Below are 461,373 nucleotides of genomic sequence, written 5' to 3'. Positions count from 1 at the left end.
CATCCTGTAAGTGTGCGAATTAGTGCGTGAATTTGAATAAAGTTCATTGCTTCGTGACATTTTTTCTAGTAAACTTACTACTAGCTTGTAAAAGATGTGCGCTTCTTTATAGAAAGGGGTGGAGACGGTAAGATGGGATTTATTCCAGTGTTTATCCTAGCCGTTTTATTCTTTGTGATGATGTTTGGTATCGGCTTTATTCTTAACATGTTAATGAAGACAACCTGGTTCCCCGCTTATCTATTCGTACTTATTATTCTACCCGTCGTAATCTATTCTATTTGGGATAGAAACGCGATGTCGCTCTGGGAGCATCTCTCCAGTTTCCACTTTGTTGATTATCTTACAGGTGTCGCTGGTCTTGCAGGTGCTATACTTAGTGGATGGACCATTCAAAAGCTGCGCTTTGGCGGTTACAAGATGTTTTAAAGATTCGAAAGAGCCTATGTTATGAATCAGTCTTATATTTCTGCGAGAAACGGGATACCTTCCTCTTTAGAGGACGGCGAAGCCGTTTCTTCTTGTTTAATAGAGGTAGATATTCGTAAGAAGAAGTTGATTATATTGCGAAAAGAGTCGAAATTGGGATTTTATTTACATTTTCGCTATGTTAATTTGTGATAGAATAGAATCCTGTATGAATTCGTGTAAACAAGGGGGTATCCGTAGATGCGGATGAGTAACTTACATCATTTCACCGAACATCATCGGTACTGCGTTTCCCGCGAATTTGGTCTTAGTGTTATAGATGGACGTATGCTTAGCTCTGTATATCAACCTATGGTGGGAGCCTTTGCAATCAGTTTCTATCGCTTGCTGGTTGAACATGTGCCAGCAGATAGCATTGGCTATTCTGGAGTGGAGCAACAGCGCAGGCTATTTATGACTTTGGGTGTTGAACCCAATGAGAAAGGCCGCAAATATTTAATTGATCAGGCTTCCCGGTTAGAAGCAGTGGGTCTGTTGCAGACCTGTCGAATCTATGTGCCGGAAACAGATGATTATTTATATGAATATGAGCTAATGCCGCCGCTATCGCCAGCCGACTTTTTTGCCACTCAGCATTTAACCTTGCTGTTACGTGATAAGATTGGCAAATTTGCTGTGCTGTCCTTACGGGAACAGTTCTGGAATCGCGAGCCGGAAGAGTGGAGTCGCAGATCTATAGGCAAAGAGAATATTTCCGTGCCTTTTTATGATATTTTTCAACTTAATACACATGTCATTGATTATGAGTTGGAGCAAGCTTTGGCGGAGGTAGCCTCTGTTCGACAGCCCGGCACGCTTGAATCCGGAGAGCAGGCAATCGGATATAGTGACATTATTTTGCGTTTTCCACGGGAGTCTGTGAATCGGGCTCATGTAGAAAAACTGCGCTTTGACCATACTCAAATGGGTGTAATTAACTATGTTGCTCATAAATACGAACTGAGTCCGCAGGATTTATGTCGTTTGCTGGATGAGGATGGAGTGTTCTCACCGGAGGGCGAGGTAATGCTGGATGCGTTGCAATATAAAGCGAGCCAACATTTCAGGCAAGATATGAAACGACAGGAAAAACGTGAAATTGCGGCTGCAAAAGTTGTTTCCATCCGGTCCAGTGCGACCGAAGAGAATGATGATTCTATAGCACCACCAGAGCAATCAGTTGAGATGGAGTATTATGTAGAAGTACCGCCACAATTTTTGTCCAAATGCGACATTCACCAATATAATATGATGCTGCGTAACGAACCTTATACAAGACTGCTACAAACCTTTTTCCCGGGTGCAGTGCCCAGCCATCTGATGGATATGTTCGAGAAAATAGATCTGAACTATAAGCTGAGCGGTGAAGTAATTAATGTACTCATTCATTATTTAATGACTATGGTAGCTTCGGGTGGAGAACAGCGGATGAACCGCAATTTTGTAGAGGCTATCGCCTCCAATATGCTGGTTAAACAAGTGAACACCTATGAGAAGGCTGTAAGATATATTAGAGATCAGTCCAAAGTGAAGGGCAAGGGGACAACGCCTAATACTGCTGGAGGAACACGATCACGTTCTTATGCCAAAAATACAGGCCGATCCAATAAACCGGAAATTCCGATTGTGCTGGATGATGGAAGTGCCGGAACAGTATCGGAAGAGGAATTCGCGGCGATGATGAAGAAAGCGGCAGAAATTAAGGCTAGTAAGAAAAAAGGCGTATCGCAAACGCCTTAATGAAAGAGAGGTGGAACAATGGAGTCTATGGGCGATGTACTTCGTTCGATCAACAATCCAACTCTACGGCAGCGTCAACGCGATCTTGAACAGGGGTTATTCAATCATCCACTTGTGAAGGCATTACAGTCCGAACATCCTGAGCTGGACGAATCACGACTGCGGCTTCATATGAGTCGCCTGTATCAATATGTAGAGGAAAGCCGAAACTGTGCGAACTGCCCAGGACTAGAGAAGTGTCCAAATGATTTTCCTGGCCATTATAGTAAACTAACGGTAGAAACTGTGAATGGTTCAGTGGATCTATATGAACGCAAGACGGCATGCCGACTTAAAGTGGCACAAGATAATCAGGATAATATCCGCAAACGTATTCGTAGCTTTTATGTGGACGAGCGTGTACTTAACGGCGGTTATGATGAGATAGATATTATGGGCAAAGACCCGCGCCGGGTCTCGGCTGTGAATAAAATATTTGATTATATCACCAGTGTTAAAGAGGAAGGCCTGACTTCACGCGGCATTTATTTACATGGCTCTTTCGGAACAGGCAAAACTTTTTTGATGTGTTATTTGCTGCATGAGCTTGCTGTTGCTGGATATACCGGAGTGATCGTATACATGCCAGACTTTATAGAGGACTTGAAATCGATCATGATGGATGGCCAGAAAATGAAGGAAACTGTCGATACGATGAAAAACTGTGATTTGCTTATTTTTGATGACATTGGTGCGGAAAATTTGAATCCTTGGGCTCGTGATCATGTACTTGGGGCGATCTTGAATTATCGGATGAACCGCAAACCAACCTTCTATACCTCGAATTATCCATTGGATGGCTTGGAGAAACATCTTAGCTTTACGAGCAAAGATGGTGAAGAGGTCTATAAAGGCCAACGACTAATGGATCGCATTGCTCCTTTTGTGGATGTGCTTCCACTGCATGGGGAGAATCAGCGAGGGGCCAATAGATAAGCTGGAATATTCATAATGTAAAATTCAAAAGAGCAGTGGTTCTCCTTTTATTGGAGGATGGCTGCTCTTCGTTTTTTTAGTTATTCGAACTCAAACGCCGCTTTTTCCATGCTGCGAAGCAGGATCGCCGGAAGTCTTGAGTGTACTTTAATTGTCCAAACACACTTTCCGGCTGCAACATCTGGCGGGCATACTCACTCTGATCGATAATTAGGGAATACCTCCCTAAAATTCAGAGGTTTCTGCTCATTAGACTACTAATTAGGGAATATCTCCCTAAAAATGAACTGATTCGTCAGCGAAAATAGATATTCTCCCGATTATTAGGGAGGAATTCCCTGATTCTGTTCATTTATAGCAATTATCGGCTATAATCAGGGAGGTTTTCCCTCATTATTCTCAAAAAAAGAAGCCGTCCCATAAGTAGCATTCACTACTTTTGAGACAGCTTCTTTTTATTGTGCGATGATTCCTTTACTCCGAGAGAATGAATTTAAGGATGACCATTCCGAAAAAGACAACCGTCATAAACGTGGTCATTCCGAAAAATCCGGTCATTAAATCCCCAAGATCATTGCGGGGTTCTTCGTTGATATGTTCTCGTGGGTCCCGTACTTGCGCGTTAACATCCATAGTTTCTGCCTCCTTACAGGGACAAGCCCTGTATTGTTAGATGCAAATTGACATTAGTTTTATGAAATAAGTCATTGACAATTAATGCGCTTTATTTAAGTATACCGAAATGCTGGGGAGGTTGTAAAGAAAAGAGTACGTAAAAAAAATACATTGAAGGCAATATAATTGCGAGTGATATTTCACATATCCCATAAAGATATGTTATACTTGTAATGTGTCGGTAAGTGGTAATTTGGTTATCATATTACATGAAACAATTTATTAACTCATATTTCGGAGCAGCTTCCATGAACTAAGCTTTGGCTTAAGATGTGCGTAATGCTTCGCAAAACTTAAAGGAGGAACAATATCATGGCTATCGTGAACGTGTCTGACCAATCCTTCAGTAACGAAGTGGAAGGTCAAGGTACTGTAGTAGTAGACTTCTGGGCTCCTTGGTGTGGTCCTTGTAAAATGCTCGCTCCAATCTTGGATGAATTGTCCACAGAGCTGGGAGACGACGTGAAAATTGCAAAATTGAATGTGGATGAGAATCCGGAAACGGCTTCCCGTTTTGGTGTTATGAGTATCCCAACTCTGATCTTCTTCAAAGACGGTCAACCGGTAGATAAAGTTGTGGGACTGAACTCCAAAGAATCCCTGAAAAATATCGTAGCAAAACATCAATAATTGATAGATGCTACTGTTCGGGCCTCGGCCCTGCCACTCAGCGCCTTCGGTTCATTCCGGAGGCGTTTTGTGTGCTGAATGCCAACTAATCATGGGTCCAATTTAGCTGGAGGGGATCATTTTGGACAATATCCGCAATAAACTGGCACTACTACCCGATCTGCCTGGCTGCTATCTGATGAAGAATCAGGAAGGCACTATTATTTATGTGGGCAAAGCGAAGGTACTCAAGAATCGGGTGCGGTCTTATTTTACAGGCAGTCATAATGGTAAAACGCAGCGGCTTGTCGCTAATATTGCTGATTTCGAATACATCGTTACGTCCAGTAACATGGAAGCGCTCATTCTAGAGTGTAATCTGATTAAGAAACATATGCCGCGTTATAATGTGCTTTTGAAAGACGACAAGACGTTTCCTTATATAAAAATAACGAATGAAACTCACCCGCGCCTTGAGGTTACACGCCGGGTGATTAAAGATAAAGCAAAATATTTTGGCCCTTATCCTAATGCTTATGCTGCTCAGCAGACAAAAAAGCTCCTAGATCGTATGTACCCGCTTCGTAAATGCGGTGTGATGCCAAAGGAGGTCTGTCTTTACTATCACATGGGCCAGTGTCTGGCACCGTGTGAGAAGGAGGTTCAGAAATCCGAGTATGAGCAGATTACGCAGGATATCGCTGCTTTTCTAGGCGGAGGTCATGAGGCGGTTAAAAAGGATTTACAGCAAAAAATGCAGGAAGCTGCTGAGGAGTTATATTTTGAGCGGGCGAAGGAACTGCGGGATCAGATTATCCATATCGATGCATTGATGGAGAAGCAGAAGATCAACACTACAGATACTAAGGACCGGGATGTATTTGGTTATGCTGTAGACAAGGGATGGATGTGTGTACAGATTCTGTACATGAGACAAGGGAAGATGATCCAGCGCCATTCCTCCGTGTTCCCGTTCTATGGTGAAGCCTACAGTGACTTTATGTCTTATGTGACGCAGTATTACAGTGATAATCCCGCTTTGCCGCAGGAGATTCTGCTGCCGGATGTGCTCGATGAGGAGTCTCTGGCTAATAAAGAGGCTAAACCTGAGATCACGATAGCTGCTCCAGCAGAAGCGGATTTACAACAGGGTGAAGATACTCCTGAATCGGCTGAAGAGGCTGAGGCACGTTCGACGGCGGCGGAGGAAGCTGCTGCAGCTGGGATCGTGGATGCCGCCGGCGGCGCCTCCATTCTGCAGGAGTGGCTGGGCATTAAGGTGCTTGTGCCACAACGCGGCCTTAAGAAGCAGATGGTTGGCATGGCCTGTCAAAATGCAAGAGTGGCTATCGACGAGAAATTCCGGCTGATTGAACGGGATGAAGAGCGTACCTCTGGAGCAGCGATCAGCTTAGGTGAGAGCTTGGGTCTTGAACGCTTGAGCCGCATTGAGGCGTTCGATAACTCGAACATTCAGGGGACTAACCCGGTCTCAGCGATGGTTGTCTTCATTGATGGCAAGCCTGCACGAAAAGAGTATCGTAAATATAAGGTTCGTACGGTAGTGGGTGCGGATGATTATGGAACGATGCGCGAGGTCATTCGGCGGCGATATGAACGGGTATTGAAGGAGAATCTTCCGATACCGGATCTTATCGTGGTCGATGGCGGGAAAGGGCAAATCTCCTCTGCTATTGATATTCTGGAGAATGAGCTGGGATTATTCATTCCGGTCTGCGGCCTTGTTAAGGATGATAAGCATAAGACGGCTCAGCTTTTGGTTGGAGATCCGCCAGAACCTGTCGCGCTAGCCCGGGACAGTCAGGAATTTTACCTTTTGCAACGGATTCAGGATGAGGTCCATAGGTTCGCGATCACCTTCCACCGTGAACAGCGCGGGAAGTCCATGGTTACCTCCAAGCTGGACTCTATACCTGGTATAGGTGAGAAGCGCCGTAAAGCGTTGCTTAAGCATTTCGGATCGCTTAAGAAAATTAAAGAAGCCTCCGTGGATGATTTCCGTACACTTTCTATTGGAGAAAAGCTGGCAAGACAAATTCTTGATGCGCTCAAGGACGAAGAGCCAACCTCATAGCAATGATGACAAAAGAAAAAGGGTATCACAGCAGCGACTAAAGCTGCTATGATGCCCTTTTTTTAATTTGGTTATAGGATGTACACTATTTTATTTTCTTAAATCAAAGAAGAAGGCTCCACCGGCTTAGGTTTCTGTGGTGGATTAAATCGATAGACGATGTAAGCGACTATGAACGGCATAATAATCGCGAAGATACCCGCGCCTACATTTACGCTCTCCTTCATAAAGATCAGCGTAGCGCCCATCAGGATGCTGTCAAACACGACGTGGCTGAACATGACAGCAATAAATCCGTAACGAAGGAAAATATAACTGAACAGCAGCCCGATTACGGTCAGCTCAATGGGACGGGAGCTGATGGGATAGATCGGATATAACGTATGGCCAAACGCCCAAACCAGCGTGGTGATCAAGCAAGCGACAAAAGTGTTCCGGAACACCTTTTTCAGCATAGGAATTCCGAAAAAGCGATAAATGGCTTCCTCAGATAAACCAGCGAGCCATGCGACGATAGGCAGAAGCCAAGCATATCTCATGTTATAAGGAGATTGGGTGGCGTCTGTAGTAGACCAATTGTGCAAGGTAAACGATAATATGATGAACATAACCGTCTGCACCCCTAGCAGAATGAAAGCCCAGATGTAACCAGCCCGGATACTGTCCAACACATATTGTCCATAGCCGGGCTCTTTGGCGCGGGGCCAAGGGTTCATGCCTTCCTCTTTTCGCCATAAGCCATTGCCGCCCACTAAAGAGAAGTAGAGCAAGGAGGACATCAGCAGGCTGTACAAAGCATAAATGATAAACATAATGACAGAGGTAATCTGTGCTTCTAGCCCTTCGCCCGTAGATTCAGGCAGCATATTATAGGTGCTGATCATCATGATTACAAAATAGGCTGAGCTTAGGAATACTCCACGTTTAAAGGAAGTATGCTCTCTTCTAAGAATACTGTAGACGAGTGCCAGAATTCCTAAAATCAGTGTGGGTATACCGTAACCGAATAATGTTAGCTTTTCCGCTAAAGAGGTCTGTCCTTGTACGTAGGAGGTATGCCAAGCTGGTGCAGTGAATCCGGCATTAAAGCTGGAGACCTGCTCTCCACTGAAATCAAAATAATAGTGCAATAAGGATTCGCCGACCTGAACAGTACTATCCGTATACACTAGCCCATGGCTTCCTGTATTCGATTCAATTTGTAGCTTGGCAGGATTTACTTCCCATTCCTGAAGCCAAGGACGAGCAAGATTCTCCTTCTGCGCTAGAGTGAGGTCAGCTCCCTTGTCCTCTTTTGCACCAACGGAAGCAATGCCAGACCCCTCTTCGGAGGCAACTTTTGCAGCCTTTGAGAAAGCGACAATCTCGCCGGTATACATATTGAGGTCAACGATGATTTGCGGCTCTTGATCCGCTGACGGAGTAAGCGTTGCACGAAAGACATCAAAAGGATATTTTTGATCCAATTTTTTCTTGGTGTAGTCCTCCACAAGCTTCTCGCGAGACATATAACCATAAAAGGAAGAGTCCGTCTCGTAAAGTACATTCCATTGATCGTTTGGTGCTTCGGTGTAATTGAGCTTTTGTTCTGCGAATAATACGGCTTGGTCACGGGCTTCTGCCTTGCTAATAACGGTGGTATCTTCCCCTGTAGAGCTGCTTAGCAGCGAAGGGGAAATCTGAAACATAATAAATAGAATAAGACCGATAATGCCCGAGATGATGAGCCTCTTGGAGAGGGCACGTTGCTGTAGGGGCTGGCCGACGGGATTCATGTAACGCCTCCTTGTTATGTACTGACAATGTTATGTTCCATTATAGTATTAGTGCCTGGCTGGTTACAAAAAACATTATATGTTCTTTTTATGGGTAATAGAGATAGTATAGAATAGTCATGTGAATTTATACCATGAATTTTATCGTGTTCATTTGTGTACGAATGGTGAGAATCGGTGTAATTGCAGGGAAAACACGGAAAAGTGATGAGAAAAGGTACTCCATTTGATGCAGTCTCTTTAAACCGCATTTTTTCATGTGAATGAGCATTAATTGTGTCTTTGTGAATTCACTAAATAACGTATATAATTTGTATGCAATTGTATAGTAGCCGAATTTCTGGTGAAAACGGGGGAACCATAAGAAGTGATGAAAAGTGGAGTGTACAAGATAAATGGCACTTTCATCAGGGGTGAATTTCGTTCTAGGAACGAATAGGGCAGCCTGCACAGTCCGAATCCGTCAGCTAACCTCGTAGGCTAATTTACTGCAGGAACCAAGTCAGCATTGGTTTTCCAGTGCTTTTTTTGTTGGAATTTTTGATAAGAAGGTGAGCATAGTGGCTTCACAGTTTCGCAGGATTTCTGAATTTAAGTTTCTGAAGCTCTCGCCGCCGCAGATACTGGTGCTTGGTTTTGCATCGATTATTCTGATAGGGGCCTTGCTGCTTATGTTGCCCATTTCAAGCACAAGCGGGAATTCCGTGGAATTTATTGATGCATTATTTACTTCAACTTCGGCAACCTGTGTAACAGGACTTGTTGTGCTGGATACCGGAACTTCGTTCACGATTTTTGGGAAAACCGTAATTATGATCCTGATCCAGATCGGCGGCTTAGGTTTTATGACCATGGCCACTCTATTTTCACTGGTGTTAAAGCGTAAAATTTCTTTGCGGGACAGGCTAATCCTACAGGAAGCCATGAATCAAGGCTCTATGGAAGGAATTGTGCGACTGATCCGGAGAGTCCTTATATATTCTCTTGTCATAGAAGGCTGTGCCGCTTTGCTGCTGTCTATTCGCTGGGCTTTTGATATGCCACTGGGAAAAGCGATTTATTTTGGCATATTTCATGCGGTGTCTATGTTTAATAATGCGGGGTTCGATATTTTTGGGGATTTTCGCAGTTTAACTGATTATGTATATGATCCGCTTGTGAATATTATTGTGATGTTTCTGATTGTCTCCGGCGGGATTGGTTTTATTGTAATGTCAGATCTGGTGGAGTTTCGGGTAACCCGCAGGCTGTCTCTACATAGTAAAGTTGTCCTGTCCACCAGCACAGGGCTGATTCTGATCGGAGCTCTGGTTATTTTTATATTCGAGTTTACTAACACTCGTACCCTAGGTTCACTGAATTTTGGCGGTAAAATATTATCAGCCTTCTTTCAATCCGTGTCTCCCCGTACGGCTGGCGCGAACACAGTTGATATTGCTGGACTTCGGCAGGCTACACAATTTTTTATAGTGATTCTTATGTTTATTGGTGCTTCTCCAGGCTCAACGGGCGGCGGGATCAAGACAACAACCTTTACGATGATGATTGGTGCTGTTATTGCTATGCTGCGTGGACGGGAAGATGTTGTGTTGTTCCGTTATCGGCTGGCTCAAGAGCGCATCTACAAGGCATTAACGATCACACTGCTGGCTTTGTTGTTAATCGCCTCTGTGTCGATGATACTCTCCACAACTGAAGACAGTAATTTCTTGGCAATCTTGTTTGAGACGACCTCCGCCTTTGCTACGGTAGGACTGACTATGGGGCTAACTCCGGAACTGTCAGCGATCGGTAAGATTCTACTCTGTCTGACGATGTTTGCAGGTCGGCTAGGTCCACTAACCTTGGCGTATGCACTCGGTCCCAAACAGGGTAAACCACTGTATAAGTATCCTGAAGGTAAAATAATTATTGGATAGGAGTTAATTAGAAATGAAAGCACAGCAATTTGTAGTAATCGGCTTAGGTCGCTTCGGTTCAAGCCTGGCGCTTGAGCTGATGGAAATGGGCTACGAGGTGCTCGGCATTGACCACCATGAAGAACGCGTGGAGGAAATGAGCGATCAGCTGACGCATACGGTAGTAGCAGATGCTACAGATGAGGGAATTATGCGCTCGCTTGGTGTACGGAACTTTGATTGTGGGATTGTTGCGATTGGTGACAATATGGAGAGAAGCATTCTGGCGGCCATTTTGTTAAAGGAGATTGGAGTCAAGCAAGTGGTGGCTAAGGCAATCTCCATCCTTCATGGCCGCGCACTGTCGCGGCTGGGGGTTGATCGGGTTATTTTTCCGGAGCGGGATATGGGGATTCGTGTGGCACACCAGCTGGTGACGCCCAATTTGCTGGATTATATTGAACTGTCCAAGGATTATAAAATTGTCGAGCTGACCGTGCCATCCTGCATGAACGGCAGAAGCTTGTCCGATTTAAATACAAGAGCTAAATATGGCTGCAGCATTGTTGCCCTAAATAGGGAAAGCGGAATAATCGTCGCTCCAACTGCCCATGATTATTTAAGTGAAGGCGATGTTATGGTACTCATTGGTCCTAATGAAAGTATTGACCGTTTTGAGAGTGAAGTTGTGAACCAAGAATCATAGTAAAAGAAGCTGACTCAAAAGTAGTGAATTCTACTTGGGGGCAGCTTCTTTTTTATGGAGTAAAGAGTAGGAAAAGTAATGGATTTTACTATGCCATATGACTATAGATCACGCGTAGTGATCTGTGCTATTGGGGTGTGTGGTGGGCGAGTTACTAGGTGTGATATTCGTACGGCTGTAGTAGATGATTTGTGGTATCTGTGACAGTGGACTATGGGCGAGATGCGTTCTTTGTTTGTACGATGTACAGAGTGGGTGTGAACTAATTAGAGAAAACTTCCCTGAAAACAGCCGCTATTCGCTCTAAATAAACGAAATTAGGGAATTTCTCCCTAATAATTAGAGGGATTCCTTATTAGCTACTGAATCGGCCAAAAATTAGGGAAGTTTTCCCTAATTATAAGTCTTCTGAACAAAAATCTCTGAATTTTAGGGATAAATCCCCTAATCTTTCGATAAGTGCTTCACTTATTGCCTCATTTGGAGATCAATAGGTGCGCCCCTTGATTCATTTGGTCCGGCTTTACTGCTCACGTTCTGTCAGAAACATCTCTTCGGTTACTTGCACCAGACTGCGAGCCGCCGTGCTCATGCTTCCATCGTCACGGTAAATCAGGCAGGTGGTCCGTTGAGTCTGCTCCAGCTCCTTGATATGTAAGGACACCAGTCCGCCGCCGTTCAGCAGCTCTGGACGCAGATAAGACTTTGGCAGCAACGCAGCCGCTTTGACAGTCGGAAGCAGCCGCACGATGGCTTCGAAGGAGTCAATCTCCATGCGCACATCGGGATCAATCCCGCAGCGCTGGAATAGATCGTCCGTCAGGCGCCGGTACCAGGTCCCCTTTGAGAAGAGAATCATAGGCAGCCGGGATAGATTATCCATGGTTAGCTTGGAAGATAAATTTAAAGGATGCTGCTCTGAGACGACCAGTCGCAATTGATCCTCAAACAGAGAAATGCAGCGTAACCCAGGTTCTTGAATAGAGGAAGCGATCAGACCTACATCTGATTTCCCCTCACTAACTGAGGATACGATCTCATGCGTTCGGCCTGTAATCAGCTTCAGCTCTGCGGTCGGATATTTGTCCATATAAGCGTTAACCAGCGGCGGAAGCGTGGTCTGCAGTGAGGTAAGACTAGCCCCCAAGGTGACAAGCCTTGGCTCCCCCTCTTTGAATTTAGAAAGGGCTTCCAGAAACTTGGAACGCTGCTGCCGTTGTTCAAGCGCATAGGAATAAGTGAGACGCCCAACCTCGGTTAACTCCAGTCGTTTGCCATAACGATTAAACAGTGCGACCCCCAGACGTTCCTCGAGTTTAGAAATTTTGCGAGACAAGGCGGGCTGGGATAGATTGAGCTGGCGTGAGGCCCGGTTTAAGCTGGAATGTTCCACAACTGCTGCAAAAACATCTAAATCGTCAAACATATATTGAGGTTCCTCTCCTAGTGCGATGTATGATCAGTAGTGATGAAATTCATAGCCTTAAGGGTAACTGTTCTTATTACATAAGGAAAATCAGGTTATGTCGGAAAATGTTGTTTCGCTAAATGAGAATTATTATCATATAAAATCTATTCTTATGCGTTTATTGTATAACGTTTAATAATTAGATTGCAATTCCCTTATAAGCGAAAAAAGAGTAACATGAAAAGTGACACAAGATATTCACATTTTGTGAAAAATAAAACTAAGTCCGGTAAACTCTAGGATAACGGTAAATTAAGGAATTATGTCATTGGATTGTCAACGTTATCCTGTGTCAAATGTAGTTCCGGCGGTGAATACCCATTAATGAAAACGCTGTTTTAATCGGAAAGGGGTTACTTTGTATGAAAGGATTTTATTCCAGAAAGATTCATTCCTTGCTAGGCGTTATCCCACTTGGAGCCTTCTTCATTGAGCACATGATGACGAATTTTGCGGCTGTAGAGGGTGGCGCTTCCGGTTTCACTGACAGCGTGTTATGGCTGAACAGCTTACCGCTCGTCTTCTTCCTGGAATTGTTCGGTATATGGCTTCCTCTGCTGTACCATGGGGTATACGGACTTTATATTGCGTATCAATCCAAGCCGAACTTGAACCGTTTCAACATTGAAAGAAACTGGCGTTATACCCTGCAACGGATTACAGGTATTGTTACCTTTATCTTTATCGTCTGGCACTTGTTCCAAACACGGGTTCAGGTGGCAGTGGGTAATGTGGAGCACGAAGAATTAGGCGGTCTCATGCACGATATCGTGACTCAGCCACTTCTGCTGACACTGTATATTATCGGTATCGTTGCTGCATGCTTCCACTTCTCGAACGGTCTCTGGTCTTTCTTAATCAGCTGGGGAATTACCGTCGGTCCTCGTGCACAGCGGGTATCTTCTTACCTCTGTCTTGGCATATTTGTCTTAGTAACGTTCATGTTCCTGATTTCGCTGGTTACTTTCCGTGACAGTGAATTTCAAACTGCAGCAACTATTGCCCAGTCCATAAAGACCTTCATTTAATTTAAGAATCCTTTCTGATATTTTCGATAAAAGGAGTGAACTATCATGGCAACATCCGATATCATTATCGTGGGCGGCGGTCTGGCCGGCTTGATGGCTACCATCAAGGCAGCGGAAGCTGGTGCGCATGTCCATTTATTCTCATTAGTTCCTGTAAAAAGATCACACTCCGTATGCGCGCAAGGCGGCATCAATGGCGCGGTAAATACAAAAGGTGAGGGCGACTCCCCTTGGGAGCATTTTGACGACACTGTCTATGGCGGTGACTTTTTGGCGAATCAGCCGCCGGTTAAGGCGATGTGTGAAGCTGCGCCAGGTATCATTCACCTTATGGACCGGATGGGCGTTATGTTCAACCGCACACCGGAAGGTCTGCTCGATTTCCGTCGTTTCGGCGGAACGAAGCGGCACCGTACAGCTTTTGCCGGCGCGACAACAGGCCAACAGCTGCTGTACGCGTTGGATGAGCAGGTGCGCCGCTGGGAATCTGAAGGTCTCGTAACTAAACGCGAGAACTGGGAGTTCCTTTCGGCTATCATCGACGACGAAGGTGTATGCCGCGGCATCAGTGCCCAGAATCTTAAGACGATGGAGATTGAGACTTTTCCTGCGGATGCTGTTATTTTGGCAAGCGGCGGGCCGGGTATTATTTTTGGCAAAACAACGAACTCCGTTATTAATACAGGGACAGCTGCAAGTGCGGTGTACCAACAGGGTGTACATTATGCCAACGGAGAATTTATCCAGATTCACCCAACCGCTATTCCGGGAGATGACAAGCTCCGCCTGATGTCGGAATCGGCACGTGGCGAGGGCGGCCGTATCTGGACTTATAAAGACGGGAAACCGTGGTATTTCCTCGAAGAAAAATATCCGTCCTACGGTAACTTGGTGCCGCGCGATATTGCTACACGTGAAATTTTTAATGTGTGTGTGGATCAAGGGCTGGGCATTAATGGCGAGAACATGGTGTATTTGGACCTCTCTCACAAGGATCCGAAAGAGCTGGACGTGAAGCTTGGCGGGATTATTGAAATTTACGAAAAATTCATGGGGGATGATCCCCGTAAAATACCAATGAAGATCTTCCCGGCTGTACACTATTCTATGGGCGGCATGTGGGTTGATTACAATCAAATGACGAACGTTCCTGGTCTTTTTGCAGCCGGAGAATGTGAATATCAATATCATGGAGCGAACCGTCTAGGCGCCAACTCACTGGTATCTGCTATTTACGGCGGTATGGTCGCAGGACCAAAGGCTGTTGAATACATTAAAGGCCTGAAGAAATCATCGCAGGATATCTCTTCTTCCGTATTCGATAGCTTCCACAAAAAGCAAACGGACAAATATGAATCTCTGTTAGCGATGTCAGGTACAGAGAATGCTTATGTGATTCACAAGGAACTGGGCGAATGGATGACCGCCAATATGACCGTGGTGCGGCACAATCTGAAGCTGGAAGCGACCATTGGCAAAATCAAAGAGCTTAAGGAGCGTTATCGCAAGATCAATATGAATGATGCATCGCGCTGGAATAACCAAGGTGTGGCCTTCACTCGCCAGCTCTGGAATATGCTGGAGCTGTCCGAAGCGATGACACTTGGAGCGCTTATGCGGAATGAGAGCCGTGGTGCACATTACAAACCGGAATTCCCAAATCGTAATGATGAGGAGTTCTTGAAGACCACAAAAGCAGCCTGGACTGCAGAGGGTCCACAAATCTCCTACGATGAAGTGGATGTCTCGCTGATTCCTCCACGGGTACGCGATTATTCGAAGGATTAATGCTTTCCAGTAACAGAATAGCTTGCGAGGCAAGCTTCATGAAATAAAATCAGGCAATTTGAGGAGGGAACCATTATGGCGGAAACAGCTGCAGCTCCCAAAAACGTAAAGTTTATCATCACCCGCCAGGACGATCCACAAAGTTCATCGTATGTCGAGGAATTTGAACTTCCTTATCGTCCAGGTATGAATGTGATCAGTGCTTTGATGGAAATTCAGCGTAACCCTGTGAATGCCAAAGGTGACAGCACAGTTCCCGTATGCTGGGATTCCAACTGTTTAGAAGAAGTGTGCGGAGCTTGCTCCATGGTGATTAATGGCAAACCCCGCCAAGCTTGCGCTGCACTTATAGACAATCTGGAGCAGCCTGTACGCATTGAGCCTATGAAGACATTTCCGGTGGTGCGTGACTTAGTCATTGACCGTACCCGGATGTTCAATGCGCTAAAAAGGGTGAAAGCATGGATTCCGATTGACGGTACGTACGATCTTGGACCGGGACCGCGGATGCCGGAGAAAAAACGGCAGTGGGCCTATGAATTATCCAAATGTATGACCTGTGGCGTATGTTTGGAGGCTTGTCCGAATGTCAACGAAAAGACGGATTTCATCGGACCGGCAGCCATTTCTCAAGTACGTCTGTTCAATGCTCACCCTACAGGTGAAATGAACGCTGACGAAAGATTGGACGCTCTTATGGAGGATGGCGGGATCGATGGCTGTGGTAACTCACAGAACTGTGTACGCGCTTGTCCAAAGGGGATTCCTCTTACGACATCTATTGCAGAAATAAACAAGCAAACAACGAAGCATATGTTCAAACGTTGGTTAGGTGTGTAATTAATAGTACCGCCAAATGTTTATCTATTGAGCTATCCTCAAAGTGGATTCCATTCGCTGGGGGTAGCTTTTTTTATGTTGTTAAGACTCTCTTATCTGCTTGAGGCGGGAAAGTCTTGCAGGGCTGGAGCAAGTTCAGAATATTGACCAATTTATGCTATAATATCCATTGTTAACGTAATGTTAGCTGTGGAACAAGGAGGAATAATCGTGATTTGTCGGGAGCAAGATGGAGCAATTGTAATGGTTAAGCAGCATGATCACGGGAAACTTGCCGGAGAGCTGGCCATTGGGTTCAAAGAGCAGCATGTGCCAACTGAAGGACGCCGGGAAGAGGTACTGTGGGCAGTAGCCCAGCATGATAGGGGTTGGATTGATCTCGATGAGACCCCTTTCTGGAATGATGCGGAGCAAGCACCCTACACCTTTATTGATTTTCCTGTAGTGCCTAAGTTGACCTTTTATAAGCGTGGATTAGATGAGATCGAGGAACACACACCGTACGGAGCGTTGCTGTGCAGCTTGCATTTTGAGCGGCTTATTAAGATTTCGGGACTCGATTATCCAGAACTAACGTTATATCAAGAACATGAAGAGGAACGCAGAGCACGTATCCATCGGGAGCTTGAAGCTTCTAAGCCTATCGGAGAAGATGAGCTGTATTATGATGCCCGTCTTTTAGAATTCTGCGATGATCTGTCCTTGTATTTGGCCTTAAATGAGCCGGGGTGTCCGAAATCAGAGGAGCATCCATGGTGGCGTGAAGGGTTCTCAGGCACTGAAGATTTCAGTTTTACGTCAGGTCGTGTTATCACAGCGGAGTGGCAGGATAAGTCAACGTTAATGCTTGAACCGTTTCCTTTTGTAAAAAACCTGGAAGTAGCATTTATGCTGAGACGAGTTCAAAAATCAGAAATCGCAAAAAAAGGGATTGCACGCGCTTACAGCGAAACTCCGGAAGAAGAATGCCGGATTGTTCTAACTGCCCGAAATAATATATAAGTTATTATTTGGACCGTCTGTTTTTCGGGGAAAAGGTAAAGAAAGGAGAATCTCCCTATGAAGATACAATCGTCTGGGGCTTCTCCCAATAAGAATGGCGATAAGATCCACAAGGACCCCTCTAAGGGGCGTTCTGGTAGCGAGTCTACAATTACCCGCCGGCAGTTCCTGACTCGGAGTGCGGCTGCTGTAATCGGCGCAGGATTGCTTACAAGCGGATATGCATGGCAGGGGGAGCCGAACTGGATTGAGGTCACTAAGCTGGACTTGCGTTTTAAGGAGCTTCCTTCGGCTTTTTCAGGGATGAAGCTTGTTCATTTCAGTGATACGCATCTCGGATTTAATAAGGATGCCAGGGATCTGGCCCGACTCGCTAAACATATAAGCAAAGCTGAACCGGATCTTATTTGCTTCACGGGTGACATTGTGGACAGCGATCCTGAGGATCTTGTTGAAGCCGTACCGGTGCTGGCAGCGTTAAGTGCGCCATTGGGTAAATTTGCGATATTAGGCAATCATGATTACAAGAATACCCAGCTGGTTACCGAGCTGCTGGAGTCTGCGGGCTTCCGGGTGCTGAGGAATAAATCCTACCTTCTAAAAAGAGGCGGGGCAGTCATGGCGGTTACGGGTCTGGATGATCTGTTACACGGTAAACCCGACCCAGCGAAAGCAATTACTGGTGTTCCTGAAGGAACCTTTAACGTCCTTTTGATGCATGAGCCGGATTATGCGGATACCGCACAGGCCTATTCATTTGATCTACAGCTTTCCGGGCACAGTCATGGCGGACAAATTCGCCTGCCCTTTATAGGTGCGCCATTTACACCTTATGGATCTCTTAAATACATAAATGGATTGTATTATACAGAAGACAAAGCCATGCCTGTGTATGTGAATAGAGGGTTTGGAGAGACATACATGCCTTTTCGGTTATTGTGTAGGCCAGAATTAACGGTTCTGACGCTGCATCGGTCCATGAGCTGATTAGGCTGGAATTTTAGCTGCACGGAAGGGGAGAGAAGATGAGCACCTATGGAGCAGTGTTGTTAGAGACACAACATGGTTTAGCAGTTGATCTGAGGCTGATCATGCCTGAGGATGTTTTAGCTTTGCGGCAGCTGCTCTCCCATCCAGATGTGCAGCGCCATATTCTAGTACGCTCTGGCCCTGGATCAGCATCTGCCCAGGTGGAGAAGCTGGTAAACCGGATGTTATTTGCCTTCGATCCTTGTGCGCTGCATGCCGGGATCTATTTAAAGGGGCAGCAGCGGTTGATCGGTATAGTGGCTTTGCAGAATTGGAACCGCCGTGAGGGCACAGCTACCTTAGGATATATGCTGGACCCGGCATGGTGGGGATGCGGGCTGGCGACGGAGGCCGTGGGTTTGTTTTTGAACTATAGTGTTCATACCCTTGGGATAACAAGGATCGAAGGACGCTGCACAGGAGATAATATTAGATCGGAACGTGTGATGCTCAAGAACGGTATGAAGCTGGAGCGGGTGATGCCCAAAGTCGGCTCCTTGGACGATGTAATGAAAGTATTCACATTGTTACACAAATGAAATAATGCCGTTATCAAACTCTAACAGTGTGCGGTTAAACTAAGTACATGACCCCCTTTTAAAAATATACTGCTTTGGGACCCGATCATTCGGGTCCATTTTTTTTGATTGAAAAGAGTAGCGTAAGTGATTGGCAGTACCGAATCCGATCGTTTATGATTAACATACTATGGAGTGGAATGACCAAGGAGGCGTAACATTTTGAATGAAGTGGTACAAACATTAAAAAATCATCGTTCTTTCCGGCAATATTCAGACCAGCCTGTGGAGCCAGAGAAGCTACAAATTATGATTGAATCGGCTCAAGCCGCACCGTCATGGGTTCATGGACAGCAGGTATCGATAATCGCCATCAAAGATCCTGTGCGTAAGCAGCAGCTTTCAGTTTTGTGCGGAAATCAGAAGCATGTAGCGGCAGCACCGGTTTTTTTGGTATTTTGCATGGATTTTTATAGAGCTAAAGTAGCTAGTGAGCTGGAAGGCAAGTCTTTTGAAGCCGTAAAAGATGTGGATGCACTTTTGGTTGGAGCTACAGATGTGGGAATCTCATTGTCTAACGCGATTGCAGCGGCGGAATCCATGGGACTGGGCATCATTCCTATTGGGGGTGTGCGCCGCAACACAGCGGGTGTGATTGAACTGCTGAAGCTGCCGGAGTACGTATTCCCTGTCGTCGGCCTATGCGTGGGATACCCAGCGGAGGAGGTTTCTCAGAAGCCGCGGCTGCCACTGGAAGCTATATTTCATGAGGAGCAATACAATCCGGACGTACAAGGCCTCCTGGAGGCGTATAATCAAACCCACCGTGAATTCTTGCAGCAGCAGGGGATGACGGAGAGAGATTGGACCAGTACGATTGCTCATTTTTATGATATCAACCCGGAATATGGAGATGCGAAACGTACGCTGAAACAACAAGGTTTTAGCTGTGATAATCTGTAAATAAACAAAAAATGCACCAAGCTGAGATTGGTTTAACGGAGGGTGAACCCTGCCCCTAAACCAATAACGCTTGGTGCATTATTTAATTTCTCGCTTAAACGCTTACCGTCCTTATAGGGACGGCGAAGGCGTTTAAGCTTGTTTACAGAGAAACTTTGACTTTTTGGCGCTGCTTGTAATAAACCCAGTGTGTAAAGCCTATTTCTTTAAGCTGTGCAGCTACCGCGTCCCGATCCTCGGCGACCCGGGACGGCTTATGTGCATCCGAACCAAAACTAACCTCTACGCCAAAATGTAGTGCCCGCTCCAGAATATCTTCAGAGGGATACCAGCCGCCGACCAGCTTAGTCCCGCCTGAGGTATTGATTTCGATGGCCACGTCACATTCACTGATTACACGCAGACAATCGTCAATCGGCTGAGGTGCAGGGATTTCGGAAAAAGCAGGATAATTCCCCTTCATCGCATCAACATGTCCGAGTATTTGGAACATACCACTGCGTGCGGAATCAGCAATTAACCGGTAATATTCAGACTTCACGCGGATCTTCTCATTTTTGCTAAGGTTTTTCCAGCGCCCTTTGTTAAAAATGCTGACTCCACCAACACTATGTACCGATCCAATCACATAATCAAAAGGGTAGGCGGATAATGTCTTACGGTATATCTCAGCATGTTCGGGGAAGTAATCTGATTCGATGCCTAACAGTACGTCGATAACGCCTTCGTACTCTTTTTTGAGGGAGAGAACATCATCTACATAATTAGCAAATTCGGATTTAGCCATTGCGATTTTGGGAAAAGCCTGATCGGATGGATCTCCGAAATAGGGAGTATGATCGGAAATACCTATAACTCCTAATCCAGCGGCAATCCCAGCTTCGATATAATCTCTAATCGTTCCGTCAGCATGGCCACAGCGGAAATGATGGGTGTGTAAATCAAATTTCATCAAGAACATCTCCTTTAAACAAGGTTATGCAATCAGCTCAGAAGTAATCGGTTCCACTTTGTGGGTGGGATTTATTCAGACCCGATAAATTGGGTTTCCGGCATGCCTTTAAGATCGCTTAGGAACTGCCTCATAGCAGAGTTTACGTATTTTCCTGATTTTGTGATCACGCCAACAGGATGGGTGACTTCCAGCTCAATAATTGGCACAATTTTGAGGGTGCCGGCTCGAACCTCAGCGGTTACTGACTGCTTGGAAATAATGGCGGCGCCCAAATCGAGCTCGACCATCCGTTTCACTTCCTCGCTGCTGGTCAGCTCCATAATGACCTGAGGTTGAATGCCATGTTTGTTCAGAACCTCATCCGCAAATTTACGGCCCACTGTATCTGGTGAGAGCAGAATTAGCGGGGTCTTGCTTAAGGCTTCTATCCCAGCGGTCTTCACTTGAGCGAGAGGGTGTCTGGGAGAGACCACCAGTTCGAAGGTATCATAATACAAAATGGAAGTAGACATGCCCGGGCTACGTCCAATTAAATAACCGATGCCGACATCAACAATGCCGTTTTCGACATGCTGATAAATTTGTGATGAGGACATAGAGGAAATTGATGTTTTGATATGGGGGAACTGGTCTTTAAAATAAGATAGAATACGCGGTAAAATTTGAATGGCGATTGAGGTAGTTGTGCCTAGAACTATATGACCTTGGGGATTTTCATCAAGATCTGCAAGCCGTTCCTTAAGTTCCTCGACAATCCTCACTATTTGTTCCGCATGCTCCAGAAAGACAGTCCCTCTATCCGTTAATGTAACTGGCTGGTTTCGGTCAACCAGCTGAGTCTTGAACTCTTCTTCAAGGCTCTTAATCTGTGCTGAAACCGCTGGTTGGGTCAGATTAAGCAGTTCTCCGGCCTTGCGAAAGCTCATCGTTTTGGAAATTGTTATTAGTGTCTCCAGCTGGCTGATGTTCATGGAATACCTCCTTTGGACCATCGAATTGGATCTGTAATTGCGTTAATATCTTACGTTCCACGTTGGCATTTGTTTAAATTATAGGAGATAATACCCGGCAGAGCAATGTTGCTGCGTAAACTATCTTGGGTTTGAATTCGACATATGCATTAATTTTTGCTGAATTGTGCCGATATATAAAGTATAATATATCCATATTGCTTGGGACTTTTGGTATATGACCAAAGCACGATAAAGGGGGAGACTAGACATTCATGAAAGCAGAAGTAATTAATCCGTTTCTAGAGTCTGCACGGACTGTTATAGAACAAGTAATTCAGGTCTCGCCTTCTACGGGGAGTTTAGGCATTAAAGAAATTGAACTGATCGATAATCATATATGGATTCAAGTAGGGATGACAGGCCAACTGAGCGGAAATATTATATTTGGTATCGCGGAGCAGGTAGCCTTGCGAATGGTATCGATTATGATGGGAGGCTTTGTGATCACCGAGATGGATGAGATGGGTCAAAGTGCAATTTCAGAGCTGAGCAATATGATCAGTGGGAATGCCAGTACCATTCTATATAATCAAGGTGTTTCGGTGGATATAAGCCCTCCTCAGATTATGAAGATGGAAAGCATGTCTTTTATGCCTCGTAAAGCGCTTAGTATTCCGTTGTTGATGGATGGGGTTGGAGAGATGGATATTCAGGTGATGATCTCTTAGGCAAGAGTTAGGAGCTGAAATACTTTTCATGGTACTCAAAGATAAGGTTGTTGTGATTACAGGAGCGTCCAGCGGCATTGGTGCATTAACGGCACAGATGCTTAGTAAAAAGGGGGCAATCCCCGTCCTGGTAGCACGTTCTGAAGCGAAGCTGAAAGAAACAGCGGCCGGTATCCCGGGCGTTTTTGGACTGTACACCTGTGACGTAACAGATGCTGTAGGTGTTCAGAAGACCTTCGCACAAATTTTGGCCGCATATGGCAGAATTGATATTTTGCTAAATAACGCAGGGTACGGCAAATTTGCTGCTTTTACGGAGATGGAGCCTCATGAATTTGACGATATGATGGATGTTAACTACATGGGGATTGTCCGGTGCACGAAGGCTGTTGTTCCACATATGCTGGAGCGGGGAAGCGGCCAGATTGTAAATGTGGCTTCCATGGCAGGGAAGATAGGCACAGCCAAATCCGTAGCCTACACAGCTACCAAACATGCTGTTCTCGGATTCACAAATGCGCTCCGTCAGGAGCTGCGGAAGAGCGGAATTATCGTCTCGGCTGTGAACCCGGGGCCTATCGCCACCGATTTTTTCAAAACGGCAGACCCGTCTGGCAATTATGAGAAGAGTGTAGCCCGGATGATGATGACCCCAGAGCATGTATCTTCTAAGATCGTTAAGGTTATGGAGACCGGCAAAGAAGAGCTCGATCTTCCGGGTCTGGCAGGGTTTGGCATACGGCTTTACGGGCTGTTTCCTCGCCTGGCGGACAAGCTTACTTATAATGCGATGAACAGAAAATAGACCCTGTTGTCAGCTTTATTGGCCTTCCATTTGGTGGAGAGGCCTTTTTGGCATATAATGAAGATATTATCTCAAGCGAAAAGGATGAATTACACTTATGAATAAAGCTTCTTTTGCGGCTATCGGCATTCAGGAAGACCTCATTGCCCGGTTGTCGGAATTCGGCATTAACGCTCCATCCCCGGTACAAGAGCAGACAATACCGCTTCTACTAGAGGGAAGAGATGTTATTGCAGCTTCCCAGACTGGAACGGGTAAGACGCTGGCCTATCTATTGCCGCTGCTTCAAACGATTAATCCGGAGCAGAAGGTGGTCCAAAAGCTGGTGCTCGCCCCTACACAGGAGCTGGCGATGCAAATCTTACGCGAGGCGGAGCGTTATGGCGAACAGCGCGGAATCCGAGTTATGGGTCTTATTGGCGGCGCCGCAATCAAACGCCAGATTGACAAGCTGCGTGAGCATCCACAGCTAGTTGTGGGAACACCTGGGCGGATCCGCGAGCTGATTGGACTTCGTAAATTGAAGATGCATGAAGTCAGTACTATTGTTCTGGATGAGGCGGACCAAATGTTCCAGCTTAGCGGAGCCGGCGAAGTCACAAAAATTGTCAGCAGTGCGCTGCGTTCACGCCAGCTTGTTATGCTGTCGGCAACGATCGGACCAGAGACGAAAGCGCTGGCTAATCGTGAAATGAAGAACCCGGCAGAGGTTGGGATTGCTCCAGGTGTAATGACTGCTGAAAGTTTGGAGCATCATTATGTTGTTGCTGAAGAGCGTAACAAAATGGACATGCTGCGCCGGGTGATTCGCCATTACAATCCCGATAAAGCGATTGTGTTCGTGAATGCTACAGACGATATTGCCGAGGTTGAGGCTAAGCTGAATCATCTTGGGCTTACTGCGGCAGCACTTTACGGAGATGCCGATAAGGTAACGCGCAGCAATGTATTAAAAGGTTTCCGGGAAGGCAAATTTCGTGTGCTTGTTGCCAGTGACGTAGCTGCCAGAGGACTGGATATTGAGAATCTTTCTTTGGTAGTTAGCTACGATCCTGCTTTTGATTCTGAACATTATGTACACCGTGCAGGCCGTACCGGACGGATGGGACGCCGCGGCTTATCTGTAACAATTGTTACAGAGCAACAGACCTTTATCATGCGGAAATTCGCCCGCGAATTGGATATTGCGCTTGAGGAGCGGGAGATGGTCGGTGGTAAGGTGCTTGCAGCAGATGAAGCGCGCAGCGCTTTGCACAATGGACGGGGACGGAGTAGTGAAGGCAGTGGGCAACGCCGTGATGGATCCGCTCCACGCAGCGGCAAGCCACCTGTAAGCACATCTGGAGCCTCCAATGTTCAGTCGCCAGCCGTTGGAGCAGGTACACCGCCTGCCAAAAGAATGGCTACGATTAACACAAGTGAAACAACAAGCGGAGAACAACAGCGCGATCCACAGCGCAGCGCGAATCCTTCTGCGGGAGCACGCGGAGATGCGACTCCTGCACGGAGCAAACGCAGCAGCAATGCGGAACGTGAGAAGAACCGTAAAAATAAAGGAGCTCCAAAGTGGTTGAAAGACAAAACTCCGAGAGGTGACGGTCAATGAATAATGCTCCCGTATTGCAAATTACGGGTCTCAGTGGTGGGTACAGCCTGAATAAGCCAGTGCTGCATGATATTGCACTTCAGGTGCAGCCTGGCGAAATGGTTGGATTGATTGGTTTAAACGGAGCAGGAAAAAGTACGACGATGAAGCATATTCTAGGATTGATGTCGCCCCATAAGGGCGATATCACCGTACAGGGCAAGACGCGTGCTGAAGATCCCGTTGGATACAATAATGCGTTGTCTTTTGTACCGGAATCGCCGCTACTGTATGACGAAATGACGGTTCGTGAGCATGTTGAATTTACTGCCAGAGCTTATGGGGTAGATCAAAAGGATTATGAATCCCGCACCTCGCATCTTGCCAAGCTGTTCCATATGGAGGATAAGATGGACACCCTGTCGACCCATCTATCCAAAGGGATGAAACAGAAGGTTATGATCATGTGCGCTTTCGTTGCACGGCCTGCATTATATGTCATCGATGAGCCTTTTTTAGGATTGGATCCACTAGGTATCCGCTCCTTGCTTGATTTCATGATGGATCTTAAGAACTCTGGATCGTCGATTCTGTTGAGCTCTCATATTCTTTCCACAATAGAGAATTATTGCGACCGTTTTATTGTATTGCATAAAGGTAAGGTGATTGCACAGGGTACGTTGGCGGAAATAGCGGCAACTGCCGGGCATCAGGGGCTGACTTTGGAGCAGCTGTTCTACGAGCTGGTTCAGGGAGGGAAATAATATGGATTTGAAAGAGCTGCGGCGCACGCGGCGCGGTCGATTCATGGGAAGTATGCTTCCTTATGTGGGATATATCATTCAAAGCGGCGTAGCCATGGTCTTCCTGTTCGTGTTGATCGTCTTCTCTGCTTGGTATACATCGCTGTTACAAAATGTACCTGAAGGCATTCCCATTCGCTGGATTATGTTAGCATTACTGTTGCCTGCGACAGTGCATAGCGGCTTCCGAACCTATTTGCAGACCCCGGATACGATCTTTCTGCTGCCTCAGGGTCACCGCATGAAGGAATATTTTGCACCCTCCTGGGTCAGTGGAAACGTGTGGAAGATCATTCGTTTGTTATTTGTACTGATTACCCTTTGGCCGTTGTACATACGTACAGATGATTCTCCCAAGCGACTTTTATTTACAGTATTGATCCTGATTGCTGTGAAGCTGATCGCGAGCTATGGATTATGGAAAGAGATAGCTATGCTGTCACGTCCGATGGCGGGTGTGTTTGCTTTCTTGCGCTGGGCAGTTGGAGGTTTGATTATTGCCGCTTGGCTGTGGCAGCCTGCCGGCCCAAGCCTGATATTTATGGTGTTATTGGCAGCAGCCTATCTTGCTGCACTGTCTGTGCCTGGGCGTCACGCTGTGCCATGGGAAAGACTGATCGCCATGGAAAACAATCAAGGTGCACGTGCGCTGATGGTTCTGGGCTGGTTCGTGGATGTACCCGGCCGTGAGCAACGGGTGTATTCCCGCCGTTATCTTTCCAAATGGGGCGCTAAACTGCCTTGGTGTAAGGATACTGCTTATCGGTATCTGCTGACCAAAAGCTTTGCCCGGGGCGATATCTTTGGAATCATTATGCGGATATCGGTGCTGGCTCTGCTGCTGAATTGGTGGAACCGTGATAGTTACTTTGGCACCGGAATTTATTTGTTCTTCCTGTTCATCATTGGTGTTCAATTGTCGGCACTCCGCAAATTGCATAGCGAGTCTTTTTGGCTGACAGTGTATCCTTTTCCTGAAGGCAGTAAGGCGGACAACACGACACAATTTGTATTCCGTGCGCATCTGGTTGTGGCATTGATTCTTGGATTACCTTTCTTAGCTTCCATAGGTGACCGTCTGATGCCAGTGATCTTTACCTTAGCGGCAGGTATTGTGGTAGTCTTCCTGTTTAAAGGATACTTGTCCCGCAAAGCGGCACGATTGGATGACGACGATTTGTAAAGCAATTTCATAGTCACAATAAAAAGGCTGTCTCACAGTAGAGAAATTCTACGAATGAGAGAGCCTTTTTTTGCTGGAAGCATAATTTGAGCCGGGCAAGTCCTTAAATTTGCAAAAACGGAACAGAGTATTTAAAAAATGCTGTATGTCTTTTACCAGATAGCTCCAGCATAATAAGCCTGTATCTTACATCATGTATACGCTTCCATTCATAGGCGTAGTCATCCGTACCAACAAAACAGTATTGGGGGAGGATTCAGGCGTGAAAAGAAGATTATCAATATTCATGGTGGCGCTTTTACTATCATCCTTATTCTTGAATGTGCTTGAGGCGGGTATACCACGGGCCGCAGCGGATGCCGCAGGAGTTCCAGTGTACTATGATCCCACAAAAAGTGTGGAGGAGCGCACTGCGGATCTATTATCCCGAATGACGCTGGAAGAGAAGATTGGGCAGATGGTTCAAGCAGAAAGAGCTGCCGTCACTCCTGAGGAGGTACAGAAATATGCTCTTGGCTCTGTACTCAGCGGGGGAGGCTCATTCCCTAACGGAAAAGAAAGTGACAGTACCCGCGTTAACTGGAGAGACTTGATAGATAGCTATCAGGATGGTGCATTGTCTACCAGATTAGGCATTCCGCTGCTCTATGGGGTGGATGCGGTGCATGGACATAACAATGTCAAAGGCGCAACGCTTTTTCTGCATAATATTGGCCTAGGGGCTGCTAATGATCCCGCATTGACTGAGCTTATTGGTGCAGCTGCTGCTAGGGAAGTAGCCGCAACAGGAGCGAACTGGACATTTGCCCCAACGATAGCCTCCCCTCATAATGCAAGATGGGGTAGAACCTATGAAGGTTTTAGTGATAATCAGGATATTTCAGCAGAACTAGGTGCGGCTTATGTGTTTGGACTGCAAGGACGGACTGCTGCTGCATTGGCAGGGACAGATACAATCACGGCAACAGCAAAACATTATCTAGGTGAAGGTTATACAGATAATGGTGTAAATCAAGGCAACATCACTAAATATACCGAGCAAGAGATCATGGATAAGGATTTGAAAATTTATAAAGCAGCTGTAGACGCAGGGGTGCAGACGGTTATGGCCTCCTATCACAGCATCCAAGGTCTTAAAATGCATGCCCATAAACATTTACTGACCGATGTTTTGAAGGGTGACAAGAAAAATGGCGGGCTTGGCTTTACCGGTTTCGTGATTTCGGATTATAACGCTGTGCAGCAAATCACAGTGGATAGCGAGGGCAAAGCAGTTAGCGGATTGAAGAACCAGCTGTATGTGTCCGTAAACGCCGGAGTCGATATGTTCATGATGCCGACCGTTTGGAAGGATACGATTAAGTACATCACAGAACTTGTAGGCGAAGGTAAAATTACTACTGAGCGCATAGATGATGCGGCAGAACGTATCCTGCATGTCAAAATCGCTTCAGGATTGTTCGAGCATCCCAAAAGCGAACCGGATCTGTTGAGTGCATTTGGCTCAGCAGAAAGCCGCAAATTAGCCCGCCAAGCTGTGGCGGAGTCGCTTGTTCTTTTGAAGAACGATGAGGTAAATGGAAGTCCAATTCTATCGCAATTAAGCGGGATGGATAAAATATTCGTAGCAGGTAAAAACGCTAATAATATCGGTAACCAAGCCGGTGGTTGGTCGATCACTTGGCAAGGGAAGTCGGGCAATATAACTGAAGGCACGACGATCCTCGAAGGGATAAAGGAGGCTGTTCCTGCTTCTACAACGGTCAAATATAACCTGAACGGGCGGGGAGCTGCGGGTTATGATGCGGCGATCGCTGTTATCGGTGAGACACCTTACGCCGAGACCGATGGCGACCGGACCAGCTTGAATCTGGATGAGCAGGATCTGGCGACACTTGCGAATATACGTGCTGCTGATCCTAATATTCCGCTTATCGTCGTATTGGTGTCTGGACGTCCAATGACGATAGCCAGCCAAGTGGAAGATTGGGATGGGCTTGTGGCAGCTTGGCTACCAGGTACAGAGGGTGCTGGAGTAGCTGATGTGTTATTTGGTACTAAGGATTTTGTAGGCAAAAATCCAATTCGTTGGCCATTCACTTTGAATAATTATCCGGCAGACAATAACAGTACCAATGTGTTGTTCAAAACGGGATATGGCTTGACCAAAAATGAGAAAACACCAAAGCTTCCAACCGCTCCTGTCGATCCGGAAGCTCCAGAGATTCCTTCCCTGCCGGTTCCCGGCAAAATTGAAGCAGAGGACTTTTTGAACAAAAGCGCAGGACTGCAAACTGAAAACACGCAGGATATAGGTGGCGGTCTCGATGTCGGCTATACCTCGGCTGGACAGTGGCTCGAATATAACGTGAATGTGGCGCAAGCAGGTACGTATCAAGCCGATTTCCGCTATTCCGTTAATAGTGGCACTACAGGCATCAACATCAAATCAGCAGAGGGAACCAAGCTAGGAACATTAAGCGTGACCTCAACAGGTGGCTGGCAGAATTGGCAGACGAAAGCTGTAGAAAATGTTGTGTTTAAGAAGGCAGGATTGCAAAAGATCCGTCTGGAATTTACCGGTGGGGATATCAACCTGAACTGGGTGAGCTTCACTCGAACAGGTGATGTGCCTGTAGATCCATCAAATCCCGGAGATGGCGGGGAAAGCACTAAACATGTTATTAAGTCAGATGTAGTTAGCTCCTGGGTATCGAGTGAGCGAGATCCTTCCGATCGGAAATGGTATTATGCTGACCGTTATCAAGAGGGTGATTTGAAGCTGGAAGAGCAGGCGAAGCTGGATATTGTGGTTCCTGACGTGAAGGCAGGTACAGAGATCCATATTGATCCTGACCGGAAATATCAATCTATTCTAGGGATCGGTACCTCCATGGAGGAATCGACGGTTAATAATCTGGCGAAGATGTCTGCGGCGAAGCAGGAGGAATTGCTGCGGAAAATGATTAATCCTGTATCAGGGATCGGAATGAGTATGCTCCGGTTGACGATTGGGACGGCTGACTTTACAGATAAACAATTTTATACCTACGATGATATGCCTCCAGGACAAACCGACATTAATTTGGAGCATTTCTCCATCCAAAAGGACATTGACTACCATATCATCAGCACGGTTAAAAAAATTCAAAACATCAACCCGGATATTAAGTTTTTTGCCTCACCTTGGAGCCCGCCGGGTTGGATGAAGACTACAGACAGTATGATCAAAGGCCAAGTGAAGGATGAATATCTGCCTGTACTGGCCAAATATTATCTTAAATTCGTACAGGAGTACGAGAAGCTGGGAATTACCTTTGAAGGTCTGACCTTGCAGAATGAACCTTTGCTGGAAATTGAATATCCAAGCACCAAAATGCCGTGGGAGCAAGAAGCACAGCTGGCTAAACTGCTGCGGAAGGAATTAGATGAACATGGTTTTAAAGACGTGAAGCTGTGGACATTTGATCATAATCCTGGTGACACGATGGCCTATCCAGCACAAATCCTAGGCAATCCTGAATTAGGTGCCTACGATGCGGTGGACGGAACTGCTTTTCATGATTATGGCGGTGACCTTGGTCTGATGACCCAGCTCCATAATCTCTATCCTGACAAAAATGTATATTTGACCGAACGCGCAGTCTGGGGTACCTCAGGCGCAGACCGCATTGCTCAATATTTCCGTAATTGGGCCCGCAGCTATAACTCCTGGGTAGCGATGCTGGACAGTGATATTGCCTCTCATCAGTGGACCGGAACGCCAGACCCAACCCCGATTGTGCAGGATTCGGGAGACCGTAACCATTACTGGCTGCTGCCAGAATATTATCTGATGGGCCAATATACGAAATTCGTTAAACCGGGGTACGTGCGGATTGATAGTGACTACGGCTCAAGCAGCACTGTAACGAACGTAGCTTTTGCTAGTCCGGATGGAAAAGAGATTGTGACGGTAGTGATCAACCAGACGTCGGATCCACAGCCGTTCAAATTGCTAGTGGACGGTGCGCAAATTAGTGCTGTGCTGCCGGCGAAATCAGTGGGCACTTATAGCTGGGAACGTCTGAATGGTATACAGACGGTGCCGGGTGTAGTGAATGCTGTTGATTTTGAAGAAGCGCAAGGGGTTTACACTGTAAATGAGCAGGGTTATATTGGCGGGTTCGCGCCAGACGCCTCGTCCACCTTCGACTATGTGATTGATGTTAAAGAAAGCGGTAAATATTCACTTCAATTTAAGCATGCTGCTCAATTCAGCGATGGCGCCGGAAAATCGGTGGAAATTAGTGAAGATGGTAAGGTTATCGCTACGCTTCCAATTGTGCAGCAGACGGAGAGTATGACAGATTTTGCAGATTATCAATCCTTGATCTTTCTGAACAAGGGCATTCACAAGCTCACCTTGAAGACGAACGGGAACGGTTATAATATCCGTTCATTAACTTTACGCCAAGCGCCTTCCGGATCACATGAGCTTCCTGGTGTGCTTCAAGCGCAAGACTACACTACAGCTTCAGGGGTGTTAGTGACGGGTGGTGCAGTGGGTTATACTGACCCCGGCGATTGGATGAAGTACAAGATTAATGTACCTGCCAGCGGTACCTACCCACTCTTGATCTCCTATGCTACTAATCAGGATGATGCAGAACTGGAACTGCTGACGGGAGAGGATGGAGCAACAGTAACGACAGCGACTTATGCTTTGACGAAGACGGGGGGATGGTCCAATTGGCAAATAGCTAATGGAACGGTAACCTTGCCTGCCGGGGAGCAGACGCTGACCATGAAAGTAAATGGAGCAGGATTTCATCTGCAGTCGCTTACGATCGGACCCGCGCTTCAATCGGAGACTGCTTTGGTAGAAGGAAATGAGGAGGGTGCAGAAGTTATCGTCAAGCTAGTAAATGACAAATATGCACCTGAACTGGATACCGCTTATTGGTCTATTGAAGGTTACGAGGGAACGGTTGTGGATAGCGTATACCGGGTGGATGATTATACAGCGAAGGTCGTATTAGCGGGGACGCGAGCTATTGATTTCGACACTGATCGTACGCTTACGGTTACCGCTGATGTGTATCAGACAGAATCAAATCAGTCTTTTGGCAGCGTCCATGTTCTGAAATTGCCACTTATAGTTACAGCAATCAACGACGAAGAGAGCATCAGTCTTTCTCCGAACACGCTTCCTTATCAAGTGAACGGGAATGAATTGGTAGTTAGCCTTATAGGAGGAACGTTTAATCCTGATGCCATTCAGAGCATTTCTGTCTCTGGCCCAGGTAAGGATCAGGGGCATGTAAGTATTGGGGCAGCTGCCTTACTTGACCCAACCCATGTGAAGCTGACGCTGGCATGGAATGATCATACCCCGTATTATAGTGATTTGCAGCTTACCGTGAATGTGCCTGCAAATGCTTATGCCGATTCAAGTGGTGGCGGCGTGCTGCGTGCGGAGGTTAAGCTCTTAGGAACAACTAGTGCTACAGCACCTATAGAAGTCACAAGCTTGAACGGATTGGATCAATTCTACCAGCTTCAAGGTATCACAGTCAGCGGCCAAGGCAGTGGAGCGAAGCTGACCGGCATTGATGCTGGAGACAGCATTGATTACTGGGTAAATGTGCCGCAGGATGGAAACTATGCTTTTACGCTTACCGTGACTTCCGCGAATGGTGCTCCTAAGGGCATTATTTATAAAACGGAGGATGGGAAGACATTAAGAACCGTTGATGTGCCGAATCTTTACTCGCAAACCGTTGGCATACGCACCGTTCTTCAATTGAAGGCTGGTGAACAGAAGCTGCGCCTGCAAGCTGGATCAGCAGGATACGAGCTTAGTGGTATTAAAATAGAACCTTATACTGAAGTAATCATGGATGGCACTGGTTCTTTGAAAGTGGAAGCCGAGAATTATTACGATGCTACACCCAATGGAATTCAGAGTACCTTGACTGGCGGTGTGCTGGATTTTAGAAATGTCGGGTTTACCGTTGCAGGTGGTTCCATGGATTATATGCTTGATATTATTGAAGCCGGATTTTATAAAATCGTATATCGGTATGCTACAGCACAAGGCGGAGTAAGCACTACGCTATCTGTAAATGGTACAAAACTCTCGACAGTGCCTATGCCTACTACAGGTGGCTGGTCGAATTACACGCTGGCGAGTGGTGTCGTACAACTTGCGCAAGGAAAACAGGTAGTACGGATGAACTTCAATAATGACGGTGCCAATCTAGATTGGTTCACGCTTGAACGGACGGAAGAAGGAGAGCAGCCGATTCATTCAAAGACTTCCTTACCTGTTTCTTCTTTGAAACCGGGAGCTTACAGCGGATTACAAACGATCAGCCTTACTACAGCGACATCAGGAGCAGAGATTCATTACACAACCGATGGGTCGTTGCCTACAGCAGACAGTCCACTTTATACCGGAACTATTGACGCAGCAGGAGTCACAGTTCTTCGTACGATAGCGGTAAAAGAGGGCATGGAGAACAGTTTTGTAGCTCCATTCACGTATGTGATCAGCGGAGCGGTTGATATGAAGACGGTGTCAGCACCGCAGGCTGATCCTGCCGGGGGAACTTATACAGGGCAGGTTGCTGTGAAGTTAACTACAGCTACAGCTGGAGCGTCTATTCACTACACGTTGGATGGCACTGTACCTACAGCAGCCAGCGAACTGTATAGTGGAGTGATTTATGTAGGCAAGAGCAAGACGATTAAGGCGATTGCTGTAAAAGAGGGCTGGAAGCCAAGTGATATTTCCAGTTTTGAATATATCGTTTCTGCGGATAAACCTGAACCAACACCAACACCTACACCAACAGCAACGCCTGAACCAACCCCAAGTCCAACCTCTGAACCGACTACTCAGCCAACGACAGCACCAACTTCCGGAAGCGGGGGTACCTCAGGTGGTGGCAACAGCGGAACAACAGGGGGGGATTCAAGCGGAAATGCAGGCAGTGTAACAGGCAGCACCATCCTTACAGCAGCACCAGTGCTGAACAGTAATACCGGTGCGGCAAGAGCAAGTATAGACCTGGAAAGCTTGAAAAAGGCTGCTACAGCAGGCTTAAGTGGAGCAACTTCAGCGGTTACTGTTGATATACCGGCAGTAGCTAAAGCTAAGGGTTATGAGCTGCAATTGCCAAACGGTATAATCTTTGCAGATGATAAGACTTCATTGGTCGTTCATACTGAATTTGGTGTGCTGGAGCTGCCAGGTAGTCTGCTGAAACAAGCGGCAAAAGAGGCAGGAACCCCATGGGTAATTACGATAACCAAGGTGGATTCAGATTCTCGCCCAGAATTTAAACTGAGCGTAACTATCAATGGCAAGGAAGCCGTATGGAACAGTTCTGACATGCGGGTTAAGGTGTCCCTGCCGTATACTCCACAATCAGAAGAACGTGGTAAAGAAGGACATATAACGATTCATAGTCTGAATTCGTTGGGGATTCTAACGGTTGTTCCAAGTGGCAGATATAACGCTGCTACGGGGATGGTTTCCTTTACAGGAATTCTCTCTGGTACGTACAGTATCACCTTTACGGAGAAGACATTCCGGGATATCGGCAAATTTGAGTGGGCCCGCAATGCGATTGAGGTGCTTGGCTCTAAAGGCATCATCAACGGAATGACAGAGGATCAATTTGTGCCTCAAGCGGAAGTGAAGCGGGGAGATTTTGTGCTCCTGCTTATAAAAGCGTTTGGCTTGGAAGGAGATAGTGCAGAAAGCTTCACAGATGTGCAGCCTGGCGATTACAGATATGAAGCGTTGGCTATGGCGAAGCAGTTGGGGATCACCACTGGTCGTCCAGATGGAAGCTTTGATCCTAACGCTTCTGTTACGCGGCAGGAAATGATGACACTGGCTGCAAAAGCGATTGCAGCAGCCGGCAGACAGCTTCCAGCCGGCAACGGAGCTTCAATGTCCAGTTTCACGGATAGCCAGCAAGTATCAGCATTTGCACGTGACAGTGTGGCAGCACTAATACGTGCTGGCCTGATCAAGGGAGACGGCTTGCGGATTCATCCACAAGGTGTTACCACCCGTGCAGAGGCAGCGGTCTTGATCTACAACCTGTACAATCTGTAATACATCAGTTGTAAAGATACTTTAGCTTTTGGGCTGTCGCATCCGTAGATTTTCTACGTTTGCGACAGCCTTTTTTAGGTGTGGTTATTGGGTGAGTATCTAAGTTTAGAAGTTCGCATTAGCTAGATCTACATTAAGCCTGCAACTCCGCCGCCGATCATAATTATCCCCGGAGGCTTACGGACCCCGCAGACGTTATTTGCAAATATATAACCTTTATCGGGGAAATTCGGACACCAGTGGCGTTATTCCCTATGAAGAGGTTCATATTTGGGGTTTGGCATGCTAATAACGGCTTTGGGGTCCGTAAGTAAGTAAAATATGGGATTATACTGCCTTTAGGGTCAGGGGTGTCCGATAGCTGCTTTGTGCGGGCAAATGTGATCTGGGGTAACGAAGGTTGGTGCGGTTGGTGCTTAGACCAAGGTGGAATAAAAAAAGACGTGGACGTCACAGCAGCCATTATCATGACCTACTGGACACCCACGTCTATTGTAAAAAAAAGGGATTGAAAATAGGAAAGAGCTTAAAGCTCTCTCCCGAGACTGTCATTAATGGTTAGACAAAAAGTGAACGGCTGATGATAACCAGCAAGATAAAGAGAACCAGGATGGCGCCAGTGCTAGTGAATGGGCCACCTCCACAACATCCATATCCGCCTCTAACTTCTTCGCTCATGTTCATTCCCCTTTCGGTGTGTGTGTTGTACTTGAGTACATCGTATTGTATGTGCGGAGAGAGGGGCGTGTATAGGCCAATGTCGGAGTCGTGTACAAAAAAAATCAGCTCCATGAAAACGGAGCTGATTGTAAGCTATATAAAGTTCAGTTAGGCTTTTTCTAAATCGCGAACACCTGCGTATACAAGATCGAAAAGATCTTCGAGCTGTTCCTCTTCGATACATGAGAAGGCAATACGTAGATCAGTTTCACCCAAAGCAATAGTGCCTAGTCCGTAATTATGAATCAGGTGAAGCCGGAGCTCTTCAGCCGCAACTGTGTGCAGCTTCAGACACATAAAGTAACCGGAGTTAAAAGGATAATACGTCCATACATCCTCGCCGTATTTACCGCTATCGAGCAGTGCTTTTACTTTATTCGCACGGCCTTTCATGATCTGGAACTTCTCTTCCTTCTGTGCTTCGAATTCCGGCGACTTCAAGGCGTCTAGTACGAAGGTTTGCGAAGGATGCGCACCGCTGGAAATGGTGGCACGGATGATACCTAGTGTTTTTTGCTCCAATGCTGCCAGCAGGTCTTTGTCCTCCGAGGCATAAGTGATGAAACCCACACGGAAGCCCCAGACAAATTCTTCTTTGGTCGCACCGTCAATCTTGATTGGAAGCACACGAGGATGCAGATGAGCCAGTTTGCCGAACAGCGATTCTTTTAGTGAATCCTCAAAGAATAACCCGAAGTATGCATCATCACTTACAACAACAACGTTGATGCCTTCCTCAGCCGCACGAAGGATAGCTGCGACGATCTTATCGCCTTCCTTAATTCCTGGAGTATATCCGGTAGGATTGTTAGGGAAGTTCAGCAGCACAATCGCTTTGCCGCGTTCTTTTTGAGCGAGCAGCGCGTCTTCCAGACCTGCACTGTTGAAAGTCATTTCTTCTGTGAACAGCGGATAGTTAACGGTCTCCCCATGGCGGCGGATTCCGAAGGTTAATTCGTAGTTCTCCCAGTTCTTGTCCGGGTAGATAATCGCGTCACCTGGCTCTGCGAAGAGGTCAGCGACAATGCTAAGCCCGTGAGTCAGGGCATTGGTTACAACGGGATTGCTGATGGTTTTACCTTCTAGCGATGGATTTTCGCGCAGCATCTTTTCACGCCATACAGTACGCAGCTCTGGTTTACCTGCCGGAGGGGCGTAACTATAAAGATCCTTAGGACTGTAAGCGGAGAGTTTATCCTGAATGACGCCGAGGTGCATAGGTACGCCACCTTCAGTAGCAATACCGATAGTTGCGTTGTATTTCTTGGCGTGAGCTCCTGCTTCAGCGGATTGGCTCAGGATGCCCTCTTTTGGGAAGTAAATCTCTTTGCCAAGCGTAGAGAGCATATCATACACATGTTCATTTCCTGCTTTGATACTTTCGTTTAATTGTCCAGCTAGTGGATTCATCAGTTTCATCCTTCCAGGGTTCTTTGGGGATAACATACTGTTAACATTGCCTAACATTATATCACCGCCAATTGCAACCGTCACTTGGAAAGATACGATTTTTAAAAAATATCATTCGGCGTGGAAAGGGCAGTATTTTTTCATCATTTCTATCGTTTCTTCATCCCGTGGATTATTTCTTTCGGACAGGCCGGAAATGATGCCGGAGCGCTCTTCTTCTTTTAGGTTTTGCCCAAACTTAAACTTCGCAGTGATCTCCTCGGGGGTAATGCGCACAACGGCAACTCCCTTTAGACGGGGACGGTATCTAGGGTCCTCTGCATCGATGGAATCATACCCCCCCTCGGGCTGGAGCTTTTTCATAAATAAGGAGAGTACGCTGGCTTTTTCATTAATGTCTTCGACAGGTTCGGCTGTGCCGTAGGCGGTCACACTTTTAAAATAGGCGGTTGCAGGGCATGCCAGCTCGGGATCGCTAAAATAAGACGGGATAAGAGCATACTCATCCGCTACCGTAAAGCAGACCTTCTGCTGATTGCGGATCGACTTCATTTTGCCACCAGCATGACTGCCATGGAAATAGAAACAACTATCTGTATACACAAAATTCAGCGGTGTCACCCGCGGTTGCCCCTGTTCATCGCTTGTCCCGAGAAAACCAAAACTCATTCCGTTTAGAAAAGAGACCAATTCTTCCTCCTGATCTACTTTAAATTCTTTTCTGCGCATAGGGATCACGTCCTCTTTCTTTTTAGTCTAGAGCGTCTGCTCCAATGTAATTGTTCTTTAAAGAATAGTAGAGTGGTTGACAATTAAAAAGGACCAATTAAGATAGTTTTTAATGGACCACTTGCTGGTCAAGGAGGATAACGATGAATATCACGCTGGCATACGATCAATATCTGGCGATACACCGCTACAAATATTTAGCGTTATATCACGCGCTCCGCGCAGGAATATTGGAAGGAACACTTCCGGGAGGCACTCCGTTGCCGTCTACACGAAGTCTTGCTAAGCACTATGAGCTGTCGCGCGGATCGGTCTCGCAGGTGTATGAAATGTTGCTCGCTGATGGGTATGTAAGGACTGAAACGGGGCGGGGGACATTCGTATCGGAAGATAGCTTTGCTTCAGCTGCCAGTCGCAGTGACGGTGAGAATCAGGCTTTGGGTGAAGCCACAGATGCTGCTGGAGGAGATTGTGAAATCGAGACTACGATTCCTATTTCAGCATGGGGAAAGCGGCTGCTTGCGCGCCCGATACCCTTTTATGAAAAGAGTAATAAGAAAGCAGTGAGCTTCCAGAGTAGGGGTATGCGGATGGAACATTTTCCTTACTCCGAATGGCGCAGTGCGCTCTCTTATGCCGGAGGGAAGGAAGGTGGATTGCTGCAAAGCACTTGTCCACCTCAAGGCGATGAAGGACTTCGGAAAGCTATCGCTGCACATCTGCGGATTACCCGCGGGATTCGCGCGGATGCAGAGCATATCGTATTGTTCAGCGGTTCGATGCAAGGCATCGTTATTTTGACGCAGCTGCTGCTGGATGCAGGGGGCTCAGCGGTCGTAGAGGACCCGGGCTTTCACGGGATCCGGCGAGCCGTAGAGATCACTGGAGGCCGATTGCTGGCAGGGAAGCTGGATGGCAACGGCCTTATTCCGGAGGATTGGGATGCCCGGCTGTTGTTTGTTACGCCGAGCCGTCAATTTCCTACGGGTGTGGTACTGCCTTTGGAACGACGACGGACCTTGTTGGAATGGGCGCAGCGGCATAATGCAGTAATCATTGAAGATGATTATGACAGTGAGTTCCGTTGGGCTGGGCGTCCTATTGAGCCCTTAAAAGCACTGGATCGCGAAGAGCGGGTCGTGTATGTAGGCTCCTTTTCAAACACGATGTTTTCGGGCCTGCGGCTAGGCTTTGCAGTGCTTCCGCCCTCTCTGGTAAAGCCGACTATCGCCGCCAAGGCGCTATATGAGCCCTTGCCGGTAGGGCTGCTGGAGCAGCGTGCCTTGGCGCGGTTCATGAATACAGGCGGCTATGGCCGTCATCTGCGCCGGATGACACGCATCTATGGTGAACGCGGACGCATCCTCAGGACGCTGCTGTCGGAACGGCTTAAGGAGCTCTTCGAGCTGCTGCCTGGTGATGCGGGCTTGCATGTATATGCCCGCTGGCTGCGCAGCAGTGAAGAGTTTGTTGCTTTCCGAGCGGCAGCGCTTAGGCGCGACACGGATTTTAGAGATGCCGCGTTATATCAGCTATCACCGGGAGCACCGGCCGCTTGTTTTTCTTTTGCCCATCTGAATGCCGAGGAGCTGGAGGAAGGGATAACAAGCCTGCATCTGGCGTGGGAAGATGTACAAAATGCAACATGACAAGGTATGATAAAGAAGATGAAATGCAAAACTAAGCGAATACTTACGAATTTTGACGAAGAAACTCGGAGTAGATTAAGCTAAACAAAACTATATGGACGCTGCGAAGTCAGAGCAGATTTTGCTGACAATACTAAGCGAATGTTTACGAGGCAAGTTTTGCTAACAAAACAAAGCGGATGCTTACGAAGCAAGTTTTGCGAAGTGGTTCAAGGTAGTTTATGCTAACAAAACTTTTAGGAGGGAACGTTATGCTGCATGCATCGCCGTCCTCTTTTGTTATTTTACCGGCTCTGGCTAAGATTGTATGCGAGCCGGGCTGGAAATGGCAAAAAAGAGAGAAGTCGCTGCAAAATTATGATTTATTTTATGTATGGAGCGGGGAAGGGACGGTTGTGCGTAACGATGAACCCTTTCAAGTAGGTAAGGGAAGCTGCTTCCTTTTTCGTCCGGGTGACCATACTAGTGCTACACATAATCCGCAAAAGCCACTTGTACTTACATATATTCATTTTGATGTCTCCGAAGAGGTGACGGATATTCCGCTGCCCTATCGTGAGCTTACAGAAACCGTTGAATTTGAACATCTGCTTGCTAGGTACGTTCGACTATTTCTGGTGGATACTTACGCCGCTGAGGAAGAAGGGCAGCTTGTACTGAAGCAGCTGATGATTCATCTGCTGAGGGAGGACCGTGTGAAGCCAGTAGAACGTTATGTTAGCAACCATTTGACAGAAATCATTCACGAAATAGCGAACTATGTGAGCCAGCATCCGGGGATTGCACATCGTGTAGAGGATCTTGCTGCTCGTGCGGGGCTTTCGCCTCGGTACTTTTCAATTAAGTTTAAGGAGCTTACGGGCTCTTCTGTGCAGTCTTATGTCATCCGAGCCCGGATTGAGCGTGCGCAGCATTTACTGCTGTACGCAGGAATGAATGTTACTGAGGTCGCAGATGCGCTCGGATATCGTGACATTTTCTTTTTCAGCCGCCAGTTCAAGCAATATACCGGAAAAAGTCCATCTGAGATCCGCTGATTCACTTTTTTTGTTTCAGTTTGTTCAACCAAGGGTAAATACTTTGCAGTTTAGTTTACAGAGAATTTACATAACTTCTTGGAAGGAGACTCTTGGCATGATCATCAGACGCAGAATCTGCAACACGGATTGTAAGAGTGGAGGCGGAGGTATTTTTAGAAACCGCTTAAAACGGTTAAAGCAGGCGAACGCTTTTGTCGTGGACAGCTGGTTCTAAACGGAACAAGCAAGCATACAATCGCATGATATGACTAAAAATATAAATAGCCGGGGCCATGAGGCATCCGGTTTTTTTGTGTTGTTAGAAATTGATATATATAATGAACTTAAGTCGAAGACTAGAGTAACTGATGGACATTACATCGTGCCTCACGTTGTATTTTGTACAATGGGATTGAGTCTAAAAGCAGTCGGATTTGAATTCTGTTGCACATCTCACATTCAAATTCAGGAGAAGCAGCCTTTCTAGAGATCATCACGATAATCTATTGCGCGAAGTACAATGTAATGTATTTTCAAGTGAGAGTTAAGATTTTCTGTTGCACATTCTGCAATGAAGCGTAAGCTCATGTACCGCACTATCTACACGCCGTTCACGGTCCATGCACGCCTCATTCACGTACCTTTGAGGATGTTTAATTGGTCTAACTATGAGGTAGCGGTAGATATTTATTTCTACGATTGGGTTATTACTAAGGTGAGAGCTTTCCGCGATACGTTTCGCATAATGTTGTTCGTCGGTAAAATATATAAGGTCCATAGTTGGAAGGAGAGAGAGAAAATGTACGAAATCGTACTAATACGTCATGGTGAGAGCCAGTATAATGTACAGAATTTGTTCACAGGCTGGAGTGACCCGGATTTAACTGAGAAGGGTATCCAAGAGGCAAAGACTGCTGGCAAGCTGTTGAAGGACGCTGGGTATACATTTGATCTGGCTTTTGCTTCGGTACTCAAACGCTCGATTAAAACTCTTAACTATGTACTGGAAGAGATGGATTTGCTGTGGATACCCGTGCAAAAGTCTTGGAAATTGAATGAACGCCATTACGGGGCATTGCAGGGATTAAGTAAAAGCGAGACAGCGCTAAAATATGGAGATGAGCAGCTGCATATCTGGCGGCGGAGTTTATCGGTGAGACCCCCGTTGCTGGAGCTTGATGATCCTAGGTATGCCAGAAACGATATTCGCTATAGCGGTGTTCGTCCGGAAGATATCCCGCGTGGAGAGAGCCTGGAGGACACTGTACATCGTGTAGGCGATTTCTGGGGAAACCGGATCGTCCCTCTTTTGCGTAAAAAAGAACGGGTGCTTATCTCAGCCCACGGCAATACGCTGCGTGCATTGATTAAATTTATGGAGGATATTGATGAAGCGGCATTGCTGGAGCTCAATATTCCTACCGGAGTACCGCTCGTGTACAAACTGGATGAGGACATGAATCCTATCAGTCGCTTTTATCTAGGAGATCCGGAACAGGTAGCGGCCAAGGCGCTTGATGTTGCTAAGCAGGGACATGTGTAATTGGCGTGTAATAAGCGTATAGGCGTAGCAGGTGTATTAAGATAACGGTGTGGCAGGTTGAATAAGCAAAACAGGCGGCGTAATAATCACATTAGGGCGTAGCAGGTTAATAAGCGTAACAGGCGTATTAGGTGGTTTACATGAAAAGATAAAAGGACAGCCACGGGGCTGTCCTTTTTGCTATTAGTGTGTTTGTGACCAATCAAATGTGCGAAAATGGCGCGTATAAGGTCAGCTGGGTGCGAAAGCGTTGAATGTTAACCGTCGACCAACTCTCCGTAGATCCTCGACCAACGCTCCACTAGCCCTCAAATCCTCAACTAACTCTTGACCATCCCTCCACTATCTCGACCATCCCTCCACTATCTCGACCATCCTCAACTAACGCTCGACCAACCTCGACCAACGCTCTAGCAAATGCTTACGGACTCAGCAGCCGCTATTTGCCCATTTATCGCCATTTGAGCGGAGTTTCGGACTCCAGCGCCGCTATTGCCTAAGAATCGACTCTAATAAGGCGTTTTTGGTGCCAATAGCTGCGGTGGAGTCCGATAGAATCGCAAATGTGTCAAAAATCCGCGTATAAGGTCAGCTGGGTCCGATAGCGCCGAGCGTTCACCTTCCACTAACGCTCGACCAGCCCTCCACTATCTCGACCATCCTCAACTAACGCTCGACCAACCTCGACCAACGCTCTGCAAATGCTTACGGACTCAGCAGCCGCTATTTGCCCATTTATCACCATTTGAGCGGAGTTTCGGACTCCAGCGCCGCTATTGCCTAAGAATCGACTCTAATAAGGCGTTTTTGGTGCCAATAGCTGCGGTGGAGTCCGATAGAATCGCAAATGTGTGAAAAATCCGCGTATAAGGTCAGCTGGGTCCGATAGCTAACGATAGGTATACGATAGCTAACGATAGGTACACGATGGTTAGACGATAGGTATACGATAGCTAGAGGGTTCGTGTCCGCAACTGTGCTCCACACTAAGTCCCCAAAATTAGAGGGCACCCCAGCAGCCATTTCATGGCTTTTGAGGCACCCTCTAATTTTTGACATTCGCCCAACTCTCCCTACAAAGGTCGATGCAACGTTCCCAGTAGTTCGCCCATCTTTACCTTCGAGTTGACCTCAAGCTTGGGTCTCGGGGTAAAGGTACCGCTTTCCGTGAGCAGCACTACGGTGGAGCCAAACTCAAAATAAGCCAGATCATCGCCTATTTGCCACTCTGCAGCCGTAGCATCCGTATAACGGATGCTGCTGACGTTCATTGCGCCTACCTTTACTACCGCGGTTTCCCCGTAACTCCCGGCAATATACGTAATGAGACGTTCGTTGCGGTTCAGGACACCCTTCATATGTCGCATTCCGAAATCGTTGACAGGATAGGCCCGTCCGCGAATATAATCGCTCTCCACCTTTTGTCCGGTAAGGGGAGAGTGAATCCGGTGATAATCGGTAGGACTCAAATAAAGAACGAAGAAAAAACCCTTCTTGTACAGCTCCAGATGCGGGGAGTGATTAAGGAGATCCTCGATCTTATAATCCTGCCCTTTTACATTCATAATCGTACCGGCGGTAATGTCACCCATAGCAGTAATCGTTGCGTCTACGGGACTAACCAAAGCGTCAGCATCGGTTGCAATAGGCCGCATGCCCGGCTTCAGCCGGCGGCTGAAAAACTCATTAAGAGTGAGATATTCTCCAGGATTTTTCTCCGCTTGAGCGGAGGGGATTTGATAAGTCTTAATAAATGCCGGGATAAGAAAACGGCTGATTCTACTATGAGAAAAAGATCCCATTAACCGTGAAAGCCACCGGTGTGAGGATAGCTCGGTCATCAGCCGTAGCAATTGTTTTACCATGCCCATCTCCCTTCCATAATGCAGCAGTACGGTTGTATACGGGTCGTCTCTGCTCTGCATTATATTGACATAGAATAGGAGACAAATCAATAACTGTTATATACCGTACTGTTCGTTTCTATTAAAAAACGCGCGTATCCCATAGGTCTGCGATAGCTGTCTTTCCAAATTTCCGTAAGGCCGGCTTTATGAAATCCGTAGCGTTGGTCGCGACCGTTACATTCTATGAAGAAGAGTCGTCCGTCCTTAGTAATGCCTATATCCAGTCCGATATCGGCCAGTCCGGGAAGGTCTTGCTCCAGACACCGTGCGATTGCAAGGCTAAGTATTTCGACAGACATACGGATGTGGGCCGCTGTGGATCTTGAAAAGGCTTTTTCGAGCGCTAGGGAGGAGCTTAACGCTTCTCCTCCGCGGGCTATATTGGAGACAAAGCCCCCTGGGGCAGCCAGTTTGGCGAAGAGCCCAGTGACCTGCCAATCTCCTCCCCAGCCGCGCTGAACGGTGACGCGTAGATCAAAGGGACGTCCTCCAATCTCAGCAAGGGGAATACGTTCTTGAACAAGATAAGGCACGGAGGTTAGGCGTGCGCGGAGCGCTTGTGGCAACGCCGCCTGATTTACGGGAATATTTCTCCAGCGCTGCATCGAAGGGGAGAGGTAGCTCAAGGTCCAACGCTGAGATCCCTTGCGGACCAGCCGCATGACCCCATTCCCTATACTTCCACGGCAAGGTTTAAGAATGAGATCGGGATAAAGATTCATCATTTCTTTTAGGCCTGAGACTCTCGTTGTTACGGGTAAATATTCGCGAAGCTCCGTATTTTTTTCAAGCAGCTGATGGATCTCATCTTTGCCGTATCGATTACATGTATTGAAAATCAGGGGATAGTGCTTCAGCAGACGCTGCATCCCAGGGCTGTTTTTGCTGTATATTGCCCGGTTATGGATAACAGCAGGCGTAGGAACAACTACGCTTTTATATCCGTTGGCTCCCTTTATATAGGCGGCACTAAAGCCTGTGTCCGTATCGATGTCCGCGAGCTTCAGGAAGCAAGGGACTAAACCGTATGCCGCCGCGGCCTCTTCATAGTTGGATAGAGACTCCTGTCCTGTTTTTAGCCGGGGAACGCCCCGGTGCATATCGGCATTTAGTAATATTCCAACGAGCTTATGCCCCATGTTTGTTCCTCCTGTTTCATCGGTTACATGATCCCTGCTTTTTCTACTCTTGTCATAGTATGTTTGTACCCGCGTGTCAGGGTGGACGAATGCGCGAAGGCAGATGCCTTTTTTTATACATAATCTTATGAAGGCCTCATCGCAAAAGGGTGTCATAAGCCCATACCGCTGCATATGATGCCTAGGAGAAACATTAGATGGAAGGAGGAGACTGCTTGTGAGGGGTTCCAAAAAAAAGCAGCCGCGCAGTCCACAGAAACGACTCTATTTTGTAGATAATCCCAATAAAGAGGAACTGAGTATGCTGGATACCAAAAGCAGCTCTAGAAGCTCGGGGAATAACAGTGACGGAGTCAGTGAAGCAGAGATCGCGGAAGTTCAGGTAAGTGGGGGAGCAATAGCTGAAGTCGTTCTAGAGGAGCCAACTTCTGCTCCAGTTCTACAATTGGAGCCGGAGCTTATAGAGGAAGCGCAGCTTCAGAAACAGGCGGATAATCTTCCTGAAACCGTATGGTTCGCTCCTCCAGAGAAAGAACGTTTTCAGCCCGTTTATACAGATGATCTTTCGGATGCAGCGGTGACCGGAGCCAAAATCGCTCCACGTACCATTGACGGTTCTAAGCTAAAGTTCGGCATTATTGGTACACCTTGGCTGCAAGATTACGCTGTACAGAGTATCAATATCGCGGACAAGGCAGTCACTTCTGCAAAAATCGCACCAGAATCGATTGTGGGCGAGCATTTAGCAGAAGGAAGCGTTAGTGGCGGTAAGCTGCTGGATCATTCGATTAGTGGAGAGAAGCTGAAAAATGGCAGTATTAGTCCAGAGAAGCTGGCTGATCGGATTATAGGCGGCGGTCAAATTGCAGATAAAGCCATTGAGAGCCGCCATTTAAGCGATTTGATTATTACTGCGGATTTACTGGAAGATGGAGCCGTTACTAGTGACAAAATAGGAAGCAGCAGCATCACAAGTCGCCACCTAGCTAACGGCAGTGTTGACCGTTCCAAGCTGGCCGATGCAGCGGTATCTGGCGATAAAATTGCTGATGGTGAAATCAGCAGTTCAAAGCTAGCGGATGCTGTTATTGAAGGCCGCCATCTTAGCGACGCTTTGATAACCGCCAGACATCTGGCCCCGGGAGCGATTGGTTCTGATCAGCTTGCCAGCAAATTGATCGGTAAGGAACAGCTGCAGTCGGGTATTATCGAAGGCGGGCATTTAGCTGATGGAGCTATAGGCTCTAAGCAACTTGGTGCAGATGTCGTGAGAAGCGTCCATTTAAGCCCAGAAAGTGTGAATGGTAATCATATCGGTGATGGCGAAATATCGAGTCGGCATTTGGCTGACCGCAGCATCTCTTTTTTAAAGCTGGCTGAGGGTGCAGTAGGAACTGCACAGTTAGTGGAGCAAGCGGTAACCTCGTCCAAAATTGCTGACCAAAGCATTCTCCCACATAAGCTGGCAGACGAAGCAGTGACCACAAGACATATTGCTAAATCCGCCATTCGCGGACCGCAAATTGCTATGCAAGCCATAACTTCTATTCATCTGGAACGCGAAGCAGTGAATCATTCGCATATAGCGGCGGAAGCGGTCGGCTCGGAGCAGCTTAAGGAAGAAGCTATTCAGACTCAACATTTATCTTCCGGTGCTGTGACTGGAGAACAGCTGGCTTCAGAATCTGTGGGCGGGGAGCATCTTCGTGCACAGAGCGTTACTTCTGCCAAGTTGGCAGATGGAAGTGTAAATGCAGCTAAGCTGGCAGCAGGTGCAGTGATTGGGAGCACGATTGCGCGTGAAGTAGTCAGTGGTGAACATATCGCTTTTTGTACAGTGGAGGAAAAGCATCTGGCGGATGCCAGTGTGAGCGGCCGTGTATTGCAGGATGCTGTGGTAAATAAGGATCATTTGGCCACGGGAGCCGTGGAACGAAGACATCTTGGTGAAAATAGTGTGACTTCCGCTGCGATTCAATCGGGCTCAGTTTCAGGAGATAAGCTGGCTTCCGCTGCGGTGAGAGAAATTCACCTGGCAGCAGGAGCCGTGCAGCCTCACCATCTGGCCGATCATGCAGTGACCTCGTTGAAGCTTTCACCGGAAAGTGTCTCAACGGATAAAATCAGTGATTTAGCAGTCACTTCGGCTAAGCTTGCAGACGGCAGCATAGAATCCAGTAAACTGGCGGCGTCAGCAGTTCATGCTGAGCATTTGTCGGTAAATGCTGTAAGTTCGAAAACCATAAGCGAAAGTGCCGTTCAAAGTAGACATTTGAATCCCGGCAGTGTCAGTGGGGCGCATATCCGGCCGTTGTCTATAGGGAATGGTCATATCCTTCCGAATTCTATTTCTGCGGTTCAAATCCAAGAGGGCAGTATTAATAGCTCTAAGCTGGTAAAAGGTGCCGTGGATTCTCAGCATCTTTCACCTGGTAGTGTAGACGGCAGCCATCTGTGTATCGATACCATTGAAGGTCGTCATATCCTACCGGGTGAGATCACGCTGGCTCATCTGGCGGAAGAGGTACGTAGCTCTGAGTTGCTGCCAGACGGCTGCATAACTGGGGAGAAGCTGGCAGAAGGATCGGTAGATTCCAACCATCTCCTGCCTGGAAGTGTGAACGGAAGCCATTTGAATTCGGGTTCTGTAGAAGGTCGACATATCCTACCGGGTGAGGTCACGCTTGCTCATCTGGCTGCAGATGCATATACCTCCGACTTGCTGCCTGAAGGCAGTATTACCGGGAAGAAGCTGGCGGGAGCATCCGTGGATTCTATTCATTTAGTGTTTGGAAGTGTGGAAGGCGGACATCTGAGTTCAGGTTCCGTCGAAGGACGTCATATTGGAAATGGTGAGATTACTCTGGCTCATCTCGCCGATGAAACCCGAAGTGCTGATCTGCTGCCAGACGGTAGTATTACTAGAGAGAAGCTGGCGGAGGAATCCGTAAGTTCTATTCACCTAGTGCCTGGCAGTGTGGATGGCAGCCATTTAGGCCCAGACACAGTAGAAGGCCGTCATATCCGATACGGTGAGATCACGCTGGCTCATTTGGCAAAAGAAACACGCAGCTCTAAATTGCTGCCAGACGGTAGTATTTCTGGAGTAAAGCTGGCACATGCTTCCGTAAATTCAAATCATCTAGTACCTGGAAGTGTGGAAGGCGTTCATCTAAGTTCAGGTTCTGTCGAAGGGCGCCATATTGGAAAAGGTGAGATTACGTTAGCTCATCTGGCCGAAGAAACACGTAGCGCTGACTTGCTGCCAGACGGTAGCATCACTCGGGAGAAGTTGGCGGAAGAATCCGTAAATTCTAATCATCTGGTGCCTGGAAGCGTAGATGGCAGTCATTTGAGTCCGGACACAATAGAAGGACGTCATATCCGATACGGTGAGATCACGCTGGCTCATTTGGCCGAAGAAACACGCAGCTCCAATTTGCTGCCAGACGGTAGCATTACTGGGGAGAAACTGGCGGAAGCATCCATAAATTCAAATCACCTTGTACCTGAAAGCGTGGAGGGAACTCATCTGAGTCCGTCTGCAATAGAAGGACGCCATATTGGAAAAGGTGAGATCAAGCTAGCGCATTTGGCGGATGAGGTACGCAGCTCCGAGCTGCTGCCGGACGGAAGCATTACTGGGGAGAAGCTGGCGGAAGCCTCCGTAGAAGCAATTCATCTAGTGCCTGGCAGTGTGGATAGAACTCATCTGAGTCCGTCTGCAGTAGAAGGTCTCCATATTGGAAAAGGTGAGATCAAGCTAGCACATCTAGCGGATGAGGTACGCAGCTCCGAGTTACTGCCGGATGGCAGCATTACCGGTAAAAAGTTGGAGGGTGGATCTATTACTGCCTACCACTTGGCTCCTGGCAGTGTTTATGGGGGACACTTAGGGGGGAATGCGGTAGATAGCCGCCATATCCGTGCTGGAAGCATTACTCTGAATCATTTGGCAGAAGAAGTGCGCAGCGCTGATTTGTTGCCGGAAGGCAGTATTACAGGCGAGAAGATTGAAGTCGCGACGATTCAGTCTTTCCATTTAGCCCAAGGCAGCGTCTCTGGAGGTCATTTGGCCGGGGATGCGGTGGATGGCCGCCATATTCGATCGGACAGCATCACCCTGAAGCATTTGGCAGAAGAGGTACGCAGTGCGGATTTGTTGCCGGATGGCAGTATTACTGAAGAAAAACTCGCCGAAGGCTCCGTGAGTTCTTCACATTTACAACCATGGAGTGTTTACGGAGAGCATCTTGCTGACAAGAGCGTGGCAGATCGGCATTTGCAGCCTGGCATCATCAAATTAGAGCATCTTGCGGATGAAACACGCAGCTCAGCACTGCTCCCGGATGGCAGTATCAACGGAGCTAAGCTGAAGGAAGGCAGTATCGAGTCCGCTCATCTGACAGAAGGTGCAGTAGGGACAACAGAGCTTCAGGATGAAGCGGTAGTAGCATCCAAAATCTCTTCGTTTGCGATTCAAGCCCGCCATCTGGAAGAAGAGAGTGTTCAGGAATATCATATTTCCCCAGGTGCAGTAAACGGGACTCATCTGGCACCGAACTCTGTAAATACAGATCATCTGTCCTTCAGTCCGATTCAAACAGCTGGGAAGCGAGAAGCACTACAGCAGTTTGGAATGACAGCATTTATGTTCAATGGGGATGCAGAGAGTGTAGAGGTGACCGTATCGTTTGATGAGAGCTTTGGGCATACGGGTTATGTGCTTGTTGCCATGACCAATCAGCCTTACTTCTACGCTTCCTTAAAGAGCAGAGCCAATGGAGAAGCAGTGATTCAAGTAGTGCGGTTGCGCGAGACTCCGCATTTCTATGGGGTTATCTCTTGGATTGCTATAGGCGCTCCCTTAGCTAAGCCGGCAGCAGATGATCGCGTATTTGATTGAACCTTAAGCAGTTCCTCTTAAAAATAGCAGAGTAGCGAATCTCCTTATTGGAGATCGCTGCTCTGTTTTTTTGGGGGGGAACGGTACATGTCAGCATCGCCGGGTTCTAATCATTCGCTGTGGCTGCGGCTCTGTCCGATAGCCTGGTAGTCTAAACATCCGCTGCTACTTACGGACCCAGATGGCGTTATTTGCAGGTTTGTCGTTTTTTAAGGCTGGTTTAGGACTCTAGTGAAGCAATTGTATAGAAATAGAGCATTATTGAGTTCTTTTCATGCCAATAGCTGCTACGGAGTCCGTTAATAATCTAAAAGTGTGATAATGCGGCGAATAGGAGCAACTGTGTCCGATAGCGCTAATGTCTAAACATCCGCTGCAGATTCGGTTTTGTCCGATACCGCCCTAACCTAATCAACCTGCTGTGGTACTGCGTTCGTTACCGTCGCAGATTGTGTCCGCGGCAGCTGGCTATGCGCAATGTATCTAAGCTGAAGTTTGGTGGGGAGTACATTTGTCCTGTTTTCAGAACGACAGGAGACAATTGCCGTTACCCTGTACGTTGTAGTACATAAACTGTGATGTAACCCTCAGCCTGAAGAATTGGCTCTGTAAGGAAGGTGGATGAGCATGAAGCCCAAACGAACTTCTGCCCGCCGCACAGGACGGCGGGTCTCTCGGATGAAGCGGCGGACTTCACGCCCAGTGCGGCAAGTCGCTGTAGTCCCTATAGTTAACCATCCTAATCCCTATGTTTCGGTTATTATTCCAGCCATGAATGAAGCTCAGACCATTGCGGGAGTGATATCTGGAGCCAGAGGGGTCCATCCGCGCTGCGAGGTAATTGTGGTCGTGAATGGATCCACTGATCAAACGGCAGGGATTGCACAATCGCTGGGTGCGCGTGTTATTTCCTATGAGTTGCCGCTTGGACACGACGCTGGCCGTAGTGTGGGAGCTGAGGCTGCCAAGGGAGAAATCCTATTGTTTACAGATGGAGATTTGGTGATACCTGCTTCGGGGCTGCGTCCTTACGTCACTGCTGTTAGTGGTGGAGTGGACATAGCGCTTAATGATTATTCCGGTCCGGTCCGGAAGCTATCCCCCCATCCGGTGGTGCTGTCTAAACATGCACTGAATATTCTGCTTGGCCGTCCAGATCTGAAGGGATGTTCGATGACGGCAGTTCCACACGCAATCAGCCGCAGAGCACTTGATATTTTAGGGAGCGATTCATTATCACGTCCTCCACTGGCGCATGCCCAGGCAATTCTTAGTGGACTGCATGTGGTAGCCGCTCACAAAGTGCCTGTAGGGAAATTGAATGCGGTAAGACGCAAGGAAGACGGCAAAGATCCATTGCAGCAGTTGATTACAGCGGATCATATGGAGGCAGTATCCCTGTTGCTGGAACATCGGGGGATCAGAGCGGGCTTTGGCGACGGAGCCCGGCGCAGAGAGATGGTGAGATGATGGTTGCAACTTTACGAGGCACAGCAGCTCGAACGGCAAAGAAACGCCCAATCCGTCACAGGTCAGTCAATCGCTCTGTAAAAGGCAACGCTGCTACTCGCCCGCTTCTGTCTCGGCAATCGAAGGCAGGCAAGGAGACTCTGAAGTTACCGAAGTTACGCGGGACTTTGTCAGTCATTATCTCCGCGCGTAATGAGGAGCAGACCTTGTCACGTCTGCTGCATCAGGTTGCACGGCTTGAACCTGCAGAAATTATCGTCGTACTTAATGGCTGCAGTGATAACTCTTTTCCTATTTCTAGACAACATCGTCAAGCCATTGTAGTACACTGCCCAGAGTCTGTCGGACATGATGTGGGTCGGGCTATCGGTGCGAAGCTGAGTCGCGGGGATATATTGCTTTTTCTGGATGGAGATATGGTCATTCCGGCCTCTCAGCTCGGTTCATTCACGGCGGCTGTAGATCGTGGGATTGATGTAGCTCTTAATGATTTAGACTCATTGATGCCCTCTTTTGGATTATGTGATGATGTCACCCGCAGCAAACTGTTTCTGAATTATGCTCTGGATAGGTACGATCTCGGAGTTAGCTCTATGACAGCTGTTCCTCATGCGCTTTCGCGGCATGCGCTTGAGACCATAGGCTACCGTGAATTAATGGTTCCACCTAAAGCCCAAGCTCGTTCTGTATTAGAAAAGTTACGGGTGGAGAAGGCTGGGACGGTAAATGTTATTAAACATAATCGGCTGCGCAAGGCAAATACAGGGGTTGGAAATGCTGTGGAAAAACTGATCATAGGAGATCATGCTGAGGCTCTACATGAGGTTCTTTCCCGGCGAAAAGCTGGCGGTCTGCTAAGTAGTGAGACTCAGCGCGAGTACCGCAGACAGGTAGCCGCTTGGAGGAATCGCATATGACGCTGACGAGTATTATTATTCCAACCTACAATGCGCTGCCCTTGCTGCGGGCCTGTGTGGAATCTATTCTTGCCTACACTCCGCCGCCTTATGAGATTATCGTAGTGGACAATGCTTCAACGGACGGAACAGACACTTATTGCCGTGCGAATCATATAACGTTTATTTCATTGCCTGACAATCGCGGCTTTCCAGCTGCATGCAATATGGGGCTACAGCTAGCTTCAGGTGATGAATTACTGCTGCTGAATAACGATGTAGTGTTATCTCAAGGATGGTTAACTAATCTGAAGAGAGCTCTATATAGTGCTCCTGATGTTGGTATTGTTGGGCCAGTCACAAACTATGCTAGTGGACGTCAACAGGTGAAGACTGATTATGAAGGTCTGATAGATTTTCATCAGGCTGCTGAGAGGGCGAACCTTCCAAATCCCCAGAAATGGTTGGAGACGAGACGGCTGGTAGGATTATGTTTTTTATTCAAAAGAGAGCTGCTTACTTCCGTAGGTCTACTGGATGAGAGATTCTCACCTGGACATTACGAAGATGATGATTATTGTTACCGTACCAGGATAAAGGGATATCGGTTGCTTATCGCCGGGGATTGCTTGGTGCACCATGAAGGAAGTGCAAGTTTCAAGCAAGTTTACAATACCGGACTGCAAGAACTGGTGGAACGAAATCGCAAGATTTTTATAGATAAATGGAATGTAGACCCTATAAATTTCATATGAAGTGCAGATCCGAAGGCAAAGGACGTAGATAAAGAGGAGGAAAGTAAGTGAAAGGAGTCATACTGGCGGGCGGAACAGGATCTAGACTTCAACCGCTGACCCGGCTTATGAACAAACATTTGCTTCCGGTCGGCAAATATCCTATGGTCTGTTACGGCATAGACCGGCTTCGCCGGGCAGGAATTACCGACATTCTTCTGGTCATAAGCAAGCAGTCTGCTGGCCTGTACACGGATTTTTTAGGTAGCGGTGCTGCATTTGGTGTATCTCTGACCTATAAAATTCAGGAAGCTGCCGGAGGCATTGCCGAGGCGCTTGATTTAGCAGAAGGGTTCATTTTCCCGGGGGAACGATTTGTTGTATTGCTCGGGGATAATCTTTTTATGGATGATCTGAAGCCTTATGTGGAGAGTTATCTCCGTCAGCCAGCGGGCACAGCAAAGGTATTGCTGAAGCCGGTGGAGGACGCGCGCAGATACGGTGTACCTGTGTTTGATAGTCAAGATGCGGCATGGATTGCTTATATCGAAGAAAAGCCGGAGCATCCGAAGACCAATTATTGTGTAACTGGTATTTATATGTACGATGAAGCTGTATTTGATATCATCCGGCGGGTATCACCTTCCAAAAGGGGGGAGCTGGAGATTACTGATGTAAATAATATATACGCCGCTGATCGCAGACTTAGTTATGATGTGCTTAAGGATTGGTGGAGTGATGCGGGGACGTTCCAGTCTTTGCACGAGGCGGGGGAAAAGTTAAAGGATGCACTGCCATAAGGCAGTGCTTTTTTTGATGTAATCTTGCTATAGATAGCCGCAAGGGCTTTGAAATCACGCGTTACTCAGAGGGCTCGGGGGTTGGAAATCCTCCACCAGATTAAATCCTCAGTTTCTTTGTATCTCTCAGAGCCTAGACGCTCCAATACTTTGTGGGAGGCTGTATTATCTTTTTCAGTGTCAGCGATTACATAGACAGCTTGGGGATGGGAGAAAATCCATGCAGTAATTGTGCGTAGTGCCTCTGTTGCATACCCTTTTCTTCTATATTTCTCATCAATCCCATATCCTATAATAACCTCGCCTTTCTCATTCGGGTAACCTTTAAGGATAATGAATCCTATAATACAATGATCTTCCCGATGGACGATGGCCCAGTTCGTTAACCATAGGTAATGGTCGGGGTCCTGCTGCACCTTTTTTAGCCTGATCTGCATAGCATATTGCATTTCATCATCAAGCGCCGCACTGATGGCAGCTAAGCCTAATTGTTGCTGTAGCTCCGAATAGTTATCTATTGCTAGTGAGAGCTCTGGGGCAGTTAAAGGTATTAGATCGATCCGCTGGCTTTCAAGCTTCATATATTCCCCACCAATCATTGGTAAACTCAGGATTGCGCATTTCACATTTTAATCCTTTTAAATGTACTTAGCAATAACGTAATCTTTATGTCATCCAGTCACTTATAGAGCCTTAACTTGTCGAGGATCCCCGGCACCGTAACGGCTCCTGCCGCATATGCTGTAGCAGGGCGTTTGAGCAAAGGAGACATGAAGGTGCAGAGTAAAATAACTAAAGTCCTGCAGCACATGGCCCATACGCATGAACAGATGGCGCGGATTCTAGACGCTGAGCGCCATGTGGCTGTCCGTATGTCGCAAATTGTCCACGATCTGCCAGATGCGGAGCCTGATTTTGATGGGATCAGCGGGATGATCGAAAGCTCAACTCAGGTAAACAAGAATATTATTGCTTACTTGAATGCACTTGCAGATCTGGAAGAAGCGATGGCTGATGGGGTAGGCAGAGTGATTAAGGAATTGAACGGTCAAGAAGAAGAGTAACGCTATAGGAGCGGGAGGCGGAAGATGAGCAGAGAAAAGGCTTATCTGCAAATGCTGGAGTCCACCGCCGCCATCCAGTGGAACGTTGCGTTGATTCTGGAAGCTAAGGCGGTTGAAGCTGAAAAGGTAAAGCAGTGGGCACAGCATCATATCCACGCTAGAGCCTTTGATTCCCACAGTGAGCAACTGAAGGAGTCCCTCTCTATACACGAGGTCATCGTGGAGATGGTCGAAGGGCTGACCAAACTGGAGAACGGACTCTACAGCAATTTAAAAGCAGTGCTGGGCAGTGGTGAAGACGATGGTGGCGGGGAAGGTTTTGGAGACATGTCAGGTGATGGCTTTAGTTTTGGAGAAGACAGCAAATGAGCGGGGACCGTCTCTCTGAACATGCCGTCAAGCTGGAGATGATTCGCTCCATTTCGCGCAGTCAGGCTGCTTTGGCGGCCATCTTGGAGAGCATCGCCGAATTGACGGAGCAATCTGAGTTGACGGCCCGCAAATTGAGCGACAATATCAGGATTTTAAGTGGGTATCAGAGTGCGATGTGCCGGATGATGTCCGGGATTTCACTACATCGTCCTAAACGGGGAATTCCTGCTGCGCCATGGCTGAGTAAGGCATACGCCGTAGGAACCTCCAGAGAACATGGAGCACAGGAGGAGTAGAAGCATGAAGAAGAAAAGCCGTAGAACACTACGTTCAGGCAGAACTCGTAGACGCACATTGCTGCTCTCGCGGAAAGCAAAAGTTCGTAAAGGGCTAGCCCGTAAAACCCGCAGAGTTCTTGCCCGGAAAACTGCTCGTTATGGGAAGTCGAAAAAAGGCCTATTGCTACGCAAGAAAAGAAGACTTCGTCGTAAGCTTGTTCGTAAAGTAAGGGTTTCACAGCCACCGGTGCTTGTGGTACCCGTGAGCGAGGCTCCGCCTGCTCCACAGGTAATTCCGCTCCCCCCGGAGCTGGGCGTTTCGCCGGAAACGCCCCCGGCAGACGCCTTTCAACAGGGCTACACCGAAGCATACAACGTGGGGTTCGACGCCGGTTTCGCCAAGGGCTTCGAGGACGGGCATAAGCTGGAATTCAGCTAGGGGACACAGATGACAAGATCCGCTCCGCCCGTGAGCGGGTCTTGGGGTTTTCGTGCGGACTGGTTTGCTGCGCTGCCGATGTGATAAACTTCATAATGAAAGTGAAAATAATATGAGGTTAAGATGAAGGCAGGGATGATTCATGGATACTGAGATTCGCAGAGCACGCAAAGATGAGATTGATGAAATTATGGAGCTGATTGCCAAATGCGTACAGGTGATGCAAGCAGGTGGCAGCGATCAGTGGGACGAGCATTATCCGAACCGGGAGATCATCTCCCTTGATATTGAACGTGGAAATCTATGGGTATGTGAGGAGAACAATGCGGTGGCCGGCATTCTAGTGTTGGACGAGCACCAATCCGAGCAGTATGGGAAGATTGACTGGACAGAAACGCAAGGGCCTCATTTAATTATGCATAGATTGGCTGTGCATCCTGAAGTTCAAGGAAAGGGAATTGCACGCCGTCTTAGCACTTTTGCAGAAGAATATGCTCGCCAGAATAGTTATTCAAGTATCCGTCTGGACACATATGCTAAGAACACTGGGGCACTCGCCCTATATCCCAAGCTGGGTTATGACCTCAGGGGTGAGGTAACTTTTCCAGGGCGTACCGCTAATTTTCCGGTGTTCGAGAAGGTTCTAGAAAAACACGGGAATTCGGAAGCTTAACATAGCGAGAGAACCAGAGGATATCTCATGAGCCATCTAATGGCTACTGAGATATCCTCTTTTTGTGGAAATAACACCGTTTTCTAAACAAAAACTTTGTTTGATTAGGTAGCAATTTGCGCTTACGGAAACCCTGCTCAAAAGGCGATAAGTGTGCAAATAGCGTCATTGGAGTCCGAAAGCATCAGTGGCTGAGTGTGACTCGACAGTAACGGACCCAGCAGACCTTAAATGCGGAATTTCCCCACATTTGGAATGCTATCGGACTCCAGAGCAGCTATTGGTATAAAACACACTGCATATGGGCCTGTAACGAGGGAATAGCGCCACTGGAGTCCGAAATCTTGCTCAAAAGGCGATAAATGTGCAAATAGCGTCATCTGGGTCCGAAAGCATCAGTGGCTGAGTGTGACTCGACAGTAACGGACCCAGCAGACCTTAAACGTGGCATTTCACCACATTTGGAATGCTATCGGACTCCAGAGCAGCTATTGGTATAAAACACACTGCATATGGGCCTGTAACGAGGGAATTGGACCTCTGTCAAGAAAGTGGACAGTCACGCAACAGACATTCTAGTCAATTGCTCAGCAAAACGAACTGGAGAAAGATACCCCAGCGCGCCATGCATTCGCTTGCGGTTATAATAAAACTCAATATATTGAAAAAGTGTCTGGTAGGCTTGCTCCTTAGTTTTGAATCGTGGATTACAATAAATGAGCTCCTTTTTCAAAATGCTGTGCCACGACTCGATACAGGCGTTATCATAACAGTTACCTCTGCGGCTCATGCTGGACTCCATGCCATACGCTTTCAACTGCTTCGTATATTCATGAGAAGTATATTGAGAACCTCTATCGGAGTGATGTAATAGACCCTTTTCCGGTTGTTTAGCTTCGTAAGCATCTTGTAAGGCGCCCGAAATTAAGCTAGTTTCCATATGGTCCTCCAAGCGCCACCCCACGATTTCACGCGTGCAAAGGTCCATCACACTAGCCAGGTACAAGCGCCCTCCCCGGCAAGGAATGTACGTAATGTCGGTAACCCATACTGAATTGGGTTTGAGTATTTTAAATTGCTGGTTCAGCGTATTCGGGGCAATCGGATGGTCATGATTGGAGTCGGTGGTCTGTACGCGATACGTTTTGGAGACAATGGAGCGAAGCTTCATATGTCGCATGTACACACTCACCGTGCGTTCGGTAACGGTATAACCTTCTTGATGCAACAGGCGGGTGATCTTCGGACTCCCATACCGCTTTTGATGGTCTGCAAAATGATACTGAATTCGCTTCATTATCGCAGCCTTACGAAGCATATGCGTACTGGTTTTTTCTGTCCGCCACTTGTAGTACCCGCTCCGTGACACATGTAGGGTCATGCACATCTTCTCCAAGAGAAACTCGGAGCGATGTTTTTCAATAAACTGGAATCTCAGTTCCTTGGTTTGCTGAAGATGTGCACTGCTTTTTTTACGATCGCTAATTCCTCTTCCACATCAGCAATCTTGTTATCTTTTTCTTGAAGTTGACGGCTCATTTCTTTCAACTGTGCCTCGAGTTCCCGTACTCGATCCACGCTAGCTGCCGGTTCATTCTTTAGTTCTCGATACTGGCTCATCCATTGATGCAGGGTACTTTTTGGGATGTTGAGCTCTTCCGCCAAGTCGCCCACTGTCTTTGTTTGCTCTTGAATGAACTGCACTGTCTGTTTTTTAAATTCTTCGTTGTACCGTTGTCGATGTTCTCCCATGTGAACACACCTCCGTGGACTCATTATCGCCAGTCTGTTAACTACTGTCCACTTTTTATTCTAGCTTCAAATAGCGCCACTGGAGTCCGAAATCTTGCTCAAAAGGCGATAAATGTGCAAATAGCGTCATCTGGGTCCTTAAGCATCAGTGGCTGAGTATGACTCGACAGTAACGGACCCAGATGACCTTAAACGTAGCATTTCCCCACATTTGGGATGCTATCGGACTCCAGAGCAGCTATTGGTATAAAACACACTGCATTTGGACCTGTAACGAGGAAATGGTGTCACTGGAGTCCGAAACCCTGATCAAAAGGTGATAAATGTGCAAATAGCGTCATCTGGGTCCGAAAGTAACAGTGGCAGAGTATGACTCGACAGTAACGGACCCAGATGAACTTAAACGTGGAATTTTCCCACAATTGGGGTGCTATCGGACTCCAGAGCAGCTATTGGTATAAAACACACTGCATTTGGACCTGTAACGAGGAAATAGTGTCACTGGAGTCCGAAACCCTGATCAAAAGGTGATAAATGTGCAAATAGCGTCATCTGGGTCCGAAAGTACTTGGGAGGATTATGACTCGCCTGTGGTGTGGACGTAGCGAGATCAGTAGAAGCAGAAGCAGAAGCAGAAGCAGAAGCAGAAGCTCCAGACGTAGCAGTGGAATAGGCACAAGGGGAACGCAGAAGTGCGGAAGTAGGAGTAGTGTAGTAGCCGTAGCAGTGCAGAAGTAGCAGTTGAGTAGCAGTAGGGAAGGCATAGGTCAGTTAGATGAATAGAGCTAGGCGTGCACTAGCGGGCTCTGACCAGTCTGCCATACCGCGCTATATGCGCACAGCGGTTTACCACAAGGCGTTAGAGTAAGCAGAGATTGTCCGAAATGGCTGATCTAATCATTCGAAATGGTCGACCTAATCGTACGAAACGGCTGTCTCTTAAGCCATGAAATAGCTCTCGGATAGCTTATTTTCTATGTTTTTATGACAGTAAATATGACACGATTCACAAGGTAGCGTAATCACAAATCTTTTCAAACAGAATAATCGTGATCAAAAAGTATTATGTGTTATTTAAAATAACATGTAATACTGATTTCCTTTTATAAATCACTATTTAAAATACATAATCAATATTGTGTGTCATGTATATTGACATGTAACCTGTCTTTAGATTATTATTGGACTATTCAAATTACAAATGAATAGTCTTTTTTTCGTATATCCTTAATAATTGGTTTAAGGGTCTCTACCGGGAACCGTAAATTTCTGGCTACGAAAATATGCTCAGGCATATTTTTGTGGCCTTTTTGTGTTACAGGCGTGAAGTTGTGCTGGAATTAACTCAATGAGGGGGAGAAGGGCTATGGGAAATATTTTGATCAAAAATGCCGAAATCATTACGATGAACAAGCAAGAGGAAATTTTACACGGGGATGTCCGGATTAAGGATGATCTCATCGTTGAAATCGGCACTGGCCTGATCCCGCAGGGTGACGAGAAGATTATTGATGCTACGAACCGTACATTAATTCCGGGTTTTATCCAAACTCATATTCATCTATGCCAGACGTTATTCCGTGGTAAAGGGGACGATCTGGAGCTGATGGATTGGCTGCGCAAACGAATCTGGCCATTAGAGGCCGCGCATGATGAAGAATCCCTTTATTATTCGGCTATGCTTGGCATCGGCGAACTGATCACCAGCGGCACGACGACGATTGTGGATATGGAGACTGTCCATCATACGGATTTTGCGTTTCAGGCTATAGCTAAAAGTGGAATCCGGGCCTTGTCCGGCAAGGTGATGATGGATCAAAAAGGGGGAGATGTGCCTGAGGCGCTGCAGGAGGATACCGCATCTTCTTTGCAGGAAAGTGTCGATTTACTGGAAAAATGGAATGGTTATGGAAACGGCCGGATTCAGTATGCATTTTCTCCACGTTTTGTGATTTCCTGTACAGAGCCTTTATTAACCGAGGTGCGGGATCTGTCCGCAAGATACGATGTGAAGGTGCATACTCATGCGTCTGAGAATTTAGGGGAAATTGAGATTGTGCAGGCCATGACTGGCATGCGTAACATCGTCTATCTGGATCATCTAGGATTAGCCAATGAAAGGCTTATACTGGCGCATTGCGTGTGGCTGGATGCTGAGGAGCGGCGGATTTTGCGGGATCGAGGAGTGCATGTAAGTCATTGCCCGGGTTCCAATCTGAAATTGGCCTCCGGAATTGCGGACACACCAGGGATGCTTCATGAGCATGTTTCTCTTAGTCTGGGAGCGGATGGCGCTCCATGCAATAACAATCTGGATATGTTTAATGAGATGCGATTGGCGGCGATTATTCAAAAGCCTTATCACGGACCCACAACCATGGATGCCCGCAGCGTATTCCGTATGGCTACTATTGGTGGGGCGAAGGCCGTAGGGATGGAGGATAAGATCGGGAGTATCGAGGTAGGCAAAAAAGCAGATCTAGTGCTCCTCAATCTCTACAATTTTCATACTTTTCCCTCTTATGACGTAGATCCCATCTCTAGAATTGTATATTCCGCTACGCGGGCAGATGTGGAGACAACGATAATCGACGGGGAGATCGTGATGGAAAGAGGTTTGCTAAAGACTGTGGATAAAGAAATTGTACTAAATGAAGCTAACCGTTCTATTAAAAGATTACTTACGCATACCTCGATCGTTTGAGGAGAGAGGGCGATTCGGATATCTTTATTTGCAGGGGATCACTGGACCCCCTGTTTTTTTATGAGAAAATATGAACATAAGGGAACTAAAGTGCCTTTTATGAGGTCGTATTAAGTGAGGTGAAGCTAATTGGAACTGGAAGGTCTTCAGCATAGCGAGACGATGAATGAACAGCAATTAAGAGAAATCATGAGCCGTTACGGAGAGGATATATGGAATTATATCTATTATCTTACCAAAAATTCTGAACAGGCCGATGATCTGGCCCAAGAAGTATTCATTAAATGTTATTACCGGATTGGCACGTACCGGGGGAATTCTTCATTTAAAGCATGGTTGCTTACGATTGCCAGGAATACTGTTTTTTCGCACCGGAAATCGCGCTTTTTTCGTTCGGGCTTATGGGGTGGTGTACAGCCATTGTCCACGGTTGATGTGGAGCAGCGGGAAAAAACTATTGAACCTCTTGGTATAGCCCGATCTGCGGAGATGGAGTATTTGGGTAATCAGTCCATTGGTGAGATATGGGATCTAATTATGGCATTGTCTCCCAAGCTGCGCGAAATATTGGTCCTGGATTTGAAATATGAGCTCTCTATAAAAGAAATAGCTGAACTGATGAACTTGAGTCACGGAACGGTAAAATCAAGATTGCACCGAGCGCGGCAAAAAATTCAGAACAAATTAAAGGGGGTAGAATGATGGAGGATCATCAACCGGAATGGTATGCTCAGGCCCGAAAAGGACCTTTTGGAAATGAAAAGTTTACTATGAGGCATGCAGACAACGTCATTCGCCGAATTCAAGAAGATCAACAGGGAACGAAATCTTTTTCAGGAAAAAGACTATCTGTGCAAATGTGGGCTGTGGCTAGTTTTATTGTACTGTTGGGCTTAGGCATATTCTTTCTGAACGGAAGGTTCCTTGGTAATGAATCAAGCAACCCTGCGCAAACTGAGGTTTCGTCGCATTTCACGGAGGCTGAGCTACAGCGGAACGCAGATCAGGTGATGCAGAGTTTACTTGGAAAGACTTATCCGCTAGATCACCGGGAATGGCTTAAGGAGCAACAGCAGATATTTTACTCTTACCAGAAAGATGAGGACTCCGCATATATCTGGATCGATTATGAGACAGGAGAACTGGTGCAAACGAAGATGAGCGCGATGCTGACAACTGCAGAGATCGACGCTGAAATGAAAACCCGTGCGGAAGAGATCAAGGGCAAACTGGGTTATGCGAATGATTCAGCTTATGATGTGCTCAGATATGTTGAATATGATGCTACACAACATTCTAGCGTGAAAATTGAAAATAACTTTAGGGCGGAGAAATGGCGTATCGGATTTGTAAATGGTGAATTCGATTACGCATCAGCCACGCTTGAGGCCTCGGCGGTATCAGAAGAGACGCGTCAAGCTGGGGAAGAGGCATTGAAGGTGTTGAGAGGTAACGGAGGTGATGAAGAGCTTAGTTTAGTATTTCGGGCTATGGACAAGGATCAGGATAGACTTACGCTGCAATACGGATCAAAGGTTTCGGTTACGCTCGATACTGTTACTAGAAGGATTGAGCAGATTAGTGATACAAATCCTCGTGCTAGTGATAAAACAGATCCCAAACAACTAACGGTATTAGACCGTGAGCTGTCTCTAATTGATGGGGATCGTCTACGTGAGAAGGCCGCGCCTCTGCTGACTAAGATATTTAGCGTTGCTGATGTGGGCGAATATAGCTTGCTTAAAAGAGATCAGGAGCCCGGGAATCTCACCTTTCATAAGCTTGGCAGTCCTGAGATCACTGTATATTATGATAGTGATTTAACGATCTGGAAGGTGAAAGAGGATTCGCCAGCAAGCCAGTCTTAGATTGAAGGGCATAACATAATAGGCTTAAATAGGGAGGTTCCACAGCCGAAAAGGCGTGGGGTTTCCCTATTTGTAGTGGGAGCGAACGGTGCACATTTTTGATAAAAAAAGTAAGTATTGTTATACTAGAACAATCTGATATTTTACAGAAAAGATGAATAGATTTCATAATCAGAACAAATGAAAAGGTAAGAGGGGATTAAAACGTGAAAAAGCACGGGCCGAATCGAGCTCAGTTCTATATTGTTGTCCTGCTGCTATGGTTGAAGCTGCTCCTGCTAAGAGTGCTGTTCTTTGATAGAATTGCTTGGGAGTGGATTGCAGCAGATGTTGCTCCAGTCCTCTTCATCATGGGGATTCTGACGGTCATTACTCCTTCGCGGGTGAGAACAGCCGTCTATTGGACATTTAACGGGATATTATCGCTGCTGCTGTTCGCAGCCAGTGTATATTTCAATCACTTTGGTTCTGTTCCGACGTATCTGGCTTTATATGAACTGAATCAGGTATTTCAAGTGAAGGCAAGCGTAGAATCAACGATACAGACTATTGATTATTTATTTTTCGCTGATCTTGTGATCATGGTGATCTATGTCTTGATCCGCAGATGGAAGCATGGAAAAGCCTATCCGCATGAGCGTGAGCGATTCAGCTCCCGGAACACACGATTGGCACATATGATGGTGATTCTGGTGGCTATTCTTGGAGGTTTTGCTTTTTCGGCCAATTCTGTCAATTCTGCGCGGGGAATTACAAATGAACTTGTGCAGGCAGAAAGTGCCGGATTCCTGAATTATGAGGTCGTTGCCGCAATCAAGGTCAAGGAAGATAACAATCTCATTGGAACCGGAGATATTAAGGATACAATCGCGAAGATTGATGAGCTGCAAGCTTCCTATCCTTATAGTAGTAAGGCCGCGGGCACAGCACCTGAGTATTTCGGCTCGCAAAAGGGCAAAAATGTAATTGTCATTCAAATGGAAGCTTTTCAAAACTTCCCGTTGCATCAATCCCTGAAGGGTCAAGAGCTGACTCCAGTGTTGAACAAGTTGGCAGATGAGGGATTTTACTTCCCCCATGTCTACCAACAGATTGGTCCGGGCAATACTTCTGACGCTGAATTTATGAGCAACACGTCGATTTATCCAATCGGGACGTTGGCAATGTCCACTGGATTCGGGGACAGAGAACTGCCGAGCCTACCACGTCTGCTGAGAGATAAAGGATATGAGGCGTACACCTTTCACGTGAATCAAGTAGGCTTTTGGAATCGGAACGAGCTATATCCAGCGCTTGGCTTTAACGGTTATTATGACAAAGATTATTTTACTAATGATCATTTTAATGCGTTTGGTGCTTCCGATGAACAGCTTTATATTACGGGTGTCGAGAAAATGGCAGAATTGCAGAAGAAAGGAACTCCTTTCTACGCACAAATGGTGACGGCATCCAGCCATCATCCCTTCCAAATTCCGGACTCTTTTAAGAAGATCTCAGTGCCTGATGAGTTGAAAAACACGATGCTTGGCGATTATTTGACTGCTATTAACTATACTGATTATGCCATTGGAACTTTAATAGAGGGTTTGAAGAAAAACGGAATGTGGGATAACACTGTGCTGGTGATGTATGGTGATCATTTTGGCTTGCAGCCGCAGGATGTTCCACCGGAGCAAGTGGAAAGTGCACTGGGGATTCCATACGATTCCCGGATCAGCCGCTTTAATATTCCATTGATTGTACATGTACCAGGAATGGAGCAAGGGAAGGTAGTAGAGCGAACAGGTGGACAGTTGGATATTCTTCCTACAATAGCTAACCTATTGGGGGTTTCTTTAAGGGAAGAAGGTTATACAGCATTTGGTCATGACCTCTTGAACATTGATCGTAACGTGTTAGGGATGCGGTATTATTTACCTTCCGGTTCATTTTTTAATGATGATATTCTCTATGTGCCTGGTAGAGATTTTGCTGATGGTGAAGCTGTGTCGCTGGATACGCTTAAGCCAGTATCGGATTTTACAAAATATCAGACTGATTATGATTATATTTTGAAGCTAATGAATTTGTCCGACGAATATGTGAAGCTGTTACCACAGAGATAGGGGGAATCATGAAAAAGTTCTGGAAACCGGAGTATCTCGTAGGCCTTGCCGGCTGCGGTATCATTATTTATTTGCTATTCGTAGGGCCATTTATTGGTGTTGCCGATAATGGAGATTTTCTGCGTATGATGAATACCATCGGTCTGAACTACTACGATACTGCTGCATCGTATGCCGATCAGTTTTTCAGCTTTAGCCATTCTCGTTTTGCGTATGAGGATTTGTTTAGGGGCTTTTATCCTTCCTCACAGATTTTTATAGTGCTTGTGCCGAGGTTGATCGGCGGGCTCATCCATGGCAGCTTTTTTGATGTTCGTTTGCTGGGTGCAGTTTATGGGCTTCTTTTACTGGCGGCAACTTGGCTGCTGGTGAAGTATAATGCTCGTGGCTCTTATGTTACAGGGCTGCTGCTGGGAGCAGCTATCTTATTTGTATTTTACGATATCGGGTATGTGGCCTATTTCAACTCCTTGTTTGGAGAACCGGTGTCGCTGGTGTTTATGCTGCTGACATTTGCATTAGGATTAAGATTAACCAGCCAAGAGAAGCCAACCACTAAAGGATTAACTTTGTTTTTTATCGCGATTCTGTTTCTGGTCACCTCCAAAATCCAGAATGCACCGATTGGGATTGCCTTTGCTCTGATTTTCTTGCGGTTTATGATGCTTGACGGAGAGGGCAAATGGAGGAAGCTGGCTTTACGTTTTTCGATTGCCATCTTTCTTGTATCCATCGTTTTGTATGTGGCAGCGCCAAAAGATCTGAAGCATATTAATCTGTATCAAACGGTGTTTTTTGGGATTTTAAACGAATCGCCGGATGTGAAGGGAGACTTGCAGGATCTCGGATTACCGGAGCGGCTGGAGGTACTGGCGGGTACGAATTATTTTCAGACCGATACAGCGATTAAGCAGGATGATCCTTCGCTGGTTCCGGACTTCTATGACCGTGTATCTCATAAAGATGTGTTGTTCTTCTATCTGAAGCATCCGGACCGGTTGATAGATAATATGAAATACGCTGCGAGTAACAGCATGGCGATTCGCCCGTATTATCTAGGAAACTACGAGAAAAGCGAGAATAAACCAGCAGGTGCATTATCCTATACTTACAGTGGATGGAGCCAATTCAAAAATAAACATATTCCGCATACGCTCGGATTTCTCTCCATATTCTATCTGGTGTATTTTGCGGGAGCCTTGTTCCAGTATTTCCGCAGCAGAGATATTCGCGGCAAAATTGCCGGCGAGCTGCTGATGCTGCTAGGGCTAATAGGGATTTTCTCCTTTTTGGTTCCGATTCTGGGAGACGGAAGGGCTGATATTGGCAAGCATTTATTCCTCTTTAATGTGTGCTTCGATATGATGGTCGTGGTCATGTTTGGGTGGATTGTTCACAAGGTAGTGGGATTTGTAAGACGTTAGCTTATGGAACAAATCAAACAGCAAGTTTCCGATTATGGAGACTTGCTGTTTTTATTAAAATATAAGAATTTATATGTTCCATATTGTAAATTATCCTTATATTTCTCGCTTAAACGCTTACCGTCCTTATAGCCGTCGAAGGCGTTTATGCTTGTTCATCCTCAAATAACTCACGCAGCATCCCTTGACGATCGTTCATAAACGCTTTGGTCACGGTATAATGTTCAGTTTCCTCCAAGGCGACGGAACGTATCCCCTCTCCCTCCAAGAGAAAAATTTCAGCACCGGGATAGGACATCAGAATCGGCGAATGGGTAGCAATAATAAATTGTGAATCCTGCCCGACCAGCTCATGCATACGCACCAGCAGAGACATTTGACGTAAGGGGGAAAGCGCTGCTTCAGGCTCGTCGAGGATATAAAGACCGCGGCCGCCGAAACGGTGAACGAATGTAGCTAAAAAAGACTCTCCGTGGGACTGCTCATGCAGAGATTTGCCTCCGTAGGAGTCTTTGATCGGTGGGCCACCGGGTTGTTCATCCAACTCATCAATATAAGAAGCCACATTATAGTAACTCTCCGCACGTAGAAAAAAGCCGTCCTTCGGCCGTCTAACCCCTCTAGCAATTCTAAAATACTCATAAAGATTCGAATGCGAGGAACGAGTGTTAAAAGAAAAGTTTAGCGTTCCACCCTCAGGGTTAAAGCCCCAAGCAGCAGCAATTCCCTCTAACAAGGTTGATTTGCCCGTGCCGTTCTCTCCAACAAGAAAGGTCACTGGTTTTTGAAAAGTCAGGCGATCCAGCGTTCGAACAGCAGGCAGATGAAAAGGATAGGTTTGAAAGGATGGCACCAGATCACGCAGCAGCTCCGCGTGTCGCAAATACAACGTGGTGTTATTCATAGTTCCCCCCTTGTGAATTTCAAAAAATAATCATCTTCGGACAGATTGGACAGAGATGACAAGTTTAGTGCCTCTAGCTAGACCTTTATAGTATAACAGCATCCAGCGAGTGGATGAAATCTTGACGGGGTTCGGGCAAGCCGGGCAAAAGACAGGGTACATCTGCCAATTTAGTTCTAGTAATGACAGATGTCCATGAGGCGAGTGCTGACTCCGCATATAGTTATACTGTCTTGAGAATACAACGGGGCAGGGTGAAGGCCGTGAAAGCAAAAAGGAGAAAACACAAGCGTCCGCGAGATTATCGCGACGGTTATCACGAAGGATATCGTCTCGGCATGTGTGAGGCTGTGCAGCGTCGGAGTACTGTAGAGGTCGAAGCCTGTCGGCCATTTAAGCTAATGTATGTTCCTCAAGGGTTCCATGCAATCGATACTGGGGTAATTGAGGCGCTTCAGCAGCTTGTAAGTGAGCTTGTGATAAGCACTCCAGAAGCTATGCTGGAGACCGCGGCTCGGGAGATGCCCGGGGCAGTGCTGGTTATGAATGGACTGCATGTTTTTCCGGAAAATCATTTAGAACAGATTACAGAAATCAGAAAGCTGGGCATTCGGACTGCGATCTGGTTTGTGGATGATCCTTATTTTACAGAGGATACTTCAGTGATTTGCCGGCATTATGATCACGTCTTTACGCATGAGCTCGGTTGTGTGGAGTTTTATCAATCCTTTGGGGTTCCATCCGTTCATTATTTACCGCTTTGCGTCAATCCAAAGATGTTCTATCCACGCCGTACGGCACCGCAGTATAAGTACGACATTGTGTTTATTGGCAATGCATTTCATAATCGGACAGCGCTGTTTGATGAACTTGCCCCCTATCTAAAGGATAAGAAGGTGCTGATCGCTGGGGGGTTCTGGGAACGGCTTGCGACTTATGACCAGCTTGCCCCTTTTATTAGGAATGGCTTTATCCCGCCTGAGGAAACTGCGAACTATTACAGTGGCGCAAAGCTAGTCATTAATATTCACCGTCCGTGGGAGGAGGGGCAGGATAACCGGAATAGCTTCCGTTTACCATCACGCTCTATCAATCCGCGTACTTATGAGATCAGTGCCTGCGGTACTATGCAGCTTACGGATGTTCGTGAGGATCTGGGCAATTATTATCGACCAGGTTATGACTTGGATACTTTTGGCTCTGCTAAGGAATTGCAGGAGAAGATTGAGTACTATCTGAAGCATGAAAAAGAGCGCCGAATTTACGCTTTACGGGGACTACAGACAACCATGCGCAACCATACATTCACTGCGCGTTTGCCTCATTTGCTGAATGTGATTGCTTCAAGTGTATGAAATCTATAACGGGACAAAGGAGCGAGGATGATGATGAACAACAATGAATTTATTATGCCTGCACCACCGCTACCTCTGACACCTCCAGAGGAAGAAAAGCTTCGTGGTCGTCTGAGTGGTTTTAAGGGCGGATATGATGAGGGATATTTACGGGGGCGGCTTGCGATTTTGGATGGTCGGCCAGAAGAAGTATTTCCTGTACGGAATATTCATGTAATGTATGTGGCTTCTGGTAAAGGATATCCCTACTCTCCATTAGACGATGCAGTCCTCTACGCGCTGCAAAAATTAACCGCACAAGTCACGATAACAGATGTACGTCAAAACTTAGTGGAGTTAGCCGCCGCTCAAAGACCGGATCTGGTACTTGTGCTGGACGGTATGGATTTACCGCTTGAGCAGATCTCCGTTCTTCGGGCTAGCGGGATTAAGACAGCCATTTGGCTTACAGATGATCCTTATTACACTGATTTTACAGTTAAAATTGTGGCGCATTACGATTTTGTGTTCACACTTGAGCGTAATTGTATTGATTTTTATAAGGGACTTGGCTGCCCTGAAGTTCATTATCTTCCTTTTGCCGCTCACCGCGAGCATTACCGTCCAACTACAACACGTTCACCATTGAATCGCGAAGTTAGTTTTATTGGCTCTGCCTATTGGAACCGGGTTAATTTCTTCCGTGAGATTCTTCCGGATTTGATGAACTATAACACGGTGATTAATGGCATCTGGTGGGATCGTCTGCCTGAAGCAGCGCTTTATGGAGATCGAATTGAGATCGGCAAATGGATGTCACCACAAGAAACCGCGGTAGCTTACAGCGGATCCAAAATCGTCATCAACCTCCACCGCTCGCACATTGATGAAGTAGTGAACAACAATACGCTTTCGATTCCGGCGGTATCTCCTAATCCGCGTACTTTTGAAATCGCGGCAACGGGTACGCTGCAATTAGTGGATGCCAGAGATGATATGGGATCCTTTTACAAACCTGGTGAAGAAATTGAGACTTTTGCAAGCCCTCAAGAAATGATGGATAAAATCCGTTATTACCTGACTCATGAGGAAGAACGTCGTGCGATAGCCCTGCGCGCTTTTGAACGGACGCTTAAGGATCACACCTACACTAAACGTATACACCAGCTGTTAACAGTAATTTACGGCTAGGTCATATGCCCGAAAATGGAATGGAAATGTGCGCTTACCAGGGGACAGGTGTCGTGCCGGCATCTGTTTTTCCTCGATATACTGTAGAACCGAACCTCAGCTTATGCCTGTGGCCTGATGAAAAGAAGCAACGTCTGGAGCGGGCTTGTATAGCGGAGCGGAAGCGACTGGCTAGATTCGAGAGCAGAGTGGAAGCGAAGGGGCGAAGCTCGGGAGCGAAGTGAATTGACTGACGAGATTCTAGAGCTAAGCGGAAGCGATGTTGCGAGTCACAGGAGCGACTATCTTCTAAGAGAGTTTTACTGCGAAGGATAGAATTTAGCGAAAGTTTGTAAATTTTTTAAGGAGGTGAATGGCTGCTCCAGGCCCCTCGTTAGGGAGCGCCGAAACGCCATGGCTGACAAAGCTACAATCGTCCTCTTTTCACATGTATCCAATACACGCAGTATTACGGGAGCGGAGAAGCTATTGTTGTTTTTCGCTCAGGAGCTTTCTCCGTACTTTAATTGTATTCTCGTTGCACCTCAGGACGGCAAGCTGACTTCTCAGGCTCGAAGCTGTGGAATAAGTGTACAGTTGCTTTCGATTCCTCTTTTATATGGAATGTACACTCCTTATGCAGGGTTGGAGGCAGATGCTCAGAAATTCCAGGAAAGCAGGGAGTATCACGAGTTAACAGACTGGCTGAATTCCCTGCGCCCGGCGTTTGTTATTACAAGTACCTGTGTGCATGCTCTGCCAGCAATGGCTGCAAAGTCACTGGGCATTCCGGTGATATGGAAAATATCAGAGACGATAACAGACAATGAATATACACCTATTAGTGTAGGGCTGATTCATCGGAATAGTGATGAGATATTAGCTATTTCACAAACAGCTGCAGCTTGCTTTCCAGAGGACGTGAGAGCGGAAAAAGTGATCCAGCTGCCTCCCTCTTGGAATGATAAAGAGATGATGATTGAGGCTTGGAGCAAGCTTCGGAGCGAACGGCGGCGGGAATTGCGGGTTAAACCGCATGAACAGCTGGTCGGTTATATTTCTTCTTTTATCAACAAGGAAAAAGGGCTAGAACATTTTGTGAAAATGGCTGTGCTTGTGCACGCGGTTCATCCAAGCTCGAAATTTGTTGTCATTGGGTCTGCTGGTGATAAAAGCTACTATGAGCGTTGTGTCCGCAAGGTGAAGCTTGAGGGACTGTACACCCGGTTTAAATTTGTTGGTTATGCTGAATGCCTTCCATCCGCTTATTGCGCCATGGATGTGCTAGTGGTTCCTAGTCTGATCCGCGAAGGCTTCGGCATGACTGCTCTGGAAGGAATGGCTTTTGGAAAACCCGTGGTCGCTTACGACTCTGGGGGCTTACGAGAAATTCTGCACGCAGCGGGCTGCGGCGAAAATCTCGTGCCAGCATCGGACATTTCCGCGCTGGCAGAAAGAGTCAACGTCATGCTGGCGCAGCCAGGAATGGCGTTAACTATAGGCAGTCAAGCGCGGGAGCGCGTCGACGCCGTCTATGGTCCGGCGGCTTATCGGAGCCGCCTGCAGGGTCTTGCGGAGATGTGGAACCTCCGCTATTGCAGCGCACCCGCGGTGCGCGAGGCTGACAGCGTGGTGGTGGTGGAACCACCCGCTGTCCAGCCTGACTTACCCGCAGCGTCGCCGGCTTTGCCGCCGCGAAGCAAGGGCCTGCCAAGCCGCGTCGCCCGCAAGCGGCGCGGCAAAGCCCGGGCGCGCCGGCGAAGCGGGCGCCCGTTGGTTTTGCGCCGCGTTGCTCGCAAGCGGCGTAAAGGTTCTGCCCGGCGGCGCAGCACCGCCGGGGGCAAGCGCCGCCGGGCCCGCCGCGGTGGACGGCGGCGCGCGGCGTAAATGCCTCGATTGCAGCGAAGTGGCAAGCTGAGTACAAAGAGAGATAAAAATGCTCTTCATTGAGCTCAATCCAGCAACCTGAGCCAAATGAACGGTACATTTCCCGCAAAAAGTGCTCAATCCAGCAACTTGAGCGCAATGAACGGTAAAAAATCCCGCAAAAAGAGCTCAATCCAGCAACTTGAGCTAAATGAACGGTACATTTCCCGCAAAATGAGCTCAATCCAGCAACCTGAGCCAAATGAACGGTACATTTCCCGCAAAAAGAGCTCAATCCAGCAACTTGAGCGCAATGAACGGTAAAAAATCCCGTTTAAAGAGCTCAATCCAGCAACCTGAGCCAAATGAACGGTACATTTCCCGCAAAAAGAGCTCAATCCAGCAATCTGAACGCAATGAGCGGTATAAATCCCGCAAAAAGAGCTCAATCCAGCAACCTGAGCCAAATGAACGGTATAAATCCCGCAAAAAGAGCTCAATCCAGCAACCAGAGCCAAATGAACGGTATAAATCCCGCTAAATGAGCTCAATCCAGCAACCTGAGCCAAATGAACGGTAAAAATCCCGCTAAAAGAGCTCAATCCAGCAACTTGAGCGCAATGAACGGTAAAAATCCCGCTTATAGAGCTCAATCCAGCAACCAGAGCACAGTCCGCTGACTGAGCCAAGTCAGACTATAATTAAACAGGCAGGGGAGTGAACTCATGAAGATCATGACGATTTTAGGCACGAGGCCTGAAATCATTCGCCTCAGTGTAATCATTCCGCTTCTCGACGAACATGCTGAGCGGCACATCCTGGTGCATACAGGCCAGAACTTCACCGCCAGTCTCAGCGGTATTTTCTTTGCTGAGCTGGGACTGCGGGCACCGGATTATGTGCTGCAGGATAAACAAGCAGGACTAGGCGGTCAGCTTGCCGCCATGTTCGGAGGGTTAGAAAGCATTTTACTAAAAGAACAGCCAGATCGTGTCTTGCTTCTGGGCGATACGAACAGCGCGTTATGCGCGATTTTGGCTGAACGTATGGGAATTCCGGTGGTGCATATGGAAGCGGGCAACCGTTGCTATGACCTCCAAGTACCAGAAGAGAAAAACCGCCGTGTCATCGACGCCGTTTCGACCATTAATATGCCTTATACGCAGCAGAGCAAAAGACATCTAATCAGCGAAGGTTTCCCCAGCAGGCGTATCGTGTTAACAGGAAATCCGATCCATGAGGTCATGACCCATTTTGAGCACAAAATCCAGACTAGCGACATTCTGGAGCAGCTGAAGCTTACCTCAGGACAGTATTTTCTAGTCACGGCCCACCGTGCTGAGAATGTAGACGATCCAGAGTCCCTTGTACAAATTATGTCGGGTCTTAACGCAGTGGCTGAGCATTTTGGAATTCGTTTAATATGCAGCATTCATCCTCGCACTCGCTCCAAACTTACCGAGCAATTTTCCCTTCCAATGAACCCACTAGTTGAATTTCATGAACCTTTCGGATTTTTTGATTTTGTCTATTTGGAACAGCACGCCTTATGTGCCATCACCGACAGCGGGACTGTACAGGAGGAATGCTGCTTGATGAAAGTGCCAACAGTTACGATTCGCAGAACGACGGAACGTCCAGAAACAGTGGATTGTGGCAGCAATGTAGTCTCAGGTGTAGATCAGAAAAGTATTCTTCGCAGCGTCAAGCTGATGACGGCGCTCAATCGGGATTGGGAGGCACCGGAAGGATACATGACTCCGGATGTTTCGGTCAAGGTAGTTAAATTCTTGCTTGGAGGGAACCTGCATGTTCAATAATAAAAGGATTGTGGTCACAGGCGGAACTGGTTCCTGGGGGCATGAGCTGATTAGGCAACTTCTGCCACAAAATCCTAAGGAAATCATCGTATTCTCCCGCAGTGAATCCGCTCAAGTGGCGATGAGCCGGGAGTTTGAAGATCAACGTCTCAGCTTTATCATTGGCGATATCCGTGACAAGGATGCGCTGATTGCAGCCTGCCGTGGCGTTGATTACATCTTTCATCTGGCGGCGCTCAAACATGTTCCAGTCTGTGAAGATCAGCCTTATGAAGCACTCAAAACCAATGTAGTGGGAACTCAAAATGTGATCGAAGCTGCCATTGTAAATGGCGTTGAAAAAGCAATTTACATCTCTACCGATAAGGCTGCGAACCCATCCAACTTCTATGGAATGACCAAAGCGATCGGGGAAAAATTGTTCGTTTATGCCAATCTGATTGGCTCAAACACCCGGTTCGTTACTGTACGCGGAGGTAATGTGCTCGGAACGAACGGCAGCGTCGTGCATTTGTTCATGAAGCAGATTAAGGATAAGGGTCAGGTACGCATTACGGATATGAAAATGACCCGCTTCTTTTTTACCCTACGCGATGCTATTACATTATTATTTAAAGCTTCTGAGGTTAGCTTGGGTGGAGAAATCTTCGTCATGACTATGCCTACCTGCCGAATTATCGATCTTGCTGAGGTGCTGATTGAAGCTTCCGGAGAGTCCAATGTGAGTATTGTCGAGACCGGGATTCGTCCGGGGGAGAAAATCCACGAGATTCTGATGAGCGATTTCGAAAGCTTAACTACCGTTGTCTACGATGAACAGTATCTAGTAATTCTCCCTACGCTGAACATGCCGGAATTAAAGGCACATTATAGCGCTTATCCTCATGTCTCTTTCAATAGCTTCAGTTCAGAGACGAATCTGATGGATCGGGAAGAGATCAAAAGCATCTTGATCCGGGGAGGGTTCCTGCAATGAAGCTGCTTATCCTAGGTGGAAACGGTATGGCGGGGCATATGCTGGCGGATTATTTTCGCCGCCAGGGCAAGCATCACGTCTTCCATACAACCCGGGATAAGAGCGATCTTGGCGGGCTGTATGTAGATGCGAACGATATAGCCGGAGTTGAGAAGCTGGTCGATATCGTTTCCCCTCATTGCATTATCAATGCAATGGGGGTTCTCAATCAATTCGCGGAGCGTGACAAAATTGGGGCTTACCACGTGAATGGCTTTCTCCCTCATCACTTGTGGCGAAAGGCGGAGGATGTTCAGGCAAGGCTCATCCATATCAGTACCGACTGCGTGTTCGAAGGAACACGCGGAGGGTACACCGAAGAGGATGCTCCTGATGGAACCTCTGTATATGCAATTTCGAAAAGCCTCGGTGAGGTGCAAAAACCCGGGCATCTTACGATTCGCACTTCCATTATTGGCCCCGAAATCCGCTCAGGCGGTATTGGTCTGATGGATTGGTTCCTGGCGCAGAGTGGTAAAGTTTCAGGATACCGGCGGGTGATGTGGAACGGGGTCACAACGCTCCAATTAGCCAAAGCAGTGGATGTAATGCTGGATTCCTCCGTATCGGGGCTGATCCATTTAGCGCATCCAGAGCCAGTAAGTAAATATGAGCTGCTTCAGCATATTCAGGCGGCTTTTCATAAAGAAAATGTGGAGATCATCCCTGAGGATGAACTTATTCAGGATCGTACACTAGTGAATACAAGAGCGGATGTCCTCTTGCCGCTGCCTTCATATCCTTTAATGCTGCAGGAACTGGCTGACTGGATGAAACAGTCAGAGATGTATTTATGACAGGGCAAAGACTTCTGATTACCGGAGCCGGTGGATTCACCGGGCAACATGCGGTTCGATTATTTTCGGCAGGAGGGGCTGAGGTTATCGCTGTATTGCGGCCGCAATCGACAGCTGCCTCCACTCTTTTTCCAGAAGGAGTAAAGATATATGTTTGTGATTTAAGTGACCGGAAAGCAGTAGCTGAGATGATCAAGCAAACTGCGCCGGACGCTGTCCTTCATTTGGCTGGGAAGAACTCCGTACCCGAGTCATGGCTTAATCCCTTGCTTTATATGGAGACAAATGTGATGGCCACCTTATATTTACTAGAGGCAATGCGAAGCTTGCCGAGCAGTCGGATTCTAGTGGCAGGCTCCAGACTTAAGTTCAAACCGGGTGTGGTGGCTGGGCCACCACACCCGTATAGCCTTAGCAAAACAATAGAAGAGCTGGTGTCCCTCGCTTGGGGCACCTTATTTAAACAGCCGGTTCTGCTGGCTGAGCCGTGTAATCTGATTGGTCCCGGTCCTTCCACCGGCTTCTGCTCTTTATTAGCACAGCACATTGTTCGAAGTGAAGTCCAGCCAGATGAGGAAATACCTCCATTTAAGCTCTCTTCTCGTTATGCGCTGCGTGATTTTTTAGATGTTAGAGATGCCGTTAGAGCTTATGACTACATTTTGCGTAAAGGTACAAATGGAACCATCTATCGCATCGATTCGGGGAAGCAGCGGGAACTCGGGGAGATCGCGGAGCAGCTGCTCAGTCATTCTGTAGGACCAGTGCCAATGGACTGGGGACCTGCAGATGCTGAACGGGCTATTTCAGAGATCGCAGCCACAGCGGATAAGAAGGTTCATTCAGAAGCATCAACCCCTGAGGCTGATGTGTCTTCACTGGGCTGGCGTCCGGAGATTGGGCTTAGCCAATCGTTAATGGATATTTTGAATTATTACCGAGTTAACGGGGAGGGGAGGTTGTTATGAGACCGAAGGTTTCGGTAGTGATTCCTTTTTATAATTGTCCTTATATTGAACACGCCCTGCAAAGTGCGCTCTCCCAGTCTTGGGAACCTTACGAGATCATTATTGTCGATGACGGCTCGCACGCTCATAGCAATCTAATTACACCGTATCTCTCCCGAATTCATTATTTGGGCAAAGGCAACGGGGGAACCGCCTCCGCACTGAATCACGGCATTTTGAATGCAACAGGGGACTATGTGGTCTGGCTTAGTTCAGACGATTTATTTTATCGGGATAAGATCAACAATCAGGTTCTGTTCATGGAGCAGAACCACTTGTTAATCTCCTATACCAACTTTAATTATATTAACGCTCAATCGCAGCTGGTTCAGCTGAATGCTGCGCCATTGTTTCCTAGTCACCTGGATTACTTACGTTGTTTTTTACACGGTAATCCCATTAATGGCTGTACGGTGATGTTTAAACGAGAGGTGTTTGGAGCCATAGGGCTTTTTGATGAATCACTTCCTTACACACATGATTATGACTTATGGTTCCGCGCCATTCTGAACGGATATCCACCTGTGATGTTGAATCAATCACTTACAGCTTACCGGACTCATGATGGCATGGGAACGATCAAATATTTTGATGTAATTATGGCAGAGGCAGCTGCGACCAATGCCCGCTACAAGAATTCGCTGCAGCACTTGATTTCTTCTATGGGGGGCTGAAGGTAATGTACCGGGAAATTGAAGTGAATGACTTTCTGCCAGTCTTACTGGAACAGTTGAAATTCTGCGAGAGTATTCTGGATATCGGCAGCGGCACCGGTACCCTGCTTGAACGATATGAAGCCGCAGTAGTGCTTGGATTAGAAATTCACAGGCCGTACCTGCTGCATCGTCAATATAAGGCACCTCATATTATTCCGGTACATGCAGATGCCAGTCATATGGATAAATTGTTCCTCCCCAAAACATTTTCAGCGGTTACCTTTATTGATTCAATAGAGCACTTTAATAAAAATGAAGCGAAGACACTGCTCGGGATGGCCGAAAGAATCGCCAATAACCGAGTAGTTGTATTTACCCCTCGGGGCTTTTTTCCACAGGAGGGTATGGATCATTATCATTTGCAGGGGGAGCATTATCAAAAGCACCGGAGCGGATGGGAGCCGGAGGATTTTATTGCACTGGGGTATGAGGTAACGGTACTGAAAGGCTTCCATCATGCCCAAAACCCATCGTTTCGAGAAGCGTTCGGTGAAGACCATGCACCAGTAGATGCCTTGCTTGCTTGTAAAACAGTATAAAAAGTTGAGCTCCGGGTGAAGGAGGTGAGCGCGTATGAGTGAAGAACCTAAAGTATCGGTGATCATCCCATTTTATAACTGTTCGTATGTGGATCTCGCCATCCAAAGTGTCTTGAATCAAAGCTATCCGAATATAGAACTCATTGTAGTCGACGACGGTTCTACCCTATGGCTGGAGAAGTTGACTCCCTTCCGTGACAGGATCATTTATATACAAAAGGATAATGGCGGGACGGCCTCTGCTTTGAACAAAGGGATAGAAGTGGCTACCGGAACGTATTTTGCCTGGCTCAGTGCAGATGATCAATTTCACCCGGATAAAATCAAAAACCAAATAGAAAAGCTCAAAAGTACGGGCACTTTATTTAACTATACAGCCTATTATTATATAAATGAGCAGGGAGAACGGATCTCAGATACGGTAAGTATGCTTTTTAGCAGCAGGGCCCATTTTATTGAGACTATGATGTTGGGTTGTCCGGTGAATGGGAGTACAGTTCTTCTTCATATGGATATATTTCGTGCTGTAGGAACGTTCGATGAAATGTTGTTATATACTCAAGATTATGATTTATGGCTGCGTATTTTACCGCATTTTAGCTGGTCTTATATTGAGCATCCGCAGCTTGATTATCGAGTGCATCAAGAGATGGGCTCAGTGATTCATAGTGAGGCGCAGAAAAGAGAGATAGAACTGGTACAAGCAAAACATCACGGGGTTCTATCGCATCTGCTGCTAAAGGAGAGAGGGGAATGAAATTAATATTTCCTGTTCTAACTCTATCTAGGGGCGGAGCACAACGGATGCTGGCAGAACTGGCTAATCGTCTGTCAGAGATCGGTCATGAAATTACGATCCTCTTGCCCAGCGATGGTGTCGTTGAATACGAGATAAATTGTGAATTGCGTTATGCGGCAGATGATGATTTGTCGGCCAACGATTTTCCAGTGGGGGACGTGATTGTCTCCAACTTTTATACCACAGTCGAGGTATCGCAGCAGGCAAGTAATGAGGGGAAAGGGATTCATATTCGCTTAGCACTTTGCTACGAGCCCACTTTTTTACCTGACAATAGCCGTTCTTTTGCATCTTATAGTTTAACCAGCAATCTGCTCGTACTTTCCCGCTGGCAGCAAGAAATCGTCCAGATGAATCATGGCATTAAGGGGACAATCGTGCCCATTGGTGTGAATCCTGTTTTTAGAAACCTGAACATTCGTGAACCTGAAAATAAGCTTGTAGTTTCCGCGGTTATGCGAAAGCCGGAGGGAGGATTCTCAGGTCATCGTGAACAAGATTATTTACTTGAACAGTTAAATCGGGTCAGAAGACTTCATCCAGAAGTTGAACTTTATTTGATTATTCCTCCTGGTGAATTTGCTGAGTCGACTACACTGCAAACTTTATTAATGGATGAACGATATCATATAAGGACTCCTGCAAATGATACTGAACTTTGTTACCATTATAGTGAGAGTGATATTTTTGTAAGCTCAAGTACGTATGATACGGGATCGCTACCAGGCATCGAGGCTATGCGTTGTGGAGCAGCACTCGTTACTGTTTACTCCGGTGGGAATATGGAATATGGCAGGCATGGCCACAACTGCTTAATGTCCTACCGGTTTGAGAATCGGCTCGCGGATGATATCATAACCTTAATTAAAGACCCGGATTTACGCCAGCGGCTGGCTCGTAAGGGGGAGCAGGATTCACAGCATTTCACTTGGGAAAAAAGCACACAATTGTTTCAGAATGCACTGTTTGAGATCGTAGCGAGGAACTCTTAGTAATATGTCCTTAAAATATAAAAAACCTTCAGTACCACTTGAGAAGTGGCTTGAAGGTTTTTTTGCTTGATTTCGGTTAGAAGATGGCATATGAATTCATCATTTCACGAAAAGACTGCGCATACTTCTCGGTTCCGAAGCGTGAGACCATATATCCTCTTCCTTGCTGACGGAGACCCTCTCGCAGAGGAATATTGTTCATAAGCTCCAGTCCTTCGTTGACGGCAGTTGGAATATTGCCAAGCGGGTAAAATTTACCCGTGACATTATGAACAATAAAGGATCTGACACCATCGGAATCTGTACTAAGTACTGGACAAGTGCAGCAAATCGCTTCGGCAACAGCATATCCAAATCCTTCTGTAATGGAGGTGGCTAACAGGAATCCACCAGAATTGGCTATCGAGGAATAATAAATCGGCATTACATGATTAGGAATATTGGTAAAAGTACTTAGACGATCATTCAGCCCTAAGGCGTGTAGCTCCTCCTGAAAGGATTGTTTTTGATCCTCTGCGGCTAAATTAGGATCATGGAACATCCACAAATGAAGATCTGGTTTATAAAGGCGAATTTCATGGGCGATTCTCAAGTATTCCCGCCAATTTTTATTGCTCTCTAGCCGGCCTACCCAAGCGATAACCGGATTAGCCGGAGGTTCAGCAGGGATATGCTGAAAGGACTGGACATCAACAATATTCGGAATTACATAACGATGCAGCCAGGGACAGATTTCAATAAACAGCTCCAACAAATGATCGGTTGGCGGGATTAGTACCGCATTACAATAAGAACGTAAATAAGGGACAGCATCTCTGATCAGAGTTTCCGCATGACTGCGTTTTCCAAGGCCTTGAGATTCGTATATCATAATACCGCGGTAACCGAGTTCACGCAGACGTTTCAGTAATAAATAATCTGATGTAACAATAATAGCATCGTAATTATGGGTATCCAGCAAATTTTTAATTTCTTCATCTGAAGATGAGACAAATACCGGAAAATTGGTCGTATTCTGGCCTGAACCCGGCATTAGATATAAAACATGGCATTCGATCCCACTTCGCTGGAGACTTTCACATCGCAGCTTATTTAATGTCTCCACCCCGCCACTCGGTACATAAAACGTAAATAGAACTTTCATGCACAAGCCTCCTGACTTTTGCGGAGCAATACCGACTTGTTGAGATATGGCTTACTGTTTATAAGATACGCCGATCTGCACTCGCGGGTGACGGTCAAAGTGGCATAGTTCCAAATCCTTTCAGGATAGCTTGTTCTTCAGAAGGTCATCCTAACGATCGTACACTGCACACATACAACATTAGAGATGGAGGATGAATTCATGTTGCGATCCAAGATCAGTATGTCAGTCTCAGCTGCATTGCTTCTCGGCTTGGTGAGTATTACAGGGTGTGGAACCAATACGGCAGAAAAATCTAATGTGCAAACCAATAGTGTCCGGGGAGTAAATGATGGGCGTATTGGTGTAAATTCCGTACGCGGTGGCACGCATAACATCACTAAGATGGAAGTTAGTCAGGAGCTTGCAGACCGGATTGCTGCTATGCCTGAAGTCCGTTCAGCGAATGTAATGCTTGCAGGTAAAAGCGCGTATGTAGCAGTAACTTTAAATGATGCAACTGCTGGCCTGCGTGCCAAAGGGACTCCATCGTATCGGGCAAAATCTTCAACCACTCCTCACAATTATGGACCGACTGGCGTAATGTCTGGTACAGGAAGAGTGAAAATTGGCCGTGATGGAATGAATGATACTGGAGCTGTAACAAATGGTATGAACGGAGCCTTAAGAGGTACTGTAAATACAGTTCCTGGTACAACAAGTACTGGACCGGCAACCAGAAATGGAATCAATGGTATGGGTAATTTGGGAGCGGGTATGTTGGGTACAGGTACAGGTACTATGGGAACAGGTACGACAAGAAACCATACTTATAATAATGGTCCTCTGCTGAACAGCGATGGGTCGAAACATGATGTAGATATGGGGATGGGAAAAGGTATGGGAACTGGAATGGGCATGGGCATGCGCAGTACCACTCCTAGTACCCATGACACGAATTACAGAAGTAATTCGACGCATATGTACAACACCAATAGCACGAATAACTCAAATAACACAAATAACACCATAAATACAAGAGAAACAGAAACAGTTACCAAAGCAATTAAAGATAAAATTGCTGCAGAAGTTAAAAAACATGATGCGAGAATTAAGGATGTATACGTATCAGCAAATCCTGACTTCGTGGAACGCGCTAATGTTTATGCTGAAGAGGCTCGTGCTGGTCATCCGATAAAAGGATTTGTGGATGAATTCCGTACCATGGTTGAACGAATTTTCCCAACACGTAATTATTAATGATTTTTGTGATCTAAATAAAAAAGCAACAATCTCACCATCTGGAGAGAATTGTTGCTTTTTTGTTTGGAGCTAATTTTATGAAGTGGTGATTGGACGTCCGCCGATCCATACGCCGCAAATATTAAATTCAGCATCAAGGCGCAGGATATCGCCGCGTTTTCCAGCCTCCAAGGAACCAATGCTACGCTCCATTCCAATGGACGCCGCTGGCGTAAGGCTTGCAGCACGGGAGGCTTCTTCCAAGCTGAGTCCTACCTCTTGGATCAGATAACGGAAGCCGCGAATCATCGTTAGTGTGCTTCCAGCTAGAGCAGCAGGATTATCTTTAAGGGTGGCGATGCCATCTTGAACGAGTACAGGTAAATCACCAATTGTATATTCACCATCACTAAGTCCAGTTGCAGACATGGCATCAGTAATCAGTAATAAATTGTTCTCTTTCTTGAGACGGGTCAATATAGAAATGGCTGCGGGATGAACATGAATCCCGTCGGCTATAATCTCTGCGCGAATGCGTTTATCGAACAAAATAGCGCCAGCCGCTCCAGGTTTACGGTGATGTAGGGGTGTCATCGCATTGAACATATGCACAGCTTGGTTAAGTCCAGCATCTGCTGCGGCAATAACCTCTTCAAAGGAAGCATCCGTATGCCCGAGCGCTGCAGTTATACCGTGCTTGCGCAGCCAGAGAATAGCTTCGAGGGCACCTTCACGTTCCGGAGCAAGCGTGACTTGCCGGATCATTCCTGGATAATCGTTCTCCCATTGTGCTAGCCACTCAATATTGGCAGGAACAATATGCTCTGGATTTTGTGCGCCGGACCATTTCGGGCTGATGAAGGGTCCTTCCAGATGCATGCCTGCAATTTGTGTGTAAGGCATTTCAGCAGCACGATAAGCGCTGACTTCGGAGAATACTTGGTCAATAGCAGACTTGGAAGCGGTCATGGTTGTAGCCAGCATTGTTGTTGTTCCTTGGGAACTATGGAACTTAGTGATGGCATTCAGCGATTCAGTATCACTGTACATAAAGTCGTGGCCAGCTCCACCATGAACATGTACATCTACAAATCCGGGGATCAGAAGATCCGTTGCTTGACCACTGGCAGGCCAATGAGCGTAACGCTCTGGGAGCCAAGCCGCATCGCCAGCATAGTGGATCTGCTCTCCAGATACGGCAATCACACCATGCTCAATTAAACCTTGGGGAGTCAGTACCTTACCGAACAGCAACTGTTCTAGTTCTTTATTTATTTCAGCCATTTGCCTGCTCCTTCATCTACGAGAACGATTACATTTGGATGGCTCTGCAGCAGGGATGCAGGGCATTGGGTTGTAATCGGGCCTTCAACAGCATTGCGGATGGCTTCAGCTTTGCCGGCACCACGAACTAATAAGAGGATTTGGCGTGCTTTTAGGATGCCTCCAATGCCCATTGTGATCGCTTGCCGAGGTACCTCGTCCAAACTGTCGAAGAATCTGGCATTCGCTTCCCGGGTATCATCAAGCAGGTCAACGACATGGGTTTTGCTGCTGAGGTTAGCATCGGGTTCGTTGAATCCAATGTGGCCGTTGCTGCCAATACCGAGAATCTGCAAGTCAACGGGTCCGTTTTCTTCCAGCATTTTATCGTATGCAAGGCATTCTGCTTCCATATCCGCTGCGTTTCCGTTAGGGATATGTGTCTGTCCTGGATCAATATCTATATGGTTAAATAATTGCTCGTTCATGAAACTGCGATAGCTCTGTGGATGGTCGACAGGCAAGCCGATATACTCATCCAGATTAAAGGAAGTTGCTTTAGAGAAACTCACAAGTCCTTTTTGGTGCATTTCAACCAATTTGGCATAAACACCAACTGGGGAGCTTCCGGTCGCAAGACCGAGCACGGCTTTAGGATTGCTTTGCAGTAGGCTGGCGATAAGATTCGCACCCGTTTGTACGAAATCTTCATCACTATGGAACTTTAGAATATTCATTAGGATTGTCCTCCTCGTTTGTTTCGGTATTGTTGGACATTGAGATAAGATTGCTCCAGTCTAGGAATAAAATCCCCAAAACGGGTGCTGACCATTCCAGTGAACAAAATATCAATGATGTGAAGCTGAGCTATGCGTGAGGCCATGTCTCCCCGGCGCATACCTTTCTCCAAAGATGAGGAGAATAGGGGGATATCCGCCAGAGTAGCCAAGGTGCTGCTGCCATAAGAGGTTAGTGCGATAGTGCTTGCTCCGCTAGCCTTCGCACACATCAAGGCATCAATGGTCTCGGGAGTCTCTCCCGAATAGGATACTGCGAACACGACATCACCTTCGGAGAGTGATGAAGCAGAGGTAATCTGCATATGGGAATCAGCAAAAGCAGTGCAATTTACGCCTATGCGGATCAGCTTCTGATAGAAATCCTGAGCAACAATGGAAGAGGTCGCCATCCCGTATAGATCAACGCGGCGTGCTTGGCACAATAAATTAACTGCTGCCTGCAGTCGCTCCAGATCTAACAGGGAAGTAGTGTCCCTGATGGAGGTCAGATGGTTCGTCTGCATCGCTTCCACAATCACGGAGAGTGGGTTGCCTGCTACAATATCTTGATAAGAAGAGCCACCATCCTGCGGCGCGGCATCACTATGAGCAATTTCTGCTGCCAGCTTCACCTTGAAGTCGGGGAAGCCTTTAAAATGAAGCACCTTACAGAAACGTGTGATCGTTGCCGGGCTTATTCCGCATTGTTCTGCTAATTCTGTAATGCCCATATGAACGATTTCGCCTGGTGAGGAGAGAATTCGTTCAGCCAGCTTTCGTTCCATTTGAGAGAGCTTGGCCTTCTCATGCTCGAGTGCATGCAGTATTGGGGACATCCATTCATCCACCTCGTTTCAATGGGGTATTGAAATTATTTTTATAATTATTAACTAAATGTAGAAAATTATTTTCATACTTAGGATAAAACAAATTCCATTCGGAAGCAAGGGATAAAAATGAATACTTGAGGGGAATATGCAAAAATAAAAAACGGCCTACTCGCAGAAGGCTGCAAAGTGGACCGTTAAATGATGTAATTACGGAGATATAAGATAAAAGGGATGCTATACTGTATTGCGTTCTATAATACGGTACTCAAGCTTGCGGTGAACGGGTTGTCCATCATTTCGCTGGATCTGATCATAGATAATCCGAAAAGCGGATATGCCCATTTCAGTTAACTGATTATCTACAGTGGTCAGACCTAACGTTCGGCCGATAGGCTGATCATCAAATCCGATGACGGCCAGATCCTCAGGAATGCGGATACCCTTTTTCCAAGCTTCGATGATTAAACCAGCCGCTATATGATCGCCTGCTGAAATAATCAGGGCATCAGGACGATTCTTCATCTGCAGCAGTTGGTGTAGTACGCGGGCACCGTCCTCTTCGGTCACACAGTTATAGATCATCCATTCATCAATGTAAGGATGATCTGTAGCCGCCAGAAAGTCTCTAAAGGCAATTTGTCGGATAGAGCTGCTGCTGCCGTATGGTCTTCCTTCACAGTAGCCAATATGGCGGTAACCTTTATCATTCAAATATTGAAGGCCGCTGCGAAAAGCAGAATAATGCTCAATATATACAGAAGAAAATTGGCGTTCTCCTCTATCCTGACATACCACAATAGGGCCATAAGCTGTATATTCTTCAATAGCTTCTGAGCTCATTGTTGAAGAGACCATAACCACACCGTCAATTTCTTTATTGCGCAGCATCTCAAGCACCTTAATTTCTTCTTCAGTACGATAATCGGTTTGGCACAGAACGAGCCGGTATTGAGCCAGCAGTGCTTCTTGAGCCAAGCCTGCTATAATGACTGAGAAATAAAATAAGTTGGTATACGGAATAATAACAGCTATAGCTTGAGTCCGCCCAGTGATCAGATGCACAGCGTTCATATTACGCGTGTAGTTTAATTTTTCAATTGTAGTTAGAACTGCGGTTCGTTTGACTTCACTTACATAAGGGTGATTATTGAGCACCCGCGAGACTGTTGTCACGGAAACACCAGCCATACGGGCAATTTCTTTAATATTAGCCATTAGAGTACAACAGCCTCCCTTTGGTGCTTGTGTATAGTCATTTTATTTTATCATATTGTCCGCAAATAACCTCCCAAATAAAAAGCTTGCTATGGAATCCATTTCATAAATTAGACTGTAAATGCAAGAGATTACCGGACTAAACCGGCGTAACCACAAGGGCGTGACGGACCGGTAGATCTATTGTATTAATAAAACTAAGCTGTTCGTGAAGCTTTTGGCGATCTGTTCCGAAGCAGCTCCCACACAATAAACAGCAGGACAAGCAGCTGTGGAAGCAAGGTTTCCCAAGTTGGATACATGCCAAGCCAGTTAATTGAAGGCAAGCCCTCTTGTACATGCGCAGGAAGTTTGCCAGCGACCTGAAGCGAGTGAATGCTCTCCCCAAGAAAGCGGAATACTAGGTAATAAATAAGAATTGTAGCTGTACGGAAGAAGGCGGCAATCGGTAATTTTGCACTCAAGGCAATCATTGCATAACCTACAATACCAAGAATAATCAGAGCACATCCAATCCCAAGCAGTAATTGAGACAGCTTGATGGATGGAGCCATGCCCACATAAAAAATAGTAGTCTCTGCACCTTCACGTAAAATCGCAAGCGCTGCAACGGAGGACAGTGACCAAAGGTTTCCTTTGGCCAGCGCGCCATCAACTTGCCTACCCACGTAGTTGTTCCAGTTCGCAGTGTTTGATTTGCTATGCAACCAGCGTCCGATGGTGAGCATCATAACTACCGCGACAAGACCAGTAATCCCTTCAATCATCTCCCGCGCTCCCCCGGAAGCTGCCCGAGAAATGGTATAAGTGAGCACAACAGCCAATCCGATACTTGCGGTGAGGCCGACAGCTGCACCGGACCAGATCCATTTTTGCGCTTTGGCGTTGCCATCACGTTTCAGGTAAGCAAGAAGAGCTGACAAGACGAGAATAGCCTCAAGTCCTTCGCGCAACAGAATCAAAGCGGCATCCCAAGCATTATAAGTGGTCTCACCAGCCAAAGGCGTTAGTTCACTAAGCATATTGTCCATGATGGTTAAAGCTTGATCCAGTTTAGGTGGATTTGAGAGCAGGTAACCTGTGACAGCCGCACTCTCGTTTTCGATATTGTTGTAGACTGTTGGTGAGGCGATCTGGACTTGCCCTTCGGCAGAAGGCCAGGCTACGATGAATTGCTCCATGATGTTAGCGGCCTCTGTGCTGTTATTGTCTTTGGCAGCGGAGGATGCTTTGTTCAGGTAGTTGATTAATCCCTCTATAGAAGCTGGTTCACTGGAAGTGTCCCCAGCGTCAATGGTTTTGCCTTCACTGTAATCAGCCAGCAGCTGATATAGTGCTTCTGCTTCCGATTTCGCCGACGCCTCACGGAGCGGTTCAGCCTGCAGCGCAATCCGCAGCAGGCTTATTCGCGTCTCCAGCAGGCTGTAGACGGCGGAATCGTCCGCCCGGATGTTGCGCTCCGCCGGCTTCCATCCGCTGACGATGTCGCGGTACGCTGCCGCTGCCGCGCTCCAGTCGGCGCTGCGCGCCGCATCCCGCGTGCGTTCCGCCGCGGGCAAAAGCTTCGCCGCCGTCTCGCGTCCGGCGGCTCCAGTGTCACCGCCGACCGTGCCGGAGGCGGCGGTGACGTACGCGTCCACGCTTCTCGCGAGCGTGGACAGTGCGGTTTTGGCGGGCTCGCCGCCGCCCGCCGCAAGGGCTTTCGCCGCGTCTGCAAGCGCGGCGTCAACGGCAGCAGCCGGACCGGCGAGTGCCGGGTCCGGCGTGCCTGTGTTCGCGGTGCGCCACAGCGCAGCGAACACTTCTACATCGGCGGCGGCCGCGTCCCAGCGGCTCTGGCCGGCTTCGACGAGCGCGCTGCCGACCGGCGGCAGGAGCTCGTCGACCGTGCCATCGCCCTCCGCCCCCGCGGGGCTGGAGAGCAAAAGCATACACAAAAAGCCAAAAAGAATCAGCAAGGCAACCTTTGGCATTTGCCGTTTAGGATGCGTAAGAGATAACATCGGGATAATCCCCCTTCAATAATGGACAGCCATAAATTTAGCTTAGTAGTGTTTCCCCGATAAAGCCGCCACTGCGGATACCCGGGAAGCAGGCAAATACCGCGCTGCCGGTGTGAGTCATATATTCGTTCAGGAGATCAGTCTTAGAGAGGCGCTGCTGAATGGCAACGAATTGTTTCATTAAATCACGTTGAAAGCTTATGAATAACAAACCTGCATCAAGCTGGCCCGTGGTGACATCCAAACCGCTGGAAAAAGAGTAGGAGCGGCGCAGCATTTTGACTGTACCGTCACCATGCGCCAATGCGGAGTGTGAATTCGCCGGAATGACAGGTTTCCCGAAAGCGTCCGCCGCTGAAAGATCCAACTCATCGAATTCATCCTTAGCTCCGAGTGGAGCTCCGGTGTGACGATAACGCCCGAAGGTAGCCTCCTGATCACTTAGCGAAGACCGATCCCAGACTTCAATACGCAGACGCACCCGGCGTACCGCCATATAAGTGCCGCCGCTCATCCAAGAAGGACCGTCACTGCTGCTGTTCCAGACCACTTTGTTCATTTCAGCGTTATCAGTTGTATCGGGATTGCCCGTGCCGTCTTTGAAACCCAAAAGATTGCGTGGCGTAGCCCCCTTGGGATCCGCTGCTCCAGTGCGTTGAAAACCTTCCTGTGTCCAGCGTAGTACAGCAGTCCCCCGGGCAATACGAGCCAGATTGCGGATCGCATGAAATGCAACCTGCAGATCATCGGCACAGGCTTGCACACAAATATCCCCGCCACACCATTTCGGATCAAGATTGTCACCCGCAAATGCCGGAAGATCGGCCAATAGGGCTGGGCGTTTCGAAGCTAAGCCGAATCTTTCATCAAAAAAGGAAGGGCCAACACCAAAGGTCAGCGTACACCGTGCAGGGTTTAGCCCGTCCGCTTCCCCGGTGTCTGAGGGCGGAAGATTGGGATTGTCATTTACGTCACCAATAAGCTCGCCAGTAGTAAGAGCGGCAGCGGCAGTGGTCCATGCTTGCATTAGTTTTTTCACATCGGCCAGTTTGGTTGTGGTGAAATCAAAGGCAGCAAAATAAATAAAGTTTTGTGCAGGTGTCAAAATTCCCGCCTGATGGCTCCCATAAAAAGGAATGGAACTGGAATCACCTTCTGCGGCTTTCGTTGGCTCAGCTACAGCATTACGCGCAGCTATAATTCCACCGACACCTCCGCCCCCTAACAAAAGACCAAGGCCAGTGGCGCCAGTAAGCCGCAGCATATCGCGGCGGCTTAATTTTTTACCAAATATAGGCTCATTCTTCGATTGATCATTAAGAGGGGGACTTTCAGGATTACCTGGTACTCCAGTGAACTTGTTATGTTTATTCATGAGGGTCACACTCCTAGAATAGTTCCCATGTTGGACAATGGCTCAGCCAAGGCGTCCAAATTCTGACTCAGTTTACGTACTTCATCTTCTTTCAGCTCTTCATAGGAAACATATCCATCTCCGGATTTGAAAGGGGCAAGCTCAGCTTGCAAGGCAGCGAATCGTTCACCAATGGTTTTTTCAAGATCGGCATCCTTTTTAGCTAGTTCTGGTTTTAACAGCTCGTATATCTTTTGCGCGCCCTCAACGTTTGCGACGAAATCATACAGGTCTGTGTGCGAGTAACGTTCTTCCTCTCCGGTTACTTTGGAGGAGGAGACTTCATTTAAAAGCTCAACAGCACCAGTTACGAGCAGATTCGCGTCGATCTCAACGGTCTCAACTTTCGCACGTAACAGCTGTGCATCCTTCAACAATTGGTCAGCAACTTCTGTCATATCTTTAGTTGTATTGTCCTGCCAGAGTGCTTTCTCAAGCTTGTGGAAACCGCGCCACTCTGCCGCATCTACATCATTTTCCCGGGCATCGATATTTGGGTCCAAATCGCCAAGTGCTTCTGCAATAGGCTCAATCCGTTCATAATACATGCGGGCAGGAGCGTAGAGCGCCTTAGCCTCATCAATCTTGTCCTCTTTTACAGCGTTGGTGAAACTCTCTGTTTGCTTCACAAATTCATCACATTGCTGGATGACGTATGTACGATATGAATCTATAGCTGACGTAAAGTCAGCGGTGGCAGTCTCCGGTGCAGTGGTAGCCGTAGCAGTCTCCGGTGCAGTGGTGGCTGTAGTGCTGTTAGCAGCAGTATTTGTAGAATTGTTGTTATTGGTACATCCGGTAAATAGTATGGAGGCTGCAAGCAGACCTGCAGGCACCGCATAAGTAAATTTCATTAAAAAAACACCCCTTTTTTATATCTAAATGATAATCGTTATCAATTATGCTGGACTTATCATAAGTCCGTATACAATTACTGTCAATATAAAAATGTGATGTATCTCATTGTAATAATTGCCCGACAAAAAAACTCCCAGGGTTGGGAGTATGGTTTGTGGTAATGTATCCGATTACAATTGAAAAAGCAGAATAGTAACCGACCCAGCGAACGTACACAGTACTATGTAATCGGCCCAACTATTCTCTTCGCATATTCAGCAACAACGAACTCAGCTCTAGCCCCAGCGAACCTTTGCGCGTACGCAGCAGTAAAGGCCCCAGCGAACCTTTATGCGTACGCAGCAGTAACCGCCTCAGAGAACGTTTATGCGTAGTCAGCAGTAACCGACAAGTTGATCTTTGGGCATACGCAGTAACTAAAGGACTCAGATGACACTAAATGCAGCATTATTCGTTATTTGAGTCGCTATCGGACCGCATAGTCACTATTGACTTGAAAAGTACCGAATATGGGCCTGTTTCTAAGGAATAGCGTCACTGGAGTCCGAAACTTCGCTCAAAAGACGACAAATTTGCAAATAACGCCATCTGGGTCCGAAAGCCTCAGTTGGGGCTGATGAATACACTATTGGAGCGGGCAGCCGACGGTCCACAACATAAAGCAGCGATTCCCATTAATGGCGAATCGCTGCTCTATATTGTTTACGATGTTTAAATGAAGCGAACCGTCTCATTTATAGTTAATTAAGCTGTTAATGCGACAGTCCCATTCTTTGAAGGTTTGATCTGCTTAAGAATAAGATCAAAGGTCATCTGCTTTTTATCGTTCATTATGGGATTCATGATCGGCAGAGGGTTGGTTTTCGAACACTTCTGCAGCTTCCTCTGCAGAAAATTCAGGTTCGAATTTACCTACGAGTGGTAATTTGTTTAATTTCGTTGTTTGTACTTCTGCTTTGGTGGGTTGATTGTTTTTTGAATGGCTCATACATACACCTCCTTTAATAAGGAACAACAAACCGTAGTTTGCCCTGAAAAAAGATGTTCTTATTCATGAAAATTTCAGGATTTTGCATTTGAATGAACTAAGCCCATTTTATAATTGTTACAGCACCATTAACATCAACAATACATAATATGTTTTGACTGTATCCCTTTACCTTGTTATACCAAACAAACCCAGGGCAAGGAGGGGTGACACCATTGAAGGGGAACGAACACCACAGCAAATTTCTGTTGACTCATCGTGAGCGCGAAGTTTTTGAGCTTCTCGTGCAGGACAAAACGACTCGTGATATCGCTGGCTTATTATTTATCAGCGAAAAAACAGTTCGAAACCACATTTCCAATGTAATGCAAAAACTAAACGTTAAAGGCCGTTCACAAGCGGTTGTCGAGCTGATCAAGCTTGGGGAGCTGAAAATATAGCTGGCCATGTCTTCGGAAGTGACGCGTTTAAGCCTTCTTTTGCTCTTCGGGGCAAAGGGAGGTTTTTTGTTTACGCACCAAAAGCAACTGAAGAGTGAGTTAGATCACCGTATGATTTTTATGACATGATAAATTAGAGATATTAAGGTAGTTCAGGAGGATCTGTTATGACCAGATATGAACAACAAAGAAATTTTCTGAAATCCAATTTTCATGAATTCAAACATATCAAAACAGATAAGATCAAGGGAATTGCACAACCGCCAATTGTTAAGCCATTTGATTCAGATTCACTAATTATTGATTTGCCCAAGGTCAGCAAAGACGTTGTGAGTAAAGAAAATATTTTTGATTGTATAGATCAAAGAAGAAGTACACGGTTCTATTCTGAGGAAACTATGAGTCTGGAGGAGTTATCCTATTTATTATGGGCTACCCAAGGGATTAGCGGTATGAATAAGAACGGACTTACGCTGCGGACTGTACCCTGCAGTGGGGCGACGCACACCTTTGAAACCTATTTAATGATTATGCGGGTAGAGGGTATTGGGCAAGGGATCTACAGATATCTGCCTGTGGAACATAAGCTCTTATTTATGTTTGAATTAGATCAACTTGAACAAAAGATTGATGCTATTACTTTGGATCAGCCCTTTGTCCCTAACTTTGCCAAAAAGGCTTCTGTATTGTTTGCCTGGAGTACCACACCCTACCGCTCCGAATGGAAGTACGATATTTCTGCTCACAAAAAAATCCTCATCGATGTTGGACATGTCTGCCAGAACCTTTATTTAGCCAGCGAATCCATCGGTGCAGGTGCTTGCGCAATTGGAATCTATGATCAAAAGTTGATAGATGAGATTTTAGAATTAGACGGCGATGAAGAATTTGTTATCTATCTTGGTGCAGTTGGCAAGAAACGAGAATAGCTAGGAATGCTAGATATGTCTTTGAAGTGATGCGTGTAAGCCTTTTTCACCCTTCGGGGTGGGGAAGGTTTTTTGTTTATATTCCAGCTTATTTGCCCAACTGCTCAGTTTGAACGAAGAGGAAATCGTAATGTTTAATTGATAATCATTCTCATTGCATATATAATTAACCCAAAGTAAGAGGAAGCAGGGATGAGCATGGAGCGAAGCAATGGACTGAAAGAAGCAGAAACGATTGATGCCCATAAGACGCTTACATGTGAAGGGGTAGATTATAATTACCGTTTTAATGGGGCTCATTTTGAGATTAAACCCCCAGTCGAAATAGGGGAAGGCAGTTGCCGCAGCCTGCTTAGCCATGGGTATATCCAGATGACAGATTTTAATCTCCGGTTTAATCGGGATATCGAAGCAAAGGGCAATTTTAGCACTCCGCGTACGGAGCTGGCTTTCTGCATAGGGCATGGCATTGAGTGGGGGACTTCGCTGAAATCGGACTATTTTGTTATAGATACGGGAGAAATTGCGCTGTTTCATGGCGGGGTAAGAAGTGAAAACTGCACATACCTGAGTGGGGCGGGGTACCGATTCATCAGCATAGATATGAGCCCGGCACAATTTGAGCGGATGACCAGTGGTCTGACCGAAGATACACGGCTTCGCATTGGAGCTGGTGCGGGTTTGTTTTTTGGAAAAAATAACATCACACCATCCATCCGCTTCATTCTGTCGCAGATTGCGGATTGTTCCTATAGCCATGGCATGCGTGAACTTTATCTGGAGGGCAAAATGCTGGAGCTAATGGCTGTCTATCTCAATGAATCTTTATATGAAGCAGAGCGGATTCCGTGCTCGGTCAAGCTGTCCAGAGAGGATATGGAGAGCCTGCGGCTCGCTAAGGAGATTTTGCAGCGTGATTATTTGCACCCGCCAACGCTTGCAGGCCTTTCTCGCATTATATGCCTCAATGAGTTTAAGCTGAAAAAGGGCTTTAAGGAAATGTTTGGTTATACCGTGCATGCTTACGTTATCGAACAACGGATGCAGAGAGCGCAGCAGCTGCTGGAACAAGGGAGTATGACTGTAAGTGAAGCAGCCTCCAGGGTTGGATACGGTAATGTGAGTCATTTCTCGGCAGCCTTCCGCAAAAAGTTCGGTGTGCGTCCAGGAGAATATCTGATCAGCGGCAGGCAGCGTCTCTTCGGTATTAAGTTGTAAGTCCGTATCCTCCTGCACAGATGCTCCTGTTTTGGTTAATTATAATCCCTTAAACGGTAGCAATCGTGAACAACGTTCCTATACACTAGTGCACAGAGAATCATTCTCAGTGCACTTTTTTTTGTGCGTAATTACCAAGAGTGGGGGAACAGCTGTGAGTAAAACCAAAACCGGCATGCCAAGGCTGCTGGAGATCGCCGGAGAGAAGCGAGGTTTGCTGCTCTTGTCCGGAATATTGTCATCTGTCAGCGCTGTATTAATGCTGATTCCGTTTTTGTCTGTTTATTTCATTTTGGCAGAGCTGCTGCGCCATGCTTCATCGCCTGGACAGGTCGACGGTGCGTATATGATCCGCTGGGGGTGGATTGCACTTGGAGGGTTAATCGGAGGGCTGGTGACTTCGTATTGTGGTATTATGTGCTCGCATATTGCGGCTTTTCGAATTCAATATAATTTGCGTGTGCGAATGACCGAGCATTTGGGCAGATTGCCGCTCGGTTTCCTGAATGGGACATCAACTGGCGTGGTCAAGAAAACGCTAGAGCAGAATGTCGACAAGGTGGAAAATTTCGTAGCGCATCAGCTTCCCGATTTAGTCAGCGTGCTGGCTTCTACGGTGCTGATGATCGTGGCGATGTTTTGGCTTAGTCCGCCGTTGGCGGTAGCTTGCCTGCTGCCGATAATTATAGGATTAGGTGTGCAGTCAGCGCTTATGATGAGCAGCAGAGGCAAGGCCAGTGTGAAGCAGTATCATGATTCGTTGGAGCAGATCAATACTTCGGCGGTGCAGTATGTACGGGGGATGCCGGCGGTTAAGGTGTTCGGGCAGACGGTGCATTCTTTCAGAAAGTTCTACAGTGATATGACCAGCTACTGCGATTATTGTCTGGAGTATACGGACCGTTATCAAACAGGTTATATCTTATTCAAAACATTGCTGGCGTCACCGTTTACCTTTATTTTGCCGGTGGGCATCTTCATGCTAAGCGGTCGACCGGATTCCATGTCTTTTGCGCTTGTGCTGCTGTTCTTTCTAATTATGGCGCCCGGCGTTTCATCTCCGCTCTACAAGCTACTTCTGCTGGCTTCAAGCACTCGGGATATTGGCGAAGGCGTGGAGCGGATGGACCGTCTCTTGGCACAGCAGCCTGTACCAGAAATAGCAGAACCGCTATCCCCGCATACTTTTGACGTTGAATTTGTGGATGTAACCTTCTCCTACAGTGAAGATGCAGGGACTGCAGCGGCGCTCAGCGAAGTCTCATTCCGTGCGGAACAAGGGAAGGTTACAGCGCTGGTAGGGCCGTCAGGTTCGGGAAAATCGACGGTGGCCAGCTTGGTGCCGCGGTTCTGGGACCCGCAAGTGGGTGCGATCCGTATCGGTGGAGTCGATATTCGCCATATGGCAATCCATGAATTAATGAATACAGTTGCTTTTGTATTTCAGGAAACCTTCCTGTTCTATGACACTTTGTATGAGAATATTGCTGTCGGCAAACCGGGAGCGACTCTGGAGGAAGTCCAGGCTGCAGCCAGAGCGGCACAATGCGACGAGTTCATTACTCGGCTGCCGCAGGGATACGATACGTTAATTGGTGAAGGCGGTGTCTATCTCTCGGGTGGTGAGGAGCAGCGCATTGCGGTAGCTCGGGCTATTCTCAAAAATGCACCAGTGCTCGTGCTCGACGAAGCGACTGCTTTTGCCGACCCGGAAAATGAGTTTCATATGCAGTTAGCACTTACGGAGCTTATGCGCGGCAAGACGGTTATTGTCATTGCTCACCGACTCTCCTCTATACGTGAAGCTGCACAAATTCTGGTGCTGAGGGATGGAGAAATCGTGGAACGTGGAGAGCACGCAGGTTTGATTGAGGCGGACGGGCTTTACGCCAAAATGTGGCATGCCTACAGTGACGCCGGAGATTGGCATATGGAAAAAGGAGGGGATCAGCTATGAAGGTATTGCATAATATTACTGCCGGCAAACCGCAGCAGTTGCTGAAGCCTGTACTTTTTTCCTTGCTGGCTAATCTAGTTAGTGTGCTTCCGTTCGCGCTTGTAATTGAGGCGGTGCGGTTGATTTTTGCTCCTTATATTACTGTGGGCGCAGAACTTCAGACAGAACGCCTTTGGTGGATCTGCGCAGGGCTTGTCGCCGTCATGGTGCTGATGTTCCTGAGTGAGATTCCCGCCTATCGCACCGCTTACCGCGGGGCATACAATGTTGCTGCACAGGGACGTGCGGAATTAGCAGAACATCTGCGGAAGCTTCCGCTGGGTTACCTGACTCGCCGGGACCCAGGTGATTTAGCCAATATGATGATGGGCGATTTCACGCTCGTTGAGACGGGCATTTCACATCTGCTGCCACAGCTTGCGGGGGCTTTTGTACTGCCGATATTTGCACTTGCTGGTTTACTGTTTCTGGACTGGCGGATGGCGATTTCCATGTTCGTAGCGCTGCCGGTTGCTCTTCTGATCATGTATATATCGGGCAAGCTGCGGCGGAGACTCGGAGCGGATCATATGAAGGCCAAGCTGAACGCTGCGAACCGATTGCAAGAATACTTGAACGGCATACGGGTGATGAAGGCCTATAATCTGACGGGAGAACGATTTGTCCGTCTGGATAACTCTTTTAAAACTTTGATGAAGGAAAGTGTGAAGCTGGAAGGGATGTTCGGTCCGGTTATTCTAACCGCTATGGCTCTTCTCCGTGCGGGGCTGACCTTAATGATATACGTAGGTGTTCATCTATTATTAGGCGGGGAGCTCGGTATTTTGCAGTTGGCAGTATTCCTTATTGTCGGCACACGAATCTATGATCCATTGACCACGGCGCTAGCCAATTATGCCGAATTCCGCTACAACGAACAAGCGGGTGAACGTATAGTAGACCTGCTGCGCCAGCCGGTAATGACAGGTGCTACGAGTCCTCTTCCTAAAAGCAGCACCATTAGGTTTGACAATGTAACCTTCAGCTATGGAGGAGAGCCTGTTCTCAAAAATTTAAGTCTGGAAATGCCGCAAAGTTCACTGACTGCAATTGTGGGTCCGTCAGGCAGCGGCAAGAGTACAGTGCTGCGCCTGATCTCACGTTTCTATGATCCTGAAAAAGGGAGTGTTCTGCTAGGTGGGCGCAACATCAAGGAGATTGATCCAGAACATCTGCTAGGATCCGTATCGGTGGTGTTTCAGGATGTGTACCTGTTTCAAGATACCATTGGGAACAATATTGCTTTTGGGCGGCCGGGGGCGTCGCAGCGGGATATTCAGCAGGCAGCGGAAATGGCTCACTGCCATGGTTTCATCATGAAATTACCGCTTGGTTATGATACGCCGGTAGGCGAAGGCGGAAGCACGCTCTCCGGAGGGGAGAAGCAGCGGATCTCCATTGCCCGTGCGATTCTCAAGAACGCTCCAATTGTGCTGTTGGATGAAGCTACTGCATCGCTTGACCCGCAGAATGAGGCCGAAATCCAGAAAGGAATTGATGCGTTGATTACGGGCAGGACCGTCATTGTTATCGCTCACCGGCTGAAAACCATACGCGGTGCGGACAACATTATCGTACTGGAAGACGGTCAGCTGGTAGAGCAGGGACGACATGATGCCTTACTGCTGCGCGGCGGATTGTACGACCGGCTCTGGAAGCTGCAACAGCAGTCCGTTGGATTCCGCATCACATCTTAGGCAATGCTCAGCACATTTTAGGAGGGAAACGTATGCCTATAACAAAGGATGAATCCACTTGGCCGATCATAAGCCTTAGTTTGGGGGAGGCGTTTGATCAGGAGACAGTAGAAGAATATATCGCTTATTGGGAAGAGCTGCTCGCGCGCCGATCTGCCTTCGGCCTGCTGATGGTGCATTCCGCAGAGAAAAACACACGTCCAGAGCGTGCGGTCACACAGCTGTATATGAACTGGTGCAAGATGAACAAGCGGGAAATCGCCCAATATTGTTCAGGCATCGCGGTCGTAATGCAGAATGCTAAGTTGCTTGCTGTCTACAAGCCAGTTACAGCGTTGTCCACTAAAAGAACCTACGGCTGCCCCGGAGGTGCTTTCTCCGGAGAGGCTGAGGCGATAAGGTGGCTGGAGGAGCAGTTGGCTAAGGCACCCTCGGGTACGAAAACCTAATATAGCTGCCCATAATTTGGGGATACACATTTAAGCTTTCTTCACCCTTTAGGGTGGGGAAGGCTTTTTTGTCTAGAAAGATAAGAATCCGCCAACCCCTCACAACCAACGTGTCAGAGTAAGCTTTTTAAATATAAACGGGGTGTGTTGGATGAAGATAAATAATAATTATTTGAAAGAACAATTAAAACATGTATATTGGCTAAATGGTGGACCTTGTGCTGGAAAGACTACTATGACCAAGAAGTTTGTAGAGGAATTAGGTTTTCAAACATTAGGGGATGATCTCTTAAAATATAGACCATTCTCTAGCCCTATGGAATATCCTGCCCTTCAATTCCCTAATCCTAGTTTAGATTGGAATAAGTGGTTTAATAAACCTGTAGATGAACATTGCCAATGGTTATTTCAAGTGGTCGAAGAGATACCGTTTATCCCGGAAAAGAGAATGATATGTTTTTATACGTCCGATGCGGAGATAGAGAGATTATATTACTTTAGAGAAGACCATAAGATGATTCTGGACTGCATTAACGCTTATACGTTAAATCCAGAAGAAACAATTAAACACAGTAATAAATCTATGATTAAGTTCTCCAATGAAATAAAGAGCGCTTGCACTAAGCTGGGCATCAAAACCATAGAAAGAACACTAAATATGAGCGTAGAAGAACAATTTAGGTTAGTTCGTGAACATTTTAAAATGTAGGGATGACTGTAAGGTATACCTACTCAAAGAAACCATTCCTAGAAAAGTACACAGGTGTGCCCGTATAATAAATAGGAGTAAGTAATTGGAAGTAGACTGATGATGAGGGGAGAGAAGACATGTTTTTCTTTAAGAAAAATAAAGGCATCACAAAAGAGGAACTGCAGGCCCTGGTTGAAGGCTTGGAGCAGGCTTATATGGATAAGGATGAAGAAGGTTTGAGCAAAAGATTTCATCCAGATAAGAGGGGAATGTCCTTTTTAAATCACTTTCAATTAATGATGACATTTCAAATCTATAATATAAAATCTGAAATTCTCGAATTTGAATTGCTGTCAATGGATGCTACTAAAGCAGTCTTTACATACACTCGGAAGCATATTCATACCTGTATCAACCCCGCCGATGAACGTGAGGAAAAAAGAAATCAAATTATCAGTTATTACGTTGAGGCTGTGAAGGAGAATGGTTCAATTTGGATTACGAGGTACAGCCCTTATAGCACGATTTTTGTAGATAAGAAGGGTGATTTCCTTAGTGGTGTGGATGCGGTCATTCCTCCTGGAGAAGAGATCAATTCAGGTATTGTGCGATTCATCCCGTATTTTCAGCTTAATAGCTATGTACCTGCAACATTCCATGTCTACAGTAACAGTCAATTTATCGGATATTATCCGCTAGGAGAATACCATCGGTACGAACCTTCGCATACGTTCACGATTAATTATTTTGATAAGATAGAGGCATCTTCTGTAGAGAAGCATACAGCGGATTATATCTCCCAAGAGACCTTGTTGACCGCTCAAGTACTGCATCAGACTGATAATAGCTCTGTAGTGGAGACGCAGTTGATGAACAATAATGTATTAGAGCATGAACTTGTTACCAGCCTGCTTACGAAGGATGGGTTCTATATGATTAGATTTCTGTATGACAAAGGGGAGCCGATACCGCCACAGGAGCGAGAAAAGTGGAAGCGTGAGATGGTCACTTTAGTAGAAAAAGAGCACAGCAGTTAACACAGAAACTTGCCGTTACAGACAGCACGCGAACTGTATCCTAAGTAACGATAAGTTTTTTTGGGAATAATGAGAGAAAAGGAGAGATGGAAATGTCCTATATCGTTGATTTTAAAAATGTGTCTACGGTTGGTTTAGAATCTTCACCAGTAGTAGATGCGCTTGCTGGTCTGCGTGCTAATGAGGCCCGTTATTTTATGAATAAATACAAGCATGAATTTACGGCTGTACAAGCCAGCGAAAGTCAGGAGACCCTTGATTATGTGAACCGAATTTTAAAAGAAGAACGTGATATTGAGTTTGCGGCCAAGCCTTTAGAAACGTCGCGTTTTCAAGTGGAAAATATTAAATTTGCTTATGTCTTTTATGAGGATGGCCTTGCGGTCAACGTTATGTATACGGTGGATGACCCTAAGAAGCGAGCCGTTGGTTTTAAGCTTTCTGAGGGGATGGAGATCCCAAAGGAGCTAGAAGAGAAGTTTAAGTTTGCAAGGCAGAAGTCCAAACTAGCTGGAACAATTCGGGGTTCGTTTTTTGTAATTAAAAAAGAATACTAAAGTAAGCAAAATTGCAACATAATCAATGAGAGGGCCATTCTGTAAAAGGATGGCCCTAAACCTTGCCAGTATAGATAATTTGCGTAGGTTATCTATGGGAATGGACTCTCATTTAAGAGGCCGATTTATTATATAGAGCAACGAAAACTGGAGTAGCGTGCGCTTCACCATTTTTTTGTATGAGTAGCTAAGATGCTGGAATGTACGGTATAAATCCCGTAGAAAAGAGCTGAGGTAGCTGAGACGGTGAAATGTATGGGATAAATCCCGCAGATAAGAGCTGAAGTAGCTGAGACGGTGGAATGTACGGTATAAATCCCGTAGAAAAGAGCTGAGGTAGCTGGGACGGTGAAATGTACGGTATAAATCCCGTAGAAAAGAGCTGAGGTGGCTGGAATAGTAGAATGTACGGTATAAATCCCGTACAAATGAGTTGAGGTGGTTGAGATGCTGGAATGTACGGTATAAATCCCGCAGATAAGAGATGAGGTAGCTGAGATGCTGGAATGTACGGTATAAATCCCGTAGAAAAGAGCTGAAGTAGCTGAGATGCTGGAATGTACGGTATAAATCCCGTAGAAAAGAGCTGAAGTGGCTGGAATAGTGAAATGTACGGTATAAATCCCGTACAAATGAGTTGAGGTGGTTGAGATGCTGGAATGTACGGGATAAATCCCGTAGAAAAGAGCTGAAGTGGCTGGGACGGTGAAATGTACGGGATAAATCCCGCAGATAAGAGCTGAGGTGGCTTGGCTATATCGACTTGGTTGGAGACTCTCCGGGGGCATCAGATTTGATCCATTCAAATGTGTTCGACAAGCCACCTATCATTTGACAAAACATGGAAGATGTTGGATGCGGTCAAAAACAATCGAATTATTGAGATTGATATGGAAAAATATTTTGCAGCAGATTCATACTCCTCCTTGTTACAAGCTGAAGATATCGCCGACAAATTATCGAAGCTGGCTTCATCAGAATAACTTATTGGATTGAACCTACCTGAAGTCATCTAAATAAAAGACGAAGCCTATTATGGCTTCGTCTTTTGTAGTTTTGCATTCCCTTTTCATCCTAGAAAATAAGGTCCCTTTTACAAATGAACTATTGGACCGAAAGTACAGTCTCCAACTCAGGGATATATTCCTTGACCATATTGTTGTCTTCCCACAGTCCTCTAGTCCCAGCTGGGGCTTGACCTTCGGAAACGACTAAGTACGGTTTGATGGTTACGGTACTCGGTATAGTCTTGAAGGGTTCAAAATGAACATTATAAGATTCGCTTACGGGGTGAGCACCGACAGGCTTCAGTTGAACGCCACGTTCATCCACAATGTCAAATTGAAGAGCGATGACGCCCCCGTTAGCACCCTTATATTTCGAAGGGATAGAAGCGAGCATTTCTTCTACGCTCTGGCCCGGTTTGGTTTTGTACTCAATGGATACCTGCGTTGTGATTGGGGTGATTTCTACCTTACTGATCTGCAAGTTAATGTTATCGTGATGCTTGGTCTCCTCTGAAGTTAGGGCGGTAACAGGCGTTGATGTGGTAACAGGCAGAACGAATTCGAACGGGACATCGTAACCCTTTAACGTTATATTTACAGTCAAGTCAAACTGATCAGGGAACTGGACAGTCTGTGTTGTTGTGCTCGGCTCATAATAAGTGTTCAAAACCTGAACCATTATGCTGGAAGCAGTCTCACCATCCATGTGTTCGTAACTCCAGAGCAGAGGTTGGCCTTTATAGAGAACCTCAAACTTATCCACCGCCCCTTTATTGGCATCGGAAGGCGGCGAATTGGGCTCCGAAGCCAGACGGTTTCCAGGAGTGGTTAGGTTCATAAGAATTCGGGTTCCGTCAAATAACAATGTTGGGATATTCATCGTCACATCGCCATGGGTCACGCTTTGGTTTACGTTTGTGATGAAATCCTCGGCTTGTTGAACACCGGGATCTAAGTTTTTTTCGCCCCATAATGAATAGATTTGTCCCAGAACCGGAATTTGCTTGAGTGCATCAGCCATTGCGGGCGATACAAAGCCGGAAGCAAGGAGTGTAACTCCCAGGATTGCAGCGGCTGCAGTGGAAACCCACCATTTATTAAAAGTTCTTGATACATCTATCTTTCTCTGAATGGGGGAAATAGAATTATCGGTCTCCCTGATGATTTGGTAAGTCTCATTCAGCTTGGAGCGGGCAATATCCGATAACTGATCGGGAAGTAAGCTTTGGCAGTTCTTTAATTGTTCTTCTAACTTAGTGTTTACCATGTCGCAACTCCATTTCTTGATTGAATTGAGATGAATGCTTTAGCTTTTTGCGGGCGCGATGCAGCCGGGTCTTCACGGCAACCGTAGAAATTTCGAGAATGTCGGAAATTTGACGGATCGGCATGTCCTGTAGGTAATGAAGGTGAATGACAATCTGGAGGTTCTCCTCAAGATGTTGAACGGCATCCCATAATTCGATTTTCTCATAATCCTTGGAAGTGGAAGGGACTTCGGGAAGCTCTCCATAAGGGAGGGCTCTTGCGTTGTTTTTGAGCATTTTATTGCATTCATTAATCAGAATTCGGAAGATCCACGTTTTGAAAAAAGCGGGCTCTCTGAGTGTATGGATGTTCTTAAAGGCTTTTAGCATCGTCTCCTGCAGGGCATCTGCACAATCTTCTTCTTTGTTGACGATGGACCTTGCAGTTCTGTATAAAGGTAACTCTATCTCCTGCATCAACTTCACGAATGCTTCAGGGTCCCCAGCTTTGGCTTTGACGACAATAGGATCTATATGCAAAGATTTACCTGCTTTCTTGACTAGAAGTCTTAGGATGTTCGTAACGTTACTTAAATATTAGATCGGGTAGATAGCTAGAAGGTTACCACAAACATGATTCCATTCTCCGCATCTCGCAAAGGATGAAGATTACTTTTGCTGTCTGTAGCTAGTAGCAGGGTATCCTTCGCATAATGGGAAGGCATTTCACGGTGCTCTTCCGAACGATTAATGTGTAACTGAGCTAGCAAGGTGAGAAATTGGTTTTTTTCACAAAAAAATCGCCGTTCAAATTCCCTGTCAGGAATCGGACGACGATTTTTCATAAGCTAGTCAGTCAGTCAATCAATCAATAATATAAATGACCCATTCCCCTTGATCGTTTGGCCGAATAGCGTATAGCATTTTTACATTTTCAACGGTCTTTGCTGCCATATCCAAGCGTTGTCCGATTACCGTTATATTCACCTGATGTTCGTTGGGTAACATGAAATCGATGCTTTCGATGTCTGTGAATTTGTACTGATAATGTTCGTCATAATAAGGCTCCATAGCATCTGCTAGTTTTTTGTTTACGAACCCGGATTGATAAAGTGTGTGGTCATGCTCAACCAAAGCAGTTAGGTTTTTTTCCAGCACATCAAGTGCGGGAAGATCATTTTCTGTCAATTGATCTGAATATGATTTCAGATTTATCGACAATTCTGCTTTAAAGCTGGCTTCATTTGGCTGCTTAGGTTCTGAGTTTTGCGGCTTCTGCGTACTAATCGCTGAACTTTGGGTTGGCGTATTTGCTCCTATGCTCGGCTCCTCGATTGGTTTAACGTCCCCTCCACATGCTGCCAGAAAGATTAAAGACATCAACATGACCATTCTTGCAATAGTTTTTAACATCTAACCCCCACCTTTTTTTGAGGATATGTTAGTAAGTCGCGAGAAGATATGGAGAAATTTTAAGGGCTGAATGAAGCCCGAAAAAGCGGATTAAACCGCTAGATTAAATCGCTAGTTTTTGTGGATCATCTACAGAGTAACGTCCGCTTACCGCAAGCATGATTGTAGAAATAATGACGAGTATGAAACAGAGCACAAATGAATACCGGTACCCAACAACACTAGCTAATAACCCGCCAACAAGACTGCCAATCAGTCTGCCGATCGTGGATGAATTAGAGTAGAGCGTGGATGCATACCCAGGCATGTTTGGAAGCAGATCCTGAATGTAGCTAATGCCAATCGCTGAAATAACGGCAACAAAAAAGGCAAGCAAAATTTGGGCTGCAAGCATTTGCCACATCGCGCCTGAAGTAATGACAACGAGATAATAAGCTCCTCCGAAAATGGCTCCACACATCATCAGGATTCTGTTACTGTATTTCGCACTGAGCAGTCCCAGCATGATCATAAATGGAATTTCCAGCGCAGCACAAATACTGCTGACTAAACCGACATCGCTTGTTGTTCCCCCTAGATTGTTGGTAATAAAGAGGGCAGTATTGATGCTACTCGTCCAGTGGGCTACATACATGAGTATCATAATCAGAAAAGGAAGCAGGACATTACGGTTCTGACCCAACCGGAAACTTTTTACTTTTACTTCTGCAGTACTGCTTTTCACTTCTGTATTTGATTTCAGGAATAGTGAAATAAGTAAGGCAACAAGCAGGAATACCCCGATGGTGCCCGAGAAAATCCCCTTAAATCCAACAGCAGCGATTAGCAGAGTACCGATTAAAGGACCTGTAATAAAGCCGAGAGAGAAAGCAGAACGCAAGGTAGAATTTGCAAACGCAGTATCCGTAAAATCGCTCTTATTCACTGCTTCTCTAGCTATGGCGAACAATTGAGGCATCCCTGGTGCACCGAGTGCGGTGAACACAATCATGTAAATGAATAAGATCGTAAAATCCCCAATGAGCAAGTATCCGCTATAAGCAAGGGCATTACAGAGCGTGGAGACAAGGTAAATGTTTCTTCGATTTAAGCCAAGGTCAGAGCGTCTCCCGATTAGTGTACTGATCCATATTCCGGCAATTAACGTGGTGGCCAGAAAAACACCAAACAGCCCGACAGATACTCCAAGCTGTTCCGTAAAATAAATGGATAAAAAGGGTGCGCTGAGTGAAATCCCCATCCCTTGCAGTAACATGCATAAAAAGAGTAAGCCATAAGAGGGAATCGAAAATAGTGCAGTTAGTCGTTTGAACATGTTGTGAAAGTACTCCTCTATATTTGTTTAGATATTTCATAAAAAAAAGCCGTTGAAATTGATTCCAACGGCTTTTTGTATGCTTGTTTTTTTCAAGACCTTATTCAACATCATAATTGATCGGAAAGAATAAGTCTATACTTTCGGCTGGATTTTATTTACTATTGTGAAGCCGGCAAAACCTAATAAATGGAGTGTTGTTAATGGACGTTACTTGTCATCTCGATAAGGCTGACTTACAGGATTATATTAGTAGGGTTTTTGGCAGCAGTTATTTCGTTGCTCGTGTTTCGCGCATGCATGGCGGCGCACAAAAGGTGGTCTACAAGATTGAGTGCAGTAATGGATTTTCCTGCGTTTTGTATGTGTGGGATCTTTCGATGAATTATTTTAAAGAAGAAAAAGCAAATGAAGATATAAATGAACAATCCTATGGAAGTCATTTATTCGAATTAAATAACAGGTACTTAACACAACATGGAATTCAGACCCCTGCTCTTTATGATCTGAATAAGGCAAGAGATCGTTACTCTTTCGATTATGCTCTGGTTGAATATATAGATGGAAGAATGGCAGAAACCTATTTTCATCATCCCGATTCACGTGTTCAAGATAAAGTTTTTCAGCGTGTGTGGGAAATGCTTACTGCTATGCATACCAACGAGAGGCATGTTTTTGGGAAAGCAAATGCTAACGAGAGCAGCATGAGCGAATGTCATTTATTACAAATGGAAAATGCGAAAGTGCAGCTAGCCTATGCCTCCCAACATATTGAGAAGATCAGGTCTAATCAAAGCAAACTGCTCGATAAGTTGTACGAGCTTGAATCAAAAATTCAACCCAGACAGCAATATGGGTTTATTCACGGGGAACTGGGACCTGACCATGTTATGGTTAATGATAAACTGGAGCCCTTTCTGATAGATATTGAAGGGGCAATGTACTATGACATTGAGCATGAACATAGTTTTTTACAGATGAGATTTGGGGATTTCTATCGGTACTTAAAGAACGATGCTCTGGATCATGATAGGCTGTTATTTTATCAATTCCACCATCATGTCTCCTTAACTTCAGGTGGATTAAAGCTGCTGCATAGAGGATTTCCTGACCAACGATTCGCCCAAGGCCTAGCTGATTATCAATCGGAACGCGCGCTGAGGTTTATCGAAGGATGAACTAAACAAGGCGTTTGGATTGATAACCTACTGCCATGTCCTCGAAAGTAACCTATTAGCCTTCTTCACCCTTTAGGGTGGGGGAGGTTTTTTCGTTATACAACTACAAGGCATAATAAAAGACCGCATCCACTGGAATTGCTTCCGGATCTGGCGGTCTGATGTCTTCGTTATGAATCAATCTTTATCTGAAAGGGTTAGTTAATGAAATTTAACGGTCTTGATTCGAGCCTCTTCTTCATAGCTAAGTGGTTTCGGAGATTGCGGAGTGTGCAGATGACGCTCCACGGAGTACTCCATTTTCCGGTAGTCCTCATTACCTGTATTCAATGTTGGATTCCAGTTTTCTGTCACCCAATTTTTAAGTTCCTTAAGTCCTGCTAGCATTTCCTCCAGCCTCCTTTGGCGAAGAAACAAAATAGATTTTGTAGTTCTTTGTTTACGCTTTCATTATAATCCTAAACTCCATTTTTTAAAAGGTGTGTCCGTCTGAAAAACACAGATTATTCAGTGAACATTGTGTGTTATTTAGGTTTTGTGCTTCATCTGGAGAGAAGTGTCTCCCTGTAGGAGACATTTTTAGTGAAGCTGAAAGGATACTCATTAGTACCCCTTTTTTATATTATTTTACATCCGTATATCCAACAAATACTGCCCGGAAGAAATAAATTTAGGGTGGAATATTTGCAGGATTATTTTCTAATGAATATGGAAAAATAAATGATTATTAGCTGCGAGTTATACTGAGAACCATTATTTTGTTAATCATAAATGAGATTGGTGGAAATAAATTTTATTTTTCTAAAAATAGAGAAAATAATTTACAAAACCAAAATATAATGATATTTTGTTTATGTAGAAAAGAAACCGCTCACAACTTAAGGGGGATTAACAATGACACTCACAAAGTTCCACGGAATTATACCTGCCTTTTATGCCTGCTATGACGATCAAGGAAACATTTCGGAATCCCGGACGCATGCTTTATGTGATTACTTATTTGAAAAAGGAGTTCAAGGTGTATATGTGGGAGGCAGCTCAGGAGAATGTATTTACCAGAGTCTCGACGAACGCAAAGCGGTACTAAGCTACGTAGCTAGTAACCTGAAAGGTAAAATGACACTGATTGCCCACGTGGGTGCCCCTTCCACTAGAGATAGTATTGAGTTAGCGAAACATGCTGCAACCTTAGGGTATGATGCATTATCCGCAATCCCGCCTATATATTTCAAATTACCTGATAGTGCAGTCTATAAATATTGGAGCGAGATTATGGAGGCAACCCCTCTTAGCTTCATTATCTACAACATTCCTCAGACTACTGGATATACACTGACTCCTTCCCTATTTGAGAAGCTGCTTGCGAACAAAAAGGTGATTGGTGTGAAGAACTCCTCCATGCCGACTATGGATATTGAAAGATTCAAAAGAGTGGGTGGAAAAGATGTAGTGGTATTTAATGGACCAGATGAACAATATGTTGCGGGAAGAATCATGGGAGCGGATGCGGGAATCGGTGGAACCTATGCGGTTATGCCTGAGCTGTTCCTCCAAGCAAATGAATTTGTTAAGGCTGGTAAGTTCGAAGAAGCTGGACAAATCCAAAGCGATATCAACGATATTATCATCGCCCTTTGTTCACTCAAAGGTGCCATGTATGCCGGAATAAAAGAGATTCTAAAATTAAGAGGCGTAAACATTGGCAGCGTAAGAGCACCGCTTGAGGCAGTAGCCGCTGAGGATGCTAGTCCGATCGCAGACATTATGAAATTGATTGATCAAGCTATTGAAAGATATTGCGGTTAGGATAATGAAGAAATCCATCGTATGCTTTGGCGATTCTAATACTTGGGGCTACGACGCAGAGACAGACCGCAGATTTAAGGATGATATTCGTTGGACGGGAATTCTTCATACAGAATTGGGTGACGCCTACCGAATGATCGAAGAAGGGCTTCCCGGCAGAACAAGTGTCAGTGAGGACCCTCTATTTGAAGGACTTTCTGGAATCTCCTATATTTATCCCTGCCTGATGTCACATTCGCCATTAGACTTGGTTGTGATCATGCTTGGGACCAATGATACAAAAGAAAGGTTTGGACTAACTTCTTATAACATCGCACAAGGTATTGTTAGGTTGGCTCTTAAAGCTAAAGGTAGCGGTGCTGGACCCGAGGGGAAGGCTCCAGAGGTTCTAGTAATCGCGCCCCCTCCGATTGGAGCAGAGTATATTCATACCCCTATTGGCAAACCGATGGGTAGCGGATGTAGTGAGAAGTCTATGGAGCTCGCTGAGCATCTTGCAGCGTTACTAACGGAAACTGGCATCCACTTTATAGACTCCAGAGATCATGTATCGATGAATGAAATTGATTATATGCATCTTGATCCGCAAGGACATCGCAGCATGGCCGATTTAGTGCAATACCATGCCAGACGGATTTTAAATTAAGGGTTCTATGCTTTCGAAGCAAGTTTTGTACGAAGTGATTCAAAGAAGATAATGCTTACAAAACTTTAAGCATATGCTTTCGAAGCAAGTTTTGTACGAAGCGATTCAGAGAAGATAATGCTCACAAAACTTTTAGGGAGGTTTATAAATGAAGAAAAAACGTTTACTCTCGACAATGGTTGCGCTAATGGTGATTATTTCTTTAATTTCAGGTTGCTCAGGTAACAATGCTGCTAGCTCTAATACATCCGATAATTCTTCTGCATCTGGGAAGGAAAAAGTGGGGATCAGAGTATGGCTGACTCCACAGTGGAAGGGTGTTGTGGATGCCACGGAGGCAGGCGCGGACTATGATAGCTTCCTAAAGCACGCCGCTGAGAAATTCAAAGCACAATATGATAAATATGATGCGGATATTCAAATAGAGGTCATTGCTGGAGATCAGCGCGATCAATTGCTTAACGTTAACTTAAGCGGAGGAACACCTCCAGATGTGTTCTTTGAGAGTGTATTCCCGATGGGGGATTACGTTCACCGTGGAGCATTGGTTCCTTTGACCGACATCATTGATGAAGACGCGAAGAGCGATATTGCTCAAAACTACTGGGACGCTGTAACGTTCGGAGAAGATATTTATTTCTATCCATTCCAGCACAACCCAGGCACCTTGGTTTACAACGCGGACATGTTTAAAGCAGCAGGCTTAGAAAAGTTTGTGGGTGAAGAATCCGAAATCAAAACTTGGAACTTGGATGAATATCAACAAATTCTTGAGGGTCTGAAAAACAATCTGCCGAAGGATAAGTATTCGAATGCATATCCAATGGCATTATTCGCTGTAAATAATCAGGGCGATACATGGAACCTTGCCTATATGAGAATGTTCGGCAATAAGTTCTTTGATGATCAAGGCAACATTGTCCTGAACGATGAGAACGGAGTTAAAGCTGCAACTTGGCTGAAAAACCTATATGACGGCGGATATACAAATCCAGGAGCAGAATCTGTTTCTTCTAATGATGCCAATGCTATGTTCCAAAATCAGCAATTAGCGATCAGTTTCACTAACCCGATTCTGTTTAATGGTACGAAAGCTAATATGGCGGATGGTACGGCAGCGAAATTTGATATGAGACTTGCTAATATTCCGTCGGAAAGCGGCGATCCTCTATCCTTTACTTATGTAGTAGGCGTTAGTGTATTCAAGTCCAAAGATGCTAAGAAGACTGAAGTAGCTAAAGATTTCGTGAAGTTCTTCTCAAGCGATCCTGAGTTAGTTAAATCCTCTAAGAATGGTATTCCTGTAAGAAGTTCTGTAGCCGAAGCACTTAAAGCGGAGAATCCACTGTTTGCAGCTTACGATGCCAACTCTAAATATTTGTTCAACTTCACAGGCAACGTTCCAGGATACAGCCAATTAAGAGAGGTCTTATATCCAGAGCTACAAGCACTTTACATGGGAGCTAAGAAACCGGAACAGTTTGTGCAAGATTATCAGGCAAGTGGCAACAAGGTGATTGAGACCAATAAAGCTGGCTCTGTAATTTTCCAATAATCTAAGACCAGATAAACAATACACGATTGACAGCCTTTAGGGTCTGAAGAGACTCTGGGGCTGTTAATTAGAAAGGTAAACGATATGAAACTACGTAGTAATTACCTAAAAGAGAATATTACAGGTTATCTGTTTATTTTACCTCAGATGATAGTATTCTTAGCCTTTCTTGTCTATCCGATCTTAGAAGGGATGCGGCTGAGTCTATACCAGATTAATTATGACAGTGAGAAATTTGTGGGTTTTGCCAATTACACCACATTGTTTAATGATCCGGTATTTTTTAAGGCTACCATCAACACCGTTGTGTTCGTAATATTTATCGTTCTACTTACAGTGGGGTTTGCATTGTTCGTAGCCTCTGCGGTATTTGATAAAAATGCTAAGTACGTTTCCTTTATTAGAGGAAGTTATTATATCCCGGTAATGGTGTCCATGGTGGTTATGAGTATGGTCTGGAGCTTTTTGCTGAATCCGGCTAACGGACTTATCTCTTATCTATATAAAGATATGGGGCTAGGGACGATTAATCTGCTGGGAAATCCAAAGACGGTTCTGCCAGTCGTGATATTTGTAACCTTCGCAACTAACGTTGGCCAGGCAATTATTCTGTATATAGCTGCGATGATTGGTGTCTCGAAAGAGCTTTTTGAAGCAGCCGAAATCGACGGTGCTAGCAGATGGCAAGTGATATCAAAGATCCTGATTCCTTCGGTAGGACCTACAACAACTTATATTACGATTATCAATATTATTGCCGTATTAAAAATCTTTGTAGTCATTCAGTTACTGACCGGTGGCGGACCGAACAATTCCTCCGTAACACTGATGTACTACCTTTATAATAATGCCTTTAAATATAACCAACTCGGCGTAGCTTCTGCGGTAGGGGTTATCATGTTCGTGATTACATTGATATTGTCTGTGCCACAGCTACGAAGCATGATTAAGGTGAAGTGAGGGGGAATACAACATGTCGAAGATTAAAAACAAGAAAAAGAGAGAGAAGTTTGATGTGATATCGAATGTGATCATTATCCTCTTCGCACTCCTTAATCTTTTTCCACTATATTGGTTATTCACAAGTTCACTCAAGAACAGCTCGGATGTTGTGAAGATGCCTCCAGACTGGTGGCCCAAATCGATTACATTCTCCAACTATGTGGATGTATTTCAGAACCAGCCGGCTTTAAGATGGACGTTTAATAGTATTTATGTATCAGGTGTTTCTACTATTTTGGTTATTGTTGTAGGCTCTATGGCCGCCTATGCATTCTCAAAGATTAATTTTAAAGGTAAAAATATAATCTTCATTATCTTTATATCAAGCTTGATGATTCCTAAAGAAATTATGATTGTACCCTTATTCCGGATCACCCAACAATTTGGAATGGTAAATAGTTATAACGGTATGATTTGGCCGAACGTGGCGGGTGCATTTGGAGTGTTCCTATTAAAGGGATTCTTTGATTTAACCCCTAATGCCTTAAGAGAAGCCGGGAGAATAGATGGTGCAAATGAATGGAGAATCTTCACACGCATCATGCTGCCTATTGTCAAACCTGGTATTGGAGCCTTATTTATTCTGAATTTCGTGCAAGTCTGGAATGATTACTTGTGGCAGCTGGTTATAGGCCAAGAGAACAAAATGAAAACATTAATGGTTGGTACTGCGACCTTAATGCAGGATTTGAATCCTAATTTCGCTTATAAAATGGCCGGAGCTACCATCGCTGCAATTCCGATGTTGCTAGTGTTCATGTTATTCCAACGGTTCTTCACCAATGGGATTACGGCAGGAGCAGTTAAAGAATAAATAAAAATGTGGAGTGGGTTACTGATGAATACTGAAAATAATGTACTTAAAAAAATAAAACATAAATTAGTCGTCTCCAGTCAAGCCTTACCAGAAGAACCGCTGCATAGCCCGTTTATTATGGGGAGAATGGCTTATGCTGCTTACTTAGGCGGGGCTTCTGGAATTCGGGCAAACAGCGTAGCGGATATTCAAGAAATCAAAAAGCAAGTGGATCTGCCGATCATTGGGATAATCAAAAAGGTGTATGAAGGCTCTGAAGTCTTTATTACACCCACTCAAAAGGAAGTCGATGAGCTGTACCGCGAAGGGGTAGATATCATTGCTATGGATGCTACAGACCGTATTCGCCCGGATGGATCTACCATTTCTGAACTTTTTCCACTTTTAAAAGAGACTTACAAAGATCAACTGTTTATGGCGGATTGTTCTACATTTGCGGAAGCTGCGAAGGCTGTTGAGCTGGGATTTGATCTGATTGGAACTACCTTGAGCGGTTATACAGAGGCTACTAAAGGGCGCAACTTGCCAGATTTTGAATTGGTTCAACAAATCGTCAACAACTTCTCTGTTCCCGTTATAGCTGAAGGTGGGGTTTCCACTCCTGAAGAATTAAAGACCATGTTTGATTTAGGTGTGTATTCAGCAGTGGTTGGCTCTGCGATCACGAGACCGATGGAGATTACGAAACGGTTTGTGAACGCTATTCAGTAGAACGCCAGAGAGGGTAGATGGAAATGAGGATTGTAGCCGTAGATATTGGCGGTACCAATACCAAGATGTGTATATGCGATAAACAGGGGAATGTACATGACTTCAAGGAGTATGCAACAGAAAGCTACTTGGGGGGACCTCATGTAATCTCAAGAATGCTGGAAAAGATCGCAGAATACGATCATTTTGATGCCATTGCCATAAGCACCGCGGGCCAAGTTAATGCAGAAGAAGGATTTATTGTCTATGCTAACGAAAATATACCTAGATATACTGGAATGAAAATTAAGGATATTGTCACCCATCATTTTCATAAACCTGTTATGGTAGAGAACGATGTGAATTCAGCTGCATTAGGCGAAGCTTATTATGGAGCTGCTCAGAGCTTTAACAATTTCTTATGTCTAACCTTTGGCACAGGCATTGGCGGTGCAATCGTCATTAATCGCCAAATCTACAAAGGGGCTAATGGGGTAGCGGCTGAATTTGGCCATATCTTTACTCACCCATTGTCGGCCACATCCGGAGTAGAAGGACTGCCGTATTATGAGAAATACGCTTCAACTACAGCTTTAGTGAAGCGAGCTCAGCTGGCAGATCCCGAATGCACGGATGGAAAAGCCTTATTTGATAAAATACAGAGCGGAAATGAGCAGCTTGAACGTATTTTAGATCTATGGATTACTGAAGTGGCTGTTGGTTTAGCTTCTATCACTCATATCTTCAATCCATCCGCGATTATTATTGGTGGCGGCGTAATGGAACAAGAAGATTTGGTTCGAAGGGTAGAAGAACGAACGAAGTCTTTGCTTATGGAAAGCTTTGCGGGAGTGAGAATTGTTAAAGCCTCATTAGGGAATAAGGCAGGTCTGCTGGGAGCTTCCTCCTTATTCGTACATTAATTTATTGAAAAGGAGGGGCTTTTTTGCGGACAATCAGTATTTTTTCTTCAATTCATTCTAAATACAATAATTTGACGAATACGGAGAAGAAGGTAGCGGACTACGTACTGGAGAACACGAGAAGTGTAGTCTACATGTCGATTACTGATCTTGCAGATGCATGTGATGTTGGGGAGTCAAGTATATTTCGATTTTGCAAATCTTTAAGTTATAAAGGGTATCAAGAGTTCAAGATTGCATTGGCACATAGCATCACTGTGGAGAATGAGATCCCGCAGCTTACCGATCAAATTCTGATGGATGATACGATTGAAGCTGTTGCTTCTAAAGTGCTGACCACGAATGTAAGTGCACTCAACGAGACCTATAATTTAATTGATATACAGAAGATCAGTGAGGCTATTGAGTATTTGATTAATGCAGAACGTGTATTATTTTTCGGTGTGGGCTCTTCTCTAGTCACAGCTATGGAAGCCAAAATTAAATTTATGCGCATTACGAACAAAACGGAATGTTTAATGGATTCACATCTGCAGATGATGTCGGCAGCACTGATGTCTAACCGGGATGTCGCTGTTGTGATTTCTTATTCCGGCTCGACCAAGGATAGCATTGAGGTTGCGAGAAAAGCAAAGGAAAGAGGAGCCAAAGTAATATCCATTACCAGGTTTGAAAAGTCACCGTTAACCTCGTACTCCGATCTGACCCTGCTATGTGGTGCTAATGAAGGACCGCTGCAAGGGGGTTCATTATCTGCAAAGATATCGCAGCTCTATCTGCTTGATATTTTATATGTAGAATATTTCAAGAAGACTAGTGAGCAGTCCATAATCAATAAAGAAACTACAGCTTCAGCAGTCAGTGAGAAACTGGTTTAGTACATTAAGATGTGAGGGGAATGGGAAGTTATGATCTTAGGTTCTTTGTCATCTTGGGAAGAGCATATCAAGTATGAGAATCCTGTCATTGTTGTGGCTATCGAGGAATTGAAAGTAATCTTACAACATGATCCTGATCTTGGACGAATCGAAATTCGCGGGAACGAAATGTATGCTTCGATTATGGCTCTTGAGGCAAAATCGCTGGAGGAACAAGTCGCAGAGAAGCATGAGGCCTATATTGATGTGCATTATCTGATCGAAGGTGAAGAAACGATTGGCTGGGCAACCCTGCAAGAAGGGATCGAACCCATTAAGCCTTACGATGCCGAAGGAGAATATGCGCTTTATCCCCCATCAGCAGATGAGATATTGTTATCTTTGAAGCCTGGCATGTTCGCGGTCTTTTTCCCTCATGATGTTCACAGACCGGGTATGGGTCAACCGGGGCAGCAGATTAAAAAAGCTGTCATTAAAATCCACACAAATCTACTAACTCCATAACATTGAGATTGAGGCTGGTAGCGGAACCATTCCGCTGTCAGCTTTTTTTGCGTCGCTTCTATTTACTTATATCTAAATTTATAAATATACAAAATATAAAGATTGGTGGTAAACTTAACATGCCTAAAGCTTTTTTTGTAGAGCTTAAGGATTTTTTTGCATGCACATTTATGAGTGAGCAAAGAATATTACAGAGAATTACACTATAGAAAGAATAATGGAGGCAGGAGAGTTAAATGAAGAATAAAGGTCTAAAGAGAATGTTGTTGTTATCTATGATGGTTGTTGTCATCGCTGCACTTGCAGTCGGTTGTGGTTCGAAAAATAATACAAATACAGAATCGTCAGAGGGAGCTGCTCCAGAGGCTGCAAAAGAAGTTACCTCCTTGTCGCTAGGTTTATTGCCCTCGATTGATGCTATTCCTTTTATCATCGCACATGAACAAGGTTTCGATAAAAACCACGGTGTGGAGCTGGATATCCAAACATTTAAAAGCGCCAAAGATCGGGATGTAGCTTTTCAAGCAGGCAAGCTGGATGGTCTAAGCGCAGACCTGGTTGCGATCTCCATTTACAATGAGGCTGGACTGGATGTGAAGATCGCCAGTACAACTTTTGGAGAGTTTGATTTGCTGACTGGAAATGAATCCATCCAGGATGTGAAGGATTTGAAGGGTAAAACCGTGATTTTGTCCAAAAATACCTCCACACAATATACAGTGGCAATGATGCTGAAACAAGCGGGCCTGACCGAAGATGATATTACAGTCACAGAGGTTCCACAGATTCCGACCCGTTTAGAATTGCTTAAGAATAATAAGGCGGATGCGGCTATTTTGCCGGAACCTTTTGTAACTATGGGCAAAACCTCAGGGCTGCGTGTACTGAGCTCAACGCTAACTGCGGGAGTAAATCCGTTCGTTTTAGCTTTCCCGCAAACTGCAATTGATGCCAAAGCAGAGGCTATCCGCAGTATGTATACTGCATATGATGAAGCAGTAGCTTATATGAAATCCCATGAGCAATCCGAATATATCGATCTTGTAATCAAAGAAGTAGGATATCCGGAAACATTAAAAGATGAAATCAAGGTACCAGATTATGTACCAGCTTATCAAGTGGATGTGAAGGAAGTAGAGGCCGCATTTGCTTGGGCACGGGAAAAAGGTTTGCTCAGCAAAAATATCTCGGCTGAAGATGTGATTTCTGATGTCCAATTCAAGAAATAAAGGACTCGTTATAAAGGATCTGAAAGTAGAATATAAGAGCGGACAATTGGCCTTGGGTCAGGTAGATTTAACTTTGCCGGAGCACGGGATTTACACCATTATCGGACCCTCCGGCAGCGGAAAATCAACTTTATTACGGGCGATTGCGGGCTTGCTGCCTAGCTATCAGGGACACATTCTTTTTAATGAGAAATCTGTGCATGGGAAAGAAACGTTAATCGGGCTGGTGCCGCAGAACTACGGGCTTCTTCCTTGGAAGACTGTACATGATAATATTCAGATAGCGATGAAGATTACGCATACGGCAAGTTCATCCAAGCAAGAACGGGAGACGCAGATTAAGCAGTGGCTTTCGTCGATGGCGATCTCTGATTTAGCAGAACGTTATCCCTTATCCCTTAGTGGAGGCCAGCAGCAAAGAGTTGCGATTGCCAGAGCTTTTGCCATTTTGCCTACTATTCTGTTGCTGGACGAGCCATTCTCTGCACTCGATGCGATAACAAGGGAAACGCTGCAGGTCCTCTTTTTAGATAACTGGCTGGCTAACCCTACGACTACGTTATTTGTCACTCATGATGTGGAAGAAGCGATTCTGCTGGGGCAAAAGATTATTGTCATGCCTTCCAACAAAGAAACTACACCTGAAATTATTGATAATCAGTTGGTGTTTCATATGAAGCATGAGGATAAGCGGGACAGTGTAGATTTCTTTGAGCAGACTAAGCGGATTAGAAAGGTAATGCAGGAGATATGGTAAACAAACGTCGACTTCATCATCTAGTAAGGCTTCTATTTGTATTTGTCTGTATGAATGTAGTCTGGTATATCGCATTTTTACTTATGAATCATTCGATTTTGCCAAGTCCCTTTGCTGTATATAAAGCGATGTTTCAGTTAGGGGTGCAGGATATTGCTATAAATGTGGGGTATAGCTTGTTCAGAATTTTTGCGGGTGTGGTGCTGGCGTTAATTATTGGACTGCTCATAGGTCTTCTAATGGGACGTTCGTTGACCTGGAACAAACTGCTGGACCCTGTGGTTTACTTGACCTATCCGGTTCCCAAAATTGCCCTGCTTCCAGTAGTGATGCTGTTCTTCGGGCTTGGGGAAACGTCCAAAATCCTAATGATCATGCTGATTCTATTGTTTCAGATCATCATCTCTGTAAGGGATGGGGTTAAGGCTATTCCAGACAATACCTATGATGTCTTAACTAGTATAGGTGCCAGCGCTGTGCAGAAGTTCTGGCATGTGACACTGCCGGGTGCATTGTCAGTGATTTTGAGTACGATTCGTATTTCGCTAGGGACAGCGATATCTGTACTGTTTTTTACGGAGATTTATGGAACAGAGCACGGCATGGGCTTTTTCATCATGGATGCGTGGTTAAGATTAGATTATCCGGAGATGTATGCGGGAATTATGTTGTTCAGCTTGGTCGGTTTTATTCTCTTCTTGCTTGTTGATTTTCTTGATTACAAGTTTATGAAGTGGCGGAATTAAATTTAGTTGAGATATAACTATAGCTTTCCTTTGCCCGAGTTTAGGCAAAGGGGAGCTTTTTTTATATGATTTTTTGGTGAGAATAAAATTAATTTTAATTTCATTATTATTTGAATGGAAAAATAAAACAGTAAAATAAATGGAGGAAAAAATGAAAAATAAACTTACTTATTGCTGTAAACCCCCGTTTATTTTAGAGGAATATAAAGATGGTGAGATGAAAAGAGGGAATTTATTTTAAAAAAACTAATAAATCTCTTAATTTCTTGCAAATCTATTGGAAATTATATTCATAAAAGTATAAAAAGGTTTAGTTTAATTTATTTACAACCAGATTTTAGTATGGTATTTTATCAATGGAAACGGATTCATTTAGGTTTTACGGAATGATTTTAAGTTTTTGCGAATGGAAGGATTTATTCGCTTCATAAGAAAATGAAAATGCTAATAAAAAGTTGGGGGTAAATATCTTTGAATAAATATGGACGAAAACTATGGCTTACGGTGCTGATTTTCGTGATTGTAGTTGGCGGTCTGACGTATTATTGGGCTTCTAAGGGAGAAAACCCCGCGCCACTGTCTCAGTCTAAGGAATCTGCCGTAGAAGCAACGGGTGAAGCTGGAAAGCAAACTGTTCCACCGGCGACAGCAGCTAATACAAGTAGTGGACCCGCGTATACGTTGACCGTGGATACGGAAAATCCGGGAGCTAAGATAAGCCCGATGTTGTACGGAGCCTTTTTCGAAGAGATTAATCATGCGGGAGATGGAGGGCTATATGCAGAGCTGATTTCCAATCGTTCCTTTGAGGATAGTTCGGTCACATTGTTCAATTGGTGGATTGATGAAAAAGGAGGCAGTAAAGGGAAGCTTGCTCTGACCGGCACTAAGCTTTTGAACGAGGCTCAGACCCAGGCAATGGCTTTAACAGTATCATCTGCTGCCGAGGGCGGTTCGGTATCTGCTGTGAATAACGGTTACTGGGGGATCGCTTTGACGAAGGATGCCAGTTACAAGTTGTCTTTCTATGCGCGGCCAGAGCCAGGGAACATTATGCCACTGCGTATAACGTTAGAAAGCCCGGATGGCAAAGAGCTATATGCAGAACAGACCGTTGATAAGTTAAAAGAAGGATGGAACCCATATACATACACACTGACTTCTACAGGTACTGTAGCAAACGCACGAATTGTAATCTCTGCTGCAAATGTAGGTACTGTTTATCTCGATATGGTGTCTTTGTTTCCTGAGACTTGGAACAACAGGGAGAATGGACTTCGCATCGATTTGGCTGAAAAGGTAGCTGCGATGAAACCCGCATTCGTTCGTTTTCCGGGGGGATGTTTTGTGGAAGGGAAAACGCCAACTGATGCTTATCAATGGAAGAACACCATTGGTCCGATTGAAACGCGTCCCGGTCATAAGGGATATTGGGATTACCGCTCCTCAGATGGGCTGGGCTTCCACGAATATCTGCAATGGGCCGAAGATCTGAAAGCGGAACCATTATATGTAGCTTATATCGGGATTTCACATAACGGAGATCCTATAGCCAAGCAGAATACCGTTCCAGTCAGTGAAATTCAGCCGTGGATACAAGATGCGCTGGACGCCATTGAATATGCAAACGGACCGGTTACTAGCAAATGGGGGGCACAAAGAGCCGCCAATGGTCATCCGGAGCCTTTTAATATGAAATATGTAGAGATTGGTAACGAAAACAATTTCCAGATGAGTGAATATATTAAGCGTTATGGCCTGTTTTATAAGGCAATTAAAGAGCAGTATCCAGAGATTCATCTCATTGCCAATGCGGCAGTTGAAGGTGAGCCTATCGAAAGGGTTGATGAGCATTACTATGAAACCTCTGAATGGTTCCTCAGCAACTCGAACAGATACGATACTTATGACCGTAGTGGTCCTGAGATTTATGTTGGTGAGTATGCGGTGACCAAGGGTGCCGGAGAAGGCAATCTGAACGCTGCAATCGGCGAGGCCGCTTTTATGATGGGTATGGAACGGAATTCTGATATCGTGAAAATGTCCTCCTATGCTCCGTTGTTTGTGAATACGAAGGATCGTACTTGGAACCCGGATGCTATTGTGTTTGATTCATCGACTAGCTACGGAACACCTTCTTATCATGTGCAGCAGATGTTCGGAAGCAATAAGGGGGATGTAGTTCTTCCAACCTCACTTGTGGCTCTAGGTCAAGAAGAACCCCCCGGTAAGCAATCCATTCAAGGTGGAATTGGATTGGGGACTTGGGCCACGCAGGTAGAGTACAGTGATGTACGAGTAGCGAAAGGTGATGACGTTCTTTTTGAAGATCATTTCAAGAAGGATTCCGGAGCCTGGACTCTAAACAATGGGGACTGGGAACAATCCAAGGGTACTTTTAAGCAGACTTCTAATGATATTGATATTCGCGCAGTTGCCGGTGAGGCTTCATGGAGTGACTATACACTTTCTCTTAAGGCGAAAAAGACTGGCGGAGCAGAAGGCATGCTCATTATGTTCGGCTCTAAAGATGAAGGCAACTTCTATTGGTGGAATCTTGGCGGCTGGGGAAATACGCAGAGCGCGATTGAAAAATCAGTAGGTGGAACAAGAGCAGTCATCGGAAGAACGGTTCCTGTAAGGATTGAGACTGGTAAATTGTACGATATCCGCATTGAATTATCCGGTTCTAATATCCGGCTCTATCTCGACGGCAAGCTTATACAAGAGGTGAATGATGAAAGTCCGGCAGGGCCGCTGTTCCAAACTGCGAGCCGTGATCTTGCCACAGGTGAGCTGATCGTTAAAGTCGTTAATGCAGGTGACACTGCTCAGCGCACGGATGTTTCTTTTGCCGGACTTGCCACATCAAGCCTGGAAGGAACAGCTACCGTACTTCAGTCGGACGATTTAAATGCTGAGAATAGCTTCGCTGAACCTGACAAGGTGGCACCTGTAACTCAAAAGATAAGTGTAGACAAAGGTAGTCTGGAGTTTGAATTCCCGAAATATTCCGTGACCGTGTTAAGACTAAAGGAAGGGGGCAAATAGCTGGTCACGGAGGGAGTTCACTCCTTCACTATAAACAGGCATTTATTTGTTCAATTTAAGAGGGAGGTTAGGTTATGATTTCGCAAAGAAAAACGAGCAGTTTAGTCGTATGTATGTTAATGGTTTTTGTGCTTATTCTGTCAGCCTGTAGCAGCGCTGGAAGCTCAACGACGAATAAAAATGCAGCTAACAACGTAAAAACGAACACTGAAAAAACCAATAATGCTAGTGAGCCAACCAATGCAACAGCTACTGAGGGCACGGAAGCAACAGATCCTGCCAACGACCTGCCAAGCAAAGATATTCAAGGTGAGGTTACCGTTTGGGCCTTTAATGAAAAAGTGTTCGAGGAAGTCGGCGCTGCTTTTATGGCTGAATATCCTGGAATTAAGCTGAAGACGGTAGTTATGCCCTTTGGCGACCTGCATGACAAGCTGCAAACGACAATCGCCGCAGGTAGCGGGGCACCGGACGTAGCAGAAGTAGAAATGTACCAGTTGAATCGCTATATGGCGGGCAATGTGCTGGAGAATCTTTTGGAAGAGCCTTATAACGCTGGAAAATATAAAGATCTGGTTGTTCCATATAACTGGGAACGTTGGATGACACCGGACAGCTCACAGCTGCTTGGTATGCCTTGGGATATGACCCCGGGGGTTTATTACTACCGTGCAGACATTTTTGAAGAGCTTGGATTGCCAAGTGATCCTGCTGAGCTTGGCGAATACATGCAAGATGAAGAGAATCTCTTGAACTTGGCTCAAATTTTGAAAGCTAACGGTAAATATTTTATGGAGTGGAGCGATGGCCCGATCGTATGGGCAGGAGATGAAGTCGGTTACTTTGATAAGGATATGAACTGGACACGTAATACGGACAAAATGGTGAAGGTTCTCGATATTACAAAACGTGGACAACAGCTGGGCTGGGCACCACATATCGGTTATGGCTCAGACGAAGGTAAACAGCTAGTTCTAAAAGGTGATTTGGTTGGTGTCGTATCGGGTTCATTCGGAGCGCGCGGACTTCAAGAAACATTCCCTGAGCTTGCCGGAAAATGGAAGGTAACCCGTTTGCCAATAGGAATTAACGTGGGAATGGGCGGATCAAGCTTTGTTATCCCTTCGCAAAGCAAAAATAAAGAAGCGGCATGGGCTTACATTCAGTGGAGCATGAGAAGTGAAAATGCTTGGAAAATTTGGACAAAACATTCCATTCAGCCGGGTTACAAGGATATTTCCAGTCTTGATTGGTACGCAAACACTAAAAATGAATATCTGGGTGGGCAAGAGGAATTTAAACTATATGAACAATTAAGCAATGATATTCCTGTCAAACACCTTACACCAGTAGATAACAAGGGCTGGGAAATCTTTATAACGGCGATCGGTGATGCACTGGCTAAGAATACAGATTCCAAGACGGCTATTCAAAAAATTGGTGATGATGTCTTGAAGCAAGCTTCCAAAGAAATTGCTGCCTTTAAAAAGGCAATGGGAATGCAGCCGTAAGGAAATCTAATAACAGGAGGGGCAGCCTGCAATTGCCAGAGCTGCCCTGCTTGTATTCACTTAAGTCCGAGAGGCCCGTAAAGATGGGAGGAGACCGATGCGTGTTACGCATACTGCGAAAATATAAGATTAGTTTGTTGTTACTGGTACTTTTAGGAGTCTCCCTAGTGTGGTGGAATCAATCACGAGGGTTTGATAATTCAGCGATGGATGGCATCCCCGTTTATGCGGATGTTGATGAAAGCTCTATTTTAGAAAGCGATAGTGTTAATTCAAAACTCGAAGCCTCTTACTTAAGCTATTACGAGGAAAAACAGCAGGATGGAGCAAAGGACTCATCGGATTTTACGCTTGCTATTCCTTCGGGGGATTATAAGGCCATTAGTTCTGAAGGTACAGAGGTAATGACGGATCTTGGTGGAAAACCCGGCAAGGTACTAGCGCTTAAAGCAGAGGATAGCTGGGTGGAATATAAATTTACGGTTCCGGCAGATGGGTTGTATCAGATGGGGATGGAGTATTATGCCCTTCCTGGTAAACGATCCTCGATCATTCGAAGCGTAAAGATTGATGGGGAGTATTTATTCTCTCAAGTAAAAAAAATGGAATTCCAGCGGATGTGGAAGGAAAGTGCAGAGCCATGGCTGGACAATCAAGGGAATGAATTTAATCCCAAGCGGGAAGAGGTAACAGGCTGGCAATATCGGGAGTTTCGAGATGCCGAGGCCAGAACTGCGGATCCCTTTCGCTTTTATCTGACCAAAGGGGAGCATACGGTGAAGCTGGAAGCCATCCGGGAACCGGCTGCACTTAGTGAACTGAGAATATTTTCTCCAGAACCGCTCCCGACTTATGCGGAAGTGAAGCAGGAGTATGAGGATAAGGGTTACAAGCCTGTTCAGAATCAAGTGATTAAAATTCAGGCAGAAGAATCCTCCCTTCGTTCAGATCCAACGCTGAAGCGGATCGAGGACCGGGAGCCACTCACCGAACCTTTTAACAAAGATGCTATTGTGCTTAATAGTTTTGGGGGTGTCGGTTGGCGTACGGGTGGACAATGGGCGGAATGGGATTTCGAGATTCCTGAGTCAGGGCTCTACAATATCGCAATTCGTTACGGCCAGTGGTTCCTAAACGGGATACCGGTGGAACGCCGGATTATGATTGATGGCGAGGTACCGTTCCAAGAGCTGAATGCCTTGAAATTCCCTTACAAAGCGGAATGGCAAGTAAACAAGCTAGGGAATGAGGATGGAGAGTACTTCTTTTATCTAGAACAAGGTAAGCATACGTTGCGGATGGAAGTTCAAGTATCGGGCGTTGGCGGAATGATTGAAGCTGTGCTGAACACTACACATAAAATGTCTCTTTTGGGACGTGAAATCACGCAGGTAACGGGAACGAACCCTGATCCAAACGGGGATTGGCAGCTGGAGCAGAACATTCCTAATCTTGTGCCACGTTTACATTTGATGGCGCGGACGTTGGATGATGCTGTGCAGGATATGTATGCTTTTGGCGTTGCTGATGGAAGCTCTGAGCTGAGTACGCTTTATGAAGCACGTGACCGGTTCCTTGAAATGGCGAAGGATACCTCAAGTATTCCAGGTCGTCTTCAGCAATTTACGGACCTGCAGTCATCACTTGGCTTATGGGTCAACGGATTAATGAAGCAGAGTATTGTAATGGACTATATTGAAGTGAAGTCGGAAGATCAGCCATGGCCTAAAGACGCGGCTCCTTGGTATACCCGTGTAGGGACGATGACGTATGACTTCTTTAGTTCTTTTACAAAGGATTACAGCGGCATAGGAAATACGTACAAAAATGAAAAGGTGCTGGATGTCTGGATCTCACGTGGACGTGATTGGGCGGAGATCATTAAGCAAATGGTGGATGAGGACTTTACACCAAACACGGGCATCAAGGTGAACGTCAATATTATTCCTACGCTTGCAGCGGATCAGAAGCAGATTCTGTTATTAGCCAATACTGCCGGACTTGCTCCCGATGTGGCACTGGGGGTTGAGGGTGAAGTGCCGATTGACTTCGCGGTGCGGAATTCACTCGTGAATCTGAATGAATTCTCAGATTATCAAGAGGTTGCTGAACGTTTCAGAGCGGGTGCACTGATTCCTTATAAGTATGATAACGGAGACTTCGCATTGCCGGAGAATCAGAACTTCACGATGCTCTTTTACCGGAAAGATATTATGGCACAGCTGGGCATTAGCGAGAAGGATATTCCGGATACGTGGCAAGAGGTTATGGAACTGATTCCTGTGCTGCAACAAAACGGGATGGACTTCTATTATCCACATGCCCCGAACAATCCAAGTCTAGCAATTAATGAGTTTGCGCCGTTCTTATTCCAGTATGGCGGGGATTTCTATAAGAATAATGGGATGTTGTCTGATCTGAATTCACCAGAAGCACTGACAGCTATGAAAATGTGGACGGGACTCTTTACGAACTACAAGCTGCAGAAACAAGCGGATTTCTATAACCGTTTCCGTTCTGGAGAGATGCCAATCGGCGTTGCTGATTATTCCACATACATTCTGTTATCTACTGCCGCACCTGAATTGACAGGCTGGTGGGGCATGAAACCAATGCCGGGTATTGAACAAGCAGATGGACAGATTAACCGTTCTACAGGCGGGCTTGCACAGACAGGAATTATTTTTAAGGATACGGATATGAAAGAAGAATCTTGGGAGTTCCTGAAATGGTGGACCAGTGCGGATGCACAGGAGAACTTCGGCTCAGAGCTTGAGTCTTTGTTGGGTGTTGAAGCTCGTTGGAATACAGCCAATGTTGAAGCACTCAAACGTCTGCCGTGGCAGCAGGATGATATCGACGCCATTATGGAACAGTGGGAGTGGTTTAAAGAGCGCGAAGTGGTGCTTGGAGGATATTACACGACCCGGCATATCGCCAACATCTGGAATGAAATTGTGCTCAACGGTAAATTCCCGCGGGAGGCGATGGAGCAAGGTGTACGTGAAATCAATAAAGAGCTTAGTAAGAAACGCGAAGAGTTCGGAATTGAAACTTCCCAGACTTCAAGCGCCAAAGAGGAAGGAGGTCAGAAATGAGTAGTGAAATAATTACACCGGTACAGAACGAAGCCGTACAGATGCAGCCGACGAAAACCCCCGGGAAATGGACTCAGCTTTGGTTAGATATCAAGAAAAATAAAGTTTCCTATTATTTCTTGGCCCCTTTCCTGATTCTGTTCACCGTTTTTACTATTGTTCCTATTATCATGTCCGTCGTTCTAAGCTTCAGCTATTACAACATTATTGAGACACCGAGATTCATTGGCTTCTCTAACTATAAGCTGTTGTTTGTAGACGATGATATCTTTCTTAAAGCTGTTGGGATTACGCTGAAATTTGCCATTATTACAGGTCCGATAGGTTATATTATGGCCTTCTTGCTGGCCTGGCTGATTAGCCAGATTCCGCAGAAGTTCCGCTTTTTCTATACCCTATGCTACTATGTGCCATCGATTACAAGTGCAGTAGCAATGTCCGTGGTTTGGTTGTATTTGTTCGCCGGCGACCGCAAGGGGTTGCTCAATCACTGGCTCATTCAGCTGGGGATTATCAATGAACCTTATTTATTTCTACAAAATGTAGATTCGATCGTACCGGTGATCATCATAGTTTCCTTATGGATGAGTATGGGGGTAGGTTTCCTTGCTTTTCTGGCCGGACTTCAAAATGTACCGACAGATTTATATGAAGCTGGCTCAATTGATGGGGTCAAGTACCGCTGGCAGGAGCTTTGGTACATTACGATTCCATGCGTCAAACCGCAGCTGTTATTCGGTGCGGTGATGCAGGTGGTCGGTTCGCTTACCGTATTTGACGTCAGTATGCGGCTTGTTGGATTTCCGAGTCCCCTTTATGCAGGCCATACGATTATGGCGCATCTGTTCGACTACGCATTTATCCGCTTTGAGATGGGATATGCGTCAGCGATTGCTGTATTACTGTTCGCTTTGATGCTTGGGCTCAACCGTCTCATCTTCAAAGTGCTGGGGAGGGATTAGGATGCACAAAATAAATTTACGGCGTATTGACTATGGCGGCATCTTTTTATATCTGTTCTTAACGGTGTTTGGCCTAATTATGCTGCTGCCACTTGTCTACATGGCAGTGACTGCTTTAAAACCTACAAGCGAACTATTCCTGTTCCCACCACGGTTTTTCGTAGTGAATCCGACGTTGGTGAACTTTCGTGATCTGCTGTTAATTACCGGAACTTCGGCGGTGCCGTTCTCACGGTTTATTTTCAATAGCGTGGTTGTTACATCAGGGATTGTGGTCGGGGGTGTCTTAATTTCAGCAATGGCAGCTTATCCGCTTGCCAAGCACAATATGCCATTTAAAAGCGCTATCTTTAGTATGATTGTGGCGGCGCTGATGTTTTCACCCTTAGTATTGCAAATTCCGCAATATCTGCTGATTAGCCGCAGCGGATTAATGAATTCGTATTTTGCAATGATCTTACCTTATCTGGCTGCACCGATGGGAATGTTTCTTATGACCCAGTTCCTGCGGCAGCTTCCAGACGCTTTATTAGAGGCGGCCCGCATAGACGGGGCTTCCGAATGGAAGGTATTCTGGGTGGTTGTGATGCCAATGCTTAAGCCGGCGATTTCGACTTTTGCTTTATTCAGCTTCATTTCTGCTTGGAATGATCCGTATCCTTCAATGGTCTATACGACTGTTCAGGAAATGAAGACATTGCCGCTTGCCATCCAAACCATCAGTGGTGGAGCCGGAGTCGTTGCTAGGGTAGGCACTTTGGCAGCAGCAAGCTTCTTGATGATTCTCCCGACTATTCTTGTCTTTATATTAACGCAGCGGATGGTGCTTCAGACAATGGCCCATTCGGGGCTGAAGGAATAGGGGGAGTCATGATGATAGGACGTAATATGAAAAAAATGCTGCTAACAGGGCTACTGGTGACGCTGACACTGCCAGTGCTGCTGCTTCCAGGGCAGGCGCTAGCTGGTGAAGCCCCATATGAGGGGTATACGTGGAATCAGTCCGGCAATGAGGTCCGCTCGATTAATGGTTATCTCTACGATTCTTCTATCGATCCAACAGGAACAGATACGGGGTCCTTCAAAAATCCGGAATCTCTCTTTATTAGTGATGACGATTCACTCTACGTAGTAGACACGGGCAATAGCCGTATTGTTCATATGGATAAGGACGGTCGTCTGCTAAATCTGATCGGCGATACGGAAGGCAGCGGCAAGCTGCAAGAGCCGAAGGGTGTATTCGTGAAAGAGGATGGAACGGTATATGTAGCAGATACAAAAAACGCGCGTATTGCTATTTTTGATAAAAATGGCAAGTTCGTAAAAGAGTTTCTAAAACCGGACAGCCCATTACTGGGTGCTAATTTCTCTTATTCTCCTTCTAAATTAGTCGTAGATAAGCGTGATTATATGTATGTGGTGAGCGATGGTAACACGCAGGGGTTGCTGCAAATTGACTCAGGCGGTAAGTTCAAGGGGTTCTATGGAGCGAACCATGTAGGCTTCTCCTGGACACGACTCTTAATTAAGCTGGTGGCCACCAAAGAGCAGCAGAACCAGCTGGCGACCGTTAAACCTTCTGAGTTCTCCAACGTGGATCTGGATGAAGAAGGATTTATCTACAGCACAACCCTGGGCGAAGAGTATAACCAGATCAAACGGTTATCTCCGGTAGGCGTAGATACGCTGAACATTGGTAAACGCTGGTACGGCGATTATTACTCTGAGGGTCCATTCAGTATGGCTTCCTTTATGGGGATCAGTATTGATAAGAACGGATTTATAACCGCGCTGGATTTGCAGTCCAGTAAAGTCTTTCAATATGACAAGCTGGGGAATTTGTTATTCAGCTTCGGCGGGATCGGGGATCAGAATGGACTCTTCGTGACTCCTTCCGCCGTAGATCAAACCGCTGATGGCCTGATCTATGTAGTGGATAAAGGACGGGGCAGAATCGATCGCTTCCGGACCACGCCCTTTGCGGATTTGGTTCATCAGGCGTCTTTGCTCTATGTAGATGGCAGCTATGACGAAGCGCAATCCTTATGGCAAGAGGTGCTGCGATTGAACGCCAATTATGATATGGCTTATCAAGCTATCGGCAAAGCGCTATATAAAGCAGAGCAATATAAGGAATCTATGAGCTACTTCAAGCTTTCAAATTCCAAAGCTGACTATTCATCTGCTTTCCGCGAATATCGTAAATTGTTTATCCGAGAGCACTTTACTTATTTCTTCGCCGGCGGAATTGGACTGTTCTTAGTACTGCTCTGGAGTGTGCCGAGATTATACCGGAGATTCCATACCTGGCTGTATAGAGGAAACAAGGCAGTATTGGATCCGGCAAAGGGGGAGATTGGATGAACACTTTGCGAATGATTCATCAGGTTGTAGTTCATCCTTATCAGTTCTATAACGATATTCAAGGAAAGCAGCGTATCCGCTGGATACAGGGGATTGCCATCGTTCTACTGACCTTTGTGGCACGAATGATCTCGATTCTGATTACAGGGTATGCTTTTCAAACAAGAGAGCCGCATGAAATCTCCATGTTTCATGAGTTTATTTGGCTTATCGTTCCTTGGTTGACCTGGTGTGTCTCGAACTGGGGTGTCAGTACGATTATGGATGGTGAGGGGAAATTCAAAGAGATTTTTGTGGGCAGTGCCTTTGCCCTTGTTCCATACATGCTCTTTATCCTTCCAGTCACACTGTTAACGTTGGTCCTTTCGCTGGATGAGGCTTCAACCTTCAATCTGCTGCACAAGTTTGTGATTCTTTGGGTGGCTTGGTTGATTTTAATGAAGGTGAAGATCCTGCATGATTTTGAGATTCGCAAGGTTATTTTTATCACCATAATCAGTGTAATAGGAATCACCATTATCTGGTTCGTAGGTATTTTGCTGTTTGGTATTTCCAATCAATTTGTTTCATTTATTGTCGATCTGCTCAAAGAATTGAGATTGCGCGCGTAAGGAGGGAAAGGTAACACGATGAGAAAAAAAGTTAAAGTGCGGGGCATTCTCTGTATTGTTGTGATGATGCTGTTCGCAGTGATAAATGTTCAACCCCTACACAGTTCCGCCGATCCGTCCACCGCTGCGCAGTCTGTTCAGACTGAAGAAAGCAAAGAGGTTGGGCAAGAGCAAACATCGGTGGTAACTGAACCAGCTGAAGAACAGACCCCAGCCGTGCAAGAAAAGGAGACTGTGGTTCCTGCAGAAGAGCAGACCCCAGCCGCTGTAACAGCACCTGTACAGAAGGTTGAGCTGCAGCCGGTCACGCCTGGAACAAAAGCATTGGAGAACGAACGCTATATTTTATATGTAGATGAGAAATCGGGAAATCTTCGCATCACAGACAAAATCACAAACAAGGAGTGGCTTGGATCTCCACAGCTGGAGCGAACAGCCATGCCAAATATTAAGAAATACACGACCGCGCCGATTTATGCAAGATACACACAGGGGGCTGACATTACACAGGTCTACCCACTTAAAGATGAGGACTCCACGGTTACCGTAACGATTGAGCAAGATGTCGTCCGCGCGGAGTTTGCTTTTATTAGCCTGAAGCTTTCTTTTGCTCTGGAGTACAGACTGACGGCTAATGGATTTGAGGCTTCCATTCCACAGGAGTATTTGAAGGAAGAGGGGAATGCGAAATTCACGAGTCTGGAGGTTCTGCCATTTTTTCATGCGGCTAGAGAAGATGCAGAGGGGGCAATGATGCTTCCAGATGGTTCAGGGGCATTGCTGGAGTTTCGTAAAGAACATCCCGTTTATTTGAAAGGTTATTCTGAGTACATTTACGGCGGGGACGAAACCTTCGTGAAACAAAATCATGAAATTACGGATAACTCTTGGCAAAAGGCGGCACCTCTTAAAAAAGCTATCGCTTTGCCAGTGTTTGGGATCTATCAGGGAGACACCGGATATTTAGCAATTGTTACTAAGGGAGATACCGACGCTAAAATAAACGGTGTTCCATCAGGCATTCGCGCTATTTCGCTTTATAGAGCATCAAGTGAATTTACCCTGCGCAAGGATGATGTTATTTTTGTCGGCAATTCCGGCCAAATTCCTTATTATCAGGGTGAGATGATCAAAACCGATCGTAGCGTACGTTATGTTCTGCTCCAAGGCGAGGAAGCCAACTACGTTGGGATGGCGAAGGAATACCGTAATTACTTAATGGAAGAGAAAAAGGTCAAGGAAGTAGTTCTTGAGAACACGCCATTGTATCTTCAAGTGCTCGGTGGGATTTCTCGTGATGAAGTCATCGGTTCAACTTTTATAGAAGCAGCTACGTTTAAACAAATCAAGGACATGATTGATCAATATCAGGCAGAGGGTGTTACTCAGCTAGAGATTACGATCGAGGGATGGTCCAAAAATGGTTTATACGGAAACCAGCCAGAACAATTTCCGGTTGAAAAGAAGCTGGGAGGTAAAAAGGGACTTAAAGAGCTTCAGGAATATGCCGCAGGCAAGGGCGTAAATCTTTATTTGAAAGCTAACTACGTGAAACCTTACCAAGATAGCAACGGCGTAAAGGCAAGCAGAGATGCTGTGCGCGGCATTAATCGTGAAGTCTTGAAGCAGTACGTTTATTATCTCTCTACCCGGTGGAATACGGATGATTATTTCTATTTAATGAAACCTAGTGTTATCGCAAAACGCAGTAATGCTGAGCTGAGCAAGTTCCAGGATTTGGGTGTGAAGGGTGTACAGTTTGAACACTTTGGAAGCTTGCTATACTCCGATGAGGATAATAAATCCAATACGGACCGCCAGCTTACAGAAGATACTTATGTTAATGCATTGGATAACTTCCGTAAGGGTGAGCTTAACACGGCAGTAGATTATGGTTTTGCCTATACATTAGGACATGTGAACCGGATTGATCAAGTGCCGCTCGACTCCAGTCAATTTGTCTATACAGATCGGGCGATTCCTTTCTATCAACTAGTGTTACACGGCTTAGTGCCTTATACAGCAAGCCCGGTTAATCTGTACGATGATTCCCGTAACCAAACCTTACGGGCGGTGGAATATGGAGCCCTTCCAAGTTATGAATTAACTTATGCTCCGACTAGCGATCTTCAGAGAACCATGGCAGACCGGCTGTTCAGCTCTAGTCTTGAGAACTGGCTGGCACCTTCTGTACAGAATTATCTCGCATTGAAAGAGGTCTATGACAGCATTAGTAACCAGCAAATGACGAATCATGAGCAGCTGCAAAGTAAGGTCTTTCGGACGACTTATGCAAACGGTGTGAGCATTATAGTCAACTATAATGAGCAGTCTGTTGACGTGTCTGGTCAGACCGTCGAGGCATTCAGCTATGCGGTAACAGGAGGATGATGAAGTGAAAAAATCAAAGCTATCGATGCGAGCGCGTTATTTCGTTGAAGGATATTCCTTCATCGGCCTGTGGCTGGTCGGATTTCTGGTGTTTATGGCTGTTCCGCTGGGCCGTTCCTTGTATTATTCCTTTCAGGATCTCCAAGTGAGCAAAGGTGGCTTACTGGCCACTTTTGTTGGGATGGAGCATTATCGCGCCGCTTTTACTACAGATGTTAATTTCTTGCCTCTGCTCAAATCGACGATGGTGTCGACGGTGACTCAGGTTCCGTTAATTCTTATCTTTTCGCTCTTTTGTGCGATTCTGCTAAATCGCGGACTCGTAGGAAAAACCTTTTTCCGTGGCGTGTTCTTTTTGCCGGTCATCATTGCTTCAGGGGCGATCCTGGGCAAATTGATGGATCAGGGTGCCGCAAATTTACCGATTTTTTATAATCAGGATTTATATGATAAGCTCCATAACTTTATCCCCGGCGACATTCTGAAGTCTTTGCTGAAATATGCAGAATCTTTAACGCTGGTGATGTGGGATTCTGGCGTGCAAATTCTGATTTTTCTAGCGGGGTTACAGACGATTTCTGTTTCACTGTATGAAGCGGCCAAATGTGATGGAGCAACCGCGTGGGAAAGCTTTTGGAAAATCACCTTCCCGATGATTATGCCGATGATGCTCGTAAACACATTGTTTAGTATCGTCAGCTCATTCACGAAGGCAGATAATCAAATCATGAGTCATATTTTGAATGTCGTCTTTAAGAATAATGATTTTGGATATGGCTCAGCGATGGGTTGGATTTATTTTGTGTTTATTTTCTTGGTTCTGGGTTTGGTCTTCCTGTTATTCAGCAAGTCGCTCGGTGCCACCGAAGGGAGGAAGTAGAAGATGTTGAAGGAATCCGTAAAGCAGGTTCGGACAACGAACATGGAACATCTGACAACTCGTCTAAAAGCAAGCGGCAAGCTGGACAGGGTCGTGAAACGTTCGCTTCAGGTGCTGAATATCGCTTTTTATTACTTGGTTATTCTCAGCTTAACGTTCGTATTCCTATATCCCTTGTTATACATGGTATCCAAATCCATGATGCAAGTAACAGACGTGGCCGATGCCACAGTGCAATGGCTTCCGAAAAAGATTAGTTTTGGCAACTATTTTCTGGCATGGGATTCGCTAAAATTCTGGGCCGGGTTCGCAAATAGTGCGATTATTTCCTTCGGGAGTGCGGTTCTGCAAATCTTAAGCTGTTCCTTAATCGGTTATGGCTTTGCCAGATACCGTTTTCCAGGCTACGCAGTGTGTTTCGTTCTGCTGCTGTTTACTTTTCTAGTTCCACCGCAGACGATTGTTGTGCCACTGTATTTGTTCTTTAGTGACTTGGGGTGGATTAATACACATTTGCCGTTTGTGGTTCCTTCTATGTTTGGGCACGGGTTGAAGGGGGCATTATTCGTACTGATCTTTATTCAGTTCTACCGCGGAATGCCTAAAGTGTTGGAGGAAGCAGCACGTATCGACGGTGCAGGCGCATTCAGAACGTACTGGAAAATCATGTTTCCTATCGCCAAGCCCGCAATGCTGATCGTATTCTTATTCTCTGTGGTATGGCACTGGAATGACAGCTTTGAACCGAATACGTATTTAACAACACCGGATTTCTATAATCTGTCGCAGCGATTAGCGATGTTTTATGGTTCCAATAATCAGGCAGCGGAGACGATGTCGCAAATGACTTCGGGTTCTATTGGGATGGCCCCAACTGGACTGAATCAGGTTATGGCGGCGTGTATTCTAACTATTCTGCCAATTCTGATTCTGTATTTGTTCGTACAGCGTCATTTCGTAGAAAGTGTGGAACGCTCCGGTATTGCCGGGGAATAAGAACAAAGCTCTAGTCAGAAAAAACCAGCAAGCCTCCCGTATGTGGGGGCTTGCTGGTTTTATTTTAGGCAAAGGGGCTTCAAATTAGTATATCAATTCGGTTAAGATGGATAAGTATTCGATAAACTGAATTAGAAATACACATCCAAACCAAGGGAGTCAGACGATGAATAAACGCACATCGGGATTTGAGCACAGTACAGCATCCATTGCTGAGAAGAAAGTTACTTGGCTGGAGCTATTTTATGATCTGCTTTTTGTAGCAGCAGTTTCAAAAGCGAGCCATGTCCTATTGCATGTAGAGGCGGGTACAATCCCACTTGAATACTTATCCAAATTTATCTTGATATTTGTTCCGATCTGGTGGGCTTGGGTAGGGCAATCTCTTTTTGTGAATCGGTTTGGGCAAGACATCTTTTCACATCGGATATTCTTGATTCTACAATTATTTTTTGTATTAATAATGACGGCGAGTTTATCGGTTAACTTTGATCAATATTATATGCCATTCTTAATAGGTTATGTTGGTTTAAGAGCTATGACAGCCATTCAATATCTTACGGTAAATAAGAATGAAGAGGATGATAGAAAGGGCACTGCCCGGTATCTGGGAAGCAGATTTTGGATTGGATTAGTGATCTCTTCTTTATCACTTTTCTTTGACTCTTGGATGCGTTATGTAGTTTTGTATGCGGGAATTACTGTAGACATTTTGCTTCCATTAGTCGGTCGGAAATACTTGGTGAAAAGTCCGATCAATACTCATCATTTATTAGAACGCTTCTCGTTGTTTACGCTTATTCTGCTTGGGGAATCAGTGGTCAGTATCCTTGCGGTTTTACAGTCTAGCCACTGGACGTGGCAATCTATTGTATTTGCATTATTAACTTTTCTATTAATTATAGCTATGTGGTGGCAATATTTTGATAATGTTGAAAAGAAAGTGGACAAGACTATAGAGACTGCCGGGCAAACCATAATTTATGGGCATTTATTTATTTATGTATCCTTGAGTATGATTGCAGCTTCGATCCAACTGTTATTTTTAGATCAATTAAATTATATATTTATGGTGTGTTTTATTTTTGGATCGGTCCTGCTTTACTTCTTCTCTACCTCACTGGTCTTCCATAAATATAGACGTATACAGCAACGGTTAGGGATATTCCATTTGGCGTTATTATTAGGTTTACTTGGTGTTTTTTTCGCAGTAGATTTGTTGTTCCTTATACCTAATTACCTGATCATTGGTGAAATGATGTTATTTTTTGTGGTATATGCAAAATTAACGACGTAAGTTTGTTGTGCCGAAGCTGAATAAGAAAACAAGAAGGAAGCCGATCCATGTGATCGGCTTCCTTCTTGTTTTAGATCCCATGAAATATAATCTTATCTAGTTACGTTCGAACGGGGAGGCTTATTTCATAATATGTATAAGATTGTATTTTTTGATGTGGACGGTACTCTAGTAAGTGAAATTGATAGAAGCATCCCGCTTAGCACGATAGAAGCAATTGAGAAGTTGATAGAGAGAGGAATTAATGTCGTAGTTGCAACAGGGAGACCGCATAACTTATGTGAAGAGTTCAAGTCTATGGGCATTGATACCTTTATTTCTGCTAACGGTGCGCTTGTCAAATGTAAGGATAACGTTATCTATAAATCAATGCTTTCAACAGAAACCGTGCGGGAACTCTCGGCTTTTGCTGAGTTAAACGGACATGGCATGTCCTATTTCACCGAACTTATAACCATGAACGGAATGGGTTCCGAGGATGAGCGCGTTATGAAGGCATTAAAGGAGACTTTGAGTCTTACACAATATCCCGAAAAAATGAGCGCTCTGCCAGAGGAGGTTTACTGTATATGCTTGTATGCGGACGAAAATGAAGCGCAAAAATTCCAAGATAGATTTCCTGAATTACGGTTCGAACGTTTTCACGGATACGTTATGAATGTGCTTGAAGAAACAAAAGTTTCTAAATCAATTGCGATTAAACAAGTGCTGGATTATCTGAATATTTGCAGGTCAGAAGCTATCGCGTTTGGTGATGGTGGAAATGATATCGACATGTTGGAGTATGTGGGATTGGGCATTGCGATGGGAAACGGTGCGGAACAGTTAAAACAAAAAGCCGATTTTGTTACAAAAAAAGCAAGTGAAGGCGGGATAGCCTACGCATTAAAGAAATTTGGTGTCATTTAAGCTTGCAGCAAACTAATTGATGAAAAATTGAGAACGATCTTTCGTTCAAATCAAACAGCGACAGCCCAAGACTTTATCAGTCTATGGCTGCGGCTGCTTTATGGATTGTGTGGCATCCACACATAGAACTGCATGTGATTCCTGGTTCTTATTGTCCTAGAAGAGCCGGCACAATAAATCGGCCGAAAACATTTGCAGGAGAGCCTTTTTTGTACTTATCCGCGGTGATAACGGCAACCAGCTCGTAAGCAGGAACTACAATAATATGCTGACCTTTGAAGCCGAGTGCAAAATAATAAGGGATCTCGTTCGGCTGCTGCTCTGAACCTGCATTGAACTGGGATACCCACCAATGCCAGCCGTAGAATCCTTTTTGCGGATGATTGGCTTCAACGTAAGGGCGAGTGGATTGCTGAATTGTATCCGAAAAAAGGATCTGCTGATTCTTCCAGCGTCCCTCCTGTAAATAAAGTAAGCCGAATTTCAGCATATCCTCTGGCTTCAGATGAAGTCCGAACCCACCGGTATGTATGCCTTGCGGATCGCTCTCCCAGTGATAGCTTTGAATACCAAGCGGTTGAAACAGCTGGTCTTCGGCAAATTCTGCAACCGCTTGTCCAGAACAATCACGCAGGATTGCGGACAAAAGCTGGGAGGAGCCTGAGTTATAGGTCATCACGGTTCCTGGTGTATGAGCTAATGGCTGTGCAAGCACGTATTTTATCCAGTCCGCGGTTTTAGTCATGGCTGGAAAAGAATTCTGCCCACCGAACTCTGTCCAGTTAAAGCCTCCGGTCATCGTTAATAAGTGTTCGATAGTGATCTCTTTTTTACGTGGGTCACGATCTTCTTTTAATGAAGGAAAAAATAAAGAAATAGGTGTGTCTGGAGGTGGAATGATTAGTTTATCTATGGCTATGCAAACTAAGGCTGAAAGTACGCTTTTGGTGCACGAGTTGATTTTGCCAAGCTCTGCAGCGATTTGTGGATCACGGTAATGCTCCAGTATGGTTTCTCCATGTTGAACGATTAGACAACTGCGAATGTCTAGGCTAGTAATACCGTCAATAAGCGGCTGAAGGTTCCAGTCAGTAATGTCGGTGACCCCCTTTCTAGATGAATTATAGCTGCAACTGTTTACCATTATAGCTCACATCACCAAAATGTCGTAATTTCCTGTCGTTAAATAATTATGGAAAATACAAGAAAATATCTGTATAATAATATGAATCACGTGTTAGAGGAGGATGAATTCTTTTGAAAAGCAATAGTACTCTTTTTGTTCATCAAACGGCTAAAACGGTGTTGATCACTTCAGTTGCACTCGCGTTACTCTTACCCCCTGGCTTAGCCGCAGCCGATTCTATATCTGTTAGCAGCAACACTTCCGTAACGCAGGTTAGTACGCAATCAGCGGCTCCAGCTACGACTACGAACTCTGAGGCTGATCCTACAAAAGTGAAATTCACGCAGGAGCAAGCCATTGCAAAGTTAAAAGAACTATTCCCATCCCTAAAAGATGCAACTGTAAACAATGTTCAACTGGGATCTAACCAAAGCTACCCAGCACCAGCAAATCAAATGATCTGGCATATTCAGTGGCAGGTTCAAGAAGGGAATATGGGATATGGTTTTAGCAGTGAGGTAGACGCCATTAATGGTGATATCATCAATACCTATCTCTCATTCTCGCAGGAAAAGAACGAGTCCTATTATCCACCGAAAGTATCGCAGACTCAGGCATTGGAGATCGCCAAGACTTTTGTGGCTAAGGCAGCCTCATCAGTTAAGAGCAGTGAGCTGCAATTAAATGAGAATGTCGGTTATAGTTATTTTTCGGAATCATTATTCGGTCCTGTTCAATATGGGTATAACTTCAGTATTCTGAAGAATGGTATTCCTTCTGGATCGGACAGCATTAACATAGTTGTGGATGGTAACGGAAATGTAACGCAATTCTCTAAGTCTGCTCAAGGGCTTGAGTACCCGTCTGCACAGCCCAAGATTACCTTGGAGCAAGCACAGAAGCAATTTGCGGAACAGTTTGATGTGGGCCTATTTTACATTCCTATTTATAAGAACGGAAAACCTAACAACTGGATTCTAGGCTGGCGTCCAATAGATCAGTCTCTATATCCTATCGATGCATTAACGGGCAAGCGGATAGATTATGAAGGAAAAGAATCCGTATCCACCTCAGTCGTGTATTCAGAAGTAGCGAAGAGTAAGGATGTTTTTCAGGCAAGAAGTTCTAGTACAGAGCTTTCTGCAAAAGAAGCAGCACAACTTGTAGAGAAGGTTGCTTATATTCCAGCAGATCGTAAATTGATCTCGCAAACCTTGAGAAATGACTATCAGGATTCAGATCGAAAAATCTGGCAGCTATACTGGGGCAGTAATGGAAATGATCGTTACATTGGTGCTGGCTTTCCAGAGCAATCCTCTGCCGAGATCGATGCAAAGACCGGTGAAGTATTGCAGTACCAGGTTCAAGCTTATGGTGCTATTCAGGATAAGAAGAAGGAAGAGCCGGCACCTGCTGGAGGTAAGAAGCTTAGTGAGGCTGAAGCGAAGGTGAAAGCGCTTAGTATAATTAATAGTCTATATCCTCAGGCGAGCCAGAAGCTAAAGCTGGTAGAATACGGGGATAATTCGAGTTTGACTTCAGACGGATCAGGATATGGATACCAGTTTATTAGATATCATCAAGGAATTCCTGTGAGTGACAGCACCATTACGGTAAGCTTGGATCTTTACGGCAGACTGACTTCTTACATGGGGAATCGGATAAGCGGTATCGATGGAATCACATTATCGCCTGATGCAACAATTTCCAAGAAAGAAGCGCTCGAAAGTTATAAACCTAAATATCAGACTAAACTGAAGTATACTCAGGTTGGCGGATACAATACTTATAGTAACTATGTCGCACCGAAGGTGAAGCTGGTATATGATACAACCTTTGATGAATCTAATGGATTGAATCAGGTTTTGGATGCAGCCACTGGAAAATGGGTTGCGGTGTATGATTACCTCGGTCAGCAAGATGCTCAACTATCTGCAACGGATATCAAAGGTCATGCAGCAGAGCGGGAATTATCAGAATTGGTAAACCACCATGTGATTACACCGGATGCCGATGGCAAAGTGAACCCGGATCAAGAAATAACTGTCGGTGATTGGTTATCCTATCTTGCCAAAGCTTCTAGTCCAAATTTCACCAATTATTATAATAATAATGAACGAAAAACTGTGGCAGGCGTGAAGCCAGAGAATTCATATTATGATGCAGTTATTTTTGCAGCAGATCGTAAATGGATCAATAAGGATGAAAGCCTGCAAGTAGAGAGTAAGTTAACCCGGGAACAGCTTGCTGTTCATCTGGCTAATTTCTTGAAATACAATAAACTCACAGCTTATCTTGATAAAGATGTGACTGTAAGTCAGTTTAGTGATAGCTCAGCTATAAACAATAAGGGGGCCGTGGCTCTTGTTGTGAAATTGGGACTCTTAAAGGATGACAACGGCAAGTTTAATCCGCAGCAGAATGTAACAAAAGCGCTGGCGGCTTCGGTGATCATGAAGCTAGTGGAGCTGCAAGGAAAGACCGATCAGATCATAGGTCAATAAGTGTTAAAAAGACAGCCAGGCAGCGATTCTCCGACGATTGGAGGATCGCTGCCTGGCTTTTTAGTTTGTAGCGCGGTGGAGTGACTGAAGCATCTCTATCTGGCAGATGCAGTTTTCGGTCTCCACCCAGCATTTTTTTGTGCGCCGATTCTTGCTGGAATCCGTAAAATAACTGTATTCTATACAGTTATTTCTTGTGCAAAAGGTGAATGTGAATCTTTAATTGCATTCTCTGCAACTAAAAACTAGAGAATTCACCTATCGGCGAGAAAAGCAAGAATATAAGTGTACGAAATACACTTATATCCTTTGGCCGAGTGATTTGATGCATTATAAGTGTACTAAATACAATTAAACGCGTAATGCGCGTAATGCTGCGTAATGCTGCGTAATGCCGCGTAATTCAATGCTTAATTTAATCCTCAGCGCGATCCACAACGCAATCCTCAGTCCAATCCTCTTACACTATGCAACCGCCGGCTCACTATATAGGTAATCTTGATGGCTAAAATTCTTATGGGATAGCATAAAGATCAGCCTCTTTTTTGTGTAATTAATTACCAATACATAGACACTTACAAACTCACAGTATTATGATAATCAGAGTGACCCTAAAGCGGAGCTTTGTTAGGCGAACATGAATAGGTAAAGAAAAGATACCGAATGTAAACGGTTCACACTCGCTGTGTTAACGCTTTCTTCTTACAATTAGGATATAGAAAATAAGGGAGGTTCAATAGATGAAAAGAAAGATTAAAGGCTTGCCTTTAATGGCATCGGCCATTGTTTTATCATTAGTTTTCAGTGGTTGCTCCAGCAATAATAGTGGAAACAGTAGTGGAAACAGTAGTAGTTCCGCAGAGGGAAACACTAGTGTGCAAACGGAAATGGAAGGCGGCCCTTTAACCAAATATGATCCGCCGATCAAACTTCGCTCCACGATGAACGAAACAGGCAAAGAGACGTTGGCGCAGGGCGATACACATTCCAATAACATCTGGACCAGAGGATACGAGGAAGAGCTTGGGATTAAAGTGTCCTATGACTGGATTGTGGCTGATGCTAACTATAACGATAAAATGAATGTTACCTTGGCGAGCGGGGATTTACCTGATTTGTTAAAGGTGTCCACGGTGCAATTCGAGCAGCTTTATGAAGCTGGCATGTTGGAGGATTTGACCGGGGTATTTGATAAATATGCTTCGGATCTTGTCAAAGAATATTACGCTGAAGAGGACGGAGCAGGGCTTAAGCCGGTTACGAAAGATGGAAAACTGATGGCGATGGTAAGCTTCCCGGGTTCGCTGGATTCCTCTGATATGATATGGATTCGAAAAGACTGGATGGACAAGCTGAATTTGGCAGAGCCAACATCCATGCAGGATATTATTAAGATTGCAGAAGACTTTACATTTAAAGATCCAGACGGAAATGGCAAACAGGATACTTACGGCATTTCGTTGAACAAGGACTTGCCAATCAATGCGTTTCTACTCGGGTACCATGCTTACCTGGAAACTTGGATCAAAAACGCCGATGGCGAGGTTGTGAATGGTACGATTCAACCGGAGGTAAAGGCTGGACTTGCGGAGCTGCAAAGATTGTATAAAGAAGGAGTCATTGATCCAGAGTTTGGAGTGAAAGACTTTGCCAAAGCGATGGAGGATGTAAATGCTGGTAAGTCCGGTATGTTATTTTTGCCGCAATGGGCCCCTTTCCAAGTAAAGGACATGATTAAAAAAGATCAAAATGTTAACTGGGTGCCTTATCCGGTACAATCTATTGATGACCAACCTGCCAAAACTCAAAACCATCTTACAATTGGTGGCGTATTCGCGGTCCGTAAGGGCTACGAGCATCCGGAGGCATTGATCAAGCTGCTTAACTTCCAAGCAGAGAAAATGTTTGGGGAGTCCGCTAAAACGGAACGGGCAAAATATTTGAACGGGGACACAGGTCTGGGCTTCCAAAATGCGGTTGTATCCAACCTGCCACCGAACAAAAATGTAAAGGCACAGGATGAAGTGGAAAAAGCCCTTGAATCGGGAGATACCTCAAACATGGGCCTTGAAGCTAAATTATTCTATGATGATATTCAAAGCTACCGCGGTGGAGATCTTGATAAATGGCATATGGAACGGATCTTTGGGCCGCTTAGCTCACAATCGGTTATCAAACACTACCGCGACAATGACTTGGTGTTGATGAATGAGTTCATTTATGCCCCAACTAAAACGATGAACAGCAAAGCGGCTACCTTGGATAAACTGCGTGCAGAGACCTTTGTCAAAATCATTTACGGAAGTCTTCCTATCGATGAATTCGACAAATTCGTAGCCAACTGGAAAAAGCTCGGTGGAGATCAAATAACGAAAGAAGTAAATGATATCGTAAAAGCAAACTAGTAAAAACGACGCAGAAGAGGACTGCCCCTAGTCATGATAATGACAAACGGGCAGTTCTTTTTTTGGCTGAACAGCTATTCGGTTCGATAGCCAGGTCAACAAAAGATACTTAAAGTCAATACGCTACACTATTAAGGCAATTTGGGGCTGCTCTATAATTGAGATACAAGGAGGAGAAAGCATATGCACTTTAATACTAAGCAATTTCTACGTAATATTCCGCTCCATTTAATGATTTTACCTGCCTTAATAGTGATCATTATTTTTAGTTATATTCCAATGGCTGGCCTTGTAATTGCCTTCCAGAATTTTTCCCCGATTTCAGGGTTTAAGAATATGAACTGGACAGGGCTCGAAAACTTTCGTTATTTGTTTGAGCTTCCCGGTTTTGGTCAGGTCGTATGGAATACTGTATTTATCTCCGTCATGAAAATTATTGCTGGGCTGACCGTGCCAGTTATAGCGGCTTTATTGCTTAATGAGGTTCGTGTAAACGGCTTCAAACGTTCGATTCAGACGATTATTTATATGCCGCACTTTTTCTCATGGGTTATCTTGGGCGGGATTATCGTAGATGTACTGTCTCCGAGCAGCGGGATTGTCAACATGCTTTTAAAAGCACTAGGCATGCAGCCTATTCAATTTCTAGCGGACAATAGCTGGTTCCCATACGTACTAGTGATCACAGATCAATGGAAGGAGTTTGGATTCGGGACGATTATTTATTTGGCGGCTTTAACCAGCATTGACTCCTCTCTTTATGAAGCTGCTGTAATCGATGGTGCCGGAAGATGGAAGCAGACCTGGCATATTACGCTTCCGGGCATTCGCCCGATTATGATCCTGATGCTTACACTCAGCCTTGGCAACGTCCTGAACGGGGGATTTGACCAAGTGTTCAACCTGTACAATCCGCTAGTGTATGAATCAGGTGATATTTTGGACACGATGATTTACCGAATTGGTCTACAGGATGCTCAGTACTCTGTATCGACCGCACTAGGATTGATAAAATCGGTAGTTTCCTTCGTATTTATCGGGCTGGGTTATTATCTGGCGTATCGTTTTGCTAAATATCGGATTTTTTAGAGAGAAAGGAGTGGACTAAATGCACCATACTTCAACTGCTTATCGTTGGTTTCTCCGCTGCAATTATGTATTTCTGACTTTGCTCGCGGTGCTTTGTCTTTTTCCAATCGTGAATATTCTGGCGATCTCTTTCAGCTCCAGCGCAGCTGTTAACGCGGGTAGCGTAACCTTCTGGCCTGTGGATTTCACACTTTCTTCCTATAAATATATCCTTCAGAACAACCAGTTCATTCACTCCTTCGGAACTAGTCTGCTCCGGGTAGTGCTTGGCGTATCCGTTAACTTGTTGTTTACGATTCTAGTAGCTTATCCGCTGTCTAAAGAGGCAAAGTCCTTCCGCTCACGGACCGTGTACGCCTGGATTTTTGTGTTCACGATGCTCTTCAGTGGGGGTCTGATTCCTGGCTATTTAATTGTAAAAGAAATGGGGCTGCTGGATAGCATCTGGTCGCTTGTTATACCGGGCGCGGTGCCGATCTTTAATGTTCTACTTATGCTCAATTTCTTCAGAGGTTTGCCAAAAGAATTGGAGGAAGCCGCATGGATGGATGGCGCGGGACACTTACGCACGTTATGGAGTGTGTATCTGCCGGTATCTATGCCAAGTATTGCGACCATTACGTTGTTCGCTTTGGTGGGTCACTGGAATGCATGGTTCGATGGTATGATTTATATGAGAAGCCCGGAACATTATCCGCTGGCCACCTATTTACAATCCATACTTCAGCAGGTATCGATCCAGACTGAAAATATTACTTTTGAACAAGCTGCGTTATTAAATCAAATCTCAGACCGTACAACGCAAGCCTCCCAGATCTTCTTGTCTATCATTCCGATCCTGGCGATTTATCCGTTCCTGCAAAGATATTTTGTGCATGGACTAGTCGTGGGTAGTGTAAAGGGTTAAACTGGACTGGACCTAAATATAAGAAGGAGCCTGAACATGGCTCCTTCTTTATTATTATTCGATAGAAGAGGGAGAACATTCCAATGAAATCATTCTCCATCGGGTGGAACCCCGATTCCATTGTGATCAAGCTGATCGGAGCTTTCCTATTGGTCATGCTTCCACTCTGTGCGCTGAGTATATCTATTACCTACTATAGCTCCAACCAAATGCAAGCTGAAGTGGAGAGGGCGAACGAATCGAAGGTTCATTTTTACTACAGCCATCTTGAATTTGAGCTGCAACGGATAACGGGCTTAGTCACGGAGTACTCTCAGGATGAAACGCTGGCTACCTTCAGTACCCGTATTCCAATTATGAGCCGGTACGAAGTGGATTCTAATCTGAACAATATATACACCAAGCTAAAACAAATCAAAGAAACCAGTCCTTATATTAGTGATGTTGTGTATTATGTCCCGGAAATTAATAAGCGGGTTAGCGCTGCGGTGGGGGTTAGGGATGTCACCAACGAGGAATGGCAAAGTCTGCTGGCCACTATGGGTAATCTGAAGGGTGCTTTATCTAAATACGAAGACGACTTATATTTACTGCGTAGTAATCCTTATAACCTGGATCGCAATCTTTCACCTAATTTTTTGCTGGGAGTGAAGCTTTCCTCACCTGAGCTTGAGTTGCGTTTGAAAGAATTTGCGGTATCAGGGGGGAGCGATATTACGTTAGCCTTCGGCAATAACGATTATGTGATATCAACTTCTGACCAGAAGCCCAGGTTGTTCCCCATAGAGAAACCACTAAATAGTGAAGAGACTGTAAGTGTGCAGCGGTATCGTTTTGATAATTCTTTTTACTATTCGCTCTACGATCACAGCAATAACTTTAGGCTGACCGCAAATATTCCCAATACGGTGCTCATGAAGCCGATTCATGTCTACTCATTGTTGCTATGGTTGTTGTTCGTTGTCTCGATAGTGATCATTATCTTGTTCTCTTTATGGACGTACAGGATGATTCATCGCCCGATGTCTATTCTTATCAGGGGGTTTAAGAAAGCGGAGCAGGGGCAGACGGGGATCTTTATAACTCACTCCCGCAGGGATGAGTTTGGGTATCTATATTCTCGTTTCAATGAGATGCTTAAGCATCTGAATACGTTAATCGATGAGAACTACGTGCAGCGTATCCGGACAGGGGAAGCGGAGCTTAAACATTTACAATCGCAGATCACGCCTCATTTTCTCTATAACAGTCTATTTAGCATAAAACAGATGGCTGAGGTGGAAAATGTAGAGCTGATCAAGGAATTCTCTGATTATTTAGGGCAATATTTTCGGTACATGACCCGGGATTCCGCCCAGGAGGTTACTTTGCAGCAAGAGCAGGAGCATGCTTTGGTCTATCTGGCTATACAGCGGATTCGTTTTGGCGCGAGAATTAGAGCTGAGGTAGATGAGATTGCAGCGGATTGCCGGGACATCAAAGTCCCACGGGTTCTCCTGCAGCCCATTATTGAAAATGTATTCGAGCATGGGCTTAAGCAAAAAAGCAGCAATGGCCTATTAAAAATGAGTTATGAAAAAGTTGAGCATACGCTGACTATTATAATAGAAGATAACGGTGACTCACTTAGTGAGGACAAGTTAAATCTCTTGCAGCGCCAGTTCTCCGAGCAGAATGCCATTCAGGGGGAGATCACGGGTTTATTAAATGTAAATCAGAGATTGAGGATCAAATTTGGTTCCCCTTATGGCTTGATGGCAGAGAGAAGCAGTTTGGGCGGACTTTGTGTAAGAGTCAATTTACCGCTTAAAGGGGACGTGCAGGATGCAACGAATGATGATAGTTGATGATGAGCCTAATATTTTGGATGGGCTGTACGAATTTTTTGTAAAGGCAGATTTTAAAGATTTGGAGATCATAAAGGTTCATTCAGCGGATCATGCCATAGACTGGCTTAATACCGTAAAAATAGATATTGTGCTTAGTGACATCTGTATGCCAGGTATGGATGGGATGGCGTTAATTCAGGAAATTGTCGACCGCTGGCCACGTTGTAAAGTAATTCTGCTGACAGGACATAATGAATTCGATTTTGCCCATCAGGCGATCCGAAATCCATGTGTAGTTGACTATTTATTGAAGACAGAGGGGATGGATAAAATTCGTGCCGCTGTGGAGCTGACTTTGGAGAAAATATCTTCAGAAGAGGATTATTTCTATAAAAGCCAGTGGCTTCGCGACAAGCTCCCGCGCGCGCTGCCCCAGTTACAGCAGCAGTTATTACACGATATTCTAAGACGCACCGAACGGATAGACCGGCAGAGCTTGCAGGTTGAATTCGATGCCATTCAGCTCCCGTTCAACGCGGATGGATCCGTCCTGCCTATTATTCTGCGGATGGAGGCTTGGCGAAATTATGAAACGGCTTCAGACCGGAGTTTAATTCGTTATGCGGTAGCCAATATTGCGGAGGAGCTGCTCAGCGACAAGGTTGAAGTTAAGGCTGTGGATCTGGATCCGGGGACGATAGCTTGTTTTGTTCAGCCTAAAAGTGAAAGTGTATCCTCAATCAAGGAAGAAGAGCTCTGGTTAAAAACGCTGCGCTTCGTCCACGGAACAATGGAATCCGTTCAGCAAGCCTGTGGCAAATGTCTGCAACTATCTGTGTCTATCATCGCCAGTGATCAGGAAGTGCATTGGCATGAGCTGAACTATGCCTTGAACCGTTTACGATTAGCCATTTTTGATAGCCCCGGACTTGGGATGGAAAAGCTGCTGAGGATAAATACCAAGGAAGTGAGCCCAAGTCCAGGTTCTATGCATAATCGAAATGCAACAGCAGAACTACTGCTCGACTATTTAAAACAACGGCTGCTTGAAGGTGATCTCGATTGGGGCACATCTTTTCGCAAATGGGTGGAGCTCTCGGGGGAAGGTGGGCCGGAGGATCCTTTTTTGAGATTAAGATTAATGTCTGGGATCAGTAACACCCTGCTGCAGACTTTACAAGAGTTAGGTTTAACGGAAAAAGCCCATAGCGGTATGAATTTATCACGTATGTTATATTTTAATATCAATACACACTGGTCGGACGTCATCTCTTTTTATCACACGTTTTTTGAATGGATTATCTCGAACAGAAGCGCTACCTATAAACATGATGAATCGAATATCCTGTCCATGATCCACCAATATATTAAATCCCATCTGGCCGATGATTTGTCCTTAACCCGGATTGCGCAGGAAGTCTCACTTAATCCGTCCTATCTGTCACGCTGGTATAAAAGAACGACAGGGAAGGGGATTTCTGATTATATTCTGGAGAAAAAAGTGGAGCTGAGTAAGGAGCTGTTGCTTGGAACTGCTCTAAAAATGCACGAGATCTCCGGCCAGCTCGGGTTTAGTGATCAGCACTATTTTTTTCGATTCTTCAAAAAAACCGTTGGCTGTACGCCGCAGGAATATCGAGAGCAAAAACGAGGATAAATAACAATACCCCGAAAGACGTACACCTGTTCAGAAGGTGCATCTTACGGGGTATTGTTTGTGGCTGTATTTTAACGATTATTTACCGAGTTGTTTGTCTACTTCTCTAACCGGATTCTCGCCAACATTCTCTTCAACCTTGTGGCTACTCATAAACCAGCCGATTACAGCGATGAGTACGAGCACAACGTAGAAGGTGGCTTTCCACCAGGTACTATGAGCGAAATCTTCGGACAGAACACCAAGTGAAGGGTGCGCCAATGTAATGACTGACAGCTTAACACCCACCCAACCTACGATAAAGAAGGCTGCAATTTCAAGTCCTGGACGGGAATGCAGCAGCTTAACGAAGAAGGAAGCTGCGAAACGCATAATGACCAGACCGATAAATCCACCGGCAAAGATGACGAGGAATTGTCCGCCATCGAGGCCTCCGATTTTTGGAAGACCACTTGCAGGAAGAGCAACCGCGAGTGCAACTGCGGCTAGGATGGAATCGACCGCGAAGGCGATGTCAGCGACTTCTACCTTCAGAACAGTAAACCAAAAGCTGGATTTCTTTTTATTGACCGCACCGTCAGTGCCGCTTTCAGCAGCTTCATCTGTGACGGGCTTCTTAAACAACAGTTTTCGGAAAATATGATTACCCGCGATAAATAATAAATAAATCGCGCCGATGGCTTGTACTTGCCAGATATCGACCAGATAGGAGATGACAAATAGCGAACCGAATCGGAACACGAAGGCCCCCGCTAATCCGTAAAACAGCGCTTTTTTTCTTTCCTCATCAGGAAGGTGCTTAACCATAATTGCCAATACCAATGCGTTATCTGCGGCGAGTAGTCCCTCTAGTGCTACCAGAACAAGCAATACCCAACCGTACTCTAATAATAATCCCCAATCCATTACTGTTGTCCTCCCTTTTTGAATGCAAATATCTACCAAAAGATATCTACCCTACCATTTTAACTAAATTTATATAAAAAAGACCTTTACCAAACAGATTAGCCTTTGGAATAAAGGTCTAACCTGATTGGTAAAGGTCTCGCTAACAATGTGAATTGCCAATAAAGCCGGAGAATATCCTCATATTCTCGTATTGACGACTTTATTTAACAGCTACTCCCCTTTACGGGATATATTAAATTTTTAAGATTATTCAATGTGTTCTTGCCTAAAGAGATCATATACGAGATGAAAGTCATTGTCAATAAAAGTTGCAGAAATAAATGGATTCTATCTTTTAAGAATCATTAAAATGGCCAGAAACATGACATGATGACGGAAATCAACAGAGATTGAATAAAAATGGAAACGGAAACATGATACATTTAGGTTATATAAACTAACATTTAATATGACGAAACTGCAAACATAAGGAAAAACAGGACTTAAAAAGGAAAAACTCGATTGACGATGTAGGTTGATGAAAATATGATGAAACTAATCAAAGCAATCGAACATGGTTTGTGTTAACTAAAATTACATCAGTTGTTCTGTTGAAGTGAGTTTTACTGCGAAGAAGTACTAGAAGTTCATGTTGCATAAAACTTTTAGGAGGTGGGGAAATGCCGCAGACGTCATCGAGGTTATCCATTGAAGCAGAGGAGGAGCTCAGCCGCCATCCCTGCTACAGCGAGGAAGCTCATCGTTTTTTTGCTAGGATGCACATCCCGGTTGCTCCCGCCTGTAACATCCAATGTAATTACTGCAACCGAAAATTCGATTGTGTGAATGAAAGCAGGCCTGGTGTAGTTAGTGAAGTGCTAACTCCAGAGCAAGCTGAAAGAAAAGTGAAAGGTGTAGCCGCACAGCTGATGCAACTGTCGGTAGTTGGGATTGCAGGTCCGGGTGATCCGCTGGCGAATCCAGAACGAACCTTTGACACGTTCGAACGAGTCAAGCGGCAGATCCCTGATGTTACCCTTTGCCTGAGTACTAATGGATTGACCCTTTACAGGCATGTAGACGCCATACTAGCGCTAGGTATCCGTCATGTCACGATCACCATCAATGCCATTGATCCCAATGTGGGCCGTGAAATTTATCCATGGGTTGTTGACGAAGGGGTCCGGTACGAAGGACAAGAAGCAGCGGAGCTGCTGATCAGCCGCCAGCTTCAAGGTTTGGAGCTGCTGGCACAGCAAGGTATTCTTGTTAAAGTTAATTCCGTTATGATTCCAGGGGTCAATGATCATCATCTCCCTGAAGTATCGCGAACAGTTAAAGCGCTCGGGGCAACTCTGCATAATGTGACGCCTTTAATTATCGCACCGGGAAGTCAGTATGAACGGGATGGGCGCAAGGCGCCGCGCCCTAAAGAACTGCACAACCTGCAGGAAGTGCTTGGGCGCGAAGGGATGAAGGTCATGCGCCATTGTCGGCAATGCCGTGCTGATGCCATTGGGCTGCTAGGTCAGGATCGTAATCAGGATTTTATATTAGAAAAGATGGATGCAAATCCAGTTATAAATGAGCAAGCTAGAGCGCTCTTTCAACGTGAACTCGATGCCAAAATCCGTCAGCGTGTCAAAGCCAAAGAGCTAAGGCAGAACTCTTTCCAGCAAGGGCAGCACACCACCAAAGTCGCTGTTGCTACACGTGGTGGGGATAAGGTCAATCAACATTTTGGCCACGCGACAGAGTTCATGGTTTATGAAACAGATGGAGTAAGCGTGAAGCTGCTAGGTGTCCGAAAGATTCAGGCCTATTGCCACGGTAAAGCGGATTGTAATGGGGATAAGAATACCACGCTACAAGAAATTATTTCTATATTACAGGACTGTCAAATATTGCTCTGCTCTGGTATTGGCGATGTCCCTCGCGCCAGCTTAAATAAAGCCGGGGTATTGCCTCTGGTGCGTAAAGGTGAAATACAGGATGTGATTCTCGAAAGTGTGAAGATCAGCTCTTATTTTGAAAATATATCGATTTCGAAGGGATGATGAATGATGAGACAAATTGCTTTTTACGGTAAGGGCGGTATCGGTAAATCCACAACTTCGCAGAACACTTTGGCGCAGCTCGCCACTAAATTTGGTCAAAAAACAATGATCGTAGGCTGTGATCCTAAAGCGGACTCCACACGGTTGATTCTGAACACCAAAGCTCAGAATTCAGTGCTCCAATTGGCAGCTGAAAGAGGAACGGTTGAGGATTTGGAGCTTGAGGATGTAGTTCAGTTGGGATATGGCGACATTCTTAATGTGGAGTGCGGTGGACCTGAACCGGGTGTGGGTTGTGCCGGCCGCGGGATTATTACAGCGATTAATTTTTTGGAGCAGCAAGGGGCTTATGAAGGATTGGATTTTGTATCCTATGACGTACTTGGTGACGTGGTATGTGGTGGATTTGCAATGCCGATCCGTGAGAATAAAGCACAGGAAATTTATATCGTATGCTCCGGGGAAATGATGGCTATGTATGCGGCCAATAACATTGCGCGCGGAATTCTAAAGTATGCCAACAGCGGTGGCGTAAGATTGGGCGGTCTGATCTGCAACAGTCGTAATACGGACCGTGAGGATGAGCTCATTATGGAGCTGGCACGCCGTTTGAATACACAAATGATCCATTTTGTCCCGCGGAATAATGTGGTTCAGCATGCAGAGCTGAGAAGAATGACCGTAGCCCAATATAATCCTCATCATCAGCAAGCTAGAGAATATGAGATTTTGGCAGAAAAGATTCTGAATAACAATATGATGACAATCCCGACCCCGATTTCTATGGAAGAGCTGGAGGATTTACTCATGGAATTTGGTGTGATTGAGGATGAAGAGACCGCGCTGAAAAAGCTGAAGGCATCTGGCCAATAATTAGGTTCGTCCGGTGAACAGGAGTGGAGAGACGGCTGTTCACCGGATCACTCTAAGGGATGAGGAGGATTCAGAATGGGGCTAAATATCGAAGATAACCAAAAGATGCTCGAAGAGATTCTTGAGGTTTACCCGGAAAAGGCACGGAAGGATCGTCAGAAGCATTTTGAAATCAATAATGAAGAGTTAATAAACTGTGGCAAATGCGCCATCAAATCGAATATGAAGTCCCGTCCGGGGGTTATGACCCAAAGAGGATGTGCTTATGCTGGTTCGAAGGGCGTGGTCTGGGGCCCGATCAAGGATATGGTGCATATCAGCCATGGTCCTGTAGGTTGTGGACAATATAGCTGGGGAACAAGACGGAATTATGCCAATGGAACACTGGGCATTGATAATTTTACGGCTATGCAGGTGACGAGTGATTTTCAGGAGACAGATATTGTATTTGGCGGTGACAAGAAGCTTGAAGTCATTTGCCGTGAAATTAAAGAAATGTTCCCACTGGCTAAAGGAATTTCGATCCAATCAGAGTGTCCTGTGGGGCTAATCGGAGACGATATTGAAGCGGTGTCCAAAAAAATGTCTATCGAGCTAGGTCTCCCGATCATTCCCGTTCGTTGTGAAGGATTCCGTGGGGTTAGCCAATCCTTGGGTCATCATATTGCTAACGATGCGATCCGTGATTTTCTGATGGGGAAGAAGGAGCTTGCGGAATGTGGTCCTTACGATATTAATATTATCGGAGATTATAACATCGGTGGGGACGCTTGGGCTTCACGCATTTTACTGGAGGAAATGGGTCTGCGTGTTATTGCGCAGTGGTCTGGGGATGGAACCATCAATGAATTGGCGATCGCGCATAAGGCGAAGCTCAATCTGATTCACTGTCATCGCTCCATGAACTATATGGTAACGACGATGGAGAAAGCATATGGGATTCCTTGGCTGGAATACAACTTTTTCGGGCCGACCAAAACAGCTGAAAGCCTTCGAGCCATCGCCGCAAGGTTTGATGAGTATATTCAGGAAAATTGCGAGAAAGTCATCGCTAAATACACGCCACAAATGGAGGCGATTATCTCTAAATTTAAACCCCGGCTGGAAGGTAAAAAGGTCATGCTGCTGGTAGGCGGATTACGTGCCCGCCATACACTGGGGGCTTATGAGGATCTGGGTATGGAGGTAGTGGGCACAGGTTATGAGTTCGCTCACAAGGATGATTACGAGAAAACATTCCCTGAACTGCCGGAAGGCACTATTATCTACGATGATCCAACCGCTTACGAGCTGGAAGAGCTTGCGCAAAGACTTGATATTGATCTGATGGGCTCGGGTGTGAAGGAGAAATATGTGTATCACAAGATGGGTATTCCTTTCCGGCAAATGCACTCTTGGGATTATAGTGGTCCTTACCATGGCTATGACGGGTTTAAGATTTTTGCTAAGGACATGGACATGACCATTAACAGCCCAGTGTGGAGCTTGATCAATTCAGGGAAAACAGGATCACTCCCTAAAAAGGAGGCGGGCGTATGAAGGACAAACTGGAGATCCCGGATTACAATACATTATTTCAAACTGAACCCTATGTGAAGCAACGTGAAGGGAAAAAAGCATTCGAGGCACCCTGCAGTGAGCAAGAGACAGCGGAAGCATTAGCCTACTCGAAGTCGTCTGAATATAAGGATAAGAATTTTGCCCGCACCTCACTGGTAGTTAATCCTCATAAAGCATGCCAGCCCCTAGGAGCCTTGATGGCTGCGCTGGGATTCGAAAAAACTCTGCCGTTTATACATGGCTCCCAAGGCTGCACTGCGTATTTTCGTAGTCATTTGAGCCGTCATTTCAAGGAGCCAACCCCCGCGGTTTCTTCCTCTATGACAGAAGATGGTGCGGTGTTCGGAGGGATGAACAATCTTATTGATGGTCTTGAAAATAGTGTGGCGCTCTATAAGCCAGAGATGATAGCTGTATCCACTACATGTATGGCTGAGGTTATAGGGGATGATCTGCAGGCTTTTATATCCAATGCCCGCCAGAAGGGTGCAATTTCGAACGAAATTCCAGTGCCCTACGCCAACACGCCAAGTTTTTCCGGATCACATATTACAGGTTACGATTCCATGTTAAAGTCCATCCTCAGTACCTTGTTCATCCGCTCTGGGATTGAAGCTACCCCTGGCAGTGGAGAGGGAACTGGAGAGAAGCTGAATGTCATTATAGGGTTTGAGCCTTATACGGGGAATTTTGCAGAAATTCGAAAAATCCTTGCCGCGTTTGATACAGGCTACACCTTCCTTGGTGACCACAGCGGCAATTTTGATTCCCCGGCTACAGGAGAATATTCCTATTATTATGGGGGAACGAAGCTGGCAGATGTGCCGAAGGCAGCTAATGCGTTGGGAACTCTTTCTCTTCAGAAATATTCTGTCAAAAAAACGTTGGAATACATCAGCGGCACATGGAAACAACAGACCGTTGCGATGTCGACTCCGCTGGGCATTCATGCCACAGATCGGCTAATAGAGTCTATCAGTGAATTAACGGGATTGCCCATTCCGCCTGAGCTTGTGGAAGAACGTGGCCGGGTAGTGGATGCTTTGCTCGATAGCCACCCTTATCTGCATGGCAAACGAGTGGCTTTAGTTGGCGATCCGGATTTGCTGATCGGCCTGATTGAATTCTGTCTGGAAGTCGGTATAGAGCCTATTCATATTGTGTGCTCCAATGGGGAAAACGGATTTAAAGAAGAAGCGAAAGCTCTGCTTGCTGCCAGTCCCTACGGAGCAGAAACAACGGTTCATATCGGAAATGATTTGTGGCATATGCGCTCTCTGCTGATTGATGATCCTGTGGATCTGGCCATTGGAAGCTCTCATCTTAAATTTGCTGCCAAAGATGCCGACGTTCCTTTGATCCGTGTAGGCTTCCCTGTTTTTGACCGCCATCATCTGCATCGTTATCCGATTATCGGTTATCAAGGTGCCTTGAACTTGTTAACTACTATAGTAAATACAATCCTGCAGGGGTTGGATGAGGATTCATCTGGCTTCAACCACGATCTTGTTCGTTAGTCCAATATTTATCGTAGTGACACTGAATAATTGAGCATTTTAAGAGTAAGGAGTATTCAGTTACGGGAGGTGGTACGATGGAGTCCATCAGAAACGATGTATTCGACGCGCAAGCTTGCGGGAGCTTAACTCCGAAATCGAAGCCATGTCCACGCCCCAAGCCGGGCGAAGCGGCTGGGGGCTGCTCCTTCGACGGAGCCCAAATCACGCTGCTGCCGATCATGGATGCTGCGCATCTCGTCCATGGGCCGGCTGCTTGTGCCGGGAATAGCTGGGAAAGTAGAGGGGCTTTATCAAGCGGGCCATCACTTTCACAATACGGATTTACTACAGATCTCAACGATAACGACATTATTTTTGGCGGAGAAAAGAAACTTAAAGATAGCATTGACTATATTGCCGGGCGCTTTATGCCTCCGGCAATATTTGTATATGCGACCTGTGTGACAGCATTGATTGGCGAGGATTTGGATGCGGTATGCAAGGAAGCGGCAGGCAGATTGGGGCTTCCTGTGATCCCCGTGAACAGCCCTGGATTCGTAGGCAGTAAGAATCTTGGAAATCGGCTGGCTGGTGAAGCGCTGCTACAATATGTCATTGGCACAGGTGAACCAGAGATTGAGATTCCTTTAGGTGTGAATTTGATTGGAGAGTACAATATCGCGGGTGAAATGTGGGATATCGAGAAATTAATGAAGAGTGTTGGAATTACGCTAATGTCCAGAATTACAGGGGATGCAAGATATAAGGAAATTACATGGGCACATCATGCAAAAGTGAATATGGTTGTGTGCAGCCGTGCATTGTTAGGTCTGGCAAAAGAAATGGAGGCAAGATACCACATTCCCTATTTCGAAGGCTCCTTCTATGGGGCCAAAGAGACAACTTATTCCTTACGTCAAATGGCTTATTTGCTGAATGACCGTGAGATGGAGCGGCGTGTGGATCGGTTGACGGAACGAGAGGAAAACAGACTGATTCAGGAGCTGCGGCCCTACCGCAAGCTGCTTAAAGGAAAGAAAGCAGTTCTCTATACGGGTGGAGTAAAAAGCTGGTCGATTATTTCCGCACTGAAGGAGTTAGGCGTTCAGGTGGTAGGTGTAGGCACGAACAAAAGCACGGAAGATGATGTACGGCGTATAGCGGATCGTGTTGGTGATGACACCGAATATATCCCGGAGGGCGGGGCAAGCCGAATTATCAAAACCGTCCGGGATCGTAAGGCAGATATTATGATTGCTGGCGGACGGAATATGTATGTGGCAATGAAAGAGCAGATTCCGTTTATCGATATTAATCAAGAAAGACACAAGGCCTATGCTGGTTACGAAGGTTTACTAAGGCTGGCAAAGGAGCTGACGTATTCTCTTGCTAATCCAATCTGGAAGCTGGCTGCCAGTGCCGCTCCCTGGGATAAGGAGGAACCTTCCTATGACCGTTAACAAAAGGAGTAAACCGACTTCGGTTAATCCAATGAAAATAGGCCAATCCCTTGGTTCCGTACTGGCATTTCAGGGTTGCTACAAGGCATTGCCTATTGTGCATGGTGCGCAAGGTTGTTCCGCATTTCCGAAGGCACTGCTTACCCGGCATTTTCGTGAGCCTATAGCCGTACAGACCTCTGCTTTGCAGGAGATGGATGTAATCTTTGATGCGAATCGTAATTTAGAGGAAGCTCTAAATACCATACTCAGTAAACACCGACCAGACATTATAGGCATTATTGGGACTGAGCTGACGGATGTGGCAGGAGTGGATTATCAATCCATGCTCAAGACCTATAAAAGGGAGCGGAACATGCGGGGTGGGCTTGCTTTTTCCGTCACCTTACCAGACTTTCGTGGTTCATTGGAATCGGGGTTCAGCTCTACCGTGGAGGCGATGCTTGATGAGATGATTCAGCAGGTAGGCCATCGGGGTTCAAGGAGTGTAAATACACGTCAGATTACCCTCTTGCCGGGATCGTTTCTGACGCCGGGTGATGTGATGGAGCTGAAAGAAATGATATCCTCCTTCGGTTTTGAGGTAATCGCTCTACCTGATATTTCGACCTCTTTGTCTGGGCATCTGCTGACAGGATTTTCACCGCTGACAAGAGGTGGGGTGCCTCTAGATTCGATGCTGCAAAGCTTGCATTCGGGTCTAACCATTGCCATCGGCGGAAGTATGGAGCGTCCAGCTAGAAGACTGCATAATGCGCTGGGAACTCCCTACAAAGTATTCGAGAGTGCGATGGGGCTTAAAGCAACGGATGATATTTTGCAATTCCTGCATCAAATTAGCGGGGAGCCGGTACAGCTTCGTTATTGCTGGCAACGGGAGAATTTATTGGATAGCATGCTGGATGCTCATTTTCAATTTGCGGGGATGTCTGCACTTGTCGCGCTGGAGCCAGATCATTTGTATACCGTATCTTCTTGGCTCGAAGAGCTGGGGGTGGAGCAAAAGGCCCTGGTCACCTCCTATGAAACTCCTTTGGTGGTTGAGATGGAACGAGAGGTATGGGTCGGTGATCTGGATGATGTTGAGCTTTTGGGCAAAGGTGCAGATTTATGGATCGGTAACTCACATGGGATAAATGGAGCGGCGCGGTTAGATGCTGCTTTTATGGCGGCTGGATTTCCCGTTTGGAATGAGCTTGGTGCTTATATGGCCACCTCTGTAGGGTATCGGGGAGCGATGGAGTGGACGAATAAAGCGGCGAATCTGTTAATGCGAAGGGAGGAGGAACATCGTGAAAGTAGCATTCGCTACAGAGGATGGAATTAGAGTGAATGCCCATTTTGGGCAGAGTCCGATGTTCGCAATTTATAAAGTTACCAAAGGTGGCGGGGAGCTTATAGGTCTTCGTAAACTGCCAACGATTCTCAATCAGGATGAAGCAGGCAAAATAGAGAGTCGTCTGGAGGTGGTAGAGGATTGCACGCTAATATTCATCATGCAGATTGGAGCCTCAGCAGCGGCAAGAGTCACACGTCGTAAAATTATGCCGGTAAAGGTTCCACCAGGCAGTCCTATTGATGAGCAAGTGAAGCGGATTGTTGAAATGCTACAGGGCAAACCACCGATGTGGCTAGCCAAGGTATTACATGCTGAAAATGAAGCGGAAGGGGCGAGTGTAGATGGATCCCATAGCTAATGAGAGTGCTGCATTAATGGGCCGGGTTGCTCCGGAAGCGGCAGTATTAAAACGCCGTTGTCGAACCACGGAGAAAAAGCTGGATAAAGATATAGCAGAGATGCTCATACGCCGGTTATGTCAATTGCTTGATACAGAAGACTTTTTTGGAAGGCATGCTTCTCTTTCACCACAGAAGAAGATCGAACGATTGTTTCTCGCTTCCCCTGAAGACAAGAACAAATCTGATTTTAACTGCGCGGTTTCTCCAAAGGTCCGTTTGCAGGTTCCTCTCTTGTTTCAGGCGGTGGCGGGCGTGATCGAGGAGAAAAGTGGGGTTCTGGTTCAGAGCTCTTCTGAAATAAATGGGGAAGGATTTGGGCGTGCTCTTTTATATAGTGATCGGATTATTCTTGTGTTAAAAAGCTTGAGAGCAGGTTTTCCGTTTCCTTTTACCTCGGAGGATAAAGTAATTCGCTACGGCGTTGCTTGTGTAGAAGAAGGGCTGGCCTTTATGGATAAATTTAATGAAATGACAGCTCTCTATGGAACGGATGGTCTGGAGGGTTAGATTCCAATGATGCAGCTCAGCCACAGGGAGGGAGCAAAATGGAGCAGCTTGTAGGCGGCACCGAACTGGAACGATACGCACGCCAATTGAAGCTGCTTGGAGAAGGCGGGCAGAAAGCGCTAAAAGAAGCTACAGTGATGATTGCTGGAATTGGTGGGCTTGGAGGCACTGCCGCACTTTATTTAGCTGCTGCCGGAATCGGCAAGCTGATCTTGGCGCATGAAGGAAACATTGTGCCTCCAGATTTAAATCGACAGATTTTGATGGACAGTGATCATTTGGGTATGGAAAGGATGAGCACAGCAATTCAGCAGCTAAAACGTCTGAATCCAAATGTTGAAATTGAAGGATATAATTCGAAGATTGAATACAATATGGCAAAACCTTGGGTAGAGCAAGCTAATATAGTGATTGATGCACGGTATGATTTTCCGGAAAGATATGCGTTGAACCGCCTATGTGTAGAAACCGGCACGCCAATGGTAGAGGCGGCGATGTATGGATTTGAGATTTCACTAACAACGGTTATACCTGGTGAAACCCCTTGCTTAGAGTGTCTTTATCCGGATGTGAATCCAGAATGGGAACCGTTTGGCTTTCCAGTATTGGGAGCAACCTCCGGAATTGCGGGTTGTCTGGCTGCGTTGGAAGCCGTAAAATGGGTTACAAGGGTAGGGACGACTTATGCGGGCGTAATGCATCGCTTCAATTCACTCGACTTCGCCTGTTACAGCGTCCATATTACCCGTAATCCGAATTGCACTTGCTGCGGAGAGGAAGGTAAACCGTGAAAAGTCTCAGGCTATGTGACACGACACTTAGGGATGGTGAACAGGCGGCTGGAGTTTCATTCACGAGGGAAGAAAAGCTGGAAATCGCAAGGTTGCTGTCGGAATGCGGAGTGGAGCAAGCAGAGGTAGGAATTCCTGCCATGGGCAAGCAAGAGCAAGAAGATATTGCGGCTATCGCTGATTTAGGTCTACCTATGAAGATGATGACTTGGAATCGGGCTTTGGAAAGTGATATCGATAAAGCTTGGGCGACGGGTGTGAACTGGAGTCATGTATCGATCCCTGTCTCGGAAATTCAATTACAAGGTAAGCTAGGTTTAACACCTGCCAAAGGTCTGACAAGATTACTGCATGCGACGGAATATGGTCAACGGCTAGGAATGACTGTGTCGGTGGGGATGGAGGACTCTTCAAGGGCAAGTATGGAGTACTTGGTTGAACTGGTAAATACATTATATAAAGAAGGCATTCGTTGGTTCCGTTATGCAGATACGGTATCTGCTCATCATCCGGGTCAAATGGCAGAGCGGGTAAGCACATTACTTAGTGCTGTTCCTGCAGATGTAGAGCTTGAGGTACACTGCCACAATGATTTTGGTCTTGCGGCTGCAAACACACTTAGCGGTATTGCCGCGGGTGCGGTCTGGGCAAGCACTACGGTGGCAGGGATTGGTGAACGCACCGGGAATGCAGCATTGGAAGAAGTAGTGATGGCTTGGCGTTATCTTTATGGCGGGGAGAGCAGCGTGCGTCCAGAGTGTCTGAAGGGGGTGGCGGATAGGGTGATCGCAGCCTCGGGCCGAAGTGTCGGCGATGCCAAACCAATCGTCGGATCACTCGCCTTCACACATGAATCTGGGATACATGTTGACGGTTTGTTGAAAGAAACAGCCACCTACCAGACCTTTGATCCCACTGAGGTGGGGAGAGCACATCATTTTGTGTTAGGTAAACATTCCGGAAGTGGTGGAATCATGCATGTTCTGAACGCACATGGTTTAGAGGTTAGTGCGGGAACCGCGGGACGTTTGCTTGAACGGGTGAGAGACTATGCCGAAGTTAATAAAGTGAATGTGCCAGAGCTCCTCTTGGTTGAATGGCTGAGGGAGGATTGGCAACGACCGTAAGAGATATCAGTAAGAATGAATAAAGGCTGACAAGACGGGTACGAAACCTGTCTTGTCAGCCTTTTTATGTTGTTATGATTAAGTTTATTGTGTTAGCCCTTAACCGCCCCGGCGGTAATTCCCTTGGTCATCTGTTCTGTGAAGAGCAGGTAGATCAGGATGGTTGGGATGGCGATGATCGTCATAACCGCGAACTGTGCACCATAGTTGGATGAATACTCACCAGTGAATTTCATAATGGAGAAGGGAATCGTCTTAAGATCTTCCGAGGTGAGGAAGGTGTTCGCCATAATGAATTCATTCCAAGTGCTGATGAAATTGAGTACACAGATGGTTGCCAGCGCCGGTTTGGTGATGGGCAGGATGATACGGAAGATTAACCCGTAAATGCCACTGCCATCAATAACGGCGGACTCTTCAATAGCCCGTGGGATGGTCTCCAGGAACCCGGTCATAATCAGGACACTCATGGGGATGACAATGGCTGAGTAAGGCAAAATCAATGTGTACATATTGTTCAGCATCCCAAGCTTGTTAAACAGAATGAAGTTTGGCAGCAATGTGGCGTGAATGGGAATGATCATGCCTAACATGATTAGAGAGAGGACGATGCCACTTAGCTTCCATTTCATCCGGGTAAACGCATATCCCATCATCAGGGACACCAGCGCAGAGAGCATAACAGTAATCACTGTAATGATAAGACTGTTGGCAAAATAACGTGGCACACGCCCGTAGGTAAAAGCGTTTCGATAGTTCTCCCACTGGGGTGGAGAGGGCCATTTCAGAAATGAGCTTCCAAAGAACTCACCGCTCTTGAGCAGGGAATAATCGATCAACCAAATAAGCGGAAATAACTGAATCAACGCCATGATACACAGGAACACCATCATTAGGATTTTGCCCGTTGTAGGCTTTCTGCGTTCTTGTTTGTGAAGGTTTAGCTTAGGGGGTGAAGCGGCAGGCGATAAGGAATTATTCATAGGATTTCCTCCGGTTACAGGGTTTCTTTAAAATTCTCCGATATCTTTCTTTAAAATCTTGTTGAGGATAACGGTTAGGATCAGGCAGAACACAATAAACAGAATCGAAATGGCATTACCATAGCCGTATAACGATGATGAGAAGGCGGTTTTGTACAGATAGTTCCCTAGGAATTGTGTGCTATTTGCAGGGCCACCGTTGGTCATTAAGAATACGGTTTCCATTTGCTTAAGGCAGGTGGTGACGGCAATGATGATGGCAACCCGCATCATCGGCGAAAGCAGCGGAATGATGATACGCGTGTAGAGGGTGAAGTTGTTGGCGCCGTCGATTCTTGCGGCTTCGCTTAAATCTTCCGGAATGCCTTGCAGACCTGAATAATACAGCAGCAGTGCATACCCAAAGCCTTGCCACATAACAACAATGATGATGCACCAGATGGCCGTCTTTGGATCACCGAGCCAATCATGCGTAAGTGCATCCAATCCAACTCCGCTTAGCAGCTTGTTGAGCAGTCCGTAGTTTGGATGGAAAATTCCGGTCCACAGCTTGGCTGTAACGACGACGGAAATTACAGCGGGGATAAAAAAGATCGTCCGGAATATTTTTTCGTATTTGCCGGAATTGGTTAGGAATATCCCCATGAGAATGGCAAAGGGATGTTGTAAAAATACAGTGGCGGCGGTCAGGAGCAGGGCATTGACTAGCGATCTCCAGAACACTTTGTCATGAAATAGAATTTCACGGTAGTTATCAAAGCCGATGAAATTGTATTTGCCGATTCCGCCCCAATCCGTAGAACCGTAATAAGCGCTCATGAAGATAGGGATGCAGATCATAAAAGCAAATAGGAACAGTCCAGGTGCGATGAGTAAGAATATCGCTTTTTTGTCGCTTAACACTCTGTGCATGGAAATCTCCGTCCTTTTAAAGAGTAATCTATCTATTACCATCGTAACGGGAAGCCAGGCACCGGAACATGCCGTAAATTTCAGATCGGTGTATACATTTTTTCGAAAACAAAACCCCGGCCTCTGGGGGAAGCCGGGGTTTGCGCACTGCCATCTATAAGGTTACTTCAGGAGCGCTAAGGTTCATGTTTTTTGTAGTCTCTGGTTTATTTACCAGCGAATTTATCGGATGCAGCATCCAGTGCTTTGGCGAATTCTTCAGGGGTAATTGCATCAGAAAGCAGGCTTTGATGCGCCTCCATTACCTTTTGCTTGAACTCATCGTCACCCACATCCTGCAGTGGAGTACCGCTGGAGGATGTCATCGAGCTGAACACTTCAATCAATTCTTTTTGCAGCTGGGTTTCGTTACCCGTTAGGAATTGATCGAATTGCTGCGCAGGTGTACCCGCGCCAGCTTGCCATAGCATTTTAGACCAATGCTCTGGAGCGAAGAAATATTTCAAGAAATCAACAGCGGCTTCAGCATGTTTGGAGTTTTTGCTGACTGCATATCCACCACCATACCAAGCAGCATCATCGGTTGCTTTACCTTTATCTGAAGCTGGGAAAGCGAAAGCACCTACGTTATTGCGGAATTCTTCAGAGAAGTTCTCGTCTGTTGCCAGACCCGACTCCCAAGCGCCCATAAAGAACATGGCAGCTTGCCCTTGTCCGAACAAGTTGCGTGCAGCACCGTAATCGGCAGTCAGCCAGCCATCGGCAAAACCTTTAGCATCGGCAAATTGCTGCATTTCAGTTGCGGCTGCAACGAGACTAGGATCTGTAAAGGATATTTTACGCGCAACAGCTTCATCCATTGTATTGAAATCGCCAGTCTGACGTTGGGCTACAAATTCATACCAGATAGGCAGTGTCCAAGCGTCCATACCATTCATAGCGATCGGGTTAATTTTCTTGGCACGAAGTGTTTTGACGGCGGCAAGCAAATCATCTGTGGTTTTTGGAACCTCGATGCCGTTGTCAGCGAATATTTTTTTGTTATAGTACATGACCATGTAGTCGGCACCACGCGGCAAGCCGTAAAGTTTACCATCTTTACTGAAGCCGTCCATGGATCCGGACACAAACTGATTACCTTCGAAGTCAGCGCTGTTCAGTTCAAGCAGCAGATCGTTATCCAGCAGCGGACTCAGGAAGGAGGGCTGACCCCAGGCTTGAATGATATCAGGCAGCTGATTGCTGGAGGCATACACTTTGATTTTTGATTTGTAAGGCTCATCTTGAAGCGCTTCCACTTCAATCTTGACGTTAGGGTTCTCTTTCATGTAAGCATCGATAATGTCTTGCTCTACCTTACCTGAACCATTTGCCCGATCCGCGAGCGCGGTGAAGAACTTCAGTGTGATTTTTTCGGCGGGTGTGTTTTCCCCTGCACTTGCTGTTGCTTCGGCAGTAGCTTCGGCCTTGTCATTTGTAGGTGCATTGGTAGCTTTCGCATTGTTATTTCCGCCACCGCAGCCTGCGAGCAGAGCTGGTAGCATTAGACTCATAAGTGCTAGCTTTATTCCTTTACCTTTCATCAAAAACCCACCTTTTTTATGAGATATATTTCCACTAGAACGGCTGTCATCAAACGAGGACGACAATGTCGTTTCTTCTTGCATCCCCATCTTAAGAGTTTATGACCGATAGAAACATGGTCCATATTTAAGAACTATGTAGGCATTTTTCAGTGATTGTAAAAAGCTGGTTCAGGGTTTAATGATTTCAGTTATACTTGGTTTACACATTTATTGATTATACATGAAGGTGGTTCTCATGAATCGAAACATCCGCTTATTAAGCCGTTATCGCCATCTTCCGCTCCAGTTTAAGCTGTTATTATGGTTTGTGCCGCTGCTTCTCGTGACTATATTCGCTATGGGGTGGAACTCCTATCAGATCTCTTCGCAGCAGGTGGTGGAGAAAATGAAACAGTCACAGGATCACCTGACCCGAAAAACAGCAGAGCAGATTGATGAGATGGTGAGGGGAATGATTTCTTTTTCCAATACACTCTTTCTGGATGAAAGTGTGCAGCGGCTCTTAGTGTCGTCAGAAGCACAAAAAGAACGAAATTCCGTATTTAAAACGGTCACCAACCTGATGGTCGCTGGCAACTCGATTCAATCACTGATTCTATACTCTTTGGAAGACCAGAATAACGGGGCGGAGCCTTTTGCTGCGAACCAAGCCGGATTGACAACTGGCATGAAGTTCTCTAACTTTATCCAAACCTCGTACTACAAGGAAGCCGTTGAAGCCGCAGGTAGTCCAACCTTTGGATTGTCCAGACCCACGGATGGCATATTTGTTGGTGATCATTATCATAAGATTGTACTTTCCAGAATTATCAAGAATGTATATACTTTAAAACCGGCAGGGCTTGCGGTGATCGGGGTCGATGCTGGTAAGATTGGAAGCCAATATCTAGACAACTCTGAAGATGATGTAGATATGTTTGTGGTAGATCGAGACGGGCTCATCATTACGGCTTCTAACAAGAGCTGGATCGGCAAAAGAGATCTTGATCTTCCGTATTTTGCGGACAGCGATCCTAAGTTGAGCCTAAAGGAGAGACTGGAGTCTACAGCGGATCACAAACAGTGGATTGTCTCGCATCTGCAGTCAGAAACGACGGGTTGGTATGTAGTGGTGGTGCATTCCAAACGGCAGCTTGTCAAAGAGCTGGGACAGATTTCACAGGTCACGGTGACGATCGCTTTTCTGTGCTTAGCAGTTAGCTTAATGGTTACCTGGCTCGCCGCCGCCTCAATAACGAAACCGCTGAAAAAGCTTTCCCGCTCCATGCGCAGATTCCAGACAGGGGATTTCACGCAGCGCGTATTTTTTGAAGGAAATGATGAGATTGGTCTTTTGGGCCATGGTTATAATCTAATGGTGCAGCGGATCAAATCGCTCATCAATGATGTATATGCCTCCAAACTGAAGCAGCAGGAAGCAGAATTGAAAACGCTTCAGGCACAGATCAGGCCGCACTTTTTATATAACACGCTGAATACGATTTGTTGGGAAGCTGAGAAAAAGGGCGACAAAGAAATAGCCGATATGGTCTATTCGCTTTCTCAAGTATTCCGGCTGAGCTTAAATGATGGGCGGGATACGTTTACATTGGAACAGGAAGTAGAGCTTGTGACGAATTATTTGTTCCTGCAAAAAAATCGGTTTCGAGAACGTTTTGAGTTCGAAATTGCCTTGGATGAGAGTATCAAGGATTTCACAGTTCCGAAACTGCTGCTCCAGCCACTGGCGGAAAATGCAGTGATTCATGGGATCGAGCCACTGGCTGGAAGTGGACTCATCTCGATTCGCGCCTTCCGCAAAGATAGAACTATTGTGCTCGAAGTTCAAGATAACGGGGTGGGAATCACGCCGGAAAGACTTCAGGAGCTACATCAGCGTTTAGCGAGAGGAAGCTCTATTTCGGAGGAAGAGGAGAATGCTGGACGTTCGGGGTTTGCACTCTCGAATGTACAGGAACGTTTAGCTTTGTTTTTTGCCGGAGCCTCATTGCAAGTAGAGAGTGTAGAAGGAGCAGGCACACGTATTATCATTCATATCACTGTGGAGGGTCCCTAAATGATGAAGCTGAAGCTGCTGATTGCTGAAGACGAAGACACCATCCGTGAGGGTATCGTCAATATGATTGACTGGAATTCGCATCAGATTGAGGTAATGGGCGAGGCGGGGAACGGAAGTGAAGCGCTGGCTCTGATGGAGTCTGAACAGCCGGATTTATTGTTAACGGATATCCGCATGCCGCAGATGAATGGTCTGGAGCTAATCGAAGCTGGACGGCGTCGCGGTTACGACTTTCGCTCGATTATTTTATCTGGATACAATGAGTTCTCTTATGCGAAACAAGCGATTGCGCTGGGGGTTGTCGATTATGTGCTGAAGCCGTGCCGGCCGGAAGAAATTCTGAAGACGGTACTAAAGGCTAAGGAGCTAATTGAAAGGCAGCGTTGTCAGGAGAATGAGCAGCTAAAAAGAGATCGTTCCTGGCATAAAAATGCACCGCTTGTCAAAAGCCAAGTGCTGTCCCAATGGATTCATCATCCTCCGGTTCCGCTGGAGCGGCGGCAGGAGCTGATCGGTGAGTTAGCTATGGCTATTAGCCACGAAGGTCCGCAGATTGGGCTGGTCAGCTTTGATTTTGATCCTCCCTCTGCCGGTGGGTCTGGACAGGATTTTGTACTTTTACGTTACGCGGCCCTAAATATTATTAGTGAGACCTTGTCTCCTATCTATAAAGGAAAAATCGAGACCTTTCATGATGGCAATCTCCTGCTCTGGATCGGCAGTGGTTTAGCTGGAACGGATTCCCGCAAGTCTTACCGAACCCCCATCTATTTAAAAGAGCAAATCGGGATGCTGCAAAGCAATCTGGAGAAATACCTCAAGCTGTCAATCAGTATTGCTGTAGGCTCCTGTCGTGCGGATATTTCGGAAGCTCACCTGTCTTATAAAGAAGCGCTTCAGGCCATGGAATCCCGCTTTCTGAACGGGAAAGGCGGCGTTTATTTTTATACAGAAGGCTCGGGAGTTATTGGGGGTGGCGCACAGGAGATCGGGATTTTAGATGATCCTGAATTAAATGTGCTGGAGGATGAGATGCTTGTGGCAGTCGGTGCAGGAAGTAATGAGCTTGCCCTCGATCTGCTGGAGCAATGGCTGGAACGTTTTCGCGGAAACCCCGGATGCCTCAAGCAGGAGGTGAATATTCGGGCAACAGCTTTTGTCGTTCGCCTTAAGAGGCTTGCGCAGGAAAAACAAGTAGCTGGATTCGAATGGAAGCAGCATTTGGTCAATTGGATGGAGCAGGCACCACAGATCGAGACGCTGGAAGAATTGTCTACGATCCTGAATAAGATCATGCAGAATGTGGTGGAGGCTTTTTCTAAACATCGCCCTCTGCATCGAACAGTAGTTACAGCGCTCGAGATCATCCGTAACAAATATAATACCAATCTGTCTCTGGAATATGTTGCGAAGGAAGCTTATGTATCTAATACTTATTTAAGTTCACTGTTCCGCCAGGAGCTGGGTGTGAATTTTCTCGATTATTTGCATCAATACCGGGTAGAAGAGGCAAAAAAGCTGCTCCGCCAAAACTTAAAAATGTACGCTGTTGCAAAGTTAGTAGGCTACGGGGAAGAACGCCACTTCAGTGCTACTTTTAAGAAATGGACCGGACTTACGCCCTCACAATATCAAAAGGGACTAGGGAAGTAGGAGCAAATTGTTATCTACTAGGCTTTGTGTGGTTAAACTCTACATATAGCTAAATAGGAGGTAACCGAGAAATGAACCCGAAATGGTGGAAAGAAAGTGTCGTGTACCAAATTTATCCGATTAGCTTCATGGATAGTAACGGAGATGGGATTGGAGACTTGCAAGGAATCATATCCAGACTGGATTATTTGCAGGATTTAGGTGTAGACGTGATTTGGGTCTGCCCTATTTATAAATCGCCAAACCATGATAACGGTTATGATATCAGTGATTACTGTGACATTATGAAGGAATTTGGCACGATGGATGATTTTGACCATTTGCTGAGGGAGATGCACTCACGTGGGATGAAGCTGATGATGGATTTGGTTCTGAACCATACGTCACATGAGCACCCATGGTTTGTTGAATCCAGATCGTCGAAGGAGAATCCGAAACGGGACTACTATATTTGGCGAAAAGGAAAAAATGGAGGTCCCCCGAATAACTGGGAGTCTTATTTCAGTGGCTCGGTGTGGGAGCTTGATCCGCGGACCGATGAATATTACCTTCACCTCTATTCCAAATATCAGCCTGATCTGAACTGGGAGAATCCCGTGGTCATTGATAAGCTGCATGAGATGGTGGAATGGTGGCTGAAGAAGGGTGTGGACGGATTTCGCTTTGATGCCATTGCACATATCGTGAAGACGAAAGGTTACCCGGATGCGGATAATCCAGGTGGAACACCTACCGTGCGGGCTTATGGAATGTTCTCCAATCTGGCAGATGTGCATACCCTGCTACAGAATTTATATGATAAAGTGCTTTATTTCTACGATATTATGACGGTAGGAGAGACCTCAGGACTTGGACCGGAGCAGGCGCTAGATTACGTAGGTGATGGTCGCCGGGAGCTGAATATGACTTTTCAGTTTGAGCATATGTTTCTGGATGCCGCTTCGGCAGGTAGTGGAAAATGGGATGTCGTCCCATGGAGTCTACTGGAGCTGAAAAAGATTATGAGTAATTGGCAGACGGTTCTGCATGACAAAGGCTGGAATGCGAATTATCTCTGCAACCATGACCAGCCGCGCGCAGTGTCCCGGTTTGGGAACGACCTTTTTTACCGGATTCCTTCGGCTAAAATGCTGGCGACCTTCATTCACATGCTGGAAGGCACACCTTATATTTATCAAGGCGAAGAAATTGGAATGACGAATGTCTGTTTCGAATCCATTGATGATTACCGGGATGTAGAGACGCTTAATTATTATGAGGAAAAGCGAAAAAACGGCGTTCCAGAAGAGCAGATTATGTCTGCCATTCATCATAAAAGCCGGGATAATGCCCGCACCCCGATGCAGTGGGACGATGGTCACGCAGGTGGTTTTACGACGGGGACTCCTTGGATCGAAGTGAATTCCAACTATATGGAGATCAACGCTGGCAACGCGATTAAAGATCCCGATTCCATCTACAACTACTATAAACAGCTGATTGCCCTGAGAAAAAAACATAAAGTCATCGTTTATGGAGCCTACGAGCTGTTGCTTGCAGAGCATACAGAGATATATGCGTATACCCGGACATTGGAAGATAAGCGGCTGCTGGTTATTCTGAATTTTTATGATGGAGAGCCTGTATTCGAATGGCCAGCAGAGTTCCAACCAGAAAATATAGAGCTGTTAATTTCTAATTATTCCGTGGAAAAAGATGAGCAGATCCAACCGCTTAAACTTCGACCTTATGAAGCACGAGTATATTTGCAGCAGCTTGTGTAAAGGAAGCTGTAGGAATGAGTTGTCATGAAGGGGCTGAACGCTCACTGTGACAACTCTTCTTTGAGTTTGTGAGTAAAAGACTGTACAATGGCGATACATTAACATACATAGAGTGGAGTTACAGGAAGACGCCTGTGGGAGGAGAGACAACATGACTGAATGGTATGAAAAGAGCTTCGGAGAGGATTATCTGGTCGTATACAAACATCGAGACTTTGGTGGAGCTCGTAAAGAAGTTGAACGAATGATCTCGTGGCTGGGACTACCGCCAGGCTCCAAAGTGCTGGATTTATGTTGTGGGATGGGACGTCATTCACTGGCGCTTGCGGAAGCAGGGTACGAGGTAACTGGAGTGGACTTATCAGAGGTATTGCTGCGTGAGGCAAGATCTCAAACAGGAGCGGAGCAGGTAACTTGGCTGCGTTCTGACATGCGTGACCTACCATTAACTGGAGGTTTCGATGCTGTGGTTAATCTATTCACTTCCTTTGGTTATTTTGAAGAGGATGAGGAGCAGGTAAAGGTTTTGCGTGAAATCTATCGGATGTTGAAGCCGGGTGGCAAGTTTGTTATTGATTATCTGAATCCTGCGTATGTAATTCGTCATCTGGTGCCGCATTCTACCCGCGAGGATGGAAAAAATCTGATTGATGAGTCGCGGCGGATCGAGGATGGGTACGTGAAGAAGGACATCATTTTAACCTCTAAAAATGATTCTACACCTCGCCAATATCATGAACGTGTGAAGCTGTATACCTTGGAGAAATTCAGCGGGATGATCGAGGAAGCGGGTTTACAGCTCGAAGCTGTGCATGGCAGCTATGAAGATGAGGTTTATAATGCAGAAAGCTCCACGCGGATGATTTTTAGTGGAATTCGATCGTAATGGTATCAGGAAAAAGATTCAAAGGCGGTGATCGCACCATGTCTAAGGCGGATATCACTTCATGGGACGAGAACATTCTTCAGGTCTCGGTGCCCATGGACTCGCCGCTTCGTCAAGTGAACAGCTATATTCTGCCCGATGAGGATGGCAGAATTACTATTATTGATCCCGGTCCGCGTAGCCCGGAGACAGAAAAATGCTGGCAGGCGATCCTGCAGGAGCTGGGATTGTCGTGGAAGGACGTGCGGGATATCGTCGTAACACATCATCATCCCGATCATTATGGATTGGCGGGATGGTTGCAGTTACAGACCGGATGTAAGGTATGGATGACTGAACGTGCTCATGCCGAAGCGATGTTGATGTGGGGCAGTGACACGGATATCAATGAAGTTTTGCCGTTATATTTCATTGGACACGGAATGTCGGAAGAATGGTCGAGTGGAATAAAAGCGCATTTGGAGAGCTTTGACGCTCAAGTGGAGCCGCAGCCGGTTGTAACTTATCTGAATGAGGTAGAGCCTTTCGGGATGGGGGGCCGTGAATGGCAATTGATTGTAACTGGCGGACATGCACCGGGACATGTGAGCTTGTATCATGCGGACAGCGGGCAAATGATCTGCGGCGATGCTGTGCTGCCGCAGATTTCGCCCAATGTCAGCCTGCTTCCAGGCAGCGATCCACAGCCGCTGCAGACGTTTCTTCAGGGGCTGCGGGAGCTGGGCAGCTATCCGGTCAGCATGGCGTTCCCGGGCCATCGGGAACCGTTCACGGGCTTCACGCACCGGGTCAGCAGCCTGCTCGCTCATCATGAGGAGCGGCTGGATACCGCTGCAGCCTTGCTCGCAAACGGCCCGCTGAGCGGCTTCGCAGTCTGCGAAATTCTGTTTCGCAGCCGGGTAACCACCGTTCACCAGATGCGCTTTGCGATGAGTGAGACACTGGCGCATTTAGCGGAGCTGATGCGCCGGGAGCGGGCAGTGATGATAGAGGCGGATGGTGCTATCTTGTTTGCAGCATCTGAAAGTGCTGGAGGCCATGTTAGTTAGAGTTTCTAGCGGGATCGAAGAGTGATGAATGATGATTGATGGAATGAATTGAGATGTGAAGGTTATGATCGAGTAGAGGTACAGAGCAGTCCTGTGTTATTGGGACTGCTCTTTTTTTGGTTTTGGTTTTAGTGACTAAGGAGAGAGTATAATTCGGTGCTATTTATATGAATATTGAGCTCCTCAGTCCGATCGCATACCAAACTAACCTTTGATTACATACTCATGCGTTAGGCTGATCATTTGGACTAACATTTGATTACTTTACTTATGCGTCACACAGATCATTCGGACTCAGATGCCGATATTCGTGGGTTTTGGGACTTTTGAGGTTAGTATCGGACCGGAGAGGCGTTATTGATAGTGCAGAGGGGAGTTATTGGTCATTTTTGAGTGAATAGCGACTCTGGAGTCCGAAAGTGACTAAATCAAGGGAGTTTTATGGAAATAGGGTCACCTGAGTCCGATCGCATTACCAAACTAACATTTGATTACTTAACTCATGCGTCAGGCTGAACATTCGGACTAACATTTGATTACTTTACTTATGCGTCACACAGATCATTCGGACATAGATGCAGCTATTCGTGGATTTTGGGACTTTTGAGGTTAGTATCGGACCGGAGAGGCGTTATTGATAGTGCATAGGGTTATTATTGGTCATTTTTGAGTGAATAGCGACTCTGGAGTCCGAAAGTGACTAAATCAAGGGTGTTTTATGGAAATAGGGTCACCTGAGTCCGATCGCATACCCCACTAACATTTGATTACTTTGCTTACGCGTTACACAGGTCATTCGGACTCAGATGCCACTATTCGTGGGTAGAAACACATCTTGCCGAGTAACTAAGTGTTGGTATTGAATAATTGGGGAATTCCTCCCTGTTTTTTGAGGATTGTTGAGGTGTAGAGCGGATATTAGGGAATTTCTCCCTAATATTCTACGATGTAGCTATAAATTAAGGTTTTCGTAGAGTTATTAGGGAAGAATTCCCTAATAACTTAGGTTTTGAACGATTTTCGGTATTTTTTAGGGAGTTTTTCCCTAAAACGGTCCCAAGCCAAGCCAAGCCAAGCCAACCCAACCCAACCCAACAACCCAACCCAACCCAACCCAACCCAACCCAACCTCAAAAAAAGCGATTGTCTCATAACCCGCAAGGGCTACGAAACAATCGCTTTTTAATTCTCAGAGTGTACCCAAAACACCGGTTACTCCGGTTGTTTTTCATGTTCTGCAAGTTTCCTTGCAGCTTCTTCGCGATCCTCAGGTGAATGCGGAAGTTCGAGGTCTATCTCACGCTCCGCTTGCTTACGGTGTGCGATTCGGCTACTAGCTGCAGCGGCTACAGCTCCGACGATATCGTCGAGGAAGGTGTGGATCTGCCCGGTGTTTTTGTCGTTCAACCGTTCAAGAACGCCTGGCTTAAGCTTGTCCACATAACCATAGTTGGTGAAGCCAATGCTGCCGTATACATTTACGATGGAGAAAGCCAGAATCTCATCCACTCCGTATAATCCCTCATCATTTTCGATCATATCCTGAAGCGGCGGAAACAACTTCCCCTCCTCCGCGAGCATGTCCAATTGAATGCCCGTAAGTACTGCATTTTGCACTTCCCGTTTGCTGAGTACCATCTCAACGTTATGGACACACTCTTCCATTGTTAAGTTTGGATAATATTTTTTTTGCAGAAACATAACGAGCTCTGCGATTTCCTGCAGATTCACTCCACGCTTATTCAACCACACTTTGGTCGCATCTGCGACTGCCTTGCTGTTCAGACTGTAAGGTATTTTTGCGATTGGTTCATCAGCCATGATTAGTCACCTCGTAAGTTAAGTCTTTGCATTACAACGTTCGTTAGCATGATGTTAAGCGCTGGTGTTATCTCAGATTGTACGTTTAGAAGAAGTATTTGTCCAGAAAGCGGAGTCTATGTGAATTAAAATCTAGATCCAACCCAACCTGAAAATAAAGTACACAGGCTTTTCCAACAATTTAGGATAAGCAGTTGTTATTTTTTGGACAAAGGTCTCGTATACATAGCAGTACAAATGCTATCTAACCTTGAAAGGGGTAATAAATGATGAAAACAATGCAACAAATCCGCGGGATTTCCGCGGTCTGCCTACTCGCAGTTCCACTGGCACTGTCCGGTTGTGGCTTGTTCGGTTCGGAATCAGCATCGATTGATGCTCCGCCACCTGAGGTTGAAGCGCAGATGCTACAGACAGAGGGAAATAACACTTTGGATTCAGGTGTATTTGGTCCAGTGGCTCAGGATGATGCACAAACAGCTGTTAAGGACAGCACCAAAACCGCTAAAGCAACGGATAAAACAACGGCTTCCGGTGACCGGACGACCGTATATTTGGAAGATGGAAACGGCTTACTCGCTCCAGTGTCGCTAAATCTGCCAAAAAGCAAAGATTCCAGCACGCTCAAGAACTCTTTAATGGCATTAGTGAATAAGGGAGAATATGCGTCCTCATTGCCAGAAGGCTTCCAAGGCATTCTACCAGCTGGAACTGAGGTGCAAAGCATTACGGTAGACAAGTCGAATCTGGCAGTTGTTGAGTTCAATTCGGAATTTAACAACTACGATGCTGCGGATGAACGCAAAATCCTTGAAGCGATCACTTGGACGCTGACCGGTCAAGATGACATTAAAGGTGTACAGTTCTGGGTAGATGGTAAAAAGCTTACGGAAATGCCGCTTCAAGGTACTCCGCTGGATCGCCCGCTGTCCCGCACAATGGGCATTAACCTGCCTAAACAAGGTCCATCTTTGATGAACTCTAGTGCGGTTACTGTTTATTTTTCCACAACATCTCCTGACGGTATCCAATATTATGTTCCGGTTACGCGCTTTGTACCCGCAGGGCAAGAACAGCTGACTGCTGCTATCAATGAACTGATTGCGGGACCTGAATCCGGAGACGGTCTGGAAATGGTTATGACACAGGGCACATCACTTGATTCGGTTGAAGCCGGACAAAACGGTGTTGTTACTGTATCCTTGACTGACGATATGTTCGCAGATGGGAAGGAAGTTCCTGCCGAATTGCTGGAATCGGTTGTTCTGACTGTTGCGCAAAATACGGAAGATGCTCTGGTTCAAATTCGTTTGAACGGCAAACAATCGATTACTGACACTGACAATGTGGATTATAGCAAACCTGTTTCTGCACCTGAATTTTTGAACGAGCTCCCGTTATAGAATGACCTTCTAAGGTTTAAAAGATGCTTTTGTGCCTCCTCTTTGGTAGAATAAAAGTTGCTCAAAAAGACGCAACGTCCCGAACGGTGAACTGCCGCAATGAACAACAGGGAAACGGGACTCACACTAAACTATTAGCTATACGATGTAGGAGGCAGAAAAGATGAGATCAAACGGGCGAACTGACGACCAATTACGGCCGCTGACAATAACGACCCAAACGAATAAATATGCTGAGGGCTCCGTGATCATTGAGATGGGAGACACCAAAGTTATTTGTACGGCTACTGTAGAGGAAAAAGTGCCTCCGTTTCTTAAAGGACAAGGAAAAGGCTGGGTAACTGCTGAATATTCGATGCTTCCTCGGGCCACTCAGTCCCGTAATCAACGTGAAGCTGCACGCGGTAAACTTACCGGACGTACAATGGAAATCCAACGGCTGATCGGCCGTGCGCTTCGCTCCGTGGTGAATTTACAAGCGTTAGGTGAACGCAGCATTACGCTGGATTGTGATGTGATTCAGGCGGATGGGGGAACTCGGACGGCTTCGATAACAGGCGCTTTTGTTGCCATGGCGTTTGCTATTAATAAAATTGCACTACAGCACAAGCTGGCTGTTTTTCCTATAACAGACTTTTTGGGAGCAATTAGTGTAGGTGTTGTAGGGGATAAAACACTGCTCGATCTGAATTATGAAGAGGATTCCAAAGCCAAAGTGGATATGAATGTAGTCATGACCGGCGGCGGTGCTTTTGTTGAGGTACAAGGAACTGGCGAAGAAAGACCATTCTCGCGTCAAGAGCTGGATCTTTTGTTGGGTCTAGGTGAGAAAGGGATTTATGAACTGATTGCCGCACAAAAAGAAGCGCTCGGAGCGATTGCTCTGAAAATCCCTTCCGGCCAGCCGGGCCAAGAGGTGTAACATGAATTCCACGGGCAATATTCTCATTGTCGCTACGAAGAATAAGGGGAAGGTGCGCGAATTCGAGCACGCTTTTTCCCCGCTGGGCCTGACAGTTAAGAGTATGTATGACTATCCGCATCTGCCCGATGTGGTAGAAGACGGAGCTACTTTTGCAGAAAACGCATTTAAAAAATCCAAAGCCGTAGGTGACGCACTTGGAATTCCGGTACTCGCTGATGATTCGGGTCTTTGTGTAGATGCTTTGGATGGCAGACCTGGTGTGTACTCTGCACGTTTTGCAGGTGAAGATGCTACGGATGGGGAAAATAACCTAAAGCTGCTTAGCGAGCTAGAGAGATTGAAACAGGGGGAAGACACAGATCAGCCTTTGCTGAGCACGGCTAGGTTCGTCTGTACTTTATCGCTGTACGATCCAGTTTCCAAGCAGGAGCTAACCGCAGAAGGTGCGGTCGAAGGTTGGATTACTTCAGAACCATCAGGTGCCGGTGGTTTCGGTTACGACCCGCTATTCTACCTGTCGGAACATGAAAAAACTATGGCCGAGCTTACGCTGGAAGAGAAGCAGCAGATCAGCCATCGAGGAACTGCACTGCGACTGCTGACGGCGAAGCTGGAGAAGAAACTGGCGGCTGAAGGCGGCCTATCGCCGGAATAGAGTTTTTTATAAAAGTGGGGGTGTCCAAAAGCCGCGAAATGGCTGCTGGGCACCCCCGTTTTTTATACCTTCCCTTTGAACTAAGCCTCAAACTTCGTTCGATTCTAACACATTTACCCGTATGAAGCTGCCACCCGGACACAGCTGACCTTAAACGTAGCTATTTCCGATAATTGAGATTCTACTGGACCCCAAAGTCGCTATGGGCACGAAAAACACCCCAAAAGAAGCATTTCATAAGGAATAGCAGCACTGGAGTCCGAAACATAGCTCCAAAGGCTTGAAATTTGTAAATAACGTCAACTGGGTCCTTAACGTAAGCCCCAGAGAATGAGTATGACTCTGCACTAATAATGGGATGTTCTCCTTGTAATGGGACAATCTTCTTGTTGGAATCAAAGAGAGCACCCGATTATATCAGCTTCCAAAGAGCAGGTGTAGAAGCTGGCTCCCACCCCTGAAGTGAAGTGTGAGGCTGCAAGCAGGTATACGTTTTTCCACTGTAGGCAACGACATCACCTACTTTATAAGCAACTCCTGTTACCCAGCTAGACCCTCCCGAAGTAGGTGTAGCAGTCGGTAATGGAGTTTGCGTGGGTGTTACGGTTGCAGTAGGCGTCGGTGCCACCGTAGGTGTCAAAGTCGGTATTACCGTTGGAGCTACAGTTGCCGTTGGTGTAGACGTTGCTGTTTCACATACGCTGATGTATTTCCAGACACCGTCCGGTCCGCTAAGATCGGGACGATCGCCTTGTGTCCACCACTTGGCTTCATAGATTGAGCCGTTGTAGGAAACACGTTGTCCGCCAGTATATGCGGTTGCCGCATTCCAGGTCGCTGCCGAGCATTGTCCCGGCGTAGGAGTAGGTGTTGGCGCTACAGTTGGCGTTGGCGTCACGGTTGCCGTCGGAGTCGGTGTTGTTGTAGGTGTTGCCGTTGGTGTTGCTGTTGGTGTAGTCGTCGGAGTAGGTGTTGCTGTCGGTGATGCAGACGGTGTTGGTGTTGGCGTAATGCCTCCGTACAGTTTATCGTATTCCTGTTGGGACGAGTTTCCGTTCAGGGTGATTCGCTGTGGACCGCCTGAAAAATTCAGCTTCATCATACCCGGAATTTCAAGTGAAGCTCCGTTTGCAATGGTTTGAGTAGCTGTACCTGTAATACGGTAGCGGTTGAAATCCCAGGCCGTGGAGATTTGCTCAACGCTACCTGCTCCCCATGCCGAGGTTAGGGTTGTAGTTGTTGGCAGGTCGAATTCTAGCTTCCAGCCACCGGAAATATCTGTGCCGGTATTGTTCGTTATTTTTAATGAATAGGTATAGTTCGGATGATCATAAGCGCCGCTGAAGCTGAGGTTGAAGTTTTTAGGTTCAGGCAACTGCGGTTTTGGAGCTCCGCCCGGCGGCGAGGCTGTCTTCAGCTGATCATAGGCAAAATCGGTCAGAGAATTGCCGTACGTATAAGTGCCATCGCTCTGCTCAGAGTAATCGCCCGTTAATTCCCAGAACATCATGCCTCCCAAGCCTTTTTGTTTAATGTAATCCAGCTTGTAGCCTAGAGATTCCTTATCTTCATACGTAAGAAAAACCTTCTTGTCTGCGTTGAACAAGTACGGTGTTTTGGTAACAGGGTCGAAGTAACGTTTATTCGCTGGATCTTTGAGCAGATTTAGCACATGCCAGATCGGATTTGCACCAGCAGGCTGCTCTGGTGCGGGATCATTCCAGATGCCGTATTGGCCATCTGCTCCCCCACCGGTTGTCGGAGCTGTGCCGTAAAAGCCGGTATTGTTGATGCCTCCATTCACATTTTTCCAGCCTCGTGAATAATAAGGAACTCCGATCACGATTTTTTCCGGAGGAAGCGTACCGAGATAGTATCGGACCGCCCAGTCGGTATTCAGAACCGGAGTACCCAGCGCAGCAGTTTCAGTATCGCGGGAATCCGGGTACAGTGCAGAATGCGGCCCTACATAACCATTCCACGCACCATGGAAATCATAGGTCATAAGGTTCGCCCAGTCTAAATACTGATTGGCTTCCCCAAGCTTCATGCCCCCAAGAATCCAGGAAGAGGCGGTGGCCGCAATGGTCAGATCATATTTCTGATTGTCTTGTGCGCCTGCCAGATCGAGCTTTTCGCGAAGTTTTTTCATAAGAAGAACGTAGTTGTTGTAATTAACTGTACGCAGTGGTTCTGCCACGGCAAAATCGTTAGGATTACCGGACTGCCCAGTGCCAGAAGGGTACTCCCAATCGATGTCCACTCCGTTGAACTGATAGGTACGCAGAAAATCCACAACACTATTGGCAAAAGCTTCTCGCCCGGCTTCCGAATTCGCCATGTTGAAGAATCCTCCGGAACCCGACCAGCCGCCAACAGAAATCAGGGTGCGTACATCAGGATAGAGCTGTTTGTACTTGATCAGTTGGTTAAAATGCCCCTTAAAAGGCAGGGTAGTCAGCTGACCGGGATAGTCTTTTTCGATTGCAGCTGTACGGTCCATGAGATCAATCTTGTTCGTTTGAGGATTTACCTTGGCGAAGGCGTAGTTAATATGGGTAATTTTATCCCACGGAATTTTGTCTACGGTGTAAAATCCTTTGTTCTCCTGATCGCCCCACTCTGGGAAGTAAGCAACGATTTTGCGAGGATGGTCAGCTGCTGGAGCGGGAGCGGAAGGTGTTGTTTCCGTTGCATGGGCCACTGGTAAGGATGCACCTGTCCCGGTGTAAAGTGGAACCAGAACGATTAGGCTCATTAGCGCAGCAAGGTAACTTATGGATATTTTGCGCTTAGCACGTGCTTTTGCAATCATATTTAATATACCTCCAAGGGGGGATAATGTTATTTAGGGAACGCTGCTTCCTGCATGACTTTAATTGAGCTTCCAAAGAGCAGGTGTGGTGGCTGGCTCCCAGCCCTGAAGTGAAGTGTGGGGCTGCAAGCAGGTATATGTTTTTCCGTTGTAGGCGACGACATCACCTGTTTTGTACGCAACGCCTGTTCCCCAGCTAGACCCTTCCGAAGTAGGTGTAGCGGTAGGCAAAAGAGTTGGCGTAGGTGCAACGGTTGCAGTTGGCGTTGGCGCGACAGTAGGCGTAGGTGCAACGGTTGCGGTAGGCGTTGGTGCTACCGTAGGTGTTAAAGTTGGGACCACAGTTGCAGTTGGTGTTGGTGTCGCTGTTCCGCATACGCTGATGAATTTCCAGACCCCATCAGGTCCGCTAAAATCAGGACGATCCCCTTGCGTCCACCACTTGGCTTCATAGACTGAGCCATTGTAGGAAACACGCTGTCCGCCAGTGTATACGGTTGTTGCACCCCAGGCCGCTGCCGAACATTGTCCCGGTGTAGGCGTTGGGGTTGGCGTCACGGTTGCAGTTGGCGTTGGCGTTGCTGTTGCCGTAGGAGTTGGAGTTGCCGTAGGTGTAGGTGATGTGGATGGTGTCGGTGTCGGCTGCACCACTCCGCCACCAAGATCAGCGTTTAGTTTATTGGTTAGTGTTTTGTTTCGGTCACCACTTGTTTCCCAGAACATAGCACCTGCAAGACCCTTTGACTTCAGGTAGCTGATCTTGTGGCCAAAGGATTCTACGTCGTCATAGCTGATAAAGGTTTGATTTGTTGGATTATAGAGGTAAGGCACTTTGGATGTATCATTCCAATAGCGGATATAACCGTTTTTGTTGATATAATTGGCTTCGAGATCATAGAAATCATAGCTGCCTTTTTCCCATGTACCCGTTGGTGAGATGCCAGCGGACACCTGATATTGGCCGTTTCCTGAAGCAGGAGCTCCGCCCCAACCACGACCGTAAAAAGCCATGCCAAGTACAAGCTTGTTCGCAGGTACACCATTCGCAAGATAGGAGGTTACCGCTTTATCGATGTTAAAATTTTGCGGTTCGGTTAAGCCCGAAGCGGAAGCTGCGGGATCATAGTACAACGGAGCATTATGTCCGGTGGTGGTGTTCCAGCTCCCATTAAAGTCATAGGTCATAATATTGATCCAGTCCACAACGGAAGCAATGCCGGCCAGATTATTATTGTTGATATACGTTGGACCTGCCCCGGAAGCAATGGTCAGCAGATAGGTTTTTCCATCCGCCGCGCCGGCTGTATTCAGCTTTTCGCGAACTTTTTGCAGCAGCAGTACATAGTTTTCTTTATCTTCAGGACGGTAGCTATTGCCTGCGAGTCCACCACTTACTGGATATTCCCAGTCGAGATCCACGCCGTCCATCTTGTATTTTCGAATAAAATCAACCGCGGAATTGGCAAAAACCTCACGGGTTGCAGCTGTCGCAGCTACATCCGAGAAACGGTTCGACCAGGTCCAGCCCCCAACGGAGATTAGGGTCTTCAGGTTCGGGTTCTTTTCCTTCAGCTTCCATAGCTGCTTCAGGTTACCTTTGATGGGATCATCCCATTTGTCATCCCCGAAGCTTTTTCCAGTGTCAATCCAAGGGTCACCAAGAACAATCGTACCGTTCGGAACGCTGATGGCTTGGCCTTGCTCATTCTGGCAAGACCAGGTCACCGGATTAGGGCCGGTGGGGTCGGGATTGCCATGGATGCCATTCCAACAAATATCCGCAAAAGCGTAGTTAATGACATTCATTTTGTTAGGATCGATATCAGTTACATTGTAAGCACGCCCGTAAGCGGCCCATGAAGCGTAATAACCAACCAGTTTGTAATCCTGTGCGGCGTTGGCTGTTTTGGGACTGCCGCCCAGGGTGGAAAAGAGTGTCAGAACAAGCGCGGCGATCATCGCAATTGCAAAGGTTTTGCGTGAAGCTTTTTTCGTGAAGATCATTGAATTTCTACCTCCTAGATTCAAAGTGTAGTTCGAAATTCTTTTCGGCAAGATGTCCTGACCTTCACCTCCCGTCGGTTGTAGTGCACCATCACCCTTGGCGTCCCTATCACTCTATTGAAGTTCAATTCGTAGATTCAGCAGCAAAAAAGCAGCGGTCCAAATCAAGCCTTACCCAATCAGTAAGCGCTTTCTTTTATGCTTTTTGTGTGCTGCTGTTTCATGGATTTTTAAAGATGTAACATGCTGTGTATGGTTTGAGTGAATAGAGGAGGATGTTTGGAAGTTGGATAATTAGGATGAATTAGATATAAATGGGTGATGGTAACTCTTATTCTCAAGCATAGCTTGCAATTGCGCTAGGGATAAAATCAGGTGATATAGGGGGACAATTTTCTAATTTATAGTGACTCTTCAAAAAGTGAACCCTTTTGGATTTGTATACTCGCCTTTTATCAAGAAACTCATGAAGAAACACATAACCACCGATGTAATGAATATAAATCATATACATGCCTGAAATATTTATTTGTGGAACTATGCAACGCATCGATGTTTCTTTTCGTTATAGTAGTATCATACGGAAGGTGGTGGGCTCACCGATGGTTGTGTGGGTGTTTTGGCTGATCGCAGCCGGTGTCCTGTTTGTTGTAGAGATGATGACGCTTACTTTTTATTTATTGTGGCTTAGTATTGGTGCTTTGGCCGCAGGTTTGGTGTCGCTGATTGTTCCCGAAGCCATTTTGTTTCAGGTGGTCCTTGGATCACTGGTCGCACTTGGTCTGACTATATTCTCGAAACCACTGGTTTCTAGATTTCGCCATTCACGTGGGTTCAAGGATACAGGTACAGAAATCATCGGTAGGCAAGGAGTAGTTGTTGAGCCGATAGAGCAGGGACGTTACGGGCAAGTGAAGGTAGGCGGAGATACGTGGAGCGCGACCTCTGAACAGTCTCTAGGCAAGGATGAGGTTGTAAGAGTAGTGAAAAGAGGCACGACGATTATCGAAGTAGAACGATGGGGGGAAATGAACTAATGCAATGGGCAATTATCGCAATTATTATTGTAGTGGTCGTAGTTTTTGTGGCATTAACAGTCAAAATCGTACCACAGCAGCGGGTAGGCGTAGTGGAAAGGCTCGGTAAATTTAATCGTCTGCTGACACCGGGGCTGAACATTCTGATTCCTGTAATTGATCAGGTGCGCACCTACCATGATTTACGGATCCAACAAGCAAATGTACCTCCGCAAACGGTAATTACAAAGGATAACGTGCAGGTGCAGATTGATACGATTATTTTCTACCAGGTGGTTGGACCAGAGGAAGCTACTTATGGTATTTCTGATTATGTCTATGGGGTAAGAAACATTTCGACGGCAACGATGCGGCAAATCATCGGTAAGCTGGAATTGGATGAGACCTTGTCTGGACGGGAAAAGATTTCGACGGATATCCGTCTTGCTCTCGATGAAGCTACTGAGAAGTGGGGCGTACGGATCGAGCGTGTGGAAGTTATCGATATCAAACCGCCGTTGGATATTCAGGAAGCGATGGATAAGCAGATGAAAGCAGAGCGGAGCAAACGTGCCATTGTTTTGGAAGCGGAAGCTGCCAAGCAGGATATGATCCTGCGCGCTGAAGGGGATAAACAGAGTAAGATTCTAAAAGCAGAAGGCGATAAAGAAGCGCGTATCCGTCAAGCAGAGGGTTCACGGCAGGCGCAGGAACTGGAAGCACACGGTGAGGCTAAAGCGATTCAAGCCGTGGCAGAAGCAGAAAAATCACGCATTGAGCTGATTCGTTCAGCAGGTCTGGATGAGCAGGTGCTGGCTTATCGTTCCTTCGAGGCTCTGGCTGAGATTGCCAAAGGCCCTGCTAATAAAGTGTTCTTGCCAACTAGCGCTGTTGAAACGCTGGGAAGTCTTGGAGCGATTGCGGAAGTCTTCAAAGCGAGCAAGGACAGTAAATAGATTTTACAATTCGAGCTTATTCCGTTAAAGTAAAAAGCAAAAACAACCTTATGCATATGAAGCTATTGTTGTTCATGCTAACTTTGAAGGAGAGAAGCTACTGTGACGCAAAAAGAAATTTCACCGCTAGTTGAACTGCTTGGATTACAGCCTCACGTTGAGGGTGGTTGGTACAAAAGACTTTGGAATTCGGAATTTGAAATTTCGCAGGAAGTGTTAGGCGATAGCTATTCTGGATCACGTCATTCGGCATCTTCAATTTATTTTCTGCTTCACGAAGGCGAACAATCTGATTGGCATACTGTATTGTCCGATGAAGTTTGGTTGTGGCATTCCGGTAGTCCAATCGTGCTTAGTCTCGGAGGTAATGGAGATAAGCCTGAGGATGTGCAGGAAGTTATTCTGGGTCTCGATATTGCTGCAGGCCAGCAGCCACAAGTGGTTGTTCCAGCGGGAGTATGGCAGGCCGCGCGTTCGTTAGGCAAAGAGCCGACGCTGGTATCCTGTATTGTTTCTCCTGAATTCCATTTTGATGATTTCAAACTAATTGAGAAATAAAGAAGAGCGGGGGCGCTTACGCCTCCGTTTTTTTATAAGGATTTGGGGAATGATGAAGCCATCTGCTATACTTTTTATGGTAGCGTTTGCTTCTTAAGTGGGTAAAAAGGTTAAGTATGTTTAACGAAATAACAATAAGCTTGGAGGGTTAAGTGATGAGTGAATTGAATGCACCGTTCTCGGGTGGTCCTACTTTAAATGATGGGGTGACCATGCCGTGGCTGGGTCTTGGCGTGTATAAGACTAAAGATGGCGAAGAGGTTATTCATGCGGTCAAAACCGCAGTGGAATTAGGATATCGAAGTATTGATACGGCAGCCGGATACAATAACGAAGAAGGCGTAGGACAAGCTATTCGTGATTGTGGAGTGGCCCGGGATGAGCTGTTTATTACGACTAAAGTACGAAATCCTGATCAAGGTTATGAGTCTACGCTAAAAGCGTTCGAGGATAGCCGGCGCAAGCTAGGTCTGGACTATCTAGATCTGTATCTCATACACTGGCCGGTGGCAGGAAAATATCGTGAGACATGGAAGGCCTTAATTCATCTGCAAAAAGAGGGCCTCATCAAATCTATCGGCGTGAGCAATTTTCAGGTTCATCATCTGAAAGATATCATCGAGGATACCGGAGTGGTACCAGTGGTGAATCAGGTGGAATTCCATCCGCTGTTGACTCAGCGTGAGCTGCTGAAATATGCCAATGAACAGGGCATTCAGCTTGAAGCATGGAGTCCACTAATGCAAGGGAATCTTGACCTACCGCTCTTAAAAGAGTTGGCTGAGAAGTATGGTAAGACCCCTGCTCAAATTGTACTTCGCTGGGATTTGCAGCAAGGTGTCATTACGATACCTAAATCCGTACATGCGGATCGAATCAAGGAGAATGCAGGATTCTTTGACTTTACGCTTAGTGATGAGGATGTCAAAGCTATCGAGGGCTTGAACAAAGACCATCGATTTGGCCCGGACCCGGACAACTTTAACTTTTAAAGATCGTTCAGATAAGATCGTAGAGTAATCCTTGCAAATACAAGCCAAACAGCAAGCCACCGGATACGGGGACTTGCTGTTTGGCTTGTCGATTATCTCAGTTGTCTACGCGCTTATTGGATGGAGACGTTATATTTACGCAGCCAGAGATCCACTTGGGCGAGGTAAGCAAACAGCTGAGGACCGGACATGAGTTGGCCGAACCAAGGCAGATTGGTTGAGGATTCCGGGGAAGCGGCGATCTCACGGATTTTGGCAGCATCAATTAACGGAAGTAGGGGGGAAGTGGAGTCATCCAGAATGTTTAATACCTGAGTTCGTACCGCATTTAAATAGGCAGGATTATGAGTTTTGGGGTAAGGGCTTTTTTTGCGGTAGAGCACATCGTCTGGAAGAATGCCTTCAAGAGATTTACGTAAAATCCCTTTTTCACGGCCCCCCAGATTCTTGATTTCCCAAGGAATATTAAATACATATTGAACGAGTCGGTGATCACAATATGGAACACGTACCTCTAGCCCTGCGCCCATGCTCATTCGGTCTTTACGGTCTAGCAGAGTAGGCATGAAGCGGGTGATATTCAGATAGGACATGACGCGCATTTGTGCTTGTTTTCCCGTTTCTCCATCCAACTTTGGAACTTCAGCCACCGCATCGCTATATCTGTCACCCAAATATTCCAGTGGACGGATCCACTCGTTAATTTCTGGGGAAAGTAGACTTGCACGCATTTTCGGCGCAACTGACCAAGGAAAAGTGCCTGAGGAGAGCATTTCCTCACGGTGGAACCAAGGGTATCCGCCAAAAATCTCATCCGCCGCTTCACCGGAAATAGCTACTGTCGCGTTCTTTTTAATCTCCCGGCAAAATAAGTACAAAGAAGAGTCTACATCGGTCATCCCTGGTAAATCCCTAGTGTACAAAGCATTATCCAGCGCTTCTACAAGCTCCGGGGTATCGAACGAGATGTAGTGGTGGTTTGTATTCAATTCATCGACCATTCGTTTAATCCACGGCCCATCTGCTCCCGGCTGGAAAGTATGACTTTTGAAATGTTTGTCGTTATCTACATAGTCTACGGAATAAGTATCCACTTGTCCCTGACCATTCCGGTTGTAGTAATCCACTGCAAGTGCCGTCAGCGCACTGGAATCCAGCCCTCCCGACAAAAGAGAGCAAACAGGGACGTCTGAGACCAGTTGGCGTTCGAGTGTATCTTGGAGCAGTTCACGCACCTTAGCGGCTGTCTCTGCTTCATTGTCAGTATGCTTTGCGCTCTCCAGCTTCCAATAGGCATAACTGCGCAGACCTTCACGGTTATAGATCATAGCATGACCTGGACGAAGCTCTTGCATATCCTTATAAACACCATGACCCGGTGTACGCGCTGGACCGATGATGAAGATTTCTGCGAGACCTTCAGGACCCACGATTGGTTGTACCTTGGGATGCTGCAGCAACGCCTTAGGCTCTGAGCCAAAAACTAGGACGTCATCAACCTTGCTATAGAACAGGGGTTTCACACCTAAACGGTCACGTGCAAAAAAGACTTGGTCCCGAAGACCGTCCCATACTGCAAAAGCAAAGATTCCATTTAGCTTCTCTGCGCAATCCGGCCCCCATTCGATATAGGAATGCAGCAGCACCTCTGTATCGCACTGGGTGCGGAATTGATGCCCTCGCTGCTTAAGTTCCTGTTTGAGTTCGAGGGCGTTATATAATTCGCCGTTGTAAACAATCGCGTATACCTGTTCCTCATGGCGGGTGATCATGGGCTGGGCACCGTTCTCCGGATCGATAACGCTAAGTCTGCGGTGACCGAAAGCACAGGGGCCTGAGATCCAGGTTCCGGCTGCATCGGGGCCGCGGTTTGCTAAAGTTTCAGTCATTTTGACCAGCAGCTGCGAGTGCTGAGTGAGATCTCCGCGCCACTGGATAAATCCGGTTATTCCGCACATGATGGTTCATCCTCTCTTTTGTGCGATTGTTGTCCTTACTTTTTTGCCAAGTAATACAGATATATGCCGAAGGAAGGCATAAAATGTATGTCCTTATCCGAACACTAGGGGAGAGGGGAATTTGCCAGGAGGGAAGGATGACAGGTGTATTATATTAAAGACGCCAAAATTCGCAGAATGATGGAGTACGATGGTGCGCCTTGTGCAGAAGTGGGTGTTTTGCCGGGTGCTGTTAGTGATCCTGCGCTTTTGGTGTATATCGTTGAGGATCGGCGTGAAGAGGGATATGAGATTGTCCGTATTCTGACTAATGATGCTGATACCTCTACCGATTGGTTTGATAACAATATGCATGACGCTTTTCAAGATGTGACCTCGAGTGCATTTACAGGCAGCAACTTCATGTCGCCAGAAGATGAGCATTCCAAGTTTCAAAGAGAATTACTCACTTTTGGGGATTTGAAAAAGCAGCTGGAGAAGCGTTTTCGAAAGCTGGAGTAAATAACGAAGGCTTGTAAAGTGTACACTGGAATCGCTGAAAAGGACGGCAGAAATGCCGTTCTTTTCATTTCCTGTGGTTATACTGACGTGTAAAAAAACCGCACCGAAAACTCTTTTATTATTTTTCTAAGTTGTTTTGACTTGAAAAATCCGCTGAATAAGGTATAATAAATATCGTTGCGTCAATACATAGTATTTATTTCTTATATGTCCCGGTAGCTCAGCTGGATAGAGCATGCGCCTTCTAAGCGCACGGTCAGGGGTTCGAATCCCTTCCGGGACGTCAATTAACAGCCTTCCTTCGGGAAGGCTGTTTTTGCGTGCGCGAGTTTTAGTTCGAGGTCACACACGGGATACCTTTGTCTTCCTTCTTGAACTAAACGTCGAAATTCGAGTCATCGTTGAACATTAAACTTCAAACGACTAGATCACATTTGTACATACGCAGCAGCTATCGGACTCAGATGACCTTAAATGCTGAAAAGTGCGGAATTTGCGATGTTATCGGACTCCATCGTCGCTATTGGTGCCAAACGTGCCCCGAATGAGCCACTTTCTCAAGAATAGCTGCAGTGGAGTCCGAAACGTATCTCAAAAGGCGATAAATGAGCAAATAACGTCATCTGAGTCCGCGAGCCTCCTCGGTCTGAGTAATGCTGGTTACTTGGTGTTGTGCATCTATTGTTGTTGACTGCATGGCGAGTTTGATGGTGGGGACTTACGGTTTGAGCATCGATTGGTGTGAACGCTTGGGCGTGTTTAGCTACTAATCATCGTTGAACATCAAACTTCGAACATCTAGACCATATTTGCACATACGCAGTAGCTATCGGACCCAGATGACCTTAAATGCTGAAAAGTGCCACATTTGCGATGTTATCGGACTCCATCGTCGCTATTGGTGCTAAACGTGCCCCGAATGAGCCACTTTCTCAAGAATAGCTGCAGTGGAGTCCGAAACGTATCTCAAAAGGTGTTAAATGAGTAAATAACGTCATCTGAGTCCGCAAGCCTCCTCAGTCTCAGCAAGTGCTGGTTACTGGTGTGTTGAGTTACTTATTTTGCACATACCCAGCTGCTATCGGACCCAGATGACCTTAAATGCTGAAAAGTGCGGGATTTTCGATGTTATCGGACTCCATAGTCGCTATTGATGCCAAACGTGCCCCAAAAGAGCCGCTTTCTCAGGAATAGCTGCACTGGAGTCCGAAACGTTGCTCAAAAGGCGATAAATGAGCAAATAAGGTCATCTGAGTCCGCGAGCCTCCTCGGTCTGAGTAATGCTGGTTACTTGGTGTTGTGCATCTATTGTTGTTGACTGCATGGCGAGTTTGATGGTGGGGACTTACGGTTTGAGCATCGATTGGTGTGAACGCTTGGGCGTATTTAGCTACTAATCATCGTTGAACATCAAACTTCGAACATCTAGACCATATTTGCACATACCCAGCTGCTATCGGACCCAGATGACCTTAAATGCTGAAAAGTGTGGGATTTGCGATGTTATCGGACTCCATCGTCGCTATTGGTGCCAAACGTGTCCCAAAAGAGCCGCTTTCTCAGGAATAGCTGCACTGGAGTCCGAAACGTATCTCAAAAGGCGATAAATGAGCAAATAAGGTCATCTGAGTCCGCGAGCCTCCTCAGCAACAGCAAGTGCTGGTTACTTGGCGGTGTTATGTACTAATCGCCGAAGAATGTAAATTACCCATTATGCGCACGCTAACCTTAAGCCATAAAAAAGACCGCTCCTAAAGAAGCGGCCAGATTTCCTCCCAGACGGTGTCCAGGATTCCCTGCATGTTATCTTCCATGCTGTTAATTGCAATGACTGCTTGAGCGTCCGGCACCACAAGACAGAATTGTCCATGAGCGCCATCGGCACGGTAAGCGTCGTGGGAGCAGAGCCAGAATTGGCAGCCGTATCCTTCTCCCCAGTCGCCGTTTCCATCATTGTCGATCTGTTTTTGTGTAACAAAATCGATCCATGCTGCGGGGATCAGTTGCTGGCCCTGCCACTTTCCTTGCTGTAAAAGCAGCTGTCCAAACCGGCTTAACTCTTCCGTGTTAATCTGAAGTCCGGCACAGCCAAGGGTGATCCCTTGAGGTGTTATTTCCCAATCCACATTGTTTATACCCAGAGGTGCAAACAAACGAGGTACCAGATAATCCTTTACGGTTTGCCCGACGCGGGCTTGCACCATTGCAGAGATCATAATGGTATCTCCGCTGCTGTATGTAAATTTCTCTCCGGGAGCTCTGTCTAAAGTCAGAGATAAATAATGCTGCACCCAATTTTTATCCTTCAAGGCTAATCTCTCTTCAGCCCAAAATGGAGGGGAGTCGTGCCCTGTACTCATTCGCAGTAAATCGAACAAAGTTATATCTCCGGGCTGCATGGAAGGAGGTGTTTGTTTAAGAGGAGAGACATACTCCGGAAAAACATCTTTAAGCGTTGTTTCCAGTGTCAGCTTCCCTTCATCAATGGCAAGACCTACTGCCATAGAAGTAAAAGACTTGCTGACGGAATGCTGCAAGCGCCGAATATCCTCCGTGAGATCCAGTTTTCCCACAAGGTTTCCGTTTTGAAGCACACGAACATTGAAGATATTCAGGTTTCGTTCACGAGCCTTAGCTGCGAATTGAGCCATGTTCAACATAAAAAGAGTCCTTCTTTCTCTTGATATTCCTAGCTAGGATAGCGAAGTGACAAAAAGAAAAACTAGAAAAATGAGTGGAAACGTTTTCTGTTAAAACGATAAAAATCGCTAAATTGATGGTATTCCATTCTTATTTCAAAGTCAATAAAGCAAGAAAAACTATTGTTTGATATATAAATACCTTTTATTTCTAATTTATAGATTGAGTAACTATAGGCTTATTGTAATTTTAACCAAATAAAAAGTGATGAATCACAATTTTTTTGTGTTTTTAGTTGACTTATAAAAATTACCTGTTCATAATGGACGAAGTAAGCGGAAAAAACACGCTAAGGACTCAAAATGATGTCGTGGGAAACGTTTCCCATCATTTCATGCGTTTCCACAACCTGATTTTCATCGGGTGAAGGGGGGACTCATCATAGGAGTGGAGCAAGGTAAATATGAATATCAAAGATATTGCAAGGCTATCAGGCGTGGGTATCGCCACAGTCTCCAGAGTAATCAATAATAGCGGTGTTGTAAGCGATACAACTAGAGCTAAAGTAATGGCGGTTGTTAGAGAACATAACTATATTCCAAACGGTAATGCCAGCAACTTGAAAAAAACGCGATCCAATACCATAGCGCTAATGGTAAAAGGGATCTCAAACCCGTTTTTTGCCGACATGATCAAAGAAGTTGAACGCCAGGTGAACCTGCGGGGATGTCCGCTAATGATCCAGCATGTAGAAGATGGAGTAGACGAGATCGATATCGCTCTACAGCTTGTAAAAGAAAAAAATCTATATGGCGTAATTTTTATGGGCGGAACGTATGATCACTCCGAAGATAAATTCAAACAATTAAAAATTCCATTTGTTCTGACTACCATTACGACTACAAAAGAAGTCGATCCTGCTGTTTTTTCAAGCGTGATCATTGATGATCTTCAGGAATCTTATAAGGCTGTCAGCTATTTAATCTCATTAGGACATCGCAATATCTGTTTTTTGGCCAGATTTCCTCTGGTGCAAAATACAACAGGTAATCGGCGGCTTATGGGATATATCAAGGCGCTTGAGGAGCATGGAATTGAGTACGACCCTTCAATGGTAGAGGACTGTGAATATAGTCCAAGCTCTGGCTTTACAGCTACCAAACGTCTGCTCAATAAGAAAAAAGATATCACTGCTGTTTTTGCTGCATCAGATACGATTGCCATTGGGGCGGCTAAGGCGTTATTGTCCTTGGGCTTATCAATTCCAAATGATGTTTCGATTATCGGATTCGACGGGATTGAAATGGCAGAATATTATCATCCATCTCTGGATACGATCAGCCAACCCGGAGTGGATATGGCGAAGGCCAGTGTTGAAATTTTGTTTGACCTGATCACAGGTGATTCGCAAAACAAACATATGGTATTCGAATCCGTACTGGTTAAGCGGGGATCTTGCAAGAAAATAAACAAATGAATAAGAACGAAAAGGAGATAACTCATGGCATTATTAACAGTTGAGACAGGCTCTCCTACCTTGAGAATGACAACGACCATCAGTATTATCTCCCCCGTCGATTCAGGCAACATGTCTGGAGGAACGCTCTACCTGCTGCATGGTGCTGGTGATAACGCCAGTACTTGGCACAGGATGACTACTATTGAGCAGTATGCAAGTCAATATGGTTGTACAGTCATAATGCCCCAAGTAAACAGGAGCTATTATACAGACATGGAGTACGGACTGGATTACTTCCACTATGTGACCCATGAGCTTCCCGAGCTTTGTGGCCGAATGATGAGGTTGGATGATAATCCGCAGAAGACGTATATCGCTGGTTTATCGATGGGCGGGTATGGCGCTCTGAAATGTGGACTTACCTATCCCGAGCGTTACAGCAAAGTGGTTTCGTTATCAGGAGTTACCGATCTTCAGAAACGATTAAACGATCCGCAAATGTCCAAGGACATGGCGAGGGAGATGGCGGGTACTTTTGGAAAACGCTTACAAATTAAGCCGGATCAGGATCTGTACGCTTTAGCCGCTAAATTGGTCGACGATAAACGTAACCTGCCTTCGATTCTGACTTGCTGTGGTTCGGAAGATCCGTTTGTGGAGATGAATCGGGAATTCGCAGCTTACCTAGAGACGACCCCTTATGAATTTCAGTATGTTGAGACCCATGGAACTCATGAATGGCGATTCTGGGAGGAGCATCTGAAGACAACCTTTGATTTCTTGTACAACTAAAAGACATAAGCAGAGTGAGGAGATGCAAATTGAAATCCGAAGTTGCAATACCGGCTAAAAAAATGAACGACAGCAGATTCCAACTGTTCCTAAGAGAAGTCTGGAAGAACAGAATGGTCTATACTCTGGTGCTTCCTGGACTAGTGTGGCTTTTCCTATTCGCTTATCTGCCGATGGGTGGTCTATCTTTGGCTTTTAAAGATTTTAAAGCGAATTTAGGAATTTGGGGCAGCCCATGGAGCGGATTCGAGAATTTCACCTATGTGTTCCGTGACCCAGCTTTTATTGACGCCGTATGGAGAACGTTAACCATTAACATCGGTAAGCTGATTATTCAGTTCCCTTTTCCAATCATATTGGCATTGCTGCTGAATGAACTACGCATGAATCGTTACAAAAAAGCTTTACAGACGGTGTTTACATTTCCGAACTTCCTGTCATGGATCGTAGTATCCGGGGTTGTTATCAATGTGCTTTCCTATGATGGTCTGGTTAACAGCCTCATTCAAATGTTTGGCGGGACAGGCATTAACTTCCTGGGTTCTGAAAAAATGTTCGTTCCGATGTTGTATCTTACGGATATCTGGAAATCAGCAGGTTGGGGAGCCATTATCTTTATGGCCGCTATCTCTGGTATTGATACAGACCAATATGAATCCGCACAGATTGATGGTGCTACACGCTTGCAGCAAATGTTCCGCATTACTCTGCCTAACATTCTTCCGACGATTACGATTATGTTTATCCTTTCTGTCGGTGGCCTGATGTCATCTGGATTTGACCAAATCTTTAACTTGAGCAACGCTGCAACGAAAAACGTCTCGGAAGTACTAGATGTGTATATCTACCGAATCACGTTCCAGTCTTCAACAGACTTTTCATTCTCCACTGCAGTCAGTTTGTTCCGTTCACTTGTTAATATGATTCTGCTGATTCTGGCAGATAGAGCTGCCAAACTTATGGGCGGAGACGGTTTATTCCGGTAAGAAAGGAGTGCAAATGTATGAGTAAAAAAAAGCTGACAATTATGCAAGACCATAAAAAAATGACCGCTATGGATTATGTGATTTTCGTAATTCTGAGTGTGGGCGCTTTGGCCATTCTTATTCCATTCTGGAATGTCATTATGATTTCTTTTTCTACGCAAAAAGAATACGCTGATAACCCTATGATGTTATTTCCGAAGAACCCAACACTGGAATCCTATCGGGCACTCTTTGCTGATGGGCGGATCGGGACAGGGTATTGGAATACCTTTAAGATCTTAATCTTAGGACTCCCGCTTAGCTTGTTCTTAACGACAAGTATGGCTTACGGCCTTAGCCGCAATAAATTCCCGGGTAAAAAGCTGATTTTTATGCTTGTCCTGTTCACAATGATTTTTAATGGCGGGATTGTACCTTTGTATCTGGTGATGAAGGATCTGCATCTGACAGGTAACCTTTGGTCAGTTATTCTGGCTGGAAGCTTCAGTGCGTTTAACCTGATTCTGATGTCGAACTATTTTAGCAGTCTGCCTGAGTCCCTGATGGAATCTGCGCGACTTGATGGTGCTGGGGAATGGAGAATCCTGTTCTCTGTAGTCTTGCCATTATCTGCTCCAATCGTAGCTACCATCACATTGTTCTACGGAGTAGCCTTCTGGAATGGATGGTATGACGCCATGATCTTCCTGCGGAAAGCGGATCAGATGCCACTGCAGAACGTGTTGCGATCTATCATTATGGAAGCCCAAGTGAATGCATCGAATGCCACGAGTGTTGACGCAGTGGGTAAGCAATCATTCTCTATGGGTATGAAAATGGCGGCAGTATTCGTTACCATGGTTCCTATTATGTGTTTCTTCCCAATGCTCCAAAAGCACTTTGCCAAAGGGGTACTTACAGGGGCTATCAAGACCTAGTGGTTTATGATTTATCCATATAAAAGAGGGTCAGTCACACAATTTAAGGAGGACAAAATGAATATTTTAAAAAGAAAATCTGTAAAGTCAATCCTTGCCGGTGTTTTATGTCTTACTCCAATCATGTTGGCAGCATGCTCAAGCTCAGACAATAATGCTAATAGCGGAAATTCAGGCAATCCAACAGATGGATATAAAGATGAGTTGAAGATTTCGTTAGCCAGCACCATTAAGACAACAGAATCTGATTTTGATAACGTGTATCATAAATATTTTACGGATAAGTTCAATATTAAATGGGATTACAACTATATTGAATGGGATTCATGGGCTGAGAAGCTGCGCCTGTGGATTAACTCCGGTGATCTTCCTGACGTAGCAAGCTGGAACTATGTTCACGGTGATGCTCTTAATTACATTGATCAAGGGCTGCTGTACAAGCTGCCAGATGACTGGAAAGAACGTTGGCCGAATGTGGCAGCCGCTTATAAGCTGACAGGACTTGGCGATGAATTGGAGAAAGCGGTAGGTGGCACTTATGTTCTGCCAAGACCGGTATACTTTGAGAACAAGCCGGCAGATCCGCTCATTAACCAAATCGGAGTAATTGCTCTGCGTTCTGACTGGGCTAAAGCCGTTGGTTTTGAATTGAAAGATGCCTACACTACTACAGAACTGATGGAATTTGCTAGATTGCTTAAAGAGAAAGACCCTGGCAAGGTAGGAGATAAACTCATTCCTATTTCTTATGACATCAACGATGCTTTGACTAATATTGTAATGGCTAATAGCGTGCACTCCAGAGTAGAGTCAGCATTCTATAAAGATGCAGATGGCAAATACCAATGGGGTCCAGCCAACGATGAGACGTTAGCGGCACTGAAAGAACTTCAAACTACTTATAAAGAAGGACTGCTGCACCCTGAGTTTTATACTTGGAAAAATGGCGAATCTGGCCAAAAGTTCACAGTTAACGGTGTTTCCGGTATTACGAGTCTAGGTGGTTTGGCTTCTTACAGAAAAGACATGGACGTTAAAATGAAAGATAACCTAGGTGTAAATAGTGATGACCTAGTGCACACAGCTATTGTACTTGGCGATGACGGTAAATATCGTAACCTCGATCAAGTTAACTTCTGGTCTGCTGTAATCTTCTCGCCAGATATTAGCAAAGAGAAATTTGAACGGATTATGGACTTCATGGAATATACAACAAGTAAAGAAGGTCAATTGACCGTTAACTTGGGCTTTGAAGGAACAGATTGGAAAAAAGGCGAAAATGGCGAATTAATCAGCTTACTCCCTGAAGGAACAACATTGGATAAGAAATATCCGAACCGTTTTGAAGGACTGTATGTCTTGGCGGATGACTTTAGTATCGTGAACCCTGCGATCAAAAAAGAATATCGCGATCGTTCTGTAGAACTGTTCAAAGAAAAAGCTGAGCTTGCTTTAAAAGACAAAGCAACGGCTGAATATGACTGGGATTACCAGTTGTATGATTCCAAGGCTAAAAATCAGGCTTCCTTTGACTATGCTACAGAATACACTAACCTGATTTTGAAACCAGGCGATCTAGAGACGAACTGGAAAGAATGGGTTAAGAGCAAACAATCCCTCGTTCAGCCGGTTCTAGATGAACTAAACAATCTAAAAAAATAGCTTTCGCCCTATGCATGTAGGAATGAACCTACAGGACCCGCGTGCAATTCTTGCACACGGGTTTTTCCATTCATAGGCATCGGCAGAATTGAACAATGGAGGATTTGAAATGAATGAGCAGCAACTGACTACCTTGTTGAACCAGATGACGCTTGAAGAAAAGATTGCACAATTGCAGCAGCTAGCCGCTAATTTCTATGAAGGGGCAGAGGATGGAGGACAAATCACTGGCCCTATGGCATCCATGGGAATTACGGACCACATGATCGAGAGCAGCGGCTCTGTACTTGGTCTATCAGGTGCAGCGCAAGTCATTGCGGTTCAGGAAGCCCATTTACGCAAAAATAGATTGGGCATTCCCTTGCTGATGATGGCGGATATTGTGCATGGCTTCAAGACGATTTTTCCGGTCCCGCTGGCAATTGGCTGCTCTTGGGATATGGATCGCGCAGAGCTGAGCGCCGAGATTGCGGCAAAAGAAGCGGCAGTCTCCGGTGTGCACGTTACTTATGCGCCAATGGCGGATCTTGTACGGGACCCGCGTTGGGGAAGAGTAATGGAGTCTACAGGAGAAGATCCATATTTGAATGGTAGGTTTGCCCGTGCGTTTGTGCGCGGATTTCAAGGAAGTGACTTGACTGGTGATGTAGATCGTCTGGCGGCTTGTATTAAGCACTTTGCTGCCTATGGTCTATCCGAAGGCGGCCGCGATTATAATACGGTGGATTTATCGGAACGGCAGCTGCGTGAATATTATCTGCCGGCCTATCGTGCAGCACTGGATGAAGGTGCAGAAATGGTCATGACTTCATTTAATACGATTGATGGGATTCCGATAAGCGGCAATGTCAAACTCCTTCGCCAGCTGCTTCGTGAAGAATGGGGATTTGATGGCGTATTGATTTCGGATTGGGGTGCAGTGAAGGAACTGATCCCACATGGTGTCGCCGAGGATGAGGCTGAGGCAGCACTTAAAGCCATCAAAGCTGGTGTAGACATCGAGATGATGACGGCTTGTTACATTCATCAGCTTCCGGCGCTTGTTGCAGATGGGCAAGTAGATGAGAAGATTATTGATGAAGCTGTGCTTCGTATTTTGAAATTGAAGCAAAGATTGGGCTTGTTCGAGCATCCGTTCCGCGGAGCTGACGTCGAGAAAGAGCGTGAGGTAATCTTCTGTGAAGATCATCGAAATGCGGCGCGTGAGTTGGCGGTTAAATCCTGCGTACTGCTCAAGAATGATCAGGTTCTGCCGCTCGCTGCAGAGCAACGGATTGCGCTAATTGGACCGTTTGCTACTAGCGGAGATATTCTTGGACCGTGGTCCTGGTTGGGTTCAACGGAAGAGGCAAGCCGTCTTGCACCGGCACTTCAAGCTCGCGCAGGTGCGGGTAAGATTACTGTTGCAGAAGGTTCTGGAGTCGATAGCTTTACAGAGGAACAGTGGCTGGAGGCGGAAGCGGCTGCTAAGCAAGCTGATGTGATTGTACTGGCGCTTGGTGAACATTCAGAGATGAGTGGAGAAGCGGGCAGCCGTTCAGATATCCGTTTGCCGGAAGCGCAGCTTGAGCTTTTACAACGTCTGAAACAGCTGAATAAGCCTATCGTGGTGGTGTTGTTTAATGGACGTCCACTAGACTTGGCCGGTGTGTACGAGCATGCAGATGCTATTCTGGAAGCCTGGTTCCCAGGCAGTGAAGGCGGAGCGGCAATTGCCAGCCTACTTTATGGAGATGAGAATCCTTCAGGAAGATTAACGATGTCTTTCCCGGTATCCGTTGGGCAGATTCCAGTCTATTACAATCATTTCAACACTGGACGCCCACTTCATGCTCCGGGTGCCGACAAACGTTATGTCTCGCAATATCTGGATATTCCTAATGAGCCGCTTTTGCCATTTGGTTTTGGACTAAGCTATACGACATTTAGCTATAGTGAACCAATTCTGTCCGGTGAAATCATGACTGAAAATCAGCCTATTGAAATAACCGTTACGGTGACCAATACTGGAGAAGTAGATGGGGAAGAGGTAGTGCAGCTGTATATCCGAGACATTTCCGGAGAGGTCGTCAGACCAATGAAGGAACTGAAGGATTTTGCCAAAATCAACCTCTCACCAGGGGAAAGTCGTGAAGTGACCTTTACCCTTACCGAACAGCAGCTTCGTTATTATCATAGCGATCTAAGCTTTAGCAGTGATCCGGGACGATTTAAATTATTCGTCGGTTCGAACAGCAATGAGGTTAAAGAACGGGATTTTTGCTTAACATTAGCATAAGTAGAATATATACGGCAGTAACGCCGTAATGGAGGAAGTGTAAAATATGACTACTAATTTGAATACTAACATCCGTTTAAACGCCGGGGATCTATCCTTCACTTTTACAAACAGCGGGGACTTGTTCCAAGTCCTTTACGAACGGACAATGATCAATCAATTGCTGCCAAGCATTGTGGACGGCTCATTATCCAATCTATATTTGCGAGTGCACAATGATGGAAACATTCAAGCCATTCCTTTGCTTGGCATTCATTCTTCAAGCACTGTACGTAAGGCTGGAAACCGTTTGGTTTGGGAAGGTACTGCGGAAAATATAGAATATCAAGTTATTTTCACCCCTACTGCAGGAGGAGCTTGGTTCTGGGATGTGAAGCTTACTGGACAAAATGCAGAGGTAGATCTCGTGTACGGACAGGATGTAGGGATTGCTGATATCGCCGCTGTCCGCAGTAATGAAGCTTACTTGTCACAGTATATCGATCATGCGGTATTTGAGGATCAATCCAAAGGGTACGTTGTTTGCTCTAGACAGAATCAGCCACAGGGCGGGAAATTCCCATATCTGCAACAGGGTTCACTTACCAAGGCAACGAGCTTCTCAACAGATGGTTTTCAATTCTTTGGACTGTCCTATAAAGAAACCAACCAACCAGAGAGCTTGGGTCGTGAGCAATTAAGTAATGAAATCTATCAATATGAATTCGCATATACTGCGCTGCAATCGGAACGGGTGAAGCTGAGCGGGGAAACACGGTTTGTGTTCTACGGATTGTTTAAGCAAGATCATCCAGAAGCGATCACTGCGCTAGAATTTGCTAATGATATTGCTGCGGCTTGGGACGCTGTTAAAGATTTACCTTTAGAAGCTGAAGCAGCACTTGAACGTTCTTTCTTCTCGAAGGAGCTGGGAGCACCGCTGGCTGCAGATTCGCTGACAGAGAAAGAGATCGAGGTCTTGTTTCCGGTTCGTTATCAGGAGGAGAGAGAAGGAGACACACTACTTTCCTTTTTCACGGAGAATTATGAGCACGTAGTATTAAAAGAGAAAGAAATGCGCGTAGAACGGCCACACGGTCATATCCTGATGAGTGGGGATAACGCTCGACTTAATGATAAGGTCATCACAACAACTTCTTATATGTACGGGATCTTTAACTCCCAGGTGGTAATTGGAAATACCAATTTTAACAAGCTAATGTCCAATCCAAGAAATGCGCTTAACATTCCAAAAGCTTCAGGACAACGCATTTATGTAGAGTGGAACGGTGAATATCGTTTGCTGACCATGCCTTCTCTATTTGAGGTTGGCTTCAACTATGCTCGTTGGTATTACAGAACAGATGGTGAATGCTTCATTATTACGAACTACACCACCGAAGATTCGCCAGAGATATTCCTGAATGTGCGTTCGGAAAGCGGACGAGCTTATCGTTATTTAGTCACTAATCAAATCACCATGAACGTTAACGAATACGAGCTTCCATATCAAGCTAAGCAAGAAGGTGGAGCAGTAATCTTCTCGGCTGACAGAAGCGCACTAAGTGCTGGTGAATATCCTGACTTACAGTATAAATTACAGGTACAGGGTGCGGAGTTAACTCTGCAGGATGAAGGTAGACTTGTCTCTCCTGTTCAACCAACTGAAGCACCGTTAGCAGTACTGGAGCTGTCTGCCAGCAGTGAATGGACCTTGAATATTCAAGGCCTTCTGGATGGTAAGTCACTTGCTCCAAGAAATCGTTCAGCTGAGGAAGAGATTTCTGCTTATCGCGCGTTTTATGCTGGTGTGATGAATGGATTCCGCCTGACGCTTGGGGACGGAACAGAAGGTGAACTGTTTAAGGTTAACGCTCTGACTTGGTGGTACACACATAACATGCTGGTTCACTATTCGGTTCCACATGGTTTAGAGCAATATGGTGGCGCTGCTTGGGGAACACGGGATGTATGTCAGGGACCTGTGGAATATTTCATGGCTACGCAAAAATACGAACAGGTTCGTGAAATTTTGCTGACGCTGTATAGTCATCAATATGAAGATGATGGCAACTGGCCACAATGGTTCATGTTTGATAAATACACGAAGATACAACAAGAAGAGAGCCATGGAGATATTATTGTGTGGCCGCTTAAGGTGCTTGGAGACTACTTGGCAGTAACTCAGGATTACAGCATCTTGGGAGCAACAGTGCCGTATACCCGTAAGCACAGCTTTGACTTTACAGAAGAAAAAGCGACGTTGCTGGATCATGCGCGGAAGGAAATTGCTTATATTAAGGATCATTTCCTGCATGACACACATCTGTCTTCTTACGGTGATGGAGACTGGGATGATACACTCCAGCCTGCAAATCCACAGCTGAAGCAGTATATGGTTAGCAGCTGGACAGTGGCGCTTACCTATCAGACACTTAATCAGTTCTCAGAGGTACTTCGTTCAGTTGATCAAGCTGAGGCAGAGGAACTGAAGGCGATGGTGGAAGGAATCCGTAAGGATTTCCATACTCATATGCTTCAATCCGAAGTGATTCCTGGCTTCCTGTATATGGAGGACCCTGAGCAGATTAAGCTTATGGTGCACCCAAGTGACACAGAAACAGGTATCCAGTACCGTCTGCTGCCAATGACGCGCAGTATGATCAGTGAGCTGCTTACTCCGGAACAGGCCGAAGCACACTATGATGTCATTCAGGATAAACTATTCTGCCCTGACGGTGTACGTCTGATGAATCGTCCAGCTCAATATGTTGGCGGGGTCAGCACTCATTTCAAACGTGCGGAGCAAGCGGCTAACTTTGGCCGGGAAATTGGACTTCAGTATGTGCATGCACATATCCGTTATGTAGAGGCTATGGCCAAGCTCGGTAAAACCGATCAGGTCTGGAAGGGTCTGGCAGCGATTAATCCGATCGGAATCCGCGATGTGGTGCCAAACGCTGAACTACGTCAAGCTAACTCCTATTTCAGTAGCTCGGATGGTAAATTTAACACCCGTTATGAGGCACAGGAGAATTTCGATAAACTGCGCAATGGTGACGTAGCTGTTAAAGGTGGCTGGAGAATCTATTCCAGCGGTCCTGGGATCTATATGAACCAGTTAATCTCGAATGCACTGGGGATCCGTACGGAAGGTGGAGACTTAATTGTTGACCCGATTCTGCCGGAATCGCTGGATGGAATGCACTTTAGCTTTGAATATGCAGGCACTAAGGTAGATTTTATCTATCATCTTACAGGTCGTGAGATCAGTCGAATTACTATCAACGGTACGGAAGTGCAAACAGAAGGTACACCTAACCGCTATCGTAGCGGTGGTGTTCGCATCAAGCGTGCGGACTTTGACCGTCTCAGCACGGAAGCTGGAAATGTGATAGAGATTTATAAGTAACATTATATATAGAAGGGCAATCTCCGCGTTAAGCGCGGAGATTGCCCTTTTTTTGTGTTTTTTACATTCGGCTCGGTGTCGGTAACCCAAGCACTTCGAGCACATCTCCCAAGATGTCCTTGAATCTTGAAGTGAGCCAGAGGCGGAATTCGATCGTGGCTGAATCGCCTTTTAGAATTGGACATACAGAATAGAAGTTGTTGAACAGGGTAGCTAGGGTATGGGCGTAAGTGCAGAGCGTATTTGGCGTTAACTCTATACTTGCTGAATGTAATATCTCCGGCCAGAGGCTTAGCTGTCTTAGCAGCGCAAGCTCTGCTTTTTCCAACTTGGAAGGGAACTGAAGCTGTGCGGCAGCTGTAAGGATTGGGATCGTAGCTTTACTCAAAACGCTTGTCGCACGCGCAAAAGTATACATCAGATAAACTCCGGTATTGCCGGATATTTCGGTAGCCTGTTTGAAATCAAACACGATTTCCGTTCCTAAATTAAACCGTAGCAGATAGTAGCGAATCGCAGCAGTGGCAATCATTCGGCTGGAGAGGCCGTCTTTATCGGAACGTGAGTGTTCGATGTTCTGTTCCATGAGTTCCACCAGATCGCTTACCTTAATCCCGATTCCCTGTCGTCCGGACATAGCATAAGAAGATTTGCCTTCTGAAATATCTATACCCAGCTCGGCAGCCGAGGCGGGACTAAGAGATACAACACCATAACTCACATGATGGAGTTTGTCTGCTTGCTCGTTATAACCTAGTGCCCCTAAGGCTTGCTTAACCATCTGTTGTGGATATTCCTGTCTGTAATCAATCACATTGATGACTCTGTCCGCCTGCCCATAAGACTCTTGGGTTCCAGTTAATCCTGTTGTCCATAAACCGGACGAGAATTCGCTATAGGAGAAATCTTTGGTTAAAAGACCAAATTTCCAGAGATGATAGGCAATATCTTTGGCTGTATACGTTAAAATCCCATTCGAACGCACCAGCACCTTATCGAGATGATGCTCCTCTGAATCCGCTCCAATGTTAGCCTCTGTTCCTTGCTTCAGCACCCAGCAGCCTGCGAGTTTACCTTCAGTCTCTTGTACAAAAACGGCTGTCTGCTTCAGTAGCTCAGCTGCGGCTGCCCAAAATCCCTCTTTTAAAATACTGCTCTCCCATACCAGCAAATCATAATAAATCCCAAAATGTTTCATTTCCTCTACATGCTCTCTAACGATACGTTCAGCTACAAGGTTGCCCAGCCAGGCTTCATTGCCGCCACCTTGTTCAAGGGAGTGCAGTATATCTGTGCGCTTGTGTGTCATCTCAGGGTTCAGCGCATATTCTTTGTTCACTTTGGCATAAAGATCCCAGCAAAAATCACCGAAACGTTGATGTTCCCCTTCTAAAGGTATATTTAATAATCCAACAACTGTATCCGCCAGCTGATTGCCGAGATCATCAATGTAGTTATGGACCTCTACGTTATACCCAGTTCTTTTCATAATTCTGACTAGAGTATCGCCAATACAGGCGTTTCTTAGATGACCTACATGAGCGGCTTTGTTGGGGTTGATAGAAGTGTGCTCGATGATGACTTTTTCCCCAGTGCTGGCAGGCAGTTCAAAGGAATGTTCAGCCCAGCTTTGCCAATTCATATACAAATTGATAAATCCGGGAGCAGCGACTTCAACTTTTTGCAATAGACCGGCGAAACGCCCTTTGAATTGAAGTTCTGCTTTCACTAATTCTGCTATGACCATTGGGGATTTACGTAGAGTTTTGGCTAGCTGCATAGCGATATTACATGAATAATCACCATGTTCTAGATTTGCTGGCTGTTCGATCAGAATGGCAATGTCCTCTGGATAGTCAGCTCCTAAAGTATTGAATACACGGTGTACACTGTGCTCGATTCCGTCTTTGATGATTTGATTTAACATGGTATACCCTCCTTTGAAAATACAAAAAAGCCCTCGTCTCAAAAGAGACGAGGGCTTTAGCGCTCGCGGTACCACTCTCGTTGCTGAACAAGTTGTTCAGCCACCTTACGGGATAACGGCCTTCAGCCGGGACTTCCTACTAAGATTCAGAAGTCCATCTCACGGGTGCGCTTCATTAAAGAAATCTGTACCGGCTTACACTCTCCCGGCTCGCTGAGGACTAGATCTCGTTAACTACTCTCCCGCTCATCGATGCTTAATTAATTTTTACCAGTATACCCAATATTTCATAAAAAGCAATAGTGTTAGCTTCTTAACAATCTTGGTTGCTCTTTGTTATTAGATTATCAGTTTAGTAGATTATAAATTTGGAAAAAGAAGGCTGTCTTGTTATAGGACCAGCTGTTCCTTTGCACAACAGTCCACACGCTAACTCAAGCCAAGGAATATTACTATACGGAGCCACTAATCTTTCAAATTGTAGTGGAAGGGAGGAGTGAATAAAACATGGCTATTTTTTCTACTGGACCTATAGATAACAGCCCGATCCTAGGGGTCAGACCGTCGCAACTGGTAACCGTAAAAGTAGTTAATCGGGATTCTCTTAATCCTTATAATCTAGTTATTCAAGGTTTCCTTCTTAACGGATCAAGAACGATGTATGTGAATGAAACAGTAAATCTAGCACCTAATCAAGTTTTAACTAAGAACTATTTTGCCGACTTGGACGCATTTGAATTTGTATTTACAACAGTAGAAGCAGTTGAAGCAGAGGTTGGGATTTCAGTCTGGGGAAAACAGAACTCGGGGGCATTGGTAGATCCTCATCGCATAGTTGCGTGGGAGAAGCAGGCAGTATTAATTTAATAATTATTTTTGTGACACAGTTAACGTTAAAGGAGTGATGAGAAATTGAGTTATTTATCTACCGGACCGATAGACAATAGTATGGTAGGGGGTGTAAGACCTACTCAGCATGTTACTGTCAAAATTGATAACCGAAGTGACATTGATTCATCAATGGCTCTTGTTCAAGGATACTATATGGATGGGACAAGAACTTTATATGTAAGCGAGCTGATAAATGTAGCACCTAATGAAGTTATAACACGTGATTATTATGGCGATTTTGATGCGTTCGAATTTATTTTTACAACTACAAGTCTGGTAGATGATCCGATTCAAATCTCAGTATGGGGAAAAAATAGCGTTGGCCAGATTGTGACTGCCCATCGACTTGTACATGCAGAATTGCTTGGTGTAACGCAAGGGATAACTGGCGCGACCGGTGCGACTGGTGCAACAGGAGCGACCGGAGCCGATGGAGCAACGGGTGCTACCGGAGCAGGAGAGACTGGGGCGACAGGTGCAACAGGGGCAGATGGAGTGACTGGTGCAACCGGGGTGACTGGAGCGGATGGAGCCACTGGAGTGACTGGGGCAGGAGAGACTGGGGCAACAGGTGCCGATGGAGCTACAGGTGCAACTGGTGCAACCGGAGCGGATGGAGTAACTGGAGCGACCGGAGCAGGAGAGACAGGTGCAACAGGTGCAGATGGAGTGACTGGGGCGACTGGTGCAACGGGAGCAGACGGAGCAACGGGTGCTACAGGAGCAGGAGAGACAGGGGCAACAGGAGCCGATGGAGCTACAGGAGCAGACGGAGTAACTGGGGCGACTGGTGCAACGGGAGCAGACGGAGCAACCGGGGCGACCGGAGCAGGAGAGACTGGGGCAACAGGAGCAGATGGAGCTACAGGTGCAACAGGAGCAACGGGAGCAGACGGAGCAACGGGAGCGACTGGAGCAGGAGAGACAGGTGCAACAGGAGCAGATGGAGCTACAGGTGCAACAGGAGCAACGGGAGCCGATGGAGCAACGGGAGCGACCGGAGCAGGAGAGACAGGTGCAACAGGTGCAGATGGAGTGACTGGTGCAACGGGAGCCGACGGAGCAACCGGGGCGACCGGAGCAGGAGAGACTGGGGCAACAGGAGCAGATGGAGTGACTGGTGCGACTGGTGCAACGGGAGCAACTGGAGCAGGGGAGACTGGAGCGACTGGTGCAGACGGAGTAACTGGAGCAACTGGAGCGACTGGTGCAACAGGAGCGGATGGTGCAGAAGGAGTAACTGGAGCAACTGGGGCGACTGGTGCAGACGGAGTAACTGGTACAACGGGTGCAACCGGAGCGGATGGAGTAACGGGAGCAACAGGAGCAACGGGTGCAACCGGAGCAACAGGAGTAGCTGGTGTAACCGGAGCAACGGGTGAAGCTGGAGCGACTGGAGCAACGGGAGTAGCTGGGGCAACCGGAGCAACGGGTGAAGCTGGAGCGACTGGAGCAACGGGAGTAGCTGGAGCAACCGGAGCAACGGGTGAAACAGGAGCAACAGGAGCAACAGGAGCCACCGGAGCAACGGGTGAAGCTGGAGTGACCGGAGCAACGGGAGTAGCTGGAGCAACTGGAGCAACGGGAGTAGCTGGGGCGACAGGAGCGACAGGAGTAGCTGGTATAACCGGAGCAACGGGAGTAGCTGGGGCAACAGGAGCGACAGGAGTATCTGGTGTAACCGGAGCAACTGGGCTTACTGGTGCAACAGGTGTAACCGGAGTAACTGGAGCTACAGGTCCGAACATTCAACAAGAAGGTTTTTCTGCTTTTAAGCCCTCATTGGCAATTTCCACATCTACCCAATTAACTGGCTGGACTGTGACAACACCTTTTTATGATAGCCCGTCCTTCGACGAAGTTGGGGGAAATTATACTATTCCGACAACTGGTAGATATTCGATTGAAGCGACTATCAATTACTCCACAACTGCCTCACTCACTGTCAGTCTTGGTACTGGAATTAATCCGGCTTTCGTAGTTCAGAGAACTTCTCCTACTGCAACAAATCTGGTAAGTGGCTTGTTCCCAGTACTTGATGTGAATGTTGCACTTATATTAGATTTGAGAGCAATTTTGGGAAGTGGTACTGTGACGCTGGCTGGAGAATTTGCATTAACCGCAGGTGATGTGATTGGCTTGTTCTATGTGGCAAATGGTTTGACGGTTCCTTTGAATTTGGGTGGCGCGAACTCAGCAGGTATCGTCTGGTCTGTTCATGAATTAACTTAAGTTTATCTTCGAGTTCAGTATTTACAACAGGGGTAATTCGGTAGCCGTAAGTATGGCTTTCGGGTTATCCCCTGTTTTGTTGGCGATATGTTATAAGTTGACTAGAGCGATGCTTATTAGGTTCTTCTTCTATTAATCCATTACGGATTTTCAGATTGCTATAATGTATCAAATATGTGTAACAGTAGTTTTTAAATGGATGTCCACACCTTAATTCGAAATAAGAATAATACTATAAAGAGCCAAAAATTATGAACTAATTTTATAGGATCATAGATTATCAACCTAGAGTAGGTGGGAGGAATGATTATAGATAGAATCATATTTTATACAGAACTATTGAGGAGGATTTTGTTCGGTTGGTTTGATTTTCGCAATTCAAATAATAAGCGTATTTTAAAATTCATAAAAAATGAGGTGTTGAAAATTGAGTCAACTATCTACTGGTCCTATAGAAAATAATCTGGTAGGCGGTGTAAGACCTACTCAGCTTGTTACTCTTAAAATTGTCAATCAGAGTGATGATACTCCGTCAACGGTTCAAGTCGAAGGCTATTATATGAATGGGACAAGAACTTTATATGTAAGTGAACAGGTTAATTTAGCTCCTAATCAAGTGGTTAATAGGGATTATTATGCAAACTTTGATTCATTTGAATTTCTATTCACAACACCTATTACGATTGATGATCCCATTCAAATTTCAGTTTGGGGGAAGAGCAGCACAGGTCAATTAGTGACTGCTCATCGCCTTGTCTACTCTGAATTATATGGAGAATATATAGGAATTACAGGTGCTACTGGAGCTACTGGAGCTACAGGAAGCGTTGGTGCAACGGGAGCGACAGGAGGTACTGGCGTAACCGGAGCCACAGGTGCTGGAGCCACGGGAGCGACAGGAGCTGCTGGAGCAACGGGAGCCACAGGAGCGACAGGAACTGCTGGAGCCACAGGAGCAACAGGAACTGCTGGCGTAACTGGAGCAACAGGAACTGCGGGAGCCACAGGAGCAACAGGAACTGCTGGAGCCACAGGAGCAACAGGAACTGCTGGCGTAACTGGAGCAACAGGAACTGCTGGAGCCACAGGAGCAACAGGAACTGCTGGAGCCACAGGAGCAACAGGAACTGCTGGCGCAGGCGCAATCATTCCATATTCTTCTGGACTTCCAGTTGCTATGACCACTGTATTAGGGGGTCTTTTGAATACTTCAAGTGCAGTTGGTTTTGGTAGCAGTGCGACCAATATCAGTATTACAGGCGGTACTATAGATCTTACTGGAGCGGCTGGAACCTTGCTGAACTTTGCGTTCTCGGTTCCTAGAACAGGAACGCTTACGTCTATGGCAGCCTATTTCAGTGCGACATCTTCCGTTAGTTTGGTGGGTTCTACGGTAACAATCACGGCTCAATTATACAGATCTACTACACCTAACAATACCTTCACAGCAGTACCTGGGGCTTTAGTTACGTTAAGTCCTCCGCTTACAGGATTAATTGCTCTTGGAACTATTAGCAGTGGTAATACCACAGGCTTAAGCATTCCTGTAACTGTGGGAGAACGCTTGTTGTTGGTCTTCACTTCGACGGTCACGGCTGGCATTGACGTTGCAACTACTGTTGCTGGCTACGCTAGTGCAGGAGTTACAATTGCATAATCTGAAGAAAAGGGATATCCCGATAGTCATAGAGGCTGTGGGATATCCCTGATTTTTTCTCAAACATTGTTATTTAGATCATCAGAATCTCCCGGATGTCTTGCTCTGTGAGGGTAGACAAGCTTTCTTGACCTGGCTGGATGACCTCATCGATCAAGTTCTTTTTCTTCTGCTGCAGCTCATACATCTTGTCCTCTACGGTGCCTTGGGTGACGAGACGAATTACTTGTACTACATTTTTCTGTCCGATCCGGTGAGCCCGATCTGCTGCTTGCTGCTCGACGGCAGGGTTCCACCATAAATCGTAAAGGATTACAGTATCTGCCCCAGTTAAGTTGAGCCCGGTCCCGCCGGCCTTTAAGGAGATTAAGAAAATATCCCGCTCTCCTTCATTAAATTTATTACATAAATCTACTCGTTGAGAAACAGGCGTTTGACCATCTAAATAAAAGTATGGAATGCCCTGATATCCTAGTTCACGCCCAATCAGGCCCAGCATCTCTGTGAATTGTGAGAATACTAACATACGTTTACCCGAACTGCGACATTCTTCTATGATTTCGAGCAGCTGCTCGAATTTAGCAGAGCTTCCTTCATATCCATCGACAAAAAGAGCAGGGTGGCAGCACAACTGGCGCAGACGAGTTAGTCCCGCCAGAACTTTGATCCGATTATTATTGCCGAAACTATCTTGGGTCAAATGCTTAAGCGCCTCTTTTTTCAAACGGGCAAGATAAGCTACATATAACTTTTTTTGCTCCGGCAGCAGTTCACATGCTTGTACGGACTCAATTTTGTCCGGAAGTTCCTTTAACACATCACTCTTTAAGCGCCGCAGCAAAAAGGGACGCGCCCGCTTCGCAACCGTTTCTCTTGGTAAATCGTGAAAAGCTTTTTTGCCTGGAAATAACCCAGGGAACACGGTGCCGAAAATGGACCATAAATCTTCCAACGCATTCTCCACAGGAGTACCCGTAAGTGCAAAACGGTGCCGGGCTTGAAGCGCCATTACAGCTTGGGCTGTCTGTGTAGTATGGTTTTTTATAGTTTGTGCTTCATCGAGAATCAGGGTATGAAAAGACTTTTTGGCATACAACTGAACATCTCTGCGGAGCAACGGATAAGAGGTGATGATTACATCAGCTTTTGCTGTATTTTTTAAAATCCGCCCGCGCTCAATTAGACTACCGTCTGCAATGACAGCTTTGATCTCTGGCGTGAATTTTTTAAGCTCATTAAGCCAGTTATAAGTGAGAGACGCAGGAGCGACAATTAGGGCAGGCAGCCCATTCTGGCGGATCTCTGGAAGTTCTGACAGTAGAAAAGCGATACTTTGCAGCGTTTTGCCTAACCCCATATCATCCGCCAAAATACCACCAAAACGGTAATGGGCCAACGTCTTCAGCCACTGAAACCCATACTGTTGATAATCCCTTAGCACAGGAACCAGACTGTCAGGTATAGGGAAATCAAGATTCTCCGGATTCCGCATGTTCGCAAGTAACCTTTTAAAGGATCTGCCCAGCTTAATGGAGTCACTCTTAGCATCCGTGGAGGTCAAATGTAACCCACGAACAACGGGCAGAGAAAACTCCACCCCTTTGATCTCACCTTCACGGATGCCTACATCATTCATAAAGGTAATGATTTCTTGAAGCTCCTCGCTCTCCAGCGGTAGCAGGGCTCCATCAGGCAAGCGGTAGTATCTGCGTTTTTCCTGCAGGGATTTCAGAACCATAACAATCTCAGCTTCTGGAATCCCGCCCATATCGAATTTAAAATCAAGCCAGTCCGTCTTTTCATTCCAACTAATGCTCACCTTTGGGGGTGTAGTGCTCGTGAACAGTCTTGCTTTGACTGCGGAGGTCGCATAAACCGAAAGTAGCGGTTCCAGCAGCGGAATGGTATGGTACAAAAAATCGTATTCGCCCTCTTCGTCTGTCATAATAAATCCGCCTTCGGTTTTAGCGAAAGATTCGTGCTCCATCAGCTCCAGAATACGAGCTTCTCCCTCCCCGTCTCGCAAAAGAATCAAACTCGTCCCGCGAACATGGGCTTTTTCATCTAAAGGATTGATCACAATGTCACCATATTGGAATTCTAGTCCGGCGAGCAGCCGATCTCTCACACGATCCAGATAAAGCCTCGCGATAAGCCTATGTTGGACAATCCGATCCGCAATGGAGTCGGCGATATGGACGTTGCCCAGCTTTTTCAGACCAGGAATAACCTTGTCCATAAAAGACTCCATTTGCTCGGGGGCAATATCGATACCATTTCGGCGGGAGGAATCCAGCATTTTTTTCATTTCAGCAAGGCGTATACATTCTTGAGGGGATAGCTTCAGCAACTTACCTTCAGATAGTACAATCCCGTAATCTTCTAAGACCGAAATCTGCTCAAGTCCTTGAATATCCAGATGATATCCATCCTCTTCCGCCTGTTCAAACTCAAAGCTGAGTGGAGGCGCCTCATTAGACACGTAAATGCCTTCGTATAGCACCTCTTCTTGTTGCAAAAATACCGACGAGACCTCTGAAAGCGCAGGTTGAAGCGACTCCCAGAAAAAAGGAGGGACGGCCAGCAACCGATCTCCCCCAATACTCCCCCCATAAGGTGAGTAAGGAGTGACGTTATCGCGGTACATTTTTTCATTTAATACAATATCAATCAGCTTCTGTAGAACAACATTATCTTCCTTCCGGAAGCTGTAAATGGCAGGATCATAGATAAAATGTTTCGTGAACTCAAAGGATTCTCCGCGGTGTACACTTTCTAGAAATCCCCTTATTTTCTGAACAATATATAGACGTTTTGGACCGACTTTCATTTCTATACCCAGCATGGTGTGGCTGTAACTATAAGTGAACGGCTTGCATGTAAACTCTATATTTAGAGGAAGTCTGTTATCTACAAAAGCCCCCGTACCGCTAGGACGCGGTGTATGGTTGCTGAACATCCCCAGCAGGCTGCTTACGAGCTGTTGATCTCTGGACTTTCCCCCGTTGTCTTGCGCAGTATCAGTAAAAATACGTGGGGTTAGAATCTCAGTATCTTCTATAGAAGACAGGTGCGAAGCTCCGGTAAGCTCTGAACGATCTCGGCCAGTTTTAAGGGCGTCAACGTTGATCAGCACAGCCGCGATATGTTTACAGAATGGCCCCCCATGGGAGTAGGCTGGACAATTACACTCTGCCTGGACATCCCCATCAATATCAATGACCACCATAACTTCATAGTCGATCGCCCCCTGAACAATGGCTTCATATCGAGAGCGGGGCAAATCTGGAATGGAGACATTGTATTCTTCAACTTCAATTATATCGACACTTTCAGTTTGGTAATAAGCTAATCCTTTTTCAAAAATAGACTTGCCGCACAGCAGTTTGATAACCCGTTCTGATACACTAAAGCCCATAACATAATTCCTTTCTCATAACTTGATCTCGAAAAGTCCGAATTTAATATAGTACTTATGATAACAGAACGGGCGTGCGCATCAAATAGGGGGTGTTGCTTTACTTATTCCATGCATGATAAAAGCGATCGTCAGGTTGATTTCTTCCTCGTCATTCCAGTCCTTATCTGGCTGCAGCAGCAAGCGATTCATCAAATAACCTACGACAGACGAGAGTGTGAAGCGTATAAGTGTGGGTGTAGGCACCTCGATGATTTCACCCTTTTCTTTAAAATGTTCAACAATATCAATCACGCGCTCCAGTATTTTGCTAAGAATATTCTCTACAAACTGAGCTCTAACTGTTGGCTGAAAAGGAATCTCCTGAATAAGAATCTTAAGAATTTTAAAATTCTTGCGGGCGAAATCCAGCCGATTGATCATAAATGCCCTCAGGAACTCTTCGAAGCTGTCGTAGGGCATATCGAGCACGCCGTTGAAATTCCGCAGCACAAAAGGCGCAAGCATGCGACTCATGGTAGGACCTACTATGGCAAGCAGCAGATCATTTTTAGTCTTGTAATAGCGAAAAATCGTTCCCTCCGCCACGCCCGCTTTCTGAGAAATTTCACTCGTTGAAGTCGCAGAGTATCCTTTTTCGGAAAATACCTCAATCGCCGCTTGTAGAATAGAAATCTGCTTCGGTGTCAGTTTCTCGTCTTTGCCAAGGGTCAGCAGCTCTTCTATCCACTGCTCTTCTATATTTTGTTCCGTAGAAACTTGCTCTTTCATTACAATAACCCTCCATGCTTGATTCATTTTGTTTCAATGATAATAGCTTTTGTGAAATTACATTTTGCGATGTTTGCGCAGTGCCAATACATTCAGCAGCATAAATAGCAGCGAAAATCCTATTAGTACATAGACATCCAGTGCAATTGCGCTCCATCCTTTGCCACGGACCATAATGTCCATCAGAGCTTCTGATCCGTAATAGATCGGTGTAGCGAGGCCAACGCGCTGGAGCCACAGTGGAAGGGTATCGAGCGGGAATAATCCACTGAGGAAGATTTGTGGCACTATAATGAGCGGAATGAACTGAATCATCTGCAACTCATTGGCTGCAAAAGCCGACAGCAGTGTGCCCAACGTCAGCGCTGTCATCGATAGGAGTAATGTGATCAGCAATACGTAACCAAAGCTGCCTGTCATCATAATGCCAAGAATCTGTATGGAATACCATGAGATCAATAGCGCCTGAAAAACGGTAAATATGCCGAAACCACATACATACCCGAGCACAATCTCCCATCTTTTTAATGGAGTCGAAAGTAGGCGTTCAAGAGTGCCTGTGGTTCGTTCCCTTAAGAAGGATACACCTGCAATCAAGAATACGAAAAAGAAAACAAATACGCCAATCATAATGGGACCGAAACGGTCGATCGTCTTCATATTCTCAGAACCGTAAAGATAGCTGATCTGCGGCTGTAATTGTTCCTTTGTGCTTGGAAGAAGCTTCTGGGAGATTTGTTGCAGCGTCATGATTACTGCCTTGTTGGCTGTAGGGTTGCTACCTTCTAGCAGCACTTGAGGCGTAACTTGCGAATCTCCGGCGGTTCCGTTCAAAGTGATCAAAGCGTCAATTTTTCCTTCTACTAAAGCGCCTTTTCCCAGCTCTGCGATGGCATATTCTTTGATGGTGGCATTTTGTTCTTTTAACGCAGCTGACATATTTAGAGGTACACCGGACACACCGATTTTTAGTTCATAGGCGTCACCATTGAAGACCAAGCTCATTAAGCTTAGAACGAGGAGTGGTGCAATGAACATTAATGCCATCGTTCTTTTGTCATGAATAAATTGCCGCAAAATCCTTAAGGTGATCGCTCGGATTCTCATGAACGCACACCTCCATAATATAAAAAGGCTTCTTCAATAGAAGCTGAACCGGTGGCTTGCAGTAGTCCGGCAGGCGTGTCGGCGGCAAGTAGCTTGCCATCACGGATCATTCCGAGCCGGTCACATTTTTCAGCCTCATCCATGACATGCGTGGTCAGCACAATAGTGGTGCCTTTCTGGTTCAGCGCTTTTAGTTCCTTCCAGATGGATAGCCGCAGCACCGGATCTATGCCAACTGTAGGCTCATCAAGAATAAGCAACGGCGGTTCATGCAGCAGCGCGATCGCCAATGATAAGCGGCGTTTCATCCCGCCGGAGTATTGGTCTACTCTTTTTCGCAAATGATCTTGTAAATTAACGATCTCCATTACGGCTGTGATGCGTTTGGAGCGTTGCTCCCCCTTTAGTCCATATAGCGCTGCAAAAAACTCCAGATTCTCCTTCGCGCTAAGCTCCGTGTATAAGGCATCAGACTGGGCCATATATCCAATCTGTTGCAGCATAGTCAGCTTAGGCATCGTAACGCCAAGTATCTTCACCTCGCCGGAGGTTACCTCATGGATACCTGTAAGCAGCTTCACTAATGTTGTTTTTCCTGAGCCGGATGGCCCTAGTATGCCAAAGGTTTCCGCACGTTCCACTTGAAGCGAAATATCCTCGAGCACCTGTTTCTCTCCAAACGCTTTCCCGACATGGCTCACTGAAATAACTGGAACCTCTGAACCCATGTTTATCTCCTCGATTCTGAATGTTCTGGGATACTTGCTTGAGTTGAAGATGTTGCTGATAAGGTGGTGGTGATGGTGATGGTGATGGTGATGGTGATGGTGATGGTGATGAAGGTGTAGAAGGTGTAGAAGGTGTTGAGATATTCCTGAATTATACTGCTCTGTACACTCTGATTAGATAATGAGTGAGTACTCACTCATTATCTTGCGTCAAAAGTTAGGAATTGTAAACCATATATTTTATACAAATGTATCCCACAGTATTAGCTTAATCCCAATTGAGGTTTGTTAATTCAACTTGTCCTTTTACTATGTATATAGAGATGATTTGAATGAAAGGCAAAAGTGCCACTAAAAAGCGTCAGTCCGCCTAAACTAGGTAATAGAAAGGCATAAATGCCCTTAAATGGCGTCGATCCACTTAAATCAGCTAAAAGAAAGGCATAAATGCCTCAAAATAACACGGGTTTACCTAAACCAGACAAAAGAAGGGCATAAATGCCACTAAATAAGGATGGTCTAAATAAATCAAGCAAAAGAACGGTATAAATCCCGTACAGTGAGCTCAATTTCGCTAAGGTATAAATCCCGTACAATGAGCTCAATCCCGATGAAGTTAGCAAAAGAAAGGTATAAATCCCGTACAATGAGCTCAACCCCGCTAAAGTTAGCAAAAGAACGGTATAAATCCCGTACAATGAGCTCAATCCCGCTAAAGTTAGTAAAAGAACGGTATAAATCCCGTACAATGAGCTCAATCTCGCTAAAATGAGTAAAAGAACGGTATAAATCCCGCACAATGAGCTCAATCCGACTGAAGTCAGTTAAAGAACGGTATAAATCCCGTACAATGAGCCCAATCCCGCTAAAGTTAGCAAAAGAACGGTATAAATCCCGCACAATGAGCCCAATCCTACTGAAGTTAGCAAAAGAACGGTATAAATCCCGCACAATGTACCCAATCTAGCAAAAGATAGCAAAAGAGCGGTATAAATCCCGTACGATGAGCTCAATCCCGCTAAAATCAGCAAAAGAACGGTATAAATCCCGTACAATCAGCCGAATCTCCTACGATGATCCTTACGCAGAATGCGCCACAACAGACCAGTTAGTTTTTAAATTGTAAGCAGCAGCCACATAACAAGCTTCCCCCACGCACCCAAGCGACCTCCGCAATATACTCCACGTGGCCCAGCGACCTCCTCAATAAGCTTCCCCCACACTCCAAGCGAACTCCGCAATATACTCCACCCGCCCACCTCAGCAACAAGTTCCCTCCACGCGCCTGCAATATCAAATTTGTCCCTACGTCACCCCAAGATCCCAAACAATTCTCCAACTAAATAAGGCAGCCACACCGAGCACCTTTTTACGAAAAGAGGCTGTTTTTGCTGCTTAGTTCATTTGGTTACCTGGTTTTTTAAAAAAAGAATACTAGTTAATATTTCCATTACATTCCTCTGCAACAGAATTGACAATTGTAGACGAAAATGACATTAGCAGTTACCTATACGAAAAGGGTGAATCTAATTGAAAAACAGTAAATGGATTAGCGCAACGTTGGCTTCAGCACTTCTTGCAACAGTAGGCGTTGGAAGTGTATCTGCAGCTAGCACCGGCAGTAATGTAAAATCTGTAGCTACCAATCAAGTCGCTGCTGCAACAGCAGTTAAAGAAGGTACAACTACTTGGAATGTAAACGGAACGCCGATTGTGTTTAACACCATTAACAGCAGTGGTTACAAGCTTTACTCGCTGACTCAGGTAGCTGGAGAAATTGGGGCTAAGGTAGTACTGGGAACAAGCGGGTTTGAACTTAATGACAGCAAAGGACTACATAATGTTCAACTCAAAACAGGCTCAAAGAGCTATCAAGTAGATGGTAATTCCGAATCGTTCACAGTTGCTCCAGTATTTTATAACGGTAAAACCTATGTAGAGCTTACTAAGTTAGTTACTGCATTAGGTGGAGAGCTGGACGCTGATGCTAGCACGATTTTGAGCTTTGCACGTCCTGAAGGTTTGTTTGATACTTTGCACTGGACGGCAGCTGGCAACCTGATTGCGAACAAAAGTGATGCTGAAACTACTCAGCTTATCAAATTCAGTACAGAACCAGGTAACTATGAAGTGTTTTCGTCAAATGACAGTGCAGTAGACTTTGCAGTATCGCCGGATCAACAGTGGGGAGCTTTTAATGATGAGAAAGGTTTGCTGAATCTGATTAATTTGTCTAGCGGAGCTGTTAAAACACTAGGCACCGACAATAGTGTGAAGACAGATCTGGTTTGGTCCAAAGATGGGAAAAGCATTTATTTCATCCAAGGAGACAAGCAAGAAAAAATCGCTAAAATCTCAGTAGAGACTGGTGATGTTAAATCCGTATTGGCTGACAAGGTTGAGAATAAATCCGAACTGCGTATTTCTGCTGACGAAAAAAGCGCCGTTTATATCGTTAATTTGACGGGTGTTGCTAAAAATGATGCAGACAGCACAGAAGATTCTCTTACGGTTGACTTTAGCTCGGCAGGAGAGCAGCTTTACAAGCTTGATTTGGCTACAAAAGATGCTAAACCAGCTGCACTAACAACTACAGCAGATAACAAGCTTTACCCAGAGATTTTGGCTGATGGAAATGTGGCATACCTGAGCGCAGATGCAGACGGCAATGCGAAGAATACCCTGAAGCTTGTAAAAGCGGACGCAACCAGCACTAATATTGCACTTGATATCGAAGTGAATTGGTCCACTGGCGTAAGCAATGGTTTGGTAGTGGCAGGTACTACGGCAGACGGAAGCACAGTGATCTATTCTATCGATGGTAGTGGTGCAAAGACCGAACTGTTCCGTACGGCTGAAGATGTATCTGAAGTATCTGTATCTAAAGACGGAAGCAAGCTTGCGATTGTGAGCGGCGACAGCGTATGGGTTATCCAAGGCGGTAAAGGGCTGCAACTGACTAAATAATTATTATTTCAAACATATTTTAACGGCCTAGAGCCGAGAGGAGAAAATAGTACAATGAAAATCTTCAAGAAATTAACAGTAACGGCTTTAACAGCCGTAATCGCGGTAACCGCATCTTTTGCAGGGATTGCAGCAGCAGCAGATTCACTTAGTGGCAAAATCACCGTTAACGGTTCGACCGCACTTCTTCCATTGACGTTGCAAGCGGCAAAAGAATTCCAAAAGCTGCATCCTAAAGTGAAAATCGCAGCATCTGGTAAAGGCTCTGTAACTGGACCACAAGCTGTAAAAAAAGGCATCGCTGATATCGGCGCTTGCGACTGGGATGCTAGCATCGACGTACCAGGTTTCAAAGCTTTTGACGGACAGGTAGCGAACAAAGTGGCTGTCATTCCTTTTGCCACGATCGTGAACAAAAATGTGGGTGTAGATAACCTTACAACAGAACAGCTTAAAGGTATTTTCGCTGGTAAAATCACCAACTGGAAAGAAGTAGGCGGCGCAGATGCAGATATCGTTGTCATCACTCGCTCATTCGGTTCTGGTACCCGCGTTAACTATCAGGCTAAAGCTTTGGATGGCGGAGATATCGTTAAAAAAGCTAAGAACTACAAAGAAACAGGTTCATCCGGCGACATGAAAACAGCAGTAGGAACTACTCCTAACTCCATCGGTTATATCGACCTTGTTTATGTAAGTGGCGACGTAAAAGCAGTGAAACACAACGGTATCGCAGCTACTACAGACAACGTAATTAACGGTTCTTATAAGATTTGGGCTTATGGTTACTACATGACTAAAGGCCAGCCTACTGGCGCAACTAAAGAATTTATCGAATACGTACAAAGCAAAAAGTTCCAACAAGGTTCTCTGAAAAAGCTTAAATTCATTCCGATCGCAGCAATGAAGGGTTAATAACATCTGAAGATCATATTGAATGGTAACAGCGGCCAGCCCCGATTTTGATACGGGGTTGGCCGCTTACAGGAGGGAAAGTATGGGGGCACCAGTCCACAACCTGGCAACTAAGGTTAAGGAGGGCGTTACAGAAGTTAGCGCCAACTCCAAACGTCACAGTAGACATATGTTTAGCAACCGATTATTCCGCTTTTATTTCTTATTCAGCATTCTTGCACTTTGTTTCGTGCTTGGACTTGTAATCCTATTTATCGGCAAAACGGCGCTGCTTCTGTTTGGTCATCTCTCGCCTGCGGACTTTTTCTTTTCGTTTAACTGGACGCCTGAAGAGGACTCCTTTGGGGCTGCTGCCTTCATTGTAAATACACTTTCACTGACAGCTTTGACCCTGCTGATCGCAGTTCCTATTTCGGTAGGCATGGCCGTTCTCTGTGCGGAGATTGCTCCGAAGTGGATGAAGACCTTCATTCGCCCGGTGCTCGATTTGCTCGTTGGTATTCCTTCTATAGTATATGGTTATTTAGGCTTAACGGTATTACTTCCTTTCCTGCGTAGAGTTAGTGGGGAGAGCTTGGGTGATGGTTTGCTGGCTGCGGCCCTCGTACTCGCATTAATGGTCCTGCCAACGATTTGCCGAATCAGTGATGATGCTATTGTCGCTGTTCCACGCAAATATCGGGATGCTGCGTACGCTCTTGGATCTACCCGTCTGCAAGTCATTATGCGTGTTGTTTTGCCTGCGGCTAGCAGAGGGATTATCTCTGCAGTCATCCTCGGGATGACTCGTGCTGTGGGGGAGACAATGGCTGTAGTTATGGTTATCGGAAACACACCACAGTTGGCGAAAACCTTATTTACACCTGCTTCGGTCTTGACTAGTAACATCGTTATGCAAATCTCGAATGTAGAGTTTGAGTCAACCTGGAATTATGCCCTACATATGATGGCCTTTCTTCTGCTGGTGATTTCCTTTGTACTGATTCTGATCATCCGCGTGCTGGGTAGAAAAAGGAGGGATGCAGCGTGAACGGATTCGCAAGTACAAAGCATACAGCGCGTGCTCAGAGACGCAATAAGCTCGCGACTATTGGGTTTTATACGCTTGGGGCTTTAGTCATGCTGCTAATCTTCTGGCTGCTCTTCACGATTCTTAGTAAAGGTCTGCCAGCGCTGCGGCCTGATTTCCTGATCAAACAGCCTGAAGAGATTGACGTTGGTGGCGGGATCGGTCCTGTACTTTTCAACTCTTTTTATATTTTGTTCATCTCGCTGCTTATTTCCGTCCCTATCGGTTTAGGAGCGGGGATTTATATGGCGGAATACGCTCCGGATAATGCTTTTACAGGCGGACTGCGTATATGTGTAGAGGCGCTCTCTTCGGTTCCCTCGATTGTATTCGGTATGCTTGGTCTTGCGATATTTGCTGAATATTTTGGGATCGGTCTGACGATTCTTGGCGGTGGGGTAAGCTTGGCGCTTTTGAATCTGCCTATGCTTGCACGTGTGACGGAGGAAGCGGTCCGTGCTGTTCCTGGGGAGATGCGCGAAGCTGGATATGCACTGGGCATGACTAAATTCCACGTGATCCGCACAGTTGTCCTACCCGTTGCAATGTCTGCCATTGTTACTGGGATTTGTCTCGTTGCTGGACGCGCCTTCGGGGAGTCTGCGGTTATTATCCTTACCGCTGGTCTCAGTACCTCGGGCGAAATGTGGGACTTTAATCTGTTCTCGCCGGGAGAAACCCTGGCCGTACACCTTTGGTATGTACAATCTGAGGCAATTGTAGAAGATGCGCGGCAAATCGCTGACAAATCAGCGGCAGTACTAGTATTTGTAGTTTTGTTTATTAACTTTGCTTTCCGTTTTCCGCTCTGGCTTGGAAATCGCCGCAAAGGGCGCTGATTCGCTTATAAAGGAAGAACATGCATAAAAAACTGTCTCTCGGCGGAAGAAAACGCCGTGAACAGTTTTTTTATTCTCGATTAAATAAGCAGGATAGTCTCATCCTTCGATAATATTGCTAATGCGCGTGTCTTTTGAGTAATTAGATTGGCCACGCTTATAGAGAGCTAAAAATGTTCCCATATTTAAAAATCAGAAATGGGAATGTGAATATTAATATTCGATGAGTAGTGAGTAGTGAGTAATGAGTAATGAGTAATGAGTAATGAGTAATGAGTAATGATTGGTGGATGGTGAGTAATAAGTGATGAGTAGTGGTGATAAGAGTGGTTTTTAATTGCACTTTATGCACTTATTTTTGATGGTGATAGGTTTGTTTGGGTTTAATTGTACTTTGTGCAGTTAAAAATGGTGAAAAGACCATTCTAGGCGTAAATCTGAGAATATAAGTGTATGAAATGCAATTAAAGCGATTTTTGGAGGTAAAAGGGTACTTTTAGTTGCAGAAAATGCAATTAGATAGCATGTAGCTGCGTTTCTCCGGAAAAGCAGCCGTAATGTTCTAATGCGGCGGGTATGATGTGGTACTGACTCATAGAAACTGATCATCGATTGCTAAGCTTCACAGAACCCTGAGCCCCAATGAGTTCTAAGTGTGACCAAGTCCGAGCGAGCATCAAAAGTTAAGCTCCATCGACTCATAGCCCGACGAGGCCCAGGTTTTCACCAAATTCTAAGTTTCGAATGCTAAGCTTTATCGGACCCTGAGCTCCGACGAGGCTAAGTTTTCATCAGGTTCTGAGCTTCGAATCCAAGCTCCATTAATCTCTGAAACTCAACTAATCCAGAGCAGCGAATCTTTAAGCTCAGTCGTTCAGTCGACTATTCGTCCCAGTGACTCCCTGAGCTCCACCCAACCCCTCCCCTGAACACAGAAACAGCCTTCCCGAAGGAAGGCTGTTTCTATATGACGTCCCGGAAGGGATTCGAACCCCCGACCGTGCGCTTAGAAGGCGCATGCTCTATCCAGCTGAGCTACCGGGACATGGTTGCTGGCAGAAAAGCAAGCAGGAATTATCATATCATATGGGGTGTTTTTTTTCAAGCTGTTTTTTAAAAAGAGTACGGGGTATGCTATAATCTACAATTATTAAGTTTCGGAAGAAGCTTAAGGTATTAATAACTTTTATAATGGTTAGGATTCCATTCACATAAGTAGACATAAGGAGGTGCCCTCATTAAACATTCGGATTCCCCCGCCACCAAAGAGAATATCGTCCTTTTCCCCAAGACACTGGACTATTATCAAATCCAGCTGACGGTGATGCTGGAAAGTGAACGCTACGGGGAAGCGATGGAGCTGCTTCGTTTTTTGCTGCAGTGTCAAGGACAGGAAGAGCGAAATTACGAGGAATGGCGGTCCCTGCTGGAATGGCTCGAAACGGCATTTCCTTACGCGTCCCAGAATGGAGATGCGGAGGGAGCTGTTCACCCCGAAGACGAAGATTTAAGGGAAGAGGATATGGCCCGCTTTTTGGCCAAATCCAAAATGAACGAGGATGCGGGGTATCCCAAAAAGCTGCTGCAGCGGGTGATGAATGAACCTCTGTCTGAGGCGACAATACTTGCACTAGAGCAGCTATCCTATCTGGAAGGTGGCGGCGTTGACGAGGAGCTGACCACTTGGTTGCAGGGGGATAATGTTCATCCACTGCTGCAATTTCGGACCTTGCAGACGCTTAAGCGGCGTGGGATGCAGGGAACAGTGAAGCTGATTCGCGGACATGAAACGGTACTCGTAGAGATCGAGAGCGTGCCACTGCAGACGGAGGATTTTCCTCCGGAGGTGAGTCATGTGCTGGAGCGGGTAGCCGAGCAGGCTGAGGTGCATGAGCCTACGCTGTATTATTTTGCACAAGAGCTCTGGGGTCAGTTCATCATGTCGATTTATGGGTCGGACGAATATCGGAAATTGCTGGAAGGCGAAGACGTTTTGCTGGATATTTGGGCAGGAGCTTTGCACCAATTTGTTTCTGAAAGTTTAAACGGCTCCCGACAAGAGGAAGAGACACGTGGAATGTATGGCATCACAGACGGCATGCGCTTTCAATTTGAGGGAGCTTATCGTGCTCTCAAGGGTTTTGTAAAGACTTCTCTACTTGATAAATAAAGTAATGTTGTATATAATATAATGGTTATTCTGTGCGTGGATTGTATCATTATTTGAAGTAAACTTGTGAACCTATATTTTGGAGGGAAAAGTATAATATGAAAGCAACATGGGAAAAAATAGAGAAGAACCTTGGAGTTCTTGAAGTAGAAGTAGACGCAGAACGCGTAACAGCAGCACTTGATAAAGCTTTTAACAAAGTCGTTAAAAAAGCTAACGTACCAGGCTTCCGTAAAGGTAAAGTACCTCGGCCGATCTTTGAATCCCGTTTTGGTGTAGAAAGCTTGTACCAAGATGCAATCGACATTCTTCTTCCTGAAGCTTACGGTGAAGCAGTTGAACAAACTGACATCTTCCCTGTAGACCGTCCTGAAGTTGATATTGAGCAATTCGCTAAAGGCCAATCCTTTATCTTCAAAGCGAAGATCACGGTTAAACCTGAAGTGAAGCTCGGCGATTACAAAGGTCTGGAAGTTCCAGTACAAAAAGCTGAAGTGACTGAAGAAGAGTTGAGTGCTGAACTTGCTCGTCTGCAAGAACGTCATGCTGAGCTTGTAGTAGTTGAAGAAGAAGCAGCAGCTAACGGCGACATCGCTGTAATCGATTTTGACGGATATGTAGATGATGTACCGTTTGAAGGCGGAAAAGCTGAACGTCACTCTCTTGAGCTTGGCAGCAACTCCTTCATTCCTGGATTCGAAGAGCAAGTGGTAGGAATGGCTACTGGAGATTTCAAAGATGTTGAAGTTACTTTCCCTGATGAATACCATGCAGAGAACCTTGCGGGTAAAAAAGCAGTATTCAAAGTGAAGCTGCACGAAATCAAACGCAAACAACTTCCTGCACTCGATGATGAGTTCGCTAAAGATGTAAGTGAATTCGAAACTTTGGATGAGTACAAAGCAGATCTGAAAGCTCAGCTCGAATCCCGTAAAGAGGAAGAACTGAAAGGCCTTCGTGAGAATGCAGTTGTTGATAAAGCAGCAGCTAACGCTGAAGTTGAAATCCCTGAAGCTATGATCAACAGTGAAGTTGAGAACATGGTTCGTGACTTCGACACTCGTCTTCGTCAACAAGGCATGAACATGGATATGTTCCTTAGCTTCTCCGGCCAAACTCGTGAAGACTTGCAGAACCAAATGAAAGGCGATGCTGAAAAACGCGTTCGCAACAACCTGGTATTGGAAGTTATCGCAAAACAAGAGAACATTGAAGTTTCCGAAGAAGAAGTTAACGAAGAGTTGGCTACTATGGCTGAAGCTTACAAACGTACTCCAGAAGAAATCCGCAGCATCTTGGCAGCTAACGGTTCACTGGGCAGCTTGAGCGAAGAGCTTTCGTTGCGTAAAACCATTGATTTCCTTGTTAGCAATAGTGTAGAAGTTGAAGCAGTGGAAGAAGCACCAGCTGCTGAAGACACTAAAGCTGAGTAGGATATTTTAAAATTATAAGAAGGTATAAGTTTCACTTTATACTTTATTCTTATAATTCTCGCATAAACGCTTACCGTCCTCAAAAGGACGCCGAAGGCGTTTTAGCTTGACACTACCTAGAACGGCCAAGTTACACGGCCTCCATACAGATATGATAAGGCACGTAAGTTTCGTTACGTGCCTTATTTTTATCCTCGGCCGCAAATATATGTGACTACATAGGTATCCGTATGAACGTATGGCAATAAGGTAATAGGGGTAGTAACGTCACAAATCACAAGCAGCAGACAGTCGACTGTAGTGAAAAAATGACATCGCGCCTTGAACGTGTTAAAATATTTCTGAAACGATAAGACTAATCTGTACAGAGAAAAGAGGTTGGTGGCATGAGTCTGGTACCAATGGTTGTGGAATCAACAAGTCGTGGAGAACGTTCATACGATATCTATTCCAGATTGCTCAAGGATCGCATCATTTTCTTAAGCAGTGCGATTGACGATGATGTCGCCAATCTGGTTATTGCTCAATTGCTGTTTTTGGCAGCAGATGATCCCGAGAAGGACATTCACTTGTACCTCAACTCACCCGGTGGTTCAGTAACAGCCGGCATGGGTATATACGATACGATGCAATATATCAAACCGGATGTTTCAACCATTTGTGTAGGGATGGCAGCAAGCATGGGATCGCTCCTTCTAACAGCTGGGGCTCCGGGCAAAAGATATGCGCTGACCAACAGCGAAGTTATGATTCATCAACCGCTCGGCGGTGTTCAGGGTCAAGCGTCTGATATTTGGATTCACACTGACTGGATCCTTAAGACGAAACAGAAGCTGAATCAAATCTATGTAGATCGCACAGGTCAGCCCCTTGAAAAAATCGAACGGGACACAGACCGCGATAACTTCATGAGCGCGGAAGAAGCCAAGGAATACGGGCTTATTGACCAAGTTCTTTCTTCACCGATGAAATCTTAAAGGGGTGGTTAGATGTTTAAATTTAATGATGAAAAAGGGCAATTGAAATGTTCTTTTTGCGGTAAATCACAAGAGCAGGTTCGTAAGCTTGTAGCAGGACCGGGCGTTTATATATGTGACGAATGTATCGAGCTTTGCACGGAAATTGTGGAAGAAGAGCTCGGTCATGAGGAAGAGCTTGATCTGAAGGATATTCCAAAACCAAAGGAAATTCGCGATATTTTGGATCAATATGTAATCGGTCAAGAGCAAGCGAAGAAATCTCTTTCTGTAGCGGTATATAACCACTACAAGCGTGTGAACAGCCAAAGCAAGATCGAAGATGTTGAACTGACGAAGAGTAATATCCTTTTGCTTGGTCCAACAGGTTCTGGTAAAACCTTGTTAGCACAAACGATGGCGAAGATTATCAACGTTCCTTTTGCTATTGCAGACGCTACTTCCCTGACGGAAGCTGGTTATGTCGGCGAGGATGTTGAGAACATTCTGCTCAAACTCATTCAAGCTGCAGATTACGATGTGGAGAAAGCCGAACGCGGCATTATCTATATTGATGAAATTGATAAAGTAGCACGTAAATCCGAGAATCCGTCCATAACTCGTGACGTTTCCGGCGAAGGTGTACAGCAGGCGCTTCTGAAGATTCTGGAAGGAACTGTTGCTTCTGTGCCTCCGCAGGGCGGACGTAAGCACCCTCACCAGGAGTTTATTCAGATCGACACGACGAACATCCTGTTCATCGTTGGCGGTGCCTTTGACGGTCTGGAGCAAATGATTAAACGCCGTATCGGTAAAAAAATCATTGGCTTCAACGCAGCAGTTGAAGGACAAAAGGATCTAAAGCCTGGCGAATATTTGTCGATGGTATTGCCTGAAGATTTGCTCAAATTCGGTCTTATTCCTGAATTTGTAGGCCGTCTGCCAGTCATCTCGACTTTAGAGCCGCTTGATGAGAATACGCTTGTCCGTATCCTTTCCGAGCCTAAAAATGCTCTCACTAAGCAATATATCAAGCTACTGGAAATGGACAACGTAGCGTTGAAATTCGAACCATTGGCACTCGAAGCAATTGCCAAGGAAGCGATCAAACGTAATACGGGAGCCCGTGGACTGCGCGCGATTATTGAGAGCATCATGCTCGATGTGATGTATGAAGTTCCTTCACGCGATGATATTAAAGATTGTGTGATCACGGAACAGGTCGTTCAGGAGAAAGCTTTGCCTGAGCTCAACCTTAAGAAAGACAAGAAGAAAGAGGAAAGCGCGTAAGCCGCTTTTCCTTAACAATACATGTCACAGTCTCCACCTTTCTTCCGCTTATCCCGCTTCACATTAGCGGGAGCGAAGGGGTGGAGCTTTGGCGTTATGGGGGAGAAAAATCATGTTCTTGAGACACCAAACCCGTCCTGTCAATGTTGGCGGGCTCATTATTGGGGGAAACAACGAGGTTGCGATTCAAAGCATGTGTACAACCAAAACCGCTGATGTGGAGGCTACTGTAGCTGAAATATTGCGGCTTGAGGAAGCAGGCTGCCAGCTGGTACGCGTAACTGTCAACAATGAAGAGGCGGCTGCCGCAATCAAGGAGATCAAGAAACAGATTCATATCCCACTCGTAGCGGATATTCATTTCAACTATAAGCTAGCGTTGATGGCTATTGAGAACGGCATCGATAAGGTACGGATTAATCCGGGGAACATTGGTCGCCGCGAAAAGGTAGAAGCGGTAGTTAAAGCATGTAAAGAAAAAGGGATTCCGATTCGTATTGGTGTAAATGCTGGTTCTTTGGAGAATCACCTTTTGGAGAAATACGGATACCCAACCCCAGAAGCCATGGTAGAAAGTGCGTTATACCATATTGGTATTCTGGAGGAACTGGATTTCCACGACATTATCGTCTCTCTAAAAGCATCAGATGTGCCAATGGCCATCGAAGCTTATCGTCAGGCTGCGGAAGTCATTCCTTATCCGCTACACTTGGGGATTACAGAATCCGGCACATTGTTTGCGGGTACAGTGAAAAGCTCCGCTGGTATCGGTGCACTGCTCTCTATGGGCATCGGCAGCACCCTGCGTATCTCGCTTAGTGCCGATCCGGTTGAAGAGGTTAAGGTGGCGCGTGAGCTGCTGAAGACGTTTGGTCTGATCTCTAACGCGGCGACGCTGATCTCTTGTCCGACTTGCGGACGACTGGATATCGATCTTTTCTCCATCGCTAATGAGGTGGAAGAATATATTTCGAAGCTTAAGGTGCCTATTAAAGTTTCTGTCCTTGGCTGTGCTGTTAATGGTCCTGGTGAGGCACGTGAAGCAGATATCGGTATTGCTGGCGCTCGTGGGGAAGGTTTGCTTTTCCGTTACGGACAAATGATCCGTAAAGTGCCTGAAGCTGAACTCGTGAACGAGCTGAAAAAGGAAATTGATGCGATCGTGGTGGCTTACGAGGCAACGGGCGAAATCCCAGGCCGCGCCCACGCTAACCTTGCACCTCCGGTGCAGTCGAAGTAACTTGGTCTTTTACGAATATATAATTCGTTAATAATACGTGGCGAAGAACGCCCTGTGCAGCTCCGGTAAATCCGGGGCCCATGGGGCGTTTTTTTTGCGTTTATTCTTATTTTGGAGGAAGGGATGAGTAAACATGAACTATGAACAAGCCCATGAAAAATTTATTGCGCATCATCTTGCAAACAGAACGGGCGAACGGCGGGGGAGGCTGGAGAGAGGTCATGGCCACGCAGAAAAATTATTTTTGCAGAACGTCTGGTGGCCGCTTCGTGGTGACTTCAATGATCTTCATCCGGAGTATGAGGTGCTGGATTTACAGAGACGGGCTTATTTTGCTGATTTTGCTTTTTTGCCGGGGCCGATCAAGCTCTTGTTTGAGATTAAAGGGTATGCAGCTCATGTAAGAGACATGGATAGGCTGAAGTATTGTAATGAGCTAAATCGTGAAACTTTTCTGTACGGAATGGGTTATCAAGTAATTTCATTTGCCTATGATGATGTTGAACAGCGCCCTGAGTTATGTGTTACACTGCTGCGTTTGGCGTTAAGCCGCTACCAAATTTTAGATGCGCCACGTGACAGACTGCTAATCGCTGAGAAGGAAATCATGCGTTTAGTGGTGCGTCAAGCTGGGGTGATACGCCCTAAAGAAGTCGCTGATTATTTCACGCTAGATCCCAAAACAGTACGCATGATGCTAAAGAATCTCTGTGAAAAAGGCTGGCTAACCCCTATAAGAAGGGGGATAGGCGTCAAAAATGTTGAGTATAAGCTGGCTCGTGATGTTCTTTATTACTGGGATTGATAATTGTAAAGGCTGGTGGCTGGTGGCTGGTGGCTGGTGGCTGGTGGCTGGTGGTTGGTGGCTGGTGGCTGGTGGCTGGTGGCTAATGGCTGATGGAGGCTATATTATTGAAGTAGTTTATGTAGGAGTAATTAATGTAACAGTTTAGCCTATGTAATTGATGTATCTGGTGGAACTTATGGAGTTGTTGGTGCTATTGTAGCTGATGTAACTGGTGTAGATGACGTAGCTAATGTTGAAATGGATAAAGTAGTAAAAGTGGCTGATGGAGCAGGTGTAGCTGAAGTAGTTTGATGGGACTGATCATATAGGCGTAACAATTTTGGCCATGACTTTTGCTGAAGGTGGGAATTTGAAAAGAAGGTATGTGAAGGAGCTTGATGTGAAATCGGTTATGAATTGAAACCCAACAATTAGGGAAATTCTCCCTGAAATAAGCCGATTATGGCTCGAAATCAAGCTTTTTAGGGAAAAACTCCCTAATAAAAGGAGCATTTCCCTCATTTATGTGTGATTTGACCGATAATCAGGGAGGATTTCCCTAATTAGCAGTTGAAAGGTCGTGAATTACTGATAAATAGGGAGTATTTCCCTAATTATTTGGCTGGGTACCAATGATACTTAGATTTTGTACTAAATAGGTTGTTTCTACGAACATAGAAGATACAAACTCATACGTTCAGCAAACTAAGTTAACTCTGCGTCTTAGAAGTAACTCACCGTGCCCAGCTGACTTAGCCTCTAGAAGTAACTCACCGTGCCCAGCTGACTCAGCCTCTAGAAGTAGCTCACCGTGCCCAGCTGACTTAGCCTCTAGAAGTAACTCACGGTGCCCAGCTGACTTAGCCTCTAGAAGTAACTCACCGTGCCCAGCTGACTTAGCCTCTAGAAGTAACTCACCGTGCCCAGCTGACTTAGTCTCTAGAAGTAGCTCACCATTCCCAGCTGACTCAACCTCTAGAAGTAGCTCACCGTCCCAGTTGACTCAGTTTCTAGAGTAACTCAGCTTCTAAAAGTACCTCGACGAACTCAACTAACTAACATCTACAGGAAACTCCCAACTTCCTCACCCTTAGCTGTAAAGTCGCAGAATTAGGTTCCTCACCCTACATAGCATCGATCACGATCCTCAGTTACTAAGTTCAACGGCTCGACATATCACCACAGTTCCTCAAATTCCCTTTCCACTAATCTCTCCCGTATTTCTCCGCGATTTTCCGCATTTCTCCGCATTCCTCTTCATCCCTCCTTTGCTTCCGCACTCCTCCGCATTCCTTCTTCTCCAATCTCCTTTCTAACCACCTCAACAATCTCCTTTTTAAAATTTACATAAGCTACATTTGCACTCCCCACACTCATTATTGCCCTTATAGTTAATTATCAGAGTCTATCCTACTGCAACAATTCAACAAATCCTCAAATTCGCGTTTACTAATTACCGAAACGGCTATACTACCTAATAGTAGCCAAGGGTGGAAAGGTAGACTGAACGAAACAGGAGGATGACCTATGGAATTAAGTATAGTTGTGATGATCGTGCAGCTCTTTTTCGCGCTGGTTATCGGCGTATACTTTTGGAATCTGCTGCGGGGTCAGAAGACAAATAAGACAGCGGTGGAACGAGAGTCGCGCAAGGAACTGGACAAGTTACGGAAAATGCGGATGATTACATTAACTAAACCATTGTCGGAGAAAACACGTCCGGCTTCTATTGGAGATATTGTCGGGCAAAAAGATGGGCTGCGCGCCCTGAAAGCTGCACTTTGTAGCGCTAATCCGCAGCATGTGATTATTTATGGTCCGCCGGGAGTCGGCAAGACTGCGGCAGCGCGTGTTGTCATGGAAGAGGCGAAAAAGAATGTGCTTTCTCCTTTTAAAAGTGACGCTAAATTCACAGAGATTGATGCCACAACCGCTCGTTTTGATGAGCGTGGTATTGCTGACCCGTTGATCGGATCCGTGCATGATCCTATTTATCAGGGTGCAGGAGCCATGGGGGTGGCGGGGGTGCCACAGCCGAAACCGGGCGCGGTGACTAAGGCGCATGGCGGGATTCTTTTTCTGGATGAGATAGGAGAGCTTCACCCCATTCAGATGAATAAGCTGCTTAAAGTGCTTGAGGACCGGAAGGTCCTGCTAGAGAGCGCTTATTATAATTCGGAGGATAATAATACTCCGGCTTATATTCATGATATTTTTCAAAATGGATTGCCTGCTGATTTCCGGCTAGTTGGCGCTACTACGCGCTCTCCGGATGAGATTTCACCTGCGCTGCGTTCGCGCTGCATGGAGATTTATTTCCGCCCGCTGCTGCCGGATGAGATTGCCGTCATCGCGCGTGACGCGATACAGAAAATCGGGCTTAAACCAAGTCCGGAAGCTGTCACTGTGGTGCAGCAGTATGCAACCAACGGCCGGGAAGCAGTTAATATGATTCAACTGGCTGCCGGATTAGCTTTAACTGAACAGAGAGATACACTAAATGCTGCTGATGTGGAATGGGTAGCGGGCAGCAGCCAGCTTCCGCTGCGTACGGAACGCAAGATTCCTTCGGCACCGCAGATTGGATTAGTTAACGGTCTTGCCGTGTATGGGCCAGGGATGGGTACTCTGCTCGAAATCGAAGTTTCCGCAGCGCCTGCTGTGAACGGCCAGGGCAGACTGAACGTGACAGGTGTGGTGGATGAAGAAGAGATCGGTGGAGGAGCCCGCACGATTCGGCGAAAAAGTATGGCAAAGGGTTCGGTTGAGAATGTATTGACTGTACTACGTACGATGAATCTGGAGCCCGATCGTTATGATCTACATGTGAATTTCCCAGGTGGTACACCGATTGACGGACCTTCGGCAGGGGTGGCGATGGCAGTAGCAATCGTATCTGCTATTCGTGGACTTCCCGTGGATAACACTGTAGCGATCACAGGTGAGATAGGCATCCATGGACGAGTCAAGCCAGTGGGTGGTGTAATTGCCAAAGTGGAAGCTGCTTTTCAAGCTGGAGCCACTACAGTGCTTATTCCAAAAGAAAACTGGCAGTCTCTCTTCGCTGACCTTGCGCCATTACGCGTTATTCCAATGGAAACAGTAGAAGAGGTGTTCCGTCACCTGTTCGGTGCCGATACAGCAGATGTAAGGCTGCCTGCAGTTGCAGGAGAGCTGTTCTCTGCAGCACCTTCACTCCTAAAGGCCGATGCCGCTGGTGAATCTGCAAAGGGTTAAACTAAATTGATCCCTAATTCGAAGAATAAGGTGAGATTTGTCGCTGTAAAATAAAGGAGGCTGCAGGCAATTCTGCTGCTTCCTTTTTAAATGCTACAAGAAACGTTGTCTCTATTTAAGGAAAAGCAAGTCGGTTCTTCTTGAAATCTAAGGACTCTGTTGGTGTTTTGGGGCTGCTTTTGTTAGAATGAATGCATATGAGATTAATTGAGAGCCATGGGAGGTGCGAAAGCGATGATGACAAATAAAACAAAAGGTCGTCGTTTTCCTTTATTGCCGCTAAGAGGGCTTCTTGTGTACCCAAGCATGGTTCTTCACTTGGATGTGGGCCGTGAGAAGTCAGTTCGGGCGTTAGAGAAAGCTATGGTTGAAGATAATTTGATTCTTCTTTGTTCCCAGTCGGAAGTGAATATTGAAGAGCCAGGTCAGGACGATATTTTTCGGGTCGGTACTGTCGCCAATGTGCGGCAAATGTTGAAGCTTCCAAACGGTACGATACGTGTACTGGTTGAAGGTGTAGAACGGGCCGAAATTATTAATTATATCGATAATGATGAGTACTATGAGGTTATGGCGCGTGAGCTGCCGGAAGATGTAGATAGCGATCAAGAATGTGACGCGCTGATGCGTACAGTACTCAATCAGTTCGAACACTATATTACGTTATCCAAAAAAGTGACCCCAGAGACCCTCGCTGCTGTATCCGATATAGAAGAGCCTGGTCGACTTGCGGATGTCATTACGAGTCATTTATCGCTAAAAATTAAGGATAAGCAAGAAATTCTTGAGACGATTGATGTTAGTAAACGGTTGGAGAAGCTTCTTGATATTCTTAATAATGAGCGTGAAGTACTGGAGCTTGAACGTAAGATCAATCAACGTGTCAAAAAACAAATGGAAAAGACGCAGAAGGAATATTATTTGCGTGAGCAAATGAAAGCGATCCAGAAAGAGCTCGGCGAGAAGGAAGGCCGGGTAGGAGAAGCGGAAGAGCTGCGGACGCTAATGGAAGAGAAAAATGTTCCAGAACGCGTGAAAGAAAAGATGGAGAAAGAAATCGATCGTCTGGAAAAAATGCCAGTCAGCTCTGCGGAAGGCGGCGTCATTCGCAACTATGTAGATTGGCTGCTCAGTCTCCCTTGGAGTGAACAGACAGAGGATGATCTTGACATCAAAAAGGCCGAGCAGGTACTTGATGAGGATCACTACGGTTTGGAAAAACCAAAGGAACGGGTATTGGAATATTTGGCCGTTCAGCAGCTGGTTAAGAAGCTTAAGGGTCCTATTCTATGTCTTGTAGGTCCTCCAGGTGTGGGCAAAACCTCACTGGCTCGTTCCATCGCCCGTTCGCTCAACCGCAAGTTCGTCCGTATCTCGTTAGGCGGTGTACGTGATGAGGCGGAGATTCGAGGTCATCGCCGGACTTATGTAGGTGCGATGCCGGGTCGGATTATCCAAGGCATGAAGACGGCGGGTACGATTAATCCGGTTATCCTATTGGATGAAATCGATAAGATGGCTGCAGATTTCCGTGGAGATCCATCTTCAGCGCTGCTTGAGGTGCTGGATCCAGAACAAAACAACACGTTTAGTGATCATTTTGTAGAACTGCCGTTCGACTTGTCGAACGTAATGTTTGTAACAACAGCGAACGTAGTGCATAATATTCCGCGTCCATTGCTGGACCGGATGGAAATGCTGTTCATTCCAGGTTATACGGAACTGGAGAAACTTCAAATCGGCAGCCGTTATCTGTTGCCTAAGCAGAAGAAAAACCACGGTCTTGCAGAAGATCAACTGATTATCGAAGACGATAGCTTATTACGCATTGTCCGCGAATATACCCGTGAATCCGGTGTGCGTAATTTGGAGCAGCAGATTGCAGCATTATGCCGCAAAGCTGCGAAACAAATCGTGTCTGAGGAAAAAGAGAAAGTGATCATTCTTCCTGACGACATCAAGGATTATCTTGGGGCTTCCAAATATCGTTACGGTATGGCCGAGCTTGAAGATCAGATTGGTACCGTCACTGGGCTAGCTTGGACTGAGGTCGGTGGGGATACATTGCTGATCGAAGTTACGGTTGTGCAGGGAACAGGTAAACTAACTCTTACTGGACAGCTGGGCGATGTAATGAAGGAGTCGGCACAAGCCGCATTCAGCTATACTCGTTCGAAGGCGGAGGAGCTGGGGCTCCAGCCCGATTTTTATGAGAAGATTGATATTCATATCCATATCCCGGAAGGTGCAATTCCGAAGGATGGTCCGTCTGCAGGGATTACGATTGCAACCGCATTGATCTCCGCGCTCACGAAACGTTATGTTTCCAAGGATGTGGCGATGACAGGTGAAATCACCTTGCGGGGACGTGTACTGCCAATTGGTGGATTGAAAGAGAAATCTCTTGCCGCTCACCGAGCTGGATATAAAAAGATCCTTCTTCCCAAAGACAATGAACGGGATTTGAAAGATATTCCTGAGAGCGTACGTAATGATGTTGAGTTCGTACCGGTATCTAATATGGATCAGGTCTTGCATCATGCGTTAGTTGAGCATCATAATGAAATTAGCAGTGAGCCACCGAGTAGTGTGCATTAGAAAGGAAGTCCTATGAAAGTTAATATTGCCGAATTTATTATCAGTGCCGTTGGCCCTGATCAGTACCCTGATGATTCCTTGCCAGAGGTTGCTCTGGCAGGACGTTCCAATGTGGGGAAGTCCTCCCTCATTAACCGAATGATTAACCGTAAGAATCTGGCTCGGACAAGCTCCACGCCTGGTAAGACACAACACATGAACTATTACCGTATCAATGAAGACAGCATGTATTTTGTTGACTTTCCAGGTTACGGGTATGCCAAGGTTTCCAAGACGCAACGCGCCGTATGGGGCAAAATGGTTGAGAAATACCTCTCTGAGCGCGATACGTTAAAGCTTGTTCTGCTTATTGTGGACCTGCGGCATTCGCCTACCAGCAATGATAAGATGATGTTCGACTGGTTGAAGCATTATGATCTTCCTATGTGTGTTGTAGCGACCAAAGCGGATAAAATTCCGAAGACACGCTGGCAAAAGCATATCAAGACCATGAAGCAGGAGCTGGGCGTGCTGCCAGGGGATAATTTTATTCCATTCTCCTCGGAAATTGGTCTCGGCAAAGACGAGCTTTGGGGCTTAATTGATGGGTATATTCGCCCTTCTGAGAATGAATCTCCGGATTCAGAGGATGCTGAAATGATAGCAAATGAATCTCAGCAAGAGGAGTCAACCGAAGCGTAAGATATGAACTCATTTACAATCAAGCAACCATTCCTGGTGGGAATGGTTGTATTTTTTTGTTGATAAAACTAAAATTTCTATGGAAAAGGACCGATAGATAACATATGATAGATATTCACTGCCACATCTTACCCTTTTTGGATGACGGAGCCTCTGATTGGGAAGCTGCTCTTGCCATGGCGCAAGACGCCCACAGAGAAGGGATTACTTCAGTCATCGCCACGCCACATCATGCCAACGGTCAATATATGAATAACGCCCCCAAGATTAAAGAAGCTGTGGAGTTGATGAATGAGAGACTTCGTCAGGCTGGTAATCCACTGCTTGTTCTTCCAGGTCAAGAGATCCGTATCTACGGGGAGCTTCTGAATGATCTGGAGCGGGGGGAACTGCTGAGTCTTGCAGATTCGCGGTATATTTTACTGGAAATGCCTTCTTCACGAGTACCACGTAACATGGAAGAAATCTGCCACGAGCTGATCATTCAAGGGTTCGTTCCGGTCATCGCCCATCCGGAGCGCAATGCTGAAATAGCTGCTGATCCTTCTAAACTAGAGAGATTGATAGAGCTAGGATCACTTGGGCAGGTAACCGCACAGAGTCTTGCAGGCGTTTTCGGGAATAAGCTACAGAAATTGTCGCTGGAGCTATGCCGTAGAAATGCAGTACATGTGTTGGCCTCTGATGCACATGACAGTGTTCATCGTCCTTTTGGATTAAACGCTGCTTATGTGGTTATGGAGAAAGAATTAGGCCCTGAGCTGCGTGACTATGTTCGCGGTAATGCTCAGCAAATTATGACCAATGGCGAGGTTATTCATGGAAAACACGTACAAACAAGGAGAAACCGACAAAAATTGTTTGGATTTTTTTTCCGAAAGGGCTGACTAATCTACCTTATAGTGGTAGAATGGGTTTTATTGGGTGATTTAATGCTATTCGTAATAGCGTAGCATTTGGGCGAATTGTTCTAGGTCTATGGTAGTACAGTATTTTAATACATAAGAAGAGGTGGATATTTAGTGACTTTGAAAAAGAAACTAGTAGTATCAACATTAGCAGCAAGTATGGTAGCAGCATCCGTAGCGGGTCTTCCGTTGGGAAGCCTTGGAGCAGTAGGCACAGCATCTGCGGCTACAGTTAGTAGCAGTACAGCAGTTAAGGATAAGGTTCTTGCTGTTTACAAACAATTGACCGCAACAGATGCAGTTTATCTCTACAATTTGAAGACTGAGGTTGCAGCACTGAGTGAGAAAGAGTTTACAGAAATTTTTGCTCCAGTTCTGAACAAGCTTTCACTGGATGGAGAAGAAACAAAAACATCACTTAAATTGTTCCAAAGCGTTACTAGTGTAGTCTACGACGTCTATGGCAATGATTTCTCCGGAATCCAAGTGATCCGTAACGATGACAAAAACATTGCTTTGGTGAGCAAAATTGCAACTAAAGCGGGTGTGTCTGGACTTACAGTTGATAGTGTTGCTGAATTCTTGAGCAGTATTGAAACAGAACTTCGTGATCTGGTAAGCAGCAAGTCCACTTCAGATTTGTTGGCAATTCTCACATCCGAATCCGGTTACGATACTTTGCTGAATGAAGCTATTGCGAAAGTATTGAGCCATACAACAGGAACAGGAGCACTCACAGTAAGTCAAGCGTTGGACAAGCTTGGAGTTACTGCTAGTGATGTGAAAGAAACACTGAAAAACTTGAACAATAATATTAAATCCGCGAAACCTGCGGCGAAATCACTTGCATTTGCTTATATTAAAGCCTACGGATTAGGCGATAATGGCAACGGTAATGGCAACGGCAATGGTAATGGTAGTAGTGGAAGCGGGAATGGAAGTGTTACAACGCCTGTAGCTCCTGTTCAAACTCCAGGAATCTATGACGTATCTAAGCTCGTAAGCATTGTTGACGGTAAAGCAACCTTGAAATTGGTTGATGCTGATGTAATTAAAGAATTTGATAAACTGGTTGCAGCGAACCCTGGTAAAACTGGTCTTACTTTGACCCTGAATCTGGGAACAGTAAACGCTACTACAGTTGAAGTTCCACTTTCCCAAGCTATTATTGAAGCTGCAAAAGCTAAAGGTATTGCGAATATCGCCGTTACTTTCAACGGTGTAACTGTAACGATTCCTGTAAGCCAATTCAGCACAGCGATTTCATTGACAGTAACTACTGCTAAACCAGAAGTTGTAACTTCCGTTACCAAGCTGAAATTGGCTTCGGATGTGTACGAATTCACACTTAGTGTGAACGGTGTAGCACAAAGCACATTTAAACAACCAATTACTATCAAATTGCCACTTAAGAATACTGATGGTCTTGATAAAGAATTGCTTTCCGTTGGTAAACTTGTATACGGCGACCTGCAATTCCAAGGTGGAGTTCTTGATGGAGATTTCATCGTAGAACCACGTGATACATTCTCTTCTTACGCAGTACTTGAGAATAAAGTCTCCTTTAATGATATTGCTGCTGTACAAGCATGGGCTGGTAGACAAATTCAAGTCGTAGCTGCTAAAGGTGCGATTGAAGGAGTCGGAGTGGGTAAATTTGCACCGAAGAGCAACGTAACTCGTGCTGAGTTCTCCAAAATGCTGATTCGTGCGCTTAACCTGGAAAACAACTCTGCTGTACAAAGCTTTAGCGATGTAAGTTCAACTGCTTGGTATGCACCATATGTAGCAGTTGCAGCAGAAAAAGGGATTATTACTGGACGCAGTGCGGCCAAATTTGATCCTAATGCAACTATTACACGTGCAGAAATGGCAACAATGATCTCCCGTGCGTTGAAATCTATCAATCCTGATGCAAAAACCGATTCTACTGCAATCAGCAAATTCTCTGATGCTGCTAAGATCAGTGCATCCCTAAGAGATGGCGTAGCGTTTGCAGCAAGCCACAACCTGGTTATCGGAAATGCTGGCAAGTTCAACCCGAACGATACAGCTACCCGTGCTGAAGCAGCAGTAATTATCTACCGTACTATTAACTTCAAGTAAATAAAACTTATAGTATACAGCCTCCTCTCATGCAGGTGAGAGGAGGCGATTTTTTTGCAAATAGGGAAGATTTGAACAGGCATCGAAATATTTCAGAAATAGCTTGGGGGTAATTTCACTTGTCATCACAAGAATTGGATCTTCGCGATTATTTTCAGATCGTCAGGAAGAGACTATGGCTCATTTTCAGCATAGTTGTATTGGTGTGCGGTATTGCTGGTGTATATAGTCTGTATATTAAAAACCCGGTATATGAGGCATCCACGAAGATTATCGTTAACCAAACACCAACGCAGTCAGCGGTGGGGCAGCTTGATTTAAACCAGATTAATACCAATATTCAATTAATTAATACGTATAAGGAAATTATTAAGACTCCGGCCATCCTTGATATTGTTACAAAGGATTATCCGCAATTCAATATCACTGCGGAAGAGCTATTAAAAAAGGTTAATGTGAGTTCCGTAAATAATACGCAGGTGATGACACTTGTCGTTCGAGATAATTCTTATCAGCGGGCTGCTGAAATCGTGAATGCCATTTCACTTGTGTTCAAGGAAGAAATTCCAAGTCTATTTAATGTGGAAAATGTATCGATTCTGAATGAAGCTAAAGTGAATCCAACTGTTGAGCCACGGCCGGTAGAACCAAATGTTTTACTGAACATGGCTATTGCTTTTATCGTCTCTTTGATGATTGGGTTAGGGATTGCCTTCCTGCTGGAATATATGGATGACACCCTGAAGACAGAAGCTGATATTGAGAAGTATCTTGGTTTGCCTACCATAGCTATGATTACTAGATTGGGTCAAGATGAAAGCAAGCAAGGTGCCGCACAAACACAGAAACAATCATCCAGAAAGGCGGGGGACCTCGAACATGTCACAGCTTCCAAATAAACAACGCCATCTGATCACCGTTACGAACCCACGCTCTCCTGTCTCTGAAGCGTTTCGCGCATTGCGCACGAATATTGATTTTTCTTCTGTAGATCAGACTATTCAAGTGATTATGGTCACTTCATCCGGACCGGAAGAAGGTAAATCTACGGTATCTGCTAACCTGGCGGCAGCTTATGCACAAGCAGATAAAAGAGTATTGTTGATTGACGCCGATTTGCGGAAGCCGACGGCACATAAGACTTTTACACTAAGCAACCGTTTTGGTTTATCCTCCCTACTGTCTCAACAGGCAGTTCTTGAGGACACTGTCCAAGACTCCGGTGTTAATAATCTTTCAATCATGACCTCTGGACCAATCCCGCCCAACCCGGCGGAAATGATGGCATCTAATCGGATGAGCACTCTTTTACAGGACTTGCGTCAGCGGTATGATGTCATTCTTATTGATACTCCACCATTATTAGCGGTTACGGATGCACAAATTGTGGCCTCGAAGAGTGATGGCGTTATTATGGTTGTCAGCTATGGTAAGGTAAAACGCGATATCGCAGTAAAAGCTAAAGCTAATCTAGATCGTGTAGGTGCAAAAATGCTCGGCGTTGTTCTCAATAATGTAAAACGTAAAGCTAGTGAAGGGTACTATTACTACTACTATGGAAATTGATTTATTCATAATTAAAAATGTTATTTTTGGAGGCACTGAAAATGACAGCGAAATCTAGAGTGATTCTTTTATTCTTCATTGATCTTGCGATCATTTGGTTCAGTATTGTGACATCTTATTTGTTTCGGTACCCTAACCATGCTCTTCAGGAATACGTTGTACAGATGCTGCAATTTGGTTTGATTGCAACATTTGCATTTGGTGGAAGCCTTATATACTTCGGTCTTTACCGAAGAATGTGGCAATATGCCAGTATCGGTGAAATTATATCGGTTTCTAAAGCTATTGTAGTGGGGTCTTTATTTTCATTTGCACTGGCGTATCTAATTTTGCCGGATAGAGTACCTCTTGCCATAGAAGTTCGGTCGATGGAGACTATTCTTTTATTAGTAGGTGGAGTCCGATTTTTGTGGAGAGTACTTCATAATGATCGAATCAATTACAAAGACACTAAGACCCATACACTAATTGTAGGTGCTGGTGATTGTGGGATATTAATTGCTCGGGAAATGATGGGACCCTCTTTTGCGCATACCAAATTAGTCGGTTTCATTGATGATAATGCGAATAAATACCATATGTACATTATGGGTGTTCCTGTAATTGGAAATCGTTATGCAATCCCAGCTATTGTGAAAGAAAGAGAAATTCATGAGATAATCATCGCCATGCCCTCTGTTTCACGTACTGAGATTTCTGAAATTATTAATCTTGCCAAAAAGACTGGAGCAAAGCTGAAGATTATACCGGCTCTTAATGATCTGATCGCTGGAAAAATATCAGTTAAGAAACTTCGGGATGTTAGTGTAGAAGATTTATTAGGTCGTGAACCGATCGTAGCTGATTTGAACAGTATTTTAGGTTATGTACATCATAAGACGGTGCTAGTTACGGGGGCTGGGGGCTCTATTGGTTCAGAGTTATGCCGGCAGATTGCTCCTTTTGGTCCGGACAAGCTAATGTTACTTGGACACGGTGAGAACAGTATTTACACAATTGAAATGGAGCTTCGTAAGAGTTTTCCGGAGTTGAACATTGTAACCGTGATAGCAGATGTGCAGGATCGCAGTCGGATGATGGATGTATTCAGTGGCCATAGACCGCATGTGGTCTTTCACGCAGCAGCACATAAACACGTTCCTTTAATGGAGCGTAATCCTTCGGAAGCCATTAAAAATAATGTTTTTGGCACCAAAAATGTTGCGGATTGTGCAGATAAATATGGTGCCGAGAGATTCGTAATGATCTCTTCTGATAAGGCGGTTAACCCAACCAGTGTAATGGGTGCCACTAAACGGATTGCGGAAATGTATGTGCAGAGCCTGCACACCACAAGTCAAACAAAGTTCTCTGCTGTGCGTTTTGGGAATGTTCTTGGCAGTCGTGGCAGTGTGATTCCAGCCTTTAAGCAGCAGATCGCTGCCGGAGGGCCAGTGACTGTCACTCATCCAGAAATGGTGCGTTATTTCATGACGATTCCGGAAGCTGTTCAGCTTGTCATCCAATCTGGTTCTTTCGCCAAAGGCGGAGAAGTGTTCATTCTGGATATGGGAGAGCCGGTTAAGATTCTAACGTTGGCGGAAGACTTAATTACTCTCTCTGGATATGAACCCTATAAGGACATTGATATTCATTTCTCCGGTATTCGTGAGGGTGAGAAGTTATATGAAGAGTTGCTTACAGATGAAGAAAATCTAGGTTCTACAGATCATGGAAGAATTTTCATTGGTAGACCTAATGTAATAAGTCTAAATCAGTTAGAGCTGGAGTTTAAACGTTTGGAACGTGTTCTCGCTGAGGAACCAGAAATTATACGCGAAATAATCAATCAGATTGTACCGATGCAGCCCGTTGCCCAAGTCGCTATTAGCTAACTAATTCATAAAGGGGGATATATAAGTGTTCAACAAACGATGGAAAAAGATCCTTTTATGGACGCTGTCAGTTATTGTAGTATTGGGTGTTGGCGGTTTGTTCGCCGCGAATTATGCTGTCGATAAGCTGATGAATTCAATGGTAGATGGTTTTGATCTGGAGTCTGAGGATAATGTTGGTGGTGGTCAGGATCACGGAACAGCGCCAAATGATACAGTTGATGATAGTAATGTCGATCCTGTAGAGTCCGCGGTGCCTACTACTCCACCAGCAAATGACAAGGGAAGTAGTAATCAAGGAAACAATGATAAATCTGCTGAACCGACCAAAGCTCCATCATCAGATCAAAAAGATGGCTCTTCAGATGGTTACACAGCACAGGTCTCCACAGATAAAGCTAAGCAAATTCAAGAAAATGTAACGATTAAGGATAAAGCAGATGTTGCTTCTATTGTTCTTGGTCAACTTAGCGTATCCGATATTAATCGTCTTAAAGATTTGGCAAAGGGTGGCTTAACGACTGAGGAGAAGCGTGAGGCGCGCAGTATCATCCTAGGTAAAGTATCCACAGAGCAGTACAATGAGCTTTCTCAGATTGCTAAGAAGTACGGAGTCAGTCAAGGGAAAACACATGACCAAATCATTGCTGAAGAAGAACAATTAAAAGCGAAAGAAAAGGGAAGTGAATAAATATGTCTAAAGCAACATTATCAGTCGTGGCTTTATCGTTAATTGCTTCAATTGGTTTAGCACCCTTAACAGCATCAGCACCTATATCAGTATCAGCAGCGGCAGTACCAAGTGCAACGCCTAAGGCTGCAACTAATACGATTAAAGTACAAAGTATGAACGTGAATTTGATTTTTGACGGTGTGAGTATTCAGCCACCCGCAGGTCAGTATGTATTCATGTACAACAATACAACTTATGTTCCATTACGGTTTATGTCATATGCTTTACAGAAGAGCGTAGCTTGGGATGCTAAAAACGTTAAAGTTACCGTAGCAGAGCCTAGCAGCTCAGAGCTAGTTGTGATTAAAGAATATCTAATGAATGCAAAGAACGGGAATAGTACTTCAGCAGCAGCGAAGAATATTGTCCTCAATCAAGTTAAGGCAAGTTATGTATTTAACGATGCAACCAAGGCTTTGCCTACAGGTCAATCTAGCTTCATCCTGAATGGTTCCTTATATGTGCCTCTACGTTTTTTATCGGAATCTGTAGGTCATAACATTAGCTGGGATCAGAAGACGAAGACCATTACTGCAGCTTCCAAGGCTTATCAGGAACAAACCACTAATGGATCGACAAACAATGACAATGGCAAGGGCCCATCTCCAGTAGCGACACCAGCGCCAACGGATACAACAGGTGCACAAGGTGGTGGTTCTGCAGGAACTGGAAAGGTTTCATATGAAACTATCACTAGTGACACAGAAGCTAAGCTTACGGCGCTTAAAAATCAAAGTCAATCGACATTAATGAGTATTGGGTTTGAGTATCTTGGAGCGACAGATGAAGCGAGTAAGAAAAGTATTAAAGAAAAAGGGTTGCAACAACTTGCCTCATTTACTGCTAGTTTCAATAGTATAGTTGCTGACACTGAACAAAAACTGAACAGCAATGGCTATAGTACGGAGATTATTAGTCAATATAAAAGTGAATTTGAAGCACAGCTTCAGGCGGGTAAAGATATAGCTGGGAAGATGGCGAATTAAGAGAGCAGTAAGAATATCATCTCTATGCTCTATGGGCATAGAGATGATCTACATATATGGAGAAATAGTAACTAAAAGGATCAGGTGAACTTATGAGACCTTATGTTTACACGAAACAAACCATAGATTTTCTATTAGCTTTAATTGGGATGCTAGTGTTATGGCCAGTCTTTTTAATTATTGCGATCGCAATTAAGACAACTTCCAAAGGCCCTATATTATTTAAACAAAAACGTTTAGGTAAAAGTAAATCGGAATTCTACATACTAAAATTTAGAACAATGCGTACAGACACACCACAAGACATGCCAACGCATCTACTGGAAGATCCTGATTTCTTCATTACTAAAGTAGGCAAGTTCCTAAGAAAAACTAGCTTGGACGAATTACCTCAGATAATCAATATCCTAAAACGTGAAATGAGTATTGTGGGACCTCGTCCTGCATTATGGAATCAATATGATTTGATTGCTGAACGTGATAAATATGGAGCTAATGATATTAAACCTGGGTTGACTGGATGGGCTCAGATTAATGGTAGAGATGAGTTACCTATTGAGAAGAAGGCGAGTCTGGATGGGGAGTATGTTGCAAGTCTTTCTTTTAAGTTTGATATAAAGGTATTTTTTATGACGATACTAAGTGTTTTGAAGTCTGATGGTGTAAAAGAAGGAACAACAAAACAGGAAGTGTCTTCTACTAAAGGAGTAACTTTATAAGATGAGTAAACGAAAGATATTAATAACTGGTAAAGGTAGTTATGTGGGTACAAATTTTATAAAGTGGCTGGAACAATGGCCAGATCAACACGAAGTTGTGGAGCTATCGGTTAGAGGTACGGAATGGAAGGAACATGATTTTTCAATTTATGATGAAGTACTCCATGTTGCTGGCATGTGAAGATTGTGGGGGATTCACCCGCAAAATGACATGTACGTAAGTACTCTGGATATCATTATGATCATGGCTCGTTCATTTAATAGAAAAATAAACTTAACAAGCTTTTTCTATCCAACGCTAAGACTGTTCTCAAATAATATAGACATCGTCAACAATCATTCGGGAATAAAGTTTATGATGATACGACAAGGCCGTTATTTTAATATACTGCTGTAGAATTTGAGAAATCAATAATAAAAAGTAACAGATAAGGTGACCTCCATGAAAAAGAAAAAAGTTCTTTTGTTAGGTAATCATGGCTTTGCGATTTATAACTTCCGAAAGGAACTTATTCAAGAACTACTTCAACAAAATTATGAATTATACATTTCTCTACCCAAAGATGAAAAAGTTGAAATAATGATTGGGTGGGGATGTAAGTTTATTGAGACTAAAGTGGATCGTAGAGGTACCAATCCAATAACAGATTTGAAACTTATTGGACATTATTTAAAGATACTTAAATCTGTTAAACCCGATGTGGTTCTTTCTTACACGATCAAACCTAACCTCTATGGAGGACTGGCTTGTCGATTGCTTGGCATTCCATGCATTAACAATATCACGGGCTTAGGCAGTGGATTTGGTCATAACCCTATACTCAAGAGCTTTCTAACCATACTATATAAAGTGAGCTTAAAGAAATCTCATTGCGTATTCTTCCAAAACACAGAAGATCAAGCGACTCTGTTAAAAAAAGGGATAATTAAAGGAAATCATGAACTCATCCCAGGTTCAGGTGTTAATCTGCAAGAGTTCTCGTTGAAACCTTTTCCTGAAGAAGATCAACCCGTGTCATTTATCTTTATCGGCAGAATCATGCAGGATAAAGGAATTGATCAGTACTTAGAATCAGCGAAGATCATAAAGGAGAAATATCCGGAAACTGTTTTTAATGTAATAGGTTTTATAGAATCGACTCATCAACACTATGCGGATTTAATAAGAGATTATGAAGAAAAAGGTTACATAAAGTATTTAGGTTATCAAACAGATGTTAAACCCTTTATTGAGCAGTCTCACTGTTTAATTCAAGCCTCGCATGGTGGCGAAGGGTTGTCTAATGTGTTATTAGAAACAGCTGCTACTGGACGAGTATTGATAGCATCAGATATTCCGGGTTGTCGAGAAACTGTCTCAGTAGACGAGAATGGATTTATCTTTACTCCAAAAGAAACATTGTTGTTGGCTCAACAAATTGAGAGATTTTTGAATTTATCTTATTCAAATAAGAGAGAGATGGGAATGAACTCACGCCTGAGGGTTGAACGAGATTTTGATCGAAAAATAGTTATAGAAGCGTACATTAGAAAAATAGAGTCAGTTAATTACAACTAAGAATGGAGGTAATTATATGATAAGAGTGCTACATGTGTTTGGTGGCTTAAACAGAGGTGGCGCTGAAACTATGATAATGAATATTTATCGGAACATAGATCGATCTAAAATTCAGTTTGATTTTGTAGTTCATACAGATAAAGAATGTGATTATTTCAATGAAATTAAATCATTTGGTGGGAAAATATTCACAGTTCCCAAATTCAAGGGTAGTAACTTTTTTCAATATATAAATGCATGGAACAAAATGTTTGAAAATCATTCGGAGTACAAAATTATTCATGGCCATGTACGGAGTACGGCTTCAATTTATCTTTCTATAGCTAAGAAATTTGGTTTGAGAACAATTGCACATAGTCATAGCGTTTCATCGGGTAGTGGATTTTCAGCCTTGGTAAAAAATATACTGCAAATTCCAATAAGGTTTAAAGCAGATTATTTATTTGCGTGTTCTTTAGAAGCTGGTAAATGGTTATTTGGTGAAGAAGCGGTAAAAAGCAACAAATTTAAACTCATTAAAAATGCTATTGATATTAATAAGTATAAATTTGATATGGAAAAAAGATCATTTATTAGGGATTTTTATCATTTGAACGATAAATATATTATTGGGCATGTTGGACGATTTCATCCTCTGAAAAATCATGAATTTTTAATTGATGTGTTCAATGTAGTATCAAAAATGAGAGAAGATGCTGTTCTTCTGTTGATTGGAGACGGTGAACTTCAAAATATTATAGCCAAAAAAATAAAAAAAATGAATTTAGAAGATAAGGTTGTTTTTACAGGCGCAATAAGTAACGTTCACGAACTTATGCAAGCAATGGATGTTTTCGTTTTTCCTTCTCAAGCTGAAGGTTTAGGAATGGTTGTTATTGAAGCTCAAGCTTCTGGATTAAAATGTGTTGTTTCGGATAATATTCCAAATGAAGCGTTCATTTCAGAAGAGTTGATAGAAATAATATCTTTGGATACATCAGAACAGATTTGGGCAGAGAGAATCTCAAATGATCCGAAAGGACTTAGTCGGATAAACAATTATGAAAAAGTAAAAATGAGTGGTTATGATATTGAAGAAACTAGTGAATTTCTAGAAGAATTTTATGCGATTATGTGAGTAATTGCTAAAAACTATTTAGGGTTAAACTGAAAATTTGAGTAAAGGGTTACTCGTAACTGCTAGGGATTTATGGATTTGTGGTTGGAAACATGAGATGGATGTAAGATCTCATGAAGTTCCTAGCTTCTATTTTTTAATTTCTATCTATACTGCAAATTATTTAGTTCGGTTTTAATAATAAATATTAAATTTAGAGCAGCAAGAAATAGTATGAAACTTCGCATTTCAGTGAGTTTGAATGAAAAGATATCTGTTAATTTATTGCTTCGCCTGTTTTTTAGCCCAGATAAAAGTATAAACACTTACACAAGTATTAGTGAGTAACTTGATATTTTTTTGCCTTGTTTCAAATTTAGAGGCGATTGTAGTAGTGTTGGCTCTTTTCTACAAAGTTTGTTGAATTTAACAATTTTTAAAATTACATAAAATAGAACTAAATGCACGAGATGCTTCTGTAGCATTACATTGAATCAAGGAAAAGGAAAAGATGAGTTTGAAGTAAATTTAAATAAATTATAGGATGGCCTTTCACTATGAAAAAAAATAAATTAGTAAATATTTTTACATTTGTAATATTATTACTCCCAATAATAAATGTTTACTCATCACCCATTAATCTCATGCCATTCGGTGATTTCATTCTAATTATTGTTATCTTATTATTTTTTTTGAATCCGAGAAAAAAATATCTAGGAAATGATGGACATACTTATAAGCCGTTTATAAAATATTTGATTTTTATTATAATTCACTTTTCAATCTATGCTTTTTTCAAAGGTGAAAACTATATTTATGCTTCAATTATCAATACTTTTCATTATGTGTTTTATTTATTGATATTAATAGTTCTTATAAAAAAATTTTTTAATCCTATTATAGGTTACAGATTATTCAAAAATATAAGTGTTTTTTCCACTGTGTATATAATTATTCAAGAGATTTTACTAAAATTAACTGGAGTTTATTTAACTGGTCATATACCTGGTATTAAATTACTCAACCCAGAAATAATGAAATTTAACGAAACTGCATCGTATATAACGAGCTTTGCTGTTCGACCAAGATCGATATTTCCAGAACCTGCGCATTATGCCCAATATGTCTTGGTTTTTTTAGCACTAAATTTGAGTGAAAAAAAAGATGGAAGAAAAGAATACTTGATTCCACTGTTTCTATCATTTGGAATTTTAATTTCGAAATCTTCGACAGGAATTATATTATGTCTACTGTTGTGGATGTACCATTTAATTGTAAATATAAAGAAAGCTAAGTTATTACCAACGATAACTTATATTTTTTCTATTCCTCTGGTAATAAGTTTTTTAATAAATTCATCGGATTTCAATATATTTCTAGATAGATTCATGTCGAATTCTGAATTTGGAACATCAACGATAAATAGATTCGGCAGTTACACAATTATGCTTAATTCTTTAAATAGTAACTCTTTAATTCAGATGATATTTGGGAATGGTATGATCGATGAAATGCAAGTGTATATGCCTGGATTTGTTAGGCTATTTTACTATTTTGGTATAATAGGAGTTTGTTTGATGTTGGTAATTTATATCCAATTATTCCGTGGAACAAATGCTGCTAATAGAGGATTATGGATTCTTATGTTAGTGATGAATATTGGAGGGGATTCTATTTTTGGAGCTAATCTTCTTCTGTTTGTACCATTCCTTCTTGTGAATTATACTTTTCTGAAAGGAATTCCGAAAAATGAAAATAAGCGTTATTGTGCCAATATACAACTCTGAAAAGTATTTATATGATTCTATTAATAGTATATTGAATCAAACTGAACATGATCTCGAGGTATTATTAATCAATGATGGATCTACAGATTCTAGTGAAAAAATCTGTGAAGAACTTCGCAAAAGTGACAGCAGAGTACGAGTATTTAATAAAAAGAATGAAGGTGTTAGCGTTGCAAGAAATTTTGGATTTACTCATGCGAAGGGGGAATATATAAGCTTTGTGGATGCCGATGATTACTTATGTAGTGACATGTATGAACTGTTGGTAAGAAATCTAGAAGAGAATAATGCAGATATATCAATCTGTGGAGTTAGAACAATATATTTAAACGGTAAATCTGATAGTAATAAGACGACTGGTGAAAAATATATACTCAATCAAGAAGAAGCAATAAAGTATCTTTTACAGGGGCGTGTCTTAAATTCTGGAATGTGGACGAAATTAGCTAAAAGAAAAATACTAAAAGATCTTTTGTTCGAAAAGGGTAGAAAAATTGGAGAAGACAAGTTTTATTTTTTTCAGGCATTATTAAATAGTAAAACTATAGTTTTTGAAGATGAAAATAAATATTTTTATTATAAAAGAGAAAATTCTGCTACTACAAGTGGTTTTAGTGAGAAAACCTTTGATATTTTATATTTTTCTAAAAAAATGGAAGATATTATATCTGAAAAATTTCCTCATTTAATTGATATCGCCAAATTAAATTCTTATATCGAGAATATTAACATGTTTAGAAGGATATATATAAAAAAGAATGCTAGGATAATATTTGCGAAAGAATTAAATGAAATTTTAGAAGAATTAATTAAATTTGAAACAAAGTTCAAGCGTGATTTACCTAAACAAAAGAGAATCGAATTAAACCTGATAATGAAGATGCCTATGATATATAAAATTTCAGCTTGTTTGTATAATAAAATTAAGTTTGGTCAATGAAGGGAGGTTTCATTATAAATGAAAGTAGCTTGTCTAATTTTAAATTATAACGATAGCGAAACTACAATAAAATTAATAGAAAATATAATCAATTATAATTCAATTGATTATATTACTGTTGTTGACAACAAATCTACAGATGGTTCATTACAGAGATTAAAACCATATGAATCTGATAAAGTTCACGTAATATCTTCAGATAAAAACGGTGGTTATGGTTATGGGAATAACTTCGGGATTAAATATATTCATGAAAAATTTCAATCTAAATACATATTAATTGCTAATCCAGATGTCTATTTTACTGAACATACTGTGAAAGCATTAAAAAAAGAATTTTCGAATTCTAGTGATTGCGCAATTATTGCACCGACACAGTTAAATAAAAATAAGATTGTAGCATGGCGGTTGGAATCGACTATTAAAATAGTGCTTTCCGCAAGTCTACTGCTCTCAAAAGTGTTTGGAAATAAGTTAACAAAATATAATGAGAACTATTTTCTTAATAAAGATAAATGTTACGTGGATATCATCAGCGGTTCTTTATTGATGGTAAATACAGATATTATGTTGAAATATGGAATGTATGATGAGGAAGTGTTTTTATATTTTGAAGAGATCATCTTAGCCCATAAATTGATTCAGAACAGTTATAAATCTAAGATTCTACTTAATGAAGTGTATGAACACGAACATTCAACCTCTGTTAAAAAAAGTATAAAATCAATTGTCGCGACTAAAAAACTATTATTGAATAGCGAAATATTGTTTTTTACAAAATATAGAGGAGTTAGGGGGGCGAAACTTATCACAATAAAACTTTTCTTTAATTATGTGATATTTGAAATGAAGATGTATAGTATGTTCCAAAAGTTTAAAGCCATGAAATTATAAACTCAGATGATATGAGTAATAAAAATAAGTAAATAAGGTATTATAAACTAAATTTTCTCAAGTACAGTGTATCATATGCATATATGTTGTTTAAGAAATAGACATGAAATTTATAGTCATATCCATAATTTCGAAAAAGAAGAGAAGGTTTTTTGATTGAGTGCAAAATTTGCGGATTTTATGAAAGGTTTTTCTTATGCTATGATGTCAAATTTCATTACATTAATTACTTCCTCGTTAGTAATTATCGTTATTCCTAAACTAATTGGAGTGCAGGAATATGGTTATTGGCAATTGTACATGTTCTATACCTCTTATGTAGGTTTTCTACATTTCGGATGGAATGATGGAATTTATTTGCGATACGGAGGAAAAGAGTACAAGGACCTAGATAAACATCGTTTTTTTTCACAATTCTGGATGTTGGTTTTCTCTCAAATTATTGTAGCAATTTCAATTGTTATAATTTCCAACCGTATTCTCTTGAATAATGAAAGATTTTTCATCGTCCAGATGACTATTATTTGTATGATAATTGTGAATTCACGACTGATGTTATTATACATATTGCAATCTACAAATAGAATTAAAGAGTACTCGGTAATTATAACTCTAGATAGAGTGTTGTACTTAGGTCTACTTATTGTATTTTTAGGATTCGGCATAAGAGAGTTTAAGTTCATGATATTTAGTGATTTAGTGGCCAAATTCATTGCTCTTATATTTTCTGCCTATTATTGTAAAGAAATTGTATACCGTAGATTTTCAGATTTTTCATTTCAAATAAAAGAAACGATGGTTAATATTTGCGTTGGTGCAAAGTTAATGCTCTCCAATATTGCTAGTCTTTTAATAATTGGAACAGTCAGGTTTGGTATTGAACGATCTTGGGATGTAACAACATTTGGTAAGATTTCTCTAACATTAAGTATCTCAAACTTATTAATGATATTTATTAATGCTTTAGGAATGATATTGTTTCCTGTATTAAGAAGGATTGAAGAAACTAAGATACCAAGGGTATATGTTACAATGAGGAACTTATTTTCAATAATAATATTAGGTTTGTTAGTTGCATATTACCCATTGAAAATAATTTTATCCTCATGGTTACCAAATTACGCTGATAGTTTAATCTATATGGCTATTTTATTTCCAATGATTATGTTTGAAGGGAAGATGTCATTCTTAATTAATACATATTTAAGAACATTGAGATTAGAAAATCTAATTCTGAAAATTAATATTGTTGCGCTAATTGTAAGCGTACTTTGTACTTTGATATCCTCTTTAATGTTTAAAAGCCTAGATCTTGCAGTTTTATCAATTATTATTGTATTAGGGTTTAGATCTGTACTTGCGGAGATATTATTGTCAAAAACTCTTAAAGTATCCTTTCTTAGAGATGTTATTTTAGAATTGACGGTTATAGTTAGCTTTATCCTTTCAGCGTGGTTCATCAATTCATGGCTGTCATTCCTTCTACAGATATTACTCTATGGATGTTACATCCTAATAAAAAGATATGATGTAGTAAGAACAATAAGAGAAATAAGCTTGCTAATGAGAGATGGAAGAGCATGACCCGAAATGTACATTATCTGAATTACTTTAGGAGGATATTGATGTTCAAAATCGCCGTAGCCGGAACTGGTTACGTCGGCCTTGTAGCCGGCGTATGCTTTGCTGAAGTAGGTCATCAAGTAACCTGTGTGGACATCGATGAAAACAAAGTTGAGTTGATGAAATCTGGTGTGTCACCAATCTATGAAGCAGATTTAGAAGAACTTATGCAAAAGAATTATGCAGCAGGTAGACTTGAATATACTACTGATTATAAATCAGCTTATAAAGAAGCAGATGCGATATTTATTGGTGTTGGAACTCCTGAGCAGCCTGATGGATCGGCTAATCTTTCATACATAGCTACAGTTGCAAGACAAATAGCAGAAACAATAGAAAAAGATTGCCTTGTTGTGGTTAAATCTACTGTTCCTGTAGGAACAAATGATAAGGTGCAGCAGTTTATACATGATTTTCTACCTCGTGAAGGAGAAAAACTTGTTGGTAACGGTAATGGAGTAGGTAGAGACATCAGAGTTGAAGTAGCATCTAATCCAGAGTTTTTAGCGCAAGGAACAGCTGTTAGAGATACTTTGCAAGCAGCAAGAATCATAATTGGAACTGAGAGCAAATGGGCAGAAGATATTCTTATGAAAATCTATGAGCCGTTTAATATCCCAGTTGTATCTGTTAAAAGAAGATCTGCAGAGATGATCAAATATGCATCTAACGATTTTCTTGCTCTGAAAATATCTTACATGAACGATATTGCTAATCTTTGCGAATTGGTAGGAGCAGATATTCAAGATGTATCAAGGGGAATGTCGTTTGATGAACGCATTGGAAGCAAGTTCTTAAATGCAGGTATTGGTTATGGAGGTAGCTGTTTTCCTAAGGATACGAAGGCACTAGAGTACTTAGCGAGACAAAATGGATATGAGCTTAAAACCGTTAAAGCAGCTATTGATGTCAATACTAGCCAAAAGACAATTCTTTTTAAAAAAGCATCTAAAAGACTTATTACCTTTAACGGTCTAAAAGTAGCGGTGCTAGGACTGACATTTAAACCTGGGACCGATGACTTGAGAGAAGCTGCTTCGCTAGAAAATATACCTTTGTTATTAAATCAGGGAGCAGAAATCTATGCTTTTGATCCTGTAGGAAAAGTGAATTTTTCTAAGGAGTATCCAGAAGGTAGGAATGGTAAGGGCAGTATCAAATATGTTGAGAGCATAAAAGAAGCTCTTGAAGGTGCGAATGTCTGTTTTGTATTTACTGAGTGGGGAGAAATTAAAGCAATAGAGCCGGAAGTTTATAAAGATTTAATGAGAACGCCGTTGGTGTATGACGGCAGGAATTTGTATGGGGTTCAAGATATGAAAGAAGCTGGTGTGGAGTATTATTCCATCGGAAGATAGTTGAAGGGGCGAGCTATTTGAACGATATACCTGTAGATCACACGAAAACATATCTAATTACTGGAGCAGTTGGTTTTATAGGATTTTATTTATCTAAAAGGTTATTGGAGCAAGGGAGCCGAGTGATCGGTGTTGATAATATAAATGACTATTATGATGTCAACCTCAAACACGTTCGCTTAGAGCAACTAAAGTTATTTAGCCGTTTTGAATTCGTAAAAGTTGATATATCAGATAAGGACATGATTACAAAGATCTTTGAAGAATATAAACCGAATATTGTGGTGAATCTTGCAGCGCAGGCTGGAGTACGTTACTCTATAGAGAACCCAGATGTGTATATTCAAAGCAATATTGTAGGTTTCTTTAACATTCTTGAAGCTTGTAGAAATTATCCTGTTGAACATCTTGTATATGCTTCATCTAGCTCAGTTTATGGATCTAATAAAAAGGTTCCTTTTGAAGAATCAGATGTTGTGGATCATCCTGAATCGCTTTATGCAGCTACGAAAAAGTCGAATGAGCTAATGGCGCACACTTATAGTCATCTGTATAAGATACCGACTACTGGTCTACGTTTCTTTACTGTTTACGGTCCAATGGGTCGTCCAGATATGGCGTATTTCGGATTTACTCAGAAGTATTTTGCTGGTGAATCTATTAAAATATTTAATAATGGTGATTTTAAAAACGATCTTTATCGGGACTTTACTTACGTAGATGACATTGTAGAGGGTATTGAGAGACTTCTAAGTAAAGCACCGACAGAAGCGATTCCGCATAAGGTGTTTAATATAGGAAATAACAGCCCGGAAAAGTTAATGGTATTCATTGAAACATTAGAAAAGTGTTTAAGCAAGGCTACTGGTAGAGAAGTGATATTTAATAAAGTATTTGAACCTATTAAACCAGGGGATGTACCAGCAACATATGCATCAACGGATTTATTACAACAAGCTGTAGGGTTTAAGCCAAAAACTTCCATTGAAGAAGGTTTACAGAGATTTGCTAATTGGTATGTAGATTATTATAAAGAGAAATAATACGAAGAGGAGTTACGACATTATGAAAGGCATTATCCTAGCAGGTGGCAGCGGTACACGCCTATACCCATTAACAATGGTCACAAGTAAGCAGCTTTTACCCATTTACGACAAGCCAATGATCTACTATCCACTATCCACATTAATGCTAGCGGGCATTAAAGAAATTCTTATTATTTCAACTCCAGAGGACACGCCTAGATTTGAAAGTTTATTAGGTGACGGTTCTCAATTTGGCATCTCATTACAATACAAAGTTCAACCAAGTCCTGATGGTTTAGCGCAGGCTTTTATTTTGGGTGAATCTTTTATAGGTGATGATTCAGTGGCTATGATCCTTGGAGATAATATCTACTATGGAAATGGAATGCGGAAGATGTTGCAACGTGCTTCTTCTAAACAACAAGGAGCAACGGTGTTCGGATATCACGTGCAAGATCCAGAGCGCTTCGGTGTGGTAGAGTTTAATGAAGAAGGTAAAGTATTGAGCGTAGAAGAAAAACCAACACAGCCAAAATCTAACTATGCAATTACTGGTCTATATTTTTATGATAACAGAGTGATTGAGATTGCTAAGAATGTTGAGGTCTCTTCACGTGGGGAATTGGAGATTACCTCCATTAATGAAGCTTATTTAAATCTTGGTGAGCTTGATGTGGAACTTCTAGGTCGGGGATTCACCTGGTTAGATACAGGAACTCATCAAAGTCTTGTCGACGCAACTAACTTTGTTCGGACTATTGAAGATCATCAAGGAATCAAGATCGCCGCTCCGGAGGAAATTGCATATATTAATGGATGGATTACTAAAGAACACTTGTGGAATTGCGGGGAGAAGTTAAGTAAGACGGGGTATGGTCAGTATTTGATGAAAGTAGCTACAGGTAAAATACAATACTAATAACTGAAAGTGTGGCAGCGATGAAAATTACAGGAACCTTATTGCAAGGCGTATTAGTCGTTGAACCAGCTGTTTTTGGGGACCACCGCGGTTGGTTTATGGAGACGTATAGCGGAGCTAAGTTTAAAGAGCATGGAATAGATATGGAGTTTGTACAAGATAACCAATCCTACTCTGCGACTAAAGGAACATTACGTGGTTTGCACTATCAATTACATCCCAAGGCACAGACGAAATTGGTTCGTTGTACACGTGGTGCTATTTTTGATGTAGCCGTAGATATCAGAAAAGGTAGTCCTACCTATAGTAAATGGTTCGGCATTGAACTGAATGCTGAGAACAAAAAGCAACTGCTGATCCCAAAAGGATTCGCCCATGGATTCATGACGCTAACAGAAGACGTAGAGGTTCAGTATAAGTGCGATGAGCTTTATGCCCCGGAATGTGATGGGGGTATTCTGTGGAATGATCCTTCTATTGGCATCGAATGGCCTCTTCATATTACACCGGTATTATCTGCCAAAGATGAGAAGGCGCCTTTATTAAAAGAGGCTAATTTGAATTTTTTTTACAATAACTAATAAAGATAATAGATCGGGAGTGCGTTCATTGAGTAAGCAAAAGATGCTGGTTACGGGTGGTGCCGGATTTATTGGAGGCAACTTTGTACAGTATATGGTAGATAAATATCCGCATTATGATATTGTGAATTTGGATTTGTTAACTTATGCGGGTGATCTAACGAAGCATAAGGATATTGAGTCCAAATCCAATTATCGGTTTGTTCAAGCTGACATTGCTGACCGGGAGGCAATATTGTCTCTTTTTGAGTTGGAAAAATTCGATTATGTTGTTCATTTCGCTGCGGAGAGTCATGTGGATCGCTCAATTACTGATCCTGCGATATTCGTTCGTACGAATGTTATGGGGACACAAGTACTACTGGATGCAGCTAAAAAATTCGGCATTACTAAATTCCTCCATGTCTCTACGGATGAAGTGTATGGCGAACTCGATTTTGATCCTACTGTATTTTTTACCGAAGAAACACCTTTGCAGCCTAACAGTCCTTATAGTGCTAGTAAAACAGCGTCTGATTTGTTAGTTCGTGCGTATTATGAGACCTTTGGTTTACCAATGAACATAACACGCTGCTCGAATAATTACGGCCCGTATCATTTTCCTGAAAAACTGATTCCACTAACCATCTCAAGAGTATTAAACGAAGAGAAGGTTCCTGTATACGGAGATGGAAAAAATATTCGCGACTGGCTCCATGTCTGGGATCACTGTGCGGCCATTGACCTTGTCGTGCACCAAGGAGTAAGCGGTGAAGTTTATAATGTAGGTGGTCATAATGAGAGAACTAATCTTGAAGTAGTTAAGACGATTATCAGTACCTTGGGGAAATCTGAAGATTTGATTGAATTTGTAACAGATAGATTAGGACATGATAAACGCTACGCCATTGATCCAACGAAACTTGAGAATTTAGGTTGGAAGCCAACTTATACTTTTGAGACTGGAATTGCGCAGACGATCCAATGGTATATTGATAATGCTGAATGGTGGCAACAAATCCTTAGTAACGAATCGCATAAGTGATTTATGCACGACTTAACGGTTAAGAAAAGAAAAGGTAATTTAATGAATAAAAGATTGGTCCTTTTCGTTTGCTTGCTATTGTTAATTACTGGTTTATTCAGTGCAGGCCGCTTCTTAGCACTATCTGAACCTCCCAAACAATCAGATGTCATCATCGTCCTAAGCGGAGGCCAAGGTCGTGTGGAGCAGGCAGCTGAGTTATATAAAGCAGGCTATGCTCCTTATATAATTCTTTCCAATGCTAAAGAGTCAACGAGTAAATCGGGTGATATGATCCAAACCGCCCTAGCTTTAGGCATACCACAGGACGTTATTTATACCGAGAACGCGGCGGATAGCACTTATCAGAATGCCGAGTACACTCTTCCTATAATGAAAGAATACGGTTTTAAATCTGCGATTGTTGTTTCCTCTGACTTTCACATGCGGAGGGTGAAATTTCTTTTTGGTCGTGTGTACAAAAAATCGGAGATCGAGCTGACATATGTGGGTTCTGCATCAGGATATAACGCTAAACGCTGGTGGAGTGACCGAAAAAGTAGAGAAACAACGTTCAACGAATATGTGAAAATGATCGGCAACACCTTTGGTTACAATGGTCCGGAGGCAAAAAGTACTCTTGATCAGATTAAGAACTGGTTTCGCTAATCTGCTGTAGAACGTTCACACTATAATCCGACAAAAACATTTTTTTTCTTATCTTGGCTTAAGGCGCATTACGACAAACAATATTGTTTAATAGTTTTATACTTATAACTATATCAATATTATTCTCGTGGGAGAGACGCCAAATGCCTAATTACTATTTTAAGGAGATATGGACGCCTTTAAAATTAGTGAATATTCGTTTTTATCTAGATGATGAAAATCGTGTTTGGGTTAAAGTTTGGTCTAAGCATCGGCGACTTCTGAACTACATTCGCTAAAGGCGAAATGAGCAACGGATATGCTAACGTCATGCCTATTGGGAAAGCCTTCTCTTTTGGCTCACCAGTTATCTTCACATTTTGCAAAAGGTGTGGAGAAGTAGCGTCGATAAAAGTTAAGAAACCTGAGAAGTTTTAAGTCACTTAGCAGTGACTTATTTTTTTTGGAGAACGGACTTTTTGACGATTTTAAGAACTAGTAGGCCATAATATTTCATTCTCACTTCCACAACCTTATAAATTAGCTAAAAATAACTCATCCTAACCGTAGCGAACCTACGGTTTTTTATTTATAATAATTATTATCTGGATTTCATAAAGCGTTCAAAAAATCTGTAAAAAGTCTTATTTTCGTGTGATATACTTAACACAGTGTTTTGAGATGTTGTGAAAGTGAACGGTATGTAAGATATTAATTTATATAACTGGATTTCAGTAACTTATAGAGACTAGGATGGTGAACTATCGATGCACATCGTCGTCGTTGGCCTGAATTATCGTACGGCTCCCGTGGAGGTTCGGGAACAGTTTGCTTTTGCGGAAAGTGACCTTCCGGCAGCGCTCCATCAACTGATGAAGACGAAGGGTGTGCTAGAAGGGGTCTTAGTAGCTACTTGCAACCGTACGGAAATTTATGTGGTGATGGACCGCCTTCATATGGCTGGTTATTTCATCCGCGGCTTTATGGAGCAATGGTTTGGTGTGAAAAGCGAGCAATTTACTCAGCATATGTATATTTATGAAGACGAACAGGCGATTGCGCATTTGTTCCGCGTGACCTGCGGTCTGGATTCCATGGTGATTGGGGAGACGCAGATCCTGGGACAGGTGCGGAGTTCTTTTCTCACAGCTCAGGCTGAGGGTGTAACTGGAACTTGGTTCAATCGGTTGTTCAAGCAAGCGGTGACGCTGGGCAAAAGAGCACATAGTGAAACGTCAATCGGCGAGAGTGCAGTATCTGTCAGTTATGCGGCTGTGGAGCTGGGCAAGCGGATTTTTGGCATGTTCACTGGGAAAAAAGTACTGATTCTCGGCGCCGGAAAAATGAGCGAGCTTACCGTGAAGCATCTATACAGTAGTGGTGCGGCAGAAGTGATTGTCGCTAACCGTACGCTGTCGCGTGCGATTGAATTGGCGGAGAAGTTCTCGGGTAAGCCGAGTACGATTGAAGATGCGTTAACAACTCTAAATGAAGTAGATATCGTGATCAGCTCAACAGGAGCAGATGGGTATGTGCTTACGGCTGATAAGGTAGCGCATGCTATGAAACGCCGCCCTTCGAGGCCGCTTTTTATGATTGATATTGCTGTACCACGTGATATTGATCCTGCGGCGGCAAATGTGCCGGATGTTTTTTTGTATGATATTGACGATCTGGAGGGCATTGTGGAGAATAATCTGGAAATGCGCCGAAGTGAAGCTGCGAAGATTGAAGTGATGATTAGCGAGGAAATGGATGAGTTCCAGCTGTGGCTCAAGACGCTTGGGGTAAGACCGGTGATCCGGGCACTCCAGGATAAATCGAATACGATTCATGAAGAAACGATGGAGAGTCTGTTCAATAAGCTGCCCGAGCTGGACGAGCATCAGCGGAAAGTAATCCGCCGTCTGACTAAAAGTATCGTGAACCAGATGATGCATGATCCGATCAATGTAATTAAAGAGCTGTCCGGCGGTAAGCAGGGAAATGAAGCTCTTGATTATTTTTCCAAAATCTTTGCGTTGCAGGAACAGCTCAAATCCGATTCAGATGATGGAGACATTGCCCCGGTTAAGCAGTCTAGTTCTGGAGAACGTACGGCTGGCAGCGCTGATTTTTCTGTGCCTAAAACGGCGCTTGCTCCGGCAGGCTTGCTGGGTGGGTGAATAATATGCAACTGCTGAACGGAATATATGATGCCGCTCTGCTGGTCTATGCCCTGAGCCTGCTGTTTGTTTTCTCGGATTGCCTTAAGAGGAGTCCGGGTGGGAAGCGGTTAGGCACGGGGCTTCTTGTTGTTGTGGGTCTTTTGCAAGTTGCAGGACTTGGAATTCGTTTCTCTCAGGAGAAAGGCCTGCCTATTTTCACACCTTATGATTTCTTGTTTTGGTTTGCGTTTAGTATTGTGCTGACTTCGCTTGCGGTGGCTTTTACACGTGGAGGCGAGTTTACGATTTTGCTGCTCAGTATGGCCGGGTTTAGTGTTTTTCTGCTTAATCGGGTGTGGCTGACGGCGGGTGGGCATACGCTTGAGACTTGGAGTGCGGTGTATGGCTGGCTGACGATGCATGTGATTTTGGCAAATATGAGTTTTGCAGCACTGACGTTAGGGACGGTTTTTGCAATATTGTACTTGTTCCTGCACACCAGACTCAAAAGCAAGAAATGGAGCGACCGGATCCGTCGTTTGCCGAACCTGGAGACTACAGATAAATACTCTTACACCGCTATTTTGGTGGGCACTCCTTTGCTGGGAATATCACTGGTAGTGGCTGGTTTATCTATAGTATCTGAGGGACGGACGCTTTTATTGAAGGATTTAAAAGTATTAACGACTCTTATCGGTCTTGGGATTTACATATTTTATATTATCTTTAAGAAGTCCGGGCGGAAAAGTGGAGTAAGTATGGCTCGCTGGGCGATTTTAGGATATGCTTTTATTATCTTAAATTTTCTGTTGAATTCTTGGTCTGATTTTCACGGTTGGAGCGGGGAGTGAGGGGCATGAAGCGTTATTTACCCATAATGCTGGATTGTGAAGGGCAGCACTGTGTGGTTATTGGCGGTGGTGTTGTGGCTGAACGTAAGGTGAGCGGGCTGTTGGAAGCTGGAGCGGCGGTTAAGGTGATTAGTCCTTCTTTGACAGATTCGCTTGATTCTCTAGCTGAAAAAGGTCTCCTGATCTGGATGGACCGTACTTATGCTCCCGGAGATCTCCGTGGGGCCTTTCTCGTATATGCAGCCACTAACGATAGGGCGGTTAATGAAGAGGTTGCGCGGGAGTCTAGACGGCTTGGAATTCATGTAAATGTGGCCAGCCATGCCGAAGCGGGAAACTTTATCACGCCTGGAGTGGTTCGGAGGGGACGTTTGACGGTAGCTGTATCTACTTCGGGTGCTGGCCCGCTTGCGGCAACGAAGATCAAAAATGTGCTTGAAAAAGCGCTGGATGCGGCGTATGAGCCATATTTGGATTTTGTGCATGCCATGCGAACACGGATTAAGGAAAAAGAACCTTCTGCTGAAGTTCGTGGAAGGCTTTTGCGGAAGCTTGGGGCGCTGGATGTGTTGAACGAGATGAGCAAGGGTACCTTCATAGCGTGGAGCCCGGAGGATATGGACGCTTGGATTGCTGAGCAGCGGTTGGAGTAAAAGTGCGCATAGACACTGTAAAGATTAGAAAATTGGGTTAGATTAAGATATGAAGTGATGAGCGGTTGTTTGGTAACCATAATGAATGGCTGAATTGGCTCGTAGTGGCTGGAATGGTGGAATGTACGGTATAAATCCCGTTGAATTGGGTTGAAGTAACTGGAATGGCGAAATGAACGGTATAAGTACTGTTGAATTGGTTTGAAGTAGCTGGGATGATGAAATGAACGGTATAAATCCCGTTGAATTGGGTTTAAGTGGCTGGAATGGTGAAATGAACGGTATAAATCCCGTTGAACTGGGCTGAAGTAACTGGAATGGCGGAATGTACGGTAAAAATCCCGCTGAAATGGGTTGAAGTAGCTAGAATGGTGGAATCTACGGTATAAATCCCGTTGAATTGGGTTGAAGTAGCTAGAATGGTGAAATGAACGGTATAAATCCCGTTGAATTGGGTTGAAGTAGCTGGGATGGTGAAATGAACGGTATAAATCCCGTTGAATTGGGCTGAAGTAACTGGAATGGTGAAATGAACGGTATAAATCCCGTTGAATTGGGTTGAAGTAGCTAGTTTGGTGAAATGAACGGTATAAATACTGTTGAATTCGGCTGAAGTGGCTTAGAGGGTGGAATGAACGGTATAAATCCCGTTGAATTGGACTTAAGTAGCTGTGATGGCGGAATGAACGGTAACAATGCCCTCTAAACGAGCCACAGTCGCCGAAGGAGCCAAATGAAAGGCAAGAATGCCTCAGGTTGGTGGGAGTCATCCGAAGTAGCGAATTCAAAGGCAATAATGCCTTTTTTAGAGTGAGAGTAGTTAATTGGTTAGTTTGGGTTTGGATTTCTAGTGCAAGGTTCTGTGGTGAAGAGTAAGAGGCGAACGTTACCAGGAGGAATGGACAATGCGTAAGGTTATAGTGGGAAGTAGACAGAGCGCGCTTGCGTTGACGCAAACGGGACATGTGATTGCTGATTTGGAGCGACTTAGCGAAGAGCATGGTTTTGGATTTACTTTTGAAGTGAAAAAGATCGTCACCAAAGGTGACCGCATTCTTGACGTTACTTTATCCAAGGTAGGCGGCAAAGGGTTGTTCGTGAAGGAAATCGAGCAAGCGATGCTGGAAAAAGAAATCGACATGGCGGTGCACAGCATGAAGGATATGCCATCCGAGTTACCGGATGGGCTGATCAATGGTGCTGTGCCGAAGCGTGTCGATCCGCGTGATGTTTTGATCTCTAACGGAGGCGTCTCGCTAGACGAGCTGCCTCAGGGTGCACGCGTAGGCACAAGCAGCCTACGCCGATCCAGCCAGCTTGCTGCGCTGCGGCCTGATCTGGTCATTGAGCCCGTGCGCGGCAACATTGACTCGCGGCTGCGCAAGCTGGAGAGCGGCGAATACGACGCAATCCTGCTGGCAGCGGCGGGGCTGTCGCGCATGGGCTGGCAGGATCGCGTGAGCGCCTACCTGCCGCCGGAGGTTTGCCTGCCCGCTGTAGGGCAGGGCGCACTCGGCATCGAGTGCCGCGCAGATGACGCTGACCTGCGGAAGCTGCTGGCGTTATACAACGATGCCGATACGGCGTTGACGGTAGCGGCGGAGCGCACGTTCCTTGGCGTGCTGAATGGCGGCTGCCAAGTGCCGATTGGTGCTCATGCGGTGCTTGACGCAGCCGCCAAAGCTGCTACCGCTGAGCACAAAGTAATCTCGTTAACGGGGATGGTGGGAACACCGGACGGTTCAACGATTTTGAAAGAAACTTGCACGGGGATTGACCCGGTACAGCTCGGCGAAGAAGTCGCTAAAAAGCTGATTGCAAGAGGAGCGGAGAAGATACTGTCAGACGTTAGGGGATGAGTGGATTGACGGGGAAGGTTTATTTGGTAGGTGCAGGTCCCGGGGACGCAAAGCTGATTACTGTGAAAGGCCTCGAGTGTATCCAAAAAAGCGACGTGCTGGTGTATGATCGCTTGGCAAGTCCTAGATTGCTAAAATGCATGAAACCCGGCGGGGAGAAGATTTATGTGGGCAAGCTCCCGGATCGCCACACGATGAAGCAGGAAGAGATTAATCAATTGTTAGTTGATTTGGCTTTACAGGGGAAAACAGTGGTGCGGCTTAAGGGTGGGGACCCTACGATTTTTGGCCGAGTGGGTGAAGAAGCGGAGCTGCTGCGCAAAAATGGGATCTATTACGAAATCGTACCGGGCATCACGTCAGCGATCAGTGTACCTGCCTATGCGGGTATACCTGTTACGCACCGCGATCATGCTTCTTCCCTGTCGATTATCACCGGGCATGAGAGTCCGGATAAACTGGATCATTCCATACATTGGGATAAAGTAACGAACGCCACGGGAACGTTAGTGTTTCTGATGGGCGTAGCTAAAATAGGTTATATCAGCGCTCAGCTGATCAAGCACGGGCGGCCGCCAGAAACACCAGTGGCACTTGTGCGCTGGGGCACCCGCGCGGATCAGGAGACGCTGACGGGAACCCTCGCCGATATTGAGGCGAAGGTGAAGGCGGCGGATTTTCAGCCGCCGGCAGTCATCGTCGTCGGCGACGTGGTGCTGCAGCGTGAGCAGCTGAAGTGGGTCGAGGCGATGCCGTTATTCGGCAAACGCATCGTGGTGACACGGGCTCGCAGCCAAGCAAGCGAGCTGGTGGATAGAATTGAAGAACTCGGCGGGGAACCCTACGAGTTCCCGGTGATCGAGACGATCATGCCGGAAGGGGCAGAGAAGAAGGCGAAGATTGCAGCGGCGTTTGGCGCGCTGGAATCGTACGACTGGGTATTCTTCACTAGCCCGAACGGCGTGGAGTTTTTTTGGCGCCACTTGGCGGAGCTGGGGGCGGACATTCGCGGGCTACACCGCGCGCGTATTGCAGCGGTGGGGCCAGGCACAGCCGCCGCGCTGGCGCAGCGCGGGGTGATCGCTGAGGAACTTCCGGCGAAGTTTCAGGCGGAAGGTCTGATTGAGACGTTCGGTCCCCAGCTGCTGCCGGGGCAGAACGTGCTTTTGCCGCGCGGCGATCTGGCGCGGGACTGGCTGCCGGACAAGCTGAGAGAGCTTGGCCTTCAGGTGACAGACGTGGATACTTATGAGACGGTTGTCACTGGTGAGGATGACGACGAGTTGTTGAAGCTGCTAGAGGAAGGTCGCGTACACGCGGTAACCTTCACCAGCTCGTCAACCGTGCGTAATTTCATACACATCCTGAAACGGATGGGACTTGAAGATCCGCTCCCGCTACTTGCAAACGTGAAAATCGCCTGCATCGGCCCGTTAACGGAGCAGACTGCGGTAGACGCGGGACTGACACCGGGACTCTTGCCTGAAGAGGCAACCATAGATGGTTTGGTGCAGGAGCTCTGCCGCTGGAATGCGGAGACTCAGCTGCAGTAGCGCTCGGATCGAGGATAGAACGAAGCAATAGTTTACTGGTGAGCTTGGCTTGTTTAGCTTACTTTCTGGTGGGAAGGTAGAAGCTGATTACTCTGCGGGGAGAGTAGTAGCTGTTCAACGGAGAAAGGCAGTGCCTGCTTAGAAATATAGCGCTCAGCTTATAATTAGTTACATTACAGGCTAGAGTTTTGTTCGTAGTTACTAAATAGTTCGTAATTACATGTGAGTTCGTAGTTACTAAATAGTTGGTGGTTACATGTGAGTTCGTAGTTACTAAATAGTTCGTGGTTACATGTGAGCTGGTAGTTGCTAAATAGTTGGGTTTACGTGTGAATTGGTAGTTGAGTCTGCGCTTACATTTACTAATTGCATGTGTTGGTTTGCTCGCCGTTATATCTACGCTCAAAAGTGCCACATCGCTACCTTCAAGTAACATATAAATTGAACTCCGAACGTAGTGACTTATGGAGTTCGGAGTATAATATTTGGTTGTAAACTAACTGGTATGTAGAGAATATGCAGTAGGTTAATGTGATCAGATCTGCTTGAATTTTAGTTTTAGTTGTACTTCATACAATTAAATTTCCTATATATCAGCTAAAGTCGAGTTTAGTTGTAGTATGTACAATTAAATATCCGCTAAATGAGGAATCTTCGCTCTTTTGTAATAAATAACTGTAGAGAATGCAACTAAAGCTTACAATTAGGACAAAACATCGAGATAGTTGCACAAACTACAACTATACGCAGTTAGCCAGTGGTCGGCGGTTTGGTTGCGGCTAATTTGGACTTGGCTGCGGCTAGTTGTGGTTTGCTGCCAGACATATAATTTGGTTTTATATTTTATTTTTCAGGAGGATGAACAAATGAGCTTTCCAATTACACGTCACCGCCGTTTGCGCGGTTCTGCTGGAATTCGTGGCATGGTGCGGGAGACGATACTGAATGTGCTGGATATGGTACAGCCTATTTTTGTGACTTATGGAACAGGTGTGAAGAATGAGATTAGCTCGATGCCGGGCGTGTATCATTTTTCGCTGGATACGTTAAAAGCAGAAGTGGACGAGATCGCCGCACTAGGCATCCCGGCTGTATTGTTGTTCGGGATTCCTGAGACGAAGGATACTATCGGTTCTTCCGGTTTTGCAGAGGATGGAATTGTGCAAGAGGCTACTCGCTTGATCAAGCACTGGTACCCAGAGCTGTTGGTCGTTGCAGATACCTGCCTTTGTGAATTTACGGATCACGGACATTGTGGAATGGTGCATACGCATACGGTGAATGGTGTGGTACATGGCGATGTTATCAACGATGCTTCGCTGGAGCTTTTGACTCGTACGGCGGTATCCCAAGCAAAAGCTGGAGCAGATATTATCGCCCCTTCCAACATGATGGATGGATTCGTTCACGCGATTCGTGCGGGACTTGATGAGAACGGTTTTGAGCATGTGCCGATTATGTCGTATTCGGTCAAATATGCTTCGGCGTTTTATGGCCCTTTCCGCGAAGCAGCGGATTCAGCACCACAGTTCGGGAATCGCAAAACATATCAAATGGACCCTGCCAATCTGCGCGAAGCACTCCGTGAAGCAGAATCCGATGTGCTGGAAGGCGCGGATATGTTAATGGTGAAGCCAGCTCTGGCTTACCTAGATGTGATTCGTACGATTCGTGATCAGTTTGATCTTCCTTTGGTGGCTTATAATGTGAGTGGAGAATATTCCATGGTAAAAGCAGCGGCACTGCAAGGCTGGATCGACGAGCAAGCCGTTGTGCTGGAAATGCTGACGGGCATGAAACGTGCTGGTGCGGACATTATTATTACTTATTTTGCAAAAGATGCAGCCCGCTGGCTGCGCGGCTAATCTTCATCACACCGACATCGCGGCAGCTAATAAATGTTTGTACAAGCTTGTGTAACCAAGAAGAGAATAGGAGTGAAGATACATGAGTAATGTGCCAATGGCGCGTAAAGAGGAAGCGTCCCGGAAGGCTTTTGATGAAGCAAAACAATATATTCCCGGCGGGGTGAACAGCCCTGTACGGGCGTTTAAATCCGTAGGTCTGACTCCGATTTATGTGGATCATGGGATAGGTTCGCGTATTTTTGATATCGACGGCAACAGCTTTATCGACTATGTGCTCTCATGGGGTCCACTGATTATGGGTCATGCGCATCCTGAGGTTGTGAAGGCATTGCAGGAGACAGCGGTAAAAGGGACAAGCTTTGGCGCTCCAACGCTACTCGAAACGGAAATGGCAAAAACCGTTGTTGAACGTGTGGCATCTGTAGATATCGTGCGCATGGTTAACTCCGGAACGGAAGCTACGATGAGCGCGATTCGTTTGGCACGTGGTTACACTGGACGCAGCAAGATCTTGAAGTTCGAAGGCTCCTACCACGGTCACGCGGATAGTTTGCTTATTAAGGCTGGCTCTGGTGTAGCTACATTGGGATTGCCGGATAGCCCGGGTGTCCCAGAAGGCGTTGCAATGAATACCATTACGGTTCCTTACAATGATTTGGAGTCCACTCAGATTGCTTTCGAACGTTTTGGCAATGAGATTGCGGCAGTGATCGTAGAGCCGATTGCCGGCAACATGGGCGTTGTTCCACCGCTTCCAGGCTTCCTGGAAGGGCTGCGTAAATTAACTTCTGACAATGGTTCGCTGCTTATTTTTGATGAGGTTATGACAGGCTTCCGTGTTAATCGCGGCTGTGCTCAAGGCTTGTTCGGGATTACTCCGGATATTACTTGTTTTGGCAAAGTTATCGGCGGCGGACTTCCAGTGGGTGCTTATGGCGGGAAAAGAGAGATCATGGAGCAAATCGCTCCTACTGGACCGATTTATCAGGCGGGCACACTAAGTGGTAATCCATTAGCGATGGCAGCCGGATATACTACGCTCAAGCTGTTGACACCGGAAGTATATGACCGACTGGAACAGTTGGGTGCACGTCTGGAAGCGGGTTTGAGAAAGAATTCAATCGAGACTGGCATTCCGCTCACGATCAACCGGGTAGGATCAATGGTTTGTCCATTCTTCACTGAAGGACCTGTAATCAATTTTGAAACGGCTAAGACGAGTGACACGGATCTTTTCCGTCGTTATTTTGGTCATATGGTGAGCCAAGGCATCAGTGTGCCACCTTCACAGTTTGAGGGTATGTTCGTATCGGCTGCACATAGTGAGCAGGATATTGATGATACCATTGAGGGCCATTATAATGCCCTGAAGGCCCTTTGAGCATCGGAGCCGGAGAAACAACCGGTGGTGGCGCTTGGACTCGGCGTGGAGAATGGCTGGAGGTAACACCCGGCAAAATCATTACTGGAGCTGAGGATACGCAGGCGACGATTGATAAGTGGCTGCTAGAAACTGTGGGCATGCCCGAGAAACTTCATCTGCGGTTACGCCGCGAGGGAGGTATTCAGTGGAAAGGTGACCGGCTTCGGCTGGCACTTTTTCCCGATCGTGAAGCGGGGATTGAACCGATATGGGAAGAGCTTGAGGTGCTGTACGAGGATGATTTTTGCCTGGTAGCTCATAAACCAGCTGGGATGGCGGTTCATCCAGATGGCAGTGGAACAGGTGTAACTCTGGATCACCTCGTAGCTGCGCATTATATCACTTCCGGCGAGAGTGTGGCTGTGCGCCATATTCACCGCTTGGACAAAGATACAACGGGTCCGGTGATGTATGCAAAAAATGAGTTCGCACAGTTAGTTCTGGACGAGAATATGCGTGAAAAAAGCATATCACGGCACTACGCCGCGATCGTCGAAGGCACAGTGCCGCCTGTGCTTAAGGTGATCGATGCCCCGATTGGGCGCGATCGGCATCACGCTGCGCGCAGACGGGTCTCGCCCGGCGGACAATCTGCCGCGACGCGAATCATCGAGCGCGAGGCACTGCATGGCGGAAGCCTGGTGCATGTGCAGCTGGAGACCGGGCGGACGCATCAGATTCGCGTCCATCTCAGCCATATGGGTCATCCCTTGTATGGGGATGAACTATATGGCGGCCCGGTTTGGGCTTCCAGCGCTGCCGGCCGCCATGCCCTGCATGGCGAGTCGTTGTCCTTCCGCCATCCTTGGAGCGGAGAACAGCTGGAAGTCAGCGATCCGTGGCCGGAGGATATGCTGCAGCTGCGAGAGCTGCTGTCTGAAGCACCCTGACGGATACGTAAGCAACTAAAGAACAGTAGAATCAGCAAAGGCTGGTTCTGCTGTTCTTTTTCTATTTTTTTCAGAAAAAAAACATCTATCCATGTCTTATTAATAAAAGCAGCATATAATACTTTGTTCTTACGAAGTAGTGCATCTATCAGCAGGCTGAAGGTTTGATGAGCTCTTAAATTCATGAAATTTATTAGCATCCTGTCCGGTTAGTACTACCAAAGTTGTCATGCCTCTCTGTTTGAAGCATATACATGTGGGGAGTAACATTTTGGGCTTATGCTCTGGGCCTGTCTCAGGGTTAGATTATGCCAAGAAGGAGGACATATCCCGTGTTTGATCAGTCCCACGGCTTGCGGTTTGATATTTACGAACGCATTCACCTTTCGGAAGAGCTTCCGGGAATAGCTGAGCTGGAGGAGGTTGAACTACTTCCGGAAATTCAGGTGATTCAGCGGGAGGATCGGGCCGAGTTATATGGTCAGCTGTTGCTTACCGGGCTTTACCGGAGTGAAGATGACCGAACACAACGTCTGGAGCATGCCATTCCCGTCGAAATCACTGTTCCGCTTACACGCGTCAGCTCGATTGAAGATATTGGGGTGGAGATCGAGAATTTTGATATTGATCTGCTCACGATGCGCACTGTGAATATAACAGGTGTACTATCGCTGCGGGGGATCGGTAGTACGGATCCTCAACCTCAACCGGCCTGGCAGCAAGAGGAGTATACAGTCGCCTATTCTCCTGTTAATGATGACAGGGTGATAGAAGCAACTGCTGAGCACCAAGAACACGAAAATGATACCCTTTATGAAAATTCACAGTGGACCTTTGGTGAAGATGCATCACAGGTTGCTGTAGAAGAACATGAACAGGCCGATGCGGCTGAGGACGCACAGGAGTTACTAGTCTCAAGCGGAGCGGCTCATACGTCCCCTGTAGTCAATTTCTCATCCGCTCAGGAGAAGGACAAGGGCGCAAAAGCCCGGACACATAGTCTAGAGTCACAAGCAGAGGATGCCAAAGCGGGTTTATCCGATTACTGGTTTAAAGCCGAGCCACAGATCAAGGAAGCTGAAGTGTCCCAGCTGAATCAAGCAAGTTATGTGAGCGAAGAGAAGCAGCAGCCGGAAGAGGAATATTCTTTTGCTTCTAGAGAGACCGTTGTTCCAACGGCTAGTGCAGAAGCGAATCAAGATATACCTGTATTTGCTTCTGAGAGTGAGGCTAATCATGAGCTTCATGAACAGGATGAGAATGCTGAACCCATCCATGAGAATGCGAACGAAGTTTTTGTTTCACAGGAAAGTGTGCTTCCTCATGAAGAGAAACAACAAGATCTTAAGATCGCCTTGGGCAGTAAAAAAGAAGCAGAGGTTCCGGAAAAAGAACATCTCACCTTCTCCTCTTTACTAAGCTCCAGTCGTGTCCGTAAAGAGCAGGAAGCTCTGCAGTCGGAAGGAAACACATCTGCAGCAGTGGACGTTCCAGAGGTTGGTAATAATACGGAATGGAAGAGCAGATTCATTGCCAGCGCGGATGGAGCTAACATGTTCCGCAAAGTTCGGCTGTGTATTGTACAGCGTGAAGAAACACTGGATACCATTGCAGAGAAGTATCAGCTAAGTGCGCGGGAGCTGGTGATGTATAATCGCTTGTCCGGGCAGAGTGTAGAGGAAGGTCAAGTGTTGTACATCCCGTAATCGAATCGTGATGCGTACACACATGAATAGGTGAATCCCGATCAGGTATTAGGGTCGGGATTTTTGCTGTTTCATTGTTGGAATGAATGCTTCAGAAGAAATAAGTCGAAATTCAGCCTAAAGTCCCGCTGCAAAGGCGTATCCAGGTTGACTAGGGGGGGCTCAAAATGTATTATGGAGTAAGCAATATCTAAGTAAAGACTGGGAACGGGAAGAGTAGGCGGTCAGCCCTTCAGAGAGCGGAATTGCAAGTGCTGTGACATTCCGTAGGAAACAGCCCCCGAAGTCGCCCCGGAGTCGCCCTTCTGAGCTTATCTTCATATCAATGAAGGATAAGTTAGGTTGTGGCCGGTAGCAGCCGTTATCTGTACGAGTGTCGCGCTAAGCTTCTGAATCCGTTGGGTAAGAAGTGTAGTTTTATTTTTCATTGGCGCGAAACAAAGGTGGTACCGCGAAAGAATGACCTTTCGTCCTTTGAGACGAGGGGTCTTTTTGTTTTTTTCAGAGACCTGTGCGCTCTATACAGCAACTTTATTAACAACTATAAGCAACTACAAGTAAACTAGTGGAGGTATCAGAGAATGGCTGACCAAAACCATCTAACAGCGGCAGATGCTGCCGCTACGAATGAATCTAAAAACGAGATGCCAACAACGTATGATCCGAAGGCAGCAGAACAGAAATGGTATTCCTACTGGACAGAGGGCGGATATTTCCGTGCAGGCCAGCGTCCGGATGCTCAAGCCTATAGCATTGTGATCCCGCCGCCAAACGTAACAGGAATGCTGCACATCGGGCATGCGCTCGATTTCACATTACAGGATATCCTGATTCGTACCAAACGGATGCAGGGCTTCGATACGCTTTGGTTGCCAGGTACGGACCACGCAGGTATTGCAACACAAACGAAGGTAGAGCAGAAGCTGCGCGAGCAGGGGATTTCTAGACATGACCTCGGACGTGAGAAGTTCCTGGAGCAGGTGTGGGATTGGAAAGACAAATACGCAAACACCATTCATGAGCAGTGGGCTAAAATGGGACTTTCCCTTGACTACTCTCGCGAGCGTTTTACCCTCGATGAGGGTTTGTCGAAGGGAGTTCGCGAGGTATTTGTTAAGCTTTATAATAAAGGCTTGATCTACCGCGGTAAACGTATCATCAACTGGGACCCGGCGGCTCGTACGGCGTTGTCGGATATCGAGGTTGAATATAAGGAAGTTAACGGTCATCTGTACCATCTGCGTTACCCACTTAAAGATGGCAGCGGACATATCACTGTAGCGACCACACGTCCGGAGACGATGTTGGGTGATACGGCAGTTGCTGTTCATCCTGAGGATGATCGTTATAAAGATCTGATTGGCAAAACGCTGATCCTGCCGATTATCGGCCGGGAGATTCCAATTATCGCTGACGAGTATGTAGATAAAGAGTTTGGCAGCGGTGCGGTTAAGATCACGCCAGCTCATGATCCAAATGACTTCGAGGTAGGTCAACGTCATAATCTGCCGCAGATCAACGTAATGGATGAGAGCGGCACAATGAACGAAGAAGCAGGACCTTACCAAGGTCAAGACCGGAGTGAATGCCGTAAGGCCATCACGGCGGATCTGAAAGAGCAGGGTGTTCTGATCTCCATTGAAGATCATGTGCATCAAGTTGGACACAGTGAACGTTCAGGAGCGGTTGTTGAGCCGTACCTGTCCACACAATGGTTCGTGAAGATGCAGCCGCTCGCCGAAGCTGCCATCAATGCACAGAAGGATGGTAATGGGGTTAACTTTGTACCTGAACGGTTCGAAAGAACCTACCTGAACTGGATTGAAAACGTACGCGACTGGTGTATTTCCCGTCAGCTTTGGTGGGGACATCGTATTCCGGCTTGGTATTCTGAATCTACCGGTGAGCTGGTTGTGGCGAATGATGAGGAAGAAGCGCGCCGGATCAGCGGCCTAACCGACCTGAAACAGGACGAGGATGTTCTGGATACTTGGTTTAGCTCCAACCTCTGGCCGTTTGCAACCCTAGGCTGGCCGAATGAAGACAGCGCAGATTTCAAACGTTACTATCCGAACGATGTGCTCGTAACGGGCTACGATATTATTTATTTCTGGGTAGCGCGGATGATCTTCTCGGCACTGGAATTCACTGGAGAGAAACCATTCTCCGACGTATTGATGCATGGTTTGGTACGGGATGCTGAAGGACAAAAAATGTCCAAATCACTCGGCAACGGTGTAGATCCGCTTGAGGTTATCGAGAAGTACGGCGCAGATGCTATGCGTTATATGATTTCTACCGGCAGCACAGCGGGTCAGGATTTACGCTTCCGCTGGGAAAAGGTAGAGCAGGCGCGTAATTTCGCTAATAAGATCTGGAATGCGTCACGCTTCGCCCTTATGAATCTTGAAGGAGTTAGCTTCGAGAATATTGACATTACTGGTGAGCTAAGTACGGCTGACCGTTGGATTTTGCACCGCCTGAACGAAACTTCTCGTGAAATTACGCGTCTAATTGACTCGTACGAGTTCGGCGAGACCGGCCGCCAGCTGTACAACTTCATTTGGGACGATTTGTGTGACTGGTATATTGAGTTCGCGAAGCTGTCGCTTTACGGAACGGATGCCGCAGCCAAAGCGAAGACACAGTCCGTACTTGCTTATGTACTCGACCGCACGATGCGCTTGATTCATCCGTTTATGCCGTTTATTTCGGAGGAAATCTGGCAGCATCTGCCGCATGAAGGAGAGACAATTACTCTGGCTGCATGGCCTGAGTATGATGCTGCTCTGGAGAACCCGCAAGCGGTAGCGGAAATGAACCTGCTGATGGATGTAATCCGGGCAGTTCGTAATATCCGTGCTGAAGTGAACGTACCGATGAGCAAGAAGGTTGAATTGATTATTAAAGCGAGCAATGAAGAAACGCTGAGCATCATTACTCGTAACGACAACTACATTGGACGTTTCTGCAATACCTCTTCTTTCGAAGCTGGTCTGAATCCGGAAACGCCAGACAAGGTAATGTCCGCTGTAGTAACGGGAGCGGAACTGCTTCTGCCTTTGTCGGGGCTAATTGATATTGAACAAGAAATCGCTCGTCTGGAAAAAGAAGTGCAGACGCTGAATAGCGAAGTAGAACGCGTAGAGAAAAAGTTGAGCAATCAGGGCTTCGTGGCCAAAGCTCCCGCAAAAGTTATCGAAGAGGAGCAAGCGAAGCAGGCGGATTACTCCGCCAAACGTGAGAAAGTACTTGCCCGCATAGCAGAGCTGAGAGGATAAGAGACATGGATGACCTAAATCGGGGCGGGAGCACCGCCCCTCTTGCGACATATACCGAAGCGGTTAACTGGATCAAGGGCCTAATTCCGTTTGGAATCCGGCCAGGTTTAGACAGAATTGAGATGTTGATGGACAAGCTGGGAAACCCGCACCGTCGGCTGAAATTTATTCATGTGGCGGGTACGAACGGCAAAGGCTCTACCTGTGCCTTTTTGACAAGCACACTTTTGCAAAGCGGCTATTCCGTGGGTACCTTCACGTCTCCGTATATTACGAAGTTCACGAACAGGTTCCAATATAATAATACGGATATTTCTGAAGAAACTCTTGTCGAGCTGGTGAATATCCTGCGCCCTTTGGTGCATGAAGTTGCAGAAACGGAGTTTGGCTCACCAACGATGTTTGAGGTAACTACAGCTGTGGCTATTCTATTTTTTGCGGGTGTTTCTTGTCCGGATGTTGTCGTATGGGAGACTGGGCTTGGGGGAAGGCTGGATGTAACGAACATCGTTACTCCGATCGTGTCGGTGATTACAAATGTCGGCCATGACCATATGGATATTTTGGGAGATACGCTTGAGAAGATTGCAATGGAGAAGGCCGGAATTATCAAACCCGGTGTACCCGTTGTTAGCTGCGTAAATCAACCGGAAGTCGTGGCTGTACTCAAGGAGAAAGCGGCGGCTTGCCGCTCTACTCTTTATCTTGCCGGAGAAGATTTTAGCTATGAAGCTACTGGAATCCATGCGGATGTGCAGACTTTTAACTTTAAGGGTCCCTTCCGTTCGCTTGAACTTGGGATTGTGATGAAAGGCGAACACCAGATTAGCAATGCGGCGGGAGCCATGATGGTTCTTGAAGTTTTGCGCCAGTATATGGCGTTCATGTTAGAGGATGAAGATGTTCTGGAAGGATTGCGTCATGCATTTTGGGCTGGAAGGCTGGAAGAGGTAAGTAAATCTCCGAGGATTGTACTGGATGGAGCACATAATCCGGAAGGCGCGGAGAGCCTTGCCAAAAGCCTGCCACAGCTCTATAAATACGGTAAATTAAATTTACTTATGGGAATGATGGCAAATAAGCATCATGAATCCTACTTTAAGCATATACTGCCTATAGTGGATACGCTCATCCTGACCGAACCGGATTTCCAGAACAAAATGGACGCGGAGCATCTGCAGGTTATCGCAGAAAGTCTGCGGGATAAATATGCCAAGGAAAACTTGGTAATCATAGTAGAACATAATTGGGGAAAAGCGCTGCAACAACTGAAGTCGATTACAGCGGAGGATGACCTTGCCGTCGTATCTGGTACGCTGTATTTGATTTCTGACGTGCGCGGTACACTTTTGCAGCAACCCGATACTGAAAAAGGCTGGTGACGACTGTTGGATACTACTGAACGTGTGCATTTTATAGGGATCGGCGGCTACGGTATGAGCGCGATTGCCCGAGTAATGCTAGAAATGGGATATACGGTTACGGGCTCCGATGTGGCTGCCCAAGAATTGACGGATAAATTGATTGCTAAAGGTGCCAAGATTTATATTGGGCATACAGCAGAACAAGTAAAAGGTGCGGATCTGGTCGTGTACTCTACGGCTTTGTCCAGCGATAATGTGGAATGGGTGGAAGCAGAGCGTCTTAAGATTCCAATTCTGCACCGCTCACAAATGCTGGCTCGTTTATTGAACGAACGTAAAGGGGTAGCCGTTGCCGGAGCGCATGGTAAAACAACTACCTCCTCCATGATCGCGCTTGTAATGGAAGAGTGTGAAGTTGATCCTACGTATATTATCGGCGGAGAGATTATGAATGTCGGTACGAATGCAAAGGCAGGACAAGGCGATTATGTAGTGGCGGAAGCGGATGAGAGCGATGGCTCTTTCTTGCACTATCATCCTTGGCTTGGAATTGTCACGAATGTGGAAGCAGATCACTTGGAAAATTACGGCGGAGATTTTAACCGTCTCAAGGCTGCTTACGTACAGTTTATGAACCAGACACGTGAAGACGGCACTGCGATTGTGTGTGCAGATGACGAGAACGTGATTTCTTTATTGCCTGAAGTGTCAGGTAAGGTGATTACTTACGGCATCAAGTCGAAGACAGCAGATTATATTGCAACAGACATCGTTCTTGGCGACCGTCAGGTTTCGTATACGATGAACCATAATGGCGTAGTATTGGGACAAATTGAACTGTCCGTGCCAGGTCAGTACAATCTGTATAACTCAATGGCTGCGGTTATCGCTTGTTTGAAATCAGGAATCTCTTTTGAAAAAATCGCTGAAGCGATCGTGAAATTCCATGGTGCGAAGCGCCGTTTTCAAGTGCTCGGAGAAGTCGATGACATTCTGGTCATCGATGATTATGCGCATCACCCAACTGAAATTCAGGCGACAATCAGTGCTGCTAAGGCAACGGGGAAACGGATTATTGCCGTATTCCAGCCTCAGCGGTATACACGTACGTTCTTCCTGCTAGATGCCTTCAGCCGCGCCTTTAGCGAAGCAGATGAAGTGATTATTACCGACATCTACTCTCCGGCAGGTGAGAAGCAGATTGAGGGGGTTACATCTGCGAAGCTGGTTGAGCTTATTGTGCAGAACAGTAACGCTGGCGCAAGACATCTGCCAACCAAAGAAGATGTGCTTGCTGATCTGAAACCTCGTATTGCCCCAGGTGACCTGGTGATTACGATGGGCGCAGGCGATATCTGGAAGGTTGGATACGCATTGGCGGACGGCTTGAAGAAGCGTTAATACAAACACAGGCCTACACGAGAATATTCATATTCTCTTGACCATAGCACTTCCCCCGAGCTCCGTGCAGGGGGAAGTGCTTTTTTGTATACTTAAGCGGTGTATGTACATTCTAAAAAATGAAATAAATAGGGTATTTGCTGAACCGGCCATTGAGTGCTATAGTGCTGTCAGTAGAGGATCAATTTTTCCGTGTAGGTGGTGACTCATGGACTCCCAGCTTGATATCAAAACGTTAGTGTATTTATTTATTTTTGGAAACCTATTTATATTGGTGCTGATAACCAATTACCGGAGGAGCGCTCCTAAAGACAGGGCATCCACCTTATTCATACGCTCTAAGGCGGTGCAGCTGCTCTTCTGGTGTTCATTATTATTATGGGGCCATATTCCCCGCGCTTTATCCATTCCACTTAGCAACGCTTTGATTCTTCTAGGCTGCTGTCTGGAGATTATTGCTTTACTGCTGATGATGGGCATCCTTGGGCAGCGGATAAAGTTGTATTACATAACGCTTTCCATACTTAGTTCGATTACTTTTAGTATTGTTGCCGTCTTCTTTCATCATTCCAGCTGGCGCATAGCCTGCACCTCACTATGGTCGATACTTTTTATTGTCTATCCAGCTTACCACCTCACGGTGAACCCCAAAGGCACCCCTCTTCAGAAGATACTCGGAATATTATTTTACGCTTTTGCAGGGATTATGCTGCTCCGCGCGATTGTTGCACTGATCTGGGAGCCAGAGATGAACGTGTTCACAACTAATCTTTCGCAGTATTTATATTACCTGGGGATGTATTTATTATTGATTGTGGGAGCCGCAGGCTTTATTCTACTTTCTAACGAGCATTCCTTTGTAAAACTGAAACGAATTGCTAGCTACGATGATCTGACTGGAATCCTTAACCGTGGAGCATTTCTTCAGGAAGCTGAGGTACGGCTTGAGAAGGCAGTTGCTGAGCAGGAGTACTTTTCGTTTATGCTGCTGGATTTGGATCATTTCAAAGAAATCAATGATACATACGGCCATGATACCGGTGATGTTGTTCTGGAAGAATTCGCATTGACGATTAAGGACAACCTCGAAAACAGCGATTTATTCGGCAGGCTTGGCGGCGAGGAATTTGCAGTTATACTTTGCGGGCTTGATGAAGCTAGCTGTGACCGGAAAGCTGAAGCGTTACGAGAGGCAGTAATGAAGACGTCCACACAAAAACTCTCACAAGGATATACAGTTAGTATAGGTGTAATTACGATCATGCCGGATCAGGAGATCTGGATAAATAAGCTGTACAAGCTGAGCGATAAAGCGTTATACCAAGCCAAACAAGAAGGAAGAAACCGAGTGGTCAGATACAATTATATTTATTGAGCTTAGAGAATACAGGGGGTGAAATTCACTAACATGCATCTGGATCTCAAGACACTGCTGGTCTGCCTCTTTATGTGGCAATCATTCACGGTATTGCTTATTGTTGTCTATCGTTTGCGTTACGCGCAGGAACGGACTTCTACCTTGTTTGTCACGGCAAAATATTTGCAGCTGGCAGCTTTAATTCTCCTTTTGCTGAACGATTTCACAGACTCGCGACTTCCCATTCCAATCAGTATGCTGCTTGCTTTAGCTGGAGGTACGCTGGAAAGCTTAGCGCTTCTGATGCTTCTCAGGGTTTTTGGGAGTTGGGTTGAACGATATTATACGATCCTGTTCGGAGTGTCCATTGTCGTTGTAGTCCTACTGCATTTAATTATGCCAGATGAGCGGTTCGTTATGGCTGCAACTTGTCTATTTGGGATTATGATCATAGCTTTACCTGCTTACATATTAGCTGTGAAGATTAGAGAGACCTCTCTCCAGCAAACCATGGGATTGTTGTACGGTGTTGTGATTTTAACGCTGGTTGGCAAGGGACTTGAACCGTTTTATTCGATGTTAGGACTGAATGCACTGACCTCTCACTGGCTGCAGATATTTTTTTATCTGGGGATTTATTTGCTTATGTTTTTAGGAACTGCGGGAATCATGCTGCTATATAGAGAGGATTCCTTTACAGAATTGGAGCGGGTGGCCACTTATGATGTGCTGACAGGTATTTTGAATCGCAGATCCTTTGTTCAGCGTGTCCGACCTTTAATAGCTGCCTCAGCGATGAAGAAGCTGCCATATTCTTTTTTACTGCTGGATGTTGATCACTTTAAACGTATAAACGATACCTACGGCCACAATACCGGCGACCACGTTCTGAAGGATCTGGCTCATAAAATATAACAGCAGCTTGGCAATGGCGATCTGTTCGGAAGATTCGGCGGTGAGGAGTTCACTGTGCTGCTGCATAGAGCCGATGAACAAAACAGTGATATGATTGCAGAGCGGATGCGCACAGCGGTTACAGGGGCGATCATTCATGGTGTACCTCTGCCTTACACAATAAGTATTGGAGTCATCACGGTGGATTCAGGTGAACGATACTCATTGAGCACTCTTTACAAACTTAGTGACATTGCATTGTATCAGGCTAAGAAAAAGGGCCGGAACTGTGTAGTTAGAAGCTACGACAACTAAAGTGTCTTCCTTTCGACATTATACGAGGGAGACGCTTTTTTTGTATGCAAAGAGGATTAGTACATAATACCTAACGTTTACAACTTCTATTAATAGAGCAATTCATGATTATGTATGTCGTGAAAAAAGGGGGGTTAGTCTGTTTTTTAGAAAAAGCGGCGGTTTATAAGGGGAAATTGTAATAGAATTCTGAGGAACTAGAAAAAAACTTAAAAAAATTTAGACTTCCCCTATAAATCGACAAAACTTTTAAGTGAAATGAGTTACTATTGAACTGCATCTAAAGTTTCAGTTGGTAGATGGGGGTTTTTATTACAAAATACAAGGAGCCAGAGTCATGCGAGAAAGAATGCTGTTCCTATCAGCCCAGAATCAAAGCGCAGAGGATCTAGAAGGAGAAATGAGAACAGGGAGTATTCTCGAGATTTTGCTTGGGAAATTTGATATAGATTTGCTGACGTACGGAAGTGCCAACCAAACCGTGTCTATAAATGAGCGGACGGCACTTACGGTTCATAACATTAACGAAGATTATACGACCTGGAGGCCAATGTTGCGCCCCTTACATAAACTGCGGAATTTCTCAAATTTAAGTCATATAGATAAAGATATGAAAAACACTATTTTGGAGCTTTGCCGTTCCAATAATTATAAGCATGTATTTATATCGCATGTCCTATTGGGAAAATGTATTGATATGGTGAGGAACTTGCTTCCAGAAGCCAGTGTGATCACAGATACCTATAGTTTTGCAAACGGAAGCGGAGGATCTTCCGGAGAGACAGGGAAGTTAAGCAGGAAGAATCCATATAATAAACTCAATGCTGCATGGGATCGTAGGAATAAACGGCGATTAATGAATAAAACGGGTCTGCTTTTAGCAACCTCGGAATGGGATGCACTAGCGTTCAAATCTCTATCATTTGCAGATGCCCGTAAGGTTCATGTTGTCCCCCATTTCATCAAGATGAATGAGTATGAGACTTTTGCAGAGCCTGTGACTAAAGAAAATTCAATTGTGCTGCACTGGAATATGAATATGAGACTGGGAATAGATGCAGCCCGAGTATTCTTTAAAAAAACCTATCCCATGATTAAGGAGCAAGTGCCAGATATCAAAAGTTATATTATCAGCTCAGAGGTTCACCCGGAGGTCATGACTTTGATTAAGGAAGATGAATCGGTCATAGTCACTGGACCCGTAAATTCCTCTACTGAATACATACGACGGTCTAAAGCTGTTCTGGTGCCTATCCTTGAAGGCTGCGAAGTTTCTAGAAATATACTGGAATCCTGGGCGCTTAAAACGCCGGTGGTTACTAGCTCTATCATGTGTGAGAAGCTGAATTGTGAGCATAACCGAAATATTTTGCTGGCTAATACCTCGGTTGAGGTTGTTGGAAGTGTATTGAATTTACTGAAAAATCCTGAGCTTGGCGCTATTATTGCGGATCGTGCGCATGAGACTTTATTAAAGAATTATGAAATGAATCATGTTAAGAGTAAGATTCTTAGTCTTGTATAGAAGGTTGTCTGACAAGATGCTTGCTGCTCTGGACAACAAATAACCCGCGAGGACCATTAAAAGTCCTACGCGGGTTATTTGTTGACAGGATTTTAGAGCAAGTTGCGGCGCAGTTCTTCTGGTGATTTCGGAGACAACATCCCAAGTGGAATATCGAAAACAGTACGCGCTCCGCTTTGACCTTCTTGACTCATACGCTGAGCAGCTCTGGCATAAGCCACAAGCACACTAGCTGTAAATTCAGGATTGCTCTCCAGCTTCAGGCCGAATTCAACGATTTGTTTCGTGCCTTCTCCTGTTACACCACTGCGAATAACAAACCCGCCGTGCGGAATACCGCTATGCTGAGCTGCTAGTTCTTCTTCAGTGATGAAAGTAACCGTAGTATCATAATCTGCAAAATAGTTCGGCATATTCACGATTTCTTCGCGAATGCGCTCTTGATCTGCACCTGCCTCAGCTACTACAAAACACTCTCTAAGATGTTTTTCACGAGTAGTAAGTTCTGGTGTTTCACCCGCACGGATAGCCTCGATAACCTCTTGTACTGGAACCGTATATTGTACGCCACCTTTAACGCCTTCTACTCTGCGAATGGCATCGGAGTGACCTTGGCTGACGCCTTTACCCCAGAAAGTATATTCTTTACCTTGTGGAAGAATAGCTTCAGCTAGCAGACGGTTCATGGAGAACAGGCCTGGATCCCAGCCCGTAGAAATTACGCTGAGTGTTCCGCCTTGTTTAGCTGCGGCATCAACGGTCGCAAAGAACTCAGGGATTTTGGCATGAGTGTCAAAGCTGTCCACGGTATTAAACATCCGGGCAATAGCTGGTGTCTGTTCTGGCAGGTCGGTAGCCGATCCTCCGCACAGAATCATAACATCCACTTTTCCCTTATATTGTTCGACGGCAGAGATATGCTCGAATTTCACACCGGTTTCACCGGCTTCCAGTTGTCCAGGCTCTCTGCGCGTAAAGATCGCAACCAGCTCGATATCTTCACTTTGGTTAATAGCCTTACGTACACCTTTTCCTAAATTACCGTAGCCCACAATTGCTGCTTGAATTTTTTGTTTCAGAAAAAGCCCTCCTAAACTGTAATGAACTAAAATCCTATTTCTAGCTTAACTAGTATAGTGCACACTTTTAGCTCTTTTTATATAGTATATAAAAGTTACATGTAATGTAAACTGAATCCGTATAACTTTCATTATTCATTTGGCTATAAAAATAGCATATCTCTCTATTGTCTATCATATATTTCCATATAGATTAGATGAGGTGAGGTGTTACTGTTGAATAACGGAAGAATGACATTCCGATTTGACGTGAATAAGGACGAGCCTAAGCCAAAACCGCAGGTAGTGGAGCGCTGGTCCAGTGGCGGACTGGGCACAGCTGAAGAATATGCAGAGGAGTTGCGCAAGGAGGTCGGTCCAGCACAGCAGCATACTTGGGTGCATGAACCTAATTTACGCTCTACGCGTGAGGCACCACCGGAGGATGCTTACGACTACTACTCAGGAACTGTAGATCCACGCCAGCAAGAATGGGACGAACAGGATAGAGATTTCAGAAATACGCAGCAATCGTATCTGCTTTCAGATTTGGTACTGGATGACAGAGATAAATCAGCAGAGGTTTACACGGGAGGTTATGGGGGCTCATACCATACTCGTCGCCCATCGTATTGGTGGAAATTATCCCTGTCTGTGGTGGGGGCGATCGGCACGGGTCTACTATTAGGATATGCGGCACTTTCCTTTTTTTATGGAGGAAACATGGACAGTAGTTCAGGAACCGGGATAACAGATACGTTGGCTACTTCAGGGCAGACTTCCGGAGCTAATGATCCAGCAGGTGTAGGAACCTCGGGATTGCCGGTTACGGGCACAGATGATGCCGGCAAAAACAGTATTCCTGTTCAAGTGGCTGCGCAAAGCTACTACCTGCTGCAGTATGGCGTATTCAGTACGCCGGCAGGCGCGGAACAAGCTAGACAAGAGCTGTTGGACGCTGGCTTGGCTGCGGGCTTGGACCCTGCTGACGGAAATCGTGTATATGCCGGAATGTCCTCTGACCGTGAACAAGCTAAGCTACTCAGCAGTGGTCTGAAGAATCAAGGGATTGAGCTTTATGTAAGAGAGGTGGAGCTTCCCGGAGTGGAACGATTAGGATTTGCCGGAAATGCGGAGGCTGTGAATAGTTATTTTGCGGTGAGTGGACAGCTGCTCAGTGAACTAAGCAGTCAATCCGCTTCTTTACTCAGTGGCGGACAAACGGATGCGGCAGCTAATACCTCAGCTGTGAGTGATCTTCATCTCCAATGGAGTGAAGCTGTTAAAGCTCTGGAGCAAGGCATAACGCCTGAAGCCAAAAGCATTTGCGCAGCGCTAGAGAAATCTATGAGCCAAGGAATTTCAGCACTGAGTGAATATAACAAGAACAAGGCGCAAGCCCTGCTTTGGGAAGTGCAGGAATCCATGCTGAGCTTCTTGACCAGTCAAAAACAGCTGCTGTCTGCTATGAATTGAATGCTTGGATTGCGGATTCAAAATAACAGCAAGTCTCCGGGGAATTGGGGGCTTGTTGTTTTTTTCGGAGAGGGGTATCGTTCCGCAACTTTTAGGGCAAAAGGTGGTAAACATTACCGTAGGGGATTTTACGTTTGTATTGATCACCGTTTCACCGTATAATAATTAGGGTGTCAAAAAATGGCGAGGGAAGACTGAGATGAAGAAGAAAAATGTAGGAACACTGCTGTTATTTCTAATTCTAGGCTGGCTGGCTGGAGCCTGGATCGCCAAGCTGCTGCAGCCCGTAAAGGCTCTGTCTTTTCTAACAACATCGACTGTGCTCAAATGGTCTCCGCGAGCCGATTTAGACATCATAACCTATGACATCACTATTCATTTGAAATTGTGCATGCTTAGTCTCGCCGGTATTATTACAGCTGTATGGCTGTACCGCAGACTGTAACTCTCGTTACTGAGCAAGAAGGGACGTTTACAACGTGGACAACTCACCACTCATTATTCTAGCCTCAGGTTCACCGCGTCGACGTGAGCTGTTATCCTTACTGGGTTTGCCCTTTGAGGTCATTACCAGCGAAGCTGATGAGAGCACACCGCCGGATTGGACGCCGGAGAGAATCGTGCGCAGTCTAGCTTTGCGAAAAGCAGAAGCCGTAGTAGCTGCGGCCGGAGAGCGTAACGCAGTCATTATAGGAAGCGACACAATTGTTGTATTAGATAATACTGTGCTAGGCAAACCGGTGGACAAGCTGGACAGCAAAGCGATGCTTACCAGACTTCAGGGCCGAACTCATAAGGTATACACGGGTGTAGCCTGCCTCGGACTCCCGAATGGGAAGACTATAGTGGAGCACCGTGTTACTTCCGTAACGATGAGGGCAATGACTGAAGAGGAAATTGCTGCTTATATTGCTACGGGAGAGCCTGCTGATAAGGCTGGCTCATATGCGATACAAGGGCTTGGGTCCATTTTGGTGGAACGAATTGAAGGCTGTTATTTCAATGTAGTCGGATTGCCTTTGTCGCTTCTTGGCGAAATGCTATCCGAGTTCGGTATAACTGTATTGAGCCGGTAGGAAGCCTGGGGAAAGAGGGATAGGGATGGAGTCGCAACCAATTATGCTGCGGGACCTCCCCCATGAAGAACGACCTAGAGAGCGCATGATGCATTATGGGGCGGAATCATTAAGTCAAGCGGAGTTGTTAGCCATTCTGCTGCGTACGGGAACACGCCGCGAGTCGGCTATTCATATTGCACAGCAGATGCTGGGGAAGATCGGTGGCCTGCGTGGGCTAGTTGACCTTAGCATCGAAGAACTGACCAAAATCAACGGTATCGGTCCTGCCAAGGCCGTACAACTAAAAGCAGGCATCGAACTGGGAAGGCGCCTTGCGAATTCCAGGTTCAATATGCCGGTCATTATCCGCTGTCCTGGGGACGCTGCAGAGATTCTGACTGAGCAATTGCGTTATTTGCAAAAGGAGCATTTTGTCTGTCTGTTTCTGAACACGAAGAATCATGTGATTGGACAAGAAACATTGTCCATGGGCAGCCTGAATGCTTCGATCGTTCATCCTCGTGAGGTATTCAGAGCAGCTATAAAATGCAGTAGCGCCTCTATTATATGCGCGCACAATCATCCTAGTGGTGATCCAACACCTAGTCCAGAAGATATTTCCCTAACCGCTAGATTGCTTCAGGCAGGTGAGATTATCGGAATAGATGTGCTGGACCATCTAATTATCGGAGATAGCAGTTTCGTAAGCTTGAAAGAAAAAGGACATATGTAATATAAATGTAGATTTACTTAGGAAAAGGAGAAATTAGCATGTTGGGTGGTTTCACAAAAGATTTAGGAATTGACTTGGGGACAGCGAATACGCTTGTCTACGTACGCGGTAAGGGCGTTGTTGTAAGAGAGCCTTCCGTTGTAGCCATTAACACTGATACTAAGACGATTGAAGCCGTGGGTGAATCCGCCAAAAAAATGATCGGTCGTACTCCTGGAAATATCCGTGCGATCCGCCCGATGAAAGATGGCGTTATCGCTGATTTTGATACAACGGCTACGATGATTAAATATTTTATTCGTCAAGCACAGAAACAGCGTTCTATGTTCCAGCGTCACCCTAATGTAATGGTCTGCGTGCCATCTGGTATTACTGCTGTAGAGCAACGTGCGGTAGAAGATGCTACCAAACAAGCTGGCGCTCGAGAAGCTTACATTATCGAAGAGCCTTTTGCTGCTGCTATCGGTGCGGATCTGCCAGTATGGGAGCCTACAGGTAGTATGGTTGTAGATATCGGTGGAGGTACAACTGAAGTTGCCGTAATCTCGCTCGGCGGTATTGTTACTAGCCGTTCAGTGCGTGTTGCAGGTGATGAAGCGGATGAGTCCATCATTCAATACATCAAACGTCAATACAATCTGATGATCGGTGAACGTACTTCGGAGCAGCTCAAAATGGATGTTGGCTCTGCCCTTCCTCTTGAAAAGGCTGAAACCATGGAAATTCGCGGCCGTGATCTCGTAACAGGTCTGCCAAAAACACTTACAATTACTTCTGATGAAATCTGTGAAGCTTTGTCTGACACAGTGAATGCTATTATTGAAGCGGTTAAAGTAACATTGGAAAAATGTCCGCCAGAGCTTGCAGCAGATATTATGGATCGTGGAATTGTTTTGACAGGTGGGGGAGCTTTGCTTCGCAACTTGGATAAGCTGCTTGCACGTGAGACGGGAATGCCGGTTATTGTTGCTGAGAATCCACTGGACTGTGTAGCTATTGGAACCGGTAAGGCACTTGAGAACATTCATTTGTTCAAGAGCCGCAGCGGATCCAGTCTTCGTTCGAAGAGATAAGATGATGTTCTACCACTTGTGTAAGTCAACCCCTGTTATGGGAGAAATACTGTTGTTAGAGGGTGTTGAAACTGTTTAAACTCTTAAGCAATAAACGTCTGTTTATTCTGTTGATTACACTGGTGCTGTTCATTGTGGTAATGGGCTTCAGCTTGGCAACAAGGAAAGGCTTGTCCTGGCCGGAGAACTTTCTCAGAGATTCGACTGGTTTCGTGCAAAAAATGTTCTACAAGCCCGCTGGATATGTAGCGGGCTTGTTTGAAGATATTGGAAATCTGAGTGATCTTGCTAAAGAAAATGAACAGCTTAAAATTATGGCTGCCCAGTATGCACGTGATAAAGCCCAGTATAATTTCGTCAAGGCGCGGAATGACGAGTTGGAGAGAAATTGGAATTTCACTGAAGAACAGAAAAATTTGTATAAATATGAATATCGTATTGCACAGGTAATTAGCCAGACAACAGAGCCAAGCAATAGTACGATTGTTATCGATTTGGGCTCCAAAGATGGGGTTAGACCTAATATGTCCGTGATTTCAGTGGATGGTCTAGTTGGTGTTATCAGTAAGGTGAGCAATTTCACCTCCACGGTGAAGCTGATGACAATGATGGACACCAATGATCCTAATTCCCAGCCGCCTATTGCGGCAACTGCCTTAAATAAAGAGGGTAAATCCTTTGGGATGATTGAGAGTTATAATCCAGAGACGAACAGACTGCTGATGACTAAGATTCCTCCGGGTGATCCTATTGCAGCGAAGGATACTATTCTGTCTTCCGGTATTGGAGGATTGTATCCAAGGGGATTGACAATAGGCACAGTTGAAAGCGTCGATGTTGGTGAATTTGGATTAACCTCCACAGCAGTGATTAAGCCTTCAGCAGAATTTCAGGACTGGAAGCAGTTGATTGTTGTGTTTACGGAGGAGCGTGCTGAATAGTGAATATGCGCAGATCAGTTCTTGTTCTGTTACTGTTCCTCTTATTTATTGTGGAGGGGACCATTTTACCTTGGCTGATTCCAGATGTTTGGCAGATGCGAATCATTCCGAATCTGGTTTTTGTAGTGTTATTGTTCGTGACTATATATCATCATCGGCATACAGCACTTATATTGGGATTGTGTTTTGGAATGCTGCATGATGTCGTTTTTTACGGCAGAATTCTTGGAGCACACTCTTTTGCGATGGGATTGTCGGCTTATTTAATCGGCCTTTTATTTCAGATTCCACGTGCTCCGCTACCCCTTATGATGACTGTGGTTCTGCTTGGAAGTCTACTTGAGGATAGTATACTATTTGGTATCTATAGTGTATTTAATCTTAATCAAGAACCTTATAGCTGGGCGATTTTGAATCACATGCTGCCGACGATGCTTTTCCATTTTGCCATCGGGCTACTCTTCTACATACCGGTTCGGCGCCAGCTTGAGCTAATCAAGAAAGAAACGAATAAAGAAGAAGCGGCTTAAATAGCTTCTATTTTCTTTCTATACAAAGCAGGAATTTAAGGGGCCCGGCACGAATGAATGAGGATAGGGGGCCAGGCATATGACAGTAAAATCCAAGCATGTAAGGATTAAGGGCATCAAGGATGGCCTGATATTCCTGCTAGACGACAAATGTCCCTTTGAAGATCTTCTGAGCGAGCTTCGCTATAAGCTGGAGCACAGCCATCAAAATATTTTAACTGGACCGATTGTACATGTGGACATAAAGCTGGGCAATCGTACCGTAACTGAGGAAGACAAGGAAGCTGTGCTGGAGATTCTTAAGGGACAGGGAAATCTGTTGATTCGATCTATAGAGGCGCTTCCAGCGCCCGGCAGTGAGGATAATGACGCATTGTTTTTGATGAGTGGAATTCTACGTTCCGGTCAGGTGCTGCACCATAACGGAAATCTTCTATATCTGGGGGATGTGAACCCGGGGGGGACCATAACCTGTTCAGGCGATATTTATATACTAGGTTCGCTAAGAGGGATGGCGCATGCTGGAGTAGACGGGAATGAGGAAGCAATTATAGCTGCTTCTTTAATGTCTCCAACGCAGTTGCGAATTGCCGATATTATTAGTCGTCCGCCCGATGAATGGGAAACCCGTGAAAGCAGTATGGAATTTGCATATTTAACAAACGGAGCTATGCAGATCGATAAGATTCATAATTTGGTCAAATTACGTCAGGATTTAAATGTGTTTAAAGGGGTGTAGCCTCCATGGGAGAAGCGATAGTCGTAACCTCGGGCAAAGGCGGAGTTGGCAAAACAACCACAACAGCCAACATTGGAACCGCACTTGCACTGCAGGGCAAAAAAGTATGTCTCGTCGATACCGACATTGGACTGCGTAATCTGGATGTAGTTATGGGGCTTGAGAATCGTATTATTTATGATCTTGTGGATGTAGCGGAAGGACGTTGCCGCCTTAATCAAGCGCTCGTTAAAGACAAGCGCTTTGATGAATTGTATATGCTGCCTGCAGCTCAAACAAAGGATAAAACGGCTGTCTCTCCTGAACAAGTAAGAGATATCATTCTTGAACTAAAGAAGGAATATGAGTATGTTCTGATCGATTGTCCAGCAGGAATCGAGCACGGCTTCCGCAATGCGATTGCCGGTGCGGATAAAGCGATTGTGGTTACCACACCAGAGCATGCCGCTGTGCGGGATGCCGATCGTATTATCGGACTATTAGAACAGTCGAGTGTGGAATCGCCGAAATTGGTGGTAAACCGTATTCGCCCAGGTCTTGTGAAGTCTGGGGATATGCTTGATATTGAAGATATATTACAGGTGCTGAACATTGATCTTATCGGAATTGTTCCGGATGATGAACTAGTCATTAAAGCCGCAAATAACGGAGAACCTACAGTTATGAATCCCGATTCGTCAGCAGCTATTGCCTATCGCAATATTGCACGCCGAATTTTAGGGGATGCTGTACCCCTGATGCAGCTTGACCGCAAACCGGGAGCATTTAAGAAGCTTAAGAAATTTTTCGGCATGGCTTAATTTTTACTAAGCAATCCTATTATAAGAAGCATACACGGGTCCCACGAGTAGAGAAATCTATGGTGGGGCTTATTTTTTTGAATAAATATGAATGTATGGCATTTCCGGGATTTAAATGGTCTGTCTTGGAGGGGCTTGTTCTAAAGAGACTTCCGTGCTTCATAAAATGGAAGTAAAACAAGCCCGTCCGGAGGGATAAATATGGATCAGAAATCAGATATCAAGAATCGCCGCAAGGAGCGTATTCGTAGTTTATTGGAGGAACTCCCGGAAGTCTCAGCAATCTCAGGAGTTTCGGAAGTCCAAGAACTAGAAATAGCGGAGGCTCCCCCTTTATTTATTATGCCGGATAAGAGTACGAGCTTTAAGGAATGGGGAACAGGATTTAAGAATGCGGATCAATCCTCTGTAGAGCCCGATCCAGAGGTGATGTGGAAAAAGAGTCGTGGAGGCTGGGAGGATGACGGTGGTGGAGGCTCGAATTTTACTGCCGGTTTTATTCGGCGCTTTGTTGCTAGTGTTCTTGTGTTTGGAGCAGTGTGGGGGGTCTTTGCGGTACATCAGCCATGGTCGTATAAGATGCAAGCTTTTATTAGTGATGCGTTAAGCAATGGCATGGATTTCACGGCTGTGAGAGTTTGGTATGAGGAGAACTTTAACGGAGCTCCAGCGTTCATTCCGATGTTTGGAGATAAAGATGAGCCTGCTCAAAAAGTGGCCGCTCATCATCAACTCACTGCCCCGATAGCTGGGAGCGTTGTCCAGCCTTTTGCATCTACGCTAAAAGGGGTGGAAATTATGCCTCAAATCGATTCAACCTTAAATGTGACGGTGAAAAGTATAGACATGGGACGTATTCTCTCCATCTCTAAAGAGCTGGAAGGGGGCATTCGAATTGCTGTTCAGCATTCAGGCGGTGTCACTGCAGAATACGGACATTTGAGCGGCACCAAGCTGGAGGTTGATGACTGGGTGCAGAGCGGGGATTCACTCGGTTGGATGATGGAGAAGGACGTATCCTCAGCTTCAACACTATTTTTCGCAGTGATGAAAGACAAGACTTATATTGATCCTACAGAAGTGGTATCGTTTGATTAGGATCTTTGGTATCGAACTGTCACTACATCCACTGTTCGTGATCATTATGTTATTCTCCGTGGTCACGGGACAATTTCTAGAGCTGCTCACCTTATTTACGATTGTCTTCATTCATGAGATGGGACATGTCGTTGCGGCTCTTTTGGCTGGTGTTACAGTTAAGTCGGTTCAGCTTCTTCCGTTTGGCGGAGTGGCTGTTATTGAAGATCATGGGCGGCTTACAGCCAGTCGTGAGATCGGAATAGCCCTTGCAGGTCCACTGCAAAATGGAATTATGATTGTAATTGCTTTGGGACTTCAACAAGCCGGTTATGGCAATCAGGAATTTCTGACCTATTTTATTCATGCCAATGCCATGATTGGACTTTTTAATCTAGTGCCAGTGCTGCCGCTTGACGGAGGTAAAGTGCTTCAGGCCACTATTAGTTTAGTGCTTCCTTATTACTACACTTTGTTATGGACTGGACGGGTGAGTGTAGCCGCAAGTGTCCTTGTGATTATATATGCGGTGCTGCCTCTTGGAGCAGGTGGAGGCCTTAGGCTGAATATGGTCATGATCGGAGCTTTTTTGCTGTATTCGAATTTTACCGACCATCGTAATTTACCGTACCGGTTTGTTGCTTTTTTGATGAATCGGGAGGCTGTTTATGAGTATCATTTGCGAACAGGAAGCGTAGCTCGTCCAATAGTTGCATTATCTGCGAAACCTTTAGATGATATATTGCGTCTATTTAAACGTAATCAATATCATTTTATCTATGTGTTAAACGGTAAAGGAAATGTTGTTGCTGTTGTGCCGGAACAGCGCTTAATATCAACCTACTTCGGAATATAGTGTATTTATGCAGAGAATGTGAAGGAATGAACGAACGAAACCAGAGGTGAAGCCATGAAACAGATGATCGTTCACTGCACGCAGCACATTACCCGAATGGCTCTTCTGGAAAACGGAAGGCTGGTGGAGTACGCGGCTGAACGCGATCAGCAGCAAGGGTTGGTCGGCAGTTATTACAAAGGCCGTGTGATTAACGTACTTCCAGGTATGCAGGCTGCTTTTGTTGATATCGGACAGAAGAAGAATGCTTTTTTATATGTTGATGATGTATTGCATCCTAATTTGGATAAACAGCCTGATGTGAAGCCCTCTATCGAGACGCTTTTGCAGCCGGGACAGGATATTGTTGTTCAAGTCCGGAAAGAGCCAAGCGGCGGAAAAGGCGCGCGTGTAACGACTCATTATACGTTGCCCGGGCGCTGGATGGTGTACATGCCCTTTGCAGAATACGTCGGTGTCTCCAAAAAAATAAGCCGGGAGGCAGAGCGCAGCCGTCTCAAAGGAATCGGAGAACGTCTGCGAATGAAAGAAGAAGGGCTTATCATGCGGACGGTTTCTCAGGACGAGCCACATGAAGCTGTGGAGGGCGATCTTTCCTTTCTGCGTGCCCAATGGGAGAATATTACACGTAAAGCACAAACGGTAGAGGCTCCGGCTTTACTACATCGTGATCTTAGTATTGTCCAACGCTTTATAAGAGATGCCTTTAATCCGCAACGGGATCAGTTGATTATTGATTCATCTGCCGCAGCTAGAGAAGCAACAGCCTTTCTGGACGACATGGCTCCTGAAGGGTACAAGCCAGTCTGTCTTTATAATGGAGCGGAGTCTATTTTCGCTGCTTATGGTATTCAGGATCAATTGCTTAAGAGCTTCAGCCGCAAAATCACGCTGGAGGGTGGAGCAACAATGATCTGGGATGAGACAGAGGCGTTAACCGTAATTGATGTCAACACCGCTCAATACATTGGCGGAGCATCGCTTGAAGAAACGGTTACCAATACGAATTTGCTCGCAGCTGAGGAGATCGGTCGTTTGATCCGGTTACGCGATACTGGTGGAATCATTATTGTCGATTTTATTGATATGGAACAAGAGCTTCACCGCAAGATGGTCACAGAGCGATTAGAGAAAGTGATCTGCAAGGATCGCACCAAAACACATATTTTGGGGTGGACAAGACTCGGGCTGCTCGAGATGACCAGAAAGAAGGCAAGGCATGATTCAGCCAGCTTTGCACCTGTGATTTGCCAGTGTTGCGGGGGAACCGGAAAAGTTGGAGAATGGCTGGAATGAGTTGACGATAAGTCATAAGTATGATACTATCTTCAAGTATGTGTTTGATGCAGTTGATCCTGCACATGCTGTAACCGCTCCGATCGGGTACATAAGTGCAGTTCCTACGGGAATTCTGCCACCTAGACTAGGCGAGTCTGAGACATGAGGAGGTGCAAGTAAAATGTATGCAATTATCGAAACTGGTGGTAAACAATACAAAGTCCAAGAGGGCGACGTTTTGTTCATTGAAAAGTTGGAAGCTGAAGACGGCGCAAGTGTAACTTTTGACCGTGTATTGGCTGTTTCTAACGATGGTGGTCTGACTGCAGGAACTCCGCTAGTAAGCGGCGCGTCTGTAACAGCTAAAGTCGAGAAACATGGTAAAGGCGCTAAGGTTGTAGTTTACAAATACAAACCTAAGAAGAACTACCATAAGAAACAAGGTCATCGTCAACCGTACACGAAAGTAACTATCGAGAAGATTCAAGCGTAAGAAGGTGCGTTAATGATTAGCGTGCGGATTACACGATTATCGGATCTAGGAACTATCGTTGGCTTTGAGGTTAAGGGGCATGCGGGTTATGCGAAGCGTGGCGAAGATATCGTATGTGCCGGGGTATCCGCTGTAACAGTTGGAACCGTCAATTCGATTGAGACCTTGACCGGAATCTCCATGGACACGTCCATGAAGAACGGATTCTTAAGTGGAACATTAAGTTCTGTTGAAGATTTCGATACTTCCGCGAAGGTACAATTGCTGCTTGAATCCATGGTCGTGATGCTGAATGATATCGCAGAATCATACGGGAAGTATATTCAAATACAGCAAGTAAATATTTAAAGAAGGAGGTTGACAACATGTTGAAATTGAATCTTCAATTGTTCGCATCGAAAAAAGGTGTAGGTTCCACAAAAAACGGACGGGATTCCCATTCCAAACGTCTTGGCGTGAAACGTGCTGACGGTCAAGCAGTAACCGGCGGTAACATCTTGGTTCGTCAACGCGGAACAAAAATTCACCCAGGAACTAACGTAGGCATCGGTAAAGATGATACTTTGTTCGCAATGGTGGATGGCGTAGTGAAGTTCGAACGTTGGGGCCGCGATCGTAAAAAAGTGAGCGTGTACCCAGTTGATGTCGCTCCGGTAGCAGCGGCACTGGAAGCGTAAGCTTACGGACCATATGAGCAAGTAGAAGCCTCCGGCATGAGTGCCGGAGGCTTTTTTGTAGAATATTCATAATTATTTGTGTTGCAAAGTTGGAAGGGTTAGATAGATGTGAAAATCTCGTTATTATCTCTGGTGAACTACAGTGAACGCGTGTGTTATACTAGGAAATGGTAAATGATACTAACAAAACAAATAATCTAAACGAAGTCATGAATTTTGCGAACTGAGGGACGGGGAGAAAGAATGAAATCCTGGAAAAGTGCAATCTGGGCAGTCATGTTATCCGTAATGCTTCCTTTAGGTCTTTTGTATTGGCATACTTCTCTTCTGACGTGTCTATTACTCGGAATCTGGGTAGTGGCAATCGTTGCTTTCAGTTTTATCTGGAGCCAGCGTCATTATGAACGGGAGCTGCGTATACAAGAGAACACTCTGCAACAGGCGGCGATTCGGACACTGAATCATCATCGACATGATTGGATGAACGATTTGCAGATTCTATACGGATATATTCAGCTTGGAAAGCCTAATAAATCCGTGGAGTGTGTGGAAAGAATAAAGGAACGCATAGCACTTGATAGTCGTATCGCTAAGTTGGGCATTCCTTCATTGGTTTTCTATATCCAATCCTTCCGAACTAACAGGTCTAGTCTGGAATTGGAAGTTCAGGTGGAGGAAGGGTTGCAGCTAGAGGACAAGCTAAATCCAGAAGCAGGAGATGAGCTGACTTCAGTGATTATGCAGACCATACGGGCTTATCAGTACAACGGGCTGGCTCCTCAGGGGGAGACGCGCAAGCTGCGCCTTGGCTTTTTTCAGGATGGAGGAGACATTCTTATCTCCTTCGAAGGCGAGGGGGAGCATGGCAATCCCGAGCTGCTCAAAGGGCAAATTTATAATATAGTACAAGGAAAAATCATGAAAGCAGAGCAGTTTAAGCCTAGCAGGGCTTATGTAGAGCTGCGATTACCGCTTGAAATGTGAGGAAGGTGAACATTTATGTTCGTAGATAAAGCTAAGATTTATGTTAAAGGCGGTGACGGCGGGGATGGTCTCGTTGCGTTTCGCCGGGAGAAATATGTACCGGAGGGTGGTCCTGCCGGTGGTGACGGAGGCCGTGGAGGCGACGTTATTTTCCGTGTAGATGAGGGACTGCGCACGTTGATGGATTTCCGTTATCAGCGCCACTTCAAAGCTGACAAAGGGATTAAAGGACGGAACAAAAGCCAACATGGAGCGAATGCGGATCATATGATCGTTCGTATTCCGCCAGGAACCATTCTGATTGACGATGATACGCAAGAGATCATTGCCGATATGACGCGTCATGGACAACAGGTTGTAGTTGCACGTGGAGGCCGTGGAGGCCGGGGTAACACCCGTTTTGCCACAGCTAATAATACTGCACCAGAGCTTGCGGAGAACGGTGAAGAAGGCCAAGAGCGTTATGTGGTTATGGAACTTAAGGTAATGGCTGATGTAGGGCTTGTAGGCTTCCCGAGTGTGGGTAAATCTACGTTGCTGTCGGTTGTGTCCGCAGCTCAGCCCAAAATCGGAGCTTACCATTTCACAACAATTACACCGAATTTAGGGGTAGTGGATGTTGGGGATGGCCGAAGCTTTGTGATGGCGGATCTGCCAGGATTAATCGAGGGAGCTAGTGAAGGCATAGGTCTGGGTCACGAATTCCTGCGTCACGTTGAACGTACGCGTATCATCATTCATGTAGTTGATATGTCTGGCTCTGAGGGCCGTGATCCCTTCGAGGATTGGGTTCTAATTAATGATGAGCTGAAGCAGTACAATGCAAGTCTAATCGATCGTCCGCAGATTGTGGCGGCGAATAAGATGGATATGCCTGAATCAGAAGAGAATCTTATTTCTTTCCGTGAACGCGTAGCTGAGGTGCGGCCGGATTTAGAAATCATGCCAATTTCATCCCTTACCCGTCAGGGTGTTCAGGAGCTCTTATATCGTGCAACGGATATTCTCGACAGTATTCCGGTTGCTCCGGTGGTTGAGGAAGTTGCTGAAACTACTGAACGTAAGGTGTATAAGCTGGAAGCAGAAGAAGATAATTCGTTTACTATTACACGTGATAACGAGGCATTTGTGGTCACAAGCCCACGTATCGAACGTATGCTGAAGCGCATGCAGCTTAGCACACATGATGCGATTCTCAAGCTGGCACGGACTTTGCGTCATATGGGTGTAGATGCAGAGCTTCGTAAACGCGGTGCTGTAGAAGGAACAATTGTCCGTATCGCTGATTTCGAATTCGAATTCGTTGAGAACAGCAGCTACTATTAATATTTAGCTGACTATGAAGCGCCAACTATGGTTTTCCTGTAAAGGGATGGCATAGTTGGCGCTTTTTTTGTGAGGAGATCAGTAATTTTTTTCAATAAAAGAACCCAAAACACGATATATATCGTATACAATAAATATCGAAATACACTAATTCCCATTTGGGAGCATACACGTTATTTATATATAAGATAATGAAAGAAGGAATAGCAGATGGCAATTATAGAAGTGGTGAAGTATGACGGTCCTCCAGGTATATTTGCATGGAAATATCCTAACCAGGAGCTGGGAACATGGACACAACTAATCGTTAATGAATCCCAGGAAGCGATTCTATTCAAGGGCGGACAAGCGCTTGATTCCTTTACAGCTGGGCGGCACACCCTTAGCACCGCTAATATACCTATTTTATCCAATATCGTTAATCTTCCTTTTGGTGGAAAATCACCATTTACGGCTGAAGTATGGTATGTGAATAAGACGAATTCGATGAATGTCAAATGGGGAACAAGCTCGCCTTTACAGCTTCAGGATCCTAAATACAAAATCATGATTTCTGTTCGCTCTTTTGGGCAGTTTGGTGTAAAAATCGATGATCCGCGAAAATTCTTGCTGAAGCTCGTAGGGACACTCCCGCAGTTTGATCATGAAACGCTTATCAGTTATTTCCGCGGACTGCTGATGTCGAATATAAATGAACTTATTTCTTCTTACCTTGTGCACAAGCAAATCAGCATACTGGAGATTAATGCTTATGTTGCAGAGATCTCCAAACATATTCAGGGCCGACTAGCCTCGGCTTTCTTGGATAATGGCATTGAGCTGAATAATTTCTATATTGATTCGATCAATATTCCAGAGGATGATCCGGCAACGATTCGTTTGAAGGAAGCTTTGGCTAAAAAAGCAGAAATGGATATCATCGGATTCACCTATCAGCAGGAGCGTGGTTTTGACACGATGGAAGAAGCGGCAGGTAATCCCGGCAATCTTGGAGTGGGCATGATGAACACCGGGATGGGGCTTGGACTTGGAATGGGATTTGCTGGACCGGCTATGGATATGGTGAACCGTATGACTAGAGGGATGAATTTGGATTCAGGGACTACAGTTATACGTCAAGAGCAGCGTTCCTGCTCTAAGTGTGGAGTTATGAATCCAGTAGAGGGACGGTTCTGCAGCGGTTGTGGGCAGGCGCTTGGAGGCAACCCGCAAGGTTCTCCGTCTGCGAACAAGATCAAATGTTTTGAATGTGGGCATGAACTAAATGCGGGAGCTAAGTTCTGTCCAGGTTGCGGAAATCCTTATCGTGCTTGCCCATCCTGTAAAGCAGATAATCCTGAGGGAGCGGCTTCTTGTGTCTCCTGTGGAAAAGAAATGCCTAAAGCTTGCGGTAAATGTGGGACTATGGTAGCGCCAGGGGTGAAATTCTGTCCTCATTGTGGAGACAGCATGGTGATTAAATGCAGCGGCTGTGGACATGAGCTGAAAGCTGGACAAAAATTCTGTGCAGAGTGCGGAACAAAAGCAGGCTAAGGAGGACCTAATGAACAAAAGCAGGAGATATATATACATTATTACCGTCATTTATGCGGTAGCTATAGTACTGACAGTGTTCTCGTTTATTGGATTAGGTTTCTCCGACTCACTGTTTCGGTTCATAATTTCTTTATCCGCGGTTCTGCTAGCAGAGAGTGTAATCTATGGCTATTGTATTTTTTGGCTCCGAACTGCAAGTAGCATTCAGCAGACTCCGCCTGTTCTTATCAGCGGTGCAATCATTACGGGAATCTATGCAGCGATCGTATTTGTATCGGCCTTATTATTCGATTGGCTGCTGGAGTTACTCGCCTTGTGGTACGCAGCCGAACAACTGCTGATTCTTGTGTTAGGGGCGATCACTTTGGCCGCGATAGGGCTTTACGGGTGGAATGCCGGGGCAGGGGAACAGCAAGCCCAAAAGTCTTTACAAAAGTTTCGGCGGTATCAGAACGAATTAACTGAAATGAGTGAGCTGGCTAGTAGCTGGAAGAATTCCGAATCTGGGCAGCTAGTGAACGTGCTAGATATGTTGGAGGAAAAATTTAAGTACAGTGATCCGATATCAGAACCGTCTTTATATGCTACAGAGGATATTCTGCAGCAGCAGATTTCCTTGTTACATGATCACGTGAAGCTACTGCTGGCGACCCAAGAGCCACATGAGGGCTGGCAGGTAGAAATAAATGAGATGTCAGAGAGCATAAAGTCTACACTTCAGCGGCGTAACCGTGAATTAGCGGCACTTAAATAGGAGGAGTTTACTACATGAACAGTTTGAACCTACAAGAGCCGTCACCGCTCCCGAGAGGAAATGCAGCCGTTCCCCGGCTTAAATACGAACGTACCGGGTTTGATTATGTTATTCTCGCGGCGGCTTATCTGCTGATGCCCGTTGGACTTGTGCTTGCCTTGTTACGTTTGATGACAACGCATTACAAAAATTACCGCAGACCGACTAACCTCAACCTGCTGATGCATGTATTTATTGGTGGGTTTGTTGAACTTTCTATTGCCATGTTTTCTAGTGCGCTCAATGGGGAATTTGGAACTTCTGAATTAGTATCAACGCTTATTTTAATTGCAATCATGTTTTTGACTCCAGCTTTTATACTGGCCAGTGTGACAGCGAAAGCTAAATATACCCTTTCTAAGCTTAACACTTCTTATATAGAGCTGATTCAAAATAAGAATATCCGGCATATTGGCAGTATATCTGAACGAATAGGCCAAAGTGAAAGTGATGTACGAAGAGATGTCCAGTATCTGAAGGATAAAGGACTGCTTGATATTGATATCTCGTTATCCGAAGGGCGCCAGACGCCAGAGTCATCAGCAGCTAATCAAGGTTACCCTGGAAGTACTTCGGGCTTCGAAGGAACGGGGAGAACCCAAGCATCGGGGCAGCAGATACCTGCGCAGCCTCAGTCTCCACCGCAACTGCCTAAGTCTATCCGTTGTCCGGGGTGCGGAGCCCAGAATACTGTGCTCCCAAGCCAATCTAAAAGCTGTGATTACTGTGGAACGAAGATCCCGTACAATTAATGCCGTCAACCAATAGATTAGCTGCATCGCATATAGGATTACATAAATAAGGGGATTAAAGACAAAATGAGTGGATTGGATATACGCAGACAGCCGCCGACATCGGGAAAACCCGTGTACAAGCATGAATATGAGCGGACGGCGTTTGATTATACGACTATTGTGTTTGCGTATGTATTTGCTCCGGTTGGCTTTATATTGGCTGCCATTCGGTTATTATCTACACATTCCAAGAGACAGCGCAAAGCAAGCAATATTAACCTGTTTTATCATGCGTGTATGGGTGCCTTTGTAGAATTGGCGATCTATTTCATTATTAGCAAGCTACTCGGTCAAATCGATTATGTCGCACTCTTGATCAGGCTGGTGATTATCTACGCATTGTTTAGGATTCCCGCCATCAAATTATCCGTTAGAGCCGTAGGATGGAGAGAGGGATTCACCTATCTTTGCAATGACTATATCGCATTGGTTCTTGTGGACGGCATAAGGCATATCGGCAGCCTATCCGATATTCGCGGATTCAGTGAAGAGAACGTCCGCGAGGTTTTGGAATATTTAAAAGATCAGGGAGTACTTTCTCCAGATATTGTTTATTATGAAGGACGTGTAGATAACCCATTTGTAAAATTGCCGCCGAAGCTTATTTATTCTAAACGGGCACAAGCACTGGTGCGTGCGCCTGAGAATAACCTTCGCTATCGTAACAAGCGAGACCGGACAGTGTTTGATCGAATCATCATGGCGATTGCCTATTTGTTTGCTCCGCTTGGGTTTGTACTTGCGATGCTTCGTTTTGTAAGCACTCATTATAAGAATGAGCGGAAATCATTTAACTATAAATTGCTCTATCATGTATGTATGGGAGCTTTTATGGAACTTGCCGTCCTCTTCGCCGTGGGGACCTACAAAGGGGATTTTAAGTGGTTCACTTTATTGATCATTCTGGTGGTCCTCTACTTGATCTTTATAATTCCGGCGGACAGCTTTGCAGGGAGGGCTACCTTCGCAACAGAAAACTTTGATTTTCTGTGCAAGAAGTATCTCATGCTGATCATAGTGGATGATGTTAGACATATCGGTAATTTAGCTGATATCACGAAACAAAGTGAAGATGATGTACGTAGAGACCTACGGTATTTAGTGAGATGGGGGTTACTTGCTTCTGATCTTGTCTATTATGAAGGACGTGTTAAGCTCTTAGATAAACAACCGCCCAATCTTGTGCATCCTGACCGGGCACAGCCCTCCGCGGCATCAGAGAACCAGCCATCATCTGGGCGGCAGTCATTGCCGGAGAATAGGCCTAAACCACCTGTCCAACTGCCCAAATCCATCGTTTGTCCGAGTTGCGGTGCTAAGAGTAGAGTACTTCCAGGGCAGGATAAAATCTGTGACTATTGCGGGACGACGATTCCATACAGTTAGTGTACATACGATTGCCAACTGCCCCCGGGAATCCGGGGGTTTTATTGCGTCTAACTCCCCGACCTCAGAGTATCCAGATAAAGTTATTGCAATTTACAGGCTTTTTCCGATATAATGTCCACTAAGAAAACACAAAAGTCTTTGAGGTGAGGACGTTCGTGAAAGAACGCTATTATTTGGTCCGGGAGGACATATTACCTGATGCTGTACTTAAGACTATGCAGGTTAAACAATTGCTTGAGGCCGGGGATGCGAAGACCGTAAATGAAGGTGTAGAGCAGGTGGGATTAAGCCGAAGCGCTTTTTATAAATACAAGGATGGAATTCATTTGATCCATCAGCTCGAACGGGAGCGGATCGTTACGATTTCCATGGATTTGGAGCACGAATCTGGAATGCTTTCCAAGGTACTAGGCTCTGTAGCGGGACATGGGGCTAATGTGTTGACGATTCACCAGAGTATTCCGCTGCAAGGGCGGGCAAATGTGGTGATCTCCGTAGAAATTTCACACTTAAATGAGGAACTCGGGGAGATGCTGGATAGTCTGAAAGAGATTCCAGGAGTGAAGCGAGCTTTAATCGTTGGACAGGGATAGGAACTATATTCGTAAACTTTTAGGAGGAGACAGATGAAGCCGGTTAAAGTGGGGTTGCTGGGCCTGGGAACAGTAGGCACAGGTGTAGTTCGTATCGTGGAAGGGAATCAAGAGGATTTAAGCAGCCAGGTAGGCTCTTCAATTGTCATTGAACGTATAGCTGTGAATAATTCTAATAAACCACGCGAAATCGAGGTTGATCCTGCTAAAATAACGACAGATCCATGGGATGTGATTCGTGATCCTGAAATTGATGTCATCGTTGAAGTTATGGGTGGAATCGCGGGAACCAAAGAATATATTCTTGAAGCTTTGGAACGCGGTAAACATGTCGTAACTGCGAACAAGGATTTGATGGCGCTGCACGGATCAGAGATTCTTGCTAAGGCGCAGGAGAAGCAATGTGATGTCTTTTATGAGGCTAGCGTTGCAGGAGGCATTCCGATTATCCGCACACTTATCGAGGGCTTTTCCTCGGATAAGATTATGAAAATTATAGGTATCGTGAATGGAACGACTAATTACATACTAACCAAAATGAGCCAAGAAGGCGCATCCTATAATGATGTGTTAAAAGAAGCGCAGGATCTGGGATACGCAGAGTCTGATCCAACCTCGGATGTGGAAGGACTGGATGCAGCCCGCAAAATGGCGATTCTCGGAACCTTAGGTTTCCGTACTAACGTGGAGCTGCATGATGTAAGTGTGAGTGGGATTTCTCAGGTGAGTAAGGCGGATATCGCCTTTGCGAAACGTCTCGGATATGAAATTAAGCTGTTAGGCATCGCTGAACGTCAGGATGAAGAATTCAGCATCAGTGTTCAGCCAACCTTGATTCGGGCTAGTCATCCCTTGGCTTCCGTCAATGGCGTGTTCAACGCAGTTTACGTATACGGGGAAGCAGTGGGAGAGACTATGTTCTACGGTGCGGGTGCGGGCGCTATGCCAACTGCAACCTCAGTGGTAGCTGATTTGGTAGCTGTCATTAAGAACCTTAAACTAGGTGTTAATGGATTGAAGCAAAAAGTACCTTACAAACAGAAAAAGCTTAAGAGTGATGAAGCTATTTTTTATAAAAACTTTTTGCTTCTGCATGTTGATGATAAAGCAGGGGTATTGGCTAAGATTACTCAAGTGTTTGCCGAATATGATGTAAGTTTGGATTCAGTAGTTCAGCAAGCCAATCCCAATAATCCTGATGCGGAGATCATTATTGTCACTCATAACGCTAGTAAAGCAAGCATGAACAAAGTGCTGCGCCATTTCGAGGAGCTGAAAGTCATCCGCCGGATCAAGAGCCATTATCGAGTGGAAGGTTAACCACGTCACTGAACTAATACTTTCATATTTCAAAACATAGTAAGGAGATTGTACCTGTTATGAGTATTTACGGAAGAGCTAGGGTTAAAGTGCCTGCTAGTACTGCCAATCTTGGTCCGGGCTTCGATACTCTAGGTATGGCTTTGCCGCTATATGCCTGGATTGAGATGGAGGAAGCAGAGGAGACTGTTTTTCATCTGTATGGTGACGAGATGAATGGAGTGGCTCAGGATAAGAGCAATTTACTCTATAAGGTCGCTCAAATGGTATTTGCAGAGGCAGCCGTTACGGTGCCTGAATTATCGATATCCATGTACTCGGAGATTCCGCTTACGCGCGGACTCGGCAGCAGTGCCTCAGCTATTATTGGCGGAATGGCCGCAGCGAACACAATGATTGGCTCTCCGCTGGATAATGCTAAGCTGTTTGATATGGCTACCCAGCTTGAGAAACATCCCGATAATGTGGGTGCCTCCTTGTTTGGCGGCATTATTACTGCCGTGTGGGATGGTGAACATGCGGATTATGTTCGGCTAGAACCACCACAAAATCTTGAGGTGCTGGTGGTTATTCCTGAATTCGAACTGGAAACCACAAAAGCGCGGGGGTTGCTTCCAACAGAAATCTCAGTTAGTGATGCTGTGTACAACATCAGCAGAACCTCTCTATTGACGGCTTCGCTGGCATCAGGCCGGCTTGACCTGCTTAGCAGAGCGATGCAGGATCGCCTGCATCAGCCGTATCGTGCACCGCTTATACCGGGCATGGAGAAGCTGCTCGCAGAAGCTCCTGAACACGGTGCTTTAGGAATCGCACTTAGCGGTGCGGGACCGACTCTGCTATGTTTAGTGGATCGCCAAGAGACCCGCAAGCGTGAGCTTGAGGCCTTCTTGAAGAATACGATGCAGGAACATGGCATTTCCGCTCGGACCTGCTGGTTAACACCTTGTGCTTCTGGAGTGACTACAGAGCTGCTCGAAATAAACGAGATGCAAAACGTATCATTTTTGGATATGATAAAAGGAGTACGGTCATGAAATCAATAGCGGTATTGCCGCAGGGCTCGGTATCCCACGAAGCGCTGCTGCATTTGTTTAACGGTGAACCTGTAAAGCTTGTACATCACAAGTTAATTTCCGATGTATTTCTCTCTACGGCGGGTGGTATGACCGATTACAGCGTGATTCCGATTGAAAATACCATTGAAGGCTCAGTTAGTCTTCACATCGATTGGCTCATCAATGAAGTGGATCTGCCAATGCAGACGGAATGGATTTTTCCATCGATACAGAATCTTATCGGTAACCCAAGGGAATTCACAGATACAGACGGCAACAAGGATTTCACCAAGATGGTAAAAATCCTTTCGCATCCCGTAGCAATGGCACAATGCATGCAATTTGTTCGTAAGCATGCCCCTTGGGCTGAACTGGAGTCGGTCGGAAGCACCTCTGAAGCTGTGGAAATCGTCAAAAACAATCCCGGCAAGGGCTGGGCTGCTATCGGTACCGCTCTTGGCGCCGCTACGCATGGGCTGGAGATTGTAGATCGGCAAATTACAGATCACAACAACAACTACACACGGTTTGTCCTGGTCGGCCCACAGAAGATAAATCTTCCGCGGAGCAGCACCGGAGTAAAGACGAGTGTTCTAGTAACGCTGCCAGAGGATTTTCCAGGTGCCTTGCATCAGGTGCTTGCTGCTTTTTCCTGGCGGAAACTGAATTTATCGCGGATTGAATCACGACCAACGAAGAAGAAGCTGGGTACTTATTATTTTTATATTGATGTGCTGGAACCGATAGAATCTGTTCTGCTGCCAGGGGCTATTGAAGAAATTAGTGCTTTAGGCTGTCAGGTAAGGATTCTGGGCTCGTATCCCACATACACCTATGAGGAAGAGAAAGCGGAGGTGCAGTAAATTCATGGCTGAGCAATGGATCTATTTGGATGGACAACACGTAACGAAGGAAAATGCAAAGGTATCCGTTTTTGATCACGGTTTTTTGTATGGAGACGGTATTTTTGAAGGTATCCGTATCTATAACGGCAATATTTTTAAATGTAAAGAGCATTTGGACAGACTGTATGATTCGGCAAAATCGATCATGCTGGACATTCCGCTAACGTATGATGAGATGCTGGAAGCTATGGCTGAAACGATTCGTCTTAACGACATGCGTAACGGCTATATTCGACTGATCGTCTCCCGGGGACCAGGGAACTTAGGTCTTGATCCGCGCCGTTGTCCAAAAGCTAGTGTAATTATTATCGTTGAACAACTGGCTATTTACCCAGAACAAGCGTATTTGAACGGACTTCGTGCAGTTTCTGTATCCCAGCGCCGTAATATTCCGGATGCACTCAATCCAAAGATCAAATCGCTTAATTACCTAAACAATATCCTAGTAAAAATCCAATCCAACTTGGCAGAAGCCGACGAAGCAATCATGATGAACGCTCAAGGTTATGTTACTGAGGGATCGGGCGATAACATATTCATCATCAAAAATGGTGTAGTTTTCACTCCTCCATGTTACTTGGGAGCCCTTGAAGGAATTACCCGTCTGGCGATTATTGAGCTCTGCGAGAAATTAGGTATTAAACTGAAAGAAGAACCGTTCACAATGCATGATGTTTATATAGCGGACGAGGTGTTCTTCACTGGCACAGCTGCTGAAGTTATTGCTGCACGTGAAATTGACGGCCGGATCATTGGTGAGGGACAAGCGGGTCCAATCACTTTGAAGCTGCTCGAAGAGTTCCGTAATGTGGTTGATAAAGATGGCTATAAGGTTTGGGAATAAAGACTAATCATACAACGTAAATAGCATTGAATACGCATCAGAAGTCCTTTTATGCATACATGCAGAAGAAAACGGGAGTCTCCGGTTAATCTTTTCATGGATCATGAAAGGATTTTTTTTATTTCGGGGATGTCATTCGCCCATGGGCTGCATAAGATGTAGTAACGAAGGAGGCGGCTGTACCGCATATAACTTTGTAAGAGAGCAATGTTCCATGAAAAGGGTGTTTGCTTTCGAAGTCAGTTTTGCTGTGTAGCTGTAAAGAAAGCAATACTCCACAAAACTTTTAGGAGGTTAATGCTACGTGAAAATACACATTGTCAAACAAGGCGATAGTTTGTATGCATTATCGCAAAAGTACGGAGTGCCGTTACAAAAACTTATTGAAGCTAACCCGCAGATCAGTAATCCGAACGTATTAGCGGTTGGAGACAAAGTAAAAATACCTACGGCCCCAGTATCCGTACCGGAGAACAGTGAAGTTTACTACAAGCACACCGTTAAACAAGGAGATACCTTGTGGAAATTATCTAAAGCCTGGGGAATTCCTTTAAAGGATATGGTTGAGGCCAATCCCCAATTAAAGAATCCAAATGTACTTATGCTAGGGGAAGTAGTTAATATCCCTAAAAAAGTATCCAATACCTCACCCACACAGCCTGGGTATACACCTTCTAACGCCTCAGAGAAAACACAAGTGGGTGGCAAGGAATATACAGGTCCCAAAGAACAGCCTGCTGCTGAAGTAGTGCCTGCACCTAAACCGGAAACTAAACCAGAAATAAAGCCAGAAGCTAAACCAGCACCTAAACCAGTGACAAATATCTCACCTGAATCTAATTCTGCACCACACCCATCGCTAAACATCGCCCCTATTAATACACAAAATATTGCACCAAATCCTGCGCCTAATATGCAAATGGAAGTTGCTCCAGTGCAAGAAATTGAAATGCAGAGTTTATTTGTTCAGATTACGGTTCCAAATCAAGAACCGGTTGCTCAACAAGAAGCACCTAAAGCTGAGAAGAAAGCAGACAATGATTGCTCATGGGATAATTCCAACGGATACCCGGGCTTGGGAGGAAATCCTTATCTCTATGATTCATATCAAAATAGCCCTAATATGAACATGAACTGGGCACCAAGTTATGTTCAGCCAATGGCTTATGCACCAGAATGTATTTCCCCATGTTATTTTTCGGGCAATATGTATTCTAATATGAGCCCAGAACAGTGGAATCCCAATGCCGCGCCAAACATAAGCCCGGAACAGTGGAATCCCAATGCCGCGCCAAACATAAGCCCGGAACAGTGGAATCCCAATGCAGCGCCTAACATAAGCCCAGAACAATGGAGTCCCAATGCTGCCCCTCCAGGACAGTGGAATCCGATGGAGGCTAATGTTGCTGGCATGAACGTAGGCGGGGATTTCTCCCCGTATGCTGTTCCTCAATATGGAGGACAGACGCCGAACCTTCCTTGGCCAACTTGTGGGTGCGGAGGCGTGCATATTCAACCAGTGCAAACTTATTCATATGACATGCCTGTATACAACACCTATCCTGAATATGGGAATCCAAACGCTTTTTCTGCATATGGAGCAGGAATGCCTAATCAGGGAATGGTTCCTACTTCTACGCTTGGAGCATTTGGCGGACAGGATAACTCTAATATTCCATCCAATCCGCAGTATCCAGGGATAGGTAATTATTCGCAGCATAATCGGGTGCCGGAAATTCAAGAACCTGAAGCGTTCGTGCAGGAATCTCCTGAAGCGGCTAGAACAGAGACTGATGAGTTAACTTCTAACGCTTCTCTCAAGAATAAGGGGAGTGTAGCAAAGGAAACAGCAACAGGCAAAAAAGCAAAGACCTCAGGTCAACCTAGTAGCAAGAAAAGCAAAACTGCTACGAAATCTCAAGGTTCAGCAGCGAGTACTAAAAAACGTAGAAATCCTTGGATTTCAAACTAATAAATTTATATAACAAGCCGCTGTCCGGACACACGTGTAGATTCTGTATCCTTAGAATCTACACGTTTTTTATAGGTAAATAGGGATAAAAGATGTTAAATAAAGTGGGGCAAAAGCACTTATTTATAAAATATAAATTTTTAAGTATTGTTTTTATATAGGGATATATGGTACATTATAAATCCAGTCGCAAAGAGGATCTATAAAGCTTTCGGTTGGTGAATGTTAATCTGAATTAGATTGCAAAGAACTTTGAAAAAAAGAGTTGCAATAAATCAGAAAGCATGATATATTATAAGAGTTGCTGCTGAGACATTAAGCGGCGTCAACGAGAACTTGATCTTTGAAAACTGAACAACGAGTGAGTAGGAAATCACGTAAGTGATATCCAAAATTAGAGAATTAATTTTCTCGTCAGATGTTTCAAAATGAGCATATCGCTCTTTTCAATACTAATTGGAGAGTTTGATCCTGGCTCAGGACGAACGCTGGCGGCGTGCCTAATACATGCAAGTCGAGCGGAGTTACTTTGAAAGCTTGCTTTCAAAGTAACTTAGCGGCGGACGGGTGAGTAACACGTAGGCAACCTGCCCTTCAGACTGGGATAACTACCGGAAACGGTAGCTAATACCGGATAATTTCTTTTTTCTCCTGAGAGAAGAATGAAAGACGGAGCAATCTGTCACTGAGGGATGGGCCTGCGGCGCATTAGCTAGTTGGTGGGGTAACGGCCCACCAAGGCGACGATGCGTAGCCGACCTGAGAGGGTGAACGGCCACACTGGGACTGAGACACGGCCCAGACTCCTACGGGAGGCAGCAGTAGGGAATCTTCCGCAATGGGCGAAAGCCTGACGGAGCAACGCCGCGTGAGTGATGAAGGTTTTCGGATCGTAAAGCTCTGTTGCCAGGGAAGAACGTCCGGTAGAGTAACTGCTACCGGAGTGACGGTACCTGAGAAGAAAGCCCCGGCTAACTACGTGCCAGCAGCCGCGGTAATACGTAGGGGGCAAGCGTTGTCCGGAATTATTGGGCGTAAAGCGCGCGCAGGCGGCTATTTAAGTCTGGTGTTTAAACCTTGGGCTCAACCTGAGGTCGCACTGGAAACTGGGTGGCTTGAGTACAGAAGAGGAAAGTGGAATTCCACGTGTAGCGGTGAAATGCGTAGATATGTGGAGGAACACCAGTGGCGAAGGCGACTTTCTGGGCTGTAACTGACGCTGAGGCGCGAAAGCGTGGGGAGCAAACAGGATTAGATACCCTGGTAGTCCACGCCGTAAACGATGAGTGCTAGGTGTTAGGGGTTTCGATACCCTTGGTGCCGAAGTTAACACAGTAAGCACTCCGCCTGGGGAGTACGGTCGCAAGACTGAAACTCAAAGGAATTGACGGGGACCCGCACAAGCAGTGGAGTATGTGGTTTAATTCGAAGCAACGCGAAGAACCTTACCAGGTCTTGACATCCCTCTGAATCTGCTAGAGATAGCAGCGGCCTTCGGGACAGAGGAGACAGGTGGTGCATGGTTGTCGTCAGCTCGTGTCGTGAGATGTTGGGTTAAGTCCCGCAACGAGCGCAACCCTTAACTTTAGTTGCCAGCAGGTAATGCTGGGCACTCTAGAGTGACTGCCGGTGACAAACCGGAGGAAGGTGGGGATGACGTCAAATCATCATGCCCCTTATGACCTGGGCTACACACGTACTACAATGGCCGGTACAACGGGAAGCGAAGCCGCGAGGTGGAGCCAATCCCATCAAAGCCGGTCTCAGTTCGGATTGCAGGCTGCAACTCGCCTGCATGAAGTCGGAATTGCTAGTAATCGCGGATCAGCATGCCGCGGTGAATACGTTCCCGGGTCTTGTACACACCGCCCGTCACACCACGAGAGTTTACAACACCCGAAGTCGGTGGGGTAACCCGCAAGGGAGCCAGCCGCCGAAGGTGGGGTAGATGATTGGGGTGAAGTCGTAACAAGGTAGCCGTATCGGAAGGTGCGGCTGGATCACCTCCTTTCTATGGAGAATCGTCTTCTGCAATGAAGACATTCAAATCGGAAGCTTAGCTTCCACAATCTCAGGTTTAGGCCTGTTACTCACTCGTTGCTCAGTTTTGAGAGTTTAAGCTCTCAAGTAAGACTTGATCCTTGAAAACTGGATACCGAAACGAATTTGCGTTTTAGAACATCTTTTAGCAACTTGTGCAAACAAGTAAATGTTATTAGTGAGATTTTTCTTCGGAAGAATCAAGGTTAAGCTAATAAGAGCACACGGAGGATGCCTAGGCGCCAGGAGCCGACGAAGGACGTGGCGAACAACGAAACTGCCTCGGGGAGCTGTAAGCAAGCTTTGATCCGGGGGTGTCCGAATGGGGAAACCCAGCTGTGGTAATTCGCAGTTACTCATACCTGAATACATAGGGTGTGTAGAGGCAGACCAGGGGAACTGAAACATCTAAGTACCCTGAGGAAGAGAAAACAATAGTGATTCCGTCAGTAGCGGCGAGCGAACGCGGAACAGCCTAAACCAAGGGGCTTGCCTCTTGGGGTTGTGGGACGTCTCACATGGAGTTACAAAGGAATATGGTAGGTGAAGAGGTCTGGAAAGGCCCGCGATAGAGGTAAAAGCCCTGTAACCTAAACTGTGTTCTCTCCGAGACGGATCCCGAGTAGTGCGGGGCACGTGAAACCCCGTATGAATCCAGCAGGACCATCTGCTAAGGCTAAATACTACCTGGCGACCGATAGTGAAACAGTACCGTGAGGGAAAGGTGAAAAGCACCCCGGAAGGGGAGTGAAATAGAACCTGAAACCGTGTGCTTACAAAAAGTCAGAGCCCGATCTATGGGTGATGGCGTGCCTTTTGTAGAATGAACCGGCGAGTTACGTTTAACATGCAAGGTTAAGCCGAGAAGGTGGAGCCGCAGCGAAAGCGAGTCTGAATAGGGCGATTGAGTATGTGGACGTAGACCCGAAACCGTGTGATCTACCCCTGTCCAGGGTGAAGGTGCGGTAACACGCACTGGAGGCCCGAACCCACGTACGTTGAAAAGTGCGGGGATGAGGTGGGGGTAGCGGAGAAATTCCAATCGAACTCGGAGATAGCTGGTTCTCCCCGAAATAGCTTTAGGGCTAGCCTCGGTATAAGAGTAGTGGAGGTAGAGCACTGATTGGGTGCGGGGTCCGCAAGGATTACCAAGCTCAGTCAAACTCCGAATGCCATATACTTATTGCCGGGAGTCAGACAGTGAGTGCTAAGATCCATTGTCAAAAGGGAAACAGCCCAGACCATCAGCTAAGGTCCCCAAGTGTGTGTTAAGTGGGAAAGGATGTGGAGTTGCACAGACAACCAGGATGTTGGCTTAGAAGCAGCCACCATTGAAAGAGTGCGTAATAGCTCACTGGTCGAGTGACTCTGCGCCGAAAATGTAACGGGGCTAAACACACCACCGAAGCTATGGCTAGATACTATGTATCTGGGGTAGGGGAGCGTTGTGTAGGGGTTGAAGGTGTACTGAAAAGAGCGCTGGACACTACACAAGTGAGAATGCCGGTATGAGTAACGAAAAGATCAGTGAGAATCTGATCCGCCGAAAGCCCAAGGTTTCCTGAGGAAGGCTCGTCCGCTCAGGGTAAGTCGGGACCTAAGGCGAGGCCGAAAGGCGTAGTCGAAGGACAACAGTTTGAAATTACTGTACCACCGTAATCCGCTATGAGCGATGGGGTGACGCAGGAGGGTAGTGACGCGGACTGATGGATGTCCGTCTAAGCAGTGAGGCTGATGTGTAGGCAAATCCGCACATCGATAAGGCTGGGCTGTGATGGGGAGCGAAAATTATAGTAGCGAAGGTCATGATCTCACACTGCCAAGAAAAGCCTCTAGCCAGGAGAAGGTGCCCGTACCGCAAACCGACACAGGTAGGCGAGAAGAGAATTCTAAGGCGCGCGGAAGAACTCTCGTTAAGGAACTCGGCAAAATGACCCCGTAACTTCGGGAGAAGGGGTGCCCCGGTAGTGTGAATAGCACGAGGGGGCCGCAGTGAAAAGGCCCAAGCGACTGTTTAGCAAAAACACAGGTCTGTGCGAAGCCGCAAGGCGAAGTATACGGGCTGACGCCTGCCCGGTGCTGGAAGGTTAAGGGGAGTGGTTAGGGGTAACCCGAAGCTATGAACCGAAGCCCCAGTAAACGGCGGCCGTAACTATAACGGTCCTAAGGTAGCGAAATTCCTTGTCAGGTAAATTCTGACCCGCACGAATGGCGTAACGACTTGGGCGCTGTCTCAACGAGAGATCCGGTGAAATTTTAATACCTGTGAAGATGCAGGTTACCCGCGACAAGACGGAAAGACCCCATGGAGCTTTACTGCAGCTTGATATTGAATTTGGGTACGATCTGTACAGGATAGGTGGGAGCCGTAGAAATCGGAGCGCAAGCTTCGGTGGAGGCGCCGTTGGGATACCACCCTGATCGTATCTAGGTTCTAACCTAGTACCCTTATCGGGTACGGGGACCGTGTCAGGCGGGCAGTTTGACTGGGGCGGTCGCCTCCTAAAGAGTAACGGAGGCGTTCCAAGGTTCCCTCAGAATGGTTGGAAATCATTCGCAGAGTGCAAAGGCATAAGGGAGCTTGACTGCGAGACCTACAAGTCGAGCAGGGACGAAAGTCGGACTTAGTGATCCGGTGGTACCGCATGGAAGGGCCATCGCTCAACGGATAAAAGCTACCCTGGGGATAACAGGCTTATCTCCCCCAAGAGTCCACATCGACGGGGAGGTTTGGCACCTCGATGTCGGCTCATCGCATCCTGGGGCTGAAGTAGGTCCCAAGGGTTGGGCTGTTCGCCCATTAAAGCGGTACGCGAGCTGGGTTCAGAACGTCGTGAGACAGTTCGGTCCCTATCTGTCGTGGGCGCAGGAAATTTGAGAGGAGCTGTCCTTAGTACGAGAGGACCGGGATGGACGTACCGCTGGTGCACCAGTTGTTCCGCCAGGAGCATGGCTGGGTAGCTACGTACGGACGGGATAAGCGCTGAAAGCATCTAAGCGTGAAGCCCCCCTCAAGATGAGATTTCCCAATTAGTAAGACCCCTTGAAGACGACGAGGTAGATAGGTTGGAGGTGGAAGTGCAGCAATGCATGGAGCTGACCAATACTAATCGGTCGAGGGCTTATCCTATACGTAGAATGCAAATTCGTTTCGGATTCAGTTTTCAGGAATCAAGCTCAGATTTATATAGTCCAAGTGACTGTTTGATGATGAATTTGTTTTCAGCATTTGGCGATGCTGAGACCTGAATAATGCATTTGTACCGCAAATGCCCGTTTGGTGGCGATAGCGGAGGGGTTCCACACGTACCCATCCCGAACACGACCGTTAAGCCCTCCAGCGCCGATGGTACTTGGACCGAAGGGTCCTGGGAGAGTAGGACGTTGCCAAGCACGCAAGACCACTGTTGAGTTATCGACAGTGGTCTTTTTGTTGTATGATATTTATCCGCTTATTATAAGGATAGGCAATCATTGTGAGTGATTTCTTCGAATGAAAATTAGTTCACGGAGGCAAATGATCATGATTATATGGATCAATGGTGCTTTTGGTTCAGGGAAGACACAAACCGCATATGAAATGTATCGAAGAAAAACATAGCTAGCGAATATGATGGAATAATTATCGTGCCTATGACCCTAATGAATCCGGATTATTGCAGGGAAATCATCGGCAAGTTAATGGATGGAGGTATAAAGCTTTATCATTTTAGTTTGTGTGCCTCCCGAGAGACCTTGCTTAAGAGATTAAGCGAGAGGTGAATGAAAAGACTCTTGGGCTGCTCAGCAGATCGACAGGTGCATCACAGGGCTTGATCACGAGGTGTTTAAGCAGCATCTAGACACGAATGATAGAACTACGGGTGAAATTGTTGAGATAATAGCTCAAAAGCTTCATATCAATCTATTACCTAGTGAAGAGTAGAAAGAAAAATAATTAGTTTAGGTATTGCTATACTTAATAATACATGATATAATCTTTTTTGTTGTCAAAACAATTTGTTTTTAAAACGGCCCGTTGGTCAAGGGGTTAAGACACCTCCCTTTCACGGAGGTAACATGGGTTCGAATCCCATACGGGTCACCATTTCTTCTTGAAACGGCATTAGACTTCTAGAAAAAATGGTTGCATTACAGATTTGATTATGTTATGATAATTAAGTTGCTTCTTTACATGGAGGCTTAGCTCAGCTGGGAGAGCATCTGCCTTACAAGCAGAGGGTCGGGGGTTCGATCCCCTCAGCCTCCACCATAACACATCCCCAAAAGTGAAGTTAATGCTTCACTGAGGATTCCGGATACTTTCCGGGGAATCAAAGGAAATTAATACTTTTTTACTGACGCGGGGTGGAGCAGCCCGGTAGCTCGTCGGGCTCATAACCCGAAGGTCGCAGGTTCAAATCCTGCCCCCGCAACCAATTTTCATTAAGCAATTATTCTTCTGGAACCGTGGTGTAGTTGGCCTAACATGCCTGCCTGTCACGCAGGAGACCGCGGGTTCGAATCCCGTCGGTTCCGCCATTTTCTTGCTTTATGAGCCATTAGCTCAGTTGGTAGAGCACCTGACTTTTAATCAGGGTGTCGAAGGTTCGAGTCCTTCATGGCTCACTTCTTTAGTGAGTCGGACATCAATACATACCGTGTGCGGACGTGGCTCAGCGGTAGAGCATCGCCTTGCCAAGGCGAGGGTCGCGGGTTCGATTCCCGTCGTCCGCTCCATATAAATTTTGCGCCCTTAGCTCAGCTGGATAGAGCGTTTGACTACGAATCAAAAGGCCGGGAGTTCGAATCTCTCAGGGCGCGCCATATTTTAACTTAATACTTTGCCGGTGTGGCGGAATGGCAGACGCGCTCGACTCAAAATCGAGAGGGAAACCGTGGAGGTTCGAGTCCTCTCACCGGTATATCGAAAAAAACTTGTAAGATTGCTTCCAGCAATTTTACAAGTTTTTTTATTTTCTGAGTATTGGTCATACCCCTGTCAAGTAGACAAATGAAAAAAGCTATGCTGCCAGCGCGCACCGATAGTTTTGCTTGAAAGCGGTGATATTTCCGCTCTTGAATTATACTGTTTGAGGTACAACTTCTCTGTTTTGAGATGCGAAAAGAAGGATTCGAAACATGCATTATCTAGGGAGGTAGCTTTGCGAGAGTGCTGCCTTTAATGCCGAATACCTCTAATCCTGTATTGTATGCCTGAGACGTGTATTGGAAGCCCTGAACCGAATGGAGCACGGCTTCCAATGTACGTCTCTTTTTCTTGTCCACTTCGTGACCGTATCCAACACGAGTTGAACATCGTTACGTTCTGACAATTGCAAAGTGACAAGCTCGTTGTTGAATAGATCTTGTATGACGGATAAGTAATGAAAGTTAGTTCCGTCCGAAATATAGGTAATATCCGTTACCATTTTTTGCTGTGGTGCTGTGGTGCTGTGGCATGAAATTTACGTTTTAAGCGATTCGGGAAAACGATAGAAAGGGTATAACTAGACTGTCTTCGATTCTTTCGAATGATAGATTTGATCGATAGTTCTTTCATGATTCGCCATACTTTCTTGTGATTCACGTTGAAGCCTGCCTCCTACAAGGCAGTCGAAATGCGAGGATAGCCTAAATCTGGATGCGAAAAATGAATGGCCATCATGTGTTCCTTGATCTCTTGATTTTTATCATTCCTGGCTCTGACGCTTAGGCTATGTAGCTAGCCATTTGTAGTAACTGGTCCGTGATATCCCTGCAATCGCTAAGAGGTCTGTAATATGATGCGGGTAGCGTAGTTCTCTCGCTGCCTGGGAGCTTCTCCTTTATTAGATTTGGATACCGCTTTTTTAAATATCCACCTGCGCTTTCAGGTAGTCACTTTCTTCTTCGACACTACCAAAGGACGTGCGAGAGCGACCTTTCCCAGGATTCATCTCTTTTTCCTCATTTTTACGTTCATCGAAAGAATCTCCGTTTTTCCATTTTCTCACCCAAACCTTCAATTGCGTGCAACTACGGATACCTTGTTGTTCAGCTATGATCGTATAGCTAGATGATCCATCTAAGTAGGTTCTAACCGCCTTTAATTTAAATGCTTCTGTATACATCTGAAATGTTTGTCCTTTTTTCGCCATAAAAATATCCCCTCCAAGTGTTACTCGAATCTCCATGATAACATGTATTTTTTTTCGAGTGTCTACTTGAAGGGGATAATACCACTGTTCAATAAAACGGAAGTTTTATTTGTTATTGTTCTCTTTATCTTTTCAATTACCGATTTTTTCGGATGAAGCTGTTCAATTTTTTATAGTGATGCGAAATGGTCATACAAAAAATTCGGCTACAGACTGATCCCAAGATCTATCATTCAGGAGATTTTACTCATAATACCATTGACAACCATTTGTTAATAAAAATTTAAGATCTACACACCTAGATTTTTAAGGTGTTCAATCTATAATTTGTACCAAGAAGAATAGGTATAAAATGGAAGTTGAGAAAATTGGTGATAAATTAAATTTATACGGAAAATTAAGTCAGTTGAAATAAACGATAAAATGTAGAATTACATATTAAAAATGGAGGTGTCTTAGTGAAAAAAATCTTAATGTTTGTATTAACTATAACCATTTTGATTGGAGGAAGCCTCTACTTCCAAAATCGAAGCAGCTACTCAGAATATGCAAGCATACAGGATGATAAAACCATCTCAGAGGATTTAATTATCTTAGATAATAATCCGAAGGATGTAAAGTCAGAGAATAAGAGTCCGGGCAATGAGGAAACTCCAAAGGATGCAACGTTAGATGATAAAAGGACTTTTGAGGATATTGCCTTGGACAAACGTCTTGATGAAGGGAGGAAAAAAAATGAAAGAACTTATCGGGAGCAAGGAAGAAAAGAGTCATCAATTAGGCCAACAATAGAAGTTCCATCTCTTTCTATCGAGGATATAACAGGCATCTACAAAACAGTTGATGCATACATGAGAGAAAATTCAGATCGGTTTCCCGAACCAGCGGACAATGGCACTAGGGGAAACACTGATGATCCGAGAATCCAAAATATTCTATACAAGGAAGAAAAAACAGGTATCATAGCAGGATTCGAAAATGAAAATCTGTTCGCATGGGAAGTGAAAAAGCTGGACGGAGAATATACCAACCTCCTGTTAGGTAGAAAGTCTACGGGAGAAGAATGGCAAGTTCTCTCGGAAGGAGACGTATATCAATTGAGAGAGGAAATTAGCGATGGAAATTAAAGCGGAGAATTTAACAAGAACATTTGGAATGAAACGGGCAATCAGTGAACTAAATTTTACATTGCCTGAAGGTGTGTATGGGCTTTTGGGAGATAATGGGGCAGGGAAAAGCACCTTGATGAGAATTCTTGTGGCAATTGACCATCAAACTAGTGGTAAGGTTACCTTTAACGGCAAGGATATCTTCCATATGAACGACGACTACCGGAATCTTGTGGGATATATTCCCCAGGATTTCGAGGTTTATTCCGCGTTTACAGCAACAGAATATCTGGAATATATGGGAGCACTGAAGGGGTTGTCAAAAAAAGAACTGAAGCACAAAGTTCCAGAGGTATTACAGTTTGTCAACCTGGAGAATGTTGCTAATAAAAAGGTCAAAACCTTTTCCGGAGGGATGAAAAGGCGGGTGGGCATTGCCCAAGCCATTATTAACGATCCGAAGATATTAATTTTTGACGAGCCCACCGCTGGGCTTGACCCCCATGAGCGAATCCGTTTTTCAAACATCATAAGCGAAATGGGACAGGACAAGATCATCTTGTTTTCTACCCACATTATTTCGGATATCGAAGCAATTACCACCAATGTGATCATCCTAGATCAGGGGAAAATTAAAGAGCAAGGTAATGTGCAAAAGATGTTATCCGGGATTAAAGGAAAAGTATTTACTGAGGAGATGGACAGAGAGCGACTGGCCTCCTTTAAAAAGAAGCACCTGATCGTACGGATCCGGCAGGAAGAAAACGTTGTTAATGTCCGTTACTTGGGAGAAAAGGAATCAGGCGCAATCGTATGCGAGCCCACGCTGGAAGATTACTACATCTACTTAGGGAGTGGGAGCCATGCGTAATTTCATTCCATTAGAACTGAAAAAAATATTAAATAAAAATACAGTAATTATCAGCCTACTCTTTCTCACTATTATTCTGATCCCCTGGATTCAAACCGCCAAGAGTATAGATGTCTTGGATGATGAGGGAACCATACATAGCGGTCTTGGAGGCTGGAAAATTTTAAGGGAGCGCACGGTTGAGGGCACGATGACGACGGATTATTTATTACAAATGAAACAAAACTACGAAAACAGCGTGGACAAACCTTATATTGAAGGCGAAGTGGATACAGATCGCAAGTTGGGAAAAAGATTAACTTTTCCTCACGATGCGCTGAACTGGGAACTGAACTTTCCATATATAAAGTACCGTGTTCTCGATAACAGCTTAAATTTAACGGATGAGCAGCTCGCCAATTTTTATGTAGATTGGAAGGGCAGTTTTACCGAATATTTATCCACTGAACAAAATCTATTTCCTTATACAGAGAAACAAATCGAAATCATATCCCAGAAAATGCAAAAAGTACCCACCCCATTTTTATTCAAATACGATAGTGGCTGGGAGTACCTGAAAATAGGTTTATTAAATACGATCTACCTTTTCTTCATGTTCTTGGCCTTTATCCTATGCGAGGGATTCTCCAAAAACAGCAGCAAAGGAATTGACAAGGTGACCTTATCCACCAAGGAGAGCAGGAGGAGGCTGCTCAGCTACAAGCTTGGTGCCGCTTGTGTGTTTTCTACGATAGCCTATTTTGTGTATATTGCGATCATACTGCTGTTTATTACCGCAGTGTATACGCTGCACGGCTGGGACTCTTCGGTTCAAATCGGAACAATTACATTTTATTCTATGAATCAGCTTCAAGAGGGGTTACTCTATATTTCCATGGGATACTTTTCCACACTTGTCGTGACGCATCTTATCCTGTTTTTGTCAGTGGTTTTTAAAAGAGGGAAACTGGTATTAGCACTTTCACTGATTTATTTTTATCTCGTAAATACTTATCAGATGGGGAGGGGGGCGCTGATTGAAAAAGTGATGGTCTTCATGCCCCAGAACTTTATCAATAATCTTATAGGCATAGAGAAATTATATTTTGTGGGTAATACTGTATTTCCTTATGTTTTTGTCGCCCTGTTTCTGGGTACTGTGTACATTCTCTTATCTCGAATCGGTATCTCTATATGGATGAGAAGATATTATTTACAGTAGAGGAAGGTAGGTGAAATCATGAGCTATTTATCAAAAGTAAACAGAAGTAAAATCCTAAACATAAACATATTCGGTTTTTTGTTGGCATTGTTTCTGATACTTACCTTTTACAACTTAGACACCATCAAAACAGGTTATTTAAATCAGGCAAGATATGAGGTAACAGATGGGACGGAATACCGGTATTTCTATCAACCGGAGGTATTGGATGAAGTTGAGATTAATAAAATTTTGGAAAAATACAGAGAACTTAGCCTACCAGAAGACAGGAATAAAGCGGATGTTGCAGATTTGCCAGCCTTGGATATGATTATCCAAGTGTATGGCTGGAACTGGACTGGAATACGAGATGTCTCAGCAGAACAATTTTATCAGGACAGGGCAGACATCATCAAAAGTGCACAGAAGGAAGCGGGGAGTTCTAGGGAAGGAATCAGCAACGGGAATTATGCAGCGGCTTCTCTCTCCGAACCTATCCGGATGGGTTATGCCGAGGGATGGAAGAACGTTAACTCAGGGATGAGCCAGTGTGTTTTTATTGTCCTGGTTCTCATTTCCATTCTACTGGTCCCAATTTTTAATGAAGACGAGACCTTGGGCGTGGACGGACTGGTCAAATCCACGAGGTTTGGAAAACGTAAGCTGAGTAGGATACGGATTATCAACGCCTTCCAGCTCTCTTTATTGCTTTATCTGGCGGCGGTGGCGATTTACATTACGCCTATATTCTTTATGTACGGTTTACAAGGAGCGGATTTGCCTATACAAAGTAGTCCACAATTTTTTTTATCAATGGTTGCGGTGAATTATTTCGAGCAGTTTTTAATCAACCTGGTTATTGGATATGTGGCAATCTCACTGATGACAGGGATTACTTTATTGATCAGCGTATTAGTCACACAGATTTATACTGGCTACGCCCTGTTACTATTCACCATAGCCATATCTTACGCCATTCAGATGAGTGAGGTATTCTTTCTGAAACATTATGTGGGCAATTTTCTGCCCATGCAGATAGCCAAGTTCAACAGCTATTACACAAGTTTTGAACCCTATGGAGGTATTTCTAGAATTATTGCCGTTCCTTCCATTACTGTTGCAGTTTTATTTATACTCCTACTATTTTTGCCAAGATGGATTAATAAAATGAGGTTTACTTCTTAGATTGAGCATTACGCATAAAGTTAAAACACATCAAGGATAAAAAAATGAAGTGAAGTTCGGAAAGAAGGTAGATGATGTATTCATTTTTTATTTTATGCGAAGCTGGATCAGAAAAAGATGGTATTAGCAACAACGGTTTAGCTCACGTTCTAGAGCACTTTGTTATACTGGCGATGCTCAAAGATTTTTTCACAGAGAAAGAAAGTAATTTGAGAGGACAAACAAGTTACTGCTATTGCTTATATAGTTGGAGCAATGCGAAGTACCAAGTAGGTTTAAACCTTATCTTTGAATTTGAAAACTATATGAGGAGGATATTAAATAATAAAAATGAATATTATGACTTAATGTTAATGGCCATTAGAGAGGTCGAGGAAGAAATACTATCGAAACACAATGAGGTGGCAAAGATCAATGTAATGATTCATTATTTAAATAAAGATATTGTTTCTCGACCAATAGGCCTACTTGAGGACGTAAAAAGTTTGAACGTTGACCAATTATTTGAGACTTTAAGTAGTATTTATGTAGCAGGAAATTTAAGATATTTCATTTTTAATCATGAAAAAAATGAGTTTGTTATTTCTGACTTGCCTCAAAAAACAAAGCGAAAAGGTTGTGTGGAAAAGCAAGAATTCCATGACAAAGAACTGGAACGGATAGCATCTAATTTAAATATAGATGTACAAATATTTAAATTATTTTGTAATAGTGATAAAAAAGTTGCACTTTCTAGTACTTATTTTTCTAAGATTTTTAACAAAGAACAAACGATTCTTAATGAATTGTACTTGATAAGTATTTGCAAATTATTAGATAAAGCTTATGGTGTCAAAAATAACTGTAAATTTGAAATTATATTTTTTAGTAATGAGGACTCTACTAGAATTTACTATATATTTGAATTAACGAGCAGCAATGATATTTACGAGACTCCAAATAAGATAACGGTAGATGTGGAACAGATAATAAATTTTATGCTTGAAAGTGTAAATTTCCACGAGTTAAAAGAGGAGTTAAGGATAAATGTATACAGTAATAGATTTAGTCCAATAAGTCGAAGTGAATGCGAATCAGAGATATTGAATAAAGTTTACTTTAATAATTTTCAAGTAATAAAAGATTATGAAGATTTTGCTGATATTTTACGGAATGTTACGATTGATAAATTCAAGGGATTCTTGTATTTTGTGTTAGGGGAGATAGATGACTTAATTATTTTTGAATAACGTAAAAGACAGGTCGACAGTTTTCCTCGCTTTGGAGTCTAGAGTCCATTTTCATTGATCAAAATAAACTTGCCGGACCACTGACTTCTATGATACACCACACTTTCACTAGACGAATGGTTTCATTATATAAATTGGTACGGGTGTCGCCCCTGGTCATCAAGTCGCCCTCAATGCGAATATGTGGATTGATTCGCTTCTTTACCTTCACAATGATCTGAGCAGTTGAGTGCTACCAAAGCATTGATATTGAGTAAGCCAAGTGAATGGAGTCGTGTCTATAATGATGTAGTCATAGTTGGCTTTCATCGGTTCCAGTAAAGGGGTCAATGTCTTTTCACCGCCATTTTCATCCCGTAGGTTAATTTCGGCAACAGACAGTTCAATGTTGCTAGGAATCAGGTCAATGTTACCTTGAGAATGAATGCACTCTTCGGGCGATGGAAGCAGTTCGTCCGTCATCATCGCGTTCTTGATGTTGAACATAGAGTAAGGGAGTTTATCAGGTTGTTCGATACCAAAGTACATCGTTAGATTCCCTTGAGGATCCAAATCAATCAGTAATATCTTTTTTCCTTCATTATATAAGGCGTAAGCTAGGTTATAAGCGGTGGTGGTTTTGCCTGTACTGCCTTTTTGATTAGCGATAGTGTTTACTGTTGTTTTTCTCATATCAATTCCCCTCCCTGAAGCCAAAGCTTCGATATTATCTGTCAATGATAGGGAGCGGGCTGATCTGTTATAGTTCTCTCCGAGTTCTCTCATTTGTGCAAAAGCGACTACTATTTGAGAAGATTCCCGGAAGCCTTGCGGCGTTTAAATCTAACGAAAGAACCCGCAAAAAAACTTGATCTTACAAGGATTTTCGCGGGCTTTAGATTCCTTTTCTTTGACTTAGTTTCTGCTATCTTCCCGATAGCATGAGCGACTCAAAATCGAGAGGGAAACCGTGGAGGTTCGAGTCCTCTCACCGGTACCAACTAAATCAACTCAAAGTTCATTAGATACTATATCTGATGAACTTTTTTGTTTGTTTTTTTACAATTCCGTTCATGCCTGTGCCGGAAAACTTTTGATACATCCTTCAGTTGTGAATAAGAAATTGGACTTAGTTGTACCGAGAATGATTAATGTAAGAGGATATGTGAATGAGATAGAGGCATTCCTGAGGAAGCTCCACTTCGAAGCTATAAGCAAGCATGATACTAAACAGCGATTGACAAAATAGAGGAACTACTTAATACTAATTGATAATCATTATCATTGTTGTGGAATATAATTAATTCAAATAGATTGTGGAGCAGATCGGAGTGTATGGCAAAGATGAAGCTGGAAGATCATATTTTCGCATGGAATTATGCTGCTGTTAAAGTACTTGATATTCGACATGCTGTGATGGAGCCTGGGGACAATCTGCAAGGCTATATATTACCAGCATGCGGATTTATCTACTGTGTGCGGGGTACGGCCAGCTTGAATCTCAACGGCATAGATTACGACGCAGACCGTCACTTTATTGTGCATGGTGGCAAGGGCATGAGACTAAGTATAGAGACAGGGAAGTTGTTTGAATACTATTTATTATTCTATAGAGCCTCCTTGCCAGGAAGAAAGGATTTAGCAAGACTTTTAGAACGCAGCAATCCATTTCGGATGCAGTATAGCTTCGAGTCTTTGGAGCCATTACCACTGCACTATCAACTAATGGCAATGGAACAACTTTGGGCACAAGGAAGCCAATTGGAAAGAATTCAAGTTAAAGGCTTGTTCTATCAGTTTATACATGAATTATTAAAGCAGTTCACAAAGGATGGAATTAACCTCAGGCAACCGGATGTCATTGGGCAGGTTGTCCGTTATATTGAGGAGCATTATCGTCATAATTTATCACTAGAATCTATAGCGGAGCAATTTAATTACAGCCCTCGTCATTTATCAACCCGCTTTAAAGGGGAGACGGGGTTTAGCTTGATTGAATATTTGATACGATTCCGGCTTAAACATGCAGAAGAGCTATTACGATGTACCGATGCTCCACTTCGCGATATTGCAGAAGAAGTTGGATATAGCGATGTATATTACTTCAGTCGTATGTTCAGTAAATACAATGGTCAATCTCCCATCCGGTTCCGCAAGGAAAGCAGGCAGGTGAGTTCATCGGACAATCGTCCATTTACCACCGCCAAATTCTCCATTGGCGAGCACATATCCTCCCGATATAATGTTATTGAGTATGATAATCATTATCATTACTATTACCAAAATGAAATAACCGGAGGGTCTTCACCTATGAGATTAACAAAGACGTCAAGTTTTATTGTAGCGATGCTGCTTAGCTTTACCTTGCTTTTAAGTGCATGTGGATCTGCAAGCGTTGGTTCTAATGCCACAAATTCTAATGGATCCAAAGCTTCTGAAGTTACATCATCACCAGCAAATAATTCAATTGCAGCTGACAATGTCAATAAGGAGGCTCAGACAAGAACTATCTCTACAATAAAGGGAGATATTGTTGTTCCAGCTAATCCAAAGAGGGTTGTCGTGTTATACCTTCAAGGGGATCTTGTGGCCCTCGGCATTAAGCCAGTAGGTACTTCGAGTGTTTTTGAAGGAGCGGCCTTTGCAGAAGAGCTGGGGGGGATTGAAGATCTAGGTTCATGGTATGAGCCTAATCCAGAGGCTATTATGGCAGTAAAGCCGGACTTGATCATAGCTGCTTCTGAAGAAACTTACGAAATCCTTAAGGATATTGCACCGACCGTTCCAATTCCCTATGAAAAAATGGCGACGGATGAACGTGTAATGAAGATTGGCGAGGTATTTGGCAAGGAGCAGGAGGCACAAGCTCTATTAGATAATTTCCACGAGAAGTTGGAGAAGAGCAAGCAGCAGCTTGATGAACTTGGAATTTTGGATAAGACAGTAACCATTATCGAAGGCGGAAAAAAAGAGATGGCGGTGATCGATAGCAAGCTTTATGGAAGGGGCTCTCAGATCATTTATGAATATTTAGGGCTAAAAGCACCAGAGATTCTTCAGAAAAAGATTGATGGCAGAGAGAAGGCTACTGGAGGGTTTGTTTCCTTAGAGGTGTTACCAGAGTATATAGGAGACTTCGTGTTCCGCTCTGTATGGGATGGTGCTGATGATTTGTCGGACAATCCAATTTGGAACAGCATTCCAGCAATTAAAGAAGGTAGATTGATCGAAATTGGGTTTGATTTTTCATATTATTCCGATATCTACTCTCTTGATAAGCAACTAGATTTTGTAGTAGAGAAGCTAGTGTCAGCGTATGAAAAAAAATAGAAGGCTAGATGATAGAACAACCGTTATCCCTGATTTAAGAGGGAAATCGTATTTCGGTCTGTTTCTACTCCTAGGGATACTGCTGCTGCTGCTTTCAGTAGCAGCTTCTATCTCATTTGGCTCTGCTTCCATGAGCCTGAAGATGGCATGGACAGCGATTTTTAATTTTGATCCTGAACTGACCGAGCATCAGATTATTCATGCCCTTCGTATTCCGCGTACAGCAGCTGATATTATTGCGGGGATGTGTCTCGCGGTAGCAGGAGCGGTTATGCAGGGCTATACGCGAAATCCCTTAGCAGATTCCGGATTAATGGGAGTGAATGCAGGAGCAGCTCTTGCAATGGCCGTTACACTGGTTTTTCTTCCAGGGCAACTGCAGACAACAACCCTGCTGGTTAGCTTTATTGGCGCAGGACTTGGAGCAGGATTAACGTATCTTGCCGCTTCATTGAATCGTTCAGGAATGACACCTCAACGACTGGTGCTAGCTGGAATATCAATTACAATGCTATTTGGAGCTGTGGGGTCATTTATCTCATTAAACTATGGAATTGGTCGTGCCCTTGCTTATTGGACTTCGGGTAGTGTGGCTGGAGCAACATGGGTGGAAATTAGGCTAGTTATACCTTGGTTCTTAGGTGGACTGGCTTTGTCACTATTCATTGCACGCTCTATCACTATTTTAAACTTGGGGGAAGAGATCGCGAAAGGCTTCGGGCAACGGATCGTTCTCGTTAAGATGATAGCTACGCTTGCGGTCCTTTTACTAGCGGGTGTAGCTGTTGCACTTGTAGGGCCAATCGGCTTTGTAGGGTTAATTATTCCGCATATTATGCGTTTTTTTGTAGGTGTAGATTATCGTTATATTATTCCGGCATCAGCCATTTACGGCGGCGCACTTATGGTTGTAGCGGATATCGCTGGAAGGCTGATTAATCGTCCGGCAGAGACAGCACTGGGCATTATTTTTGCAATGATTGGTGTTCCTTTCTTCTTGCTAATTGCGAGCAAAGAGAGGAGAGCCTTCAAATGAATGTTGTTAAATCGCATAAGGCTACAATATGGATTCTATCTCTTTTAATACTGCTTATTGCAGGAGCTATTCTTAGTCTTAATATGGGAAAGGTGTCCCTCAATCCACTTGAAGTATTTCAAGTATTGCTTGGACAAGGTCCAGAGGAGCATAATCTCGTTGTTTATAAGTTTCGTCTTCCTCGGATCGTATTAGCGATACTTGTTGGATTTGGGATGGCACTGGCAGGTGCAGTTATGCAGGCTTTGCTGCGCAATGATCTGGCTGATCCCGGCATGCTTGGTATTAGCTCAGGTTCAGGTCTTATGGTGTTGCTGATTATCTCAACGGTAAGCATTCAAGGCGCCGCTATAACATTATTACTGCCGTCTATGGCATTCTTAGGCGGTCTGCTGGCAGCAGCTCTGATCTATGTTCTAGCCTATAGAAAACGTCGTATGATTTCTTCTACACGACTTGTCTTGACTGGTGTTGCAATCAATATGGGGTTTAGTGCGCTGTCGCTATTCCTGACTTTAAAGCTTGATGACCAGAAGTATGAGTTTGCGCAGCGTTGGCAAGCAGGATATTTATGGGGGGACAAGTGGTCTTATATCAGCTTGTTGGCACCTTGGGTATTGCTGCTATTCGCATATATTCTTTCTAATTTCAGGACATTGAACGTCTTGGTGCTAGGCAACGAAATTTCGATAGGATTAGGAGTCGCTGTAAAGAAGAAATTTTTGCGCTTGGCAATTGCGGCTGTAGGCATAGCTTCTGGCTGTGTAGCGCTCGGGGGCTCGATCTTCTTTATTGGATTGATTAGTCCGCATGTGGCTCGCAAGCTGGTAGGTCACGACTACAAAGTTCTTCTACCTACTTCAGCGCTTATTGGTGCGCTATTGCTGCTTGTAGCGGATACGATTGCTCGAACGGTCAGCTTTAAGTCAGATATTCCCGCAGGAATTATTGTAACAATGCTGAGTGTGCCTTACTTCCTATATCTATTGATGCGTTCAAAATAAATATCGATAGGTTCCATTCCTCTCACCGGTATACTAAAAAGGTCTATAAAATTGCTTAATAAGCGATTTTATAGACCTTTTTCATTTTCAGAGCTTATTGAATTTCTAATAGGAGCATTAGGTTTTCCTCTACTACTACTTCTGAATTACCCTATTTCCAAAGTTCTAGTGTATACCGTTAGCTTCGCATTCGATGATTTAGCATTGATACTATAAAGTGCAAACCTTTTCCTACTTTTCAACGTCTCTAATTTATAGAAACAAAAGAAAAGATGACTTGCATTTTATTTATACAGTTGTATAATAGAAGCAGTTATACAACTGTATAATATGGAGGTTGATTCATGATTAATGAAATTAAGAAGCTACCTGATGCAGAGTTAGAAATTATGCTTGTCATTTGGAAAACTGGGAATCCAGTGAGTTCTTCCTACATATCGAATCAATTACGTAATAAACGAAATTGGGCTTTGGCTACTTTAATGACGGTACTTTCGCGACTCGTTGATAAAGGATTTCTGTATTGTGAAAAGGAGGGACGGAGCAATAGTTATCGTGCAGCCATCTCAGAAACGGATTATAAGGAATGTGAAGGGAAAATCGGCAAAATGGAAATATTGGATATGGATGATTTTGACTATACGCTTGCTACTTCCATTTAACATTTCGTTTGCCAATAATGTCGTACGGATTCCGCTTCCTGATAGCTCAAAGATAAGTACAGTGTTTCAAGACATTCCCTCCAACAGCATACAAATTGATGTGTCAGGGATTTCTCATCCTGTTCAGCAGGCCGCATCGTTAAATCATATACCATCTCTTATGGACATCTTAACTTGGCTCTGGTTTTCCGGGTTCGTACTTTTTTTGCTTTATCATTTTACCAGTTACTACTTTTTCAGAAAACAGTCTCTTCGTTGGAGTAATTCTCTTTTAAGTGACCAGATGGTATTGAAAATAAACCAAGTTTATAAAGAAATGAAAATAAAATTATCCATCACCGTTTTAATTAGTGAAAAGGTTCCAAATCCAATGTTAGTTGGTTTTTACAAGCCGATTCTCTTCTTGCCGCATGATCAATATAACGATGAAGAGCTTGAATTTATCTTCAAGCATGAGTTAGTTCATTATAAGAGACATGACATTATATATAAGATACTCCTCTTAATTGTACATGCAATTCATTGGTTTAATCCTTTCGTGTGGTTCATGGTACGCCAAGCAGGACGTGAAATTGAAATTTACTGTGATGAGACGGTAGTGGGTACACGAAGCTTATCTTACCGTAAAAAATATTGTGAGGCTATCTTATCTGTCATACAGAATTCGGATCCCCGCTTTTTGGCTTTATCAACTAACTTTTCAGGAGGGGAAATTTCTATGAAAGAGCGATTTATATCTATTCTTAATACGAAGAAAAAACGAAACGGCATCACTCTATTTTATACCGTCCTGCTTTTGATCGGGGTAATCAGCGTGTTGGCGTCGTGCACTAATATAAAAGGCACCGAATTCATCAAACCCGGCACGATCTATTCCATTGGCTTTGATGGGGAGCAAGTTGTTGTTAATGATGCTGGCAATTCGTACTCCATAGATGCAGAGGGGAATGTTTCTGTTTCATATCGGAATGGAGATGTTAAAGCAAATGTGCCATTAAAATTGGATACGACCGGAGGGGTTCTGGGAATGGGGCAAGAGAACACCGGTTATTTTATATCCGAGGATAAAACAGCTATTGTTTATGGTTTTGCAGATGGAAAATCATTGCCGCTGCATGTTTTAATCAGTAATGATAAGGGACAGACATGGAATGACTATCCTATTCCTGGAGCAATGGGATATGAAACAAAATTTATCGGTTTCACGAATAAAAATGATGGTTGGCTGGTCAGTGGTGCTTCACAAGGAGTTGGGAGTGCGCTGAATTATGTATATCAAACCTCTGACGGAGGTAAGACGTGGAAAGAGATAGGCAATCCAAATGATATTTATTCGGAACATTTGACCGGCGTGGGATTTTCTAGTTCGGATATCGGGTTTTTAGGGTACAGATATTATATGGATGAGGGTCCTGTAATTTATTGGACCAAAGATCAGGGGCAAACTTGGGAAAGGCTTGCTGTATCGCTTCCAGAAAAGTTTGATAAATATAAAAAAAATCCCCTTTCTCCTATCTTTAATAGAAAGGAAGGACTGTTCCCTATCTCGTTAATTGATCAAGATACCGGTGTGGCAGGAACTATATATCTTACCAGTAAAGATGAAGGAATCACTTGGGTTTATGATGAAGCTTATGATAAGCTTCTAAATCCTTAAAAAAAGCGGCCATTGGAATGGCCGCTTTTTGATTGTCCAATGGGATCTCAGATAATGGAAAAATAGATACGATGAATACTAATTCCCGAACTAAAGTCAAAAAGGCTTCTATCCTAAAGTATGCCTAAGGATAGAAGCCTATGAGAGAAATATTCGAAAAGAGTATTAGCGAATTGTAAGGGATCCAATTTTGCAACGTTCATTGATTAAAAAATAACATGAATCCAATGAATTAATATGTTGTATTACAGATGCAACTTCTTATAGGATATTATAGGGTATCAAGCGGTACATGCAGCAGTGAGAAAATTCGGAGGCTAAAGGATCCCTTCTATTTGTTTCTCAATTTGAATAAAATAGGTTACTATTTCCAACCCCCTCCTCCATGAGAAGATGACTCTACGTAATCAATCTTAATCTGACCGTTGCCTGAGCCAAGCGTGGTGTTAAAATTATATTGACGTAAGTTCCAATCATTGAAAGTCCCTGCCCAGCTATTATCGACGATAAAAGTATAACGTGTCGTAGCTGAGAAGGAGCCGCGGATGTAGGCACAAACAGCTCTTGAACCGTAGATTCCCACTTTATAACCGTTAGGATTTTGAGTGCTGCTGTTTAGAACTGACATTATCCCTTGGAAATAAGGCACAACATTTCCAGTAATTTGAGTAGTGGTCATATCGCGATCCACGGCGAAATAAATCGGAGTGGCATTCGTTTGTCCGAAGTCATTTGCCAATTCCACAGCATCTTTCGCATCACTAACACCCTGTGCATTCGTAAAGTAACTGACAGTTGTTCCACCTTTGTTTTCATAAAGGGATACTATGAACAGCCCAGCATTAGAAATTCGTGTAATCTCAGCATCTGTAAGTCCGTCATGAGAACCTTCTACACGGTTCAGGTATCGTCCAACAAATGTAAAGTTATTATTTTGAAGTGTCATCAATCTTGCTGAAGTAACGTTTGTTGCAGTATCACAACCCAGTACCAATGTGGTTTCCTTCTTTCAAATTATTAGATAGATTTCTTTAAACTGCATTCATAAGACCTCTATGAGAAAGATTGGCGCCAACCTAAAATAGTATATGAGAAATAGTTCACAAGTTCTTGGGGGAATAAATTAGTAGATATAAAAGAGGCAATTGACTTTAGTTGGATATGAGGTACAACCGTGCTAGATTCATTGTTTGAGGAGTAACTAGCATATTTATAAATCTAATTTAGAAAAAGAAGAACAGATCTGCATTTTTATTGAGATTTTTATTAAATTTCGCTTAAGTTTGTTAGGGGAGAGTTGGTTTTCTCCTAGTGCATTTCGTTCTCTTTCTAATGTCCAACTGTGGAGGTTCGATTCATCTCACTGTTAACTAAAAAAGAACAACCTATTGTACTTACGATAGGCTGTTCCTTTTTTTACAGGCGACCATAAAAAGAACAATTTCGACTTGAAATAGATTATTGTTATATGAAATATCTACTAAGCCATTACTATCCTCTACGACCTTCTGGATACTTTTTAAGCCTATACCATGACCGGATTTATTAGTTTTTGTGGAGCAGATGTCGCCAAAACGATTCGTATGAATTTCATTCACATAAGGATTCTGAATCCGGATGAACAAGCTTTCATTAAGATAATGCATATGTATGGTTATATAGCACTCTTCATTTCTTTTATCGCAACAAGCTTCAATGGCATTGTCCAGTGCATTTCCTAAAATCACACTGATAACTGTGGTGTCGAGCGTCAGCTGTGCAGGGATGTTCAAGTCTAACTTGAAGGGGATCTGATGCTTTTCAGCGACCTGCTGCTTGTAGTTGATAATGGAATCAATAATCGTATTCCCGCTATTGCTAACGCCTATTGGGTTGTCTATTTGCCCCAGTAAGTTGTCCAACTCATTCAGATTGGCAGCTTCACCGGATTGTACCTTTGCGCGTAAACCTATGAGAATATTTTTAATATCATGCTGGAACTTAAAAGATTCTTCCTGTATTTCTTTTGTCAAAAGATATTGATTTACATAGTAAGCATTTTGTTGCTCAAGTAAATAACTTTGGTTCTGCGCAGATTGGATAACTAACATACGGTCGCATAAGATAAATATCAATAAATTTATAATGAGTAGCCCTGTGGACAGGATTGGAACAAGGGTAGGGAAGGACTGCATATAAAGGCTGGATGCGAAGCTGTAGATCCCTAGTGTGCTTATAGAAGGGCAAATAAATAATAGAACCCAATACCATTTAGATAACCCGCCATTTCCAAAGGCTTTAGCTACGCGCACGGATACAAAAGCTAATATAAACATCAGCAGCTTGGAAAGAAACTGGTTCAGAATATATCCCTTTGTCGAGTAAAATAGGGGTAATGATAACTCACTAAGCGTAATAAGCGCAACCAGAAAAAGAGCGGCAACGATCCGCCATTTGATATTTCCATTGTAAAAAAAAGATAAGAGAGCAATCAGGCCAATATTGAGTGTGAGTAGGATTGAGCCTGGCAGTGAGCTATAGTGCAGAAAGACAATACAGAGGAAATATAGGGAGTACACGATAACAAGATTGGCTTTGGTGGTAAGTCGGCTAACGAAACAATGCCTGTAGAAGTAATGAATAATGATAGGTAAAAGTGGAAGCGTTACTAGATAAAATAACTCCTCCAGAAAGATATTATCCAACAAGACTCCCCCTGAATTTCAGATATTTTTTCTTAAAATCGGCACTGTATTTTGCACTAATGGGTAAGGCTTCGCCATTTAGGAGAATTACTCCCTGGTTACTGATTTCTTTAATAAAGTAAAAGTTAACGATGTAGGATTGATGGATTCGGACAAAATCGCTCACAGGAAGCTTCTGCTCTTCCTCGTTTAGTGTACTGTAGTAGTCATGTTGATCGTTGCAGGAATAAAGAATAATTCTCCGCCGGTTGCTTTCCAGATAGATGATATTTCGATAGGGGATTAGAATTTCTTTTCCTTTTTGCTGTAGTGATAAGAAGTTTTTTTTGCCTTGCTGGAGCTTGCGAATTACTTTTTCAATCGTAGAAATCAGTTTGTGCTTAAATATCTCTGAATCGATAGGTTTCTTGATAAATCCCGAGGGCTGAACATCGAAGAGTTGCAGATGATATTCATCATGACTAGAGACATAGATAAGCTGCACTAGATCATTTTCATCATTTCCCCGCAGTACATACCCAGCTTTTATTCCATCCATATCCGCCATTTCAATGTCCATAAAAATAATATCAAACGCGCAGGCCTCTTGAATGGCCTTAGTGAAGCTTTCGCCGGAATAAAAGATCGAGACCTCTATTTTCCTTGTGAAATTAGGTTGAGTCTCCAGAATAAGTCTCTCTATTAATTCAGTAGTGGGAAAGTCATCATCACAGACAGCAATACGTATCACTTTATCATTCCTTTCGACAAGAATTGTCCAAAATATCCGGGAATTTGTCGACCATATAAGTCACATTATACAAATCCTTCTTAATAATTACATTAACTAACTTGATTGTTACAGTTTGAATGTAGTGTCCATGGCAACATGTTAGGATGTGGAAAAGTGAAAAGAGGAGTGTTTGATTTGACGCAAACGATCTTTGAGGCCAGAGGTTTAAGCAAACAATACGGAGAGTCTCTTGCGCTTCAGGATGTCTATATGACAATTGGGGTAGGAGATATTTATGGGTTTGTTGGCGAAAATGGGGCAGGTAAAACTACATTAATGAAAATTATAGGCGGATTGGTACATCCGACACATGGTGAAATCTCTCTTTTTGAAAAAAAGGACAAAAAAGCTGTTCACGAGGCGAGGCGAAAGGTTGGATTTCTAATTGAAAGGCCAGCGCTTTATCCTAATCTAAATGCCAAGCAAAATCTTACGTTTTATTGTCGTGCGTTTGGGATTAAGGATAAGAGCAGAATTGCGGAAGTATTGCAGGCAGTTTCTCTGGCAGATGCCGGTTCTAAGCTAACCTCAGAATACTCCCTTGGGATGAAACAACGTTTAGGTCTGGCTATTGCTCTACTTAACGATCCCAAATTTCTGGTATTGGACGAGCCTATTAATGGTCTTGATCCGTCAGGCATTGTAGAAGTGCGAAAGATCCTGGAGAAGCTTTCCAAAGAACAAGGAGTGACTATACTGATCTCCAGTCATATTTTAAGTGAGTTGCAGCTACTAGCGACCCAATACGGTTTTATTCATAAAGGAAGGTTAATCAAAGAAGCTTCTGCGGAGGAACTCTTACATACGGCGGAAACAAAGATCTGTATTCGAACGGCTGATCCCGCAGCGACACTTCAGATTTTAAAAAGTGAACTCCAACTAGAAACCATTACGATCACCGAAGCTGGAGAAATTCAAATTCCTAAAGAGAGTACAAATCTGGAAGAGCTGATGTCTCTTTTTCTGACGCAGGGCATCCATATTGAAGGGATTAACCTGTCGGCTCCAAATCTTGAGAACTATTATATGGATCTAATTGCTGGAGGTAACGAATGAGGAATTTTCTTAAGGCTGAAGCTTATTATGTAACCAAAGATCCTATGTTCAAGGGGATAAGTCTTCTTTTGCTGTTTGGAAGTGCCTTATTACTGGTTTGGATGGGGGTACAAGTAGGATTTGATATAGATGGTCCTTTAGAGCCTTTAATCACTAGCATTCAGTTATCTTTTTTTCTGTATTTCATCATTCCGATTTACGTTTGTTTTTTTGCTACCGAGGGATTTGAGTATGGGTCGGTCCAAACTATTATCGCTTCGGGTCAGCGCAGGTCATTATATTTGCTGGGAAAATATCTAACCGAATTAAAAGTTGTAGTATGGTGGGTAATTCAATTTTTTGGTCTTTTTTATGTATTGTACATGCTGGCAGCGTTTGTTACGGGTTCCCATATCGGAAATGAAAGCTTAGAGGGGAAGTTTATCGTTGCTATGGGGGCTATTGGATTCAATATTTTGTATCTCGCAGCTTATTCCGCTGTCGTACTGTTGTTAGGAGTATTGATGAAAAAATCGGCTACCGCTGTAATTGCCACTTTTGTTTTTGTATTTGGCGATTTTCTGCTCAGTGGTTATCTTAAAGACTCTTCGTATGTATATCTGCGAGTGATTTCTGAAAATACGCTAACGACGCAAATTTTTAAATTCTCTGCTGTAAATTCACATGAGATATATACCCTAAACGAGGGTATTCGTATGATCCTAATTCCTGTTGTAATCATAGGGGTTTGCTTGAGCGTTGCTTTAATTTCTTTTGAAAAGAGAGATGTGCATCTATAGAGAGGAAGGATGGATTATGAAAAAGCATAACAAAAGAACAACTGTGATCTTAAGTATTTCGGTAGTAGTTATAATTTTTTGTGTTCTTTTTGTGAGTATACGAATATCTTGACGCTGTCTATCTAGTTTAACTAGAACGTGAGGATTGAATCTCTCCGTCATATCCTATGAATACGGAAGTGATTTGTGATAAATAATAGAGCATATTTATTAAGGAGGGATTGATACGAAGCTTCATCTAGAAGGAAAAACAACATTAGTTACCGGATCCACCTCCGGCATCGGAAAAGCGATCGCAAAATCTCTGGTACGGGAAGGTGCCGCTGTACTTGTGAATGGTCGTCATGCGGATAAAGTAAAACAAACTATAGAAGAAATACGCGCAGAGCATCCGAAAGCAGCGCTGTATCCGGCTGTGGCCGATCTGGGAACCGAGGAAGGATGTCGCAAGCTTATCGAGGAATACCCAATGGTCGATATTCTTATTAATAACTTAGGGGTTTTTGAACCCGCTGAATATTTTGATATTCCGGATGTAGAATGGTTTAAATTTTTTGAGGTTAATGTAATGAGTGGGGTCAGACTTAGCCGCCATTATCTGCAGCGCATGCTTGAAAAGAATGAGGGTAGAGTGATTTTCATAGCCAGTGAAGCAGCAATTATGCCTTCTCAGGAAATGGCGCACTATAGTGCGACTAAGACAATGCAGCTATCACTCTCCCGCAGTTTGGCCGAATTGACCAAAAGTACCAAGGTAACTGTGAATACCGTCATGCCGGGCTCCACATTAACTGAAGGTGTAGAAACCATGTTGAATACCTTGTATCCAGAGGAAAATCTGACGATTGAGGAAGCGGAGATCCGATTTATGAAGGAGAATCGTCCGACCTCTATTATTCAACGTTTGATCCGGCCAGAAGAAATCGCCGATTTAGTCGTCTTTTTAAGTAGCCCTTTATCATCGGCTATCAATGGTTCAGCCTTTCGGATTGACGGAGGATTAGTGCGAAGTGTATTCTAACTTTTAAATTTAGCGAGTTATGAAACTGCTGTTGCTATAAAGCCAATGCATAAGGATCGCATAAAAAAAGCCACGGCGTACGTTATTAACGTACGCCGTGGCTTTAGGTGTTGTGCGCCCGGCATGGGCGATAACTTGGCGGTGAGAGTCCGTTACAGGCTTGGTAGTAGGAATTGTTAGCCAAAGGCAAGGGTGTCCGCCGCTAGGCAGAATCTGAAGGAAGCCGAAGGCAACCCTCGGGCTGACGAACAGAAATCACATACAAGGCATCATGGCCGGTTGAACCGCTGTATACCGAACAGTACGTACGGTGGTGTGAGAGGTCGGCTACCCTATTTATGGGTGGCCTCCTACTCGATTAAGCATGTGTCTATACTGATAGCTGAAAAAGTTTATATCATTTACAAAGATTTTATAAGGGAGAATAATGAGTTGAAAAAAGGGGGCCGCCTTGATGTTTTGTCTGTCTGCAATCCCATGATTAATTTTATTGATTGTGATATTATAGCAATTAGTGGGAAAAGTAGGAATATTTTATTTTGGATAGAAATGATAAAAAATATGGCTTGGCTGTTGTAATCATAATGCTGAGGAAACGGAGGAAGGGAGTTTATTAAACAAACTATTAAAGACGTAGAGATTTATGCTGTTAAATTACCCGTAAAAATGAACGATCAAATGGTTCTAAAACTTATCTCCACTCTCCCTGCTGAAAAACAAAAACGTATCAACCGTTTTGTGAGGAAAGAGGATGGAATACGGACGTTGGCGGCCGAGATCCTTTCTAGACTTTTAATCTGTCGCAGGCTGAGTATTAAGAACAGTGCGATTGAGTTGGAATATAATCATTATGGAAAGCCACTAATAAAAGGTAATATGAATCTGTATTTTAATAACTCCCATTCTGGTGAGTGGGTGGTCTCCGCAATTTCCGATACACCAGTGGGGACAGACGTGGAAAGGATAAGCGAAATAAATATTGGAATTGCTGAACGCTTTTTCTCACCGTGTGAATTTAACGATCTTATGCAAAAAGAAGGAGAAGATAGACTAAAATATTTTTTTGATTTATGGACCCTCAAAGAGAGTTATATCAAAGCTATAGGCATAGGGCTATCCCTACCTCTCTCATCCTTTACTATTAGTCTAAAAGGTGACAAGGTTTCAATTAATACACAAAATGAGTTGAATTGTTTCTTTTTTAGGCAGTACATCATAGATTCGGGTTATCGGCTGGCATTGTGTTCGGCGTATGATAGATTTCCAAATCAAGTTGAAATTGTAAACTTTAATGAAATAGCAGAAGTATTCTTGAATTATTACAATTAAAATAATTTATTAGAGCCGGAAAAGTTAAACCTGCTTCCATGGATTATTATCCCTCAAAGTTTCTTCCGGCTCAATGGTCTTGTAAACATGTGTTGAGTTCTTTTTCTCTCATTATATTAATGTACATTTAAATCTCCTTAATCAAGTTTTTTCTCTTTTGTGAGTATACGAATATCTTGACGCTGTCTATCTAGTTTAACTAGAACGTGAAGATTGAATCGCTCTCTGGCAAAAAAGCCACGGCGTACGTTAATAACGTACCTCGTGGCTTTAGGTGTTTATGGAAGGACATTGCCGGCAGCACGGTAGATCTCATACCATTCTTGCCGAGTGAGAGTAATATCGGAAGCTTTGGCAATATCACGCAAGCGCTGTGTATTAGTTGTGCCAACGACAGGCTGCATATTTGCCGGATGTCTGAGAATCCATGCGATGGCAATAGCTGTATTGGTTACGTCTTTTTCAGCTGCTAAGCGGTTAATGACCTCGTTCAATTCAGGGAACTTATCGTTATCTAAGAATACGCCTTCAAAGAAGCCATATTGGAAAGGCGACCAAGGCTGAATGGTCATGTCATGCAGGCGACTGTACTCCAAAATCCCGCCATCATGGACAACTGAACCGGAGTTAGTCATATTCACATTGAAACCTGTATCAATCATGCCAGTGACCATAATGCTCAATTGCAGCTGGTTGAACAGCAGCGGTTGCTTTACATTTTTCTTCAGCAGCTCGATTTGCAACGGGTTCTGGTTGCTGACACCAAAGTGTTTGACCATACCTCTGCTTTCCAGAATATCAAAAGCCTCAGCGACTTCTTCTGGCTCGAACAGCGTATCAGGCCGGTGAAGCAGTAGGACGTCGATATAGTCTGTTTTCAAGCGCTTAAGGCTGCCTTCAACGGATTGCAGGATATGTTCCTTGGAGAAATCAAAAAAACCGTTGCGGATTCCGCATTTGGTTTGGATCATCATTTTATCACGCATACCCGGATTGTTCTCCAGTACGCCTGCGAATACTTCTTCGGCTTTGCCAGCTGCGTAGATGTCAGCGTGGTCAAAAAAGTCTATTCCGAGCTCAAGGGCACTATGTACATGTGTATCTGCTTCTTTTGCAGATAGATCAGCAATCCGCATACAGCCAAGCGAAATTTGTGACACCTCAAGTGCGCCGTTTGCTACACTAATTTTTTTAACCAAAAGTGACTCACTCCTTTGAATGTTAGTAGAACATGCAGTATTCAATCAAACCATATCATAAAGAGGGGAGGTAAGCCAATGTCTGTCTAAAAGAGAAAGAGGTTATCTCATCAGTAGAATTCACTACTTCAGAGACAACCTCATTTGTCTATAGGTCAGTTATTAATACATATTTGGAATGTCGACATTAGGATCAATGTCAGCTTCGTAGTCTACACCCTCTGTTCGAAAACCAAACAGGTTAAAGAAATCTTGGCGGTAGCCTTCAAGATCAGCAAGCTCACCTGCATTGTCGGTTGTCAGCTCGTCCCAACGTTTCATAACCTCAGTCTGAACATCCTCACGCATTTCCCAGTCATCAATTCGGATCAAGCAGCCCCCGTCAGCAGTAGCTTCGCCCCCACTGTAAAGATGCTCAGAGAATAAACGGTACATTTGTTCAATACAGTTCTCGTGCAGCCCCTTTTCCTTCATTACTTCATACAATGCAGAGATATAAAGCGGGACTACAGGAATTGCGGAGCTGGATTGGGTTACCAGAGCTTTGTTCACGGAAACAAAAGCACGTCCACCTTGAGTGGACAGGCGATCATTCAGTTGGATCGCTGTTTGTTCCAGATCATGTTTGGCTTGACCAATCGTTCCGTCGCGATAGATAGGGTGAGTGATTTCAGGCCCGATGTAGGAGTAAGCAACGGTTGTAGCTCCATCGGCAAGCACGCCAGCTGCTTGAAGCTGATCGATCCACATTCTCCAGTCTTCGCCGCCCATAACAGCGATGGTCTGACGTACTTCCTCTTCTGAGGCAGGCTCAATAGTGGTCATGGAAACTTCACCTGTGTGGAAGTTCAAGGTTTTGTTCGAATAAGCGGTTCCCACCGGTTTAATGACGGAGGAGAAGGTTTCTCCTGTTACCGGATGAGTGCGGCGTGGTGAAGCGACACTATAGACAACTAAATCAACTGTGCCATATTCAGCTTTAATCAATTCAATGGTCTTCTCTTTGATAGCATCGGAGAAGGCATCGCCAACTATGCTGTGAGATTTAAGTCCAAGCTGCGCTGCTTGTTGTTCAAAAGCTGCGGAGTTGTACCAGCCAGCAGAAGCTGTACGTTGACCTTCAGCAGCTTTATCAAAGAAAACACCAATAGTGTTGGCTCCAGCACCAAAAGCGGCTGAAATTCTGGAAGCTAGTCCGTATCCGGTAGAAGCACCAATGACTAGTACATTAGCGGGTCCCTCAATTTTCTTTTGTGCTTTTACATATTCAATTTGTTGTTGTATTTGTTTGGCGCATCCCTCTGGATGGGCTGTTGTACATATAAATCCGCGAGTTTTAGGTTGAATAATCATCAAGGAATTCCCCTTTTTATAATAATTAAAGTCCAATGTTACTTCAGAGAAAGTATAGCAAACAATATTTACTAATACAAAGAATTTAGGATATTGGAGAAGAATGACTGCTCTCCACTACGATCGACTGCCATCCGCTGCCGCTTACGGACCCAGATGACGTTATATGCAAATTTATCGCCTTTTCAGCAGGGTTTCGGACCCCATAGACGTTATTGCTTAGAAAAAGGTTCATATTAGGTGTATTTTGTGCCAATAGAGGATATGAGGTCCGTTGGAATTCCAAATGTGCAATAATACTGCGTTACGGGTCAACTGTGTCCGATAGGGCATTGTGCGGGGAGCTGTGATAGGTCGATCGAACGAACGTACGAAGGAAATAAAACGAACGAATGACGAATCTTACGAATCATGGCAATCGAACTATCTAACCTGAATCATCGGATGAACCAAAGCACAAAAGGGGCTGCCCCAGCAGCCATTTCGTGGCCATGGGACAACCCCTTAATCTAATGAGGCTAGATTACGCCTTAAATATGGAATCTATAGTTTTGATCTCTTCTGGTGTCAGCTGCACCTTCAGCGTCTCTAAGTTGGAAACGATCTGCTCAGGACGTTTGGCGCCCGGAATAAGCGCATCGATGGAAGGTACGGTCAAATACCAGGCAAGTACGACATGTGCGACTTCGACACCTTTAGCATTGGCAATCTGGCGGACCTTGTCCACCTTCTCCAGATTCTTGGCAAAGGTCTCCCCTTGAAATAGCGGGTCATTTTTTCTAATGTCGCTGAATGTATCGCCTTGCTTATATTTGCCGCCCAGCAGGCCCGACGCAAGTGGGAAATAGGGCACGAAAGAAATGCCATGCTCCTGCGTATAAGGCAGCAAATCTTGTTCCGCATCACGATGCAGCAGATTGTAGTGGGATTGAAGAACATCCACATGACCGTCTTTGTTGGCTTCTTTCAGCTGATCAATGGAGAAGTTAGACACCCCGATGGCTCTAATCTTCCCTTCATCCTTCAGCTTCTTAAGTTCACCTACAGCTTCGTCCTTAGGTGTGTTTTCATCAGGGAAATGAATATAGTAAAGATCAATATAATCGGTCTGGAGGCGTTTCAAGCTGTCTTCCACAGACTGTCTTAGAAAAGCTGGAGAGTTGTCCAGTGTAATCTTGTCACCGGTAATCACGTGAGCGCCTTTAGTAGCAATGACCACATTGTCGCGGCCGCCTCTTTCCTTCAGCACTTCGCCAATCAGTTCCTCGGATCTTCCAGGTCCATAAATAAAGGCGGAATCAATAAAATTAATCCCATGATCCAGAGCGCTGCGCACGATATTTCTGCCGGTTTCATCATTTAAACCCGGAAATAAATTATGCCCGCCAACAGCATTGGCACCCAGACCCAGTGGGAGAACCTGCAGCTTGGTTTTTCCTAAAGTTATTTTATTAGCCATAATCAATAGTCAGCTCCTTAAAATATAATACGTACTATATTAAGTATAGAGAATAACTGAGGTCAGGACAAATTTTCGCCTTCCAGCTTTATACATGAATATTTAAACCGGATAAGTTATGATAGTAAGAAAATTTTATATTCGCGTTCGTGCAATCATGATGAGGAGAAGGAGGTCCGTCTTATGCTAGTCATTAATCAAAATGAAGTGGCTGAACTATTAGCTATGGAATCTTGCATCTCTGTTATGGAGTCTGTTTTGAAGGATCTGTCTGCTGGACAAGCCGTGCAAAGCTTAAGACAAGTGCTTCCTTTACAAAAGAGCAATCTGCTCGGCTTAATGCCGGGATATTTGCAGCATGAAGAGGTAGCTGGTGCCAAAATCATCAGTGTATTTCCCAGCAATCATGGTTCAGGCCTGCCTTCTCATCAAGGTCTTGTTACTCTATTCGATTCATCTACGGGTGTTCTGAAAGCTATAGTGGATGGACAAAAGATTACAGCCATTCGTACGGCGGCAGTCAGTGCAGCAGCAACCCGATATCTGGCCAGAGAGGATGCCGAAATCCTTGCTCTTCTTGGAACTGGGGAACAAGCAAAAAGTCATCTGGAAGCGATGTTGCGGGTTCGACCCATCCGTGAGGTAAAAGTATGGAGCAGAACACTCGCAAAGGCGCAGGATTTCCAAACGGAGATGAGCCAAAAATATAATGTACAGATCATTGTTGCTGAGACAGTTCAAGCGGCAGTCAGCGCAGCGGATATCATTTGTACCGTGACAGCATCCACCGAACCTGTGCTCAAGGGAGAATGGCTGAAACCGGGTGTACATATCAATGCAGTCGGCGCATGTAGACCCAATGACCGTGAGCTGGATTCGGAGACCGTCCAATTAGCTAAGTTATATGTGGATCGGCTGGAATCCGCTCAGAATGAATCTGGGGATTATTTAATTCCTCTGAACGAAGGCAAAATCACAGCAGATCATATTGTCGGGGAGATTGGTGAGCTGATCAGCGGCACTATCGAGGGTAGAAGGTCCGCGGCTGAAATTACTCTTTTTAAAGGATTAGGGCTGGCCATAGAGGATTTAGCAGCAGCTAATTTTATATATAATGAAGCTGTTAGATTACATAAAGGCACTGAAATTGCATTCTAAGGAGCGACTACACGATGAGCACTTATGAAGGTCTGTATGATTTCAAGTTGACGGAGCAAGAGGAGGAGCGGGCTAAACGCTTGCATGAGCAGAACATTATTATTGATTTGCTGTTTCAAGGCCCCTTATCTCCAAGCGCGATTCCAGACTCTATCTCTGACAGAATCAAAGAATTATGTGAGCCTTATAAAGATGAGCCAATGGTATACAGCAGTATGCCTGCAAAAATCATCACAAAGCTATCTGCGAGCGGAGAGATCCCTGAGTATAAGGAAGAGTGGTACAAGTCCGGAATTACAGCAGGGAACCGTGAACTTCATTTAGAATCCTTAGACAGCATCATTACAAGCATGGCAGAGGTGCAGCTGCAATTCGATTCCGCAGATTGGTTAATCAAAGCCTTAACTGCCGAAGACATACGTGCTGCCAAGCGTAATGGTCATAAAGCGGGCATTATCACAGCACAAGAAACGGATGGTCTGGGCACGAATCTTGATCAATTAGATGTACTTTATAACTTCGGATTAAGAATTCTACAATTGACCTACAACAATCAGAACCAGATTGGGGCGGGCTGCGCAGAACAATCGAACGCCGGTGTCACTAATTTTGGAAAAAGATTCATTGCGCGCTTGAACAAGCTGGGGATCATTGTAGATACGGGGCATTGCGGGAAACAGACTACGTTAGATGCCTGCGCTTATTCCACAACTCCGGTGATTGCTTCACATACGGGTGTAGAGGCGATCTATCCGCATATGCGCTGTAAAAGTGATGAGGAGATTATCGCGATAGCCAAGACGGGTGGAGTCATTGGTATTTTTGCTATGCCTTGGTTTGTTCATGAAGACCCTAAACATACAACTATTGACCATGTGCTGGATCATATCGAATATGTAATCCGGCTTGTAGGCGTGGATCATGTCGGAATTGGAACGGATTGGCCGATGAGCGATGTGCTCTGGTCATTGGTTTATTTTAAAGAACATGTCGCACCCAAGCTTGGATTCGCCAAAGGAGACGGACCTTCTACAGAAACCGTTGCTGGACTTGAGAAATATAGTTATTTTATTAACTTTACTAGAGGTTTGGTTGCCCGCGGTTATGCGGATGCAGATATTGCTAAGATCATGGGCGGCAACTGGCTGCGCGTATTTGAAGAAATTTGCGGATAGGGGATAAACAGATGACAACCTACTTACACACAACTACATTTAACGTCTACTTTTCTGGTGTTTATACAGGCAAAATTCATTTTACAGAGCAACAGATCATGCTCGCTAAGGTCGATCCGCGCAGAAGAACGCAAATGCAAGACAATGTGCTGGATGGACAGTTCAAAACTGTGCTTCCACTTCAAAAAATCCACAAACATTTAGACGCTTATGCTAAAGCGGAGTGGGTAGATTATGAGGTTGTGCTGAGTAATGGCGATATCTATCAAAAGCATATCCAGTATCAGGCGCAGATTGAAGGCCGCGAACTGACCTCACAAGTATGGGCGCTGCGCAAAGAGACGGCTCTGGACATTGTGACTTTGGATGGGGAGATTATCGCTTTTCTTACACCGAATCGGTATGGTATTGAGCTTATGGTTAAAGCGGGTTATGAGAAGCTGACTCCGTTAGTGGTCTACGATGATCCTCTTCTATCTAAGGCAGAATATGGTGTAAACGATCTGGGCACTGATCTGATTCCGATGCGTGATGGAGTGAGGCTGGCGACAGATGTTTTTTTACCAGAGGGCATTAAGCCGGGAACCAAGCTGCCAACAATTCTCGTAAGAACATGTTATGACCGAAACGGAAAAAAAGAGATTTTTATGAGATGGGCCAATAAAGGTTATGCAGTAGTATCGCAGGATGTTAGGGGGCGGGCGGATTCGGAAGGAGAACTGATTCCTTTTTATAATGAACGGGATGACGGCTATGATACGATTGATTGGATTATTGCTCAGGAATGGTCGGATGGCAACGTCGGCATGTGGGGCGCATCCTATCTAGGTTTTGTTGTTGTGGCGGCGGCCACCAGTGGGCACCCGAATCTGAAGGCGGTTGTGGATGAAGTGAATGTAGGCTCTCCATTTGTTGATACCGTTCGCAAAGGGGGAACTCTTTGTTCTTGGCCGTTGCTCTCTTGGACTCTTGCTCAATCTGTGGGTACTCGGACGGATTTTGATATCTTTGGAGGCATTACGGTGAATCCGGAAGCAGCCGTTGATGCAAGACCGATTAAAGAGATCCCTCAGCAAATGATTGGCAAAACATCAGGTCCATGGGATCTGTGGAGCCAGCATCCCGAGTATGATGATTTCTGGAAAAACTGTACTTTTACCGAGCGCGGAGATCAGGTGCAGGTGCCTATGTATGTCATCTCAGGCTGGTATGACGGCGACAGCGCCGGCGTATCGGAGACTTGGAGAATGCTGACAGAACATGATGTGCCTAATCGCAAAATCCGTCTGGGCGCTTGGGAGCACGGGCCGAACAGAGCCAGAGACTATGAAGGTGTGAGCTTCGGCAATGATGCCGTAGTCTATGATTACGATGTTTCTGTGCTGCGCTGGTTCGACCGCTTCCTCAAAGGCATTCCAAATGGAATAGATCAGGAGCCTAGAGCCTCTTATTATGTTGTTGGTGAAAATCAGTGGAGAACGTCCGCGGATTGGACACCTGCCGAAGCCACAGTTTCTTCCTTCTACCTTTCCAGCGGTGGGCGAGCGAATTCAGGACATGGGGATGGGCAACTGCTCGCAGCGCCTGAGGAACATTCTCCTGAAGATACTTATGTCTATAATCCTCATGATCCTATGAATGATAGCGGTGAACGAGAGCCTGAAAATTTGCGGAAATACGAGCTGCGCAATGATATCCTTGTCTACACTAGTGATATTCTGACGGAAGAGCTGACTGTGGCCGGAGAATTGTCTGCGGTTATCTATGCTACCAGTACTGGCAAGGATACGGATTGGGTAGTTACGCTTAGTGATGTGAATGGACAAGGGGACTCCATCCGGTTATCGAATTATATTGTCAGAGCTAAATACCGTCATGGATTGGAAGCACCTGAGCTGCTGATTCCTGGGCAGGTGGAGAAATATGATATTTTCATGCCGAATATAGCCCATAGATTTGCTGTTGGACACCGAATTCGGTTCTCGGTTACTTCGTCCAGCAAATTCGTTGCTTTCCCTAATACAAATACAGGTAATAATCCATATGAAGATTCAGAAGCGATTACTGTGCTGCAGACCGTCTACCATAATCGTGAGTATCCGAGCCATGTGAAGCTGCCGGTGGTTCCTAACGCTTAAATATGACTTTAATACGAAGAAGATGCTTAACAAAGGTAAAGGGAATTAACACTTGAAGCTGAAGCTGCATTTGATGAGCAATGATTATAGAGCGATTAGGGAATTTCTCCCTGAAATTCTTAGGATTCTGGTCGTCAGACATATAATGGGGGAAAAACTCCCTAATTATATGTCTGATTCCCGGGAATTAAGGAAAACAGCTTATTTATTAGGGAGTAATTCCCTGATTTCGTTCATTTAGAGCGAATATATGCTATTTTCAGGGATTTTTTCCCTGCTATGAACGAATTAGTCAATTCCCCTGTTTTCCCCTTTAACTAGAGGGTTTTCAATCCCTTGGGCACAGAGACAAAATGCGAGTCGTCGGCTGGCAATCTGCTATCCGTGGGTTGGTTACCACATATTATGCCTACGTCGAAGGAGCTTCCGTAAACTAATTTCGCACGTTAGATCAGGGATCCTGTGCACAGGGAATTCACGGATTCTCCTCGAACCTTTCTCTTTGTCTCCATGCCCCAAGGATTCAAATCTTTTGGGTATGTTTTTATTTTTTTTCGTTTCACCTACGCCATTTTTCGTTCTGCCTCTACCGCAATCGACCAGATAAATCCAATTAACTCACGACCCACTGCTGCCATGGTTAAATTTCGGTGTTTCCCGCGTCTGACTAATTTTAAATACTTGCTGTGTAACCGTTCTTGGGCTTTCCACGACGTTTCATGGACATGAATACTCTGGCCCTCAAGACGCACTGCTAAATCTCCCTTGACGGCAGGGCGGTGACGGTAACTCCATGCGGACTCCACCAGTGCGCGCCGCACTCCGGAATTTCCGACTTTTGTAAGACTCCCTCTTTTGGTACTTGCTCCCGAGGAATATTCCCGTGGCACGAGTCCCAGGTAACTCATGAGCTGAGCCGGTGAACGAAAACGTTCGAAATTTCCAATCTCGACAACTAAAGTCATAGCTGTCAGCAGGGCGATTCCCCTCAGGCCTTGCAACGCTTGAATGACAGGTGCGTAAGGGCAGATCTGTGCTTCTTCTCGCATTGCGGCTTCAAGTCGCTTGATTCGCTCCTCCACTTCCCGGAGCTGTTGCAGGGATTCGGTAAATACCCGTTCTTGAGCTACATTATTAAACTTCAGCATAGAGAGCCATTCCCGGTACCTTTTGGTCCAGCGTTTTTTCATACCCTCTGGCTTGTGAATTTGGTGGCGCAATAGAAAATGAATGAGCCGTTGCCGAGCCCGATGTAGGTCTTGCCTAGCATCTTCTCGTGCACGAATGAGATCTCGTAAAGCTTCGAGTTCTGGCGTTGGCACATAGATCGCAGTCAATTCTCCAGCCCGGTGTAACTGAGCCAGTTTTTCTGCATCCCGTCGGTCGGTTTTTATGGCATCTCCGGGACGCTGTGGCATACGCGAAGGTGCAATTACCACACAGGAAATTCCCATCTTCGTCAACCAGCGGTATAAGTCGTACCCCGTAGGCCCGGCTTCATAGCAGACCTCCAGTGTAATCCCTGAACCTTTGAGTTTCCGAATCATTCGAGCCACTGCATCTGGGGTATGGGGGATGGCTCCATAATATCGTGCGGGTTCCCGACCCTCATCTGCAATCGCCACCGCAATTTTTTCTTTAGACACATCCAAACCGACGTATTTTATGGTATTCTTCATAGTAACAGCTCCTTTCGCATGTAGCTCTGTAATGGTTGTCCTTTTAACTTCCATTTTAACCTACGGTGTGCGAAACAGGGGCTGCCTTTCGTTCATCATAACTAATTAGTTTTAGATCCACTCCGCACAACGCGCAAACGCAGAACGCATCCCCCCATCACGCAAACGCAGAACGCCTACATCGCCACCATCCCAAACGCCCAATTCAATGGCATAGCACACTAAGAACTAAATAGTCTATTGGCAAAGCAAAAGCTTTGGTGGAAAAAATGGTCGATCGTCATGAAATAGGTATCACCTAAGGCCGGTATGTGAAACCTCTCCCCAGAATCGCCCTTCCAGACTTACACCATAAACCTTGAACCATACTGCAAGGTCAACCTTGTATTTTTGGAGAAATGTCGATTATTCACAGAAAAGCGCATAAATGCTCCCTTCTTAGGTCACAATAGGGAAAAACCAGAATGAAGGGATTAACGTGAACGCGTTTCGCTTAAAAAAACAACTTTGGCGGCGATGGAGACGTTGGAAAAAGGCGCTTTGGGTAGGAGCTGCTTGTATAGCTTTTACTGTACTGGCTTGGCGCAGTATGCAGGTACCTGAGGAAATCAGTGGACTGCTGACGAATTCTAGCTGGGCGGATAGTGCCGATAGTGAGTTAGCCGCAGCTGTCTTTAAAGTAGGCGAGGACAGTGATGAGGCAAAAGAGAAGGGCACTTTAAATAACGAACAACTGCTGCAAACCATCTCCCAAAGTGGGCTCAGCAGAACCGTTCATTTAAAAACAACCTATGTGTCCGGAGAAGAGATTCAGACGTTGCCGGGCGTAAAGAACCCGCTTCAGCTGAAGACTATAATCAATGAACACCCTGAATGGAGCGGTTGGATTAGTTCAGAAGGGGATTTGTGGCTGGAACAAAAAGTGAATGATTTATCGACAATGATAAAAAAAGAAGCCTATATTGGTGTAGATGCGTTTGGGAATTTGACCTTGTTTAAAGGTCCGCCAGTTCAGGAAAAGGTACTGAAGACTTTTTTTCAAATGGATATGGGTTCCCTGAAATCCTCATTGCCGGAAAATATTTGGAAAGAGCTTCACGAGGGGATTCGTGTTCAGGATATTGAAGAGTACAACAGTGTGCTGTCTACCTTCAGTGATTATGCCCGCGAAGCTGCTGAGCATGTCATGCAGAACAAGCAATAGATTTGATAAGCTGTCCAAAAGTCATTATTAATGGCTGAGGGCAGCTTTTTTGTGTGAAATGAAACGGGGAAGAGTCTAAGCTGTAGGCCTAAAGTTGCCATTTCGCTGCAAACGGTAAACTTTTTTTCTCCCGCAAGGGGGATTTTTGCTATAATGGTTAGAAGGAATACATATGTTCGCTTCATGGCGGAGGAATGGATGAAAACGGTGGAATAATCTGCCTGTTATAGAGGAGAGATCATGTTTGCGTATTTTGGGAATTGATCCGGGGCTGGCGATCGTCGGCTTTGGCTTTGTAGATAAGGAAGGACATAAACTGACCCCCGTCCAATATGGTTGTATTCAGACTGAGGCTCATACGCCTGAGGAAGAACGACTGCTGCATGTCTATGAAGGCATGGGTCAGCTCATTGATAAATATAAACCCGATGCTGTGGCGATAGAAAAGCTGTTTTTCGCTCGCAACGTTACTACAGCATTGCCAGTGGCGCAGGCCCGCGGTGTGACTATATTAGCTGCAGTACAGCGGGGTCTCCCCGTCTCGGAATATACACCTATGATGGTAAAGCAGGCTGTTGTGGGTTATGGTAAGGCTGAGAAACGGCAGGTCCAGGAAATGGTGAAGCTGCTGCTGAAGCTATCGGCGATTCCGAAACCCGATGATGTGGCGGATGCGCTGGCGGTAGCGGTATGTCATGCCCATTCGAGCAGTCTTAATTCTAAATTAAATGAGGTATTGCGAAAATGATAGATTTCTTAAGAGGACCCGTTGTTCATTTGGAGTCGGAATATGTGGTGCTGGATGTGCAGGGAGTAGGATACCGGGTATTCTGCCCGAATCCTTATGCTTTTGCCAAAGTAGAAGGACCTGTAACGATCTATATTCATTACCAAACACGTGAGGACGCTACGCTATTATTTGGGTTCCCGACTCGTGAGGAACAAAAATTGTTCCGCAAGCTGATAGAGGTATCTGGCATCGGTCCTAGGGTTGCGCTTGGAATCCTGACAGGTGGAACACCGGATCAGTTGATTTCAGCGATTTATCAAGAGAATATAACGTTCTTAACGAAACTGCCGGGCATTGGCAAAAAGACAGCACAGCGTATGATCCTTGATTTGAAGGACAAGCTGGACGGACTCAGTATGGCTTCAATGCAAACGGGATTGTTTGCAGTGCCAACGGAAGAGGCAACGGACGGATTGGCCTGGCAAGAGGCGCGGGATGCGCTTAAGGGGCTGGGTTATACCGAAAGCGAATTGGACCGCGTGTGGCTCGCTTTGAAGAAAGAGGGAGCAGAGACAGGAACTGTAGATGTGCTGATGAAGAAAGCACTAGGGCTGCTATATATAGCTAAGTAAAGCCGTACACATCCTAAAGAAAGGGAGCGATAGGAAATGGATGACCGGATTATATCCGCGAATTTGATGATGGATGAGCAGGCGGTAGAACTAAGCTTGCGCCCTCGTTATCTGGGAGAATATATCGGCCAGACTCAGGTGAAAGAAAACCTGAAAGTATATATAGAAGCGGCCAAAATGAGAAGCGAAGCGCTGGATCATGTGCTGCTGTACGGACCTCCGGGTCTCGGCAAAACAACGCTCGCTAATATTATCGCCAATGAGCTGGGTGTGAACCTGCGAACAACTTCCGGCCCTGCGATAGAGCGTCCAGGCGATCTTGCCGCTCTGCTGACGAATCTGCAGGAAGGCGACGTGCTTTTCATCGATGAGATTCACCGTTTGCACCGCACGGTCGAGGAGGTTATGTATCCTGCGATGGAGGATTTCGCGCTGGATATCATGATCGGCAAAGGGCCAAGTGCCCGTTCGGTACGATTGGATTTGCCGCCGTTCACACTGATAGGTGCCACAACCCGGGCAGGACTATTGTCTGCGCCACTGCGTGATCGTTTCGGAGTGGTCAGTCGCCTGGAATTCTATAACATAGATGAGCTGAGTTACATTGTATCTCGAAATGCGGATCTTCTAGGCATTGAGATTGTTGGCGATGCAGCAGAAGAGATTGCACTTCGTTCGCGGGGAACGCCGCGGATTGCCAACCGCTTATTGAAGCGGGTCCGTGATTTTGCTCAAGTGCGCGGAGATGGAATTATAACTCCTGAAATTTCTGGGGAAGCATTGAAGATGCTTCAGGTGGACCCGCGTGGGCTGGACAGTATTGACCACAAGATGTTAAGTGCTATGATTTCAAGCTTTCGCGGCGGTCCTGTAGGACTGGATACGATTGCAGCTACGATTGGTGAGGAAAGTCAGACGATTGAGGACGTATATGAGCCGTACCTGCTGCAGATAGGTTTCTTGCAGCGGAGTCCGCGTGGAAGAATTGTAACCCCGGCCGCTTATCATCATTTAGGGCTTCCGCTCCCTCCGGAGCAGCACTAGTTCGTCACTACAATTATAAAGGAGGATGCTGGATGAAGCATACGAAGAGGAAATGGAGAGGGGTCGCCCCGCTAAGCAAAGGATTGCTTGCGGCTGCGCTTGCTGTAGGAAGTTTCCTGATCCCTGCGGGTGCCAGTCATGCCGATTCTAATAGCACGATACGAGTTGCTCTTTATGCTGATATTGGAAGTAAATATAAATCCACTGTGCCAGCAGTAACACTGCAATCAACGCAAAGCTTTACTTTGCTGTCGGATCAAGCAGGAAGTGCTCCTTTGGTATCTGTCCCAGGACAGAAGCAAATTCGTATAAGTCTGGACGGATATAGAGTTAAGGTGATGGAGGCTTCAAGCTGGCAGACAGCAGCGGATGCAGCTAAAAAGCTCCAATCCACCTCCGATAAACCGCAGATTTTTGCAATCTCCAGAAATGGAGCGACTGTGTATCAGTTGTACACGGGCGTCTATGCTAGTGAAGCAGCTGCCAAGGATGGGCTTACCCGTGTAGTCAAAGCAGGGCTGAGCATTCCTGCTGACCAAACCCCAGCGGTGAAAGGCAATAAGCATCTATCAGCTGGCCGCTATTCTTCGGAGCAGGAAGCAGATGTGGCGCTTAATAGCCTCACTGCAGCTGGTTTAGATGCTTGGAAGGTGTTTCTGGCAGGAAACGACGGCAGTGCACAAGTCGAGGTATGGGTAGGCGAAGCTGCCAACGATAGTGATTTAACAGCTGTTCAGGCCGCTGTGTCTACTGCTGCACCACAATTTACGGTTTCTGTGGCCACCTCGCCCGGATTAATACTGCGTAAGGATGCCGGGCTGGATTTTAGCAGTGAAACTCAAGCCGATCATTATCTGGTTTCTGGAAGCAATGCTAAATTTCTTGCGGCAGGCAGCGAGGCTGGGATTCAGTTAGTGGAAAGATCCAAGCGTACATATCGCGGAAATTTGGAACTGAGCAATTTGAGCGGATCGCTGGCTGTAATTAATGTAGTGCCGCTGGAGCAATACTTGTATGCCGTAGTGGGAGGAGAGGTTTCCTCCAGCTGGCCAGAAGAAGCGCTAAAAGCTCAGGCTGTCGCCGCCCGCAGCTATGCGCTGTCGCAAGGCAACCGTTTTGATGTAGCGAATGTAGTAGATACCACTCTTAGTCAGGTATATAACGGAATCGGGTCTGAAGCTCCCTCCATTATCAAAGCTGTAGATACTACTGCTGGTGAAGTGCTGATGAGCGGTGGTAAAGTTGTTGAGGCTGTATTTTCTTCCAATAGTGGTGGTATGACAGCTGACCCTTCAGAGGTTTGGGCGAATGGTGGCGATGTATTTGCTAGTGTTCCAAGCGTTGAAGATGTTTCGGCTGCTGCTGCTAAGAAGTGGTACTATGTTATGCTTGCGAATGGTACCTCTGGTTATGCACGTGAAGATAATATTAAATTAACCGGCAGCAAAACTGCTGCCGGACTCGATATAGTTACCGCTACAACCAAAGATGTGAATATACGTCCTCTGCCAGTTATTGAGAGCAGTGTTAGTGCAGTCGGAAAGCTGAATCCGGGTGAGAACGCTGTGGCTCTGGATAAAGTATATGAGTCTGGCAGCTATAGCTGGATCAAAGGGCCGTATACCTCTGCTGAACTTCTAAAAAGCTTGCAGGGCAAAACAACAAGCACGCTCCCTTCCAGTATCTCTAACCTGCAGGTCACCCAGCGCGGTCCTTCTGGAAGAGCGATTCAGGTGAAAGCTAATGGTCAGGCTCTGAATGTGAAATATCCTGATATGTTCCGCTCCGCGTTTAATGGATTACCTAGTACTTTGTTTGATATTGTGGCACCCGGAAGTTATACTGTATTAGGCGCTGACGGCGCTACCGCCACAATTAGTAGCTCGCAAAGTGCTGGTGTGCTTTCCGCATCGGGGAAGGTTAATGTGAATGGCAGTGGAACTGTAGTGATGGGTGGAGATTCTGCGGCCAGAGTGATCACTAACAGCTCGGGCTTTCTGTTCATTGGGCAAGGCAACGGCCATGGTCTAGGCATGTCGCAGTGGGGCGTGAAAGGCATGGCAGACAGCGGGTATGATTACAAGCAAATATTGCAACACTATTATAAGAACGTTACTATAGTTAAGGAATGAAGACAGACCATGAATGTAGATGCTTATGATTTTCATTTGCCGGAAGAATTGATTGCCCAGACACCTCTCGCTGATCGCAGTGCTTCTAGACTGCTTCTAGTGAATAAGGAGGATGGAGAGCTGGCTCACCGGCATTTTACCGATATTATTGATTATTTTAATCCCGGAGACACGCTTGTTCTAAATGATACGAGAGTCATTCCAGCTAGATTGTTTGGAGTGAAAGAAGATACTGGTGCTAAGGCGGAAGTGCTCCTCCTGAAGAATCTTGGGGATGATCGCTGGGAAGCACTTGTAAAGCCAGGGAAAAAGCTCAAGACAGGCGCAGTGATCATCTTTAGCGATGAGCTTCGTGCCGTTATCGAGGACGAAGCTGATATGGGCGGCCGTACGCTTCGTTTCATATATCAGGGTATTTTTCAGGAGATTCTGGACAGGCTGGGAACGATGCCGCTGCCACCTTATATTAAGGAAACACTGGATGATCGTGAACGATATCAGACTGTGTATGCTCGGCATGAGGGATCGGCCGCTGCGCCTACCGCAGGGCTTCATTTTACCCAAGAATTGCTGGAACAGATTGAGGCTAAGGGTGTAAATATCGCTTATATCACCCTTCATGTAGGTCTCGGTACTTTTCGTCCGATGTCTGTAGAGAAGGTTGAAGAGCATGTTATGCATTCTGAGTACTTCGTAATGTCTCAAGAGACGGCAGATACCATAAATGCTACTAAGGCACGAGGTGGCCGTATTATTGCAGTTGGCACAACGTCTTGTCGGACACTTGAAACGGTCGGAAGACAATGTGAAGGTGGGCCGCTTGTGGAATGCAGTGGCTGGACGGATATTTTTATCTATCCAGGGTATAAGTTCAGTGTAGTAAATGCGCTAATTACCAATTTCCACCTGCCAAAGTCTACTTTGGTTATGTTGGTTAGCGCATTGGCAGGTCGGGAACATATTCTAGCTGCTTATGAAGAAGCGATAGAGCAGAAGTACCGATTCTTTAGCTTTGGAGATGCAATGTTTATTTATTAAGGTAAGAGGATGGGTTAACTTATGGCAGCAATTACTTATGAGCACATCAAAACGTGCAAACAATCCGGAGCCAGACTTGGAAGAGTCCACACTCCACATGGTGTGATTGAGACACCAGCATTTATGCCAGTCGGCACACAAGCTACAGTCAAGACTATGAGTCCTGAAGAGCTGAAAGAGATGGATGCCCATATTATTTTGAGCAATACTTACCATCTGTTTCTAAGACCAGGCCATGATATTGTTCGTGAAGCTGGTGGACTGCACAAGTTCATGAACTGGGATCGTCCGATTCTGACAGACAGCGGCGGGTTTCAAGTATTCTCGTTAAGCGACATGCGCAAGATTACGGAAGAAGGAGTTCATTTCCGTTCCCATCTAAATGGGGATAAGAAATTCCTGTCTCCGGAAGTAGCGATGGAGGTTCAGAACTCCCTGGGTTCAGATATAATGATGGCATTTGATGAATGTCCTCCATTCCCGGCTGAGTATGATTATGTGAAAAAATCACTGGAGCGCACCACGCGCTGGGCAGAACGTTGCCTGAAAAGTCATGCTCGTCCTAACGATCAGGGTCTTTTTGCTATCGTGCAAGGGGGCATGTATGAAGATCTGCGCCGTCAGAGCGCGGCTGATTTGACTTCCATGGATTTCCCGGGGTATGCTATTGGGGGGCTCAGCGTCGGAGAGTCCAAGCAGCTAATGTATGAAGTGCTGGATTATACAGTTCCCCTGCTGCCACAAGGCAAACCTCGCTATTTGATGGGCGTGGGTTCACCGGATGCGCTGCTGGAAGGATCAATCCGAGGAGTGGACATGTTCGACTGTGTCTTGCCTACTCGTATTGCCCGTAATGGAACAACGATGACCAGTCAGGGAAGACTCGTTGTACGCAACGCTAAGTATGCCCGTGATTTTGGGCCGCTTGATCCGGAGTGCAATTGCTATACATGCCGGAATTATTCCCGCGCTTATTTGCGCCATCTAATCAAAGCCGATGAAACCTTCGGACTTAGATTGACGACATACCACAATTTGCACTTCTTGTTGGATTTAATGCGTAAAGTGCGTGAAGCCATCAAGGAAGATCGGCTGCTTGATTTTCGCGATGAGTTTTTTGCCAAATACGGATTATATGATAATCTTAAAGGCTTTTAGGGTTTGATTTATGAGTCATGCTTTAATGTACTTTGAAAGGGGGGAGAAATATGATTCAATCGTTTCAATATGCAGCTGGCGCAGGTGGTGGAGGTAGCATACTAGGCCTGGTAGGTCCCTTTGTCCTTATGTTTGTAGTATTCTACTTCTTGCTGATTCGTCCGCAACAAAAGAAGACCAAAACTCGTAACGCAATGTTGAAAGCTCTGAAAAAGGGCGATAAAATCGTTACTATTGGAGGACTTCACGGTACGATCATGGAGATTTCCGATGATATTGTGGTTCTGCGGGTCAACGATGTAACTAAGCTGACTTTTGATCGCGGTTCCATCAGCCACGCTGTGGCGACGGATGTCGAAGAGAAAGTATAGACTTGTTATTTAAGTACATAAAAAGCGGTGTCTTCTCATTGGAGAGGACACCGCTTTTTTGATCTTTAAGGTTATTACGATTTAGCAGTTTAACTTTAACGTACATTTGTTACGCGGCTCGGAACGGTAAGCGATTCTTCACGTCCCCGCAAAGTTAATTTGGCGAGTTGAACGCCAACTGTAGAGGCTAGTACAGCTAGCAAGGTTCCACCAATCATATCTGTAAGCCAATGAATGCCCAGATAGAAGATTCCAAAGACGATTACAACTGCGGAAATACTAGTGATGACCATCCAGCGGCGGTTCCCTGAACGGAAGGCCAGAAGTGCCATTGTAACAGATATGGACGTATGTAGACTCGGGAAGCAGTTATTTAGACCGGATAGTGGTCTATATTCCTGTTCGAATTTCGGAAATACATCCAGCATAGTAAATTTGACGCCTGCCGGCAGATAGGACCAAACCTCGTTTACCGGGAAGTAAAGATAGAATGGAATCGCCAAGGCATAGTTGATAATAATAGCATAACAGGTTGCGTATAACATCACCCGGTTTTTATCTAACAGATATACCCCTAATGAAGCTGCTAGAACGGATTGAAGCATGAAAATGTAGAAAAAGACGATGATCGGTGTTAACCATGGACTGTAGAATATATCCTGAACGGCTTGGACAAAATGACCCTCTAGGCCAAATATAAATGGCGTATAATCAGAGGTAAGATGCATTTTTTGTTCAATTTGCAGTTCATATTTATTTATGGCTAATACGCCAAACATTCCTGCAATCAGCAACAAAAACTTATAAGATCGCAGCATCTCTTTCCCAATTTCAACCAATGCCATGATTGGATTACGTTTAGAGCCAATCCATACTAATATCACTACTAATGCAACTGTGTACAAAACAATATGGTTCATTGATTGGTAAAACAAAGCAATCGAAGCCTCCTTGATCTCTTAATGAAGTCAGATGATCACAGTTTAACATATTTTCAAGGAATGTTTCGAATTTAATGGAATTATAATTTTAGCTTTTTTGTAAATTAACGCCAAACATTCCGCCGAGAGCGCCAATTGCTGCAGCTGCGAGAACCCATAGCAGATCTACGCCAGATGGTGCGCTATCCAGTGCCAAAAAACCGATTAACAGAACGATAATCCCATAAAATGCTCCTGTAAGACTTCCTTGATACCAGCCTTTGCTCGTGGCTCTGCGACCGGCGGTTAGTCCTCCGAATGCTGCAGCTATGCCGTGTACAATGTATGTGTACATTGAGAGATCCTGCTCCTTCAGACTGCTGCCCCATAACAAAAGAGAGAGGACAAACGCACCCATCAGCATCCAAAGGAATGATCGACATAGGCCAGATAACACAGGATTGGCTATTCTCCACGAGAACATGCGCCGGATTAAATACATGGTACAACCTCCTAAAGTTTTTTTGAGAAAAAAGAATCAACATAGTTATTATTCATTGTATGGGATGGCTTGCCCCAATAGTACAAGAAAGGGCATTGCAGCCTTTTTACCATTAATTAATATGCCGGCTTCCGAATGTTCCCTGCACAGAGCGGTCAGAATAGGGTTACATTAATCCACCCGAGGAAACAAGTCTGCGGGTGAGAATGGAGGGGAGCGAAGCTATATGTTCCAGCATATCTCTACCCATATTTTCTTGACCGTGCTGATGTATTTCTTCATATTCCTGTGTATGCGCATCATGGGGAAGAGGGAAATAGGTAAGCTGTCTGTATTTGATTTAACGATCTCCATCATGATTGCCGAGATTGCTGTTTTTGTGCTTGAGGATATCAATCGGCCGATCTATGAAGGAGTCGTTCCGATGGCAACATTGGTGTTGATACAGGTAATTGTGGCTCAACTCAGTCTTAAGAGCAGAAAGCTCAGACTTTTAATGGACGGCAAACCGAGCATACTCATTTCTGGAGGCAAGCTGCACCGGGGCGAAATGCGTAGGCAGAGATATAATATTGATGATCTGCTGCAGCAATTGCGTGGACAGAACATCGCCAGTCCTGCTGACGTGGAATTTGCGATCCTGGAGCCTAGTGGACAGCTAACCGTATTCGAGAAAGAGAAGGGGAGTTCATCCTCTAACCAATCAGGCAATAGCAGTGCAGCTGCTGAGCATAAAAAGAGTGACGATAATAAAGGGAACAAGAACCGTAAGATAGAACTGCCGAAGAATAAGATCAGGTATGAAGGACTTCCAATCCCTCTGATTATGGATGGAAAGGTGCAGGATCAGAATTTAGAGATGATTGGAAAAACCAGATTTTGGCTAAGAACTCAAATTCGCCAAAAGGGAGTATCTGATTTCAAAGATGTATTTCTATGCTCCATAGATCATAAGGGCAGAATTTATGTCGACCGTTTGGACAACAGATAACCTTTTAGAGCCTGCGTTTGATAAACGGCAGACGGTCCAAATCACGCAGTGAGATAAGGCCAGCTAACAGACTGATTCCAAAATACAGGACCATTCCTATCGCAGAGGCAAATAAAAATTGAATCCATTGTACATCTGCAATGGGAATGGAAGTGTATACATAATGCACGCCCGCTCCCATAATGAGCATTGCACATAAGGTTTTTACGGTTTCGGTTACTCTTAAAGATAATGATATGAGACTGACTACACTGTATCCGTGTAGTAACGTAACCAAAATGCTGTTCACAATAATGGCTATGATAGCGCCGTAAATTCCATATTCAGGTTGGGATGCCAGTATTACAATCAGAATTATTTTGACTACTGCTCCAATCAAGGTGTTGATGAGTGCCCTGCCCGGTCGATCCATAGCTTGCAGCGTAGCTTGTAAGGGAGCTTGAACATAGATGAACAAGGCGAACGGAGCCATAAGCTTCAGCATAGGGGCTGTATCCGCGTTGCCATATAACAAATTGCAAAGCGGGACCGCCAGGATATACATAAGAACAGCAAATGGGGCACCTGTTACCAGCGCAAGCCGCAACGCTTGATGCATACGCTTGTGAATGGTAGGCAAGTCCTTTCTTGCGGCAGCTTCTGATATGGAAGGAACCAGAGATACAGCAAGTGACGAGGTCAGTGCCCCGGGCAGCAGCAATAAGGGAATAACCATCCCTTGTAAAGACCCGTACTGGGCTGTAGCGGCAGAAGTGGCTATACCTGCCAAGGCGAGACTGCGCACTGTAATAATAGATTCCAGCAGATATGAAAAAGAGCCCACAAGCCGACTTGCTGTAACGGGAATAGATATGCCTAATAAGCGCCGTAATATGGGGATGTTGGCTTTCACACCATCTGGATCAGATGGGATAACCTCTGACTCAAGAACGGGTTGCTCTGGAGTCGGATTTGTCTGCTTTTTATCTTTTTTAGTAATGACATAATATTGCCACAGAATCGCTAACATTCCGCCAATTTCTCCTACCGTCACACCTAACATCGCTCCAGCCGCCGCCATAGCAATACCCTTGGGAAGCAACAACCAGGAGAACCAGAGCATAAAGAATATTCGAACTAAAGATTCGAAGATGGAGGAGAGCGCCGATGGAATCATGTTTTGCTTTCCTTGGAAATAACCACGGTAGATTGCAGATACGGCGACGATCCCAATCATTGGGATCATGGCAATAAACGTATAATAAACTCTATGGTCTGTTAAGATAACATTAGAGACCCATGAGGCGCTTATCATAGCAACCAATGTAAAGAAGATTGCAAGTCCAACACTAAGGGCAAGTCCAGTACGTAAAATCAGCCGTGATTTTTCTGGCCGATTCTCTCCTTCTGCTTCCGCTACCATCTTGGCTATCGCCAGTGGAATCCCGCCTGTAATCACAGTAACCAGCACGAGAAAAAAAGGATATGCGAGCTGATACAGTCCCACACCTTCTGCTCCGATAATACGTGGTAAAGCAATCCGGGGAATAAATCCAAGCATCCGATTAATGATGCCGGCGGCTAGCAAGATTAAAGTTCCTTGTATAAAGCTCTGTTTCTTCAAAGGTCACGCCTTCTTCCCAAAATGAAATAAAACGCTGGCGAACTTGTCTATTCTTATGGATATGCTATACCCCTATCTCGGCATGCCTTGTTTTAGTAGCTTTAACTTTTTGTGACGGAAGAAGGAAAGCGAAGAACAAGAGTCGAATATCTATGGTGAGCATACGAACATGAGCGATCTTTGGAGGTGTCAACACGTGGAATCGGAACAGTGGAATCATGATCAACATAGTGAAGAAATCGAAGCCATGTGCCGCAGCAAAGCTGAAGAATTCCGGCTCCTCGGCTATGAGTATGTAACCAGCAAGGATATTTGGGATTGCATCAGCCGTAATTATGATAAGGAAGGCTTGCCTCCCCTACATAAGCTGGTAAACGACATTTATTCCTTGAAAGCCAATAGTTACATGAATTATTTGACTATTGCGGCCTATCGGGGGTTGAACTGAACAATAAACCACATATTTCTTTTTGCGAACTGCCTGATAAAGCAGTAAAGTAAGAGAATAATAACTCCACATCTCCTATTAAAACGGATGTCTTGCTGATTTAAGCAGGGGCGGCCGTTTCTTTGTGTGAGTATAGCTCTATCAATGCTGTGAATTGACGGTCATTTCGCGTGTAGCTATAATAGGAATATTGAGTTAATGAAAGGGGAACTAGCTAGAGCATGAAGAGACTAATGGGCTTTTTTATTACCGTGCTCGTTTTGACAGGCGTTATGGCATTTACTACTCCTGGACTGCTGGACAAGGTTAGACTTGGTCTTGACCTGAAAGGCGGATTTGAGATTTTGTATCATGCTGAGCCTATGGAAGCGGGAGCAGCATTGTCCCGAGCTTCTCTGCTGAAGACAGCGGAAAGCTTAGAAAAACGGGCGAATGCGCTCGGAACAAGTGAACCAGAGGTAACTACTGAAGGTACGGACCGTATCCGTTTGAAAATTGCGGGCGTAACGGATGAAGCCGAGGTTCGTAAAAAAATGAAGGAACCTGCAGTTCTGACTTTCCGTAGTGCTGCTGAAGGTGACGCTGAGGGAACTTACAGCAAAATCGAACTGGTAGGTAGTGATTTTGTTGAAGGTGCTGCAGAAGTTGGACGGGATAACCTGAATCAGCCAATCATCAGCATCAAGATTAAGGACAAGGACAAATTTGCAGAGATTACTAAACGTCTCTTAGGAAAGAATCTCGCAATTTACTTGGATGAGAACAAATTATCTGACCCTACGGTACAAGCAGTACTTACCGATGGCAGTGCTTCTATTTCGGGTAACTATACAATTAAGGAAGCACGTGAACTTGCAGACACTATTAACCTAGGTGCATTGCCACTGAAGCTGACGGAGAAATATTCCCAAAGTGTGGGTGCTACCCTGGGTAAGCAATCGCTTGATCAAACGATTCGAGCAGGTCTGCTGGCTTCTGTGATTATCCTTATTTTCATGATCGGAATGTATCGTTTGCCAGGTCTTTTGGCTAGTTTTGCCTTGCTCTTGCATACATGGGCGCTAATTGCGGTCTTCGTCTTCGCAGACTTCACCTTGACGCTGCCTGGTATAGCCGCATTTATTCTGGGTATAGGTATGGCGGTCGATGCCAATATCATTACCAACGAACGGATAAGGGAAGAAATGCGCAGTGGAAAAAGTATACTGTCCTCCGTTAAAGCGGGGAATAAATCCTCTTTCCGGACAGTAATGGACTCCAATGTGACTACTATTATTGTGGCAGCAGTTATGTTTGCCTTCGGTACAGGTGCGGTCAAAGGCTTTGCATTGGTGCTGATTGTAGAAATCGTGCTGAGTATCGCCACGAATCTTTATTTCTCCCACTGGTTGCTTAGCCAGCTTGTCAAAGCGGGTAAGCTGAACAAACCGAAGAGCTTCGGTGTTAAGGAGAGTGAAATCCGTGCGCTTTAAGAAAGAGCTTGATTTCGTACATTTGAGTAAATATTTCTATATTTTCTCTATCGCATTGACAGTAGCAGGATTGATATTCCTGGCGACATTTGGCCTGAATTACAGCGTTGACTTCAAAGCTGGATCTAATGTGGACATCTCCCTATCCAAGAATTTGAACTTGGATCAGGTTAAGACTGCAACTAGTGCAATCGATGTCGATCATGAACCAACGATTTCGTTTGGTGATCAGCGTGTGAATATTCGCTATGACGAAGTTCTTGATGAGGCTCAAGATGAGTCTCTAAAAGCTGAAATCCTTAAGCTGGATGACAAAGCATCGTTTGAGATTAACACCGTGGACACTGAAATGGCTAAAGAATTGGCACGTAATGCTATTTATGCAGTTCTGATTTCTTGTCTGGGGATTATTATTTATGTAAGTATTCGTTTTGAATGGCGTTTCGCCGTGGCATCGATTGTGGCCTTGCTCCATGATGCCTTTATCGTAGTCGCGCTCTTCTCTATCTTCCGTTTGGAAGTGGATTTGACTTTCATTGTAGCGGTGCTTACGATTATCGGTTATTCCATTAATGATACGATCGTTATTTTTGACCGTATCCGTGAGAATTTACGTTTTGGTAAACAGAAAACTTATGAAGACTTGAAACACCTTGTGAATAAAAGTGTGGCTCAAACGCTTATGCGTTCTCTCTATACCGCATTTACCGTATTCATTGCGGCGTTCTTCCTGTTATTGTTCGGAGGCGAGTCGATTAAGATGTTCTCGCTTGCGATGGTAATCGGCTTGCTCTTCGGAGCTTACTCTTCCATCTTTATTGCCAGTCCACTCTGGTTAGTGCTTAAAAAGCGTGAGAAGGTTAAAGTGAAGAGCAGCCCGAATAAAGGTTAGAAGAAATTAGCATCGAAGTTCTACTTTTCTTATACGTTTAAGAAAGCCGCGTCAAATGCGACGCGGCTTTCGAAATCTTTAGGGTCATGTCATGTGTATTGAATCATCATGAGATTACTTGCTATTGGTAAGGAGGGCCTCGTATGAATAAAGAACGATCACCGCAAAGCGAGACGGTTGCTTGGACAGGGATCATTAGCGATGTTACTTTGGCAGTAGCTAAGGGGAGTTTTGGCTATATTTCAGGGAGCAAGGCATTAATGGGGGATGCTTTGTATTCCGGAGCAGACGCAGCAGCCAAACTGGCGGATATTCTTCCGTGGCGCTCTGAGCAAGGGAGAAAGAGTAAGCAACGGATCGAAGAACGGCGGGGCACTAAGGAGCCGCTGTTGGCTATACTTTTTTCGGTATTTATTCTTATGGGGGGACTGCAGATCGCATTCTCTGCAATCCGCGACTTAACGGATGGAAAATCATCTACACACGGACAGCTGGCGTTTGTAACCGTCTTAGTATCTATAGTTTTTAAAGAAGCTGTATTTCAATATCAATATCGCTACTTTAAAAAAATAGGTGATGGCAGTCACGCTGCATATGTTAATAGTCATCGTTTCAGCTTATATACATCTATCACAGTATTAGTCGGAATTTCGTTATCCATGGGTGGCACCTATTGGCATCCTCTATCTTATATGGATCCTATTGCCGCACTCTTAACCGGAGTTTTAATTCTTCGTAAAGGTTATTCACTCATTGCTAGCTCTATTAACACTAAAAATGCGCAGGAGCTTCCTTCGGAGGAAGCCGCTAATTTTATTGAAACGGTGCAACGTGTTCATGGCGTCATTCGCGTAGAACATCTGAAGGCACTTGAGCAAGGGAATTATGTGAATCTTCAAGTGAAGATCAGTGTGAATCCGCGGATTACGGTGATGGAAGCACAGGATATTTCGGAATGCGCTAGGAAGCTGCTGCAGCACCGGTTTGTTCATGTCGGTGAGGTGCATATGGACGTTGTTCCTTATGATCCCGGCTATCCGTACAAAAGCAATTATGAATTGCCGGATAATGATATTCCTACGTTGCTTCAGTAGTTTGCAAGGTGAGAGAAAGGTGAGTTCTATTGCTTTATTCAAAAACAAGATGGCAATCTCCGGCAGCCAATCCCGACACAGTTAGGGATATGGCCCGGAGCCTTTCTATTTCTCCACTCTTATCCTCACTATTAGTAAATAGAGGAATGAACACGCCTCATGAAGCTCTAAGCTTCATGGATGGCAGTGAGGAAGAACAGCATGATCCGTTCCTACTCAAAGGAATGGCTGAAGCGGTTCCTAGAATTAGAAAGGCTTTAAAAGATGAAGAACATATTCTTATTTATGGCGATTATGATGCCGACGGGGTGTCCAGCACAGCGCTTATGATTCATCTGCTGCGCTATTTAGGCGCTTCCTTTGATATTTATATCCCACACCGCTCTAATGAGGGTTATGGGCTGCATAATCATGCCCTGGATTGGGCTTTACAGCAAGGTGTCTCCTTAATCATTACAGTAGATACTGGCATTAGCGCTTATCATCAGGTTGCTTACGCTAATGAACTGGGGATCGATGTGATCGTTACGGATCACCATGAACCCCCTGAGCTTTTGCCAGAGGCCTATACGCTTATTAATCCCAAGCTGCCAGACTGCCCTTATCCGTTCAAAGGATTAGCGGGTGTAGGTGTGGCTTATAAGCTTGCTCAGGCTATTCTAGGGGAAGAAACTCCCACAGAATGGGCAGAGATTGCAGCGATAGGAACGGTTGCGGATTTAATGCCGCTGCTTGGCGAAAACCGTGAGATTGTTAGAAATGGCTTGGAAAGTATGCGGCATTCAAGTTTCCCGGGGATTCGTGCCTTACTCGCTGTCAGCGGTGTGAACATGAGCACTGTGAGTGCGGTCAATATCGCTTTTGGCATGGCGCCGCGCATCAATGCCAGTGGTCGCCTGGACCATGCTGGACGGGCTGTGTCCCTCCTCACTACCGAGCATGCGGCTGAGGCAGAGCAGCTAGCTGGAGAGCTTGACCTGCTTAACAAAGAACGCCAATTGGTGGTAGAAAGAATTGTTGTTGAGGCTACTGCCAAGCTGGAGCAGATGACACAGGGTGGCGAAATCCCAGACATCATTGTTCTTGCTGATCATGGCTGGAATGTAGGTGTGGTAGGTATAGTGGCTTCCAAACTGCTGGAGCGTTATTATCGGCCTGTGATCATTCTGGATATACATCCAGAGACCGGAATGTGCAAAGGTTCTGCTCGCTCCATTCCTGGACTTGACATCTACGCTGCACTTTCTTCTTGTTCTGATTTAATGGATCATTTTGGAGGTCATCCAGCCGCTGCGGGAATGAGCCTGCATCGGGATGGATTAGAAGCCTTTGCTGCAGCATTAAACGAATATGCGTCCGGGGTGTTAACGCCAGAGCATTTCGTTCCTGTTGCTTCCGCTGATGCAGAGGTGTCAATCTCAGATTTATCACTGCAGACCGCGTTAGAATTGGAAAGGCTTGCACCATTCGGAATGTCTAATCCGTTGCCAAAGTTTATTATTCGTGGGGCTACCGTGAAAGAGACACGTACAATGGGCCAAGATGGAAAACACCTGAAGATTGTATTGCAGCAGGGGAAAAACAGCATTGAAGCCTTGGCGTTTGGTAAAGGCGCTTTATCCAGGCTGCTACCGGCGGGTACTACGATCAACGTGTTAGCTGAGCTGTCGATCAATGAATGGAATGGCTCACGCAAATCACAGCTGATGCTGCAGGATTTATCTGTGCAGGATGCTCAGTTATTCGATCTTCGTGGTGCTGCTGACGCCGTACGGCAAGCCGCACATATTAGAGAACTACTTCTTCCTTATAGTGGTGCGGGTCCGTATCGAGCTGCTGCAGTGTTTCAGAACGGACGTAGTACGCCTGCAAGTGAATTGATAGGAATGTCTTTATGGGTATATGATAAAGAAGCTGGCATTAGCGCTGCTGTTAAGGATGAGCCCCTTCAGGAATCAGGGCATGTCTCCCTGTTATGCTTACTGGATATGCCGGAGACTCCTGAACAACTGGATGCGCTGCTCGAAACCTTCCCTAATGCTGATAATATTGCGTTATTGCATTCTATCAAGGATGGCCGAGAACGACTTATTACTCCGACACGGGATCATTTCAAAATACTATATAAACTGTTGGCTTCGATCACCTCAGTTGCAACACCTGAGAACGAAGTTTTGCTGCGGTTAAGCCGCCAGTCCTCGTTAAGTATCCGCATGCTTAACAACATGCTTGATGTGTTTGAGGAGCTTGATTTTATTAAAAGAAGTCAGGGAAGTGTGGCGTTTATTACTCAGCCAGTAGCCAAAAGTCTGACAGCATCGAGTCATTTTGTCCGACTGGGACAGATGGCGGAGATGGAGCAATACTTCATGGAGGGCAGTCTGTCAGAGTTACAGGACTGGATGTTATCGCGTCGTTTAGGCGTATCATAATCCATGCAAATATGAGCTGCTGAGCGTACCCAACGGTGTATAAAAATGCAACGCTCAATATAACAAAACGTATGCTTACGAAGCAAGTTTTGTCGATCTGAATCAAAGCAGCTTTGCTAACAAAACTTATAGGAGATGATAAATTTGGATTTTAAAGATAGTATTCGTGTGATTCCTGATTTCCCTAAAGAAGGTATTAGTTTTAAAGATATCACCACATTGCTTAAAGACGGGGAGGCTTACCGCCAAGCGATTGACGCGTTGAAAGCTCTCGTAGCGCACTTGGAAATCGACGTTATCGCTGGACCAGAAGCACGTGGCTTCGTAGTTGGAGCACCTCTTGCTTATGCGATGGGAGTAGGTTTTGTGCCGATTCGTAAAAGCGGCAAGCTTCCATATGAGACTATAGAGGTAGGTTATGATCTTGAGTATGGCAAGGACACACTTGCTGTTCACACGGATGCTATCAAGCCTGGTCAAAAAGTATTGATCGCTGATGATTTATTGGCAACTGGTGGAACCATTGCTACTTCGGTTAACCTTGTAGAACAGCTTGGCGGTAAAGTGGTAGGCGCTGCTTTTCTGATTGAGCTGGTTGAGCTTGCTGGACGTAATAAGCTTTCTGGAGTTGAAGTTCTTTCCTTGGTGAATTACGAGGATTAATCTTGTAAAGTTTGTCTTTTCCCGGGAAATAAACGGGGATTCGGCTCTCGAATTATGCTGAAAAGTGCAAAGACGCAAAGTGTGGAAGTTAAACATTAATTGGAAAATGTAAGATAATAACAGCAGCTGTCTGCCTTTTGGCGGAGAGTTGCTGTTTTGTATCTGAGTCAATAAAAAAAGCTGCCCAAGTCCATAAATGAACTGTGACCCGTAAGATGGAAACTTTGAAAAAAGTGACCCTCTTACGGGTCATTTTGTGTTTTAATCGAAATATCGAAATAACGGAGGAAGCCTTCATGAATAACAAAACAAGAGGAAGCTCAAGGATATTCAACGAAAATGAGATCAAACAACTAGAGAACAATCCAAATGTAGAGAACGTGACGGAAAAGAGTATTACCTATTCACCAACGTTTAAGTTGGCTGCGGTTAAGGCCTATAAGGAAGGCCAAGCCCCAATGGAGATCTTCCTTAGCGCAGGATTTAACCTAGATATTATCGGTCGCAAGAAGCCTAAGCATTGCCTAACCCGTTGGCGTAATACATATAATGCTCTGGGAGAGGCTGGACTACTAGAGGAACAACGAGGAAAAGGATCCCCGGGCAGACGACCGACAGGGGAACTTTCTACCGAGGAAAAGTTAAAACGTGCAGAAGCACGAATCAAGCTTCTGGAGATGGAGAACGACTTCTTAAAAAAGCTGGAGGCGCTCGAAAAGCAGAAGATGCAGAGGAAACGTTGACCCCCTCCGAGCGCTACGAAATTATTAACCAAACGATACGTAAGCACGGTCTGCAGCGAATGACGCGTTATTTGTGTAAGCTAGCTTGTGTGAGCTTAAGCGGATATTACCGTTGGCAAGTCGCTGAGGAAGCAAGACAGTTGCGAGAGAAGGCAGACGAACGAGACGCTTTCCTTATCAAGAAACACTATGACGCTTTGAATGGTAAAGCTGGAGCATTGGTCGTGAAGATGTGGCTGGAACGGGAGAATGGTATCATCATGAATCATAAAAAGATTCGAAGATTAATGCGAAAATATAAGCTTGTTGCTACGATCCGGCAAGCAAATCCCTATCGCAAGATGGCAAAAGCCACACAAGAGCACCAAACATGTCCCAACCTACTCAAGCGCCAGTTTGACCAAGGAGAGCCTGAGAAAGTGCTGCTGACGGATATTACCTATATGCATTATGGTAATGGACAATGTGCTTATTTATCCGTGGTGAAAGACGGGGCTACGAGACAAATTTTAGCTCACTACCTCTCTTCTTCATTGGCTATGCCAATTGTAGAACGAACACTGGAGAAACTACTTGAACGACTGGATGGCAATATTCATCCAGAAGCCCTTTTGCATTCGGATCAAGGAATGCACTATACTCACCCTAGATTCCGCCTTCTCGTACGCGAAGCTGGGTTTACACAGTCCATGTCACGGAAAGGGAACTGCTGGGATAACGCCGCCATGGAGAGCTTTTTTGGCCATCTGAAGGATGATTTGGAGTACAAGACATGTATGACTCTCTTGGAATTACGAACAAAGGTTGATGACTATATCGCCTACTATAACTCCGAGCGATATCAATGGACATTAAAAAAGATGACTCCCGATGAATTCAGGAGTCACCTATTAATTGCTTCTTAAAGGTCTTCTTTTTTCAACTTTCCACAAATACGGTCACAGTTCAAAATGGATGTTGGAGCAGCTTTTTTAAAATTCTATTTTTTCAACCGATTAATGGGCAGTTTTATCACTTTCTCCGCCATCATTAGACAGTCCAAGCACTTCAATGAGTTTGAAGAACAGAGCCAGAACGATACCAACAATTGTAGCCAGCGCCATACCACTTAGTTTAACGTTGCCCATGGTAAGGGTTGTACCACTGATTCCGACAACGAGTACCAACGTAGCCATGATCATGTTCGTAGCTTTGGAAAAATCAACTTTTTGCTCAACGAAAATACGTAATCCGGAAGCCGCAATTACACCGAACAGCAGCAGGGATACACCGCCCATTACAGGGGTTGGAATATTAGCGATAACAGAGGAGAAAGTACCAGAGAATGAAAGCAGAATAGCGATCACCGCTGCGCCGCCGATTACATATACCGAATATACTTTAGTCAACGCCATAACCCCGATATTTTCACCGTAGGTTGTATTTGGAGTAGAACCGATAAAACCGGAGATAATTGTAGATATCCCGTTCCCCATCAGGGAGCGATCAAGTCCAGGATCTTTAGCCAAGTCTCTGCCAACAATATTGCTTGTTACAAGTAAATGTCCAATATGCTCAACGATAACAACTAATGATACCGGGATAATAGTGAATATTACATTCCAATCAAATGAAGGAGTAACAATGGAAGGATGCGCTAAAAATTTTGCATTAGAGATAGCAGCGGTATCCACCATTTTTAAAATATATGCTAAACCATAACCAGTGACGATACCAATAAGGATGTGAATGATTTTTGGAAAACCGCGGAAGAGTACAGCTCCAATTACAGTTACACCAAGCGTCACCATAGAAAGTGCGATTGTTTTGCCATCTGGCGTCCAGTCTGCAACTGCAACGCCTTCAGGAGCAATAAGTCCTGCCATTCGTGCGGCAACAGGTACAAGTTCAAGTCCGATCGTAGCTACGATAGCTCCCATTACTGCTGGAGGGAAAACAACATCAATCCATTTGGTTCCTGCATAACGAATGATCAATGCCACGAGCACGAATATAATACCAGTGACGATAAAAGCACCCAAAGCAAGCGAGTATCCTTTCATGTGATCATTTGGGTAACGACTGAGTACTGATAATACCGGTGCAATAAAGGCAAAGCTGGAACCAAGGTACGCAGGGATTTTACCGCGACAGATCCAAATGTACAGCAATGTACCGATACCATTCATAAGCAAAATCATTCCAGGGTCGACCCCGAACAAGTTAGGCACTAGCACTGTACTGCCAAACATGGCAAACAAATGCTGGAGACTTAATAGAAAGCCTGGGCCCCATGGAAGTTTTTCGTTAACTTGAATTTCGCGTTGCAATGGAGTTCACTCCTCTTTCTTATCTGATATTATGTTGTCCGGCGAAAATCCGCCTTTACTAGATTAAATAGAACTTGGCTTTTTTACAACAACATTTTCACAAGTGTTATTAATTTGTCCGAATTTAATTACTTTTACTTCTGGAATCCCATGAGATGGCAAGTGTTGACGTAATCCTCCTTAAGCCTCATAATTATAGACAACTTTGAATAAGGGCGTAAGTAAGCTTGGACAAATGAAATGATTGGAACCTGCAGATTTTTGAACAGTTGCGGGTTCATTTTATTATAGAAAGGAATCGGATACGACGAGAATGGGCATTGAGCGATTAATTGATAAGGCTGGCGCCTATATAAAAGATAAAGATCTTCTCCGCATCCGGGAAGCTTATGAATTTGCCGATCAGGCTCATCACGGGCAGATCCGCAAGTCGGGGGAGCCATACATTCTGCATCCGCTGGCGGTGGCAGATATTGTCGTCAATATGCAAATGGATGTTATATCTATTGTTGCAGCGCTTTTGCATGATGTGGTGGAAGATACGACGGTCTCACTGGAACAAATCCGCGCTAAATTTGGCGATACCTGCGCAATGCTTGTTGACGGCTTAACGAAGCTGGAACGCATTCGCTTTCGCTCAAAGGAAGAGCAGCAGAACGAGAATTACCGCAAAATGTTTATTGCTATGGCTCAGGATATCCGGGTTATTGTCATTAAACTGGCGGACCGTCTGCATAATATGCGAACGTTAAAATACCAATCTGAAGAGAGCCAGCGCCGTATTTCTTATGAGACGTTGGAGATTTTCTGTCCTGTAGCTGACCGGCTGGGGATTTCCGCGATTAAGTGGGAGATGGAGGATATTGCGCTTCGTTACTTGAACCCGCAGCAGTATTACCGGATTGCTAATCTGGTGCATAAGAAGCGGGCCGAGCGTGAGCAATTTATCGACAGCGTAATTGGCCGTATTCGTGCCAAGCTGGATGAAATGGGCATTGAAGGTGATCTTTCCGGCCGCCCGAAGCATATTTACAGTGTTTATAACAAAATGAGCACAAAAAACAAGCAGTTTAATGAAATTTATGACCTGCTGGCCATTCGTATCATTGTGGATAATATCAAGGACTGTTATGCAACCCTTGGAATTATTCATACCTTATGGAAGCCAATGCCGGGGCGTTTTAAAGATTATATAGCTATGCCGAAAGCCAATATGTATCAATCTCTGCATACTACTGTGGTAGGACCAGGCGGAGAGCCTACTGAGGTGCAAATTCGCACCTGGGAAATGCACCGCACGGCAGAATACGGGATAGCCGCACACTGGGCATACAAAGAAGGCAGCAGTAATAATGCTAATCCGGAGAATCGGATGCCTTTCTTTCGCGAAATATTGGAGCTGCAGCATGAAGCTAAGGATGCCGAAGAGTTCGTAAAATCACTGAAAATGGATTTTTTCTCAGACCTCGTGTTTGTATTTACTCCTAAAGGTGAGGTTATCGAGCTTCCTGCCGGTTCTGTGCCTCTTGACTTCGCGTTCCGCATTCATACAGAAGTGGGCAATCGTACAATTGGTTCCAAGGTGAACGGGCGGATCGTGCCGCTTGATCACAAGCTGAAGACGGGCGATATTGTTGAGATTTTGACGTCTAAGCATTCTTACGGACCTAGCCGTGACTGGCTTAAAATTGCACAATCCTCTCACGCAAGAAGCAAAATTAAGCAATGGTTCAAAAAAGAAAAACGTGAGGAAAATGTCGAAAAAGGTCGCGAAGCGATTGAACGTGAGCTGAAGCGCCTGAATGTCGAAGTTTCCGAGTGGATTTCTGATGAAAAACTATTGGAAGCTGCGAAAAAATTTGCCTTTAATGATGTAGAGGATATGTTGTCTGCCGTTGGTTTTGGTGGGATTACCGCTTCGCAAATTGCCTCCCGCTTGACGGAGAAGCTGCGCAAGGAGCAGGAAGAAGCTGCTAATCACTTGGAGCTTACTTCAGAGATGAAGGAGATCAAGTCTTCCGGCGAGAGACGTAATCAACCTACCAATGGTGTTAGTGTAAAAGGAATTGAAAACTTACTTGTTCGTTTTGCACGATGTTGCAACCCGGTTCCGGGTGACGACATTGTAGGTTATGTTACACGGGGCCGGGGCGTATCTGTACACCGCCAGGATTGTCCTAACATTCCGGGTGAAGGTGACGGAGAAGAAGCAGCTAGAGTGATTGAAGTGGAATGGGAAGGCACGATGGAAGCAAACTACAGTGTGGATATTGAGATTACAGGCCATGATCGCAATGGACTGCTCAATGAAGTACTGCAGGCAGTGTCCGAGAGCAAAACGAACATTTCAGCGGTCACTGGGCGCTCTGACAAGAATAAGATGGCAATGATTCATATGACCATCCTTATTCGTAATACGGAGCATCTGCAATCCGTTGTAGATAAAGTGAAACGAGTCAAAGATGTATATACAGTGAATCGGATCATGCAATAAGGCAAGGAGCGAAGTAGTGCGATGAGAGTTGTAGTACAGCGTTGCAAGGACGCCAAAGTAACCGTGGATGAGACAGTGACCGGAGCGATTGGCAATGGTCTGATGCTGCTTGTCGGCGTTACCCATGAAGATACGGAGAAGGATGCCAAATATTTGGCGGATAAAATAGCTGGACTGCGTATTTTTGAAGATGATGCTGGCAAAATGAACTATAGTGTCACGGATACTAACGGAGCTATTCTTTCAGTGTCCCAGTTTACTTTATACGGAGATTGCCGTAAGGGAAGACGGCCGAATTTCATGGGAGCTGCAGCTCCTGCGGAGGCCGAGCGTCTTTATGATTATTTTAATCAAGAGCTTAGAGCTGGAGGTCTTCAGGTGGAGACGGGCATATTTGGAGCGATGATGGATGTGTCGCTGACCAATTGGGGCCCAGTTACTCTCATTCTGGATAGCCGCAGCTAACGAAATAGAGGATGTCGAAGATTGCTTCTGGCCGGAGCTAACTTTCGACATCTTTTTTTTATGCGGATAGAGCTTCTTTGGGCTGGATAAACTAAATGCAGGCAGATATCACGCATAAGGCAGGGAGTTTAAGAATGAGACAATCACAGAAGGCATGGGTATGGAGAAGTATCCCGGCACTACCGACTGGGAGTCCTATGGAAGCCTGTGCATTAGCCAAAAAGCTAGAAGGCGAGACCGAACCATTAGTAATCAAAGGAAGAAGCCGCAATCTCTTGCCGCGTACCTGAAGCGGGTGGAAAAGGCGGCTTTTTCGGTGTTGTGAATGAAGCCTTTTTTCCGATTAAAGGTTAGAAAGCATCCTCATAAGGGTAATAGACCACAAGAAAGAATAATAAGAACATCATTAATTGCTAAAGACAGAGAGGAGAAACTATCACATGAGTAACGTTGCTTTCTTACTGGCTAATGATTTTGAAGATTCTGAAATGAAGGTTCCTTATGATGAAATTATAAAGGCAGGACATCAAGCTGACATTATTGGTTTGAAAAAAGGGGAGACCCTGCTGGGTAAAAAGAAAGAAGTCTCCTACGCAGCAGACAAGGCGATCGCCGAGGTTCAAGCAAGTGATTATGACGCGATTGTTATCCCGGGTGGTTCTTCCCCCGAGAATTTACGGCAAAATGCCGATATTTTGAAGTTTGTAAAAGAAGCAAATGAAGCAGGCAAGCCTATCGCCTCTATTTGCCACGGACCGCAAATTCTGATCAGTGCAGACTTGCTTAAGGGACGCACCATTACCTCTTATCCTCCGCTGAAGGATGATGTTGTAAATGCCGGCGCGGAGTTTAAGGATGAGGAAGTAGTGGTTGATCGCAATTACATTACTTCGCGTACACCAAAAGATGAGCCTGCATTTGTTCGTGAAATATTGAAGGTCCTGAAATAAATAAGCAATATTTAAATAAGAGTCTTATAATCCAAGGAGGTAATGGCAATGAGCAGAAAAATCCAAGCGTATTTCAGAACTGAAAATGAAGCAGAAGGCGCAAAAACAGCATTGATTAGCTATAAGGTGGATGGCTTGGAGGTTTGGCCACTCACGGACCCTATCGGCAATGATCGTAATATTCTGTTTCCAATCATTCCACTGGATAGTGCATCTGTAGTCGCAGGCACAACTGGAACGCTTGGAACGGCTAGCACACCTGCAGCTGGAGCTATGCTGGTTCCTGGCATTGCCGCCTCCGACACACGGGCTGACCCTGAAACGCATTATAGTGTGAATGAAGATCAGGTTAGTGCGAACGTGGCAGAAGGAGATCTCGAAGATGGGGATTTAAGTGAACTTCGTTATGTGATGGAGCTAAGTATAGCAGAAGAGAATTATAATGAAGTTGTGGAAATCCTCCGGGGCAAAGGAGCTTATGTTGAACAATTCGAATAGTATTCTATTAAAAATAAACCGCTTTCATGGAATGTAATATAATCGTAATATTACGTACATGATTCCTTAATATAGCGTGTTTATAATAAAGGCATGACCCCCTTTTTAATAATATATGATGATGGACCTGCAGCATTCGGCTGCAGGTCATTTTTTTTGTTACAATATAATTGCTGAATAAAAAACTCGGAAGCTGTCAAAATTTATACTAGGCATCCTTTTTACTACCTTGACTTTAATGCAGTAGTTCAGTAGAATATTAACAATATACGATTTTATCATATGGTTTTGATGACGGGACCAAGTAATTCGAGAACCCACAACTCCAGAGAAGAATCCCTTGTCGATTCGGATGACATCTACTTAAGTGGATGATGAAACGGTATCGCTTGGCTGCAAGGATTCTGTTGATGAGCGAATGAATGACCTCCCCGAGAACGTACGGCGAAAGTGGGCAGTGTTGATTGCCGCGATCAGTAGCCGTTTACGCGTAGGCGGGCGTTAACCGCTTTGAGCGGCTTCAGTATATTTTTACTGATCCGGAATGTGGGTGGTACCACGTGGTGTATTATTGGTTATGATAATCCCTCGTCCCTGTTTTTTTATAAAACAGGGCGAGGGATTTTTTGCTTTTTCTGCAATAGAAACAGATGAAGAGAACAGCTTTAGAGGGGTTATTTTTTAGGAGGGATAGACTGTGGCTAAAGAAAGATTCGAGAAACCAACAGGAACGCAGGACGTGCTTCCGGGTGCTGTGGAGAAATGGCAGTATATTGAGGGGAAGGCCAGAGATTTATGCCGCCGTTTTAACTATCGGGAAATTCGCACACCTATGTTTGAGCACACAGGGTTATTCGAACGTGGAGTAGGCGAAACAACGGATATTGTGGAAGGCGAAATGTATACGTTCAAGGACAAAGGCGACCGTGATTTGGCTCTTCGTCCAGAAGGAACGGCTGGTGTCGTGCGAGCTTACGTTCAGAACAAGCTATACGGTGAACCTGATGTAAGCAAGCTGTATTATATCGGACCTATGTTCCGTTATGAGCGTCCGCAGGCCGGAAGATATCGCCAGTTCCATCAGTTTGGGATTGAGGCGTTTGGGGCCGTGGATCCGGCTATTGATGCAGAAGTAATCTCTATGGGCTATCAGTTCTATAAGGATCTAGGTCTTAAGGATGTAAGAGTGGAGCTTAATTCCGTGGGTAATGCACCAAGCCGTGCGGCTTACCGGGAGAAGCTGCTGGGATTCCTTAGACCGATGAAGGATAACCTCTGTAGTGACTGTCAGCGTCGAATCGAGCGTAATCCGCTTCGTGTGCTGGATTGCAAGGTGGATCAGGATAAATTTACAGATGCCCCTTCTATTTTGGACAGTTTGGATGATGAATGCATAACTCATTTTGAGAAGGTTAAGATGCATCTCGACATTATGGGTGTAGAGTTCACGATTAATCCTCGTCTTGTACGTGGTTTGGATTATTACACGCATACTGCGTTTGAATATAAAGCAGCTGGCATTGGCTCTATTGATACCGTAGGCGGCGGAGGCCGGTACAACGGTTTGGTTGAAGAAATCGGTGGACCGGATCAACCGGGTATTGGTTTTGGGATCGGGCTGGAGCGTATTCTTCTTATTCTGGAGGATCAGAAGGTAGAGCTGGAGACTGCGAAGCCACTGGATGTGTATTTTGTAGCTCTTGGCGAAGAGGCTGACATTGAAATCTCCAAGCAGCTATACTTTCTGCGTAGCCAAGGGTTCTCGGCAGAACGCGACTACCTCGGCCGGAAGATGAAGGCGCAGATGAAGTCAGCTGACCGTATGTCGGCACGTTATACTGCGATTCTTGGCGAAGACGAGCTGAAGAATGGTGTAATTGCGCTGAAGTCGATGAGCACAGGGGAACAGCAGACTGTGAAGCTCGAAGAGCTGGCTCAGGCGTTGGTATAGAAGAAGACTTTTTAAGTAGAAATGTATTTTTAAATAAAAAGGGGAATGGTGAATTATGCAAAGAAGTCATAACTGTGGGCAATTAACACCAGAACATATTGGACAAACGGTAACCTTAAACGGATGGGTCCAGACCCGCCGCGACCTTGGGGGCGTACTTTTTATTGACCTGCGTGACAGAAGCGGTATTGTGCAAGTTGTATTCAACCCGGACTACTCCGGCGAAGCACTGCAAATTGCAGATAAGGTTCGCAGTGAGTATGTTTTGGCTGTCAAAGGAAAAGTGGTTAAACGTGATGAAGAAACCATTAACCGCAATCTGCCAACAGGTGAGATTGAAGTTCAAATTACAGATATCGAAGTGCTGAACACTGCTAAGACTCCTCCATTCTTCATCGAAGATGGAGTGGAAGTAGACGAATCTCTTCGTCTGAAATATCGTTACCTGGATCTGCGTCGTCCGGAGATGCAAAAAACACTGTTGCTACGCTCGAAAGCTTCTAAGATTTTCCGCGATTTCCTTGACAGTGAAGGATTTATTGACGTAGAGACACCAATCCTAACTAAGAGCTCACCGGAAGGTGCGCGTGATTATTTGGTGCCAAGCCGTGTGCATGAAGGCGAATTTTTCGCATTGCCTCAATCTCCACAAATCTACAAGCAGCTTTTGATGGTGGGTGGCGTTGAACGCTATTATCAAATTGCTCGTTGTTTCCGTGATGAAGATTTGCGTGCTGACCGCCAGCCGGAATTTACACAAGTGGACATCGAGACTTCATTCCTGTCTCAAGATGAGTTGCTTGGCATGATGGAGAACCTAATGCAGCGTTTGTTCAAAGAAACTGTAGGAGCGGATATTCAGCTTCCATTCCAACGTTTGACTTATGCTGAGGCAATGGGCAAATACGGTTCAGACAAACCTGACCTGCGTTTTGGATTAGAGCTTGTAGAAATGAACGATATTGTTGCAACAAGTGGCGTAAAGGTATTTGCTTCTGTGATCGAAAAAGGCGGAGAAGTGAAATGTCTAAATGCTAAAGGCTGTGGGACTTGGACTCGTAAAGAAATCGATGATCTCGGACCTTATGCTGCGCGTTATGGAGCGAAAGGTCTGGCTTGGATTCAAGTGAAAGACGGCGAGTTCAAAGGACCGATTGTCAAATTCTTCACTGAAGAAGAAATTGCCGCTGTGAAGGAGCGTACAGGCGCTGAAGAAGGCGACCTACTGTTGTTCTCCGCTGATACCAAAAAGGTTGTAGCGGACGTTCTAGGCGCCCTTCGTGTCAAAATCGGACGTCAGCTGGGTCTGATCGACGATAATGTGTTCAAGTTCGCTTGGGTGACTGACTTCCCATTGCTTGGTTATGATGAAGATCAGAAACGTTATGTAGCAGAACACCATCCGTTCACTCGTCCGCGTGAAGAGGATCTGCATCTGTTTGACACAGATCCAGGTGCAATTCGTGCACAAGCCTACGATATCGTTCTGAACGGTTATGAAGTAGGCGGTGGCTCCATGCGGATTTACAAACGTGAAGTACAGGAAAAAATGTTCCAAGCTCTCGGCTTCACAGAAGAGGTTGCTTACGAGAAGTTCGGTTACCTGATGGATGCGTTCGAATATGGTACACCTCCACATGGTGGTATTGCCTTCGGTTTAGATCGTCTAATCATGCTGCTGGCGGGCCGTACAAATCTGCGCGAAACCATCGCATTCCCGAAAACGGCAAGTGCAACGGATCTGCTTATGGATGCACCTGCACCAGTAGACGGTTCACAATTGGAGCAACTGCATATTAAGCTGGCTCTTAAACCAAAGAAAGAAAAAGAAAAAGAATAATTAAATAAAGCGGGCGAGGCAGATTTCTGCTTCGCCATAGCTTTTGAAGGAGGCTGACCTCATGCTGCATCAGTTCTCACGTACGGAACTGGCGATCGGACCGGAAGGTCTGGAGATTATGAAGAACAGCACAGTAGCGGTACTTGGTATCGGCGGTGTTGGCGGTATGGCTGTTGAGGCATTGGCTCGTAGCGGGATCGGCAGACTGATTCTGATTGATAAGGATTCTGTCGACATTACCAATGTGAATCGGCAGATTCACGCACTTACTACTACGGTTGGGCAAAAGAAGGCCGAACTGATGGTGGATCGCGTGAAGCTGATTAATCCGGAATGTGAAGCGATTGCGCTGAACATGTTCTATACGGAAGAAACCTATGAGGAACTGTTCAAGCTGAAACCGGATTATGTGATTGATGCCTCGGATACGATTATCTACAAGGTCCATTTGATTAAAGAATGTCTGTCACGGGGAATTCCTATGATCTCAAGCATGGGCGCTGCCAACAAAATGGATCCTACAAGATTCCAGGTAGCGGACATTTCCAAGACAACGTATGATCCGATTGCCCGTGTCATTCGCCAGAAGCTGCGTAAGGATGGGATTAAGAAAGGCGTGAAGGTGGTCTTCTCTACGGAGCCGCCAATGAAGCCACGTCAGGATGTTACGGACAAGATTGTTCCGGAGAATGCGCCGGATCGACGTAAAGCGAAACAACCGCCAGCCAGCAATTCATTTGTTCCACCGGTAGCCGGCCTAATCATGGTCAGCGTTGCCGTGCGTGATTTGCTTGAGGCTGGAGGCGTCAGCTTGTAAGTGAATCGCTGAGCTGAGGCTGTTTCAATTATAGATATAGGATTAGAGTAATGGACAAAAGGGCGAGTAGCTGGAATCCGGCTGCGTACGCCCTTTTGTTGTCGTTAAACAGGCGGGTTCTGCAAGAAGCAGGCCACAAATAGGCATAATAGCTGAACCGGGATGAACGGCTGATTATTAGATTTATAATCCGGGTAATATCCGCCTGCGGAACTTAATATCAGTGGAGGTTTTTGTACATGAAATCGAATTTTTGGCGAAATAGTGTGGGGCTTGCGCCTGAGAATGACTGGAAACGGGAATGGGCTGCAGGGATTCTCTCCTATTTTGCTTCAGTTTATATTGTTATGGTGAATGCGACGATTCTCCATGACGCGGGGATGCCGCTTAGACCTGCAATGGTGGCTACACTGTTGACTGCTATTACCGGCTGTCTGCTGATGGCTTTTGGCGGGAAGACGCCTATCATCGTGGTTCCGGGGATGGGGATTAACGCATTTTTCACTTATACGCTTGTTCATTCCATGAAGCTGGACTGGAGAGAGGCGCTTACTGTAGTCGTTATAACAGGCGTGTTATTCGCTATCGTGGCCTTTACATCACTTTATCGTATTCTTAGTGAGGCAATTCCCCAAAACCTGCAGCATGCCATTACAGTCGGTATAGGGCTGTTTCTGACTTTTATAGGGCTGCAAAAGAGCGGGATAGTGATTGCCCATCAGACTACTTTTGTTGCCATAGGACATTTTAGTGATCCTGCAGTTATTACATCCTGTGTGACTTTATTGCTGGCTTTAGTGTTATTTATCCGGGGAACTAACGGCGGCCTGCTGATAAGTATGCTGGTTGGTACAGGACTAGCCTATCTTCTGGGAGCTGCACATGCACCGGAAAAACAAGCTTCAGGGCATGTATTCTCAGGTTATGGCGGCCTATTTTTCGGAATGGACTGGAGCGGTATTGTGAGCCTTGTGTTCTGGATTGCTGTATTCCTGTTATTGTTAATCGTTGTATTTGAAAATATCGGTCTTGTAGCCTCACAGACGATGATGGCAGGCCGTCCAGAACGCTTCAAAAGCAGCCTGCGTGCGCTCTCGCTTGCCAATATCGCCGCGGGTCTTTTCGGAAGCAGTCCAGTCGTGGCCGCTGCAGAATCCAATGCAGGAATAGCTGCGGGCGGGCGTTCGGGTCTCACCTCGCTGGTGACAGGGCTTCTATTCGGGGCGACCTTCTTATTCCTTCCGTTGTTATCCTATATTCCCGATAGTGCGATCGCACCGATCCTGATTGTGATCGGCGGACTTATGGTACAGAATGTGCGTGAGATGGACTTGAGTGATTTGACCGAGCTGTTCCCGTCTTTTCTAATCATGGTTATGATTCCATTCACCTATAGCATTGTGGATGGTATGGCTTTTGGTTTTATTACCTACCCAATTGTGAAGCTGGCGCTGGGCAAAGGGAAGGAAGTGCCACCTGCGCTGTATGGGATTGCTGGTTTGTTTGTAGCTAACTTTATTTTGCAGGCTGTGCTATAGTGCGGCATCCAGTTTCTTTGATTGCGAGGGAACTGTTGTTCACTAATCAGCTCTATTAGCCAGCGTTGAAATCAAAGGTATAAATACCGTCGATTGGAGCTAAATGCGCGTAGACGTCGAAATCAAAGGTATAAATACCGTAGATTCGAGCTAAAAGCGCATAGACGCCGAAATCAAAGGTATAAATACCGTTGATTGGAGCTAAAAGCGCGTAGACGACGAAATCAAAGGTATAAATACCGTAGATTCGAGCCGAATACGCGTAGATGTCGAAATCAAAGGTATAGATACCGTTGATTGGAGCTAAATGCGCGTAGACGTCGAAATCAAAGGTATAAATACCGTAGAATGGAGCTAAATGCGCGTAGACGCCGAAATCAAAGGTATAAATACCGTTGATTGGAGCTAAATGCGCGTAGACGCCGAAATCAAAGGTATAAATACCGTTGATTGGAGCTAAATGCTCGTAGAAGTCGAAATCAAAGGTATAAATACCGTTGATTGGAGCCGAACGTGAGCGAACGCTGAAACCAAAGGTATAAATACCGTAGATTCGAGCCGAATACGCGTAGACGTCGAGATCAAAGGTATAAATACCGTAGATTGGAGCCAAATGCGCGTAGAAGTCGAAATCAAAGGTATAAATACCGTAGATTGGAGCTAAATGTGCGTGTACGCCGAAACCAAAGGTATAAATACCGTTGATTGGAGCTAAATGTGCGTGTACGCCGAAACCAAAGGCAAAAACACCTTTGGTGTGTCCTGAATATTCGACGCTTGTGCGAGCTAAGGAGCACCAAAGGGTTTTAGGTTGGAGAACTTATAAGTTTAGTCAAATCATTTGAAAGATTTGGTATTTAAGCGCTGATTGTGCTACAATGGGTATCCTTTTGCGTGAGAAATGGGCGTAGGAGCATGAAAATTTAAGCTCGATAAACTTTTAGGAGGTAACTGAAATTGGAAGACAACTTTCAAAGTGCCTATCAAGAGGAAGAAGACAGGCTGAATCAAGCGCTTACTGAAATTGACACTTTGCTGGAGAAGCTCCAGCAGACACCAGTGTACACGGGACATGACTATACGGAACAGGTGCTGGAAGCGAACCGTGATCAGAAGCGCAAAGATCTTGCCAAGCTTAGGCAGGAGCCTTATTTCGGACGGCTTGATTTTCAAGGCAATGATGAGAATGAACGGAAGGCACTCTATATAGGCAAAATCGGCGTAGACCGTGAGCAGGTAAGCGACCGTCCGCTAGTCATCGACTGGCGCGCACCGGTAGCAAGCCTGTTCTATTCGTTTACCGGCGGTACCGAGCCAGCCTCCTATGAAGCTCCTGAGGGATTGATAGAGGGGCTGGTATACCTCAAACGCAACGTCGTGATTCGGAAGCAAATTCTGGAGCGGGTCGCGGATACGTACAATCGGGAAAGCGATGCACCGATAGTATCAGATGAGTTTCTCGTCTATCGACTTGGGGAGAATAAGGATAATCGCCTACGGGATATCGTATCGACCATACAAGAGGAGCAGGACAAGATTATCCGTGCTGCCAAGAATACAGCGCTGATCATTCAGGGCGTGGCAGGAAGCGGTAAAACAACCGTTGCACTGCACAGGCTTGCTTTTCTGCTGTATCAATACAAGGATCAGGTTTCTGCGGAAAAAATGATCATTTTTGCACCAAACCGGATGTTTTTAGATTACATCTCGGATGTATTGCCTGAGCTCGGGGTAGGTAATATTGCTCAAAGTACATTTCCGGATTGGGCGGCTAATGTACTAGGACTGGAATTGCCGGAACAGGATGCGACAGAGACGATGAACCGCTGGTTCGAAACCCCTGGGGGCATGCCGGTAATTACAGAAGAGACACCGGGGCGCTTCAAGGGTTCCACGGTGCTGATGGGAATCATAGAGTCCAGCATCAAGCTATTGGAAAGCAGCTCCGTACCTGAGGGTGATTTTAGCCCGTGGGAGGGTGCGGTGCTACGCCGTTCTATGATTTTGCGCTGGCATAATGAGGAGTATGCTCCCTATCCTCCAGCTAAGCGCAAGGAACGGGTAATGGCGCGGATTCATCGCTGGATTGAGATGGAACTGAAGAAGAGCCCTTCAGCTGCTGCTATGAAGGATCGCAAGAAAAAAGGCGCGCAGCGAGAGAAGGCTTATAGTGCCAAATGGCCTAAATATGATCCATTAACGATCTATAAGCAAATTTTCCGAGCAGCTAAACTTCCTGAGGATTGGCCGATTGAACCGCCTGAGGAAATTCCGGCAGCTGTACTGAAGGAAACGGCAAAAGAGCTGAAAAAAGGCATCATACGTGAAGAGGATTTACCTCCGCTGCTGTATATCCATTATCTTTTGAACGGTGATGAGGGCGTTACTCGCTTTGACCATGTAGTAATCGATGAGGCTCAGGATTTTTCACCTTTCCAAATTGCCGTTCTGGATTTATATGTGCGAGGCCATTCCTTTACGATCCTGGGTGACCTCTCGCAGGGTATACATGCCTATAAAGGCGTACACGCGTGGGAAGAGATGCAGACGTTGTTTACCCCTGAGAACACGGCTTATCACGCGCTGACACGCAGCTATCGTTCTACTATGGAAATTATAGACTTCGCTAATGGAATTCTATCTTCAGGTGTGGAAAGCTCATTGCTGGCCGTTCCTGTGTTTCGTAGTGGAGATCCCGTGCGTATGATCGCCTACGGCGAGGATAACGGGAAGCTGATAGCTGATGAGCAAGCTCGCTTGCGGACAATAACCTCTGCACTGAAGTCTCTGTCAGGAAGGGAATACCGTACGGTGGCTGTCCTAACAAGAAATCTTCATGAGGCTGCAGAACTATATGCGGAGCTGTCACAGCATTTTGAAGATATTCATCTGATTGATGGCAGTATGACCCAATATCAGGGTGGGCTATCGGTGCTGCCTGTCTATTTATCAAAAGGTTTGGAGTTCGATGCAGTGATCTTAGCAGATGCCGATCAAGACCATTACGGAGCGACGGCTTGGGACGCGAAGCTGATGTATGTCGGCTGTACACGTGCTCTCCATGAGCTGTGGCTGCTCCATAATGGGGAAGTTCCTTCCTATGTGCAAACGGCGGCTGGAAGCGATTCTGAGGGGGAGTAAGACTGGTGGAGAATGGTTATAACTGTTCTTGGTCTTGTAACTCCCCCATAGGTATGGCTTAATAATAAGTGTCCGGCCGGGCAAGAACACTTCTGGAAGGAGGCTGATTGAAATGATTTCAGTATACGAGGTGGTTTCCGTTTAAGACGGAAACCTGCTTAAAGCGAGGAGGCCTTATGGCCTCCTTATTACTAACATAAGAAGTACCACACTTATCCATAAGAACGAAATTTATGAAATCGAATGTAGACGCTACCAAAAGGTTTTTATATAATGAAATTACGGATTTTTCCAAATATGAGGAGAAGAAAGGAGGCAGGTGACGTGATTATAACTAAAAACTTAGTTGACCGACGCATAGGGACACACCTGTTGAAGGAGGAAATGCAAGTTGAGTTATGTAAATGGGAAGGATGTGCTCCCCCCTGGCTTGCTCGAAGAGCTTCAGGGATACATCCAAGGTGAACTGCTCTACATCCCAAAGAGGACGGAAGAGCGGGTTCGATGGGGCGAGAACAGCGGTTCGAGGAAAGAAATAGCGAACCGGAACAAGGAAATTTTCAGTTGTCATCGAAGCGGTGATTCCGTAGCGGAACTTCAGAAGAAGTACCATCTATCGGAAGAAAGCATTCGTAAAATCATATCAAAAATGCGGCTGGCAGTAAATTGCTAGCTTGCAATTCAAGCATAAACGCCTTTGGCGTCCTTATAAGGACGGTAAGCGTTATGCGAGAAATCATAAGGATAAAGTATAGCGTGAAACCTATACTTTCTTATATTTTGAAAAAAGAGCATGGCTCCCGCCTTTCTAAGACGAGATCATGCTCTTTTTATTTTGGCGTAAAATAAGTCTATGCTGATACTGTTACCTTGAACCGGCAGGACATCCTAATCCTTCCCTGTGATATGGTATGATAGAGAGGGATTTATATTGAGCTTTTACAAGAATATAGCAAGGAAGTGGAGTTATGGATTTATTTTCTTTCGGAGAGGACACCGGGGGCGGACGGCTGCTTGCGGACCGGATGAGACCGGAGAATCTTGATGAATATATTGGTCAAGAGCATATCATAGGTCGGGGGAAGCTGCTGCGAAGAGCGATTGAGGCGGATCAAGTCTCTTCGATTTTGCTCTATGGTCCCCCGGGATGCGGTAAGACGACACTCGCGCATATTATTTCTCATCACACACAAGGGGAATTCGTACGTCTGAATGCGGTGGAAGCTACCGTGAAGGATGTACGGGAGGTTATTGAGCGAGCTCAGAACAATCAAACATTGTACGGCACAAAGACGATCCTGTTCCTGGACGAGGTGCATCGATTTAATAGCTCACGCCAGGATGCGCTTTTGCCAGCGGTAGAAAAAGGGACCATCACCTTCATTGGAGCGACTACAGAGAACCCGTTCCATTATGTTAATGGGGCGCTTATGAGCCGCTCCACCTTATTTCAGCTGGAGGCATTAACGAGTGAACACAGTCTGATCGCGATGCGCAGAGCCTTGGCGGACAAAGATAAAGGTCTTGGATTTATGGAGCTTCAGGTCGATGAAGAGGCTTTGTTGCATATTGCAACTATGGCTAATGGAGACATTCGCCGGGCACTAAATGCGCTGGAGCTGGCAGCCCTGACTACCGCGCCGCAAGTTGATGGAAGTGTTCATATTACGCTGGAGGTGGCGGAGGAATCCATTCGGCGCCCCATTGTGAAGGCTGATGAATCGACGCAGTATGATGTGCTATCCGCTTTTCATAAAAGTATCCGCGGTTCCAGCGACGCCGCGTTGTTTTGGTTTCTGTATGCGGTAGAAAAGCTTGGAATGGACCCTATGACTTTTATTCGGCGCCTGATTGCAGCCAGCAGTGAGGATATCGGCCTGGCTAATCCCCAAGCTATGGTTCAAGCGGTGAGTGCGCTGGATGCTTATCGAAACAATGGTTGGCCAGAGGCGAAGCTGAACATTGCCCAAGCTATTCTTTTTGCCGTGGAGAGTCCGAAGTCTAATGCTGTGGTTATGGCTATTTCCAATGCAATGGCAAGTATGGATGAGATCAAATCAGCGGAGGTACCGCTGCATCTGCGTGATACGCACTATAAAGGCGCAACTGCGTTAGGGCATGAAGGATATCAATATCCGCACAATTTTCCGGGGCATTATGTAAAGCAGGAGTATTTGCCTAAGGAGATTTCTCAGCGTGTTTTTTATCAAGCAACTGAGCAAGGCAACGAGATTAAGATTCGTCATAATCAAAAGCTTCGGCGGGAGCAGTAACCCAGCTAGCGACTGTAATACCTTCCAATTTCATGCTGGAAAGCAAAAGATTTTAACTTTCAGACGAACTAAATAATTCCCGAAAAAAGGCGGCCTAGAGCCGTTTTTTTGTTGCCTACGTTACTTTTGATCACATCGATTGAAAATTTTTTATAGGAAAAGATTGATAATTTACCATAAGTTAATTAAAATGAACTACAAAGTTACGAGATGTTCATTTTTATTTCCGATTGAACTACTGGTAGTATTCTTAATGGTGTTAATTATCATCACATTGGTTATTTCAAAATGTTTCATGAAAATCAACACTATTTATATCAAAATTTACATAATATTTTCATTGTGTTAATTTTGAAATCCTTGTCGTTAGGGTGATGAATATGGGCGAAGAACTACTAGAAATCAAAAATTTGTCGACATCGTTCAGAATTGCAGACGACTATTATGCTGCGGTTGATGATGTTACCCTGTCTGTTCGCAAAAATGAAATTCTGGCTATCGTTGGAGAGTCTGGTTCAGGAAAAAGTGCGCTCGCCTTTTCAATTATGGGGCTGCACACCAGAGCCAAAATTGACGGACAAATCAAATACAAGGGCCAGGACATCGTTACCATGTCTCCTGCTGCACTAAACAAGCTGCGCGGCCAAGAAATGTCTATGATTTTTCAAGATCCTTTATCCGCTTTAAACCCGCTAATGATCATCGGCTCACAGATTGAAGAAGTACTTATCCTACACGATTCCAAGCTTTCTAAGAAACAGAGAAAAGAGAAGGTCATTGATCTTTTGACCAAGGTTGGAATTTCCCGTCCCGAGCATACATATCAGCAGTACCCCCACGAATTATCCGGTGGCATGAGGCAGCGGGTGGTTATCGCCATTGCGATAGCCAATGGACCCAAGCTTTTGATCGCCGACGAACCTACTACAGCACTAGATGTGACTATCCAATTACAAATCCTTGAACTTATTAAAAAATTAAAAAACGATATGGAAGCAGGCATTATCTTAATCACTCATGACTTAGGGGTTGTAAGCGAAATGGCTGACCGTGTTGCGGTGATGTATGCCGGACAAATCGTCGAAATCGCAGATATTTTTACGTTGACGTCTAATCCGAAACATCCGTATACGAGATCCTTATTAAACTCCATTCCAACGGCAAAAGAAGAGAAATCCAGATTGCATGTGATTCAGGGGATTGTTCCACCACTGCAAAACCTTCCGCGTAAGGGCTGCCGTTTCTCGGCACGGACGCCTTGGATTCCTGAATCGGAGCATGAGGAGAACCCACAGCTGCATGAAGTCGCACCCGGACATTTCGTTCGCTGCACCTGTTATAACAATTTCCATTTCCCTGATACTAACGAGGAGGCAATCCACAATGGGACTTCTTGAGGTTAAAAATTTAGCAGTACATTTTCCAATCCACGGCGGTGTTTTTCGAAGGGAAGTTGGCGTAGTTAAGGCTGTCGATAATGTTAATTTTACCATTGAAGCTGGGCAAACCTATGGTCTGGTTGGTGAATCTGGTTCCGGGAAGACGACAACGGGTCGCGCGATTATAGGTCTTAATTCTATTACTAGCGGCAGCGTGATTTTTGAAGGGCAAGATTTGGCCTTGAGGGGTGTACGTAAGCAAAGAAATGTCCGCAAAGACATTCAGATGATCTTTCAGGATCCGTACTCTTCCTTAAATCCTAAGAAGCGTGTACTCGATATTATTGCAGAACCGTTGCGTAATTTCGAAAAAATGTCTCCAGGGGAAGAAAAACGCCGGGTGCAGGAATTGCTTTTACAGGTAGGCTTAAGTCCTGAGAACATCCTGAAATATCCGCATGAATTTTCTGGCGGCCAGCGGCAGCGGATCGGAATTGCCAGAGCAATTGCACTCAAGCCAAAGCTTATTATTGCTGACGAGCCGGTATCTGCGCTAGATGTCTCAGTACAGGCACAAGTGCTTAACTTCATGCAGGACATTCAAAAAGAGCTGAATCTTACTTTTCTATTTATCAGTCATGATCTCGGGATCATCAGGCATATGTGCGATCACATAGGGATTATGTATAAAGGACGACATGTGGAGCAAGGGACTGCTAAAGATATTTTTGACAATCCTCAGCATATTTATACCAAACGACTCATTGCCGCCATTCCTGATATTGATCCGAAACAGAGAGAAAAGCAGACGGAGTTTAGAAAATCAGTAAGCAAGGAATATGAACAAGCGCACCGGAATTATTTTGATGAAGAAGGCATGGCTTATCCATTAAAATCAATTTCCGAGACTCATCTGGTAGCCTTGCCTGAGAAAGGTTGAGAATATGTGGAAGATTATCGTTCGTAGAATTCTTATAATGATCCCTCAAGTAGTTCTATTAAGTATTCTTGTTTTTCTTATGGCGAAGGCGATGCCTGGTGACGCACTTTCAGGAATGCTTGATCCGAATATTGACCCGGCGGCCATTGATGCGATGAGAGAAAAGCTCGGTTTAAATGATCCATGGTACATCCAGTACTGGGATTGGATCACTAAAGCGATACAAGGGGATTTCGGCCAGTCCTTCCGTTTCAAAATGCCGGTCTCAGAGCTAATCGGTCAACGCCTGATGAATACCCTTTGGCTGGCCATTGTTACGCTGATTCTTACATACCTTATTGCTATCCCGCTTGGTATTACCAGCGGACGTTATAACGATTCGTGGCTGGATCGCTTGATAACTGGCTATACCTATATTGGATTTGCTGCACCGTTGTTTATATTTGCACTCTTAATGGTATGGGTTTTCGGGTTTCATTTTCATTGGTTTCCTACCAGCGGCAGTGTCAGTCCCGGGGAAGTTCCAGGTACACTAAGTCACTTCTGGAGTAAATTCTATCATCTGCTTCTGCCTGCGCTATCTATGGCGCTAATTGCAACGGTTGGGACTGTACAATATCTGAGAAATGAGATCATTGATACGAAGCAAAAAGATTTCATTCTCACTGCTAGAGCTAAAGGGGCTTCGGAGTCACGCGTATACAATCGTCATATTTTGAGAAACTCCTTGCTGCCGATCGCTGCATTTTTTGGATATGAGATCACTGGACTAATCGGTGGTACGGTGTTCGTTGAAACGATCTTCAGCTATCCAGGAATGGGTTTGCTGTTTCTAAGTTCGATAACGATTCGGGATTTCAGCGTGGTAACAGCTCTTGTTCTTCTGTATGGGGTTGCTTCCATCGTCGGTGCGTTGTTATCAGACATTATTTTAAGTATCGTAGATCCTCGTATCCGGATTAAATAAGAAGATGAACACTTTGGGGTGAATGAAATGGCAAAGACGAGCGCAGAGATAGCTCTGCTGCAGGAAACTGATAAAAGTCCATCGGGCTTCAAAATTGTTTGGCGGGAGATGGTGCGGGATAAGCTGGCACTGATCTCATTGATTTTCCTATTTACGATTATTGCTGCTGTATATGGGATCTCCTTATTTTTAGATCAGAAAGAAATTGTCACGGTTGACTTGTTCGCCCTATATGAGAAGCCTTCGGCTGTGCATTGGCTGGGGACTGATTATGGAGGACGGGATGTATTCGGTCAATTAATTATAGGAACACGAAATTCCATGTCTATTGCCTTTATGGTTACTTTTTTTACGGGAATTATCGGTATTCTGGTAGGTTTAGTCTCAGGTTACTTTGGGGGAACGGTAGATAATGTCGCGATGCGTATTGTGGATTTCTTCATGATTCTACCTTTTCTAATGATTGTTATAGCTTTTGTCAGCGCAGTTCCTAAGTACAATACATTGACCTTCTCCTTTATCATGACAGCATTTCTTTGGATGGGGATTGCCAGGCTAATTCGTTCCAAGACATTGCAAGAGAAGGAATTGGATTATGTTCAGGCATCTAAGACCCTAGGCTCCTCCAATCTAAAAATTATGTTCACGCAAGTTCTGCCGAACTTAAGCTCTATCATTATCGTAACGATGACCTTGAATCTGGCAGCTAATATTGGATTGGAATCAGGCCTATCCTTTCTAGGTTTTGGTTTTCCAGAAAGTACACCCAGTCTGGGTACTCTAGTAAGCTATGCGAGAAATCCGCAGACCCTTGAGTTCAGATGGTGGATCTGGTTACCCGCATCATTGCTGATCCTGGTATTGATGTTGAGTATAAATAATGTGGGTCAAGCGCTTAAACGTGCGACCGACGCAAGACAAAGAAAAGGATAATAAGGGAGGAAATGATTAAATGAGAAAAGCCATTCGTTCAAAAGCTTTACTAGTTTCATTAATGTTTGTAATGTTGTTCGCTCTTGCGGCTTGCGGCTCCAAGAACAACAACGAAGCGGCTGAATCAACAGCAGCTCCTAGCGCCAGCGCACCTGCGGCAACTGCAGAAGCAACGGCCGCGCCTGAGGCAGAAGACGGACTTTATAACATTAAAGATTTTAGTAACGTTAAGACTAACCAAGGTGAAGCTATTGACGGAGGGACAATTACATTTGGACTTGTTTCCGATAGTCCATTTGAAGGTACTTTGAACTGGAACTTCTATTCTGGAGATCCAGATGCTCAAGTTCTGAACTGGTTTGATGAAGGTTTGTTAACTTGGGATAAAGACTATGTATATACTAATGATGGTGCGGCTACTTATGAAGTTGCAGAAGATGGACGGACCTTTACCTTTACGATTCGCGACAATGTAAACTGGCAGGATGGTAAGCCAGTAACGGCTGAAGACTGGTTGTTCGCCCATGAAGTTATTGGTAATCCTGCTTATGATGGTCCTCGTTATGGTTCTGACTTCACTAATATTGAAGGCATGGATGAGTACCATTCCGGTAAAGCCAAGACCATATCCGGGATTAAAGTGCTGGGTGATAAGAAACTGCAGATTACTTATAAGCAATCTACACCTTCCTTGTTAACGGGTAGCGTATGGATTTATCCATTAGCCAAACATATCTTTGGCGGCATGGATGTTGCCAAAATCTCCTCTTCCCCTGAAGTCCGCCAAAAGCCAATTGGCTTCGGAGCTTTTAAAGTAGAGAGCATCGTTCCTGGTGAGTCTGTAGTATTTGTTAAGAATGAAGATTACTGGCGCGGAGCCCCAAAACTGGATAAAGTAATTTTGAAGGTTATCAACCCAACAACGATTGTACAAGAACTGAAATCTGGCGGAGTTGACTTGGTGGATTCCTTCCCTATTGATCAATTCCCGGATAATGCAAAGATGTCAAACGTTGAATTCCTGGGTGCGGTTGATCGTGCTTATACGTATATAGGCTTTAAGCTTGGTAAATGGGATGCAGAGAAAAAAGTTGTTGCAACAGATCCTAAAGCTAAAATGGCGGATGTAAATCTGCGTAAAGCCATGTGGGCTGCTGTAGATAATGATACTGTCGGTAAGAAGTTTTATAATGGACTTCGCTGGAATGCGACTACGTTGATCCCACCTTCCCATCCTGAATTCCATGATGCTTCCAATCCAGGTGTAGCTTATGATCCAGAAGCAGCTAAGAAGATCCTGGATGACGCTGGTTACAAACTAAACGGTGAATTTAGAACGAATCCAGATGGCAGCGAGCTGAAGATTAATTTCATTTCGATGACTGGTGGAGACATTGCTGAGCCGCTGGCTCAATATTATGTACAATCCTGGAAAGCGATTGGTCTGAATGTAACTTTGGAAATGGTAGAGTTTAATACCTTCTATGATCGCATAGGTCAAAATGGTGAGGATGATCCTACTGTTGATGTGTACCAAGGCGCTTGGGGTGTAGGGATTGACGTTGACCCATCAGGTCTGTATGGCAAAGATGCAATCTATAACTTCCCGCGTTACTCGAGTGCAGAGAACGATCGTTTGCTCGCCGAAGGGATCTCCGAGGCTGCATTTGATGTAGACAAACGTAAAGAAATCTATAAAGAGTGGCAACAATTTATGGTTGATGAGATTCCAGTATTCCCAACACTTTATCGTGCTGTAATAGTGCCAGTTAATAACCGCGTCCTGAATTATTGGGCTGTTGGTGATGGAGTTGAAATCTATTATAACGACATTGCGGTTTCTGCAGATAAAGCTGCGGTAGCTCAGTAAGAGGGTATTAATGAACAGCAGTTCAAGGAGAGATCCTGAGCTGCTGTTTTTTATTTTTCATTAAATTAACAATAATTCCTATATTTTGTGCATTATTTACTGTAAAAATATAGTGTTTTAATGAAATATATGGTATATTTTGGGTGAGAGCGAAACTTTCGCTTAAATATAGCTCTTAGAGAGAGGTGAGTGGATGATCGCAATGACGGGTACCTGATTCAAGTGAGGGAGGTGTTACGGGACTGAGGTGTAATCTTTCTTGTGGCATTCACTGAAGAGAGGGGCAGTAGAAATGATCAAGAGGTATAGGAAACAAGGACTGGTGATCAGTTTGTTGTTTACGCTTACATTTTGTTCAAATGCTGCATTTCAACCGGCGATAGCAGAGGCGGCGGCCGGAGACTATAACTATGCGGAGGTTCTTCAAAAATCTATTTATTTCTACGAAACCCAGCGGTCTGGTGAATTGCCAGATAACAATCGGGTGGAATGGCGGGGCGATTCCGGTCTTTTGGACGGGGCGGATGTGGGACATGATCTGACTGGTGGTTGGTATGATGCCGGTGATCACGTTAAATTCGGTCTGCCTATGGCTTATTCTACGACGATGCTGGCGTGGTCGGTTTATGAGTACAAGCAAGGATATGAGGGGTCTGGGCAGCTGGAGGAAATATTAGACAATATTCGCTGGGCAACCGATTATTTTGTAAAAGCTCATACTGCTCCTAACGAGCTGTGGGGACAAGTTGGTAACGGAACAACCGATCATAATTGGTGGGGACCCGCAGAAGTCATGCAGATGCAGAGACCTTCCTACAAAATTGATGCCACTCATCCCGGATCAGATCTTGCCGCAGAAACAGCTGCAGCGTTAGCTTCAGCATCCATTATTTTCAGGGATACGGATGCCGTATATGCGGACAAGCTGCTGCTGCATGCTAAACAGCTTTATAATTTTGCTGACACTTACCGCGGCTCCTATTCCGATAGCATTACCGATGCCAAACAATATTATAATTCTTGGAGCGGTTATGCGGATGAATTGAGCTGGGGGGCTGTCTGGTTGTATTTGGCGACTAACGATCAGCAGTATCTCAATAAGGCTATTGCAGCAAGTGATCAATGGGGAACGAATCAGGCTGGAAACTGGGGTTATCAGTGGACGCAGTCTTGGGACGACAAGCATTATGGCGCTCAATTACTGTTGGCACGAATCACCGGGCAGACCAAGTTCATTCAATCCACTGAACGGAATATGCAGTATTGGACGACTGGAGTGGGTGGAACAAGTGACCGTGTTGCCTATACACCTGGCGGACTAGCCCATCTGGATCAATGGGGCGCATTGCGTTATGCAGCCAATCAGGCTTTTATAGCCTTCGTTTACTCGGACTGGGTGAGCGATCCGGTGAAGAAAGATACGGCGCGTTCTTTCGCGGAGAGACAAATTACGTATATGCTTGGCGACAATCCACGAAACAGCAGTTATGTTATCGGTTATGGTAATAATTCTCCTCAGCATCCCCATCATCGAACCTCACATGGATCATGGAATGATAGTCAGACCGTTCCGGTAAATCATCGCCATGTCTTGTACGGAGCGCTAGTTGGAGGCCCGTCCAAAACAGACAGCTACACCGACTCCATTAACGATTATGTCTCGAATGAAGTTGCAACCGATTACAATGCAGCTTTTACAGGAGCTATTGCAAAAATGGTGCTGCTGCATGGACAAGGGCAACAGCCGCTTGCACAATTTCCACCTGCAGAGACACGTGAAGATGAGATGTTTGTCGAAGCCTCTGTGAATGCTAGTGGCAGCAACTTCGTAGAGATTCGAGCATTGCTGAATAACCGTACGGGCTGGCCGGCACGGGCCAGTAAAGAGATGTCTTTTAACTACTATGTGGATCTTAGTGAAGCGATAGCGGCTGGTTATGCTCCTGAGGATATTACGGTTACGGCGGGAGGCTACAATCAGGGTGGAACGGTGTCTGCACTTCAGCCTTACGATGCAGCTAACCATATCTACTATACTAAGGTTGATTTTACAGGTACTTTGATTTATCCGGGTGGACAATCTGCTCATCGTAAGGAGATTCAATTCCGAATTGCAGCCCCGCTGAACACTAACTTCTGGAATAATGCTAATGATTATTCATTCCAAGGTGTGGCAGCTCAAGGAGCAACTCCTGTAAAAACAGCGAACATTCCGGTGTTTGATGCAGGTGTGCACATGTATGGAGAACTTCCAGCGGGTGGTGGACAACCTGGAGAACCTCAAGTCCCTGCACGTCCGACTAATGTTCAGGCAGTAGCAGGTAATGGGACTGTCCATTTGACTTGGAATGCCATTAGCGGGGTTAGTGAATATACCGTTAAACGCAGTGAAGTGAGTGGAGGCCCGTATACGGTGCTTGAGAATGTCATGGGAACGGATTACATGGATAGTGGACGGGTGAACGGAACCACTTATTATTATGTGATCACTGCCACGAATAGTGTAGGGGAGAGCTTGCCATCTATACAGGTTAGTGCCAAACCCCAAGAACCAACACAGCCCACAACGGGGAATTTGAAGGTGCAATATCGTACGAATGATACGAATGCCAGTGATGGACAGCTGCGCCCTCAGTTCCGAATTATGAATACAGGAACCGAGTCTGTGGCACTTAGCGGCTTGAAGCTGCGTTATTATTTCACTGTGGATGGGGATAAACCACAACAGTTTCATTGTGATTATGCTGTAGTGGGCAGTGGTAATTTAAGCGGCAGTTTTGTTAAGCTGAATCCCGCCAGTACGGGCGCGGATTATTATCTGGAGATTTCTTTTGGTGCAGGGGCTGGAAGCGTAGCGCCTGGTGGAGATAGCGGCGAGATTCAGGCTCGCACCAATAAGACGGACTGGACGGCTTACAATGAAACGGATGATTATTCCTACAGCGCGGTTCAGCAGACATTTGCCGATTGGAATAAAGTTACACTTTATCAAGGTGAAACACTTGTATGGGGCTTAGAACCATAAATATATCCAAGAGAGGGAGCTTGCCTAAGATGATGAAATTGAGCTTAATAAAGAAGCCTGTTTCTGTAATGATGGCCGCAGTCCTGTTTCTCTCACTCATGACCGGTCTATTTAATTTTAGACCTCAGACTGCTCACGCTTCTACTACGGAGCAGACGCGATTTCTGCAATTATATGCGCAGCTAAAAGACCCCGCAAATGGTTATTTCTCTGCTGAAGGAGTACCTTATCATGCGGTAGAGACCTTGATGAGTGAAGCCCCTGATTACGGACATATGACGACCTCAGAAGCTTACAGTTATTGGATGTGGCTTGAGGTACTCTATGGTTATCACACAGGGGACTGGACTAAGCTGGAATCAGCTTGGGACAACATGGAGAAGTATATCATCCCTATTAACGAAGGTGATGGCAAGGAAGAACAGCCAACCATGAGTTATTACAATCCGAACAGCCCGGCTACGTATGCAGCGGAGCATGCTCAGCCGGATCAGTATCCAAGTCAGCTAGGTGGCCAGTATGCAGCAGGTAAAGATCCGCTAGATGCTGAATTGAAGGCGACGTATGGCAACAACCAGACCTACTTGATGCACTGGCTGGTAGACGTGGACAACTGGTACGGCTTCGGCAACTTGCTGAATCCTACGCATACAGCCGCTTATGTGAATACATTCCAACGGGGTGAACAAGAGTCCGTTTGGGAGGCGGTCCCTCACCCGTCTCAAGATGACAAAACGTTCGGAAAAGCAAACGAAGGCTTCATGAGCCTGTTCACAAAAGAAGCTAACGTGCCTTCCGCTCAATGGCGTTACACGAATGCTACAGATGCCGATGCACGGGCAGTACAAGCAATGTACTGGGCTAAAGAGCTCGGCTACAACAATACAGTGTATTTGAATAAAGCTAAGAAAATGGGCGATTTCCTGCGGTACGGTATGTATGATAAATACTTCCAAAAAGTAGGAAGTGCAGCTACTGACGGCACACCTGATGCCGGGACTGGCAAAGATTCCAATCAATATCTTCTGGCTTGGTATACCGCATGGGGCGGTGGAATTGGAGCTACAGGAAACTGGGCTTGGAGAATCGGGGCGAGCCATGCCCACCAAGGGTATCAGAATGTCGTGGCTGCCTACGCACTTTCTGATTCGGATGGTGGTCTGATCCCGTCATCAGCTACAGCTGGACAGGATTGGGAAAATTCTCTGAAACGTCAATTGGAATTCTATACTTGGCTGCAGTCCTCTGAAGGGGCAATTGCCGGAGGAGCGACCAATAGTTATCAAGGCGCCTACAAGGCTTATCCAGCCGGAACCAGTACTTTTTATGGCATGGCATATGACGAAGCTCCAGTCTACCACGATCCTCCATCCAATAACTGGTTCGGGATGCAGGCATGGAGTGTGGAGCGGGTAGCAGAGCTGTACTATATCCTTGCTTCTAACGGAGACACTACATCTGAAAACTTTCAAATGGCAAAACAAGTTATAGAAAATTGGGTAGATTGGTCTAAAGATTATGCCTTTGCCAACAAACGTCCAGTTACGGATGCTGAAGGTTACTACCTGAACAGTCAAGGTAATCGAATTCTTGGAGGAGACAACCCACAAGTGGCAACAGTCTCTGCACCAGGAGAGTTCTGGATTCCAGGTAATGTGGAATGGACAGGACAACCTAATACGTGGAATGGCTTCAGTGGTTCTGCAGCAAACAGTAACCTGAAAGCCGTAACTAAGAGTCCAAGCCAAGATACAGGTGTACTGGGCAGCTATATTAAGGCACTTACCTTCTATGCGGCTGGCACCAAAGCTGAACATGGCAGCTACAGTACTCTGGGAGGAGAGGCTCAGGTACTGGCTAAATCTTTGTTAGACACGGCATGGGGTTATAACGATGGAGTTGGTATTGCAACTACCGAAAGCCGTGGAGATTATTCTCGCTATTTCACTAAAGAAGTCTATTTCCCAAGCGGTTGGACAGGTACATTCGGCCAAGGAAATACGATCCCTGGTTCATCTACAGTGCCTTCCGATCCAGCTAAAGGCGGAAACGGGGTATACGCAAGCTATACCGATATCCGTCCAAATATCGTGAATGACTCCAAGTGGCAATATTTGCTGGACAAATACAATACTTCTTTTAATAAAGTGACTAAAACTTGGGACAATGGAGCCCCTGAATTTACCTACCATCGCTTCTGGTCGCAAGTAGATATGGCAACTGCTTATGCTGAATACGATCGACTGATCAACAGCAGTGTGCCTACTGAGCCAGTAGCTCCAAAAGCACCTTCCAAACCAAGTGTGGTCGCTGGTAACAAAGTTGTAGATCTTAGTTGGAACAACGTAACTGGAGCTACTAGCTACACTGTGAAAAGAGCTGCGACAACTGGTGGCCCTTACAGCGATGTGGCTGTTGTCACTCAGGCGACTTACAATGACGCTTCAGTGGTTAACGGTACGGATTACTACTACGTAGTTAGTGCTTCCAACGTGGTTGGAGAGAGCCCAAATTCGCTTGAGGTTCACGCCAAGCCTATTGATGTGCCGATTCCGGTACAAGGAGATTTGCTGGTGAAATACCGGACAAGTGATACCAATCCGGGAGATATTCAGTTCCGCCCGCAGCTGCAAATTGTTAACAATGGGGATACGGCTGTAGCGCTTAGCGATGTAAAGCTGCGGTATTATTACACGATTGATGGCGATAAACCTCAACAATTTAATGTTGACTATGCTAACATCGGTGGAAGTAATATACAGGGAACATTCGTGAAGGTGGACCCTGCCAAAACTGGAGCGGATTATTATTTAGAAATCTCCTTCGGCGCAGGTGCAGGCAGTCTTGCACCGGGAGCCAACACGGGTGATATCCAGATCCGGGTCAACAAAACGGATTGGAGCAATTACAACGAGGTTGGAGACTACTCTTATGATCCTGCCAAAACATCGTACACGGAATGGAATCATGTGCTGTTGTATTTGAATGGTGATCTAGCATGGGGACTTGAGCCTTAAAGTCTAAATAAGGGAAGCCCTAGCCATTTGGCTGGGGCTTTTTTTAGTAATTGGCTAGTTAGCGACTGCGACTAAATGTGGCTTCATATCCATTTTAATTGTATTTCCTACAACTAAAATACACCCTAGCCGCGCCAACGTAATTTAGTTGCACTTCATACAACTATTTATCAGTATATGGGTATTTATTGAGGTATAAGCTCAGTTTAACTGTACAATATACAACTAAAACCCAAAAAGAAATAAAAAAGCACGAAATAGCTGTATTAAATACAACTATTTCGTGCTTTTGGTATGTTAGTTAGATATTGTGAGTTACTACGATTACTTGTAGATAGGCTTTTATAGAAGCTTGGCTTACATTCACACTTGTGCTGAAGGAACAACCTTCTGCGCGTATTCTATCGTTCCGCCGCCGAGACATTGCTCGCCGAGATAGAAGACAACGGCTTGACCAGGTGTGATAGCTTTTTGTGGAACATCAAAGGCTACATTTATTGTTCCATCTTCACGCGCTGTAAGGGTCACGCCTTGATCTGGCTGGCGATACCGGAACTTGGCGGTGCATTTCAGCGGCTCTTGCCCAAGCTCTTGACCGTCAATCCAGTTAACACCGGAAGCAATCAGGCTAGTAGAGTACAGGCTATGGTGCTTGTCTCCTTGTACTACATAAAGAATGTTGCGGCTAAGGTCTTTCTCAGCTACAAACCACGGTTCGCCGTTGCCAGAGCCACCAATACCAAGGCCTTGGCGTTGGCCTAACGTGTAATACATAAGTCCGTCGTGGCGGCCTTTGATCTCTCCAGTTACTATGTCAACCATATCGCCAGCTTGTGCCGGGAGATATTGACTGAGGAATTCGCGGAAGTTGCGCTCGCCGATAAAGCAGACGCCTGTGCTATCTTTTTTCTTGGCAGTGTAAAGTCCTGCTTCTTCAGCAATTCTCCGCACTTCAGGTTTCGGCAGATGTCCAATAGGGAACATTGTTTTAGAGAGTTGATGTTGCCCCAGTGCATTCAGGAAATAGGTTTGATCCTTATTGTTGTCTACGCCGCGGAGCAGCTTGTACACACCATCTTCTTCTATAACACGTGCGTAATGTCCAGTTGCGACATAATCGGCACCAAGCTGAAGAGCTTTGTTCAAAAATTCTCCAAACTTAATCTCGCGGTTGCACATGACGTCAGGATTTGGCGTCCGGCCGGCCTTATATTCATCGAGAAAATAAGAAAATACCTTATCAAAGTATTCCTTCTCGAAATTAACGGTATAGTAAGGAATATCAATCTGCTCGCATACGCGGCGAACATCCTCTGCATCGCTTTCGGCCGTACATACTCCGAATTCGTCGGTATCGTCCCAGTTCTTCATGAAGATGCCGATGACGTCATAGCCCTGCTGCTTGAGCAGAAGCGCCGTGACGGAGGAATCGACCCCTCCGGACATGCCGACGACGACACGGGTGTCTTGTTTTGCTTTTGTCATCGTAATCACCATTTCTGTACCCAAAATACCGGTCATTCATGGAACACCCGGCTCAAAATGTATTATAACATACCTGTCTACTCTAAACCTCTGAAATAAGAGACTGGAAACAACAAAATGTCCACCTGGGGTGAACATTCTCGTAAAATGTTTCGTTTACCATTTCATTTGTGACTTCGGATATGATAACATAAACTGAGAGTAATTATCGGAATACCTTGATATGACAATCAAAATGACTTGCCGAATCAATAGTATACAATAATCAGACATTAAACTGAAAGAGGTGCCCCTTTGAAAATATCAACCAAAGGTCGTTACGGACTAACAATTATGATGGAGCTTGCACTGAAATTTGGTGAAGGACCAACTTCACTTAAGAGTATCGCTGAGAAAAATGGTCTTTCCGAGCATTATCTGGAGCAACTAATTGCTCCTCTGCGCAATGCAGGGCTTGTAAAAAGTATTCGTGGAGCATATGGCGGATACATTTTGTCGCGTGAGGCGAACGCTATCACTGCCGGTGATATCATCCGTGTGCTGGAGGGCCCTATCTCTCCTGTAGACTTCACGGAAGAGGACGATGCAGCGAAACGGGATTTATGGTTGCGTATTCGTGACAGCATTGCCGATGTGCTGGATTCCACAACACTTTATGATTTGATTAACTACAAAGAAGAGAGTTTGGCTGACAATTACATGTTTTATATTTAGTCCTCGAATGAAAGATATTCCAAAAAAAAATGTGTCAACGTTTAGGCTCCCATTTGGGAGTCTTTTTTTATCTGCGATTCTATTTGTTCTTACGCTTATTAAAGAGCGCGATCCAGCAGCAAGAGGCTCCGATGAACGCTGCGAGAATCGGTATCCATTGATTAGTAGTCAAATTAGCATCTCCATAGTGCTTATAATTCTTTCGTCATAAAAACACTATAGGGGTCTTCAATGTAATCTGCAAACGGACTGCAGTATTCAAATCCATATTGTTCATATAATTTTCTAGCTGCTTCGAACCCTTCAGTGGATCCGGTTTCTAAGCTCAGCCGCCGATAGCCTTGTTGCTTAGCTTCCTTAATGATATGGGCAAGCATTTTAGATGCAATGCCCTTCCTAAGATGCTTGGTAGAAGTACGCATGGATTTGATTTCACCATGATGGCTACCCAGGTCTTTAAGAGCACCGCAACCTAAGAGTTCGCCCTGCTCCCAGGCGCTCCAGAAGGTAATTTCAGGTGTTTTTAATTTATCTAAATTCAACGCATGTACACTCTCTGGCGGGGATTGCTCAAACATGCTCTGCAGATGTTCACTGATCAATGCTATGATTTCGGTTCCGGTTAAGTTATCGATTCTAAACTCCATATTATTCACTCCCAATGATAAGATTATGGTTTGCTCTATATATCATATTTCTTTAGCGGAGTCCGCTGTTGTATGTTGTAGCAATCGGTCCAAGGCTTTCTGTATAAGTGGCATAAAGTAATTAAGAATTAAGCCGCCTAAACAAATGGTAAGTAGAGTGCCAATCCCAATAGGCCCATTGAAAATAATGGCGGCAAATAAGAAAACCAGATAAATGATTGTTTTAGTAAATAGTATACTAAGCCTAGTTATCGTTTGCAGTACTAATGTTAGTCGGTCCACTGGAATCGGTGCGAAATTTGCGTACAAATAAATGGATGTACCTAATCCAATTGCGATTAAGCCTAAACCATAAAAGGCGATTTTACTGATCCACAGATTAGGCTCGATCAGATTGTTTAACAAAAAAAGCCACATATCGATACCAATGCCTGCTATAAATGCAGTTACCAACCCTAATAATTCTGGTCTTTGCTTGGATAAACATGAATTACATCCAATCAATAGGCATGCGATCAGCACTTCCCAACTGCCTACTGTAAGACCGACATTTTGGGATAGACCGACTAAAAGTGCATCAAAAGGTGACGCTCCAAGATCGGAGATTATTGTTAGTGAAACGCCTAGGGTTAAGATGAAAATTCCGCAAGTGAAAATGGAAAACGTAGTTACACTAAACTTCTTCATTCTATTGAAGCAGAAAGATCTTTAATCATTAAAAGATGAGGGATGCCATCCTCCATAAATTCAGTAGATGAAGCCCGATAACCAAGTTTCTTATAGAACCCCTCTGCCTGAGTTTGCCCGTGCAATTTAACCTTTTGATGCCCCTTTTCAACCACGATCTCTTCTAATGCAGAAAAAATTTTTTTCCCAATTCCAAATTTACGATAAGGTTCTAGGATGCAAATACGCTCTAACTTACCTAATCCATCAAGAAAGCGGATCCTTCCTGTGGCAACTGGTTGCCCATCATAATAGGCGAGAACATGCTCACATTCTCCATTCAGCGTATCGAATTCATCAAATTCATCATTAAGGGGTACGCCTTGTTCCTCAACAAATACTTTTTTTCTTATTGAAAATGCAGCTTCAAGTTCCTCGATTAGTGTAATTCTTTTAAGATTCATTCTTGCTTACTCCATTCTGTATTTGTTTTTTTTAGGAAAAACGTCATAATGAATTAACGACAATTATAAGTATATATATAATCAATATTGTTGTAAATACAACATTATTGGAACTGGTAGGTGATTGAATGAAGGAGATACTTCGTGAAGTTGGAATGATAGCGAGGGCATTAGATTCCATAAGTAATATAGAGTTCAAGGAATTAGAGCTTACAAAGGGGCAGTATTTATATCTGGTCCGGATATATGAGAATCCAGGTATTATTCAAGAAAAGCTGTCGGAAATGATAAAGGTGGACCGAACAACAGCAGCGCGTGCGATTCAGAAACTTGAAATCCAAGGTTTTATTGAAAAGAAAGACGATGAAACGAACAAAAAAATAAAAAGGTTATTCACAACTGAAAAAGGTAAACAAGCCTATTCTTTTCTGAAGAGAGAAGGGGAACATACCGATTTGGTTGCGTTAGCAGGATTATCTGAAAAAGAAACGGAAGTATTGTTTCAACTCTTGCAAAGGGTTAGGAAAAATGTTGAGGTTGAGTGGGAATACGTAAAGAAGGGAAATAAAAGAGAGTACTAAAATCAGCAATTGTTATTGAACTAACCCAACGCGATCGCATGAAAAAATGCCTTGCTAGTGATAATACTGGCAGGGCATGTTAATGTGATGATCTATATATCAACGGAGCCGTGGAACGTGCGGAGCGGAGAATAAAAAAAACACCCTAAGGTGTTCTTTGAGGGTAATTATTGTTCTGCGGGTGTATTTCCCATTGCAATAGAAATTCTGTTCCAACTGTTGATTTGATTAATGACCAGTACAAGATCAATATATTGTTTCTCATCGTATTGTTCACGTACTCGTTTATATAGCTCATCAGGAACTCTTTTGGAAGGGATTAGCGTAATATGCTCAGATAGTTCGAGAGCAACCTTCTCTTCAGGTGTATAAAAAGTACATTCCTCCCAAACATTTAAACAATAAATTCGTTGTTCGATTTCACCCATTTTACGAGCTTCGGATGTATGCATATCTATGCAGAAAGCACATCCGTTAATTTGAGAAACTCTGATTTTGATAAGTTCTCTTGTAGTCCGATTAATCGTAGATTTTTTGGTGTACATCTCCATATCCATCATGATTTTCATACCCTCAGGTGCAACTTCATTGTAGGCAACTCTTTGACTCATTTGGCAAGACTCCTTAGGCTTTAGTTTAGGAATAGTATAACTTTATTTTAACACTATTATTCTTTATATGCGAACATTTGTGCTTATTTACTTATGAGAAGGCAGAAATCACCCGATGACCTCTGCATTGGTATACATAATGTTCCAAATCTAGTATTCTAGTAAGAAGATTTTATACGGATGATGTGAAATACATAGGAGCCCGTAATGAGACGTAGTTAACATAATAATACTCAAAATGAGGTGTTTTAAAATGGGCAAGAATTATCGTTGGAGGCACGAGAAAGGAATGGGAGTATTTCGAATGTTTGGTGTGATATTTATTTTTACTCTAATGCTTAAGGGCGTCACGTTATTAGTTCAGGGAATGGAGAGTCTGGTAAGAAATACATATGAATTTGGTTATGCTTTTGGATCTTTATTAGAGAAGGTTTTTTAACTGAAAAATCGAACATATGTAATATCAAAGCCCAGTATGCTATGGATCTTGCCAGAGTGGGAATCGGCGATGATGCGGATGCGAAAGCTCAGCGTAACAGCGTTCAAGTTCATGAAAATATTTTCTTTTTCATTACCTGCACTAAAAAGCCTATCGCCTAATCCCCGGCAATAGACTTTTTATGATGTGGGCAGCCAGCCCCAATCAAGTAATAACTACATCGGAATATCCCGCAAAAATAGTCTGTGTTCCCGGACTAGTATCTGTCCATACGCCGATATATCCTCCAGGCGGAACGGAAGTGATATCAATATAATCCCCTATTAAGGTTACAGGTCCTGTACCTCCAGCATTCGGATCGAAGGAAACGTTAGTTATTCTAGTGTTGGTAAATGTCTGTCCACCGTTAATGGATCGCGCAACATATACATCTAGCAAAAATCCGTTAACCTGATTGCTGTAATAGATCACATTTACTACGCCCGTCAAAGGGTCGACATCGATCGCAGGAAAAAAGTTCTGAGATCCCGCGGGTGCACCGGTAATACTAACGGGAGTGCTCCAAGTCATGCCCCTGTCGTTTGAAATGGACATGAATACATCAGAGTACCCTTGGCGGAAATCCTGCCAGATGGTATACACACGGTTGGTAAAGGGTCCGACTGATCGATCGGTTGAAATATTCGCAAATGTTAAGACCCGAAAAGCATAGCCGGGAACGGGCAGGACTATGGGCACAGGTACGATCGTGGACACAAGAACAGGGGCGCCAAACGTTGTTCCACCATCCAAAGAAGTTCTGATCACAAATCGGAATTCCGGATTTGTCGTAATCCATGCTCCATACACGCTGCCTATCAAATCCACAGCCACATCGGGACGTTCTACCTGATTAGCTTCACTGGAAAGCAGGATGGGAGTGTCCCATGTGGCTCCATTATCACGAGATCGACTAAGAAAAGCTGTCGAGTTACCTCCGTTAGCTACATTGAACTGATGATTGTAAGAAACATAGATATTTCCTAAATATGGGCTAGATTGTCCTACATCGATTGTGATATTTGTTTCGTCATTATTAATGTAGGTTCCATACCCGCTACTTACAATTACAGGGCTGCTGAAATTAGTACCATTGTTGGTGGAAATATAGAATATAGTTGTTCCGTCTGAAGCGCCTGGAAAAGCATGTGCAGAAATGGCAAATGTATTCGGAAAGGAGTACGCAACAGCAGGTGCTTCGGCCCCTGTAAATCCTGGAGGCAGAGGCAGTAAAGCTTGTGACCAGTTGGCACCGCCATCTAACGAGCGATACATCCCTATTAATGGAACTCCGGTTGTAGTGTCTACAGCTACAGCAATCATGATCCCGGGAATAAGCAGATTCACAGCAACATAGGGTTCAAACTTTGGTGGCAAACCTGTAGTGACCTGAAAATTGAAATTGGTCATTGTCACCTCTCCTTTTTCATCTTTAATCTATGTTATGAAAAAAGCGGGAAAGGAACTGTATACCTGTCTATTTGGCTATTATTCCACGTGTTAACCCCTCCTCTTGCCTCACAACTATAAGCTAGCTGTTGAATAAGTTGATAGAAACCAAGAGGAGGAGTGAGAAAATGCCTTATACAACAGGTCTTATTACGAATACGAGAGCAACTGGTACTGCAGCGAGTAATGTAGTGGTCAGTGTTCGTAACACAAGTAATGCGAGTGCAATGATGATTGTCGAAGTCTTCGGTGTTCCATATTCCTTGCCAGCTCTTACCCCGCTTTATGTCACAGGTTATTTCGTTCCTGCAAAGAGTTCTGATATTAGAGAGTTTTTCATTGGGGGGAATCTGGCTTACGAGGTGCAAATTAGTAGTCCTTATCCTTTGGCAGAAGTAGTCACCTCTGTTTATGGGCTGGATGAGTTCGGAAATCTAGTTACCGATCAGCGGGTGCTTCAATCTGAAATGACGGAGATTACCGCTCTTTCTATACCTGTATAATAGTAATATTTAGACCATTAAGCAGCAGTAGCTGAAAGAAATAGGGCGATTGCTGCTTTTTTAGGCGTAATAAAGTATTTTAAGGGCATTCACACAGTCAGATGGGAGGAATCAAAATATACTGATTTTATACTCCAATGTAGAGAGAGGTAAAAAATCATGGCGGATGTAGGAGTAGTTATGCCTGTGTATACCCAAAAGCCGGAGTTCTTACGGCAAGCTCTGCAGTCTGTTCTACACCAATCTTTTACCAATTTTCGGCTGGTTGTTGTGATCGATGGTGCACCTGAAATGGAACCGCTCGTGAGATCCATTATTGTCGAAGATCCAAGGGTAACGGTTATCTCTTACGTACAGAACAGGGGTATAGCACATGCACTGAATACCGGCTTTGATCTTTTGTATAGTGAGCCTAGTATTCAATATCTAAGTTGGGTTTCCAGCGACAATGTTTATGAACCCCGTTTCCTCGAAATCCTTCGGGGGGCGCTAGTTAGAGGTCCACAGGAGTTAGGCATCGTGTACAGTTCTTTTCAAAGCATCGATAACGAGGGAAGGTTTCTTCATAACGAACATCAATTAGCTACTCAGCGTAATTATCAGTCACAGCCTAAAGAGAGATTGCTGGATTACTCGCTTATTGGCGTTTCTTTTATGTACAAAGCACAGATTGCGAAGCTTGTTGGAGCTTATGGAATGGAACCGGTGGAGGATTATGATTACTGGCTGAGACTGGCTGAACATTGTGAAATTCGCTTTATACCGGTGGAACTGGTGAATTATCGTGTGGATTCTACCTTTAGTGTATCTGCCCAATTACATTCGGTTGAAAATCATCGTAGATGGAGATATGCCTATCATTTGACCCGCCATCAGGCACGGTTTCGCAGAGGAATTCCGGCGATGATTACCGTTCTATATCCTGTAGTGAATGCTTGTGCGGATGAAATAACGCGGATAGAGAATCTGTACGAACAAACGTATAGCAATTATGAATGCCGGGTGTTGGATTTATCAACTACGCGTCAGCCATCGGCTCTATTGGAAACCATACCTCATCCTGCGACAGCGTTCGCCTGGCTGCCTGGAGCTGTGGAGTCACACGCGATTTGCAGTGCTATAGAACAACTATCCACTCCATTCACGATAGTTTTAGGTCCAAAAGTTTTTATAGGAGCGCTCGATATTGAGTACATGCTGGAAGCTTTGGTAACTACGGGCGGGGATACGACTTCCAATTACTATACGGATGATCATAGCCTGATTGGATTTCGACACAGACATGTCCCATCGACCAAAGGCCACTATTATAATGAGCTGTTTCGCAGCGCAGATCTGTATGATTTGTTGAAGACCTCTTTTACCTAAAAATAATTTGCGAATGAGTGATCATAATGAAGATTTTGTTCACTTTTTATAACCCGAGTGGAGGTATGCAAACCCTGAACCGAGTTCGCTGCCAAGCGTTACATGCTCGCGGTGTAGAGTGCCATTTACTGTATACACACCATGGAAAAGGACAGCAGAATATCCGTAACATTCAAACGCATATTACCAATAGCGATGACGAGATCAGGGCAATGCTTGCTCGTGAAGCTTTTGACTTAATTGTAGTGTGTACGGATATTAACTTAGCAGAGCGGATTCGAGGGTTCGGGTATAAAGGGCCGCTTGTTTTTGAAGTGCAGGGTTTAGGCACCTTAGATGAAGCTGAGCAGGTCGTTAATAATTTTACAGAGCGCATTTACAGGCTCACCGATGCACTGCTGTATCCAGAAACAACCCATTTGCAGGCGCTTTTCAAAGGCGGATTTCCAACCATTCCACAATATTGTTTTGATGATCCGATCGATTGCGATCAGTTTGGATATACCAATTATCCCGCGAAAAGTTTCCCTATCCTCGGCTGGGTAGGACGCATTCAAACGAATAAGAATTGGCGGGAATTTCTGCAAATCGGGCAAAGGCTGCTGGCGATCCATCCCGAACTTTATTTATGGATTTTTCAGGATGATACTTTGTTTGATCCAGAGCAAAAAGAAAGCTTTGATCAATTTGTAGCTGAGACGGGGATTTCTTCACGGTTGATTTCGTATTCCAATATTCCTCATGAGCAAATGGCAGATTATATGAGTATTATTGGTGATTCGGGAGGTTTGCTCCTTTCTACCTCTATTTTGGAAGGGTTTGGATACGCGGTTGCTGAGGCGATGTTGTGCCGTTGTCCTGTACTTACTACAGATTCAGACGGCGTTCGTAGACTCGTCATTAACAATCACACTGGAAAAATATACACTAGAGGGCAGCTGGATGAAGCTGTGGTTGCTGCTCTATCCTTAATGAATGATCCAGAACTACGGGCCAGAATCAGGATGAATGGAGAATGGCATATCCGGACTAACCTATCCTCTGAGCTGTATGCAGACAGATTTCTACAGATGTATCATCAATTGATGGGACGCAGAATTCATATTGAGCGGCGCTGGTCTTAACTCTGCGGTTAATCCGCAGGGTTAAAATGTTTTTTCATGGATAAACAACGAGGTCAGAATTAGTGTCAATAAAAGGGTGATAATCATTCCTACCATTTGAATAATATTGTTTTCTATATCTCATTGATTAATTCCTTCGTATTATTCCGAACATTTCCCACTGCAGTAGAAACCGGGTAGGCTCTCATTTGATGCTGATCATAGGGTTTAAGAAGCTTTATTAACGAAGTTGCGTCCTGATTGTCCCGGCTCAGCCATTCTGGCTCATCCTCAGGCTTCAAAATAACTGGCATACGGTTATGGATTTCAGCCATAAGTTCATTTGGGGTAGTCGTTATAATCGTGCAGGTACTTAATTTATTACCTTCAGGGTCCATCCAAATATCATACAATCCGGCCATTGAAAAAATACCCCCATCGCGCATCACGATTCGCATGGGTTGTTTGCTATTGCCCTGAACCTTCCATTCATAGAAGCCATCAGATGGAATGATGCAGCGGCGGGAGCTTACTAATCGCTTGAAAGAAGGCTTCTCAAGGAGTGACTCTGCCCGGGCATTGATCATTTTACTGCCGATTTTGTCATCTTTGGCCCATGAAGGAACCAGACCCCAGCGCAGTTCCCCAAGTTTATTGCTGGATCCTGTGTTAATGACTGCCGGAATTTGCTGCATGGGTGCTGCGTTATATGTTGGAGCATAGTGGATAATGGTTGAATCATTCGCAAAATATCTGACCATCAGCTCTTCCATGGTGACGGTTATCGTATATCGTCCGCACATTTTATACACTTCCCATTCGGTCGTTTTTGAGGCTGGATTTGTTTACAGCTTGTAATCAGCATGTTATGCTCGAAATATTTCTTAGCTTGAACGGCTGTTAAGGGTTGTATCTTATTATAAACGAAGCATAATGAATGAAGAAAGCGGTGCATATAGGTGATTTTGGTAAGCTCTTGTTTAGCTGGTATGAAGGTAAGATATAATGGCACGGATTGTTTGGATGAGAAAATTCAGAAGCTTTTGAATGAGAATCAAGCTATTGCTGTGTGTCCGGAATTATTAGGGGGATTCTCTACGCCTAGAGAGCCAGCTGAAATTGTCGGCGGGGATGGTGAGGCTGTGCTTGCAGGAACGGCTAAAGTAGTGGACCGATCGGGCATAGATGTAACAGAACTATATTTAAAAGGGGCTTATATTACGCTTGAGAAAGCTCAAGAAGTTTCAGCTACGATGGTAGTCCTCAAGGAAAACAGTCCTTCTTGCGGCAGCACCATGATTTATAACGGAGAGTTCAAAGGGAAGAAGATCGCTGGGAACGGCGTGACTGCAGCTTTACTTAGAAAAAACGGCATAGAAGTTACCTCTGAAGAGAATTGGCTGTCATTACCTTAGCCTGTGCAGGGAATTGATTACAATATTGTGTTCTTTAGTTTGTGGAAAACTAACTTCTCGCGCGGTATAATTTAATAGTTCTTAAAAACGAACTGTTTTCCTATACCCTAGAAGTGGAGAAATGAATGATGAAAACCATCTATTTGGACCACGCCGCATCAACCCCGGTTCATCCGGAGGTGGCCAAGGTCATGCTGAATATAATGACAGAACAATATGGAAATGCGTCCAGTGTACATCAGTTCGGACGTTCAGCCAAGAAAATATTAAATGGGGCGCGCGATACTATCGCCGCCTTTTTAGGCTGCTCGCCGGAAGAGTGGGTGTTCACTGGCGGCGGAACCGAAAGTGACAATCTAGCACTCTATGGAGCTGTCGCTGCTGTTGCCCAGAAAGGCAATCATATTATCACCTCTGCGATAGAGCATCATGCAGTGCTACATACCTGCGAAGAGCTGGAGAAGGAAGGCTTTAAGATTACTTATCTTCCTGTGGATTCTACAGGCCGAGTATCCGTTGCAGATGTAGAAGCAGCGGTGCAGGAAGACACAGTGCTAATCAGTGTAATGTATGCCAACAATGAGGTAGGAACCGTTCAGCCGATTCAGGAAATTGGCCAATTTGCCAGAGAGCGGGGTATTCTGTTCCATGTTGATGCTGTACAAGCTCTTGGTGCCTTACCGATCACACTGCGGGAGCTTCCGGTAGATTACATGAGCTTTACAGCTCACAAAATCAATGGACCTGGGGGGATCGGTGGCCTTTATGTGCGGAGTGGAGCACCGCTGCATCCAAGACTCCACGGTGGCCTTCAGGAGCGCGGCAGACGAGCCGGAACAGAAAATTTAGCAGGTACTGCTGGATTTGCCAAGGCTGTTGAAATAGCAGTTACAGGTCTATCAGAACGTCGACAAAAAGTGCAGCTCCTGCGCAATAGACTACTTGAAGAGCTGGATGCGCTGATTGGACGGGAAAGTTATTCAATTAACGGCAATACCGAGCATTTTTTGCCTAGTATACTGAATTTGAGCTTCCCGGGAGCTAGAACAGATGTTATGCTGATGAACCTGGATATGGACGGGATTGCGGCAGCAAGCGGTTCAGCCTGCACGTCAGGATCACTGGAAATATCCCATGTTCTGAGAGCAATGGAGCTTCCAGAAAATATTTTAGGGTCAGCGATTCGATTTAGCATGGGTTTGGGTAATACTACTGAAGAAATTGAGTACGTTGCTCGAAAAGTTGAAACCATTCTGAATCGGCTTCGTATCAGAGACTAGTTACTTCTAGGCTATGGTAGGTATCCTGATCATTCGGGCTTTCACTTTTTGAGAACTCGTAATTACACTCAAAGTGAGGAGACCGAGCAGCCATGAAACTTCAAGATCTGATCGGCTTGGCTGTATATGAAGTTGAAGAGGGTAACGCAATCGGCAAAATTGTCGATATTTTGCTCGATTCAAACTGGAATATTACGGGTATTGAACTGGAAAGCAAATCTTTTTTTGGTGGCCATGTGAAATTTGTGGCATGGGAAGATATTGTGGCCTACGGCGAGGATGCTGTCATGATTCGTAATAAAGAGTCGATTGATAAGATAGATGCCGATCATATACCTTGTACTTTTCTACTTGGAAAGAACAAACTTAAGGATTTGAAAGTGCTAACTACAACTGGAACTATACTCGGACGAATATCTGATGTTTATTTTGACCAAAAGTTGGGAAACACAATAGGAGCGCTGGAAATTAGTGACGGGCTTGTCACTGATTTGATCGAAGGCCGCAAATGGCTGCCTTGTTCTGACGAGATGTCCATTGGTGAGAATGCATTAATGGTTCCTGCGATGAGCGAAGAACGGCTACAAAAAGCCATTAATATTGTTAACGGATAGGTGGAATGTATTATATGAAGTGTCCAAACTGCAACTCCAAAGATATCGGAAAGATCGGTTCCCACCAGTTTTATTGCTGGGGCTGTTTCATCGAATTGACGGTAAATGGCGAAAAAATGTCGGTTTATCAAGTTGAAGAAGACGGCACACTAAGCTCGCTGGACGACCTGTTCTCCGGGGATGATATGACTCAGGATTTCCCGCAAATTCATGCGTCGTCTTAACTATGAATCTTGCTTTGTAAGCAAGACTGCTCTATGTACTTAAGCGTCAATTTCCTTTCAGCTGAAATCAGTTGCAAGGTTATTGACGCTTTTTTGTGTGTTTGATGGTTATTTTGCTGCGGCCATACATATACTTATTTACGAAGCTAGTCCAGGCTCTACCGCAGGAGGGTACTCTCATGGAACAATGGTCCCAAAGTAAATGGTTCCGCTGGATGATCGGAGTGCTGCTATCCCTGATCATTTTGTATTTTGTTTGGTTGCTTCGTCCGATGCTGCAGGGGATTTTTGTATTTTTAAAGGCAATCCTCGCTCCATTTCTGGCAGCTATGATTATTTCCTATGTGCTGAATCCCGTGGTTAGTATGCTGGCCGGACGGAAGATGCCGCGTAGCGTAGCTGTTCTACTTATATATGCAGTGTTTCTAACGGCGATTACCGTGATCGCCATCAACCTTATCCCGATGTTTATTGAGCAGCTTGAAGAATTAAATGAACATCTGCCTGAGATCACACTGCAAGCCCAGGGGCTGATGAGCCATATGAATACAAGGCTAATACCGCCTGGGGTTGAAATGGGGATGAACAACTGGTTTTTTCAACTGGAGAATCGTCTGGCCGAAGGGATTTCGCATTTTCTCGATAATATAGGGACAACGATTAACTTGCTGTTCAATGCTTTTATCGTGCCGTTTCTGGTGTTCTATATTTTGAAGGATTTTGACGTATTTGAACGGACGGTGGTCTCTTGTCTGCCCCGCGCACGCCGCAAGTCTATTGTTACTTTGTTAAAAGATATCGATGCTGCGCTCGGCAATTACATTCGCGGACAATTTCTGGTCTGCATCATTATAGGTGTGCTTGCCTATATCGGCTATGCCATCGTCGGAATGCCTTATGCCTTACTGTTCGCCAGTGTGGTGGCAGTATTTAATATTGTTCCGTATATGGGTCCTTTTCTAGGGGCTGCACCTGCCATTGTGATGGCTTCGACCGTCTCTTTTCGATTAGTTCTACTGGTTGCTGTGGTAAACACTTTATGCCAAATTGTGGAGAGCAATATTATTTCTCCACAGGTCGTAGGCAGGACGCTACATTTGCATCCGCTGCTTATTATCTTCGCATTGCTGGTAGGTGGTGAACTGGCAGGGATGATTGGACTTATCCTTGCTGTACCGTTCTTTGCAGCTGCAAAAGTCGTAATTCAACACTTTATGGCGTTTTTAATCAAACGAAAGCCCGTATAAAGGGATAATCATTGACTATTGATAACAGTTTTGTATATAATGTTGGGGAATATTACTGATGACTCAGTATATAGTTGTTCGATGATGAGGAGTATTAATTCTATACCGTTATTGCAGAGAGCCGACACTAAGGTGCGAGTCGGTTAACGGAACAGAGTGAACTCACCTCGGAGTAACGGTGCAAGTTTACAGGATATCCATAAGAGATAATGGATGTCATGAATGAACCGCCGTCGCCTCACCCCCGCTAAAGGGTGCAAAGTGAGTGGCAGAATAAAGTATATTCGCCGCTAACTAGGGTGGTACCACGGGAATTATAACCTCTCGTCCCTAGCGATAATACGCTAGGGATGGGAGGTTTTTTTGTAAATATAAGAGAGTATACGTTTCACGCAATACTTCATGTCTTATATTTCCCGCATAAACGCTTACCGTCCTTATAAGGACACCGAAGGTGTATATGCTTGGTTAAGAAATAAGAAATCTAAGAAGTAACACTCCAAGGAGGAGCAGACAATGAGCGACAATCAAACAAATAGCACACCCGCTGGTGGTTACCGGGCGCAGACTATTGAGCCGAAATGGCAAAAGTTCTGGGATGAGAACAAAAGCTTTAAGACAGGAGAAGATCCTGAAAAACCCAATTTTTATGCACTGGATATGTTTCCGTATCCTTCAGGTGCAGGACTGCACGTAGGTCATCCAGAGGGTTACACAGCAACGGATATCGTTTCTCGCTACAAGCGGATGCGCGGTTTCAATGTATTGCATCCGATGGGCTGGGATGCTTTTGGACTTCCGGCAGAGCAGTATGCGATGGATACCGGCCAGCATCCACGTGATTTTACCGATAAGAACATTGATAATTTCCGCCGTCAGATCAAATCGCTGGGTTTCTCCTACGATTGGGACCGCGAGATCAGCACGACAGATCCGGATTATTATAAATGGACACAATGGATTTTTATCCAGTTGTATAACAAAGGCCTGGCTTATGTAGCAGAAGTACCTGTTAACTGGTGTGAGGCACTGGGTACGGTACTTGCCAACGAAGAGGTTATCGATGGTAAAAGTGAGCGCGGCGGTCACCCGGTCGTGCGCAAACCGATGCGTCAATGGATTCTGAGAATTACAGAGTACGCTGAGCGTTTGCTGGAGGATCTGGAAGAACTGGATTGGTCCGAAAGCATCAAGGATATGCAGCGCAACTGGATCGGGAAATCAACAGGTGCAGAAGTGAACTTTAACATTGAAGGTCACAAGGCTAACCTGACCGTGTTTACTACACGTCCAGATACACTGTTCGGAGCAAGTTACTGCGTACTGGCACCAGAGCATGAGCTTGTTGATGTAATTACCACTGAAGCTCAGCGTGCTGCTGTGGCAGAATATCGTGAAAAAGCTTCTCGTAAAAGCGATCTGGAGCGTACGGATTTGGCAAAAGAGAAGAGCGGTGTCTTCACAGGCGCATATGCAATTAATCCTGTGAATGGTGCGAAGGCGCCAATCTGGATTGCAGATTATGTGCTTGCTGGTTACGGAACGGGAGCAATCATGGCAGTTCCGGGTCACGATACACGCGACTGGGAATTTGCTAAACAATTCGGCCTGAATATCGTGGAAGTCGTTCAAGGCGGCAACGTTGAAGAAGAGGCTTATTCCGGAGATGGTCCGCATGTCAATTCTGATTTCCTGAATGGACTCAAGAATGAAGAAGCGATTGCGAAGATGATTGCTTGGTTGGAAGAAAAGGGCGTAGGTAAAGGCAAAGTAACCTATCGTCTGCGTGACTGGCTGTTTAGCCGCCAACGCTACTGGGGAGAGCCCATTCCAATTCTGCATTTGGAAGACGGCACAATGAAGACTGTTCCGGTTGATCAGCTGCCGCTGGTACTGCCGGATGTAGATGCGATCAAACCTTCGGGTACAGGGGAATCTCCACTTGCGAATGTAACAGAGTGGGTGGAAACTATTGATCCTGAGACTGGCATGAAGGCTCGCCGCGAGACGAACACCATGCCGCAATGGGCGGGCAGCTGCTGGTATTACCTGCGTTATATTGATCCGAAAAACGATCAAGAGCTGTGCTCCCCTGAGAAGCAAAAAGCATGGCTTCCAGTAGATCTGTATATTGGTGGAGCGGAGCATGCCGTGCTTCACTTGCTCTATGCACGTTTTTGGCACAAGGTGCTTTATGATCTCGGCGTTGTTGAAACAAAAGAACCTTTCCATAAGCTGGTTAACCAAGGTATGATTCTTGGAAATAATAATGAAAAAATGAGTAAATCACGCGGAAATGTCATCAACCCGGATGAGATTGTGGAAGCTTTTGGTGCAGATACACTACGTGTGTATGAAATGTTTATGGGCCCTCTGGAAGCAACCAAACCTTGGAATGAAAAGGGTGTAGAAGGAGTTCACCGTTTCTTGTCCCGTGTATGGCGCCTGTTCGTGAGTGAAGATGGTAAGCTGAGCACCAAAATCACAGCAGACGGTGGCACTGACGAGTTCAAACGCACTTGGCACAAGACCATTAAGAAGGTCACTGATGATTTCGAGCATCTGCGTTTCAATACCTCAATTAGCCAGTTGATGATTTTTATTAACGATGCTTATAAGCAAGAAACTTTGTCCCAAGAAGCTGCTGAACACTTCGTACAAATGTTGTCACCACTGGCGCCTCACATCGCTGAAGAGCTGTGGCAGCTGCTCGGTCACGAAGGAAGTATCAGCTACGTGGCTTGGCCAACGTATGATGAAGCATGGACGGTGGATGCTGAGGTTGAAATCGTTATTCAGGTAAATGGTAAAATCGTACAACGCGCGTTGATCCCGCAGGATATGGGTCAAGAAGAGATGCAAGCTCATGCGTTGTCACTCCCGAATGTGAGTGCAGCAGTAGAAGGTAAAACCGTACGCAAGATCATTGCGGTTCCTGGCAAGCTTGTAAATATCGTAGTGGGTTAAGCGAAGAACGCAATAATGCCCGCAGCAACGGAGAACTCCGTGCTGCGGGTTTTATTGTTTTCTAACGGTCTACAGGACTTTGAATAATACCGTCATGCCCAAATAGCGCATCCAGCTTGGTGACATCCTCATCGTATTTATCATGCGTAGTCATGATGAGACGTTCGAATACGCCCTCAAGGCTAATGCGAAGATGGTTCAGTGCCTCTGCGGTAATCCCGCCACGGACAGCTACACGTTCTTGGAGCTCTTGCGGGGTGAATTCTCCTTCTGTTAGCAGCTTGCCTGTTCCAAGCAGCATTTCACCTGCAAGCCGGCTGATTAACGTCTCTTCAATCCCGGTAACTTCCACCGCAGCTTCAATCCAGCGTTCAATGAAATAGCTCAAGAACGCAGGTCCGCAGCTGGAGAAATCAGAAGCGATTCGGGTATGGGCCTCTTGAATTTCCAAAGGAACACCTATGAAAGACAACAGCTGCAGCAGCACAAGCCTGTCTTCTTTATTAAGCCTGCTGCCAAATATGCACAGTGATGTCCCACTTTTGACACAGTGTGTAATGCTGGGGATGATCTTGGCTATTTTGGACGGCAAAGCGGATTCCAGATGTTGCAATTGAACGGGACTTGTAATGGATACGACGATTTGATCGCTGCGGAGATAAGGGCCAATCTCATCTGTTAAGGTTTTGAATTCCAGCGGTTTTACACATAAAAAAACAATGTCACTTCCAGTCGCTGTTTCACTATTGCTTCCGCATAAGTTTATGCCGGGATGACGATCTTCTAGCTCCAGCAGTTTATTCAGACTGCGGTTGCTGGCGAGTACATCGCACGGATTCAGGGCTCCGGAAGAAAGAAAGGCGTCAATCAGCAGGCTGCCCATGCTGCCTGTTCCGATAAATCCTACTTTCACCTGTGGTTCCTCCTTTCTAGCGTTGCTTTTTTACTAACTGACATGAATGCTCTTCGTTATATGTATGCAGGATAGACTTGGACAGATGACAGGTTTTGTATGAATTATTAAAGGAGTTTCCAGCCGCAGGAATGTATGAAGATTCACAAAAAGGCATAAGAAGAATTTTTGTGAGGAGGAAAGTGATATGAATAAAGGGAGTATCGTGCTCGGAGTGGCTGCTGCTGTAATAGGAAGTGGGCTATTCTGGGCGGCGGGAAGCAAGGGCGATTCCGGGATTGCCGGGTGGGAGACTTTGAATGTTGGTATGGAGCAAGCTGTTGGAAGCGCTGAGTCTGGTGACGCTCCAGCTGCTGGGGGCAGTGAGGGAGGTCATCAGACGAAAGGAAATAAGCAACATTTAGAGAAAGATGCAGGGCAGGCTGAAGCTGCTGGGAATGTTGAAGACGGTGAGAAGGTTAAGGAGGCTGAACAAGCTGAACAAGCAGAACAAGCTGTCCAAACTTCGGCAGATGAAAAAGCTACGGCAGCCGCTGCGGGGGAGCGAGCAAAAGGAGCGGGCCAAACACCAACGGCAGAAGGTCAAACACCAACAGGGGCAGAAGTTCAAACGCCAAACATTGCAGGGAAGCAAACGTCGGCAGGGGATAAAGCTGTTGCGGCTAAGGAGGCGACTGAGCTTTCCGCATCAGCAGCTTCACAGGAAGGTAAAGTAAATGTGAATACTGCGGGTGTTAAGGAGCTGATGGATCTTCCGGGCATCGGAGAAAAGAAGGCTCAGGCAATTATGGATTACCGCAACCGTGTAGGGACCTTTCGCAGCCTATCTGATCTGGGGAAGGTAAAGGGGATAGGACCTAAAATGCTGGAGAAGTTAAAAGCTTTAGTAATATTTTGAAGATAAATAGGAAATGAAGATCGTTGGAAGTGCCACAACCGTTGTCCTAGTGAAAACTTGCGGGGATGTGCTACAATAGTTAACAACTATTTAGAAGGATATGGAGATTGATTATGACTACTGCCTATCGTAAAGACTGGGATACTTATTTCATGGACATTGCCTGTATGGTCTCAACTCGTTCACGCTGCTCACGACGACATGTAGGTGCTGTGCTGGTGCAAGGCAAAAAGCTGCTTGGTACCGCGTACAATGGGGCGCCAATGGGCGTACCTGATTGCTCAGAGGCAGGTTGTATGCTCTCGGAGCAATATGAGATGGAGATCGTGGATGGCGTAGAGACTATGGTGAAGAAACAGCGCTGCATTCGCACGATTCATGCGGAACAGAATCTTTTGCTATTCACAGACCGGATTGACCGGGAAGGCAGCACCGTCTATGTGACGGATGAGCCTTGCTGGACCTGTGCAAATATGCTGGCTAATAGCGGTATTGTGGAGATTGTGTATTATCGTCCTTACCGTAAGGATATGGAAAAGGTAGAGGCAATGATGGCTGCCAAAGGCATCGTATTTCGCCAATTGGAAAATTATGAGCCGCCAAGTGAAACGATGATTAAAGTAGCGGATTAGCTGTATTGTACAACCCTAATTGAATAAGATGACTTGAGGAAGAACCTCTCGTACGCTTTTATGGCGTATGCAGAGGTTCTTTTTTTATCTTGCGAAAGGAGGAGAATGGAGGCGTGAAGGAGAGACCCTTATTAAGTTTTACAGTGTGTTGGGTGACTGGAAGTGCAGCAGCGTGTTTATACTCAGGGATTAGCTTGTGGTTGGCGGGGGCTGGATTACTATTGTTACTGGTTAGTATGAGAGTTTGGGTGAACATGAGCTGGAAACAGCTGGCGGTATTTTGTTTGGCGATTATTATATCCGCTGGATATTGGGAATGGAATGAAGGCCGCAATGTAAGTCACCTGCCTGAAGTGCTGGGGAAATTATTTTCGGAGTTGAATGAGACTGCCGTGGAGGCTAAGGGGACGATTATTTCCGTTGTGGAACGGGACGGGGACCGGGTTGATTTTACGATGAAGCTCTCAGAGTTATCGTTGATTACTGAGGAAGAGGCCGCTTCGCCTGATCCGCGGGACGAACAAGATAAAAGGGGGCATGGGGAGTTAATTATGGTGCAGATCAAACTTCTTGCCGAGCAAGAAATCGCTATTGCCGCGGAGTGGCGCAGAGGGGATCAGGTGTCGCTAAACGGTGTACTTGAAGAGCCAGCGACAGCGCGGAATTACGGAGGGTTTGATTATCGAGCCTATTTACATACGCAGAAGATCCACTGGCTTCTAAAGGGTCAGGGGGCAGAGAACGTGCAAGCAACGGCTCCAGATTCATGGCGTCCGTTAATGATCTTACGCTGGAATGATAAAGCGCGGGCAGTTCTTGGAGCAGAGACGGATCGGCTGTTTCAAGAGCGCCACTCTGGATATATGAAGGGTTTGGTGATTGGGATGCAGGATGATCTCGATCCGGATACCTTTAAGCAGTTCTCACAACTTGGGTTGACACATATCCTCGCCATTTCAGGCATGCATGTTGCAGTGTATGTTGGTGTTCTTTTATTTATATTCAGGCGCTTACGGATGACAAAAGAGACCACGCTAACAGTCACCTTAGTGCTCGTTCCCATATACGTCCTTTTGACAGGTGCGGGTCCGTCTATCGTACGTGCGGGATTAATGAGTATGATTGCATTGCTCGCTGCACGAGTTGGCATGCTGAAGGATGGACTGAATATTTTGGCTGCAGCGGCACTGGTTATGCTGATTTGGAATCCTTACATGCTGCTCAGTGTCAGTTTCCAGTTGTCATTTCTGGTGACCTTAGGATTAATGGTCTACGTTCCGCTTATGGACCCTCTGCTGAGGGCACTGCCACGCTGGCTTAAAAGCGCCGTCTCTGTGACTCTAGTTGCCCAGTTGGTCTCATTTCCATTGACGATCTATTATTTTAATCAATTTTCGCTGCTGTCTTTAGTGGCTAATCTGGTTTTTGTGCCCTTTATTACTTTTATTGTATTGCCTTTAGGAACGCTGGCGCTACTGCTTGGACGATTGTGGGGAGATGCTGCAATTTTTTTGGCACATATTACGGAGCTGCTGAATAACGTTACTTTTTATGCGGTTGAATGGATCAATGGTTTTGCTGGTGGAGTTTTGATTTGGCGCTCGCCTTCACTGCTGTGGATCGGAGTGTATTATGTCTTGTTGTACGGGCTGTTGTATGCTGCCAAGCTAAGAATGGAAGCCCGCGCAACACCGCAGTATATGGAGGATGAGACGAAGCCGTTAGCTGAGATTGGTTTACCTGTGAACAAGCACGGCGGGTTTGGGGGAGCGGGGAGCGCACAGTATTTTTTGGATGCGCCTATGTTTGTACGTTGGAGCGGAGCGATTGTTCTACTATCTGCGGTTGGACTGGGCCTAATGCTGTACAAGGGTTATCAGTCAGAAAGAATGGAAGGTAAAGGGACGATTAGTTATCTGGATATCGGGCAAGGCGACAGTATCCTCATCACTACACCAAAAGGAGCTCATATTCTTGTAGATGGTGGAGGAACGTTAAATTTTGGGCAAAAAGAAGAATGGCGGATTCGCCGCAGCCCGTTCGAGGTAGGGGCTAAAGTGTTGGTGCCCTTGCTTAAAAAACGTGGGATCCACCGTCTGGACGCGATTATTTTGACCCATGGGGATCAGGATCACGCCGGTGGACTCCAAGCCGTTATGGAGGCGATTCCGGTCTCGGCACTGCTATTTAATGGCACACTCGCTGATCGTGAATCTTATATGGAGATGATGCGGACTGCGCTGGAGAACAATGTTCAACTGTATGCCGTGCATCAGGGAATGAGGCTTTCCCCGGATGATAAGACAAAGCTGTCCTTTTTATGGCCGGAGGAACAAGATAGAGAGGGAGCAGCGTCAGGTTCTTCTATGCTGAATGGCATCCCAATGCTAGAGGATCAGAACCACGATTCTGTAGTTTTTCGTTTAGAGATGAACGGAAGGAATTTTCTATTTACCGGAGATATGGATCTGGAAGCCGAGGAGGAGATTGTGCAGCAAGCACTGCAAAAGGGTATTAACGCAGGACCTGCCATTGACGTTTTAAAAGTAGCTCACCATGGGAGCAAAACTTCAACAGGCGAGTCTTGGCTGCAGTTCTGGCATCCATCGGCTGCGGTGATTTCTGCGGGAGTAAATAATCTATATGGTCATCCGAAAGCTGAGGTATTGGAACGTTTGGAAGTTAATCAAGCTGCTATTTTTAGAACGGATCAGCAGGGAGAGATCCAGATGCGTGTGCGGGCCGACGGGATTATGGTGCGTCATAAGTTGGCGGAGGGAGCGGATTAAGGAAGGTAGTAGAGTAATGTGATTGAGTGCTGGGTGGTGTATGTTAATTTTCGCAGACTCTATAAAGCTCCTTTAAAGCTCCTTTAAAGCCCCTTTAAAGCTCCTTTCGTGGTCTTTTACACCACTATAAAATCTAAAACCTTGTTTAGTTGCACTTTGTGCAATAGATCGCACCTTAAAGTAGCTGGATCTTCATTTAGTTGCACTTTGTACACTTAAAATCTGGAAAAACGCCTATTTCTCTAATTTTGAGCAGAAATAGTTGCATGAAGTGCAACTAAATCACTTTATGAGCTGGAAAGATCTTTTTTAGTTGCACAAAGTGCAATTGAACGCTCCATATGAACATATCAAAGCATCTCAGTTACATATTATCGTTGTAGCGATACTAACTTTCGCATAAGTTCCTGTTACTTGCTGATGATCCCAGTCCATTTGTTCTAGCACCAGCTGCTCTAATAACGTAACTGTTGTCCTGTCTAGCACCAGCTGCTCTAATAATGTAACTGTTGTGCCTGTCTAGCACCAGCTGCTCTAATGCAGTAACTGTAGTCCCTGTCTAGCACCACCTGCTCTAATGCAGTAACTGTAGTCCCTTTCTAGCACCAGCTGCTCTATTGCAGTAACTGTCGTAACTGTTGTCCTGTCTAGCACCAACTGCTCTAATGCAGTAGCTCCAGCTCCAGTAACCGCCGTCCTCCTCCAGTAATTATTACGCGTGCATGCACAATCTATGTAAACGCTTTATAATAGAGATAGAAGATTCTGGTAAACTCTATGCCTATTTAAACTATGTTTCAAAGCCCGGTGGTGAGAAGCTTATGTCCTCCGTGTTTTGTAGCGAATTAGGAGATGAAGCGATAGTGAATACATATGCAGAATTTAGAGTCACAGCGGAAAGTGTATACGATGTTCAAGTGGAATGTAGTAATCCAATTGGACATGCTTGGCGAATGATCGCCAGAGATCATGAGCAGGTGTTCGGAAAAGCTCCGTTACAAGGAGCAGCAGCTACTGTAATTATTCGTTATGCAACACAGGATGATGGCTGCCCGGAATGGGCAGAGGGTTTTTGTTTGCATTTTGCAGGTAGTGAAGAGGATCGGGTCCTGCATATTATCGGCCGTGATGAATTGGGCATTATTTATGGGATGCTTCATTACAGCCGCCACGTGCTTGGTGTCGATCCCTTCTGGTTCTGGGCGGAGCTTCCTCCTGCTAAGAAAGATGCGATCAATCTGCCTGTTTCTGACTACAACAGCATTCAGCCAAAGGTACGTTACCGAGGTTGGTTCGTGAATGATGAAGTGTGTCTTATTGGCTGGAAGGAGGATTATCCTCCGACGGCGGAGGTATGGGAGCCTGTTTTTGAAGCGCTGCTGCGCTGTGGTGGAAATATGGTAATCCCGGGGACGGATTTGCCGAGAGACGGAGTTCATCATCAGCTTGCGGTAGATATGGGACTGTGGATCACACATCATCATGCGGAGCCGCTTGGCGCGCAAATGTTCCTACGTGCTTTTCCGGGCAAGCTGGCTAGCTATAAAGAATATCCAGAATTGTTTGAACAGCTGTGGAGAGAAGCCATCGAGCGGCAAAAAGATGAAAAAACACTCTGGGTGCTCTCCTTCCGCGGACAGGGCGATAAACCATTTTGGGAGAATGACCCCTCTTTTGATACTCCGGAGAAACGGGGCGATTTGATCTCATTTGTGGTTCGCAAGCAATACGATATGATCTGTGAATATGTGGACCAGCCTGTGTGCTGTATGGCGATGTACGGAGAAATTGCGGAGCTGTATAAACAGGGAAAGATCGAAGTTCCAGAAGGTGTTATTAAAATATGGGCGGATAACGGATACGGCAAAATGGTGTCGCGACGACATGGCCATCTGAATCTGCGCGTGCCTGCTCTACCCGAGGCAGGTGATCAAGGCAAAAACGGGGTATATTACCACGTCACCTTCCACGATTTGCAGGCCTCCAATCATCTAACACAATTCCCTACGGATCCGTCCTTTATAGTGGAGGAATTACAGGGTGCATTTGCGGCAGGGGCTAGTGAATATCTGCTGGTGAATTCAGGGAATATTTTGCCTCATCTCTATACATTAGATCTGACAGCAAAGTTGTGGATGGATGGAACAGCAGATGCTGATGAACAGCTTCAGACCTTCGTTAACCGTTTCTACACAGCGCAGCAGGGGCGAATTGCCCAATTGTACAAAAGCTACTTCAAAAACACCATAGTATATGGTCCTAATGCTGACGACCGCGCAGGCGATGAATTCTATCATCATCCGGCAAGGCAGATTATAGGGCATTGGCTGCAAAATAAGACGGAGAGCGATGAACGTCTGCGCTGGGCCGCAGGGGATGTTCCTTTTGTAGAGCAGGTTCGATGGTTCAGGGATCGAGCTGAGCGAGTTGTACTAGTCTGGTATCTGCTGCGAAAGCAGTGCCTAGAGGTGATGGAACTTTTACCCGAAAAAGAGCGAAACAGGCTGCACGTTCAACTGCTAGTTCAAATTGAGCTGCATTGGAGCGGGTGCAGAGGGTTAGCCTCTCTTTGCCAGGCGTATATGTGTTACCAAGAAGAGCGATTTCCAGAGGCGTTTATCGAAGCTTCTCATGCGGTTTGGGATTATAAGGAGGGCCAGCAGGCTCTTTTACGGGCAGAGATCGGTCAGTGGAAGCATTTTTATCGGGCTGATTGGTTGACCAATATTGCCAACACTATAGATCATGTAGAAACAGCCCGCAAATTTTTGCGGATTCAGGGGGATAGTCCGGATATGTTTTTATGGTATAAGGAATATTTGATGCCCGAGACTGAAAAGCATATCTATCTGGAAAATACGCATCGTAATCCGTTACCGGACGATGAGCTTGCACGGCGGCTGGAGGAGAAATTCAGCTCTCTTTAAAATATCCGCACACCACTAGTGAACGCTTAAAACGTTCACTAGTGGTGTTTTTTAATGAATGACCTATTTTTTTATTTTAGAGGGAACTTTTTCAAGTTTGGAAAGTCTTATTAGGCAAGGGGTGAGGCGAAACATGCTAAGCGAAGATATACCATATACAGCAGCGTACGCGCCCGCAATGAGTTTGCGGGAAATGATGGAGGCGTATGGCTCGGATGTGTGGAATTATGCTTTTTTCTTAACTAGAAGTCGAGAGCAGGCAAATGATATCAGCCAAGAAGTATTTTTGAAGGCGTATAAGAATGTTGGGAAATACCGGGGTCAATCTTCTATGAAAACCTGGCTGCTTACAATTACCAGAAATACGGCCTTCAGTTGGAGCAAAAATAGCTTTTGGCGCAGATTCATAGCTTTGGGCGATCAACCTACTACTGTTAATGCTCCTTCTGCGGAAAAAGAAGCTCTCGGCAATCAGTATGCGAACCGTATCTGGGAAATTATTATGACCCTTCCAGAGAAGAACAGAGAGGTGCTTGTGCTAGATATTCAACATGGATTATCCATTGCCGAAATGTCAGATTTGCTGAATGTAGCACAAGGAACCGTGAAATCTCGGCTCGCGCGGGCGAGAGAGAAGGTTAAAGAGGCTATCCAGAAGGAGGAGAGGGAATGAAACGCAACGCGGATGATAGTAATCCAGTGATGATCGGGCAGACGGATTGGTATGCGGAAGCAGGCAAAAGACCTTTCATTGAAGATGGTTTCACGCCTGAGTTAATGATGCGGATCGAACAGGCTGCTGTGAATAAAAGTTCAGGTTACAAACGTTATTGGATGAATAAAAATGTGCTTCTAACCAGTCTGGCTACGGTTTTGTTGATAGGTGCGCTTACCTTGCCTATGGGTGTATGGAAAAACACAGGGCCAATCCATTCGCCATCCGTTCAGTCACAAGGCGCAGGCATACTGCCTTCTTCTAGTTCTGCAACTAATGATAAAGCGTTAGAGCCTCCGACAAGTCCAGTAGAATTTGAGATTAGCAGTAAGAAATACTACATGCCTTTGCCAATGAACAGAGATAAGAGCAAAGCGTATGCCGTTGAGACAACAGCGGGAATTCTTTGGTCGCCGCCACCCCCGATGGTTGACTACAAGAAGCCAAAGTACACACATCCTACAGAACCGTTCACTCTTTACCTGAGCTCTAAGGACCAGACGGAGCTATCGGCTTCTTCGGCTACTAGGATTTATACTTTTCCTCTTTATGGGGGAGGGGCAAGTACGTATCAATATTTGAGTGGATTTTTTGGGGCAGGCGATTACGTCCTGTTAATTTCCTTCAAAATGACTCTTGGTGTAGGAATGTATGAGGATGTTAAATTTTCAATGCTTAATGTTAAAAAAGCAGCGGCGGGAGAATCTGTAGTTCCAATAGCGCTTGCATCCTTCGATAATACACTTTTAGAATACAAGTCATTAATCGCTGTTGATAAGGAGCATGGACAACTCGTACTTAGTTACTTAGAACATGCAGGGGATAAAAAGTACAAAGAGAAAACCGTACTTTATGATATGGAGACCATGAGCATTCCAACACCTGCTACAGCAATTGGTTTTAAAGAGATTAAGGGAGAAACATTAATTATGGATTATAAAGTGGGTGGGGAACAACGTAAAGCGGATATTCTTACGAAAGCTGGATTGGGGTGGCTGGATGAGAATTGGGCTTTTTTATCCGAAGAGCAACAAAATAAGCTTTATATGGATTATATGAACAATACTCCCTAGTAGATAAATCACTAAATAAAAGCTATACTTTTTGATAAAGTATTTTCTTTTGAGAAGAGTGGAGCCGAAGCGATGAAGAAGTTAACGATTGATGATGTGGCTCAAAAAGCGGGAGTTTCGAAAAGTACGGTCTCCCAATTTTTGAACAAACGTTTTAAATATATGAGTGAAGCGACGAAAAACCGGATTGAGGCAGTAATTGAGGAGCTTAATTATCAGCCGAATGGTCTGGCGCGCAGTCTGAAGCAGAATCGGACGCATATGGTCGGGATCATCGTAGCCAATATTGACTATACGCTGTCAATCCAATGTATCCGGGCGATTGAGAATGAGCTGCAGCATCACGGAATCCAAGTGATCATATGCAACGCGGATGAGAATGCGGAGAAAGAAAGCAAGTATGTAGAAACCTTAATCGCACGTCAGGTGGACGGGCTGATTATTTTTCCTACAGGGAATAACCCGTCTGCCTATAGCAAGCTGATAGAGGCTGATTTTCCGCTAGTCTTTATGGATCGTCTGGTAGATGGAATCACCACGCAGAGTCTACTGCTGGACAATGAAATGGCGGCAAAGATAGGCGTAGGGCAGCTAATACAGCAAGGTCATGAGCGGATTGCTCTGGTGTCCCTCCCAATTGGGGAGCATGCGATTACCCCTCGGAAAGAGCGGATTAGTGGCTACAAAAAAGCGATGGAAGAAGCGGGCATAACGCTGCGTGAGGAGTATATTTGCAGTGTATCCAAAGAGGAATTAGCTTCGGGGCTGGAACACTTATTAGCACTGCCGGAGCCTCCGACAGCGTTGCTGGCTACGAACGACATCACACTAGCGGAAATTCTGAAATATGCGAATCGAAATGCCATCTCTATTCCAGAACAGTTGTCGGTCATCGGGATAGATGATGCGGAATTCGCGCAAATATATAATCCGGTCATTACGACAATCCGACAGCCTGCTTACGAGATGGGGATGCAGGCTGCCAAGATTATACTCTCTTGTATCGAGGATAAGGGAGCTTCTGTTCCAATTACATATCGTTTCCCGCCGACCTTGCAGCAAGGGCAGTCGGTGAAGTCTTACAAATAAGTTCGAACTATAAAAAGGGGAGTGCCCAGCAGCTATTTCTTAGCTTGTTGAGCACTCCCCCTTTTATTGGACCTAACTTTATCTAAACACTAAACTTGGGTTTGATTGAGTAATATTTTCGAGCAGGAAGTCGCTATCAGACTCAGCTGATCTTATAAGCAGTATAATCCCATATTTGGAGTACTATCGGACCCCATCGCAGTTATCGGCATGGAAAACATGCTAAATGCCCTTTTTCATAAGGAATAGCGTCACTGGAGTCCGAGACTACGCCGCAAAGGTAAAAAAATCGCAAATAGCGTCTTCTGGGTCCGAAAGCCCCAGGGGTACGTGATTACACTGCTGAAGCATAGCAATAGCAATAGCAATAGCAATAGCAATAGCATAGCCATAGCACCATAGTATAGCCATAGCAGCCAATCAGCGACCCAAAAAGCAGAGCAGCGCTCCTCCAATAACGGAGAATCGCTGCTCTTTTGCGATTATTAGACTTCTTGTTGCATAAACTTCGCAAGTTCCTCACGGGTGGGAAGTCCGTCCATATCGCCTGGCGACATGACGGCTAACGCACCGATCGCATTGCCGCGTTTGACGGCCTCAGCAATCGGAAGCTTTTCCAGCATCGCACTGATTACGCCAACCGCAAATCCATCACCTGCACCCACCGTATCAACAACCTGCTCCACCTTGAATCCGTCCACGTAACCTTCCCCAGCAGAGGATTTATAGTAAGCGCCTTCAGGGCCAAGCTTGATGACGACTAAGCTTACGCCACGCTCCAGGTAATAGTCAGCAATCTCTTCGGGTGTGCTCAGTCCGGTAAGGATTTTACCTTCACCGAGCCCCGGCAGGAACCAGTCGCAGCGTGTAGCCAGATCATTGATGGTACTCACCATTGTTTCTGTATCCGGCCATAAGCTAGGACGCAGATTAGGATCCAGAGAGATCGTCTTTCCTTTACTCTTCATAAATTCCATAGCGTGAATAGAAAATTCAAGACAGTTCTTGGACAAAGCGGCGGAGATACTTGTAACATGCAGATGTCCTGCGGAATTGAAGTAGGCCTCGTCAAAATCCTCCAAACTAAGCGTGGAGGCCGCGGAGTTTTTGCGGAAGTATTCGACCTTTGGATCGCCGGTAACCACTTTCGATTTGATAAGCATACCTGTTGAATACTCTTTAGTAAAAGTAATATTGTCCGTATTAATGTTCTCATTCTTCATCGCCTGAGCAATGAATGTGCCAAAGTTATCTTCGCCAAGCTTCGTAACATAACCTGTAGGATGATTCAAACGCGACAAGCCTGTAGCCACGTTGCTTTCTGCACCTGCTAATGCTTTGGAGAACGAAAATACTTCATGCAGAGGACCGGCCTCATTCGCATAAAACATCGCCATCGGCTCCCCGAAAGTGACGGCATCCAGCTGTTTACTCATTTTTAGTTCCTCCTAGGGTAATGATTTTATCCCAGTATAATGATTTGTAATTTGAAATTATCACATAAATCGGTTTTGTACAATAAAAGAATGATTTTTAACCAAAAAACTTTTTTCGTAAAAAGAAAATAATGTTTCCATAAACCCTTGTTTTATAAAGGTTTTTATTAGATTTTATTGATTATTTCCACCTGATGTAGTAAAAATGTATTGACTGTTAATCGTATTGTTATTACTATTTCCTTATAGAACAAAACGCAATAATTAGTAAATTTAATAAAAAAGTTTATCTAAAAAAGTATTTCCTGTTTATCTATGATCGTACCAAGAGAAAGGGAGTCTACTGATGAAGAAAATGAAAGTATTACAGAATGTGGCATCCGTCGGGGTTGTAGCGGTTATTCGAGCAGATAGTGCTGAGGAAGCTTTTAAGATGTCCGTTGCTTGTATAGAAGGCGGTCTAAATAATATTGAGGTAACTTTTACTACACCAGACGCGGACGTGGCGATTAAGAGATTGGTTGCAGAGTACGGGAGTCGTGCGGTGATTGGCGCCGGAACTGTCTTGGACCCATTAACAGCTAGAATAGCCATTCTTGCAGGTTCAGAGTTTGTCGTTAGTCCCTCTTTTGAAGTGGAGACAGCTAAGATGTGTAATCTTTACGGCATTCCCTATATGCCTGGTTGCATGACATTAAATGAAATGAAGGAAGCGTTGAAGTACGGCGTGGATGTGCTTAAACTGTTCCCTGGCAGTGCTTTCGGTCCGGATTATGTAAAAGCGGTTAAAGGTCCTATGCCACATGTGAATATTATGCCGACCGGTGGCGTGGATTTGAACAATATGGAGAAGTGGATTGCAAACGGCTGCATGGCTGTGGGCATTGGGGGGAATTTGACTGCACCGGCGAAGAATGGCCGATACGATCAGATTACCGATCTTGCTGCCCAATATGTGGCGAAGTTTAAAGAGATAAAAGGGATTTAATGTATAGTTCGAACGAAGATTGAAATCCAGATTCGCGTTTTTATTTATAGGCTGTGTGGCTGACAGATGTTGGCCATGCAGCCTTTTTATGTTGATTTTCTTTAAGCTGTCCATATTCCTTTTATTCTATGCTTTTTAGAAAGTATAGAATCGGGATAAAGATAATAAACTATATAATAGAAGAGTAGTGATACATGGACTGAACGTCAGGATCTATTATCCAGCCGGGAGTGAGTATATGCCTGCTTATAATGACAAAGCGCTGTATCAAGCAGCGGATGAAGATGATGCTGAGTACGTAGAAATTGAGTCGGCATTCCATGGTTGTAAGGTGACGGAAGGGCAGATCTACAGATTAGAGCGCAATTACAATAACCCTCAATTATTTGAGAATGGAGAAGCCTATGTGGTGGATGATGAGACTAGGGAAAACTACGCGGTCTTCATGCTCTGCAAAATTGCGCTCTATAAATAGAGTTTCTTGCCCGATTCCGGAGGGTAATATTTAAGACAGACGGCTTCATTTCCGACAAGGGGATAGGCCGTTTCTTTTGATGTCATTTTTGTTACTAAGATAGTGAAAAAGAGTATTTGAATGATTGTTGTTTCCCCTGTATGCTTAGTAGGAATTATTGGCTGTGCAATGCGGGATAGCGCGTTGTAACGGCTGGCTTAACATGACGTTCTAAGAAAAGTTTGGTATTCTAAAAATATTAATTACACGGTTGCAACAAATTCGCAGTCTTGCGCGTCAGTAAGATTGCATAGAGAGGGGGAACCTTCGTGGTGGAGCAGGGACTCATCAGAGCCGCTCAAGCGGGCGATCGCGACGCTCTAATCACCCTATTGCGAGAAATTGAAGGACATGTATATAAAACGGCCTTCTACATTTTGCATAATGAACAAGATGCGTTAGATGCATCTCAGGAAGCCTTGATCCGGGTTTATACAAAAATCGGCTCATATGAGGAGAAGGCCCAGTTCAAAACGTGGGTTCAGCGAATCGTCACTAACATTTGCATTGATAAATTCAGAAGAACTAAACCTACAGTTTCTATTGATGAACATGAAATGGTGTTTCAGGATAAACACAATGTGGAACGTGAGGTTCTATCCTCTTATTTAGCTGAGGATATACGTGAAGCAATTGATCAATTGCCCGAGCATCATCGGACAGTCATCGTCCTGCGCTATTTACAGGATTTTTCTTACAACGAGATTGCAGATTGTCTGGATTTGCCCTTGAATACAGTGAAATCATACTTATTTCGGGCTAGACAGCAACTGCAGAATAGACTTCAGGAGTACCAGAAAGGTGGTGTATCGGGATGAAATGCGCGGAGGTGATGGAATGGATGCACCGCTATTTAGACAAAGATTTGAGTCAAGATGAGATTATTGAAATGTTCCGTCATATCGATAATTGTCCTTCCTGCGCGGAAGTCTTTGAGCGCCTGACACTTCTCTCCAATGAATTGGAGCAGTTGCCAGACGTGAAACCCCCGTTTAGTCTGGTTGACTCTATTTTACCTCAGCTTGCAGAATTGGATCGAAGCAGTCGTGAACAAAGTGCTGTGAGATCTGAGGAGCCGGTTGTTGTCCCATTTTCACGTGAAAGCTCCCGCGGTAAACCTGCCAAGGGAACCTCTATAGCAACACGGACAGGCATTGGAGCTATTGCAGCTGCCGTTCTATTAGGGATCGCAATATTTAATATGCCCGATAAAATGCCTGGGGCAGAAGTGGAACAAAGGATGCAGGATAGCGCTAAAACAGCCAGCGATGATACTAAGGATACAGCAATGGAATCGCAAGCTTCTATTACTGCTAACTCTGATGGAGCTTCACCTGCCGCTGGTGGAGAGAACGAGGGCGCTGCGCAGTTTAAGATGGATGCACCGGAGATGAACGAAGATAACGCCGCTTTAGATAGAGCGACGGGACCAGTGGACCCTGCCTCGATGCCAAGTGCACCGGCGGATGCAGCTGATGCGGGAGCGGGAGCTGGAGGGCGGTCGATCACTGAACCGCCTCAAAGCGTAGATCCTAAGCCGACAGAGAAGATTGCTCCGCCAAGGCAGGATGTCGCCACGAAATCTCAAAATTCAGATTCTAGCAACGCCAGTAGCAATCAGCTAAAGGTGGATAATAAGGAGCAAACTGCTGATATGAATTCAGACAGCGCAGCCGATTCTGCTCCACCGATGGAGGATTCTTTAAAGTTTCCATATGACTACGGACGGGAAGTTATGAGCTTAAGCAGTTCTGAAGATCCTAATGTGCAGACCTGGACTTCTCCTGATGGTCAGTATGCTATAGAATTTGTTGGGTTGCAGCTTGTAATTTATAAGAAGTCGCCAGGGGGCTCAGCGGAAGAACGGTTAGCCGTAAACTCTTATCCGCTAGAAGGAAATTGGATTTCTGGTGAATGGTCCGCGGACAGCTCGAAGTTTACGTACGTGACAGAAAAAGATGGTGTGAATGTGACCAAGGTGTACACTGTACAGGAAGCAGCTACTGCTTCTTCAAGTCCGGCTGCATCCCCTGGAGCGACCCCAACGAACACTCCAACCTCATCTTCAACAAATTAAAGTGGGGTTGGAACTTTTTTCGAAGTTTCTGAATATACTATATCAACAGGACAGGAACTAGAAAGTATAGGTTTTGCAGAACATCGGTATGACCGCCGGATGTGGAGTTTCTAGAGCTTCGCACTCCGTCGTTTATATAGATGCGCCGCTTAAACGGAGAGGCTTTGGCCATGGCTGCCAGAGTTTCTCCGTTTTTGCATGCATTTTTGTAGTTTTTTTTGCTACAATAGAACTCTGGACAAAATGGGCTAGATGAATGGAAAAGGAAGTGGCGGGATGGATGCCAAAACGGCGATAAAAGAAATCAAACAAGGGAAGATCTCACCGTTGTATGTTTTATATGGCAGTGAGAAATTTCGAATGAATGAATTCACGGCACTGCTGGAAGAACAGCTGATTGCTAAAGAGGATCGTGATTTCGCAGTTATTCCCTTTGATCTCTCTGAGACGCCGGTGCAGGCTGTGGTAGAAGAAGCGGAGACTGTGCCATTTATGGTAGAACGTAAACTATTGCTGGTGCGGGATGCCTCGTTATTTACAGCGGGCAAAGAAAATGCCAAACTGGAGCATCGTATAGATCTTTTAAGTGACTATTTGCAGCATCCTGTAGACTTCAGTGTGATCGTCTTTATGGTGAATAATGATAAGCTGGATGAGCGTAAAAAAATTGTGAAGACTGTCAAATCAGTGGGCACAGTATTAGCATTTAATCCGCTGGGAGCAGAAGAGCTGCTGCGCTGGGTGGAAAAAGGAATTCGTGAGCGTGGTTGTGTAATGGCACCTGGCACTGCAGAAATTCTTATAACGAATGCAGGCACCGGCTTACAAGGTTTATCTGCAGAGATGGACAAGCTTTGTTTATTCGCTGGTAAGGGCGGCACTGTGGATGCGGGGGCCGTAGAGAGTCTGGTACATCGTGGAACAGAACAAAATGTGTTTACGCTTGTTGAGGATATCGCTAATCTGCGTCTTGATAAGGCGCTTGATACATTATATGAGCTGCTGAAGCAGCGTGAGGAACCGATCAAGATCGCAGCGCTGGTTGCGCGGCAGTTCCGCATTATTTTGCAGGTTAAGGATTTATCAGCACATAGTTATTCGCAGGGACAGATTGCGTCACAGATCGGATTGCATCCTTATGCGGTTAAGCTTGCTGGGGAGCAGGCCCATAAGTTCTCCAGTGAACGATTGCGGCAAATCTTAAGTGCATTGGCGGATCTGGATTTTAAAATGAAAACAGGGGCTATAGACAAAGTGCTAGGGCTGGAGCTGTTCATGCTGCGTTTAGGTGTCTGAGCTAAGAAGGGAAAGAGTATTGGAGATGATCTGACTATGAAAAGAATATTTCAATATTCGGCACTGCTTTTACTCGTTCTACTAATTAGTTCCTGTGGCAAAACGGATACTAATTCACCGTCAGGATCTGCCTCTGATTCGCCTGCGAATACGAATACCTCTGCAGATGCACCTTCTTATTTTGGGGAATGGAGTGTACAAAGTATAGTAGGTTCTACACCTGTCTCGGCAGCGGAGGATGAAAAGCTTATTGGAATGCGAGTAACTTATTCGATAGAAAAAGCATCTTTTGATAAAGATGAAATTATGAGCCCTGAATATAAGGAAGAGAACATCACTAAGGATGACTATTTTAACGAATACAGAAATGAATTAAGTGACCTTGGGATCGAAACGGAATCGGTTAAGACGGTATCTATAAATAATTGGACGAATCCCGGCAGCAGTTTTATTGTTAAAGACGATCAAACGATGATTTTCTTATGGGATGGTAACTATTATGAAATGAAAAAAGAGAAAAAATAAATGAAAGAAGACCGCCTCTCTAAGGTGGTCTTCTTTCATTTAACACACATCTCTTAAAAGTAACTAACACTACTTATTATTAATTAATAGACACAAAAAAACCTAACCGTATGAAGCATAGCGGTCAGGTTCTTCAATTGCTCATTATGAATGTCGTCTTAGGCTTGAGCCGTAAGAGCGTTCAATTTCTTCGCCAAGCGGGATTTTTTGCGGGCAGCCGCATTTTTATGAACCAGACCTTTACTTACGGCCTTGTCCAGCTTTTTGGAAGCAGCTAGGAAAGCAGCTTGAGCAGTTTCTACTTCCGTACCAGTCAGAGCTACATCAGCAGTTTTCACAGCTGTACGAAGCGCGGATTTTTGGGAAGCATTCAGTGCACGGCGTTTTTCGTTCGTGTTTACGCGTTTAACCGCGGATTTAATATTTGGCATTGCATTCACCTCCTGTAAGACATTCGAAATCATTATCAAATGATTCACAACTTAAAATAGTTTAGCATGACCGGTAGCAAAAAGCAATACTTAAAGCTTTCAAATTAAACCTCCGTATCCTGCATAAACATTGGCTTTCTCTCGCACACTATCGACAAAAGAGCATAGGCAGAAGCTTGCCAAATGAGGATGAACTCATGGAAGTGTATGCTTACAAAACTAAGCAGCTGCTTTCGAAGTGAGTTTTGTTCGAAGTAATTCATGGAAGTGTATGCTTACAAAACTTTTAGGAGGCTGGTACACAATGGAACCGGATCTGCAGCTATATTCTGTGCGCACCGATTTGGCGTTAGAGGCAAAGGAAATGGCTCAAGGCCCACAACGAACGCCAATCCCTGGTGTGAACGAAGAAGTGGAAGAGTCTGATGGGATTAAAGTGACCCGTCTTGGTGTAGCTAATGCTGCCGGATCACAGGCAATAGGACGCGCAATTGGCAACTATGTAACCCTTGAGGTACCCGCTCTGCGTGGCGGAGATACAGGCTTGCAGCAAAAGGTGGCAGAAGTTTTTGCCCGCGAATTTGAGGACTTTTTGATCAGAATTGGGATTGGCAAGGATGCATCTGTGTTGATTGTTGGTCTTGGTAACTGGAATGTTACACCGGATTCACTGGGTCCTTTAGTGGTGGAGAACTCACTCATTACACGGCAGTTCTATGAGTTGGTTCCGGATCAGATCTCCCCTGGTTATCGTAAGGTGAGCGCTATTGCTCCTGGAGTGCTTGGGCTGACTGGAATTGAGTCGAGTGAGGTCGTGCAGGGAATCGTGGATCGCACGAAACCTGAGCTTATTATCGCCATAGATGCGTTGGCATCCCGGTCACTGGAGCGTATCAATACGACGATTCAAATTGCGGACATTGGGATCCATCCCGGTTCGGGGATTGGCAACAAGCGACGTGGATTAACCCAAGAAATTCTGGGTGTTCCTTGTATCGCAATCGGAGTGCCCACTGTCTGCTATGCATCAACTATTGTAAATAATGTGCTGGAGATGATGAAAAATCACTTCGGGCAAGGAGCAAACCATACTAAGGAAATCATGGGGATGCTGGACGATATCTCTGAGCAGGAACGCTTGTCATTAGTGAAGGAAGTGCTTGAACCCTTGGGGCACGATTTGATCGTCACTCCCAAGGAAATCGATGAATTTATTGAAGGGATCGCGAATATCGTGGCCAGTGGTCTGAATGCGGCTTTACATGATGCGGTTGATCCTGAGAATGTTGGCGCTTATACCCACTAACTGAATTATGGTTTGTTAAGCCCGGCGGGATGCTGAATTAAGGTATCCTGTACGGGCTTTATGTCTATTCTCTCATTTTCGGTTCTAGTATTGCTCTTGCACTCATAGATTTGGAGTATAAGAGATTACAGAGGGCTGGAGGAGGAAATAACTACAATGAATAAAAAATGGTTTCAGCTTTGGAACATCGGCCGTTTAAGGGGAAAAATGCTGGATGTTTTATCGCTGGGGAGAACGATGCTGCTGTTGGCCGGAGGTTCACTAGTATTTTTTATGCTGCTTGGAGCTGGTGGATTGGCCGGACAGAAGCTTAGCTCTTCACCCATTCCTTCAATGAAGGGGCTTGCCGCCTCCCTGTCTAGTGGTTTTTTCATGGAGCTGCTGGGGATGGAGGTGCCGCATTTACCGCAGGGTAAAGAGCCATCCGCTTTTTCAGGTGAAAAGGTAACTTCTTTCGTATTTCAGTTGCTGACCAGCGTGAATCCAGGTGACCCTAAGAGTCTAGTCTCTCGTGAAGTGCCGGGGATGGCGGCGGATGATCCATTTCTTTTGCGGAAAGGTTCAGGTGGATCTACAGGAGCACCAGTGGATTATCATCCTGGGACTGATGAGCTGGCTGAGGGTAGTGGAGATGCGGAAACTTCTGTTCCGGACGAAGGGGACAAGCAAGAAGATGTTACAACACAGCAGCCTGAAGCGACGGTTGCACCATCTCCTGATCCATCAGCGGCGGAGGAAGGGACGGATAAGAGTAATCCGCAAAGCGGCACAGACAGCACTAAGGATACCTCGATCAAACGGATTCTAATCTATCATTCACATCCTAGAGAAGCCTACAATCCTCTGTTAGGGGCAGCAAATGAAAATCCCAGCTCCGGAGTTTCAACTAAAAATGTAATGCTGGTAGGATCATATATTACGAAAAGACTGGAACAGCTCGGGATTGGTACGGTTCATGCCAAAGAAGATTTTCCGACCAAAGTCACCGACTATAACTGGAACTTTTCCTATAAATATTCCCGGATCTTGGTTAAATCAGCACTCAGCGCAAATGAGGAAATGGATAGTTTTATCGACATTCACCGTGATTCGCAGCGTCATAGCAAAACAACAGCTGTTATTGACGGGAAAAGCTATGCACAGGTCTATTTTATCATTGGACATGCAAATAAAGACTGGAAGAAGAACGAAGAGTTTGCCAATAAGATTCATCAACAGCTTGAAAAGAATTACCCGGGAATATCTCGTGGGATATGGGGAAAAGCTGCGGGTAAAGGCAACAACGGAGAGTACAATCAGACCCTGTCTCCCAATAGTGTTTTGATTGAAGTGGGCGGAATTGATAACTCGGCTGAGGAATTAAAGCGGACGGCTGATATTTTGGCAGATGCTATCGCTGATGTGTACTGGAGCAGTCATGACGCTCAGAAGGTGAACGCACCTGAAAAAGTGGCGAATCCCACTACAACACCAAAGAAATCAAACGGAGCTTCGTAAAATAAATTACCAAGGATCAAAAAGGAGTGGTGTACATGTCGCGTTTCGGAAAAAAACTGGTTATGGTTGGGATTTGGGCAGGGATTGGCATCCTCTTAGGGATGCAGTTCGGCGGAAGCGGTGGGTCAACAGTCTCTAAGATTCTACCCGGCTGGAATGCCAGCCCGACTACGCAGACCAGTCAAGTAACAGGCATGCAGCCACAGCCACAACTGCAAAAGAATGGTGTGACACAGGGTGGGCAGACTTATGTATATGTGCCAATGGTAATCGATCCTGTCACAGGTGCATATACGGCTGTTTCTCCTTTGCCTCAAAATAGCAATACAACGCCAGCCGCAGATCCTCCTCAGCAAGTTGTGGATGATTATAGTACGAAATCTCCGGAGCAAATTCTAATTCCTGAGGAGCAAAAGCCTACAGTCGATGTTCTGGCAGATAAGACGGCAGGTCTCTTGCAGCAGGCTTCCCAGAAGGGAATCCGCTGGGTAGTTTCATTGTTCGCTTCGGCAGAAAATTAACAGCAAATTTAGAAGAAACGGTTATTTCACGGGATCGTGTATAGCTGTTTCTTTTGTTTTGGGCCAGCGCGGGATTGATGGAGTAAGCTTGTACTGTTATAATAAGTGGATTAATATCAGGCTGTCTGTGGGGGTAAGGAATGACTGACGTTCAGAAAAGACAACAACAAATTCGCAATTTCTCGATTATTGCACATATAGACCATGGTAAATCGACACTAGCTGACCGCATTTTGGAATACACGGGGGCACTAACCACGCGTGAAATGCAGGAACAGGTACTCGATCAGATGGATCTGGAGCGCGAACGTGGTATCACAATAAAGCTGCAAGCCGTGCGTTTAACCTATCGTGCAGACGATGGTGTAGAGTATTATCTCAACTTGATTGATACACCGGGGCACGTCGATTTCACCTATGAAGTTTCCCGCAGTCTTGCAGCATGTGAAGGCGCACTGCTGGTCGTGGATGCGGCTCAAGGAATTGAAGCACAGACGCTGGCCAATGTGTATTTAGCACTGGATAACAACTTGGAAATCCTACCTGTGCTCAACAAAATTGATTTGCCAAACGCTGACCCTGACCGGGTAAAGCAGGAGATTGAGGATGTTATCGGGCTGGATACCAGTGAAGCGGTTATGGCATCTGCCAAAGCCGGTATCGGAATCAAGGAAATTCTGGAGCAGGTGGTGAAGCAGGTTCCTGCGCCATCCGGTAATTCAGAAGAGCCGCTTAAAGCATTGATCTTTGACTCTCACTACGATCCTTACAAAGGCGTTATCGTCTATGTGCGCGTAATGGACGGGAAGATCCGTGCGGGTTCGAAGATTAAGATGATGGCAACTGAGAAGACCTTCGAGGTCATTGAAGTTGGCGCATTTATGCCGCGTATGACCATTGTCGATGAATTGAACATCGGTGATGTTGGCTTTATCGTAGCTGGGATCAAGCATGTTGGAGATACCCGTGTCGGTGATACTGTCACTGACGCAAAGAATCCTACTGCTGAGCCGCTTCCGGGTTACCGTAAGATCAACCCGATGGTATATTGCGGGTTGTATCCGATTGAGACCTCCGATTATAACGATCTTCGTGAGGCCTTGGAGAAGCTCCAGCTAAATGATGCTTCGCTAAGCTTTGAGCCGGAAAGCTCAAGCGCGCTTGGATTTGGTTTCCGTTGCGGTTTCCTTGGACTCTTGCATATGGAGATCATTCAAGAGCGGATTGAGCGCGAGTTCAATCTGCCGCTAATCACAACAGCGCCGAGTGTTATTTACCGAATTATGCTGACCAATGGCGAAATGATCCAAATCGACAACCCGTCACATTATCCGGAGATCGGTACGATTGACTATATTGAAGAGCCGTATGTTAAAGCAGCGATCATTGTGCCTAACGACTTCGTGGGTACTGTAATGGAGCTGTGCCAGAACAAACGCGGCGAGTTCGTAAATATGGAATATCTAGATACTAATCGTGTAACGATTACGTACGAGATTCCGCTGTCAGAGATCGTTTATGATTTCTTTGATCAGTTGAAATCCGGTACGAAAGGATATGCTTCTTACGACTATGAAATTTGCGGATACCGTCGTTCGAATCTGGTCAAGATGGATATCTTGCTTAACAATGAGCAGGTCGATGCCTTGTCCTTTATCGTTCACCGCGATCGTGCCTACAACCGCGGACGTATCATTTGTGAGAAATTACGTGGGATTATCCCTCGTCAAATGTTCGAAGTGCCGATTCAAGCCTCTGTGGGTACGAAGGTAGTTGCGCGTGAAACCGTTAAGGCGATGCGCAAAAACGTACTTGCTAAATGTTACGGCGGTGATATTTCCCGTAAACGGAAGCTGCTTGAGAAGCAAAAAGAAGGTAAGAAACGCATGAAGCAAGTGGGTAGTGTAGAAGTACCACAAGAAGCGTTTATGGCAGTACTGAAGATCGACGAGTAAAAAATAGGTAGAGCCGGGAGAATATCCCGGCTCTATTTTTTTGAGCAGGAGCAGATTACAATAGGGGGAAGGATTGTAAGCACATACAAAGTGAGGGGAGTCCTCGTGAAGCGATTATATTTGAAACTTACGCCAAGTACCTTTAAGAATCGGATTTTATTAGCTTTCTTGCTGTTGGTACTAACACCCATTGCCATACTCGTTCTATATAACTTTAAAGAGACAGAACGAATGCTGCAGGATAATGCGGAAACGAAGAACATAGAGCAGCTTATTGGTATTAAGAATGGTTTTGTTGATCTCATGAGTCTCGTGATGAAAACAGGGTCATTACTCGAACAAGATACGACGATTTTATCGATAATGAAGAATCCCGAGCAATCTGATGAAATCACGAGAAAAAAGCTCGTTGAAAACAAGTTCGGAGCGATTGAAAATACATTCTTTATGAGTGGAGCGACGGTGTATTATACTTTAATCGACCTTCATGGAAACGCATACACTTCCTTTATGCCAAAGGAAACTTTGAGCTACGACGAAATCCAATCAGAGGATTGGGTTCAAGCATTGAAGCGAGAAGGAACGAATCGATATATATGGAATCCGAATGACAAGAATAATGTGGTCCGGGAAAGTACAACAAGTAAGAAAATGCTTAGTCTCTATGAGGTTATGCGTGATAATGATTTGAATATTTATGCCTATGCAAGATTAAGTATCGATTATGAGGAGTGGTTTACTAGATCAACGTTAGGGAGTAAACAGGAAGGGGCTTTATTTCTACTCGATGCCTTGGGGGGAGTGATGCTTAATCCCCTTAAGGATGAGGCTTTTTCGTCTGATATTGCGCAGAGTATTGTGAAGAGTGCCAACCAGCGGCAGACGGGGCGTGCTGCATCCATTGTCAACCCGAAGGAGGAAAGCTTATACACCTACAGCTACATCGAGGAGTTAAATGGCTATGTTGTTAAAAAGGTGCAGCTAGCACAGCTATTTCTTGAGGTAGACAAGCAGAAACGACGGTTTTTTGGTGGATTTGGAATCATTCTACTGCTATTTGTTCTATTAACTTATTTCATATCATCGACGATTACAGTACCGCTTAAGAAGCTACAGAAGAAGATGGAAATGACCGCTAAGACGAATCTCAAAATGAAATTACCCGAGCAAGGGCGGGGAGAGATTCTTGCCCTGACTCAGAGTTTCAATATCATGATCCATGATTTAAATGAGCTGTTGCAGCGACTTCAGCTTGAAGAAAAACAGAAGCAATTCGTTCGATTTCAGGTATTACTTTCGCAGATGAACCCGCATTTTCTACTAAATACATTGAATACGATAAAGAGTATTGCCTTAGATAAAGATGATGATGAAATTTATGGAATTTGTGTTGCACTAGGAAAAATATTGGAGACAACCTTAAATACTGAAGTCGATTTGATCCTGTTAAAGGATGAAATCGTACTAATAGAATCTTACATGGAGATACAGCGGCAACGTTTTGGACATGGGATTGAAATTCAATATGATATCAACGAGGAACTGCAATACGCATTAATCCCTAAATTTTGTCTGCAGCCCTTAATTGAAAATAGCTTGATTCACGGCTTCGGTCAGTCTGTAAAACAAGGGAGAATTGATATCTCCGCTAAAGTGACTGAGCAACAGCTGTATCTAAAGGTTAGAGATAACGGCATGGGGATAGAAAGAGCACAGCTGAATAAGGCTATACGGAAACGTAAAGGAATCGGTGTTCAGAATATTAGGGAGAGCTTAGAACTGTTGTTCAAGAATCAACGGACAGGTATGGACATTGTGTCATCAGACACAGGAACTGAAGTGATCATCCATTTTCCATTCCTTATTTCAAAACCTTACGATGGAGGTAAGCTCACATGTGGAGAACGTTAATTGTGGATGATGAACAACCTGCGGTTAAAAGTATACGGAAGCTATTCTTAAAGGCTGGAATCCCGTTTGAAATTATAGGTGAGGCGGAGAATGGAGAAGTAGGCTTGCAAATGATTCGTGAGCTGCAGCCTGATGTGGTAGTGACGGATATCAATATGCCAGTGATGGATGGGGTGAAGCTTCTTCAAATTGCGCGAGAGGAAGGCTTCGACTGCCGGTTTGTAATGTTAACTGCATTGAGTGAATTTGAATACGCCCGGCAGGCGCTCGTATTTGGGGCTTCGGACTACATTTTGAAGTTATCTTTAGATCTCCAAGGTTTGAAGCAGACGATGGGTAAGGTTCAGGCCGAGCTGGAGCGAATGGTGAAGATGAAGAAAGCCGATAAATGGTTTCCTGAGAAGCAACAAACGGGACCGACAGATCATGTGGAGATGAACAAAATTATAGCTTATATTGAAGAACATTATGCTGAGGACATCTCGCTCAAATCCATGTCAGAGTTGATCCGGATGGATGCCAGCTATATAAGTGACTTATTCAAGAAAAAGACAGGGAAAACGTTGACCAATTATATTCAAGAGCGTCGGATTCAGGCTGGGAAAATGCTGCTTGCAGAAACGAAGCTAACAATTAGCGAGATTGGGCAGCAAGTAGGCTTTGAGAACGATAATTATTTTATAAAAATCTTCAAAAAGTGGTGTGGTGTCACGCCAAATGAATTCCGTAAAGAACCAAAAAACGTTCTATAAGTTCCCAAATGTAGTTCATCCCCCAGAATCCGCTCTGATGATAAAGTTATAGATGTAGAGCACAACACATAATCCTTCCAAGGGGGAAGCTATCTATGAAGAAAAAGTGGTATCCTGCAGTGCTTTCTGTCTTATTAGCAGGTACGATGCTGGCTGGTTGTGGGAGTGGTGGAAGTAATGAATCGCAGGGCAGTGCAAATGGAGAACCAGCAAAGGAGAAAATAAAGCTTACGATGTGGGGGGCAGTTCCTGCAGAAGCCGGGCCTCAAGCTGTAGTTGATAACTGGAATAAAGATCATCCAGATATTCAAGTCGAGTATATCCGTAATGTAAATGACGATGCAGGCAACTTAAAGCTGGACACTGCTTTGATGACCAATCAAAACATAGACCTTTTCATGAACTACGATCTTGCTCATTTACAGAAACGTATGGATGCAGGCGTTGCCTTGGATCTAAGCACGAAAACAGATTATGATATCGACAGCCAGATCGGCGAGGACGCAGCGATGTGGAAAATCAATGATAAATACTATGGGATTCCTACAAAGAAAAACATGGCGTTTGTATGGTTGAACAAAGATATGCTGGATGCAGCAGGATTACCGATTCCTGCGGTGGACTGGACTTGGTCAGATCTTGAGGAGTATGCGAAGAAGCTAACGAAACCTGGTGTGTACGGATTATTGCAGGCAGATTCCTCCTTCGCAACAACGATGGACGGTACGCTTGCTGGAATGGGTGTGAAACAGGCGGATGGTACTTCAAACTTTGGAAATGATCTCTGGAAACAGCAACTGGAAATATTGCATAACATGATGTTCGTGGACAAATCCACACCGGAATATGGGGAGCAGCTGACCAGTAAAATGCCGGTTGACACCATGTTCCTGCAAGGCAAAGCGGCAATGCTGGCAGCCGGTGAGTTTATTTTCCGCAATGCGAACAACTTGAAGGACTATCCGCATGATTTCAAAACCGCGTTCGCCGCTATTCCAAAAGTGAATAAAGATCAAAAGGATTATAAATATTCGGGCGGTGTGGGCGACATGCTTGCTCTTAATGCAAAGTCCAAGAACCTGGATGCGGCTTGGGAGTTCGCAAAATGGTATGCGGATGGCGGTATGCTGCCAATGGCAAGCGGGGGTCGTATTCCAGCCTCTAAGAGTGTGGACAGTAAGGAAGCGATGAGCCTTCTCTTGAATGGTGTAGAAGACAAATATGATACAGATTCAATGAATAATATTGTATTCGGCAAATTCCCATCCTTCCAGCTAAATGTACCTCAACAAGCCATTGATGCACGTAAAGAAGAGTATGAAAAATACTTCTTAAATAAGCAAGATATTGATACCACGATGAAAAATATGCAAACCCGTTCGCAAGAGTTAATGAAATAAAGAAATAGCTGGCACAAAAGAGAAGGAGGAAGAATTCTTCGTTCTTCTCTTTCGTGTACCCATTTTTCAGCATACGAAAGGCGGCGATACCGTGAAGCGGAGAAGCTGGATGGACAGACAAGGCTGGATCGGCATGACTTTTATTCTCCCGAATATGATTGGTATTCTCTTATTCTTTGTGATTCCTGCAATCTTTTCCTTTGTCCTGATGTTTACGAATTATCAATTTTCAAATCCGAATTGGCAATTTACCGGGCTGGATAATCTCAAACGGTTGTTCCATGACGATAATTTCTATGCCTCGATCAAATATACGGTGATATTCCTGATATCGGTTCCAGTATCGATGGTGCTCGCTTTTATTGTGGCGCTATTTCTAAACCGCAGTGTGTATCTTAAAGGATTATTGCGTGGAATGTTTTTCCTGCCGTATATCTCTAGTGGAGTAGCCGTTGCATTTGTCTGGATGCTGCTATTTCAGCCTTCACAGGGACCCATCAATGAACTGCTTCGCTGGATTGGCATAACATCGCCGCCAGGGTGGTTTGCGGATACGGAAACCGCAATGTATGCCATTGATATCGTACAGATCTGGCTGATGCTTGGCTACAATATGATCATATATTTAGCAGCACTACAGGAAATTTCGACAGAACAGCTGGAAGCTGCCCGGATCGATGGTGCAAGCACATTTAAAACAACATGGAAAATTGTATGGCCTCTTGTTAGTCCAACAACTTTTTTATTAATGATTACCGGATTAATTATGACGATGAAATCGTTCTCGATTATTCAAGCCATTACGGCTGGAGGACCTAGCGGAAGTACGACGGTCTTATCACTATTCGTTTATAAAACAGCATTCAGTTATTACGATATGGGATATGCTTCAGTCATTTCATGGTTCTTGTTCGCCGTCATTCTCGTCATTACAGTCATTCAGTGGATCGGCCAAAAGCGCTGGGTTCATTACTAATTAAACCCACAAAGTGGAGCTTTGCGGGAGGCCCCGAAACCATAAATTAAAGGAGCAGGCGGTATGAATGAAAAAGCAGGAAACATGAAGGTGAAGCTGCCAGTGACGATCATCATGTTTGTTCTAGGACTATTTATGATTGTGCCTTTTCTATGGATGCTCAGCACATCTTTTCAGACACCTGCCGAGGTGTTTAACGAATGGCTGCCTTCATCTCTCAACTGGAGCAATCATATTCGGGTGTGGACAGGAAGTTATGATTTTGTTCCGTATTATTTAAATTCACTTAAGATATCGATTATTGGGACTGCGGGAGCTGTGTTTCTATCTGCCCTTGCCGCTTACGGATTTTCACGTACTTCGTTTAAAGGGCGGGATGGCCTATTTGTCATATATCTATCCATGATGATGGTTCCACCGCAGGTGCTTTTTGTTCCTAAGTTTATCATGTTTAACTGGGTTGGGATTTACAATACGCATTTGGCCCTAATCCTTCCAGCCATGTTCTCGATCTTCGGTGTATTTATGCTTCGGCAGTTCTTCATGGGCATTCCTAAGGAAATCACGGAATCTGCTTTTCTGGATGGAGCCGGGCATTACAAAATATTTTTCCGCTTAATTCTGCCATTAGCGAAGCCGGCAATCGCTACGTTTGCTATTCTTGATTTCTCCTGGCAATGGAATGATTATGAGAATGCGCTTGTATTTTTGCAGAGCCCTAAGCTATATACCATTCCGCTTGGATTGCAGAATTTTATTCTTGAGAACAATGTGGATTACAACGGGATGATGGCCGCTTCGTCGGCTGCGATCATTCCAATGATTGTTATCTTCTTCATAGGTCAGAAATATATTATTCAAGGGATTTCTAGCTCGGCTGTGAAAGGCTAACTATAGGAGGGATACTGACATGAGAACAGAAACGGTTAAATCCGATGTGACAGTGGTCGGGGGTGGACTTGCAGGGATGAACGCGGCGATTGCTGCAGCACGTCTTGGGTTAAAGGTAGCACTGGTACAGAATCGTCCTGTACTTGGTGGTAACTCGAGTTCAGAGGTTCGGGTATGGGTATGTGGTGCAACAGGACATGGTGTAAATCGCTATGCACGGGAGACAGGCATTATGGGTGAGCTGTTCATCGAGAATCAATACCGGAACCCGGAAGGGAATCCATATCTATGGGATCTAACCTTGCTCGAAGCGGTGAAGGCAGAATCGAATATCAGCTTGTTCCTAAATACCGATGTACGTGAAGTGGAAGCGGAAGGTGAGGCAGAGGAGCGTACGATTCAGAGTGTGACCGGCTGGATGATGGGATCTGAGCGTTTAATCACGTTCGAGAGCGATGCTTTCATCGATTGTACGGGTGATGGTTTAGTGGGCTTCCTAGCAGGAGCGGATTTCCGATTAGGACGTGAAGCCCGTCATGAATTTAATGAGGAATGGGCACCAGAAGTGCCTGATAATATTACATTAGGCAGTACATTATTATTCTATACACAGGATACTGGAAAACCGGTACGTTATGTTGCACCCTCATTCGCGAAGGATATTACAACAACGTCTATCCCGATCCGCCGGGTCATTCGGAGTGGGGATTCAGGCTGTCACTACTGGTGGATTGAGTGGGGCGGCGAGCTTGATACGGTGGATGAGAATGAACGTATACGTGATGAACTATCCTCTGTTATTTATGGGATTTGGGATTACATTAAAAACTCAGGTCATTTTGATGCCGAAAATATGACGCTGGAGTGGGTTGGCTCAATTCCGGGTAAACGTGAATACAGACGGTTTGTTGGCGATACGATCTTAACGCAAAATGATATTCTTGCGCAGCGTGAATTTGCAGACCGGATTGGATTCGGAGGATGGTCGATTGATCTGCATCCACCGCAAGGGATGTACGCAGAAGAGAGTGGCTCCAAGCATCTGCATGCGGACGGGATCTACCATATTCCATTTGGTTCGCTATATTCGAAGAATGTGCGGAATCTATTCTTCGCGGGTCGTAATATCAGTGCATCTCATGTGGCTTTTGGAACCACACGTGTTATGGCAACCTGTGCGATCATGGGTGAAGCAGCTGGAGCAGGTGCCGCTTTATCCGTCATCAAAGGTGTGACTCCACGTGTAATTCGCGAGCATCATATGCATGAATTACAACAGGTGATGTTGAAGCAAGATGCTTCGATTATTGGATTACGTAACGAAGATCCACTGGACCTCGCCAGAAAAAGCGAGATTCATGCATCCAGCACGTTGAATGGTATCCTGCTGGATCGTCCAGCCGAAGCTTATGAGCTTTCTCATGATGTAGGGATTTTGTTTCCGGTTGAAGGAAGTATCCGTGGGTTAAGGCTGCTTGTGTCAGCAACTATTCAGACGCAGCTGACCGTGGAGATCTGGACGACTGGACGCGCGGAAAATTACGTGCCGGCGGAGTGCAAACAGGTTGATTTTATAACAGTAAAGGCTGGAGAGCAGCAATGGATTGAAGTTCCGATACAAGAGGAGAAATGTAGTCTTATCGGCGAATGTAATATCTTCGCTATTATTCGAGCTAATGAACACCTTCAATTGCATATTTCAGAAACCCCAATCACAGGTGTCATTACATTTGAGCGCGGTGCTAAATCCGTTGTTGATTCAGCGCTGGAAGATCATCAGCCAGATCAGCCGGTGATAGAGTGGAGCATGAAACAACTTGTACGCAGGCATTTCTGCTTTGCAGTAGAAACATCGGCATATGCTGCATCTAAAGTCATTGATGGGTATGTTCGACCTTTCGCGGGACCGCATAGCTGGGTTTCTGAGCCGATGACCGCGGGTAGATCGGAGTGGGTAGAGGCGCGTCTCCCGGATGCTGTTCCAGTCTCCGAAATCCATTTCACCTTTAATGATGATGTCAATGAAGATCTCATCAACTTACATCACCATGAAACGCCATTTCTAGTGATTCCTGAACTGGTAAAGAACTATGATGTAGAGCTGCTCATTGATGGCGCGTGGCAAGTCATGCTCCGTGTCAAAGATAACCATCGCCGGAAAAATGTTCATCGATTAGAGAAGCCTGTCCTTACAGATGCTGTCCGGATCGTTATTCATGAAACTAACGGTGGAGTACATGCCGAACTTGTGGAAATGCGGATTTATCAAGAAGCAACGGCTTTGCCGTCCTTATAGGGACGGTATCCGTTTCTGCGGGAAATACAAAATATATAGGATAACGTAAAACTTATACTTTCTTATATTATAAAATAGAGTTCATTTATAAATGAACGCCCTCGGAGGGAAGCCGTCAGGCTTCCCTTTTCTTGTTTTTTAGATTACACTATTCAAACGATATTTTTATATAAAGGAGACAGCTAATGACAACGAAGACTAATGGCCGTCCCCCTGAGGCTGTATACATTCATATCCCTTTTTGTACCAATAAGTGCTTTTATTGTGATTTTAATTCCTATGTACTCAAGGATCAGCCAGTTATGGATTATCTCGAAGCTTTGGATCGAGAGATGGAGCAGACCGTCAAGAACACCCCTCCGGGTGTTATCAAAACGATCTTCGTCGGCGGAGGCACACCCACTGTTTTAAAACCTGATGAAATGGCTTATTTCTTAAAGTCTGTTCGTACGCATTTCCCAAACTGGGATAAAGATATTGAGTTCTCTATGGAAGCTAACCCTGGAACAACGGATCTGGACAAGCTGACGGTTATGAAAGAAGGTGGCGTGAACCGGGTGAGCTTTGGCGTTCAAGCATTTCAAAACGAGCTGCTCACAGGCATCGGCCGGATTCATAATGTAGATGATGTATACCGGAGCTTAGAGAATGCACGTGCAGTTGGACTAAATAATCTTTCGGTTGACCTGATGTTTGGGCTGCCTAATCAAACTGTTGAGATGTTGGGCGAAAGTATCACCAAGGCGTTGGAGCTGGATCTACCCCACTATTCTATTTACAGCTTGAAGGTGGAGGAGAATACTCTTTTTCACACGCTGTTTAATAAGAACAAACTTCCTCTTCCTAATGAAGAAGATGAATTGCAAATGTACCTCCTGTTGATGTCCTCTATGAAGGAAGCGGGTTACAATCAATACGAGATCAGTAACTTCGCGAAACCAGGAATGGAGAGCCGCCATAATATCACCTACTGGCGTAATGAAGATTATTATGGTCTAGGAGCAGGAGCGCATGGATATGTGGGACGTCAGCGGCATATTAATGTTAAGGGCGTAAATCCATATGTAGAAGCCACACGTAAAGGGCTGCCACGACTGGATGCATACCCAATCTCAGAAGCAGAAGCGATGGAAGACTTTATGATGGTCGGCTTGCGTATGCATGAGGGCGTCTCTAATGAAGCTTTTCAGGCGCAATTCGGGCGTTCAATAGAGGAAGTATTCGAGAAATCCTTGCATAAAATGCTGCATGCAGGGCTGTTGGAACAAGAAGCAGGGGTTTACCGACTCAGCAAGCAAGGAATCTTGTTTGGGAACGATGTTTTTGCTGAATTTGTAGGCGCCCTGACAGAAGTTTAATTTTAAAATACCCCTTGAATTGTAATTCACTCTGTTGTATATTTATTCATATTATCAACAGAGGGGTGAACCAAAGTGCTTGCCAAGACGGAAATGATTCGCCATTCGTCTCCAGCGGGAGACGCACAGGTGATTTGTAGAAATGCTGTGGTAGAAGACGTTGAGCCATTGTATCTAATGATAGAAGAGTATGCCCAGCGCGGCATCATGTTGCCCCGTTCCCGGCAGGCGCTGACACGCCAGATCGATCAATTCGTAGTTGCCGAAATCGAAGGCAGATTCGTAGGCTGTGGTTCACTTTTCAAGCTCGGGAATGATCTCGTAGAGATTCGTTCAATTGGATTGAATGATGAAGGTAAGGGTAAAGGCGTAGGCTCCATGATATTGGCGAAGCTGGTCGAGGAAGCTAGGAACCAGAAAATCCCAAAGGTTATGGCACTAACCTATGCTGTTGATTTTTTTCTTAGAAATGGATTTGAAGTCGTCCAGAAAGAGATTTTCCCCGAAAAAGTATGGACAGATTGCGTGAATTGTAAAAAGCAGCATGCCTGCGATGAAATAGCAGTGCTTAAGATACTGAACTGACTTGACAACGTCAATGTCAGTTTGGTATTTTTGTATTAGTGGTTAGCACTCATCTGAGTCGAGTGCTAACGAATCGGAGCCACAGCCGATAGGAGGGAATAACATGTTAACTGATCGCCAGAGAATGATACTAAATGCAATTGTGGATGATTATATTTCATCGGCAGAGCCAGTAGGATCTCGCAGCATTTCTAAACGGGGAGATGTAGGATACAGTCCGGCTACGATTCGAAATGAAATGGCTGACCTGGAGGATTTAGGTTATCTCGAGCAGCCTCATACATCGGCGGGAAGAATTCCTTCCCATAAAGGATACCGATATTATGTGGATCATTTGGTACCGTGGAATTCCGCCGAAACGGCAGAAATGGGCACGATCCGCGCTTTTTTTGCCGAGAAGCTAAATGCAATGGAGCAGGTAATCCAACATGCGGCGATGATTCTTTCCAATATGACGAATTATACTTCCATCCTGCTGGGACCGGAGGTTTTTCATACTTCATTGCGTCATTTTCAGTTGTTACCACTAGATGATACAACCGCTGTGGCCATTATCGTCACAAGTACGGGGCAAGTTGAGAATCGTACGGTGAACATTCCGCCGGAGATTTCTGTTTCCGAGATGGAGAAAGTGGTTAACCTACTGAATAGTAAACTGGTCAATGTACCACTCTATAAGCTGAAGACTCGGCTCTATTCCGAGCTTGGCGAAGAAATGCAGCGTCACATCTCACATTATGAAGAATTAATGCAGGTGCTGGACACCGCGCTGGAAAGCGATCAAGAGCAGCGCATCTATCTCAGCGGAGCAACGAATATGCTGACACAGCCTGAGTTCAAAGACGTAGACAAGGTGAAGAGTATTCTTGATCTGCTGGAAGAGACACCGACACTGCTCAAAATGCTGGCCCCTACAGTGGGTGGCACAGGTATTCAAGTACGAATAGGAACAGAAAACAATCACGAAGCGTTCGCTAACTGTAGTCTGATCACCGCCACTTATTCACTTGATGGGCAGGCACTAGGAAGCATTGGAATCCTTGGGCCGACCCGTATGGAATATGCAAGAGTGATGGGGATCTTGGGCATTTTATCCCGAGATTTGACAGCGATGCTGGCGCACTGGTATAAGTGAACAGAGTCAACATGATTTCGTGAATGATTTTAAGGAGGTGAAGACAACTTGAAAAAGGAACAAGTTCAAGATTCTAATGAATTCAAAGAGGAATTGATCAATGAGGAGCCTGTGGCTGAAGTAGTCTCAGATGCCGACTCATTTACAGCTGAAAACGTTAGTGAAGGTGCTTCAGATACAGGTGCTGAGGTGAAACGCCTACAGGATCTTGCTGATGAATATCAAGGTCGTGCACTTCGTGCACAAGCTGATTTTGATAACTTCCGTCGTCGTACCCAGAAGGAAAAAGAAGAGTTGGCTCAATATGCTACCTCCAAGCTCCTGACGGAATTGCTTTCCGTGCTGGACAATTTCGAGCGTGCGTTAGTCACTACTCCAGCTAATCCTGAATCCGAAGCTTTCGCGAAGGGCGTTAATATGATTTTCCGTCAGCTGGATGGGGTATTGAAGGCTGAGGGGCTTACAGCTATGGAAACAGTAGGACAGCCTTTTAATCCTGAATACCATCAGGCTATTATGCAGGTTGAGAGCGAGGAGTACGAAGAGGGTATCGTTACAGAAGAGGTTCAAAAAGGATATCTTCTGAAAGATAGAGTTCTTCGTCCGGCCATGGTCAAAGTCAGCATGTAGTCTGTCTATATAGGACGGGCAGTTTCTGCTCGCCATAAAGCAGCAGTGCTTTTGCCTACTATTTATCCGATTGCAGGCTGTTGCCCGGATAGTTTATTATCAATCGAATTTTTTTGATATTTTTATAAATTTATTGAGCTTAGGCTCCATATAACTTTAGAGGAGGCAAATTATTGTGAGTAAAGTTATCGGTATTGACTTAGGAACCACGAACTCTTGCGTTGCCGTTATGGAAGGCGGCGAAGCCGTAGTAATTCCAAACCCAGAAGGCGCGCGTACAACCCCTTCGGTTGTAGGCTTTAAGAAAGACGGCGAGCGTATCGTCGGTGAAACGGCTAAACGCCAAGCGATTACTAACCCTGATCGTACGATCAGCTCTGTTAAACGTCACATGGGTACTAACCACAAAGAAAGCATTGATGGTAAAGACTACTCCCCACAAGAAATTTCGGCAATGATTCTGCAAAAACTGAAATCCGATGCAGAGGCTTATCTTGGCCAAACTGTTACTCAAGCGGTTATCACTGTTCCTGCTTATTTTAATGACAGCCAACGTCAAGCTACCAAAGATGCAGGTAAAATTGCAGGTTTGGAAGTTCTGCGTATTGTGAACGAGCCAACAGCAGCAGCTTTGGCATATGGTCTGGAGAAATCCGAAGATCAAACCATTCTAGTCTATGACCTTGGTGGCGGTACTTTTGACGTATCCATCCTTGAACTTGGTGATGGCTTCTTCGAAGTAAAAGCTACAAGCGGCGACAACAAGCTGGGTGGCGACGACTTTGACCAAGTGGTTATGGATTACCTGGTATCCGAATTCAAAAAAGAGCAAGGCATTGATCTGAGCAAAGATAAATCTGCTGTACAACGTTTGAAAGATGCAGCTGAAAAAGCGAAAAAAGAATTGTCAGGCGTACTGACAACAACTGTATCGCTTCCGTTCATCACTGTGGTTGACGGCGTACCTCAGCACTTAGAGATCAACTTGACTCGGGCGAAATTTGATGAACTGACTGCTGGTCTGGTAGAACGTACTTTGGGACCAACTCGTCAAGCATTGTCTGATGCTGGTATGACACCTGCAGACCTTACTAGAATCGTTCTGGTTGGTGGTTCTACACGTATCCCAGCTGTACAAGATGCTATCAAAAAGCTTACTGGCAAAGAACCACACAAAGGTGTGAATCCGGATGAAGTAGTAGCTCTTGGTGCTGCTGTTCAAGCGGGTGTATTGACTGGTGATGTTAAAGACGTTGTATTGCTTGACGTAACTCCGCTTTCCCTGGGTATTGAAACTGCAGGTGGCGTGTTCACGAAGATGATCGAGCGTAATACTACGATTCCTACAAGCAAATCCCAAGTATTCTCAACCTTTGCTGACAATCAACCTAGCGTAGAGATTCACGTGCTGCAAGGTGAGCGTCAAATGGCAAATGGCAACAAGACACTGGGACGCTTCATGCTGAACGAGATTCCACCAGCACCACGTGGCGTGCCACAAATCGAAGTTTCTTTCGATATTGATGCCAACGGTATCGTAAATGTATCTGCAACAGATAAAGGCACGAACAAGAGCCAAAAAATCACTATCACTTCTTCCAGCGGCCTGAGCGACGCAGAAGTAGAACAAATGATGAAGGATGCCGAGCTTCACGCTGAGGAAGACCGTAAGCGTAAAGAACTGGTAGAAGCGAAGAACGGTGCTGACCAACTCGTGTATTCTACTGAAAAAGTAATTAAAGATCTTGGTGATAAAGCTGATGCTTCTGATGTTGAAAAAGCAAATGAAGCTAAAGATAAAGTTAAAGCAGCACTTGAAACTGACAATCTTGAAGAAATCAATGCAGCTACAGAAGCATTGACTGAGATTGTACAACAGTTGTCCATGAAGCTGTACGAACAAGCTGCTCAAGCTGAGCAAGGTGCTGAAGGTGGCGCTGGAGCCGCTGAAGGCGCTCCTAAAAAAGATAATGTAGTTGACGCTGACTATGAGGTTGTTGACGAAGATAAGAATCAAGGGTAACCTTATACGATAAGTGTAATAGGAAACTGATAAATTCTTATATAGTTAAGAAGGGAAGGTCAAAACCGGGTCATCCCGTGTTTTGACTTTCCTTTTGTAATATCAGATTGCACACTCTTTGCGAATGCGCCTTCTGATATTGTAAGAATAAACATCGCTGAATCTGGATGGTCAGATCCTGAGGTTTTATCGTATAATGGTTTGTTTGACAGGTAATAAGGAATTTGAGTATGTATGCACGGAGGTGAAAGCAGTGGCAGATAAACGCGATTATTATGAAGTGCTTGGCCTAAGTAGAGATGCTTCAGACGATGAGGTGAAAAAAGCGTACCGGAAATTGGCGCGCCAATATCACCCAGACGTGAATAAAGCAGATGACGCTGAAGCTAAGTTTAAGGAAGTAAAAGAAGCTTATGATGTTCTTAGTGATGGACAACAGCGAGCTAGATATGACCAATATGGCCATATTGACCCTAACCAAGGTATGGGCGGCTTCGGAGGCGGCGGTGGTGGCGACTTCGGAGGACTTGGTGATATCTTTGATATGTTCTTCGGAGGCGGCGGACGCCGTGATCCTAACGCACCGCAGCGCGGTGGGGATTTGCAGTATACCATGACCATTGAATTCAAGGAAGCGGTATTCGGCAAAGAAACCGATATTACTATTCCACGTACAGAAACTTGCGATACCTGCTACGGCTCCGGGGCTAAACCGGGCACTAAACCAGAGACTTGTTCCGTATGTCATGGTAGTGGACAACAGGAATTCGTACAGAATACACCGCTTGGACAGATGCGTAATCGTCGTCCTTGTTCACATTGCAGTGGTACAGGTAAGATTATTAAGGAAGAATGTACAACTTGCAGCGGACAGGGTAAAGTTAAAAAGCAACGCAAGATCCATGTGCGTATCCCTGCCGGTGTTGATGACGGTGCACAGCTGCGCATGACTGGCGAAGGTGAAGGCGGCTTACGCGGCGGTCCTGCTGGAGACTTGTATATTGTTATCCGTGTTAAATCGCATGATTTCTTCGTGCGTGAGAACGATGATATTATGTGCGAGGTTCCACTTACGTTTGCACAGGCAGCACTTGGTGATGAGATTGAAATTCCAACCTTAACCGAAAAAGTGAAGCTGAAGATTCCTGCCGGAACGCAAACAGGCACTTTCTTCCGCCTCAAAGGTAAAGGTGTTCCACGTCTGCGTGGATCTGGCCAAGGTGATCAGCATGTACGAGTAATTGTTGTGACACCTAGCAAGCTCAATGAAGAGCAAAAAGAATTGCTACGCCAGTTCGCTTCTCTGAACGGAGAAAACACACATGAACACGAACAGTCCTTCTTTGATCGTGTGAAACGTGCGTTTCGCGGGGACTGATATCCTAACTCATTCATTCAGTAAATGAATAGAAAAAAGACAGCAGAGCAGCGGTCCTCCCGTTATTGGGGGATCGCTGCTCTGTGTTTTTGTTTAGCATGAGATTATAGCAGGGCCAGTTAACTGACCCCATGCAATTCTTTGGTTGAGCTGTAATGCTGGAACCTGGGGAATTTTGCGAGCTTGGCTAACTCGGAAAACCCGGAAAAGCCTGGCAGCTCGTGGTGAACTCGGCAAGCCCGGTAACTCCGGTAACTCCGGTAACTCCGGTAACTCCGGTAAACCCCGCCGAACCTCTGAACCCGAATCCCGTCCCCGAACCCTGAACCGCGAACCCTGAACTGCGAACCGCGAACCCCGAATCCCGAACCCCGAACCGCAAACCGCGAACCGCGAACCGCGAACCGCGAACCCCGAACCCCGAACCCCGAACCCCGAACCCCGAACCCCGAACCCCGAACCCCGAACCCCGAACCCCGAACCCCGAACCCCGAACCCCGAACCCCGAACCCCGAACCGCGAACCGCGAACCGCGAACCGCGAACCGCGAACCGCGAACCGCGAACCGCGAACCCCGAACCCCGAACCCCGAACCGCGAACCCCGAACCCCGAACCCCGAACCCCGAACCCCGAACCCCGAACCCCGAACCCCGAACCCCGAACCCTGTAACCTTGAAACCCCCGACTGGTCTTCATCTTTTTTTAACACACTATCTGTTTTGAATTATCTACGTGGGCATGGTAAATGTCGCATAATCCAGCATTTAAGTGCAACTGCGTCCGATAGCGCCGAGAATAATCATCTGAGTGGATAGGACCCAAAAGATGCTGGAGGCATACGGACCCAGTTGACGCTATTTGCAAATTTATCGCCTTTTGAGCGAAGTTTCGGACTCGAGTGCAGCTATTGCCCAGAAAAGTGCTCATATTTGGTGCTTTTCGTGCTAATAGTGACTATGGGGTCCGTTGGTATGGCAAATGTCGCATAATTCAGCGTTTAAGTGCAACTGTGTCCGATAGCGCTGAGAATAATCATCTGAGTGGATAGGACCCAGAAGACGCTGGAGGCTTGCGGACCCAGATGACGCTATTTGCACATTTTTCTCCTTTTGAGCGAAGTTTCGGACTCCATGGACCTCTGTCAAGAAAGTGGACAGTCACGCAACAGACATTCTAGTCAATTGCTCAGCAAAACGAACTGGAGAAAGATACCCCAGCGCGCCATGCATTCGCTTGCGGTTATAATAAAACTCAATATATTGAAAAAGTGTCTGGTAGGCTTGCTCCTTAGTTTTGAATCGTGGATTACAATAAATGAGCTCCTTTTTCAAAATGCTGTGCCACGACTCGATACAGGCGTTATCATAACAGTTACCTCTGCGGCTCATGCTGGACTCCATGCCATACGCTTTCAACTGCTTCGTGTATTCATGAGAAGTATATTGAGAACCTCTATCGGAGTGATGTAATAGACCCTTTTCCGGTTGTTTAGCTTCGTAAGCATCTTGTAAGGCGCCCGAAATTAAGCTAGTTTCCATATGGTTCTCCAAGCGCCACCCCACGATTTCGCGCGTGCAAAGGTCCATTACACTAGCCAGGTACAAGCGCCCTCCCCGGCAAGGAATGTACGTAATATCGGTAACCCATACTGAATTGGGTTTGAGTGTTTTAAATTGCTGGTTCAGCGTATTTGGGGCAATCGGATGGTCATGATTGGAGTCGGTGGTCTGTACGCGATACGTTTTGGAGACAATGGAGCGAAGCTTCATATGTCGCATGTACACACTCACCGTGCGTTCGGTAACGGTATAACCTTCTTGATGTAGCAGGCGGGTGATCTTCGGACTCCCATACCGCTTTTGATGGTCTGCAAAATGATACTGAATTCGCTTCATTATCGCAGCCTTACGAAGCATATGCGTACTGTTTTTTTCTGTCCGCCACTTGTAGTACCCGCTCCGTGACACATGTAGGGTCATGCACATCTTCTCCAAGAGAAACTCGGAGCGATGTTTTTCAATAAACTGGAATCTCAGTTCCTTGGTTTGCTGAAGATGTGCACTGCTTTTTTTACGATCGCTAATTCCTCTTCCACATCAGCAATCTTGTTATCTTTTTCTTGAAGTTGACGGCTCATTTCTTTCAACTGTGCCTCGAGTTCCCGTACTCGATCCACGCTAGCTGCCGGTTCATTCTTTAGTTCTCGATACTGGCTCATCCATTGATGCAGGGTACTTTTTGGGATGTTGAGCTCTTCCGCCAAGTCGCCCACTGTCTTTGTTTGCTCTTGAATGAACTGCACTGTCTGTTTTTTAAATTCTTCGTTATACCGTTGTCGATGTTCTCCCATGTAAACACACCTCCGTGGACTCATTATCGCCAGTCTGTTAACTACTGTCCACTTTTTATTCTAGCTTCACCAGTGCAGCTATTGCCTAGAAAAGTGCTCATATTTGGTGTTTTTCGTGCTAATAGCGACTATGAGGTCCGTTGGTATGGCAAATGTCGCATAATTCAGCGTTTAAGTGCAACTGTGTCCGATAGCGCTGAGAATAATCATCTGAGTGGATAGGACCCAGAAGACGCTGGAGGCATACGGACCCAGTTGGCGCTATTTGCACATTTTTCTCCTTTTGAGCGAAGTTTCGGACTCCAGTGCAGCTATTGCCCAGAAAAGCGCTTATATTTGGTGTTTTTCGTGCTAATAGCGACTATGGGGTCCGTTAGCATGGCAAATGTCGCATAATCCAGCATTTAAGTGCAACTGTGTCCGATAGTTGCCTCGTATGCGCCGCAGATGTGACCTAAAGCGAGAAAGCCCCAGCAGCCATCTGGCTGCTGGGGCTTTCTTTGAGAGTTCAACTAGATACTGTTTAAGAACGTAGGTCCTCGAACACGCGGCTCAGAATCGTTGCTGCCTGTGCCCGAGTCAGAGTACCTTGTGGATTGAAGTTGTCCGCGCCAACGCCCTTGAGATAACCTTTGCTTACCGCATAGGCTACGGCGTTACGTGCTTCTGCAGCGATGTTGTCGGCATCCTTAAAGCTCAAAGGAGTCTTAGCTACTGTAAGATCAGCACCTAGAGCTTCAGCAATGATAAGAGCTGCTTCTTCGCGAGTCAGCACATCACGTGAACCACTTTGTTTGATACGAGTATTCCAAGTGTCACCTTTTCCAAGTAGACGGTCGAAGAGCGTTAGTAGCTCCGCTTGATTTAAGGTGTCAGTAGGCTTGAAGCTGCCATCGGTTCCTTTGCCGGCAATGATACCATGAGCAGCAAGAACTTCGATATCGCCTTTAGCCCAGTGAGTGCCGATATCCTTGAAGCTTACATTACGGAATGCAACGCTATAAGAGCCGTCGCCAGTAACTGTAAACTGTAGAATACCTTCTTTAGAGAAAGATCCGGGTTGCAGATAGGACCACTTATGATCCTTTGTTTCTGCATAGGCGGCAGTTTTTCGAGCATCACGTAGACTGCTGTCTTTTAGATTAAGCTGAAGGGTAATCGGCTTTCCGGTTGTCCAACCATTTTTAATGGTCAGAATGGAAGAACCAATATTGATCGCAGCTGAGCTTCCTGATAAGACTGCTGTATCGCTAGCATCAGCCAGACTTATCGTAAGCAACAAACCACTGCTGCTAATGAAATCCGGAAGGGTTGCCGCTGGAATAAGAACATTGAACCCACTACCGTTAAGGCTGAGTGCATTCTCCGATTTCTTCAACTGTTCGGCTTGCGCCGGGGTAAGAGTAATAACGACTTGGCTATACTTATTGAAATTCACATCGCTAAGATCAAGTACAGAAGTCTTATCTTTTGCATTCTGGATCGAATTTGTTAATGCAGCATCTAAGATGTTAAACACCGTTGAAGGTTTACCACCAGCTGGATCAGCTGTCTCTACTAGCTTCCCGGATTTCAAAGAAGGTCCAGGAGTGGGAGTGCTGGTTGCTGTAGATACATAGGTCTCAGAAGATGGAGAAGACGTAGGTGATGGTGTCGGTGTTGGCGTTTCTGTTGGATCTGGCGTTGCTGATGGTGTTGGTGTCGGTGTCGGTGTTGGCGTTGGTGTAGGTTTTTCAGGTGTGCTTACAGTTACACTTACTGTTCTCAAACCAGATGGGATAGTTGATGTTGTGGCATCATTCCAAATCTGGACATCATATAGCTCAAAGGAATAATCTCCTGCTGTTGCTGGTTCGAAGGTTATTTGGGCTAGTGAGCCAGAGCCGTGATAAGCACCTCCTGACAGATTGACACTATATTGTGTCAGTTTGTGGCCGTCTCCAAGGTCATACGTTTGTGAATATTCTGTAAGTGGAACACTAGAGAAATGCTCCTCTTGATACGTAACCAGCTGTACGCTTGGCTGGATTACCGGTGTTTCAAGGGAATTATCGTATATGACACCGAATGAAGCCCCATAGACGCCATAAACCTCGTCTGTCACGGAATAATCTAAATCAACGGTCACAGATTGTCCTACTTCAATGGTGGATGCAGAAAGAGCCGGAGTTACTGTGAAAGTACCATCCCCTGTGCTATAAAGCAGCCGCTGAACGTAATCATCGTCGTCTGCACCATTCCCCACTTTATCGACCACATGGACTTTGTACTCATTTAGCCCCTCGTTAACAGGAACATCAATGGTAAAGGCACCGTTATTTGCAATCACACCGCCAAATTTATAAGCATTCCCATCATAATGTTTGCCTTCGGCATATACGGTAAACCAGTTTCCAATAGGGTTTGTATTAGAAATATAATAGGCCATTAGGTCATCATCAATAAAACCACTAATTTGTGCCACGCCAGGATCGGTTGGCGCTTCGCGTTCATACTCCTCAATGGTGATGCCGGAAACTAGCGGCTTCTCGGTATCAATTGTGAACTCGGCCTTTTGTTTCTCGAGCAGTTGCCCATTGGGAAGCACGGGAATGATGTAGTAGTGACCATCTGCTAAAGTAGACTTGGCGGAGGTCTCCAGGTCTGTTAATGTTCCATCCCAATTTGGAACTTCGTATACGCCACGATAGATCTTCTCGTCGATTGCATAAACTTCACCTAAAACTGTTGCAGGAGCATCTTTTGAAGAGGTAACGAAACTTATGCTTTCCAGCTCTTCATTGACAGAAAAGGTAAAGGTGGTGTCGTCTGAGCGACCATCCCCATTAGGTGAAATTTGTGGACTTTCAAAAGAGAGCTGATTAATAGGTGCTACATTATATTGGTCACCTACGACAACGTTAAATGGCAGACGAAGGGTTTCCGTATCAGAGGTAAGTAACAGGATGCCTTCATATGCGCCCTCTTTTGCTGTTTTAGATACATTGAGTGCAAATTGTGCATATTGATCTACACCTGAGGTAACGCTGTGTGGTGCAAAATCAATACTAATATCACTAGGCACTTCTGTCAGCCATTTGGTGGACAGGGTGTATGTTTCTCCATTCCCTTTAAAGTCCTCTACATAGACAGCTTTCGTTACGGTAACACCCTTTGGCTGTAAGCCGAAGGACAAGGAACCTGTGTAATAAGGGATTTCAACAGTACCGGGAAGTCCACTATTAAGGATTTCTCCGACTTTAGCAATGGATTTAGCGTTTATCGACTTCTCCAGATTAATTAAACCTGCACCTTGTTGGTACAAGGAGTAAGAATTCCCATCACGTTTAAAAATAGGATCAGCATTGTTCATCAGCAGGGCTTTAATTTCATTTGGCTTCAGATCAGAGTTTTTACTCAGTAACAAAGCCACAGCTCCTACAACATGTGGGGTTGCCATGCTAGTGCCATTTTTTAAGCCGAAAGCATGGTCATAGTTCCCATCCCAGCTAGGGACTGTCGAGTTGATATTGACTCCGGGCGCTACAACATCAGGTTTTATTAGATAATCTGGCATCCCCGGACCCATAGAACTGAAGTTTGCTAACTGATTTACTTCAAGCGCTATATAGTAACTGATTATATCTTTAGCCGCAGCCATCTGAGTTTTTATTTTTTTGCCATCGGCTTGACTGATTCCGTAGGTAGGAATGTAATCCCCAGGCGCACCAAGGGTGGGGCTGATTTCACCAGGCTCATTATTGGCAATCAGCAAAAGCTTCGCACCAGCAACTTTGGCATTAAGAGATTTGTCTGAGAAGCTCAGCGAGCCCCGATCAACAAGCACTACCTTATCTTTGACATCCAGATTTTTGTAATCGGAAGGACTCCCAAGACCAGCGAAAACGATCTTACTGCCAGCAATATTATCGATTAAATCTGGGGAGTAACTGGCTAATGTCCCGGGAATCTTTTTAACATCGCCAATATCAAAGAAAGGGGTATTTATCGGAGTAGTAGAAGCTCCAACACTAAGCGCGAGTTGGGCACCAGCGGGTTCGCCCAGTGTTCCTGCATCCGGTCCAGCGTTACCGGCGGCAACAATAACATTCACGCCCGATTTTACGGTATTGTCTATCGCGATTGAACTCGCGGAATAGCTTTGGTTGACACTAGAGCCTAGAGAAAGGTTAATAACATCTGCTCCGTCATCGACCGCTTTCTCAATACCCGCAATTACATCTGCTGTGGAACCAGATCCATAGGGACCAAGTACGCGATACGCATACAATTCTACCTCAGGTGCCACATCTAAAATTGTCCCGGCAACGTGTGTACCATGCGAGGTTTCGTAAGGAGTACCTGCTCTTGGAGGGAAGTTAGCATCAGGGGCTGTTTCAGCCGGATCGTCATCCTGATCATATACATCATAGCCGCCCTTATAATTATCTTTTAACAAAGGGTGATTCTTATCAATACCAGTATCGACAACCGCTACCTGTACATCTTTGCCTGTGTAACCTAAATCATGTAGTTTGTCCGCGCCTATTAGCTTGCCGCTGTCTGAATAGGAACGTGTAGCAGGTAATGTCGCCACTTCAACACTGTCTTCTAGTGCATGTACTTCTTCATTCGGATAAATAGCCGCAACGCCTGGAAGCTCTAACAGCTTGTTTACTTGATTGGCTGGCAGCGTAATGGAATACCCGTTAAAAATCTCACTGTATTCAAAACCGATATCGGCATCGATTTTCTGTGTTGAGGAAATAAAGCTTTTATGCTCTGAGATAATTTTACTGCGTTGTGAGGAGACTGAGGATCGTAAAGAATAAGTTTTTGCCTCATTTACATACACACTGACTGGTTTATTAGTCAATTCCACAATCACTGAAACTGGTGCTGAACCTTTGAGTACTCCAGCATAGTTATGAGGGGTCACACTTTGAGACTGTACATCCGTAACCAGGGTTGAAGATTCAAGGGATGAGTTCGCAAATGCAGCTGATGGAAAAAGAACAGACACAGCCAGTCCGAAGCTTGCCGCTCCAATACCAAATCTTTGAATAGAGTGTTTAAAAGTACGTTTCAAATAAGTTCATCCTCCCAAATGAATTTTTTTGTATTGCATTGTGTGTCTGTGGTTCTCCTCCTCCATATAAAATGTAAAAAATTATGAAAATTAAATTTATTCTACAGCTATAACTTCAAATCGAATATACAACTTTAGTACCATATTGCAGCGAAGCGTTGAGGAAATTGTCGAATTCCCAGTAGATAAGTGGAATATAAGAAAATCAGAGCATAAAACAAGTGAAATTAAGACAATATAAATGAATGCAACAGATATCTGAATTTCAAGCGAGAGCGGGGATAAGATGTCGGAAAGATATATTTTGGCATATTTTAAAAGTCCAGAGGAAGCCGAAGGCGTCGCGCGCAAGCTTCGTGCACTTCGGGCCATTGAAGTTTCCATTGATCGCTTCAGTAGATATGGAGGTACCAGCTTTAGCTCAGGGGTAAATCCGGTGACAGGCAATGTGGCCAGAATGGACTCCATGACTGCTGAGCACGCACACACAGGCATACTTGCAGCTGCGGACACCAGCTCTAGCGGAATGAGTCATGGTGGTAACGGAGGTCCAACGGGGAGAGATATTTTGCTTACGGTTATTGTGCATACGGAGTCCTACGATCAGGCTCTGCGCTTAATTGAAGAAGCAGGCGGGATGGTCTGATCGGCACTTCATTAATAAGAAGAAAGGAGACGAACAATGGATAGAGAAAACTCACAAATCTTCTCCAAGACGGAGAAATTGAAAATGTTATACGAAGCTAAAGCAGAGGATGTAGAATTCTCGGCGGCGGAAGCCGATCTTGATGATATTGAAGCTCAGGATCGCGCACAAGAAGCGGACAAACGTCAGCTGAATGAGATTATGAAGAAAGAATAGCAGCTAAAAAAGCTAAGGCGGATACCTCACTTTGTGGGGTATTTTTGTGTTTGGGCATGTATAATTAGGGCGAAGAGCTTAAGTGTGGGGGGAGAAGATGGATAACGTTATTTTGTGGACAGGATTAGCCTTATTGATCGCACTATTAACCTATTTGAACCAGAAGCAGTTGTACTCTCCAAAAGTAAAACGGGCCTATCGTGAGTTGCGGGAGCTGACAGAGAAGGTTCGTATGGAGCGCTCTGAGGCGAGCGATTTGTATCGATGGGAAGCAGAATTAACCGAACTAGAGAATCATCCGAACGAACTGAATAAATTGGATGCCGAAATTAGGTTTCATCACGCATTTTTGTTATATCTTGAACGTCACTACCCTTCAGACCCAAGGATTATTGGTTTGAAGCAAGCTGACGCATATCAGAAGGATATGGTTCTGGGGATTAAAATAAAAGATTATAAATCCAATTAATAAGATACTTTTGACTGTACGTACAATGGGAGAAGGAATATATTCGCACAGGTCGCAGACAACTGCTGCATGAAGCGAAGGTAGACGTAGCTTGCTGCGCCGCAGCCTGGCTGGAGTGCATTTGAATCGGATGAACTGCCATATTTTGCTGCGTGCTCGTAATGAGGGAACGACTGAAGTAGTGGTAAAATAAAGTTGCTTTGTGGTTGGAATCTGAAAATTGAAATTAGTAATGGGATTGAGAATGATAGAATTTGAAAATGAAATTGAGAGTTGAACCCTAGCTGATATTTGCAGCTGGGTTTTTTTGTTATGAGATCAGAAAAATGAACTAAATTAGGGCAAGCTTTTAGCTTATAAGTAAGGCTACCGCTAAGAAGAATTTGGGCGTCTCATAGTCAACGTAGCTGTAGATGCATTTCTGTTGGAATTGGATATAATTTTCGGCATGATTGAGGTTGGAAAATGATTAATTAGGGAAAACTTCCCTCTATTTTTCTCTAAATGCTCGAAAAAATGAGTTTTTAGGGAAAACCTCCCTGAAAAACGCTCGAAAAGATAGAAAAAGCCTGATTTCATGAGTTTTTGGGGAGTATTTCCCTAAAAGATAGATCAACCTTCGAATCTTGCACATCATTAGGGAAGTTTTCCCTAATTATCATTATTTTCAATTATATTAACGTCTGCAGATGTTATAAATATTTTAAGTAAAATAGCTAATATCACACTACAAATTAAGGATGTATAATTGTTCGAATATACTAACTACGACCAATCAAGTATTGAATTTTTCAGGGGGAATTAGAATGGGGCTGGTACACTCTCAAGGAGTTACTGATGAGCTTGTTGTTAGATCTTTAGAAAGAAATTTAGCCATTATCCGGTTTGACCTTGATCGCCGAGTTGCTTATGTGAATGAGGTTTTTGCAAATTCCATGGGATATAAAAAAAGATGAAATGTACGGAATGCATCATAAAGAGTTCTGTTTTCCACATTTCGCAGATAGCCCAGGTTACGAACGGTTTTGGCAGGATCTTTTTACAGGGAAGAGTTTTCAGGATAAGATCGAACGAATGGATTCGAAAGGAAATGCGGTTTGGCTTGAAGCCACCTACATGCCAGTGTTTGATGAAAGCAATGAACAAGTCATCGGAGTATCTAAAATAGCAA

At 45.0% G+C, this 461,373-nt stretch carries 377 protein-coding genes, 10 tRNA genes, 3 rRNA genes, 1 pseudogene, 2 riboswitches and 3 other annotated features (1 of these 396 cut by a window edge); of the genes and pseudogenes, 314 read left to right on the top strand and 77 right to left on the bottom strand.

Annotation, left to right across the window (positions count from 1 at the left end; genetic code table 11):
• Positions 1 to 132 precede the first annotated feature (132 nt).
• From NSQ66_RS25200 to dnaI, 3 genes are all read left to right on the top strand, one after another.
• Positions 133 to 429: a YuiB family protein gene (locus tag NSQ66_RS25200; protein ID WP_036685224.1), complete on the top strand. Its 297-nt coding sequence runs from the start codon at positions 133 to 135 to the stop codon at positions 427 to 429.
• 240 nt (positions 430 to 669) lie between these two features.
• On the top strand, positions 670 to 2,208 hold the full coding sequence (locus NSQ66_RS25195; RefSeq protein WP_038573182.1) for a DnaD domain protein: 1,539 nt from the start codon (positions 670 to 672) through the stop codon (positions 2,206 to 2,208).
• Between the two features lie 18 nt (positions 2,209 to 2,226).
• On the top strand, positions 2,227 to 3,183 hold the full coding sequence (gene dnaI / locus NSQ66_RS25190; RefSeq protein WP_036685219.1) for a primosomal protein DnaI: 957 nt from the start codon (positions 2,227 to 2,229) through the stop codon (positions 3,181 to 3,183).
• 474 nt (positions 3,184 to 3,657) lie between these two features.
• Here dnaI and NSQ66_RS25185 read toward each other — a convergent pair whose 3' ends face one another.
• The gene (locus tag NSQ66_RS25185) at positions 3,658 to 3,816 is read right to left on the bottom strand and encodes a YqzM family protein (RefSeq protein WP_094902239.1); all 159 of its coding nucleotides are present in this window, start codon (positions 3,814 to 3,816) and stop codon (positions 3,658 to 3,660) included.
• Between the two features lie 354 nt (positions 3,817 to 4,170).
• On the opposite strand from NSQ66_RS25185, the gene trxA reads away from it, so the two are divergent.
• Both trxA and uvrC read left to right on the top strand, forming a co-directional pair.
• Entirely contained in the window at positions 4,171 to 4,488 is a 318-nt protein-coding gene (gene trxA, locus NSQ66_RS25180; protein ID WP_036679814.1) for a thioredoxin, read from the top strand.
• A gap of 121 nt (positions 4,489 to 4,609) precedes the next feature.
• Positions 4,610 to 6,562, top strand: coding sequence for an excinuclease ABC subunit UvrC (gene uvrC / locus NSQ66_RS25175; RefSeq protein ID WP_305953519.1), 1,953 nt, complete (start codon positions 4,610 to 4,612; stop codon positions 6,560 to 6,562).
• Between the two features lie 98 nt (positions 6,563 to 6,660).
• Here the strand turns inward: uvrC and NSQ66_RS25170 are convergent, their stop codons facing one another.
• Positions 6,661 to 8,337: a CPBP family intramembrane glutamic endopeptidase gene (locus NSQ66_RS25170; protein WP_339279455.1), complete on the bottom strand. Its 1,677-nt coding sequence runs from the start codon at positions 8,335 to 8,337 to the stop codon at positions 6,661 to 6,663.
• A 320-nt stretch (positions 8,338 to 8,657) separates the two neighbouring features.
• Positions 8,658 to 8,833, top strand: a riboswitch (cyclic di-AMP (ydaO/yuaA leader).
• A 64-nt stretch (positions 8,834 to 8,897) separates the two neighbouring features.
• Between NSQ66_RS25170 and NSQ66_RS25165 the strand changes: the two genes are divergently transcribed.
• Both NSQ66_RS25165 and NSQ66_RS25160 read left to right on the top strand, forming a co-directional pair.
• A complete protein-coding gene (locus NSQ66_RS25165) occupies positions 8,898 to 10,256 on the top strand; it encodes a TrkH family potassium uptake protein (protein ID WP_254924578.1) in 1,359 nt (452 codons plus the stop codon).
• Positions 10,257 to 10,269: 13 nt separating this feature from the next.
• Positions 10,270 to 10,941: a TrkA family potassium uptake protein gene (locus NSQ66_RS25160; protein ID WP_036679808.1), complete on the top strand. Its 672-nt coding sequence runs from the start codon at positions 10,270 to 10,272 to the stop codon at positions 10,939 to 10,941.
• Positions 10,942 to 11,464: 523 nt separating this feature from the next.
• Here the strand turns inward: NSQ66_RS25160 and NSQ66_RS25155 are convergent.
• Positions 11,465 to 12,367 (bottom strand): LysR family transcriptional regulator, encoded by a 903-nt coding sequence (locus NSQ66_RS25155; protein WP_036679806.1) that lies wholly within the window; start codon positions 12,365 to 12,367, stop codon positions 11,465 to 11,467.
• A gap of 404 nt (positions 12,368 to 12,771) precedes the next feature.
• Here NSQ66_RS25155 and NSQ66_RS25150 point away from each other — a divergent pair, with 404 nt between their 5' ends.
• The 7 genes from NSQ66_RS25150 (at position 12,772) to NSQ66_RS25120 (ending at position 19,577) form a co-directional block, all read left to right on the top strand.
• Positions 12,772 to 13,437: a succinate dehydrogenase cytochrome b558 subunit gene (locus NSQ66_RS25150; RefSeq protein WP_036679804.1), complete on the top strand. Its 666-nt coding sequence runs from the start codon at positions 12,772 to 12,774 to the stop codon at positions 13,435 to 13,437.
• Between the two features lie 45 nt (positions 13,438 to 13,482).
• Positions 13,483 to 15,225, top strand: a complete 1,743-nt coding sequence (gene sdhA / locus NSQ66_RS25145) for a succinate dehydrogenase flavoprotein subunit (RefSeq protein ID WP_076099370.1) — start codon at positions 13,483 to 13,485, stop codon at positions 15,223 to 15,225.
• Between the two features lie 75 nt (positions 15,226 to 15,300).
• Entirely contained in the window at positions 15,301 to 16,065 is a 765-nt protein-coding gene (sdhB, locus tag NSQ66_RS25140; protein ID WP_036679800.1) for a succinate dehydrogenase iron-sulfur subunit, read from the top strand.
• Between the two features lie 210 nt (positions 16,066 to 16,275).
• A complete protein-coding gene (locus NSQ66_RS25135; protein ID WP_051491089.1) occupies positions 16,276 to 17,067 on the top strand; it encodes a DUF3891 family protein in 792 nt (263 codons plus the stop codon).
• Between the two features lie 57 nt (positions 17,068 to 17,124).
• Entirely contained in the window at positions 17,125 to 18,054 is a 930-nt protein-coding gene (locus tag NSQ66_RS25130) for a metallophosphoesterase (RefSeq protein WP_081382462.1), read from the top strand.
• Between the two features lie 38 nt (positions 18,055 to 18,092).
• On the top strand, positions 18,093 to 18,635 hold the full coding sequence (locus tag NSQ66_RS25125; RefSeq protein ID WP_051491088.1) for a GNAT family N-acetyltransferase: 543 nt from the start codon (positions 18,093 to 18,095) through the stop codon (positions 18,633 to 18,635).
• A 210-nt stretch (positions 18,636 to 18,845) separates the two neighbouring features.
• On the top strand, positions 18,846 to 19,577 hold the full coding sequence (locus NSQ66_RS25120) for an NADPH-dependent oxidoreductase (protein WP_256717607.1): 732 nt from the start codon (positions 18,846 to 18,848) through the stop codon (positions 19,575 to 19,577).
• 142 nt (positions 19,578 to 19,719) lie between these two features.
• On the opposite strand, the gene NSQ66_RS25115 is transcribed toward NSQ66_RS25120, so the two are convergent.
• Both NSQ66_RS25115 and NSQ66_RS25110 read right to left on the bottom strand, forming a co-directional pair.
• Entirely contained in the window at positions 19,720 to 20,529 is an 810-nt protein-coding gene (locus tag NSQ66_RS25115) for a histidinol-phosphatase (RefSeq protein WP_038573175.1), read from the bottom strand.
• A 71-nt stretch (positions 20,530 to 20,600) separates the two neighbouring features.
• On the bottom strand, positions 20,601 to 21,503 hold the full coding sequence (locus tag NSQ66_RS25110) for a LysR family transcriptional regulator (RefSeq protein ID WP_038573173.1): 903 nt from the start codon (positions 21,501 to 21,503) through the stop codon (positions 20,601 to 20,603).
• A gap of 254 nt (positions 21,504 to 21,757) precedes the next feature.
• On the opposite strand from NSQ66_RS25110, the gene NSQ66_RS25105 reads away from it, so the two are divergent.
• From NSQ66_RS25105 to NSQ66_RS25080, 6 genes are all read left to right on the top strand, one after another.
• Positions 21,758 to 22,213, top strand: coding sequence for a chemotaxis protein CheX (locus tag NSQ66_RS25105; protein ID WP_036679793.1), 456 nt, complete (start codon positions 21,758 to 21,760; stop codon positions 22,211 to 22,213).
• 28 nt (positions 22,214 to 22,241) lie between these two features.
• Positions 22,242 to 23,018: an SDR family oxidoreductase gene (locus NSQ66_RS25100; RefSeq protein WP_076099368.1), complete on the top strand. Its 777-nt coding sequence runs from the start codon at positions 22,242 to 22,244 to the stop codon at positions 23,016 to 23,018.
• Positions 23,019 to 23,115: 97 nt separating this feature from the next.
• Complete coding sequence (locus NSQ66_RS25095) at positions 23,116 to 24,624, top strand: DEAD/DEAH box helicase (RefSeq protein WP_076099367.1); 1,509 nt, start codon at positions 23,116 to 23,118, stop codon at positions 24,622 to 24,624.
• Positions 24,621 to 25,367, top strand: a complete 747-nt coding sequence (locus tag NSQ66_RS25090) for an ABC transporter ATP-binding protein (protein ID WP_036679788.1) — start codon at positions 24,621 to 24,623, stop codon at positions 25,365 to 25,367. Before NSQ66_RS25095 ends, NSQ66_RS25090 begins: the two co-directional genes overlap by 4 nt.
• 1 nt (position 25,368) lies before the next feature.
• Positions 25,369 to 26,589 carry an ABC transporter permease gene (locus NSQ66_RS25085; protein ID WP_076099366.1) on the top strand — a complete coding sequence of 407 codons (1,221 nt, stop codon included), beginning with the start codon at positions 25,369 to 25,371 and terminating at the stop codon, positions 26,587 to 26,589.
• Positions 26,590 to 26,851: 262 nt separating this feature from the next.
• On the top strand, positions 26,852 to 34,702 hold the full coding sequence (locus NSQ66_RS25080; RefSeq protein ID WP_339279452.1) for a glycoside hydrolase family 3 N-terminal domain-containing protein: 7,851 nt from the start codon (positions 26,852 to 26,854) through the stop codon (positions 34,700 to 34,702).
• Between the two features lie 558 nt (positions 34,703 to 35,260).
• Here NSQ66_RS25080 and NSQ66_RS25075 read toward each other — a convergent pair.
• The 3 genes from NSQ66_RS25075 to NSQ66_RS25065 form a co-directional block, all read right to left on the bottom strand.
• Positions 35,261 to 35,380, bottom strand: coding sequence for a YjcZ family sporulation protein (locus NSQ66_RS25075; RefSeq protein WP_212592220.1), 120 nt, complete (start codon positions 35,378 to 35,380; stop codon positions 35,261 to 35,263).
• 150 nt (positions 35,381 to 35,530) lie between these two features.
• A complete protein-coding gene (locus NSQ66_RS25070; RefSeq protein WP_076212747.1) occupies positions 35,531 to 36,832 on the bottom strand; it encodes an aminotransferase class I/II-fold pyridoxal phosphate-dependent enzyme in 1,302 nt (433 codons plus the stop codon).
• A 111-nt stretch (positions 36,833 to 36,943) separates the two neighbouring features.
• Positions 36,944 to 37,561 (bottom strand): pyridoxamine 5'-phosphate oxidase family protein, encoded by a 618-nt coding sequence (locus tag NSQ66_RS25065; protein WP_339210716.1) that lies wholly within the window; start codon positions 37,559 to 37,561, stop codon positions 36,944 to 36,946.
• Positions 37,562 to 37,704: 143 nt separating this feature from the next.
• Between NSQ66_RS25065 and NSQ66_RS25060 the strand changes: the two genes are divergently transcribed.
• From NSQ66_RS25060 to gpmA, 3 genes are all read left to right on the top strand, one after another.
• Positions 37,705 to 39,210, top strand: coding sequence for a PLP-dependent aminotransferase family protein (locus NSQ66_RS25060; RefSeq protein WP_339210713.1), 1,506 nt, complete (start codon positions 37,705 to 37,707; stop codon positions 39,208 to 39,210).
• A gap of 251 nt (positions 39,211 to 39,461) precedes the next feature.
• Positions 39,462 to 40,247 carry an AraC family transcriptional regulator gene (locus NSQ66_RS25055; RefSeq protein WP_036679782.1) on the top strand — a complete coding sequence of 262 codons (786 nt, stop codon included), beginning with the start codon at positions 39,462 to 39,464 and terminating at the stop codon, positions 40,245 to 40,247.
• Between the two features lie 781 nt (positions 40,248 to 41,028).
• On the top strand, positions 41,029 to 41,772 hold the full coding sequence (gpmA, locus tag NSQ66_RS25050) for a 2,3-diphosphoglycerate-dependent phosphoglycerate mutase (RefSeq protein WP_036679780.1): 744 nt from the start codon (positions 41,029 to 41,031) through the stop codon (positions 41,770 to 41,772).
• Positions 41,773 to 42,845: 1,073 nt separating this feature from the next.
• Here gpmA and asd read toward each other — a convergent pair.
• A complete protein-coding gene (asd, locus tag NSQ66_RS25045; RefSeq protein WP_036679739.1) occupies positions 42,846 to 43,637 on the bottom strand; it encodes an archaetidylserine decarboxylase in 792 nt (263 codons plus the stop codon).
• Between the two features lie 86 nt (positions 43,638 to 43,723).
• Positions 43,724 to 44,818 carry a YheC/YheD family protein gene (locus NSQ66_RS25040; RefSeq protein WP_036679737.1) on the bottom strand — a complete coding sequence of 365 codons (1,095 nt, stop codon included), beginning with the start codon at positions 44,816 to 44,818 and terminating at the stop codon, positions 43,724 to 43,726.
• A 217-nt stretch (positions 44,819 to 45,035) separates the two neighbouring features.
• On the opposite strand from NSQ66_RS25040, the gene NSQ66_RS25035 reads away from it, so the two are divergent.
• The 5 genes from NSQ66_RS25035 (at position 45,036) to NSQ66_RS25015 (ending at position 53,624) form a co-directional block, all read left to right on the top strand.
• The gene (locus NSQ66_RS25035; protein ID WP_076274294.1) at positions 45,036 to 49,724 is read left to right on the top strand and encodes a WIAG-tail domain; all 4,689 of its coding nucleotides are present in this window, start codon (positions 45,036 to 45,038) and stop codon (positions 49,722 to 49,724) included.
• A gap of 627 nt (positions 49,725 to 50,351) precedes the next feature.
• Entirely contained in the window at positions 50,352 to 51,194 is an 843-nt protein-coding gene (locus NSQ66_RS25030) for a glycosyltransferase (protein ID WP_305953534.1), read from the top strand.
• Positions 51,191 to 52,111 (top strand): glycosyltransferase, encoded by a 921-nt coding sequence (locus NSQ66_RS25025; RefSeq protein ID WP_143758686.1) that lies wholly within the window; start codon positions 51,191 to 51,193, stop codon positions 52,109 to 52,111. The genes NSQ66_RS25030 and NSQ66_RS25025 overlap by 4 nt, the downstream gene beginning before the upstream one ends.
• Positions 52,108 to 52,845, top strand: coding sequence for a glycosyltransferase family 2 protein (locus NSQ66_RS25020; protein ID WP_076100938.1), 738 nt, complete (start codon positions 52,108 to 52,110; stop codon positions 52,843 to 52,845). The genes NSQ66_RS25025 and NSQ66_RS25020 overlap by 4 nt, the downstream gene beginning before the upstream one ends.
• 47 nt (positions 52,846 to 52,892) lie before the next feature.
• On the top strand, positions 52,893 to 53,624 hold the full coding sequence (locus NSQ66_RS25015) for a sugar phosphate nucleotidyltransferase (protein WP_038573158.1): 732 nt from the start codon (positions 52,893 to 52,895) through the stop codon (positions 53,622 to 53,624).
• Positions 53,625 to 53,689: 65 nt separating this feature from the next.
• Here the strand turns inward: NSQ66_RS25015 and NSQ66_RS25010 are convergent, their stop codons facing one another.
• A complete protein-coding gene (locus NSQ66_RS25010) occupies positions 53,690 to 54,205 on the bottom strand; it encodes a GNAT family N-acetyltransferase (protein WP_256715424.1) in 516 nt (171 codons plus the stop codon).
• 195 nt (positions 54,206 to 54,400) lie between these two features.
• Between NSQ66_RS25010 and NSQ66_RS25005 the strand changes: the two genes are divergently transcribed.
• From NSQ66_RS25005 to NSQ66_RS24985, 5 genes are all read left to right on the top strand, one after another.
• Complete coding sequence (locus NSQ66_RS25005; protein WP_036679726.1) at positions 54,401 to 54,688, top strand: hypothetical protein; 288 nt, start codon at positions 54,401 to 54,403, stop codon at positions 54,686 to 54,688.
• Between the two features lie 24 nt (positions 54,689 to 54,712).
• The gene (locus NSQ66_RS25000; protein WP_036679724.1) at positions 54,713 to 55,057 is read left to right on the top strand and encodes a hypothetical protein; all 345 of its coding nucleotides are present in this window, start codon (positions 54,713 to 54,715) and stop codon (positions 55,055 to 55,057) included.
• Positions 55,054 to 55,356 (top strand): hypothetical protein, encoded by a 303-nt coding sequence (locus NSQ66_RS24995; protein ID WP_051491084.1) that lies wholly within the window; start codon positions 55,054 to 55,056, stop codon positions 55,354 to 55,356. Before NSQ66_RS25000 ends, NSQ66_RS24995 begins: the two co-directional genes overlap by 4 nt.
• A 4-nt stretch (positions 55,357 to 55,360) precedes the next feature.
• A complete protein-coding gene (locus tag NSQ66_RS24990) occupies positions 55,361 to 55,777 on the top strand; it encodes a hypothetical protein (RefSeq protein ID WP_036679722.1) in 417 nt (138 codons plus the stop codon).
• A gap of 142 nt (positions 55,778 to 55,919) precedes the next feature.
• The gene (locus tag NSQ66_RS24985; RefSeq protein WP_339279450.1) at positions 55,920 to 56,450 is read left to right on the top strand and encodes a GNAT family N-acetyltransferase; all 531 of its coding nucleotides are present in this window, start codon (positions 55,920 to 55,922) and stop codon (positions 56,448 to 56,450) included.
• Positions 56,451 to 57,009: 559 nt separating this feature from the next.
• Here the strand turns inward: NSQ66_RS24985 and NSQ66_RS24980 are convergent.
• Both NSQ66_RS24980 and NSQ66_RS24975 read right to left on the bottom strand, forming a co-directional pair.
• Complete coding sequence (locus tag NSQ66_RS24980; protein ID WP_244886534.1) at positions 57,010 to 57,873, bottom strand: IS3 family transposase; 864 nt, start codon at positions 57,871 to 57,873, stop codon at positions 57,010 to 57,012.
• 11 nt (positions 57,874 to 57,884) lie between these two features.
• Positions 57,885 to 58,202: a transposase gene (locus NSQ66_RS24975; RefSeq protein WP_036683594.1), complete on the bottom strand. Its 318-nt coding sequence runs from the start codon at positions 58,200 to 58,202 to the stop codon at positions 57,885 to 57,887.
• A 1,197-nt stretch (positions 58,203 to 59,399) separates the two neighbouring features.
• A riboswitch (purine riboswitch) is annotated at positions 59,400 to 59,498 on the top strand.
• Between the two features lie 70 nt (positions 59,499 to 59,568).
• On the opposite strand from NSQ66_RS24975, the gene NSQ66_RS24970 reads away from it, so the two are divergent.
• The 5 genes from NSQ66_RS24970 to NSQ66_RS24950 all read left to right on the top strand — a co-directional run bounded on the left by NSQ66_RS24970 (position 59,569) and on the right by NSQ66_RS24950 (position 66,303).
• Entirely contained in the window at positions 59,569 to 60,906 is a 1,338-nt protein-coding gene (locus tag NSQ66_RS24970) for a 5'-deoxyadenosine deaminase (RefSeq protein ID WP_339279448.1), read from the top strand.
• Between the two features lie 129 nt (positions 60,907 to 61,035).
• The gene (locus NSQ66_RS24965; protein ID WP_038573152.1) at positions 61,036 to 61,608 is read left to right on the top strand and encodes an RNA polymerase sigma factor; all 573 of its coding nucleotides are present in this window, start codon (positions 61,036 to 61,038) and stop codon (positions 61,606 to 61,608) included.
• Positions 61,605 to 62,774 carry a hypothetical protein gene (locus tag NSQ66_RS24960; RefSeq protein WP_143761267.1) on the top strand — a complete coding sequence of 390 codons (1,170 nt, stop codon included), beginning with the start codon at positions 61,605 to 61,607 and terminating at the stop codon, positions 62,772 to 62,774. The genes NSQ66_RS24965 and NSQ66_RS24960 overlap by 4 nt, the downstream gene beginning before the upstream one ends.
• Before the next feature lie 206 nt (positions 62,775 to 62,980).
• The gene (locus tag NSQ66_RS24955) at positions 62,981 to 64,879 is read left to right on the top strand and encodes an LTA synthase family protein (protein WP_038573147.1); all 1,899 of its coding nucleotides are present in this window, start codon (positions 62,981 to 62,983) and stop codon (positions 64,877 to 64,879) included.
• A gap of 8 nt (positions 64,880 to 64,887) precedes the next feature.
• A complete protein-coding gene (locus NSQ66_RS24950; protein WP_038573145.1) occupies positions 64,888 to 66,303 on the top strand; it encodes a hypothetical protein in 1,416 nt (471 codons plus the stop codon).
• 145 nt (positions 66,304 to 66,448) lie between these two features.
• Here NSQ66_RS24950 and NSQ66_RS24945 read toward each other — a convergent pair whose 3' ends face one another.
• Positions 66,449 to 67,207 carry an AAA family ATPase gene (locus NSQ66_RS24945; RefSeq protein WP_038573143.1) on the bottom strand — a complete coding sequence of 253 codons (759 nt, stop codon included), beginning with the start codon at positions 67,205 to 67,207 and terminating at the stop codon, positions 66,449 to 66,451.
• A 254-nt stretch (positions 67,208 to 67,461) separates the two neighbouring features.
• Here NSQ66_RS24945 and NSQ66_RS24940 point away from each other — a divergent pair, with 254 nt between their 5' ends.
• The 4 genes from NSQ66_RS24940 (at position 67,462) to NSQ66_RS24925 (ending at position 71,598) form a co-directional block, all read left to right on the top strand.
• Complete coding sequence (locus tag NSQ66_RS24940) at positions 67,462 to 68,562, top strand: DUF3880 domain-containing protein (RefSeq protein ID WP_038573142.1); 1,101 nt, start codon at positions 67,462 to 67,464, stop codon at positions 68,560 to 68,562.
• Positions 68,563 to 68,616: 54 nt separating this feature from the next.
• Positions 68,617 to 69,732, top strand: a complete 1,116-nt coding sequence (locus NSQ66_RS24935; RefSeq protein WP_036679773.1) for a glycosyltransferase — start codon at positions 68,617 to 68,619, stop codon at positions 69,730 to 69,732.
• Positions 69,733 to 69,758: 26 nt separating this feature from the next.
• On the top strand, positions 69,759 to 69,956 hold the full coding sequence (locus NSQ66_RS24930; RefSeq protein WP_141118501.1) for a hypothetical protein: 198 nt from the start codon (positions 69,759 to 69,761) through the stop codon (positions 69,954 to 69,956).
• Positions 69,957 to 70,125: 169 nt separating this feature from the next.
• Positions 70,126 to 71,598 (top strand): glycosyltransferase, encoded by a 1,473-nt coding sequence (locus NSQ66_RS24925; RefSeq protein WP_052097299.1) that lies wholly within the window; start codon positions 70,126 to 70,128, stop codon positions 71,596 to 71,598.
• 116 nt (positions 71,599 to 71,714) lie between these two features.
• Here NSQ66_RS24925 and NSQ66_RS24920 read toward each other — a convergent pair whose 3' ends face one another.
• Positions 71,715 to 72,266 (bottom strand): hypothetical protein, encoded by a 552-nt coding sequence (locus tag NSQ66_RS24920; RefSeq protein ID WP_339279446.1) that lies wholly within the window; start codon positions 72,264 to 72,266, stop codon positions 71,715 to 71,717.
• Positions 72,267 to 72,302: 36 nt separating this feature from the next.
• Here NSQ66_RS24920 and wecB point away from each other — a divergent pair, with 36 nt between their 5' ends.
• Genes wecB through NSQ66_RS24880 form a run of 8 tightly spaced genes read left to right on the top strand, consistent with a single transcriptional unit; the run spans position 72,303 to position 79,262 of the window.
• Positions 72,303 to 73,397 (top strand): UDP-N-acetylglucosamine 2-epimerase (non-hydrolyzing), encoded by a 1,095-nt coding sequence (gene wecB / locus NSQ66_RS24915; protein WP_076103696.1) that lies wholly within the window; start codon positions 72,303 to 72,305, stop codon positions 73,395 to 73,397.
• On the top strand, positions 73,387 to 74,373 hold the full coding sequence (locus NSQ66_RS24910) for a polysaccharide biosynthesis protein (RefSeq protein ID WP_036679704.1): 987 nt from the start codon (positions 73,387 to 73,389) through the stop codon (positions 74,371 to 74,373). Before wecB ends, NSQ66_RS24910 begins: the two co-directional genes overlap by 11 nt.
• The gene (locus tag NSQ66_RS24905) at positions 74,370 to 75,209 is read left to right on the top strand and encodes an SDR family oxidoreductase (RefSeq protein WP_339279444.1); all 840 of its coding nucleotides are present in this window, start codon (positions 74,370 to 74,372) and stop codon (positions 75,207 to 75,209) included. The genes NSQ66_RS24910 and NSQ66_RS24905 overlap by 4 nt, the downstream gene beginning before the upstream one ends.
• On the top strand, positions 75,206 to 76,177 hold the full coding sequence (locus NSQ66_RS24900) for an NAD-dependent epimerase/dehydratase family protein (protein ID WP_036679701.1): 972 nt from the start codon (positions 75,206 to 75,208) through the stop codon (positions 76,175 to 76,177). The genes NSQ66_RS24905 and NSQ66_RS24900 overlap by 4 nt, the downstream gene beginning before the upstream one ends.
• A complete protein-coding gene (locus NSQ66_RS24895) occupies positions 76,174 to 76,890 on the top strand; it encodes a glycosyltransferase (RefSeq protein WP_036679699.1) in 717 nt (238 codons plus the stop codon). Before NSQ66_RS24900 ends, NSQ66_RS24895 begins: the two co-directional genes overlap by 4 nt.
• A 5-nt stretch (positions 76,891 to 76,895) precedes the next feature.
• A complete protein-coding gene (locus NSQ66_RS24890) occupies positions 76,896 to 77,471 on the top strand; it encodes a class I SAM-dependent methyltransferase (RefSeq protein WP_038573134.1) in 576 nt (191 codons plus the stop codon).
• Between the two features lie 34 nt (positions 77,472 to 77,505).
• Positions 77,506 to 78,228: a glycosyltransferase gene (locus NSQ66_RS24885; RefSeq protein ID WP_036679696.1), complete on the top strand. Its 723-nt coding sequence runs from the start codon at positions 77,506 to 77,508 to the stop codon at positions 78,226 to 78,228.
• Positions 78,225 to 79,262, top strand: coding sequence for a glycosyltransferase family 4 protein (locus tag NSQ66_RS24880; protein WP_076146400.1), 1,038 nt, complete (start codon positions 78,225 to 78,227; stop codon positions 79,260 to 79,262). Before NSQ66_RS24885 ends, NSQ66_RS24880 begins: the two co-directional genes overlap by 4 nt.
• 76 nt (positions 79,263 to 79,338) lie before the next feature.
• Here NSQ66_RS24880 and NSQ66_RS24875 read toward each other — a convergent pair whose 3' ends face one another.
• Positions 79,339 to 80,406: a glycosyltransferase family 4 protein gene (locus tag NSQ66_RS24875; protein ID WP_036679693.1), complete on the bottom strand. Its 1,068-nt coding sequence runs from the start codon at positions 80,404 to 80,406 to the stop codon at positions 79,339 to 79,341.
• A gap of 201 nt (positions 80,407 to 80,607) precedes the next feature.
• Here NSQ66_RS24875 and NSQ66_RS24870 point away from each other — a divergent pair, with 201 nt between their 5' ends.
• Positions 80,608 to 81,645 carry a YhcN/YlaJ family sporulation lipoprotein gene (locus NSQ66_RS24870; protein WP_051491082.1) on the top strand — a complete coding sequence of 346 codons (1,038 nt, stop codon included), beginning with the start codon at positions 80,608 to 80,610 and terminating at the stop codon, positions 81,643 to 81,645.
• A 78-nt stretch (positions 81,646 to 81,723) separates the two neighbouring features.
• Here NSQ66_RS24870 and nagA read toward each other — a convergent pair whose 3' ends face one another.
• From nagA to NSQ66_RS24830, 8 genes are all read right to left on the bottom strand, one after another.
• A complete protein-coding gene (gene nagA, locus NSQ66_RS24865; RefSeq protein WP_036679691.1) occupies positions 81,724 to 82,911 on the bottom strand; it encodes an N-acetylglucosamine-6-phosphate deacetylase in 1,188 nt (395 codons plus the stop codon).
• Positions 82,899 to 83,627: a glucosamine-6-phosphate deaminase gene (nagB, locus tag NSQ66_RS24860; protein WP_036679689.1), complete on the bottom strand. Its 729-nt coding sequence runs from the start codon at positions 83,625 to 83,627 to the stop codon at positions 82,899 to 82,901. The genes nagA and nagB overlap by 13 nt, the downstream gene beginning before the upstream one ends.
• Positions 83,627 to 84,505 carry a MurR/RpiR family transcriptional regulator gene (locus NSQ66_RS24855; protein ID WP_036679688.1) on the bottom strand — a complete coding sequence of 293 codons (879 nt, stop codon included), beginning with the start codon at positions 84,503 to 84,505 and terminating at the stop codon, positions 83,627 to 83,629. The genes nagB and NSQ66_RS24855 overlap by 1 nt, the downstream gene beginning before the upstream one ends.
• Before the next feature lie 228 nt (positions 84,506 to 84,733).
• A complete protein-coding gene (locus NSQ66_RS24850) occupies positions 84,734 to 85,714 on the bottom strand; it encodes a LacI family DNA-binding transcriptional regulator (protein WP_076141523.1) in 981 nt (326 codons plus the stop codon).
• Positions 85,715 to 85,911: 197 nt separating this feature from the next.
• Positions 85,912 to 87,516 (bottom strand): FTR1 family protein, encoded by a 1,605-nt coding sequence (locus tag NSQ66_RS24845; RefSeq protein WP_249267721.1) that lies wholly within the window; start codon positions 87,514 to 87,516, stop codon positions 85,912 to 85,914.
• A 238-nt stretch (positions 87,517 to 87,754) separates the two neighbouring features.
• The gene (gene efeB / locus NSQ66_RS24840; protein ID WP_076141524.1) at positions 87,755 to 89,092 is read right to left on the bottom strand and encodes an iron uptake transporter deferrochelatase/peroxidase subunit; all 1,338 of its coding nucleotides are present in this window, start codon (positions 89,090 to 89,092) and stop codon (positions 87,755 to 87,757) included.
• A 5-nt stretch (positions 89,093 to 89,097) separates the two neighbouring features.
• A complete protein-coding gene (gene efeO / locus NSQ66_RS24835) occupies positions 89,098 to 89,985 on the bottom strand; it encodes an iron uptake system protein EfeO (RefSeq protein WP_038573125.1) in 888 nt (295 codons plus the stop codon).
• 824 nt (positions 89,986 to 90,809) lie between these two features.
• Positions 90,810 to 90,977, bottom strand: coding sequence for a hypothetical protein (locus tag NSQ66_RS24830; RefSeq protein ID WP_169744806.1), 168 nt, complete (start codon positions 90,975 to 90,977; stop codon positions 90,810 to 90,812).
• A gap of 215 nt (positions 90,978 to 91,192) precedes the next feature.
• On the opposite strand from NSQ66_RS24830, the gene NSQ66_RS24825 reads away from it, so the two are divergent.
• From NSQ66_RS24825 to NSQ66_RS24785, 9 genes are all read left to right on the top strand, one after another.
• Entirely contained in the window at positions 91,193 to 91,417 is a 225-nt protein-coding gene (locus tag NSQ66_RS24825; protein ID WP_019908812.1) for a LuxR C-terminal-related transcriptional regulator, read from the top strand.
• A gap of 167 nt (positions 91,418 to 91,584) precedes the next feature.
• Positions 91,585 to 92,346: a SagB/ThcOx family dehydrogenase gene (locus NSQ66_RS24820; protein ID WP_038573123.1), complete on the top strand. Its 762-nt coding sequence runs from the start codon at positions 91,585 to 91,587 to the stop codon at positions 92,344 to 92,346.
• A 192-nt stretch (positions 92,347 to 92,538) separates the two neighbouring features.
• Entirely contained in the window at positions 92,539 to 93,564 is a 1,026-nt protein-coding gene (locus tag NSQ66_RS24815; RefSeq protein WP_076141525.1) for an AraC family transcriptional regulator, read from the top strand.
• A 175-nt stretch (positions 93,565 to 93,739) separates the two neighbouring features.
• Positions 93,740 to 95,521 (top strand): ABC transporter ATP-binding protein, encoded by a 1,782-nt coding sequence (locus NSQ66_RS24810; RefSeq protein ID WP_076141560.1) that lies wholly within the window; start codon positions 93,740 to 93,742, stop codon positions 95,519 to 95,521.
• Positions 95,518 to 97,257: an ABC transporter ATP-binding protein gene (locus NSQ66_RS24805; protein WP_076141526.1), complete on the top strand. Its 1,740-nt coding sequence runs from the start codon at positions 95,518 to 95,520 to the stop codon at positions 97,255 to 97,257. The genes NSQ66_RS24810 and NSQ66_RS24805 overlap by 4 nt, the downstream gene beginning before the upstream one ends.
• Positions 97,258 to 97,289: 32 nt before the next feature.
• A complete protein-coding gene (locus NSQ66_RS24800; RefSeq protein WP_036679675.1) occupies positions 97,290 to 97,706 on the top strand; it encodes a hypothetical protein in 417 nt (138 codons plus the stop codon).
• Between the two features lie 151 nt (positions 97,707 to 97,857).
• Positions 97,858 to 98,415, top strand: a complete 558-nt coding sequence (locus NSQ66_RS24795) for a hypothetical protein (RefSeq protein ID WP_038573121.1) — start codon at positions 97,858 to 97,860, stop codon at positions 98,413 to 98,415.
• Between the two features lie 119 nt (positions 98,416 to 98,534).
• On the top strand, positions 98,535 to 99,434 hold the full coding sequence (locus NSQ66_RS24790; RefSeq protein WP_038573120.1) for a hypothetical protein: 900 nt from the start codon (positions 98,535 to 98,537) through the stop codon (positions 99,432 to 99,434).
• 92 nt (positions 99,435 to 99,526) lie between these two features.
• The gene (locus NSQ66_RS24785) at positions 99,527 to 99,991 is read left to right on the top strand and encodes a hypothetical protein (protein ID WP_038573119.1); all 465 of its coding nucleotides are present in this window, start codon (positions 99,527 to 99,529) and stop codon (positions 99,989 to 99,991) included.
• Positions 99,992 to 100,155: 164 nt separating this feature from the next.
• On the opposite strand, the gene NSQ66_RS24780 is transcribed toward NSQ66_RS24785, so the two are convergent.
• Positions 100,156 to 100,797 (bottom strand): hypothetical protein, encoded by a 642-nt coding sequence (locus NSQ66_RS24780; RefSeq protein ID WP_339192245.1) that lies wholly within the window; start codon positions 100,795 to 100,797, stop codon positions 100,156 to 100,158.
• Here NSQ66_RS24780 and NSQ66_RS24775 point away from each other — a divergent pair, their 5' ends adjacent.
• Positions 100,798 to 100,974, top strand: a complete 177-nt coding sequence (locus NSQ66_RS24775) for a hypothetical protein (RefSeq protein WP_170914231.1) — start codon at positions 100,798 to 100,800, stop codon at positions 100,972 to 100,974.
• Positions 100,975 to 101,095: 121 nt separating this feature from the next.
• On the opposite strand, the gene NSQ66_RS24770 is transcribed toward NSQ66_RS24775, so the two are convergent.
• From NSQ66_RS24770 to NSQ66_RS24750, 5 genes are all read right to left on the bottom strand, one after another.
• The gene (locus NSQ66_RS24770) at positions 101,096 to 102,265 is read right to left on the bottom strand and encodes a DUF4179 domain-containing protein (RefSeq protein WP_076141527.1); all 1,170 of its coding nucleotides are present in this window, start codon (positions 102,263 to 102,265) and stop codon (positions 101,096 to 101,098) included.
• A complete protein-coding gene (locus NSQ66_RS24765) occupies positions 102,252 to 102,785 on the bottom strand; it encodes a sigma-70 family RNA polymerase sigma factor (protein ID WP_076141528.1) in 534 nt (177 codons plus the stop codon). Before NSQ66_RS24765 ends, NSQ66_RS24770 begins: the two co-directional genes overlap by 14 nt.
• A 74-nt stretch (positions 102,786 to 102,859) precedes the next feature.
• Complete coding sequence (locus NSQ66_RS24760) at positions 102,860 to 103,090, bottom strand: hypothetical protein (protein ID WP_141118504.1); 231 nt, start codon at positions 103,088 to 103,090, stop codon at positions 102,860 to 102,862.
• A 19-nt stretch (positions 103,091 to 103,109) separates the two neighbouring features.
• Complete coding sequence (locus NSQ66_RS24755; RefSeq protein WP_076141529.1) at positions 103,110 to 103,658, bottom strand: hypothetical protein; 549 nt, start codon at positions 103,656 to 103,658, stop codon at positions 103,110 to 103,112.
• Positions 103,659 to 103,761: 103 nt separating this feature from the next.
• Positions 103,762 to 104,973 (bottom strand): sugar efflux transporter, encoded by a 1,212-nt coding sequence (locus tag NSQ66_RS24750; RefSeq protein WP_052097297.1) that lies wholly within the window; start codon positions 104,971 to 104,973, stop codon positions 103,762 to 103,764.
• 248 nt (positions 104,974 to 105,221) lie between these two features.
• Between NSQ66_RS24750 and NSQ66_RS24745 the strand changes: the two genes are divergently transcribed.
• Positions 105,222 to 106,151 (top strand): phosphotransferase, encoded by a 930-nt coding sequence (locus NSQ66_RS24745; protein ID WP_076141561.1) that lies wholly within the window; start codon positions 105,222 to 105,224, stop codon positions 106,149 to 106,151.
• Positions 106,152 to 106,352: 201 nt separating this feature from the next.
• Here NSQ66_RS24745 and NSQ66_RS24740 read toward each other — a convergent pair whose 3' ends face one another.
• Positions 106,353 to 106,538 carry a hypothetical protein gene (locus NSQ66_RS24740; RefSeq protein ID WP_036679656.1) on the bottom strand — a complete coding sequence of 62 codons (186 nt, stop codon included), beginning with the start codon at positions 106,536 to 106,538 and terminating at the stop codon, positions 106,353 to 106,355.
• A gap of 507 nt (positions 106,539 to 107,045) precedes the next feature.
• On the opposite strand from NSQ66_RS24740, the gene NSQ66_RS24735 reads away from it, so the two are divergent.
• From NSQ66_RS24735 to NSQ66_RS24620, 24 genes are all read left to right on the top strand, one after another.
• A complete protein-coding gene (locus tag NSQ66_RS24735; protein ID WP_076138083.1) occupies positions 107,046 to 107,957 on the top strand; it encodes a dihydrodipicolinate synthase family protein in 912 nt (303 codons plus the stop codon).
• A gap of 4 nt (positions 107,958 to 107,961) precedes the next feature.
• The gene (locus tag NSQ66_RS24730; protein WP_076141562.1) at positions 107,962 to 108,603 is read left to right on the top strand and encodes an SGNH/GDSL hydrolase family protein; all 642 of its coding nucleotides are present in this window, start codon (positions 107,962 to 107,964) and stop codon (positions 108,601 to 108,603) included.
• 148 nt (positions 108,604 to 108,751) lie between these two features.
• Positions 108,752 to 110,158 (top strand): extracellular solute-binding protein, encoded by a 1,407-nt coding sequence (locus tag NSQ66_RS24725; protein ID WP_076141530.1) that lies wholly within the window; start codon positions 108,752 to 108,754, stop codon positions 110,156 to 110,158.
• 84 nt (positions 110,159 to 110,242) lie between these two features.
• Complete coding sequence (locus NSQ66_RS24720; RefSeq protein ID WP_036679648.1) at positions 110,243 to 111,118, top strand: sugar ABC transporter permease; 876 nt, start codon at positions 110,243 to 110,245, stop codon at positions 111,116 to 111,118.
• Between the two features lie 13 nt (positions 111,119 to 111,131).
• Positions 111,132 to 111,974, top strand: coding sequence for a carbohydrate ABC transporter permease (locus NSQ66_RS24715; RefSeq protein ID WP_080742596.1), 843 nt, complete (start codon positions 111,132 to 111,134; stop codon positions 111,972 to 111,974).
• A 24-nt stretch (positions 111,975 to 111,998) separates the two neighbouring features.
• Positions 111,999 to 112,688 (top strand): N-acetylmannosamine-6-phosphate 2-epimerase, encoded by a 690-nt coding sequence (locus NSQ66_RS24710; protein ID WP_076141531.1) that lies wholly within the window; start codon positions 111,999 to 112,001, stop codon positions 112,686 to 112,688.
• Between the two features lie 23 nt (positions 112,689 to 112,711).
• Entirely contained in the window at positions 112,712 to 113,590 is an 879-nt protein-coding gene (locus tag NSQ66_RS24705) for an ROK family protein (protein WP_038573107.1), read from the top strand.
• A gap of 23 nt (positions 113,591 to 113,613) precedes the next feature.
• Positions 113,614 to 114,468: a MurR/RpiR family transcriptional regulator gene (locus NSQ66_RS24700; protein WP_051491079.1), complete on the top strand. Its 855-nt coding sequence runs from the start codon at positions 113,614 to 113,616 to the stop codon at positions 114,466 to 114,468.
• 30 nt (positions 114,469 to 114,498) lie between these two features.
• The gene (locus NSQ66_RS24695) at positions 114,499 to 114,972 is read left to right on the top strand and encodes a YhcH/YjgK/YiaL family protein (RefSeq protein ID WP_076141532.1); all 474 of its coding nucleotides are present in this window, start codon (positions 114,499 to 114,501) and stop codon (positions 114,970 to 114,972) included.
• 236 nt (positions 114,973 to 115,208) lie between these two features.
• Entirely contained in the window at positions 115,209 to 116,201 is a 993-nt protein-coding gene (locus NSQ66_RS24690) for an ABC transporter substrate-binding protein (RefSeq protein ID WP_141118505.1), read from the top strand.
• Positions 116,182 to 116,958 (top strand): ABC transporter ATP-binding protein, encoded by a 777-nt coding sequence (locus NSQ66_RS24685; RefSeq protein ID WP_076141533.1) that lies wholly within the window; start codon positions 116,182 to 116,184, stop codon positions 116,956 to 116,958. The genes NSQ66_RS24690 and NSQ66_RS24685 overlap by 20 nt, the downstream gene beginning before the upstream one ends.
• Complete coding sequence (locus NSQ66_RS24680) at positions 116,952 to 117,704, top strand: ABC transporter permease (RefSeq protein WP_081386626.1); 753 nt, start codon at positions 116,952 to 116,954, stop codon at positions 117,702 to 117,704. Before NSQ66_RS24685 ends, NSQ66_RS24680 begins: the two co-directional genes overlap by 7 nt.
• Positions 117,705 to 118,175: 471 nt before the next feature.
• Positions 118,176 to 120,755 carry an alpha-L-arabinofuranosidase C-terminal domain-containing protein gene (locus NSQ66_RS24675; RefSeq protein ID WP_081390137.1) on the top strand — a complete coding sequence of 860 codons (2,580 nt, stop codon included), beginning with the start codon at positions 118,176 to 118,178 and terminating at the stop codon, positions 120,753 to 120,755.
• Positions 120,756 to 120,829: 74 nt separating this feature from the next.
• Positions 120,830 to 122,266 carry an extracellular solute-binding protein gene (locus tag NSQ66_RS24670; RefSeq protein ID WP_036679632.1) on the top strand — a complete coding sequence of 479 codons (1,437 nt, stop codon included), beginning with the start codon at positions 120,830 to 120,832 and terminating at the stop codon, positions 122,264 to 122,266.
• Between the two features lie 167 nt (positions 122,267 to 122,433).
• Positions 122,434 to 125,364 carry an extracellular solute-binding protein gene (locus tag NSQ66_RS24665; RefSeq protein WP_076141534.1) on the top strand — a complete coding sequence of 977 codons (2,931 nt, stop codon included), beginning with the start codon at positions 122,434 to 122,436 and terminating at the stop codon, positions 125,362 to 125,364.
• Positions 125,361 to 126,326: a sugar ABC transporter permease gene (locus NSQ66_RS24660; RefSeq protein WP_051491076.1), complete on the top strand. Its 966-nt coding sequence runs from the start codon at positions 125,361 to 125,363 to the stop codon at positions 126,324 to 126,326. Before NSQ66_RS24665 ends, NSQ66_RS24660 begins: the two co-directional genes overlap by 4 nt.
• A 1-nt stretch (position 126,327) precedes the next feature.
• Complete coding sequence (locus tag NSQ66_RS24655) at positions 126,328 to 127,188, top strand: carbohydrate ABC transporter permease (RefSeq protein WP_036679629.1); 861 nt, start codon at positions 126,328 to 126,330, stop codon at positions 127,186 to 127,188.
• 8 nt (positions 127,189 to 127,196) lie between these two features.
• The gene (locus NSQ66_RS24650) at positions 127,197 to 128,690 is read left to right on the top strand and encodes an NHL repeat-containing protein (RefSeq protein WP_143761269.1); all 1,494 of its coding nucleotides are present in this window, start codon (positions 127,197 to 127,199) and stop codon (positions 128,688 to 128,690) included.
• Positions 128,687 to 129,301: a YIP1 family protein gene (locus NSQ66_RS24645; RefSeq protein WP_076141536.1), complete on the top strand. Its 615-nt coding sequence runs from the start codon at positions 128,687 to 128,689 to the stop codon at positions 129,299 to 129,301. The genes NSQ66_RS24650 and NSQ66_RS24645 overlap by 4 nt, the downstream gene beginning before the upstream one ends.
• An 18-nt stretch (positions 129,302 to 129,319) precedes the next feature.
• Positions 129,320 to 131,692, top strand: a complete 2,373-nt coding sequence (locus NSQ66_RS24640; RefSeq protein ID WP_076141537.1) for a DUF5696 domain-containing protein — start codon at positions 129,320 to 129,322, stop codon at positions 131,690 to 131,692.
• Positions 131,693 to 131,696: 4 nt separating this feature from the next.
• Positions 131,697 to 132,572 carry a sugar ABC transporter permease gene (locus tag NSQ66_RS24635; RefSeq protein ID WP_081382489.1) on the top strand — a complete coding sequence of 292 codons (876 nt, stop codon included), beginning with the start codon at positions 131,697 to 131,699 and terminating at the stop codon, positions 132,570 to 132,572.
• Between the two features lie 3 nt (positions 132,573 to 132,575).
• A complete protein-coding gene (locus NSQ66_RS24630; protein WP_051491074.1) occupies positions 132,576 to 133,568 on the top strand; it encodes a carbohydrate ABC transporter permease in 993 nt (330 codons plus the stop codon).
• Positions 133,569 to 133,776: 208 nt separating this feature from the next.
• A complete protein-coding gene (locus NSQ66_RS24625; protein ID WP_038574808.1) occupies positions 133,777 to 134,865 on the top strand; it encodes a low temperature requirement protein A in 1,089 nt (362 codons plus the stop codon).
• 132 nt (positions 134,866 to 134,997) lie between these two features.
• Positions 134,998 to 135,774 (top strand): Cof-type HAD-IIB family hydrolase, encoded by a 777-nt coding sequence (locus NSQ66_RS24620; protein WP_038573100.1) that lies wholly within the window; start codon positions 134,998 to 135,000, stop codon positions 135,772 to 135,774.
• A gap of 148 nt (positions 135,775 to 135,922) precedes the next feature.
• On the opposite strand, the gene NSQ66_RS24615 is transcribed toward NSQ66_RS24620, so the two are convergent.
• The gene (locus NSQ66_RS24615; protein ID WP_080742591.1) at positions 135,923 to 136,918 is read right to left on the bottom strand and encodes a serine hydrolase; all 996 of its coding nucleotides are present in this window, start codon (positions 136,916 to 136,918) and stop codon (positions 135,923 to 135,925) included.
• Between the two features lie 113 nt (positions 136,919 to 137,031).
• Here NSQ66_RS24615 and NSQ66_RS24610 point away from each other — a divergent pair, with 113 nt between their 5' ends.
• From NSQ66_RS24610 to NSQ66_RS24585, 6 genes are all read left to right on the top strand, one after another.
• On the top strand, positions 137,032 to 139,404 hold the full coding sequence (locus NSQ66_RS24610; RefSeq protein ID WP_038573099.1) for a YcdB/YcdC domain-containing protein: 2,373 nt from the start codon (positions 137,032 to 137,034) through the stop codon (positions 139,402 to 139,404).
• A 740-nt stretch (positions 139,405 to 140,144) separates the two neighbouring features.
• Positions 140,145 to 141,809 (top strand): extracellular solute-binding protein, encoded by a 1,665-nt coding sequence (locus NSQ66_RS24605; protein ID WP_038573098.1) that lies wholly within the window; start codon positions 140,145 to 140,147, stop codon positions 141,807 to 141,809.
• A gap of 183 nt (positions 141,810 to 141,992) precedes the next feature.
• Entirely contained in the window at positions 141,993 to 142,898 is a 906-nt protein-coding gene (locus NSQ66_RS24600; RefSeq protein WP_036679607.1) for an ABC transporter permease subunit, read from the top strand.
• 19 nt (positions 142,899 to 142,917) lie between these two features.
• Positions 142,918 to 143,805 carry a carbohydrate ABC transporter permease gene (locus NSQ66_RS24595; RefSeq protein ID WP_038573097.1) on the top strand — a complete coding sequence of 296 codons (888 nt, stop codon included), beginning with the start codon at positions 142,918 to 142,920 and terminating at the stop codon, positions 143,803 to 143,805.
• Between the two features lie 83 nt (positions 143,806 to 143,888).
• A complete protein-coding gene (locus NSQ66_RS24590) occupies positions 143,889 to 145,652 on the top strand; it encodes a histidine kinase (RefSeq protein ID WP_038573096.1) in 1,764 nt (587 codons plus the stop codon).
• Positions 145,639 to 147,291: a response regulator gene (locus NSQ66_RS24585; protein ID WP_244886388.1), complete on the top strand. Its 1,653-nt coding sequence runs from the start codon at positions 145,639 to 145,641 to the stop codon at positions 147,289 to 147,291. Before NSQ66_RS24590 ends, NSQ66_RS24585 begins: the two co-directional genes overlap by 14 nt.
• 78 nt (positions 147,292 to 147,369) lie before the next feature.
• Here the strand turns inward: NSQ66_RS24585 and NSQ66_RS24580 are convergent, their stop codons facing one another.
• Positions 147,370 to 148,197 carry a TerC family protein gene (locus NSQ66_RS24580; protein WP_036679597.1) on the bottom strand — a complete coding sequence of 276 codons (828 nt, stop codon included), beginning with the start codon at positions 148,195 to 148,197 and terminating at the stop codon, positions 147,370 to 147,372.
• Positions 148,198 to 148,859: 662 nt separating this feature from the next.
• Between NSQ66_RS24580 and nifB the strand changes: the two genes are divergently transcribed.
• From nifB to NSQ66_RS24530, 10 genes are all read left to right on the top strand, one after another.
• Positions 148,860 to 150,236: a nitrogenase cofactor biosynthesis protein NifB gene (gene nifB, locus NSQ66_RS24575; protein WP_038573093.1), complete on the top strand. Its 1,377-nt coding sequence runs from the start codon at positions 148,860 to 148,862 to the stop codon at positions 150,234 to 150,236.
• 3 nt (positions 150,237 to 150,239) lie between these two features.
• Positions 150,240 to 151,109 carry a nitrogenase iron protein gene (gene nifH / locus NSQ66_RS24570; RefSeq protein WP_235219430.1) on the top strand — a complete coding sequence of 290 codons (870 nt, stop codon included), beginning with the start codon at positions 150,240 to 150,242 and terminating at the stop codon, positions 151,107 to 151,109.
• A 75-nt stretch (positions 151,110 to 151,184) separates the two neighbouring features.
• Positions 151,185 to 152,648, top strand: coding sequence for a nitrogenase molybdenum-iron protein alpha chain (gene nifD, locus NSQ66_RS24565; protein WP_036679590.1), 1,464 nt, complete (start codon positions 151,185 to 151,187; stop codon positions 152,646 to 152,648).
• Positions 152,645 to 154,186 carry a nitrogenase molybdenum-iron protein subunit beta gene (gene nifK, locus NSQ66_RS24560; RefSeq protein ID WP_038573092.1) on the top strand — a complete coding sequence of 514 codons (1,542 nt, stop codon included), beginning with the start codon at positions 152,645 to 152,647 and terminating at the stop codon, positions 154,184 to 154,186. Before nifD ends, nifK begins: the two co-directional genes overlap by 4 nt.
• A gap of 77 nt (positions 154,187 to 154,263) precedes the next feature.
• A complete protein-coding gene (nifE, locus tag NSQ66_RS24555) occupies positions 154,264 to 155,628 on the top strand; it encodes a nitrogenase iron-molybdenum cofactor biosynthesis protein NifE (RefSeq protein WP_038573091.1) in 1,365 nt (454 codons plus the stop codon).
• Positions 155,618 to 156,955 carry a nitrogenase iron-molybdenum cofactor biosynthesis protein NifN gene (gene nifN, locus NSQ66_RS24550; RefSeq protein WP_038573090.1) on the top strand — a complete coding sequence of 446 codons (1,338 nt, stop codon included), beginning with the start codon at positions 155,618 to 155,620 and terminating at the stop codon, positions 156,953 to 156,955. Before nifE ends, nifN begins: the two co-directional genes overlap by 11 nt.
• Complete coding sequence (locus NSQ66_RS24545; protein WP_036679578.1) at positions 156,921 to 157,325, top strand: NifB/NifX family molybdenum-iron cluster-binding protein; 405 nt, start codon at positions 156,921 to 156,923, stop codon at positions 157,323 to 157,325. Before nifN ends, NSQ66_RS24545 begins: the two co-directional genes overlap by 35 nt.
• Positions 157,309 to 157,875, top strand: a complete 567-nt coding sequence (locus tag NSQ66_RS24540) for a DUF269 domain-containing protein (RefSeq protein WP_038573089.1) — start codon at positions 157,309 to 157,311, stop codon at positions 157,873 to 157,875. The genes NSQ66_RS24545 and NSQ66_RS24540 overlap by 17 nt, the downstream gene beginning before the upstream one ends.
• 38 nt (positions 157,876 to 157,913) lie before the next feature.
• Positions 157,914 to 158,666 (top strand): HesA/MoeB/ThiF family protein, encoded by a 753-nt coding sequence (locus tag NSQ66_RS24535; RefSeq protein ID WP_038573088.1) that lies wholly within the window; start codon positions 157,914 to 157,916, stop codon positions 158,664 to 158,666.
• Positions 158,663 to 159,793, top strand: a complete 1,131-nt coding sequence (locus NSQ66_RS24530; protein WP_038573087.1) for a homocysteine methyltransferase — start codon at positions 158,663 to 158,665, stop codon at positions 159,791 to 159,793. The genes NSQ66_RS24535 and NSQ66_RS24530 overlap by 4 nt, the downstream gene beginning before the upstream one ends.
• 92 nt (positions 159,794 to 159,885) lie before the next feature.
• Here NSQ66_RS24530 and NSQ66_RS24525 read toward each other — a convergent pair whose 3' ends face one another.
• From NSQ66_RS24525 to NSQ66_RS24515, 3 genes are all read right to left on the bottom strand, one after another.
• A complete protein-coding gene (locus tag NSQ66_RS24525; protein WP_038573086.1) occupies positions 159,886 to 160,776 on the bottom strand; it encodes a carbohydrate ABC transporter permease in 891 nt (296 codons plus the stop codon).
• Between the two features lie 27 nt (positions 160,777 to 160,803).
• On the bottom strand, positions 160,804 to 161,688 hold the full coding sequence (locus tag NSQ66_RS24520; protein ID WP_036679565.1) for a sugar ABC transporter permease: 885 nt from the start codon (positions 161,686 to 161,688) through the stop codon (positions 160,804 to 160,806).
• Between the two features lie 206 nt (positions 161,689 to 161,894).
• Positions 161,895 to 163,271, bottom strand: a complete 1,377-nt coding sequence (locus NSQ66_RS24515) for an extracellular solute-binding protein (protein WP_036679562.1) — start codon at positions 163,269 to 163,271, stop codon at positions 161,895 to 161,897.
• A 238-nt stretch (positions 163,272 to 163,509) separates the two neighbouring features.
• Here NSQ66_RS24515 and NSQ66_RS24510 point away from each other — a divergent pair, with 238 nt between their 5' ends.
• The 5 genes from NSQ66_RS24510 to NSQ66_RS24490 all read left to right on the top strand — a co-directional run bounded on the left by NSQ66_RS24510 (position 163,510) and on the right by NSQ66_RS24490 (position 170,684).
• A complete protein-coding gene (locus NSQ66_RS24510; protein ID WP_038573085.1) occupies positions 163,510 to 165,330 on the top strand; it encodes a sensor histidine kinase in 1,821 nt (606 codons plus the stop codon).
• Positions 165,331 to 166,986, top strand: a complete 1,656-nt coding sequence (locus NSQ66_RS24505) for a response regulator (protein WP_038573084.1) — start codon at positions 165,331 to 165,333, stop codon at positions 166,984 to 166,986.
• Between the two features lie 71 nt (positions 166,987 to 167,057).
• The gene (locus NSQ66_RS24500) at positions 167,058 to 168,749 is read left to right on the top strand and encodes an alpha-glucosidase (RefSeq protein ID WP_038573083.1); all 1,692 of its coding nucleotides are present in this window, start codon (positions 167,058 to 167,060) and stop codon (positions 168,747 to 168,749) included.
• A gap of 151 nt (positions 168,750 to 168,900) precedes the next feature.
• On the top strand, positions 168,901 to 169,635 hold the full coding sequence (locus NSQ66_RS24495; RefSeq protein WP_038573082.1) for a class I SAM-dependent methyltransferase: 735 nt from the start codon (positions 168,901 to 168,903) through the stop codon (positions 169,633 to 169,635).
• 38 nt (positions 169,636 to 169,673) lie between these two features.
• On the top strand, positions 169,674 to 170,684 hold the full coding sequence (locus tag NSQ66_RS24490) for an MBL fold metallo-hydrolase (protein ID WP_076141566.1): 1,011 nt from the start codon (positions 169,674 to 169,676) through the stop codon (positions 170,682 to 170,684).
• Positions 170,685 to 171,896: 1,212 nt separating this feature from the next.
• Here NSQ66_RS24490 and NSQ66_RS24485 read toward each other — a convergent pair.
• Complete coding sequence (locus NSQ66_RS24485) at positions 171,897 to 172,505, bottom strand: phosphatidylglycerophosphatase A (RefSeq protein WP_036686950.1); 609 nt, start codon at positions 172,503 to 172,505, stop codon at positions 171,897 to 171,899.
• A gap of 269 nt (positions 172,506 to 172,774) precedes the next feature.
• On the opposite strand from NSQ66_RS24485, the gene NSQ66_RS24480 reads away from it, so the two are divergent.
• From NSQ66_RS24480 to NSQ66_RS24470, 3 genes are all read left to right on the top strand, one after another.
• The gene (locus NSQ66_RS24480; protein ID WP_170914313.1) at positions 172,775 to 173,908 is read left to right on the top strand and encodes a GerMN domain-containing protein; all 1,134 of its coding nucleotides are present in this window, start codon (positions 172,775 to 172,777) and stop codon (positions 173,906 to 173,908) included.
• 163 nt (positions 173,909 to 174,071) lie between these two features.
• Positions 174,072 to 174,830 carry a ribonuclease PH gene (rph, locus tag NSQ66_RS24475; protein WP_036686952.1) on the top strand — a complete coding sequence of 253 codons (759 nt, stop codon included), beginning with the start codon at positions 174,072 to 174,074 and terminating at the stop codon, positions 174,828 to 174,830.
• A 1-nt stretch (position 174,831) separates the two neighbouring features.
• Positions 174,832 to 175,488 (top strand): XTP/dITP diphosphatase, encoded by a 657-nt coding sequence (locus NSQ66_RS24470; protein WP_036686953.1) that lies wholly within the window; start codon positions 174,832 to 174,834, stop codon positions 175,486 to 175,488.
• A 412-nt stretch (positions 175,489 to 175,900) separates the two neighbouring features.
• Here NSQ66_RS24470 and NSQ66_RS24465 read toward each other — a convergent pair whose 3' ends face one another.
• Together NSQ66_RS24465 and NSQ66_RS24460 are read right to left on the bottom strand one after the other, a co-directional pair.
• The gene (locus NSQ66_RS24465) at positions 175,901 to 178,303 is read right to left on the bottom strand and encodes a glycosyl hydrolase family 18 protein (RefSeq protein ID WP_051491489.1); all 2,403 of its coding nucleotides are present in this window, start codon (positions 178,301 to 178,303) and stop codon (positions 175,901 to 175,903) included.
• Between the two features lie 60 nt (positions 178,304 to 178,363).
• The gene (locus NSQ66_RS24460) at positions 178,364 to 180,307 is read right to left on the bottom strand and encodes a glycosyl hydrolase family 18 protein (protein ID WP_036686957.1); all 1,944 of its coding nucleotides are present in this window, start codon (positions 180,305 to 180,307) and stop codon (positions 178,364 to 178,366) included.
• Between the two features lie 539 nt (positions 180,308 to 180,846).
• On the opposite strand from NSQ66_RS24460, the gene NSQ66_RS24455 reads away from it, so the two are divergent.
• From NSQ66_RS24455 to NSQ66_RS24440, 4 genes are all read left to right on the top strand, one after another.
• Positions 180,847 to 181,344 carry an NfeD family protein gene (locus NSQ66_RS24455; protein ID WP_256717421.1) on the top strand — a complete coding sequence of 166 codons (498 nt, stop codon included), beginning with the start codon at positions 180,847 to 180,849 and terminating at the stop codon, positions 181,342 to 181,344.
• Positions 181,344 to 182,279 (top strand): SPFH domain-containing protein, encoded by a 936-nt coding sequence (locus NSQ66_RS24450; protein ID WP_036686962.1) that lies wholly within the window; start codon positions 181,344 to 181,346, stop codon positions 182,277 to 182,279. Before NSQ66_RS24455 ends, NSQ66_RS24450 begins: the two co-directional genes overlap by 1 nt.
• 102 nt (positions 182,280 to 182,381) lie before the next feature.
• Positions 182,382 to 182,837 carry a cupin domain-containing protein gene (locus NSQ66_RS24445; RefSeq protein ID WP_036686965.1) on the top strand — a complete coding sequence of 152 codons (456 nt, stop codon included), beginning with the start codon at positions 182,382 to 182,384 and terminating at the stop codon, positions 182,835 to 182,837.
• Positions 182,838 to 182,992: 155 nt separating this feature from the next.
• Positions 182,993 to 183,829: an aldo/keto reductase gene (locus tag NSQ66_RS24440; protein ID WP_036686969.1), complete on the top strand. Its 837-nt coding sequence runs from the start codon at positions 182,993 to 182,995 to the stop codon at positions 183,827 to 183,829.
• A gap of 113 nt (positions 183,830 to 183,942) precedes the next feature.
• Here NSQ66_RS24440 and asnB read toward each other — a convergent pair whose 3' ends face one another.
• Positions 183,943 to 185,787, bottom strand: a complete 1,845-nt coding sequence (gene asnB, locus NSQ66_RS24435; RefSeq protein WP_036686972.1) for an asparagine synthase (glutamine-hydrolyzing) — start codon at positions 185,785 to 185,787, stop codon at positions 183,943 to 183,945.
• A gap of 144 nt (positions 185,788 to 185,931) precedes the next feature.
• Here asnB and NSQ66_RS24430 point away from each other — a divergent pair, with 144 nt between their 5' ends.
• Together NSQ66_RS24430 and NSQ66_RS24425 are read left to right on the top strand one after the other, a co-directional pair.
• A complete protein-coding gene (locus tag NSQ66_RS24430; protein WP_036686975.1) occupies positions 185,932 to 186,288 on the top strand; it encodes a hypothetical protein in 357 nt (118 codons plus the stop codon).
• Between the two features lie 209 nt (positions 186,289 to 186,497).
• Positions 186,498 to 186,571, top strand: a tRNA-Arg gene (locus NSQ66_RS24425).
• A 1,468-nt stretch (positions 186,572 to 188,039) separates the two neighbouring features.
• Here the strand turns inward: NSQ66_RS24425 and NSQ66_RS24420 are convergent.
• Positions 188,040 to 188,948 carry a serine hydrolase gene (locus NSQ66_RS24420; RefSeq protein ID WP_076142396.1) on the bottom strand — a complete coding sequence of 303 codons (909 nt, stop codon included), beginning with the start codon at positions 188,946 to 188,948 and terminating at the stop codon, positions 188,040 to 188,042.
• Positions 188,949 to 189,391: 443 nt separating this feature from the next.
• On the opposite strand from NSQ66_RS24420, the gene NSQ66_RS24415 reads away from it, so the two are divergent.
• The 7 genes from NSQ66_RS24415 (at position 189,392) to NSQ66_RS24385 (ending at position 200,413) form a co-directional block, all read left to right on the top strand.
• The gene (locus NSQ66_RS24415) at positions 189,392 to 190,405 is read left to right on the top strand and encodes a LacI family DNA-binding transcriptional regulator (RefSeq protein ID WP_076142395.1); all 1,014 of its coding nucleotides are present in this window, start codon (positions 189,392 to 189,394) and stop codon (positions 190,403 to 190,405) included.
• A 24-nt stretch (positions 190,406 to 190,429) separates the two neighbouring features.
• The gene (locus NSQ66_RS24410; protein ID WP_076142394.1) at positions 190,430 to 191,179 is read left to right on the top strand and encodes an alpha/beta hydrolase-fold protein; all 750 of its coding nucleotides are present in this window, start codon (positions 190,430 to 190,432) and stop codon (positions 191,177 to 191,179) included.
• A gap of 62 nt (positions 191,180 to 191,241) precedes the next feature.
• Positions 191,242 to 192,165, top strand: a complete 924-nt coding sequence (locus NSQ66_RS24405) for an ABC transporter permease subunit (protein WP_036687012.1) — start codon at positions 191,242 to 191,244, stop codon at positions 192,163 to 192,165.
• A 17-nt stretch (positions 192,166 to 192,182) separates the two neighbouring features.
• On the top strand, positions 192,183 to 193,082 hold the full coding sequence (locus NSQ66_RS24400; protein ID WP_036686985.1) for a carbohydrate ABC transporter permease: 900 nt from the start codon (positions 192,183 to 192,185) through the stop codon (positions 193,080 to 193,082).
• Positions 193,083 to 193,139: 57 nt separating this feature from the next.
• Entirely contained in the window at positions 193,140 to 194,744 is a 1,605-nt protein-coding gene (locus tag NSQ66_RS24395) for an extracellular solute-binding protein (protein WP_038573076.1), read from the top strand.
• A 109-nt stretch (positions 194,745 to 194,853) separates the two neighbouring features.
• The gene (gene bglX, locus NSQ66_RS24390; RefSeq protein ID WP_076142393.1) at positions 194,854 to 197,022 is read left to right on the top strand and encodes a beta-glucosidase BglX; all 2,169 of its coding nucleotides are present in this window, start codon (positions 194,854 to 194,856) and stop codon (positions 197,020 to 197,022) included.
• 46 nt (positions 197,023 to 197,068) lie between these two features.
• The gene (locus tag NSQ66_RS24385; RefSeq protein ID WP_076142392.1) at positions 197,069 to 200,413 is read left to right on the top strand and encodes a cellobiose phosphorylase; all 3,345 of its coding nucleotides are present in this window, start codon (positions 197,069 to 197,071) and stop codon (positions 200,411 to 200,413) included.
• A 61-nt stretch (positions 200,414 to 200,474) separates the two neighbouring features.
• Here the strand turns inward: NSQ66_RS24385 and argS are convergent, their stop codons facing one another.
• Positions 200,475 to 202,340, bottom strand: coding sequence for an arginine--tRNA ligase (gene argS / locus NSQ66_RS24380; RefSeq protein WP_076142391.1), 1,866 nt, complete (start codon positions 202,338 to 202,340; stop codon positions 200,475 to 200,477).
• A 40-nt stretch (positions 202,341 to 202,380) separates the two neighbouring features.
• Positions 202,381 to 202,599: a binding site (T-box leader), on the bottom strand.
• Positions 202,600 to 202,847: 248 nt separating this feature from the next.
• Here argS and NSQ66_RS24375 point away from each other — a divergent pair.
• From NSQ66_RS24375 to NSQ66_RS24365, 3 genes are all read left to right on the top strand, one after another.
• Entirely contained in the window at positions 202,848 to 203,207 is a 360-nt protein-coding gene (locus NSQ66_RS24375) for a hypothetical protein (RefSeq protein WP_036687001.1), read from the top strand.
• Positions 203,208 to 203,252: 45 nt separating this feature from the next.
• Positions 203,253 to 205,463: a collagen-like protein gene (locus NSQ66_RS24370; RefSeq protein ID WP_339279441.1), complete on the top strand. Its 2,211-nt coding sequence runs from the start codon at positions 203,253 to 203,255 to the stop codon at positions 205,461 to 205,463.
• 427 nt (positions 205,464 to 205,890) lie between these two features.
• A complete protein-coding gene (locus NSQ66_RS24365; protein ID WP_141118624.1) occupies positions 205,891 to 207,120 on the top strand; it encodes an exosporium glycoprotein BclB-related protein in 1,230 nt (409 codons plus the stop codon).
• 73 nt (positions 207,121 to 207,193) lie between these two features.
• Here NSQ66_RS24365 and NSQ66_RS24360 read toward each other — a convergent pair whose 3' ends face one another.
• The 5 genes from NSQ66_RS24360 to NSQ66_RS24340 all read right to left on the bottom strand — a co-directional run bounded on the left by NSQ66_RS24360 (position 207,194) and on the right by NSQ66_RS24340 (position 214,095).
• Positions 207,194 to 210,538: a DEAD/DEAH box helicase gene (locus NSQ66_RS24360; RefSeq protein WP_076142517.1), complete on the bottom strand. Its 3,345-nt coding sequence runs from the start codon at positions 210,536 to 210,538 to the stop codon at positions 207,194 to 207,196.
• Between the two features lie 81 nt (positions 210,539 to 210,619).
• Positions 210,620 to 211,309, bottom strand: coding sequence for a TetR/AcrR family transcriptional regulator (locus NSQ66_RS24355; RefSeq protein WP_038573072.1), 690 nt, complete (start codon positions 211,307 to 211,309; stop codon positions 210,620 to 210,622).
• Between the two features lie 57 nt (positions 211,310 to 211,366).
• The gene (locus tag NSQ66_RS24350) at positions 211,367 to 212,416 is read right to left on the bottom strand and encodes an ABC transporter permease (RefSeq protein ID WP_076142519.1); all 1,050 of its coding nucleotides are present in this window, start codon (positions 212,414 to 212,416) and stop codon (positions 211,367 to 211,369) included.
• Positions 212,413 to 213,144: an ABC transporter ATP-binding protein gene (locus tag NSQ66_RS24345; RefSeq protein ID WP_076106008.1), complete on the bottom strand. Its 732-nt coding sequence runs from the start codon at positions 213,142 to 213,144 to the stop codon at positions 212,413 to 212,415. Before NSQ66_RS24345 ends, NSQ66_RS24350 begins: the two co-directional genes overlap by 4 nt.
• 528 nt (positions 213,145 to 213,672) lie before the next feature.
• A complete protein-coding gene (locus tag NSQ66_RS24340) occupies positions 213,673 to 214,095 on the bottom strand; it encodes a hypothetical protein (protein WP_212592232.1) in 423 nt (140 codons plus the stop codon).
• Between the two features lie 579 nt (positions 214,096 to 214,674).
• Here NSQ66_RS24340 and NSQ66_RS24335 point away from each other — a divergent pair.
• From NSQ66_RS24335 to pstA, 4 genes are all read left to right on the top strand, one after another.
• Positions 214,675 to 216,111, top strand: a complete 1,437-nt coding sequence (locus tag NSQ66_RS24335; protein ID WP_038573066.1) for a stalk domain-containing protein — start codon at positions 214,675 to 214,677, stop codon at positions 216,109 to 216,111.
• 54 nt (positions 216,112 to 216,165) lie between these two features.
• Complete coding sequence (locus NSQ66_RS24330; RefSeq protein WP_038573065.1) at positions 216,166 to 217,026, top strand: phosphate ABC transporter substrate-binding protein; 861 nt, start codon at positions 216,166 to 216,168, stop codon at positions 217,024 to 217,026.
• A gap of 82 nt (positions 217,027 to 217,108) precedes the next feature.
• On the top strand, positions 217,109 to 218,056 hold the full coding sequence (gene pstC, locus NSQ66_RS24325; protein WP_036685038.1) for a phosphate ABC transporter permease subunit PstC: 948 nt from the start codon (positions 217,109 to 217,111) through the stop codon (positions 218,054 to 218,056).
• Complete coding sequence (gene pstA, locus NSQ66_RS24320) at positions 218,053 to 218,934, top strand: phosphate ABC transporter permease PstA (protein WP_036685040.1); 882 nt, start codon at positions 218,053 to 218,055, stop codon at positions 218,932 to 218,934. Before pstC ends, pstA begins: the two co-directional genes overlap by 4 nt.
• 971 nt (positions 218,935 to 219,905) lie before the next feature.
• Here the strand turns inward: pstA and NSQ66_RS24315 are convergent.
• A tRNA-Arg gene (locus NSQ66_RS24315) sits at positions 219,906 to 219,979 on the bottom strand.
• 279 nt (positions 219,980 to 220,258) lie between these two features.
• Here NSQ66_RS24315 and NSQ66_RS24310 point away from each other — a divergent pair.
• The 46 genes and pseudogenes from NSQ66_RS24310 (at position 220,259) to NSQ66_RS24085 (ending at position 278,737) form a co-directional block, all read left to right on the top strand.
• On the top strand, positions 220,259 to 221,104 hold the full coding sequence (locus tag NSQ66_RS24310) for a hypothetical protein (protein WP_038573064.1): 846 nt from the start codon (positions 220,259 to 220,261) through the stop codon (positions 221,102 to 221,104).
• A gap of 98 nt (positions 221,105 to 221,202) precedes the next feature.
• The gene (tig, locus tag NSQ66_RS24305; RefSeq protein ID WP_036685045.1) at positions 221,203 to 222,537 is read left to right on the top strand and encodes a trigger factor; all 1,335 of its coding nucleotides are present in this window, start codon (positions 221,203 to 221,205) and stop codon (positions 222,535 to 222,537) included.
• 386 nt (positions 222,538 to 222,923) lie between these two features.
• Entirely contained in the window at positions 222,924 to 223,514 is a 591-nt protein-coding gene (gene clpP, locus NSQ66_RS24300; protein WP_036685049.1) for an ATP-dependent Clp endopeptidase proteolytic subunit ClpP, read from the top strand.
• Between the two features lie 12 nt (positions 223,515 to 223,526).
• Positions 223,527 to 224,783: an ATP-dependent protease ATP-binding subunit ClpX gene (gene clpX, locus NSQ66_RS24295; protein ID WP_036685052.1), complete on the top strand. Its 1,257-nt coding sequence runs from the start codon at positions 223,527 to 223,529 to the stop codon at positions 224,781 to 224,783.
• 112 nt (positions 224,784 to 224,895) lie between these two features.
• The gene (gene ispG / locus NSQ66_RS24290; RefSeq protein ID WP_036685055.1) at positions 224,896 to 226,023 is read left to right on the top strand and encodes a flavodoxin-dependent (E)-4-hydroxy-3-methylbut-2-enyl-diphosphate synthase; all 1,128 of its coding nucleotides are present in this window, start codon (positions 224,896 to 224,898) and stop codon (positions 226,021 to 226,023) included.
• A gap of 133 nt (positions 226,024 to 226,156) precedes the next feature.
• Positions 226,157 to 226,828 carry a BlaI/MecI/CopY family transcriptional regulator gene (locus tag NSQ66_RS24285; RefSeq protein ID WP_076296947.1) on the top strand — a complete coding sequence of 224 codons (672 nt, stop codon included), beginning with the start codon at positions 226,157 to 226,159 and terminating at the stop codon, positions 226,826 to 226,828.
• Entirely contained in the window at positions 226,806 to 226,976 is a 171-nt protein-coding gene (locus NSQ66_RS24280) for a hypothetical protein (protein WP_339279439.1), read from the top strand. Before NSQ66_RS24285 ends, NSQ66_RS24280 begins: the two co-directional genes overlap by 23 nt.
• A gap of 1,361 nt (positions 226,977 to 228,337) precedes the next feature.
• On the top strand, positions 228,338 to 230,047 hold the full coding sequence (gene lonB / locus NSQ66_RS24275; protein ID WP_076142032.1) for an ATP-dependent protease LonB: 1,710 nt from the start codon (positions 228,338 to 228,340) through the stop codon (positions 230,045 to 230,047).
• Between the two features lie 234 nt (positions 230,048 to 230,281).
• The gene (gene lon, locus NSQ66_RS24270) at positions 230,282 to 232,645 is read left to right on the top strand and encodes an endopeptidase La (RefSeq protein ID WP_076099438.1); all 2,364 of its coding nucleotides are present in this window, start codon (positions 230,282 to 230,284) and stop codon (positions 232,643 to 232,645) included.
• 12 nt (positions 232,646 to 232,657) lie between these two features.
• The gene (gene yihA / locus NSQ66_RS24265; RefSeq protein ID WP_036685063.1) at positions 232,658 to 233,326 is read left to right on the top strand and encodes a ribosome biogenesis GTP-binding protein YihA/YsxC; all 669 of its coding nucleotides are present in this window, start codon (positions 232,658 to 232,660) and stop codon (positions 233,324 to 233,326) included.
• 104 nt (positions 233,327 to 233,430) lie between these two features.
• Entirely contained in the window at positions 233,431 to 234,213 is a 783-nt protein-coding gene (locus NSQ66_RS24260; RefSeq protein WP_076142033.1) for a CpsB/CapC family capsule biosynthesis tyrosine phosphatase, read from the top strand.
• 141 nt (positions 234,214 to 234,354) lie between these two features.
• On the top strand, positions 234,355 to 236,340 hold the full coding sequence (locus NSQ66_RS24255; RefSeq protein WP_141118588.1) for an S-layer homology domain-containing protein: 1,986 nt from the start codon (positions 234,355 to 234,357) through the stop codon (positions 236,338 to 236,340).
• Positions 236,341 to 236,459: 119 nt separating this feature from the next.
• Positions 236,460 to 237,239 carry a Wzz/FepE/Etk N-terminal domain-containing protein gene (locus NSQ66_RS24250; protein ID WP_036685072.1) on the top strand — a complete coding sequence of 260 codons (780 nt, stop codon included), beginning with the start codon at positions 236,460 to 236,462 and terminating at the stop codon, positions 237,237 to 237,239.
• Entirely contained in the window at positions 237,220 to 237,906 is a 687-nt protein-coding gene (locus NSQ66_RS24245) for a CpsD/CapB family tyrosine-protein kinase (RefSeq protein WP_036685074.1), read from the top strand. The genes NSQ66_RS24250 and NSQ66_RS24245 overlap by 20 nt, the downstream gene beginning before the upstream one ends.
• 41 nt (positions 237,907 to 237,947) lie before the next feature.
• Positions 237,948 to 239,780, top strand: coding sequence for a nucleoside-diphosphate sugar epimerase/dehydratase (locus NSQ66_RS24240; protein ID WP_076142035.1), 1,833 nt, complete (start codon positions 237,948 to 237,950; stop codon positions 239,778 to 239,780).
• A 25-nt stretch (positions 239,781 to 239,805) separates the two neighbouring features.
• Complete coding sequence (locus tag NSQ66_RS24235) at positions 239,806 to 240,471, top strand: hypothetical protein (protein WP_076142036.1); 666 nt, start codon at positions 239,806 to 239,808, stop codon at positions 240,469 to 240,471.
• A gap of 2 nt (positions 240,472 to 240,473) precedes the next feature.
• A complete protein-coding gene (locus NSQ66_RS24230; protein WP_076142037.1) occupies positions 240,474 to 241,499 on the top strand; it encodes a copper amine oxidase N-terminal domain-containing protein in 1,026 nt (341 codons plus the stop codon).
• A gap of 92 nt (positions 241,500 to 241,591) precedes the next feature.
• The gene (locus NSQ66_RS24225) at positions 241,592 to 242,218 is read left to right on the top strand and encodes a sugar transferase (RefSeq protein ID WP_076142038.1); all 627 of its coding nucleotides are present in this window, start codon (positions 241,592 to 241,594) and stop codon (positions 242,216 to 242,218) included.
• A 1-nt stretch (position 242,219) separates the two neighbouring features.
• The gene (locus tag NSQ66_RS24220; RefSeq protein WP_076142039.1) at positions 242,220 to 242,399 is read left to right on the top strand and encodes a hypothetical protein; all 180 of its coding nucleotides are present in this window, start codon (positions 242,220 to 242,222) and stop codon (positions 242,397 to 242,399) included.
• Between the two features lie 261 nt (positions 242,400 to 242,660).
• Entirely contained in the window at positions 242,661 to 243,776 is a 1,116-nt protein-coding gene (locus tag NSQ66_RS24215) for a glycosyltransferase family 4 protein (RefSeq protein ID WP_076142040.1), read from the top strand.
• A gap of 16 nt (positions 243,777 to 243,792) precedes the next feature.
• The gene (locus tag NSQ66_RS24210) at positions 243,793 to 244,893 is read left to right on the top strand and encodes a glycosyltransferase family 1 protein (RefSeq protein WP_076142041.1); all 1,101 of its coding nucleotides are present in this window, start codon (positions 243,793 to 243,795) and stop codon (positions 244,891 to 244,893) included.
• A 536-nt stretch (positions 244,894 to 245,429) separates the two neighbouring features.
• Positions 245,430 to 246,659 (top strand): hypothetical protein, encoded by a 1,230-nt coding sequence (locus tag NSQ66_RS24205; protein ID WP_076142042.1) that lies wholly within the window; start codon positions 245,430 to 245,432, stop codon positions 246,657 to 246,659.
• Positions 246,622 to 247,599 carry a glycosyltransferase family 2 protein gene (locus NSQ66_RS24200; protein WP_076142043.1) on the top strand — a complete coding sequence of 326 codons (978 nt, stop codon included), beginning with the start codon at positions 246,622 to 246,624 and terminating at the stop codon, positions 247,597 to 247,599. Before NSQ66_RS24205 ends, NSQ66_RS24200 begins: the two co-directional genes overlap by 38 nt.
• An 18-nt stretch (positions 247,600 to 247,617) precedes the next feature.
• Complete coding sequence (locus tag NSQ66_RS24195) at positions 247,618 to 248,493, top strand: glycosyltransferase (RefSeq protein ID WP_076142044.1); 876 nt, start codon at positions 247,618 to 247,620, stop codon at positions 248,491 to 248,493.
• 699 nt (positions 248,494 to 249,192) lie between these two features.
• Positions 249,193 to 250,077 carry a hypothetical protein gene (locus NSQ66_RS24190; protein ID WP_249267761.1) on the top strand — a complete coding sequence of 295 codons (885 nt, stop codon included), beginning with the start codon at positions 249,193 to 249,195 and terminating at the stop codon, positions 250,075 to 250,077.
• A 41-nt stretch (positions 250,078 to 250,118) separates the two neighbouring features.
• A complete protein-coding gene (locus NSQ66_RS24185; protein ID WP_076142046.1) occupies positions 250,119 to 251,474 on the top strand; it encodes a UDP-glucose/GDP-mannose dehydrogenase family protein in 1,356 nt (451 codons plus the stop codon).
• A 17-nt stretch (positions 251,475 to 251,491) separates the two neighbouring features.
• Complete coding sequence (locus NSQ66_RS24180) at positions 251,492 to 252,517, top strand: SDR family NAD(P)-dependent oxidoreductase (protein WP_076142047.1); 1,026 nt, start codon at positions 251,492 to 251,494, stop codon at positions 252,515 to 252,517.
• Positions 252,518 to 252,539: 22 nt separating this feature from the next.
• Entirely contained in the window at positions 252,540 to 253,418 is an 879-nt protein-coding gene (gene rfbA, locus NSQ66_RS24175) for a glucose-1-phosphate thymidylyltransferase RfbA (protein ID WP_036685112.1), read from the top strand.
• Positions 253,419 to 253,438: 20 nt separating this feature from the next.
• Positions 253,439 to 253,999: a dTDP-4-dehydrorhamnose 3,5-epimerase gene (gene rfbC, locus NSQ66_RS24170; protein WP_076099446.1), complete on the top strand. Its 561-nt coding sequence runs from the start codon at positions 253,439 to 253,441 to the stop codon at positions 253,997 to 253,999.
• Between the two features lie 28 nt (positions 254,000 to 254,027).
• A complete protein-coding gene (rfbB, locus tag NSQ66_RS24165; RefSeq protein ID WP_076099447.1) occupies positions 254,028 to 255,023 on the top strand; it encodes a dTDP-glucose 4,6-dehydratase in 996 nt (331 codons plus the stop codon).
• Between the two features lie 3 nt (positions 255,024 to 255,026).
• Positions 255,027 to 255,671, top strand: a complete 645-nt coding sequence (locus tag NSQ66_RS24160; protein ID WP_076099448.1) for a YdcF family protein — start codon at positions 255,027 to 255,029, stop codon at positions 255,669 to 255,671.
• 746 nt (positions 255,672 to 256,417) lie between these two features.
• A complete protein-coding gene (hemA, locus tag NSQ66_RS24155) occupies positions 256,418 to 257,815 on the top strand; it encodes a glutamyl-tRNA reductase (protein ID WP_076142048.1) in 1,398 nt (465 codons plus the stop codon).
• Positions 257,816 to 257,820: 5 nt separating this feature from the next.
• Complete coding sequence (gene ccsA / locus NSQ66_RS24150; RefSeq protein ID WP_036685126.1) at positions 257,821 to 258,648, top strand: cytochrome c biogenesis protein CcsA; 828 nt, start codon at positions 257,821 to 257,823, stop codon at positions 258,646 to 258,648.
• 5 nt (positions 258,649 to 258,653) lie between these two features.
• Entirely contained in the window at positions 258,654 to 259,301 is a 648-nt protein-coding gene (locus NSQ66_RS24145) for an NAD(P)-dependent oxidoreductase (protein ID WP_038573044.1), read from the top strand.
• Positions 259,302 to 260,206: 905 nt separating this feature from the next.
• Positions 260,207 to 261,160, top strand: a complete 954-nt coding sequence (hemC, locus tag NSQ66_RS24140) for a hydroxymethylbilane synthase (RefSeq protein ID WP_036685130.1) — start codon at positions 260,207 to 260,209, stop codon at positions 261,158 to 261,160.
• A gap of 5 nt (positions 261,161 to 261,165) precedes the next feature.
• Positions 261,166 to 262,713: a uroporphyrinogen-III C-methyltransferase gene (cobA, locus tag NSQ66_RS24135; RefSeq protein WP_036685196.1), complete on the top strand. Its 1,548-nt coding sequence runs from the start codon at positions 261,166 to 261,168 to the stop codon at positions 262,711 to 262,713.
• A gap of 866 nt (positions 262,714 to 263,579) precedes the next feature.
• Complete coding sequence (gene hemB, locus NSQ66_RS24130) at positions 263,580 to 264,578, top strand: porphobilinogen synthase (RefSeq protein WP_036685132.1); 999 nt, start codon at positions 263,580 to 263,582, stop codon at positions 264,576 to 264,578.
• Between the two features lie 97 nt (positions 264,579 to 264,675).
• Positions 264,676 to 265,962, top strand: a complete 1,287-nt coding sequence (gene hemL / locus NSQ66_RS24125; protein WP_036685199.1) for a glutamate-1-semialdehyde 2,1-aminomutase — start codon at positions 264,676 to 264,678, stop codon at positions 265,960 to 265,962.
• The gene (locus tag NSQ66_RS24120; protein ID WP_249267762.1) at positions 265,959 to 266,894 is read left to right on the top strand and encodes an RluA family pseudouridine synthase; all 936 of its coding nucleotides are present in this window, start codon (positions 265,959 to 265,961) and stop codon (positions 266,892 to 266,894) included. The genes hemL and NSQ66_RS24120 overlap by 4 nt, the downstream gene beginning before the upstream one ends.
• Positions 266,895 to 267,226: 332 nt before the next feature.
• A complete protein-coding gene (locus NSQ66_RS24115; RefSeq protein ID WP_076099454.1) occupies positions 267,227 to 268,600 on the top strand; it encodes a LysM peptidoglycan-binding domain-containing protein in 1,374 nt (457 codons plus the stop codon).
• 194 nt (positions 268,601 to 268,794) lie between these two features.
• Positions 268,795 to 269,078, top strand: a binding site (T-box leader).
• A 103-nt stretch (positions 269,079 to 269,181) separates the two neighbouring features.
• Positions 269,182 to 271,881, top strand: a complete 2,700-nt coding sequence (locus NSQ66_RS24110) for a valine--tRNA ligase (protein WP_051491372.1) — start codon at positions 269,182 to 269,184, stop codon at positions 271,879 to 271,881.
• A 5-nt stretch (positions 271,882 to 271,886) separates the two neighbouring features.
• Positions 271,887 to 273,263 carry a folylpolyglutamate synthase/dihydrofolate synthase family protein gene (locus tag NSQ66_RS24105; RefSeq protein WP_076142050.1) on the top strand — a complete coding sequence of 459 codons (1,377 nt, stop codon included), beginning with the start codon at positions 271,887 to 271,889 and terminating at the stop codon, positions 273,261 to 273,263.
• A 6-nt stretch (positions 273,264 to 273,269) separates the two neighbouring features.
• Positions 273,270 to 274,646 carry a UDP-N-acetylmuramate--L-alanine ligase gene (gene murC / locus NSQ66_RS24100; RefSeq protein ID WP_036685137.1) on the top strand — a complete coding sequence of 459 codons (1,377 nt, stop codon included), beginning with the start codon at positions 273,270 to 273,272 and terminating at the stop codon, positions 274,644 to 274,646.
• A gap of 208 nt (positions 274,647 to 274,854) precedes the next feature.
• Positions 274,855 to 276,021: a GGDEF domain-containing protein gene (locus tag NSQ66_RS24095; RefSeq protein WP_036685138.1), complete on the top strand. Its 1,167-nt coding sequence runs from the start codon at positions 274,855 to 274,857 to the stop codon at positions 276,019 to 276,021.
• Between the two features lie 33 nt (positions 276,022 to 276,054).
• A pseudogene (locus NSQ66_RS24090) lies at positions 276,055 to 277,212 on the top strand (GGDEF domain-containing protein).
• Between the two features lie 337 nt (positions 277,213 to 277,549).
• Positions 277,550 to 278,737, top strand: coding sequence for a glycosyltransferase (locus NSQ66_RS24085; protein WP_036685141.1), 1,188 nt, complete (start codon positions 277,550 to 277,552; stop codon positions 278,735 to 278,737).
• A gap of 92 nt (positions 278,738 to 278,829) precedes the next feature.
• Here NSQ66_RS24085 and NSQ66_RS24080 read toward each other — a convergent pair whose 3' ends face one another.
• The gene (locus NSQ66_RS24080) at positions 278,830 to 279,816 is read right to left on the bottom strand and encodes a diaminopimelate dehydrogenase (RefSeq protein ID WP_038573038.1); all 987 of its coding nucleotides are present in this window, start codon (positions 279,814 to 279,816) and stop codon (positions 278,830 to 278,832) included.
• Between the two features lie 216 nt (positions 279,817 to 280,032).
• Here NSQ66_RS24080 and NSQ66_RS24075 point away from each other — a divergent pair, with 216 nt between their 5' ends.
• The 39 genes from NSQ66_RS24075 (at position 280,033) to NSQ66_RS23885 (ending at position 311,984) form a co-directional block, all read left to right on the top strand.
• On the top strand, positions 280,033 to 281,271 hold the full coding sequence (locus tag NSQ66_RS24075) for an SPOR domain-containing protein (RefSeq protein ID WP_076142053.1): 1,239 nt from the start codon (positions 280,033 to 280,035) through the stop codon (positions 281,269 to 281,271).
• A 199-nt stretch (positions 281,272 to 281,470) separates the two neighbouring features.
• Positions 281,471 to 281,716 (top strand): DUF4321 domain-containing protein, encoded by a 246-nt coding sequence (locus NSQ66_RS24070; RefSeq protein ID WP_036685144.1) that lies wholly within the window; start codon positions 281,471 to 281,473, stop codon positions 281,714 to 281,716.
• A 34-nt stretch (positions 281,717 to 281,750) separates the two neighbouring features.
• A complete protein-coding gene (locus tag NSQ66_RS24065; protein ID WP_036685146.1) occupies positions 281,751 to 282,347 on the top strand; it encodes a Maf family protein in 597 nt (198 codons plus the stop codon).
• A 25-nt stretch (positions 282,348 to 282,372) separates the two neighbouring features.
• Positions 282,373 to 283,062, top strand: a complete 690-nt coding sequence (radC, locus tag NSQ66_RS24060; RefSeq protein ID WP_036685147.1) for a DNA repair protein RadC — start codon at positions 282,373 to 282,375, stop codon at positions 283,060 to 283,062.
• 38 nt (positions 283,063 to 283,100) lie between these two features.
• Positions 283,101 to 284,135, top strand: a complete 1,035-nt coding sequence (locus NSQ66_RS24055) for a rod shape-determining protein (protein WP_036685150.1) — start codon at positions 283,101 to 283,103, stop codon at positions 284,133 to 284,135.
• A 62-nt stretch (positions 284,136 to 284,197) separates the two neighbouring features.
• On the top strand, positions 284,198 to 285,076 hold the full coding sequence (mreC, locus tag NSQ66_RS24050; protein WP_036685152.1) for a rod shape-determining protein MreC: 879 nt from the start codon (positions 284,198 to 284,200) through the stop codon (positions 285,074 to 285,076).
• Positions 285,076 to 285,606: a rod shape-determining protein MreD gene (gene mreD, locus NSQ66_RS24045; RefSeq protein WP_080742577.1), complete on the top strand. Its 531-nt coding sequence runs from the start codon at positions 285,076 to 285,078 to the stop codon at positions 285,604 to 285,606. The genes mreC and mreD overlap by 1 nt, the downstream gene beginning before the upstream one ends.
• A gap of 79 nt (positions 285,607 to 285,685) precedes the next feature.
• A complete protein-coding gene (gene minC / locus NSQ66_RS24040; protein ID WP_036685154.1) occupies positions 285,686 to 286,345 on the top strand; it encodes a septum site-determining protein MinC in 660 nt (219 codons plus the stop codon).
• Positions 286,346 to 286,350: 5 nt separating this feature from the next.
• Positions 286,351 to 287,145 (top strand): septum site-determining protein MinD, encoded by a 795-nt coding sequence (minD, locus tag NSQ66_RS24035; RefSeq protein ID WP_036685156.1) that lies wholly within the window; start codon positions 286,351 to 286,353, stop codon positions 287,143 to 287,145.
• A 201-nt stretch (positions 287,146 to 287,346) separates the two neighbouring features.
• Positions 287,347 to 288,243 carry a M23 family metallopeptidase gene (locus NSQ66_RS24030; RefSeq protein ID WP_339279437.1) on the top strand — a complete coding sequence of 299 codons (897 nt, stop codon included), beginning with the start codon at positions 287,347 to 287,349 and terminating at the stop codon, positions 288,241 to 288,243.
• Entirely contained in the window at positions 288,236 to 289,078 is an 843-nt protein-coding gene (locus tag NSQ66_RS24025; protein ID WP_339279435.1) for a M50 family metallopeptidase, read from the top strand. The genes NSQ66_RS24030 and NSQ66_RS24025 overlap by 8 nt, the downstream gene beginning before the upstream one ends.
• Positions 289,079 to 289,132: 54 nt before the next feature.
• Positions 289,133 to 290,374, top strand: coding sequence for an Rne/Rng family ribonuclease (locus NSQ66_RS24020; RefSeq protein ID WP_038573035.1), 1,242 nt, complete (start codon positions 289,133 to 289,135; stop codon positions 290,372 to 290,374).
• Positions 290,355 to 290,522, top strand: coding sequence for a hypothetical protein (locus NSQ66_RS24015; protein ID WP_155288184.1), 168 nt, complete (start codon positions 290,355 to 290,357; stop codon positions 290,520 to 290,522). The genes NSQ66_RS24020 and NSQ66_RS24015 overlap by 20 nt, the downstream gene beginning before the upstream one ends.
• Positions 290,437 to 290,523 (top strand) — a sequence feature (ribosomal protein L21 leader region). (Overlaps the previous gene by 86 nt.)
• Positions 290,524 to 290,537: 14 nt before the next feature.
• A complete protein-coding gene (gene rplU, locus NSQ66_RS24010) occupies positions 290,538 to 290,849 on the top strand; it encodes a 50S ribosomal protein L21 (protein WP_036685166.1) in 312 nt (103 codons plus the stop codon).
• Between the two features lie 12 nt (positions 290,850 to 290,861).
• Positions 290,862 to 291,197: a ribosomal-processing cysteine protease Prp gene (locus NSQ66_RS24005; RefSeq protein ID WP_036685168.1), complete on the top strand. Its 336-nt coding sequence runs from the start codon at positions 290,862 to 290,864 to the stop codon at positions 291,195 to 291,197.
• Positions 291,198 to 291,214: 17 nt separating this feature from the next.
• On the top strand, positions 291,215 to 291,526 hold the full coding sequence (gene rpmA / locus NSQ66_RS24000) for a 50S ribosomal protein L27 (protein WP_036685171.1): 312 nt from the start codon (positions 291,215 to 291,217) through the stop codon (positions 291,524 to 291,526).
• Between the two features lie 243 nt (positions 291,527 to 291,769).
• Complete coding sequence (locus tag NSQ66_RS23995; RefSeq protein ID WP_036685172.1) at positions 291,770 to 292,510, top strand: Spo0B domain-containing protein; 741 nt, start codon at positions 291,770 to 291,772, stop codon at positions 292,508 to 292,510.
• Positions 292,511 to 292,525: 15 nt separating this feature from the next.
• Positions 292,526 to 293,836: a GTPase ObgE gene (gene obgE, locus NSQ66_RS23990; protein ID WP_036685174.1), complete on the top strand. Its 1,311-nt coding sequence runs from the start codon at positions 292,526 to 292,528 to the stop codon at positions 293,834 to 293,836.
• 210 nt (positions 293,837 to 294,046) lie between these two features.
• Entirely contained in the window at positions 294,047 to 295,369 is a 1,323-nt protein-coding gene (locus tag NSQ66_RS23985; protein ID WP_036685175.1) for an SPFH domain-containing protein, read from the top strand.
• Between the two features lie 10 nt (positions 295,370 to 295,379).
• Positions 295,380 to 296,126: a hypothetical protein gene (locus NSQ66_RS23980; protein ID WP_339279434.1), complete on the top strand. Its 747-nt coding sequence runs from the start codon at positions 295,380 to 295,382 to the stop codon at positions 296,124 to 296,126.
• A 14-nt stretch (positions 296,127 to 296,140) separates the two neighbouring features.
• Entirely contained in the window at positions 296,141 to 296,917 is a 777-nt protein-coding gene (locus NSQ66_RS23975) for a hypothetical protein (RefSeq protein ID WP_036685179.1), read from the top strand.
• 66 nt (positions 296,918 to 296,983) lie between these two features.
• Positions 296,984 to 298,345, top strand: coding sequence for a hypothetical protein (locus tag NSQ66_RS23970; RefSeq protein WP_076224592.1), 1,362 nt, complete (start codon positions 296,984 to 296,986; stop codon positions 298,343 to 298,345).
• 158 nt (positions 298,346 to 298,503) lie between these two features.
• Positions 298,504 to 298,941 (top strand): ACT domain-containing protein, encoded by a 438-nt coding sequence (locus tag NSQ66_RS23965; RefSeq protein ID WP_036685183.1) that lies wholly within the window; start codon positions 298,504 to 298,506, stop codon positions 298,939 to 298,941.
• A 33-nt stretch (positions 298,942 to 298,974) separates the two neighbouring features.
• A complete protein-coding gene (locus tag NSQ66_RS23960) occupies positions 298,975 to 300,261 on the top strand; it encodes a homoserine dehydrogenase (RefSeq protein WP_036685184.1) in 1,287 nt (428 codons plus the stop codon).
• 59 nt (positions 300,262 to 300,320) lie between these two features.
• Positions 300,321 to 301,298, top strand: a complete 978-nt coding sequence (gene thrB / locus NSQ66_RS23955) for a homoserine kinase (RefSeq protein WP_076142059.1) — start codon at positions 300,321 to 300,323, stop codon at positions 301,296 to 301,298.
• Positions 301,295 to 302,182, top strand: coding sequence for a prephenate dehydratase (gene pheA / locus NSQ66_RS23950; protein ID WP_076142060.1), 888 nt, complete (start codon positions 301,295 to 301,297; stop codon positions 302,180 to 302,182). The genes thrB and pheA overlap by 4 nt, the downstream gene beginning before the upstream one ends.
• 4 nt (positions 302,183 to 302,186) lie before the next feature.
• Complete coding sequence (gene ilvE, locus NSQ66_RS23945; protein ID WP_036685189.1) at positions 302,187 to 303,068, top strand: branched-chain-amino-acid transaminase; 882 nt, start codon at positions 302,187 to 302,189, stop codon at positions 303,066 to 303,068.
• A 304-nt stretch (positions 303,069 to 303,372) separates the two neighbouring features.
• Positions 303,373 to 305,040 (top strand): LysM peptidoglycan-binding domain-containing protein, encoded by a 1,668-nt coding sequence (locus NSQ66_RS23940; protein WP_339279433.1) that lies wholly within the window; start codon positions 303,373 to 303,375, stop codon positions 305,038 to 305,040.
• Between the two features lie 453 nt (positions 305,041 to 305,493).
• A 16S ribosomal RNA gene (locus NSQ66_RS23935) occupies positions 305,494 to 307,051 on the top strand.
• Positions 307,052 to 307,284: 233 nt separating this feature from the next.
• Positions 307,285 to 310,210 (top strand): 23S ribosomal RNA (locus tag NSQ66_RS23930).
• 146 nt (positions 310,211 to 310,356) lie between these two features.
• A 5S ribosomal RNA gene (gene rrf / locus NSQ66_RS23925) occupies positions 310,357 to 310,473 on the top strand.
• Together the 16S, 23S and 5S rRNA genes form the textbook arrangement of a ribosomal RNA operon.
• Before the next feature lie 619 nt (positions 310,474 to 311,092).
• Positions 311,093 to 311,167, top strand: a tRNA-Glu gene (locus NSQ66_RS23920).
• A gap of 89 nt (positions 311,168 to 311,256) precedes the next feature.
• Positions 311,257 to 311,332 (top strand) — tRNA-Val (locus NSQ66_RS23915).
• A gap of 89 nt (positions 311,333 to 311,421) precedes the next feature.
• Positions 311,422 to 311,498 (top strand) — tRNA-Met (locus NSQ66_RS23910).
• A gap of 25 nt (positions 311,499 to 311,523) precedes the next feature.
• Positions 311,524 to 311,601: transfer RNA gene (locus tag NSQ66_RS23905), tRNA-Asp, on the top strand.
• Between the two features lie 14 nt (positions 311,602 to 311,615).
• Positions 311,616 to 311,688, top strand: a tRNA-Lys gene (locus NSQ66_RS23900).
• Positions 311,689 to 311,724: 36 nt separating this feature from the next.
• A tRNA-Gly gene (locus tag NSQ66_RS23895) sits at positions 311,725 to 311,799 on the top strand.
• A gap of 10 nt (positions 311,800 to 311,809) precedes the next feature.
• Positions 311,810 to 311,886, top strand: a tRNA-Arg gene (locus NSQ66_RS23890).
• Between the two features lie 19 nt (positions 311,887 to 311,905).
• Positions 311,906 to 311,984: transfer RNA gene (locus NSQ66_RS23885), tRNA-Leu, on the top strand.
• Positions 311,985 to 312,484: 500 nt separating this feature from the next.
• Here the strand turns inward: NSQ66_RS23885 and NSQ66_RS23880 are convergent.
• Both NSQ66_RS23880 and NSQ66_RS23875 read right to left on the bottom strand, forming a co-directional pair.
• Positions 312,485 to 312,649 carry a hypothetical protein gene (locus NSQ66_RS23880; protein WP_139331146.1) on the bottom strand — a complete coding sequence of 55 codons (165 nt, stop codon included), beginning with the start codon at positions 312,647 to 312,649 and terminating at the stop codon, positions 312,485 to 312,487.
• 262 nt (positions 312,650 to 312,911) lie between these two features.
• The gene (locus tag NSQ66_RS23875) at positions 312,912 to 313,199 is read right to left on the bottom strand and encodes a transposase (RefSeq protein ID WP_339279432.1); all 288 of its coding nucleotides are present in this window, start codon (positions 313,197 to 313,199) and stop codon (positions 312,912 to 312,914) included.
• Between the two features lie 458 nt (positions 313,200 to 313,657).
• Here NSQ66_RS23875 and NSQ66_RS23870 point away from each other — a divergent pair, with 458 nt between their 5' ends.
• The 5 genes from NSQ66_RS23870 (at position 313,658) to NSQ66_RS23850 (ending at position 318,773) form a co-directional block, all read left to right on the top strand.
• The gene (locus NSQ66_RS23870) at positions 313,658 to 314,326 is read left to right on the top strand and encodes a hypothetical protein (protein WP_076142374.1); all 669 of its coding nucleotides are present in this window, start codon (positions 313,658 to 313,660) and stop codon (positions 314,324 to 314,326) included.
• Positions 314,316 to 315,179 (top strand): ABC transporter ATP-binding protein, encoded by an 864-nt coding sequence (locus tag NSQ66_RS23865; protein WP_076142375.1) that lies wholly within the window; start codon positions 314,316 to 314,318, stop codon positions 315,177 to 315,179. Before NSQ66_RS23870 ends, NSQ66_RS23865 begins: the two co-directional genes overlap by 11 nt.
• Positions 315,172 to 316,380, top strand: coding sequence for a hypothetical protein (locus NSQ66_RS23860; protein WP_076148063.1), 1,209 nt, complete (start codon positions 315,172 to 315,174; stop codon positions 316,378 to 316,380). Before NSQ66_RS23865 ends, NSQ66_RS23860 begins: the two co-directional genes overlap by 8 nt.
• An 81-nt stretch (positions 316,381 to 316,461) precedes the next feature.
• Positions 316,462 to 317,544 (top strand): hypothetical protein, encoded by a 1,083-nt coding sequence (locus NSQ66_RS23855; RefSeq protein WP_339279431.1) that lies wholly within the window; start codon positions 316,462 to 316,464, stop codon positions 317,542 to 317,544.
• A 71-nt stretch (positions 317,545 to 317,615) separates the two neighbouring features.
• On the top strand, positions 317,616 to 318,773 hold the full coding sequence (locus tag NSQ66_RS23850) for a hypothetical protein (protein ID WP_143763182.1): 1,158 nt from the start codon (positions 317,616 to 317,618) through the stop codon (positions 318,771 to 318,773).
• 207 nt (positions 318,774 to 318,980) lie between these two features.
• On the opposite strand, the gene NSQ66_RS23845 is transcribed toward NSQ66_RS23850, so the two are convergent.
• On the bottom strand, positions 318,981 to 319,445 hold the full coding sequence (locus tag NSQ66_RS23845) for an AAA family ATPase (protein WP_076215921.1): 465 nt from the start codon (positions 319,443 to 319,445) through the stop codon (positions 318,981 to 318,983).
• Between the two features lie 642 nt (positions 319,446 to 320,087).
• Here NSQ66_RS23845 and NSQ66_RS23840 point away from each other — a divergent pair.
• The 5 genes from NSQ66_RS23840 (at position 320,088) to NSQ66_RS23820 (ending at position 326,441) form a co-directional block, all read left to right on the top strand.
• Positions 320,088 to 322,082 (top strand): AraC family transcriptional regulator, encoded by a 1,995-nt coding sequence (locus NSQ66_RS23840; protein ID WP_256717658.1) that lies wholly within the window; start codon positions 320,088 to 320,090, stop codon positions 322,080 to 322,082.
• Positions 322,069 to 323,118, top strand: a complete 1,050-nt coding sequence (locus NSQ66_RS23835) for an iron ABC transporter permease (protein ID WP_081382417.1) — start codon at positions 322,069 to 322,071, stop codon at positions 323,116 to 323,118. The genes NSQ66_RS23840 and NSQ66_RS23835 overlap by 14 nt, the downstream gene beginning before the upstream one ends.
• Positions 323,115 to 324,122, top strand: coding sequence for an iron ABC transporter permease (locus tag NSQ66_RS23830; RefSeq protein WP_076098983.1), 1,008 nt, complete (start codon positions 323,115 to 323,117; stop codon positions 324,120 to 324,122). The genes NSQ66_RS23835 and NSQ66_RS23830 overlap by 4 nt, the downstream gene beginning before the upstream one ends.
• A gap of 344 nt (positions 324,123 to 324,466) precedes the next feature.
• Positions 324,467 to 324,784, top strand: a complete 318-nt coding sequence (locus NSQ66_RS23825) for a BlaI/MecI/CopY family transcriptional regulator (RefSeq protein ID WP_076148066.1) — start codon at positions 324,467 to 324,469, stop codon at positions 324,782 to 324,784.
• Positions 324,750 to 326,441 carry a M56 family metallopeptidase gene (locus NSQ66_RS23820; RefSeq protein ID WP_256717826.1) on the top strand — a complete coding sequence of 564 codons (1,692 nt, stop codon included), beginning with the start codon at positions 324,750 to 324,752 and terminating at the stop codon, positions 326,439 to 326,441. The genes NSQ66_RS23825 and NSQ66_RS23820 overlap by 35 nt, the downstream gene beginning before the upstream one ends.
• A gap of 364 nt (positions 326,442 to 326,805) precedes the next feature.
• On the opposite strand, the gene NSQ66_RS23815 is transcribed toward NSQ66_RS23820, so the two are convergent.
• From NSQ66_RS23815 to NSQ66_RS23805, 3 genes are all read right to left on the bottom strand, one after another.
• A complete protein-coding gene (locus tag NSQ66_RS23815; RefSeq protein WP_143758585.1) occupies positions 326,806 to 327,387 on the bottom strand; it encodes a DUF1906 domain-containing protein in 582 nt (193 codons plus the stop codon).
• Positions 327,388 to 327,835: 448 nt separating this feature from the next.
• A complete protein-coding gene (locus NSQ66_RS23810; protein WP_076148069.1) occupies positions 327,836 to 329,125 on the bottom strand; it encodes a sensor histidine kinase in 1,290 nt (429 codons plus the stop codon).
• Positions 329,118 to 329,855, bottom strand: coding sequence for a LytTR family DNA-binding domain-containing protein (locus NSQ66_RS23805; RefSeq protein WP_076142382.1), 738 nt, complete (start codon positions 329,853 to 329,855; stop codon positions 329,118 to 329,120). The genes NSQ66_RS23810 and NSQ66_RS23805 overlap by 8 nt, the downstream gene beginning before the upstream one ends.
• Positions 329,856 to 330,011: 156 nt before the next feature.
• Between NSQ66_RS23805 and NSQ66_RS23800 the strand changes: the two genes are divergently transcribed.
• The 4 genes from NSQ66_RS23800 to NSQ66_RS23785 all read left to right on the top strand — a co-directional run bounded on the left by NSQ66_RS23800 (position 330,012) and on the right by NSQ66_RS23785 (position 334,082).
• Positions 330,012 to 330,953: an ABC transporter ATP-binding protein gene (locus tag NSQ66_RS23800; RefSeq protein ID WP_339279429.1), complete on the top strand. Its 942-nt coding sequence runs from the start codon at positions 330,012 to 330,014 to the stop codon at positions 330,951 to 330,953.
• Positions 330,950 to 331,732: a hypothetical protein gene (locus NSQ66_RS23795; RefSeq protein ID WP_076225225.1), complete on the top strand. Its 783-nt coding sequence runs from the start codon at positions 330,950 to 330,952 to the stop codon at positions 331,730 to 331,732. The genes NSQ66_RS23800 and NSQ66_RS23795 overlap by 4 nt, the downstream gene beginning before the upstream one ends.
• 220 nt (positions 331,733 to 331,952) lie before the next feature.
• On the top strand, positions 331,953 to 332,753 hold the full coding sequence (locus NSQ66_RS23790) for an SDR family oxidoreductase (RefSeq protein ID WP_076142385.1): 801 nt from the start codon (positions 331,953 to 331,955) through the stop codon (positions 332,751 to 332,753).
• A gap of 666 nt (positions 332,754 to 333,419) precedes the next feature.
• Positions 333,420 to 334,082, top strand: coding sequence for a 4'-phosphopantetheinyl transferase superfamily protein (locus NSQ66_RS23785; RefSeq protein ID WP_076142387.1), 663 nt, complete (start codon positions 333,420 to 333,422; stop codon positions 334,080 to 334,082).
• Between the two features lie 278 nt (positions 334,083 to 334,360).
• Here NSQ66_RS23785 and NSQ66_RS23780 read toward each other — a convergent pair whose 3' ends face one another.
• From NSQ66_RS23780 to NSQ66_RS23770, 3 genes are all read right to left on the bottom strand, one after another.
• Positions 334,361 to 335,281, bottom strand: a complete 921-nt coding sequence (locus NSQ66_RS23780) for an aldo/keto reductase (RefSeq protein WP_256720317.1) — start codon at positions 335,279 to 335,281, stop codon at positions 334,361 to 334,363.
• 162 nt (positions 335,282 to 335,443) lie between these two features.
• A complete protein-coding gene (gene fabV / locus NSQ66_RS23775; RefSeq protein WP_036687496.1) occupies positions 335,444 to 336,634 on the bottom strand; it encodes an enoyl-ACP reductase FabV in 1,191 nt (396 codons plus the stop codon).
• A gap of 523 nt (positions 336,635 to 337,157) precedes the next feature.
• Complete coding sequence (locus NSQ66_RS23770) at positions 337,158 to 338,093, bottom strand: aldo/keto reductase (protein ID WP_076142388.1); 936 nt, start codon at positions 338,091 to 338,093, stop codon at positions 337,158 to 337,160.
• A gap of 183 nt (positions 338,094 to 338,276) precedes the next feature.
• On the opposite strand from NSQ66_RS23770, the gene NSQ66_RS23765 reads away from it, so the two are divergent.
• The 3 genes from NSQ66_RS23765 to NSQ66_RS23755 are packed head-to-tail and all read left to right on the top strand — an operon-like array spanning position 338,277 to position 342,564.
• Positions 338,277 to 339,251, top strand: coding sequence for an ornithine cyclodeaminase family protein (locus tag NSQ66_RS23765; protein WP_036687499.1), 975 nt, complete (start codon positions 338,277 to 338,279; stop codon positions 339,249 to 339,251).
• A 14-nt stretch (positions 339,252 to 339,265) separates the two neighbouring features.
• Entirely contained in the window at positions 339,266 to 340,426 is a 1,161-nt protein-coding gene (locus NSQ66_RS23760; protein ID WP_052097275.1) for a membrane dipeptidase, read from the top strand.
• Positions 340,427 to 340,437: 11 nt separating this feature from the next.
• Positions 340,438 to 342,564: a CocE/NonD family hydrolase gene (locus NSQ66_RS23755; protein WP_081382420.1), complete on the top strand. Its 2,127-nt coding sequence runs from the start codon at positions 340,438 to 340,440 to the stop codon at positions 342,562 to 342,564.
• Between the two features lie 563 nt (positions 342,565 to 343,127).
• Here NSQ66_RS23755 and NSQ66_RS23750 read toward each other — a convergent pair.
• Positions 343,128 to 344,243 carry an IS110 family transposase gene (locus tag NSQ66_RS23750; protein ID WP_036683961.1) on the bottom strand — a complete coding sequence of 372 codons (1,116 nt, stop codon included), beginning with the start codon at positions 344,241 to 344,243 and terminating at the stop codon, positions 343,128 to 343,130.
• Positions 344,244 to 344,721: 478 nt separating this feature from the next.
• On the opposite strand from NSQ66_RS23750, the gene NSQ66_RS23745 reads away from it, so the two are divergent.
• From NSQ66_RS23745 to yajC, 8 genes are all read left to right on the top strand, one after another.
• Positions 344,722 to 345,447, top strand: coding sequence for a BofC C-terminal domain-containing protein (locus NSQ66_RS23745; RefSeq protein WP_036677682.1), 726 nt, complete (start codon positions 344,722 to 344,724; stop codon positions 345,445 to 345,447).
• A gap of 244 nt (positions 345,448 to 345,691) precedes the next feature.
• Positions 345,692 to 346,195: a crossover junction endodeoxyribonuclease RuvC gene (gene ruvC / locus NSQ66_RS23740; protein ID WP_036677679.1), complete on the top strand. Its 504-nt coding sequence runs from the start codon at positions 345,692 to 345,694 to the stop codon at positions 346,193 to 346,195.
• Positions 346,192 to 346,809 (top strand): Holliday junction branch migration protein RuvA, encoded by a 618-nt coding sequence (ruvA, locus tag NSQ66_RS23735; RefSeq protein WP_036677675.1) that lies wholly within the window; start codon positions 346,192 to 346,194, stop codon positions 346,807 to 346,809. Before ruvC ends, ruvA begins: the two co-directional genes overlap by 4 nt.
• Positions 346,810 to 346,845: 36 nt before the next feature.
• A complete protein-coding gene (gene ruvB / locus NSQ66_RS23730; protein WP_036677672.1) occupies positions 346,846 to 347,853 on the top strand; it encodes a Holliday junction branch migration DNA helicase RuvB in 1,008 nt (335 codons plus the stop codon).
• 32 nt (positions 347,854 to 347,885) lie between these two features.
• On the top strand, positions 347,886 to 349,985 hold the full coding sequence (locus NSQ66_RS23725) for a SpoIID/LytB domain-containing protein (RefSeq protein WP_076141538.1): 2,100 nt from the start codon (positions 347,886 to 347,888) through the stop codon (positions 349,983 to 349,985).
• A gap of 9 nt (positions 349,986 to 349,994) precedes the next feature.
• Positions 349,995 to 351,023 carry a tRNA preQ1(34) S-adenosylmethionine ribosyltransferase-isomerase QueA gene (queA, locus tag NSQ66_RS23720; protein ID WP_038573001.1) on the top strand — a complete coding sequence of 343 codons (1,029 nt, stop codon included), beginning with the start codon at positions 349,995 to 349,997 and terminating at the stop codon, positions 351,021 to 351,023.
• A gap of 21 nt (positions 351,024 to 351,044) precedes the next feature.
• Positions 351,045 to 352,181 (top strand): tRNA guanosine(34) transglycosylase Tgt, encoded by a 1,137-nt coding sequence (gene tgt / locus NSQ66_RS23715; protein ID WP_036677666.1) that lies wholly within the window; start codon positions 351,045 to 351,047, stop codon positions 352,179 to 352,181.
• Positions 352,182 to 352,231: 50 nt separating this feature from the next.
• Entirely contained in the window at positions 352,232 to 352,552 is a 321-nt protein-coding gene (gene yajC, locus NSQ66_RS23710) for a preprotein translocase subunit YajC (protein ID WP_038572999.1), read from the top strand.
• A gap of 95 nt (positions 352,553 to 352,647) precedes the next feature.
• Here the strand turns inward: yajC and NSQ66_RS23705 are convergent, their stop codons facing one another.
• Together NSQ66_RS23705 and NSQ66_RS23700 are read right to left on the bottom strand one after the other, a co-directional pair.
• A complete protein-coding gene (locus NSQ66_RS23705; protein ID WP_254924631.1) occupies positions 352,648 to 353,487 on the bottom strand; it encodes a phosphatase PAP2 family protein in 840 nt (279 codons plus the stop codon).
• Positions 353,488 to 353,581: 94 nt separating this feature from the next.
• Complete coding sequence (locus NSQ66_RS23700; RefSeq protein ID WP_036677660.1) at positions 353,582 to 353,974, bottom strand: TIGR04086 family membrane protein; 393 nt, start codon at positions 353,972 to 353,974, stop codon at positions 353,582 to 353,584.
• 226 nt (positions 353,975 to 354,200) lie between these two features.
• Between NSQ66_RS23700 and NSQ66_RS23695 the strand changes: the two genes are divergently transcribed.
• Positions 354,201 to 354,965: a DUF421 domain-containing protein gene (locus NSQ66_RS23695; RefSeq protein ID WP_036677658.1), complete on the top strand. Its 765-nt coding sequence runs from the start codon at positions 354,201 to 354,203 to the stop codon at positions 354,963 to 354,965.
• Positions 354,966 to 354,969: 4 nt separating this feature from the next.
• Here the strand turns inward: NSQ66_RS23695 and spoVB are convergent, their stop codons facing one another.
• Positions 354,970 to 356,568 (bottom strand): stage V sporulation protein B, encoded by a 1,599-nt coding sequence (spoVB, locus tag NSQ66_RS23690; protein ID WP_076141539.1) that lies wholly within the window; start codon positions 356,566 to 356,568, stop codon positions 354,970 to 354,972.
• Between the two features lie 196 nt (positions 356,569 to 356,764).
• On the opposite strand from spoVB, the gene NSQ66_RS23685 reads away from it, so the two are divergent.
• The 7 genes from NSQ66_RS23685 to NSQ66_RS23655 all read left to right on the top strand — a co-directional run bounded on the left by NSQ66_RS23685 (position 356,765) and on the right by NSQ66_RS23655 (position 365,217).
• Positions 356,765 to 357,016 carry a post-transcriptional regulator gene (locus NSQ66_RS23685; protein WP_036677655.1) on the top strand — a complete coding sequence of 84 codons (252 nt, stop codon included), beginning with the start codon at positions 356,765 to 356,767 and terminating at the stop codon, positions 357,014 to 357,016.
• A gap of 221 nt (positions 357,017 to 357,237) precedes the next feature.
• Complete coding sequence (gene secD, locus NSQ66_RS23680; protein WP_036677653.1) at positions 357,238 to 358,488, top strand: protein translocase subunit SecD; 1,251 nt, start codon at positions 357,238 to 357,240, stop codon at positions 358,486 to 358,488.
• Positions 358,478 to 359,380 carry a protein translocase subunit SecF gene (secF, locus tag NSQ66_RS23675; protein WP_051490986.1) on the top strand — a complete coding sequence of 301 codons (903 nt, stop codon included), beginning with the start codon at positions 358,478 to 358,480 and terminating at the stop codon, positions 359,378 to 359,380. The genes secD and secF overlap by 11 nt, the downstream gene beginning before the upstream one ends.
• A gap of 143 nt (positions 359,381 to 359,523) precedes the next feature.
• A complete protein-coding gene (locus NSQ66_RS23670; RefSeq protein WP_036677651.1) occupies positions 359,524 to 360,474 on the top strand; it encodes a cation diffusion facilitator family transporter in 951 nt (316 codons plus the stop codon).
• Between the two features lie 29 nt (positions 360,475 to 360,503).
• A complete protein-coding gene (gene recJ, locus NSQ66_RS23665) occupies positions 360,504 to 362,906 on the top strand; it encodes a single-stranded-DNA-specific exonuclease RecJ (protein WP_038572989.1) in 2,403 nt (800 codons plus the stop codon).
• A 144-nt stretch (positions 362,907 to 363,050) separates the two neighbouring features.
• Positions 363,051 to 363,569, top strand: a complete 519-nt coding sequence (locus NSQ66_RS23660; RefSeq protein ID WP_036677647.1) for an adenine phosphoribosyltransferase — start codon at positions 363,051 to 363,053, stop codon at positions 363,567 to 363,569.
• Between the two features lie 296 nt (positions 363,570 to 363,865).
• Positions 363,866 to 365,217 (top strand): IS3 family transposase gene (locus tag NSQ66_RS23655; RefSeq protein WP_141118633.1). Its coding sequence is split into 2 segments (ribosomal slippage): positions 363,866 to 364,253 and positions 364,253 to 365,217, totalling 1,353 coding nucleotides; the frame shifts between segments, so codons are not numbered across the junction.
• 90 nt (positions 365,218 to 365,307) lie between these two features.
• Here NSQ66_RS23655 and uraA read toward each other — a convergent pair.
• On the bottom strand, positions 365,308 to 366,621 hold the full coding sequence (gene uraA, locus NSQ66_RS23650; protein WP_038572987.1) for a uracil permease: 1,314 nt from the start codon (positions 366,619 to 366,621) through the stop codon (positions 365,308 to 365,310).
• Positions 366,622 to 366,934: 313 nt separating this feature from the next.
• Between uraA and NSQ66_RS23645 the strand changes: the two genes are divergently transcribed.
• The 10 genes from NSQ66_RS23645 (at position 366,935) to NSQ66_RS23600 (ending at position 377,174) form a co-directional block, all read left to right on the top strand.
• A complete protein-coding gene (locus NSQ66_RS23645; RefSeq protein WP_036677643.1) occupies positions 366,935 to 369,115 on the top strand; it encodes a bifunctional (p)ppGpp synthetase/guanosine-3',5'-bis(diphosphate) 3'-pyrophosphohydrolase in 2,181 nt (726 codons plus the stop codon).
• Between the two features lie 21 nt (positions 369,116 to 369,136).
• Positions 369,137 to 369,580, top strand: coding sequence for a D-aminoacyl-tRNA deacylase (gene dtd, locus NSQ66_RS23640; RefSeq protein WP_036677641.1), 444 nt, complete (start codon positions 369,137 to 369,139; stop codon positions 369,578 to 369,580).
• 134 nt (positions 369,581 to 369,714) lie between these two features.
• Positions 369,715 to 369,870: a hypothetical protein gene (locus NSQ66_RS23635; RefSeq protein ID WP_170914232.1), complete on the top strand. Its 156-nt coding sequence runs from the start codon at positions 369,715 to 369,717 to the stop codon at positions 369,868 to 369,870.
• A gap of 150 nt (positions 369,871 to 370,020) precedes the next feature.
• Positions 370,021 to 370,530, top strand: coding sequence for a type 1 glutamine amidotransferase domain-containing protein (locus NSQ66_RS23630; protein ID WP_076141540.1), 510 nt, complete (start codon positions 370,021 to 370,023; stop codon positions 370,528 to 370,530).
• Between the two features lie 48 nt (positions 370,531 to 370,578).
• Positions 370,579 to 371,028, top strand: a complete 450-nt coding sequence (locus NSQ66_RS23625) for a hypothetical protein (protein WP_036677637.1) — start codon at positions 370,579 to 370,581, stop codon at positions 371,026 to 371,028.
• 367 nt (positions 371,029 to 371,395) lie between these two features.
• Entirely contained in the window at positions 371,396 to 371,533 is a 138-nt protein-coding gene (locus NSQ66_RS23620; RefSeq protein WP_170914233.1) for a hypothetical protein, read from the top strand.
• Between the two features lie 192 nt (positions 371,534 to 371,725).
• Entirely contained in the window at positions 371,726 to 372,979 is a 1,254-nt protein-coding gene (gene hisS, locus NSQ66_RS23615; RefSeq protein WP_036677635.1) for a histidine--tRNA ligase, read from the top strand.
• 55 nt (positions 372,980 to 373,034) lie between these two features.
• Positions 373,035 to 374,819, top strand: coding sequence for an aspartate--tRNA ligase (gene aspS / locus NSQ66_RS23610; protein WP_076141541.1), 1,785 nt, complete (start codon positions 373,035 to 373,037; stop codon positions 374,817 to 374,819).
• 61 nt (positions 374,820 to 374,880) lie between these two features.
• Positions 374,881 to 375,636, top strand: coding sequence for a tRNA threonylcarbamoyladenosine dehydratase (locus NSQ66_RS23605; RefSeq protein ID WP_036677632.1), 756 nt, complete (start codon positions 374,881 to 374,883; stop codon positions 375,634 to 375,636).
• Positions 375,637 to 375,875: 239 nt separating this feature from the next.
• Positions 375,876 to 377,174, top strand: a complete 1,299-nt coding sequence (locus NSQ66_RS23600; protein ID WP_036677630.1) for an NCS2 family permease — start codon at positions 375,876 to 375,878, stop codon at positions 377,172 to 377,174.
• Positions 377,175 to 377,229: 55 nt separating this feature from the next.
• Here the strand turns inward: NSQ66_RS23600 and NSQ66_RS23595 are convergent, their stop codons facing one another.
• Positions 377,230 to 377,787, bottom strand: coding sequence for a hypothetical protein (locus NSQ66_RS23595; RefSeq protein ID WP_076141542.1), 558 nt, complete (start codon positions 377,785 to 377,787; stop codon positions 377,230 to 377,232).
• A 344-nt stretch (positions 377,788 to 378,131) separates the two neighbouring features.
• On the opposite strand from NSQ66_RS23595, the gene NSQ66_RS23590 reads away from it, so the two are divergent.
• From NSQ66_RS23590 to NSQ66_RS23545, 10 genes are all read left to right on the top strand, one after another.
• Positions 378,132 to 380,315, top strand: a complete 2,184-nt coding sequence (locus NSQ66_RS23590; RefSeq protein WP_076141543.1) for a UvrD-helicase domain-containing protein — start codon at positions 378,132 to 378,134, stop codon at positions 380,313 to 380,315.
• Positions 380,316 to 380,706: 391 nt separating this feature from the next.
• The gene (locus NSQ66_RS23585) at positions 380,707 to 380,988 is read left to right on the top strand and encodes a CD3324 family protein (protein WP_036677625.1); all 282 of its coding nucleotides are present in this window, start codon (positions 380,707 to 380,709) and stop codon (positions 380,986 to 380,988) included.
• 295 nt (positions 380,989 to 381,283) lie between these two features.
• Positions 381,284 to 382,588 (top strand): replication-associated recombination protein A, encoded by a 1,305-nt coding sequence (locus NSQ66_RS23580; RefSeq protein ID WP_036677622.1) that lies wholly within the window; start codon positions 381,284 to 381,286, stop codon positions 382,586 to 382,588.
• A 380-nt stretch (positions 382,589 to 382,968) separates the two neighbouring features.
• On the top strand, positions 382,969 to 383,985 hold the full coding sequence (locus NSQ66_RS23575) for an ABC transporter ATP-binding protein (RefSeq protein WP_036677618.1): 1,017 nt from the start codon (positions 382,969 to 382,971) through the stop codon (positions 383,983 to 383,985).
• The gene (locus NSQ66_RS23570; protein WP_036677615.1) at positions 383,972 to 384,907 is read left to right on the top strand and encodes an ATP-binding cassette domain-containing protein; all 936 of its coding nucleotides are present in this window, start codon (positions 383,972 to 383,974) and stop codon (positions 384,905 to 384,907) included. Before NSQ66_RS23575 ends, NSQ66_RS23570 begins: the two co-directional genes overlap by 14 nt.
• A gap of 4 nt (positions 384,908 to 384,911) precedes the next feature.
• Positions 384,912 to 385,874 (top strand): oligopeptide ABC transporter permease, encoded by a 963-nt coding sequence (opp4B, locus tag NSQ66_RS23565; RefSeq protein ID WP_036677612.1) that lies wholly within the window; start codon positions 384,912 to 384,914, stop codon positions 385,872 to 385,874.
• 27 nt (positions 385,875 to 385,901) lie between these two features.
• Positions 385,902 to 386,807 (top strand): ABC transporter permease, encoded by a 906-nt coding sequence (locus NSQ66_RS23560; protein WP_051490985.1) that lies wholly within the window; start codon positions 385,902 to 385,904, stop codon positions 386,805 to 386,807.
• A gap of 19 nt (positions 386,808 to 386,826) precedes the next feature.
• The gene (locus tag NSQ66_RS23555) at positions 386,827 to 388,677 is read left to right on the top strand and encodes an oligopeptide ABC transporter substrate-binding protein (protein WP_036677608.1); all 1,851 of its coding nucleotides are present in this window, start codon (positions 386,827 to 386,829) and stop codon (positions 388,675 to 388,677) included.
• A gap of 292 nt (positions 388,678 to 388,969) precedes the next feature.
• On the top strand, positions 388,970 to 391,702 hold the full coding sequence (locus NSQ66_RS23550; RefSeq protein WP_076141545.1) for a glycoside hydrolase family 9 protein: 2,733 nt from the start codon (positions 388,970 to 388,972) through the stop codon (positions 391,700 to 391,702).
• A 32-nt stretch (positions 391,703 to 391,734) separates the two neighbouring features.
• On the top strand, positions 391,735 to 394,719 hold the full coding sequence (locus NSQ66_RS23545) for a glycoside hydrolase family 48 protein (protein WP_081386958.1): 2,985 nt from the start codon (positions 391,735 to 391,737) through the stop codon (positions 394,717 to 394,719).
• 363 nt (positions 394,720 to 395,082) lie between these two features.
• On the opposite strand, the gene mnmA is transcribed toward NSQ66_RS23545, so the two are convergent.
• A complete protein-coding gene (gene mnmA / locus NSQ66_RS23540; protein WP_076141568.1) occupies positions 395,083 to 396,204 on the bottom strand; it encodes a tRNA 2-thiouridine(34) synthase MnmA in 1,122 nt (373 codons plus the stop codon).
• Positions 396,205 to 396,498: 294 nt separating this feature from the next.
• Between mnmA and NSQ66_RS23535 the strand changes: the two genes are divergently transcribed.
• Positions 396,499 to 396,918 (top strand): Rrf2 family transcriptional regulator, encoded by a 420-nt coding sequence (locus tag NSQ66_RS23535; protein WP_036677599.1) that lies wholly within the window; start codon positions 396,499 to 396,501, stop codon positions 396,916 to 396,918.
• Positions 396,919 to 397,109: 191 nt separating this feature from the next.
• Here the strand turns inward: NSQ66_RS23535 and NSQ66_RS23530 are convergent, their stop codons facing one another.
• The 3 genes from NSQ66_RS23530 to NSQ66_RS23520 are packed head-to-tail and all read right to left on the bottom strand — an operon-like array spanning position 397,110 to position 398,695.
• A complete protein-coding gene (locus NSQ66_RS23530; protein WP_076141546.1) occupies positions 397,110 to 397,565 on the bottom strand; it encodes a GNAT family N-acetyltransferase in 456 nt (151 codons plus the stop codon).
• A gap of 42 nt (positions 397,566 to 397,607) precedes the next feature.
• Positions 397,608 to 398,252: a YitT family protein gene (locus NSQ66_RS23525; RefSeq protein ID WP_038572968.1), complete on the bottom strand. Its 645-nt coding sequence runs from the start codon at positions 398,250 to 398,252 to the stop codon at positions 397,608 to 397,610.
• The gene (locus tag NSQ66_RS23520) at positions 398,249 to 398,695 is read right to left on the bottom strand and encodes a GNAT family N-acetyltransferase (RefSeq protein ID WP_076141547.1); all 447 of its coding nucleotides are present in this window, start codon (positions 398,693 to 398,695) and stop codon (positions 398,249 to 398,251) included. Before NSQ66_RS23520 ends, NSQ66_RS23525 begins: the two co-directional genes overlap by 4 nt.
• Before the next feature lie 128 nt (positions 398,696 to 398,823).
• Here NSQ66_RS23520 and NSQ66_RS23515 point away from each other — a divergent pair, with 128 nt between their 5' ends.
• On the top strand, positions 398,824 to 399,276 hold the full coding sequence (locus NSQ66_RS23515) for a MarR family transcriptional regulator (protein WP_036677586.1): 453 nt from the start codon (positions 398,824 to 398,826) through the stop codon (positions 399,274 to 399,276).
• Positions 399,277 to 399,443: 167 nt separating this feature from the next.
• On the opposite strand, the gene NSQ66_RS23510 is transcribed toward NSQ66_RS23515, so the two are convergent.
• Positions 399,444 to 399,887, bottom strand: coding sequence for a carboxymuconolactone decarboxylase family protein (locus tag NSQ66_RS23510; RefSeq protein ID WP_076141548.1), 444 nt, complete (start codon positions 399,885 to 399,887; stop codon positions 399,444 to 399,446).
• Positions 399,888 to 400,176: 289 nt separating this feature from the next.
• Here NSQ66_RS23510 and NSQ66_RS23505 point away from each other — a divergent pair, with 289 nt between their 5' ends.
• Positions 400,177 to 400,326 carry a hypothetical protein gene (locus NSQ66_RS23505; protein WP_155288181.1) on the top strand — a complete coding sequence of 50 codons (150 nt, stop codon included), beginning with the start codon at positions 400,177 to 400,179 and terminating at the stop codon, positions 400,324 to 400,326.
• Between the two features lie 204 nt (positions 400,327 to 400,530).
• Here the strand turns inward: NSQ66_RS23505 and NSQ66_RS23500 are convergent, their stop codons facing one another.
• The gene (locus NSQ66_RS23500; protein WP_051490984.1) at positions 400,531 to 401,775 is read right to left on the bottom strand and encodes a sialidase family protein; all 1,245 of its coding nucleotides are present in this window, start codon (positions 401,773 to 401,775) and stop codon (positions 400,531 to 400,533) included.
• 167 nt (positions 401,776 to 401,942) lie between these two features.
• On the opposite strand from NSQ66_RS23500, the gene NSQ66_RS23495 reads away from it, so the two are divergent.
• The 3 genes from NSQ66_RS23495 to NSQ66_RS23485 all read left to right on the top strand — a co-directional run bounded on the left by NSQ66_RS23495 (position 401,943) and on the right by NSQ66_RS23485 (position 404,809).
• Complete coding sequence (locus NSQ66_RS23495; RefSeq protein WP_036677578.1) at positions 401,943 to 402,317, top strand: hypothetical protein; 375 nt, start codon at positions 401,943 to 401,945, stop codon at positions 402,315 to 402,317.
• Positions 402,318 to 402,476: 159 nt separating this feature from the next.
• Positions 402,477 to 403,685 carry a glycosyltransferase gene (locus tag NSQ66_RS23490; protein WP_036677575.1) on the top strand — a complete coding sequence of 403 codons (1,209 nt, stop codon included), beginning with the start codon at positions 402,477 to 402,479 and terminating at the stop codon, positions 403,683 to 403,685.
• 26 nt (positions 403,686 to 403,711) lie between these two features.
• Positions 403,712 to 404,809: a glycosyltransferase family 4 protein gene (locus NSQ66_RS23485; protein WP_036677572.1), complete on the top strand. Its 1,098-nt coding sequence runs from the start codon at positions 403,712 to 403,714 to the stop codon at positions 404,807 to 404,809.
• A gap of 113 nt (positions 404,810 to 404,922) precedes the next feature.
• Here NSQ66_RS23485 and NSQ66_RS23480 read toward each other — a convergent pair whose 3' ends face one another.
• On the bottom strand, positions 404,923 to 405,591 hold the full coding sequence (locus NSQ66_RS23480; protein ID WP_036677569.1) for an SOS response-associated peptidase: 669 nt from the start codon (positions 405,589 to 405,591) through the stop codon (positions 404,923 to 404,925).
• A 156-nt stretch (positions 405,592 to 405,747) separates the two neighbouring features.
• On the opposite strand from NSQ66_RS23480, the gene NSQ66_RS23475 reads away from it, so the two are divergent.
• From NSQ66_RS23475 to leuS, 6 genes are all read left to right on the top strand, one after another.
• Positions 405,748 to 406,203: a DUF523 domain-containing protein gene (locus NSQ66_RS23475; RefSeq protein ID WP_036677566.1), complete on the top strand. Its 456-nt coding sequence runs from the start codon at positions 405,748 to 405,750 to the stop codon at positions 406,201 to 406,203.
• Between the two features lie 128 nt (positions 406,204 to 406,331).
• Positions 406,332 to 407,483, top strand: a complete 1,152-nt coding sequence (locus NSQ66_RS23470) for a cysteine desulfurase family protein (protein WP_076141549.1) — start codon at positions 406,332 to 406,334, stop codon at positions 407,481 to 407,483.
• Positions 407,484 to 407,575: 92 nt separating this feature from the next.
• Positions 407,576 to 408,097, top strand: coding sequence for a PRC-barrel domain-containing protein (locus tag NSQ66_RS23465; protein ID WP_038572961.1), 522 nt, complete (start codon positions 407,576 to 407,578; stop codon positions 408,095 to 408,097).
• A gap of 14 nt (positions 408,098 to 408,111) precedes the next feature.
• Positions 408,112 to 408,321, top strand: a complete 210-nt coding sequence (locus NSQ66_RS23460) for a hypothetical protein (protein ID WP_036677557.1) — start codon at positions 408,112 to 408,114, stop codon at positions 408,319 to 408,321.
• Between the two features lie 179 nt (positions 408,322 to 408,500).
• Complete coding sequence (locus tag NSQ66_RS23455) at positions 408,501 to 409,568, top strand: AI-2E family transporter (protein ID WP_036677553.1); 1,068 nt, start codon at positions 408,501 to 408,503, stop codon at positions 409,566 to 409,568.
• Between the two features lie 516 nt (positions 409,569 to 410,084).
• Complete coding sequence (gene leuS, locus NSQ66_RS23450; RefSeq protein ID WP_076141550.1) at positions 410,085 to 412,535, top strand: leucine--tRNA ligase; 2,451 nt, start codon at positions 410,085 to 410,087, stop codon at positions 412,533 to 412,535.
• A 61-nt stretch (positions 412,536 to 412,596) separates the two neighbouring features.
• Here the strand turns inward: leuS and comER are convergent, their stop codons facing one another.
• Entirely contained in the window at positions 412,597 to 413,448 is an 852-nt protein-coding gene (gene comER, locus NSQ66_RS23445) for a late competence protein ComER (RefSeq protein WP_036677548.1), read from the bottom strand.
• Between the two features lie 187 nt (positions 413,449 to 413,635).
• On the opposite strand from comER, the gene NSQ66_RS23440 reads away from it, so the two are divergent.
• The 7 genes from NSQ66_RS23440 (at position 413,636) to NSQ66_RS23410 (ending at position 423,571) form a co-directional block, all read left to right on the top strand.
• On the top strand, positions 413,636 to 414,346 hold the full coding sequence (locus NSQ66_RS23440; RefSeq protein ID WP_076141551.1) for a ComEA family DNA-binding protein: 711 nt from the start codon (positions 413,636 to 413,638) through the stop codon (positions 414,344 to 414,346).
• 113 nt (positions 414,347 to 414,459) lie between these two features.
• The gene (locus tag NSQ66_RS23435) at positions 414,460 to 414,978 is read left to right on the top strand and encodes a dCMP deaminase family protein (RefSeq protein ID WP_036677545.1); all 519 of its coding nucleotides are present in this window, start codon (positions 414,460 to 414,462) and stop codon (positions 414,976 to 414,978) included.
• A 113-nt stretch (positions 414,979 to 415,091) separates the two neighbouring features.
• The gene (locus NSQ66_RS23430) at positions 415,092 to 417,767 is read left to right on the top strand and encodes a ComEC/Rec2 family competence protein (protein WP_076141552.1); all 2,676 of its coding nucleotides are present in this window, start codon (positions 415,092 to 415,094) and stop codon (positions 417,765 to 417,767) included.
• A gap of 863 nt (positions 417,768 to 418,630) precedes the next feature.
• On the top strand, positions 418,631 to 420,694 hold the full coding sequence (locus NSQ66_RS23425; protein ID WP_235219399.1) for a glycosyl hydrolase 115 family protein: 2,064 nt from the start codon (positions 418,631 to 418,633) through the stop codon (positions 420,692 to 420,694).
• Between the two features lie 178 nt (positions 420,695 to 420,872).
• Entirely contained in the window at positions 420,873 to 421,367 is a 495-nt protein-coding gene (locus NSQ66_RS23420) for an RNA polymerase sigma factor (protein WP_232061440.1), read from the top strand.
• The gene (locus tag NSQ66_RS23415) at positions 421,364 to 422,482 is read left to right on the top strand and encodes a hypothetical protein (protein WP_076141553.1); all 1,119 of its coding nucleotides are present in this window, start codon (positions 421,364 to 421,366) and stop codon (positions 422,480 to 422,482) included. The genes NSQ66_RS23420 and NSQ66_RS23415 overlap by 4 nt, the downstream gene beginning before the upstream one ends.
• A 72-nt stretch (positions 422,483 to 422,554) precedes the next feature.
• Positions 422,555 to 423,571: a LacI family DNA-binding transcriptional regulator gene (locus tag NSQ66_RS23410; RefSeq protein WP_038572957.1), complete on the top strand. Its 1,017-nt coding sequence runs from the start codon at positions 422,555 to 422,557 to the stop codon at positions 423,569 to 423,571.
• 485 nt (positions 423,572 to 424,056) lie between these two features.
• Here NSQ66_RS23410 and NSQ66_RS23405 read toward each other — a convergent pair whose 3' ends face one another.
• Positions 424,057 to 425,007, bottom strand: a complete 951-nt coding sequence (locus NSQ66_RS23405) for a sugar kinase (protein ID WP_036677538.1) — start codon at positions 425,005 to 425,007, stop codon at positions 424,057 to 424,059.
• Between the two features lie 346 nt (positions 425,008 to 425,353).
• Between NSQ66_RS23405 and NSQ66_RS23400 the strand changes: the two genes are divergently transcribed.
• From NSQ66_RS23400 to NSQ66_RS23375, 6 genes are all read left to right on the top strand, one after another.
• Positions 425,354 to 425,995 carry a bifunctional 2-keto-4-hydroxyglutarate aldolase/2-keto-3-deoxy-6-phosphogluconate aldolase gene (locus tag NSQ66_RS23400; protein WP_038572952.1) on the top strand — a complete coding sequence of 214 codons (642 nt, stop codon included), beginning with the start codon at positions 425,354 to 425,356 and terminating at the stop codon, positions 425,993 to 425,995.
• A gap of 238 nt (positions 425,996 to 426,233) precedes the next feature.
• Positions 426,234 to 426,470 (top strand): hypothetical protein, encoded by a 237-nt coding sequence (locus NSQ66_RS23395; protein ID WP_036677533.1) that lies wholly within the window; start codon positions 426,234 to 426,236, stop codon positions 426,468 to 426,470.
• 308 nt (positions 426,471 to 426,778) lie between these two features.
• On the top strand, positions 426,779 to 427,327 hold the full coding sequence (locus tag NSQ66_RS23390) for a sigma-70 family RNA polymerase sigma factor (protein ID WP_036677530.1): 549 nt from the start codon (positions 426,779 to 426,781) through the stop codon (positions 427,325 to 427,327).
• On the top strand, positions 427,324 to 428,586 hold the full coding sequence (locus tag NSQ66_RS23385) for a zf-HC2 domain-containing protein (protein WP_076099001.1): 1,263 nt from the start codon (positions 427,324 to 427,326) through the stop codon (positions 428,584 to 428,586). Before NSQ66_RS23390 ends, NSQ66_RS23385 begins: the two co-directional genes overlap by 4 nt.
• Before the next feature lie 276 nt (positions 428,587 to 428,862).
• Complete coding sequence (holA, locus tag NSQ66_RS23380) at positions 428,863 to 429,882, top strand: DNA polymerase III subunit delta (protein WP_076141554.1); 1,020 nt, start codon at positions 428,863 to 428,865, stop codon at positions 429,880 to 429,882.
• A 36-nt stretch (positions 429,883 to 429,918) separates the two neighbouring features.
• Positions 429,919 to 430,407 (top strand): hypothetical protein, encoded by a 489-nt coding sequence (locus NSQ66_RS23375; protein ID WP_038572946.1) that lies wholly within the window; start codon positions 429,919 to 429,921, stop codon positions 430,405 to 430,407.
• A gap of 158 nt (positions 430,408 to 430,565) precedes the next feature.
• Here NSQ66_RS23375 and rpsT read toward each other — a convergent pair whose 3' ends face one another.
• Entirely contained in the window at positions 430,566 to 430,838 is a 273-nt protein-coding gene (rpsT, locus tag NSQ66_RS23370; RefSeq protein WP_036677521.1) for a 30S ribosomal protein S20, read from the bottom strand.
• 304 nt (positions 430,839 to 431,142) lie between these two features.
• Between rpsT and gpr the strand changes: the two genes are divergently transcribed.
• The 16 genes from gpr (at position 431,143) to dnaJ (ending at position 451,452) form a co-directional block, all read left to right on the top strand.
• Positions 431,143 to 432,144 carry a GPR endopeptidase gene (gpr, locus tag NSQ66_RS23365; RefSeq protein WP_036677518.1) on the top strand — a complete coding sequence of 334 codons (1,002 nt, stop codon included), beginning with the start codon at positions 431,143 to 431,145 and terminating at the stop codon, positions 432,142 to 432,144.
• A 156-nt stretch (positions 432,145 to 432,300) separates the two neighbouring features.
• Entirely contained in the window at positions 432,301 to 433,641 is a 1,341-nt protein-coding gene (locus NSQ66_RS23360; RefSeq protein WP_036677516.1) for a stage II sporulation protein P, read from the top strand.
• Between the two features lie 35 nt (positions 433,642 to 433,676).
• A complete protein-coding gene (locus NSQ66_RS23355; protein WP_036677514.1) occupies positions 433,677 to 434,162 on the top strand; it encodes a hypothetical protein in 486 nt (161 codons plus the stop codon).
• Positions 434,163 to 434,302: 140 nt separating this feature from the next.
• Complete coding sequence (gene lepA, locus NSQ66_RS23350) at positions 434,303 to 436,117, top strand: translation elongation factor 4 (RefSeq protein ID WP_036677511.1); 1,815 nt, start codon at positions 434,303 to 434,305, stop codon at positions 436,115 to 436,117.
• 105 nt (positions 436,118 to 436,222) lie between these two features.
• Entirely contained in the window at positions 436,223 to 438,028 is a 1,806-nt protein-coding gene (locus NSQ66_RS23345; protein ID WP_249267722.1) for a histidine kinase, read from the top strand.
• On the top strand, positions 438,013 to 438,780 hold the full coding sequence (locus NSQ66_RS23340) for a response regulator (RefSeq protein ID WP_076141556.1): 768 nt from the start codon (positions 438,013 to 438,015) through the stop codon (positions 438,778 to 438,780). The genes NSQ66_RS23345 and NSQ66_RS23340 overlap by 16 nt, the downstream gene beginning before the upstream one ends.
• A 95-nt stretch (positions 438,781 to 438,875) precedes the next feature.
• Positions 438,876 to 440,180, top strand: coding sequence for an extracellular solute-binding protein (locus NSQ66_RS23335; RefSeq protein ID WP_076141557.1), 1,305 nt, complete (start codon positions 438,876 to 438,878; stop codon positions 440,178 to 440,180).
• Positions 440,181 to 440,271: 91 nt separating this feature from the next.
• Complete coding sequence (locus tag NSQ66_RS23330) at positions 440,272 to 441,156, top strand: sugar ABC transporter permease (RefSeq protein ID WP_249267723.1); 885 nt, start codon at positions 440,272 to 440,274, stop codon at positions 441,154 to 441,156.
• A 63-nt stretch (positions 441,157 to 441,219) separates the two neighbouring features.
• Positions 441,220 to 442,047 carry a carbohydrate ABC transporter permease gene (locus NSQ66_RS23325; protein ID WP_076129699.1) on the top strand — a complete coding sequence of 276 codons (828 nt, stop codon included), beginning with the start codon at positions 441,220 to 441,222 and terminating at the stop codon, positions 442,045 to 442,047.
• A gap of 19 nt (positions 442,048 to 442,066) precedes the next feature.
• Positions 442,067 to 444,343 carry an FAD-dependent oxidoreductase gene (locus tag NSQ66_RS23320; protein WP_076141558.1) on the top strand — a complete coding sequence of 759 codons (2,277 nt, stop codon included), beginning with the start codon at positions 442,067 to 442,069 and terminating at the stop codon, positions 444,341 to 444,343.
• 185 nt (positions 444,344 to 444,528) lie between these two features.
• Positions 444,529 to 445,701 carry a radical SAM family heme chaperone HemW gene (hemW, locus tag NSQ66_RS23315; RefSeq protein ID WP_076141559.1) on the top strand — a complete coding sequence of 391 codons (1,173 nt, stop codon included), beginning with the start codon at positions 444,529 to 444,531 and terminating at the stop codon, positions 445,699 to 445,701.
• Between the two features lie 93 nt (positions 445,702 to 445,794).
• Positions 445,795 to 446,286 carry an N-acetyltransferase gene (locus tag NSQ66_RS23310; RefSeq protein ID WP_051490987.1) on the top strand — a complete coding sequence of 164 codons (492 nt, stop codon included), beginning with the start codon at positions 445,795 to 445,797 and terminating at the stop codon, positions 446,284 to 446,286.
• Between the two features lie 103 nt (positions 446,287 to 446,389).
• Positions 446,390 to 447,421: a heat-inducible transcriptional repressor HrcA gene (gene hrcA / locus NSQ66_RS23305; RefSeq protein WP_036677493.1), complete on the top strand. Its 1,032-nt coding sequence runs from the start codon at positions 446,390 to 446,392 to the stop codon at positions 447,419 to 447,421.
• 48 nt (positions 447,422 to 447,469) lie between these two features.
• On the top strand, positions 447,470 to 448,051 hold the full coding sequence (gene grpE / locus NSQ66_RS23300) for a nucleotide exchange factor GrpE (protein ID WP_036677491.1): 582 nt from the start codon (positions 447,470 to 447,472) through the stop codon (positions 448,049 to 448,051).
• A 175-nt stretch (positions 448,052 to 448,226) separates the two neighbouring features.
• Positions 448,227 to 450,074 carry a molecular chaperone DnaK gene (gene dnaK / locus NSQ66_RS23295; protein ID WP_036677488.1) on the top strand — a complete coding sequence of 616 codons (1,848 nt, stop codon included), beginning with the start codon at positions 448,227 to 448,229 and terminating at the stop codon, positions 450,072 to 450,074.
• 253 nt (positions 450,075 to 450,327) lie between these two features.
• Entirely contained in the window at positions 450,328 to 451,452 is a 1,125-nt protein-coding gene (gene dnaJ, locus NSQ66_RS23290; protein WP_339279428.1) for a molecular chaperone DnaJ, read from the top strand.
• A gap of 1,158 nt (positions 451,453 to 452,610) precedes the next feature.
• Here dnaJ and NSQ66_RS23285 read toward each other — a convergent pair.
• The 3 genes from NSQ66_RS23285 to NSQ66_RS23275 form a co-directional block, all read right to left on the bottom strand.
• Positions 452,611 to 453,474 carry an IS3 family transposase gene (locus NSQ66_RS23285; protein WP_339279741.1) on the bottom strand — a complete coding sequence of 288 codons (864 nt, stop codon included), beginning with the start codon at positions 453,472 to 453,474 and terminating at the stop codon, positions 452,611 to 452,613.
• Positions 453,475 to 453,485: 11 nt separating this feature from the next.
• Entirely contained in the window at positions 453,486 to 453,803 is a 318-nt protein-coding gene (locus NSQ66_RS23280) for a transposase (RefSeq protein ID WP_036683594.1), read from the bottom strand.
• A 523-nt stretch (positions 453,804 to 454,326) separates the two neighbouring features.
• Positions 454,327 to 458,871: a S8 family serine peptidase gene (locus NSQ66_RS23275; RefSeq protein ID WP_081386859.1), complete on the bottom strand. Its 4,545-nt coding sequence runs from the start codon at positions 458,869 to 458,871 to the stop codon at positions 454,327 to 454,329.
• Between the two features lie 286 nt (positions 458,872 to 459,157).
• Here NSQ66_RS23275 and NSQ66_RS23270 point away from each other — a divergent pair, with 286 nt between their 5' ends.
• The 5 genes from NSQ66_RS23270 to NSQ66_RS23250 form a co-directional block, all read left to right on the top strand.
• On the top strand, positions 459,158 to 459,517 hold the full coding sequence (locus NSQ66_RS23270) for a hypothetical protein (RefSeq protein ID WP_036683926.1): 360 nt from the start codon (positions 459,158 to 459,160) through the stop codon (positions 459,515 to 459,517).
• Positions 459,518 to 459,553: 36 nt separating this feature from the next.
• Positions 459,554 to 459,733 carry a YfhD family protein gene (locus NSQ66_RS23265; RefSeq protein ID WP_036683923.1) on the top strand — a complete coding sequence of 60 codons (180 nt, stop codon included), beginning with the start codon at positions 459,554 to 459,556 and terminating at the stop codon, positions 459,731 to 459,733.
• A gap of 97 nt (positions 459,734 to 459,830) precedes the next feature.
• Positions 459,831 to 460,202 carry a hypothetical protein gene (locus NSQ66_RS23260; protein ID WP_036683921.1) on the top strand — a complete coding sequence of 124 codons (372 nt, stop codon included), beginning with the start codon at positions 459,831 to 459,833 and terminating at the stop codon, positions 460,200 to 460,202.
• An 806-nt stretch (positions 460,203 to 461,008) separates the two neighbouring features.
• Entirely contained in the window at positions 461,009 to 461,158 is a 150-nt protein-coding gene (locus NSQ66_RS23255; RefSeq protein WP_170914261.1) for a hypothetical protein, read from the top strand.
• Positions 461,159 to 461,168: 10 nt separating this feature from the next.
• Positions 461,169 to 461,373, top strand: the 5' portion of a protein-coding gene (locus tag NSQ66_RS23250) for a methyl-accepting chemotaxis protein (RefSeq protein ID WP_306083351.1). It continues 548 nt past the right edge of the window; only the first 205 of its 753 coding nucleotides appear in the window; its start codon is at positions 461,169 to 461,171; the stop codon falls past the right edge of the window.

The organism is Paenibacillus sp. FSL H3-0329 (genome assembly GCF_037963285.1).
GTDB lineage: Bacteria > Bacillota > Bacilli > Paenibacillales > Paenibacillaceae > Paenibacillus_AQ > Paenibacillus_AQ odorifer.
Note: the sequence above shows the minus strand (reverse complement) of the source record. Positions and strands in the feature narration are given on the sequence as shown.

Coding starts and splice junctions, on each gene's coding strand:
- NSQ66_RS25200 (WP_036685224.1), top strand. CDS start 133: ATGGGATTTATTCCAGTGTTTATCCTAGCCGTTTTATTCTTTGTGATG.
- NSQ66_RS25195 (WP_038573182.1), top strand. CDS start 670: ATGCGGATGAGTAACTTACATCATTTCACCGAACATCATCGGTACTGC.
- dnaI (WP_036685219.1), top strand. CDS start 2,227: ATGGAGTCTATGGGCGATGTACTTCGTTCGATCAACAATCCAACTCTA.
- NSQ66_RS25185 (WP_094902239.1), bottom strand. CDS start 3,816: ATGGATGTTAACGCGCAAGTACGGGACCCACGAGAACATATCAACGAA.
- trxA (WP_036679814.1), top strand. CDS start 4,171: ATGGCTATCGTGAACGTGTCTGACCAATCCTTCAGTAACGAAGTGGAA.
- NSQ66_RS25170 (WP_339279455.1), bottom strand. CDS start 8,337: ATGAATCCCGTCGGCCAGCCCCTACAGCAACGTGCCCTCTCCAAGAGG.
- NSQ66_RS25160 (WP_036679808.1), top strand. CDS start 10,270: ATGAAAGCACAGCAATTTGTAGTAATCGGCTTAGGTCGCTTCGGTTCA.
- NSQ66_RS25155 (WP_036679806.1), bottom strand. CDS start 12,367: ATGTTTGACGATTTAGATGTTTTTGCAGCAGTTGTGGAACATTCCAGC.
- NSQ66_RS25150 (WP_036679804.1), top strand. CDS start 12,772: ATGAAAGGATTTTATTCCAGAAAGATTCATTCCTTGCTAGGCGTTATC.
- sdhA (WP_076099370.1), top strand. CDS start 13,483: ATGGCAACATCCGATATCATTATCGTGGGCGGCGGTCTGGCCGGCTTG.
- sdhB (WP_036679800.1), top strand. CDS start 15,301: ATGGCGGAAACAGCTGCAGCTCCCAAAAACGTAAAGTTTATCATCACC.
- NSQ66_RS25130 (WP_081382462.1), top strand. CDS start 17,125: ATGAAGATACAATCGTCTGGGGCTTCTCCCAATAAGAATGGCGATAAG.
- NSQ66_RS25125 (WP_051491088.1), top strand. CDS start 18,093: ATGAGCACCTATGGAGCAGTGTTGTTAGAGACACAACATGGTTTAGCA.
- NSQ66_RS25115 (WP_038573175.1), bottom strand. CDS start 20,529: ATGAAATTTGATTTACACACCCATCATTTCCGCTGTGGCCATGCTGAC.
- NSQ66_RS25110 (WP_038573173.1), bottom strand. CDS start 21,503: ATGAACATCAGCCAGCTGGAGACACTAATAACAATTTCCAAAACGATG.
- NSQ66_RS25105 (WP_036679793.1), top strand. CDS start 21,758: ATGAAAGCAGAAGTAATTAATCCGTTTCTAGAGTCTGCACGGACTGTT.
- NSQ66_RS25100 (WP_076099368.1), top strand. CDS start 22,242: ATGGTACTCAAAGATAAGGTTGTTGTGATTACAGGAGCGTCCAGCGGC.
- NSQ66_RS25095 (WP_076099367.1), top strand. CDS start 23,116: ATGAATAAAGCTTCTTTTGCGGCTATCGGCATTCAGGAAGACCTCATT.
- NSQ66_RS25090 (WP_036679788.1), top strand. CDS start 24,621: ATGAATAATGCTCCCGTATTGCAAATTACGGGTCTCAGTGGTGGGTAC.
- NSQ66_RS25085 (WP_076099366.1), top strand. CDS start 25,369: ATGGATTTGAAAGAGCTGCGGCGCACGCGGCGCGGTCGATTCATGGGA.
- NSQ66_RS25075 (WP_212592220.1), bottom strand. CDS start 35,380: ATGAGCGAAGAAGTTAGAGGCGGATATGGATGTTGTGGAGGTGGCCCA.
- NSQ66_RS25070 (WP_076212747.1), bottom strand. CDS start 36,832: ATGAATCCACTAGCTGGACAATTAAACGAAAGTATCAAAGCAGGAAAT.
- NSQ66_RS25065 (WP_339210716.1), bottom strand. CDS start 37,561: ATGCGCAGAAAAGAATTTAAAGTAGATCAGGAGGAAGAATTGGTCTCT.
- NSQ66_RS25060 (WP_339210713.1), top strand. CDS start 37,705: ATGAATATCACGCTGGCATACGATCAATATCTGGCGATACACCGCTAC.
- NSQ66_RS25055 (WP_036679782.1), top strand. CDS start 39,462: ATGCTGCATGCATCGCCGTCCTCTTTTGTTATTTTACCGGCTCTGGCT.
- gpmA (WP_036679780.1), top strand. CDS start 41,029: ATGTACGAAATCGTACTAATACGTCATGGTGAGAGCCAGTATAATGTA.
- asd (WP_036679739.1), bottom strand. CDS start 43,637: ATGGTAAAACAATTGCTACGGCTGATGACCGAGCTATCCTCACACCGG.
- NSQ66_RS25040 (WP_036679737.1), bottom strand. CDS start 44,818: ATGGGGCATAAGCTCGTTGGAATATTACTAAATGCCGATATGCACCGG.
- NSQ66_RS25030 (WP_305953534.1), top strand. CDS start 50,352: ATGAAGCCCAAACGAACTTCTGCCCGCCGCACAGGACGGCGGGTCTCT.
- NSQ66_RS25025 (WP_143758686.1), top strand. CDS start 51,191: ATGATGGTTGCAACTTTACGAGGCACAGCAGCTCGAACGGCAAAGAAA.
- NSQ66_RS25020 (WP_076100938.1), top strand. CDS start 52,108: ATGACGCTGACGAGTATTATTATTCCAACCTACAATGCGCTGCCCTTG.
- NSQ66_RS25010 (WP_256715424.1), bottom strand. CDS start 54,205: ATGAAGCTTGAAAGCCAGCGGATCGATCTAATACCTTTAACTGCCCCA.
- NSQ66_RS25000 (WP_036679724.1), top strand. CDS start 54,713: ATGAGCAGAGAAAAGGCTTATCTGCAAATGCTGGAGTCCACCGCCGCC.
- NSQ66_RS24995 (WP_051491084.1), top strand. CDS start 55,054: ATGAGCGGGGACCGTCTCTCTGAACATGCCGTCAAGCTGGAGATGATT.
- NSQ66_RS24990 (WP_036679722.1), top strand. CDS start 55,361: ATGAAGAAGAAAAGCCGTAGAACACTACGTTCAGGCAGAACTCGTAGA.
- NSQ66_RS24985 (WP_339279450.1), top strand. CDS start 55,920: ATGGATACTGAGATTCGCAGAGCACGCAAAGATGAGATTGATGAAATT.
- NSQ66_RS24975 (WP_036683594.1), bottom strand. CDS start 58,202: ATGGGAGAACATCGACAACGGTACAACGAAGAATTTAAAAAACAGACA.
- NSQ66_RS24970 (WP_339279448.1), top strand. CDS start 59,569: ATGGGAAATATTTTGATCAAAAATGCCGAAATCATTACGATGAACAAG.
- NSQ66_RS24960 (WP_143761267.1), top strand. CDS start 61,605: ATGATGGAGGATCATCAACCGGAATGGTATGCTCAGGCCCGAAAAGGA.
- NSQ66_RS24950 (WP_038573145.1), top strand. CDS start 64,888: ATGAAAAAGTTCTGGAAACCGGAGTATCTCGTAGGCCTTGCCGGCTGC.
- NSQ66_RS24945 (WP_038573143.1), bottom strand. CDS start 67,207: ATGAATAACACCACGTTGTATTTGCGACACGCGGAGCTGCTGCGTGAT.
- NSQ66_RS24935 (WP_036679773.1), top strand. CDS start 68,617: ATGCCTGCACCACCGCTACCTCTGACACCTCCAGAGGAAGAAAAGCTT.
- NSQ66_RS24930 (WP_141118501.1), top strand. CDS start 69,759: ATGTGCGCTTACCAGGGGACAGGTGTCGTGCCGGCATCTGTTTTTCCT.
- NSQ66_RS24925 (WP_052097299.1), top strand. CDS start 70,126: ATGGCTGACAAAGCTACAATCGTCCTCTTTTCACATGTATCCAATACA.
- wecB (WP_076103696.1), top strand. CDS start 72,303: ATGAAGATCATGACGATTTTAGGCACGAGGCCTGAAATCATTCGCCTC.
- NSQ66_RS24910 (WP_036679704.1), top strand. CDS start 73,387: ATGTTCAATAATAAAAGGATTGTGGTCACAGGCGGAACTGGTTCCTGG.
- NSQ66_RS24905 (WP_339279444.1), top strand. CDS start 74,370: ATGAAGCTGCTTATCCTAGGTGGAAACGGTATGGCGGGGCATATGCTG.
- NSQ66_RS24900 (WP_036679701.1), top strand. CDS start 75,206: ATGACAGGGCAAAGACTTCTGATTACCGGAGCCGGTGGATTCACCGGG.
- NSQ66_RS24895 (WP_036679699.1), top strand. CDS start 76,174: ATGAGACCGAAGGTTTCGGTAGTGATTCCTTTTTATAATTGTCCTTAT.
- NSQ66_RS24890 (WP_038573134.1), top strand. CDS start 76,896: ATGTACCGGGAAATTGAAGTGAATGACTTTCTGCCAGTCTTACTGGAA.
- NSQ66_RS24885 (WP_036679696.1), top strand. CDS start 77,506: ATGAGTGAAGAACCTAAAGTATCGGTGATCATCCCATTTTATAACTGT.
- NSQ66_RS24880 (WP_076146400.1), top strand. CDS start 78,225: ATGAAATTAATATTTCCTGTTCTAACTCTATCTAGGGGCGGAGCACAA.
- NSQ66_RS24875 (WP_036679693.1), bottom strand. CDS start 80,406: ATGAAAGTTCTATTTACGTTTTATGTACCGAGTGGCGGGGTGGAGACA.
- NSQ66_RS24870 (WP_051491082.1), top strand. CDS start 80,608: ATGTTGCGATCCAAGATCAGTATGTCAGTCTCAGCTGCATTGCTTCTC.
- nagA (WP_036679691.1), bottom strand. CDS start 82,911: ATGGCTGAAATAAATAAAGAACTAGAACAGTTGCTGTTCGGTAAGGTA.
- nagB (WP_036679689.1), bottom strand. CDS start 83,627: ATGAATATTCTAAAGTTCCATAGTGATGAAGATTTCGTACAAACGGGT.
- NSQ66_RS24855 (WP_036679688.1), bottom strand. CDS start 84,505: ATGTCCCCAATACTGCATGCACTCGAGCATGAGAAGGCCAAGCTCTCT.
- NSQ66_RS24850 (WP_076141523.1), bottom strand. CDS start 85,714: ATGGCTAATATTAAAGAAATTGCCCGTATGGCTGGTGTTTCCGTGACA.
- efeB (WP_076141524.1), bottom strand. CDS start 89,092: ATGAATAAACATAACAAGTTCACTGGAGTACCAGGTAATCCTGAAAGT.
- efeO (WP_038573125.1), bottom strand. CDS start 89,985: ATGAAATTTACTTATGCGGTGCCTGCAGGTCTGCTTGCAGCCTCCATA.
- NSQ66_RS24830 (WP_169744806.1), bottom strand. CDS start 90,977: ATGAGCCATTCAAAAAACAATCAACCCACCAAAGCAGAAGTACAAACA.
- NSQ66_RS24820 (WP_038573123.1), top strand. CDS start 91,585: ATGACCAGATATGAACAACAAAGAAATTTTCTGAAATCCAATTTTCAT.
- NSQ66_RS24815 (WP_076141525.1), top strand. CDS start 92,539: ATGAGCATGGAGCGAAGCAATGGACTGAAAGAAGCAGAAACGATTGAT.
- NSQ66_RS24810 (WP_076141560.1), top strand. CDS start 93,740: ATGCCAAGGCTGCTGGAGATCGCCGGAGAGAAGCGAGGTTTGCTGCTC.
- NSQ66_RS24805 (WP_076141526.1), top strand. CDS start 95,518: ATGAAGGTATTGCATAATATTACTGCCGGCAAACCGCAGCAGTTGCTG.
- NSQ66_RS24800 (WP_036679675.1), top strand. CDS start 97,290: ATGCCTATAACAAAGGATGAATCCACTTGGCCGATCATAAGCCTTAGT.
- NSQ66_RS24795 (WP_038573121.1), top strand. CDS start 97,858: ATGAAGATAAATAATAATTATTTGAAAGAACAATTAAAACATGTATAT.
- NSQ66_RS24790 (WP_038573120.1), top strand. CDS start 98,535: ATGTTTTTCTTTAAGAAAAATAAAGGCATCACAAAAGAGGAACTGCAG.
- NSQ66_RS24785 (WP_038573119.1), top strand. CDS start 99,527: ATGTCCTATATCGTTGATTTTAAAAATGTGTCTACGGTTGGTTTAGAA.
- NSQ66_RS24775 (WP_170914231.1), top strand. CDS start 100,798: ATGTGTTCGACAAGCCACCTATCATTTGACAAAACATGGAAGATGTTG.
- NSQ66_RS24770 (WP_076141527.1), bottom strand. CDS start 102,265: ATGGTAAACACTAAGTTAGAAGAACAATTAAAGAACTGCCAAAGCTTA.
- NSQ66_RS24760 (WP_141118504.1), bottom strand. CDS start 103,090: ATGAAAAATCGTCGTCCGATTCCTGACAGGGAATTTGAACGGCGATTT.
- NSQ66_RS24755 (WP_076141529.1), bottom strand. CDS start 103,658: ATGTTAAAAACTATTGCAAGAATGGTCATGTTGATGTCTTTAATCTTT.
- NSQ66_RS24750 (WP_052097297.1), bottom strand. CDS start 104,973: ATGTTCAAACGACTAACTGCACTATTTTCGATTCCCTCTTATGGCTTA.
- NSQ66_RS24740 (WP_036679656.1), bottom strand. CDS start 106,538: ATGCTAGCAGGACTTAAGGAACTTAAAAATTGGGTGACAGAAAACTGG.
- NSQ66_RS24735 (WP_076138083.1), top strand. CDS start 107,046: ATGACACTCACAAAGTTCCACGGAATTATACCTGCCTTTTATGCCTGC.
- NSQ66_RS24730 (WP_076141562.1), top strand. CDS start 107,962: ATGAAGAAATCCATCGTATGCTTTGGCGATTCTAATACTTGGGGCTAC.
- NSQ66_RS24725 (WP_076141530.1), top strand. CDS start 108,752: ATGAAGAAAAAACGTTTACTCTCGACAATGGTTGCGCTAATGGTGATT.
- NSQ66_RS24720 (WP_036679648.1), top strand. CDS start 110,243: ATGAAACTACGTAGTAATTACCTAAAAGAGAATATTACAGGTTATCTG.
- NSQ66_RS24715 (WP_080742596.1), top strand. CDS start 111,132: ATGTCGAAGATTAAAAACAAGAAAAAGAGAGAGAAGTTTGATGTGATA.
- NSQ66_RS24710 (WP_076141531.1), top strand. CDS start 111,999: ATGAATACTGAAAATAATGTACTTAAAAAAATAAAACATAAATTAGTC.
- NSQ66_RS24705 (WP_038573107.1), top strand. CDS start 112,712: ATGAGGATTGTAGCCGTAGATATTGGCGGTACCAATACCAAGATGTGT.
- NSQ66_RS24695 (WP_076141532.1), top strand. CDS start 114,499: ATGATCTTAGGTTCTTTGTCATCTTGGGAAGAGCATATCAAGTATGAG.
- NSQ66_RS24690 (WP_141118505.1), top strand. CDS start 115,209: ATGAAGAATAAAGGTCTAAAGAGAATGTTGTTGTTATCTATGATGGTT.
- NSQ66_RS24685 (WP_076141533.1), top strand. CDS start 116,182: ATGTCCAATTCAAGAAATAAAGGACTCGTTATAAAGGATCTGAAAGTA.
- NSQ66_RS24680 (WP_081386626.1), top strand. CDS start 116,952: ATGGTAAACAAACGTCGACTTCATCATCTAGTAAGGCTTCTATTTGTA.
- NSQ66_RS24670 (WP_036679632.1), top strand. CDS start 120,830: ATGATTTCGCAAAGAAAAACGAGCAGTTTAGTCGTATGTATGTTAATG.
- NSQ66_RS24660 (WP_051491076.1), top strand. CDS start 125,361: ATGAGTAGTGAAATAATTACACCGGTACAGAACGAAGCCGTACAGATG.
- NSQ66_RS24655 (WP_036679629.1), top strand. CDS start 126,328: ATGCACAAAATAAATTTACGGCGTATTGACTATGGCGGCATCTTTTTA.
- NSQ66_RS24650 (WP_143761269.1), top strand. CDS start 127,197: ATGATGATAGGACGTAATATGAAAAAAATGCTGCTAACAGGGCTACTG.
- NSQ66_RS24645 (WP_076141536.1), top strand. CDS start 128,687: ATGAACACTTTGCGAATGATTCATCAGGTTGTAGTTCATCCTTATCAG.
- NSQ66_RS24640 (WP_076141537.1), top strand. CDS start 129,320: ATGAGAAAAAAAGTTAAAGTGCGGGGCATTCTCTGTATTGTTGTGATG.
- NSQ66_RS24630 (WP_051491074.1), top strand. CDS start 132,576: ATGTTGAAGGAATCCGTAAAGCAGGTTCGGACAACGAACATGGAACAT.
- NSQ66_RS24620 (WP_038573100.1), top strand. CDS start 134,998: ATGTATAAGATTGTATTTTTTGATGTGGACGGTACTCTAGTAAGTGAA.
- NSQ66_RS24615 (WP_080742591.1), bottom strand. CDS start 136,918: ATGGTAAACAGTTGCAGCTATAATTCATCTAGAAAGGGGGTCACCGAC.
- NSQ66_RS24605 (WP_038573098.1), top strand. CDS start 140,145: ATGAAAAGAAAGATTAAAGGCTTGCCTTTAATGGCATCGGCCATTGTT.
- NSQ66_RS24600 (WP_036679607.1), top strand. CDS start 141,993: ATGCACTTTAATACTAAGCAATTTCTACGTAATATTCCGCTCCATTTA.
- NSQ66_RS24595 (WP_038573097.1), top strand. CDS start 142,918: ATGCACCATACTTCAACTGCTTATCGTTGGTTTCTCCGCTGCAATTAT.
- NSQ66_RS24590 (WP_038573096.1), top strand. CDS start 143,889: ATGAAATCATTCTCCATCGGGTGGAACCCCGATTCCATTGTGATCAAG.
- NSQ66_RS24585 (WP_244886388.1), top strand. CDS start 145,639: ATGATGATAGTTGATGATGAGCCTAATATTTTGGATGGGCTGTACGAA.
- NSQ66_RS24580 (WP_036679597.1), bottom strand. CDS start 148,197: ATGGATTGGGGATTATTATTAGAGTACGGTTGGGTATTGCTTGTTCTG.
- nifB (WP_038573093.1), top strand. CDS start 148,860: ATGCCGCAGACGTCATCGAGGTTATCCATTGAAGCAGAGGAGGAGCTC.
- nifH (WP_235219430.1), top strand. CDS start 150,240: ATGATGAGACAAATTGCTTTTTACGGTAAGGGCGGTATCGGTAAATCC.
- nifD (WP_036679590.1), top strand. CDS start 151,185: ATGGGGCTAAATATCGAAGATAACCAAAAGATGCTCGAAGAGATTCTT.
- nifK (WP_038573092.1), top strand. CDS start 152,645: ATGAAGGACAAACTGGAGATCCCGGATTACAATACATTATTTCAAACT.
- nifE (WP_038573091.1), top strand. CDS start 154,264: ATGGAGTCCATCAGAAACGATGTATTCGACGCGCAAGCTTGCGGGAGC.
- nifN (WP_038573090.1), top strand. CDS start 155,618: ATGACCGTTAACAAAAGGAGTAAACCGACTTCGGTTAATCCAATGAAA.
- NSQ66_RS24540 (WP_038573089.1), top strand. CDS start 157,309: ATGGATCCCATAGCTAATGAGAGTGCTGCATTAATGGGCCGGGTTGCT.
- NSQ66_RS24535 (WP_038573088.1), top strand. CDS start 157,914: ATGGAGCAGCTTGTAGGCGGCACCGAACTGGAACGATACGCACGCCAA.
- NSQ66_RS24525 (WP_038573086.1), bottom strand. CDS start 160,776: ATGAATAATTCCTTATCGCCTGCCGCTTCACCCCCTAAGCTAAACCTT.
- NSQ66_RS24520 (WP_036679565.1), bottom strand. CDS start 161,688: ATGCACAGAGTGTTAAGCGACAAAAAAGCGATATTCTTACTCATCGCA.
- NSQ66_RS24515 (WP_036679562.1), bottom strand. CDS start 163,271: ATGAAAGGTAAAGGAATAAAGCTAGCACTTATGAGTCTAATGCTACCA.
- NSQ66_RS24510 (WP_038573085.1), top strand. CDS start 163,510: ATGAATCGAAACATCCGCTTATTAAGCCGTTATCGCCATCTTCCGCTC.
- NSQ66_RS24505 (WP_038573084.1), top strand. CDS start 165,331: ATGATGAAGCTGAAGCTGCTGATTGCTGAAGACGAAGACACCATCCGT.
- NSQ66_RS24500 (WP_038573083.1), top strand. CDS start 167,058: ATGAACCCGAAATGGTGGAAAGAAAGTGTCGTGTACCAAATTTATCCG.
- NSQ66_RS24495 (WP_038573082.1), top strand. CDS start 168,901: ATGACTGAATGGTATGAAAAGAGCTTCGGAGAGGATTATCTGGTCGTA.
- NSQ66_RS24490 (WP_076141566.1), top strand. CDS start 169,674: ATGTCTAAGGCGGATATCACTTCATGGGACGAGAACATTCTTCAGGTC.
- NSQ66_RS24485 (WP_036686950.1), bottom strand. CDS start 172,505: ATGGCTGATGAACCAATCGCAAAAATACCTTACAGTCTGAACAGCAAG.
- NSQ66_RS24480 (WP_170914313.1), top strand. CDS start 172,775: ATGAAAACAATGCAACAAATCCGCGGGATTTCCGCGGTCTGCCTACTC.
- rph (WP_036686952.1), top strand. CDS start 174,072: ATGAGATCAAACGGGCGAACTGACGACCAATTACGGCCGCTGACAATA.
- NSQ66_RS24470 (WP_036686953.1), top strand. CDS start 174,832: ATGAATTCCACGGGCAATATTCTCATTGTCGCTACGAAGAATAAGGGG.
- NSQ66_RS24465 (WP_051491489.1), bottom strand. CDS start 178,303: ATGATTGCAAAAGCACGTGCTAAGCGCAAAATATCCATAAGTTACCTT.
- NSQ66_RS24460 (WP_036686957.1), bottom strand. CDS start 180,307: ATGATCTTCACGAAAAAAGCTTCACGCAAAACCTTTGCAATTGCGATG.
- NSQ66_RS24455 (WP_256717421.1), top strand. CDS start 180,847: ATGCAACGCATCGATGTTTCTTTTCGTTATAGTAGTATCATACGGAAG.
- NSQ66_RS24450 (WP_036686962.1), top strand. CDS start 181,344: ATGCAATGGGCAATTATCGCAATTATTATTGTAGTGGTCGTAGTTTTT.
- NSQ66_RS24440 (WP_036686969.1), top strand. CDS start 182,993: ATGAGTGAATTGAATGCACCGTTCTCGGGTGGTCCTACTTTAAATGAT.
- asnB (WP_036686972.1), bottom strand. CDS start 185,787: ATGTGCGGAATAACCGGATTTATCCAGTGGCGCGGAGATCTCACTCAG.
- NSQ66_RS24420 (WP_076142396.1), bottom strand. CDS start 188,948: ATGTTGAACATGGCTCAATTCGCAGCTAAGGCTCGTGAACGAAACCTG.
- NSQ66_RS24415 (WP_076142395.1), top strand. CDS start 189,392: ATGAATATCAAAGATATTGCAAGGCTATCAGGCGTGGGTATCGCCACA.
- NSQ66_RS24410 (WP_076142394.1), top strand. CDS start 190,430: ATGGCATTATTAACAGTTGAGACAGGCTCTCCTACCTTGAGAATGACA.
- NSQ66_RS24405 (WP_036687012.1), top strand. CDS start 191,242: ATGAACGACAGCAGATTCCAACTGTTCCTAAGAGAAGTCTGGAAGAAC.
- NSQ66_RS24400 (WP_036686985.1), top strand. CDS start 192,183: ATGAGTAAAAAAAAGCTGACAATTATGCAAGACCATAAAAAAATGACC.
- NSQ66_RS24395 (WP_038573076.1), top strand. CDS start 193,140: ATGAATATTTTAAAAAGAAAATCTGTAAAGTCAATCCTTGCCGGTGTT.
- bglX (WP_076142393.1), top strand. CDS start 194,854: ATGAATGAGCAGCAACTGACTACCTTGTTGAACCAGATGACGCTTGAA.
- NSQ66_RS24385 (WP_076142392.1), top strand. CDS start 197,069: ATGACTACTAATTTGAATACTAACATCCGTTTAAACGCCGGGGATCTA.
- argS (WP_076142391.1), bottom strand. CDS start 202,340: ATGTTAAATCAAATCATCAAAGACGGAATCGAGCACAGTGTACACCGT.
- NSQ66_RS24375 (WP_036687001.1), top strand. CDS start 202,848: ATGGCTATTTTTTCTACTGGACCTATAGATAACAGCCCGATCCTAGGG.
- NSQ66_RS24360 (WP_076142517.1), bottom strand. CDS start 210,538: ATGGGCTTTAGTGTATCAGAACGGGTTATCAAACTGCTGTGCGGCAAG.
- NSQ66_RS24355 (WP_038573072.1), bottom strand. CDS start 211,309: ATGAAAGAGCAAGTTTCTACGGAACAAAATATAGAAGAGCAGTGGATA.
- NSQ66_RS24350 (WP_076142519.1), bottom strand. CDS start 212,416: ATGAGAATCCGAGCGATCACCTTAAGGATTTTGCGGCAATTTATTCAT.
- NSQ66_RS24345 (WP_076106008.1), bottom strand. CDS start 213,144: ATGGGTTCAGAGGTTCCAGTTATTTCAGTGAGCCATGTCGGGAAAGCG.
- NSQ66_RS24330 (WP_038573065.1), top strand. CDS start 216,166: ATGAAAATCTTCAAGAAATTAACAGTAACGGCTTTAACAGCCGTAATC.
- pstC (WP_036685038.1), top strand. CDS start 217,109: ATGGGGGCACCAGTCCACAACCTGGCAACTAAGGTTAAGGAGGGCGTT.
- NSQ66_RS24310 (WP_038573064.1), top strand. CDS start 220,259: ATGCTGGAAAGTGAACGCTACGGGGAAGCGATGGAGCTGCTTCGTTTT.
- tig (WP_036685045.1), top strand. CDS start 221,203: ATGAAAGCAACATGGGAAAAAATAGAGAAGAACCTTGGAGTTCTTGAA.
- clpP (WP_036685049.1), top strand. CDS start 222,924: ATGAGTCTGGTACCAATGGTTGTGGAATCAACAAGTCGTGGAGAACGT.
- clpX (WP_036685052.1), top strand. CDS start 223,527: ATGTTTAAATTTAATGATGAAAAAGGGCAATTGAAATGTTCTTTTTGC.
- ispG (WP_036685055.1), top strand. CDS start 224,896: ATGTTCTTGAGACACCAAACCCGTCCTGTCAATGTTGGCGGGCTCATT.
- NSQ66_RS24285 (WP_076296947.1), top strand. CDS start 226,157: ATGAACTATGAACAAGCCCATGAAAAATTTATTGCGCATCATCTTGCA.
- NSQ66_RS24280 (WP_339279439.1), top strand. CDS start 226,806: ATGTTCTTTATTACTGGGATTGATAATTGTAAAGGCTGGTGGCTGGTG.
- lonB (WP_076142032.1), top strand. CDS start 228,338: ATGGAATTAAGTATAGTTGTGATGATCGTGCAGCTCTTTTTCGCGCTG.
- lon (WP_076099438.1), top strand. CDS start 230,282: ATGATGACAAATAAAACAAAAGGTCGTCGTTTTCCTTTATTGCCGCTA.
- yihA (WP_036685063.1), top strand. CDS start 232,658: ATGAAAGTTAATATTGCCGAATTTATTATCAGTGCCGTTGGCCCTGAT.
- NSQ66_RS24260 (WP_076142033.1), top strand. CDS start 233,431: ATGATAGATATTCACTGCCACATCTTACCCTTTTTGGATGACGGAGCC.
- NSQ66_RS24245 (WP_036685074.1), top strand. CDS start 237,220: ATGTCACAGCTTCCAAATAAACAACGCCATCTGATCACCGTTACGAAC.
- NSQ66_RS24240 (WP_076142035.1), top strand. CDS start 237,948: ATGACAGCGAAATCTAGAGTGATTCTTTTATTCTTCATTGATCTTGCG.
- NSQ66_RS24230 (WP_076142037.1), top strand. CDS start 240,474: ATGTCTAAAGCAACATTATCAGTCGTGGCTTTATCGTTAATTGCTTCA.
- NSQ66_RS24225 (WP_076142038.1), top strand. CDS start 241,592: ATGAGACCTTATGTTTACACGAAACAAACCATAGATTTTCTATTAGCT.
- NSQ66_RS24220 (WP_076142039.1), top strand. CDS start 242,220: ATGAGTAAACGAAAGATATTAATAACTGGTAAAGGTAGTTATGTGGGT.
- NSQ66_RS24215 (WP_076142040.1), top strand. CDS start 242,661: ATGAAAAAGAAAAAAGTTCTTTTGTTAGGTAATCATGGCTTTGCGATT.
- NSQ66_RS24210 (WP_076142041.1), top strand. CDS start 243,793: ATGATAAGAGTGCTACATGTGTTTGGTGGCTTAAACAGAGGTGGCGCT.
- NSQ66_RS24205 (WP_076142042.1), top strand. CDS start 245,430: ATGAAAAAAAATAAATTAGTAAATATTTTTACATTTGTAATATTATTA.
- NSQ66_RS24200 (WP_076142043.1), top strand. CDS start 246,622: ATGAAAATAAGCGTTATTGTGCCAATATACAACTCTGAAAAGTATTTA.
- NSQ66_RS24195 (WP_076142044.1), top strand. CDS start 247,618: ATGAAAGTAGCTTGTCTAATTTTAAATTATAACGATAGCGAAACTACA.
- NSQ66_RS24185 (WP_076142046.1), top strand. CDS start 250,119: ATGTTCAAAATCGCCGTAGCCGGAACTGGTTACGTCGGCCTTGTAGCC.
- rfbA (WP_036685112.1), top strand. CDS start 252,540: ATGAAAGGCATTATCCTAGCAGGTGGCAGCGGTACACGCCTATACCCA.
- rfbC (WP_076099446.1), top strand. CDS start 253,439: ATGAAAATTACAGGAACCTTATTGCAAGGCGTATTAGTCGTTGAACCA.
- NSQ66_RS24160 (WP_076099448.1), top strand. CDS start 255,027: ATGCACGACTTAACGGTTAAGAAAAGAAAAGGTAATTTAATGAATAAA.
- hemA (WP_076142048.1), top strand. CDS start 256,418: ATGCACATCGTCGTCGTTGGCCTGAATTATCGTACGGCTCCCGTGGAG.
- ccsA (WP_036685126.1), top strand. CDS start 257,821: ATGCAACTGCTGAACGGAATATATGATGCCGCTCTGCTGGTCTATGCC.
- NSQ66_RS24145 (WP_038573044.1), top strand. CDS start 258,654: ATGAAGCGTTATTTACCCATAATGCTGGATTGTGAAGGGCAGCACTGT.
- hemC (WP_036685130.1), top strand. CDS start 260,207: ATGCGTAAGGTTATAGTGGGAAGTAGACAGAGCGCGCTTGCGTTGACG.
- hemB (WP_036685132.1), top strand. CDS start 263,580: ATGAGCTTTCCAATTACACGTCACCGCCGTTTGCGCGGTTCTGCTGGA.
- hemL (WP_036685199.1), top strand. CDS start 264,676: ATGGCGCGTAAAGAGGAAGCGTCCCGGAAGGCTTTTGATGAAGCAAAA.
- NSQ66_RS24110 (WP_051491372.1), top strand. CDS start 269,182: ATGGCTGACCAAAACCATCTAACAGCGGCAGATGCTGCCGCTACGAAT.
- NSQ66_RS24105 (WP_076142050.1), top strand. CDS start 271,887: ATGGATGACCTAAATCGGGGCGGGAGCACCGCCCCTCTTGCGACATAT.
- NSQ66_RS24095 (WP_036685138.1), top strand. CDS start 274,855: ATGGACTCCCAGCTTGATATCAAAACGTTAGTGTATTTATTTATTTTT.
- NSQ66_RS24085 (WP_036685141.1), top strand. CDS start 277,550: ATGCGAGAAAGAATGCTGTTCCTATCAGCCCAGAATCAAAGCGCAGAG.
- NSQ66_RS24070 (WP_036685144.1), top strand. CDS start 281,471: ATGAAGAAGAAAAATGTAGGAACACTGCTGTTATTTCTAATTCTAGGC.
- radC (WP_036685147.1), top strand. CDS start 282,373: ATGGAGTCGCAACCAATTATGCTGCGGGACCTCCCCCATGAAGAACGA.
- NSQ66_RS24055 (WP_036685150.1), top strand. CDS start 283,101: ATGTTGGGTGGTTTCACAAAAGATTTAGGAATTGACTTGGGGACAGCG.
- minC (WP_036685154.1), top strand. CDS start 285,686: ATGACAGTAAAATCCAAGCATGTAAGGATTAAGGGCATCAAGGATGGC.
- minD (WP_036685156.1), top strand. CDS start 286,351: ATGGGAGAAGCGATAGTCGTAACCTCGGGCAAAGGCGGAGTTGGCAAA.
- NSQ66_RS24030 (WP_339279437.1), top strand. CDS start 287,347: ATGGATCAGAAATCAGATATCAAGAATCGCCGCAAGGAGCGTATTCGT.
- NSQ66_RS24020 (WP_038573035.1), top strand. CDS start 289,133: ATGAAACAGATGATCGTTCACTGCACGCAGCACATTACCCGAATGGCT.
- rplU (WP_036685166.1), top strand. CDS start 290,538: ATGTATGCAATTATCGAAACTGGTGGTAAACAATACAAAGTCCAAGAG.
- NSQ66_RS24005 (WP_036685168.1), top strand. CDS start 290,862: ATGATTAGCGTGCGGATTACACGATTATCGGATCTAGGAACTATCGTT.
- rpmA (WP_036685171.1), top strand. CDS start 291,215: ATGTTGAAATTGAATCTTCAATTGTTCGCATCGAAAAAAGGTGTAGGT.
- NSQ66_RS23995 (WP_036685172.1), top strand. CDS start 291,770: ATGAAATCCTGGAAAAGTGCAATCTGGGCAGTCATGTTATCCGTAATG.
- obgE (WP_036685174.1), top strand. CDS start 292,526: ATGTTCGTAGATAAAGCTAAGATTTATGTTAAAGGCGGTGACGGCGGG.
- NSQ66_RS23985 (WP_036685175.1), top strand. CDS start 294,047: ATGGCAATTATAGAAGTGGTGAAGTATGACGGTCCTCCAGGTATATTT.
- NSQ66_RS23980 (WP_339279434.1), top strand. CDS start 295,380: ATGAACAAAAGCAGGAGATATATATACATTATTACCGTCATTTATGCG.
- NSQ66_RS23975 (WP_036685179.1), top strand. CDS start 296,141: ATGAACAGTTTGAACCTACAAGAGCCGTCACCGCTCCCGAGAGGAAAT.
- NSQ66_RS23970 (WP_076224592.1), top strand. CDS start 296,984: ATGAGTGGATTGGATATACGCAGACAGCCGCCGACATCGGGAAAACCC.
- NSQ66_RS23960 (WP_036685184.1), top strand. CDS start 298,975: ATGAAGCCGGTTAAAGTGGGGTTGCTGGGCCTGGGAACAGTAGGCACA.
- thrB (WP_076142059.1), top strand. CDS start 300,321: ATGAGTATTTACGGAAGAGCTAGGGTTAAAGTGCCTGCTAGTACTGCC.
- pheA (WP_076142060.1), top strand. CDS start 301,295: ATGAAATCAATAGCGGTATTGCCGCAGGGCTCGGTATCCCACGAAGCG.
- ilvE (WP_036685189.1), top strand. CDS start 302,187: ATGGCTGAGCAATGGATCTATTTGGATGGACAACACGTAACGAAGGAA.
- NSQ66_RS23875 (WP_339279432.1), bottom strand. CDS start 313,199: ATGGCGAAAAAAGGACAAACATTTCAGATGTATACAGAAGCATTTAAA.
- NSQ66_RS23865 (WP_076142375.1), top strand. CDS start 314,316: ATGGAAATTAAAGCGGAGAATTTAACAAGAACATTTGGAATGAAACGG.
- NSQ66_RS23860 (WP_076148063.1), top strand. CDS start 315,172: ATGCGTAATTTCATTCCATTAGAACTGAAAAAAATATTAAATAAAAAT.
- NSQ66_RS23850 (WP_143763182.1), top strand. CDS start 317,616: ATGATGTATTCATTTTTTATTTTATGCGAAGCTGGATCAGAAAAAGAT.
- NSQ66_RS23845 (WP_076215921.1), bottom strand. CDS start 319,445: ATGAGAAAAACAACAGTAAACACTATCGCTAATCAAAAAGGCAGTACA.
- NSQ66_RS23840 (WP_256717658.1), top strand. CDS start 320,088: ATGGCAAAGATGAAGCTGGAAGATCATATTTTCGCATGGAATTATGCT.
- NSQ66_RS23835 (WP_081382417.1), top strand. CDS start 322,069: ATGAAAAAAAATAGAAGGCTAGATGATAGAACAACCGTTATCCCTGAT.
- NSQ66_RS23830 (WP_076098983.1), top strand. CDS start 323,115: ATGAATGTTGTTAAATCGCATAAGGCTACAATATGGATTCTATCTCTT.
- NSQ66_RS23825 (WP_076148066.1), top strand. CDS start 324,467: ATGATTAATGAAATTAAGAAGCTACCTGATGCAGAGTTAGAAATTATG.
- NSQ66_RS23820 (WP_256717826.1), top strand. CDS start 324,750: ATGATTTTGACTATACGCTTGCTACTTCCATTTAACATTTCGTTTGCC.
- NSQ66_RS23815 (WP_143758585.1), bottom strand. CDS start 327,387: ATGACACTTCAAAATAATAACTTTACATTTGTTGGACGATACCTGAAC.
- NSQ66_RS23795 (WP_076225225.1), top strand. CDS start 330,950: ATGAGGAATTTTCTTAAGGCTGAAGCTTATTATGTAACCAAAGATCCT.
- NSQ66_RS23785 (WP_076142387.1), top strand. CDS start 333,420: ATGAACGATCAAATGGTTCTAAAACTTATCTCCACTCTCCCTGCTGAA.
- fabV (WP_036687496.1), bottom strand. CDS start 336,634: ATGATTATTCAACCTAAAACTCGCGGATTTATATGTACAACAGCCCAT.
- NSQ66_RS23770 (WP_076142388.1), bottom strand. CDS start 338,093: ATGGCTAATAAAATAACTTTAGGAAAAACCAAGCTGCAGGTTCTCCCA.
- NSQ66_RS23765 (WP_036687499.1), top strand. CDS start 338,277: ATGCTAGTCATTAATCAAAATGAAGTGGCTGAACTATTAGCTATGGAA.
- NSQ66_RS23760 (WP_052097275.1), top strand. CDS start 339,266: ATGAGCACTTATGAAGGTCTGTATGATTTCAAGTTGACGGAGCAAGAG.
- NSQ66_RS23755 (WP_081382420.1), top strand. CDS start 340,438: ATGACAACCTACTTACACACAACTACATTTAACGTCTACTTTTCTGGT.
- NSQ66_RS23750 (WP_036683961.1), bottom strand. CDS start 344,243: ATGAAGAATACCATAAAATACGTCGGTTTGGATGTGTCTAAAGAAAAA.
- ruvA (WP_036677675.1), top strand. CDS start 346,192: ATGATAGATTTCTTAAGAGGACCCGTTGTTCATTTGGAGTCGGAATAT.
- ruvB (WP_036677672.1), top strand. CDS start 346,846: ATGGATGACCGGATTATATCCGCGAATTTGATGATGGATGAGCAGGCG.
- NSQ66_RS23725 (WP_076141538.1), top strand. CDS start 347,886: ATGAAGCATACGAAGAGGAAATGGAGAGGGGTCGCCCCGCTAAGCAAA.
- queA (WP_038573001.1), top strand. CDS start 349,995: ATGAATGTAGATGCTTATGATTTTCATTTGCCGGAAGAATTGATTGCC.
- tgt (WP_036677666.1), top strand. CDS start 351,045: ATGGCAGCAATTACTTATGAGCACATCAAAACGTGCAAACAATCCGGA.
- yajC (WP_038572999.1), top strand. CDS start 352,232: ATGATTCAATCGTTTCAATATGCAGCTGGCGCAGGTGGTGGAGGTAGC.
- NSQ66_RS23700 (WP_036677660.1), bottom strand. CDS start 353,974: ATGTATTTAATCCGGCGCATGTTCTCGTGGAGAATAGCCAATCCTGTG.
- NSQ66_RS23695 (WP_036677658.1), top strand. CDS start 354,201: ATGTTCCAGCATATCTCTACCCATATTTTCTTGACCGTGCTGATGTAT.
- secD (WP_036677653.1), top strand. CDS start 357,238: ATGAAGAGACTAATGGGCTTTTTTATTACCGTGCTCGTTTTGACAGGC.
- NSQ66_RS23670 (WP_036677651.1), top strand. CDS start 359,524: ATGAATAAAGAACGATCACCGCAAAGCGAGACGGTTGCTTGGACAGGG.
- NSQ66_RS23645 (WP_036677643.1), top strand. CDS start 366,935: ATGGGCATTGAGCGATTAATTGATAAGGCTGGCGCCTATATAAAAGAT.
- dtd (WP_036677641.1), top strand. CDS start 369,137: ATGAGAGTTGTAGTACAGCGTTGCAAGGACGCCAAAGTAACCGTGGAT.
- NSQ66_RS23635 (WP_170914232.1), top strand. CDS start 369,715: ATGAGACAATCACAGAAGGCATGGGTATGGAGAAGTATCCCGGCACTA.
- NSQ66_RS23630 (WP_076141540.1), top strand. CDS start 370,021: ATGAGTAACGTTGCTTTCTTACTGGCTAATGATTTTGAAGATTCTGAA.
- NSQ66_RS23625 (WP_036677637.1), top strand. CDS start 370,579: ATGAGCAGAAAAATCCAAGCGTATTTCAGAACTGAAAATGAAGCAGAA.
- aspS (WP_076141541.1), top strand. CDS start 373,035: ATGCAAAGAAGTCATAACTGTGGGCAATTAACACCAGAACATATTGGA.
- NSQ66_RS23605 (WP_036677632.1), top strand. CDS start 374,881: ATGCTGCATCAGTTCTCACGTACGGAACTGGCGATCGGACCGGAAGGT.
- NSQ66_RS23600 (WP_036677630.1), top strand. CDS start 375,876: ATGAAATCGAATTTTTGGCGAAATAGTGTGGGGCTTGCGCCTGAGAAT.
- NSQ66_RS23580 (WP_036677622.1), top strand. CDS start 381,284: ATGGATTTATTTTCTTTCGGAGAGGACACCGGGGGCGGACGGCTGCTT.
- NSQ66_RS23575 (WP_036677618.1), top strand. CDS start 382,969: ATGGGCGAAGAACTACTAGAAATCAAAAATTTGTCGACATCGTTCAGA.
- NSQ66_RS23570 (WP_036677615.1), top strand. CDS start 383,972: ATGGGACTTCTTGAGGTTAAAAATTTAGCAGTACATTTTCCAATCCAC.
- opp4B (WP_036677612.1), top strand. CDS start 384,912: ATGTGGAAGATTATCGTTCGTAGAATTCTTATAATGATCCCTCAAGTA.
- NSQ66_RS23560 (WP_051490985.1), top strand. CDS start 385,902: ATGGCAAAGACGAGCGCAGAGATAGCTCTGCTGCAGGAAACTGATAAA.
- NSQ66_RS23555 (WP_036677608.1), top strand. CDS start 386,827: ATGAGAAAAGCCATTCGTTCAAAAGCTTTACTAGTTTCATTAATGTTT.
- NSQ66_RS23550 (WP_076141545.1), top strand. CDS start 388,970: ATGATCAAGAGGTATAGGAAACAAGGACTGGTGATCAGTTTGTTGTTT.
- NSQ66_RS23545 (WP_081386958.1), top strand. CDS start 391,735: ATGAAATTGAGCTTAATAAAGAAGCCTGTTTCTGTAATGATGGCCGCA.
- mnmA (WP_076141568.1), bottom strand. CDS start 396,204: ATGACAAAAGCAAAACAAGACACCCGTGTCGTCGTCGGCATGTCCGGA.
- NSQ66_RS23530 (WP_076141546.1), bottom strand. CDS start 397,565: ATGGAGTTTAGAATCGATAACTTAACCGGAACCGAAATCATAGCATTG.
- NSQ66_RS23525 (WP_038572968.1), bottom strand. CDS start 398,252: ATGAAGAAGTTTAGTGTAACTACGTTTTCCATTTTCACTTGCGGAATT.
- NSQ66_RS23520 (WP_076141547.1), bottom strand. CDS start 398,695: ATGAATCTTAAAAGAATTACACTAATCGAGGAACTTGAAGCTGCATTT.
- NSQ66_RS23515 (WP_036677586.1), top strand. CDS start 398,824: ATGAAGGAGATACTTCGTGAAGTTGGAATGATAGCGAGGGCATTAGAT.
- NSQ66_RS23510 (WP_076141548.1), bottom strand. CDS start 399,887: ATGAGTCAAAGAGTTGCCTACAATGAAGTTGCACCTGAGGGTATGAAA.
- NSQ66_RS23505 (WP_155288181.1), top strand. CDS start 400,177: ATGGGAGTATTTCGAATGTTTGGTGTGATATTTATTTTTACTCTAATG.
- NSQ66_RS23500 (WP_051490984.1), bottom strand. CDS start 401,775: ATGACCAATTTCAATTTTCAGGTCACTACAGGTTTGCCACCAAAGTTT.
- NSQ66_RS23495 (WP_036677578.1), top strand. CDS start 401,943: ATGCCTTATACAACAGGTCTTATTACGAATACGAGAGCAACTGGTACT.
- NSQ66_RS23490 (WP_036677575.1), top strand. CDS start 402,477: ATGGCGGATGTAGGAGTAGTTATGCCTGTGTATACCCAAAAGCCGGAG.
- NSQ66_RS23485 (WP_036677572.1), top strand. CDS start 403,712: ATGAAGATTTTGTTCACTTTTTATAACCCGAGTGGAGGTATGCAAACC.
- NSQ66_RS23480 (WP_036677569.1), bottom strand. CDS start 405,591: ATGTGCGGACGATATACGATAACCGTCACCATGGAAGAGCTGATGGTC.
- NSQ66_RS23470 (WP_076141549.1), top strand. CDS start 406,332: ATGAAAACCATCTATTTGGACCACGCCGCATCAACCCCGGTTCATCCG.
- NSQ66_RS23465 (WP_038572961.1), top strand. CDS start 407,576: ATGAAACTTCAAGATCTGATCGGCTTGGCTGTATATGAAGTTGAAGAG.
- NSQ66_RS23460 (WP_036677557.1), top strand. CDS start 408,112: ATGAAGTGTCCAAACTGCAACTCCAAAGATATCGGAAAGATCGGTTCC.
- NSQ66_RS23455 (WP_036677553.1), top strand. CDS start 408,501: ATGGAACAATGGTCCCAAAGTAAATGGTTCCGCTGGATGATCGGAGTG.
- leuS (WP_076141550.1), top strand. CDS start 410,085: ATGAGCGACAATCAAACAAATAGCACACCCGCTGGTGGTTACCGGGCG.
- NSQ66_RS23440 (WP_076141551.1), top strand. CDS start 413,636: ATGAATAAAGGGAGTATCGTGCTCGGAGTGGCTGCTGCTGTAATAGGA.
- NSQ66_RS23435 (WP_036677545.1), top strand. CDS start 414,460: ATGACTACTGCCTATCGTAAAGACTGGGATACTTATTTCATGGACATT.
- NSQ66_RS23420 (WP_232061440.1), top strand. CDS start 420,873: ATGAGTTTGCGGGAAATGATGGAGGCGTATGGCTCGGATGTGTGGAAT.
- NSQ66_RS23415 (WP_076141553.1), top strand. CDS start 421,364: ATGAAACGCAACGCGGATGATAGTAATCCAGTGATGATCGGGCAGACG.
- NSQ66_RS23410 (WP_038572957.1), top strand. CDS start 422,555: ATGAAGAAGTTAACGATTGATGATGTGGCTCAAAAAGCGGGAGTTTCG.
- NSQ66_RS23405 (WP_036677538.1), bottom strand. CDS start 425,007: ATGAGTAAACAGCTGGATGCCGTCACTTTCGGGGAGCCGATGGCGATG.
- NSQ66_RS23400 (WP_038572952.1), top strand. CDS start 425,354: ATGAAGAAAATGAAAGTATTACAGAATGTGGCATCCGTCGGGGTTGTA.
- NSQ66_RS23395 (WP_036677533.1), top strand. CDS start 426,234: ATGCCTGCTTATAATGACAAAGCGCTGTATCAAGCAGCGGATGAAGAT.
- NSQ66_RS23385 (WP_076099001.1), top strand. CDS start 427,324: ATGAAATGCGCGGAGGTGATGGAATGGATGCACCGCTATTTAGACAAA.
- holA (WP_076141554.1), top strand. CDS start 428,863: ATGGATGCCAAAACGGCGATAAAAGAAATCAAACAAGGGAAGATCTCA.
- NSQ66_RS23375 (WP_038572946.1), top strand. CDS start 429,919: ATGAAAAGAATATTTCAATATTCGGCACTGCTTTTACTCGTTCTACTA.
- rpsT (WP_036677521.1), bottom strand. CDS start 430,838: ATGCCAAATATTAAATCCGCGGTTAAACGCGTAAACACGAACGAAAAA.
- gpr (WP_036677518.1), top strand. CDS start 431,143: ATGGAACCGGATCTGCAGCTATATTCTGTGCGCACCGATTTGGCGTTA.
- NSQ66_RS23360 (WP_036677516.1), top strand. CDS start 432,301: ATGAATAAAAAATGGTTTCAGCTTTGGAACATCGGCCGTTTAAGGGGA.
- NSQ66_RS23355 (WP_036677514.1), top strand. CDS start 433,677: ATGTCGCGTTTCGGAAAAAAACTGGTTATGGTTGGGATTTGGGCAGGG.
- lepA (WP_036677511.1), top strand. CDS start 434,303: ATGACTGACGTTCAGAAAAGACAACAACAAATTCGCAATTTCTCGATT.
- NSQ66_RS23340 (WP_076141556.1), top strand. CDS start 438,013: ATGTGGAGAACGTTAATTGTGGATGATGAACAACCTGCGGTTAAAAGT.
- NSQ66_RS23335 (WP_076141557.1), top strand. CDS start 438,876: ATGAAGAAAAAGTGGTATCCTGCAGTGCTTTCTGTCTTATTAGCAGGT.
- NSQ66_RS23325 (WP_076129699.1), top strand. CDS start 441,220: ATGAATGAAAAAGCAGGAAACATGAAGGTGAAGCTGCCAGTGACGATC.
- NSQ66_RS23320 (WP_076141558.1), top strand. CDS start 442,067: ATGAGAACAGAAACGGTTAAATCCGATGTGACAGTGGTCGGGGGTGGA.
- hemW (WP_076141559.1), top strand. CDS start 444,529: ATGACAACGAAGACTAATGGCCGTCCCCCTGAGGCTGTATACATTCAT.
- NSQ66_RS23310 (WP_051490987.1), top strand. CDS start 445,795: ATGATTCGCCATTCGTCTCCAGCGGGAGACGCACAGGTGATTTGTAGA.
- hrcA (WP_036677493.1), top strand. CDS start 446,390: ATGTTAACTGATCGCCAGAGAATGATACTAAATGCAATTGTGGATGAT.
- NSQ66_RS23280 (WP_036683594.1), bottom strand. CDS start 453,803: ATGGGAGAACATCGACAACGGTATAACGAAGAATTTAAAAAACAGACA.
- NSQ66_RS23270 (WP_036683926.1), top strand. CDS start 459,158: ATGTCGGAAAGATATATTTTGGCATATTTTAAAAGTCCAGAGGAAGCC.
- NSQ66_RS23265 (WP_036683923.1), top strand. CDS start 459,554: ATGGATAGAGAAAACTCACAAATCTTCTCCAAGACGGAGAAATTGAAA.
- NSQ66_RS23260 (WP_036683921.1), top strand. CDS start 459,831: ATGGATAACGTTATTTTGTGGACAGGATTAGCCTTATTGATCGCACTA.
- NSQ66_RS23255 (WP_170914261.1), top strand. CDS start 461,009: ATGGGGCTGGTACACTCTCAAGGAGTTACTGATGAGCTTGTTGTTAGA.